Origin of the sequence: Polynucleobacter sp. MG-27-Goln-C1 (assembly GCF_018881905.1) — a bacterium.
Lineage (GTDB): Bacteria > Pseudomonadota > Gammaproteobacteria > Burkholderiales > Burkholderiaceae > Polynucleobacter.
Genome location: NZ_JACVPM010000002.1, coordinates 228117 through 680043 on the forward strand (window position 1 = coordinate 228117; position 451927 = coordinate 680043).

Here is a 451927-nt window from a genome sequence, read left to right on the forward strand (position 1 = left end):
AGATCCCCTGCTTTACGCTTTTAGAACACTTTCGTTTCAACTCGGTAAATCGCGTACTGCAGACTTTATTGATATTAGCTACACGCCGCCACTATCCCAACTCAAAGTGATCAACCAAATGCAACTCGTTGATCAATCTTGTGATAACTGGAAAAGCAATATTCGCTTTAACCTCGATCCTGAAGGTAATGGAGCCACTACTAACCAACTTCTGACCGCACAGTTCTCTGGCAGCTTTCCGAATGCTTGCAAGGGAGTGAACTACAACGTCGTTGCTTTGGATGCCAATACATTCCTCACTCAAGGTTTTGCTGCAGCCTGGGAGCTAGCTGGTGGCGCTTGGACTCAAGCACCCACCGGAAAGTCTGGCACTGTTCCACTGGCATCAAGACTACTACTGCAGTTTGAAGGTATTGCTTTGGCTGATGACGTACAAGATATTAATAAGTATTCGAATAACGTCATGGCCAGACAGCTCATGCTGACATTAGCACTGGAGAAGATGGGTAAACCAGCTACGACTGAAAATGGAGAATTAGTAATTCAGAGTTGGCTAAAGGGATTAGGTCTTCAGTTCCCAGAACTCGTGATTGAGAATGGCTCTGGCCTTTCACGCAACGAAGCAATCTCAGCGGAGCATATGACTCAATTATTGGTTGCTGCTCGTAACTTATCTGTAGCAGATGCTTTTTATAACAGTCTGCCGATTGCAGGTACGGATGGCACGATGCGTAATCGCCTTATGGCACATTTACGCAAATTTTTACATTTAAAGAAAAAGCCTGAAGCGCGAATCAAGACAGGCTCACTTGCTGATGTCCGCGCCATATCAGGCTATGTGATGAGTAAATCAGGAAAGATGTACGCAGTGACCTCATTCATAAACCATCCCAATGCTTGGAGAGGTTTAGAGGCGCATGATCAGCTATTGGCGTGGCTACTTGATGATGGCCCAGAACCAAAACACGCGCGCTGAAGTCGGTCCCTAACGCCGTCCCACTCCTCGCCTACTGGTGGCTCCGGAAATAAAATCAAATCCCAACCCTGCTGATCTAAATCCCGTAAAGATCGATACAGACGACTTGCAAATGAAGTGCTATCACTAGGCACAATCACTTCCTCAAAATGCACTGATGGATGCCCATCCTCACCCAATGCGGAATCTGAATCCCAAACCGCAACCGCCACCCGTGACTTGATATCAGGGAACTCGCTGAGTGCATCCAAGACTCTGCCTGGCGCATACATTCTTAATGGAGTTGTCGGAGCGTAATGAGCGCGCAGACTACCAGAGACTCTTGGCAGGCCGTCATCTTGCTTGGTTGAGTTGAGCTCGCCAGGTAAATACACTTTGATACCTGTCTTGGAAAAAATCTCTCCCGGAGTGATGAGTCCTGGGCGCAATAAGACTGGTTGATCGCCTGAAGATAAATCAATGATGGTTGATTCAATACCGACTTCGCAATCACCACCATCCAAAATCATAAGGTCTAACATGCCTTCAAATTCGCTACGGACATCAGCAGCACTGGTTGGAGATACTTTACCGAATCGATTGGCAGAAGGGGCAACTACACCGCCTTTAAATTTACGGAGTAACTCTTGTGCAATTGGATGGGCAGGCGCGCGAATTGCTACCGTATCCTGACCACCGGTAAGTTCATTTAAAACGCTCTTATCTTTTTTAAAGACTAAGGTCAGTGGACCTGGCCAAAAAGCATTGATAAATTTTAATGCATCCTCTGATAAGTCTCTTACCCAAGGTGCTAGAACCGGAACCCAGTCGACTTGCGCCTGATCAAACTTATCGGGAGCTGCTAAGTGAACAATTAGCGGATGATTGGTTGGCCTGCCCTTAGCAGTAAAAATTTGCTTGATTGCATCTGGGTTCTTCGCATCTGCCCCTAAGCCATAAACGGTCTCAGTCGGAAAGGCAACTAAGCCACCATCTCGCAAATTTTGTACCGCTTCATTAATTACCGCAGATGAATGCAGTGCGCTACTATCGCTGGACATTTCTAGGGCTCGATCCCTAATTCAACAGCGACAGCTGCACAATTTTGACGTGCTTGGTTGAGTGATTCACCCAAACAATTGATGTGACCCATCTTACGACCCATGCGTGGATCGGATTTGCCATACAGGTGTAACTTGGCATCAGGGTGAGAAAGCACCTTATCCCAAGCAGGCTCTCTTGTCTTATCTTCGCTACCTTCGTACCAAAGATCTCCTAAGAGATTGAGCATAGAGACCGGTGCTAGCAAGCGGGTATCACCTAAGGGCAAACGAGCCATACTTCTGACTTGCTGCTCAAACTGGCTACTCACACAAGCATCCATGGTGTAGTGGCCTGAGTTATGTGGACGTGGTGCAATTTCATTTGCAACGATGTCACCGCTCTTGAGTACAAAGAACTCCACGCATAAAACACCAACGTAATCAATCTTCCGAATGAGCGCTTTAGCTGCCCCAATAATCTTTTTCTCTTGCTCTGGCTTAAGTGATGGAGCTGGCACAGTAGAAGTGTGCAAGATACCATCGCGATGAATATTTTGAGAAACTGGATAGGCTACTACTGCATCGTCATATCCTCGCACTACCAATGCGGATACTTCGAAATCCAAATCCATCCGCTTTTCAAGAACGCAAGGTACCTTACCTAATTCAGCCCAAGCAGCAACTAGATTGGCAGAGTCATAAACAGTAATTTGACCTTTGCCGTCGTAACCCATACGAGCTGTTTTCAGAATGCCAGGAAATAGATCTGCAGGAACATGCTCAATATCCGCATCATGCTCAATGACGCAGTAAGGTGCGGGACCAATATTGGTTTCTGCTTTCCAGGTCGCTAAAAACTTTTTCTCAGCAACGCGGTTTTGAGCTAAAGATACGCAACTACTGCGAGGCGCAACAAAAACACCTAAAGACTCGAGTTCATCCAATGCTTGCGCAGGGACATTTTCAAATTCAGTGCTGACCGATTTGCATAGCGCCGCCATCTCTTTTAATGCGGCGGAGTCGGTGTAATCGGCTTGAATGAATTTTTCTGCAATGGAGCCGGCAGGACTATCCGATCCAGGATCAAGAACGCAGACCTTGTATCCCATCGCTTGAGCAGCCTGTGTAAACATCCGCCCCAATTGACCACCACCCAAAATTCCTAAATACGAGCCCGGCAAAATGGGCTCCAAACGATCTGCCATCTTTTAATATCCCGGCAAATTCATGGAGCGCGCAGTATCGGACTGCTTCGCACGGAACTCTTCTAGCTGTTTTGCCAAAGCAGGATCATTGACTGCCAAATTGGCAACCACATGCAAAGCTGCATTTGCAGCACCTGCTTCACCAATAGCAAATGTCGCCACTGGAATGCCCTTAGGCATCTGTACGATGGAATACAGCGAGTCTTCACCACGTAAATATTTGCTGGCAACTGGAACGCCATAGATAGGCACAATTGTTTTAGATGCCAACATGCCGGGTAAGTGTGCAGCACCACCAGCACCGGCAATAATGGCCTTTAGACCATTCTTAGAAGCATTTTCTGCATACGCAAACATATCGTCTGGCATGCGATGAGCAGAAACCACTTTAGCCTCATGAGCAATACCAAATTGCTCCAGCATTTGAGCGGCATGCTGCATGGTGTCCCAATCTGAATTGGATCCCATTACTATTCCGACTACTGGCTTTTTGCTCATTTACCTCTCCAAATGCCCTGATCTACATCGTTAATCTGTCTAAGGCCTCATTATCCCAGCCTTTTTAGGGCCCCAAGGAAATTAGGCCTTAGTTAAGCGAGCGAGGGCTTCGCGGTACTTTTCTGCCGTTTTATCAATAACATCCGCCGGCAAAGCAGGTGCTGGGGCTGTTTTTGGCCAAAGCTTGCCATCGACCATGGCTGTTTCTAGCCAGTCACGAACAAATTGCTTGTCATAGGAAGGGGGATTGGCGCCCACATAGTAGGTTTCAGCAGGCCAAAAGCGAGATGAGTCGGCAGTGAGGATTTCATCCATCAATACCAGTTGGCCAGCATCATCCAAGCCAAATTCAAACTTGGTATCAGCAATGATGATCCCGCGAGTCGCAGCATATTCAGAAGCTTCTTTGTACAAACGGATACTGACTTCACGAATCTGATTGGCCAACTTCTCACCAATCATCTCGATCACTTTATCAAAAGAGATATTTTCATCATGCTCACCGACTTCTGCTTTTGCGGCAGGAGTAAAAATAGGCTCAGGTAATTTCTGGGCATTTTCCAAGCCTGCTGGTAATGCAATCCCGCAAACCTTTCCGGTTTCTTTGTAATCTTTCCAGCCACTACCAGCTAAGTAACCACGCACTACTGCTTCAACCAAAATTGGCTTCAGTCTTTTAGCCACTACCGCACGGCCTTTGACCTGGTCTACCTCATCAGCAGGTACAACGCTTTCAGGATCAATGCCAGTTAAGTGATTTGGAATCACTTTAGCCAACTTATCAAACCAAAAATTAGCCATCTGATTAAGAACAATACCCTTCTCGGGAATTGGCTGACCCATAACTACATCAAAGGCAGACAAGCGGTCGGTGGTGATCATGAGTAGTTTGTCATCACCTAGCGCGTATACATCACGCACTTTTCCCTTGGAGAGCAAAGGCAAAGACTTAATAGAAGTGGCGTACAAGGCTGGCATATTTATCTCACTTAACGATCTGGGCTAATTTGCCACTCTTATACAGCTCAGCCATTTTTTCCAGGGGAATTGGCTTAATTTTGGATGCTTGACCTGAGCTACCAAAAGCGTTGAAGCGCGCAATACATACTTTCTTAGCTGCTTCACGCGCAGGCTTGAGGTAATCACGTGGATCAAACTTGCTTGGATTTTCGAACATGTAGCGGCGGATCGCGCCCGTCATCGCCAAACGAATATCGGTATCAATATTGATCTTACGAACACCATTTTTAATACCCTCTTGAATTTCTTCAACAGGCACGCCGTAAGTTTCTTTCATATCGCCACCGAATTCACGAATCTCAGCAAGCAATTCTTGGGGAACGCTAGAAGAACCATGCATGACTAAATGCGTATTCGGAATGCGTGTGTGAATTTCTTTAATGCGCTCGATTGCCAAGATATCGCCAGTAGGCTTCTTGGTAAATTTATAGGCGCCATGGCTAGTACCAATAGCAATCGCCAAAGCATCACACTGAGTAGCTTTTACAAAGTCAGCAGCTTGCTCAACGTCGGTCAACAATTGCTCGCGTGTCATCTTACCGTCGGCACCATGACCATCTTCTTTGTCGCCCTGCATTGTCTCTAGTGAACCGAGAACACCTAACTCAGCCTCAACCGTAACCCCAATAGAGTGAGAGAACTTCACCACTTCTCTGGATACATCGACGTTGTATTCATAACTGGCAACAGTCTTACCGTCAGCCTCTAAAGAGCCATCCATCATTACGCTAGTAAAGCCACTCTTAATGGCGGCCATACAGACTGCTGGGCTTTGGCCATGGTCTTGATGCATCACAACTGGAATATGTGGGTAAGCCTCAACTGCAGCGGAAATCAAATGACGTAAGAATGATTCGCCAGCATATTTACGAGCACCAGCAGAAGCTTGCATGATCACTGGAGAATCTGCTTCATGAGCAGCCTCCATGATTGCAGTTACTTGCTCTAAATTGTTAACGTTAAACGCTGGCAAGCCATAGCCATTTTCAGCAGCGTGATCCAAGAGTTGTCGTAAAGATACTAAAGCCATGATGGTCTCTTAATTGAAATGTTAATAAATAATTTGAATAGCTATTTTAAAAAGCGAATTACTTCACCTGAATAATCTTGAGTGAGTTCGTGCCGCCAGGCTCCCCCATAGGCTCACCAGAAGTCAGAACTACTACATCACCCTTCTTCACTGCTCCTAACTTCTTGAGACAGTCTTCCACTTCTTGCAAAGCAGTATCGCGTTGCTTGGTGTAATCCAAGCCGATAGGAAATACATTGCGATAAGTACTCAAGGCACGCTGAGTTGCAATTTTTGAAGTTAAGGCAAAGATAGGTAAATGGATATTGTGACGACTCATCCAAACTGCAGTAGAGCCTGAATCCGTCAAAGCGGCAATCGCATTAGCATTGAGGTGGTGAGCCGTAAAGAGCGCGCCCAAAGCAATCGTTTGATCAATGCGTGAGAAGGTTTGATCTAAGAAATCCGTATCTAGTTTTACGCGATCTGACTTTTCTGCCTCAACGCAAATCTCAGCCATCGCCTTGATCGTTTGTACTGGGTACATACCAGCAGCAGACTCTGCAGATAGCATGACTGCATCTGTGCCATCCAGAACCGCATTAGCCACGTCGCTCACCTCAGCACGCGTAGGCACTGGAGCATTAATCATGGACTCCATCATTTGCGTTGCAGTGATCGTAAATTTATCAGCCTCAAGCGCTAATTTGATCATGCGCTTTTGTAAAGCAGGGACAGCTGCGTTACCAACCTCAATCGCCAAGTCGCCGCGCGCAACCATAATGCCATCGCTCTCCGCGATGATGCTATTAAGCGCATCAGGCTCAATCGCTTCAGCACGTTCAACTTTTGCAATCGTGCGAACTTTACCAACACCATGCTTTGCACTCGCAGCATCTGCTAGCTTGCGGGCATAGGCCATATCTGCACCATCTTTTGGAAAGCTGATCGCCAGAAAATCCACACCCATAGCGATCGCTGCATCCAAATCAGCAATATCTTTTTCTGTCAGGGCTGGAGCGGTCAAGCCTCCACCTGCACGGTTAATACCTTTGTTGTTTGAGAGTGGGCCACCCTGCTCTACCAAGGTAAAGATTTCTCCGCCTTTTACGCTCTCTACGCGTAATACAACTAAGCCATCATTTAATAAGAGGCGATCGCCAGGCTTGACATCTTGTGGCAGTTCTTTGTAATCCAAGCCTACGCGCTCTTGATTACCCAACTCGCAAGCAACATCCAGAATAAATTGCGCACCCTCTTTTAAAAGAATTTTGCTATCAACAAATTTACCAACGCGAATTTTTGGACCTTGTAGATCGGCCATAATGCCGACCTCTTTACCAACTTCCGCAGAAATGCTACGTACTAAATCGTGACGCGCTTTGTGGTCAGCAACAGTGCCATGAGAAAAGTTCATTCTCACAACATCCACACCTGCACGAATCATCTCGCGCAAAACTTCAGGCTTTTCTGATGCAGGCCCTAATGTGGCAATGATCTTTGTTGCTCTCAACATATTTAGTCTTTCGCTCTTTCAGCCAATACTGCAAAGGCTGGCAAGGTCTTACCTTCCAAAAATTCCAAGAAAGCACCACCGCCAGTAGAGATGTAATCCACTTGATTTTCAATGCCGTACTTTGCAATTGCAGCTAAGGTATCACCGCCCCCCGCAATCGAAAACGCTGGTGAATGGGCGATTGCTGCTGCTAACATTTTGGTGCCACCACCAAACTGATCAATCTCAAAAACACCTAAGGGGCCATTCCAAACAATCGTACCGGCATGCGCCAACATGATCGACAAACGCGCAGCAGTCTTAGGGCCAATATCTAGAATCATGTCATCTTCTGCCACCTGGTCTGAAGGTACGCGGTTCGCACGTGCCAATGGAGAGAGTTCATTCGCAACCACGACATCCTCAGGAATAGGAACATGCGCGCCGCGCTTTTCCATGATCTCCATGATTTCGCGCGCCTCATCAACCAAGTCTGGCTCTGCTAGCGACTTACCGATTGGCAAACCTTTGGCCAACATAAAAGTGTTTGCAATACCGCCGCCAACAATCAGCTCATCAACCTTATCAGCCAAAGCTTTAAGGATGGTGAGCTTGGAAGAAACTTTTGAGCCTGCCACAATCGCCACCAATGGGCGCTTCGGACTTGCTAGAGCGCGACTCAATGCATCTAACTCCGCAGCCATTAAGGGGCCAGCACAAGCAATCGGCGCAAATTTTGCTACGCCATGGGTAGTAGCCTCAGCACGATGGGCCGTACCAAAAGCATCATTAACATAGACGTCACACAAAGCGGCAATCTTCTTTGCCAACTCATCATTATTCTTTTTCTCACCCACATTCAGGCGACAGTTCTCCAGCAATACCAACTCGCCTGGATTAACCTCAAAACCACCATCCACCCAATCACTAATTAAAGGGACTTTGCGATTTAAGAGCGTAGCAATTCGATCGGCTACCGGAGCCAAACTATCTTCAGGCTTAAATTCACCCTCCGTTGGACGACCTAAGTGGGAGGTGACCATGACTGCCGCACCAGCATCCAAACACATCTGTACCGCTGGCATAGAAGCTCTAATCCGAGTGTCTTCCGTGATATTGCCCACATCATCCTGAGGAACATTAAGGTCGGCACGGATTAAAACCCGTTTTCCCTTGAGAAGACCTGCTTCAGCTAGTTCACTTAGTCGTTTTACTTTAAAGAGAGTTTCCGGCATGAGAATAGGCAAATTTAGTGGTTTATCGGGAATGCTCCATTCTAAATCGTCTGGGCTTGAGACCCCAAAGGAATTGGACTACCCCGCTACGCTCCCTGCTCTACAATAAAGGCTGAGACGTATTCCAGGCCTAGGGGCTCCCTAGCAGCTTGGCACCCTGTTTTACCGGATTGAATCACCCTATTTATTACATATTTAAAAGGTAGAGAAAATGTCGATGTCCGACCGCGATGGCTTTATTTGGTCCGATGGGAAGCTCGTTCCCTGGCGTGAGGCCAATGTTCATGTGCTAACCCACAGTCTCCACTACGGAATGGGTGTATTTGAAGGCATTCGCGCCTACAAAACCCCCCAAGGCACCGCCATTTTCCGCCTTCCAGAGCACGTTAAGCGCTTATTCAACGGAACCAAGATTTTCCAGATGAATATGCCTTGGACTCCTGAACAGATCAGTAGCGGCATTATTGAGGTAGTTAATAGCAATAAGCTGGAAGCTTGCTATATCCGCCCGATTATCTTTATTGGCTCCCAAAAGCTGGGTATCTCACCAAAAGGCAACAGTATCCACACGGCAATCGCTGCCTGGGAATGGGGTGCTTATTTGGGTGAAGACGGCCTTAACAAGGGCATCCGCGTTAAAACCTCCTCATTTACCCGCCACTTTGTGAACTCCTCACTGGTGCGCGCCAAGGCCTCTGGTTACTACATCAACTCCATTTTGGCCAACCAAGAAGTTACAGCCAATGGCTACGATGAAGCCCTGTTGCTAGACACAGAAGGTTATGTCTCCGAAGGATCTGGCGAGAATATTTTTATCGTCAATAACGGCATTATTTACACGCCTGATCTGGCTTCTTGTTTAGACGGCATTACCCGTAACTCCATCATGCAAATTGCCAAAGACCTTGGCTATGAGTTACGTGAGAAGCGTATTACTCGTGATGAAGTGTATTCAGCCGATGAAGCTTTCTTTACCGGCACTGCCGCAGAAGTAACACCAATTCGTGAATTGGATGATCGCACTATTGGTGACGGTAAGCGTGGTCCGATTACCGAAAAAATCCAGAAGACCTACTTTGATGCGGTCTACGGCAGAAGCGATAAATACAAATCTTGGTTAACTTACGTTAAGTAATAGGAAATCAGAGAATGAGTGAAGCTCAAGTTGTAATGGTGAATGGCAATACTGATTTGCCTTTGCATTGCCCAACCAATAAAACCCCTAGCTGGAATTCGCATCCACGTGTATTTCTCGATGTTGCTAAAACGGGTGAAGCCAAGTGTCCGTATTGCGGCACTGAGTACAAACTCATTCCTGGTACCGAGCCCCACGGGCACTAAACCTATCAGCACCCCATGGCGGGGTGCTGTATCGGGATACCTCATATGAATCGTATTCTGATCATCGCACCCAACTGGATTGGCGATGCTGTCATGTCCCAGCCCTTGCTGGCGACTCTTAAAGTAATTTACCCACAGTCTCAGATTGATGTTTTAGCAAGCCCTTGGGTTGCACCCATTTATCGCGCTTGCACAGAAGTTCATCATGTCATTGAAGCGAGACTAGAGCATAAGCAATTGCAATTGGGCTTACGCAGGCAACTTGCAAAGCAACTGGAATTAAATCAATACGATGCCTGCTTTGTTCTACCTAACAGCTTAAAGTCAGCCCTCATCCCTTGGCTTGCCAATATTCCGCTACGCATTGGTTATCGCGGTGAAATGCGCTTTGGATTAATCAATATTTCCTTGGATAATCCGAGCAAAACCAATCGCCCTCCGATGGCCAATCATTACCTTGCACTTAGCAATGTCATGGATCACTCAAAAGAGATTGATACCAACAAGCCAGCAGATCCTAAGCTCAACATCTCACTTGCAGCCAAGCAATCTGTTGAAGCTAGGTTACAAGCAGCCACGATTAGTAAGAACTCCATTTACATTCTTTGCCCGGGTGCAGAGTACGGAATAACAAAGCGCTGGCCTACCGAGCACTTTGCCGCTCTTGCGCAGCAGCTAATCGCTAATGAAGCAGATGCTCGCGTCATTCTTCTGGGGAGCAAGGGCGATTCCGCTTTAGGTGAGAGCATTAGAGCCCAAGCCAATAGTGACCCCAAAATATATAACTGGTGTGGCGATACTTCACTCGATGAGGCGATTGCACTCATCGGCATGAGTAAAGCGCTAGTTAGTAATGACTCTGGCTTAATGCATATTGGTGCCGCATTAAAAGTGCCGCAAGTAGCAATCTTTGGCTCGAGCGATCCGGACCATACGCCACCACTATCCGATAAAGCTCAAGTCATTTGGCTGAACTTGCCGTGTAGCCCTTGCCATAAAAGAGAGTGTCCACTTGGACACCTGAAGTGCCTAAGAGACATCTCGCCAGAGAATGTATTTGAAACTATTCAGAACCTTCATTAAGCTCACATCAACTTAAGCCCCTAGAAAGTAAGCCATGTCAAAACTAGCCAGACTTTTTCATAATGCCGATGAAGTAGTGGATGCTTGGCGTGATGCTTTAAAACATCGTGATGTCAAAGGTGCTTTGGCAATCTGGCTAAATGATGACTCGATTACTTGCGTTTTACCAGAAGGCCAGCGTCTCAGCGGTCATGCAGAAATTCGCGCAGGCTTAGAGCGCCTCTTGGCTAAACAAGCGCTCTTTTTAGAGCCCATTGCCTGCATTAGCCATTCCGTTCTAGGCGCGGCCGTTTATGACACCACTGAAGCAGTTCATCTGCGCGATGATCAAATTGAAGCAGCATTTTTTCTCAACATTACCTTAGTGCTCTTACAAGATAGTCAAGGTTGGCGAATTGCCCACCTGCACGCAAGTCATTCAACTGAAGAGACTTTTGATGCACCTTCTACGCCGCATGGATTGCATTAATTACCAATGCTAAACAGGTTGCCATCTCATGGATGAGCAAGTACTGCGGTCTCTGATTAAGTGGCCCAATGTTCCACACTGCTTTGGCTGGCTTGCATTAGATCGTCGGGGTCAGTGGCGCATGCGAGATGAATTCGCACAATCTAATCAATTGGCTGGGAGTGTTATTCAGCATGCAGCTCTCAATGAATTTATTTCCAGAAATTACGCATGCGATTCTTTGGGCAGATATTTTTTTCAGAATGGGCCTCAAAGGGTTTTCATCACACTAGATGCCACTCCATGGATTGCCAGAATTATTCCTAGTGAAGGCGGACCTCAACTACTAACTCAATGTGGCACAGAAATAAAACCGCATAGCGCGCTGAGTGATGAAAAAGGCAATATCTATATCACTGGAATCATTCCACAATCACGATCTGACCAACTCGATAGCGCTGTGTTCACCAAAACAGAATCCCTATCAGTTGCACTTCTACATGATCATGATTTAGATCTATTTTCTGATCAGTCGAAAGTGATGGAGGATGCCTGTAGTTTTAGAGGTTCTTGGCAATGGGATGGTAAGGATCTACCAATTGAACCCATTCATTCAGAAGAACTTAGTGAACGATTTCATTTCACTAAAGCGCCAAGCAACTGATTAGCTCGGCATATTTTTGCCTTGCTCCTTAAGCTCTTCTCTATATTGTTTTTGCATTTCACGAAGACGCGCATCAATGCTGGATGCCTGATAGAAGTCAGCCCCACCAGAAGATCTAGCAATCTTGAGTTGCTCAATGGCTGAAGGCCATGCACCTTCAAGCGCATACTTTTCCCCAAGAGCGTAATGGCGCATTGGCACATTCTTTGCTTGGTCATACGCATTAGAAAGCATGGCCCACCAAACCACCTCATTGGGCTGCAACCTTGTGCGCGCTTTTAACCAAGTAATAGCGTCATTGGTGCGGCCAAGCTTGAGATAGGCATTCATCATTGCTGCTCCAGCAGCATAGGATTGGGGATAAGCCTTTAAAGTGGCCTGGGCAATTTGCAGAGCCTCATCACCTTTACCTCTAGCTAATGCCAACTCTGATGCCGTAATGTCCAGAGAGAGACTTTGCCGCTGAATGGGCGATCCTGGCGCGCTAGCGCTGTTGGCTAAGTTGCGTGCTTGCTGCAGGTGACTGCTGGCCTGATCGAACTTACCTTGTTTTTGAGCAACCAAGGCAAGCCCATAAAAACCCTCCATCTGCTTTCCGGGAGCTGACTGCTTACTCAAACCATCAAAGGTATTTTTTAAGTCATACATCTGGCTAGAGCTTCCAGACTGCTCCATACGAGCACGTGCTTTTATGAAGTAAAACTCCACTGCCGTTGGCACATTTCTATTGGCGATGTTACGAGCACGATCTTGCATGTCCGCAATACGATCGGTGGTTAATGGGTGAGTACGCACATAGGATGGAACACCACTATCCATTATTCCCGTCGCTTTTTGCAATCTTTGGAAGAAACCTGGTGCTCCATTGACGTCATACCCACTTGCCGCCAGAATCTGAAAGCCAATACGATCCGCCTCACGCTCAGCATCTCTTGAATAGGAGAGTTGATTATTCACAGCCAATGCCTGACCACCCTGCATCAGCCCAGAGGCAGCGCCTGGATTGCGGGAGGCTGCTAATGCACCTAGCACCATGCCAGCTAAAGCAATCATCATATTGGTGGTTTGCTTATCCATCTGACGGGCAAGGTGACGTTGCAAAACGTGGCCAGTCTCGTGCCCCATTACCGAAGCTACTTCGGAATCTGTTTCAGCGCTAACCAACAACCCCGTATGAAATCCAATAAATCCACCAGGCAATGCAAATGCATTAATGCTGCTGTCTTTAACAGCGAACACCTCAAAGTTGTAAGCTCCGCTACCCTGCTCATTGGCCCCACCCAATTGCAAGCGCTTTGCCGCTTGTAATAAGCGTCGCTCCATTTGATTTAAAAAATCATAGATCGGTAAATCATTCGAATAATCTGCATCCGGACGAATCTCGCGCATGATCATCTCACCATACTTTTTCTCATCCATACGGCTTAAGCTGTCGCCGCCGGGATCACCCATATCAGGAAGAACAAAAGTTCCTTGAGTTTGAGGCGCATTACGCGAGGGTAGATTCGAAGAGCGGGCATCGGGCGATTGAACTGCCCTACCTAAGTTTTGCAAAGCAGCCGACTCACCCTGCACAGATACATCACCCGTTACTGATGAGGGCGTCGGTCCAGCTGCATATACGATGCCAGCACTTGGGCAAGCCAAGGCCAGAATCAGCTGGCCAGCCAAAATTCGCTTAAATAACGATGATTTTTGTGATGTCTTTATGACTTGCATCCCTATATGGTAAAACTTATCCCATGAACAAACTAACTCATTTTGATGCCAGCGGGCAAGCCCATATGGTCAACGTTGGAGATAAGCCCAACACCCATCGGATTGCCGTCGCCACAGGCAAAATCACCATGCTTCCAGAAACCTTCAGCATGATTGAGGCGGGCACCCATAAGAAGGGGGATGTTTTAGGTATCGCTCGAATTGCAGGTATTCAGGCGTCCAAGAAGACATCGGACCTGATCCCACTCTGTCACCCTCTAGCTCTGACACACGTCAGCCTAGAGTTTGCCCTTAATAAAGATATCAGCTGCATTACCTGCCAAGTTAGAGCCGAGACCACAGGTCCTACTGGCGTAGAGATGGAAGCACTCACCGCAGTTCAAGTTGCCCTACTCACAATTTATGACATGGCGAAAGCTGTTGATAGAGGTATGGTGATGGGTGAGGTCCACCTGCTTGAGAAGAGTGGCGGGAAGTCTGGGGAGTGGAAGTCAAACTGATTACACCAACCAGTACGACTAATCTTTCACAATAAAAGAGTACAAAACACAGAGGGCCGCAGCCGCTGCACCCGTGATAATCGCTTCTCCTGAAATTGCGGCTGGATGAACAATAAAATCTGAAGCTGCAGTAGCAATCCCAGTTAAAGCTCCTGTAACGTAGCGATTATGGAGCCATTTTTTAGATTCTATAAAAGATAGTAGAACCAATACAGCTCCAGTGATAGCACCCGTTCTCAGCGCAGTCTCCCAATGAGCCAAAGTGATGGCGCTAAGATCTCCATGCACCATTACTAATAAGCAAGCAGGGGTCGCCTCGCAAACACGACGAAAAAATATGATGGCTTTTTCTTGTAGCACTACCGACCTTTCAACTAAAAAATATAAGCCCATATTAATCTACGGGCTCAGTGCAATATAAGGATATCCGAGGCTTCCCCGCCTGCTTTATATCTTATTTACTAATACGACACTCCGAGGGTAAGAGCTGGGGTAACAAATTAGTTTCAGTAGAACGGCAAGACCAACCGCCAGCCCAAGTTGACCCCTCCGGCTTGGATAAATCAATCGCTTTAGGAATATTGGCATCTGGGTCATTCGTCGGAATGAGATGCAATGTGTTCTTATTTTCTGGTGCAACATTATTTTGAAAGTCGATAGCAATAGCACCAGAAGGTGTGATCTCAATTAACTTCACACTGCGCGTTGGTACAAAGGTAAATGAACCGCTAGTTGCTTCATCCATCGGCACTGTACCTCTACTGGCAAATGCTTCTGTCACAGCCAGCTTTGCACTAGAGGAAAGATTCATGCCTTCCACGATGCGACTACGCGCGATGTAGTCTTGATACTGAGGAACGGCAACGGCTACCAAAATACCAATGATGGCAACCACTACCATCACCTCAATCAAGGTAAATCCAGATTCTTGCTGCTGATCTTGTGTAGACATATTTCTTGGCTCCTGAGGGTTAAACCCTTCATCATCCAGTCTATACCCAACGCACTCAAGATGTCCAAATGTAAGAAAAGCCAGCTTTAGAGGCTGGCTTTTCTGATTAACGCGAAAGAGAATTAATGCGCTGCTTTAGCTGCATTTCTTTTCTTAAAGTAGGTGCCGACAAGAATGACAATCGCCACACCAATAACTTCAAATGCCAACTTAGCATCACCTAGAGCTGCTTGAATGCTATCTTTAATGGCTGGATCTTCAACTAACATGCCACCAGCTAACAAGCCTAATAGACCTGCACCTAGAGTAATGATGATTGGGAAACGCTCCATTACTTTAAGCAACATAGCGCTACCAAAGATGATGAGTGGAATAGACATACCTAAGCCAATAATCAACAGGAGCAAGCGAGTTTCTTCTGGGCCTTTTTGAGCTGCTGCTGCAACTGCTAAAACGTTATCCAGACTCATCACCAAGTCGGCAATCAAGATCGTACGAATGGCAGCCCAAATACTGGTCTTACCTTCCATATGCTCTTCGCCATCGCTATCAGCTAACAACTGAACGCCAATATAGACAAGCAAAATTGCACCAACGATTTTGAGGTACGGCAGGCTTAACAATGCAACTGCGGTAATTGTTAATACAACGCGCAAAATAATTGCAGCAGCGCTACCCCAGAAAATAGCTTTCTTTTGCTGGGCGGGTGGTAAGTTGCGGGATGCTAAGGCAATAACAACCGCGTTATCACCAGATAACAAAATATTGGCAACGATGATTGAGAGTAATGCAGCCCAAAAGGTTGCATCTGAAAATGCTGATAAATCCATATTGTCTCCGTACTTTTATATATTTTAATTTTGACTACTGGGTGCTACAAAAAGCATGCCGACGAATCGGCATGCATCTTTGATTACAACATGGCTTTGAGCAAAGCAGCCATTTCTGAAGGATTTCTTGTTACTTTAAAGCCACACTCTTCCATAACGGCAAGCTTGGCATCAGCTGTATCGGCACCACCAGAAATCAATGCGCCAGCATGGCCCATACGCTTTCCAGGGGGCGCTGTTACACCAGCGATAAAGCCAACAACCGGCTTCTTCATGTTGGCTTTGCACCAGCGAGCTGCTTCAGCCTCATCTGGTCCACCAATTTCACCAATCATGATGACCGCATCGGTCTCCGGATCCTCATTAAACATACGCATCACATCAATGTGCTTCAAGCCATTGATTGGGTCGCCACCAATACCTACCGCTGTGGACTGGCCTAAACCAATTGCTGTCAATTGACCAACTGCCTCATAAGTCAAAGTACCAGAACGGCTAACTACACCGATACGACCCTTTTTATGGATATGGCCAGGCATGATGCCAATTTTGATTTCGTCTGGAGTAATAATTCCAGGGCAATTTGGGCCAAGCAATAAAGTCTTCTTACCACCAGCAGCTTCTTTTGCAGTCATCTTATTACGCACTTCCAACATGTCCTTGACCGGAATGCCTTCAGTAATACAGATAACAAAATCGAGGTCAGCTTCAACAGCTTCCCAAATTGCGGCAGCAGCGCCAGGAGGCGGAACATAAATTACAGAAGTAGTGGCACCAGTTTGCTGAGCGGCTTCTTTAACAGTTCCATAAATTGGAATATTGAAAATAGACTCGCCTGCTTTTTTAGGATTTACACCAGCTACAAAACAGTTCATACCGTTTGCGTATTCCTGGCACTTCTCAGTGTGGAATTGGCCAGTCTTACCAGTAATACCTTGAGTAATTACTTTAGTATTTTTATTTACCAAAATAGACATATTGAAGTTCCTTGATTATTTGTTTTTCGCAACAGCGGCAACTACCTTAGTAGCAGCTTCTGCCATTGAATCGGCGCTAATGATTGGCAAGCCAGAGTCTGCAAGAATCTTCTTACCCAACTCCTCATTGGTACCCTTCATGCGCACAACCAAAGGTACAGTCAAGTTCACTGCTTTACATGCAGTAACTACGCCATCAGCAATCACGTCGCAACGCATGATGCCGCCGAAAATATTGACCAAAATCGCTTCAACGCTCTTGTTCTTAAGCATGATCTTGAATGCTTCTGTTACCTTCTCCGCAGTAGCGCCACCACCAACGTCCAAGAAGTTTGCTGGCTCTCCTCCAAACAACTTAATAGTGTCCATCGTAGCCATTGCTAAGCCAGCACCATTCACTAAGCAACCGATGTTGCCGTCGAGTGAAATGTAAGCCAAGTCAAATTTAGAAGCTTCAATTTCTGCTGCATCTTCTTCATCGATATCGCGGTAAGCCACAATTTCTGGATGACGATACAAGGCATTTGGATCGAAATTGAATTTAGCGTCAAGCGCCTTGATCTTGCCGTTGCCTTCAAGAATCAATGGATTGATCTCTACTAACGACGCATCAGTTTCCCAATAAGTCTTGTACAAATTCTTGAACACATCGCTAGCCATTGGAATAGAAGCATCTGGAACTCCAATGCCTTTTGCAATGATCTGGCAATCAGCATCCGTCAAACCAATCAATGGATCAACAAATACTTTAATAATTTTTTCTGGGTGAGATTCTGCAACCTCTTCGATATCCATACCACCTTCGCTGGACGCCATGATCACATTCTTTTGTGTGCCACGGTCGGTAACGATACTGAAGTAGTACTCTTTCTTGATGTCAGCACCGTCTTCAATTAAGAGACGATTTACTTTTTGACCTTCTGGACCAGTTTGATGCGTCTTCAACTGCATACCCAAAATTTCAGAAGCGTACTTTTTCACTTCGTCCATGCTGCGAGCCAATTTCACGCCGCCACCTTTACCGCGTCCACCTGCATGAATTTGCGCCTTAACAACCCAAACTGGGCCGCCAAGCTTTTCAGCAGCTTTAATAGCCTCATCAACACTAAATGCAGGGATGCCATTTGGAACAGGCACATTAAATTGGCGTAGTAATTCTTTGCCTTGGTACTCGTGAATTTTCATTATTACTCCCGAAACAGTATCTTTTTTAGCAAGCGCTGAGGATTAGTAAAGCCGGTTTAGCCGACTCCATAAGTCTATCATGCTGCAATGCGGCAACATCGCCTATCGGCTCCGTAATTGCCCTAGTTAGGACGCCCCGCTACCACCTTAGATACAACGTCAGAGCTAAAGCCCTTAGAGGCTAAAAAGCGGTACTGACGTGCCCGCTCCTTTTGCTCCGTTGCTAGTGCACCAAACTTACGTAGCCACAGCTCATGAGCCCGTTGATATTCAGTTTCTTTGAGATTCTTGAGTAAATCTGCCGTCTTTGAGCTATCGACCCCAGCCTGCGCGAGCTCATCTTGTATTTTTCGGGTACCAAACCGTTCGCTACGACGCCGAACTAGAGCTTCAGCAAAGCGTTGGTCAGAGAGCCAGCCGCGCGCCTCAAAATCATCTAAAACAGCCTCAATCTGGACGGCCAACGGAATTGCTGGGATAAGGTCATCAGAATCCTCATTGGGGGTCTGGAATTTCAGCATTCTTGCTGCAGATTCTTCGAGCTTCGCTGCCAAGCCCTTGCGGCTGTACTCACGCATAGATAAAAGGCGCAAAGCCCGAGCTTTGAGACTCGGGCTTTGTTTCTTACTTTTCTTAACAGTACTACCTAGCTCTGACATCGAAGAATTACGCTTCCTCTTCTTCACTCAAAACATCACTCACTACTGCTGTACCAGCCTTAACACCAAGCTTCGCACGGATCTTTGATTCAATATCTTGAGCAATCGCTGGATTTTCTTTTAAGAACTCACGTACATTGTCTTTTCCTTGCCCAATGCGATCACCGTTATAGGCATACCAAGAGCCTGACTTTTCAACGATATCAGCCTCAACACCCATATCGATAATTTCACCTTCTCTAGAAATTCCTGCGCCATACATGATGTCAAAAATTGCTTCGCGGAATGGTGGAGATACTTTGTTCTTCACTACCTTCACACGAGTCTCGTTGCCAACTACTTCATCACCCTTCTTAATGCTTCCGATGCGACGAATATCTAAACGCATAGAAGCATAAAACTTCAGCGCGTTACCGCCAGTAGTCGTCTCAGGGGAACCAAACATCACACCAATCTTCATACGAATCTGGTTAATAAAGATCACGGTTGTATTGGTGCGCTTGATCGCGCCAGTCAACTTACGCAAGGCTTGACTCATCAGGCGAGCCTGTAAGCCTGGCAATGAGTCACCCATATCGCCTTCGATCTCCGCCCTTGGAACCAAGGCCGCTACGGAGTCTATGACAATTAAGTCAATGGAGCCCGAACGTACTAAGGCGTCAGCAATTTCGAGAGCTTGCTCACCAGTGTCTGGCTGAGAGATCAACAAATTATTAACATCTACACCCAGGCGTGAAGCGTACTGAACATCTAAGGCGTGCTCGGCATCAATAAAGGCGCAAGTTCCGCCAATCTTTTGCATCTCTGCAATCGCATGCAAAGTTAATGTTGTCTTACCTGAAGATTCTGGGCCGTAAATCTCAATCACACGCCCACGCGCCAAACCGCCAACTCCAAGCGCAATGTCTAGACCCAATGAACCGCTAGACACTACCTGAATATCTTGATGAATCTCTGCATCGCCCAATCTCATGATTGAGCCCTTACCAAATTGCTTCTCAATTTGCGCCAAGGCTGCAGTTAATGCCTTTTGCTTGTCTCCGCTCATGCCGTCAAACTCTGATGAGGCTGATTTTTTCTTATCATCCAAGGCCATTTTTTAATTCCTTTTCGCTATGTATTGGGCTATTTCCCGTAGTTTTCGTGCTTTTCAACAACTCAGAAGTTACTGTATATAAAAACAGTAGTATTTGCAAGCGGCTTTTTTAAGGAATTTACGGATTTTTTACTAGGCCATCCATGATTGAGGTGCGGTCCCAGTAGAAAAATAGGGGGATAGCAATACCCCAAACAAGCCCAACCAAGATAAAACCAACGGTCTGACTGCCAGCACCCCAGCCCCCAGCACCCATGCGAATACCAGCCTCATAGGACATTGGCCCGCAGATAGCCCCTAAAATGAAGCCTAAAACAGGCCTGCCTCTCAACCATGACAGGGAGCCATTAATTGTGCCGCCAACCAGCACCCATAAAACCCACATCCAAAGAGGTGATAAGTACGGGGAAGGCCAGTCATCCTGAAAATTAAGATATCCCAGGTGCATGATGATGGTGTCGGCGACGATGCCATAAACCAAGACCTTGACAAGGAGCCTCAGGGCTAACTTGGGCGCATGATGACGCCAAATAGTGAAGGTGACATAAGTTAATGTGCCTAAGACAGCCCAAAGGACCTGCTTATTGGCCGCACCCAAAACACATGCAAACCAACCAACTTGGAAAAAGACGAAGTTCCAAAATTTAGCCATCGATCGAACCCAAGCGACATTACCTAAGAAAAAGGCCACTGCCGGTGGGCAATGGCCTCTTGATATGGTGGCGAATCAGGGATTTGAACCCCGGACCTGCGGATTATGATTCCGTCGCTCTAACCAGCTGAGCTAATTCGCCGAACTCGTTATTGTAAATGATTGCAGTGGTGCTGTGCAAATGTGCGAGTCTGTGCAAACTCTGTCTATTTAAGCTGTCCGTAGGTTTCTTTACGGTGCTGAATCCTGTCCGGCTTTCCCTGCTACGCAGAAACTGCTTTTTTTAACTTTTCTTGTGCTTTTGATACTTTTTGGCGCTTTCTTTCAGCGTCTAACGCTGTTTTGGCACGTTCTTTCTGCGCTTTTAATGCTTCTATGCGTGCCTGACTGGGATTAAGCGGCTTTATTGTGGCGACGGAATGCATTTCCGTTATTTCTTTGTATCTCATATAGAGTATTTATTGAGAAAGCCAAATAAAAGGAACTAAATGAATCTACATCGCTTTTATACCTTCACTGATGATGAAGGCAAAAACACAGAGCTTTCGGTTGGTGATGACAGAAATATGTATATCAATGGCAGAAAGATTATTACTGAAAGCAAACTAGAGTTGAGTTGGTGGGTGAACGTAGCGGCAGTACTGGCTGGAATAGGTGCAATAGGCTCTTTTTTACTTGAACTACTAAAAACCCTTAAATGGATTTGAGGCTAACCAATCCGTAACGGTTGATGCGGCACGTTACTTGAACCAAAGATCGCTTGGAATAGTTTGTATGCTTGTGCTTGGTTCTGTGCGTAGAGAATTGTTTCTACCCACATTCCTGCTGCATTGACTGTTGCCTTATATCGCTTCATACAAGTATTTAGTGGTGTCGTTTTAAACGACACCCATTACCTAAACCAGTACCTTCAAAATCACATCTCGTTTTTGCTCAAGTGTGTAGCCGACAGTTCCGTAGGTGTTGAAATCCGAACCTCCACTACTGTGCCCAGTAATACTTTCAGCGAGTCGCGTGGGTATATCGTTCCTAGCCTTCATCCTATCAATGATTGCGTGCCTAAACATATGACTTTTAAAGTCAAGCTCCTTTAGCGTCTTTTTAATGATTTGAGAACAACTGGAGTTGCCGTTGTCTCTCGCATAATGCGGCACAAACCATTCGCTTCTTTTCGTTCTCGCAATCTTATATAGCTCTTTAGCGGCATCCAACGAAACTCCACACAATGGCACAGCACGAATACTTGATTTAGTCTTTCTATCGCTTAACGCATTCCGTCTAATCCACAAATGAGGTATGTCGTGCTCGAGCACACAGTCTTCCAGTCTTGCAAATACTGGTTCAGATAGCCTAAATCCGGTATTCAGCTGTATTAAGGCAACGAGCTTATGTGGTGTGGAGTTTCTTAGTAAACATTCTTTAACTTGATTGATTAGCTGGGTAGTAATAATGGGCATTGGACGCTTAATATCCCCTTCACCTCTAATCTTCAAAGCTCTAAATGGACTGAGTCTATCTATATCCAAATGTTTGAATGCAACATTGAGCATCGCATTGAGTGTGTTGTTATGTTTCCTAACGCTTGTAGGGTTTAATCCACGCTGAAGCTGATAGTCTCGATATTCGGTGATGTGCCAATGCTTTAGTTCATCTAAAGTCAAATCACCAAAAAACTCTTTAAAGCTACGGAAGTGATAGTTCGCGTGTTTAACGAATGTAGGGCGATGAGCGGAAGCACTTTCATTCATATAAATCTTAAAAGCGTCAGTAATGGTAGGCATCCTGCCTTCCTTTTGCCTTGCTAAATGCTCACTTACTACCTTAGCCAAAAACTCTTCTTCAAAGTTCATTCCGTTTACATTGATTAAACGCTCGACTTTGTCAAAGACGATTGGGTATGGTTTTATTACGATGCTACGCATAGTTTTCCTTATTAAAGTAAAGTTGGATTACTCAGCGAAGGGTGTCGTTTAAAACGACACCCCTTACCAACTTACTTCTGAAAACCCGCCTTTAGCGCCCCACTGGCTGTTTCGATTTGCGTATCTAGCTCACCTTGCTCAACAGCAGACTTAATGGTTTCCAATGCCTTCACTAAGTTTTGGGCACTATCAACTTCTACGCTGTGCTTACCTTTAGCAAGCTCAATGACTTTTGTTCCATATTTGACTGACACGCAGACTTTGCCAGCATCATTTTTAAACCACCATTCGCGTATACGCTTGGGGATTTCTACTTGGCGACGCAACCCCGTTTCCTTATCTTTGACGCTTTTAAACTTCGTCACCACAAAAGGTGTGCCATCTATATGACTTTTGGCTAGTTGGATTTGCTCCCACAACTTATTTGAAAGTTTATTTCTGCGAAACACGATTGCAGGAATATGGGTTGGCTTTTTAGCTGTTGTTAGCTTGAGTGAATCTAATGTGCTCATTTATTTCTCCTTGTTTATGAATGGGCACACTTAATGTATTGCCTGAAAACCTACGAGGACAACCTGTATTTGTCTGGCTATATGTAAGAAATGGATAGGAAATGTTACGAAATATTTGGTTTCATATAAATAACTATACAAATGAGATATAAAAGTTGGCACGCTGAATGTAATAGTGCTGTTAAATCCGTTCTGATGTGTGACGGTAAACAATAGGGTTGCTCATTACTCGCTGTATCGCACTACCTAGCTTGATGCTAGATGCCTTAAATGCCACACCACTGTGTAGAAGCGTTTGCGATGCTGTAATGGTTAGTAGCGTAGTAATACGCGAATGTAAGCAAATATAAAAATGTATAGGCTGAAAGTGAGTGGGACTGCCACAATGAAACCCACAAACAATCCACAAAGCTACTGATATAGGCTGTGGAATTGTTGCGTTAGACGAGCACATAAAAGGTGATAGCAAAACCTACCTTATCTTGTTAAATCAAGTTGTGTGTATATCAGTTGTTAATCCTCAGTAAAGATGATTAGCTACAAGCCACGCTTGCAAATAGAAGCGTGGCTTGTGCTTCCTAGTAAAGATGCCTTAAAAGCAATACCAATATTTAATCTTGTAATCAATCAATTGAAAAAATGTGTGAGTAAAAGCGATAGCTTTTGCGAAACACAAGCAGACTGCAAAGCAGGTTGCTTATAAACTAATCTACTTACAATAAGATTAATTGGTAATTAATAGAAAACAAAAAAGCTACCCAAAGATAGCTTAATAAAAGTTACCAAAGTTTATGTCTTAGGCACTAGTTTTTTTAGCTCCTCTACAATTTTTGTTGCAAAAGACTCATACATCCAATTCATTCTTGTGTCTGTATCCCCCATTGCGCCACCAAATGCATAAGTGATATCCACTTCAAAGCTATCAATTACCTTATCTCCATTTTTGACATATATCTGTCCAGTTATAGAATCAGCCCCCGCTAAAAATCCCAATAGGATTGCTGATACACCTGACCTAACTCTTATATTAGTAATGACAACATCAATTTTAGAGTTCGAATTATTATTTTGAGTTTGCAGGTATTGATTTTCAAGTAAAGTTGAGTTGATTTTGTTGTATAGCCTATCTTTACTAAAATTTTCGTTATCCTTTAATTTATCTTGTGCGTTAGCATCTAGTGTGACGGTTAAACTTTTAAGTGGTAAAAACTTAGTTATTTGCACTGTCTCTTCTTTGACATTAGATGTTTCTTTAATGTTAGATGTATTTCGATTTACTGTTGACGCACATCCAGCAATAGCTAATGCAATCAGTACAGGAAAAATACTAAAAAATATTCTTTTCATTTCAAATCCTTTTTGTTAAATAAAAAAGCCACTTGTTACAGTGGCTTTAAATGAAGATTTAAATATATAACTTAAAACTTGTAACCTAAGCCAACTAAGATGTTTGTCGCATTAAGGCTTGATGTTACTGAAGTAGTCAATAAACGCCCACTCACTACAGCCGATTGATTAGATGTTTGATTGCCGTAGCTTGCGTAATTAACTTCACCGAAGCCGTATAAGCCTCCAGTAATGATTTGCTTATATCCCAAGCCAACAGAGTATCCTGTGTAATTAGTTGTATCGCCACCAGTATCGGCTGACGCTCCTGTAAATCCAACTTTTGCATAAGCAACTGCGTCAGCACCAACAGCTAAACCTGGCGATATGAAAATATTGTAAGAATTTTTCTTATTGTATGTACCACCAGCAACTGATGTTCCAGCAATGTTGTAGGTAATGTTTTGTTTCTGCCCTTCAATTGGTGAATACTCGGCACCAATGCCTAACAAGAAATCTTTATTGACAGCAAAGGTATAACCAAGTGTTGCTGTTCCAGCAAAACTATTGGAGTTATTCAATGAAATTGAAGATGGGACATTTACTCCACCATAGTTGAATGTAGTTGAAGTTGATGGAGCAACACTCTCATAACCAATACCAACTTGACCGTAGAACCCTTCAAACTTTGACTGCGCCATTGCACTTGTGCCTGCCACAGCCAATAACGCGGCAACCAGTAATTTCTTTTTCATTTTTAACCCTATAGTTTTTGATGTTGTTACAACATTTGTAACTATGTATGGTTATAAGGATTGAGTACATTTAATATAGATACGAACTTCGTAGCTTAATTTCGTAGGAAATCTAAGTGATTGAAATTACAGTCTTTAAGTTATTAAAAACTTAAAGCACTGTGGATACTGAGCAACACTTACTAGTAATAGATTTACTTGTCGTTATACGCAAGCAAGCTACTCGCCACTTGCCAATTGGACATTCGTTTATCCCATACGATATTTTGGTTGTAGTGGTTGGTGACGCATTAAATAACAATGAACTTACTGTCAAAGCATTATTTGCTAGCTTGCCTTACAGCGATATGGGGTTGCGATATCACTTTCGCAAGCTAATAGAGGCTGGGTGGATTGAATTACACTCAACAACAAGCGATGCTAGAGTTAAAAAAGTAAAGCCAACAGAAAAATTATCAATACAGTTTGCATTATTCTCAAATGCAATTACTACACAACTGCAAACACCTCAAATCAGCCCTACAAGCACTTAACGCAATATTGCGAATATCTGCTTAACAGGGATTATTAAAAACAGCGTATAGACGCCATACGCAAGTCTTCCTAATTCTGTGGGAGATAGACGACAAATCCACTAAATACCTATATATAACCAAATATGCAAAAGGTTATATTTCGCCCGAAAAAATACACATCTCATTGATTTATGGAAGGATTTTCATTTAATGCACATCGGACAAAAAGAGGTAGGAAAAAATAAACAAAGAAAACATACTTTAGACATAGCAAAACTTTGGTTGGGCACAAAAAAGGAGCAGACTATGTCAAAGCAAGCAAAAACACTCAGTCAGGTAGAACTACGCAGAGTACTTGATTACATTGCAACCCGTAAACACGCACTACGTAATAGAGCAATGCTGTTAATCACCCATTTAGCCGGATTAAGATGTGGAGAGGTTGCGGCACTACGCTACAAAGATGTTGTAAGTGCTGATGGCATAGTTAGAGATGAAATACGCTTAAGTAGCGAACAGACAAAAGGTGGCGTGGCAAGAACGGTGTTCGTAAGCGAGCGCCTACGCAAGGAGTTAGAGCAATATGTCGCTTTCTTCCGCTTATGCAAGTTACAAGATTCAAATGTGAAGTTCTTTTACAGTCAGAAGCGTGATAGTGACGGCTTCACATCAAATACTTGTGCCCAGTACTTTCATTATCTTTACAAAAAGGCAGGTATTGATGGTGCTAGCAGTCACAGCGGAAGACGTAGTTTTGCCACCGCTATTGCATCGAAGGGTGTCGGTATAAAGGTTCTGCAAAAACTTTTAGGGCACAAAAATATTCAAACTACTTCGGTTTACATCTACGCTAGCGACGATATGCTCCGTAAAGCAGTTGAGTTAGTATAAAAAAAGCCCGCTAACATCAGCGGGCTTTGAGTCAGTCGTTTAAAACGACAGCATTAGGCGGCGAGCTTTAAATGCCCACCATTCTTTTTGTAATGCTTATTGATTAAGTCCCTTGCAGCCTGCATTACTTCTCTTGCACTTCCGTTGCAAAGCCCAATAATCCCTAAAGCAACTTCGTCTGTAACGTGTGTTACGCCATAGTCATTAAGTATTTGCTTGAACTTAGGAAGCCACGCTGTTGCAGGTGCCGCATTGAATTCAACACGAATACATCTATCCATAACGCCCCGCTCAATCATTGATAGTCTGTTAGTGGTGAGAACAAAGATACACTCAGTGCCGCCGATACTCATTGCAGCTTTAAGCGAATCCATTGCCTCTACTCGCAAGTTATCAACTTCGTCTAGTACAAAATAGTGATAACGGTTATAGGGCATCAGAATTGCTCTTTTCTTAATACCTTCAATAACCCCAGCTCCATTATCCCCACCTTGCGATATACCAAAGTAAGTAACTACGGGTTCACTCTCGCCTGTTCGTGCTTGCTCAATCAAACTAGGCAATATTTTCGCTAATGCCGATTTGCCAGTGCCATTCACCCCATATAGCAAGATGCCATTTTTACCGCTAGCGGGAAAACCATTCATACCAGACACACAGTCTTCAATCGTTTCCCGCGTTTCTTCCGAGTGATACACAATGTCGTTTAAAACGACAGGGGTGTATTTTTCTTCAAAATCATTAAACATTTACAACCTCCATTTTTATCGAATAAAAAAGGGGCAAAGCAGTTACGCTTTACCCCTGTAGTTACTACATATTAAGCAGCGTTATTGATAGCGTCGCTTAATGTTGAGTCATTGCTAGCTTTAGCACGCTCGTCAGCTTTTGTTTTAATGCTGTCTTTGTTAGCAGAGTAGTACGCAGACAAAGCAGTATTTACAGCTGTTTCGCTATACGTAACCGCATTAGCAACAAGTTCGCCGTTAGCTTGTTGTGTAGCAACAATAACCACTTGTTGCCCCACCTTTGCACTATCAAGCTGTTTAGCTAATGCTTCGCTACTAACTTTCGCTAAAGACTGTTCTGCAACAGTATTTTTAGCAAGTTCAGCTTTAGCTTTAGTGCTTAAAGCATTGCCTTTAGCTAAGCGGATTTCTTGCACACCACCCCTGCTTTCAATAAAACCTGCAATTTGTGCTTCAGTTTTATTTTCAGCAAGTGCCGCACGTAAAACAATGCTGTAAGTGCTTGTACGACGTCTATCAGCACCAAACACACACTTAACAATTTTTGTAAGCGTATGTGATGTTTTAGCAAACACATACCCTTTTAAGTTAATGTGTGTCTTTAAATCTTCACGCATTTGTTCTGCTTTTTCATTGTCTTGCGACATTGAAAGATACGTGCCATAGCAACGTGCCAGCAACTTATATAACTGCTCATTGCTTGTACGAGCTACTGTGTTTTCCCAAGCCTCTCTATCCAGCACTAACTGCTCGATAAACGAGAACTTATAACTACTACTTTGAATATTGCTGTCGTTTAAAACGACAGTAGCGTTATCAGCAGTAGTTTTAACAGGGTTATTGAACATTTTTTCTAACATCTCAAACTCGCTTTCTTTTTTATTTAAAAATAAGATGTGTTAATAAAATATCAACCTCATCTATAACTACTATTTTACTTTTTATCGATTTATTGAGATACTGCAAAGCAATTTGATGCAATTTGATTGTTAATAAATGACTAAAAATCCCGTTCACTTTCTTGCTCCTTATCCACTGTTTGGAACAAAGCAAAAACCACTATCAATTTCTTACCAACAAAGAAGTCCGTTTTATTGGTGGTGGGCATATTTACGTCGTAATGACAACTACCTAAAGTGTTGCGAGAGGAATGGCGCAGGCAAGCTCGCAGACTTGTATAAAGAGTTTGGGGATGTGAGAGAAGATGATTTTAAAAAATGGTGGAGTGAAAACAACAGGGGTGCTTATCTATTTGGAGAGAAACGAAGTGCTCTTGTCCCAAAAGAACTAAGCGACAAGTCGGAGTGGGAAGAGGATTGGAATTCTGAGAATGTGCTCGTCTTAGCACTGCCTCTCACAATGAGTAAAAGAGAGTTACAAAGTCGCATTGCCAAAATACTTAAAAAGAGGCATACGGCTAAAAGAGGCAGAACTGCAAAAAAATTAGATAAAAGTACTGCTAGATTTCCGCTTAACCGAAACTACACAATTGAGAGTCTTCAAAAGGCACTAGATGTCTATGACTGCTTCACAAAGCTAGTAGAGTTAAATGGCAAAGCTAAGCTATGGGAGGTTGGAGTTGAATTGAGATTAGTTAGAGGTGCTATGCCATCACCGAATGATTTAAAACAAGATACAGCCGCTAAACGAAACGTAATGGCGGCAACTGTTAAACGCTACCTCAAACAGGCTGAATCAATCATTGCCAATACTTCACTAGGTATCTTCCCCAGCTAGCTGGCAACCCATTAGCTATCGGATTATGTTACTTTTGCTATGGACAGCAACTAACTTGAATTAGGAATGGATATGGCAAGAGCACCGTTTAATGGTAAAAAAATGGTTGAAGCGGCAGAGGCTGGCGAGCTGTCACCTACTCAAGTTCGTCAAGCACTAAAAAGAGCTTCAGAACTTGGTTTATACGCGGAAGCGAAGAGACTTACAGAATTTCTAGTGCAAGCAAATGAGTTTGCTGACGATGGCGCACCCAAAGAACTAAAAGAGCGTGTAGCAAAAGGAATTAGCCTACTAAAAGGGCTGGGATACCATCCGACTCGAACTCAGCGAAAGTTAGGTAAAAAAGGAGTTGTCATTACGCTTAACGACATCGCCATAAAACCAACTGTCGGCGATAACTTTAGACGGATGGTGTCTGCTGGCTACAAAGACTACACAACAGAAGCTATTGTTTGCGACTACCCGCAAGTCTTCAGCAAAGATGCAGTTGATGCGTCCACACTGAAATTAAAGAAATTTAAGTAAACAGGCTATAAAAGGTGTCGTTTAAAACGACACCACTAAGCCAGCTTCTCAGCATTCATCATTGGGGTGATTTTGCTGTAATGCCGCTCAATCATTAAGACGCTTGTACCCATCTGCTTAGCCAGCGTGTGAATATCTACCCCACTAGCCAATGCCTGCGTTGCATAGGTATGCCTCAAGCTATACAGCGTTCTATTCTGCCCAGCACCATTTTTGAGCAATCCGCTCTTTTTCATTAAGTGCCGAAAGATGTTTTCCAGCAAATGGGGCATTTCACCTGTGGGGAGCGTAAATATCAATCTATCGAGTTTTATTTCGATTATTTCCCCCAAACTGGCATATGGGAGCTTCTGCCAGTGCATTAACCCCTCTAAAACCTCTAAAACAGCGTTTTTAGCGATTAAATACCTCTGCCCTGTCTTGCCACTCACCCATATGCGTAAGTACCGCTTATCGCCGATATAGTGCCATTGCAGGTGCTTCCACCTCAGCGGCATAGACTCGGTGCTGTGCCTTACCCCTGTATTCACCAAAAACTGAATGTAAGCGGCACACAGCACTCTGACTTCACCCGAATGCCTATGGTGCACATCTTTTTGCCAAATCGGAAAGTAGGTATACAACTGCTCTAACTCTTCTTGTGTGAAAGCGGGACGAGGCTCGCTCTTTGCACCAGCAATGTTTAGCAACGGAACAATCTTATTTTGCGAAATCTGTCCAAGCTCTTTTGCCAACGTCACCACTCTGTTGTATGCCAGTGCGTGATGTTTTTTAGTTGTCGCTTTTGATTCTTTGCCCATTACCGAAGTTCTCCACGCTTCAAAGTCTGCAACTAACTCTTGCGTGATTTCACCAACTTTGTATTTTCCGAAAAATGGAATGAGATATTTTTGCCAGATAAAGAAATAATCTTTGTAGTTACGCTCACCTCTCTTGCCATTCGAAGTACGACGCATATTTGCCATCTCTTCTAATGCTAACTGTCCAAATGTTTTTTCTGTGAGTGCCAATCCTGCGTCAATTTTTATGCGGACAGTTTCATAAAGAACTATGGCATTGCGTCTAGCTTCAGTTAGCTCGTCTGTACCAGTGCTTGCCGAATGCCACTTGTTATTTGCCAGCTTAAAGCGGCATTGCCATTGTGCCGACTGGGGACGCTTATAGACAGTAACCTTCCCGTCTATAAGCCTTATAGCCTTTGGGGTTGCGGGGATGGGGTTTGCAAAGAGTTGATTGAGATTAGACATACACGCTTAGTGTGCTGTCGTCTTGCATTTTCTACGACGATTATTTTTGCTTCGTCGTCAAAATCTCACACGACGTTCTGCGAACGCAGATTAGTGCGTGTAAGTATTTTTTGATGCCATTGTTTTTGGTGTGTAGTGGGCGGGATTTTTTGGGTATGCTTAAAACAATGTTTTAGAACTGTTTTAGTACTCAAAAATATTTTTATGATTCCGTCGCTCTAACCAGCTGAGCTAATTCGCCGAACTCGTAATTGTAAATGATCAGGCGCCTTCTGTCTAAACCAAAGGGCTCAAACTACTTAATCTGAAAGACGCTGACTGCCTCATCCCGGTTGTAGCGAATAAAAACCTCGATTTTCTTAGCTAGAAAGAGCTTTTTCAGAACCTCATCCTTATTTTCAAAAATGATGGCTGTTTGCTCTGGAAAGCGAGAAAAGGGATCGCTCATCACCTCGATAGGCTGTCCATCCACCTTAATGAGGCGAATGGTGCGCTTATATAGCCGGTCAGGCTGAATGAAAATCAGACGCTTGACGTACTTATCTAAAACTAGCTTTTGCCCCTGTTCATTGGTCTTGAAGTAATAGACCAACTCATCTTTGCCATTGGTAGTGACATCCCGCTCCTCATCCCACTTGGCGAATGCGGTTGAGCTGGCAATCACACAAAAAATTGCTACCACCAATAATCTATAAAGATGCATCATTTACTTTCTTAGTTCGACCATTTCATCTTATCAGTCAACTGCACCTATGCGACTTCTCTCCATATCTTCAGGCAAAGTCATGCCACTGTTTGGGTCTCATCACCCGAACTACTCAACAGTGGCCTCGGCTATTAACAAACAACCCGTCAGCACTCTTGCTATCCCTGCGCCCATAGAAATCACTCGAATAGGAGTTGCGGGTGATGAACAAGCAGACCTCTCGGTACATGGCGGAATAGAGAAAGCCATTTACGTCTACTCAATTGAGCACTATGCATTTTGGAATGAGCTGCTCTCTCGGGAAACTAAAAAATTAGTTCAGCTTCCCCTAGGTGCTTTCGGTGAAAACTTCACCATTGAGGGTTTAGTAGAAACTGAGATATTTATTGGAGATCAAATGCAGATTGGTGATCTTCAATTTACCGTGGTCAAACTACGCGAGCCCTGCTTTAAGTTCAACGCCAAGATGGGCTACAAAGGCGCAGCTAAAGCCATGCTGCAATCAGGATTTAGTGGGTGGTATCTTCGCGTCAATCAAACTGGTGTACTTTCAGCAGGCGCTGAAATCCAGGTGCTACCAGGCCAAAGAATCACATCAATAGCCGATCAAAATCAAGCACTCTTTAATCGTGGCAATCAGAAAAATCTTTGGGATTAATTGCTGTAATTAATCGCTGTAATTCATTTCTAGCAATAAAAAACCCGACCACATAGTGGTCGGGTTTAGTTTTTGAAACAGACTAGTAAAGCTTAGTCTTTAGCGTAGATATCTACGTCTTTAGTTTCTTTAACAAACAGTACGCCGATTACCAATGTCATCGCAGCGATGATGATTGGGTACCAGAGACCGTAGTAAATGTTACCGTTTTGCGCTACCAAGGCGAAGGAGATCGTTGGCAACAAGCCACCGAACCAACCGTTACCGATATGGTATGGCAAGGACATAGAGGTGTAACGAATGCGAGTTGGGAACATCTCAACTAACATCGCAGCGATTGGGCCATAAACCATGGTTACCAAGAGCACCAAAATTACCAAGATACCAAGAACTGCAGGGTAGTTGATCGCAGCAGGATCAGCCTTTGCAGGATAGCCAGCAGCATTCAATGCATCGCGAATTGCTTTCTTGAACTCTGCATCTTTTGCTTTCGCATCAGCTGGAGCCATACCTTTAGCGGAGTAGCCTTGAATCTCTGTATCGCCAATCTTCACAACAGCAGTACCACCAGCTGGGCCAGCGATTGTTGAGTAGCTCGCAGAGTTAGAAGCCATCACCTGCTTTGCAATATCGCAAGAGCTAGTGAACTTTGCAGTACCCGTTGGATTGAACTGGAATGTACATTCATTCACATCAGCAGTAATAGTTGCTGGTGCAGTTGCCATTGCCTTTTCCAATGCTGGGTTAGCAAAGTGGGTTAAGCCGTTAAACAAGGAAACTGGCGTATTAGGGATGTACAAAATGATGGCAAACAAGAGGCCAGCCATGATGATTACCTTACGACCAATTCTGTCAGATAGGCTACCGAATATTACGAAGAATGGTGTACCGATTACCAAAGAAGCAGCAATCAACAAGTTCGCAGCCTTAGGATCTACTTTCAACACTTGGGTGAGGTAGAACAAAGCATAGAACTGACCTGTGTACCAAACCACCGCTTGACCTGCAACCAGACCAAACAATGCCAAGATAACAATCTTCAAGTTCTTCCATTGACCGAATGACTCTGTCAAAGGAGCTTTAGACAATTTGCCTTCTTCTTTCATCTTCTTGAAAGCTGGTGACTCATTCATGGACAAACGAATCCATACAGAGATCGCCAACAATGCGATAGAAGCGATGAAAGGAATACGCCAACCCCAAACGTCAAAGTCTGCGCCTGTGAATTCACGTGTGAACAAAATCACGAGCAAGGACAAGAACAAGCCAAGAGTAGCTGTTGTCTGAATCCATGATGTGTACGCACCACGCTTACCATTTGGAGCATGCTCAGCAACGTAAGTTGCAGCACCGCCGTACTCACCGCCCAATGCCAAACCTTGAAGCATGCGCAATGCGATCAAGATCACAGGAGCAGCAACACCGATAGTGGCGTAGTTAGGAAGAATACCCACGATGAATGTAGCACCACCCATCAACAGAATCGTCACCAAGAAGGTGTATTTACGACCAATCAAATCACCTAAGCGACCGAATACCAAAGCGCCGAATGGGCGAACGATAAAACCGGCAGCAAAAGCTAGTAAAGCGAAAATGAAGGCAGAGCCAGCATCTAAGCCTGAGAAGAATTGCTTGGCAATAACGGCAGCCAATGAACCGTAAAGATAAAAGTCGTACCACTCAAAAACCGTACCTAAAGATGAAGCAAAAATAACTTTGCGTTCTTCAGCGGTCATTGGGGCTGCTTTAGTTGATGTTGACATCAGTAGCTCCTAACTATTTTTATTGAAATAAAAAACAACGGGTCGATTATGCTTTGAAAAAAATCAAAGAAATCCACTAGTTAGGGTAATTCCCCATCAAATCGGCTCGGGGTTTTCCCGAGAATTTAGCAATTAGATGGGGTCTAAACAACAATTTGAAGTGAATGGCTCCAAATACACGGATCGAGCAATGCGCCCAATTAAAGTGCACACTCTATCTATATAGCCTACAAAATTCGCTCTAATAGAGACTAAATACAAACAATAAAAAACTTTTTCAATAAAGTACTTCAATGGAGAAATCAGCATGCAGCAAAAATGGGGTATTCGGGGCATGGCAGTGGCGCCCCACTCTTTGGCGTCCGAATCTGCGTTAGCAGTTTTAAGAGAGGGTGGAAATGCCCTAGAAGCCATGATCGCTGCAGCAGCAACGATTGCGGTTGTATATCCCCACATGAACTCTATTGGTGGCGACTCTTTCTGGGTAATTCACTCGCCTGGCAAGGCTATGGGTGGAATTGACGCCTGTGGTGCAGCGGCTGGCCTAGCAACCAAGCAGTGGTGCGCTGAGCGCGGAATTACAAAGGCTATCCCCTTCCGAGGCGCTGTTGCAGCTAATACCGTAGCCGGCACCATCTCTGGCTGGGGAGCAGCACAGCAACTTTCAAAACAAGGTTTGGGTGGAAAACTCCCCTTATCCCGTTTGCTAGCCGATGCGATTCACTATGCTGAAGCTGGTGTGCCCGTCACATTCAGCCAATCCAGCCTCACCGCTAAAAAACGGGGTGAGCTGCAAGATATCCCAGGATTTGCCGAAACATTCTTAGTGAACGGCAAGTCGCCCGAAGTAGGCAGCATCTTTAAACAAGAGCGTCTTGCAAAAACCCTGCGCCAAATTTCTCGCAAAGGGACTGAAGATTACTATCGTGGTGATTTAGCTGAGCTCATTGCTAAAGAACTCACTGAAATTGGTAGCCCACTCAGACTGGGCGATCTTCACCGTCATCAAGCCAAACTCATTGACCCGCTTGAGCTGAAACACAGCATGGGTAATGTATACAACATGACACCACCAACCCAAGGTGTAGTGTCATTAATGATCATCGGAATCTTGGATCAACTTAATCTAAAACGCTTCAAAGTGGATAGCGCTGAATATGTTCACCACTGTGTTGAAGCTACCAAGCAAGCCTTCATGGTCAGAGATAAATATGTCACTGATCCTGCTTACATGACCAAGCATGCACAATCTTTCTTATCCCCTGCTTTCTTAAAGAAGCTAGCAAAAAATATTGATCCTGAAAAAGCTTTGCCCTGGGGTCAGGGTAAAGGCCCAGCCGATACTATTTGGATGGGTGTAGTTGATGGCAATGGAAATTGCGTTTCGTTCATTCAAAGTATTTATCACGAGTTTGGTGCTGGTATCGTGCTGCCTAAGTCTGGGGTGAACTGGCAAAACCGCGGCTGCAGCTTCTCGCTTGATCCAAAAACGCTCAATCACCTTGAGCCCTATCGCAAACCATTCCATACATTAAATCCTGCAATGGCTTTATTTAAGGATGGCCGGTCTATGGTGTACGGCACGATGGGTGGCGATGGCCAACCCCAAACACAATGCGCAGTCTTTACTCGAACAGCAACATATGGGCTTGATCCACAAGATGCCATCAGTCGACCACGCTGGCTCTTAGGAAGAACTTGGGGACAAACTAGCGACAGCTTAAAGTTAGAGTCGCGCTTTAGTCCATGGGTGGCAAAAGAACTTCATGCCTTGGGTCATGAAATTGAGATGCTCGATGCCTTTGATGAAACCGTTGGACACGCAGGCTGCATTATTCGCGATCCATCCGGCACACTGCATGGTGGCTGGGATCCGCGTAGTGATGGTGCCGTTAGCGCGTTTTAGTAATAAACAATTTGGGTACGCGCAGGTCCCAGTAAATGGCAGCTGCGCGTAATCCAAAAATAGCGAGCATACAAATTACAGATCCCTCTAGCGTGTACGTGGGAAGGAAATTTAAAATCAGAATATAGATACAGCAACCTAAGGTAACGGGTATTGCATACAGTTCATGCGACATCAGCAAAGTTTTTCTACCAGCCAAGATATCGCGAAGCAGGCCGCCACCAATTGCAGTGACTACACCCAAAATTACTGGCGCAACTGGCAAGCCAAATCCGAGATTCCAAGCCTTATCAGCCCCCTGAATTCCAAACAAGGCAGCACCCAGGCCATCGATGTAGAGCATCCAACGATAAATCTGTGGCTGCGTAAAAAAAGATTCCGCTACGAAAGTAATAATGCAGGCGGCCAATGCGACCCAAATATAAATTTGTGCAATGGACCAAAATGCTGGCACATCCAAAATGATGTCGCGCAGAGTCCCACCGCCAATAGCGGTAATCACGCCCAGAACCAGCACGCCAAAAAGATCCACACCCCGATCAGCAATAGCTAGAACACCTGTTACCGCAAATGCGATGGTGGCAATAATGCCAATCCAGAAATTAATTTGATCCATAGCATCTAGTCTAAATCACCCACACCAGCCAATCAATGAAGTCCTCAATATACTGAGGGCAATGCCATAAAGGAATCCCTCATGAAAACTCAGCTCTATAGTTTTTGGCGCAGCTCAGCAGCCTTTCGGGTGCGTATTGCCCTTAACTTAAAAGGGCTTGATTATGAAGTGATTCCAGTCAATATTGTTAAAAGCGGAGGCGTCCACACTGCTGGCGAATACGCTAATAAAAATCCCAATCGCTTAGTGCCACTCTATACCGACGGCACTCACAATATTCACCAATCTCTTGCCATCATTGAATATCTCGAAGAGATTCATGCAAGCCCGCCGCTACTTCCGCGGTCTCCAATCGATCGAGCATGGGTGCGCGCAGTAGCGATGGATATCGCGATTGATGTTCACCCAATTGGCAATGTACGAGTGTTGCGCTACTTAATCAGACAATTAGGTCTCGGTATGGAGGCGAAAGATAACTGGAATCAACACTGGATGACCCTAGGCTTAACCAGCTTAGAAAAACAATTGAGCTCGGACTCCAGAGTGGGTCGCTTTGCTTATGGTGATCAACCCGGCTTGATTGATATTTGCTTGGTGCCACAAATTTTTAATGGGCTTAGCGCAAAGCTCGATATGAAAGCCTATCCAACACTGATGAAGATATTTAATGAGTGCATGAAACTACCCGCATTTATTGGCGCTTCTTGGGAAAAGCAAATCGATGCAGAGGGATCAAACCCCCCTGCTCCACCACAAGAATAAAGACAGTGTTAACAAAGAACCAATTGTGGTTAAAAGCACCACTCGAGAAATCATTCGGCCATCTGCGTTGTAGTACTGGGCCAACATAAATGGGCCGGTACCAGTAGGAAGTGCAGCTAGCATCACGACGGCGCTTAACCACAACGCGGGTAAATCCAAGATTGGTCCTGCTATCAACCATGCAACCAGCGGCTGAAGAATCAATTTTGCAAAACTAACACCCCACGCCTCTTGCGGGGCTGACTTTTCCTTTTGCATCAAAAAAAGTCCGATAGAAACCAACGCACAAGGAGTTGCAGCTGCAGCCAGGAAAGAAATAACTTGCTCTAATGGGTCATACAAAACCAGGTCCGTAGATGACCATAGCAAACCCGCTACAGGCGCAAGCAATAATGGATTAGTGCACAGCGACTTGAGCACGTTCCAAACAATTTCATGGGATTTTTTGTGAGACTGTATGCCAGTCTCAATTAGGACGGTCGCTATGGCGAACATCACAAATACAATAAAAGTAGAAATGATTGCTGGCGCCAAACCATCCTGACCGAGCGCTAGAACACAGAGTGGAATACCCATATATCCCGTGTTGGAGTAAGACGCACTCAAACCTGAAAAACTTGCAGCCACTAAATCTCGATTGCGCACCCAACTAACTATTAAGACCAGAATGAATACCGTCAAGCAACTCAGAAAAAAAGCAGTGATGAACCCTGGCTGCCAGAGCGTTTGCCAACTACTACTAGAGGCAAAATGAAATAACTGGGCAGGTAAGGCGAGCCACACTACAAAGCGATTTAGTTCAATAGATGCGCTTTGCCCTAATTTGCCTGTTCTCCCACAAATAAAGCCAATCAGAATGAGGGCAAATACCGGAAAGACAACATTAAAGACGTAGAACAATTTAGGCGTGCTTTTTTAAATTAAGCAATTTTCTTCAGAGTTTGCTGGTAGCGCTGTGCGTTTTTGACATAACGACCAGCAATGTCTTCAATGCCAGCAATCTGCTCTGGGGTTAGCGTCTTCACTGCCTTGGCAGGAGAACCCAAAATCATTGAACCATCCGGAAATTCTTTACCCTCGGTAACTAATGCGCCAGCACCCACTAAACAGTTTTTACCAATTTTGGCGCCGTTCAAAATCACAGCCCCAATACCAATTAAGCTGCCATCGCCAATGTGGCAACCATGCAGCATTACTTGGTGACCAACGGTGACATTCTTGCCAATGATGAGGGGGTAGCCAGGGTCAGTATGCAAAATTGAAGCATCTTGCACATTGCTGCCCTCGCCAATTTGAATCAAATCGTTATCGCCGCGGATAACTACCTTGGGCCACACACTCGCATTTTTATGTAGTTCGACATTACCGATAACTTCTGCGCTCTCGGCGACCCAAGCCCCCTCGTCTAAGCGGGGAGCATTTCCATCTAGTTCAAATATAGCCATGACACATTATAGGTAATGGCTATATTTAATAAAGCCTACCAGTTAGGCTCACGATCAGGAGTCGAAGATATCCGGTGAATACTCAAATCAGCACCCTCAAACTCTTCTTCTTGTGACATCCGGATGCCTAAAACAGCCTTGAGCAATCCATAGACCACAAATCCACTTACAAGCGCTATAGCAACTCCTAAGCCGCTTCCAATTAACTGACCCAAGAAAGTCACACCACCAATACCGCCGAGCGCTTTGGCACCAAAGATGCCTGCAGCCAGTCCACCCCATAAACCGCATAGACCATGAAGAGGCCAGACGCCCAATACATCATCAATCTTCCAGCGGTTTTGCACTAAGGTAAACATATACACAAAGAGTGCACCGGCAATTAAGCCAACCACTAGGGCGCCCATCGGATGCATCAAATCTGACCCTGCGCAAACTGCAACCAAGCCGGCTAAAGGGCCGTTATAGGTAAAGCCCGGATCGTTGCGACCAATAACCCATGCAGCCAGCGTGCCGCCAACCATTGCCATCAAGGAATTCATTGCTACTAAGCCGCTGACCTTATCAATAGTCTGCGCACTCATGACGTTAAATCCAAACCAACCTACCGCCAAAATCCAAGCGCCTAATGCCAGGAATGGAATGCTTGATGGTGGATGTGCCGCAACATTGCCATCTTTGGTATAGCGACCACGACGTGCACCCAAAAGAATGACTGCTGGCAATGCGATCCAACCACCAACCGCGTGCACTACAACCGATCCCGCGAAGTCATGAAACTCTTCACCAGTAAGTGACTTGATCCATGCTTGGATGCCGTAATGCTGATTCCAGGCAATACCCTCAAAGAAGGGGTAGATGAAACCAACCAGAATAAAAGTGGCAATTAATTGAGGATTGAACTTCGCGCGCTCGGCAATACCGCCAGAGATGATTGCTGGAATAGCAGCAGCGAAGGTCAGCAAGAAAAAGAATTTAACTAGTTCATAGCCATTTTTCTCGGCCAATAATTCTGCGCCAGAGAAAAAGTCTACGCCGTAGGCAATGCTGTAACCAATAAAGAAATAAGCAATGGTCGATACTGCAAAATCAACCAAGATTTTGACCAAAGCATTAACTTGATTCTTTTTGCGAACGGTCCCAAGCTCCAAAAATGCAAACCCAGCGTGCATAGCCAGAACCATAATGGCGCCGAGCAAAATAAATAAGACATCGCTGCCTGACTTCAAAGTTTCCATTGAAATACCCCTTTATGTTTTTGCAGCATTATGGGGAATATAAGGACCGAATTTGGGGATCAATGCACTCATTTAGTGCAATTTAATGCCCTAAATATGGTTTATTATCAAAATTACATACACCCAAGGGAGAACCCATGAAAAAAGTTTTAGTTCTATTGGCCGCTTTAGGCGCATTTTCTGGCTTAGTACAGGCTCAAGAAAAAGTTCAAGTATTGAGCACACAAGAGCTCGTGAACGTTTGTAAATTGCCAGCTAGCCCGGAATCCCGCAGCTTTTGTGTAGGCTACACAACGGCCATTTACGACACCTATTTAGCTACACGTCATCCACAGCGCGCTAAGCCCTATATTTGCGTTAAACAACCAGCTCCGTCACGTGATGAAGTTATTGGCGACTTTGTAAAGTTTGGTCAATCCAATCAGCAAACTGCTGATAAACCAGCGGCAGGTGTTTTCTTGGGCTTCTTGGCAGCACGCTTTCCTTGCGCCAGAAAATAATTCAAAACATTTAGCTTAATCAATATTTAAAGACACAAGGAACAGTTGATATGAAAAAAATTATCGCTATTACTGCTGCAACTCTAGCAATCGCAGGTTGCTCAAACATGAGTAATACGGAGCAACGCACTTTATCTGGCGCCGGTATCGGTGCAGCAGCCGGTGCAGTTGGCACAGCTATTTTCCATGGCAACCCAATCTGGGGTGCAGTTGGTGGCGCAGCAGTTGGTGCAGCATCTGGTTATGTATACGATGCCTACAAAAAAGAACAGGCTTCTGAGTACAACTCTGGTTACAACGCTGGAAAAAATAATCAGCCTGCTAAAGCTCCTCAGTAATTCTAGGCAGCTCTAAAGACTAGATTAACTCTAGCAGTAGCAAAATAAAAAACCCGACTTGCGTAATGCAAGTCGGGTTTTTCTTTAGGCTCTTGAGAATTAAGAAAGCAAAAGCTGATTAATGCGTTTCACATAAGCCGCTGGATCATTCAACTGACCGCCCTCAGCCAGGAGAGCTTGATCAAATAAAACCTGGGCCCACTCATCAAAATGCTGATCATCTGATTTCAACTTCTGTAGTAAGGGATGCTCTGGATTGATCTCCAGGATAGGCTTGGTATCCGGCGCCTGTTGGCCCGCAGCTTTCAGCATGCGCAATAAATTTCCGGAGAGTTCATTCTCATCGGAAACTAAACATGCTGGAGAATCCGTCAGACGAAAAGTTACACGCACATCCTTAACCTTGTCTTCCAGCGCCGCTTTCATACGATCGAGTAAGCCCTTGAAATTCTTCTCAGTTTCTTCGTGCTCTTTCTTTTCTTTCTCATCGCTGAGGTTGCCAAGATCCAGCCCGCCCTTTGCCACCGAGGTCATTTGCTTGCCATCAAACTCGGTGAAGAAAGAAAGCATCCACTCATCCACTCGATCGGACAGTAATAAGACTTCAACACCCTTCTTGCGGAAGATTTCTAAATGGGGGCTATTTTTAGCAGCATTAAAAGTATCACCAGTGACGTAGTAAATCTTGTCCTGACCTTCTTTCATACGAGAAACATATTCAGTCAAGGAGATAGTTTGATCCGCAAAGTCGGTTTGCGTACTTGCAAAACGTAAGAGTTTTAAGATGCGCTCTTGATTTGCCTGATCCTCACCAATGCCCTCTTTAAGCACTTGTCCAAACTGAGTCCAGAAAGTGCGGTATTTTTCTTTCTTAGCCTCATCATCACTATTAGCCAAATCTTCCAACATGCTTAATACACGTTTAGTAGAACTTTCGCGAATGATTTTGACATCCCGCGATTCCTGCAAAATTTCACGAGAGACATTTAAAGGCAAGTCTGTCGAATCAATCACGCCGGTAACAAAACGCAGATACATCGGCATTAATTGCTCAGCATCATCCATGATGAATACCCGCTTCACATATAACTTGATGCCACCGCGTTTATTGCGATCCCATAAATCAAATGGGGCACGTGCCGGCACATATAACAGTTGCGTAAATTCACTACGCCCTTCAACTCGATTTAGCGAATAGCACAAGGGGTTTTCATAATCATGTGACAAGTGTTTATAAAAATCATCGTACTGCTCTTCGGTGATTTCAGACTTTGAGCGGGCCCATAAAGCGCTGGACTGATTAATGCTCTCGAGCCCATCCTTGATGACTTGCTCTTTTTTATCCGCATCCCACTCTTCTTTATTCATCTGAATAGGCAAAGAGATATGATCGGAATACTTGCGAATAATTGACTTGAGTTTATGAGTGGAGAGGAAATCATCCTCACCTTCACGAAGATGCATCGTGATAGATGTCCCACGCTGCGGGCGATCAATGCTTTCTACCATAAATTCGCCCGAGCCATCAGACTCCCAGCGAACACCATCAGCAGCTGGCAAGCCTGCTCGACGAGTCTCAACAGTAATGCGGTCAGCCACAATAAAGGCCGAATAGAAACCCACGCCAAACTGCCCAATTAGAGCAGCATCTTTTTGCTGGTCGCCTGAGAGCTTAGAGAAAAATTCTTTTGTGCCAGAGCGAGCGATCGTACCCAAGTTGGAAATCACCTCTTCGCGGCTCATACCAATTCCATTATCAGAAATGGTGACTGTTTTAGCTGCTTTATCAAAGCTAACTTTGATCTTGAGCTCAGGATCATCGCCATACCAATCAGGATGCTCTATTCCCTCAAAGCGGAGCTTGTCTGAAGCATCAGATGCATTAGAGATCAACTCACGGAGAAAGATTTCCTTGTTGGAATACAAGGAATGAATCATCAGTTGTAAAAGTTGCTTTACCTCGGCTTGAAAGCCTAAAGTTTCTTTGCTGGTTACAGTCATGCGTATTCCCTCTTCCCTCTTAATCAATGAACATAACCCCCACTAATTGGGGGCTATTTAATGTATTTCAAGATCTATGTAGCCTGAAATTTATCCTGGATGTGGCTTTGAATGCTTCTCAGCCATAGGCAATTCAGCCTTTTTCCAAGCGCTAAAACCACCCTCTAGATGGCAAACCTCGGGAACCCCCATCTTTTGGAGGGCTTCTGTTGCCAGAGCGGAGCGCCACGCGGATGCGCAATAGAGCACTAAGCGCTTACCTTCTCCAAAAACCGGCTTGTAATACGGGCTGTCCGGATCAACCCAAAACTCCAGCATGCCACGAGGCGCATGAATGGCATTTGGAATCATGCCATCACGCTCCAACTCCCTCACATCCCGAATATCCACGAAAACCGTATTTTGATCATCTAGGAGTTTTTGCGCTTGCTCCAATGGAACGGTCTCAATTTGCGCCATCGCATTTGCAATTAATTCTTGATAGCCTAATTTCAATTTCATCAAAATCTCCTAAATTGCTAACACTTCTACTCTATTAGATTTATGCCTATTCTGGCAGGCTTGCCCTGCTAATATGTCTACATGAACTTTACCCCTACAGAGCTTGGTGCAAGCATTATTTTTGCCATCGCAGTGCTGCATACTTTTTGCACTGCGTATTTTGAAACGCTTGCCAAAAAATCTCCAAGGCATGCCGGTCTATGGCACCTACTGGGTGAAGTAGAAATCGTCTTTGGATTTTGGGCGGCTATTCTGATTATTTTTATGTGGCTTGCAAATGATTTAGCCACAGCAAAAGAGTACGCCAACAAGCGGAACTTCACGGAGCCGCTATTTGTTTTTGCCATCATGGTCGTTGCGGGTAGCAAACCTATTTTGCATTTCGCAACCCAAATTCTTCACAAGCTGGGTCAGGCATTGCAATTGGTCTTGCGCACCAAGCAGGCTCCAACCCTATATTTCCTTACCCTCAGCATCACTCCCTTGCTGGGCTCCCTCATTACTGAGCCTGCGGCAATGACGCTGGCAGCATTCTTATTGCGAGACTTGGTCTATCGCCATAAATGTTCCACCCCACTTTTGTTTGGCACTCTAGGTGTGTTGTTCGTTAATATCTCGATTGGTGGCACGCTGACTAATTTCGCAGCGCCACCGGTGCTGATGGTGGCCTCAACATGGGGCTGGGATAGTGCATTCATGTTTGCTAACTTTGGCCTCGAGGCAACGATTGCTATATTTATCAATGCAACGATTGCAACACTGCTCTTTCATAAGCAACTCATTGAACCCACGAGCAAATCTGATCACGTTCGCATTCCACTGACTATTACGGCGATTCATTTACTCTTTTTGCTGGGCATTGTGGTCTTCGCGCATGACCCAGTGATCTTCATGTGGCTCTTGCTATTTTTTATTGGCTACACGACCGCCTATCCAAAACATCAAAGTCCGCTCATTTTGCGTGAAGCCTTACTGGTGGGATTCTTCTTGGGTGGATTGGTTGTCTTAGGCGCACTGCAAGGATGGTGGCTACAACCGATCCTGGAAACTATGAGCCCTACTGCGGTTTTCTATGGCAGCCTGGCCTTAACTGCGATTACCGACAATGCGGCGCTGACGTATTTGGGATCACTGGTACAAGGTACTTCACCAGAATTCAAGCTAGCCTTGGTTGGCGGTGCAGTGGCAGGTGGCGGTTTAACCGTCATTGCCAACGCCCCTAACCCGGCTGGACTCGCTATTTTGCGCAGTTACTTCCCTAATGCAGCGGTTTCAGCAGGATTACTGTTTGTAGCCGCCATTCCACCAACAATTGTTGCGATTCTGGCTCTACGTCTGCTCTAAACGTCTTATCCCGTAAAATCTGAGCTTCGCCCCCAGCTATAAACCTGAGAACGGCATATGAAAAAGCTCTATATAAAAACCTTTGGCTGTCAAATGAACGAGTACGACTCGGGCAAGATGGCCGACCTCTTACATGCCGATGAAGGCATGGTCATGACTGATACTCCCGAAGATGCAGATGTGGTTCTCTTGAACACCTGCTCGATTCGCGAAAAAGCTGAAGACAAAGTATTTTCTGACTTGGGACGTCTGCGCGAACTCAAGAAAACTAAGCCCAATTTATTGATTGGTGTTGGCGGCTGCGTTGCTAGCCAAGAAGGCCAACAAATTATCAGCAGAGCCCCCTACGTCGATGTTGTCTTCGGACCGCAAACTTTGCATCGCTTATCTGATCTCATTACACAACGTCGCGAGACCGGCAGACCTCAAGTAGATATCTCTTTCCCTGAAATAGAAAAGTTTGATCATCTTCCTGCCTCTCGTCAAACTCGTGGCTCAGCTTACGTCTCCATTATGGAAGGCTGCTCAAAGTATTGCAGCTACTGTGTGGTCCCTTACACTCGAGGCGAAGAAGTATCGCGCCCCTTTGATGATGTATTGACTGAAGTAGCTGGTCTTGCAGCCCAAGGCGTAAAAGAAATTGTCTTACTCGGTCAAAACGTGAATGCCTACCTTGGCAAGATGGGTGATACAGAAGAGATTGCAGACTTTGCATTGCTCATTGAATACATCGCCGAAATTCCGGGCGTAGAGAGAATTCGCTTTACTACTAGCCACCCAAAAGAATTTACACAGCGCCTAATTGATGTCTACGCAAAAGTTCCTAAGTTAGTAAGCCATTTGCACTTACCAGTGCAGCATGCATCTGACTCTGTTTTATCCGCAATGAAACGGGGCTACACAGCCTTAGAATACAAGAGCATTATTCGTAAGATGCGCGCTGTGAGGCCCGACTTGACTCTCTCCAGTGACTTTATTGTGGGCTTTCCGGGCGAGACCGATGAAGACTTTGCAAAGTTACTCAAGATGGTTGAAGAGCTCAATTTTGATAACAGCTTTTGCTTTATCTTCAGTGCGCGTCCTGGCACCCCCGCAGCCAATCTGAGTGATGACACACCTTATGAGGTCAAACTCAAGCGTCTACAAACGCTGCTTGCTCTAGTGGAATCACAAGCAAATCAGATTAGCAAAAATATGTTGGGCAATATTGAACGGGTGCTTGTTGAAGGACTAGCAAAGGATGGCGTGAACTTGCAAGGTCGCGCTGCCAATAATCGCGTGATTCACTTTACTGCGCCAGATCAAGATATTGAATCGCTCATCGGCCAAATGGTAGATATCCGCATTACCGAAGTTCTGAACTACACCCTTCGAGGTGATCTGATTAGTGAAGCCATCCTCACTCCCGCCCATTAAGATGACAGGCAAACAAGCTTCTTCCTCTAAATTAGAGATTGATATTCAATTTGCTAGCGCCGCTATTGAAGATAAAGTGCTTGCCATTACGTCTTTAGCGGCAATTAAAAAATGGGTGAAATCAGCAGTTCAATTGAATGGACTCATCACTCTGCGCTTTGTTAATGCAGCCGAAGGTAAAAAACTAAACTTTGCTTTTCGCAATAAAGACTATGCGACTAATGTGCTCACCTTTCCATACGAGCTCAGCAAAAAGACCATAGCTGCGGATATTATTTTTTGCCTTCCCGTAGTTCAAAAAGAAGCATCTGACCAAAGCAAAGCTGTTAAGGCTCATTTGGCTCACCTGATTATTCATGGCTGCCTGCATGCCCAAGGGCTTGACCATGAGAACGATAAAGATGCAAAAAAGATGGAGAGCAAAGAAATCATTCTTCTTAAATCTTTAGGATTTACCAATCCCTACGCACCTATTTAAAGCATCTTTAAGACTTCCTTCACTGAATTTACTGATTTCTGCGATATTCTTGCTATATGCCTGACCCCAATAAATCCCTTTTAGAGCGCTTGGCCGAATTTTTAACGCCGCAGCCAACTAGCCCAGCAGAGCGTCGCCAAGAACTGATTGATACCCTCAGAGAAGCCCAGACAGAAGGCTTAATTGATGCAGATGCCCTCTCCATGATTGAGGGCGTGTTCCAAGTGGGTCAATTGTGTGCTCGTGATATTTTGATTCCTAGAGCCCAGATTGACTGGATTGATATCAATCAACCCCTGTCAGAAATTATCAAAAGTGTGATTACTGCTGCTCACTCACGCTTTCCTGTATTTGAGGGTGGCCGTGACAACGTCATTGGCACCTTACTAGCTAAAGATTTATTGCGCCACTCGACTGAAAAAGATTTTCAGGTACGTGATTGGCTCCGCCCCGCAGTATTTATTCCAGAATCTAAACGTTTAAGCGTTTTGCTGCGTGACTTCAAAGATAACCGCAATCACTTAGCGATTGTTGTAGATGAATACAGCGGCGTTGCAGGTGTAATTACGATTGAAGACGTGCTAGAACAAATTGTTGGTGATATTGAAGACGAGCATGATATTGATGAAGAGGCAGATAACCTCATCTCTTTAGACAATGGTGATATTCGGGTTAAAGGCATTACTGAGCTCGAGCAATTTAATGAGACGCTAGGCACCCAATTTCATGATGACGATATTGAAACAGTTGCGGGCTTAGTCATTCAGCATCTTGGACGAGTACCTAAGATGGGTGAGCTGATCGAGATCGACGGCATTGAATTTGAGATTCAGCGCGCTGATCCAAGACAGATTCATATCCTGCTGGCACGACAACTCCCGAAAAAATCTTCCTGAGAATTACCTTGATTGATCAGCAATCGGCAAGACCAAGTAATGGCGTCAATTTATTGGCGCTATTTTTTCTGGGCGCATTGCTAGCTGCTGTTGCAGAACTACCCTATGGTGGCTGGATACAAATCCCGGTCTTGAGTTTGATTTGGTGGCGAATGAGTCAGCAATCCATTCTCTCGATTAAAAATCAATTTATTTCTGGAATGGTATTTGGCCTAGGTTACTTTGTTGTAGGTCTATGGTGGATCTACATTAGCCTGCATGACATAGGTGGAATGCATGCTGTAGTTTCTTGCTTAGCGGTATTTTTACTGGCTGCTGGCATGGCTTTATTTTTCTCTAGCGCCTCGCTGTCCCTTTGCCTACCTAGACGAAGATATCTAACAGGTCTAGTACTAGCTGCCTCCTGGGTGCTTATTGAATACCTACGTAGTGTGGTGCTAACGGGCTTTCCTTGGATGGGATTTGCTGAAGCACAATTCAATGGGCCCTTCGCACCAGTAGCACCATTCTTCGGCGGTCTAGCCTGCACTTTTTTAGTGGTGTGGATTTCTTGGGAGACTACGCAGCTAAGGAAAAATATTGTCTTTAGCTCTACCTGCATTATTTCCGCTGTCGCCCTTACGCAGCTTGCGAGCTTTTGGGTTTTCACAAAACCGATTGGCGAACCGCTAAGCGTTCGTTTAATTCAGGGAAATTTTGAGCAAAGCCTCAAATTCAATCCCAAGGCAATCGAAGAGCAATTTAGTTTTTATACCAATGCCATTGAGAGTCAATCATCCGATCTCATCATCACTCCAGAGACTGCTTATCCCTGGCCCCAGAACAATCTTCCTGCCGGCTTACTGGGATCGCTCCAACAGTTTTCCACGAATACCTCGAGCAACATCTTGCTAGGTGTCATTGGTGAATCGCGTGACTCCACCGAAGTGCAATACACCAACCGTGCACTTGGACTTTCGCCCAATTCACCAAGCTATCAATATGACAAGTCTCACTTAGTGCCCTTTGGAGAATTTATTCCACCTGGATTTCATTGGTTTGTGAGCGCCTTCCAGGTGCCTATGAGCGACTTCGCCCGCGGCAAATTAGATCAAGCCCCTTTCAGTATTGTTCGCCCTGGTAAAGATGCGATTCAGGCCGCAATCACTATTTGCTATGAAGACGTCTTTGGCGGGGAGCTAGCCTCCCGAATTCATCACAGCAGTAAACCCGTCAACCTGTTGATCAATATGACTAATCTGGCCTGGTTTGGGGATTCCCAGGCGCCAGCGCAACAATTACGTCTATCGCAGCTGCGCTCCCTTGAGACTGGACTGCCAGCTCTACGCGCCACAAATACAGGTATTACGGCAGCGCTTGGGCCAGACGGCAAAGTGTTGTCTCAGTTAAGTGAATTTACCCAAGGCGTACTCAGCCTCAAGATTCAAGCCTACTCAGGCGCAACCCCTTATGTGATTTGGGGAAATGCGCCCATTTTGAGCCTTTCTTGCCTCTTGCTTATCTTGGGTCTTATTCGCCAAAAACGAATCTAATCGCTATTTCATGGTTCGCTAGCTTAGCCATGTAAAATCAAAGGCTTAGCCAGGTAAATCATGCTTACTTTTCAGCAAATCATTCTCAAACTCCAAGATTACTGGGACCAACAAGGTTGCGCCCTATTGCAACCTATTGACCTTGAGGTCGGTGCCGGTACATCTCATACAGCCACTTTCTTGAGGGCCATTGGCCCGGAACCATGGAAAGCCGCTTACGTCCAACCTTCGCGTAGACCAAAAGATGGTCGCTATGGAGAAAATCCGAACCGCTTACAGCATTACTACCAATACCAGGTGGTACTGAAGCCTGCGCCAGAAAACATTCTTGAGCTTTACTTAGGCTCACTTGCTGCTTTAGGTCTCGATCTTCAAAAGAACGATGTGCGTTTTGTAGAGGACGACTGGGAAAACCCAACCTTGGGCGCATGGGGCTTGGGCTGGGAAGTCTGGCTTAACGGCATGGAAGTGACGCAGTTCACCTATTTCCAGCAAGTTGGCGGTATTGACTGCAAACCTGTTTTGGGAGAGATCACTTACGGTATTGAGCGCTTGGCGATGTATATCCAAAATTGCTCTAACGTATACGACCTCGTTTGGGCAGATGGCATCTCGTATGGTGACGTGTATCACCAGAATGAAGTCGAGCAGTCTTGCTACAACTTTGAGCACTCCAATACCGACTTATTGTTTGCAAACTTCACCAATTATGAAAGTGAAGCCAAGCGCTTGATGGAAGTGCCATTAGCTTTACCTGCTTATGAAATGGTACTCAAGGCTGGGCATACCTTTAACTTACTAGATGCCCGTGGCGCCATCTCAGTTACTGAGCGTGCGGCCTATATTGGACGCATCCGCAATCTATCTCGCGCAGTAGCACAGGCTTACTTTGAGTCTCGTGAGAAGTTGGGATTCCCGATGTGCCAACGTCAATCTAAAGCCTAAGTAGCTCGATCCAATTATGAGTACACCGAATTCCCTTTCTCAGTCAGACAATCTTCTGATTGAAGTATTTACTGAAGAGCTTCCACCGAAATCTTTGCGTCGCTTAGGTGACGCTTTTAGTGAAGGTATTTTTTCCACACTCAAGGCCGCTGGCCTCTTGAGCGAAAACTCTGTTGCTGCAAGCTTTGCTACACCGCGTCGCCTTGCTGTTCAGGTAACCAATGTCTTGAGCCAAGCACCAGACTATCCAGTACGTGAAAAATTACTACCGACCAGCATTGCTTTTGATGCTGATGGCAAGCCGACTGCGCCACTACAAAAGAAATTGGCTTCCTTGGGTTACGCTGATATCGACTTCTCCACCTTAGAAAAAGCTGGTGAAGGAAAAAATGAAGCGCTGTATCTTAATGTCATCGCCAAAGGCGCAGCATTAGAGCAAACTGCACAGCAAGCCCTCGAGCAGACGCTGAACAAATTACCTATTGCCAAAATGATGCACTACCAAGTGCTACAGAAAAATGGTGAATTGGCGGATGTTGAGTTTGCACGTCCCGCACACCGCATCATCGCTCTGCATGGCAAGCAAACATTGCATATCAGTGCACTGGGCATTGACGCAGAAAATCAAACAGAAGGTCATCGCTTTCTGGCTCCTGGCGTTATTACGATTGCCTCTGCAGATCAATATGAATCCGACCTCACCACTAAAGCAAAAGTATTGCCAAGCTTTAACAAGCGTCGTGAATTTATTGAGGCTGCATTATTAAAAGCTGCTGGCACTGATTTGGTATTGATGCCAGATAGCTTGCTAGATGAAGTGACCGCTTTAGTTGAGTGGCCAGCAATCTATGAATGTCATTTTGATCAAGAGTTCTTGGAAGTTCCACAAGAATGCTTGATTCTGACAATGCAGACCAATCAAAAATACTTTGCTTTGACTGACAAGCAAGGTAAGTTACGCAATCGTTTCCTCATTGTTTCCAACATCGAGACTGATAAACCAGAAGCGATTATTTCCGGTAACGAGCGCGTAGTACGCCCACGTCTATCCGATGCACGCTTCTTTTTTCAACAAGATCAAAAACGTCCGCTGGCATCCCGCGTAGCTGATCTTGGAAAAGTGGTCTATCACAATCAGCTTGGTAATCAACTAGACCGCACTAAGCGTGTTCAAGGGATTGCAGTGGGTATTGCCAAAGCCTTATCGGCTGATGAGGCGCTAGCCAGTCGTGCCGCTGAGATTGCTAAAACCGATTTGCTAACTGATATGGTTGGCGAGTTCCCAGAGCTCCAAGGCATCATGGGTCGCTACTATGCAACCCACGATGGTGAAAATGCGGAAGTAGCATCTGCTTGCAGCGAACATTACATGCCGCGCTTTGCTGGTGATGCTTTGCCACAGAGCCAAACTGGCACCATCCTAGCAATTGCGGATAAGCTAGAAACTCTCGTTGGTATTTGGGGTGTTGGTCTTGCGCCTACAGGTGATAAAGACCCCTATGCCCTTCGTCGTCATGCTCTCGGAATCTGCCGTCTCCTGCTTGAAAAGAACCTTAGCCTAAATCTGCCTGACTTAATTGAACTGGCACGCAAACAATTTCCGCAAAAAGACGTCCAGGAAAAAGCCAAGACTGAAGATATTTACGCCTTCATCATTGATCGTCTTCGCGCTTACTTACGCGACCAAGCAGTTGCAGGTAAGCCGTTCACTACCGAAGAGATTGATGCAGTATTAAGTCAGTCACCAGCCCAGCTCAATGATTTAATTGATCGCCTCACTGCGTTGCGTGAATTTAATGCCCTAGCCGAAGCGGCCCAGCTGGCTGCCGCTAACAAACGTATCAGCAATATCTTGAAAAAGAATGCTACTGCTATTCCGGCTAATTGCTCAAGCACACTCTTGCAGCTTCCTGCTGAAATCGCATTACATCAGGCGCTAGAGAAACTGACTCCAACACTGACAGCGGCTTACGAAAAACGTCAGTTCGTGGATCTATTAAAAGCACTCGTTGCTCTCAGCGCACCAATTGATCAGTTCTTTGCCGATGTGATGGTGATGGATCCAAATCCAGAGTTGCGCGATAACCGCCTGGCTCTCCTGCAACAACTTCACCAGAAAATGAATCTCATTGCCGACCTCGGCAAATTAGCATGAGCATCAGCTCTTCTAAACTAATCATTCTTGATCGCGATGGCGTGATCAATGAAGATCGAGATGATTATGTGAAGTCGAGTGATGAGTGGATTCCACTACCCGGCAGCCTTGAAGCAATTGCACTACTCAATCAAGCGGGTTATCAAATCGCCGTAGCAACCAACCAGTCCGGTTTGGCGCGTGGTTATTTCAATATCAATGACCTCCATGCCATGCATGGCAAGATGGATAAACTGCTCAAGCCTCTGGGTGGTCATATTGACAGTATTTTCTTCTGCCCACATACCGATGCCAATGCATGCGATTGCCGTAAGCCATTGCCAGGGATGATGAAGGAGATTGCGCTACGCTATAAAAAGAATCAGAGCGCTACGCCTTTATTAGGAGTGCCGATTGTGGGCGACTCCTTGCGTGATCTGCAAGCAGGTATTGCTCTTGGCGCCAGCCCGCATTTAGTATTGACTGGCAAGGGTAGCAAAACTTTAGATAAAGGCGGACTACCGGAAGGCACTCAAATTCATGCTGATTTGATGGCGTTTGCGAATGCACTCTTACAAGATAAGGTTTAATGCAAATATGACTTTTATTCGCTCAGCGCTGTTTACCCTCTTCTTGCTGATATTCACCCCAATCTGGTCGGTGCTTTGCATACTAGTATTCCCTTTCCTCAATCCCGAGAATCGCTATCGCTTTATCGGACTCTGGAATAAGGTCGTGATCTGGATTTTGCAACCCCTCTGCGGCATTCGATACGAAATTCGCGGAATGGAAAACATGATGGCGGTATTGGATAAGCCCGTTGTTGTTCTTAGCAAGCATCAATCTGCTTACGAAACCATTTTTTATATCGCCAAGCTTCCTAAACAAGTCTGCTTCGTTTTCAAAAGAGAACTGCTTTGGATTCCTTTCTTTGGCTGGGCTTTAGCTTTACTTAAGATGATTCATATCAATCGTAATAGCAAAGAAACTGCCGCCCTCTCAGTGGTCGGACAAGGCAAAAAGCGCTTAAGTGAAGGCAAATGGATTTTATTGTTTCCGGAGGGCACTAGAACTCCTACTGGGTCACATCAGCCTTACAGCAAAGGTGGCGCAAGGCTTGCGAGCGCAACTGAAGCGCTGGTTATCCCAATTGCCCACAACGCGGGTCGTTGCTGGCCTAAGAATAGCTTTCTAAAGCAACCTGGAACGGTCATCTTCTCAATCGGCCCTGCCATTACTTCTGCCGGAAAAACTGGTGGGCAACTACATCAAGAAGTGGAAAAGTGGATTGAAGCTGAAATGCGAGTGATTGATCCTACTGCTTACGAGTAAAACCAGGGTCTCAGTGGGCTAAAGTTTTGGCCCACTCAATATAGCGCTCCACCGAAATATCTTGAGCGCGCGCTTTTAATTCTGACTCAGATAAAGACAGTCGATCAGCAAAGGCTGATAAGTTAGTGCGTAGCATTTTTCTTCTTTGAGAGAACGCTGCTGCCACTACTTTTTCTAAAGCATGCCACTGCGCATCACTTAAACTGAAATCTCGTCTTGGGATCATGCGTACAACAGCAGAATTGACTTTAGGCTGCGGATCAAAAGCTTCGGGTGGAACTTCTAAAACTTGCTCCATGTCATAGCGAGCCTGCAACATGACTGAAAGTCTGCTGAATTCAGAACCGCCAGCCTTGGAGACCATGCGCTCAACGACTTCAGCTTGAAGCATAAATACCTGCTCATCAATCGCATGCGCGGCGGAAACGAGATGAAAAAGTAATGGGGAGGAGATGTTGTAAGGCAAGTTACCAACTACCTTACATAGGCCGCTATTGGCTGGACGTGCGTTTGCCCATTCTAAAAAATCAAACTTCAGCGCATCTCCCTCAATGACATTCAGGCCCTTGAGATTTTCTTGATTCCAATAGGCCACTAAATCTCGATCAATCTCTAAAAGATCTAAGTGGTCGAGATTGCTTAATAAAGGCCTTGTTAAAGCACCAAGGCCCGGACCAATTTCAATCACGTGCATATTTTCACTGGGATTGATTGCTGCAACGATGGAATAAATTACTCCAGAGTCTTGCAAAAAGTTTTGGCCAAATCGTTTACGGGCGCGATGCGTCATATCTTTTGATTCTTTACGTTCTTTATATTTACTGCCAATTGATAAGCCAGTCGCAAAGCCTCTAACATGCTACCTGGGTCTGCAAGCCCTTTACCAGCAATGTCCAGCGCTGTGCCATGATCTACTGAGGTACGAATAATTGGCAAACCTAAGGTGACGTTTACCCCTCCACCAAAGCTCACAAACTTGAATGGCGCCAGACCTTGATCGTGATACATCGCAATAAACGCATCCACACTATCCAAGGCCTTAGCATCAAACATTGTGTCGCCTGGATAAGGTCCAGTTACCTCAATACCCAAATCTTTGGCAGCCTCTATCGCTGGCGCAATCACATCAATTTCTTCGCGCCCAAGATAACCTGACTCACCTGCATGTGGGTTGAGGCCCGCTACACGAATAACGGGCTTTGCAATACCAAATTTTGTTCGCAAATCCTGATCGACGATCTGAATCATTTCTAGAATATGCTGAAAATTGAGTGCCTCTGGAACTGTACTTAAAGGCAGATGTGTTGTGACCAACGCCACCCGAAGGTCACGGCTTTTATGTAGACCTAAAAATCCTGCTGGCAATGTCGCACATAACATCATGACAACATGTTCTTGATGGCAAAGCTTGGCTAGATATTCAGTATGGCCAGTAAACACGGTATCGCTTGAGACAACCCCCTCGTTGATGACGCTCTTTTGAATTGGTGCAGTTACCATCGCGTCAAAGCGACCATCTAGACATCCCTTAACAGCGGTATCCAGAATATTGAGGACATACTGCGCATTGACGGGATTTAGTTGACCAGCAACTACCGGGGCAGCGAGTGGAATGGGCTCTACTATCAAGCGAGTTGATAACGCCTTGGGGATATCAACCACCGAAACTAAACTGGAGTCTCCAAGCACGGTAATCGCACTTGCAGGCTGCTCCTGCAAAAAAGCGATTGCAGCTGCAATAGAGACCTCTGGACCAACCCCTGCAGGCTCTCCAGAGCTGATAACTAAGTTAACGAGGGCTGGCTGCTGGATCATCTGCGTTAATGATCTTCACCGTAGCAGTGTCGCGTAGCTCACGTAACCAATCCTGATAAGCCTGCTCAAATTTGCGCTCACGAATTGCTGCGCGGGCAAATTGGCGCTGCTTCTCTACAGTTAACTGCGCTTCACGACGCTCTAGCACCTGAATTAAATGCCAACCAAACTCGGACTTCACGGGATTGCTAACCTCACCAATTTGCAAGCGATTCATAGCTTGATCGAATTCAGGAACTAAGTCGCCAGGACCCATCCAACCCAGATTGCCACCGTTCGCAGCAGACCCATCCTCAGAATACTTTTTAGCTAACTCACCAAAATCAGCAGTCTTTGCGCGAACCTGATCGCGGTAACCTGCTAGCCGTCTTTCGGCATCCTGATCCGTCAGCCCTGCACGACTACGCAACAAAATGTGGCGCGACAAAGTCTGCGTCACCATAATATTTTGCGGGGTAGATGAAGTCTCTTGAGGCGCAGCTTGCTGTGGCTCAGGTGCGCCAGCTGCTAGGGCACGTCTGTCAAGAACCTTGAGGACGTGATACCCAGCAGGACTTTTAACCACTGCATTCGCAACCTGTCCGCTACCAGTATTTCTGACAGCCTCGTAAAACAATTGCGGCAAGCGATCTGGTGTGCGGTATCCCAACTCTTGAAACTTAATCTTTGGATTCTCTTTTGCAGCCATTGCACCCAATTGCAAGAAATCGACATCTCCACGCGCTTCACGCAACAACGATTCTGCTTTTTTCTTTGCATCAGCTTGGCCTCCTGCGCCTGCACCCGCATCGGCTGGTACGAAGATCTGCGCTACATCAATTTCCTCTGGCTCACCTTTTGCAGCTGGAGTGGAACGTGTTGGCTTTCCTCCACCAGCCACTGCACGATTGCGGTCTGCAATAAAGTTATCTACTTCCGCATCAGAGATCTTAATCTTGCCCTCTACTTCACGCTCACGGTAACGATTAATAACTACGTCATCACGTAACATCTGACGATAGCGCTCATAGCTACTTCCAGTTGCAGCGATTTTTACCTTCAACTCAGCTAAGGTTAATTTGTTCTTAGAGGCAATATCAGCAATAATTTTGTCAAGTTCTTTACCGGTAACAACGACTCCTTCTTGCTCAGCATTTTGTAGTTGAATCTTTTCAATGATGAGGCGCTCAAGAATGGTCTTACGTAAAGTGGCAGCATCAGGTAATTTAGTGCCCTGCTTTTGTAATGCAGCAATACGATCATCAATCTCTTTACGTGTTACGTAACCAGTATTAACGACTGCAGCAACACCATCAATATTGCGAATTTTGCTATCGCTCGTAGTCTTTGAGCTATCTTGCGCAAATGCAAGCTGAGAGATAAAAGCAGCGCCAGCCAAAATTATGGCTGCAAGGGCTTGGTTAAATCGATTCCTACGCATCATTGATAGTTCTCATATGTTGAGGGTGGTATAGGCTTGGAAGTAGGCATATATCCAGGAACATTAAGCTTCATGATATCAACTGGATTACTACCAGCACTACCAAAGCCCCTAAATTCTATTTGGAATAAAACCTGGGTGGTGGTTATTTGTGAGGTATTGAGCATTTGCGAGTAGGCTCCACGGAAAGTCCAGCAGTCGCGCATCCACTCCAATGCCACTAGAGTATTGAGTGTTTTAGTAGTTAATGCGTCATAACCCCAACGACCTAAGACGGAAACCTCACGCGTCAGTGGCCACTGGCCTGAGATGTTGTATTGGTCAGTTGTCGTCTGCGCCAAGGTTGCTGGAGTAGGGCCAAAAGCCTGTGTAGGAGGAGTCCAAACGTTTCGATATCCAAAATTCACACTTCTACCCGGCGTAGGACGCCAACTGCCGCCAACTGTAGTTTGAACAAATTTATTTAACTGCGTGTTGTATTGGCCGAACATGTCTGCGCTAAAGTTTCCAAGCAGGCGGACCGAGGCTGATCCTAAGGTATCTGAATAGGTTGTGGGATTGGCAATATTGCCATTAAGACCCACCTTTTGCCCCGTAAAAGATTGACGCTGAGCAACAGTTACGTTTGCACGCTCCGCACCGGTACTTGCCTCAATCATGCGGCTAGTTAGACCCCCGGTTAATTTATTGTTATCGGCAATACGGTCATTACCAATAAACGTATTTTCACTAAAGATCTGCGTCACGCCAAAGCCGGCATCAGCCGTATCGAACAATGGTGTCAAAGCCTGGTTTTGATACGGGGTATAAACATAATAGGCTCTCGGCTCCATGGTAAGGAGCATGTCGCGCCCAAAGAAGCCTTTTAATTCTGCTGCATCTCTTTCAAAGGCAAGGCCTGAGTCCAAACTAAATGTTGGGATAGTGAACCCTTGCGCCGGAGGCGCAGCACCCAAGGGGTTATTACTAGTCACCGCTGCGGTAGCAGCATAAGTATTCGACTGGAAGCTCACCTTAGGGGTAATGTAATAGCCAGGAGTAATCTGAGGCAAAGACATAGCACCTTTGATTACAGTACGATCCGCCTGGCTATAGAGATAGCCTGCTGGAGCATAAGCAAGGTTACTGTTTACGTTATAGGCAAAGCGGGTGTAATCCGTTGAGAACGTAGTGATTGGCCCGGAGGGTAATGTCAGATACTTACCGCTAGCATCTGAAACCGTTGGGGTTAAGCGATTGGTATAAGACGCATTGATATTTGGTAATACGTTGTACGGCGACTGAACTGGTGCAGTCAGGTCTGGCTGCAAGGTTTGGAAAGTAACTGCCTTTGCTGAAACAATCCAGTTACTCAGACTCCCGGTTAAGTTCTTGGTTGTTCCAAGCTCCTGACGAAACTGATTAGTTACCGCCCCCGCAATACTTTGAGAAAAGTCTGTGGGGTACAAGCTATCTGAAACCCGTGCAATATTGGCATAGCCCGTCCATGCGCCTGCAATTGGGATGCCACCCAACCCCAATAAGTCCCCACTAAAGTTCTGTCTTTGCTGCCAGTCATAGCGCCAGCGATCGGTACCGGTTTTGCGGTCATAAGGGAGATAGTCTCCACCCAAGCTACCAGCGTATTGCTGATCCAAAAATTGGTATTTAGCGCCCAGCTGAACACCCCGTTGACCCATCACTCGCGGTATCAACAACAAATCACGATTTGGAGCGATGTTGACGTAGTACGGCTGCGTCACATCAATACCATTGTTAGAGTTGTACCCCGCTACAGGAGCCAATATTCCAGAGCGGCGTTGATTTGATGTTGGCGCACTAAAGTAAGGTACGTAAGCAATAGGCACATCAAAGAATCGCATGACACCATGCGTACCCACCATTTCTTTTTGCTCGTTATCAATCTCGAGCGTACTTGCCGTGAAATACCAATCTAAATTTTCAGGGGTACAGGTTGTGTAGGTTGCCTTATCAAATACAAATACATCTGAAGTTTCGATGGTTAATTTTTTTGCATTACCACTGGCTCGGTTATCGCGCAGCTCGTAATTCGGGGTTTCCATTTCGCCTTCGCGGGCATCAACTCTAAAGCGCGCCTTCGGACCCTTGAAGGATGCATTGCCTTTTGAAAACTCAGTATTGCCTGATAAATTCGCCACATCAGAATCGGGATCGTATTTAATTTCATCCGCTTTAATCACGGCGCCATTACGACGAATTTGTGCACGCCCTTTTAGGCGCATTTCACGATCGACAATTCCATCAATCGAATCGCTGGACGTAAATGTCAAAGCATTACCGTCAGCGATAGGTTTACCAACCCGCAATTGATCGTCCAACTTTAAGACGGTGACATCGCCGCGATCAGGAATTAAAACGGAGTTAGCGGAGCTGCCTAAAGACTGCGCAGAAGGGGGTAAAGGTGCGGGTGCTTGAGCAGCACTTGGAAGCGCAAATTGCGACAATCCAACCCCCATCATTACGCGCAGGGTGACAGCTAAAAAAAGAGGGGCGCAAAGGCCGGCGCGACGGCGATAATGACTCATAGATCCAGACCCGCCTTATTATACGAATCGACCATGACTGACTCTCGCTTAAACACCCTCCGTAACTGGCTAAAAGGCCTTGAACCTAGCTGGCAATTAGATCTCCCCACTTTGGCCCCCGCCTCGGCAGATGCCAGCTTTCGGCGGTATTTCCGGATTGAGTCCAAAAACCCGGATTTTCCGACTCTGATCGTGATGGATGCCCCACCCCAACATGAGCCTTTAGATGCCTTCATCAAGGTGGATTTATTGTTCGAAAATGCCGGTCTAAACGTCCCGAAAATTTTAGAAAAGAATGTGGCTGAAGGCTTCCTTTTACTTAACGACCTTGGCACGAAAACTTATCTTGCAGAGCTTAATTCTGAGAGCGCCGATCATCTTTATAAAGATGCAACCCATGCTTTAGTTCAAATGCAATTAGCAAGCAAAACGGATGTTTTGCCAAACTACGATGAAGCACTCTTGCAGCGTGAGTTAGATTTATTTCCTGAGTGGTATCTAAAGAAACACTTGCATATCGAATTAACTGAACTTCAAGATTCTCAAATTAAGCAAGCATTTGAACTCATCATTCAAAACAATCTTGCGCAGGCAAAAGTCTATGTTCATCGTGACTACCACTCACGCAACTTGATGGTGACTGATAAAAATAATCCTGGAGTGATCGATTTTCAAGATGCGGTTTATGGCCCCATCACTTACGATGCATCTTCACTCTGGCGTGATGCTTACATTGCATGGCCAGAAGAGCGTGTAATTGATTGGGTGATTAAATTTTGGGAAGCTGGCCGCAAAGAAGGATTGCCAATGCCTGATGATTTTGGTCAGTTCTATCGTGACTTTGAGTGGATGGGTTTACAACGCCACCTGAAAGTCTTAGGTATTTTTGCAAGACTGTTTCATCGCGATGGTAAAGATGGTTATCTCAAAGATATCCCATTAGTACTGGAGTATGCGATTGCTACTGCAAATCGCTATATTGAATTAAAGCCCTTGGCACGCATACTAGAATCAACGCGCCCCAATAAGGAATAACAGCAAACTGTCATGAATAAGCGCAATCTCATTCCATGCTTTTTACTGGCCGCTGGTCGAGGGGAGCGCATGCGTCCACTAACAGATGAATTACCTAAGCCACTCCTCACGATTAAGAAAAAATCCCTACTTGCCTGGCATTTGGAAGCGCTGAGTGCAGCAGGCATTAAAGATGTTGTCATTAACCATGCCTGGCTTGGCGTCAAGATTGAGGAGGCTTTGAGTAATGGCAGTCAATTTGGCCTCAAAATCGCCTACTCCCCAGAAACCAGCCCCCTAGAAACAGCAGGTGGAATTCGCAAGGCACTGCCTTTGCTTAACCCTAGCGATTATTTCCTAGTCATCAATGGGGATGTTTTTAGCCCAAATCTACCGATTGAGCAGCTTTTGGAGATAGCCTCCACTTTGCGAAGCATGCCAAATCAGCCTTTGGCACATCTGTTGATGGTTCCCAACCCAGTTCAGCACCCTGAGGGAGACTTTTATCTCAAGAACTCCCAAGTAGCTGCTGAGCCCCTAGATGGCGCTGAAAAACTCACTTTTTCCGGAATTGGCCTGTATCACCGAGATCTCTTCAAAGATGTAGAGTTGGATGTACCCACCAAGTTAGCCCCACTCCTGAGAAGGGCTATGGCCGACAATAGAGTGTCCGGTGAAAAATATACCGGTCCGTGGCACGATGTAGGTACGCCCCAACGATTACAAGAGCTCAATGCAGCGCATGAATAAGTCCAATATTTACCAACAACGTCGGATTGAACTAGCAAAACTGATCTGCGCCAAAACTGGTGGGGGCATCGCCATCATTACTACGGCACCTGAGACTTCCCGCAATCGAGATAGCGAATTTCCTTATCGTCACGATAGTGATTTTTTCTACCTCACCGGTTTTGAAGAGCCGGGTGCAACACTGGTACTCAAGATTGCTGGATCAACATCGCAAGCTCAACTAGAGTCCCATCTTTTTTGTAGGCCTAAAGACGCGGAGCGCGAGATTTGGGATGGTATTCGCTTAGGGCCAGACGCAGCACCTTCAATCTTGGGTGTGGAGTATGCGCACAGCAATCATGAGTTAGATAACAAGCTGGGTGAATTATTAGCGGATCAAGAAGCTGTCTATATTCGCCTCTCTGAAAGTGCAGAGACAGATCGTCGCTTACGTCATTGGATGAAACAAGTGCGAGCTCAGGCCCGTGCCGGCGTTAACCCACCCTCAGAGTTTCATGATGTAGAGAGCTTGATTCATGAAATGCGGCTCTTTAAAGATGCGCATGAAATTGACATCATGCGTCGCGCTGCCCAAATTTCTGCGCGCGCCCATATTCGTGCAATGCAAGCCTGCAAACCCGGTATGCGTGAATATCATCTCGAAGCCGAACTTCTTCATGAGTTCCGCTATAGCGGTGCACAAAGCGTTGCGTACAACAGCATTGTTGCTGGTGGTGCCAACTCCTGCATTCTGCATTACCGCGCTGGCGATACTGAACTGCGCAGTGGTGAACTCTGCTTAATAGACGCAGGATGTGAACTAGATGGCTATGCTTCCGACATTACTCGTACATTCCCAGTCAATGGCAAGTTCACAGGACCTCAACGGGCGCTCTACGAAATCACGCTAGCTTCGCAAGAGGCGGCCATTGCAGCAACTAAGCCTGGTAATACATTTATGCAGCCACATGAAGCTGCGCTTAAGGTGCTGACACAAGGATTGCTTGATGAAAAGCTTCTCAAGCTTGCAGAACTGGGCTCACTAGATAACGCAATTGAGACTGGCGCTTATCGTCGTTTCTATATGCACCGCACCTCACACTGGTTAGGTATGGATGTACATGATGTTGGCTCCTATCGTGAACCGCTAAGCACATCAACAGACTCTTCAGAGAAGCCTTGGCGCCTTCTGAAGCCCGGCATGGTTCTCACTATTGAACCAGGCTTATATGTTCGTCCAGCAGATGATGTAGATGAACGCTTTTGGAATATCGGTATTCGTATTGAAGATGATGCCGTTGTCAACGACTCTGGTTGTGAATTGATTTCTCGAGGCGTGCCAGTCAAAGCCGATGAAATCGAAGCGCTGATGAAGAATAATTAAATTGCCAAGCATGTCAGCAACACATTTTGATATTGCGATTCAGGGTGGCGGGCCAGTTGGTTTAGCCTGCGCGGCATGGTGCTTGCAAAAGTTTCCAGAAGCTAAGATTGCATTACTCGATCGCAATCCTGTAGAGGATGCTGATTTAGCCGCTGCTGATAGCAGAGGAATTGCTTTATCGCACGGTAGCAAACTCTTGCTCGACACTATTAATGCATGGCCTACTGAGTGTGCGAATATTCATCGAGTCCATGTGTCGCAAGCAGGTCGTTTTGGTCGCGCCCTCATGACTCGCGAAGAATTGAAACAAGATGCACTTGGTCACATCATTCGTTATCGTGATATTCACCTGACTTTGCGCAAAGCTTTAAGAGCTATTGAAACAAAAAGTCCGAATTTTGTTTGGAAGCATCTTGATGCGCAAGCAGATACATCAAACATTCAAGCCAAATGTGTAGTGCATGCTGAAGGTGGTTTATTTAAAACTCAGGACTGGGTAGAGTCTGGCCGAGACTATGAGCAATCTGCTTTGGTTGGTTTGGTTGAGGTTGAGAATGCTGCGCCCTATCAGGCGTGGGAGCGATTTACATCTGAAGGACCTTTGGCAGTGTTGCCAAGTCACTATGGCCCCAACATCCTGAATCTGGTTTGGTGTGGAAACCCAAGTTCTTCACAAGCACGACTCGCTTTAAGTGATGTTGAATTTCTGAAAAGCCTGCAAGCCGAGTTCGGTTCACGAATTGGACAATTCCTCAAAATCCAAGACCGCCGCCTCTATGAGTTGGGACTCAATTACCGCAAAGAAATTACTCAGGGAAATGCAGTTTGGATTGGCAATGCTGCACAGACTTTGCATCCCGTTGCAGGACAGGGCCTAAACCTTGGATTGAGGGATGCCTATCTCTTGGCCGAAAAGCTGAGCGCCTTATTCTCGAAGCCTGAAGATCAAAAAACGCCTCTAGCTATTGAAAATACCTTGCAGGACTACGCCCAAAGTCGCAAGGCTGATCGGTCTGCCACTATTGGCTTAACCGACTTCATGGCCAGAATCTTCACTTCAAACCTATTTCCCATTGTGGTCGGTCGTGGATTGGCTTTATCGGCCCTCCAATGGCTCCCGTCAGTCAAAACAGCCATAGCTCGCCAGATGATGTTTGGCAGGCGCTAAGGGGCTTAAATAGCCTCCCAAATCCACGCATTAGTCGTTTGATCTAAATCACGGAATCTGCCTATTTTTTAGGCAGATTTGGGCTGACTTGTGCTAAAGTGACACCCTTTCCCAAGCGCTTAAAGCCCTCCAGAACCCAGCCCGAAACAGATGAAGATTGGCCCACACCTCCTCGCAAATAGATTATTTGTTGCCCCGATGGCTGGGGTAACGGATCGTCCATTTCGCCAGCTTTGCAAAAAGCTGGGTGCTGGTTATGCCGTCTCTGAAATGATTGCCTCGAACGCATTGCTGTGGAAGAGTGAAAAAACCCAGCGTCGCGCCAATCACCAAGGTGAATTTAAGCCAATCGCAGTGCAAATCGCAGGGGCTGATCCGCAGATGATGGCTGCTGCAGCCAAACTTAATGTCGATCATGGTGCCCAGATCATTGATATCAATATGGGTTGCCCAGCCAAAAAGGTTTGTAATGTCGCAGCTGGTTCTGCCCTGTTAAGAGACGCACCCTTGGTGCAGCAAATTTTAGAAGCCGTAGTGCAAGCTGTAGGTGTAGGGCCCGATGCAGTTCCCGTGACCTTAAAGATTCGCACGGGCTGGGATCGCGAACATAAAAATGCGATTGACATTGCCCGCCTAGCTGAGAAATCTGGCATCTCTATGTTGACAGTTCATGGCCGCACCAGAGCCGACCTTTATCACGGCGAAGCGGAATATGAAACCATTACCGCAGTAAAGAATAGCGTTGCCATTCCAGTGGTTGCTAACGGTGATATCACCACTCCAGAAAAAGCAGAATTTGTTTTAAAAGAGACTGGTGCCGATGCGATCATGATTGGTCGCGCCGCTCAAGGACGTCCTTGGATCTTTCGTGAGATCAATCACTTTCTGGAAACGGGCGGCAAATTACCAACGCCGCAGATTAATGAGATTCAAGAGATCATGAATGCCCATCTGATTGATCACTATGAGTTCTATGGCGAATATGTCGGCTTGCGCACAGCGCGTAAGCATATCGGTTGGTATTGCAAGGGCTTGCGTGATTCACATGCCTTTCGCCAAAGAATGAATACCGCCGATGATTGCAAAACCCAATTACAGATGGTGAATGATTTTTTCAATGAAATGAAATCCCACTCTGATCGTTTGTTATTTTTAGAAGCAGCCTAAATTTAGTTTTTTACTTAATCGATCCATGACTACCAAGCACCCCATCACTGAATGTATTGAGACCCAACTCCAACGTTATTTGGATGATCTCAAAGGAACACCCCCATCTGACCTATACCAAATGGTTCTCGCAGTAGTTGAAAAGCCGATGCTCGAATTAGTCATGCGGCACGCGAAACAGAATCAATCTTTGGCTGCCCAATACCTTGGCATCAACCGCAACACGCTGCACAAGAAGTTGGTTGAACACCAGCTTCTGAAATAAATCAGGCCTCAATACCCCATTCTTTATTAATTAATCCTTCTGAAAAATATGATCCGCACAGCCCTACTCTCTGTTTCTGATAAAAATGGCATTGTGCCGTTCGCCAAATCCCTTCATGAGCAAGGCGTCAAGCTGATCTCTACTGGCGGCACCGCAAAATTGTTAGCTGAAAATAATCTACCCGTAGTGGAAGTGTCTTCACTGACTAAGTTTCCAGAGATGCTAGATGGTCGTGTAAAGACATTACACCCAATGGTGCATGGTGGTTTGTTAGCTCGTAGGGATTTTCCTGAGCATATGGCTGCCTTGAAAGAACATGGTATCGACACGATCGACATGCTGGTTATTAACCTCTATCCGTTTAATGAGACCGTTGCTAAGGCGGATTGCTCATTTGAAGATGCGGTTGAGAACATTGATATTGGCGGCCCAGCAATGTTGCGTGCTGCTGCTAAGAACCATCAAGATGTGACCGTACTCATTTCACCTGAAGATTACGCACCCGTACTCGAAGAAATGAAAGCCAATAAGAACGTAGTTTCTTATAAGACCAATTTGGGTCTGGCTAAAAAAGTATTTGCCCATACCGCCCAATACGACGGTGCGATTGCGAATTATCTATCTGCATTAGGTGATGACCTCGATCACAAGAAGCGTTCTGCTTACCCAGAAACGCTGCACCTTGCCTTTGAAAAAGTACAAGAGATGCGTTATGGCGAGAACCCACACCAATCAGCAGCTTTCTATAAAGATATCTACCCAGTTGATGGCGCGCTTGCCAACTACAAACAATTACAAGGCAAAGAGCTCTCCTACAACAACATTGCGGATGCTGACTCTGCCTGGGAATGCGTCAAGAGCTTCACTGGTAATGCTGGCGGTGCTGCAGCATGTGTCATCATCAAGCACGCCAATCCTTGTGGCGTAGCTGTTGCCGCCAACGCCCTCGAGGCCTACCAAAAGGCATTCAAAACAGATCCAAGCTCAGCCTTTGGCGGAATTATTGCCTTCAACGTGCCATGTGATGGCGCCGCAGCCGAAGCGATTTCTAAGCAGTTTGTAGAAGTATTGATTGCGCCTAGCTTTAGCGCCGAAGCCAAAGCGATTTTTGCCGCCAAGCAAAATGTACGTCTTTTAGAAATTCCTTTGGGCACTGCATTTAATACTTTTGACTTCAAACGTGTTGGTGGTGGCTTACTCGTTCAGTCTCCAGATGCGAAGAACGTCCTTGAAAACGAAATGCGCGTTGTTAGCAAGCGTCTCCCAACTCCAAGCGAAATGCACGACATGATGTTTGCATGGCGCGTTGCCAAGTTTGTGAAATCCAATGCGATTGTGTATTGCGCTAACGGCATGACCCTCGGTATTGGCGCTGGCCAAATGAGCCGAGTAGACTCTGCTCGCATGGCAAGCATTAAGGCCGAGAACGCAGGCTTAAGCCTCAAAGGTTCTGCAGTGGCAAGTGACGCCTTCTTCCCCTTCCGCGATGGCTTGGATGTCGTTGTGAACGGTGGTGCAAGCTGCGCCATCCAGCCTGGTGGCAGCATGCGTGATGATGAAATCATTGCAGCAGCTGATGAGCACGGCATTGCCATGATCTTTACTGGCACACGCCACTTCCGCCACTAAGCACTTATGCGCTGGATAGGAATCGACCCGGGTCTACGAACTACTGGTTTTGGTGTCATTGATGTTGATGGCCAAAAACTGAGCTACGTGGCCTCTGGGACGATTGAAAGTGGTGATCCAGACCAAGGTCTTCCTGTGAGATTGGGAATCTTGTACGCGGGCATTAAGGAAGTGCTGGAGACCTACCAACCAGAGCAAGCAGCTATTGAAGAAGTATTCCTGAACGTGAACCCTCGCTCTACCCTGATGCTAGGTCAGGCGCGAGGTGCGGTGATTGCAGCTCTAGTGTCTGACAAACTCTCTGTTGCAGAGTTCAGCGCACTCAGGGTGAAGCAGTCCATCGTGGGAACCGGTAGAGCTACTAAGCCTCAAGTTCAAGAAATGGTGAAGCGCTTGCTGCGCCTTAGCCGAGCCCCTGGAACGGATGCGGCCGATGCTTTGGGAGTAGCGATTTGCGCTGCGCATCACGCCCAGATTCCGAAAGCAATTACTGCTGCTCTTACACCCAAAAAGACTAGCAAGAAATAACAATATAAACAGGTTAAGATCTTTACATGATTGGTCGCATACAAGGCATTCTCGTTTCGGTTCACCCTCCTCGCCTCTTGGTAGATTGCCAAGGCGTTGGCTATGAGATCGATGTGCCAATGAGCACCCTGTATCAACTCCCAGAGACCAATCAAAAAATTACACTTCTCACGCACTTCCAAGTTCGTGAAGATGCCCAGCAACTTTTTGGTTTTGCCACTGAAATTGAGCGTGAGGCATTTAGACAGCTCATCAAGATTAGTGGTGTTGGTTCACGCACTGCCCTTGCCGTACTTTCTGGCATGAGCGTCAATGAATTAGCTCAAGCCATTGCCATGCAAGAAGCAGGACGTCTGACTCAAGTCCCCGGCATTGGTAAAAAGACTGCTGAACGCCTTTGCCTAGAACTCAAAGGTAAGTTAGCTCCAGATTTAGGAATTGTTGGTGGTAAACCCCAGGCGATTGAAGCGAGTAGTGAAGTTTTGCAAGCCCTTCTTGCACTGGGTTATTCAGAAAAAGAAGCGCATCTTGCCCTCAAACAAATACCGCCTGATACCACTGTGTCCGATGGTATCCGCATGGGCCTCAAATACCTCTCGAAGTCCTCTTAACTAGTCACCCAAACACCACTACACTTGCAGCATGGCAATCCACACAGAAGACCTCAGCTCAATTCCCGAAGACTTGCCGGAAGGTAATGACCGCATCGTTAGCGGTGCAGCCGGCAACTCGGAAGCCGTCTTCGAAAGAGCCTTGCGCCCAAAACAGCTTGATGAGTATGTTGGCCAAACTAAAGCACGTGCCCAACTAGAAATCTTTATTACTGCAACTCGAGCTCGTCAAGAAGCTCTAGACCACGTTCTCTTGTTTGGTCCTCCGGGACTTGGTAAAACTACCCTAGCCCATATCATTGCCAGAGAGCTTGGTGTGAACTTGCGCCAAACTAGCGGCCCCGTTCTAGAGAGACCTGGTGACCTCGCAGCTTTACTGACCAATTTAGAAGCAAACGATGTGCTCTTTATTGATGAGATTCATCGCCTCTCTCCTGTGGTCGAAGAAATTCTGTATCCCGCACTTGAGGACTACAGCCTCGACATCATGATTGGTGAAGGTCCTGCGGCACGCAGCGTCAAAATAGATCTCAAGCCCTTCACGCTCATTGGTGCAACAACACGTGCTGGCATGCTCACTAATCCACTGCGCGATCGCTTTGGAATTGTGGCAAGACTCGAGTTCTACACCACTGAAGAGCTCACCAAAATTATTACACGCTCTGCCAGCCTACTCAAAGCTGATATTGACCCAGAGGGATCCATTGAGATTGCGAAGCGTGCTAGGGGCACCCCACGTATCGCTAATCGCCTATTACGTCGCGTACGTGACTATGCCGAAGTCAAAGGTACGGGCACCATTACTAAAGACATGGCTGATGCCGCATTAAAGATGCTCGATGTTGATCCAAGCGGATTTGATGTGATGGATCGTAAATTACTAGAAGCCATCTTGCATAAGTTTGACGGTGGCCCTGTTGGTATTGATAACTTAGCAGCTGCTATTGGCGAAGAGCGTGACACCATTGAGGATGTCTTGGAGCCCTACCTGATTCAACAGGGCTATCTACAAAGAACCTCACGTGGCAGAGTGGCAACTCGTCAGGCTTATGAGCACTTTGGCCTCACGCCACCGAGCAACTCAAACAACCTAGACTAAATCTTAAAGCTCCAATGAAAAGACCCGCAATAGCGGGTCTTTTTCCATCAATCCAAATGCTTTCTACAATCCAATTGTGTAAGTAGCCATTACAGTTGTAGTAGAGACGCCTTGATAAGGCTCTTGACGGTAGATGCCTGTAACACCCAAGCGCTGATTCTTAACAACATCGTAATAAGCACCAAGCATTGCTGTTGAGCGGGTCTTCACAGGATTGGCATTAAAGTTCACTGGAGTCAAGCCATTAATGCCTGTCGCAGAATAAGTACCGTTTGCAGTATTAGTATCGCTTTCAACACCAGCACTAGCAAAGACAGTTGCCTTAGGGATAAATCTATATGAAGCGCCTACTCCAGCCAGAGCAGTAGTCGCATTGGTATTTAACGCGCTGTAAGTCAACGGTGCCGTTACTGTTGTTGAGGTGCCTTCGGTATAGCCGCCCATATTATTCTGGGTATAGCGCATCCCTATGTAGGGGGCAACAATTACTTGTGGCGCAATTGCAAAACCATACTTGGCAGTAAGTTGTGCGCCTTGACTATTTAACTGGGATGATCCTGCACCTGCCTCTGATGTTCCAACAGCTTGACGGTTTACCGTCGCATTCTTTTGACCGTATGCTGCAGATACTTTCACTTCGGTGCCTGTTCCATCGGCACGCTCATTCCACGCTCCAAACAAACCAATTAATGGGGTGTTATTAGCAAGATTAACCGTACTACCAGCGTTATTCACGGATAAATTCTGATCAGCATAAGCACCAATACGAACTTGAGGATGCACTTTATAAGCTGCAATTAATAATGCACTGGTGTTGTTCAAACCATTTGCCGCTGATACCGCTGTATTGCGACCGCCAGCAGAAATACAAATCCCGTTAGGGCCAAACTCAGTACAGTCGTAAGAAAAACTATTAGCCAATACAGAGTTCTGAAGGGTATAAGTACTCTGGAGTGCAGAAGCACTGTTTACTAAAGATTGTTGTGTCTCGGCCGTAGTGAATGCATATACATTGAGGTAGGCATTATTGGCGTCGTAGGAAAGATTGTTTGCTGAAGAAAGATTGGTACTCAGGCTAGCAAAAGATCCTGTTAGACCACTTGTAGCATTAACGATTGAATAGCGAGCAGCTGTATATGATCCTGCAGCAGCGCTTAAGCTGAGAGTACCGCCTAATTTAGCAGTTCCATCTACAACCAATTTATCCACATTGGTAGAGGAAATTCGTAGACTCAGGGTACCAGTAGATGTTTGAACAAATATTCCGCTAGCAGTATGGGTAACTCCAGACGAAGAAGTATTGGCACTACCAATGCCCATCCAACCACTATTTTCAAAGCGAGAATATGAGCCGGCTGCAACGGATACCTGTCCATCAATTACACCGCTAGCACCATTCACAATAAGACTGCCTATGGCAGCAGTTGCACCGCTTGCAGTGGTGGTTTTAATTGCATAATCACCCGCAGCTGCTCGTAGGGTTCCGTAGTTCACGAGAGTGCCAAAAGTACCCTGCATTAGCACTGCGCTACTCGCAGAACCGCCAGTAACTGCAACAGTTCCGTAGTTAGACACTACACCACCATATTGAGTAGCCGTAGTACAAGCAGCATATCCACAACTACTACCCGTCTCGATACCATTCCCACCTGAAACATTAATAGTGCTGGTGTTAATAACATCAGAGCCTAATCCAGCTACCATGGAGGTGGTAGGTGCGGAATTCTTGATCGGGTCGTAGACCTTCGTAGCTGATCCGGAGACACTGATAATTTGATCCCCAATATTTGCTTGGTAAGCCTTTGTAATTCCGTCCTGAACATATACGCCAATCACATTACCTTGATACATGGAATTTGCAGAAGTCAGGTAACTTCCAACTTTGATTTCTGTCCAAGTGATTTTGGGTTGTCCAGTAGCTACATCAATCGTATTCAGATCAACCGTTGCAACATATGCTTTTACCTTATTACCAGCAAGATCTACTGCATCCGCAACTAAGTTATAAACCCCCGGCTTACCAGCACTAGTAATGCCCTCAAAGTGAGTGATAAGTGATACATCGGGAGAGGAAAATGTATATGTTTTTCCGCTAGATTGATTATGGATATAAGAATAATTACCTACGACACTGTTGTAAGTACCAGCATATCCACCAGAGATAAGATTGTTATAGACGCCATAAGCAGTATTACTAGTTACGCCGGTAATCGTGTTTGCAAACGAAGTACCCACCAACGGAACGGATAAATAAGTGCCAGCTGAAATGTTGTAGACATAAGAATTACCGGTCGATAAACGGGTGTCAAAGTTACCGATAGCCTGATTACCAAAAGTACTATGTCCAAGGGTATTTAGAATAGGCTCTCCGCCAGCTAGATTGGTTGGCAATAGGGTTGTAATAACCCCCGTTGCTGAATCCACTAAATAACCAAGATCTCCAGCCGCTCCATCTGAAGATGCGGCAGTTTTATAGCTACCTGTAACCCTCAAAATTCCAGAGCTAGAACCAAAGCTTGGGCCATATGGAGTATTACTGATTGCACCCGGAAAATTCGAAAGATTTGAGGTTGCAGCCGGATAAGGAATCGAAGTTGAATTGGATATGGAGCCGCTGTACAACAAGCCACCGGTATTGGCATTCGAAATAAGAAAGTCACCCGTGATGTTAGTGTCGCGAATTCCAGTGACAGTAGAAATTGAACTTCCGCCATACTGAAATGATGTGAAGCCTGGCATAACAGTCAGGTCGATATCAGCGGCGGGACTCAATCCAGAAATGGTAAATGCGGAGATGCTCAATATCGAGCGGAAAAAAGTAGTTTTCATATAGCCAATAAGTTGAAGTAATTAACTTTTTAGCTAAAATTCTCGCGAATTATGGCAAAAATACATCGTTAAAATTTATATTAATTAAAACCAAAAAAATTAGTTTTAAATGCTTTTTGCTGCGTTAAAAAAGTTAAGTTAAAGTTACCTTAGCAAACTTACGCTTACCTACCTGCACTACATACGTACCGGCCTCAACTTTCAATTGCTTATCGGTAACTGTTGCGCCATCAATCTTCACACCGTTTTGTTCAATGTTGCGATTGGCTTCTGATGTTGATGGCGCTAATCCGGCAGCTTTCAGAAGATTGGCGATCTGCATTGGGGCGCCAGAAAGATTTACTTCTGGAATGTCGTCAGGTACGCCACCTTTAGCGCGATGATTAAAGTCTTCCAATGCTTTTTCTGCAGCAGCCTGCGAATGAAAGCGTGCCACGATTTCTTGTGCGAGCAGTACTTTGCAATCTTTTGGATTTCTGCCAGCAGCCACTTCTTGTTTCATTAAATCAATTTCAGCCATCGGGCGGAATGACAGCAAGGTGAAGTAATCCCACATCAACTCATCGGAGATACTCAAGAGCTTGCCAAACATCTCACCAGCAGGCTCGCTGATGCCAATGTAATTCCCTTTGGACTTACTCATCTTGTCTACGCCATCCAAACCAACGAGGAGAGGCATTGTCAAAATACATTGCGGCTCTTGGCCATACTCACGTTGGAGCTCGCGCCCAACTAAGAGATTAAATTTCTGATCAGTACCGCCAAGCTCTAAGTCACTCTTCAAAGCAACAGAGTCATAGCCTTGCATCAATGGATACAAGAACTCATGTACAGAGATGGGCACGCCGTTACGGTAGCGCTTGGTAAAGTCATCGCGCTCTAGCATTTGCGCAACGGTATATCGAGCTGCCAACTGAATCATGCCGCGCGCACCTAGAGGATCGCACCACTCGCTGTTGTAACGGACTTCCGTTTTAGCAGGATCAAGCACCATGCTGGCTTGTCGATAGTAAGTCTGAGCATTGACAGCAATTTCTTCGGCGGTCAGTGGTGGACGGGTTGCATTGCGTCCTGAAGGATCACCAATCATGCTGGTGAAATCACCAATCAAGAAAATGACCGTATGGCCCAAATCTTGCAGCTGACGTAACTTGTTCAAAACAACGGTATGGCCCAAATGAATATCAGGCGCCGTTGGATCTAAACCCAACTTAATACGCAAAGGTGTACCTGTCGCCTGGCTCTTAGCCAGCTTCTGAATCCAATCCGCCTCAACCAATAACTCATCACAACCCCTTTTAGTCACTTCAAGGGCTGCAAAAACTTCAGGGGTCAGTGGGTATTTTTGTTCTGGTTTAGCCGTCATGCTGATTGGGTTAACTTAGTGACTTACGTAGTCGGTTAAATTAGTATTTAAATTGCTAAAGCATAATTGTCGCATTCCTGAGAACAAAGTCCTGATACCGCATGAATAAGCCTCAATCCCTCTATATTGGCCTAATGTCTGGCACTAGCCTAGATGGGATAGATGCCGTGCTGGCAAAGATAGAATCCTCCGGGGAAGCATGCCTTCTAGACTCCGTAAGCGTTGCCTTTAGCCCCGAATTACGTAAAGCCCTACTAGATCTCCAGACCCCTGGACCAAACGAGATTCACCGGGAAAACCAGGCCGCTAATGCCTTGGCAGGAGCCTATGCAGATGCAGTCAAGCAATTACTTACTCAGGCCAAGCTGTCTCCTGCAGATATCAGCGCGATTGGCGCTCACGGCCAGACTATTCGTCACCAAGCCGATCTTGCGCATCACCTTGCCTATACTCATCAAACCCTCAATCCAGCACTTCTGGCAGAGTTGACCGGAATTGATGTCATCGCAGACTTTAGAAGTCGTGATTTAGCAGCAGGAGGTCATGGTGCACCTCTAGTGCCAGCCTTTCATGCGCAACAATTTGCTACAGATAAAAATATCGCCGTGCTTAATCTTGGCGGCATTGCTAACCTGACGCTATTACCCAAAGAGGGTGAAGTGAAGGGCTTTGATTGCGGCCCCGGCAATATGTTGATGGACGCTTGGATTGCAGATCAACAAGGTCATGCCTTTGATGAGAACGGTACTTGGGCATCACAAGGCAAAATCAATCAAGCGCTGTTATCAAGAATGATGACAGATGCATTTTTTGCAAAAGCGCCACCAAAGAGTACAGGGCGTGATGACTTTCATCTAGAGTGGCTGCATAAGCAAATTGGCTCCGACAACATCGATGCCGAAGATGTACAAGCAACACTATTGCACTTAACTGTGGACTCAGCTTTGCAAGCTTTAGAAAGCTATGCCCCGCAAACCCAGACACTGGTTGTCTGCGGTGGTGGTGCGCGCAATGTTGCCCTGCTAGATTTATTTAAAACCAGAGCTGAAGTCTTATTCAAAAACTCACTAGAGATTGTGACCAGCGATACGCTTGGCATTGATCCACAACTCGTAGAAGGCCTCGCGTTCGCATGGCTTGCTTGGGCCCATAAAGAAAAACGGCCAGCAAATTTGCCAGCCGTTACGGGAGCGAAGGGTCCTAGAATTCTAGGCGCTTGCTATCCTGCGTAATTAAATTACTTTCTCTCTTTAAGCAGAGAAAGAAGATCCGCAACCACAAGTAGTTTGCGCATTTGGATTTTTGATTACGAACTGTGAACCATTGATATCTTCTTTGTAATCAATCTCAGCGCCAACTAAATATTGGAAGCTCATTGAATCTACCAATAAAGTCACACCATTCTTTTCAAAGAGTGTGTCATCTTCATTCACAGCATCATCAAATGTGAAACCATACTGAAATCCTGAGCAACCACCGCCTTGAACAAACACGCGCAGTTTTAATTCAGGATTGCCTTCTTCGGCAATCAAGTCAGCCACTTTTGCAGCAGCGCTATCCGTAAACACCAATGGGGTTGGCGGTTCAGCTAAATCTTGTGCAGGTTGCACAGTTTCTTGCGTAGCTAATTGGGTCATGATTTACTCCTAATTCAAAAGGCAATAACTTATTTTAGGCTTTTAATTCCAAGTGTGCTGAAGGGTCTTTCCTGCTAGCCCCATTATGGTGAAACAGCAATCTGCGTTAATCCAGTGGTCTCAGGCAAGCCAAACATCAGGTTCATGCACTGAACGCCCTGGCCTGAGGCACCTTTCACCAAGTTGTCCTCAACCACCAAAATGACTAAAGTATCGCCGTCACCGGGACGATGAATGGCAATCCGCAAGCCATTACTACCCCGCACGGAGCGTGTTTCTGGGTGACTACCAGCTGGCATCACATCTACAAAAGGCTCACCCTTATAGAAATCCTCATATAGCTTTTGGAAATCCACCTTCATTCCAGCCTCAGTCAAGCGAACATAAAGGGTTGAATGAATGCCCCTAATCATTGGCGTCAAATGCGGCACAAATGTCAGGCCAATCTGATCATGACCAGCGATAGCCTTTAAGCCTTGGACGATTTCTGGAAGATGGCGATGGCCTTTAACACCGTAAGCCTTGAAGTTATCACTAGACTCTGACAATAAGGTACCAATCTCCGCTTTACGTCCAGCACCAGATGTACCGGACTTTGAGTCAGAAATAATATGCGTGCCATCAATCAGTTGCTTGCCACCAGTAGACTTTGGTGAGAGCAATGGAGCAAGTCCAAGCTGCACAGAAGTTGGGTAGCAACCAGCCAAACCTACTACGCGCGCTTTTTTAATTTCTTCACGATTGATTTCAGCCAAACCATAAACTGCTTCAGCCAAAATTTCTGGGCAGCCATGCTCCATGCCATACCACTTAGCAAATTCTTTAACGTCTTTCAAACGGAAGTCAGCAGCGAGATCCAAGATCTTCACATTATTAGCAAGCAACTCTTTAGCTTGCGCCATTGCCACGCCATGCGGTGTTGCAAAGAACACCACGTCACATTCATTTAACTTGGCTTCATTTGGTGTCGTGAATTTCAGATCAATGCGGCCACGTAAGGATGGAAACATCTCAGCTACTGGCATGCCAGCTTCTGTACGAGAAGTAATTGCCTGAATTTTTACTTCGGGGTGTTGCGCCAATAAACGCAGTAATTCCACTCCGGTATATCCAGTGCCGCCTACAATGCCAACTTTAATCATGCCATTCTCCAAAATGCCGACTGATGAATTTTATTTCTTTAATACCTAGATTGTAGAAACAAAAAGGGCCGCTTGCGCGACCCTTTCGATAAAACTGAAGCGACTGAAAGAATTAGCGCTTGCTGAACTGCTTACGACGACGCGCGCCATGCAGACCAACTTTTTTACGCTCAACTTCACGAGCATCGCGAGTTACCAAACCTGCTTTAGACAGGGCTGGCTTCAAAGTGATGTCGTAGTCCATCAATGCACGAGTTACACCGTGACGAACTGCACCAGCTTGGCCAGTTTCACCGCCACCGCTAACGTTTACTTTGATATCAAAGGTTGTTAGGTGGGCTGTGAGAGCCAAAGGCTGACGAGCGATCATGCGTGATGTTTCGCGAGCAAAGTAAGCATCGATAGGTTTACCGTTAACGATAATCTCACCTTTGCCAGATTTAATGAATACACGTGCTACAGAGCTCTTGCGACGTCCTGTACCGTAATTCCAATTTCCGTAATTAATAGCCATTTGGTTTCCTTAAATCTCTAACGCTTTTGGCTGTTGAGCCGCATGCGGATGATTGGCGTCGCCGTAGACTTTCAATTTCTTGATCATGGCATAGCCTAGTGGGCCTTTTGGCAACATACCCTTCACAGCCTTCTCCAAAGCGCGACCTGGGAAACGATCTTGCATCTTGTCGAAGTTAGTCGAGCTAATACCACCTGGGTATCCGCTGTGACGGTAATAAATTTTGTTCAAGCCTTTTGTGCCTGTAACACGCAGCTTAGAAGAGTTGATGACAACAATGAAGTCGCCGGTATCAACGTGTGGGGTGTATTCAGGCTTGTGCTTGCCGCGTAGACGGAGTGCCACTTCACTGGCGACACGACCGAGGACTTTGTCCGTAGCGTCAATCACGAACCATTCATGCACTACCTCATGGGATTTTGCAGAAAAAGTTTTCATGATTTCTCAAATTGTTATAGTCAAAAAAAATTACTCCAATCAAATTACGTCCACCTTGGCCCTGCTTATGTTTGCAAGCTCGCAGATTCTGTAATTCACTTGGTACAACAATTACCGCTGACTGGTTCGGTAATTCAGTAAAGCCTTGAATTGTAACCTAAAAAAAACCCAGGAACGAGTCCTGGGTTGGAATCCACCTATGTTTAAGTGGAGGAGACACTGGGAGGTAAGTCGCAGTCTTGTATAAGACTGACTACCAATATGGTTATTCTACACAAGAAATATGGTGCGACGCAAGAAAATTGACCAAAATCAAGTTTTTGATGCTTTTTTGCAAAATTGGGCCAGCAACTGAAGTTCGCCATTATTGGTAAACTATTGATAATATTGATTAATTTTCGAATTTAGGGGTCACTAGCATGGAATGTCGAGTAACTTGGTTGGGTAATGGCGGAATGGCCTTTTCAGCGGAAACCGGTAGCGGTCACCAAGTCACCATGGATGGCCCACCTGAAGCCGGAGGCAAAAATAGCGCCCCAAGGCCTATGGAGCTGATTTTGGCGGGAACTGGCGGCTGCTCTGCCTTTGATGTGGTTCTCATCCTACAACGCGCCCGTCAAGAGATTAGCGCCTACGATGTCCAGTTAACGGCCGAGCGAGCAGAGACTGACCCCAAGGTATTTACAAAAATTAACCTGCATTTCACGGTTAAAGGCAAAAATCTCGATTTAGCCAAGGTTGAACGTGCAGTGAAGCTATCTCACGAAAAGTACTGCTCGGCGACAACCATGCTCGCCAAAACAGCAGAAATCACCTATTCCATTGAAATCCAGAACGACGAATAAGTATTTGGAAAGTGCAGAGTCAATCGATAAGCCGGATTCTGTCGCCTAGATTTGCATCTAGGGGCAATCATTCCTCTAGGCCGGCAGTTACCTGACGGCTCAAGCTCCCTACCCGCAGACTCAGCGGGACGCCTCATCGCCTGCTTACTTGGGATTGCTCCAGGTGGAGGTTACCGCGTTTCACCGTAACTAAATACGCTCGTCTCTGTGGCCCTATTCCTCACGTCACCGTGGATGGCCGTTAGCCATCACCCTTCCCTATGGAGTCCGGACTTTCCTCCCCCTCAATAAAGAGGCGGCGATTGCCCAATTGACTCTGCGCCTGCAGTCTAACGCAGTCGCAGAAATTAATCTTAAAAATGCAATACGGGATTAAAGATTGGCTTAAGCCAAAGTCCAGGCAATAGTCTCGCCAGCACGTAGCGGCACAATCGTGGCATCACCCAAAGGAAGTTCCGCTGGAATGTTTTGCGTCTGCTTCACCAAAGTAATTTTCTTGGTATTGCGGGGTAGTGAATAAAAGTCAGGCCCAAAGAAACTGGCGAAACCCTCAAGCTTATCTAACTTACCAACACTCTCAAATGCCTCAGCATATAAACCCAAGGCATTGAAAGCACTGTAGCAACCAGCACAACCACAAGCAGCCTCTTTGGCACCCTTAGCGTGTGGCGCACTATCAGTGCCCAAGAAAAATCTTGGGCTGCCACTTGTTGCAGCTTCGAGCAAGGCAACACGATGCTCTTCACGCTTGAGTACTGGCAAGCAATAATTGTGCGGACGAATACCGCCAGCAAAAATTGCATTGCGATTCATTAATAAATGTTGTGGCGTGATAGTGGCAGCTAAGCTATTTTTTCCAGCAGTTTGCGCATCACGTACATAGTGCGCGGCCTGCTTGGTAGTGATGTGTTCAAACACAATCTTGAGCTCAGGAAAATCTTTGCGTAACGGCTCGAGCACTTGATCAATAAATACTGCCTCGCGATCAAAGATATCAATCTCAGCACTAGTCACTTCACCGTGTACCAATAAAGGCATACCGACAGCCTGCATCGCTTCAAGTGCAGCATAACAACGCTTGATATCGCTAACACCAGCATCACTATTGGTTGTTGCTCCAGCGGGATACAACTTAAATCCAACAATACCAGCAGCTTTTGCTTTGCGCACTTCATCCGCCGAAGTGTTATCCGTGAGATATAAAGTCATCAAGGGGGTAAAGCTAGTCACACCCAATGATTGAAGATTCGTTTCAATTCGACCGCGATAGGCATTTGCTAAATCAACCGTAGTTACTGGTGGCTTCAAATTCGGCATGATGATAGCGCGTGCAAATTGGCGCGCAGTATCTGCTAATACATCTTTCATGACTTCGCCATCACGAATATGCAAATGCCAATCATCTGGCTGAATGAGTTGAATTTGGGTTGAGGTATTAGTCATAATTATTTTTCAAGCAAGATGATGCGGAAATCATTCACATTTGTCAGTGTAGGGCCAGTTTCCACCAAAGCATCTAATTGCGCAAAAAAATCATAGCAATCGTGCCGATCTAGATACTGCGAAGGGATCAAGCCTTGCTTATTGGCAGCTTGGCGAATCTCAGGGGTAAACCACGCACCGGCATTCTTCTCGCTGCCATCGATACCGTCGGTGTCAGCAGCTAGAGCAGAAATATTGGCAATATCTGTAGAAGCTGCAAAAAGTGAAAGTAAATATTCGCTACAGCGACCACCGCGACCTTTTATTCCACTAGGAATAGTGACGGTACACTCACCGCCGGAGATGAGGGCGACTGGCTTACTACTCTCAGCAAGCGAATGCTGACGTGCTAAGGCGGCTTGCTCGATGCCCACATCCTGCGCCTCGCCAGTAATGGTGTCACCTAAAATGACGGGCTCATAACCTTGTGTGCGGACATAATCTGCTGCTGCCTCAAGACTCTTATATGCAGTAGCGATCACATGATTGCTTACTGCAGTATTTTGTAGATCAGCCTCTTTTAAGGTTTCTGGAATTTCACCAGCGACACCGCGCTGTAAGTGAGATAAAACAGATCCTGGAATAGAGTCAGGACCTAAGCGGTGCTTAGTCAAAACATTCAGAGCATCTTGGTAAGTCGAATAATCTGGGGCACAAGGTCCACTTGCAATATCTGCGGGGGCATCCCCCGTGACATCAGAAATCAGCAAAGCCTCGACTCGAGCCCCTCTTGTAATTGCTAGTCTTGCTAAATTTCCACCCTGAATCGCTGATAAGTGTTTACGAACAACATTCATCTCTTCAATCGGCGCGCCAGACCGCAATAGCGCTTCAGTAGTCTTACGCATATCTTCAATACTGATACCCGCTTGAGGCAGGGTTAGCAGGCTAGAGCCGCCGCCAGAGATCAAGGCAATCAGAATATCGCCTTGATTCAACTCACTTACTAAGCGGTAGATTTCTTTAGCGCCATCCATACCGGCCTGATCAGGCACAGGATGACCCGCTTCAATAATTTGGATATGGCTAGTTGGAGAGTGGTGCCCGTATCTCGTCAACACTACGCCCTCAAGAATTACATTGGGCCAATGATTCTTCGCATGAGACTCTAGAGCTGTTGCCATAGATGCACTTGCCTTGCCCGCTCCCACTACCAAACATCTTCCTTTTGGCTCTGAACCCGGAGCGAAGATCTTCCCAAGATATTCAGGGACGATTTTCTTGGGATCAGCAACTGCTAAAGCTGCTGCAAAGGCATTTTTGAGAATAGTTTCTTGCTGGCGCATGCAGATATTCTAATCAAGAGCAGTGCGCTCTTGCATTTGCCACATCTCAGCATATCGACCATTGGCAGCTAAAAGCTCAGCATGCGTTCCACGCTCAATAATCTGACCATGATCCATTACCAAAATTTGATCGGCATGAACAATCGTAGAGAGCCTGTGGGCAATGATCAATGTCGTACGATTTTTAGCCAAACCAAGCAACTCCTCCTGAAATGCTCTCTCCGTCTTGGAATCTAAGGCTGATGTCGCCTCATCAAAAATAAGCATCGCCGGCTTTTTAAGCAAAGTACGGGCGATCGCGACACGCTGTTTCTCACCACCCGACAACTTCAATCCACGCTCACCCACTTGAGTGTCATAACCATCAGGAAGATGCTTAATAAAACGATCTATCTGTGCAGCTCTAGCAGCCTCGTGGACCTCTTCAATTGACGCATTGGGATTTCCATAAGCAATGTTGTAACCAATCGTGTCATTAAATAAAACGGTATCTTGCGGAACGATACCAATCGCTTTGCGTAAGCTCGACTGAGTAACATCCACAATATTTTGATCATCAATCAGGATCTTGCCAGACTGAACGTCATAGAAACGAAACAGTAAGCGAGCCAAGGTACTCTTACCAGCACCACTCTGCCCTACGACTGCAGTAATCGTTCCTGCTGGAATGTTAAAACTCACATCCTTGAGAATTTTACGCTTAGCATCGTAATGAAAAGAGACATTGTCAAAACGAACATCTGGACCACGGCCTTGATTGCCAATATGCAAAGGCTGTGCATTAGGTACATCTGCAATCTCTTTCTCTGTGTTGAGAAGAGAGAACATACGATCCATATCAGTCAAGGCCTGCTTGATCTCGCGATAGATTACCCCTAAGAAATTCAATGGGATGTACAGCTGAATCATCAATGTATTCACCAAGACCAAATCACCCAAGGTCATAGATCCATCAATCACACCCTGCGTTGCGCGCCACAAAATCAGAACTAATCCAATGGCAATAATTGCTTGCTGTCCAAGATTCAGAACGGCTAAGGATTTCTGGGACTTCACTGCAGCTGTTTGGTAGCGGATGAGATTTTGATCGTAACGACTAGCCTCAAAGGCTTCGTTGCCAAAGTACTTTACGGTCTCAAAATTCAATAGGGAGTCAATCGCTTTCTGATTGGCCTTTGAATCCATATCATTCATAGTACGTCGGAAATGCGTCCGCCACTCTGTCACTACGACCGTAAAGGCAATGTAGAGCACCAATGCAATCAAGGTAATAACAGCAAACCAAATATCGTATGCGTAAGCCAGGTAGCCAAGCACCAAACAAAACTCAATCAGGGTTGGCAGGATGCTATACAAGGAATAGGAAATCAGCGACTGAATACCGCGAGTTCCCCGCTCAATATCTCGACTGACTCCGCCGGTCTGACGAGCCAAATGAAAGCTGAGTGCTAAGGAATGTAAATGCTCAAAGACTTGTAGAGCCACCTTGCGTACTGCGTTTTGAGTGACGCGTGCAAAGAGGGATTCGCGCAGTTCGGTAAATAAGGAAGCAGACACCCTTAAGAGGCCATAAGCCAGAATCAATCCGGCCGGTACTACTAATAACGCTTGGGGAGAGTCAGCTTTGATGTTGAGCTCATCAATCAATTGCTTCATCAAAATTGGAATGCCAAGATTGGTGACCTTAGCCGCCACTAAGCATGTCAGGGCTATCGCAACCCTAAATCTGTACTCTAATAAATAGGGAAGTAAATCACGAATGACTTTCCAGTCGTTTCCCGATGATGGCTTTGGATTTCCTGCCGAATGGTGATGCCCTGATGAATGTCTCATCGCTCTATCTTAGTCACTTCCACTCTAGTGCGCAGAGAATAACTTCAAAATTGCTTCGCCATTACTGCGAGAGAAACATTTGCTAGCAGCATCAGCAAAAGGTAGCCACTGATAAGCTACATGCTCTCTAGGGGCCAATTGAACTTGCGTGTCATCGGGTACTAGTAATGAAAACCAATGCTCAGCATTTCTAGTTACGCCAGGGGCATAGCGGTGACGCCACTGCGGATAGATCTCATACTCGATCTGATGGCGCATATTTTGCAAGGAACCTGCTGGAAGAGAATCAACATCAATCCCCGTCTCTTCAAGGACTTCCCGCGCAGCAGCTACACCGAGATCCTCGTCAAGGGAATCCACACTGCCAGTAACAGATTGCCAGAAATTGGCTTTATCGGCCCGCTCTATTAGCAAGACCTCCCCATTCGATTTGTGAATAACTACTAAAACCGAAATGGGGATTTTCAAGATGCCCTAAGACTTTCCTGCTTAAGCAGCTGGAGCAGCTTGGCGCAAACGAATATGCAATTCTTTTAACTGACGCTCATCCACTGGGCTAGGAGCCTGTGTCAATAAGCACTGTGCACGTTGCGTTTTAGGGAAGGCGATCACATCACGAATAGACTCAGCACCGGTCATCATAGTGACGATACGATCCAGGCCAAACGCAATACCACCATGCGGAGGCGCACCATATTGCAAGGCATCTAACAAGAATCCAAACTTGGCCTGCGCTTCTTCAGCGCCGATCTTCAAGGCACGGAATACCTGGCTCTGAACTACCTCTTGGTGAATACGGACTGATCCGCCACCAATCTCGCTGCCGTTCAAAACCATGTCATAGGCTTTAGCTAAGCACTTACCAGGATTTGATTCGAGGTACTGCATGTGCTCATCTTTAGGGCTAGTGAATGGATGGTGACATGCGACCCAACGGGCATTGTCGTCATCGTATTCAAACATTGGGAAATCAACTACCCACAATGGCTTCCAACCTTCAGTAGATAGACCATGCTCTTTACCCCAAGCGGAATGACCAATCTTCAAACGCAAGCCACCGATAGCGTCATTGACTACTTTTTCTTTATCAGCACCGAAGAAAATAATGTCGCCATCTTTAGCACCAGTGCGCTTCAAGATGCCTTCAATCGCAGCATCATGCAAGTTCTTCACGATAGGTGATTGCAAACCATTGCGACCTTCAGCAACAGAATTCACCTTGATCCAAGCTAAACCTTTGGCGCCATAGATTGCTACAAATTGAGTGTAGTCATCAATTTCACTACGGCTAATTTCAGCACCGCCAGGTACGCATAAACCAACTACGCGCCCACCCTCTTGGTTTGCTGCGCCAGAGAACACCTTGAAATCCACATCTTTCATCAAGTCAGTCAATTCGGTGAATTCAAAATTCACACGCAGATCTGGCTTATCTGAACCGAAGCGCGCCATACCTTCTGAATAAGGCATCGTTGGGAATGGATTAGGCAACTCAACATTCATGGTGGTTTTGAAAATATGACGAATCATATTTTCAAATAATTCACGGATTTCTAATTCATCTAGGAAGGCTGTTTCACAGTCGATCTGTGTAAATTCAGGCTGACGGTCAGCACGCAAATCTTCATCACGGAAACACTTCGTAATTTGGTAGTAACGATCAAATCCAGCCACCATCAACAACTGTTTAAACAACTGAGGGGACTGCGGCAAGGCAAAGAACTGACCATCATGAACACGTGAAGGAACTAAATAGTCGCGCGCACCTTCAGGAGTGCTCTTCGTCAACATCGGCGTTTCAATATCAATAAAACCAGCAGCATCTAAGTAGCGACGGCATTCCATGGCAACGTTGTAACGTAAACGCAAATTCTTTTGCATTTGCGGGCGACGCAAATCCAGTACGCGATGGGTTAAGCGAGTGGTCTCGGATAAATTCTCATCTTCCAATTGGAATGGAGGAGTAATAGATGCATTGAGAATGACTAAGCTATGGCAAAGCACTTCAATCTTTCCGCTCACTAAATCATTGTTCTCAGTGCCAGCAGGACGCGCGCGTACCAAACCTTTGATCTGAATACAAAACTCATTACGAACCTGCTCAGCCAATGCAAACATCTCTGGGCGATCTGGATCGCAGACTACCTGAACAAAACCTTGGTGATCACGTAAGTCAATAAAGATCACCCCGCCGTGGTCACGGCGACGATTCACCCAACCAGAGAGAGTAATTTCTTGACCAATGAGTGATTCGGTTACCTGACCGCAGGTATGGCTTCGCATCGACATAACAATTTCCTATAAATCAAAGATGGCGGTTTGACCCAATAGCGGTCAAACCAGTTGAACTGGTGGGGGGAACGGATCCCATTGAAACAATATGTTTGAGCGCCTCTTCGACACTCATCTCTAATTCAATGGTGTGCGCACGTGGGACGATCATAAAAAATCCAGAGGTTGGATTTGGCGTAGTTGGTAGAAATACATTGACGTAATCCTCACCTAACTTCGCAGCAACTTCTTTTGCTGGCATACCAGTCTGAAACGCAATTGCCCAAGAATCTGCATGTGGATAGCGAATTAATAGTGCTTTACTAAAAGCTTGGCCACTGCCAGAGAACAGAGTTGAGGATACTTGTTGAACGCTGGAATAGATTGATCTCACAATCGGAATGCGGTTCATGAAGCGATTCCACACCTTCATCCACCACTGTCCTGCAAAGCTAATTGCGAGTAAGCCGGTAACCATAATGACCGACACCACAATCAAAATACCTACACCTGGTAACTCACGGAAATGCTGTAAATCACCGGCAAACTGATTTGGGAAGACGGCAATAATGGCATGCATTACAGAGCCAAAAACACCGTCGAGCAGGCCCAGACCCCATGCAATCACCCAAATGGTGATTGACATCGGTGCCCACACCAAAATGCCTGCAATAAAGTATTTTTTCATTTGCCTATGCTTACGCCTTGCCTAACCTGGCATTTTAGCGGTTTAAGCGACGGCTGGGGACAGTCTAGTAAAGACCAAGACCGATTATCAGAATCCCAGCCAAAAAGCCGCCCGCAAACAGCAAAGCCCCCACTAAGAGGCGGTGAGTGCGTCTTTCCTGCAATAAAAGGCCTTTTAAGACCTCTAATTCAGCGTTTTGATCCCTTTGGGGGGCTCGGGCTTGCGCCAAACTCTCAGCAATTAGCCGTGGCAAGGTTGGCAAAATTTGTGCCCAACTTGGCGCCTCAGCCTTGATGCCATCCACCAAAGCCCTCCAACCCAACTGCTGACTGACCCATTTTTCCAAAATTGGCTTAGCAGTCTTCCAGAGGTCCATATCTGGATCAAGCTGGCGAGCAAGACCTTCGACATTGAGCAAAGTCTTCTGGAGCAAAGTGAGTTGCGGCTGAATTTCCACCTTGAAGCGACGGGAGGTCTGGAATAAACGCATCAGCACGATCCCCAAGGAAATTTCCTTTAAAGGGCGATCAAAGTAAGGTTCGCAAACGGAGCGTATTGCACCTTCAAGTTCTTCAACGCGTGTATTTGCCGGAACCCAGCCAGACTCAATATGCAATTCGGCGACACGACGGTAATCGCGATTAAAGAAGGCTAAGAAATTTAATGCCAGGTAACTTTTGTCAGACTGACTCAGTGCGCCAACAATCCCGAAATCCAAAGAAATAAATCGACCAAATGTTTCTGGCTCGAGGCTAATCATAATGTTGCCAGGATGCATGTCGGCATGAAAGAAGCCATGCTCAAATACTTGTGTGAAAAATATTTCTACGCCATCAGCGGCAAGTTTTTTGAAGTCAACGCCAGCAGCGCGCAACTCCGCTGTTCGCCCAATCGAGATGCCATCCATCCTTTCCATCACGATGACATTGGTGTGACATAAATCCCAATACATCTCTGGAATCATTAACTTTTTAGAGTCAACAAAATAGCGACGCAACTGACTTGCATTTGCCGCTTCACGCATGAGATCTAATTCATCATGCAAATAGGTATCAAACTCTGCAACATTCTCTCGGGGCTTTAGGCGACGACCATCCGCCGAGAGTCTCTCAATAATTTTTGCTAAGTCATAGAGCAAAGCAAGATCGCCATCAATGATTGGCAAGATACCTGGGCGCAGAACTTTAACCGCTACTGCACGGCCTTCCCACTCCGGATGCTTCTCAGTGCCGCGCAGTAAGCCAAAGTGCACTTGGGCTACAGAGGCACTAGCTACGGGGGTTGCATCAAAACTAATAAATACTTCTTCGATGGATTGCCCCATCGCCTGCTCAATCAAGCGACAAGATTCGGCATTAGAAAACGGTGGGACTTGATCTTGCAACTTCGCCAATTCATTAGCAATATCTTCTGGCAATAAATCACGTCGAGTAGAGAGTACCTGTCCAAATTTGACGAAGATTGGACCCAGCGCTTCTAAGGTCAAACGAATGCGCTCGCCTCTAGGCAGAGACTGCCCCGGCGAAGTCCAGCAAAGAATAGTTAACAGACCACGACGAATACCGGGTTTCAGAATATCGCGTAGCAATGGCAATAAGCCATAACGCCATGCTGTGAAGAAAATAAAGGAAAGACGAGCTAAACGACGCACAATGAATTAACCTTTTCGCTCTAAAAGTTGGATGCGCTTTTCCACTCGATCAACCGCATCACGCAATGCGCTTAACTCATTTTTGCGAATCATAAAATCTCGTTTACTCAAAAGTACTTTTCTTTCTTCGCTGACGTACTCCACTACGTTTTCCAGTAGATCAGTCGCAGCTGACTTCCCGGCGGAAATAAATTTCTTTCCCTGACGAACAGCAAAGTTAGCGGGAGCATCTCCAATGAAGCGCGCTAGATCCTCTTCGTACTCCCACCGAATCTGACCTGCTAAGCGACCCAATAGTTGAGCCAAGTCAGCGTCGCCAGTAATCTTGACTGACTTCATTGCCTGCTCTCGTAAACCGCCAGGTCCACCAGCCAAAGCGCTTAGCGCTTCAGGAGATACCTCAAGCTCAAGAGAGGGGTTATCAATATTCGCCAAAGAGACTAAAGAGCCCTCGGGCGTTAATTCAAAGCAAAGCTGGCCAATTGGCAGACTCAATAAAATCACTTTACCGGCATGCCGTGCTAACTCCGCCATAGCCCAGGGCTCAGCCTTCAGGACGTGATTGATCCCTCGGCAAGCAGCAGAGGCTGCGATATGGTGGGTAGCGGGAGATGCGGTGGTCATAAGTGTAAAAAACCCGCACAAGTGCGGGCTTTCAATGGAAAGTACCTCAAGCTTAAACCAACTGAGAAATACCCGCTAGTACCCAGCCTCCAGGGCCGTTTACTGGCTTACTTAAATTCCAAATTTCAGAGAAATTATTCGCCTGTGCACCTACTTGCTCACGAATCATGCCTGTGAACTGCACGCTACAGTAATAAGTATTGTCGGTTGTCTCAATCCCGATGAGTTGCGCATTGAGTGTCACAACATCGGTTTGATTAGCGCTGTCAGCTCGACCCGCAAGATCCTGCTCAATTGTGGCGAACATCTCTGGGGTGGTGTATTCACGCAAAGCTGCCAGGTCTCCCTGATCCCACGCTTTTTGCAAGCCTGAAAAATATTGCTTCGCATTGTCTAAAAATGCGTACTCATCAAATCCTGGCGGCAAGGTGGATTGAAATGGTGCCGGCTCACTGGATACACCACCAAATGCATTTGCAGCCGGAGTAAATGCGGGCTCTTGCCTCGGGGCTTGATCCACATTTGCGCGCTGCATTCCCTGAGAGCTAACTTGAGGGCCCTTATTGGCACCAGATAAGGCAGGCAACAATCTTCTCATCACAAACATGATGGCAAAGCCTGCTAGAACCGCAATTAACAATCCAGTAATCAATGAAGATGCGGCTTCACCCATACCAAAATGAGACAAGAGATATCCAATACCAAGGCCTGCAGCAAGTCCACCCAGAATGCCACCCATACCGCCAAAGCGGCTTGGTGCTGGCGCCTGAGGAGCTGCAGCTGGTGTCGCTGGCTGCGCTTGTTGAGCTGGTTTTTGTACAGGAGCGGCTTGCTTTTGCATTGGTGCGCTTGGTGCCTTGCCGATACTTCTTCCACCACCTAAACGGGCGGCATCAGCATGACCAACGGTAGCAAATATTAAGCTGACACTTAATAGAACTGCCTTGAAAAAATGCTTGTTCATATTTTTATCCCCTATAAAACTACTTTAATTCTGGACTGCTAAAAACTACAAATTCACTAGTATTTAATACCAATATGGAGTGCAACGATACCCCCAGTCATTCTATGGGTATCGACCTCATCAAAACCGACCCCCAGCATGATGTCTTTAAGGGCTTCAGCATCTGGATGCATACGAATGGATTCAGCTAGATAACGATAACTCTCAGAATCTTGGGCAATTTTTTCACCCAACCAAGGCAATACTTTGAATGAATAAGTGTCGTACACCGGCTGTAAAAAAGCATCTGGCTTAGAGAACTCCAGCACCAATACTCGGCCGCCCGGCTTAATCACCCGCAGCATCTCTTTTAAAGCAACATCTTTATGAGTCATATTGCGCAGACCAAAGGCTACCGTCACCACATCAAAGTGAGCAGTTGGAAAAGGGATTTTCTCTGCATCAAACTGAACGCAAGGCAAAGCCAAGCCCTGATCTAAAAGACGATCACGACCAACGCCCAACATCGAAGCGTTAATGTCGCTTAACCATACTTGAGCCTCTGGGTTATGCCCCCAAGCTGCTGCACGAGCAAAGGCGGCAGCTAAGTCACCGGTACCGCCAGCGATATCTAATACCTTTTGTCCAGGGCGAACTTGCGCACGAGCAATCGTGACCTTCTTCCATAAGCGATGAAGACCAAATGACATTAGGTCATTCATGACATCGTATTTGCTAGCTACAGAATGAAATACTTCTGCAACCTTGCCTGCTTTTTCTGCTTCATCGACGCTTTGGTATCCAAAGTGAGTCTTACTCATATTCTTAGCTCTATCTATTTGAATGCTTAATGACTACCGCAAGACTTACCACCAGCAACACTCATTGGAGTATCACGATCTACACCAGCAGCCGCCAATTTGTCCAAGTGTTCTTTCCAGAGCGCTTCATGGTTCTCGCATAAGAATTGCAAGTAGTCCCAGGAATACAAACCAGAATCATGTCCATCTGAAAATGAAGGCTTCAGAGCGTAATGGCCTACCGGCTCAATATTGGCGATGAGCACCTCACGCTTACCAGTTTGCAAAGTTTCTTGTCCTGGGCCGTGACCCTGCACCTCAGCCGAAGGAGATACCACCCTTAAGAACTCAAAAGGAAGGCGATAAGTATTGCCATTCTCATAACTGAGCTCTAGAACTTTTGACTGCTGATGCACTACAACATTAGTTGGAATCATTAAACCAATACCCTCTCGATACCGCCTTGGTTTGCCTTGGCAACATAATCTTGCATCCAATCAGGGCCCAATAATTTCTGCGCCATTTCAACGACGATGTAGTCAGCCGTCGTACCACTATCCGCATCAAAACGAGTGAGACCTTGCAGGCAAGATGGGCAGCTGGTGAGCACTTTGACATCACCAGTGAAATCATCTTTGCGCAATTCATTGGCGCCCTTCTCCATTTCAATCTGCTTACGGAAGCGCACTTGAGTTGAAATATCGGGACGTGTTACTGCAAGCGTGCCAGATTCACCGCAACAGCGATCATTCTTCTGAATAGCTTTGCCATCTTCTGACTGAATCAACTCATTCACTGTCTTCAATGGATCTTGCAATTTCATCGGCGAGTGGCATGGATCGTGGTACATATACTTCACACCAGTCACGTTCGAAAGTTTGACGCCCTTTTCAAGCAGGTACTCATGGATATCAATAATGCGACAACCTGGGAAGATTTGTTCAAACTGATAGCCCGCCAACTGGTCATAACAAGTGCCACATGAAACTACGACAGTCTTGATATCCAAGTAATTTAGGGTATTGGCTACGCGATGGAAAAGAACACGGTTGTCCGTGATCATCTTCTCTGCTTTATCAAAGTCACCATTACCACGCTGTGGGTAGCCACAACAGAGGTAACCCGGAGGCAATACAGTCTGCACGCCGACATTCCACAACATTGCCTGTGTAGCTAAACCCACCTGTGAGAACAAACGCTCAGAACCGCACCCCGGGAAATAAAACACGGCTTCTGTATCTGCAGAAGTGGTTTTTGGATCGCGAATAATGGGAACGTAATTTGCATCCTCAATATCCAAAAGTGCGCGAGCTGTTTTCTTAGGCAAGTTACCAGGCATCTTCTTATTCACAAAGAAAATAACCTGCTCTTTTATATTCGGCTTTGTGACCGTCGCAGGCGGATGGGCAGTTTGCTTACGCGCTAATTTACGGAAAACATCGTTACCCAAACGCTGAAGCTTATAACCCCAACCAATCATGGTCTTGCGAACTAACTTGATGGTGTCTGGATCGGTAGCATTCAAGAAGAGCATGGATGCGGCAGTTCCAGGATTAAAACGCTGCTGACCCATCTTGCGTAACAAGTTACGCATATTCATAGTGACATCGCCAAAATCAATATTGACTGGGCATGGTGTCAAACACTTATGACATACAGTGCAGTGTGCCGCTACGTCATCAAACATCTCCCAATGTCGAATCGATACGCCACGACGCGTTTGCTCTTCATATAAGAAAGCTTCAATCAATAAAGAAGTTGCCAAAATTTTGTCACGTGGGCTGTAAAGCAAATTCGCACGCGGTACATGTGTAGAGCAGACCGGCTTGCACTTACCGCAACGTAAACAATCTTTCACGCTATCGGCAATCGCACCAATATCACTCTGCTGCATGATGATGGACTCATGACCCATCAAACCAAAACTCGGAGTGTAAGCAATGCTGAGATCAGCATTCGGCATTAACTTGCCCTTATTGAAGCGGCCCTCTGGATCTACGCGATTTTTATAAGCTCGGAAATCCTTAAGCTCTTCCTCAGTCAAGTACTCTAGCTTCGTAATACCAATACCATGCTCACCAGAAATTACACCATCTAATGAACGAGCCAATTTCATGATCCGATCAACAGCGCGATGTGCATCTTGCAACATCTCGTAGTCATCTGAATTCACTGGAATATTGGTATGAACATTACCGTCGCCAGCATGCATATGCAGCGCTACAAACACCCGCTTACGCAATACATTTTTATGGATAGTTTCTAACTCATTGAGGATAGGCTCAAATGCCAAGCCGCCAAAAATGATTCTGAGCTCAGAACGAACTTCCGTCTTCCAGGAGGCGCGTAGGCTGTAATCCTGCAAGCCTGGGAAGTAGGTATCCATCTCCTTGAGCCATACAGACCAATTTGTCCGCACCTTAGCAATCAACTCTAGCGCTTGCTGTACACGATCACCTAAGATTTCAGCGCTAGGGATTTCATAGTCTTCATCATTCTTGCCAAGCGGCAAGGCGCTCTTTTTCAGGAAAGCCTCGAGAGCATCTAAAACTTGTAATTTATTTTTGAGAGAGAGTTCGATATTGATGCGCTCAATACCGTTGGTGTACTCACCCATACGTGGCAATGGAATCACCACATCTTCATTGATCTTAAAGGCATTGGTATGACGGGCAATTGCAGCAGTGCGCGCACGATCCAACCAAAACTTCTTGCGCGCTTCTGCACTAACCGCCACGAAGCCTTCGCCCACTCGGTTGTTGGCCATGCGCACGACTTCACTGGTTGCTGCGGCTACAGCCTCTTCATCATCACCAGCGATATCGCCAATCAATACCATCTTCGGCAAAGCATTGCGCTTGGATTTAGTTGAGTAACCAACCGCCCTCAAATAGCGATCATCTAAATGCTCTAAGCCAGCAAGGATTGGTCCGCCATCCTTACTTAAGCCATCAAGATAGGCTTTGATTTCTACGATGCTAGGAATTGCCTCTTGCGCTTGACCAAAAAACTCCAAGCAAACAGTGCGCATGAACTTCGGCATGCGATGCAAAATCCAAGTAGCGCTCATAATTAATCCGTCGCAACCTTCTTTTTGAACGCCGGGCAAGCCTGATAAAAATTTATCAGTCACATCTTTACCCAAACCTTCTTTACGGAAGCGCTTGCCTTCTACTTCTAAAATTTCTGTTTTGAGAATGCGTTCGCCTGGCTCACTTGAACCATCAGACCAAGTCAGCTGAAAGCGTACTTTTTCTGCAACGTGAATTTTTCCCAGATTATGTTCAAGGCGCTCAATATCCAGCCAATTACCCTCTGGATCCACCATGCGCCAGCTGGCTAAATTATCAAGTGCAGTGCCCCACAAGACTGCTTTTTTACCGCCCGCGTTCATCGCAATATTGCCACCGATACAACTCGCATCAGCTGAAGTCGGATCGACCGCAAACACAAGCCCAGCGCGCTCTGCGGCATCAGAGACTCTGCGAGTGACTACACCAGCACCAGTAAATATCGTAGACACTTCATGATCTACGCCCGGCAAACGTTTGAGTTTGACTGCATCGATTTGCTCAAGCTTCTCGGTGTTAATTACTGCCGACATAGCGTAGAGAGGAATGGCACCACCGGTGTAACCAGTGCCACCTCCACGAGGAATGATGGTTAAACCTAATTCAACACAAGCTTTCACTAAGCCAGGGATTTCAGATTCGTAATCCGGCTTGAGAACTACCAGCGGAAACTCAACACGCCAGTCGGTTGCATCGGTTACGTGCGCTGCACGTGAGACACCATCAAAACAAATATTGTCTGCAGCAGTGATGCGGCCAAGTTCCTTGCGAGCTCGTTTACGAATCTCTGTAACTTCCTTAAAGCCTTGCTCAAAATTTTCAACTGCGCGATGTGCGGCTTTCAGCAAAATCTGAACTTGCTCGACGGATTCACCGCTAGATCTTTTCTTTACTTCGCCAAGACGATGCCATAGAGCATCAATCAATAATTGACGACGATTGGCGTTATCCAATAAGTCATCTTGCAAGAAAGGATTGCGTTGTACTACCCAGATGTCGCCCAATACTTCGAACAACATACGAGCTGAGCGGCCAGTACGGCGAACCCCACGCAGATCATTCAGAACGCGCCAGGACTCCTCGCCCAATAAGCGAATAACGATTTCACGATCGGAAAAGGAGGTGTAGTTGTAGGGGATTTCGCGGAGGCGGGGTGAGCCCGCTTCGGCATCCAGCAACTGGTTCAAAGCTAATGGAGCGTTCATAGCGTCATATTTGATAAATATGCATTTTAATTGAGGGAACTTGATATTGGCAGGAAACCAAGAAAGATGTTGGCCTAAGGCGATAAACCCTTGCAAATCTAAGGGCTTAGAGCCCATTCATGGTACGCTCATCGCATGGCAACGAACTATTTAAAGAAAATTTTATCGGCCCGAGTCTACGATGTGGCCAGGGAAACAGAGCTCCAAGTAGCCCCCGAACTCACCAAGCGCTTAGGTAACCAAGTTTTACTGAAAAGAGAGGATAACCAGCCGGTTTTCTCCTTTAAATTGCGTGGCGCCTATAACAAAATGGCCCATTTACCCCCGGAAGCCCTAAAACGGGGGGTTATCGCAGCCTCTGCAGGCAATCATGCCCAAGGCGTAGCCTTAGCGGCAGCCAAAATGAAGTGCAAAGCGGTCATCGTGATGCCCCTCACTACTCCCAGCGTCAAAATTGATGCAGTCAAAGCCCGCGGCGGGTCCTGGGTTGAGGTAATTTTGCATGGCGAATCCTATAGCGACGCCTTCAAATACTCTGAACTGTTAGAGAAAAAACGGGGTTTGACCTTTGTTCATCCTTTTGATGACCCTGATGTCATCGCTGGACAAGGAACAATTGCCCAAGAAATTTTTCAGCAATACCAAGAACCGATTGATGCCATTTTTGTTGCCATCGGTGGTGGTGGCCTCATCGCTGGCATTGGCGAATATGTCAAAGCAGTCAGCCCTAAAACCAAAGTGATTGGCGTTCAGTCGGTAGACTCAGATGCAATGAGACGTTCGCTCGAAGCCAACAAACGCATTGAGATGAAAGATGTAGGTCTTTTTTCCGATGGCACCGCAGTCAAGCTGGTTGGCAAAGAAACTTTCCGTATTTGTAAACGCGTAGTAGATGACATCATCACTGTCGATACTGATGAGATCTGCGCCGCCATCAATGATGTCTTCACGGATACCCGCAGCATTCTGGAGCCTGCTGGCGCCTTAGCTATTGCAGGCATGAAGAAATACGTCGAGAAGCACCGCCTGAAAAAGAAAACATTGGTAGCGATTGCGTGTGGTGCCAATATGAACTTCAGTCGCCTGCGCTTTGTCGCTGAGCGTGCCGATGTCGGAGAATTCCGTGAAGCTGTTTTTGCCGTCACCATTCCTGAAGAGCGTGGATCCTTTAGACGCTTCTGCGAATTACTCGGCAATCGTAATGTCACTGAATTTAATTACCGCATCGCCGACCAAAGCGAAGCGCATATTTTTGTGGGGATCGGCACACAAAAGGCGGCCGACAGCACCACCATTGCAAAGCATTTTCGTAAAGCAAAATTTGCGACGATCGATCTAACGCATGATGAACTAGCGAAGTCACATCTGCGCCATATGGTGGGCGGCCGCTCCACTCTTGCACAAGATGAACTCCTATATCGCTTTGAATTTCCAGAGCGTCCAGGCGCACTGATGAAGTTCCTTACCAGCATGGCGCCCAATTGGAATATCAGTCTTTTCCATTACCGCAATCATGGCGCAGACTACGGTCGCATCTTGGTAGGCCTTCAGGTTCCCAAGAATGAGCAGAAGAAATTTCAAACTTTCTTAGCCTCACTTGGATATCCACACTGGAATGAAACTGATAACCCAGCTTATCGTTTGTTCCTCAAATGAGATGTAACTCGTAATGTCATACACACTCACCGGGAAACTCGTCGTTGCGATTTCATCGCGCGCACTGTTTGATTTCGAGGAAGAGAATCGCATCTTTGAATCTACCGATGACAGCGCTTATATGAAACTGCAATTAGAGCGTTTATCTAAAGCGGCTCAAACCGGCGTTGCATTTCCATTGGTAAAGAAGTTGCTCGCTTTCAATGAAGAAGGTGAGCAACGCGTTGAAGTGGTCATTCTCTCCCGCAATGACCCAGTGAGCGGCTTACGCGTATTCCGCTCGGCTGAGCACCATGGCCTGCATTTAGAGCGTGGCGTATTTACCAGAGGGCGTCCGCCCTATCACTACCTGCGCTCGCTACACGCCAACTTGTTTCTCTCGGCAAATGAAGATGATGTGCGCGCCACGATTGATGCAGGTTTTCCTGCGGCGCGCGTTTATCCAGAATCCAGTAAAACTGCAGAGTCTCATCCAAATGAAATCCGCATCGCATTTGACGGAGATGCTGTTCTTTTCTCCGATGAAGCAGAGCAAGTATTTCAGAGCGAAGGCTTAGTAGCTTTTGTGGATCATGAAAGCAAGAAAGCTGCGATCCCTCTGCCACCAGGTCCATTCAAGCCTTTGCTTGAAGCGCTGCATCGCTTGCAACGTAGCACCAGCGAAAAAGGTATGCGTATTCGTACTGCCTTAGTTACCGCTCGCTCTGCACCTGCACATGAACGTGCCATTCGCACCTTGATGGCTTGGGGTATCGATGTTGATGAAGCCATGTTCCTCGGCGGACTCTCCAAGAGCGAATTCCTCCGCGAGTTTGAACCAGACTTTTTCTTTGATGACCAAACAGGTCACTGCCAATCTGCTGCCTCAGTAGCGCCTACTGGTCACGTTGTATCTGGCGTTTCTAATAAACCTAAAAGCTAATGTCCACCATTCCACTTGGCCAGGCAACACAATATCCCGATCAATATGATCCGAGCCTACTCTTTCCTATTCCGCGTTCTGAGAATCGCCTTAAGCTAGACATCAAACCCAATCAAGCATTACCGTTTGTAGGCGTTGATATTTGGAATGCCTTTGAGCTTGGCTGGCTCAATAAAAAAGGGAAACCCCAGATCGCTTTGGCAGAGTTTCAGATTCCAGCAGACTCGCCCAATATGATTGAATCTAAGTCATTCAAGCTCTACCTCAATAGCCTGAATAGCGCCCGCTTCGAAGATGAAGCTGAAGTGCGCGAAAGATTGATTACGGATTTGTCCACAGTAGCAGGCAGCAAAATTACAACTCGCATTAATCCAACTGAAGCGGTTGCCAAAAAAGGAATGCAGGAAATGAGTGGCGTCCTCATGGACCGCCTGGATATTGAGATCGATCCGAGCCTGTCTGCCGATCCTAGCTTACTAGAAGTAAATGAATCTTTTGGACCGATTGAGCAATGCTTAGTTTCCCATCTACTCAAATCAAATTGTCCAGTGACCGGCCAACCAGATTGGGCAAGCGTACAAATTCGCTATCAAGGTCGTCCGATCCTAGAAGAAGGCCTACTGCGTTACCTGATTGGATTCAGGCAAAAAGGTGAGTTTCATGAACATTGTGTTGAAACTATCTTCTGCGACATCAAGCGCCAGTGCAAGCCGGAGAAACTTTCTGTCTATGCTCGTTATACAAGACGTGGAGGACTAGATATCAACCCTTTCCGTACCGATCACAACGCACCTTGGCCAGACAATACCCGCCACGCTAGGCAATAACTAAGGCTCGAGCACCTGTTTTGATGGTGCTAAGCTGGGACCGTAAATCAGCTCAAGATTTTTTTGAATACTGGGCACTTGCAAGAAACAGCTTTTAACTAGTGATGGGTTTGCATACCAAGCATCACCACCTTTGGCTTCATCAACGAATGACTTCATGACGATGGCGCTATCGACATCATCAAGTCCAGCCGTCTTTAGTTTTGTAAATCCTAAAGAGCAAGCTTTTGCTAAATCAGAGCCTTCTGCCTTAGTAATACGTTGTAGCAAACTAGGGGCTGAACTATTTAAGATCTGCATAAAATTTTGGCCCGAGCCAGGCATCTGGAAGTTCAAAATATATTCAGATGAAAGATTTTCTCGACTCGCCAATCCTTCGATATGGGAGACTGTTGGATAAAACACGCTACGGAAAAATTGAAACTCCAACTTCACAGTAAATAGCAATTGCTTTTCTGATTTAGGATCTTTTTGTAATTGCAGAATTTGCTTGTCAGTGAGGCTACCAACACTTTGGTCCGCTTTGTAAACTTGGATTTCAACTGCTTGAATCCCTTTGCGCAATTCTGACCAACTAAAAGTAACGGGAACCTTAGCATCTACCATTCCCTGCAAAAGACTATTAGCTTTCTTTTGGGTCTCACCCACTACCGAATTTCCAACTGTTGCTGAAATCCCGCCAATCGCCGCTGCTGAACCACCAGTTGCCACAATGGCAGCAGCCCCCAACAGCAATTTGGCAGACCCAATGAAATCCTGATTAGAGTCGCTCGAACTTCGGACATTCAACACTAAAGACAGTGCACCTGGGTTGAATATGGAATAAGTTCCAAGTACCGTCATGGGGACTATGGATAAAGGCGTAGTGCTCAATGAGGCACACTCAGAGCCGCCCTCTCTGCCATCAAAGGTCGCGATCGGAATTTCTAACTTATCGAGCTTACCCTTGAAGCCCTGAGTCACAACTGATAACACCAGTTGTGTTTTATCTGATCCCCAAAAACTCCGACTAGCCATTTGCGTACAACTACTCACAGGAATCACTTCAGAGCTAATCGTGAGGTATCCATCATTACCTCGCCCATCATGCAACCAATCTGGGGGCTCCCCCTTAACAAAAGAGGGGTTCATATCTGGAAAGAAAAACGGTGCTGCAAAGGATGACTGAGGCAAAGCAGTAATGCAAATGGCTATACATGCCAAAAGTGGAGATTTGATTATCCCTGGGAAATTCATAGGCATATTTTAAGGTGAATATAGAGAATCGAGCATTTGCAGGCACCTACATCAAAAAGAAAACCCCAGGAAGCGCCTGCTTGCTGGGGTTCATCGCTACGCAGTCATACGACTGCTGATACACCAATTAAAACGGAATATCGTCATCCATTGCACCGAGGGATGCAGCGTTTGAAGATGCTGGCGCAGACTGCTCAGCCGGCTTTGAGCGGCTATAGCTTTCACCACCATCACCACTGCCACCTACTGGCTTACCACCAAGCATTTGCATTGTTTCCGCAACGATCTCAGTAGAATATTTTTCCTGGCCACTGGCATCAGTCCATTTACGCGTACGCAAACGACCTTCCACATAAACCTGTGAACCTTTTTTGAGATATTGACCAGCGATCTCTGCAAGCTTTCCAAAGAATGCAACACGGTGCCATTCTGTGGTTTCTTTCATTTCGCCAGACTGTTTATCTTTGTAACGATCTGATGTCGCTACTGAAATGTTTGTTACGGCGTCGCCGCTTGGCATGTAACGTGTTTCTGGGTCACGCCCTACGTTACCTACGATGATGACCTTATTTACCGAAGCCATGTTGTCTCCCGAAGAAAAATACTACTGTTATTACTACTAAAAATAAACTACTCGCTTAAATTAAACCAATGAAGCTACGGTTATGTACTTGCCGCCACATCCTTTGATTCTGAAGCCCTTGTTGGCATCGAACCCATCGACCAGGCAATTATAAGCCAGCATAAAAGTAGTGCTGCGCCCATCACAAAGACTGATAAATCACCATGGCTATCCATCAAGTAACCCCCAATTACAGCGCCTGTAAAGAGGCCAATCGATTGAGTGGTGTTGTAAACACCCAATGCAGTACCTTTAGATTCTTTGGCAAAGCGGGAGACTAATGATGGTTGCAGCGCTTCAAGTAAGTTAAAGCCAACAAAGTAAATCAATAAAGCAATCGCGATGGATGTAATCGAAGCGGTATTTGTAAACAACACTTCGGCAATCAAAAGCAAAACAATTGCTGCCAATAGGATTGTTCTTAGCTGCTGTTTCTTTTCACCAAAAATTAAGATTGGCGCCATCAAGAAAAAAGATAGCAAAACAACTGGAAGATAAACCTGCCAATGAGATGCTAATGGCAGGCCCGCTTGCACCAATAAACGCGGCACTACTAAGAACATCGCTACTTGAGTTGCATGCAATACAAACACGCCTGCATTCAGACGCATCAACTCAGGACGCAAAAATACTTCTTTCAAACTCGCTTGTTGCACCTTGGCCTCAGGCTTAGTGCTTGGTAGAACATAGTAGGCAACAAACATCGCTCCAATACCCAACAGCGCAAGCACTAGAAAAATTCCACCCAAACTAATTAAGCGATAAATTGGCGCAGCAATCACAAGTGATAGTGCGAATGAAAGTGCAATACTGCCACCCACTAAGGCCATGGCACGGGTGCGAACCTGCTCACGCGTCAAATCAGCAACCCAGGCAGAGATCGCAGCTGAAACCGCGCCGGCGCCCATTACCCCGCGACCGATAGCAATCCAGAGAAGATCGTCTTGAGCAGCGCAAATTAAGGCGCCCGCTACAAATAAAGAAAGTCCCCATAAAACGACTGGTTTTCGACCAATGCGGTCAGAAAGTCGGCCTAAGGGGATGTAGAAGCAGGCCTGAACAATATTGAAGATTCCAAGGGTTAATCCAACCCAAAGGGCATGCTCGCCACCAGGCAAGCCCCGTGCATGAATGCTGAAAACCGGCAAAAGCAGGAACAGGCCCAGCATACGGAGGCCAAATATGCCTGCTAAGGCCAGAGTGGAGCGAAGTTCAGAAGGATTCATGGGAAAGGGCTATATTAACAAGTTACGCTAAAAAATCATGAATAACGAAATTAAGATCCGCGGTGCGCGCACGCACAACCTCAAAAACATCAATCTAGATATCCCTAGAGAGAAATTGGTCGTTTTGACCGGCCTGTCTGGCTCCGGCAAAAGCTCCTTGGCTTTTGACACCCTGTATGCCGAGGGCCAACGTCGCTATGTTGAGTCACTGTCTGCCTACGCACGTCAGTTTTTGCAATTAATGGAAAAGCCAGACGTCGATACGATTGAAGGCCTCTCCCCCGCAATCTCAATTGAGCAAAAAGCTACCAGCCACAATCCCCGATCAACTGTGGGTACGGTTACAGAAATTCATGATTACCTGCGCTTATTATTTGCCCGCGCTGGAACGCCACATTGCCCAGAACATGATTTGCCACTAGAGGCGCAAAGCGTATCTCAAATGGTGGATACCGTTTTGGCCATGCCTGAAGATACGAAGCTGATGATCTTGGCTCCAGTAGTTAGCGAGCGTAAAGGTGAGTTCGTCGATTTATTCCAAGATTTGCAAGCGCAAGGCTTTGTACGCTTCCGTGTGCGCTCTGGTGGCGGCACAACCAATACTGCTAAAGCAGAGATCTTTGAAGTGGATCAACTACCAGCCCTGAAGAAGAACGATAAGCACTCGATTGAAGTCGTTGTTGATCGCATTAAAGTACGTCCGGATATTCAGCAGCGTTTGGCAGAGTCGTTTGAGACTGCATTGCGTCTTGCTGACGGCAAAGCCATGATCGTCAATATGGACACCGGCAAAGAGATGATTTTCTCTAGCAAATTTGCCTGCCCAATTTGTTCGTATTCCTTACAAGAACTTGAGCCACGCCTATTCTCATTTAATAACCCGATGGGTGCATGCCCATCCTGTGATGGCTTAGGTCATCAATCTTTCTTCGATCCAAAACGGATTGTTGCCCACCCAGATTTATCTCTAGCATCTGGCGCTATCAAGGGATGGGATCGTCGCAATCAGTTTTACTTCAAACTCTTGCAGACCCTTGCAAAGCATGGCGGCTTTGATGTCGAGAAGCCTTTTGAGACTCTGAATAAGAAACAACAAGACCTCATTTTGCTAGGCTCAGGTGATATCACCATTCCATTTGAATACATTAATGAGCGTGGCAAAAACAGTATTCGCGAGCATGCTTTTGAAGGCATTGTTGCCAACTTTGAGCGTCGCTATCGTGAGACTGATTCAGCAACAGTCCGGGAGGAATTGTCACGCTATCAAAATGTACAGACTTGCCCAGCATGTAGTGGCAGTCGCCTACGCAAGGAAGCGCGCTTTGTTAAAGTCGGCGATGGTAAACAATCCCGTGCTATTTATGAAATCAGCGCCCTCCCTTTAAAAGAAGCTAAAGAATATTTTGAGTCTTTAGAACTCAAAGGTGCCAAACGAGAAATCGCTGACAAGATTGTGAAGGAGATTGGTTCACGTCTACGCTTCCTCAATGATGTGGGCTTGGACTACCTCTCACTTGAGCGCAGTGCCGATACCCTCTCCGGCGGTGAAGCGCAGCGCATTCGCTTGGCCTCTCAGATTGGTTCCGGCCTCACCGGTGTCATGTATGTATTAGACGAACCATCAATTGGTTTACATCAGCGCGATAACGATAGGCTTATTGGCACCCTGAAGCATTTACGTGACTTAGGTAATAGTGTTTTAGTGGTTGAACATGATGAAGACATGATTCGCGCCTCTGACTATGTCATCGACATTGGTCCTGGCGCTGGCGTACATGGCGGTGAAGTCGTTGCTGAAGGAACTCCTGCAGAAGTAGAGGCTAATCCAAAGTCCTTAACTGGCGCCTACTTATCTGGTCGAGAGTGGATTGCCGTTCCAGAAAAACGCATTCCAGTAAATGACAAGTTTTTAGAAATCATCGGCGCACGTAGTAACAACTTGCAATCCGTTCACGCCAAGATTCCAGTCGGCCTATTAACCTGCGTCACGGGCGTATCTGGCTCTGGTAAATCAACACTGATTAACGACACTCTGCACCACGCAGTTGCGCAACATATCTATGGTTCGAATGCAGAGCCGGCAGCGCACGATGCAATCAAAGGCTTAGAGAATTTTGACAAAGTCATCAGTGTTGACCAATCCCCAATTGGTAGAACACCCCGCTCTAACCCCGCCACTTACACTGGATTATTTACACCAATCAGAGAACTCTTTTGCGGCGTACCTGCTGCGCGCGAGCGGGGGTATGAAGCCGGGCGTTTTTCCTTTAACGTCAAAGGGGGTCGTTGTGATGCCTGCGAAGGTGATGGCGTTATTAAAGTAGAAATGCATTTCTTACCCGATGTCTATGTACCTTGCGATGTCTGTCACGGAAAACGTTATAACCGTGAAACTTTAGACATTCGATATAAAGGTAAGAATATTCATGAAGTACTCTCGATGACTATCGAGCAAGCCCATGAATTCTTTGAGGCAGTTCCGATCGTCAAACGCAAACTCAAAACTTTGCTCGATGTTGGCTTAGGCTACGTCAAGCTAGGTCAAAGCGCTACGACCTTATCTGGTGGTGAAGCGCAACGCGTCAAACTCTCTTTAGAACTTTCTAAACGTGATACCGGCAGAACTCTCTACATCTTGGATGAGCCAACTACGGGCTTACATTTCCATGATATTCAGTTGCTACTAAGCGTTCTTCAGACCCTCAAGAAACAAGGCAACACGATCGTCATTATTGAGCATAATTTGGATGTGATCAAAACTGCCGATTGGATTATTGACTTGGGCCCTAAAGGTGGCGCTGGCGGCGGACAGATTATTGCCACTGGCACACCAGAAGAAGTTGCTAAGAACGAAGCCAGCTTTACCGGCCACTACTTAGCGCCACTGCTGGTTCGTAAACCAGCGCCTGCAAAAAAGAAAAAGTAATTCAAAATAAATCTGTTGAGTTACATCATCCAAGCAATTTAGATTCGGCTAAATCAGTCGCTTCTGAATTGCCTGAGAGCACCAGGATGTCGTTAGCTTGTAAACGCAAGTCTGGGGTGAGATCTAATTTGACATAGTCAGCGCCACCAACTTTTCGCCTGACTGCTTGTACGCTCACACCTTCATTTTCAAGATGCAACTCTTCAAGAGTCTGTCCAATACTGGCTGACTCCGGAAGCAAAGTAACCGAATGTAAACGCCATGACTCCTTGGAGTCCACTTCATCTGCAACACCACGGAAGTAACCACGCAGTAGGCTATAGCGAGCTTCGCGTGCACTTGTAATACGACGTACTACCTTACGCATAGGTACGCCCATCATCAACAAGACGTGTGAGGCCATCATGAGACTGCCCTCAATTAACTCGGGGACTACCTCAGTCGCACCAGCAGCTTGTAGCTTTGCTAAATCCGCATCATCTTTTGTACGCACCAATACCGTCATGCCAGGGCGAAGGCGCTCGACTTGATGCAATACCTTAAATGTTGCCGGGGTATCTGCATAGGTAATCACCACTGCCTTTGCCCTCGATAAGCCGGCAGCTACTAAATAATTTTCTCGACTAGCATCACCATAGACTACGTTGTCACCAGCAGCGGCGGCCTCTTTTACGCGATCTGGATCCATGTCTAAAGCAATGTAGGGAATTTTTTCTTGATCGAGCATGCGAGCTAAGCTTTGACCTGAGCGACCAAACCCACAAATGACGACATGGTTTTCTGTGCGGACACTTTTTGCCGCTACACGTGTCAGTGCCAGCGATTGCAATAGCCACTCATTACTCGAGAAGCGCATCGCAATACGATCGCTATATTGAATCAAGAATGGTGCGCCAAACATGGAGAGCAACATTGCCGCCAATACCGCTTGACTCAAAGCGGGATCGATCAAATCCAAACCATCGATTTGGTTTAAGAGAACGAAGCCGAATTCACCAGCCTGCGCTAAACATAAACCCGTCCGAATAGAGATGCCAGGGCTTGAGCCAAAAGCGCGTGACAGTAAAGCAATCAAACCAAACTTAAAGACTAGAGGTCCAATCAGCAAGAGAAGGACAAGCATCCACTGTTGATAGATCACCTCGAAATCAAGCAACATACCAACGGTAATAAAGAAGAGACCCAAGAGCACATCCCTAAAGGGCTTGACGTCCTCTTCCACTTGATGGCGATAAGGCGTCTCTGCAATCAACATGCCTGCCAAGAAAGCCCCGAGCGCTAGTGATAAGCCAAAGTGCTCAGTAAGGCCCGCCATACCCAAAACAATAAGCAAAAGGTTGAGCATGAAGAGCTCTTGGGAGCGCAACTTGGCGACCAAACTAAACCAACGACTCATTAAGGTTTGGCCAATTACAAAAATCAGAACTAAGGCCACTGTAATTTTGATAGAAGCTGCGGATAGCGCCAAAAATAGATCCCCGGGATTCTTGCCCAGTGAGGGCAACAAAATCAACAGGAATACCACTGCCAAATCTTGGAATAACAAAATACCGATGATGTTGCGACCATGCTCGGTTTCGATTTCTGAGCGATCAGCAATGAGTTTGGTGACAATGGCAGTTGAAGACATTGCTAAGGCGCCTCCCAGAGCAATGGCAGCCTGCCAAGAAATTGGGTAAATCCAGTTCATTAGCAAGCTAGCGGGGACTGCCAGGAGCATAGTCAAAATGACCTGACTGCCTCCCAAGCCAAATACAATGGTTCGCATAGCCCGCAGCTTATGGAGATTGAATTCTAGGCCAATCGAAAACATCAAGAAAACCACGCCAAATTCAGCTAAATACTTTACTGTGGCGGAATCATTGGCCAAACCAAGGGCATGCGGCCCAATTAGGACGCCGATGGCTAGATAGCCCAAAATAGGGGGTAGCCCAAAATAGCGGAAAATAACTACCCCGGCCACTCCGGAGGCCAGCAAGATGAGAGTTAACTGAAGGACTGACGGCATATACTCACCCCATGATAGCTAAGACTCGTGACCGAACCCTAAAGCTTGCGCGTGACACTCTCACTATTGAGGCTGCTGCACTGCACACAATGCGTGATCGCCTTGAAGGCGCGAACGCGGATGCCCTCGTATTGGCAGTAGATCTACTGCACTCCTGCAAAGGACGCATTGTCGTCTCTGGAATTGGCAAATCTGGTCATATTGCTCGAAAAATTGCAGCTACCTTTGCTTCTACTGGCTCACCCGCTTTTTTTGTCCACCCTGCGGAAGCCAGTCATGGCGACCTTGGGATGGTGACTCGTGATGATGTCTTTGTTGCACTCTCTAATTCAGGTGAGACCGACGAGCTGCTCACTATCGTACCGATCGTTAAGCGCACTGGCGCAAAACTGATTGCATTTACCGGTGCGCCAAATTCTTCTTTAGCAAAGTTGGCAGATGCTCATTTAGATACCAGCGTTGAAAAAGAAGCTTGCCCACTTAACTTAGCACCAACCACCAGCACAACCGCAGCACTAGCTATGGGCGACGCTCTAGCCGTTGCTCTTTTAGACGCTCGCGGCTTTCAAGCTGAAGATTTTCAACGCTCACACCCAGGCGGTCGCTTGGGTCGTAAACAACTCATGCATGTCAGTGAAGTCATGCGCAACCTTGATGAGACTCCTAAGATTGCAATCTCCGCATCACTGCAAGATGCTTTACTCGAGATGACTGCTAAGCGCATGGGCATGGTGGTTACTTTAGATAAGGCAAATAAAGTTGCCGGCATTTTTACTGATGGTGACTTACGTCGCCTATTAGAGAAGAGCACCAATTTAGATGGCCTCACTTTAGAAAAAGCGATTACCTCAGCACCGCGCACAATTCCTCCGGAGCTACTAGCAGAAGAGGCTATTGAGATGATGGAAAAACATCGTATCAATCATTTGGTGGTAACCGATCCAAACGGCGCACTGCTTGGTGCATTGAACCTGCATGATCTATTTGCCGCCAAGGTTATTTAAGCTACTTACTTACCAACAAATCATTCATTTACTCAACCTATGCCTAGCGCCTTTAACGTTCACAACACCAACCCTCTAAGTCAATATCCACAGGCTTGGGAGCGCGCTGGAGCAGTTAAGCTTCTTGTTCTGGATGTTGATGGCGTACTGACAAATGGCCAGGTATTTATTGGCGAAAACGGCAAAGAATCTCTGAAGGCTTTTGATATTCAAGATGGATTGGGAATCAAGCTGTTAGAAAAAATTGGTATTCCAACAGCCATCATCACTGGACGTAGTTCCAAAATGGTTTTAGCCCGCTGCGATGAGCTAGGTATCAAGCACGTGCACATGGGCGTTGAAAATAAGGCTGCAGCCCTGGAAAAGATTTTGCAATCACTTGGACTGAAGTCATTCGACTGCGCTGTGATGGGTGATGATTGGCCTGATTTTCAGATGATGAAGTCTGCAGGCTTAAAGGTATGCCCCTCACAAGGGCATGATGCTGTAAAAGAAACTGCTCACTTTGTTACAACGAGATCCGGCGGTAGTGGCGCTGTGCGTGAAGTCTGCGATCTGATCCTTAAAGCGCAAAACCGCTACGATGAATTACTTTCTCAGGCGCGCGCTTAAGGTCTTTGGCAATGCAACTGAATGCCCAACAAATCAAACTGAGTATCTGGCGTGCCTTATTACGTCTCATGCCTTTGATCTTGATGGGCACACTAACCCTCGTCACATTTTGGCTAGTCAAGAAAAGTGCGCCAGCAGAAAAATCTGCCATCGAACGCGTCCGCTTACATGAGCCCGATTACATTATCAGCAATGGCGCCTTGTCTGCACTCAATGAATCTGGCAACACTAAATATCGAGTATTAGGCAAGAAGGTGATTCACTATGACGATGATGCTTCAATCGATATTGAAACGCCTCGGATCCGCTTGTTCCCACCTGAAAAATCACCCGTTACCGTCAAAGCAGATACAGGTCATTTGGATGGTGACCTAACCATTCTCGATCTTATTGATAACGCCGAAATTTTTCGTCCTCCTCAAGCAGCTTCAGCAACTGAGCCTGCAAGACCTCGCATGCTTGCACGCTCCTCGTATTTCAAAGTGCTCATCAACGATGACGTTATTGAGACTGATAAACCCATTACGCTTGAGCAAGGTGTATCTGTTATGCGCTCAACTGATGGTGGCGTATTTAACAATATCGAACAAAGCATGGTTTTATCTGGGCAGGTAAGAGGCCGTATCGAGCGCGTTCAACCTGGAGTGCAGCCATGATCTGCCTGCGTAAACTCGGTCTATCTTTTGCGCTATTGACAGCCTGTTTTATTACCGCTACTCATGCTGAAAAAGCGGATCAAGATAAACCGGTTATTTTGGAAGCTGAAAAAGTTTCCGTGAATGACGTGCAGCAGGTTTATGAGCTTGATGGTCGGGTACTCTTAACCAAAGGTAGTATTTTGATTACCGGCGAAAAAGGTAACATCAAAGTTGATCCTGAGGGCTATGAATACGTTGATGTTCAGGGCAATCCTGAATCCACTGCCAGCTTTAGACAAAGACGTGAAGGGCCTGCCAATGAGTTCATGCAGGGTCGCGGTCAAACAGTTACCTACAATGCAAAAACTGAACTCCTTACTCTGACTGGGGATGCCAGCTTAAAGCGTCTGCACAATATGCAAATGCTGGATCAATTACGTGGCTGGAAAATTGACTACGACGATGTTCAGCAAAGCTATAAAGTCTCGCCGCCCGCAAACGCCAAAGCCGAAGACCTCCCGCTGGCTAGAGCCATCCTTTCACCAAGAAGAAAAGCTACACTAGAGAAATGACCACGGACTCCAGCAACAATCAAAACTCGGCAACCTTAAGCGCGCAGCATCTTCAAAAGCGCTATGGATCTCGTACAGTGGTACGCGACGTATCGATAGAGGTAAAGTGCGGCGAAGTGGTTGGACTCCTAGGTCCGAATGGCGCCGGCAAAACAACTTCGTTCTACATGATTGTTGGGCTTGTTCCTCTAGATGGTGGCAGTATTGTTCTAGACGGTACTGACATCACCCATCTTCCGATTCATGAACGCGCCCGCATGGGCTTGTCCTATCTCCCGCAAGAAGCTTCCGTATTCCGCAAGCTCAATGTGGCTGAAAATATTCAAGCCGTATTAGAACTACAAGTGCAAGGCGGTAAGCCATTAAGCAAGGCGGAGATAGCACATCGCTTAGATGAGCTCTTGGGCGAACTCCAAATCAGCCATCTTCGCGACAACCCTGCTCTCTCTCTGTCCGGAGGCGAACGTCGTCGTGTTGAGATTGCTAGAGCCCTAGCCTCCCAACCTAAGTTCATTCTGCTGGATGAGCCTTTTGCCGGTGTTGATCCCATTGCAGTTGGAGAGATTCAGCGGATTGTGCGCTTCTTAAGAGACCGGCAAATTGGCGTCCTCATCACCGACCACAATGTTCGAGAAACTTTAGGCATCTGTGACCACGCCTACATCATCAGCGAAGGTAGCGTGCTCGCATCTGGCAAGCCAGACCAAATCATTGAGAATGATGCCGTCAGAAGAGTTTACCTAGGCGAAAACTTCCGCATGTAAATATTCAGATTTTTGAGTATTTATTAAATAAAATGATCTGCCCCCTTGGTTTTCAGCAAAATCGCTGATACGCTGGAGGCTCATGAAGTTCATTTCCGTATAAACAAGTACAACATTACAGGGGCATGCTGCGCACCCCGGGTAATTATTTGCGCATGCATTTTGTTTTGCTATGAATAGGAGCTGCTGATGAATCTGAAAATTAATAGCCGTCATGTTGAAGTTACTCCAGCCATGCGTTCCCACCTCGAAGCCGGGTTAGCCAAAATTCGCAAACACTTTGACCATGTCCTAGATGCTTCTGCATTTTTGATTGTCGATAACGCCAAAGAAAAAAATCTTCGTCAAGCAGCAGAGATCACGATTCACCTCAAAGGCAAGGATCTTTTTGCTGAAGCGCATAACGCTGATCTCTATCATGCTATGGATGCGGTGGTGGATAAACTTGAACGTCAAGTAGTCAAGCACAAAGAAAAAATCCAAGATCATCACCACGAAAAACATTTTGAGTGATGCTTAGCGTCAGGACACCTATAATCAACCGACATGAATGCCCTGACCAATCTTTTCGCATTAGACCGCATTGCCTTAAATAGCCCGTGTAAAAATCGGGCTGAGGCATTTGCGGCCGCAGGACAACTCTTTGCCAAGCAAGCGGGATTAGAAGCTGAAGCAATTGTTGGCTTCTTAAACGCTCGTGAGGACCTGGGCTCAACTGCATTAGGTGCTGGCGTAGCCATCCCCCATGGTCGCGTAAAGGGACTCAAGCAACCGATTGCCGCCTTCGTCAAATTAAAAGAGCAAATTGAATTTGCCGCACCCGATGGTGAAGCTGTTTCTATTTTGATTTTTTTGCTCGTACCAGAAAAAGCAACTCAGCAGCATCTAGAAATTCTGTCCTCGATTGCACAACTCCTATCTGACCAAGATGCCCGTAAGTCACTTGCCTCAGAAGATAGTCCAGAGAAGGTGTGCCAGCTGCTACAAACTTGGGGCTCAGCTTGACCACCCAGCCCTTACTCCTTGAGGGAGTTACAGCCCAGCAGATCTTTGATGACAATGTATCTGACTTAAAACTCTCTTGGATTGGCGGCCTAGAGGGTGCAGACCGCAAATTTCTACCAGAAGCTGTTAAAGCAGCCGCAGCTAGCTCGGATCTAGTGGGCCACTTAAACCTGATTCACCCGAGCCGTATTCAGATTTTTGGTGAACAAGAGGTTTACTATCATGCCGAACTAGAGCCAAAGCAAAGACAAGAGCAGATCTCCAGCTTAATTTCTAAGACGCCTCCTTGTGTCATTGTGGCTGATGGCAAAGCAGCTGACGCCGATCTACAACTCTTTTGCCAAAGATCCTCAACCCCACTTTTTACAACCGCTATCTCAGCCGCTGAGGTAATTGATCACCTGCGCACCTATCTCACTAAGATTGGTGCGCCTCAGATCACCATGCATGGTGTATTTATGGACATCTTAGGCTTAGGAGTCTTAATCATGGGTGAATCTGGTTTAGGCAAAAGCGAATTGGGTCTAGAGCTGATTTCTCGTGGTCACGGTTTGGTAGCTGATGATGCTGTGGACTTTGCTCGTCTCGGCCCAGACTATATTGAGGGTCGTTGCCCTGTGATCTTGCGGAACCTCTTAGAGGTTCGTGGACTGGGATTATTGGATATTCGCACCATCTTTGGTGAAACAGCCGTTCGCCGTAAATTGAAGTTACGTTTGATAGTTCAGTTGGTTCGTCGTAATGATGGTGAGTTTGAGCGCCTTCCTTTGGAAGCGCAGCACATTAGCGTGTTGGGTATCCCGATCAGAACCGTCAAAATTCAGGTGGCTGCAGGGCGCAACTTAGCGGTTCTCGTAGAAGCCGCAGTGCGCAATACTATTTTGCAATTACGCGGCATTGATACCTTAAAAGAATTCATGGAGCGCCAGCGTTTACAAATGAATGCTGAGGCTGAATCTTCTAAGTCACAAGGTCGACTGATTTAATATGCAAATCAATCTGATTACCGGCATCTCCGGCTCAGGTAAATCAGTTGCTCTGAGGGCCTTTGAGGATGCAGGCTATGACTGTGTAGACAATCTTCCGGTCACCCTTCTAGAAAGCCTCATCACTACGCTAGAAAACGAAAAGAGCGAGCGTGTTGCGGTAGCTATTGATGCTCGTCGTGGTCAATCCATTTCGGAGCTACCCCAGATCCTAGAAAACCTACGCCGTAACCATCAAGTGCGAGTTGTTTTCTTAAACGCTGATACCAATACGCTGATCCAGCGCTTCTCTGAGACTCGTCGTCGCCATCCACTCTCCGGAAAAACACAACAGACCCAAGCCGCTACCTTGATCGAGGCAATTGATAAGGAGCGTAGTCTCTTAGAGCCCTTGCGTAGTCAAGCCCATAGTATTGATACCAGCAATCTACCTGCCCATGCGCTGCGCTCATGGATACAAGATCTTCTCAAAGATAAGCCTCAAGGGCTTAGCGTGATTTTTGAATCTTTTGGATTTAAAAAAGGTTTGCCGAGCGAAGCAGACCTCGTATTTGACGTTCGCTGTCTACCCAACCCACACTACGACAAAGTATTACGTCCTCTATCTGGGAAAGACCAACCCGTTCGCGAGTTCTTGGAAAAAATCCCTGAAGTCGTCAGCATGGAAAATGACATTATTCAATTCATTGAAAAATGGTTACCCCACTATATTGCGGATGGTCGCAGCTATCTGACTGTTGCTATCGGCTGTACTGGCGGACAACATCGCTCAGTCTATCTAGTGAGTCGCATCATTGCGCATTTTCTGCCACAAAAAGATTTGGCAGCACTCCAGATTAATTTCTTAAGTCGTCACCGCGAGCTAGATTCAATCCCTGCAACAGCAGTTTGATTGGTTGAGGTAAGCCGTACTTTCCGAGCTGACGCAAGGGAACCCACTTCAAGTCATCGCCCGAGAATGTCACAGCATCGCTTGAAGTTACATGCCAAATCTGCATCCATAAACGTCGATGCGTAAAGATATGCTTAATCTCCACTCCTCGCTCAATGGGTTTGCAACTCTTTAAAGTGCTAGAGATCTTTTCATCTGGCAGCACAAGCTGAAATAACTCCTTCGTAGTCAAAGCAAGTAGATTGTTGACTGAAGGTTTAACGTTTTTTTCTTTAGCTCGCCAAGAAGACTCTGGTAAAGACCACAGTCCGCCCCAGATAGCTTTGTCTGGACGCCTTTGCAGCAAAACCGAATCGCCATGCCTGAGTAACAACATATCGCAATTAAATTCAGGGGATTTTGCTTTGATTACTTTACGAGGCAATAGCAATACTTGATCACTGAGATTGGCTTGGCATTCTTTTTCAAATGGGCATTTCTTTTCACCACTCAAACACACAGGCTTGCGAGAGGTGCACCAGGTTGCCCCAAAATCCATCAGGGCCTGTGTATATACCGGCATATCCACACCTTTTTTTGGAAGGAGTGTTTTGGCGATCAACCACAATGCATCGTTTACTGATTTTTCTTGGATGGCGCCCTCTATGCCAAATAGTCTTGCCAAAATCCGCTTGACGTTCGCATCCAGAATTGGCGCCCGCCCATAAAATGCAAAAGCCGCTATGGCGCCTGCAGTCGATCTACCAATGCCCTTAAGTTGCTCGAGCAATACTGGGTCAGCAGGAAACTTTCCTCCAAACTCCATCATGACTTGCTTGGCACAGGCATGAAGGTTGCGAGCACGTGTGTAGTAGCCGAGCCCCGCCCATTCTGCCAAGACATCATCTAAGGGCGCAGCAGCCAACTTCTTAACGGTCGGAAAACGTTTCATGAAGCGGGGATAGCGCTCCAGAACAGTAGCCACTTGAGTTTGTTGCAACATGATTTCAGAAACCCATACTGCGTAGGGATCTCGAATACTTTGCCATGGCAAGCCTTGACGCCCATCCTTGCCATGCCAAGCGATGAGCTTGGTGGCGAAGTTCTTAATCAGCGCTTCTGACATTGGGGACAAAAATAAGTAGATCGTTGACCTTGCACTATTTGCTTAATCGGCGTCTTGCATACCTTGCAAGGTTGATCTTTACGATCATAAACTTTGGTTTGCACCATGAAGTGCCCTGGGTCACCTTCGCTATTTACAAAATCTTTTAAGGTGCTACCGCCGGCAGCAATTGCTTTTTTCAAAATCGATCTCACTGCAGCAGCGAGTCGAGAACACTGCGGACGAGTGAGCTTTCCAGCAGCCTTTGCCGGATGAATTCCCGCCTCAAACAAACTTTCTGAGCAATAGATGTTGCCTACACCCACCACAGCTTGGCCTGCCAATAGAAACTGCTTCACGGCAACGCTGCGCTTGCGTGAGCATTGATACAAGACTTCTGCGCCAAGTTCACCCTCAAACTCGGATGAAAAAGGTTCGACCCCGAGTTTTTGTAATAGCGCGTAGCTCTCAATCGGCCCCTTAGATTTTGAGTGCCATAAAACAGCGCCAAACTTTCGGGGGTCATGCAAACGCAAACTCAGCTTGCCAAACTCAAAGGTCACGCGATCATGCAGCTTCAGGGGATCACTGCCAGGTAGCACGCGCAATGTTCCCGTCATGCCTAGGTGCAGCAATAGGTGACCGGCATCGAACTCCATTAAGAGATATTTGCCTCGGCGCTCAATTCCCAAGACTTTCTGACCAGAGAGCAGCGTATTTAAATTGCTCGGCACTGGCCAACGCAAGCGACCATCAATAATTTTGACTGCACTCACCCTACGGCCCTCTAAATGGGGAGCAATACCCAATCGGGTAACTTCGACTTCTGGGAGTTCTGGCATGAATGAATTGTAGATTCGCGGATTAGAATGTGCTCATGACCAAATTTTCATTAAAGCCTTCTTTAAGGGCCTTATTGCTCGCAGCTGGACTTGGATTAAGTCTTTCCTCCAATCATGCTGGCGCCAAAACCAGCAGCCTTGATAGCGGCCAAGCTGTATTTGAGGTCTTGGCCTCGGAGATCGCACTACAACGCGGTGAAGCAGGCCTGGCCTACAACACCTATTTAGAGCTTGCTCGACAGCTAGATGACCCTCGTTTGGCACAAAGGGCTATGGAGATCGCTATCACTGCAGGCGCGCCCGATCTGGCGCTCCAAGCCGCACAAACTTGGGATAGCTTAGCGGGGCCAAAACAAACCAAACCTAAAGAAGTACTCGTCACCCTCTTAATCCTGAATCAACGCTGGTCAGATGCAGTCAAGCCCGCGATCTCACTATTGAATCAGCAGACTCCAGCGCAGCGTGAAATTACTTTGCTGCAGATTCAGGCACTACTAGCTAAGGCTACTGATGAATCAGAAGCCTTAAGAGCTTTCTACGAAATAGTATCCGCAGTGAAACCGGAGCCAAAAGATCCAGGGCTGCTCTACACCTACGCTATGTCTGCTGAAAAGTCAGGACAAATCGAAGTGATGGAGAAAACTCTACGCGAAATCTTGCGCAAGAATCCAAATGACGTTAACAGTCTTAACGCACTTGGTTACTCGCTAGCTGATCGTAACCAAAAATTACCAGAAGCATTTAAGCTCATTAGCAAAGCGCATCAACTCTCCCCTAAAGATGGTTTTATTTTGGATAGTCTTGGTTGGGTGAACTTTCGCATGGGTAAAAATGCGCTAGCACTTGAACAACTGCAACAAGCATTTAATATGAAGCCCGAGGCAGACATTGCCGCGCATATTGGCGAAGTACTGTGGGTCATGAATCGCCCAATCGAAGCTGAAGATATGTGGCGCAAAGGACAGCAATTAGATGCCAACAATCCCACTCTCAAAGAAACTTTGAAGCGCTTAAAGCCAGATTGGTCAGTTGCGGATACCGCCCTCAAAGGCTCATGGGATGGGCGTTTCTCTGTAAAGATCACTGGACTTACCGAAAGCAAAAATCAAGGTGGTTCAGGCGGATTTACTTTGACTCAAGATGCGCTTACGGATGTATTGGAAATTCGTAATCCTATTGGTGGATCGATTGCCAAAATTACGATTAAGCCTGGTGAAGCAATTCTTGAGCGTGATGGTCAATTCACTACGGCAATTGATGCTGACACCCTTATTCAAAATACATTAGGACTTCCGCTTCCTGCTCGTGGTTTATCTGACTGGTTGCGCGGACAAACGCGCCCCGGTAGCACTGCGAGCGTCGAGCAAAACGCAAAGGGACAAGTCAGCAAAATTACGCAAGATGGCTGGACCTTGAATTACAACTGGAACAATGCTCAGCGTTTAGAAAAACTCACAATGACTCGCAGTTCCAATATCGGGTCGATTGATATCCGCTTGGTTTTTGATACTCCGAACGAGTGATGTGTGAATGATGAGTAATGCGATAGAACTTCGTTGCCCCGCAAAGCTCAATCTTTTTCTACATATTGTTGGGCGCCGTAATGATGGCTACCATCTACTGCAATCTGTTTTTCAGTTGATTGATTGGTGTGATGTACTCACCTTGAAGCTTATTCCAGAAAACGAGGTTCGTCGTATCGACCCTATTCCTGGAGTCCCTCCTGAGCAAGACTTAGTCGTTCGCGCAGCCCAACTCCTCAAAGAGCACTGCAAGATTGATCGGGGGGTCGAAATCGGCCTCGAGAAAAATATTCCGATGGGAGCAGGCCTCGGCGGCGGATCCTCTGATGCAGCATCTACCCTCATTGGTCTTAATGCACTTTGGGATCTGCATCTCGATATCGCTACCCTCTGCCAGCTTGGCCTAAAACTCGGTGCCGATGTGCCATTTTTCATCTTTGGCCGAAATGCCTTTGTTGAGGGGGTTGGAGAGAAATTACAAGCAATATCCTTGGAAACCCAAGACTTTGTAGTGATCTTCCCCAACCAGGGAATTGCGACCGCTCAGATTTTTCAAGACCCTCAATTGACCCGAGATCACGCTCCGATTACAATAGATCGCTTTCTTGCATCGCCAAGGTCATATCAATCAAATGATTGTCAGGCAGTAGCGGTGCAGAAATGTCCTGAAGTGAAGCAAGCATTAGATTGGATTTACAAGGCAGTGCCGGGTTCGGCGCCTTGCATGTCTGGCTCTGGAAGTAGCGTTTTTGCCGCCTTAGACCCTAAGACGGACACCGCGAATCTGGAAATTCTTCTGCAAAATCTTCCAAAAGGATGGATAGGTCGAATTGTTCGGGGGCTAAATAAAAATCCCGCTTACAATTTGATTTCTTCAGATTGACCTGTAGGGGAATCGCCAAGCTGGTTAAGGCACTGGATTTTGATTCCAGCATGCGAAGGTTCGAATCCTTCTTCCCCTGCCAACCACTGTAGATACGACCAAAAGACATCCATTCGACCCACACCAAAATTCCAAAATCACCTATGTCCGCCCCAATGAACGCTGATTTACTGACTCTTTTCACAGGCAATGCAAATCCGGTTTTGGCCCATGCGGTAGCCAAAGAGCTCAACCTCCCAATGGGAAAAGCATTCGTTGGTCGATTCTCTGATGGTGAAATCCAGGTAGAAATTCAAGAAAACGTTCGCGGTAAAAACGTGGTTGTTATCCAATCCACTTGCGCTCCAACAAACGATAGTTTGATGGAGCTCATGATCATGATTGATGCCCTAAAACGAGCATCAGCAAGCCGCATAACCGCAGTGATCCCTTACTTCGGTTATGCCAGACAAGATCGTCGCCCGCGCTCAGCCCGGGTTGCTATTTCAGCCAGAATCGTTGCAAACATGCTCCAGTCCGTTGCCGGCGTTGAGCGAGTTTTAACCATGGATCTCCATGCTGACCAAATTCAGGGTTTCTTCGATATCCCAGTAGATAACATTTATGCCTCCCCAGTTCTATTGGCTGATCTAGAAGCTCAAAAAACCAAAAAAGATCTCATCATCGTTTCACCAGATATCGGCGGTGTAGTTCGCGCCCGCGCGATGGCTAAGCAGTTGGGTACAGATTTGGCGATTATTGATAAACGCCGCCCTAAGGCAAACGTGTCAGAAGTAATGCACCTTATCGGCGAAGTAGAAGGCCGCCATTGCGTCATCATGGATGACATCATTGATACCGGCGGAACGCTCTGTAAAGCCGCTGAGGCGCTAAAAGAACGTGGCGCTAAGGGCGTTACCGCCTACTGTACTCATGCCGTCCTGTCCGGCGGTGCTGTTGCCCGTATTGCCGCCTCAGAATTAGATGAATTAGTCGTTACTGACACTATTCCATTGACTCCAGAGGCAATGAAGGTGTCAAAAATTCGCCAATTAAGCGTTGCCCCCATCCTTGCTGAGACCCTTTCCCGCATTAGCAAGGGTGATTCAGTGATGTCGATGTTCGCTGAATAAGCCAAAAACAGCGTTTCTATCCCTGTTTTTGGCAGTTTTGAGCCTTTTCTAGGCAAAAACCGTCATTCCCACGATATAATCAAAGGCTTTTCTGTTTGGTCGCGAACGGAAATTAACCTTAATTTAGGAATTCGATATGAAAGTAGTAGCCTTTGAAAGAAGCGTACAGGGAACGGGTGCGAGCCGCCGTCTGCGCAACTCCGGTAAAACTCCGGGCATCATCTACGGCGGTAAAGACGCCGTAACTGTAATTGAGTTGGATCACAACGCACTGTTTCATGCTCTCCGTAAGGAAGCATTCCACTCATCCATCCTTGATCTCGAAATCGGCGGCAAAGCACAAAAAGTGTTGTTGCGCGATTACCAGATGCATCCATTCAAGCCTTTGGTTCTGCACATCGACTTCCAGCGCGTTTCTGCGACTGAAAAAGTTCACATGCGCGTTCCATTGCACTTCATCAACGCTGACACTTCAGCTGCAGTGAAATTGCAAGGCGCTGTAATCAGCCACATCTCAACCGAATTGGAAGTTTCTTGCTTGCCAGCAGACTTGCCAGAATTCATTGAAGTGGATCTGAACAAGATTGAAGTCGGTCATGGCATCCACGCTAAAGACATCGCATTGCCAAAAGGCGTTACCTTGGTATTGCATGTTGAGCAAGAAAATCCAGTATTAGCTAACGCACGTATCCCAGCAGTGAAATCTGCCGATACTGAAGCTGCTCCTGCAGCTGCTGCTGCTCCTGCTGCTGAAGCCCCAAAGGACAAAGCTTAATTATTTAAGCCCTATCTTTGCGACAGAGGAAGCCCGCTTACAAGCGGGTTTTCTTTTTTGCGGAAATACTTTTATCCTTAAGCTCTCATCATGACTAAATTAATTGTTGGCCTCGGCAATCCTGGCGAAGAACACATAGAAGATCGGCACAATGCTGGCTTCTGGTTTGTTGACGCCCTTGCAAAACAATTGAGTACCCGCTTTGAAACTGAAAAACGTTTTCATGGGAAAGTAGCAAAATCTAAATGGGAAGGTGAAGATCTTTTCTTACTTAAGCCCAGCACTTATATGAACCTCAGCGGTCAAGCTGTAGGCGCGCTGTGCCGCTTCCATAAAATTACGCCCAAAGATGTGCTGGTAGTCCAGGATGAGCTAGATCTCAAACCCGGCACTGCACGTATCAAGCTCGGTGGTGGCACTGGCGGGCACAATGGGCTGAAGGATATTCAAGCCCATCTGGGAACCCCTGAATACTGGCGCCTTCGCCTAGGTATTGGCCACCCACGAGACCTCGCCGCAGAAGGTGCGCGCGTAATGGATGTTGCTGACTATGTATTAAGAAGGCCTTTACAGGCAGAGCAAAAACAGATTGATGCCAGTATTGAAGATGGTTTGGGGATTCTGCCCTTATTTCTAAAGGGCGATGCTCAGGCAGCGATGCTGGAGCTACATTCAAAAACAAATTAGGACACTACTTTGTAGCTAGGGCTTTTTTAGCAGCAGTTAAAGCTTGATACTTCACCATGAGCTGAGTCTGATTTTCTGAGAATGCGGGGTTGAGTGGAATGCAGTCAACTGGACAAACCTGCTGACACTGTGGCGCGTCGTAGTGCCCAACGCACTCAGTACATTTATTGGGATCAATCTCATAGATCTCAAGACCCATGTAGATTGCATCATTCGGACATTCAGGCTCACACACATCGCAGTTGATGCATTCGTCCGTAATCATTAAAGCCATCTTGTTTGCCTACCAGCCTTACTCTTTACTCTTATTGGCTTCGATCTTTTTGACCAACCACTTTTCTACGGATGGGAATACAAACTTACTAACATCTCCGCCCATTGAAGCAATCTCACGCACAAAGGTGCCGGAGATAAATTGATATTGATCTGATGGCGTAAGGAATAGCGTTTCAACATCAGGCAATAAATAGCGATTCATGCCTGCCATCTGAAATTCATACTCAAAATCGGATACTGCACGCAAACCACGCACAATCACACGCGCATTATGTTCGCGCGCAAAGTCTTTTAATAAACCTGTAAAACCAACAATCTTTACATTGGAATAGTGACCAAGAACCTCTTTGGCAATTGCAATGCGCTCTTCCAAGGTAAAGAAAGGGCGCTTGCTACGGCTATCAGCAACACCCACAATTAGCTCGCCAAAAATGCTTGAAGCGCGACGCACCAAGTCCTCATGACCACGAGTAAAGGGATCAAATGTTCCGGGGTATACAGCTACAGTCATAACGCTCCTAAGGCTTTTTCAGCTACAGGCAAGAGTTTAGCCCCTCTTAGAGCGAAATAGACAAGCTTTTACCTGCCCAGCCTCTAAGTATTTTCCACAATGCCAGTCCGGCACTAAAGCCTCGATCTGCTCACGAGAGCGACTGGCCGGAAACTCCACGTAAATCCCTCCGCCAGCGCTGTCATCGCAAACGCGAGCAGCCTCTATCAGCGCTTGATTGAATAAGGCCTCTTCCTGGAAGGGTGGATCAATAAAAATCAAATTGCTCGAGCGGTCGGCTTGTCGCTTTAAAAACTCCAAACTATCTCGGTGCAAAATTTCGACCACTCCAGGAGCGGGAGATGACTGAAGTAAGGCAAAGTTTGCCAAAAGCTTGGCATGGGCCTTCTTATCTTTTTCTAGCAAGGTCACTGAATAAGCGTGTCGTGATGCCGCCTCAAAACCTAAAGCGCCAGTACCGGCAAATAAATCCAAGCACTTCAAACCCACCAGATCCTGCCCAAGCCAATTGAATAAGGTTTCACGAACACGATCTGTGGTGGGACGTAGGCCAGATAGATCCAGCACACTCAGCAAACGACTGCGCCACACTCCACCAATAATGCGAATTTTCTGAGGGAGCTCGGAATGCTTGCCTGGCGCAGCAGGCTTAACTGGCTTATTTATTTTTAGCCCCCAAGACCACAATCTTCATTCGATCCATGGCTAAGTACTTTTGGAACGCTGCCTTTACTTGCTCAAGGCTGACCGCTTCCACTTGCTTAGTCCACACCTCCATCGTGTCGAGAGGCAAATTATTCCAAGCAATTGAGGAAACATTATCGAGCAACTTGCGGTTGTTATCAATTCTCAAAGGGTAGCCATTCATCAAATTCGCTTTAGCGGCATCGAGCTCAGATTGCGTGGGTCCATCAGCAATAAATTGCGCAATGGAAGAACTCATCACCTCTAGTGCCAAAGCTGCCTGATCATTCTTGGTTTGCAATCCCGCCTGAAAAATCCCCGCATCCTTTCCAGGCGCAAAGTAGCTAAACACACTGTAGGCCAGGCCACGCTTTTCACGAACCTCTGACATGAGACGGGATACAAAGCCACCGCCGCCCAAGACATAGTTCCCCACTAACAATGGAAAATAGTCGGGGTTGCTACGGGTTACTGCAGTCATTCCCATACTGATATGCGCTTGCTGTGAATCAAATGGAATGGTGACCTCACGTTGACTTAAAGGCTCTACTGGTGAGCGCTCAAAAGCCGGCAACTTGGCAATAGCAGGTCCAGACTGCGGCACTCTTTGCAATAAACCTTGAACAATTTCAGCAGCCTCTGCTTTACTCACGTCGCCTACGATACTGACAATCATTCGATCGCCGCGGTAAAACTGTTTATGGAACTGCTGCAAGTCAGTTGCGCTGATATTGGTAATACTTTGTACCGTTGGTGAATTAGCTAACGGATAGCTTCCATAAACCAATTTTCTAAAACGGCGATCTAGGACTGACTCTGGCTTTGTCTCTGACTCTAGCAATGCAGTTGTCATTCTTTGCTTCTCGCGCACCAAGATTTTGGCATCGTAAGTGGGGGCGCTCAACATGGCCGATCCCAACTGAACAGCGCGATCACGTAAATCTTTGCGACTTAAAGTTCGAATGCGCATGACAGCGCGCTCACCGCTGACAGTAATGCCAAAGTTTGCACCCAAGTCTGCAATCTCATCGGCGATCTGCGCCTCTGTCAGTAAACCCTTCTCTGACTTTGCGCCATAGTTCATCAGTTGACCAGTTACTGTAGCTAAGCCACTCTTTGCCGCTGGATCATAGCGATCACCCGCATCAATACTGATCTCGATATCCACCATAGGCAAGGCTTTAGTTTGGACTAAGTAAGCTTGCGCGCCCTTGACGGGCTCTAGTTTTTCAATCGGCAATATTGCATGGGCAGAGGTACTAACCCCCGCTATCAGAACGAATGCAAGACTAGCTTGCTTGAGCAATTTATTTAGCAGCACGATTGTCTCCTTGCTTACTCTCATTGGATTGACGCGCCTGCGGATCTAAAACTGCAACTGTTAAACCTTCATCGACCAAATATTTTTTTGCAACAGCTTGAACTTGTGCAGGAGTAATTGCTTGCATCCTCTCCAACATCACATCAATATCTCGCCATGAGAATCCAGCCATCTCTGTACTGCCGATTTCCATTGCCTGACCAAAGATCGAATCTCGCTTATAAATTTGATCAGACAAAATACGCACCTTGATGCGCTTGAGCTCTGACTCCAGAATTCCCTTATCGACAATTTCTTTTAGAGCCTTCCGAATACTGCTCTCAGCCTGCTCTACTGTTTTGCCCTTAGCCATACTGGTGCTAATTAAAAAGAGTTCTGGCCCTCTTGAGATCATGTCGTAACCCACACCCACATCGTTAACTACCCGCTCTTGCTTTACCATCGTGCGGTTTAAGCGAGCGTTGTCATAACCATCAAGTACTGCAGCTAATAACTCCAGCGCATACGGCTCATCATCTTCTAACTTGCCCACTTGTAACTTGGGAACCTTCCATGCCATTGCAAGCTGTGCGCTATCTGCTGGCGCTTTCACTTGCACCCGCTTAATACCTTTTTGTGGCGGCTCGATCTGTGGTTTACGTTCAGGTAACGCTCTTGCAGAAGCGACCCCATAATATTTTTCTACTTGCTGCAAAATAGCTTTAGGGTCCACGTCACCCGCAATAACGACTGTGGCGTTATTAGGTTTGTACCAACTGCGATACCAATCACGTGCATCAGTAGCTTTCATATTGACCAGGTCATTCATCCACCCCACTACCGGATGACGATAAGGTGAGCTCATATAAGCAGTAGCCATGAGTGACTCATTTAGAAGGCTACTTGGATTATCCTCAGTACGCAGACGACGCTCTTCCATCACTACCTGAATTTCTTTCAAGAACTCTGCATCATCAAAGTTGAGGTTAGACATGCGATCAGCCTCTAGCTTCATCACCTCATCTAGCTTGGACTTTTCTACCTGCTGAAAATAGGCTGTGTAATCGCGGGAGGTGAATGCATTTTCTCGACCGCCAACTGCCGCAACTAAGCGAGAGAACTCTCCTGACTTAACCTTGTCAGTGCCCTTAAACATCATATGCTCGAGCACATGGGCTACACCAGTCTTACCATTTACCTCATCCATTGAGCCAGCGCGGTACCAAACCATATGCGCAACCGTCGGCGCCCGATGATCCTCACGCACAATCAACTTAAGACCATTAGACAGTTGAAACTCGTGGGTATTTGCTAGACCTGCGTCTGTGGCTGCCCAGGCGCTGGGACAGCAGAGCATCAAATAGAAAGAAAAGCGTAATAAAGTGGAGCGCATCTGTAAGATCACCTATCCCTAAATTAAATTGATAAGATGCAAGATTAAATTGTATCGATTATGTTCGGCCTACGTAAAACCCTCGGATCCCTATTTAAATCCAATCAGACTGATGAAGCCTGGTTTGATGCCCTAGAAGAATCTCTCATTCTGAGCGACGTGGGCCTACCTACGACTGAACAACTGATTAGCAAACTACGTAAAGCCGCTAAATCAGAAAAAGCTAGCAGCCCAGAAGATCTCAAGCAACTGCTCATTCATGAGGTAGCAAGTCTCTTAAAGCCCTTGGAGCCAATCCCCAATCCTTTGTACGTTCATGATCAAAAGACCACGCCAGAGGTGTGGCTAGTAATTGGCGTTAATGGTGCGGGCAAGACCACCACCATCGGCAAGCTCTGCAAACTCTTTCAATCACAAGGTAAATCCGTTTTACTAGCAGCCGGAGATACTTTCCGCGCAGCGGCACGTAACCAGCTTCTTGAATGGGGTGGCCGTAATCAAGTCGACGTGATCATGCAAGAGAGTGGAGATGCAGCAGCCGTGGCACACGATGCCATTCATGCAGCGATTTCTCGCAAGAGCGATATTCTGATTATTGATACCGCTGGCAGACTCGCTACTCAAGACCATCTCATGGAGGAGCTGAAGAAGGTGAAAAGAGTCATCGGCAAGGCCCTTCCTGGGGCACCTCACCAGACTTTGCTCGTTCTTGATGGCAATACAGGTCAAAACGGTTTAAGCCAAGTAAAGGCCTTTCATGCTGCTCTAGGGCTTTCTGCCTTAATCGTGACCAAATTGGATGGCACTGCTAAAGGCGGGGTCATTTGCGCACTCGCCCACACCCTCAGCAATGGGCCAAAACCAGCAGTTTTAGCCTTAGGCAAAGGCGAGGGAATTGATGATTTAGCCCCCTTTACAGCCGCCCAATATTCATCTGAATTATTCAATTAAATCATAGGCTTATAGAAGTAAAAAACCATTAGCACTCTCTTGACAAGAGTGCTAAAATAGAACCCTACTAATACCTAAAATATATAAAAAGATAATGGTTCAAAAGAAAGCATACAAACCGCAATTGCAAGCACGGCAAACATTGCCAGCAGCGCAGACTGCTGCGGCTTCGCTTGCCTTTCCGATGTTGCCTTCCCTTGGGGTTGGCACACTCGACTCTTATATCTCGTACGTCAATCGCGTACCTATGCTCAGTGCCGCAGAGGAACTTCACCTCGCGCAGGAATTTCGTCGCACTGAAAATGTGGATGCTGCGAAAACTTTGGTTCTCTCGCACCTCCGTTTGGTGGTGTCTGTTGCTCGCCAGTATTTAGGCTATGGCATTCCACATGCCGACCTCATTCAAGAAGGCAATATCGGCTTGATGAAGGCTGTAAAACGCTACGACCCTAACCAAGGTGCACGCTTAGTCTCTTACGCAATCCATTGGATTAAGGCAGAGATTCATGAGTACATTCTTAAGAACTGGCGTTTAGTTAAAGTTGCAACAACTAAAGCGCAACGCAAGCTGTTCTTTAATTTACGCAGCAACAAACCTACTTTGGCTGCGCTGACACCAAATGAAGTTGAGGCATTAGCTAAGGCTCTGGATGTCAAAGGCTCGGACGTTAAAGAAATGGAAATGCGTCTAGCTGGTGGTGATATTGCCTTAGAGGGCGACGACACTGATGATGAGTCAGCCTATGCACCGATTCAGTGGCTGGCTGATAACAGTCAAGAGCCTACTGAGATGATGGCTGCTGCTGCAACTGATGCTCTACATGGCCCTCAATTAGATCAAGCACTCATGGCTTTGGATGAGCGTAGTCGCAACATCGTCCAATCACGTTGGCTGGCAATGGATGCGGATGGTAAGGGTACAAAGACTTTGCATGATCTCGCTAGTGAATATGGCATCTCTGCAGAGCGTGTTCGTCAGATTGAGACTGCTGCTCTCAAAAAGATGCGCAGCCTCTTGCAAACAGAAGCTGCATAAGCAGCTTTCCTCTCTCAGCTTTTACTTCAGCAATTCCTTCAAGTCTTGCGCCAAGGTCTCAGGACCTTGCGCATGCTTGATATAAAGACGTAAATGACCCTCTGGATCAAATGCGTAGCTTCCTGCTGTGTGATCTATGGTGTATGAACCAGGACTAGTACCAGGTACCTTCTTGTAATAAATCTTGAAGTCTTTGGTGACCTTTTCTAAAGCAGCTTCATCAGCTGGGCGCAAGCCCAAGAAACGGGAATCAAATGCGGGGACATACTGCTTCAGAATGCTTGCGCTATCTCGCTCAGGATCTACTGTTACAAACAATACCTGCACCTTATCAGCCTGTGGTCCCAATAGAGTCATGACCTGCTGCATCTCAGTCAGCGTCGTAGGGCATACATCTGGACACTGAGTATAGCCAAAGAACATCACAACTGCTTTGCCTTTAAAGTCAGCCATGGTCCTTACTTTCCCATCAGGATCAAGCAAGCTAAAGTCTGTACCGAATGCTTTGCTGCCAGTAATGTCAACATTCTTAAAGCTTGGCTTAGGACTGCAAGCTGCCAAAGCTAAACCAATGAGCGATAACATCAGGATGCGTGCAATGCGCATAGAAATTTTTGATAAATTCATATTCATCTCACATGCAATAGTGATCGATTAATAGCGCTGCAAACAGCAAAGATAAATACGTAATCGAAAAACGGAATGTTTTCTTCGCCAACTCATCGCTATAAGAAACAAATAGAGCAATCACATAAGCCAAGAACATCAGACCTAAAATGATTGCGGAGACTAAATACACCAGCCCACTCATACCGTAGATGTAAGGCAGCAAAGTAGCTGCAATCAAAATCAGGGTGTACAGCAAAATGTTGAGCAGCGTAAAGCGCTCACCATGAGTTACCGGTAACATCGGCAAACCACTTTGCACATAGTCATCACGCCGATATAGAGCGAGCGCCCAAAAGTGCGGCGGCGTCCAAACAAAAATAATCAGCACTAAGAGCCAAGCTTCTGCAGACAGGCTATTCGTGACTGCCGCCCAACCTAGAGCTGGCGGCATCGCGCCAGATAGTCCACCAATCACAATATTTTGTGGTGTAGCAGGCTTAAGCAGCCAGGTATAAATCACAGCGTAACCTACAAAAGTTGCTACTGTGAGCCACATCGTTAATGGATTGCAGAAGTTCCACAAGATGACCATTCCCAAACTACCGAGAACAATCGAAAAAATAGTAATGTGAAAAGGTGTTACCTCACCCGTGGCAGATGGCCTCCAAGAGGTACGCTTCATCTTTGCATCAACAGCCTGTTCAATCAAACAGTTCATTGCAAACGCTGCACCCGCCAATAACCATATACCAACTATTCCACCAATGAGCACTGGGTAAGGCACCATGCCAGGGGTAGCCAAGAACATTCCAATCACTGCGCAGAAAACTGCTAGCTGAGTGACGCGGGGCTTGGTGAGAACCCAGTATTGACGCCAACGCGGCATCGCTCCAGGAGTGGAAGAGGTGGGGCTACTCATAATGATTTAACCATCTTAATATGAACGGGGGCACTCCAAGAGGACCACTGGGTCAGGCGAACCAAACAGAACACCAGAGCTGCGGAACCGCCGGTATGCATCAAGGCAGCAAGAAGCGGCCACTGAAAAACGACATTCGAAATACCCGTAAGGGCTTGAAGAATCAGTAAGCCTAGTAATAACTTAGCAATCTTGCCCATTCCGGATAATGCAGCATTACTTAACTGAAGAGCGCTCACTCCCAATAAGCTGAGGTCTGCAATAGCAACTACAGCAAACACGCGATGCGCCCAATGGATTGTTTGCAAGGCAACAGGAGAAATAGATTCACCTTGAGCATTCAGGCCCAGCGCACGCCAAAGAGTAAAACCAGCCTGCCAATCTGTTTCCGGCAAAAATGTTCCCATGCAGGTCGGAAAATCAGGGCATGCTAATACCGCGTAATTTGTACTCACCCATGCACCCAAAAATATTTGAATGCTGAGGGCGACCGCAGCAAGAAAGAGCAACTTTGCAGAAAGTGGCTTAGGTTGAAAGCGAAGTGCTGAGGAAGACTTTTCTTCCCACTCTTGCTGCGCATAAGTCGTTAAGGAGGCCAGCAAAACTAGAGCCAACATTAAGTGGATAGTCACAATGATGGGTTGTAATTTGAGCGTCACTGTCCAAGCACCAAATGCTCCCTGAATGCACACCAAAACCAGCAAGCACAGGCTGCCCAACAATGGCTTTGTACCCAAGCTCTTCAACTTACTAAAAGCTAAACCCACCTGAATCAAAATTAATGCACCAACAGTCATTGCTAAATAACGATGAATCATTTCAATCCAGGCCTTAATCACCGTCACAGGGCCCGTAGGCATATTGGCCTCAGCAAGCTGTATCTCGCCGATCGCATGCCATGGGTTTGAGGTGCCATAGCAACCAGGCCAATCTGGGCAACCCAAGCCAGAATCCGTAAGACGAGTGAAAGCACCGAACACAATTAAGTCGAAAGTCATGAAGACCAAAACCCAATTGAGCTTTTGGAAAAAGCTATAACCCGGCCTGGTCCAGAGATAGAGCAAAGGTAGACCTGCAAAGACAATTGCAATTGCAGCTAACTCCCCGAGCAATAAGAAACTACTCATTGCAATTGCTCGCCCTTACGATTGAGGCGCAGTAGTTTTTCGAGATCTTTTTTGATGCTGCCAAATTCCTTCGGTGAGTTAGTCACCGGAAAAACCATCATCTTGGCTGGACTCGGATCGATCAACTGAATCTTCTGCCCTGCGCCATCACGATTAAGCCAAACATCAAACTCAGACTTCAACTGAGGATCTGCGGGCAAACTGAGAATCTGAAATCCTGCAGTCTTTTCATCATAAGCCAGCAATACCTCAGGGTCTACTGGCTTCCCATCTGTATTAACCCAAACCAACTGAACGCGACCACTCTCGCGGCCGACAGCAATACGCAACTGGCGCATTAAAAATAAAGCCTCAAGGCAAGATTCGTTTTGAATGGTGCACTCGCCAGCCGGTCTAGCTACTAGCAAAGTCCATTTGCCATTAAAAGGAATATCAAACCAAGCTGGATTCACATCTTGCACAGGCTGAACAAGGGTTCCGAAATTTGTTTTTCCACCCTCTGGCTTAAAGACGTAATACGCCAAATAAGAAGCGATCACCGGTGCTGCACATGCAAGCAATAAAAATAGCATTTGCAGACGACCGCGACGAGTCTGCGCGTTAATCGCCGATGAATCCATTTGCGAAGCTGGGATTAATAACTCTTTATCACTCACACTCTATCTCCATTCACAGCAAGCTCTCGCCGATATTTCATGAGGCCATTGATGAGCCAAAATAAAAATCCAGCCAATGCCAAAGCAAACCACTGAAAGGCATAAGCATAATGGCGATCGACGCCATTTGTTGGGGAGGGCCAATTTCTAACTAAACCATCTTTTTTGGCTGAATCGGATTCACGAACAATAAATGGCAACTGCTTCCACCCATGACTTTGGGCTTCGAGCGCTAAATCAAAATTTTGCTCAATTCTAGGACTCGCTTTCGTATCACTTTTTTGGCCCAACTCATAAACCCTTCCCGGGTGGGGAAAGGCAACCCCTTCAATAGCCACCACTTCATCTGGGGTATTGATTGGAGGTAGTTCAGTACGATTTTCATTATTCCGAGGAGCCCAGCCTCGATTGACCCAAACAACGGCATCCTGACCATGTAATTTCAGGGGCATCATCACATAAAACCCAGACTGGCCTGCACTGCCAGCCCCACCATCCGGAATAGGACGAGGGCGGTTATCTAGCCAAATAGCCTCAGCTGGGATAAAGCGGCCGCGAGCAAGAATACGACGCTCTGCAGCCTGCTCTAAGGTCAAACTATCGGTATTGGCATTCAGTACGGGCATTTGCAGCTTCGCAGCCAGAGAGTCACCCAAGCGAATCTTTTGATCTGCCCGATTTAGTTGCCAAATACCCGCGCTACAGCCCACCAAAATCACCAGCAGGGCTGATAAAGTAGCAACTATACGACTAGTAATTAAGCTAGAAAACATATTCACAAGGGTACTTTGAGATGAAATGGATTATTCCAGTTGCACTGCTAATGATTGTAGGAAGCTTGGGCTCTGCTCTCTACTTCATGATGAAGGATAAGGGCGGTAGCTCAAGAATGGTTCAGTCTCTCATGCTACGTATTGGACTTTCAATAGTTCTGTTTCTTGGTATCTTGATTGCCCACTATTTTGGCTATATTGAAGCTACTGGTGTTCGGGTAGGAACAAGCTAAGCAAAATAAAATCGGTAACCCAAAATAAATCGGGGCTTAACGCCCCGATTTTTTATTTCCTTACATCCAGTAAACGGCGATGTAGAGACCGAGCCAGACAACGTCAACGAAGTGCCAGTACCAAGCAGCACCTTCAAACGCAAAATGGTTTTCAGCAGTAAAGTCGCCACGAATCATACGACGCAACACAATCGCCAACATCAAGCCACCGAGGAATACGTGGAAGCCGTGGAAACCAGTCAACATAAAAAATGTTGAACCATAAACACCTGAAGTCAACTTCAAGTTCAAGGCATGGTATGCATGGTAGTACTCATACATCTGAAAGCCTAAGAAGATAATGCCGAGACCTACAGTTGCAGCCAAACCATAAATGGCTTTCTTCATGTGGTTTTCACGAAGCGCATGGTGAGCATAAGTAACTGTTACGCCTGAGCTCAAGAGCAACAAAGTATTAATGGTTGGGATTGGCCATGGGCCCATCGTTGTAAATTTCTCAACCAAACCTGCAGGGCCATCATTAGGCCAAACTGCTGTGAAGTTGGGCCAGAGTAATTTGCTCTCTACATCACCCATCCAAGGCATCGCAATATTGCGCGCATAGAACAAAGCAGCAAAGAAAGCGCCGAAGAACATGATCTCAGAGAAGATGAACCAAGCCATCGACCAGCGATAAGAAATATCGACGTTTACACCATTTTTGCCGGCATTAGACTCAGCAATAGTGTCTCCAAACCAGTTGTAGAGAACAAACAAAACCCAGAGTACGCCAACTGCAGTTACTGGGCCGCCCCAAGCTGCATGGTTTACCCAGCCAGACATACCAGCGCCAAAGGCAAGCAAACCCAGAGCTGCTGCAGCTGGATGACTGGATAGTCCAGGAACGAAATAGTAAGGGGTTGAATTGGATGACATCTTATTCTCTCTATTCAATCAAAAAATAATCAATGGGACACAACTGCTTTAACTATCAAAAGGAGTGCGCCCATAAAAATCAAGGCACCTAATACTCCCGCAATAATAATGTGGATAAAACTTAATGAAGCTACATCTTCCTGCAATCCTGATTTTTTACGCACACCCAAAAAAGCCCACAACACTGCGATCATGGATTGCATAAAAGTACTTTTCTTACTCATGACACCGATTTCGATTTAGGAGTTGTTGAGCCCGCTGGCTGCTGACCAACTCCTAACTCAAAGAAGGTGTACGACAAAGTAATGGTTTTCACATCAGCCGGCAGTCCCGCATCAATCACGAACACTACTGGCATCTTTTTCATTTCATGAGCTGCCAAAGTTTGCTGCTGAAAACAAAAACACTCTAATTTGGTAAAGAACTCCATGGCGCTTTTAGGCGCATAACTTGGAATTGCTTGAGCCTCTACAGAGCGATTCAAATTATTGGTTACTTCATAAACAATCTCTGTCATCTCGCCAGGATGCACTTCTAAAAAGTTCTTTACCGGACGAAATGTAAATGGGCCGCGGCTATTGGAGTCAAACTCGATAGTCACCTTGCGGGAGTAATCGACCTGAGTATTGCCAACCTTATTAGCGCTATAGGCTCGAATGCCATAGTCATTCTTGCTAGTGATCACATTAATGCCGGTAACCTCGCACAATGCCTTATACATCGGCACCAATGCGTAACCAAAACCAAACATCATCACTGAAGCGATCAATAGCTTGAGTAAGATTTGGCGGTTAATAGAGGCAATAGCGGACATATTGATGATGAGCCTTAACCCAGTAAGCTCCGCTTAAGCAAAATGCCAACAAAGAACACAATAGCAACACTCAAAAGGATAAAACCCAATCTGCGATTACCGGCAGATTGGGATTTGTGTGCGGCTACTTTAGATTCCTGCAGCATTTAACTCTGCAGCATTAGGAGGAGTTTCAAATGTGTGGTGTGGCGCTGGTGAAGGCACAGTCCACTCCAAACCTTTGGCGCCATCCCATGGCTTCATTGGCGCTTTTTCGCCTTTGCCGTTGTAAGCTGGCAAGACAACAAAGAGTAAGAAATAAACTTGGGACAAACCAAAACCGAGTGCACCAATAGAAGCAACCATATTGAAATCGGCAAACTGGGTTGGGTAATCAGCATAACGACGTGGCATACCTGCCAAGCCCAAGAAATGCATTGGGAAGAACGTTACGTTGAAGAAAATCATGGAAGTCCAAAAGTGGATCTTGCCGCGAGTTTCACTAGCCATATAGCCAGTCCACTTTGGACACCAGTAGTAGAAGCCAGCAAACATGGCGAATAATGAGCCTGCTACCAATACATAGTGGAAGTGAGCAACAACGTAATAAGTATCTTGCACACCAATATCAATTGGCGCCATTGCCAAGATCAAGCCTGTGAAACCACCCATTGTGAATACGAAAATAAAACCAACTGCCCACAACATTGGAGTTTCGAATGTCATCGAACCCTTCCACATAGTTGCTACCCAGTTGAAAATCTTCACGCCAGTTGGCACGGCGATCAACATTGTGGCGTACATGAAGAACAGCTGACCTGTTACAGGCATACCTGTTGCAAACATGTGGTGAGCCCAAACGATGAATGACAAGATCGCAATAGATGCAGTCGCATAAACCATTGAGCTATAGCCAAACAAAGTTTTTCTGGAGAACGCGGGGATGATCTCACTCACAATTCCGAATGCTGGAAGAATCATGATGTACACCTCTGGGTGACCAAAGAACCAGAAAATATGCTGGAACATGATTGGGTCACCACCGCCAACTGCGGAGAAGAAAGAAGTACCGAAATGACGATCTGTCAGAACCATGGTGATTGCACCAGCCAATACAGGCATTACGGCAATCAACAAATAAGCAGTAATCAACCAAGTCCAGCAGAACATTGGCATCTTCATCAATGTCAGGCCAGGAGCGCGCATGTTCAAGATGGTCACGATGATGTTAATCGAACCCATGATGGAAGAAGCACCCAATAAGTGGAGTGCAAAAATAGCCATGTCTAAACCTGGGCCCATTTGTGAGGTCAATGGAGCGTACAAAGTCCAACCACCAGCAGGTGCACCGCCAGGAGCTAAGAATGAACCGAACAACAAGCAAGCTGCTACTGGAAGAATCCAAAAGCTAAAGTTGTTCATACGAGCAAAAGCCATATCGGATGCGCCGATTTGCAAAGGAATCATCCAGTTTGCAAATCCAACGAATGCCGGCATGATTGCACCGAACACCATTACCAAACCGTGCATGGTGGTTAACTGGTTAAAGAACTCAGGGCGCAAAAATTGCAAACCTGGTTGGAACAATTCCAAACGAATACCCAGCGCCATCACACCACCAGCTAATAAGCTGACGAATGAGAAGATCAGATACATCGTGCCGATGTCTTTGTGGTTGGTTGCAAACAACCAACGACGCCAACCATGTGGCGTGTGATCATCATGCGCGTGGTCGTGTGCGTGATCGTGGGTGGTAGAGACTGTGCTCATGGATTACTCCGGTTTAGTTTGATCTGTATTAATAAATAAATTACTTGCCAGCGCGTGCAGAAACAATATCTTGGGTCTGAATCAGCTCGCCCGTTTTATTGCCCCAAGCATTGCGGGTATATGTCATCACAGCAGCGATATCGCCATCAGAAATTACACCAGCCCACTTCGGCATCGCACCCTTACCATTGATAAGAATGTTGTATTGACCAGCTTTTGGTCCATTAACAACCTTGCTGCCATCTAAAGCCGGGAACGCGCCCGCGCCTTTGCCATTAGGCTGATGACATGCTGCGCAGTTAGCCGCATAGACTTTGGCACCACGCTCTTTTTGCTCGTCCAAGGTGTAAACCTTAGTTGGGTCATCAGATGCCCCACCCATTTCTTTTTTCTTCTCTGCCACCCACTTGGTGTAGTCCTCTTCTGAGACTACATTGACCACGATAGGCATGAAGGCATGTTCAGCACCACACAACTCTGAACATTGGCCGCGATAAGTACCAATTTTGTCAGCGCGGAACCAGGCATCACGAACAAAACCAGGGATCGCATCTTGCTTAACGCCAAATGCTGGGATGGTCCATGAATGAATCACATCATTCGCAGTGGTAATGATGCGAATCTTTTTACCAACTGGTACAACCATTTCGTTATCGACTTCCATCAAATATGTATTTGATTTAGGAGCCAAGTTATTAATGGATTCACGTGAAGTAGTCAGGGTAGACAAGAAACTAATGCCTTCGCCCTCACCCTTGATGTAGTCGTAACCCCATTTCCACTGATAACCAGTAGTCTTAATAGTGATATCAGAGTTGGTAGTGTCTTTCATCGCCACAACAGTTTTTGTTGCTGGCAAAGCCATACCGATAACGATCAGCAATGGGATAACTGTCCAAATGATCTCAACAGTAGTACTTTCGTGGAAAGAGGCAGATTTAGCGCCTAATGATTTGCGATGCTTGAGGATTGAATAGAACATCACCCCAAAAACACCCACAAAAATCACCGCACAAATGATCAACATCATCCAATGCAACCAATGGATTTCTTGCATGATTTTGGTTGCTGGGGCAGTGAAATTCAACTGCATGACAGCAGGGCCGCCCGGCATATTTTCAGCCGCATGCGCAAATGCAGTGCCAAAGGCTGCTACTAAATAGAGCGAAGCCCTAGTGACTTTTCCAAATAAATTCATCTTATTCTCTGTTTATTGTCGTGAACTTCTGCAGCTATAAAGCCCCAGAAAGCCCAAAAAAGCGGTATCAAGCCAATACATCTAGCCGTGATTATAGGGTTAATTATGCTCAACAACAAACCCGGTTAACTAAGCCAGCCTCAATCTTGACAATGGTTTAAAAGATAGTGAATACTCACACTTAAGCAGAATCACTCCTAGTCTTGCGTCCGATTTGATTTGGATCAATATAGGCAACATGATCTTGGGCCCTAGCAAGGTGCTTACCTAAGGCCCAAGCATGCCCATAAACAATCTCTAAAGTGAGCTTTTTGGGCAATTGAGTGCTTAGGGGGCTGTTTTGATCGGCGGGGCCTAGCAAATTTAATGACCTGGCATCGGTTAGCAGAATGGCATCAGACTCATAGTCCAAACCCAAGAATTCCATGTCCATTACCGGGTCTGAAAAACGTTCGCCTAGGAGGGCATCCCCCATATCGTGCATATCCCAGGGGCTGGCCAACTTTTGAAGCGGCAATTGCTGCGCCAAAGGTTCGGAGTTGAGCTCTTTGGCAGTGTCAGGACCTAAATAACTCAAAGTTAGTAGCCCACCTTCTTTGAGCACTCGCCAGCACTCTTGCAAGAAATGCTTAGGATCAGCTAAGTCCTGAATCAAGAGAACGCTGACTACTAAATCGACAGAATTGTTAGGGAGATTAATGCGGCCCGTTTTCTTGTAGTCATCAAGAGAAATCTGGGATGCCGACTTCATTCTTGAATTCCAAAAACGGGACACCCTCAGCTTCAATAAATCAAAACCTGATAGCTCGCATTCTGGCGCACTGTGAAAACGAATCCCCGGAAAACGTTTTGTCAGAAAAGGGGCATGGGCTCCAGGGAAATCTGGAATCAATAGGACATCCTTTGCCTCCAACTTCACGATGTCTAATTTTTGCAACATGCGAGCTGCAATTTCATCCTGAAGCCATCTGATTGATTGGGTCATTGGCTCAGTATACTCAGCGGCCCATGCATCTAATAGAGAATATTTTTCAATCAATTTGTTCTCACCTATTACCAAGCTCATGTATTGTTTGCGGGGCATTCCAGCGACGCACTCTCTGCCTTGATTGCTTCATCAAGTTGCAATCAGATCAACTATCAAATTATGAATGCTGCAAGCAATGCGGCCTCACCCTTGAAGCAAAAGAGTTAAAAGAAAAACGTTGTCGAGAGTGCATCACTAACCCGCCCTACTTCGACGAAACTTACTGCCTAGATCGATACGATGGCAGACTGCAGCCTGCTTTGCATCAATTGAAATATCAGCGTCGACTTGCATGTGCACATGGCCTGGCTACGACATGGAATGCCCTGATTGCACAGGGTTTAACAACAGCCCAGGCAGACTATCTTCTACCAGTACCGTTGAGCCAAGAAAAACTATGCGCCAGAGGTTTTAATCAAAGCTGGGAATTGGCTAGGCGGATTGACTGTGACAAATACATTCATAAAAACCCACATACCTTGAAGCGTCACCACCACACTCAGCATCAAGCCAATGAGAACCGAGCTAATCGTCACATAGCTATTCAAGACATGTTTTATATCAACCCACAGTATCGGGGCTTGCTAGAGTCTGCCTCAGTCATTGTGTTTGATGATGTCATGACTAGCGGGGCAACCTTAAATGAAATCGCTCGCGTATTGAAGGACAATGGTGTATCTCATGTTATTAATTGGGTTCTACTGAGAACACTTCGTCCATCACAAAGATCAGAGCATGTTTAACATTGTTTTATTCGAACCAGAAATTCCGCCCAATACAGGCAACATCATTCGCCTCTGTGCAAACACGGGTGCAAAGTTACACCTCGTAGAGCCCTTGGGTTTCCCCATGGAGGATGCCAAACTTCGCAGAGCAGGACTGGACTATCACGAGTTCGCCAAAGTAAAGGTTCATAAAAACTGGGCACAATTTCTGATTGATGAAAATCCCAAACCTGAACGCATGTTTGCATTAACGACTAAGGGATCTGGGAAATTTCATGATGGCAAATATTTACCGGAAGATTATTTTGTTTTTGGTTCAGAAACCAAAGGCATCACCGAAGAAGTCAGAAGCTCAATTCCAACACCCAATCAAGTTCGCCTAGCGATGCAAGATAGCAGTCGTAGCTTGAATCTCTCGAATACAGTAGCGATTGTTGTTTATGAAGCATGGCGCCAAAACGGATTGCTTGGCGGAAGTTAAGAAACTTAAACTTCGACCTTGGGATCGCGCCCCATGAGTTTTTTCACAGCTTCATGCGGTGAAAGTTTTCCAGATAAAACCTCACCCATCATGGTAGTAATTGGCATCTCAACACCTAAGCGTGTCGCCAGATTACCAACCGCAGAGGCACACAGCACACCCTCAGCAACATGTCCTAAGTTGCCCAAAATTTCAGGTAGAGGTTTTCCGGCAGCAAGCGCTAAGCCAACACGGCGATTACGAGAGAGATCCCCAGTAGCAGTCAAAATCAAATCGCCTACTCCAGTTAATCCCATACATGTCTCTGGTCTGCCGCCAGCAGCTTTTACCAAACGCATCATTTCTGCAAGGCCACGCGTTAATACTGCAGCGCGTGCATTTAAGCCAAGGTCTAGCCCATCACCAATCCCAGCTGCAATTGCTAAAACGTTTTTAATGGCACCGCCTAATTCAACACCAACTAAATCATCGCTGGCATAGATGCGCATATTGCCATGATGGAAAGCGCCTTGAACAATGTCGCATAAGGCATTCGACTTGCTGGCGATAGTTAATGCGCAAGGCATACCATTCCCAACTTCTTGCGCAAAACTTGGTCCTGATAGAGCACCGTAAGAATGATGAAGGCCATGACTGTGCAACTGGTCTTCCCGGTCTACTACTTGATGCGGTAATAAGGTTGTACTGGGCTCCAAGCCCTTACACAGCCAAACAATATTGAGCGGGTGTTTAGCGATGCGTAGTACCTGTGCCACTGTTTCCGACAAACCTGACATCGGAGTAGCAATTACCAAAAGATCGTTTGCCGAAAGGCGTTCAATAGCCCGCTCAAAACTTACTTCTAATTGCAAGCCCTTTGGCAAGATAACGCCAGGCAGATAGTCTGCATTTTCGCCAGACTTTTCTATACCCTCTAACTGCTCAGCGCTTCGCGACCACAAACAAACATCGCCAGCCTGAAGATGGCGCGCTGCTTGCGCGGCCATAGCAGTGCCCCAAGAACCAGCTCCAAGCAGCGTCACTTTCATGATCTGTGGGCTTTAACTAAATTGACTCAGTGAGGAAGAATGATTTTGCTTTCATCCGTAGAGCTACTTTCCGTTGCAGCGGCTTGCGCAGCCTGCATGATGCGGTGTTCATACATACCGTGGAAGTTGATCTCATTCAGATGAATTGGCTGGAAACCAGCGCGGCTAATAGTGTCAGCAATATTCGAGCGCAAGTAAGGATACAAAATCGTTGGGCAAGCAATGCCTAACATTGGATCAATTTGCTCTGGTGGAATATTGTTAAATTCAAAGATACCCGCTTGCTTAGCTTCAACCAAAAAGAGCACCTTGCTTTCGACTTTGGCTGTCACTGTTCCAATTAAGGCAACCTCAAAAATTTCATCGCTCAAGCGTGTAACTGCAACATCTACCTCAACCTCAACTTGAGGCTCAGCCGCAACCAATAAAATTTGTGGTGCATTCGGTTGCTCTAAAGACAGGTCCTTGAGGTAAATACGTTGGATGCGGAAGCCAGGCTCTTTTGAGTTATCAGCTGCATCTGGAGCGGAAGTAGTTTGTTCAGTCATGGGAAACTTTCTGAGTAAATTTTTTAAGCTAAGAGTGGATCAAGTTGGCCGGCGCGATCTAGTGCAACTAGATCGTCATAACCACCAACATGGGTTTCACCAATGTAAATTTGCGGCACAGTACGGCGACCTGTACGAGTCATCATGATCTCGCGCTGCGCAGGATCATGATCAATTAGGATCTTCTCTAGATTTGCCACGCCCTTCTTCTGCAACAACTTCTCTGCCATAACGCAGTAGGGACAAACTTGGGTGCTATACATCGTAACTTGTGGCATATCGAAGACCCGCTGAATTATTTGACTAATGGCAAGGCTGCAGCCTGCCAGCCCTGAACGCCGCCATCCAAGACCGCAACTTCAGAGAACCCTAATTTCTTCAATTCTGGAACTACCTTGCGGGCACTCATACCTGAGTGGCAAACCAAAATGATGGGATTTTTACGGTCCAGCTTGAGCTTATCGATTCCGGACGGGATTTGCTCGGCCAAAAGATGTTTTGCACCAGGCAGGTGACCAGCCTTAAAGTCGGATTCTGGACGTAAGTCCAAAACAGCTGCTTTACGGCGATTCATCCAAATAGTTGCTTCTGTAGGCGATAAGCCTTTTCCGCTAATAAGCGTAGATAATGTGGGGAAGAAGAGTGCTGCGCCCGAAACAAGCAGGAGGGCGATAAGCGCTAAATTATCAATTTGCGTGAGAAAGTTCATCACCGGATTATAGAATGGCTCTATGAAACAACTTGTCCTTATTCGTCATGGCGAATCCGCCTGGAACCTTGAAAACCGCTTCACTGGCTGGGCGGACGTTGACTTAACCCCAAAAGGCACCGAACAGGCCCTTGCTGCCGGAGAAAACCTCCGTAAAGCAGGCTATGAATTTGATGTGGCCTACACCTCAGTTCTCAGACGAGCCATCCGCACCCTGTGGCATGTTCAAGATACTATGGACCTCATGTGGCTGCCCGTAGTCCACAGCTGGAGACTGAACGAACGCCACTATGGCGCCCTCACCGGCCTGAATAAAGCTGAAACAGCGCAGCAGTACGGAGATGCCCAAGTTCATATTTGGCGTCGCTCCTACGACGTACGCCCACCCCTCTTAGAAAAAGAAGATGAGCGCAATCCACAAAATGATCGACGTTACGAAAAACTCAGTGCATCTGATATTCCTTTAGGCGAGTGCCTCAAAGATAACGTCGAGCGCGTATTGCCTCTTTGGAATGAATCTATTGCTCCCGCTCTCAAAGCAGGTAAGCGCGTATTACTTGTCGCACATGGCAATAGCATTCGCTCTTTAATTAAGTATCTCGACCAGGTTTCTGACGAAGACATTATGGAAATCAACGTTCCTAATGGCATCCCGCTTGTTTATGAGCTCGATGACAACCTCAAGCCCATTCAGCATTTTTATTTGGATTAAGGTAAAACAGAAGCATGCGCGTATTTTTCAAGAACTTTGCCCTAGTCTCTGTCGGCCTCATCGCCGGGGTTGCAGCCACCATTCAACTATCAGCCACCGCCCAGCAGGGTGCAACGCTGCCTTTGGATGAGCTGCGGACATTATCGAATGTCTTTGCTCAAATCAAACGTGAGTACGTTGAGCCAATTGAAGACAAACAGTTACTGACCGATGCCGTCAAAGGTATGGTGAGCAGTCTTGATCCGCACTCTACCTATCTTGATAAAAAAGATTTCTCTGAAATGCAAGAACAAACCAGTGGCAAGTTTGCTGGTCTTGGAATTGAGATCACTTCAGAAGATGGCGTTGTTAAAGTGCTTAACCCAATTGAAGATAGTCCTGCGGCACGTGCTGGCTTACAAGCTGGCGATCTTATTACTCGCTTAGATGACAAGCCTGTTCGCGGCATGTCACTGGATAAAGCCGTGCGCACCATGCGCGGTACACCAGGTACAAAAATTACTTTGACCGTCTTCCGCAAAAGTGAAGAGCGCAGCTTCCCAGTAACAATTACTCGCGCTGAAATTAAAGTGCAGTCCGTTAAAGCCAAAATTCTGGATAACGATATTGCCTGGGTGAGAGTCACCAGCTTTCAAGAGCGTACGGTTCCGGATCTTGCAAAAAAATTAACCGAGCTAGCAAATCAAGATCCCAAAATGAAGGGCATCATTCTTGACCTGAGAAACAATGGTGGTGGCTTGCTACAAGGCGCCGTCGGCGTTGCCGCTGCTTTCTTGCCGGCAGATGCTGTGATCGTTTCGACCAAGGGTCAGACAGCTGACTCCAAGCAAGTGTTCAATGCAACACCAGCAATGTACCGTCTCAGTGAGCCTGGCGATCCCTTAGCTGGCGTGCCAGCGATGTACAAAAAACTACCGATGGTTGTTTTAGTAAATGCCTATTCCGCTTCCGCCTCTGAAATTGTGGCTGGCGCATTACAAGATTACAAACGCGCAACCATCATTGGCAAGACTACTTTTGGTAAAGGCTCTGTGCAAACAGTCCGCCCACTGACTAATGATTCTGCACTGAAAATCACTACCGCCTACTACTACACACCGAGTGGTAAATCGATTCAAGCTTATGGCGTCAAACCGGATATCGCAGTTGATCAAAATAAAGATGGCGATCCGGATGATGTATTAATTACCCGCGAAGTTGATAGCGAGAAGCATTTGCGTAACAAGCAATCATCAGAAGAAAAACTGGTTGCCGATCGTGAAAAACGCCGCCTAGAAGAGCTTCAGCGCATTGAAGAAAAAAATGCCAAGAAGACTCCTGAAGAGAAAGAAAAAGAAAAGTCTAAGAAGCCTGTCGAGCTCGGCAGTGCAGATGACTTTATGCTTTCTCAGGCAGTTGCATTTATTAATGGTGAGCCTGTAAAACGCTCCGCCTCTAAGCTAGAGTAAGTTCTAGCAATTAGGCATACATATGAATGATGAGCAGCTACTTCGCTACTCGCGGCATTTACTGCTAGAAGAAATTGATGTTGCTGGCCAAGAAAAGCTTCTTGGCTCGCACATCCTCATCATTGGTGCCGGTGGGCTGGGAAGCGCGGCCGCACCCTATTTAGCTGCAGCCGGCGTAGGAAAAATAATGCTGCTTGATCATGACAAAGTCGAGCTCACTAATTTGCAACGACAAATCATGCATAGCCAGAACTCCATCGGTAAAAGTAAGGTGGAATCAGGAAAGCAATTTTTGCAAAGCATCAATCCCACCCTCACGATTAACGCAATCGCAGAGAAGGCAACTGAGAATTTATTGCAAGAACTCTTGCCATCGGTAAATCTCGTTTTGGATTGCACTGATAACTTTGCTACCCGCCAGCTCATTAATGCAGCCTGCTTTACTCATAAGCTGCCACTCGTATCTGGATCTGCCCTCAAATTTGATGGTCAATTGAGCGTCTTTGATTTTCGGAGTACAGCATCACCCTGCTATGCCTGCCTTTTTTCTCCGGAAGAACAGTTTGAAGAAGTTAGCTGTGCCAGCATGGGCATCTTCTCTCCGTTGGTTGGCATTATTGGTGCGATGCAAGCAGCCCAAGCACTTCAGGTATTGATTGGCTTTGGTAAGCCTTTAGTGGGAAGAATGTTGCTTTGGAATGCACTCAATACTCAGATTGATGAGATTAGTATTTCTCGCAATCCCACATGCAAGGTTTGCGGCTCCCAACACTAGGGGGTTAAGAGAGCAAGCGCTCTAATGCTTTGGCCTGCTCTTCGGGTTCATAGGCACGCAGGACTCTAGGAACGCGGGCTTTTAGTAGACCCACATTTGCCTTTAGGATCTCACGCTTGACTAACAAGAGTTGGCTAAAGTGCATTGAGAAATCTGTTAGGCCGAGCGCAAGTAATAGCTTTGTTAGTGCAGGATCGCCAGCCATCTCACCGCAAACAGCAACCGGCACATCTGCTCGCTTCGCTTGATCGATGATGCTAGATAGCAAATTCAAAATAGCGGGATGTAAAGGGTCATATAAATGTGCCACCGCGTGATCTGCGCGATCAATTGCCAAGGTGTACTGAATTAAGTCATTAGTGCCAATCGAAAGAAAATCAAATCGATTAATAAATAACGGCAGCATCAATGCAGCCGCTGGAATTTCAATCATGGCACCAACTTGAATATTCGGATTAAATGCTTTGCCGCGCTGATGTAATTGCTGCTTTGCTTTTTCAATCAATCTAAATGTTTCATCGATCTCTTTAGCATGCGCCAACATCGGGATCATGATCCGTGCCTGACCATGTGCTGACGCGCGCAAGATAGCTCGGAGTTGCGTTAAAAAGATTTCAGGCTCGGTCAAGGACCAGCGAATCGCGCGCAACCCCAGTGGTGATGTCCCAGTCTGAGAAATATCGCCTCCACCACCCAATGCCTTATCAGCACCAACGTCAATGGTTCTAATATTGACAGGCAGGCCATGCATTAAATCAACTACACGACGATATTCTTGATACTGCTGCTCTTCATCGGGCAAGGCTTGCTTGCGATCCATAAATAAAAATTCAGAGCGAAATAAGCCAACACCTACAGCACCTAACTTCACTGCCTGAATAGCATCCTCTGGAAGCTCAATGTTGGCAAACAACTCAATCTCAACCCGGTCAGCTGTTTCCGTCTTGGCGTGCTTTAGCTGTTTTAGTTTACGAGCCTCTTTTAAGGCTTGAACTTGTAGCTTTCGATATTCGGCAAGGAGTTGTTCATCTGGAGCAACAACGACAACCCCATGCTCTCCATCCAATATCAGCCAATCACCATGACGAATCATTTCGCTGGCATGTCGCACGCCGACTACTGCAGGGATTTCCATACTGCGCGCGACAATGGCGGTATGAGATGTCTTACCACCAAGATCCGTTACAAAACCTGTAAAAGCATGATCTTTGAAGCGCAGCATGTCATGAGGAGCAATATCGTGGGCAACAATAATCGACTCAATGCCGATATCGCTTGCAGGCAAAAAATCGGCATCATTTAAAGAGTCTTTTTTCTGAGCATTTAAAGCCTTAATTACACGCTCAGCCACCTGTCGAATATCGTTGGCACGCTCTTTTAAATAAGCATCCTCAATATCAGCAAATTGCCCTAAAAGATCATTCAGCTCGGTTGTTAACGCCCAAGCAGCATTTAATCTTTGAGTACGAATTAATTTAATCGGCTTCTCAGCTAAAGCTGGGTCTGCCAGAATCATGGCATGCACATCCAAGAATGCGGCCATTTCTTGGGGCGCATCTTTAGGCAATCCTTGACGTAATTGGGCCAACTCGAGGCGCACCTGCTCAAAAGCATCCAATAACTTTTGAGCTTCAGCCTCTTCTTTGCCAGCTTCAATTAAGTAATGACTAACCTCTAATGCTGCACGCGATATCAGTACGGCTTTGCCAATGGCAATACCCTTAGATACTGCTATTCCGTGCAAAGCAAAAGTCATCCTTATTCGCCCTCACCAAATCGATCGTTGATCAATGCAGTTAGGGCTTGCATTGCCTCATCTTCTTTTTCGCCGACAGTTTCTAGTGTCACAGTGCTACCGATTCCAGCGGCCAGCATCATGACGCCCATAATGCTCTTAGCATTAATTTGACGGCCATTGCGTGACAACAATATTTCACACGGAAATTCAGCCGCAAGCTGAGATAGCTTCGCAGATGCGCGAGCATGCAATCCCAACTTATTAATAATTTCGATTTCTGCAATAGGCATAGTGGGTCCTATTTCTCCGTAGTAGCTTGTGGGGCCTTAGAGCCCAAACGTAGAATGCCATTTTGGCCACCTTGGAGCGCCTTTTGAGCCAACTCTTCCAGGCTCTCACCACGATGAGAGATGCAACGCATCAACATGGGTAAATTGAGTCCCGCCAACACAATCACTGGTGCATTCAAACCAGACAGTGGTCCTAAGGCTTCAAGCTTAGATGCCACATTGGCTGGGGTAGCGCCCATCACATCAGTCAGAATCAAAACGCCCTGACCTGTATTAACGCCATATGCCGCCTTTAACACTCGATCAAAGCTAGCTTTTGTGTCTTCGTAGGGCGGAATGTCGACAGCCCTCACTCTCTCCGGCACCACACCAAATGCATGCTCTGCAAAACCGAGCATCGCACTTGCCACCGGGGTGTGGGCAACTATTACGATTCCAACCATTTTTATGCCAATGCCTTTTCAAGCTCTGTTAACCAAAATTTCGGAACATCAAATCCACTTTGCTCAGTAATTTCTACAAAACAGGTTGGGCTGGTCACATTAATTTCTGTGACATAAGCACCAATTAAATCTAATCCTACCAAGAACAAACCGCGGGCATTCAAAATTGGGGCGAGACGCTCTGCAACCTTCAACTCGGCATCTGTCAGAGGCATAGCCACTCCTTTGCCACCGGCAGCCAAGTTACCTCGGATTTCGCTACCCTGCGGAATGCGAGCCAATGCGAATGGCACTACCTTGCCACCAATCAGCAAGACCCGCTTATCGCCTTGAGCTATCTCAGGCAAGAATTTCTGCACCATCAAAGTACGTGCACCATTCTCGCCAAGCGTCTCCACAATACTGGCAAGATTTAAGCCATCAGACCCTACACGAAACACACCCATACCACCCATGCCATCTAAAGGCTTAATCACAATATCTTGATGCTCTTGATGAAACAACTCAATTGCACTGAGTTCGCGGGTGATCAAAGTTGGCGGAATAAGTTCTGGAAATTCAGTAATGGATATTTTTTCAGAATGGTCCCGAATAGCCATTGGACTGTTAAATACGTTTGCACCCTGACGAACTGCAGCAGACAATAACCAAGTGGTATTGAGGTATTCAATATCAAATGGTGGATCTGTGCGCATCATGACTGCGTTAAAAGTATTTAATGGGCGATCTTCTACGGGGCCCAATTCAAACCAGGCAGTACCGCTTGGCTTAATGTCGAGAGACTGGCAATCAGCCACTACAAAATCATCTCTCCACAGAATATTGCGACTTTGACAAAACCACAATTGATGCCCTGCCTCTTGCGCAACTCGCATCATTGCCAAGGTGGAATCTTTACTAATCTTGAAAGACTCCAAAGGGTCAGCAATGAAAAGGAGATTCATCTTATGTCCGAGCATTCAAATAAAGTTAAGCAGCTTCAGCATTAGGATCGGAGCGCTCCAGCTCTAAAGAAGCAGCCAATAAAGCCAGGCGAGCGACAACGCCATAAAGATAAAAGCGATTTGGCGGTGCGCTACCAGGCTTGGCGCCTAGGTCTGGCATGGAGTTTTGCTCGAACGCCAGAGGCACAAAATGCATGCCCGGCGCGTTCAGATTCTCATCGGGGCCACGGTCTGTGTGTACGCGATAGAAGCCGCCGATTACATAACGGTCGATCATGTACACCACTGGCTCAGCGACGGCCTCATTCACTTTCTCGAAGGTATAAACACCTTCCTGAATCAATACATCGCTTACCTCAAGACCTTCTTTGACGACACTCATCTTATTGCGGTCTTTGCGATTCAAGCCTTTGAGCTGGGCAGGATCATTCACCACCATCACACCCATACCATATGTACCAGCATCTGCTTTGACAACGACATATGGTTTTTCTTTAATGCCGTACTCACGGTATTTCTTGGCAGTTTTCTTAAGAACTTTCTCTACAGCAGCTTGTAATTCTTCCTCACCCTTACGCTCATGGAAATTCACATTAGAGCAACTAGCAAAGTAAGGATTAATCATCCAAGGATCAATATCCACTACCTTCGCAAATTTCTTCGCGACTTCGTCGTAGGCAGCAAAGTGATTTGACTTGCGGCGTACATGCCAACCAGCATGCAGGCCCGGCAATAGATATTGCTCATGCAGATTTTCTAAGATCGGAGGAATGCCTGCCGACAAATCATTGTTCAACAAAATTGAACAAGGATCAAAATCTTTCAATCCCAATCGCTGCTTCTTCAAACCCAAACGAGATAAAGGCTCCATCAAGAGACGATTGCCATCAGGCAAATCAATCCAAGTTGGCTTTTTAATTTCATCTGACAAAGTACCCAGACGCACATTGAGGCCTGCTTGACGCAAGATCGAAGATAGGCGCGCAATATTCTGCAAGTAGAAGGTATTGCGAGTATGTCGCTCAGGTATCAACAGTAAATTTTTTGCTTCAGGACAAATCTTCTCAATTGCCGCCATTGCCGCCTGAACTGCCAAAGGCAACATCTGTGGAGATAGATTATTAAAACCACCCGGAAAGAGATTGGTGTCGACCGGGGCTAGCTTAAAGCCAGCATTACGCAGATCAACTGAACAGTAGAACGGCGGAGTGTGCTCCTGCCACTCAAGCCTGAACCAGCGCTCAATAGTTGGGGTTGCTTCTAATACCTTCGACTCGAGATCGAGAAGAGGGCCGCTAAGGGCAGTGATGAGATGTGGAACCATTCCACCATTGTAAGATTTTTAAAAGAAAGACGCGGAATCCGAGGATCCCGCGCTTAAAAACTGGGCAGCTAACTAAAGCCGCCCAGTGAGGGGTAAAACAGCTAATTAAGACTCGTAAGCGGACTCACCGTGGGAGCTGATATCCAAACCTTCGCGCTCTTCATCTTCCTTAACGCGGAGACCGATCACCATATCAACCAATTTGTAGGCGATATAAGAAACCACGCCAGACCAAATTAGGGTAACGATGACGCCTTGGCTCTGAATCCACAATTGGCTAGCGATAGAGTAATCAGGAGCCGCAGCATTCGCTACATAATCCCAAATACCTGTTCCGCCTAAAGCTGGATCTGCGAACACACCAGTTAACAAAGCGCCCAAGATACCGCCAACGCCATGCACACCGAATACGTCCAAGCTGTCATCTGAACCCAAAATCTTCTTGAGACCAGAAACACCCCACAAGCAAACTACACCAGCAGCAGCACCGATAACTAGCGCGCCCATTGGGCCTACAAAACCAGCAGCAGGAGTAACAGCAACCAAACCAGCTACGCAACCAGATGCACCACCCAACATGGAAGGCTTACCTTTGTGAACCCACTCAGCAACTGACCAGCTCAATACTGCTGCAGCTGTTGCCAATAATGTGTTCACGAATGCCAAGGCTGCACTGCCGTTTGCTTCGAGAGCAGAACCAGCATTGAAACCAAACCAACCGAACCACAAGAGTGAAGCACCAATCATCACGAACACTAAGTTATGCGGCTTCATTGCTTCTTTGCCGTAACCCAAACGTTTGCCGATCACGAATGAACCTACCAAGCCTGCGATCGCAGCATTGATGTGAACAACGGTACCACCAGCAAAGTCGAGAACACCCTTCTGCCACAACCAACCAGCACGTGCTGTGATTGCTTCAAGTGATGCTGCATCTTTGATGTCATCAGGACCAGGCCAGAACCAAACCATGTGAGCGATTGGCAAGTAGCTGAAAGTGAACCAAAGAATTACAAACAACACGATTGCAGAAAACTTGGCACGCTCAGCAAATGAACCAACGATCAAGCAGCAAGTAATAGTGGCAAACGCAGCTTGGAAGGCCATAAATACATACTCAGGAATCACAATGCCTTTACTAAATGTCGCGGCAACTGAATCTGGAGTAATGCCTTGCAAGAACAAACGATCGAATCCACCAATGAATGCGCCGCCTTCAGTAAATGCAAAGCTGTATCCATAGAGAGACCACAATACCGTGATCAACGCAAATACAAACATACACTGTACGAGTACAGAAAGAATGTTCTTGCTACGTGTCAAACCACCGTAGAACAAAGCCAAACCAGGCAATGTCATCAAGATTACTAGTGCTGTACACACCAATATCCAAGCTGTATCACCTTTGTTCGGAACTAATGCAGGAGCAGCAGCAACTGCAGCGGCAGCCGCAGCCGCAACTGGCTTAGCTTCATCAGCAAAAGCTGGTGAAGCCACCATGACACTGGTTGCACCAATAGCCAAGGCCATTGCGCTTCCAGCTAGGAGTCGTTTCATCCAAGTTAACATTTTGAACCTCTCTTTAAAGTGCTGACGCGCCGGTTTCACCGGTACGAATGCGAATGACGTGTTCAACTGGGGAGACAAAAATCTTGCCATCGCCAATTTTTCCAGTACGAGCAGATTTTTCAATTGCTTCAATCGCTCGCTCCAAGATGCCATCTTCAACAGCAGCTTCAATTTTTACTTTAGGCAAAAAGTCGACAACATACTCAGCACCGCGATACAACTCGGTGTGACCTTTTTGACGGCCAAAGCCTTTAACTTCAGTGACGGTAATACCCGAAACTCCCACTTCTGAGAGAGCTTCGCGCACTTCGTCAAGCTTGAAGGGCTTGATGATTGCGGTAATTAATTTCATACGTTTCTCCGTTCAGAGGAAAGAATTAAAATACTTTTGTGAGGGAAACTACAGCGCCTGGACGGCCGGCAGATCCATTGGCCGCACCACCTGCACCAGTGTATGTGCTCCACCAGTTAGGATTCGCATTAGTTGATACGTAAGACGCTGCTAATGAGAGACCGCCTCCAAAATCTTTAGTGGCACCTATCTTCCAATCGGTATAGCTAATGTTGTTAGGCGTTGATCCGCCCCATCCTGAAGAGGTAGCAGGCTGACCAGCAACGTATTGATAGCCAACGTGGCCATTCAAACTAATTCCCCAAAATCCAGTGTCATAGTTTGCAGTTAAGTCTGGGTAGAAAGAGCCGCCACTGTTAGGAATACCGAAAATATTAGTTAATGAATAGTTAACCTTAACAAAACCAGTTACAGGGCCAAAAGTAAAGTTTTGCGCTACATACAACTCAGTCGTATTTGGATTCAACATTGTGTATGAAGGATATGAACCAGACTGTGGGTAGTAGTACTGCAATACACCGAAATCAGATGCAAAACCTTCTGCAATCAACTCCTTCTTAAAACCACCGTAGAAGTCCATTTCAACCGGAGCTCTAACGCCATTGTTAGTAGTATTTGCAACCCAGTTAATTGTGCTGTTCCAGTTACCAATGTAGAGGCCGCTCTCATGGGCGTAATCAAAGCCACCTTGAATCGCTGGCTGGTAATTTGTTTGTGAGATACCACGGTAACGATAATCATTGGTCACAGTAACGTTAGCTGTAACTGGACTCACTTCAGGAGCCTCTGGTGCAGCTGCAGGAGCTGTTTGCGCAAATGCCGCTGTTGCGAATAAGCCAGATGCTGCGAGAGCGATGGCAGTCTTTTGAATAGTTTTCATTTAAAACTCCTTGGTGGTCATGAAAAAAGGGATAAATGCTTTATTGCATGGAGTGATCATGAATCTCGGGAGCCTTCTCAATTTGGTGCGATTCCCCTAAATAAGGCTTATGCCCAATTTTGGTGCTTATATATGCACCATTTAAGCTCATTTTGCTGCAATCGCAGCATTTTTGGTTGGTTTTACCTGTTTTTGGAGTCCCAACTTAAAATAGGATCTGTATCTTTTATGCAACTTTCAACAGAACGGCGGGGCAGCATTATGCAAAAACCAGGCGAAATCCTAGAACAAATCCAGCGCATTGCTAGTGATATGCAAAACAAAGTCGGGGATGCGATTCGTAATTCACCTGCGCAAGAGATTGAAAAAAATGTGCGCGCCATGATGAATCAAGGTTTTCAGAAGATGGACCTAGTTACTCGCGAAGAATTTGATTTGCAATCCAAGGTACTTGCTAAGACCAGAGAAAAACTAGAAGCCCTCGAAGCTAAAGTAGCTGCTTTAGAAAAGTCTTAGTCAAAATCTCAGTTTCATCTAGAAACTATTCTGGATGAAACTCATCAAAGAAATTAGAGTAAGCCTCTTCAGAAAAAAATTGTTTTGCAGGCACTCGTGCTGGCGCAGTATGTAAAACCGAGATCTGATAAATCCAGGCTCCATTGTCTGTTGTAATTCTGGTGATCCAACGCACACGCATTGACTGCTCGACTGCACCACTAGATTTGAATTCTAAAAAATAATCTTTAGTAGAAAGACGCTGCCGATTAGCTGCTTGATAAGAAGCGTCTGCAGTAATGGTGCCTTCTAAATTAACATTTGCACGGTTCAGTAGATTGCCTTGCAATTGCTCTAATAACTTAGGCGCGAGCGCGACTTGATCTTTGCCCAAGTGAACCGTGCTCACCGAATAAATATCATCTTCAATTTTTACCGCTTCTAAGGTTTGTGGGATTTCTTGACCTTGATATGGCAGTCGTCGTTCAATTTTTTCAGGCTTACCTGGAAATAAAGCGCTATAGCCGTCTTGCGCAGACTGCACTGTGCGCCAATCTAATTTGGGACTACAAGCGGAAAGTAGAAATGCAAATGCTAAAACTACACCAAACTTTTTAAGAAACGGTTTAGACAATTCCAGCCCCATGCGCTTGTTGGTCAGCATGGTAGCTAGAGCGCACCATCGCGCCCACGGCAGCATGCGAGAAGCCCATTGCATAAGCTTCTTCTTCAAAATGCTTAAAGACGTCAGGATGCACATAGCGACGAACTGGCAGGTGATGTCCTGAAGGCGCTAGATACTGACCAATAGTCAGCATATCAATATTGTGTTCACGCATATCGCGCATGACTTCTAAAATTTCTTCATCAGTTTCTCCCAAGCCAACCATTAAACCGCTCTTGGTTGGAATATTTGGGAAGCGCTCTTTAAAGTCTTTTAATAATTTTAATGAGTGTGCGTAGTCAGCGCCGGGACGCGCCTCTTTGTATAAGCGTGGAACCGTTTCTAAATTGTGATTCATCACATCAGGCAAGCCTTGCGGTGCATGCTCAGAAAAAATATCCAAAGCCTTATCTAGGCGGCCCCGAAAATCCGGAACTAAGACTTCGATCCGAGTATTTGGAGAGAGGTCTCGCGACTGAGAAATGCAATCCACATAATGCATAGCGCCACCATCACGTAAATCATCCCGATCTACGCTAGTAATCACCACATAATTTAATTTGAGAGCAGCGATCGTGCGCGCCAAATTGCCGGGCTCTTTGGTATCTAGCGGATCAGGCCTACCGTGACCAACATCACAAAATGGGCAACGACGCGTACATTTATCGCCCATGATCATGAAGGTAGCAGTGCCCTTACCAAAACATTCGCCAATATTGGGGCAACTTGCTTCTTCACAAACCGTGACCAACTCATTCTCACGCAAGATTTTTTTGATCTCATTAAAGCGAGAATTTCCAGAAGCAGCTTTTACTCGTATCCAATCTGGCTTTTTGAGCACTTGTTCCAAGGGAACAATCTTGATCGGAATACGCGCAGTTTTCTCGCTCGACTTCTGCTTACGTGAAGCATCGTAATTAAGGTCCTGGCGACTATTGCTAGTAGCGACGGTATCGAGGTCCGGCTTATTGGTAGTCATGATGAAGTCAGTTGCTTGTGCAAATGCCCTAAAAGGGTTTGGCTAATAATGCCTATATTGTCCTTGATCCCAAGGGTTTGCATATCCACTGTCCTTAAGCCCTCATACCCACATGGGTGAATACGGGCAAAAGCACCCAAATCAGTAGCAACGTTCAAGGCAAGCCCGTGATAGGAGCATCCCTTAGAGACTTTGAGGCCCAAAGCGGCAATCTTGGCGCCGTGATACTCCAATGGCATTGCACTTTCCCGAGCAACATAAATACCAGGCGCACCAGCATGCCTTTCTGCCTGAATTCCAAAGTCGGCAAGAGTATCAATCAAAGCCTGCTCGATTCGGGAGACCAGCTCTTTTACAAAAATCCCCAAACGCCGAAGATCGAGCAATAGGTACACCACGATCTGCCCAGGGCCGTGATAAGTGATCTCACCACCACGATCCACCTGCACTAAGGGAATTTGATTGCTTGGGGAATGCAAATTACTAGCATCTCCTGCTAAACCTAAAGTAAACACTGGAGGATGCTCAAGAATCCAAATTTCATCTGGAGTGTCGCTATCTCGCTGCTGCGTGAAATCCCGCATCGCTTGATAAGTTGACTCGTAGTCAGCCACCCCCAAATGTTTTACTAAAAAACTCATGCAAATAATTTAGAGAACAACACTAACCAAAGGATGCGTGGATAAAGTGCGATACAACTCGTCTAACTGCTCACGGCTAGTTGCAGTGATTGGCAAAGTAATACCGAGATAATTTCCATCTTTAGAAGGTCGTTGCTCAACTTTGCTCTCATCAAGCGTAGGGTCAAATTGACGAGCAATATGCAAGATCGCAGGCAAATACTCTGGGTTAGTCTTGCCCATCACCTTAATTGGAAATTCTGATGGATATTCAATGAGGGATTTTTTATCTTCAGTCATGTCTTTTTATCTTTCTCAATTTTCTTTATTGATTGCGGTGATCGGGCATACCCAACCACGCACCTGTGATGATGTTACGAATGCAATGTAAACGTCGATGGAAGAAATGATCCGCTCCTGGCACCACTTGCACTGTTAACTCTTGAGGACGCGCCCAATCTAAAACGTCAATTAGGGGAATGGTTTCATCTACTTCGCCATGAATCAAAATCGTATCAGCAGGCACAGGTGCTAGGACCCACTTGCCCGCTGCGCTACCCACCATGACGAGCCGCTCAGCTGGGCGCCCTAGCTCTGCTAAGCGCTGTACTAAATGGGTTCCTACAAAGCTTCCAAATGAAAATCCAGAAACTACCAAAGGTAGGGTGTTTGCAGTCTGTACCCATGACTGTTGTGAGGTAGCCTCAAATTGATTCCAGCTTGAAGGTGTGCGCATCCAATCAGTTACGTGTAGCAAGTCTTCCATCTCACCAACGCCGTCATCATGCACACCAGCTGTAGCACCTACTCCACGAAAATTAGGGCGCACGCTGACGTAACCCAATTGATTAAAAGCGCGAGCCATAGTTTGCGTAACCTTGTTGTCCATTGTTCCACCCATTAACGGATGTGGATGTGCAACCAGTGCCAAACCTCTCACTGCGAACTCAGGGTTGTTTTTTAATTCATCTGGCAGATCAATCGACATTTCGATTTGACCCACAACACCATCAATATGAATTATTTTTGTACGGCTATTCATGAGGCAAACTTTCTCAAATCTTTTTAAGCTAACTGTAGACGCTCTACTGGGCGTCCTTGTATTAAGTGTGACTGGATAATTTCCTCGACGTCTTCAGTATCCACAAAGGTGTACCAAATACCTTCTGGATAAATCACCGCTACCGGGCCATCAGCACAACGGTCTAAACATCCCGCCTTATTAATGCGAATATTTCCAGGGCCAGATAGTCCCAACTCTTTCACGCGTTTTTTTGCATAGTCAAATAATGCAAAAGCATTATGGCGATCACAGCAATCTTCGCCATTACTACGCTGGTTTAGACAGAAAAAAACATGGTGCTTAAAACTCATAAAAAATCTCAATCAAGGTTTTAAATTAAAGGCGGTCCTATTTCGGAGCACCCAAAGCAAGGCTAATGGCAACCATACTACGGAAACCCATTGCATTAGTTCATTAAAGTGTAATAGCCGACCTTGATACCAGTGGCGTAATGTCAAAATGAAATAAGGATTGTCCGGTAATAGATTAATTACCAAGGTGGCACTAACTAAACTAGCGATTGCAAGCCAAGCTTTGCTAGCTACAGATAATTGCAGTGTCCATCTAAGTAAGAGGGTTCCCAACACCATCCCCCAAATAGCCCCCGCGGTAAGCCATGAGAAACTAAATTCTGCCCCGAATTGCAACGCAGTGAAGGTAATCTTGACCAAAACCGTGAAGCAAAGCAGGCTATTTAAGATTTTCCACTGGGGTGCTTTTGCACGCATCCCCAGGGATAGTAGGAGCCCGGTGCCGAGCCAACAAACTGCCGTAATGATGGATTCTTGGAGGAAATGATTCACCACCATCGTTCCCCAGTCGACTGAGGCAAAAATCGCATGACCCCACACCCCAGTCCCCAACCAGGAACTTTGGGGGTAGATCTGAGCCCAAGGAAAAAGTAAAAATAAGGCACAAGCGGCCCAGTTCAAACCAAACCACTGGTCAAAACGACGACGCACTGCGCTACCAGAGAGCCACTGAGGTCCCAAAGGAATCGCCAATAGGCCGCCCATCAATCCACCTAAGACGTTAGCCCACCAATCCATTTGACTAGGAATGCGAGTGGGCAACCAAGTTTGTAATGACTCGACGCTAAAAGCCAATACTGCACTAAAGCTCAAGGCAATACCCAGGGCAACGAAATTGCGCCAACGTGGATAGCAGGCAAAGGCCAACAAAAATCCCAGGGGGATGTAGGCCAGAATATTGACAGAAACGTCAAAGAGCGTAATAAAGCGGGGTAAAGGAGCATCCAGCCACGCCCAAGCAGCAATCCCGTTGTCAAAGTTGAAATCAAAGGGATTTAGGCTGACATAGACGATTAAAAGCGCATAGCTCAAGCTAATGGCTCTGGCCAAAGGCATTGCTTGGAGAGGCCAAACAAACTTGCGAGGACGTTGATCTTCGTGATGCATTCCATCATTCTAGGTCAGCCAGGTCAGATCTTTCTACAATAGGAAAATGAGTCCGAATTGCATCCTAGAGCGCGTTGCCAGCACCAAATCAACTAATGATGATTTATTGGCCCGCTGGCGTGCCGGGGAATTAATTGATCCCGTTGCTCGAATTGCCCACGAGCAGACCTCCGGCAAGGGTCGGGCTGGAAGAGCGTGGCTCTCTAACCCTGAAGACACTCTGTGTTTTTCCTTGGCCTACCCATTCCATAAGCGCCCCAATGAACTGAGTGGGCTCAGCCTAGTTATCGGCTTGGCGGCTATTTCCGGAATTGCTGCAACACTAGGACTTAGCGAGGATGCGCTGCATCAACAAGGCCTGAGACTCAAGTGGCCCAACGATCTACTGCTGAACAATGCCAAACTTGGTGGCATCTTGATTGAGGGTGGACAAAGTAACCCCAACTCACCTACTTGGATGGTGATCGGACTGGGTCTGAACTTACGTAACCCAGCACTAATTGAAAAAGACTTAGAAGGCCAATCCTCTCTCAAGGTTGCCGCACTAGATCAACTTATACCTCACCAATCAACCATTCCTGATGCTGAATTTGTTTGGCTAAAACTGATCGAATCATTTGAAAAGCATTTAGCCCAATTTGAACAGCATGGATTTAGTTACTTTAAAAATTCCTGGGAACGTTGGGATGCCTTCAATGGCCAGTCGGTTTGCATATCAGGTGCAGGCAAGGATCCCATTGTTGGAATTTCTTCCGGGGTTGATGACACCGGCGCGCTTCTCCTAAAACAGCATGACAAATTGATTGCCATTCATGCAGGCGATGTTTCTTTACGAGTTCAATCATGAGTCTGTATTTAGTATTCGATCTTGGCAACACTCGGCTGAAGTGGGCTGCTGTTGAATCCACACAGAATATTGCGGACCGCAATAAAAAACTGTGGGCATACTCTGGATCGATTAGCACTAAGTCTTTCCAATCGCCCGAGTTACGGGCCGAACTATCGGACTACATTTCTAAAACATTGCCAAAGCCAGATGCGATTGCATTTTGCTGTGTAGCAGGTGATGCTGCTATTGAAAATCTACGCAGCCTCTTTCCACAATGGCAAGACCTTGAGTGGAAGCAATTTACAGGCAGTAGTTCTTACGAGGGTGTTCGCACACTCTATCAAGACCCAAGCAAGTTGGGTGCAGATCGGTGGGCTGCACTGATTGGCGCAAGAGCGCTCTCCAACACCAATACGCTGGTGATTAATGCCGGAACTGCCACCACCATTGATTTATTAGGTGGCAACGGCGTTCATTACGGCGGCTGGATCTTGCCAGGCCTTAGTCTGATGCAAGAAAGTCTCCAACAAAATACAGCCCAACTTCCACTAGCCGTTCGCGCCAGCAATCCTGAGGCCCAAGCAAGCTTTGGCACAACAACGGATGAAGCCATTACTGGTGGTTGTGATGCGGCGCAAATAGGGGCAATACTACGCGCAGCCTATTTAGCTAAATCCATGAATCATCCTGTCGAGCGAATTTGGCTTGATGGTGGCAATGCCAAAATTTTGGCAAATGAAATCAAACAGTTTCCAGAGCTGGCAGCACTTCCTGTTGAACCCATTGAAGGTTTAGTACTGCGCGGACTGTGGGCTTGGCTCTTACAAAATCTTTAGCTAGTTCGGATCTTGCCTAACAGGGTTGTCGTAGAGCGCTCATACAAAAATGGAATAGCGACTGCTTTGCCACCCCAAGTCTTCACCAAGCGAGTTTCTTCAAGAGTATCGATTTCATAATCGCCACCCTTCACGTAGATATCCGGATGAATTTTGGCAATCAGATTCACTGGGGTCTGCTCTGTAAACATCACCGCTAAATCCACGCTCTCCAGCGCTGCCAATAAAGCCTGACGGTCAGCCTCAGTATTGATGGGTCTGTCATCACCCTTACCCAACATCTTCACTGACGCATCCGAGTTCACCCCCACCACAAGGCTAGCTCCTAAGGCACGCGCTTGAGCCAAGTAGCTGGCATGCCCGCGATGCAGGATATCAAAGACACCATTCGTAAAGACCAGGGGTCTTGGGAGCGCAGCAATGCGGGCCTCTAGCTCTGCTGGGGCGCAGACTTTGGACTCAAAAGAAGGTAAAGGTAAAGAGCTCATAGCGTCATATTAATGGCATTGCACTGGGCTCAACGATATTTGCCAGAATGTCTTAGACTTGGGCATCCCAGTCCCACCCAAAGGTTCAAGATGATTCGCAATATACCGAGCTACTTACTAGCGATACTTTTGCTACTGCCAGCAATGCAATTAGCAAAGGCAGCTCCTACAGCGTCAGCCAGCTGCAGCCCCCTCTTGTCCCATACCTTTCCAAGATTGCAGGATGAGGCACCTCAAAACCTCTGCCAATATCAAGGAAAAGTTGTTTTGGTTGTTAATACAGCTAGTTTTTGTGGCTTTACTAGTCAATATGAAGGCCTTGAGAAGCTGTATGCCAAATACAAAGATCGCGGCTTAGTTGTACTGGGATTTCCATCCAATGATTTTGGGCAGCAAGAACCCGGTAGCAACAAAGAAATTGCTGACTTCTGTAAAAATACCTATGACGTGAAGTTCCCCATGTTTGCCAAGAGCTCAGTCAGCGGTAGCAATCCCAACCCTTTATTTAAGATGCTGATTGCTAAAACTGGTACAACTCCGAAATGGAATTTTTATAAGTACCTCATTGATCGCAACGGCAATGTTGTGGACTCATATGGCAGCATGACTAAACCCACTAGCAGCAGTATTACTGGTGAGATAGAAAAACTTCTTGGAGAGAAAATTTAGTGGGTAAGAAAAGAGTTGCCATTATTGGCGCTGGTATATCTGGCTTAGGATGCGCATATGCATTAAGGCAGCACCCAGATTTAGACATCACCATATTCGAAGGCGGGAATCACATTGGCGGTCACAGTAATACCGTAGACCTTACACTAGAGACTACCCAAGGCAAGATGACCCATGGAGTCGATACTGGATTTTTAGTATTTAATCGCAAAACCTATCCTCGCTTAGTTCGTCTATTTGAAGAAATTGAAGTGCCGATTGCGCCATCAGAAATGTCTTTTTCAGTATCGATTGATGCTACTGAAAAAACCGGGCGCAGCAAAAAAATTGAATGGGCCGGCAAAGATCTGAATTCTTTCTTTGGGCAACGATCCAATTTGTTCTCACTGTCATTTTGGAGAATGGCTTATGACATCTTGCGCTTTAATCGCCTTGCCACTCGACTCGCTGAAGAGCAAATTACTTCTAAGCTTGAATACTCAGAGCCTGATGAGCGTATTAAAGATTTTTTAGATCGCAACCGTTTTAGCACCAGCTTCAGAGAAAATTATTTCTTGCCGATGATTGGTGCCATTTGGTCATGCTCTGTTGAGCAGATGCTAGAGTTTCCAATTCAGACTATGGTGCGTTTCTGCCATAACCATGGCCTTTTGCAAATCCAGAATCGCCCGCAATGGCTTACCGTTAAAGGTGGTTCAAGAGAATACGTAGAACTTTTGGTGGCAGCCCTTGAGAAACATCAAGTCCAGTTTGTGCGCGAATCTGTTTCTCGAGTCAATGCAAGTAAAACCGACAACTCTCAAGTTGAAGTCATTGCCTCCTCTGGATCACGCTGGTTTGATGAAGTGATCATGGCTTGTCATAGCGATCAAACTTTAGAGCTAGTGCATGGTATTGACCAAGATGCTCGCAATATTTTGGCCTCGGTTCCTTATCAAAAAAATCGTGCAATCTTGCATACCGATATCAATTTCTTACCAACTACTGAGCGCTGCTGGGCAGCCTGGAACTACACTGCAAAATCTGGCGCAACACCAACTGCACAACAACACGTTAGCGTCAATTATTTAATCAACCGCTTGCAACCCCTGCCTAAGGCATTCGAGAACACGCAGATTATTGTGAGCTTGAATCCGCTAACTGATCCCAATCCAACATTAGTGCATGAAGAAATTCATTACTCGCATCCAGTCTTTGATATGCGTGCTGTGCAGGCACAAAAGCAGTTACCTTTGATTCAAGGCAACTCTTCAGTTTGGTATTGCGGAGCATGGACTGGCTTTGGCTTTCATGAAGATGGTCTGCGATCAGGCGAATTAGTTGCAATGGATCTAATAGAAAGCATCTCTCATCGCGTTAAATCCAGCTCCATTAAAGATGTTCAGTAAATGAATTTGCCAACGATTAATTTCGGAGCGGTTAAGCATCGGCGCTTTCGCCCCGCTAAGAATGCGTTTGGCTATGGTGTATTTACTTTATCCATTCCAATGCGTGCGCGTAGGAATGATCCGGCATTGCTCAGCAAGCATGGCCTCAGAGACAATCGATTCGGACTCTTTTCTTTCTTCGATCAAGATCATGGACTAGGAAATCAGGATAGCCTTGCCTGGATCGAAACAATCCTTAAAGAAAACAATATCCAGCATCCGGATGGTGAGATTTGGCTGCAAACTTTCCCGCGCGTACTTGGATATGTCTTTAATCCTGTCAGCTTTTGGATCTGTACCCGAGCTAATGGTCAGGTACAGGCAGTGTTAGCGGAGGTGAATAACACCTTTGGTGAGCGACACTGCTACTTGCTTCATCATGACTCTGGAAAAGCAGTGGAGTCCGGAGAAACTCTGGTGAGCAAGAAAGTCTTCCATGTTTCACCTTTCTGCGATGTTCGTGGGGAATATCACTTCCGCTTCTTATTTCCTCAGGATAGTCATTCAAAGCGGAATATCGTTTGCCGAATTGAGCTCCATGAAGATGGGGCCCCATTGATTAATACCAGCATCAGCGGCCTTGCTCAAGCACTGAGTAAAAGCACCCTCTATCTTGCCTTCTTGCGCTACCCCTTGATGAGCCTAGGCGTCATCGGCCGGATTCATTGGCAGGCATTGAAATTGTGGCTAAAAGGAGTACCCTTTTATTCAAAACCTAAACCACCAGAACTTGAAATTACTCGATGAATCGCCCCGGTCAATCCCTACTGTCTAGACTCACATTCTCCCGCCCGGAGAAGCGACAGTCTAAGCAACAACAATATCGTACAAGTACACAAACTTTATTAGGTCTCCTAGCGCAATTGCGTAGCGGGCATTTGGTTATTACATTACCAAATAAAGAAGTAAGGGAATTTGGTAATAGCTCAGACCAACTGCATGCAGAAATTCAGGTTTTAGACTGGTCTGTATTCAAGCAAGTTTTATCTCACGGCGACATTGGCTTTGCCGAGAGCTATATTCGAGGTGAATGGAATACCCCAGACCTTAAGTCTGTTCTAGAGCTCGCTATTCGGAACCGCACCATACTAGAAAAAGCAATCTATGGAAGCTGGTTAGGTTCTATAGCCTATCGCCTGAGGCATTGGTTTAGAGATAACTCGAAATCTGGTAGTCGTAAAAATATTCATGCGCACTACGATCTCGGTAACGCCTTTTATACCCTTTGGCTAGATCCGACGATGAGCTATTCAAGCGCTTGGTTCTCCGAAGGGGATAAGCAGTCTTTGATGGATGCGCAACGCGCGAAGATCAAACGCATACTAGACTCCATCAATGCTAAACCAGGCGACCAGCTACTAGAGATTGGCTGTGGCTGGGGTGGCTTTATGGAAGAGGCCTTACGCAATGGCAATCAAGTCACAGGCCTAACCTTATCCACAGAGCAAAAAGCCTTCGCAGACACTAGACTTCAAAATGTCAACGTAGAGGTGGGCAATCAACAGAAATTTGAGGTACGACTTCAAGATTATCGAGACTGCACCGAACAATTTGATGGCATTGCCTCCATTGAAATGTTTGAGGCAGTAGGCGAGAACCATTGGGGTGAATACTTCCAAACAGTTGCTAAGAGACTGAAAGCGGGTGGCCGAGCCTGCATACAAACTATCGTCATTGCAGAAGACTTATTTGATCGCTATCGTCATAGCACCGACTTTATTCAGCAATACGTTTTCCCAGGCGGCATGCTTCCCTCGCCTTCTAAATTCAAGGCTGCTGCAGCTAATGCGGGTTTAGAGGTTGAGGCAGAGTTTGCATTTGGTGCTGACTATGCCAAAACCTTATGTCTATGGCGCGATAGCTTTAATCACAAGATTGAAGAAATCTATCGCCTTGGATTTGATGAAGCTTTTATTCGGCTGTGGAATTTCTATCTCATGTATTGCGCCGCTGGATTCTCTGAAAAGAATATTGATGTCGTGCAATACACCCTCAAACACTCAGATGTTACTCACTCGAACGATGCCCTGCGCCCATGAAACAAAAAGGATTTGATTCATTTATAAATCAACGTATTTGGATCATTGGCGCTTCCAGCGGAATTGGTGAAGCCTGTACACAAGCCTTTATTAAGGCGGGTGCAAGGGTTTCTCTTTCCAGTCGTCGCGCTGAGAAACTCAATACCATCGCACAATCTGCGGAGCCGGGACAGGCCTTAGTTTTCCCACTAGATGTGACCCAGCATGAACAACTCATTACTGCCTACCAGGGAATACTAGAGGCGTGGGGTGGCTTAGACCTACTGCTATTTGTGTCGGGCGTATACACACCATTACGTGCCGATAATTTTGAGTTTGAAGTTGCGCAGAAAACTATTGATGCCAACCTGCTAGGGCCTATGCGGGCAGTCAGCGTTGTTTTGCCCAGTATGCTCAAAGAGCATGCCGGTCATATTGCCATAGTGGGTAGCGTAGCTGGATACAGTGGATTACCTAAAGCCTTAGCCTATGGACCAAGCAAAGCAGGAATTATTAACTTCTGCGAAACCCTGTACTACGACTTGCTACCGCAGGGTGTGAGCGTGCATATGATTTCACCAGGGTTTGTAGCAACCGAAGCGACTGCACAGAATGATTTTGAAATGCCAGCACTCATCAGTGCTGAGGAGGCTGCAACAGAAATTCTCGCAGGACTACAGGCTGGAGAATTTGATATTCATTTCCCTAAGCGGTTTTCAGGATTCTTAAAGTTCCTCAGAATCCTGCCTTACCCACTCTATTTTTGGATCGTACGACGCTTCGTCAAAATCTAAGACTCTGAATTACTTGTACTTATCCTTGCGGATTTTTTGCTCCAAGTAATCCATCACTGCAATCGCTTTAGCTTTGGTTCCAGCAATCGATGGAGAAGTCACATAGCGACCCTGCATCACAATAGTTGGCACACCATCAATGCGGTAAGCATCAGCCATCTGTCTTGCCGCACGGGCTTTAGAAACAACCGCAAATGAACGGTAAGTGGCCAAGAAAGTATTGCGATCAATACCCTGAGAAGCGACCCAATCTGCAATCTCATTTTCTGTCATGAGGCGCTTATTTTCTTTGTGCATGGCGTACATGACTTTGTCATTCATCGCCTCACCCTTGCCCATAGCCTCTAAGGCATAGAACAATTGGCTGTGTGGCATGAAGTCATCGCGGAAAGCAACAGGTACCTTGCGGAATGTCACATCTTTTGGTTGACGCTTAAGCCATGCATTTAGCTCTGGTTCAAAGTCATAGCAATGCGGGCAACCGTACCAAAAGAACTCGATAACCTCTACCTTGCCTTTAACTTCAACGGGCTGCGGTACGGGCAGGATTCGGTAATCAAATCCTTCCTCGATCTTAGGGCTTTGTGCGCTTGTGACACCAGAAAAAGAAATTGCCAAACCAAGAATGGCGGCAGATAAAAAGGCTCTTTTAGATAATGTAATCATGATTTGCTAGATTTAATAACGCTCGGTTTAATGCCCATGCCATTTAACTTATCTCGCACAGGATTGCTTTCTTCAACACTGTTATATGGGCCAACGCGAACACGCCAGAGTGTGTTGCCTTCACTACTAATTTCGCTCAATTGAGACTGAATACCCTGAATCGCCAAACTAGCTTTTTGCGCATCTGCATCCGCGCGCTTATTAAACGCACCAACTTGTAAGAAATAAATAGCATCGGATTTGGTGGCAGGGGCTAGAGCAGCATCCACCGGCTTCTTGCCATTGGCCAAATCAGCAATGGGATCTGGCGCACTAGATGCAGGTGCAGGAGCTTTACCTTGCAAAGGCTTATTTAGATCCAGAGCCTCTGCCGGGGCAGCAGCCTCACCTTCGGCAGGTGCTGGTCCCGATTTAATAGTCAAGGGAAGATTGGGAGCTCTGACTCCAGGGCGCTCTTGGGGCGTATTTTTAGAAAGGTAAAAGGCAATCACAAAAGCAACGCCCAGACCTACTCCAAGTCCTAAGATAAAACCAAGAATAGTGCCGCCATACTCTGGACTCGAAGACTCTGTCTTTGGAGTGAAGCCGGTGTATTGATTGTTTTTTTTCATCGTATCCCCATCCTTCTTTTTACTTCTTAAGCGCTAGCAAGTACTACAGCTTACATCTTAGCGGGTGCTGATACACCTAATACTTTTAATCCATTCTCAAGCACCTGACGAGTCGCCGAGAGTAAGGCCAGGCGGGCTAATTTCAATGCAGGGTCATCCACCAAAACGCGATCTGCGTTATAGAAAGTATGGAAGTCTCCCGCCAAATCACGCAAGTAGAAAGCTAAAGCATGGGGCGCTAAATCTGCCGCCGCATCAGTAAGCATTTCTGGATATTCAGCTAAGCGACGTAATAAATGATCGGAAGCCTTGCTTTGCAACAAAGAAAGGTCTGCACCCTTTAGGTCAGAAACTTGTCCGCCCCATTGAGTCAAGATTGAGCAAATGCGAGCATGAGCGTATTGCACATAGAACACTGGGTTCTCGTCATTCTGCTGCAAAGCCAAATCAACATCGAATACAAATTCTGTATCTGCTTTTCGGGAGATGAGGAAGAAACGCACAGCATCACGTCCGCGCTGTAGTGCAAACTCGCGCTCATCAGCATTCATCTCCGGCGTAACCCCACCAGACCACTCAACCAAGTCTCTGACAGTCACATAGGAGCCTGCACGTTTAGAGATTTTGACTTCTTCGCCATGGCGCATCACTGTCACCATCTTATGTAATACATACTCAGGATACGTTTTTGGAATATCCCAACCACGCTTCTGAGCCACGCCCTGTAAGCCTGAGCGTACACGTGCGATCGTGCCATGGTGATCACTGCCTTGGACGTTAATCACCTTTTCAAAGCCACGATTCCATTTGCTGGTGTGATAGGCGACATCGGGTACAAAGTAGGTAAAGCTGCCATCAGACTTTCGCATGACGCGATCTTTATCGTCACCATCATCTGTTGTCTTGAGCCAAAGTGCACCCTCAGACTCATAGGTCTTGCCAATGCTCTGTAGCTCTTCAACAATTTTTGCAACACTACCATCGGTATACAAAGAAGATTCTAGGTAGTAGCAATCAAACTTCACACCAAATGTTTTTAAATCAATATCTTGTTCATTACGTAAATACGCCACAGCAAATTGACGAATGGCCTCAAGATCATCTTTATATTCAGATGAAGCTTTAAAGGCAGTCGCAATTTCCGCAATATATTCACCGTTATAAGCACTCTCTGGCCAAGCAGCATCACCAGGTTTAAGCCCATTTAATCGAGCTTGTACTGAGAGCGCCAAGTTCGCGATCTGGACTCCGGCATCGTTGTAATAAAACTCACGGTGAACTTTAATGCCCTGTGTTGCCAATAAGTTTGCCAAGGCATCGCCGAGTGCAGCCTGACGACCATGGCCAACATGTAGTGGTCCAGTGGGATTAGCAGATACAAACTCAATCATGGCGCTGGAGACTGGGGCCGCTTCTGGAGCTAACTGACCAAACTGGGATCCTGCCGTGAGAACCTCTTGCACCACCGCAGTTTTAGCGGCGTTGCTCAGACGAAAGTTAATAAATCCAGGTCCCGCGATTTCGCAAGAGGCGATGAGGTCGCCATAGCCAGGCTGCTGCTCTAAGCGCTCAACCAAGGCTTGAGCCAACTCCCTAGGATTTAGCTTCCAAGCTTTGGAGAGTTGGAGGGCAATATTGCAAGCGACATCGCCATGGTCTACTGCCTTAGGACGCTCCAAACGAGGCGCAGGGGCATCGCCCAAACCACGCTCCTGAGCCAAACCCTGCAGAGCTGCGCCCAGCATTTCAATTAAACGATTTTTATTAGTTAACAACATAGATAAGTGAGTTTATCAGGTGGTAAGCTATCGAAATGATCTATCAATTTCGCTCCAAAGCGGGTCCTGACGTCATCATGCTGGCCGATCTGACCCAGCGAATCTTTGAAATTTTGGGCCGCCCATTAGAGCCCAGAGGTATTTTGACGGTTGAGCAATTGCCAGCCCTCATCATCGCCTTAGAAACCGCCATTCTGAAAGACCTGGAAGAGCGGGCTAAAAGTAATACGGCTGATCAAGAAAATACTGAAAAACCAAAGCTGGCCGATAGGCTGGGCCAGCGCGCCTACCCCTTCCTAGAGCTCATGAAGCAGGCTAAAGCCAAAGATGAACCAGTGATGTGGGGCGTTTAAAGCGCCACATCAAGGAAGTTCTTAGTCGATCGAGCTAGCCAGCTGGCGACGGATGTCTTCAACAGACTCATTACGGCGCTTCGCAAGATCTTCAATCTGGTCTGCTGACAATTTACCCACATTGAAATAACGCGCATCTGGATGTGCCAGATAAAAACCACTGACACTCGAAGCTGGGTTCATGGCCATCGATTCAGTCAAGGTCATGCCAATATCTTCCGAACCAATGACGCGCAATAAATCTTTTTTCACTTCATGCGCAGGGCAAGCTGGATAACCTGGCGCCGGACGGATGCCACGGTATCCCTCATTGATCATTTGATCATTCGTCAAAATCTCATCAGTTGCATAGCCCCAAAGATCCGTACGAACGCGATGGTGCATCAACTCTGCAAAAGCTTCTGCCAAACGATCGGCCAAGGATTGCAACATGATTGCACTGTAGTCATCATGCTTGGCATGAAACTCGGCCACTTTTTTCTCAACACCATGTCCAGTCGTAACAGCGAAGCAACCAAGGTAGTCCGCCACCTTAGAATCTTTTGGCGCTACATAATCTGCCAAGCAACGGTTAGGTCGACGAACGCCATCAACTACTGGGCGCTCAGACTGCTGGCGTAAGTTATGCCAAACAAATAATGGGTGCTCACGTGATTCATCGCTATACAAGACGATGTCATCACCTATTGTGTTTGCTGGATAGAAAGCCACTACAGCATCAGCCTGCAACCACTGGCCTTTAATTAATTTATCTAGAAGCGCCTGGCCATCTTCAAATACTTTACGAGCCTCTACGCCAACGATTTCATCATCCAAGATTGCCGGGAACTTACCAGCCAAGTCCCAAGTCTGGAAGAATGGTGTCCAGTCAATATATTTAGCAATATCACTTAAAGCAAAATTCTTAAAAACACGGCGCCCAATAAACTTCGGCTTCTCAGGAACATAACTAGACCAATCAATCAGCTCGCGGTTCTTACGTGCAGCCTCTAGAGAGATAGTTGGCGATGCTTTTTTATTGGCATGCTGCTCACGAATGCGCACATAGTCGTCGCGTAGATCTTGAATAAATTTCTTAGCGCTTTCATCCGATAGCAAGCTCGAAGCTACTGATACAGAACGAGAAGCATCAGGCACATAAACTACCGGGCCATCGTAATGGGGTGCAATTTTGACTGCGGTATGCACACGAGAAGTTGTAGCACCACCAATCATCAATGGAATTTGACGCTCGCGGAAATAATCATCGCGCTGCATCTCTTGAGCAACGTACGTCATCTCTTCTAGGGACGGAGTAATCAAACCAGACAGCCCAACAATATCTGCTTTTTCTTCTTTGGCGCGTTTCAGAATTTCTGCGCAAGGCACCATCACGCCCATATTGGCAACTTCAAAGTTATTACATTGCAGCACCACTGTCACAATGTTTTTACCAATATCGTGCACATCACCTTTAACGGTCGCCATCACAATCTTACCCTTGGCTTTCGCTTCACCACCAGACGCAATATGTAGGCGCTTTTCTTCTTCAATGTAAGGAATCAGAATTGCAACCGCTTGTTTCATGACACGCGCACTCTTAACCACTTGCGGCAAGAACATCTTGCCAGCACCAAACAGGTCACCAACAACGTTCATGCCGTCCATTAAAGGGCCTTCAATGACCTCAATTGGACGGCCACCTGCACCCATAATTTGAGCACGCAGCTCTTCAGTATCTTCTTCAATAAAGGTAGTGATGCCATGAACCAAAGCATGGGTTAAACGCTCACGCACGGGGGCTTCACGCCATACCAAGTTCTCTACTTGCTTGGCGCCACCGCCCTTAAATTGGTCAGCAATATCCAGCAAACGCTCAGTTGGAGTCTTGCCGTCTTTTTCTTTAAAACGATTGAGCACTACATCTTCAACACGCTCACGCAATTCAGGATCTAAATCGGCATAAACGCCAAGCTGCCCCGCATTAACGATGCCCATATCCATGCCCGCCTGAATGGCGTGATACAGGAACACGGTATGAATGGCTTCACGGACGCGATCATTGCCACGGAAAGAGAAGCTGACATTGGAGACGCCGCCACTCACTTTCGCGCCCGGCAGATTTTCTTTAATCCAACGAGTAGCGTTAATGAAATCTACTGCGTAGTTATCGTGCTCCTCAATACCAGTCGCAATGGCAAAGATATTGGGGTCAAAAATAATATCTTCTGCTGGGAAGCCAATCTCATTCGCAAGAATTTGATAGCAACGCTGGCAGATTTCAGTCTTGCGCTTAAAAGTATCCGCTTGACCTACTTCATCAAAAGCCATCACTACAGATGCTGCGCCGTAACGACGAATCAAACGCGCTTGTTTTCTGAAAGACTCTTCACCCTCTTTGAGTGAGATCGAGTTAACAATCGGTTTACCTTGAATACATTTCAGACCAGCCTCAATCACACTCCATTTGGAAGAGTCGATCATGATTGGTACACGAGCAATGTCTGGTTCTGAAGCAATTAAATTCAAGAAGCGCGTCATCGCCGCTTCAGAATCCAACATCGCCTCATCCATATTGATGTCAATGACTTGAGCGCCATTCTCAACTTGCTGTCTTGCAACTACCAAGGCTTCATCAAATTGATTATTTAAAATCATGCGTGAAAATGCTTTGGAGCCAGTGACGTTAGTGCGCTCACCAATGTTTACAAAGCCGACTTCAGGTGTGACATTGAAAGGCTCAAGTCCTGAAAGCTTCATCGGCGGCATTACCTTTGTAGTCTTACTCATGCTGATGCCTCCGCGCTCTCACGATAAAAAGCGCGTGGCTTACGCTTAGCAACTGCATTGGCAATCGCACGAATATGGTCTGGCGTCGTTCCACAGCAACCGCCGACGAGATTGACTAAGCCATCTTTTGCAAAGCCATCGACTAGGCTCGATGTAATTTCTGGAGTTTCATCAAAGCCAGTGTCACTCATTGGATTAGGTAAGCCAGCATTAGGATAGCAAGATACAGCGGCATCACATATGCGAGCAAGCTCAGCAATATATGGACGCATCAGTGCAGCACCTAAAGCGCAATTCAAACCAAAAGTTAGCGGCTTGATATGACGTAAGCTATTCCAGAATGCTTCGACTGTTTGACCCGACAAGATACGGCCAGACGCATCGGTCACTGTTCCTGAAATCATGACCGGCAAACGCTCACCAATTTCTTCAAAGAATTCATCTAGGGCGAACAACGCAGCTTTGGCATTGAGTGTATCGAAAATGGTTTCTACTAAAAATAAATCAACGCCGCCTTCAAAGAGGCCTTCGATCTGTTCGCGATAGGAAGCACGTAATGCATCAAACGTTACATTGCGGGCACCTGGATCATTTACATCCGGAGAAATGCTTGCTGTCTTTGGAGTGGGTCCAATTGCGCCCGCCGCAAAACGTGGCTTATCTGGCGTGGAGTATTTTTCACAGGCAGCACGCGCTAATTGAGCCGAGATGACATTCATCTCACGTGCCAAGCCCGCCATTTTGTAATCTTCTTGCGCAACAGAAGTAGCGCCAAAGGTATTGGTTTCAATAATGTCTGCGCCCGCATCCAAATACTGCTCATGAATCTTGCTGATGATTTGAGGCTGGGTGAGAACTAGAAGTTCGTTATTGCCTTTGATGTCACTAGAGTGAGACTCAAAGCGCTTGTTAGCGGGCAATCCACGGTAATCCGCCTCATTGAGTTTGTACTGTTGAATCATGGTGCCCATGGCGCCATCCAAAATCAGAATGCGCTGCTTCAGCAGCTCGGGAAGTACCTGACCACGGGTGTAGGGCTGGGATAAACCATTAGATTGCATTGCTTAACCGGGATTAATCTCTAGAATCTCTTATTGTATTGGCATTAAGCCACTTTTATCTGACCCGGAGCCCGCCCTATGTTTGGAACTATCCCTGAATTCAATCAAAGCCTAGAAATGATGAAAACCATGTGGGGCCAGGGAGCAGGCGGCTCGACGCCAGGACAATTTCCCTTTACTACAGACGCCTCAAAGGCTGCTGGGGGGTTCGGGGCAGCATTTCCAGGGCTGGATACAGATGAGCTTGAAAAGCGCATTAAGGACCTGAAAAGCGTTGAAAACTGGCTTAACCTCAATCTCAATATCTTGAAGTCCACCATTCAGGGTCTAGAAGTACAGCATGCCACCATGATGGCCCTCAAATCCTTCGGGGATGCCGTTTCAGCAACTGCTGCTGCCGCTACCGGCGGATCTACTGAAGAGTCTGGAACAAAGGCCTCTAAACCACGCAAAACCGCAACACGCCGTCGTCGCAAAGCTGGCGACTCAACTTTCCTCGACGAAGTAGGTAATTCAGATGAGCAATAGCCTCACCCATAGCAAATGTCATTTGGTGAATATCTAATTCACGTCTAAATAAAACCGGCACTATCTCACGAGCAGTTGCCGGTTTTTCACATGCTCCAAGAGTTTCTGCCAAGCGCTCATCGTGATGCGCTTTCAACTGATCAATCCGCGGCTTCATTCCTGTAAATGGCTTGCCATGCGATGGCAGTACGAGAGCGTCATCGGGAAGGGGTAGATATCGATCTAAAGAGCTCAGATATAAACCTAAAGGATCTGCATCTGGATCTGCATCATAGACACTGACATTAGTGGAGATGCGCGGCAACAACATATCTCCAGAAATTAATACACTGAGATCTTTACAGAAAAGTGAAGCATGTTCAGGCGCATGACCAAATCCCATGATGACTTGCCACTCATGCCCACCTATCAAAATCATTTCACCATCGATGATGCGACGATATTGTCTGGGCACACCTGGAACCATATTGCTATAGTAATTTGAGCGCGCCCGAATTTTTTCTAAATCTTCTGGTGCAGTTAATCCATGCTTCTGAAAGTGATCTGCAGAACCACCGCCGCCAGCACGTGCACCAACCGCAGCACCGCCCTCTTTGTGGCTTAGCCATTGCGCAGTTAAATAATCCGTCATCGAAATCCAGAGCGGCGCATTCCATTTTTCGCAAAGCCATTGAGAAAGTCCCACGTGGTCTGGATGCATATGAGTCACGATCACCCTGAGCACCGGCAAGCCTTCTAGCTGAGTAGCAAAGATCTGATCCCAGGCCGCTTTGGTCTCATCATTGGCAATGCCGCAATCCACGATGGTCCAGCCCTGAACGCCTTCAAACTCATCGCGCAGCAGCCATAGGTTGATGTGATCTAAAGCAAACGGTAGACGCATCCGCAACCAACGAACACCAGGCGCGACCTCCATTGAACTACCCACTTCCGGCAAAGCATCAGCTAAGGGATAATGAATAGAACTAAGATCGCTGGATTGGTTTTTAGTATTCATCTTTTTCTATTCTAGGTTTGCTTTGACAACAGTTCCATCGCCTTGTATCAACTGGTGCGACATCAACCCTGAAAATGGTTTTTGCCGTGGCTGCTATCGCACGCTATCAGAGATTGCAGACTGGTCTGAACTTTCTAACTCTGACAAGCTTGAGGTCTGGGAAAAACTAGAAACACGCAAACCTCAAGCACCGCAGTAAGCATTACTAATTGCTTATTTATTGACATCCACAATTAAACGACCACGCACGTTTCCAGCCATTAGTTCGGCTGCGTACTTTACTGAATCTCCCAAACTAATTTCGTGAGAGATCTCCTCTAAAGTTTTGAGGTCAACTAATTTACTCAATTGCTCATAAGCAGCAATACGTTTTGCTTTTGGTACTGTCACGCTATTAATGCCATACAGAGTGACACCACGCAAAATGAATGGCGCAACACTCGATGGAAAATCCATACCCTGAGCAAGACCACAAGCGGCAACCGCTCCATCGCTCTTGGTTTGAGCACAGGCATTGGCCAATGTATGACTACCAACGCTATCAACCACTGCAGCCCAACGCTCTTTTGCTAAAGGCTTACCAGGAGATGACAGTGCGGCTCGATCAATCACTTCACTCGCGCCCAATTTCTTCAAGTAATCAGCCTCAGACATACGTCCGGTACTGGCGACAACCGTAAATCCTAATTTACTTAGAAGAGTAATAGCGAAGCTACCAACGCCACCCGCAGCACCAGTTACTAAGACTTCGCCATCGCTAGGCTTAAGGCCATGCTTTTGCAGAGCCATCACACACAGCATTGCGGTGTAGCCAGCAGTGCCAATGGCTAGAGCCTGCTTAGCAGTAAATCCTTTTGGCAAGGGAATAAGCCATTCGGATTTCACGCGCGCTTGTTGAGCCAATCCACCCCAATGACCTTCACCAACACCCCAGCCATTGAGTAACACCATGTCGCCAGCCTTAAATTCTGGGCTAGCGCTCTCTAACACTTCTCCCGCGAAATCAATACCAGGAACCATAGGAAAGCTACGTACCACCGGGCCCTTGCCGGTAATAGCCAGGCCATCTTTGTAATTCAATGTGGAATAGAGCACCTTAACTCTGACATCCCCCTCGGGCAAACTAGCCTCATCGACCTGAGTAAGCTCAGCTCGATAACCTTGATCATCTTTATTTACCAAAATTGCGTTAAACATGTCTCTTCCTTTTAAAAGCGCTGCATTCCCCACAGCAAATACGTAATAGGTTTATCCTAACGAGCATTGCTGATTATGGAGGTTTCCATGAAAAAAATTCTACTATTAACTACGATTTCTGGCTTAGGACTGATTGGCTGCTCATCGAGCCAAATTAACATGTCCATGGGTAATATGCGCCTCATTACCTCCAGCGCAGCACCTCAAGACGTGATGGACTTTGCCAATACGACTTGTAAGAATGATTTCTACCAGGGCGCAAGCTTCCTTTCTAAGGCTGGCAAGGAATATCGCTTTAAATGCGTTAAAGCTGAAGAAAATGAAATCCTGACCCCAATTCCAGGCACTACGATCCCTGCTGATGCACCCGCTCCAGCCGCAGCAAAGTAAAACACTTAATAAGCTCACAAGATGACCCCATTTACCTCCCAAGAGCTCCGCAAAGGCTTTTCTTCCTTTGCAACTGGGGTCACAGTCATTACCTGCTTAGATGCTGACCAGAATGCCCATGGCATCACCATCAGCTCCTTTAATACTGTTTCACTAGAGCCACCACTTATTTTGTGGAGCCTCAAAAAGCATTCACGTTTAATGCCTAATTTTGAAGTGGGTCACAAACAGTTAATTCATGTGTTGGAGCGCTCACAAGAAGCCATGGCAATGCACTTTGCCACCGTGAAAGAAAATCAATTTGTGAGCATCCCCCATAAAATTGCTGCAAGTGGGCTGACACAAATTGAGGGCTGTTGTGCTTACTTTGAGTGTGAAACTGTTTCTGTTCATACTGGTGGCGATCACAACATCATCGTTGCCAAAGTACTCAATCTAAAGCATGCTCCAGAAAGTCACCCGCTCATATTTGCACACAGCAAATTTATGGGCTTAGATTCATCACTTTAAAAATACCAAAATAGGAATTCTCATGATTCGCTTGTGGGGAAGAAAAAGTTCTATCAATGTGCAAAAGGTGCTCTGGTGCCTTGCCGAGCTAGGACTGGAAGAAGGTAAAGATTTTGAGCGCATTGATGCTGGCCTTCACTTTGGCAAAAATCGCACCCCTGAATTTCTAGCACTCAACCCCAATGGCTTAGTCCCTACGCTACAAGATGGTGATCTTGTTCTCTGGGAATCCAATACCATTTTGCGATATCTTGTTCGTCAGTACGATAAGTCGAAGCGCTTTCCAGCGGACATCGCTAGTCAATACCAATCTGAGAAGTGGATGGATTGGCAAGTAGGCACTATGTGGCCCACTTTGCGCGTTGCCTTTCTAGGGCTCACCCGCACACCTGAAAACGAAAGAAACTACGCAGTCATTTACAAGGCATATCAAGATACCAATGCTTTACTCGCCTTGCTTGATCAACAATTAGCCAATCAACGTTATTGCTCAGGGGACTCTTTCAATATTGGAGATATTCCACTGGCACTCTGTATAAGCAGATGGGTTCTATTAAATGAAACCTTTCCAGAGCAAACGGGGGCACGTCTTTCTTTACACAACGTTGAAGCATGGATGCAGCGCATAGAAGCCGACTCCAAGTACAGCGTAGTTGCAGAAAAAGAACTCAATATTGTGAAGTAAGTCAGGAGCTCCAATAGAAAAGGGTGAACTGAGTTCACCCTTTTTCTTTAGCTACTTACAAAATAATCTACTGTTGCTTGAATTTCTTCTGATGGTGATCTGCGCCAATAAATAAGTACATCGCCGGAACCACGAAGAGCGTAAACAGAGTACCGATCGATAAACCAGTAAAGATCACGATACCCATCGATTGACGGCCAGCAGCGCCGGCGCCAGAAGCAATGACGAGAGGCACCACGCCCAATACCATCGCTGCAGTAGTCATCAAAATCGGACGCAAACGCACACTACTTGCTTCTACGATAGCGTCCAACTTACTGCGGCCAGCCTCTTGCAATTCATTAGCAAATTCCACAATCAAGATCCCGTGCTTACTGATCAAGCCCATCAGAGTGACTAGTCCAACCTGGGTATACACGTTTAAGGTTGTGAACCCAAGGTTAATAAAGATGAGTGCGCCAAACAAGGCGAGCGGCACTGAAACCAAAATCACGATCGGATCGCGGAAGCTTTCAAACTGTGCGGCCAAGACCAAGAACACGATCAAGATCGCAAAGAACATTGTCACCAAGAAACCGCCTGACTCCGCCATGAACTGACGGGAAGGTCCGGCGTAGTCCATGCTGTAGCCATTAGGTGCAACCTCTTTCAAGGTCTGACGCATGAACTCGAGCAAATCCGCTTGAGAAATAAATGGTGTACTCACACCAGAGATTGTTGCGGAGTTCAACTGCTGAAAGTGATTAATTGATTGAGGAACTACTTTTTGCTTAATCGTCGCAATCGTACGAGCCTGAATCATCTGTCCACTAGGAGTACGGATGTAGTAATCCAAGATCTGATCTGGATTTAAACGGTCTACTTGCTTTACTTGCGGAATCACGCGATAGGAACGGCCAGCTACAGAGAAGTAATTGACGTAACCGCCACCCAAAGCAGCGGATAGAGCGCTGCCCACCTGCTGCTGAGTCATGCCTAGTGCGGCGACTTTTTCACGATCAATTTCTAAAACGTCTTGCGGCTTATCAATCTTCAAATCTGAATCCACAAAGAAGAAATTACCACTACGACGAGCCTTATCCAGAACAGCTTGAGATACTTCGTTGAGCTGTTCGTAAGACTCGGTAGTATTGATTACCACTTGAACTGGCAAGCCCTGCGCACCAGGCAGGGCTGGAAACTGGAAGGCTGCTACGCGAGCGCCTGCGATCGCATTCCACTTACTCTGCATGTCTTCTTGGAACTTAGTGGCATTACGACTGCGTTGATCCCAATCCTTGAGCAAGACACCACCAAAGCTACTGGTTGGACTGGTGATCTGGAACATCTGCTCATACTCAGGCTCTGCTGCTGAAATTTGATAAATCTGGTCAGCGTAAGTCTGCATCTGATTGACAGTACTGTTAGGTGGACCTGAAGCCTGCATCAACACAATACCCTGATCTTCTGTTGGCGCCAATTCAGCACGCGCAGTGGCATAAAGGTAAGCAACTCCACCCAACAAAATCACGCCCATCACAATGATGACCTGCCAAGTACTCAAGAGTTCACGCAAAGTAGTTTGATAGCTGTGGTGCACCTTATCGAAAATGCGATCGATCTTTTGCACAAACGAGGAAGCTTCTTGCTCTTCGGTAAAGATGCGTGAGCACATCATTGGTGAAAGCGTCAACGCAATCAATCCTGATACCGCCACCGCACTTGCCAAGGTAAAGGCAAATTCAGTAAAGAGAGCACCTGTCAAACCGCCCTGGAAGCCAATTGGAATATAAACCGCAATCAACACAATTGTCATTGCCAAAATTGGACCACCCAATTCACGTGCGGCGATTAAAGAGGCCTCTAGTGGAGACTTGCCCTCTTTCATATGACGGTCAACGTTCTCAACCACAATGATGGCATCGTCCACTACCAAACCAATTGCAAGTACTAAAGCTAACAGTGTCAGCAAATTAATGGAGTAGCCTAATACTTGCATTAAGAAGAATGTGCCGATCAATGAGAGTGGCATCGCAATCACAGGAACTGCAACTGCACGCGCACTTCCCAAGAAAAGGTAAATCACCACCGTCACAATCAATAGCGCTTCTAGCAAGGTAGCCACCACCTCATCAATCGAAGTAGTAATGAACTTAGTTGAGTCGTACACCACTTTTCCCGACATGCCAGTTGGCAACTGCTTCTGAATATCTGGCACTGCGGCACGAACACGTTCAGCCACATCAAGCAAGTTCGCTTGAGGTGCTACCTTGATAGCAATAAATACTGAGCGCTTGCCACTAAATGCGACATTCGTGTTGTAGTCCTCGGAGCCCATGCTCACAGTCGCTACTTGATCCAAATAGACAATATTGATGCCATCTTTTTTGACAACCAATTTGCGGAACTCATCGAGCGTATGTAGATCTGTGCCGGCCACTAAGTCCACGGCAACCATATCGCCTTTAGTGCTACCCACTGCTGATAGGTAGTTATTAGCGGCCATCGCACTATAGACATCATCGGCACCCACACCAAGGCCAGCCATCTTCTCGCGATCGAGCCAAGCGCGTAGGGCAAACTTTCTGCCGCCAGTGATTTCAGCATTTTGGACGCCATCTACAGCATCTAGCTTTGGCTTAACTACCCGCAATAAGTAATCGGTGATCGCATTATTCGGAATGTCATCGCTATAAAAGCCCATATACATCGCTGCAGTGGACTGACCAATTTGCACAGTCAATACAGGTTGCTGAGCTTGGGGTGGCAGTTGATTCTTGACCGAACTAATCTGAGTCTGAATTTGCGTTAATGCTGCGTTGGAGTCGTAATTAAGTTTGAGAGTAGCGGTAATCGTCGAAAGACCGCTCACGCTCATTGATGACAAATAGTCGATACCTTGAGACTGGGCAATCGCCGTCTCTAATGGCTGTGTAATAAACCCAGCAATCGTCTCAGGATCAGCGCCATAGTAGGCTGTTGTAATGGTAACAATCGCATTTTGGGTTTGCGGATATTGATTGACTGGCAAAGATCCAACCGCCTTCAAACCAAACACCAAGACAAGCGCACTTACTACCAGTGAGAGCACTGGTCTACGAATAAATATATCAGTCCAATTCATCTAGGACTTATTCCTGTGGCTGCGGGTTTGGTGAATTCGATGGCAACACTTTGTTGTTCACAATCAGCGGTGTGCCGTTCTTCAGCTTGAGCTGTCCGCTAGTAACCACTGTTGCACCCTCTTCAACACCTTTGAGAATCGCCACTTGGTCGCCACGTGTCGGTCCTGTAGTGACAAATACCTGTTGGGCTTCAAGTGCAGGCTTACCCTGCTTATCCTTTTTACCAGTAGGCTTAGCAATAAACACTGTCGAGCCATAAGGGTTGTAAGTCACAGCCGTTTGGGGCAAGGTCAACATCTTCACCTCATCACCCAGCTTGATATTCACATTCGCAAACATACCCGGCAAAATCTTTTTATCTGGATTGGCTAGTTGAGCTTCAATCTGAATATTTCGGGTATTGGTATCCACCTTCGGGCTGACTGCCGTGATCTTGCCGGTGAAACTCGCATCCTTGAATGCATCTGTCGTCACCACAATTTCTTGGCCCACCTTAATCTGCTCAGCATTGCTTTGGGGGAGATTGAAATCTACAAAAATAGGATCCAAGGTTTGTAGGGTAAGCAACTTGTCGCCTGGATTAACGAACTGGCCAGGGTTAATCATCACAATACCCACACGGCCACTAAAGGGCGCCTTCAAATTCTTCTTAGCAACTAAAGCAGTTTGCTGCTCTACCTGAGCTTGCTTGGACTTTGCATCTGCCTTACTGGTGTCGAATACGTTCTTACTAATCGCCTGAATCGCCAACTGCTGTCTATCACGCTCATTAATGACTTTAGCCAAATCTGCCTGAGCCTTCAATGAATTCAGTTGCGCAACATCTGAAGCGTCATTCAACTTAATAAGTAGGTCGCCTTCTTTTACATCCATGCCAGATTTAATAGGCACGGTTTGTACAAGGCCACCTATTTCAGTACTGAGATCAACACCCCTAAATGCGCGCACATTACCAACGCTGGAGAGTTTAGGCTGCCATGCAGTGGTCTCTACTACCATCGTGGAAACGGTTGCAGGGGGCAATCCCATACCAGCAATGAAGTGCTTAATCATGAAAGTCTTGAGTTGATTAAATCCAAAAATCAAGCCCAGCAACAAAAATACGCCACACAACATAATGGTCATGCGTCGACCCAAAGGAGTCATCGACTGCAATTTGGCATTAGCCTTACTGCGCAAGAAGCGCGCGCGCAAGCGGACCCACACACCTTTTGCTTTTTTCCAAAGCGCAATCGCCTTATCGCGTAGCTTCCACTCTTCAGCTTTAACAAGCATCCAAGCCCAGAAGGCAACCGCTGCTGCAGTGACTTTGGTTTTAATTGTTTCCAGAAGTTTCATTTTGATCTTTGTTCGCTATGGCTTTTGGTTGAAAGGCTGGGCCGGTACGATTCCACCAGCCGCCGCCTAGTGCTGCAAATAATGCTGCTGTGTCAGAGAATCGAGTCGCTTGCGCAGAAACCGATTTGACCTTAGCAATTTGATATTGATTTTGATAATAGAGAACAGCCAAGTAACTTGCAGTGCCCAACTTATATTGCTGTTGTACTAACTCTAAAGTTTCATAAGCGTAACGCTCAGCATCTGATGCAGACTTTAATGCTTGAGCACCGGTCTCTAGAGCGCGCAAGGAATCTGCAACCTCTTGAAATGCTTTGAGCACTGTCGCTTGATATTGATAAACCGCTTGCTCGTAATTAGCAATCGCGCCACGGCGTTGTGCCAATAACTGACCACCCTGAAATAGTGGCTGGAAGATGCCGCCAGCAATAGACCATAGAGTAGCGTTCGGCCCAAACAAGGCTGCGCTAGTTAGTGCAGCAGAACCAATGGCACCCGTAATATTAAATTGTGGCAATAAATTAGCGGTAGCTACACCTACCAAAGCATTTGTTGCCTTGAGCTGTGCTTCTGCTGCACGGACATCTGGGCGTTGACGCACAAGGCTTGAAGGTACTGACAGCGGCAACTTCTCTGGCAAATGCAAAGACTTCAAATCAAACTTGGTGATATTGGCATTACTAGGCAACTCACCCACCAATACTGCCAACTGATTGCGTGCAAATGAAAGATTGCGTTCATAAGTAAATAAATCTACTTGCGAGTTGGAAACCAAAGTTCTTTGTGATGTCACGTCTACTCTTGAGACAGTACCAATGACTAGTTGCTTTTCAGTAACTTCGGCTAAATTGGTTTGCGCCTTCAGAATTTCTTCGGTGGCCTGCATTTGTGCGCGGAGTGCAGCTTCACGCACAGCACTAGTCACAATATTGGCTGTTAAGGAAAGGTATGCACCCTCCAACTGAAACTGCGCAATCTCTGCCTGAGCTCTTGCACCTTCAACCGCACGACGTGCACCACCGAAAACATCAAGCTTATAGGTGACGTTTACAGAGGCGTTATAGAGGTTGTAGGTGTCGGAGCCATAAGGCAAGCCATAAATAGCGGAAGGTTGGAGCTGACGTGTAACCCCACCATTTAAACCGATCGCCGGGAAATACTGCCCACCAATTTGTGCGCTGACGTTTTCTTGACTGGCACGTAGGGCCGCATCAGCTGCGCCTAAATTTGGATTTTGCTGCAAAGCCTTTTTGATCAAAACATCAAGCTCTGGAGATTTAAATAATTCCCACCACTGAGCCTCAATATCCGCACCCTCAACAAACTCTTGATCGGTACCGCCTGGAACACCAGGCGCAGTAGCTAGTTTTTTAGAAAGCGCTGTCTCGGTATAGGTAGAGGTATTAGGAGCATCAGGCTGTTTGAAGTCAGGACCAACAGCACATGCAGAGAGAAACCCCGCGGATAACAACGGAAGGCAACGCAAAATAAAGAATTCTTTTGAACCAAACATGTACTGTGACAAATTTCCTTTTCTACAGCAGATATTTGAACATACTTTTCTAATCCAGTCTGTGTAAAGCCTTGATTTAACTAATGAATTTTTGTTCACAGCTAAGTGCAGATGTCAAACGAATTTTTTATACCCCAGTCAAATTTTTAATGGGCAATTTTTCCAAAGCTTCCGCTATTGAAATCCTGCATTGCCTGAGCAATCTCTTCTTTGGTATTCATGACAAATGGGCCATAACCCACAATAGGCTCATCAATCGGTTCGCCACTCAGCAGCAAGGCAATCGAGTCCTCCAGCACATTCACTTGAATATCTTGACCCTGATTGCTAAACATCAGCATCTGGGCATCTTTGGCGACCACGCCCTCACCAGCCTCAACGGCACCCTTCAGCACAACTAGGGAAGTATTCCAACCCTCAGGCACAGGAATAGTTGCTGAGCCCTTCTTTAGCTTTAGGTCAATCACATTGAGAGGAGTAAAAGTATTGGCTGGCCCTGTATGACCATCAAACTCACCAGCTATGATGCGCGCTTGTCCTGCGCCGTTCTTCAAATCAATCGCAGGAATCTGTTTATCCAGAATGGCTTGATAACCAGGCTTAGTCATTTTGAGTTTTGCCGGCAAATTCACCCACAACTGCACCATATTAAGAGTTCCGCCATTTTTGGCAAAGTCTTCAGAATGAAACTCTTCATGCAAGATGCCAGAGCCGGCAGTCATCCACTGAACATCTCCAGGACCAATAGTGCCACCCTGACCTGTTGAATCTTTATGCGCTACTTCACCTTCATAAACAATGGTGACTGTTTCAAATCCACGATGAGGGTGCGAGCCCACGCCTTTAAGCTCAGTTGTTGGGGGAAACTCTGCTGGACCTGCATAATCCAACATCAAGAAGGGACTCATTTGCTTTCCCAGGTCTTGATAGAAGAATAGGGTGCGCACAGGAAATCCATCACCTACCCAGTGGCCTCGATCATTGCCTTGTAAACCAATGAGTTTTTTCATGATTCCCCCAATTTCTTTCAGATAAAAAGCTTACTTAGCTTTTAGTTCAGCGGCAATCTTGGCAATACGCTCACCATAGAGGCGTGCTGTTTCTAAATCGCCCACATTTACTTCCTCAGCACTTGCGTCTGAAGGTGTCTGCATCATCGCACCAGCAGATGAACCCACATAGTTAACATCATCACGCTTTGCAGCTTTGGAATTCGAAGGCATCAAACCAGTACCAACCCAAATACCTGAATGCTGCATTGCTAGAGTAAAGAAGTAATGCAAGGTGGAATGCTTATCACCATTCATCGTGGCAGAGTTTGTGAAGCCACCGAATACTTTATCTTTCCACTGTTGAGAAAACCATTGCTTAGAAGTAGCATCAGCGAACTTCTTAAACTGCCAGCTCACAGTACCCATATAGGTTGGCGAACCAAATACGATGGCATCTGCAGTATTAAGAGTTTCCCACTGCGCATCAGTAATATTGCCTTCGGCATCAATGGCTACTAGCGTGCCATTTGCTCCTTTAGCTAGGGCTTCAGCTTGTTTAACTGTGTGGCCATAACCACTATGAAATACAACGGCTACTTTAGTCATGATCTTTTCCTTAAATAAATGAAATTACTTCGCTGCTTTACGACCATCAATACTGAAGCCACCAGCACCAGTAGAAGCCAATACCAATAAACCACCCATTACCGCAATGTTCTTAAAGAATAGCAATTGCGCGATAAATACTGCATCTGCTGGAGCAGCCCAAAATGCATGCCCAGTAGCAGCAGCGATTAAAGTAAAGATCGCCATGATCACTGCAACGATACGTGTCTGGAAACCTACGATCAATGCAATGCTTCCCAGAACTTCAATCACAATTGTTGCTACCAATGCGAATACTGGAGCTGGAATACCCAAAGAAGCGAAGTAGCCTAATGTCCCCTCAAATCCAGCAATCTTTCCCAAACCTGCCGGTAAAAATAGTGCAACGATAAGCAATCGACCAACGAGGTTAAGTACGCTTTGATATGTGTTCATGTAATGTTCCTTTGTAATATTGACTGAAAAATTGTTTAATTAAAAATTGCTTTTACTTCTTTTAAAACCGTTACCGCTTGTTCTAATTCTTTTTTAGTGAGCCTGCTAAATGCTTTGCCGAGGTATTCCACGTGCTCCGGAAATACCTTCTTAAATAATTTGTCGCCACTTTTCGATAAACCAATCTTGTAGCTACGTCCATCATCGGCATTCATAAACTTTTCAATGAGGCCCTTAGCTTCCAATCGCTCAAGAACGCCTGTCATGGTGCCTTTGGAAACAAGCGTCTTATCCCCCAACTCCTTGCAAGTCATTGGCGGCTGATTACCGAGGGTCGCGACAATATCGAACTGAGTGGTTGTTAAACCCATCTCCTTAATATGCGCTCCAGAGTAAGCCTCAAATGCTTGATATGCCTGAACCAACTCCTTAACGAGCGATAGGTGATTCATTAAATTACCTCAATTTAGTCTGTATACGTACTATTTTAGTACTAGTTCGTACTAATTGCAAGGCCCTTCAGAATCAAGGGAATAAACCCAGTTGATTGGCTTACGCCTAGGTTAATGAAATTACTTGGAATTTTGAGGTGAATCCACCCCAGAGAAATTACTCGACCGTCACGCTCTTTGCGAGGTTACGTGGCTTGTCTACATCGGTGCCTAAGGCACAAGCGGTGTGATACGCCAGGAGCTGTAATGGAACTACATGCAAGATTGGAGAGAGCTTGCCATAGTGCTCAGGCAAACGAATCACATTGATGCCTTCACTACTAGTGATCTCAGTATCTTGGTCAGCAAAGACATACAACTTGCCGCCGCGGGCTTTGACTTCCTGCATATTGGATTTGAGTTTTTCTAGCAAGTCATCGTTAGGGGCCACAGTGACTACTGGCATCTTCTCAGTAACAAGTGCAAGCGGTCCATGCTTTAACTCGCCTGCTGGATAAGCTTCAGCATGAATATATGAAATCTCTTTTAACTTGAGAGCACCTTCAAGGGCAATTGGGTAATGCATACCGCGACCCAAGAACAAAGCATTTTCACATTTAGCAAATGCAGTGCTCCAAGCCATAATCTGCGGCTCAAGTGCTAATACTGCATGCAAAGCTTTTGGTAAATGGCGTAAGTCACGCAAGAGCTCTTTTTCTTGTTCAGGGCTGACCTTGCCTGCGCGCTTGGCCAATGAAACAGCTAGCAGATAGAGGGCAACCAATTGAGTGGTGAATGCTTTAGTAGAGGCCACGCCAATCTCAGTGCCAGCCTTGGTTAAGAAATTCCAATTCGTTTCGCGAACCATAGCGCTAGAAGCCACATTGCAAATTGCTAGCGTGTATTGATGGCCCAAAGCTTGGGCATGACGCAAGGCTGCCAAAGTATCGGCAGTCTCACCAGACTGGGAAACCACCACAATTAATGTATTTGGATTAGGAACGGTGGTGCGATAGCGATACTCGCTCGCAATCTCAACCTGGGTCGGAATGCCAGCCAAATCTTCTAGCCAGTATTTAGCAACACAAGCAGAGTAGTAACTAGTGCCGCAAGCCAAGATCAAAATTTGATCAAACTTTTTCCATTGTTCAGGATCCGCATTAAAGAGTTCCGGGCCAAAGCTAACAATATTGGCAAGCGTATCGCCGATCGCTCCCGGCTGCTCAAAAATCTCTTTTTGCATGTAATGCTGATAAGGGCCTAGATCTACTGAGTCAGCTTGTGCAGGCATAGCCTTATGCTCTCTCTGCACAGATTTGCCAGCTTGATCAAGTATCTCAATACCCTCCGCCTTCAGAATAGCGACATCACCCTCTTCGAGATACATCATCGAATGAGCGCGACCAGCTAAAGCCAGTGCATCAGAAGCAAGGAAATTTTCATTCTCACCAAGCGCCACAACCAAAGGTGATCCAACACGTGCACCAACTAAAACATCCGGACGATCTTGCGCAATCACACCGATAGCATAAGCGCCATGTAGGCGTGGCAACACAGAGCGAACTGAAGCAACCAAATCAACCTGCTTGCTTGCTACATAAGCTTGATGAATTAAATGCGCAATCACTTCAGTATCTGTTTCAGATGCAAATACATAGCCCGCAGACTTCAACTCTGTACGCAATGATTCGTAGTTCTCAATAATGCCGTTATGAACAACCGCAATCAATCCATCGGAGATATGAGGGTGTGCATTTTGTGTGTCTGGTTTACCGTGCGTTGCCCAGCGGGTGTGCGCAATACCTAAAGTGCCGTGAAAATCTTTACCCTGCTCCGCTAACTCAGAAACGCGAGCGGTAGTACGGGCACGCTCAATTGGATGTTTGGCATCATCACCATTAATTACGGCAAAACCACAGGAATCGTAGCCGCGATATTCAAGGCGGCGCAGACCTTCGATCAATACTTCAACAATATTCTTACGCGATGCTGCGCCAACGATTCCGCACATTATTTTTTGGCCTTCACGGATTTTTTGGTGGCTACATTCTTTTCCTTCTTTACTGGGCGCTGCCACTGTAAAGAGATTTGCTTAGCGCGCGACACGGTAAGTTGATTGGGCGGCGCGTCTTTAGTCAGGGTCGTGCCCGCACCCAATGTGGCGCCACGGCCAACACGCACTGGAGCAACCAACTGAGTATCCGAACCAATGAAGACATCATCTTCAATAATGGTTTGGTGCTTATTCACACCATCGTAGTTACAAGTAATCGTACCTGCGCCGATATTGACTCTAGAGCCCACGATGGAATCACCCACATAGGCCAAGTGATTAGCTTTGCTATTGGCGGCGATCTTGCTGTTCTTCACTTCTACAAAGTTACCAATGTGGACATCATTCGCTAGGTCAGCACCAGGGCGCAAGCGAGCATAAGGTCCAATCAGCGAACTTGCACCAACTTTTGCACCGTCAATATGGCTGTATGGGTGAATAGTGACATTCTTACCAATCACGCTATTGCGAATAATGCAGTACGGACCGACTTTTGTGCCCGCAGCCAAAGTTACGCAACCCTCAAATACACAACCTACATCAATAAAGACATCGGTACCGCACTCTAGCGTTCCACGAATATCGATGCGAGCTGGATCAGCCAATGAAACACCGGCATCCATTAAAGCATTGGCTTGATTAAGTTGATGCACGCGCTCTAAAGCAGCCAACTGGTCGCGACTGTTAACACCAACAGTTTCATATTCAGCATCAGCTTGCGCAGTGCGAATGGGTACACCATCTTTTACCGCCATCGCAATCACATCAGTTAAATAGTATTCGCCCTGGGCATTACTGGCTCGCAAAGACTTCAACCATTTCTTAAGTGAGTTAGTTGGCAGCACCATGATGCCGGTATTGATTTCTTGAATGCGCTTTTGCTCTGGCGATGCATCTTTTTCTTCAACAATCTCTTTTACGGAGCCGTCGATATCTCGCACGATACGACCATAGCCCGTTGGATTGCCAAGGTTTTGAGTCAGAAGCGCTAAGGCGGAATCTTGACCACGTACGCCATCAGCTAATTTAGCTAATTTGGACAGCGTCTTTTTACTTGTAAGTGGCACATCGCCATAGAGAACCAAAGTAGGTTCATTTACATCTAGCTTAGGCAGTGCTTGTAATAAAGCGTGGCCCGTTCCTTTTTGCTCGGCCTGCAATGCAGTGCCAACTTTGCCAAAGCGAGCATCTTGTTCGCTGGCAACTTGAAGAAAATCTTTAACGTCGGCTGCGCCGTGACCAACAACAACGATGGGGCCAGTTTTAGCGCTCTTACCTTGTAGATCTAGAGCTGTATTGAGAACGTGCTGGAGAAGGGGTTTCCCGGCCAAGGTTTGGAGAACCTTGGGTAATGCGGACTTCATCCGCTTTCCCTGCCCAGCAGCCAAAATAACGATGTTCATAAAGAGGGATTATAAGACCCCTGAATCAGCGTTCCACAGGCTATTTCATCGATTTCGGTCTCATCAATCGCTTTGTCACCAGCTGATCTGGCGGCAATACCCGACAGCTCAGTAGAAATCTCGAGATTCTTGAAATCAAAGGCCTCTCCATCCATTAAATGGGATGGCACGATATGGTGCATTGAGCGGAATAGATTCTCGACGCGTCCTGGGTGCTTTTTCTCCCAATCGCGCAACATCTCTTTCATGGCGCCACGCTGGAGATTGGGCTGACTGCCACACAGATTGCACGGAATAATTGGGAAGTTCATATCTACCGCGTAACGCTCAAGCAACTTTTCAGGAACGTATGCGAGAGGACGAATCACAATATGTTTTCCGTCATCAGATCGCAGCTTTGGTGGCATGCCTTTGAGCTTGCCGGCAAAGAACATATTCAGCATCAATGTTTCTAAGATGTCATCACGGTGATGACCTAAAGCTATCTTGGTAGCACCCAACTCATCCGCAACACGATACAAAATGCCACGACGCAAACGCGAGCAAAGTCCACAAGTTGTTTTTCCTTCTGGAACTACACGCTTGACGATGCTATACGTATCTTGGTTTTCAATATGGTACTGAACACCCAAAGCTTTTAAGTAGTTCGGCAAAATCTCTGCCGGGAATCCTGGCTGTTTTTGATCTAAATTAACAGCAATAATTTCAAAATCAATTGGGGCGCGCTCGCGCAACTTCAAGAGAATATCGAGCATGGCATAACTATCTTTACCGCCTGATAGACAAACCATCACTTTGTCACCATCTTCGATCATGCCAAAGTCGCCAATAGCTTGGCCAACTAAACGGCAGAGCTTTTTCTCAAGCTTGTTTTCTTCGAAGACGACTTTACGGATATCACTCATAGCGACTAAATTTTTCTGGCTTTTCTTTAAACTTGCTTCATCCGAAATACTTCAACGCCAACAGAGTGGCAATCTGGATAGACATCAGGCTTAGCTGTACTAACGCGAGCCGCAATGACCTTCGGATGCAAGAGCATCGCGGCCACAATGTCATCGCAGAAGGTTTCCTGTAAATGGATATGACCCTGGGAGGACCGTGCCTTAATGGTTTCACGCATGAAGTCGTAATCCACAACCTCTTCCAATAAATCTTTAGTGGGGCTGTTCATATCGAGTGGAATATATAAATCGACATTTAAAATTACGCGCTGCTCAGCCTTCTTCTCAAAATCATGTACGCCGATATTGATATAGATTTCATAGTCACGCAGAAATAAGCGACGGCAATCAGCTAAAGCGGGATGAGAAAGAATAGCGTGCATAAATTTTTTTACTTTTAGTTTGTTTTAAACATCACATCGCGTGATGATGGCAACAGATGTTGTCCGCCATCTACATATAAGGTGGTGCCTGTAATTGCATTTGAGCTTGCTAAAAATACGGCTGCTTTTGCAATATCACTTGGGGTTGATGACTTACCCAATGGCGTCATCTGATGCGCCTTGGTAAAACCTGATTCGGTTTGATCGCCCGAAGTTAGCGTAATACCGGGAGCCAAACCAATCACTCGCAAGTGCGGAGCAAAATCCACAGCCAACACCTCAACTGAAGTGAGCAGTGCAGCCTTAGATAATGTGTAAGACAAATAATCGGGATTGAGATTGATCAATTTTTGATCGAGTAGCTGAATCACCGACGGGATTGATAGGTCGCTCTCACTTGCTTTCTTTGTCTGGCTCTTTTGATATTCAAACATCAACTGAGATAGTAAAATAGGCGCAGCTAAATTAACTTGCATGTGCTCTTGCAAACTTTTACTGCTGAGCGGGGCATCTGAATTAGCGCGATCATATTCAAAAATTGAAGCGCTATTCACGAGACACTCGAGGCTTGGAAACTCAGCAACAACTGCGGCAAACAAAGAATGGATTTCTGATTCGCTGGCGAGGTCAGCCTTAAATGCCACGGCCTTACGCCCCAAGCTCTGGATTTCCGCAACGGTAGCCTGGGCATCTGATGCCGACTGGCCATAATGAATTGCGATATCCCAGCCCTGACGAGCAAATTCCAGTGCAATTTCTCGACCAAGACGCTTGGCAGCGCCGGTCACTAAAACTGCTTTATTTTGCTGAGGTTGTAGGTTTGAACTCAAGTTCACTTAAATTCTCTTAGACTAGCGAGCTATGGATATTACCTTGACCAGCCTTGAAACGGCTCATACCGAGCTTCTTAGCCAAAAAATAATGGCTGAAATTGCCTCTAATGGCGGCTGGATGCCCTTTTCAAGGTATATGGAAATGGCTTTATATGAGCCAGGAATGGGTTATTACAGTGCTGGAGCCCATAAATTGGGTGCTGGCGGTGATTTCACGACAGCTCCTGAGCTCTCCCCCCTATTTGGCGCCGCCATTGTAGAAACCCTTTTGCCGATTCTGGAGGGCCTCCAAGCCCAAGGGCTCCCTACTCAAATTCTGGAGTTTGGCGCCGGCACCGGCAAATTGGCTGAATCCATTCTCACTCGATTGCACGATCTGGGTTTCTCCTTAGATCGCTACGACATCATCGAGATCTCGCCAGACCTAGCCCAAAGACAAGAGGAGCGCCTCAAGCAACTTGTAGAGAAACTGGCCCTATCTACTCAATGTAATTGGTTAAGCTCTTTACCTAGCAACTTCAAAGGCATCATTCTGGCCAACGAGGTAATTGATGCTATTCCTTGTGACGCTATCATTTTTCAAAATGGCTTTTGGTATCAATATGGCGTCGCTGTAACTGATGGCAAGCTTGCTTGGTCAGCAGGACAACCCGTTGAGCAGTCACTGCTTCCAGAGACTTTGCTCACCGGAAACTTTTCTGAAGGCTACGTTACTGAATTACATGCGCATGCAAATGCTTGGATGAACCAAGTAGCCAAGCATCTCGATACCGGACTCTTTCTCACATTTGATTATGGATTTCCGGAGAGCGAGTATTACCATGCACAACGCCTAGAAGGCACACTCATGGCGCACCACCGTCATCATGCTATTCAAGATCCTTTTCACCTTCCGGGACTATGTGATTTAACAACGCATGTGGAATGGTCACAGATTGCACGCAGTGCACTGGAGGAAGAAGTTGATGATGTCTATCTCAGCAATCAGGCGTCTTATTTACTAGATGCCGGCATTGGCGATATTGCGTTGGAGATTGGTGACCCTAGCAATCCAGAAACTTTCTTACCTATTTCGAACTCGCTGCAAAAACTATTGTCTGAAGCTGAGATGGGCGAGCTCTTCAAAGTCTTTGCATTCTCAAAGAAACTATCTGAGGTATTGCCAGACCATGTCTTAGAAGACTTACCTGGCCTTCGAGGCAGAAATCGGCTATAAGTTTTTAAATGCTTACGGCTGCAGTAATAGCTAAGAGTCGCGCAGTATCTACTGCACTACGAATTCTTTCACCGTTAGTTCGCTGGTCTGCAGGAACACCTTCAATAATTTCGGCAGTGTTGAGCGATTGCGCATTTTGGATTGCCGAAATTAAAGTGCTGACATTCAAGCCAATACGCTTTGCCAAACCCAACAAAGCATTTCCACGCTCAGGCTTACGCCAAACATCTGCACGATTAAACCAGGCCAATATATCTGCAGGCTCATAGCTAACACCTGCATCATTGACTGATTTCTCAATGAGTACATTGAGCTCACTAAATATTTCACTAAAATCACGCACCTCATTTGGCATCTTGACGCACTCTGCCCATGAACGAATATCACTGGCAGGTAAATGCATGAGGGTGACGGCACATCGATCTTCGAGACGGTTATCTGCTGCATGCAAATGTGCAATGAGTTGCTCGCGGAATTCTTCTTTAACCAAATAGGATGTTAGCGTTGATGGCAGCAAAATCTTGGCTGCATCAGCATCCAGTAAAACTTGAAACATTCGCATTGGCTTATCAGCAGTGAAGCCTCTAGCTAACTCCTGCCAGATTCTCTCAGCCGAGAGTGCTGATAATTCATTTGATTGAACAATAGCCTGTAAAGCATCCATGGTTTCTGGCGCAACAGTAAATTCCGGAAAGCGCGCTGCAAAACGCGCGATACGCAATAGACGCAAAGGATCTTCAGCAAACGCATTGGACACATGACGAAATACTTTGGCCGCTAAATCCTGCTGACCGTTATACGGGTCCAAAATAGGCCCCACCCGTTTGCCATCTGCGCTCACCTCTTGTGCCATTGCATTAATAGTCAAGTCGCGCCGCTCTAAGTCTTGCTCTAACGTGACTGTAGGATCCGCATAAAACATAAACCCCTTATAGCCCTTGCCAGTTTTACGCTCTGTGCGAGCTAAGGCATATTCAGCTTGAGTATCTGGATGTAGGAACACTGGAAAATCTTTGCCTACGGGACGATAGCCCTGGGCAATCATTTCTTCTACGCTAGAACCCACCACCACATAATCAATGTCATGCACCGGCAAACCCATGAGGGTATCCCGAATGGCGCCACCAACAGCGTAGATCTTCATGGACTTATTTCATGCCTTCTAGGGTACGGCGGCTGATGCCAAATACCTTAGTCAACGCATCTACTCCATTGAGAGGCAAGATATTTGGCACTTTCATAGAAGCAATATTGTCACGCGACATTAAGGTGGGAACAGGTAGGTGCTCAAAAGCTAAGGCCTGAAGGTAGCCAACAAAAGCAGGTACGGGAATAATCACGCAACGGGTATGCGCCTTGCGCGCAGCAAACTCCACAATCTCTTTCATGGTGTAGACGGTAGGACCAACCAAGTCATATTCCTGATGAATAGTCGACGGCATTTTCAGGGCCATCGTAAAAGCGGAAGCTACATCATCCACGCTTACTGGCTGAAACTGCGCATCCGAATTTGCTAAAGGCATCGCCGGGAACAGCTTAGTCAGCTTTTTAAACAAATTAATAAATTGATCTTGAGCGCCAAAAATTACTGAAGGCCTAAAAATAGTCCAATCTAAGTTGCTAGCTTTTACTGCTGCTGCACCATCGCCCTTGCTGCGCTGATACATCGATGGGCCATGAGAATCTGCGCCCAAGGCGCTCATATGTAAAAAGCGTTTTAGGCCATGCATCTGCATAGCAGTAATGATATTTTTTGGGAGCTCTACATGGGCTGCTTCAAACACTTTTCCATAAGGCTGCGCAGGCTTGTCATGTAATACGCCCACCAAATTAATGACTGCACCACCCGGTTTAATTCGTGAGCAAAGTTCTTGCAAGGAATCAAACTCATGCACATCAGCATCTTCTAAGTGCACTTTCGGCAACATGCGCAATTCACGCGCGGATGCTAAGTGTCTGGTCGGCAATAAAACGGAATAACCCTCCGCTTGCAATTGTGCAGCCAAGACCCTACCTACAAAACCGTTACCGCCAATTAGCAGAATGTCATATTTCATAAAACTCCAATTTGGTTGAAATACTAAGGTAGCTCAGATGCACTTGCCGCTTTAGGAGTAATCACACCTAAACGCTGCTTTAAAGACTGCGTCTGCCCATGCATCACTGATGAATAATACGTTGCATTGGCTAAAACATTTTTTACATAGGTTCGCGTTTCATTAAACGGAATGGTTTCCGCAAAGATCGCGCCCTCAGTAGGGCTGGTGAGTTTTTCCCGCCAAGTTTTAGAACGTGATGGGCCAGCGTTATAAGCTGCAGACGCCAGAACCCAGGAACCATCCAAATCAACCAAGACCATGTTCAAGTAATTGCTACCCAAAGTGAGATTGGTATTGGTATCAGCAAGCTTGTCATTGGTATATGAGGTCATACCAATTTTCTTAGCCACATACTTTGCTGTATTGGGCATCACCTGCATCAAGCCTGAAGCGCCAACCGATGAAGAGGCATTCATGATGAAGCGTGACTCTTGACGAATCAATCCATAAGCCCAAGCCAAGTTCAAATCAATTTGCTTAGCAATCGGGGACAGCTCATCGCGATACGGTGTTGGATAGCGCAAGCTAAAGTCATGCTCTTGCTTGGTACGATCCGCTGTATTCACTACGCGGTCATATAAGCCAATGCGCTTGGCATACTCAGCTGCTGCGAGCAACTGCTTATCGCTCATATTACGCAACTCCCAATTCCAGTCACGATTACCCTCAAAGCGTAAATTCATGGCATAGAAGCGCTCACCCCGTATAAAGCCCTTACGTTGAGACATGGCATCAATCTCTGCGTCGCTAACTTTGGTGCGCACAGGTGCATGATTCGATTTACCCAAATCCTCTCGTGCAAGCTGTCCATAAAAGTTGTACTGGTCAGAAACGAGCTCGAGATTCTCGCGGGCTTTTTCATTTTGGCCTTCTACTTTTAATGCACGTGCATACCAATAAGTCCAAGCGGGATCTTTGCTACGCACCGCAGGATTCATGCCTTCAATTGCATTCTTTACCAGCGTCCAATCCTTGGCGCGTAAACCCGCACGCACTTTCCACTCCTGACTTTCAGTAGATAGGAGTTCGTTGTAGCCTAGCTCTTGTTGAAGACGATATGCATCATCTGCATTGGGATCTAATTTTTTTGCAAGGAATTGACCAATCACACCCCAAGCTACCGCCTGATTCTCTTTGCTATATCGAGATGCATTTTGTGAAAAATCTTTAAATGCTTTTGCAGGTTCTGCTTTAGCGGATTTAACAACCTCAGCAATAGGATCCTCTCCGCCCAAGCGACGTGACATCGTATCAAAACCCATCTCACTTGCAGCGCGACCAATCGCTTTTGCTTCGCTCGGCGTCATGCCGCCAGCACCAACCAAAATAGGTACCAATTCTTGGCAAGCTTGACCGAAATAACGTGGATCCAACAATATTGCACGCGCATCAATTGCAACCTTTGTTGGGTTCTCACCTTGAGCTAGCTTCGACTGTAAGGAATAACATTTAACCTGAGTGTCGTCATCCAAAACAAACTTGGAATATTCGGCGTCAAAGCGAGACCAGTCTTTACGCTTACCTAAAACGAGCAACCAGTCATTGCGCATCCGATCTGCTAATGCAGTGCCTTGGTATTGATTTAGAAAAGCTTGCACCTGAGCATCCGCATTACTGTCGGACCGCGCGCCACCAGCGCTATCAAATAATTGGGGCTTGATACGGAAATAGGCTACGTAGTCTTCATACGGGTAATTTGAGAGACTAGCAGCCAGGGTTTGTGAGCGAGCCACATCATTTCTTTTGGCAGCCTCACGTAATTCAATAAAGGTGCGATCACCCTCGGTAATTTCAAAGGCTGAAACTCTGCTTTCTTTAGTAGGGGTAGCTTTCTTGGCTTTTTCTGCAGAAATACTAGGCGCGGCAACTGCCAGAGCGAGAAATAAAATTCCAGCCACTGTTTTTTGCCACCCACTAAAAACACCAAACCTCTTTTTCACTGTATTACCTTATCGATTTACTATATCTCTTAATTTTCGCCTGATAATGGTCGATATGCACGGCAATTCTCCAAAATCGCTACGGCAGGACTTACTAGCCCAAAGGAAACAGTTTGCGGCTAGCGCAAGCCATCCCATGGCAAGTGAAGCTATTTTGGCTGGCTTAGCTAGTTTTCTGCACACCCATGACGCTCAAGTTCAATCTATTGCCCTGTATTGCCCTATACAAGATGAGCTTGATCTGCGGCCCGCTTTATTAGCTTGGGCTGAGAGTAGCGCAAGCAAAACACTAGCCCTCCCTTTTGCGCGCCCTGATAAACATTTGGATTTTTATGCCTGGCAAGAGGGCGACCTACTGATTCCAAGTCGCCACGGTGTGCCGGAGCCAGACCCCAACAATCCCCGTAGACCCCAAATTAGTCCGGACTGCATCTTGATTCCCTGCGTAGGCTGGTCAGAATCCAAGGTAGGTGATCAAACACATTATTGGCGGCTTGGGTATGGGGGCGGCTATTTTGACCGCACCTTAGCTCAGTTGCGTAAAGCTAAGCCAAACCTACTATGCGTAGGTATAGGCTTTGATTGGCAAAAATTAGACGATTCTCAATGGCAGGCTCAAACACATGATGAGCCTTTAGATGCCATGCTGACTGAGTCAGGCTTATTAATTACTTATTGAGACTGAGGTTATCTGCAATCGCTAAAACAGCATCTGCCTGATTCAGCGAATAGAAATGCAATCCTGGAGCGCCAGCAGTTAAGAGCTGATCGCAAAGGTCGGTAACCACCTCTTCACCAAACGCACGAATCGAAGCAGTGTCATCGCCATAAGACTGCAAACGCAAACGAATCCAACGCGGGATCTCTGCGCCACAGGCATCTGAAAAACGCAGCAACTGAGTGCTATTAGTAATCGGCATAATTCCAGCGATTACCGGCTGAGTAACGCCCAAGTCATAAGCCTCATCTACAAAGCGGAAGTAGGCATCGCTGTTATAGAAATACTGAGTCACAGCTGAATTGGCTCCAGCCTTCATCTTCTGTACAAAGAAATCCACATCAGTCGCTGGCGACTTAGCCTGAGGATGACTTTCTGGATATGCGGCTACATCGATATGGAACCAGTCACCAGTTTCTGCACGAATAAATTCGACTAATTCATTTGCGTGATGGAACTCACCATACTGGCCCATGCCGGATGGTAAGTCGCCACGTAAAGCTACGATACGTTTAACGCCTAAGGCTTGGTATTGCTTCAACATTTCGCGCACGCTTTCACGTGAGCTACCAACACAGGATAAGTGGGGAGCAACTGCTGCACCTGCAGCATGAATGTCACTCACCACTTTTAATGTGCCAGATTGTGTAGATCCACCAGCACCAAAAGTCACAGAATAAAAAGCGGGCTTGAGCGTTTCACTAAAACGCTCGCGCACGAGATGCAGCTTGCTCTCACCTTCAGGTGTTTTTGGAGGGAAGAATTCAACGCTTAATTCCATGATCTTTGGGCCTGTATCTCTATTTCTCTATTGAACAATATCTAGCAAGGGGCAGATTAATAACGATAGTGGTCAGCCTTATAAGGGCCTTCCTTCGTTACGCCAATGTAAGAAGCTTGCTGATCTGACAATACAGTTAACTGTGCATTCAATGTCTTGAGCTGCAAACGAGCAACCTTCTCATCTAAATGCTTAGGCAAAGTGTAAACACCGACTGGGTATTTATCTGTACCAACTGCATTCCACAATTCGATCTGCGCAATCACTTGGTTCGCAAATGAAGAGCTCATTACATAAGATGGGTGACCTGTACCGCAACCGAGGTTAACCAAGCGACCTTTGGCCAAGATGATGATGCGCTTCTCAGGATTGCCATTAGCTGCTGGGAAAATTACGTGATCTACTTGTGGCTTGATTTCTTCCCACTTGTATTTTTCGATGCCGGCAACATCAATCTCGTTATCGAAGTGACCGATGTTACAAACAATGGCTTGGTTCTTCATCTTGATCATATGGTCATGTGTAATCACATGGTAGTTACCTGTTGCAGAAACAAAGATGTCTGCCTTATCTGCAGCGTAATCCATTGTGACAACGCGGTAGCCTTCCATAGCTGCTTGTAACGCACAAATTGGATCAACTTCAGTAACCCAAACTTGAGCTGACAAAGCACGTAGAGCTTGGGCTGAACCCTTGCCCACATCGCCATAACCACAAACCACTGCAACCTTACCGGCAACCATCACATCAGTAGCACGCTTGATCGCATCAACCAAAGACTCGCGGCAACCATAGAGGTTATCGAACTTGCTCTTGGTAACAGAGTCATTTACGTTAATGGCTGGGAACTTCAATTCACCTTTTGCGAACATCTGATAGAGACGATGTACACCAGTAGTAGTTTCTTCTGTAACGCCTTTAACTTTTTCTAAACGTGTGGAATACCAAGTTGGATCTTGAGCCAATTTCTTTTTAATGGCTGAAAACAAAATAGTTTCTTCTTCGCTTGTTGGGTGATTCAAGCAAGCTTGATCTTTCTCAGCGCGTGCACCGAGGTGCAACAGTAAAGTAGCGTCGCCACCGTCATCCAAAATCATGTTGGTGAAACCGCCATCAGCCCACTCAAAAATACGATGGGTGTAATCCCAGTACTGCTCAAGAGTTTCGCCCTTGATCGCAAACACTGGCGTGCCGTTAGCAGCAATAGCTGCAGCAGCGTGATCTTGTGTAGAGAAAATATTGCAAGATGCCCACTGCACTTCAGCGCCAAGCGCTTCAAGCGTCTCGATCAATACTGCAGTTTGAATGGTCATGTGCAATGAGCCAGTAATACGTGCGCCACGCAATGGCTGCTGTGACGCGAACTCGTCGCGAATCGCGATGAGGCCTGGCATTTCAGTTTCAGCAATAGCGATTTCTTTACGACCAAAGTCAGCCAAAGAAATATCGGCAATAGCGCAACGGGTTGCTACAAAGTTGTTTAAATCGGAAACGGTACTCATGAATGCTCCAGCTAAATACGATCCAATGCTGGAGTAGGGACTCGCTAGCCATTGAATCATGGGTTAGCGAGCGCAGTTGCAATTAGCAAACTCTGGGGTTACCTAGGAGTCCACTCCCTTCAAGCCTGGGGAAACACTGGTTCTCAGCATTCCTTGCAACGCTCCTTGAAGGTATGGCGAAATTGTAATCAATTTCGCCATATTTCGCCTCAATACAAAACAAACCGCAAATTTACTACCTAGAAAGCAGATTACAAGCCAGCTGCTGCGCGTAAGGCAGGCGCCTTATCGCACTGTTCCCAAGTAAATTCAGGCTCCTCACGACCAAAGTGGCCATAAGCAGCAGTCTTGCGATAAATCGGACGCAAGAGGTTCAACATCTTGACGATGCCTTTTGGACGCAAGTCAAAGTGCTCAGATACCAATTGCGCAATCTTCTCATCTGAGATCTTGCCAGTACCAAAGGTGCTCACCATCACTGAAGTTGGTTTAGCCACACCAATAGCGTAAGAGATCTGAATCAAGCACTTGCTTGCCAAACCAGCAGCAACTACGTTCTTCGCTACATAACGACCAGCATAGGCAGCAGAACGGTCAACCTTGGATGGATCCTTACCAGAGAACGCGCCACCACCGTGAGGGGCTGCACCGCCGTAGGTGTCCACAATGATCTTGCGACCTGTCAGACCACAATCGCCTTGCGGGCCGCCGATAACAAATCGACCGGTTGGGTTTACCAAGAAGTTAATTGCGCCTTTGATCAAATGCTTTGGCAACACTGGTTTGATGATTTCTTCGATCACTGCTTCGCGTAATTTCTCGAGAGAGATTTCTTCATCATGTTGCGTGGAGAGAACCACGGTATCGATTGAGTCAGGCTTGCCATCGACGTAACGCAAGGTCACTTGGGACTTTGCATCTGGGCGCAACCAGTTCAAACGGCCATCACGGCGCAGTTGAGACTGACGCTCCACTAAGCGGTGTGACAAATGAATTGGCAAAGGCATGAGCTCTGCAGTTTCATCGCAAGCGTAACCAAACATCAAACCTTGGTCGCCGGCACCCTGATCTAAGCCGTCGTCATGCGCTTTATCAACGCCTTGAGCGATGTCTGGGCTCTGCTTGTCATAAGCAACCAATACGGCACAACCTTTGTAATCAATACCGTAGTCAGTGTTGTCGTAACCAATTTCACGCAAAGTGTTGCGAGCCACTTGGATGTAATCCACATTGGCGTTCGTTGTGATCTCACCAGCCAAAACTACTAGGCCGGTATTGCACAAAGTTTCTGCAGCAACGCGGGCAGTTGGGTCCTGAGCCAGGATTGAATCCAGGATGGCATCAGAGATTTGGTCTGCTACTTTATCGGGGTGACCTTCAGAAACCGATTCTGAGGTAAAGAAGTAATCATTTGCCATTGCATATTCCTTTAAAAATTAACACGATCTATGGGACAACTCGACGTGCCAGGAACTTCAACGGCGACGCTTTAGCAGAATTTATGAATCGCCCTGCAAGTTGCCTTAACTCAGCGATACACGAATTCTATCCGAAAAACGCTCTATTCATCAAGCCGCTAAGTAAATTTGGCCCTAGCGCCAGCATTGAATATCATTAGAGGGTGCGTAAACTCTTCCTCAAGCTAACCCTCGCTGCAATAGCGGTATTGCCCTTATTCCTGGTTCAGATGATTGGGGCTGCTTTAGGAATTCTGGCTTACGTAGGCTCAAAGCAATATCGATCACTTTTCCGCCCTCAATATGAGGCGGTTGTTAAAAGCCATCATTTACCCCTGCAAATCTGGCGTGCAGCGGCTGCCTCGGGACAACTCTTCTCAGATAGTCTATGGATTTGGCGTAATCCGACCAAAGCCCTCAAGCTAGTCGAAGTGCAAGATTGGGACATCGTCGAGACGGCCATTAACGAAGGTCATGGCTTAGTCATGCTCACGCCTCACCTTGGTGGCTTTGAAATCATTCCTCGAGTCTTAGCCCAGCACTTCCCAGCCACCATCCTGTATCGCCCATCACGCCAAGAATGGCTCAATGAAGTAGTGGAAGAGGGTCGCGCCTATCCGAACATGCATTTCGTTCCGACCAATCTGAATGGCGTTCGTCAAATGACACGGGCGCTGACACGCGGCGAAGCCATTGGCATTCTTCCAGATCAAGTCCCAAGCGGCGGTGAAGGTGTCTGGGTGCCCTTTTTTGGCCGCCCCGCCTACACGACCCCGCTTCCTGCTCGCTTAGCTAATCGCAACAACACGCCGGTTGTCATGTTTACCGCTAAACGCAAAGGTCTTGGTAAAGGCTGGCTCATGCAGGCCAAGAGATTAGCGCCACTCTCTGAAGACTCCATGCTTGCTGCCGCCGAACTTAATGTCGCTATTGAAAATGCGATCCTAGTCGCGCCTAATCAATTCATCTGGGCCTATAACCGCTACAAACATCCCAGCGGAGCAGAATTACCGCCAAGCAATTAGTTAATAAATTTATAATTTATTCAACATGACCTGGTTACAAAACGTTTTTAATTTTCTGGCGCTGAGCTTACTGCGTCTTTTTGCATTTCTGCCCTATACCCTCACTATTTATATTGGCTATGGACTTGGCTGGTTAGCAGCGCACATACCCAATGAGCGTGCGAAGGTTGTTAAAACCAATTTGCGTCTGTGCTTTCCCGAGCTGAGTGAAGATGAAATTAACGCACTTGCCTTAGAGCACTGGAAATTATTTGGACGCAGCGTGATTGAGAGAAGTCGAATCTGGCTTGGCAGTGGAAAGCAGATCACTGACATCGTCACGATTAACTCCGCGATTACGCTGGGCGATCGCAAGCCACGAATCTTAATCAACCCTCACTTTGTCGGACTCGAGGGCGGTTTCATGGCGCTTTCTGTTTTGGCCAGTCAGCATGATTGGCCACGTGGCGCTGGCCTCTACCAAAACATGAAGAACCCATTCTTTAATCAAAAGATGATTGAATGGAGAAATCGTTTTGGAGGCAAATCGATTGAGCGTCAAAGTCGCTTACGTGATTTGATTCGTGAAATTCAAACAGGTAACTTTATTTTTATCGCACCTGATATTGATCTTGGTCCACGCGACTCTGTATTTGTTCCCTTTTTTGGAATCCAAACTAATACGATCACGTCGGTCTCACGCTTAGCCAGACTCAGTGGTGCAGAAGTCTGTCTTATGACCACCACTTTGAATCCGGATCGCAAAGCCTACACCTGCAACATTAGCGCACCACTTCCCAATTTTCCAACGGATGATGTAGAAGCCGATACTGCACGCCTGAACAAATACATTGAAGACCTTGTTCGAGAAAGGCCAGCGGAGTACTATTGGGTACACAAACGCTTTAAACATCGGCCAGCTGGTGAAGCGAATCTTTACAAATAATTGGAATTCTTTTGAGCACGAATTTAAATAAGCCTGCACGCACTTTACGCTTCACCAAAATGCATGGTGCCGGCAATGATTTCATTGTGCTTAATGGGATTGATCAGGATCTCGGCGACATTACACGTGAGCAGTGGCAAAAACTAGCTCATCGCCAATTTGGCATTGGTGCTGATCAAATTCTGCTCGTTGAAAAAGCTACGCGTTCAGATGCTGATTTTCGTTATCGCATCTTTAATGCGGATGGCGGCGAAGTTGAACAATGCGGGAACGGTTCACGCTGCTTTGTTCGCTTTGTGCTCGACCAAGGCCTTTCTACAAAAAACCCCTTACGCGTAGAAGTAGCGCATACCGTCCTCACCTTGAGATCTCATGATGATGGTCAGGTAGAGGTGGACATGGGCGCGCCGATTTTTGAGCACAGCCAAATTCCTTTTAACGCAAGCGGCTTAGCAAGTAAGCAAGAGTTTCATGAAATGCTTTATGCGCTGCCTATTGAAACCCCTGCCACACACGACAGCTGGATAGGCGTCTTGTCGATGGGGAACCCCCACGCAGTGCAAGTAGTTGGTGATGTTGATAGCGCACCCGTACTCGAGGAAGGTCCATCAATCGAAAAAGATGCAGCATTTCCTAAAAGAGTAAATGCCGGTTACATGCAAATCCTCAATCGCAATGCAATCAAGTTACGCGTCTATGAACGTGGCGCTGGTGAGACTCTTGCATGTGGCACTGGTGCATGCGCTGCAGTAGTCTCGGGCATTCGTCGTGGCTTGCTCGACTCCCCTGTAAAAGTGCACACCCGTGGTGGCGATTTGCAAATTGCTTGGGGTGGCATGATCAATGAAGTTGCTCGACCCGTCATCATGACTGGGCCAGCGATTACCGTGTTCGAAGGTGAAGCAACAATCTAAAGAACGGAGCTGCTCTTTAGATTAAATCCCGTATTTCTCGCGATAGGCTTTTACTGCTGGCAAATAATTTGTTAGCTCGGCATTGCTGGAGGTGGTTAAGAAAGCCATTAAGTCTGCCAAGTTCGCAATTGCCACCACCGGCAATCCAAATTCTTGTTCGACCGCCTGCACTGCTGACTTATCGCCAATCTCCGTAGCAGTCCCTGATTTTTCCATACGATCTAAGGCAATCAATACCGCTGCTGGCTCTGCACCTGCATCCCGAATGAGTTTTACAGACTCTCTCACTGAGGTCCCAGCAGAAATCACATCGTCAATGATGACTACTTTGCCTTTGACTGGGGCGCCTACCAATGAACCGCCTTCGCCGTGGTCTTTGGCTTCTTTACGGTTATAAGCATAGGGGACATTACGGCCATCATCAGCCAAAGCAATTGCTGTGGCAGCGGCCAAAGTGATGCCTTTATAAGCTGGCCCATAAAGCATGTCGTATTGCAGGCCAGACTCTTGCAAAGCCTTTGCGTAATAACGACCCAAGGCGCTTAAGCGTGCGCCATCGTTAAATCCACCCGCATTAAAGAAATAAGGAGAAAGGCGACCCGCTTTAGTTTTAAACTCCCCAAACGACAAAACATTTGCCTCTAGGGCAAATTGAATAAAGTTATCTTGATTAGAATTTTTTGAGCTCATAGGCCTATATGTTACGCATCATTTCTGCCAACCTCAACGGTATCCGTTCTGCAGTCAAAAAAGGCTTCATGCCTTGGGTTGTAAAACAAAAGGCGGACTTTGTCTGCATGCAGGAGCTCAAGGCCCAACAGGACGATTTAGAAGATGCCATCCTCAATCCAGATGGCCTACATGGCTTCTTTCATCATGCCGAGAAAAAGGGTTACAGCGGCTGTGGCATCTACACACCTCACAAGCCTGATGAGGTGCTCTATGGCTATGGCAATGAAGAATTTGATGCTGAGGGGCGCTATGTAGAAGCCCGATTCAAGAAGCTCTCAGTAATCTCGGTATATATGCCCTCAGGCTCAAGCTCGCCAGAAAGACAGGAGGCTAAATATCGTTATCTAGACTCTTTCTTGCCGCACCTAGTTGAACTCAAAAAGTCCGGGCGTGAGATTGTCCTGTGCGGGGATGTGAATATTGCTCACAATGAGATTGATCTCAAGAACTGGAAAGGCAACCTGAAGAACTCGGGGTTTTTACCGGAAGAGCGTGCTTGGCTAACAAACCTATTTGGCAAAGTTGGTTACGTAGATGTCTATAGAAAGCTAGAGCCCGCAGCGACTGAGTCCTGCTATACCTGGTGGAGTAATCGTGGCCAGGCTTATGCAAAGAACGTGGGCTGGCGTATCGACTATCACATCACCACCCCAGGGATTGCAGCAAGCGCCAAAAATACTGCTGTGTATAAAGATGAGCGCTTCTCAGATCACGCTCCACTCACAGTGGATTACGACTGGTCTATTTAGCGACCTGTGAGTCGTGCTTTTTAAACTCAACTACTTTGAAGTGAATGGTGAGCCAAATCAGAATTAATACTGGCGCACCAATAATTGCGGTGCTAATAAAAAAGTTTGAGTAGCCAAAGTTATTTACAAAAACGCCCGAGAATCCGGCTAGCCACTTTGGCAATAAGAGCATCATCGAACTAAACAATGCATATTGGGTTGCAGAGTACTGAATATTCGTCAGCGCCGACAAGAATGCAATAAAAGCGGCTGAAGCAATTCCGGAACTCAGATTATCCGCAGAAATTACCCAAATCAGACCATGCAAGTCATGGCCCTGACTGGCAAGCCAGGCAAATAACAAATTGCTGACCGCCGACAAAATCGCACCCAGAAATAAAATACGCATCACTCCAAAGCGCAATGTGAGCACGCCGCCTACAAAGGCCCCGACCAATGTCATCACTACGCCAAATACCTTACTAACTGCCGCCACCTCATCTTTGGTGTAACCCATGTCCACATAAAACGGGTTGGCCATGATGCCCATCACCACATCACTAATGCGATAGATGGCAATTAAAGACAAAATCAAAACAGCATGCCAACCATAACGTTTAATAAAGTCTGCAAATGGCTCAATCAAGGTTTGATGCAGCCATGCTTTTGCATTGCGAGCTTTTGCAAGCTCAATACGAACAGGCTCTTTACTAAACAAGGTGGTGATCACACCCACACTAATCGAGAGCGCCATACAAAGATAGGCAAATTGCCAGGCTGCAGGATCATAGCTAGTACTACCTGACTCAGCACGGGCAGCCAACCAAAGAACACCGGCTCCAGCCCAAATTAAAGCGAGTCGATAACCAGTTTGATATGTGGCGGCTAATGCTGCTTGATGATCGCTATCTGCAGACTCAATCCGAAAAGCATCTAAAGCGATATCTTGAGTTGCAGAACCAAAAGCAACTAGGAGTGCGCACCACACAATCGGGGTGAGCTGAACTTTGGGGTCAATACTGGCCATACCCACTAGACCTAGAACAATCAGCAACTGTGCAAAGAGAAGCCAACTACGCCTTCTGCCAAATAAAGTGGATAACAAGGGAATGGATAGACGATCAACTAAGGGGGCCCACACCCATTTAAACGCGTAGATCAAACCAACCCAAGTGAGATAACCAATGGTGCTGCGATCGATGCCAGCCTCTCTTAGCCAAAAGCTCAGAGTTCCTAAAATCAGCAGTAAGGGTAGACCTGCGGAGAAGCCCAAGAAGAGCATTCGGAGACAAGGCCATTCGAGATAAACCCGAAAATCTTTCAGCCAGGACTCAATCGTACTAAGCACGTCGAACGCGGAACAGCGCTAGGCTTCCAAAAAGATTAGGCATCAAAGTAACCTGACGACCCTCATGCAAGATGCATTGATCCAAAATTTGCAACCCTAAGCTTGAAGCCAGTTTTTCAAAATCGGCCACGGTAAGAACACGTACGTTAGGTGTGTTGTACCACTGATATGGCAAGCTCTTAGAGACAGGCATGCGGCCAAAGCCAACTGCTAGGCGATGAGACCAATGACCAAAGTTTGGGAAAGAAACAATGGACTCCTTGCCAACCCGAACCACTTCACGCAAGATCTTTTCAGTTTCATGAATGGTTTGCAATGTCTGTGAGAGCACTACCGTATCAAAGCTATTGTTCTCAAAGAGAGCTAAGCCCCCCTCAAGATTTTGCTGAATGACGTTCAAGCCTTTTTGCACACAAGAAAGTACGCGCGCATCATCAATCTCAACTCCGTAAGCATGAACAGGCTTTTTCTTTTGCAAATACTCTAAGAAGCTGCCATCACCGCAACCGAGATCAAGCACTTCACTATTCGGCGCAATCCAGTTCGCTATGGCGGAAAAGTCTGCGCGCTTCATGATTTAGCCTCTAGCATTTGTTCAAAATAAGCACGAATCAGATTGTGATAACGAGGGTCATCCAACAAGAATGCATCGTGACCGTGTGGCGCATCAATCTCCGCATAACTCACTTCACTCTTATTGCTGAGCAAGGATTCCACAATCTCGCGACTGCGATTTGGCGGGAAGCGCCAATCCGTACAGAAGCTCACAACTAAAAACTTGGCTTGCACTTCGGCTAAGGCACGATTCAAGCTGCCCTCGTAACGACGAGAAGGATCAAAATAATCTAATGCCCTTGTAATCAGCAAATAGGTATTGGCATCAAAGTAAGTAGAAAACTTATCGCCTTGGTGGCGTAGATAACTTTCAACTTCAAATTCGACATCAAAACTAAAACGATAGTCTTGAGATTCACCGTTAGGCCTTTGTAGCTCGCGCCCAAACTTTTCTGCCATGTCATCGTCAGATAAATAGGTGATATGCCCAACCATGCGGGCTAGCTTTAGGCCACGCTTTGGTACCACGCCATGCTCGTAGTAATTGCCGCCATGAAAATCTGGATCAGACAAAATGGCGTTGCGCGCCACTTCATTAAAGGCAATGTTCTGCGCACTCAGCTTTGGCGTAGATGCAATTACCAGGCAATGTGCAAGGCGCTTTGGAAACTGAATTGACCAAGCCAATGCCTGCATACCGCCCAGGCTTCCACCCATTACTGCAGCAAAACGACGAATGCCTAACTTATCAGCCAAGCGTGCCTGGGTATTAACCCAATCTTCTACCGTAATCACTGGGAAGTCTGCGCCATAAGGCTTACTGGTGGCGGGATTAATGCTCATCGGCCCAGTAGAGCCAAAACAAGAACCTAAGTTGTTGACGCCAATAACAAAGAAGTGGTCGGTATCAACAGGCTTACCCGGACCAATCATGTTGTCCCACCAGCCGATATCGCTTGCATCATCTGGGTTGGGACCGGCTACATGGTGTGATGCATTCAAGGCATGGCAAACCAATACAGCATTACTTTTGTCGGCATTGAGCTTGCCGTAAGTTTCAATAACTAAATCGTAGCCCGATAAAATGGCGCCACTTTGCAAAGGCAAGGGCTCGGCAAAGTGGATAGTGTTTCTAGAGAGGTGTAGCTCGCTCATTCGGACAGAAGAATGCGAAGACTAATATCAGACGCTTCAGTTGGAAGCTTCTTAAAGCCGCTGCGAGCAAAACGATGCCAGCGACCCAAGACATAGCTCATTAACATCGCCGCACGAATGCTCACTTCATCTTGAGACACGTTTGCCCATGTGCCACCCTGAGTTTGTGCAATACGCAATGCCTGCTTTAAAGAAGCTTCTACGCGATCAAGCACTTGGGTAATCCGCTCTTGCAAACGGTCATCCTCTTGCAATAAAGCATCGCCCAAAAGGACGCGAGTCATGCCGGGATTCTTTTCTGCAAAGAATAAAAGCATCTGCAAAATACCGCGCGCTTGAGCAAGTCCAGACTCTTCCTTCTGATTAATCTGATTAATCAGACCAAAAACCGTTTGCTCGATAAAAGCAATCAAGCCTTCAAACATTTGCGCCTTACTGGCGAAATGTCGATAGAGGGCCGCTTCTGAAACTTGAATTTTTGCAGCTAATGCTGCTGTAGTTACACGCTCACCCTTAGGGTTTTGCAACATCTCAGCCAATACCTGCAAGATCTGGAGGCGGCGCTCACCAGGGCGCGGACGCTTACGTGTCTTACCCTCTTCGGCAGCTGTCGCTTCGATCTCTGATGCAGTAGGGTCTAAAGAATCACGCATGTATATATCTCTTGTTCAACTCTTAGCGGGAGCGAATCATTGTTCCAAACGCTTGCTCTGTCAGAATCTCTAACAATAAAGAGTGTTCGATTCGTCCATCAATAATGTGAACTGAATTCACACCACTCTTTGCCGCATCTAATGCAGAGGAAATCTTTGGCAACATTCCGCCAGAAATCGTGCCATCAGCAAATAGAGCGTCGATTTCACGTGCAGTCAAATCCGTTAAGAGCGTGCCGTTTTTATCCATCACACCAGGAATATTGGTCATCATGACTAATTTCTCTGCATGCAAAATTTCTGCCATCTTGCCGGCCACTAAGTCGGCATTGATGTTGTACGCCTGACCTTCCTCGCTAAATCCAATTGGGGAGATCACCGGAATAAAGGCATCGTCTTGCAATGCTTTGACAACTGCCGGATTAATTGCCTCGATCTCACCTACAAAACCTAAATCAATTGTTCCGCCAGCTTTCTTCTCATCAGCGACCAGCATTTTCTTCGCACGAATCAAGCCACCATCTTTGCCAGTCAAGCCAACAGCCTGACCACCAAAGTGGTTGATCAACATCACGATGTCTTGCTGCACTTCGCCACCAAGAACCCACTCCACCACTTCCATGGTTTCTTCGTCGGTTACGCGCATACCTTGAATAAAGGTACCGGTCTTGCCAATCTTCTTGAGGGCCTCATCAATTTGAGGGCCGCCACCGTGAACAACTACAGGGTTCATACCAACTAGCTTGAGCAAAATGACATCGCGCGCAAAACTTTCTTTGAGGCGCTCTTCAACCATTGCATTCCCACCGTACTTAATCACGATAGTCTTACCGTGATACGCACGAATGTAAGGCAAGGCCTCGGCCAAAATCTCCGCCTTCAGTAAAGGAGAGATTTCGCTAATAGATGGGGATTGCTTTGTCATTGCTACTTTTTAATTTGATCTGGTAATTAATCGCCAAACAACTTTTGACGAAGCTCACGACGCTCTTGCGCCTCGAGAGAAAGATTGGCTGTTGGGCGCGCAATTAAACGGTTTAAACCAATCGGCTCACCAGTTTCTTCACACCAACCGTAATCACCAGACTCAATGCGAGCCAAAGCCTGCTCTACTTTTTTCAATAGCTTGCGCTCACGATCACGTGTGCGCAACTCAAGAGCGTGCTCCTCTTCAATCGTTGCACGATCCGCGGGATCGGGAACCAAAATGTTTTCACGCAAATGCTCTGTAGTTTCAGAAGCATTTTTCAAAATATCGTCTTTTAAGGTCAGAAGCTTTTGACGGAAAAAATCAAGTTGAGCTGCATTCATATAGTCCTTTTCGGACATCTTGAGCAATTCAACCTCTGTTAAAGGGGCACCCTTAGCAGCCTTTGCACTTGCAGCCTTACTAGGCGCTTTTGCTGTAGCCGAAGATTTCGTTGGTGTTTTTACCGTCATTTCATTCTTTCCATGGATCTAAACCATTATTACTTCATTCTGCCAAACTTTTACCGCCCTTTTGCCAATATTTACCAATATTGACCGTGGCGCCGGATTGTACTTGATATTTCCTAGGCCAAACAGCCTTCAAGCCCAGCCAGCAGGGTGTCTTTAGGCAAATCGATGCCAATAAAGACCATCCTTGTTTGCTTCGGTTCGGTACCCCATAAACCCGCCATATCGCTCCCCATCATCTGATGGACACCCTGGAACACGACTTTTCGGTTAGTTCCCTTCACATAGAGGACGCCTTTATAGCGCAACATCTTCTCTCCGAAGACCTCCAAAATGCCTCCCAGGAAGTCCTCTAATTTTTTATGATCAAAGGGTTTATCACTACGAAAAACGAAGGATTGGATACGGTCTGTATGGCCCGCATGGCCATGATGATCGTGACTGTGGTCATGCCCACAAGTGCTGTGATCATGGTGGTCATGACTGTGATCGTGGCCACAAGTAGCGTGGTCATGATCATCTTGCTGCAAGAAGTGGGGGTCAATATCGAGCTTCGCGTTCAAATTAAAGCCCTTGAGATCCAAAACGGCATCCAAAGGAACCACTCCTTTGGAAATACCCTGAATTGGGGCGCGGGGATTCATATGCATCAAACGATTGCGTAAGGCATCCACTTCAGCAGGTGTCACCAAATCAGTCTTGGTAATGAAGATTTGATCAGCAAAGCCCACTTGGCGTTGCACTTCTTCATGTTCAGTCAATTGTTGTGGGCCGTGCTTGGCATCCACTAGTGTGACCACCGCATCCAATACGTAATGATCCGCAACATCATCATCCATAAAGAATGTTTGCGCTACTGGGCCTGGATTAGCCACACCAGTCGTCTCAATGACTACGCGATCAAAGCTAATTTTTTTATCTTTACGCTGTTCCCACAATGAATTAAGCGCCTCCACCAGATCACCGCGAATCGTGCAGCAAATACAGCCATTACTCATTTGCACAATATTCTCTTGATTGTCTTGAACCAAGATGTCGTTATCGATATTCTCTTCGCCAAACTCGTTTTCAATCACGGCGATTTTTTTGCCATGCTCTTCAGTCAAGATGTGTTTGAGCAAAGTCGTTTTGCCACTGCCTAAAAAGCCTGTGAGAATTGTTACCGGAATTAACGCCATCATTGATCCATTCAAAATCTATAAATACATTTCCCAAATGGGAAACCTTCTATCTTACCGAGTTCCTCAGGCTTTGCCAGCCTTTGCGCGAGGATGGGCTTTATCGTATGCCTGCGCTAGGTGCTGGAAATCCAAAGAGGTGTAAATCTGCGTACTAGCGATGCTGGCATGCCCCAGCATCTCCTGTACTGCTCGCAAATCTTGGGACGATTGCAGAACATGGCTAGCGAAGCTATGACGCATCATGTGCGGATGCACATGGGTTGGCAGCCCAGCCCTCATTGCTAAAGTCCGAAGGCGCGCCTGTACCGTCCGGGGAGATAAACGCGCACCCGTAGCAGAGATAAATAAAGCCATCGATACATCTGACTGCTCCAACTGGTCGCGGACGGTACGCCAGACCTTGAGAGATTGCATTGCAGGTCCGCCAATCGGGACTGAGCGGCGCTTGCCACCCTTACCCAAAACCGTTACTTCTGCAGCATCCCAATCCAACCACCCGGCAGACTCCTGCTGGCGATCTTTGCTTTGCATTACGTCAATACCCAGCAGCTCTGATAAACGAAGGCCTGAGGAATACAGCAAATCGATGATTGCTGCGTCACGTATCGACTCCAGATCTTTCTTTTCTTCAGCCTCTTTTACGGCTTGATTTACCAAAGAGAGCGCCTGCTCAACCGAAAGCGCTTTAGGCAAAGACTTCAAGCGCTTAGGCGCCTTCACATCATCAACAGGGTTGGCGACTAAGTTTGCAGTGACTCTTCCCGCCTGCGCATCACGACGGGCATCTTTCTCAGTCAACCAGTCATACCAACCACGCCAAGCAGAAAGCGCCCTAGCAATCGTGCGAGACGACTTTCCTTTGGAGTGCAAGCGGCCAGCCCAGCGACGAACATGTGCATTGGAAACTTTTAATAAATCAACAGCATCATCCGCTGCCAATGCCTGCAACTCACCGAGATCCATGCGGTACGCTTTAAGCGTATGAGGTGACAGCTGCCTTAATACATGCAGCTCGTGCAGATACTCTTGCACCAAGGAATGAAGATCAGCTGGTGCTTGGCTCATAAGCCTGGATACGATCCAAAGCTGCAGCAGTGAGTTCAGCAATCTGACGCAAATAGAATGCGCCCATATCCGCAGTAAAGCGAGACTCGTCTTTACTTGCTAGTAAAAGCACGGCTGGTGATTGCACTGTTCCAATACTTTTACCTAACGGTAAGCCAATAGCCACCATGCTTTGCCACTCAGGATCAATGCTCACTTGAGTTGCCAACAAATCCACGCTAGCAGCAGCCAACTCTTTGGCAGAACCACATAGAGGCGTATCAATCCAAGGGCCAAATGCCGTATTAGGGGCAAGGAGATGCGCCGACTCCACTTCAAAAACTTCTGCCAATCCAGCAGTCACCGCAGACTCCACATCTGCCTTTGTATTTGCACGCATCAGACGCAACAACCAAGCAACTAAGCTCTGTTGAGTTTTGTCATTGCGACTACCAAAGTGCAGCATCTCACTAAGACGACGATTGAGCTCTTGATTCTGTGTGCGCAATAAAGTCATCTGACGCTCTTGCAAGGAGATTGCACGATCTTCATGTGGATGTTTCAAGCGAATTTCGTTTAAGAGATTGGCATAGCGCTCAAAAAAACCTGGGGTAGCGCGTAACCACTCCGCCACCAATTCTTCTTGTTCGGCTTGCTTAGGATCGATTGCGCTCATCTATGTCTTTCTCGCTTATTTTCTGATTTAACTTTTTTAGCTCAGCTTTTTACGCAGAAGCTCGTTCACCTGACCTGGATTGGCTTTGCCTTGTGAAGCTTTCATGATCTGACCAACCAAAGCATTAAATGCTTTTTCCTTGCCAGAGCGGAACTCTTCAACAGACTTCTCGTTAGCCGCCAACACCTTATCAATCATGGCTTCAAGCTCACCACTATCACTGATCTGCTTCAGGCCTTTGGCATCAATTACTTGATCTACAGTGCTAATAACTTTGCCGGTGATAGCCTCTTCCCACAGAATTGCAAAGATATCTTTTGCGATCTTGTTAGAGATGGTCCCATCTGCTACACGAGTTAATAGTGGCGCTAAGTGCTCTGCTTTCAAAGGCGCATCTGCAGTGGCAATACCAGCACGATTCAGTGATGAAGCGAACTCACCCGCAATCAGATTGGCCGCAGCTTTTGCCAAAGACTTGCCAACAATAGCCAGAAGCTCTTCAAATACTTTGGCAGTGTCACGATCTTGCGTGAGCAATTGCGCATCGTAAGCACTCAAACCAAATTCGCCTTGCCATTGCTCACGAAGCTGTGCTGGTAATGCTGGCATCTTGCTGCGCACATCGGCAATCCATGCATCATCAATCACTACCGGCAATAAATCTGGATCCGGGAAATAGCGATAGTCGTTAGCATCCTCTTTACTGCGCATGCTGCGAGTCTCTTGACGATCAGGATCGTATAAGCGGGTTTCTTGAACGACTGTACCGCCATCTTCAATTAATTCAATTTGACGATGTACTTCATATTGAATGGCCTCCTCCAAAAAGCGGAAGGAGTTCAAGTTTTTAATTTCGCAACGTGTGCCGAATTCTTTTTGGCCAACAGGTCGAACAGATACGTTTGCATCACAACGGAAAGAGCCTTCTTGCATATTGCCGTCACAAACACCCAACCACATCACCAATGTATGTAAAGCTTTTGCATACGCAACTGCTTCTGCAGCACTGCGCATCACTGGCTCAGTCACAATTTCTAGCAATGGTGTGCCGGCACGATTTAAATCTATGCCACTGGATGCTTCGCCATGAGGGCCTAGGAAGCCCTCCTCATGAACCGACTTACCTGCGTCCTCTTCCATATGGGCGCGTGTGAGCTCAACTACTTTGACTTGATCGCCGACTAAGATTTCCAGATGGCCACCCACAACTACCGGGAGATCCATCTGACTGATCTGGTATCCCTTTGGTAAGTCGGGATAGAAATAATTCTTCCGCGCAAAAATACTCGCCGGCGAAATCTTGGCATTGACCGCCAAACCAAAACGAATGGCGTGTTCAACTGCTTGACGATTCAATACCGGCAAAACGCCAGGCAAAGCTAAGTCAACGGCACAGGCTTGGGTATTTGGGCCGGCACCAAAACGCGTACTCGCACCGCTGAAAATTTTCGATTGCGTTTGAAGTTGCGCGTGGGTCTCTAGACCAATAACGATTTCCCATTGCATCATGCCACCTCGCTTGCTTGACGCAAATGCCAATCACTATTTTGCTGATATTGATGCGCCACTTGAAGTAAGCGCGCTTCAGAAAAATAATTACCAATGAGCTGCATGCCGATTGGAAGATTGCTTGAATTAAAGCCACAAGGAACACTCATCGCCGGCAGCCCTGCTAAATTAGTTGAGAGCGTGTAAATGTCCTCTAAATACATCTGCACTGGATCTTTTGATTTTTCACCCAAACGCCATGCAACATCCGGTGCAACTGGTCCCAAGATCACATCACATTTCTCAAATGCCGCCTGAAAATCAGCTGCAATGATGCGACGAATTTTTTGAGCCTGCAAGTAATAGGCATCGTAATAACCATGACAAAGCACATAGGTTCCAACCAAGATCCGACGCTTTACCTCTGCACCAAAACCTTCGGTACGAGACTTCTTATACATATCAGATAAATCACGATATTCATTTGCTCGGTGTCCATAACGCACCCCATCAAAGCGACTCAAATTGCTTGAGGCTTCGGCTGGCGCTAAAACGTAATACACCGGGATGGATAACTTAGTTTTAGGGAGGCTTACTTCAAGTAACTCTGCGCCCAAATCTTGCAAGGCTTTTGCTGCAGCATTGACCGCATTAGCCACCTCTGGCGCAAGGCCTTCCGCGAAGAATTCTTTTGGCAAGCCAACGCGCAAGCCTTCTAAGGGTTTTGCTGGATTAGAGCCGCCCTCTTTCCACGGCTGAGTGAGGAAACGACCGTAGTCCTCCCCAGAATCTGCCAAGGAAGTAGAGTCCCGCGGATCATGGGAAGACATTGCCGATAGCAACAAAGCGCAGTCTTCTGCGGTCTTACCCATTGGGCCAGCCTGATCTAATGAAGAGGCATAAGCAATCATTCCGTAGCGAGATACGCGCCCGTAACTTGGCTTGATCCCAGTCAGGCCGCAAAAAGCAGCTGGCTGACGTATGGAGCCACCAGTATCTGTACCTGTCGCAATCGGAGCCAATCCTGCAGCCACTGCCGCTGCAGAGCCTCCAGAGGAGCCGCCTGCAACGTATTCTGAATTCCAAGGGTTTAAGACAGGCCCATAGGCTGAATTTTCATTAGAGGAGCCCATTGCGAACTCATCCATATTGGTCTTGCCAAGGCAAACCATGCCGGCACCATTGGGATTCAGTTCATCCGGAATTCCGAGATTCGCGACTACCGTGGCATCAAATGGACTGAGGTAACCCTCGAGCATTTTGGATGCTGCAGTGGACTTCCAGCCACGGGTTACAAAGACGTCTTTATGGGCAACGGGGATACCTGTCAATTTTCCAGCTTTGCCTGAGGCAATAATTTTATCTGCTTTAGATGCTTGCTCTAAACTTAAGTGAGCACTTACATCAAGATATGCATTCCAGTGCTTTCCGGCCTCAATGCGATCAAGAAAGTACTTTGTCAGCTCAGTGCTAGAGACCTCTTTAGTAGCCAAGGCTTTGGCCATTAAGGCGATGGGGGTTTGGTGCCAGCTCATTCGATCACCCGCGGAACTAAGAAGTAGCCTTCCTGCACAGCAGGGGCAGATTGCATGTTTTCGGCGCGATCATCGACTTCCGTCACCGCATCACTACGCAGGGGTTGCGCCAAATCACGCAAAAAGAGGATTGGGTGAGCCAAAGGGGCAAGGCCGCTGGTATCGACGGCCTGCATCTCCTCAACCAGGGCAAAAACTGCCTGTAATTGGGGCAAAACTGCCTCGGCTTCTGCCTGACTTAACTCAAGGCTGGAAAGGTGCGCAATGCGCTGGACATCATCAAGTTTCATGGGGCGCTAGAGTATCATTCCTATATATATTTTTTAACACTTACTTATTTTCCCACTACATCATGTTTGGTTTTTTCCGCAGCTACTTTTCTAATGACCTGGCCATCGACCTAGGTACCGCCAACACCTTAATTTACATGCGTGAACGAGGTATTGTGCTTGATGAACCGTCAGTCGTGGCAATTCGCACTGAAGGCGGCCCAAATGGCAAAAAGACCATTTTGGCGGTTGGAAAAGAAGCAAAAGCCATGTTGGGTCGTGTTCCTGGAAATATTGAGGCTATTCGCCCTATGAAAGACGGCGTTATTGCCGATTTCACAATTACCGAGCAAATGCTCAAGCAATTTATCAAAATGGTGCACGAGAGCAAGCTTTTAAAGCCAAGCCCACGCATCATCATTTGCGTTCCTTGTGGATCCACCCAAGTTGAGCGTCGCGCAATTCGTGAATCTGCTTTGGGTGCAGGCGCATCACAAGTATTTTTGATTGAAGAACCAATGGCTGCTGCAATTGGTGCGGGTCTGCCAGTTTCTGAAGCGGCTGGTTCGATGGTTGTTGATATCGGCGGCGGTACAACTGAAGTTGGCGTCATGTCATTGGGCGGCATGGTTTACAAAGGCTCTGTTCGTGTTGGTGGCGATAAGTTTGATGAAGCAATCACCAATTACATCCGCCGTAACTACGGCATGTTGATCGGCGAACAAACTGCTGAGTTAATTAAGAAAACGATTGGCTCTGCATTCCCAGGACAAGAAGTTCGTGAGATGGAAGTAAAGGGTCGCAATCTTTCTGAAGGTATTCCACGTAGCTTCACTGTGACAAGTAATGAAGTACTCGAAGCCTTAACTGACCCATTGAATCAAATCGTAACTGCAGTTAAAGCGGCTCTAGAACAAATTCCTCCCGAGCTTGCCTCCGACATCGCTGAGCGCGGCATGATGCTGACCGGTGGTGGCGCACTATTGCGTGACCTCGATCGCTTACTGCTCGAAGAAACTGGCCTTCCTATTCATGTTGCAGAAGATCCCCTCACTTGCGTCGCTCGTGGTTGCGGTATTGCTTTAGAGCGCATGGATAAGTTGGGCGGCGTGTTCTCTCAAGAGTAATTGACCTAAGCGTCGATTAGGGAATTGCAACATAGCGCTCCTCCTCTTTTCAGACAAGGCGTTCCGGCTTTAGTCAAACTGATTGTCTGTCTATCGATCAGCATCGCATTGATGTTGATCGATTTTCGCTTTAAAGCACTTGATCCGATTCGCAATAACGTTAATTGGATATTGCGCCCGCTAGAGTATGTGATGATGATGCCGCGCAATGCGTATGAAGCGACATCAGAATATTTCACCAGTCGCGGAACGCTGGATAAAGAAAATCAAGAAATGAAAGTACGTCAAGCAGAGCTCTCTTTGCTTGCCAACCAATCTGAATTTCTTCTTGTAGAAAATCAAAATCTACGTCAGCTAATGGATTTGCAAAAGCACGTTCCATTTAAAACATTGCCAGTAGAAATTTTATTTAATCCACCCAATCCAATTTCTCAGCGCATTGTGATTAATCGTGGGAGCGACGACGGCCTGAAGCTGGGCAACCCCATTGCAAATGACTCCGGCATCTTAGGCCAAGTAGTACGTATTTACGATCGCTCTGCAGAAGTCTCTTTACTAGAAGATCGTGACTTTGCGGTACCAGTTCAGGTAGCTCGCAATGGCTTAAGAGCAGCAGTATTTGGTGCGGGGCGCGGCAACCCACTTGAACTTCGCTATCTTCCCGTGGCGAGCGATTTAGAAGTGGGTGATGTACTGATTACCTCGGGCATCGATGGTATCTACCCGCCCGGCTTTGCAGTGGCAGTCATTAGCCGCATAGAACGTAATGCCGACAAAAACTCTTCAAATGTATTTTGCGTACCAGTTGCAGCAGTGAATCGCTACCGCCAAGCTTTAGCCCTGCTTTACGATCCACAGTGGGATGCAAAAGCATCCACTGCCACTAGCAAGCCTGGCGCACCCCTGACCAATACTCCAGGTCGCCGCCAAACTCGTGCGCGAGGCATGCAATGATCGATTTTCAAAGCGGCTACATTCTGCGCCCGGTAAATCCGGTCTTTATTTATTTCAGCTTGTTTTGCGCTCTATTGCTCAATCTTCTGCCAATTGGTAATTACGGCTGGGTGCCAGACTGGCTCATTATTTGCATCGTGTTCTGGAATATCCATCAGCATCGCTATGTCGGCGTCATCATCGCCTTCATTCTTGGTCTTTTGATGGATGTCCACAACTCTGACTTATTGGGCCTTCATGCATTTAGCTACTCACTGGTAGCCTACCTTGCCATTTCTTGGCATCGCCGAATCATTGCCTTAAATGTTTTAACGCAAGCCCTGCATCTTTTGCCCATCTTCTTATTGGTTTCTTTGTTTCCAGTACTGGCCCATTGGCTATTAAGCGGTGAGGTGCATTGGTGGGCCTTAACTGGCGCTATTCAGGCTCTTATTGAGGCATTGCTGTGGCCCGTGGCAACACGCATCTTGTTGTCACCCCAACGTCGCCCCATCGACGTTGATCACAATCGTCCAATTTAGAGAGCGGTATGGTTTCGTTTAAAAAACCAGATCTCGATTCGTTTCAAGAGCGAATTCATATTGCGACTCTATTTGTCACCTTCTGCTTTTTATTATTAATTACACGATTGGTTTGGCTGCAGCTCGTGAGTCACGGCAAATATGCCTTATTAGCCGAGAATAACCGTATTGCCCTTGTACCCGCCCCAGCCAATCGGGGTCTGCTCATAGATCGCAATGGCATTGTGATTGGTAGAAATTATTCAGCCTTGACCTTGGATGTGAACGCTGAGGAAGTTAAAGGCAATGTCGATGATCTTATCGACGAACTCTCTCAAATTGTGTTGATTTCCCCGCGCGATCGCCGAAATTTCAAGCGCTCCCTGGAAGATTCTCGAAAAATGGGCACTTTTCCACTCAGATCGATGCTCACCGAGGCTGAAACAGCCCGATTTATGGCCAATCGCTACCGATTCCCAGGCGTAGAGATCCGCGCCCGTAGTTTCCGAGAGTACCCATATAACGAGTTAGCCTCCCATTTAATTGGCTATATCGGACGCGTTTCTCAAAGAGACAAAGAGAAAATGCAGGCGGAAATTGAGAACTCCAAGGCGGATGATCCAGATGCATTGCAGACTTCTTTTTTGCCAGGCATTCAGTATGTTGGCAAGATTGGCTTGGAGCAAAGTTATGAAACTGTTCTGCGTGGAGTGCCAGGCTACGATCAAGTAGAAATTACTGCGGGCGGTAAACCAGTACGCACACTCTCTAGCTCACCTTCAATACCCGGCAAAAATGTAGTGTTGTCAGTGGACATCAAGCTGCAATACTTAGTGGAACAACTCTACGGAAATTTCCGCGGTGCATTCGTAGCGATTGAACCTGAGACTGGTGACATCTTGGCATTTGTATCCAAGCCCAACTTTAATCCAAACGATTTCGTAGAGGGCATTGATTCAGTGACGTGGAAAGAGTTGAATGACTCCCCGCAAAAGCCACTGTATAACCGCCCACTTAAAGGCATCTACCCACCGGGATCAACATATAAACCATTTATGGCGCTTGCAGCTTTAGAAACCAAGAAGCGCACACCATCACAAACTATTTCAGATCCAGGTTATTTTGATTTTGGAAATCATACCTTCCGCGATGACAAAAAAGGTGGGCACGGCATTGTTGATATGCAAAAGTCTATCGTTGAATCATGCGATACCTACTATTACATGTTGGCGCGCGATATGGGCGTCAACATGATGTATGACTTCATGAAACCATTTGGCTTTGGGCAAATTACCGGGATCGACTTGCAGGGTGAATCCAAAGGTGTTCTGCCATCTACCGAGTGGAAGAAAAATACTTTCAAAAAGCCAGAGCAGCAAAAATGGTATGAAGGCGAAACAATTTCTCTTGGTATTGGCCAAGGCTATAACGCATTCACTATTTTGCAGTTGGCACATGCTATGGCCAACATGGCAAACAATGGCATTGTGATGAAGCCACACTTAGTGAAGGCAATTGAAGATCCCTTCACAAGAAATCGCACCCTCACAACACCTAAAGAAAGTTATCGCATCGATCTTGTTCCCGAAAACATTGAAGTCATTAAGAAAGCAATGGTTGAAGTTAACAATTCTGGAACCTCTGCCTCTGTGTTTAAAGGTACGGGCTATCAAGTGGGCGGCAAGACAGGAACAGCGCAAGTATTTAGCTTGAATTCGAAAGAGTACAAGCATGGAGCCACTGCAGAATTTTTACGAGACCATGCTTTATATATTGCTTTTGCTCCCGCAGAAAAACCAACCATCGTGATTGCCATGGTCGTTGAGAATGCAGGATTTGGTGCGCAACATGCCGCACCAATTGCACGCAAAGCACTCGATTTTTATCTTGAAGGTAAATGGCCAAAGGAGATTCCTGAATGGAAAAGAGCGCCATAAGTAAAACCAAGAAAATATTTCTAAGTATTTTTAGCGGGCTTGACCGCCAGCTAGGCCTTATTCTGCTTGGCTTAGCGGGAGTTGGGTTTCTTACTTTTTTATCCGCAAGTCAAAATACGCCGGTTCGATTTGAAGATGAGCTCCGCAACCTAGCGCTTTCATTTGCCGTTATGTGGATCGTCTCTCGCATTCCACCAAAGTGGTTAGAGATGGCCGCAGTATGGATTTATGGAATTGGAGTTGCGCTATTGGTAGCAGTCGCTGTATTTGGACTGATCAAGAAAGGTGCGCGACGTTGGCTCAATATTGGTTTCGTAATTCAGCCATCAGAGCTCATGAAAATTGCTATGCCACTGATGTTGGCTTGGTACTTTCAGAAGCGCGAAGGCATTCAAAAATCTTGGGACTATGGAGTGGCAGCCATCATTCTTATTATTCCGGTATTCCTGATTGCGCGTCAGCCCGATCTAGGCACAGCACTCTTAGTTTTCGCTGCGGGCATGTACGTGATTATTTTGGCAGGACTGCCCTGGAAATGGATTCTGCCATTTGTTGGTCTTGGTGCTTTTGGAATCATTCTCATCATTATTTTTGGCAACATGATTTGTGCACATGATGTTGTTTGGCCATTTGTTCATAACTACCAAAAGCATCGAGTCTGTACTTTGCTTGATCCAAGTAGTGATCCTCTTGGAAAAGGTTTTCATACAATTCAATCCATGATTGCAATTGGCTCGGGTGGATTTTTCGGTAAAGGCTGGTTCCAGGGTACGCAAGCCCATCTTGAATTTATTCCAGAAAAACATACCGACTTTGTCTTTGCCGTTTTCTCTGAAGAATTTGGCTTACTAGGCAACTTGGTCTTACTAGCGCTTTTCTTCGCTCTAATTAAAAGGGGTCTAGCCATCTCTGCTAGCGCGCCCAATCTTTTTACGCGACTACTAGGCGCATCAGTGACGCTGATTTTCTTTACCTACGCATTTGTCAATATCGGGATGGTAAGTGGCCTATTGCCTGTTGTAGGCGTTCCATTGCCCTTCATCAGTTACGGTGGCACCGCCTTAGTAACACTGGGATTTGGAGCCGGGATTTTGATGAGCATTCATCGCCATCGACGTTTAGTACAAAGCTGAAAATTAGATTTAGCAATCATGCAAGATTGCAGCGCCATCTCCAGAAACAAAAAAGCCCGGCATGCCGGGCTTTTTCATCAACAAAGCAAGAATTACTTCTTACGCTTGTTAACTGAATCTTTAAATGCTTTACCAGCAGAAAACTTAACAGTTTTAGCAGCAGCAATTTTGAGTGGCTCGCCAGTTTTTGGGTTACGGCCCATACGTGCAGCGCGCTTACCAGAAGCAAAAGTACCGAAACCGATCAGCTGTACTGAGTCGCCTTTAGTAACAGCTTTAATGATTTGCTCAATAGCAGAATTCAATGCAAATTCAGCTTTGGCTTTTGAGATCTCAGCGTCGTCAGCAATCGCTGCGATTAGTTCTGCTTTGTTCAAGTGAAGCTCCTTATAGATATTGATGTCAGCGCACAGTGCGCTTACATGATTTTAACCACAAAAAATTACAAAAATAAAGCTGCGTCACAGCAAATTTTTTTATTGCTGCTTTTTTACTCTTCTAGAACTGTTACATCTGATACAAAATACTCGGTATCGCCAAAACAGCTTGTAGGCAATCCGATGTGCTGATCATATTTAAGGGCAACTTTTTTACCCAAATTGGCATTGATTTTTTGCGCCACAGCATCTTCACGCACCGTAAAGAGGAATTTTTCTGACATGGTTCCCGGCATTGAAACCATAGCCAATTCGCCTTCCCAGGTTTTACATACATAACCGCGGTTGGAAAATTTCTGGACGTATCCGGCACGCTCACCGCTGCCATAGCTCCAATTGAGCATAATCCAGGTATATGCTGCTAAGCCAGCCAGGCCAATCAATACAAGGCTTAAAAGCCATTTTACGAATCCATTCATGTGGTTTTCCTTAACAAATCATCTCTGCAGCCCTAATTAGGTGCATTCACAGCGGTCTGTTTTGACCCTAATCAACATTTGAGCATATTCATTACAAAAATAGGGATGAAATGACGCTCCATACAAATTAAAATATTAGTATTAACGCTAATTGGTAAATCTAATGGAACTACGTCACGTCATCTTTTTGATCTTTGTTGTTTCGGCTGTTTATGTCTACTTCAGGGGCAAAGTTCGATTTGGCTTAGTGCGCTCACTAACAGACTATCAAGTTCTTTTAGCGCCGGTTAACTGCCTCCTCTATTTATTCTCGAAAACTAAGGCTGGGGCATTTATTCCAGTTGCAGACTTTCCTGAAATGAAGCCCCTCCAAGATAATTGGCAGATCATCCGCGATGAAGCGCTTGCTTTAAACGCGGATGGTGCAATCGCTGCTGCTACGGGATACAACGATATTGGGTTTAACTCTTTCTTTCGGACGGGCTGGAAACGCTTTCACCTCTGCTGGTATGGCAAAGAAATGCCCTCTGCACAACTCCAATGCCCTAAAACCGTTGCCCTCCTCAAATCGATCCCCTCGATCAAGGCTGCGATGTTTGCCTCACTACCCCCAGGAGCAACGCTAGTAAGACACCGAGACCCCTATGCGGGCTCCTTGCGCTATCACATTGGCCTAGTCACCCCAAACGATCCCAAATGCTTTATCGACGTAGATGGGGAGCGTTATTTCTGGAAAGATGGTGAGCCAGTCATGTTTGATGAAACTTACATTCACTATGCCGCCAATGAGACGGATCATCAGCGCATTGTCTTGTTTTGCGATGTGGAACGGCCCGTTCACACTAAAGTGGTGCAGTTATTTAATCACTGGTTTGGGCGCTACGTGATGAGTGCCGCCTCCTCCCAAAACGTTGCAGGAGAGAAGGTAGGATTTGTAAACATCCTCTTTAAGTACTTTTATCACTTAAGGGCGCAAGCGAAAAAGCTTAAGGCAAAACACCGCAGTGTTTATTACATCGGCAAATGGGTTTTGATTTTAGGAATTCTCTGGGCTATCTTTTGGTAAGCCCTTAGGGACTTAAAGCTTCAGCAATCTGCTCTGGGGTGATTGAGCCCCAGATTTCTACCCGCTTTACACGGCTATTTTGTCCCGATAAGAGCTGAATTTGTTTTTGGGGCACTCTTAAGCGCTTAGAAAGCCAGGACAACAACATCTCATTCGCCCTGTTTTCTAGGGCCGGGGCCTGCAGGGATATCTTGAGACAGCCATCATGAAGACCAACTACCTTGGTCAGCTTTGCGCCTGGTTGGCAATGTAAATTAAGAACAATGCCAGCGGGGGTTTGTTTTAACCAAATAGGCATCATTAAAGTACTTTAAACTCAAAACATGATTATGAAGAACTCCAGAGCCTTAGACCAGCTATTTGCCAATAATCGCGAATGGGCAGAAGCGATGATTGCCAAGGACGCTGATTTTTTTAAGCGTCTAGTTTCACAACAGGCACCAGAATATCTTTGGATTGGCTGCTCAGACAGCCGTGTACCCGCAAATGACATTGTTAATTTGCTGCCGGGTGAACTCTTTGTGCACCGTAATGTTGCCAATGTGGTGGTTCATACCGATCTGAACTGCTTATCCGTAATTCAATTTGCAATTGACCTCTTAAAGGTCAAGCACATTTTGGTGGTGGGTCATTATGGCTGCTCTGGCGTGCATGCTGCCCTAACTGATAAACGCGTTGGACTTGCTGACAATTGGTTGCGCCACGTTAAGGATGTGCATCAAAAACATGAGCGTTACCTTGGCGACGTTATACCTACCCCAAAACGACAAGATCGTTTGTGCGAACTCAATGTTATCGAGCAAGTAGTGAACGTTTGTGAAACCACGATCGTTCAAGATGCATGGGCGAGAGGGCAAGATCTAACAGTTCATGGCTGGGCTTATCGACTTGAGACTGGCTTAGTAAATGATTTGGGTATGTCGATTAGCTCTACCGAAGAAATGAATGTACGCTACGCTAAATCCCTATCTCGCTACGACTCTGAATAAATTAAGTTTTGTTTAAAAACTTTTCAAATAATTCTGGCGTTGCGCTACTTCGATTTCTAGTATCGCTTCCCTATAAGACCCTAGTCTCTATTGGCTATGGCTTGGGCAATCTTGCGGCACTCATTCCCAGTGATCGCAATCGTGTGGTTCAAAAAAATTTAGAACTATGCTTTCCCGAACTCAGCGCAAACGAAATTAACGAACTTAGAAAAGAACATTGGCGATTACTGGGTCGCAGCCTGGTAGAGAAAAGCATTATCTGGCTCGGCACAAAAAAACAGCTAGACGACATGATAGAAGTTCGGGCAGAGGTCGATCTGAGCGATAGAAAGCCGCGCATCTTAGTGAATATGCATTTTATTGGAATTGAGGGCAGCATTATTTTGAGCGCCCTTGCTCACGATAGAGGTTGGCCGCGTACATCGGGATTTTTCCAAAGAATGAAAAGTCCTTTCTTTAATAGAAAAATAATTGAGTGGCGTAATCGCTTTGGTGGAAATTCTATTGACCGCCAAGGAAATTCTCTTGAGCTCATTCGAGAAATTCGTAAGGGTAGCTTCATCATCATTGCGCCTGATATCGATTTGGGCCTGAAAGACTCCACCTTCGTTCCATTTTTTAATATTCAAACCAATACGATCACGGCTGTATCGCGACTTGCCAAAATCACAGGGGCGGAAGTGTGCATGATGATCACGACCCTAAAAAAGAATGGTGCTGGTTATGTTTGCACCATCAGCAAACCACTTGAGAATTTTCCGACCGAAAGCCCTGAAGCAGATACCGCACGCTTAAACCAAATTTTTGAACAAGAAATCAGACTCAGACCCGCTGAATACTATTGGGTTCATAAACGTTTTAAAAATAGGCCATTTAACGAAGTCGGGCCCTATTAACTCTTCTTCTCGAAGGGCTTTTGTCCTATCATTAAAGGATGACTGAACGTATTGGGCTTTTTGCCGATCTACATAGCAATTTAGAGGCTTTCGATGCTTGTATGGAGCAGGCCAAAGATTTGGGTGTTACTCGCATGGTTTTCTTGGGAGATATTGTTGGCTACAACGCCGATCCCGGCGCACTAATTGATCGCATTGGCGAGATGGTTGCCGATAAAAAAGCGATTGCAGTCCTAGGCAATCATGATCAAGCAGTCTTTGAAGACCACAGCCATCAAATGAATGCCAGTGCAAATGCCGCAATTCAGTGGACTAAATCTCAACTTAATCCTGCTCAAGTGCAATTTCTAAAAGACTTGCCATTAATGGTTCAAGAAGATGCGATGTGTTTTGTCCACGCATCAGCACACAATCCAGCAGACTGGAACTACATCACCGACAGCATGAGTGCTTGGCGTTGCGTACAAAACTCTGGCAAGACATATACGTTTGTCGGCCATGCTCACGAGCAAGCACTCTTCTATCAAAGTGCTGTTGGTAAGTTAATTCGCTTTGCTCCGCATCCTGGCGATGAAGTTCCAGTAATGCGTCATCGTCAATGGGTTGGAGTGGTTGGCTCGCTTGGTCAGCCACGAGACGGAAATCCTGAGGCTTGCTTTGCTGTTTTTGAGCCCGAGTTAGAAGTACTCACCTTTCATCGCACAGCTTACGATCAATTCACAGCAGCAGATAAAGTGCGTCGTGCTGGATTGCCAGAAGACCTTGCCAACCGCCTAATCACAGGCAAATAATTAGCTTATGTCGATTAATACTGATATTGAGGCAGTTGATGAGATTTTCCAAGAAGGTAAAGTAGTTGATGGGTTTGTGCTGGGGGCAGAAGTTCATCGTGGCGGCATGGCCAGCTTGTACTCCGCAACTAAAGAAGGGATTGATGTTCCTATTCTTCTCAAAATTCCTAGGGTAGGCAGGGATCAGCCTGTTGAAAGCCTCATTGGTTTTGAGACTGAACTCACTATTCTGCGCTCGCTCAAGAGTCCCTATGTTCCCAAGTATCTTGGCTCCGGCAATATGGCAACGCGCCCCTATATTGCAATGGAACGCGTAGAAGGAAGACCGCTAGAAGACTTTATCAAAGAAGGTAAGGTTTTTACGATTGATGAGGTAGTAAAGATTGGCGCTGATTTAGCACAAGCTGTGCAATCACTGCATGCACAAGATGCTATTCACCTGGATATCAAGCCAGAAAATATTCTGATTGACGATAAGGGCAAGCTCACCTTAATTGACTTTGGCTTATCGCATCATGCGCGCTTCCCCGACTTGCTCGCAGAAGAAATGCGTAAGGGAATTGGTTCAGCGCCATACATTTCGCCAGAGCAAGTTACCGGAATTCGCTCTGACTATCGCAGCGATATCTTTTCTATCGGCGTCATTATGTATGAGTTGCTAACGGGCGAGCTTCCCTTTGGTAACCCGCAGTCAATGAGTGGCCTGCGAAAAAGAATGTGGGCCCAGGCTTTTCCTCCCCGAGCCATTCGCAAAGAGATTCCGCGCTGGCTACAAGAAATTGTTTTGCGCTGCCTGGAGCCGCGCGCAGCAGATCGATATCAAAGCGCCACACGTCTGCGTCAAGTTTTGCGTGACCATGAAAGCGTTACCCTTACCGAGCGTGCCGATCGAGTTGATCCTCTGAGCTTTTGGGAAAACCTCAAACGCATGTTCCGCGCAGCAGGTTACGAACCCTCCCCAAGCCCGCGCCCTAGCATCGGAAATGACGATGCGCCGTTAATGATTGCGGCGATCGATACGCGCCAATCAGATGAAGACTTGCGTGAACGCATGCAAACAACCGCAAAGAATTTATTACAAGCCTATCCAGAAAGTCGTCTCGTGTGTCTGAGCACTATTGCAAGCACCCCAACCTTTGAAGGCAATCAAGAAAGCGAAACTGCCAGCGGTATTGTGCGAGGTCATCTCGTGCAGCTCATGGAGTGGGCTAAACCTCTGAAATTGCCGCCTGAACGGATTTCGTATCACGTACTAGAGGCGCTTGATCCAGCGAGTCGTATTGTGGAGTTTGCCAAGGACAATGATGCCTCCCTAATCTTGATTGGGGCATCTCATAAGCTACCAAATAAAGTAACGCCTTGGCGGACCTCTATGACAAAGATTGTTGAAGAGGCCCCTTGCAGCGTACATATTGTCAGAACCTAGATCGTTAATCTGATCTAGGCAATGTTTAGCGCATCTTGTCTTGCTTTTGATCCAAAATCACTTCCGGCTCCTGAGCCTCAACCCAACTATCGCGATTTAGTGCAGCCGTTAATTGCTGCTGGTTTAATTCTCCCGTCCAGCGCGCCACAACAATAGTTGCTACGCCGTTACCAACTAAATTCGTGAGTGCGCGTGCTTCAGACATAAAGCGGTCAATACCCAAGATGATTGCCAGACCCGCAACAGGTACGTTTCCTACCGCAGATAAGGTTGCGGCTAAGACAATAAAACCGCTACCGGTAATTCCTGCAGCGCCCTTAGACGTCAGAAGCAAAACTAGCAACAAGGTAACCTGCTGCGTAATCGTCATTGGCGTATCTGTAGCCTGCGCAATAAATACTGCTGCCATGGTTAAGTAAATAGAAGTGCCGTCTAGGTTGAATGAATATCCTGTTGGGATAACTAAACCGACGCAGCTTTTCTTTGCGCCCAGCAACTCCATCTTTTCCATCATTCGTGGCAATACCGACTCTGATGAGGATGTTCCTAAAACGATTAGCAACTCTTCTTTGATATAGCGTACAAACTTAAAAATGCTAAATCCATTCAAACGCGCAATAGTTCCAAGAACAATAAATACAAAAAGTAAGCAGGTGATATAAAACGCGCCCATCAATTTTCCCAGAGAAAATAAAGAGCCCACTCCATATTTTCCGATCGTAAATGCCATTGCGCCAAAGGCGCCAATAGGGGCAAATTTCATGACGATGCCAATGATGTCAAAAAGAACATGAGAAGTCTTTTCGATCAAGTCAAACACCATCGTCCCTCTACCGCCAAATTTATGCAATGCAAACCCAAACAACACGGCAATAAATAGCACTTGCAGAATTTCCCCTTTTGCAAAAGCATCAACTACCGTATTGGGAATAATGTTTAGTAAAAACTCGGTGGTTGTGGCCATCTTGCCTGGTCCCGTGTAGGCAGCAATTCCCTTGGTATCCAAACTGGCAGGATCAATATTCATGCCCGCACCTGGCTGAAGCACATTGACCACTACTAGACCTACTATGAGTGCGATAGTGCTCACAACCTCAAAATAGAGGAGGGCTAAGCCGCCGGTCTTGCCCACCTTCTTCATATCTTCCATACCCGCGATACCCAGCACCACAGTGCAAAAGATGATCGGGGCAATCAGCATCTTGATGCCCTTGATGAAAGCGTCGCCAAATGGCTTCATATCCACACCCAAGGATGGGTATAAATGGCCCAGCAGTACGCCCACCACAACAGCTACAAGCACCTGAAAGTAAAGGATTTTATAAATTGGGGGTTTTTTTAATGTGGATGTCAATTTCATTTCCTTTGCTGGATTGATGGCAAGGGCCGAAGAAGGCGCTCTAAGCAAATAATAACCCTCGTCAAGCCGACGTTATTCGCCGCTTGCCCGATAATATGGTCATGGAAGAAAAAATACGCGTATCCAAGCTACTCTCTGAATTAGGTCTGTGCTCTCGTCGCGAGGCTGACTCTTATATTGAGCAGGGCCTGGTAACCGTTGATGGTGAAGTGGTGAATGAGCTAGGCTCACGGGCTTTTCGTCATCAGAAAATTGAATTGCAATCCGGCGCCAAAGCACAACAAGCATCTCGGATTACGGTCATTCTGAATAAACCTGTAGGCTTTATCTCTCATTACGATGATGAGCAAGAGTACCAGCCCGCTGCTTCACTGATCACCCCAGACAATTACTTTCCCAGTCCACTGGATAAGGGCCGCAACCCACGCTTTAATACCCGCGGCTTAGCGCCTGCAGGCCGCCTCGATATCGACTCTACTGGCATGCTGGTGTTAACCCAAGATGGGCGTATTGCCAAACTCCTCATCGGCGAAAACAGTCCTATTGAGAAGGAGTATTTGGTTCGAGTTGAAGGCGCCCTCTCTTTTGAAGATCTAGATCGTCTAAAACACGGCCTGGAACTCGATGGGGTTGTTTTAAAGCCAGCTCAAGTCAGTTGGCAGAACGAAGACCAGCTTCGCTTTGTTCTACGTGAGGGTCGCAAGCGTCAAATTCGTCGTATGTGCGAAATGGTTGGCCTAAGGGTTTTAGGCCTAAAACGTGTTCGTATGGGCAGAATTTCTCTGGGCGCCTTGCCACCTGGAAAATGGCGTTTTGTAAGGCCTGAAGAGCAATTCTAAGAAGCTCCGCACGCTTATAATTCTGTCAATTAGATTAAGTGCAGAATTACCATCGATACCATCACCTCCAGCACTCCCGGCGCAGAAGTTTTAAGACGTCGTAGCTTTGCCATCATCTCTCACCCAGATGCTGGAAAGACCACGCTTACCGAAAAACTCTTGTTATACGCGGGAGCCATTCAGATTGCCGGTAGCGTCAAGGCCCGCAAAGCTAGTCGTCACGCGACCTCCGACTGGATGGAAATTGAAAAGCAACGCGGCATTTCTGTTGCGAGCTCGGTAATGCAAATGGAATATCGTGATTGCATTATTAATCTTCTCGATACTCCGGGTCACCAAGATTTCTCTGAAGACACGTATCGTGTTTTGACTGCAGTAGATTCTGCACTCATGGTGATTGATGCTGCAAATGGCGTTGAATCACAGACCTTGCGCTTACTTGAAGTCTGTCGTGCACGCAACACGCCAATCGTGACCTTCATCAATAAGATGGATCGCGAAGTAAAGCCGCCCATGGAACTCATGGATGAGATTGAAACTGCACTAGGTATTGAAGTGGTTCCTTTTACTTGGCCTGTAGGCATGGGCAAATCATTTGCTGGTGTGATTGATATCGCTAACTCGCAAATGCGCATGTTCAAGGCGGGCGAAGATCGTGTGACTGAAGATTCGCATGCGATTGTTGACATCAATGATCCCGCGCTGAAAGAGCGCCTAGGCACTGATCTCGAAAATGCACTTGCAGAAGTCGACCTCATTAAAAATGCGATGCCTGCGTTTGACCGAGAAGCCTTTTTGGCTGGCCGTCAATCGCCAGTATTCTTTGGCTCAGCCATTAATAATTTTGGCGTACGCGAGATTCTGAATACCTTAGTAGAGCTCGCACCCTCACCAGGCTCACGCAAAGCTTTGCAACGCGAAGTTAGTCCTGCAGAAAATAAATTCTCTGCCGTGGTGTTTAAGATTCAAGCAAACATGGACCCAGCGCACCGAGATCGCGTTGCCTTCTTACGTATATGTTCTGGGCATTTTCAGCGCGGCATGAAGTTGAAGATTTGCCGCAATGGCAAAGAAGTGCGCACCAATAATGCCCTGTCTTTTTTGTCACAACGTCGCGACATTTTGGATGAGGCTTTCCCTGGCGACATTATTGGACTACCAAATCACGGCCTTCTGAGACTGGGTGACACGCTCACCGAAGGCGAGCAATTGCAATTCACAGGCTTGCCATTTTTTGCCCCAGAAATTTTCCGCATGGTCGAATCCGCTGATCCATTACGCTCTAAGCAATTACGCACAGGCTTAATGCAACTTGGTGAAGAAGGTGCCATTCAAGTATTCCGCCCCATGACTGGTGGCACTATGCTGCTTGGCGCGTTTGGACAACTGCAGTTCGAAGTAGTGAGCCATCGTCTACAAACTGAGTATGGCGCAGAAGTTCGCTTGCTGCCTGCGCGCTATAACCTAGCTCGCTGGGTAAGTTCAGATGATCCTGTAGCGCTTAAGAAATTCATACAAGAAAATATTCACCGCATGGCAGAAGATGTTGTGGGGGCCTCCGTATTTTTGGCCAGTCACAAATCCGAACTAGATGTTGCTCAACAGCGCTGGGAGTCCATCCAATTCCATGCCCTTAGGGAGCATGCGGGCCTCATCTATCAATCAGACCTCGCTGGCTAAATCTAGCGTGGGCCTGATTGTGGCCAGTTGCAATCAAATACTGCTACTAACTGAGTATCACTTTTCCTGAAAGATGCCGTCTTGCCATATTGCGCGCAGTACGCATTGGCCTTTGGTGTTAGCGATGCAATAGATTCACCATCACTATTTAAAAAGGTGACGTGATTTGAGTCTGATGCATCGGTATAAACCGCTGCACAAGCACTCAAGAAGAAAACTCCTAAGAACGAAACATATTTGAGGTGCCTCATTCAAGCCCCTTATTTAATAAATACATTAGCCAATTTATAACTCAAGCCTCTTCACTAGGCTTGCAGTGAGTTTGCTAGCAAACGGCCGATAGATCAAAATACAGATAATCGCGACTGGATAGGCAACTGACCAAACCTCCAGCCAGACCCAAAAAAAATCTGGTGCTAGACCTACTCGCACCAAAGTCGTGGCCAATGTAATGCTCAATGACATAAGTCCACCCATGATGGCGGCAAAAATTAGATTGGGAATATTCATCATGATCTAATCATAGCGCCTGGACTGCTTAACTGTTATTCTGACTTGTGATCACTATTCCGCGCCCTACTTAGGGGAGTCTGCTGAGCAAGCTCAGAGGTTCATCATTCCAAGACTCTAGGAAAAAATATGGCTGTTGGCCAAAATCAAAGAAATAGAAAAAACGATCCCATGGTTAGCAAAACCGGCAAAGCTAAATTGGGCCCACTTACCGTTACTCAACTGAACAAATTACTTGAATCTAGCACCAAGCCTAAAGAAAAGGCAAAGATTCAGAGGGCTCTCAATAAGCGCCCTCCAGCGCCAGCAGCTATCGCTGAGCCTGTCGCAGCCTAAGTACTAAGCCCCGAAATTACCGGGGCTTTTTCTTATGTAATATGCTCTCATCATGAAAGCATCTCCTCAAATTCATTCCATCTACATTGCCCCTCATGCGGGCGAATCAATGGTGCAGATTGCACAAGCCAACATCGTTGCTGGCGAAGGAATTGTGGGTGATCGTTATGCACTAGGCATAGGCGCCTTCTCCAAAACTAAAATTAAGATACGCCACATCTCTCTCATTGCCCTAAACGGCATTGAGGATGCTAATCGTCAATTAATAGCTAAGCAGCAAACGCCCTTTGGTAAAGGCGATACTCGTAGAAATGTCATCATCAGCAGCATGTCTGCAGATGAACTCAATGATTTAGTTGGCAAGATTTTTTACTTGGGAGGTATCGCATTTAAAGGTACTGAGTTGTGTGAACCATGCCAACGACCGGCCAAGCTACTGAAAAGACCAGACTTTATGAGTGCATTTGAAGATAGAGGCGGTCTCAGAGCAGAAGCGCTAGAGTCCGGAACCTTTAGTAACGGGGACCTGCTCACATACTCAGTCGATCAAGAAAAATGATTACCTATACCGCGCACGCCAACATCAGCCCAGAACAGGCGATTGACCTCTATACCCGATCAACTCTGGGGGAGCGTCGCCCGATTAATAGTATTGAAACGTTTACGGCGATGCTTGCCAATGCAAACCTCATCATCTCTGCGTGGGATGGTGAAAAACTAGTTGGGATCAGTCGAAGCCTGACAGACTTTGCCTACGTAGCTTATTTGGCTGACCTTGCTGTGGATGAACAATATCAGCGACAGGGAATAGGAAAGCAGCTCATTGAAGAAACCAAAAAGCGCCTAGGATCTAGTTGCATGATTGTGTTGCTTGCAGCTCCAAAAGCAAACGCCTATTACGAACATCTGGGTTTTGAGCACAATCCGCGCGCTTGGATGATAAAAAAATAATTCGATTTAATATTGCAACGTGACTACAACAAAACTCTGCCTCATTCGCCATGGTGAAACTTCCTGGAATGCCGAAAGGCGTTTGCAAGGACACACTGATATCCCCCTTAACGCAAGAGGTGTGTTGCAAGCCCGCCAAATGGCACAAGCACTTAAAGACATCAAACTCACATTTGATGTTCTGTACACCAGCGATCTAAAGAGGGCGGCTGATACTGCAAATGCTGTGGTTGAATTGTTTGGTATCGATGCACGTGTAGATAGTGAACTGCGAGAGCGGCACTTTGGCGCACTTCAAGGACTTTCAATTGCCGATGCGCCATTGAAGCACCCCGACATTTGGCAAGCCCATATTACCCGTGACTTAGAACATGATCTTGGGGGTGGAGAAAGTATTCAGCAATTTGCATTGCGCGTTCAAAATGCACTAGACAAAATCCAAGCACGGCATGCCGGTAAAACTATTTTGATTGTTAGTCATGGAGGGACGCTTGATATGATGTATCGAATTGCTAGCAAGCAAACCCTAAGCGCCGAACGAATAGCTTCCGTACCAAATGCTTCATTAAATTGGATTACTCATACTCAAGGTGATGGCTGGGCAGTTAAGCAATGGGCTGACACTAGACACCTAGAAGGCCCTACCCTAGAGAATGTTGACCTCTAAATAAAAAAGCCACCCGCAGGTGACTTTTGACTTTTCAGAAAGAGCTTACTTTCTGATATGTGCGTGACGAGCAGCATCTTGTGACATGCCCTCGCCTTTTGGCTTGCCTTCAAGCGCTTCTTTTTCAGCAGTAATTTCCTTGCGGCGCTCTTTGCATGAACCAGCAATCTCTTGCAATGCTTTACGAGCTCTAGCAGCAGAAGCTTTAATTCCTTTTCCGTGAAACTTTTCATTTTCTGATTGGTATGTTTCAAATGCGGCAATTAATTTGTCATGATGGGACATATTTTTCCTTATGAATTATTGAAATAATCGGCTTAAGATGCACTTTAACCTAATATATGAAAATTACTTCAATTTATTGTGTCCAGCGATTAATAATCGCTTTTAACTTTTCTGGGCCTAGCTCAGAAAGGTATAAATTAAAGTCATCTCGTATTTTTGAGTCTTTTTTGAAGGCAAATCCCAGATTATCAAATCCAACCACCTGGTAACTGCTACTCACAGGGAGATTTAAGGATTTTTGATAATTTACCAACATGACGTTATCGACAAACACCAAGTCTACATTGCCATTTTGCAATGCTATTAGGGCTTCTGCAGGTGATGGATACAGCTTTACCTGGTCTACCGAGTAATAGCCTTTTGGCTGCAACACTGTTTTTACATAGTCATCAAATACGCTGCCAGTTGGATAGGCAATGGTGTACTTTTTTAACTGGGATAAATCGGTAATTTTGATATGGCGGTTTTTTAAGCCAATCAATTGCCAAGTACTGGTGAAGTAGGGGTTAGAAAAGTCCATTACCTCTTTACGCTTATCGGTGATAGAAATCCCAGAGAATGCAACATCAGCTTGTCCACTAGTCACCGCACCCAACATGCCGAGCCAATCATAGGCAGTCATCTTGAATGTACAGCCCCGCGACTTGCAGTAGCCCTCAAATATCTCCAAGTCTATTCCCGTGTATTTGCCATCTTTTTCAAATAGCATAGGAGGTATTGTTGGGGAGACGGCAACCTTAATTACATTAGATGGCTCGTCTTTCGAGCAGGCACCAAGAAAAATTAGGGTTACTAACAATATAGAAATTAGGCGGGCTAGCTTCATGGTGTCTTTGCAATTAGATTGGATAAAACATCTTATCAAAAATTGAATATAAAAAACCACCCGAAGGTGGTTTAGCAGTAAGTATCGAAAGTAATTAATTAACCTTCTTAATTTCTTTAATGTTATTGCCGTCACCTAATAAAACAATTTTAGGGACATGCTTTGCAACTTCATCGTTGCTGACCTGCCCATAGGTGCAAATAATCAGGTGGTCTCCAACATGCGCCTTACGTGCGGCAGCACCATTTAGAGAAATAATTCCAGAGCCACGCTTTGCCTTGATGATGTAAGTTGAGAAACGTTCGCCGTTGTTAATGTTGTAGAGCTCGATTTTTTCAAACTCGCGCATATCAGCAGCATCGAGTAAATCCTCATCGATTCCACACGAGCCCTCGTAATGCAAATCCGCTTCTGTAACGGTTGCTCTGTGAATTTTTCCCAACAACATAATGCGATTCATACGATTTCCTCAAAAATTAACAGCGCGCTACTACAAGCATTTATAAAAGCTATTTGTTTATTTTCTCAAATTTTTTTGAAGTAGCGCCATTAAAAAACCCCGCTTACACGGGGCTTTCTATGCGACTATTATCTACTAATTACTTGGTACGGCTTTTTGCTGCCTTAGGGGCTTGGCCAAATTGACCTTGTGCAGTCTTCATTGCTGTTTCAACACTTTTCTCAAAGTTTGCAAAGGCATCTTGAGTTGTTGAGCGGACTTGGTCAAAGTTTTGCATTGCTGTATTGAATGCAGATGTGAAGGCACTCACATATGCTTCTGAGCCAGCAGGTGCTTTTGAAGTAGCGGCAGCTACAAAGCTCTTCAAGTCATCTTGTGACTGGTCAATGGCAGCCTCTACAGCTTCAACCAATTCTTGGTTACCGCGACGCAATACTGCAGCCACTTTTTTCTGATACGCAGCAACTTCAGCAACAGCTTCTTGTACTTCTGGGCTTTGCAAAAGGTCTAGTGCGGCTTTGGCATCTTTGCCCTTCAACAGCTCGGCAGCCTTAGCTTGCGCATTTGCTACGGCTTGTTGAGCAGCCTGGTAATTGATTTCTGCCAATTCTTGAGCATTCTCAAGGGCTGTTTGTCCTAATGCACGGGCGCTTTCTACGGATTTAGCTTGATTTTCTGCAAATTGATTTTTGAACATGATATTTCCTTTAAGGGGTTATTTGTTGCACTGCACCATATTAATAGCTTATTTTGGGCTTAGCAAGCAAATATTGCTGCAAAGCAACATATAATTATGTTAATTCAGGTGATTTATTACAAAAACAGCATTTAAGCCTCACTTAGAGGTCTTTTACTCAGTTCAGAAATTCTTAGTTATGTGCCGTAGATTTATTGTCCTTTTACTGCTCTGCATGCCATTTGCAGCCCCTCGCGGTGAAACCGTCTCCGAGTGGTTCCAGACCACAACTACGCATCTTGAATCGGTTTGGGATAAAGGCGGCAACGAGCTTTACATCCCCCTCTATACCTATCACATGCCTTATGCGTATTCTCAAGAAAAGATTAATGAATACACCTCCTACCCAATGGGCATTGGATTCGGCAGAGGCTTAATGAATGAGAGTGGCAACTGGGAAGGCATTTATGGAATGACCTTCAAAGACTCGCACGGAATCTATCAATACATGGTGGGCTATGGGTGGATACCTATGTGGAATATCGGCAGCAGCCCCGACTGGAAGTATGGCGTTGGTGCAACCGTCTTCATCATGTCTCGCCAAGACATCATGAACTACATCCCCTTCCCCGGAGTGCTCCCTATTGCCTCAATCAGCTACAAAGATCTCAGTATTCAGACCGCCTATGTGCCTGGTGGACAAAACGTTGGAAACGTCTTGTTCACCTGGGCCAAATACAATCTGCCTTAACTTTAAGTTAGGCGGGGTTATTTTTTAGATAGTCCATCACCCAAGCTGGATCACTATCACTCGGAAATATTGGGTAGTGCACAGCCTCAATCACGCCATCATTCGCAATCAAAGTGATGCGCTTTAATAAAGTCATTCCAGCAGCAACAAAAGTTGGCAAGCGCAAAGCTTGCTGCAGCTGATAATCCACATCACTTAATACTGGAAATGGTAAGTGCAATCGATCCGCCATCTCTTTTTGGTATTCAGTTGACTGCACACTGAGACCAACAACATCGGCACCTAAATCGCGCAGCTCTTGATAGTGATCTCTAAATGAGCAGCTTTGTGGCGTGCATCCTCTGGCTCCAGGTATTTGATCCCAGCCTTCCGGCAGCGGAACATTAGGCTGACCTGTCATTGGATAACAGTAAATCACCAGACGACCTTTGCTCTCGCCAAGATTGAATTGACCAGCATTAGTCGCGCCCAATGAGATGGCAGGTAAGTGCATACCCACTAAATGAGAGGCGGCCCCATCATCTTGAGGAATCGGCAGATCAGTAGGCAATTGATTGAGATTTGTCATAGATTGAATCTTAGCCCAAAAATAACTAGCCTACCTACATGGTTTTGTCGAAGCTGACTTCTTGAGTGACGCCAGCTCAGCCATTGATTCAAACTGTCGTCGCAAGACATTTTTGATGAAAAACTCGATTACCGCTGATGGCACAAGAGAGTTTGGCTCAACCTGTGCATCGTATTTAAATGTGGTGAATTCTTTTTCGGGCAAGAGTCGCCAACTTCCCTTGTAATACTTGGTGTCTCCACTTATCTGCTCAAAGAGCAACGCTTTGTTGGGAAACTCAATGTACTCCAACTCCGAACGCATCTCAAATGGGATGAATAAAATTCTCTCTTCAAGCAAGCGGGCAACCTTCACTTTATTGCCCGATCTAGAGAGCACTTTTGAATCTACAACTCCAGGCAAACTTTTAATGCCCTCATAGTCGGTGATAAATGCGAAGGCTTCGCATGCGGTAATTGGCACCTCATAGCTTGCATTTACTTGAAAGCGGTCACCAGCCCTCGTGACGGCAACCTTTAAGTCATAAGGATTGGACGCCTCTTGCGCAAAGGCAATGCCAAACGCCGCAATCAGAAAAAAGTAGAGAAGTCGCTTCATGCCATTAGTTTAGTGGCTAATATAGCCGCCTTATGCTTAGGCAATTCGATGAATACGCTGGTGTGGCCAGGAATCTTTGTAATGATTTGCATGCCAGCCCATGAATGACATAGGGGTCTATCAAATTCCAGATCACCTGATCTAATTATCGATTTAATAGATTATTAAGTTCATATTAATTCATTGGACGGATCATCTAACTAAGAACAAGATGATCCCATCGCAACACACAATGAAGGGAGCCACAAAATGAAAACTCAAGTTACATTGGCCGGAGTTCATAAAGGAAGGCAGGAGATGAATATTCTTATCGCATTCATGGCGGGAGAATAAAAAAGGTCAAATACACAGACCGTTTATAGCTTTATCAGTTAGTCTGAATAGGTCAGGCTGACAAAGCAAAAATGATTTACCTACAAGGAGATCTAAATGACATCAAAAGGAATGTGCCCAGTTGCTCATGGGGCCAATACCGAATCAAGCAGCACCCCTATGGCATGGTGGCCAAAATCACTGAACCTGGATATTCTTCATCAGCAAGATACAAAGACAAATCCAATGGGTCCGTCATTTAACTATCGAGATGAATTAAAAAAACTCGATATAGGTGCGCTCAATCAAGATATGAAAGAGTTGCTGCTCAACAGTCAAGACTGGTGGCCGGCAGACTGGGGTCACTACGGCGGCCTGATGATTCGCATGGCATGGCACTCTGCCGGTAGCTATCGTATTGCCGATGGACGCGGTGGAGCTGGTACGGGCAATCAACGCTTTGCCCCATTGAACTCTTGGCCAGATAATGCAAACCTAGATAAAGCCCGTCGCCTCTTATGGCCCATCAAAAAGAAATACGGCAACAAAGTCAGTTGGGCCGATCTCATGATCTTGGCTGGCACTATTGCCTATGAATCTATGGGCCTCAAAACATTTGGATTTTCATTTGGCCGCGAAGATATTTGGCATCCAGAAAAAGATATTTATTGGGGCTCTGAAAAAGAATGGCTCCAAAAAAGCGGTGGCGAAGGAAGTCGCTACTCTGGCGAACGAGATTTAGCTAATCCACTTGCCGCTGTCATGATGGGTTTGATCTATGTAAATCCAGAGGGTGTAGATGGCAATCCAGATCCCTTGAAAACCGCTCAAGACATTCGGGTAACTTTTGCTCGCATGGCTATGAATGATGAAGAGACTGTTGCCCTAACTGCAGGCGGCCACACCGTTGGCAAAGCGCACGGTAATGGCAATGCGGCCAATCTTGGACCAGCGCCAGAAGGAGCGCCAATTGATGAGCAGGGTCTTGGCTGGATGAATCACAAGACTCGTGGCATTGGCAGAGATACCGTAACCAGTGGAATTGAAGGCGCTTGGACAACACATCCAACCCAGTGGGATAACGGTTACTTCCATTTGCTACTGAATTACGAATGGAAGCTGACTAAGAGTCCGGCGGGTGCTTGGCAATATGAACCTATCAATATTAAAGAAGAGGATAAGCCGGTTGATGTTGAAGATGCCTCTATTCGCTGTATGCCAATGATGACTGATGCGGACATGGCAATGAAGGTGGATCCTGAATATCGCAAAATCTCAGAGAAGTTTCATAAAGATCAAGCCTATTTCTCCGAAACGTTTGCTAGGGCTTGGTTTAAGTTAACGCATCGCGATATGGGTCCTAAAGCAAGGTACTTTGGACCAGATGTTCCCAAAGAAGATTTGATCTGGCAGGATCCAGTGCCGGCAGGTCCAAAAGACTATGGCATTGAAGCTGTCAAAACGAAGATCAAAGCCAGTGGCTTATCCATTAGCGATCTCGTAAGCACTGCTTGGGATAGTGCGCGCACTTATCGTGGGTCAGATAAGCGCGGCGGCGCTAATGGTGCGCGCATTCGTTTAGCGCCACAGAAAGATTGGGCAGGAAACGAGCCAGAACGTTTGGCAAGGGTTCTGTCGGTCTACGAAAAAATTGCCACAGAATCCGGCATTAGCATTGCCGATACCATCGTACTTGGCGGCAATATCGGCATTGAACAGGCCGCCAAAGCTGGAGGGTTTGATATCAAGGCGCCATTTACTCCAGGCCGTGGTGACGCTACTCAAGCAATGACAGATGTAGAGTCATTTGAAGTTCTTGAACCACTCGCAGACGGCTATCGCAATTGGTTGAAAGAAAGTTATGTCGTTACTTCAGAAGAGTTGCTCTTAGACCGTACGCAATTGATGGGACTCACCGCCCAAGAGATGACTGCGCTGGTAGGTGGCATGCGTGTACTTGGAACAAACTATGGCGGGACGAAACACGGGGTATTCACAGAAAGAGAAGGCGTATTAAGCAATGACTTCTTCATTAATCTGACTGATATGAATTACCAGTGGAAGCCTACCGGGCGAAATGGCTACGACATTGTTGAGCGCAATACGGGCGACACGAAATGGACTGCCACTCGAGTTGATCTGGTATTTGGCTCTAACTCTATCCTGCGCGCCTACGCAGAGGTTTATGCGCAAGATGACAACAAAGAAAAGTTTGTGAATGACTTTTTTGCTGCCTGGACTAAGGTCATGAACGCAGACCTGTTTTAATTTATACGGCAGTAACTTGTAGTAATTAGGGGGGCTTTTGCCTCCCTAATTTTTTAGTATTGCAGCTAGAGCTTTACATCTCGTTTGAAACCAAAAGCAAACAGGCTAACTCTTCAATAGCACCCTGATGTCTCGATAAATCTGCAAGCTTGCTATGAGCACAAGGGAGAGGGAGAGTGGCACTACCGCCATATAACCGACTGTTTTAAAACTAATCGCCCCGATAATTCCGCCAATCAAGAACATTCCGAAAATAAATAAATGGGTTTTTAACTTTTCCCGGTTCGCTCTGACATATCCACCTTCATTGGCTTGCGTCGATTTATTCCAATAAATTAACTTCCCCACCTCTATTCCAATATCCGTAATGACACCCGTCATATGAGTTGTTCTAATTTCCGCTTTAGAGGCTTTAGTAACGATGGCATTTTGCAAGCCCATCACAAAGCACAGGAGAAGAGCAATCGCTGGAACAGTTAAGGGTAGATATAAGTTAAGGTTAGCGCCCACCAAGCCAAAGACCAATAACAGGGCGGCCTCTAGAAATAGTGGCAAGGCAAACTCGCTATGAATTTTTCTTCTATGGCCCCAATTAACAATGATGGCCGTGGTAGCTGCACCAAATAGAAATGAGAGCAAAAGTGAGATGCCGCCTAAAACTGAAATGAAGTCATTCAGAGCAAGGTCATCACCAATTGCAGAAATAATTCCACTCATATGAGATGTGTAACGCGAAATAGCCAAGAAACCGCCAGCATTTACAGCGCCCGCCACAAACGCCATATAGGCGCCCAATTGAATATTGGTTTTGGCGGATCGCTGTGCGCTTGTTAAGCGATGAATAAACTCAATTGGCATTAAGCCTTCATTTTACGGCCCTAAACTTAACAAGCCCTAAATAACTTCCAAAACTTTACTCAACGAGCCGCCTTCATAGTCTGGCCTCTCACCAATTTCCTCAAAGGGGTGCCCCAGCCGATTAACCCAAAACACATCAAAACCAAACCACTTTGCTGCTAGCGCATCCCAAGCATTGCTCGATACAAAAAGAACTTCTTCTTTTTTAACTGGAAACGCTTTTAAAAGAAGTTCGTAGGCTTGAGGGGCGGTCTTAAATAATCGCACATCCTCAACGGTGACCACTTGATCCAAATAAGCAGTGAGGCCATTACTCTCAACTACTGTCGCCAACATCTCTCTACTGCCATTAGACAAAATTGCTGTAGCAATGCCTTTATTTTTTATTGTCTTAAGAACATGCAGGCTATCTTCAAAACCAGTGAGCTTGGCATACTGATCCATCAGCTGCTTCTCGTGGTCAGGGCTGAGATTTAAGTTCATGCGCTTACATACGTAACGCAAGGACCGAACTGTTAATTCCCAAAACGGAAGGTAGTACTTGCTACCGCCAGGATTAGGATCGCTCATGGTAACTAAGCGGGTGTACTCAATTTGGCGATCACGCCACATTAGGGCGAAGACCTGGCCATTACCAGGAAATAAATCTTCTGCCAACTTTCCCATGGAATACACATCAAATAATGTTCCATAAGCATCAAAAGCGATGAGCTTATACATACAGCCTCCTTGTTATCAGCCTGTATTTGTATTGTCGTTTAAAACAATTGTTCTAGTGGGGCGGAACGCTTGCGTCACGTCAGATCCATTGATTGTTAATCAATTTATAGCAGATCTCCGCTAATACTAAAACCACTCGAAGGTGGTTTTAGTATTTCTTGGTGACTCTGGGCAGAATCAGCTATAGTCGTTTGCACCGAATCCTACTTAATCAAGCCACATGCAATTCTTGGGCCAGAATTTCCGGCTGGTTGAGATTTATAGTCATCAGGATCACGATGAACAACAACGGATCTTCCCAATATTCCAACCGGTCCATTATTAACAGCAAATCCACTTAACTTTGCCGAATAAACAGCATTGCCATTCGCATCTGATTTGATATTTGGCATATCGCCAGCATGATTTGAGCCGCTTCCTGGCATGCCGTGTGATTTTGTATCAGGGTTGAAATGACCCCCTGCACTAGTAGCATCCGGCGCGGAGCAATCTCCCTTTTCGTGAACATGAAACCCTTGTTCAGAATTTGGCTTCAAACCAGAAAAGTTTCCAGTCACTAATACATCATGCCCTTGCCATACAAAATTAACCGTTCCTTTTGCATTCGAGCCTGAACGCGAGTCTAGGGTAGCCGATGCTTTTTGACCAGTACCATGCTCCATTGACTGACAGGCTACCAAAGACAAAATGGACGCGGCGCCAATTAATAGAGATACTTTTTTAATCATTATTCGTCTCCTGTGTTTATGTCTGATCAGAATAGATCTTTTATGGGTGCTCTTCAACGAAAATAGAGACCATTCTCTAAGTAGTCTTATTAACTAAGCCCAAGAACTACGAAGCAAATGAAAAACCGCTCGAAGATGGTTTTGATGGCCCGGTAGCGAATCGACTAGAGCCGGAGATGCGAAATCCTAATCTTGATTACCTTTAGCTACTGAGCGCATGATTCTCAATAATTCATCATCATGGCTTGGAAGCCCATCAAGCAAACCAACTAGATGCGGTACATCTTTAGCAATTTGATCGCCCCCATAAAACCTTAAGGCCCAATTAGGGAACAATCTTTGGTCAATCTCATCCAGCTCGATTTGATGCAGAACCTGATGACGAGAGTCTTTTTGTATTTTTTCCCAAATGAATAAAACATCTTTTCGCTTACCCTCAATAATCTGGGCAAAATGGCCATTCTCGAAGAACAGGGCTCCAGTAAGCTCATGCTCTAAATTCCACTTTCGAGCAACATCAAATAGATAGATTAAGCTTGAAAGGCCCATGTCATGAGTTGCTTTGCTGATATAACTCAGCTCAACCAATTGATTTGGATCATCAGCACTCACTTCTTCTCCTAGCATCTAAAAATACCTACGAAAACTAAAGTCAGTTTGTTCTTTTAGTTACCAAGCTTAAATGGGCAATAACCCTATCGGAGGGAAATAAAAAGCCACCCGAAGGTGGTTTTGGTGTTTCTTGGTGGCCCCGGGCAGAATCGAACTAGGGGTCAAGGATGCTGACTCTATGGAACCAGCATGAAAAGAGCCCATCCCAAGTTCAATACAGCCAATGTTATTAGCGTATAAAAAGTAAATTTCATTCCAAGAATCCGCTTACCGAAATCTGGTGGTGGCACGTTAATCCCTTTGGCATGAATTAACCGACCAATAATTAAAGTGATGCCAGGTATGGCAACAAGCCACCAGGGAGCGCCGTTTAACTCCAGGCAAGCAATCAAAATTATTCCAAAAGGAACATACTCAGCAAAGTTCCCCTGGGCTCGAATCGCTCTCTCAAGGTCTTCGTGACCGCCACTTCCTAAGCCAACCTTATTCTTTCTTCTCAAGCCAATAACAGCAAAAGAGAGTTTTACAAAGATGGCGGTTAATGCAGAGGCGATGATTGAGGTGACTAATAGCATTTAGGGCTCCCGAGAGAATTACTACATATTAATCAGAAAAAGAAAAAACCACCCGAAGGTGGTTTTGGTGTTTCTTGGTGGCCCGAGGCGGAATCGACCGGAGCCTGGGATGCTTGACCCTATTTCTTGAGTCGTTCATTGCTGGGGAAGAGATTCTTTCTCGAATCCTCATCTACTTCTGTCTTAAAGGTGTATTTGGCCTTAATCGCCTCCACAGCCTGAGCGCTTGGCTTAGCATTAATCTCATCTAAAAGGCGTTTCACACTAGGTAGTTTTTCCCAGGCACCCTCGCCCAGTACAAATGGAATAACTCTTGCCCAGCCCCAAACAGACATATCCACAATGCTGTATTCGCTGAGCATATAGGGCTGATTAGATAGGCGCTCTTCAATTAACAACCAGTGACGCCAGGCTTCGAAGTCATAGCGATTTACCGCATATTCTTTTGGCTCTGGGGCAAAGTGCTTAAAGTGAACGGCTTGTCCACAATAAGGGCCAATACCAGTCGCAACAAACATGAGCCACGAGTAAAGCTCGGCATGTGCCTGTGGCGTATTTGCTGGCATGAACTTGCCAATCTTCTCGCCTAAGTAGAGCATGATGGCATTGCTATCAAATACCTTAATATCGCCATCGACTAAAGCAGGCGTCTTTCCATTAGGATTGATTGCTCTAAATTCTGGTTTGTGCTGATCGCCCTTGCGAGTATCAGTCACAATAATTTCATAAGGCGTATTTGTCTCTTCTAAATATAAAGCCACTTTTGCTGGATTGGGTGATGGGTGATAGTAGAGCTTAAGCATTTTTTATTCCTAGAAATAGGTCTTTTTAATAATACCCACAAATGAAAAAACCACCCGAAGGTGGTTTTGGTGTTTCTTGGTGGCCCGGGGCGGAATCGAACCACCGACACAAGGATTTTCAATCCTCTGCTCTACCGACTGAGCTACCAGGCCAAGAGTTGGAATTATAAATGAAACTCCATTCCAGCCTGAAAAATGGGTCAACCATCAATAAGTCACCGGTAAAGGCTGTAAATCTGTGGCAAAAAGCTCTTACCCTAGCCCTGACTAGAGGGATCTACAGTTTTAGCTCTAGCAGCATGTAATTTTCTATAGCTATCAATCAAGCGATGATGCCTATCGAGGCCCTCTAGCTTCATACTGGTTGGAGTCAATCCATAGAAGCGGATACTTCCTTCGACCGAGCCCATGACAGCATCCATTCTCTCGGCGCCAAACATTCTACGGAAGCTGACAATGTAATCATCCAACTCCAAATTATCATCCAGCAAAACCTCTAGCACCGCATTTAATGCCTGATAAAACAATTTTCGCTCGACTGTATTGTCGTTGTATTGGAGGAAAGCACCGACAAGCTCATGCGCCTCTTCAAATTGCTTTAAGGCAAGATGGATCAATAGCTTTAGTTCGAGAACTGTTAGCTGACCCCAAGGCGTGTTCTCATCAAATTCAACACCAATCAATGTAGCAATATCGCCGTACTCATCTAGCTCATTATTTTCTAAACGCTCGAGCAGCGCACTTAGGCCTGCATCATCTAAATTCGATAAATTCAAAATATCAGCACGGAATAACAGCGCTTTATTGGTGTTATCCCAAATCAAATCTTCGATTGGATAAATCTCAGAATAACCTGGTATTAAGATTCGGCAGGCAATCGCGCCTAACTGGTCATACACCGCAACGTATGACTCCTTGCCCAATGATTTAAGAATGCCGAATAAGGTGGCGGCTTCTTGAGCATTTGAGTTTTCTCCTTTTCCAGAAAAATCCCAATCAACAAAATCGTAATCTGACCTTGCACTGAAAAATCGCCACGACACAATACCGCTTGAATCGATAAAGTGCTCAACAAAATTATTTGGCTCGGTAACCGCTTCACTAGCAAAAGTGGGCGGGGGTAAATCATTCAAGCCATCCAAGCTTCGACCTTGCAATAGTTCCGTTAGACTTCGCTCTAGAGCGAGCTCTAGGCCGGGATGAGCTCCAAAGGATGCAAATACTCCACCCGTTCGTGGGTTCATCAAGGTAACGCACATGACCGGGTAGACGCCGCCTAATGATGCGTCCTTGACCAACACTGGAAAGCCTTGATCCTCAAGACTCTGAATGCCCTCCAGAATGCCAGGGTATCTGGCAAGCACTTCTTGCGGTACATCAGGCAAAGCAATTTCGCCTTCAATAATTTCTCGCTTCACTGCCCGCTCGAAAATCTCTGATAAGCATTGCACTTGAGCCTCAGCTAAGGTGTTGCCAGCACTCATGCCATTGCTAACATAAAGATTCTCAATCAGGCTCGATGGAAAATAAACCGTCTCGCCATCGGACTGACGAACATATGGCAAAGAACAAATCCCGCGCTCTACATTACCGGAATTAGTATCGATTAAATGTGAGCCACGCAGTTCTCCATCAGAATTAAAAACCTTTAGGCAATACTCATCAAGAATTTCTGGAGGGAGTGCATCTTTCGGTCCTGGCTTAAACCAGCGCTCATTCGGGTAATGAACAAATGCGCCATTAGCAATATCTTCGCCCCAGAATACCCCAGCGTAAAAGTGATTGTTGCTGAGTCGTTCGATGTACTCACCCAGCGCTGAGGCCAAAGCACTTTCCTTTGTAGAGCCTTTACCATTTGTAAAGCACATTGGCGAGTGCGCATCGCGAATATGTAAAGACCACACATTGGGAATCAGATTGCGCCATGAGGCGATTTCAATCTTGATTCCTAGATTGGCCAACACGCTGGACATATTGGCAATGGTTTGCTCTAGCGGTAAATCCTTTCCTGCAATATAAGTGCACGCATCAGAGGCTGGCTTTAGCGTCAGCAAAGTCTGCGCATCAGCATCTAAATTCTTGACCTCTTCGATCACAAACTCGGGTCCAGCTTGAACGACTTTTTTTACAGTGCAGCGCTCAATCGAGCGCAATATGCCCTGACGATCATTCGCGGAGATATCTTCTGGCAATTCAACTTGAATTTTAAAAATCTGTTGATAGCGATTCTCTGGATCAACAATGTTATTTTGCGAAAGGCGAATATTCTCAGTTGAAATATTGCGTGTATCGCAATATAGCTTTACAAAATATGCCGCGCATAAAGCCGATGAGGCTAGAAAGTAATCAAAAGGTCCGGGGGCTGACCCGTCTCCCTTATACCGAATGGGCTGATCAGCAATCACCGTGAAGTCGTCGAACTTGGCCTCAAGACGCAACTTATCGAGAAAGTTAACCTTTATTTCCATGGGAGTAATTCCGAAATGATATGGGCACTATTATCCGTCGCATCGGCGATGCTGTGTGCCGTATCAATGACTTCAAAGAATCATTGCCAAGGTTGATGGCGGGTGTTTACTGCTCAGCCTTATTGCGCGACGTATCGATTCCTAAAGCCTTTAACTTACGGTAAAGGTGGGTGCGCTCGAGACCGGTGTATTCAGAAATCTTGGTCATACTACCGCCCATAATGATCATTTGGTGCTCAAAGTAGGCTTTTTCGAATAAGTCCCTAGCCTCTCGCAGCGGCAAATCAAAATAGGTTTTTGCTATCCCGCTAATATATTCACCATCCTGAGCTTGGGGCACCTGCTCACTGACTACCGCCTTAGGGCTTGGGCTTGATGAAGATGCTGAGGTAGCCCTTTCTTCAACTGGTTCCACGTATTTCGGGGAACTCTCCAGTGCTTTATTGACCGTCTTTAGTAACTTTTGGAGCGCAATCGGCTTTTCTAAAAAGTTCAGAGCACCAATACGCGTAGCTTCAACCGCAGTATCAATCGTGGCATGCCCAGACATCATGACTACTGGCATCGTGAGCTGCCCGGTCTTGGACCACTCTTTTAATAGGGTAATGCCATCAACATCTGGCATCCAGATATCAAGCAAAACAAGATCTGGGCGCATTTGCTCGCGGATTGTGCGAGCCTGCATAGCGCTCTCTGCCGCATAAACGGTGTGGCCTTCATCCGTCAGAATCTCATTGAGAAGCTCTCGGATTCCCATCTCATCATCGACCACCAAAATACTTGCCATTCTTATGCTGCCTCTTTTGCCAGATTCATAAACAAAATTGATACTTGCGCGCCGATCACCTCATCTCCCTGCATGCGGTTCCGAACCTCAATCTTGGCACCGTGGTCATCAACGATTTTCTTCACTACCGCCAGACCCAATCCGGTGCCCTTACTCTTTGTTGTTACGTACGGTTCAAATGCTCTTGCCAATATCTTAGCTGGAAATCCTGAACCGCTATCACTTATTGTTAATCGCACCGCATTTTGTGGCGCGCCACTGAGCTCTCCGTAAGACACCAATTCTGTTTTTACTTCAACTGGATCAGCCTGATGCTTGCCCTCAAGAGTAGCATCTTGAGCGTTTTGCAAAAGATTATGAATAATCTGTCTCAGTTGAGTGGGGTCACCCATAATATTTGGGCAACGTGAATCAAGTTGAGTTTTTAGTGGGCTTCCTTCATACAAACCCAAGATCTCATGCGTCAAAGTATTAATTGAGATGGATTTCAACTGCGGGCTTGGCGTCTTAGCAAAATCCCTAAAATCATTCACCATTTCTTTCATGGCCTGCACTTGCCCAATGATGGTTTCCGTACTGCGATTCATCATCTCTTCCTGCTCGGGACTCAATTTACCAGCCAACTTGTGTTGCAATCTCTCGGCTGAGAGCTGTATGGGGGTTAGCGGATTCTTGATCTCATGAGCCAGGCGCCTTGCCACCTCACTCCAAGCAATAGAGCGCTGCGCGCTCACCACATCAGTAATGTCATCAAAGACCACCATACGTAAATCTGCAGTCAGCTCGGTTCCGCGAATAAATAAAGTAACGCCAGGTTCATTCTCAAACTCATTTGTACTGTGAAGTTGAATTTGTTTTTGCCAAACTGGCGCTGATTTATTCTTATCTAAGGACGGCTTTTCACCTTCCATACCAACCGTTAGCTTCATAGTGGCAAAGCCTTCTTTAATGGCTTGCTCAAACTCAATCAAAGTTGGGCTATCACCTAAAGGGCGCCCATCCAGTTGCGTTAAGTCTTGCCCAAAGATGCGGTCAGCACCTGCATTGCTAGATACCACGTTAAAGTTTTTATCAAAGATGCAAACACCGGCAGTTAAATTACCCAATACCGTCTCTAAAAATGATTTGGACTCTTGTAGAGATGTTCTGGTATCAGCAAGTTGGCGAGTCATCACATTAAATTGACGCGTCAACATGCCCAACTCATCGCCGGTGTCGAGCTCTGGCTTGGGAGACAAATCTCCCTGAGCAACAGCCTGCGTGCCTTTTAATAGCATTAGCAAAGGTCTGGCCAGTTGACGACCCAGAACTAGTGCCAAAGTGACCGCTACAAATAATGCAAAAAATAGCGTTAATGTGAGCGTGCCCACAAACATTTTTCGTAAACCGGTCCTACCCAATGATTTTTCTTGGTAGTCGCTGTAGGCAGACTCAACCGCAACGATATTCTTGGCCAAAGGGCCCGGAATAAAGCGCACCAACTGCAGAAAATATTTATCCTCTATATCTTTACCAGAGTCGCCTTTGCTGGAGATATTTTTTTTACGCACAATCGGCACAATCGCCCTTACTCGATAGCCGCGTTGCCCGCCATCCATTTCAATTTGATCTATGAAGGTGACGCCCTTCTTTTTAAAGGCTTCTGCAATAACGTCGGGACCAGGCGCAGGAAAATATTTTTTGGGTCGTGACTCGCTGGTTAGAATTAAGTTGCGCTGAATATTAAATAGGCTCACTTCTTGAATGCCAAATTGATTGCGCGCTTTCATCACCATGGCACCAACTTGTTCAGAAGTTGCCCCGGACGGAACCTGCACAATTTGCTCGGCGATGTAATTGCCCTCAGCCAAAATCTCTTCTTGCGCAACGCGCAGAGTAACGCGACCCAACTCAAGACCGGCATCTAAGGCAGACTCTACTTGGACATCAAACCAGGTTTCAATACTGCGGGATACGAACTGCAGAGATACGCCATACAAAATTAATCCCGGGACAACGCCAACCAAAGCAAAAATCATAGCTAGCTTGGCTACTAGGCGCGTACCAAATCTGCCCTTACGCCAACGAACAGCAATCACAATCACCAAAGTCAGAATAACTAAGGTTAAACAAATGCCAATGATTACATTGGCCGCATAGAGCCAAATAAAATAGTTATCAAAAAACTCGGTGTTTGATGTTGCAATTGACAGGAGCACTAAGAGCAAGAGGGCGAAGGCACCAATCACCGCCATCGCTATAGGCAGAGCACGCCTTTTCCAGGCGTCCTTCTCAAACGCATTGGACCCAATGAAGTCTAAAGATATCTTCATCGTTTAATGACGTTGGAGCCAGTTGGTAGAAATGGAAAGCGTAGCCAATCGCTAGTTACGTTCCAGTCGCGATTATTTAATGCATTCACTTGAAACGGCTTTGGTAACTTACTTAAATCTAAAGTCATTCTTAATGCCGCAGTGTAAGACTTGCTGGGATCAATTTGATTGCCATCAATTACCCGCCAACCTCCAATGCTACCTACTGCCTGCAAAGCTTCAAACATTGTCTTTGCGGAGAAGGTAAAGCCTTCAGAGGCGATACGATATTGCTGTGTCATCGGCTGATATGACAAGCGCGTTAGTCGTTGTGCCAGGGCAGATTTTTCATCAAACCAATACCAACGCGAACGGGTTACATCAAACTCAGTCTGAAAATATAAGACCACGCCTTTTTGAACTGCATCTTCTAGGCCTGGAGTTAATTCAATCTGGAACGTTGCATTTAATAGCCAGTCACCATCCACCCGCTCAAGGTCAGCAGATTTAAGCTTGATTCCCTCTGCGCTTGCAGCCGCTGAAAATAAGCTCAGCGCCATCAAAACACAAAGGATGAATTGTTTAATGCCTTGGCTCATGCACCATTTTTCTTAAACAAAGCGTAATAAAAACCGTCATTTAGCTCGGCGGGCAAAATTTGTCCGGGGGCGCTTAATCGTAACGCATCAGCATGCTCTGCCGCAAACCAAGTTGCCTGTTCTTCGCCCTCTTCTGGAAACACAGAGCAAGTGACATACAAAAGCGTGCCGCCATTCTTGAGCATCTTCCAAGCCTGCTCCAATATGGCACGCTGTCTAAGCTGCAGGGCCTTAATGTCTGCCTCACGGCGTAAGAAGGGAATGTCTGGGTGCCTTGCAACAATGCCAGATGCTGAGCAGGGTGCATCTAATAGAATTTTGTCGAATGGCTTTCCATCCCACCAAGCGGCCTTTGAGGCATCGCCGCGCACCACTCGAACAGCGTCAGACTGAAGACGCAAACGATCTAAGTTGCCGCCAATTTTTCCAAGGCGCTCGCCATCCAACTCTAAGGCAGTCATCTCGCATTGTGCTAGCTCTAGTAAATGGGCGGTTTTGCCGCCAGGTGCTGCACAAGCATCCAATATGCGCTCGCCCGGTTTTGGGTCAAGCAATATGGCTGCAATTTGGGCGCCCGCATCTTGAACAGACACTGCGCCACTATAAAAGCCTGGCAAATCCGAAACTGGCACCGGCTCGCGCAAGAGTAAAGCGGAATCTAGCGCGATCCCAGCAACACTCTCAATAGGCTCAGCAGCTATGCCAGCTTGAAGCAATAACTCTTGGTATTCCTTGCGTGTATGTTGTTTAACGTTCACCCGCAAAATTAAAGGTGCGCGCTGGGCTTGCTGAATTAACATGGCCTGCCAAGCTTTGGAGTAGTTTCGCTTCAGACTGGCCCGCCACCAAGGCGGAAAGAACATTGGAATCGGGTCTGGCGGATAAGGCTTTTCATTCTCAGCCTGAACTGCAAGACTCACTTTACGCAGCACAGCATTCACTAAGCCCTTGGCATACATCGTCGGCTCATATTCACTGCAAGCTTTTACAGCCTGATCAACGATCGTATGTGCTGCGTAGCCCTTGCCTTCGGTAGCACCCTGCAAAAACAAGGCAATCGCTACGCTTAATAAATATTCCACTTCCAGTGGTGGCGCCTTTGGAATGAACTGTTGAATAAACTCATGTGATCTCACCCACTTACGCAAAGCATCAAACGTAAGGCTTTGCACAATGGGCCGTTCGTGAGTATCCAGCTGATCCAACACTTCTGTGAGCGATCGACCTACCATCACCTCGCCAATTGCTTGCGCAGAAATAGTAATCGCCTCTGATAGCGGAAGACTGCGTGGTGTTTTTTGATCGGTCAAATTAATCTTTCTTGAACTGCATTATTTTTTCTTGTGTGCGATAGCTTTGAAGGCAAGCACTAGCGCTCGTTTTTTTTCCGCCGGGCTTTTGCATTTCTAAGACTTCAATCACACCCTCTCCACACTGGACATGCACAGCATCTCCATCAAATCCCACAACCTGTCCTGGGGTGGCGCCTTGAAGTGTTTGCGTTTTGCTGGGCAAGCAAGAATTCCAAAACTTGAATTGCTCGCCATGAAGGCTACTAGTGGATCCGGGGAATGGATTAAAAGCACGAATACGTTGATCAATTTCAATGGCACTTAAATGCCAATCGATCTCTGCTTCGTTCTTTAATATTTTCTCTGCATAGGTAACACCTGCGCTAGGCTGCGGAGTTCTTGCGATGCCATGCCCTTTATCCAAGTCATTAAGCGTCTTGACCATGAGCTCCGCGCCCAAGAGTGCTAAACGATCATGGAGCGATGCGCTAGTTTCATGGGGCGTAATTTCTAGATTGCCCACTAAAACGGTATCACCCGTGTCTAAGCCTGCATCCATCTGCATGATGCTCACGCCCGTGGTGGCATCACCACTCTCGATGGCACGCTGTATCGGCGCTGCACCACGCCATCTTGGCAACAAGGAAGCGTGAATATTAAAGCAGCCATATCTACCATTGCGAGAGGCAATATCCAGAATGTCTTGGGGAAGAATTAATCCATAAGCAACAACTACCATTGCATCAAAATCAATATCAGATAAATATTGATAAGCCTCTTCAGCGGCAAGCTTCTTTTGTGGATCTGCATGTTCCCGCTTCAGCGTTTCTGGTTGCAATACGGGAATGTTTTTCTCTTGCGCAAATACTTTTACAGGGCTGGCTTGAAGATGCATGCCGCGACCAGCACGACGATCTGGTTGAGTAAGCGCTAAAACAATTTCATGGCCTGCATCATCTATTGCACGCATTGCCTGTGCAGCAAACTCTGGGGTGCCAGCAAAAACAATTTTCATTGGGCGCTTAGCGCTCGCCTACTAATTCTTTTGCGCGCTTTTTCATTTTGAGAGAAATGCGGTTGCGCTTCAACATCGAGAGATACTCAACAAATACTTTTCCTTGTAAGTGATCCATCTCATGTTGCAAGCAGACTGATAACAAACCATCTGCCTCTACCTCAAATTCTTTACCGTTAATATCAAGCGCCTTCACTCGCACAACTGCTGGGCGGTCTACTTCATCGTAATACTCGGGCACAGAGAGACAGCCTTCACGCCATGATTTTATTTCTGGGCTTGCCCAAACTAATTCTGGGTTGATGAACACCATTAATTCATCTTGATTATCTGAAACATCAATCACCACAATTCGCTCATGAATATCCACCTGAGTTGCAGCCAAACCAACGCCAGGTGCTTCGTACATTGTCTCGGCCATATCGGCCACAATTTTTTTGATGCGTGAGTCTACCTGCGCCACGGGTTTTGCAACCTTGTGTAGGCGTGGATCTGGATAGCAAAGGACGGTTAATAAAGCCATATGGGAATTATCCAACAGAGTAATCAGACTGTCCCGATAGTTCTCTCTCGCCCTATGCTGAAAATTGCCTTATGCACATTCCCAAAAGCCCTCATATCATTCAAATACACCGGGACACCCCTGGCTACCCAGTTCGCTTGCTAGATTTATGCGACCCGCCTCATTCGCTCTATATATATGGGGACATTAGCCTGCTGAATTTGCCCATGATTGCCATTGTTGGATCGCGCGCCGCCAGCCCAGAAGGAATCAAAAACGCTCACTATTTTGCACAGGCCCTATCTGCGCAGGGGTATCTCATCATTTCTGGCCTAGCCAAAGGGATTGATGGTGCCGCCCATCTAGGCGCACTTGGGCCAAATCAAGATAATCCAACCCTAGCAGTATGCGGAACGGGGCTGGATATTGTGTATCCAAAAGAGCATCTTCGATTAGCCAAGGCTATTGCAGGTGTCGGGCTCTTGGTCTCTGAGTTGGCCCCAGGATTGGGTCCAAAACCTTGGCACTTCCCGCGCCGGAACCGCCTCATTGCAGCCCTAGCCCTAGGAATCCTGGTAATTGAGGCTGCTGAGCGCTCTGGCTCGCTAATTACTGCCAGGCTGGGGTGTGAGCTTGGCAGGGAGATTTTTGCGATTCCCGGATCAATACATCACCCCCTTTCTAGGGGCTGCCACCAACTCCTGCAGCAAGGCGCCAAGCTGGTGCAATCTCCAAAAGATATTCTTGAGGAGTTGCCAAAACACCAAAAAACCTCATTTAAAGTGCTTTAAAAGCTTATTTCGACTAAATTAGCCCTTTATAAGACCCTTGGGTTGGTCCCAAAAAATGCAGGTTTTGGACTTTTATTAATTTATCGGTTAATAATAAAAAAGAGGGGTGCGGTGGGTTTACCCAGGATCTGGTTTAAATTGGTCGCCCGTTTCCACCCATTAAAAACATCATTTCTAGCTCAAATTTAGGCAAAAGCGCGTGGCAACTAAAGCAACTACCAAAAAAAGCAGCTCAAAGACCTCAACCGTAGATCATCCTAAGGCGCTGATCATTGCGGAGAAACCTTCTGTTGCCAATGACATTGCCAAGGCTTTGGGTGGCTTCACTAAATATGAGGACTATTTCGAAAGCGATGACTTTGTTATCTCTTCCGCGGTTGGCCATCTACTAGAAATTGCCGCCCCCGAAGAATTTGATGTCAAACGCGGCAAGTGGTCATTTGCAAATCTTCCGGTTGTGCCACCCTATTTTGATTTGCGCCCAATCGCTAAAACCGAATCGCGGCTGAAGGTATTGCAAAAGCTCATTAAGCGTAAAGATATCAATGAACTCATTAATGCATGTGATGCGGGACGCGAAGGTGAGTTGATCTTCCGTCTGATTGCGCAGCACGCAAAAGCACCTCAAGCAATCAAGCGACTTTGGTTGCAGTCAATGACACCAGCAGCCATTCGTGATGGCTTTGCTTCACTGCGTAGCGATAGCGATATGCAGCCGCTAGCAGATGCAGCGCGTTGCCGCTCTGAAGCAGATTGGCTCGTGGGAATCAACGGTACTCGCGCCATGACTGCGTTCAACAGTAAGAGTGGTGGATTCTTTCTAACAACGGTTGGTCGAGTACAAACGCCGACGTTATCAATTGTGGTGGAGCGCGAAGAGCTCATCCGTAAATTTATCTCCAAAGATTATTGGGAGGTGAAGGCTGAGTTTATTGCTGCAGCCGGCGTGTATGAAGGCCGTTGGTTTGATCCGAAGTTTAAGAAAGATGCGGCCGCTCCAGATGCTCGCGAGAATCGCCTGTGGAGCGAAGCAGCAGCACAAAGCATTGTTGCAGCCTGTCGCGGCAAAAAGGCGAGCGTTAAAGAGGAGGCAAAACCAGCCACTCAGCTAGCGCCACAACTATTTGACTTAACAAGCTTGCAACGCGAAGCCAATGCACGCTTTGGCTTTTCTGCTAAAAATACTTTGGGTTTGGCACAGGCGCTTTACGAGCGTCATAAGGTACTTACTTATCCGCGTACCGATGCAAAAGCATTGCCTGAAGATTATCTAGATACCGTGAAGCAGACCATGGAAAATTTGGCTGAACATTCACAAGAATATCGCGCTTTCGCCAAACAAATTTTGCAGGGCGATCCTAAGGATCCAAAATCTAAGGCTGGGTATGGCTGGATCAAACCAAACAAACGTATTTTTGACAACTCAAAGATATCTGATCACTTTGCAATCATCCCCACCTTAGAGTCTCCAAAGAGCCTGAGTGAGCCTGAGCAAAAGCTGTATGACTTGGTTGTGCGTCGCTTCTTGGCAGTGTTTTATCCCGCTGCTGAATTCCGCGTAACCACTCGCATCACCGAAGCATCAGGACACCACTTTAAAACTGAAGGTCGCGTACTGGTTACACCAGGTTGGCTAACGGTATATGGCAGATCCAATCAAGCAGATGACGAGTTAGTAGCAGTCCAAGAAGGTGAAACTGTTCAAACTGAATCCATCGCCGCCATTCCCTTAAAAACCAAGCCGCCAGCTCGCTACACCGAGGCAACTTTGTTATCAGCAATGGAAAGCGCTGGTAAGTGGGTAGATGATGATGACATGCGCGAAGCCATGGCCGAAAAGGGTCTGGGCACACCTGCAACACGTGCAGCCATTATTGAGGGGCTGCTAGCAGAAAAGTATATTGTTCGCGAAGCGCGTGAACTGATACCTACCGCTAAAGCATTTCAACTGATGACGCTTTTGCGTGGCTTAGATGTTGAAGAATTAACCAGGCCCGATCTCACCGGTAGCTGGGAAAACAAACTTTCCTTAATTGAGCGTGGCGAGATGAATCGCGACTCCTTCATGCAAGAAATTGCCCAGATGACCCAACGCATCGTCAAGCGCGCAAAAGAATATGACAGCGATACGATTCCTGGTGACTATGCCACTATGTCTACGCCATGCCCACACTGTAAAGGCGCGGTTAAAGAAAACTATCGCCGCTTTGCTTGTGAGAAATGCGGTTTTACGATTAGCAAAACCCCGGGTGGTCGTGCATTTGAATATCCCGAAGTAGAAGAGTTGCTACGCGAGAAAACTATTGGACCATTACAGGGTTTCCGCAGCAAAATGGGTAGGCCATTTGCAGCAATTATTAAATTAAGCGAAATTCCTGAAGACGATAAGGACTATCCAAACGCAGGCTTTAAGCTTGAATTTGACTTTGGCAACACTCAAGAAGATGAATCCGAGGCGATCGACTTCACTGGCCGTCAAGCCTTGGGCGTTTGTCCAAAATGTTCTGGCGCGGTGTATGAAGATGGTATGCGCTACTTGTGCGAAAGAAATACTGGGCCAGATAAGTCTTGTGATTTCAAAACCGGTAAGGTTGTTTTGCAACAAGAAATTTCTGCTGAGCAAGTTCAAAAATTGCTTACCGAAGGCAAAACAGATTTGCTAACCAATTTCAAATCCAACCGTACTGGCCGTGGCTTTAAGGCTTATCTTGCTTTAGGCGAGGATGGCAAAATTGGTTTTGAGTTTGAAGCAAAAGCACCTAAAGCGGGTGCCGCCGCTAAAGCGCCAGCGAAGAAGCGGGCGGGCGCCAGCGCAGCTACCAAGTCTGCAGCAAAACCTAAGCGAGCCAGCAAAGCAAAGTCATCCGCAAGCACTTGAGCAGTAATGAGTTTGGCCGCTAAAGCCGACCAAAGTGCACCTCTCGACCCCAGGGCTGTTGCTAAAAATATCCCTGGGCGTTGAGTAAGCGCGCCAATAATCGGTAAACGATCGCCAGCAACGCAACGAACACCTACAAAGCTCCCCGACTTTTGAAGTTGGGCAAGATCATCCTCTACGCAATTCAACAGGCCCCTTGCCTGCTCACGATTAAAGTCATCACTTGCATCCCAATCCTGAAGATCAGACTCTCCCTCATCAAAACTAGAGCCCACTACCCATTGATAACTTCCATCGGGTAACTTCTTCGCCGGCAAACAATAGCCATCGCCCGATATAGCGGTGCGAGGTAGTTTTGGTGCCCACGAACTATTTTCATCAATGGAAAAAATACTCAGCTGTCCGCGCACCGGCCTCAAGGGAAGTCGTACATCGATGCTTGCGGCTAACTTTTTCGTTTCGAGCGCTGCCGCAATAATGACTTTTCCAGCAGTCATAATGAACTTATCTTGAGGGTCAATTAACTGCCAGCCGGCATCAACTTTCTCTAGTCGGGCAACAGAAGTATTCCAGCAGCAAGTCAGCTTTGGGTGGGGGGCTAACGCATCTTGCGTTGCTTCAAACAAATTTAATGATGCGCCCCGTGGAAGCCAAATTCCATCTTGAAAAATTCCGCAAGCCTGCATTGCATCATCTGCATCAAGTGCTTGTGCCATACCTTCATCGAGATCGAGTGACTGCAGGTAGTTTGCAACTTCATCACGATTAAAAACTTTGTCTTTTTTATTTGGTTGAAAGATGCCATGCTGGTTCCAGACCTTGCCCCAGCGAGCTTCGGCCATCAGAAAGGCAATTCGAGTTAAGCGTAATAAACGGGGGGCGCCACGACCAACATGTGGGTGAGCAATAGCGTAAGCGTGACTAGAACATGCTGAAGCAGGGTGAGAGGCTGAGTCAACAATGCATACCGCTTGACCGCGCTCAAGCAGCTCACTAGCAATGCTTGATCCTGCAATGCCTGCCCCAATCACCACGATGTCATGGTGTTGGGGTGAGGTCATTAAATAAAGATGTTTTTAAAAAGGCTTCTTAAATTTCTAGGGGATGCCTAGGCGTTTAAGCGCTTCTCAATTTTGCTACGAGCTTCGATCAACTCTTTAGGTAAGCGCTCACCTAAATGCTCAAACAACTCTGAATGAAGTTTGAGCTCGCTCTTCCAATCATCAACACCAACAGTAATGGCTTTTTCAAACTTATCTACTGAGTAATCGAGACCATTCCAATGCATATCTGCGTGCTCTGGGCAAATACCAAATACAGTTTCTTTGCCTTTTGCTGTGCCTTCGGCGCGGCCCAAAATCCAAGAAAGTACGCGCATGTTTTCACCGAAACCAGGCCATACAAACTTGCCATTTTCATCTTTGCGGAACCAGTTCACACAATAGATCTTTGGCAACACAGCGCCTTCAGCAGCAAGCTTGCTACCGATGTTTAACCAATGTTGGAAGTAATCGCTCATGTTGTAGCCAGCAAATGCAATCATCGCAAAAGGATCGCGACGAACAACACCGACTTGACCAGTAATAGCGGCAGTAGTTTCAGAGCCCATTGTTGCGGCCATGTAAACACCCTCTACCCAGTCACGTGCTTCGCTTACCAATGGAACCGTGTTTGAGCGACGACCGCCAAACAAGAATGCATCAATCGCTACGCCCTCAGGATTATCCCAATTAGGATCAACTGCAGGGTTATTAGTAGCAGCTACAGTGAAGCGTGAATTTGGGTGCGCAGCTTTGCGACCAGCAGCGCCATCAGCAGGAGTCCAGTCCTTGCCTTGCCAATCAATTAAATGTGCTGGAGGCGTGTCAGTTAAGCCTTCCCACCAAACATCACCATCATCGGTTAAACCAACGTTTGTAAAGATCACGTCTTGGTTTAATGAATCGAGACAGTTTGGATTGGTTTGGCGATTTGTTCCTGGAGCAACACCAAAGTAACCAGACTCTGGATTAATCGCAAACAAACGTGTCTTACCTGTAACGGGGTCTTTGCGTGGCTTGATCCATGCAATGTCATCACCAACTGTAGTGACCTTCCAACCTTCGAAGCCTTTTGGAGGAATCATCATAGAGAAGTTGGTTTTTCCGCAGGCAGAAGGGAAAGCAGCAGCGATATGGTATTTCTTACCTTCAGGTGAAGTCACGCCCAAGATCAACATGTGCTCGGCCAACCAACCTTGATCGCGCCCCATATTGGATGCGATACGCAAAGCAAAACATTTTTTACCCAGCAATGCATTGCCGCCGTAACCAGATCCAAAAGACCAAATCTCGCGAGTTTCTGGGTAATGAACGATGTACTTGTTTTTGTTGTTAGGCCAAGCAACATCTTTTTCACCTGCAGCCAATGGCTTACCAACAGTGTGAATACAAGGAACGAATTCGCCAGTTGCACCCAGCTGATCAATCACTGCCTTGCCCATGCGAGTCATCAAGCGCATATTAATTGCTACATATGGACTATCGGAAAGCTCAACACCAATATGAGCGATTGGAGAACCAATTGGGCCCATTGAGAATGGCACTACGTACATTGTTCTGCCGCGCATGCAACCATCAAACAATGGCTGTAGAGTGGCGCGCATTTCGCTTGGCTCTACCCAGTTATTCGTTGGGCCTGCGTCTTCTTTTTTTGCAGAGCAAATAAAGGTACGGTCTTCAACACGAGCCACGTCATCCGGATCTGATAATGCTAAGAACGCGTTTTTGCGTTTAGCTGGGTTGAGACGCTTGAATACACCTGCATTTACCAGCAGTTCACAAAATTCATCGTACTCAGCCTGAGAACCATCACACCAACGGATTTTGTCTGGTTTAGTTAAGGCGGCTATATCTGCAACCCATTGAATCAGTTTTTGATTTTTTACGTACTCAGGTGCATTGGTATTGATAGTCATGAGAGTCCTATGAAATGTAATATTTTTGATCGCACTATTTTAACATTTTGGCCATATTTTTAGGGCCTGGCCCACCAAGAGCAAACCCTTTACTTGCCAATACAAAATTGGCTAAAAATCTTGCCCAAAAGGTCGTCTGGGAGCAGTTTTCCAGTAATGTGCCCAAGCTGATCTTGCGCTAAACGGAGCTCTTCTGCAAACAACTCCAGTGATATGTTGCCATCTGCTGCGAATTGCTGAGATTTATCCAAATGACTAGCAGCCCTATCTAGACAATCCAAATGCCGTCTACGGGCCACAATTGCACCCTCCTGCGTGCCTCCCCAACCCACAGACTCTAATATTTTCTGTTTTAGCGCCTCGATTCCGTCACCCGTCTTCGCTGAAATTAGCAAGCAGGGGTTTCCATCCTGATTTAACGCAGATTTACTCAATAAGTCTGATTTATTGCGAACCTCTAAAACTGGGCACTTCGGTGGGAGCGCTTGCAATATTTGAGCTTTTAACTCTGAGGCTTCGGCGTTATTGTTTTTATCCGCAGAACTTGGGTCTTGCAGAAATATAACCAGATCGGCAGCTCGAATAGCCTCCCAAGACCTTTCAATGCCTTTTGCCTCAACAAGGTCACCGGTTTCTCGCAAACCTGCGGTATCAATGATGTGCATGGGCACCCCATTAATAGTGATGCTCTCCTTAACCCGATCTCTTGTAGTTCCAGCTATAGGCGTCACAATGGCCACCTCCTCGCCGGCCAGGCGATTCAGAAGAGAGCTTTTTCCAACATTAGGTGCGCCAGCCAAAACCAACTGGATGCCATCACGCAAAATTTTTCCTTGCTTTGCGCCCTCACGAAGCGCATGCAACTTTTCCATCACCGCACTAAGGCGCTCACGAGCCTGGGCATTCTCTAAAAACTCAATCTCCTCTTCAGGAAAGTCTAGAGTGGATTCAACCAAAATGCGTAATTGGGTAATTTCTTCGATCAAACTATTAATGTCGTTTGAAAAAGCTCCTTGCAATGAGCGCGCAGCACCTCGAACAGCCGCTTCACTTTGGGCGTCAATTAAATCTGCGATAGCCTCTGCTTGGGCTAAATCGATTTTGTTGTTGAGATAAGCACGTAAGGAAAATTCGCCAGGTTCCGCAATTACCAGGCCTTGATCTTTTCCCAGCTCAAGACAGCGCTTCATGACCAACTCTAAAAGTTGTGGTCCGCCATGGCATTGCAGCTCTAAGACGTCCTCACCAGTAAAGGAGGCGGGGGCAGCAAAATAAATGGCAATGAGTTGGTCAATAGACTCACCCCGGGCATCATGAAGTGTGAGCAGGTTGGCCTGACGGGGTGAGAGCGCCTTCTGAAATAAAGCTTCTGACAACGGCAAGAGCTGAGCTCCGCTTATACGAATGACGCCAACACCGGCTTTTCCTGGTGCGGTGGCAACCGCAATGATGGGCAACTTTCGAGTCATCATTGCGGGCACCCCTTATTCATCCTTAGGCAGCTAAAAATTTATTTAGCCGGCTTCTTTCCAAACATTTGATTGATCTGCCATTGTTGAGCAATCGATAGCAAGTTGTTAACTACCCAGTACAGAACCAAGCCCGCAGGGAAGAAGAAGAACATTACCGAGAACACTAGCGGCATATACATCATCACCTTTGCTTGAACTGGATCTGGTGGTGTTGGGTTTAGTTTGGTTTGCACAAACATAGAGGCTGCCATGATGATTGGCAAAATGTAATATGGGTCCGGAACTGATAGATCATGAATCCAACCAACCCATGGTGCATTGCGCATTTCTACTGAAGACAGTAGAACCCAGTACAAAGAAATAAATACCGGGATCTGAATGACCACAGGTAAGCAGCCGCCCAAAGGATTAATTTTTTCCTTGCGATACATCTCCATCATGGCTTGATTGAGTTTTTGTGGCTCACCCTTGTACTGCTCTTTCATAGCAAGCAAGCGCGGTTGAACTTCTTTCATACGTGCCATTGACTTATAGCTAGCAGCAGACAGAGGGAAGAACACCAACTTAATCAAGATGGTCAGCAAGATGATTGACCAACCCCAGTTACCAACATAAGCGTGAATATTTTCTAGCAACCAGAAAATAGGTTTAGCAAGAATGGTGAGGTAGCCATAGTCTTTCAACAAAGCAAACCCTGGAGCAATCGTTTCTAAAACACTTTCCTCTTGTGGGCCAACAAACAACCTTGCTTTTTCAACAACAGTTGTTCCTGGCGCAACTACACCCAAAGGAGTTTGCATACCAATGCGATAAAGGTTGTTATCAATTCTTCCCGCATAAATGTCACGCGCTGTCTTGTCGCCAGGAATCCAGGCGCTGGCAAAGTAGTGTTGAACCATAGCAATCCATGCAGGATCTCCAGCGGGCACTTGCGTAGGAATAGTAATTTTGTTTTTATCAATAGCCGTGAACTCCAGCTTATTGAATTTTTCTTTTTCGGTGTATGCAGCTGGACCAGTAAAGGTGCTTGCTGAGAATGCGCCATCAAAAGGTCCAATTTTTTGCTCTTGAGAAGCATCGCGCACAATCTCTGTGTACAGAACCAAGGGTGCCGCATTTGCATTACTTTGTGTAACGCGGTGCCCAACATCAATGATATAACTGCCTGGGCTTAAGATAAATGTCTTCTCTAGTTTTACGCCATTGCGCTCACTAGCCAGAACAATAAAAGGTTTTCCAGATCCATCTTTTCCAGACTGAACCAATTTAAAGGTGCTGGTGTGATTCGGTAGATCTGTATTACCCAAAGCAATTAAGCCGGAGCGTGCAAAATATTTATGGTTTGGTGCGTATTGAAATAGTTCAACCGGCTTCTTTTCTGCCGTCAGCTGCTTGGGTAATTTCGCATCAATGATGTTGGCGCCATTAGCGCTGATTTCTAAAATCAACACATCATTTTGTAATACAAACTTTTCTGATGTTTCGATTGCACCAGCAACAATAGCCGGCGCTTGATTCGGCGCTGGAATGCTTGGATTTTGTGCTGGGGATGGAATATCTACTTTACTTGCTTGAGCTTTTTCAGCCACAACAGCAGTGCTTGCAGGGTTTCCACCAAACATCGATGGCTTCCCTTCGTGAACCTGCCAGTTGTTGTACAACATCAGGCCCGACATTGAGAAGACTGCCCAAAGAATTGTTTTTTTAAAGTCCATTTGCATTCACTTAATGATGATGAGGTGTTGGTTTTACTGCGGGGTCATATCCCCCTTGTGACCATGGGTTGCAACGCAAAACACGCCACACCATTAGCCGAAAGCTTTTTAAAAATCCGTAATTTGCAAAACAATCGCACGCGTACTGAGAGCAAGAAGGCACAAACTTACAATGCATGCCAATAAAGGGGCTGAGTGCTATTTGATAGGCCCTCACAACCTTAACGGCCACTTTGTTTAATGGGCTCACGTTAAATCAACCCTGCAATTTGGGTGCGCAGAGTTTCTTTTTCTTTGTTTCTGAGTCTGCCGCGCGTCTCACGACCAATTGGCTTTTTCAACTTCACCACAACATCACTGTTGAGGTGTGTAGCTTGAGCGCCTCTAATCAATTCACGGATCATGCGCTTTAATTGGTTGCGATCTACTGCACGCTTAGCTAATTTTTTGGCGACCGCAACGCCTAAGTCTGGTTTAACGCCTTGATCCGGAGATGCCAAATACAAACCCCAATACAAACTTGTTTTGGGGCGTGTTTTTAGTAACTCAGAAATCCTGCCGCTATTCAACTGCTAAATTAAACAGCTAAACGTTTGCGGCCTTTAGCGCGGCGTGCGTTCAATACTGCGCGTCCACTCTTAGTTTTCATACGAATACGGAATCCGTGAGTGCGTTTACGACGTGTTACTGAGGGTTGGTATGTTCTTTTCATGATTCATCCTGCAAAACCCCGTATTTTCCTTGTTGCGCAGCAAAAGGTCAACCGTCGCGTAAGAATATATAGGTATTTTTCTCTATTTTATTCTGCTGTTTTTATTAAGTTATTGATTTATATGTGTTTTTAGCTTTTATACACAAGTTATCCACAGGTTTTCCACGTTTTTCTGGCTTGTGGATAACTTTATGGGATCGCTACAATGGATCCTCCAAAAATATGAGTAACTTACAGAATCCACCCACATTGAATTCACTTAGCCCACTGGGGTTTTGGGATGGCGCCCTAGGCGCGCTTGCTCGCGAGCTCTCCCCCCAACAATTTAAAACTTGGATTGCCCCATTAAGCTTGGTTTCTTATGATGAAAGTGAGCAATCACTCATCTTGGGAGCCCCAAACAGATTCAAGCTTGACTGGATAAAAAAGACTTTTTCTGACCGCTTTCAAGAGATGGCTGACCAGTATTTTGGCCATCCAATTACCTTAAGCTTCGTTCTTAATATTGAGGGATCAAGCAGCCAGACAATGCCGGCCGGTTCCCCCCAAGAAAAGTTTGAGCCTCAAGAGCCCGCAATTAGCTCAGATAGCGCCTCTACAGAGGAGCAGGCCTTTGAAATTGAAGATCACTCCAAATTAAACCCCAACCTTACTTTTGAGACTTTTGTAACCGGTAAGGCCAATCAATTGGCTAGGGCCGCCTCAATTCAGGTTGCCCACAACCCAGGCACCTCTTATAACCCCATGTTTTTGTATGGTGGGGTGGGGTTAGGTAAAACCCATTTAATACACGCAATTGGGAACCATCTTTTAAAAGAGAAGCCTAATGCCCGGATTCGATATATCCACGCCGAGCAGTATGTCTCCGACGTGGTTAGGGCTTACCAACAAAAGGCTTTTGATCGCTTTAAGCGCTACTACCACTCATTGGACCTGCTATTAATTGATGATATTCAGTTTTTTAGTGGCAAATCGCGGACACAAGAGGAGTTTTTCTATGCGTTTGAGGCGCTCCTCAGCAATAAAGCCCAAGTTATCATCACAAGTGATACCTACCCAAAAGAAATGGCTGGGATAGATGATCGCCTCATTTCCCGCTTTGATTCGGGTCTAACCGTTGCTATTGAACCCCCGGAACTTGAGATGCGGGTGGCGATTTTGATGAAGAAAGCTTTAAGTGAGGGCATCCCCATGAGTGAGGATGTGGCCTTCTTCGTAGCAAAACACCTTAGATCTAACGTGCGTGAGTTAGAGGGCGCTTTAAGGAAGATTTTGGCCTTTGTCCGCTTTCATGGCAAAGAGGTCACAATTGATGTGGCCCGTGTAGCCTTAAAAGACTTACTCTCAATACAAAATCGTCAAATTTCGGTTGAAAACATCCAAAAGGCGGTGGCAGATTTTTACAGCATCAAAGTTGCGGACATGTACTCCAAAAAACGTCCGGCAAACATTGCTCGCCCACGCCAAATTGCGATGTTTATGGCTAAAGAGCTTACCCAGAAAAGCCTCCCAGAGATTGGGGAGTTATTTGGTGGCCGAGATCACACCACCGTTTTACATGCCGTTCGAAAGATTGGTGAAGAGCGCTCCCATGATGGGCAACTCAATCACGAAATCCACGTTATCGAGCAAACCCTAAAGTCATAGGTTTTAGCCTGTGGATAAGGTTGTGGATAGATCAATGGATAAGTTTGGGGACAACATGTGGATAAATTGTGGAAAGCTCGCGCTTCATGCAAAAATAGGGTGTTGATTAAAAGTTATCCAATATTTATGCAGTGTTTATACAAAAGTTTTCCACAGGTTTTTTTGGTTTTAATGGGTTGTTTTATATACGGTTTTTGAGTTATCCACCGAAATAACGAGCCTTATTACTACTACTAATAAGATATATACAAGGATTTAAAAGCAATGCAACTAGTAAACACCTCACGTGACAGTTTGTTAAAACCTCTTCAGGTTGTTAGTGGCATTGTTGAACGTAGACATACCTTACCTATCTTGGCAAATTTATTGTTTAAGAAGCAGGGTGACAAAGTTTCTTTTATATCAACGGATATAGAAATTCAAATTACAACTAACGCTAGCTTTGGTGTTGGTGCTGAAGATGTAACAACTACAGTTGCCGCTAGAAAGTTGCTTGATATCCTGCGTGCGCTTCCAGAGGGGCCGGTGGCATTAAACCTTAAAGACAACAAGATGGTTGTTCAGAGTGGTAAGAGCCGCTTTTCTTTGCAAACTTTATCTGCGGCGGAATTCCCTGTAATGCAAAGCGTTGGTGAGGTAACTGCAAGCTGGAAGATGACTCAAAAGAGTTTTCGTCAACTGGTTAGTCAGGTTCACTTTGCAATGGCACAACAAGATATTCGCTACTACCTCAATGGCATGTTGTTGGTTGTTGAAGGTAAGCAGGTAATTGCCGTAGCTACCGATGGTCATCGTTTAGCCTATTCTCAGGTTGAGTTGGCTGAGGCTCCAGTGGGTTCCGGGCAAAGACAGGAAATCATCATTCCCCGTAAAACTATTCTCGAGTGCCAACATCTTCTTGAGGATTCAGATGAGATGTTGGAGATGAGTCTCACATCAAACCAAGTGAAATTTACTTTCGGAGACATCGAATTAATTTCAAAATTGGTAGAGGGTAAGTTCCCCGATTTTCAGAGAGTCATTCCAAAAGGTCATAAAAATTCATTAGTAGTTGGGCGTGATGTTTTGCAATCAGCTCTACAACGCGCTGCAATTTTGACAACCGATAAATTTAAAGGTGTACGCTTTTCTTTATCACCAAATCGAATCACCGTTCAATCAACTAATGCTGAGCAAGAAGAGGCTCAAGAAGAGATTGAAACTGAATATAGTAGTGATGTTGTTGAGATTGGCTTCAATGTAAGTTATTTGTTAGATGTTTTATCAAACTTGAAGAATGAAAAAATTCAAATTAGTTTGGGTGATGCCAATAGCAGCGCGGTGATTACTCTTCCTGGTTCAGAAGACTTCAAGTATGTTGTGATGCCAATGCGTATTTAATTTAGAAAAAAATGACTGAAGAAAAAAAAGTAGTAGAGCAGTACGGTGCATCATCGATCCAAATCCTAGAAGGTCTTGAGGCAGTTCGTAAGCGCCCGGGTATGTACATCGGAGACACCTCCGATGGCACAGGTCTGCACCACTTAGTTTTCGAGGTTTTAGATAACTCTATTGATGAGGCATTAGCAGGTTATTGCTCTGAGATTACTGTTGTCATTCAAACTGATAACTCCATCTCAATTGTTGATAACGGTCGTGGCGTTCCAACAGGCATTAAGTACGACGACAAGCATGAGCCAAAAAGAAGTGCGGCTGAGATCGTGATGACTGAGTTGCATGCTGGTGGTAAGTTTGACCAAAATAGTTATAAAGTTTCTGGTGGCTTACACGGAGTCGGTGTTAGTTGTGTAAACGCACTTTCAAAATGGTTGAGACTCACCATTCGTCGTGATGGCAAAGCCCATTACATGGAGTTTGCTCGTGGCGTGGTTCAGAATCGCAACATCCAAAAAGAAAATGGTGTTGATACATCACCAATTACCATTACTGGCGATACAACCCTAACTGGAACTGAAGTTCACTTTTTAGCGGACGAAGATATTTTTGGAAATGTAGAGTTTCATTATGAAATTCTTGTGAAGCGTATTCGTGAGCTTTCATTCCTAAATAATGGCGTTCATATTAAATTAATTGATCAGCGCTCCGGTCAAGAAGAGGATTTTGCTTTCTCTGGTGGTGTAAAAGGCTTTGTTGAATACATCAACCAAACAAAAAATGTTTTGCACCCTAATATTTTTTATGCTGAAGGTATTCGCCCGTCAGACTTAGGTGGCAATATTACCGCTGAAGTTTCTATGCAGTGGAATGATAGTTTTAGTGAGCAAGTACTTTGTTTTACTAACAACATTCCTCAACGAGATGGCGGAACCCATCTCACCGGCTTACGCGCAGCAATGACACGCGTCATTAATAAATATATTGATGAACATGAAGTCGCCAAGAAGGCAAAAGTAGAAATCTCTGGTGATGATATGCGCGAAGGCCTTGCCTGTGTGCTATCGGTTAAGGTGCCAGAGCCGAAGTTTTCAAGTCAAACAAAAGATAAATTGGTTTCCAGTGAGGTTCGTGGGCCAGTAGAAGAAATTGTTGCTGAGGCTTTGAGCGCCTACCTTCAAGAGCGTCCTGCTGATGCAAAAATCCTTTGCGGGAAAATTGTAGATGCCGCTCGTGCCCGCGAGGCTGCACGCAAAGCGCGTGATATGACTCGTCGTAAAGGTGTCCTGGACGGCTTAGGCCTTCCTGGAAAACTGGCAGACTGCCAAGAAAAAGATCCAACCAAATCTGAATTGTTTATTGTCGAGGGAGACTCCGCGGGAGGCTCTGCAAAACAGGGGCGTGATCGCCGTTTCCAGGCAATTCTTCCACTTAAGGGAAAAATCTTAAACGTGGAGAAGGCCCGCTTTGACAAAATGCTGGCTAGCCAAGAGGTTGTTACATTAATTACTGTGCTTGGTACAGGTATTGGGGCTGAAGAATATAAAGCCGATAAATTACGTTATCACCGCATCATCATCATGACCGACGCGGACGTTGACGGTAGTCACATCCGCACACTCTTACTCACCTTCTTCTATAGACAGATGCCTGAGTTAATTGAGCGCGGCCACATCTATATTGCTCAACCCCCTTTGTATAAGGTGAAGTTTGGTAAGAATGAGCAGTACATTAAAGATGATGCTGAACTAAACCAACTACTTTTAAAGATTGCCCTAGAGTCGGCATCACTTCAAACCCCTGCTGGTGAAATTATTGAGGGTGCGGCATTGGGTGAGTTGGCAAAGCATTACCAGGTTATTCAATCTATTGTTGATCGCCTCTCGCGCACCATTGATGAAGACGCCTTGCGTGCAATTGCTTCTGGCACTCAATTGAACTTAGATACCGAACAATCTGCTCAAGAGTCCGCTGGTCGCTTACGCATTGCTCTTGCCGATTCTTTAAATCCTCTAGCCTTGCCACCAGAAATTATTGTGCAAAAGGAAGAGCGCACTGATCGATTCAAGTTGCTACTCTCTCGCCGCATACATGGCAATTTGAAGTTATCTGCAATTAATTCTGACTTTGTTCATGGTGATGACTACCAAAGCTTGGCAAATGCAGCTGCGGTTTTATCTGGAAAAGTGTTGCCTGGCTCAAAAGTACGTCGCGGTGATCCAGATAAAAATCAAAAAGAACAAGCCATTCAAGATTTCAGGGCGGCCTTTGCTTGGTTGCTTTCTGAGGCAGAGCGCGTACTTAGCCGCCAGCGTTATAAGGGTCTTGGCGAGATGAACCCATCACAGTTGTGGGAAACCACGATGGATGCTGGTTCTCGCACCTTGCTTCAAGTCAAAATTGAGGATGCTATTGCTGCTGATCAAGTTTTCACCACCTTGATGGGTGATGAGGTTGAGCCGCGCCGCGCATTTATTGAGAAGAACGCCTTAATCGCCCGCAATTTGGATGTGTAAGACTAATGAGTAAGAAAAAATTAGTTGTACCAAAAATTGATCGATCCCGTATTGTTGTGAAGTCTTCACCAATTCATGGGAAGGGTGTTTTTGTGGCAAAGCCAATTAAAAAGGGCGATGCGATTATTGAATACAAAGGCGAGCGTATTAGCTGGAAGCTGGCTGAGAAGCGCCACCCTCATGATCCCAAGGACCCAAATCACACCTTCTATTTTTCTTTAGAAGACGGGCGTTGTATAGATGCCAAGTACGGCGGCAATGCTGCACGTTGGATTAACCACTCCTGTAAGCCTAGCTGCGAAACCCGAGAAGATAGTTTTGATGGTGAGCCCCGGGTATTTATTTATGCCAAACGTGATCTCAAACTGGGTGAAGAACTTTTTTACGACTACTCTCTTGATGTTGAGGGTCGCATTAGCAAGAAAATGAAAAAAGACTACGAGTGCCGTTGTGGTGCAAAAAATTGTCGTGGCACCATGCTGTCGCTTGATGATAAGTAGTTCTTAAAAAATGTTGTTTGTCAGCATTCAGGATCTAGAGGCTGCCATTAATTATTGGCGTAGCCAATCACCTGCGGTTGGTGAGGAGTTGCACTTGTGCCCAGAAGCTGCGGCGCTTGCGAAGCCCTATGCCCTCATGATTGTTCAGGGTGCCCAAAGGGTTCCCGTGGATGTTTTGGACGAGACGGCAAGATTGGCAATCCAAAACTTTTTCAAAAATACCAACACAAATTAAACAACACGCACTTTGTGTGTTTAGGGTTATCGCTATATTAGTAAGTGCCCTCTTAGGGTATTCTCAAACTCTTGCCCAAGGAAGGGTATGAGGATCTGAGTTTGCAAGAAATAATATTAAAAACAATTGGCCTTGGAAAAACTTTTAAAGGTTTTTCTGCGGTGAGTGATGTCAATTTAGATGTCACTCGTGGGACTATTCACGCCTTGATTGGGCCCAATGGGGCGGGCAAGACAACTTGTTTTAACCTCCTTACTAAATTCTTAGAGCCTAGCAGTGGCCAAATTCTATTTAATGGTTTTGATATCACCAAAGAAAAACCGGCACAAATTGCTCGGCGTGGTGTTGTTCGATCCTTTCAAATCTCTGCTGTTTTTCCGCATTTAACCGTCTTAGAAAACGTTCGTGTTGCACTGCAGCGTGGATTGGGTACAGAGTTCCATTTTTGGAAGTCTGGAGACTCGCTTAACGTGCTTAATGAACGCGCTGAGGCACTCTTATGTGAAGTTGGTTTGGCTGATTTTGCTCACGAAGAGACTTTAAATCTGGCCTATGGGCGTAAAAGAGCTTTAGAGATTGCCACCACTATGGCCATGGAGCCCGAGCTAATGTTGTTGGATGAGCCCACACAAGGTATGGGGCATGAAGACGTAGAGCGCGTTACTGAGCTAATTGATCGGGTGGCTAAGGGCCGCACGATTTTGATGGTTGAGCACAATATGAAGGTGGTTTCATCTATTGCCGACCGCATTACGGTATTGCAGCGTGGTTCAGTTTTGGCCGAAGGCTCCTATCAAGAGGTTTCAAACAACCCCCTGGTAGTCGAGGCTTATATGGGTAGTCACGGGGGTGACAACATATGAGCAATATAGCCTTAGAAGTTAAAAACCTTGAATCTTGGTATGGTGAGTCCCACATCCTCCACGGCGTCAACTTTTCTGTGCGTGATGGTGAGGTGGTTACTCTTTTGGGTCGCAACGGCGCTGGTCGTAGCACTATTTTAAAGACCATTTTGGGTTTAACCAGCAAAAGAACGGGCTCAGTAGAGATTTATGGTGCCCAAACTATTGCGATGCCAACTTACAGAATTGCGCGTCTCGGGGTTGGCTTCTGCCCGGAAGAACGCGGCATCTTTGCCAGTTTAAGCACTGAAGAAAATCTCATGTTGTTGCCAGAGATCGCCCCTGGTGGCATGGGTTTGGATGAGATTTACGAGATGTTCCCCAACCTTTATGAGCGACGCAATAGTCCTGGTACCAGGTTGTCGGGTGGTGAGCAGCAGATGCTCGCAATGGCACGCATTCTGAGAACGGGCGCAAAACTTTTATTGTTAGATGAGATTACTGAGGGTTTGGCGCCAGTGATCGTTCAAAAGCTGGGTGAGGTTGTGACAAGTTTGCGCAATAAAGGTTTCACGATTGTGTTGGTTGAGCAAAACTTCCGCTTTGCTGCGCCCTTGGCCGATCGTCATTATGTGGTTGAGCACGGCAATGTGGTGGAGGTTGTTAATCAAAATGAGCTTGCTGAAAAAGCCGGTTTATTAAATGAGTATCTTGGTGTTTAGTGGTTATCTATAGGAGACAAAAATGAAGTTAAAGCAAATTACCGCATGTCTGGTGGCGGCAACCTTTTTTGGTTCAAACCCGGCGTTTGCACAAACATCTAAAGTAAGTGGTGATGTAATCAAGATTGGTGTATTAACCGACCTATCGTCAACCTACTCTGACTTGGCTGGTCCTGGCGCTGTGATCGCGGCAAAAATGGCGATCGCTGACTTTTCAAAGGACGGCACTGTTATTGGCAAAAAGATTGAGCTGGTTAGTGCTGATCATCAAAACAAAGCAGATATTGCCGCAAACAAAGCGCGTGAGTGGTACGACAAAGATGGCGTTGATGTGATTGTTGAGTTGGTGTCCACCAACGTTGCCCTCGCTGTAATGGAAGTGGCAGAACAAAAAAATAAAATCACATTGGTATCTGGCGCAGCCTCTTTGCCAATTACCAACGAAAAATGTACTGCTAATAACGTACATTGGACTTACGATACCTATGCGCTTTCGAATGGAACGGCCAAGGCTGTTGTGAAGCAGGGCAAAAAGAATTGGTACTTCCTTACGGCTGACTATGCTTTCGGCGCTGCTCTGGAGAAAGATTCAACCAACGTTGTTACTGCAAACGGCGGTAAAGTATTGGGTACTAGTAAGCACCCATTCCCGAATAGCGATTTCTCTTCATATCTTCTAAAAGCGCAAGCTAGTGGTGCAGATGTTGTGGCATTGGCGAATGCTGGTCAAGATACGATTAATTCGGTGAAGCAGGCTTCAGAGTTTGGTATCAACAAAAAACAAACTGTAGTGCCTTTGCTGATGTTTATCTCCGATGTTCACTCTTTGGGTTTGAATGCTGCACAAGGTATGTACTTAACCGAAGGCTTCTACTGGGATAAAGATGATAAGACGCGCGCATTCTCTAAGCGCTTCATCTTGCAACATAAGCGTATGCCTACCAGTGTTCAAGCTGGCGTTTACTCATCTGTTCTTGCGTACTTAACTGCCGTACAAAAAGCGGGCACTGACGATACTCAAGCGGTAATGAAGGCGTTGAAGTCCACCAATATTGATGATGGATTGTTTAAAGGAAAAATTCGCGCTGATGGTAAGTTTGAGCACGACATGTATTTGCTTGAAGTGAAGAAGCCCGCTGACTCTAAGAGCCCATGGGATTATTACAACGTCAAGGCGGTGATTCCAGCTGCTGAGGCAACGCAACCACTTTCATTGTCACGATGCAAGCTGGTTACTAACAAGTAATTTATTTCTAGCTAAGTATGTTTGAACTTCTTGGAATTACCCCACAAGGGCTGGTTGCTCAGCTCTTGGTGGGGCTTATTAATGGCTCTTTCTATGCCATTTTGAGTTTGGGTCTGGCCATTATTTTTGGCCTACTCAACATCATCAATTTTTCGCATGGCGCCCAGTACACAATGGGTGCGTTTGTTGCATGGATTGGTCTCACACAAGTTGGCCAGTGGTTTGGTTTTCCTGAGTTTTCTATTAATTATTGGTTTGCATTAATTTTGGTGCCCTTAGTTATGGCGGGCTTTGGTTTGATTCTTGAGCGCACAATGCTTAGGCGCCTTTATCACCTAGATCACCTGTATGGCTTGTTATTAACTTTTGGTTTGGCTCTCATTATTGAGGGTATGTTCCGTCACTGGTATGGCATTTCTGGTGAGAGCTATCCAGCTCCTGAGTTATTACAGGGCGCAATCCCCTTGGAGTCGATTGGCATTATTTTGCCTAAGTACCGTTTGTGGGTAGTCGTTGCTTCCTTGGTGGTGTGTTTCTCCACATGGTATGTGATCGAACGAACAAAGCTGGGCGCTTATCTTCGTGCTGGTACTGAAAACCCAAAACTCCTTCAGGCGTTTGGCATCAATGTGCCGCTAATGATTTCTTTGGCCTATGCCTATGGCGTGGGCCTTGCTGGTTTTGCTGGCGTTTTAGCCGCACCGATTTTTCAAGTTAACCCATTGATGGGCTCCAACCTGATCATTGTGGTTTTCGCAGTTGTTGTGATTGGCGGCATGGGCTCCATCATGGGCTCCATATTGACTGGCCTGGCCTTAGGTTTGATCGAAGGCTTAACTAAAGTTTTTTATCCAGAAGCTTCTGGCGTGGTTATTTTTGTGATCATGGCAATTGTGTTGCTCATTCGTCCTGCTGGACTTTTCGGCCGGGAGAAATAAGTGAACTCAAAAACAAAACTGCTTTATGGCATTCTGGTTTTCATTGCCCTACTGCTTCCGTTTCAAGATTTTATCTATTTAGTTTTTGCAATGAAGGTGTTGTGCTTTGCGCTCTTCGCGTGCGCCTTTAATTTGTTATTGGGTTTTACAGGACTTCTTTCTTTTGGGCACGCAGCATTCTTTGGAACCTCCGCGTACATCACCGCCTATCTTTGTAAAGAGGCTGGCCTATCTCCTGAATTTGGAATTGTGTTGGGCGTTTTGGGTTCTGCCATTTTGGGATTTCTGATTGGTTCTTTAGCAATTCGTCGTCAAGGTATTTATTTTGCGATGGTGACGCTTGCACTCTCTCAAATGGTTTACTTCTTGGCAGTGCAACTCCCCTTCACGGGCGGCGAGGACGGCATTCAGGGTGTGCCACGCGGAATGTTATTTGGTTTGATTGATCTAAAAGATGACGTCAGCATGTATTACTTTGTGCTGGCAGTTTTCTTGCTTGGCTTTGCGTTAATCGTTCGCACTGTGCATTCCCCTTTCGGCCAAGTCTTAAAAGCCATTCGTGAAAACGAGCCGCGTGCAGTTTCTTTGGGTTATGACGTTGATCGTTTCAAACTGATCTCTTTTGTTATTTCAGCTGCGCTCGCGGGTCTTGCCGGTTCTTTGAAAACCCTCGTCTTCCAGTTAGCAACATTGACTGATGTTCATTGGCACATGTCTGGCGAGGTCGTTCTTATGACTTTGCTTGGTGGAATGGGAACCATCCTTGGCCCGGTAGTCGGCGCTGGCATTGTTGTTGGCTTGCAAAACTATTTGGCTAACATTGGCTCTTGGAGCACCATTGCAACCGGATTCATTTTTGTAATCTGTGTCTTGGCATTCCGTCGCGGAGTTGTTGGCGAAATCACTCACCTCTTCAAGAAGAAAAGTTGATTTAGTTTTTTCTTATTCGTTTTTAGTGCGGCGCTTCGGCGCCGTACTCATTTAAAGCCTTCCGCCATTCGTTCGTGATGTGCCGCCACTTCTCGGTGGTAGGCACTGTGAGGTTGTTTATCATCAACCATTCCTATCTATTTTTATAAAAACTCAATTAAATCAATGGCTTATGAAATAATTACTATATTTATTGTTGTTTGAGTGAGCGTTTGTTTCACGTGAAACCTACAAAATGCTATGATCATCGCCCTATCTGAGGCAAATCATGCGTTATTCAAAGAACTTCGATGTCATTGTGGTTGGTGGTGGTCACGCCGGGACCGAGGCCGCCCTCGCTTCCGCACGCATGGGATGTGACACCCTTCTTATTACCCACAGTATTGAGAATTTAGGCGCCATGAGTTGTAATCCCTCAATTGGTGGGATTGGCAAAGGCCACTTAGTAAAAGAGATTGACGCTATGGGTGGCGCCATGGCGGCTGCTACCGATGAGGCTGGTATTCAGTTTCGGATATTGAATTCAAGCAAAGGTCCCGCTGTTCGTGCGACCCGCGCACAAGGTGATCGGGTTTTATATAAAGCGGCAATCCGCCGCCGCCTTGAGAACCAACAAAATCTGACCCTTTTTCAAGCTGCTGTAGATGACCTACTAGTTCAGGGTGATGAGGTTCAGGGCGTCCTTACACAGATGGGCCTCAAGTTTATGGCCAAAAAGGTAGTCCTAACAGCCGGCACCTTCTTGGATGGCAAGATTCATGTAGGCTTAAATAATTACGCGGGCGGTCGAGCTGGTGATCCAGCAGCCGCATCTTTGTCTGCCAGGTTGAAAGAGTTGAAGCTTCCCCAGGGAAGATTAAAGACGGGCACTCCACCGCGGATTGATGGTCGTACCATTGATTTCTCGGTCATGCTAGAGCAGCCCGGGGATTTAGATCCTGTGCCCGTTTTCTCATATTTGGGCCGACCTGAGCAACACCCAAAGCAGGTTCCTTGCTGGATTTCCCATACGAATGAGCAAACCCACGACATTATTCGGGGTGGTTTGGATCGTTCGCCAATGTATACGGGTGTTATTGAGGGGGTTGGCCCGCGCTATTGCCCTTCTATTGAGGACAAGATTCACCGCTTCGCCTCCAGAAATAGCCATCAAATCTTTTTGGAGCCAGAAGGCTTAACAACAAACGAGTTTTATCCCAATGGTATTTCTACCAGCCTTCCATTTGATGTTCAGTGGAATTTGGTGAGAAGCATCCGCGGACTAGAGTCTGCCGTGATCGTGCGCCCTGGCTATGCCATTGAGTACGATTTCTTTGATCCACGCCATTTACGCCATAGTTTAGAGACCAAAGCGATTGCCGGCCTGTATTTTGCCGGCCAGATTAATGGCACTACAGGCTATGAAGAGGCCGCAGCGCAGGGCATGCTCGCCGGTATTAATGCTGGTTTAGCAGCACAGGGCAAGGAGCCTTGGCTGCCTAAGCGTAGTGAGTCTTATATTGGTGTTTTAGTGGACGACCTGATTACTTTGGGCGTTCAAGAGCCTTATCGCATGTTTACTAGCCGTGCCGAATACCGCTTGAGCCTGCGTGAAGACAATGCAGATTTGCGCCTTACTACGATTGGCCGGGAGCTTGGTTTGGTAGACGACTATCGCTGGAATACATTCTGTAGAAAACAAGAGGCTGTTTCACGTGAAACATCCCGCCTGCAAGATATTTGGATTGGGCCAAAGCATGGATCCGCAAAGGCTGTCTCTGAGCTTTTGGGCCAAGATTTATCGCACGAGTGTAGTTTGGCTGATCTTTTGCGCCGCCCCGGCATCACTTATGAGGCAGTCACCAGTTTGGCGGATGGGCTTTGGTCACCAGGAACATTGGATGACGATTTAGGTTTGGCGCAGCAAATTAGCGACCAGGTTGAAATTTCTATTAAATATCAAGGCTATATAGATAGGCAAGCGGTTGAGATTGCCCGGCAAGAGCATAACGAGAGCTTCCCCTTGCCCGAGTCTTTGGACTACACCCAGGTGCTCGGCTTGTCTAAAGAGGTGCAACAAAAGCTCAATTTGCACAAGCCTGGTACTTTGGGCCAAGCTGGCAGGATCTCTGGAGTAACACCAGCCGCCCTCTCTTTGCTATTAGTACATCTTAAAAAGGGTTTAGGCCGCACCCAAGAAGAAACCCATGAGCAATGATTTGGTTTCTTTGGGGATTGAGGGTTTGGGTCTTGATCTCAGCCTCGCGAATATTGCAGATTTAGAGTTATTTTTGCAGGAAATGAGCCGCTGGAATCAGGTCCATAACTTGACTGCAATTGAGGGTGAAAAAAACTCAGTAAGATTGCATCTTATTGATTCTATTACAGTTTTACCTATGATGCGTCAATTTTTGGATCTACAAAACCCCAAAATCGCAGACCTCGGTTCGGGCGGTGGCTTGCCGGCAATTCCCATCGCCATCTTGCAGCCCGAGTGGCACGTTACCTTGATTGAGGCTATCCGCAAAAAAACGGCGTTCTTGCAACATGTGCGTGGCAAGTTGGGCTTAAAGAATATTCAGGTTCTGAGTGAGCGTGTCGAAGCGGTGGCTAAATCACAGCCCGGACAGTTTGATGCAGTGATTTCTAGGGCGTTTACTAATCTTGCCCATTTTTTAGAGCTTTCTCTTCCCCTTCTTAAGCCCAATGGATTGGTGTTTGCAATGAAGGCAAAGCGAGCGGATGAAGAGCTGCAAGATGTTTGTATGGATGACTGGCGTTTGGTGGCCGATGAGCCACTAGAGATTCCGAATTTGGCGGTGGAACGCAGGCTTTTGGTCTTATCCCCCGTGAGAAAATTACCCCTTTAAAGCACGACATTTTTAAGAAAAATTATGGCCAAAATATTTTGTATTGCAAATCAAAAAGGCGGGGTTGGTAAAACTACCACCGCGGTGAATTTGGCCGCTGGTTTAGCTGGACATCAGCAACGTGTTTTGTTGGTGGATTTAGATCCGCAAGGCAATGCCACGATGGGATCGGGAATTGAAAAAGCGGATCTCAATAGCACGGTATATCAAGTATTAATTGGCCTGTCATCAGTAAAAGAATCCGCAGTGCGATGCGAGAGTTCTGGCTACGATGTATTGCCAGCAAATCGTGATTTAGCTGGTGCAGAAATTGAATTGGTGGATTTAGATTCTCGTGAACAACGATTGAAGGATGCGCTTGCACTCGTAGCAAATGACTACGATTTTATTTTGATTGATTGTCCCCCTGCGCTATCTTTGTTAACACTCAATGGATTGTGCGCAGCGAACGGCGTGATCGTACCAATGCAATGTGAATATTTTGCATTGGAAGGATTGTCAGATTTGGTTAACACCATCAAACAAGTGCATGCAAATTTAAATCCTGACTTGGTGATCATTGGATTGTTACGTGTGATGTTTGATGCGCGCATGACATTGCAGCAACAAGTTTCCGATCAATTGCTTGAGCACTTTGGCGACAAAGTATTTAAGAGCATTATTCCCCGCAACGTCCGCCTGGCTGAAGCCCCATCCTACGGGCTTCCTGGGGTGGCGTTTGATAAGTCATCTCGCGGCGCTAAAGCTTACTTAGAGTTTGGTGCTGAGATGATTGAGCGCATCAAGCAAATGTAAAAACTAGGAACAAGAAAATATTATGGTTGCAATTAAGAAAAAAGGTTTGGGTCGTGGCTTAGAGGCGTTGCTTGGTGATAAGGCACAAAAAGAAACTACAGCTGAAATTAATCGCTTGCCATTAACTGCATTGCAGGCTGGAAAATATCAGCCGCGTCAAAAAATGGAAGCAGGCGCATTACAAGAGTTGGCTGAAAGTATTCGTGAGCAAGGAGTCATGCAGCCATTGTTAGTACGTTTGGTTGCTCCAGGCAAATACGAAATTATTGCGGGTGAACGTCGATTCCGTGCAGCAACTTTGGCGGGCTTAAAAGAGGTGCCTGTTTTAGTTTCTGGCGCTAACGATCAAGCTGCTGCAGCAATGGCTTTGGTTGAGAACATGCAGCGCGAAGATTTGAATCCGCTGGAAGAGTCTCAGGGCCTCGCAAGGTTAATTGAAGAGTTCGGCTTCACACATGAGCAGGCGGCAAAAGCGGTGGGCAAGTCACGTAGTGCCGTAACCAATTTATTGCGCTTAAATCAATTGGCAAAGCCGGTGCAAGCCATGCTCTTGGCTGGTGATATTGATATGGGCCATGCACGTGCACTCTTGCCTTTGCCTGGAGCAAGTCAGGTAGCTCTAGCGCAAAGAATTGCCGCCCAAGGTTTGTCGGTTCGTGAGGCGGAAAGAATGTCTGCTGCCTTAGCGCTTGCGGGGGGGCAGATTGGAGACAAAAAAGCCAAAATCCAAGCCGCTGGGGGTACACCGAGCCGTGATCCAGATATGCGTCGTTTAACCCAAGAAATCGCTGATTTGATAGGCTTAAATGCTGAATTTAAGTTCAAGGGCAAAGGTGGCGAGCTCAGAATTCGCTTCAGTCAATTTGACGAGCTAGATTCTTTGTTGAAAAAGCTGGGCGTCGAGGCATAAAAGTCACCAAAAATGGCCCTAAAACATTTGACCTATTGCAGTGCACACATTAAACTCACGTGGCTAAATTGATTCCTCAAAAAAATCGATTTTCCGAGGCAAATGACTGGGATGAGCCCGAAGAAGAGGTCTATCGGGTTTTAAGTAAAGAGGAAATGGCTGCGTTGCAAGCTAGCAATGCCGTTAAACGCCCCCCACTGTCGCCCTGGAGGATTTTGGCTGCCCAAGTTGCTGTTACTGTTGTCAGCATGGTGATTTGGTCAATTTTTGGGGAGCCGACAGGGGTAAGCCTTTATACTAAGTCTGCCTTTTTAGGTGGTTTAATTAGCGTCTTGCCTTCAGCCTTGTTTTTAACAAGGCTAGAGTTTGCAAAAAAAACGCAAATATTGAATCCAGGGAATTATTTGGCAGCATTAGTTTCGGGCGAATTTATCAAAATCGTCGTTACTTTGATGCTGTTTTTAGGGGTTGCATATTTGATCCCGGGCGTGCTTTGGGTCCCATTGTTGGTGACTTATGTACTTGCCCTTAAGTGTGTATGGCTGGCGTGGTTGTGGCGCTAAGAGTAATAAATGAGATTGAACCAAAGGACTAGTTAAGAGATGTCTAGCGAAGTAAACCAAGCCCACGCGGCAGCCGAGCAAATGACGCCAACAGCGTACATTTCTGAGCACTTACAAAACCTCAACAATTCAGGCGGACCACAGTCGTCCATTATTGATTTCAGCATCATCAATTTAGATACTATTTTTTGGGCATCCCTCATGGGCTTGCTCACTGTATTCATTTTGTTGATTGCAGCGCGTCGTGCAACCCCAGGCGTACCAGGCCGCTTCCAGTGCTTTATCGAAATGATTGTCGAGATGGCTGAGACACAATCGAAGAGCATTGTTCATGGCGACCGCTCTTTCATTGCCCCACTTGCCCTGTTCGTATTCTTTTGGATCATCCTTTTAAATACCCTCGACTTGATTCCAGTGGATTGGGTCTTAGGCGTCAATCACTTCATCGAAAGTTTTGGTGTTCATGTTCCGCACCATAAGGTTGTTCCTACAACCGATCTAAATGCGACCATGGGCATGTCCATGTCTGTTTTGCTTTTGGTTTTCTTCTACAGCTTCAAGGTAAAAGGTTTTGGCGGCTTCTTGCATGAGCTCGTCTCTGCTCCGTTTGGCGCGAAGTGGTACTTGGCACCATTCAACCTTGCTTTGAACATCATCGAATATCTTGCTAAAGGTGTTTCTTTGGGAATGCGACTGTTTGGCAATATGTATGCCGGCGAGTTAGTTTTCTTATTGATCGCATTGCTAGGTAGCGTGTGGACGTTTAATTTTGATTTATCCCTGTTCGGATTGGTGGGCCATGTTATTGCTGGATCAGCTTGGGCCATCTTCCACATTTTGGTTATTTTGTTGCAAGCCTTTATTTTCATGATGCTGACCTTGGTCTACATCGGGCAAGCGCATAGCCACCACTAAGATTTTCTATTTTTAACTTATCCCTTTAACTTCAGGAGTCAGCAACATGCAACAATTTCTCGCAAACATTCAAGGTTTCACAGCAATCGCTATCGGCATCATCATCGGCCTCGGCGCGATCGGCGCTTGTTTAGGTATTGCATTGATGGGCGGCAAGTACATCGAAGCTTGTGCACGTCAACCAGAATTGATGGAGCCACTCCAAACTAAGATGTTCCTTTTGGCTGGTTTGATCGACGCTGCGTTTTTGATCGGCGTTGGTGTTGCAATGTTGTTTGCTTTCGCAAACCCACTGCTCGCAGTTATTAAGTAATTGTTTTGGCGTGGATGACCACCGGGTCATCCAACCGTTCTCAACAATACTGAAAGGAATATCGTGAATCTGAACGCGACCCTATTCGCGCAAATGATCGTTTTCTTCGTCTTATGGTGGGTTGTTGCACGCTTTGTGTGGCCACCGCTAGTTAAGGCGTTAGATGAACGTTCAAGCAAAATTGCTGACGGCTTAGCGGCTGCCGAGCGCGGTAAAGAAGCACTCGCTTTAGCAAGCAATGAAGCAGAGCAAGAATTAACTAAAGCACGCCAAGAAGGTGTGCAGCGTGTTGCAGAAGCAGAAAAACGTGCGCAAATGTCCGCTGAAGAAATTCGCGCCAACGCACAAGCTGAAGCAGCTCGCATTATTTCTCAAGCTAAGCAAGATGCAGATCAACAAGTAACTCGTGCACGTGAAGTGTTGCGCGCTGAAGTTGCTGTTTTGGCTGTTAAAGGTGCCGAGCAAATTTTGCGTCGTGAAGTTGATGCAAAAACACACGGTGCATTGCTTGATCAACTAAAGGCAGAACTTTGATATGGCTGAATTAGCCACGATTGCACGCCCTTACGCGGAAGCACTTTTTCAAAGTGCTAAGCCTGCTGAGCTTGCTACTTGTTTAGAGCAGCTAAATGAATTGGCGCAGCTAGCTGCATTGCCAGAAGTTGCTGCTTTATCAAACAATCCAAAAGTATCTGCAGATGATTTAAGCAAATTGCTTTCCGGCATGGTGAAGACAAAGCTGGATGGCAAAATCGCAAGCTTTTTAAATCTTGTAAATCAAAACCATCGCTTATCTGCTATTCCTGAAATTGCTAGTCAATTTGAGGCAATGAAGAATCAGAGCGAAGGCGCAGCAGAAGTAATGATTACTAGCGCATTCCCATTAGAGGGTTCTGCGTTGAATGATTTGTTGTCAAGTTTGAAGAAGCGCTTTGGGGGTAAAGAATTGCGCCCAACTATTCAAGTAGATCCTGCGTTGATTGGCGGAGTTCGCATTCAAGTTGGAGATGAGGTGTTGGATAGTTCAGTTAAAGCACAGTTAGCTCAAATGCAAGCAAGTCTTGGCGCATAAGTTATCCCTATTAAGAACATACGAAATAAGACCCAGGAGTAAGTAATGCAACTCAACCCTTCCGAGATCAGTGAACTGATCAAAAGCCGAATTAGCGAAATGGGTGTTGATTCCCAACTTCGCAACGAAGGCACTGTAATTTCAGTGACCGACGGTATTTGCCGCGTACATGGCTTGTCTGGTGTTATGCAGGGCGAAATGTTGGAATTCCCTAACAACACAATCGGCCTCGCGTTGAACCTTGAGCGTGATTCAGTTGGTGCTGTGGTGTTGGGTGAGTACACCCACATTAAAGAAGGCGACCCAGTTAAATGTACTGGCCGCATTTTGGAAGTCCCAGTTGGCCCAGAGTTGCTAGGTCGCGTTGTAAACGCACTTGGTCAACCGATTGATGGCAAAGGCCCAATCAATACTAAGTTAACTGACTTTATCGAAAAAGTTGCTCCAGGCGTTATCGCACGTCAATCCGTTAGTCAGCCAGTTCAAACTGGTTTGAAGGCGATTGATGCAATGGTTCCAATCGGCCGTGGTCAGCGCGAGTTGATCATTGGTGACCGTCAAACAGGTAAGACAGCAGTTGCAGTTGACGCGATCATTAACCAAAAAGGTAAAGGTGTTTATTGCGTTTACGTTGCGATTGGTCAAAAAGCTTCTACTATTGCTAACGTTGTTCGCAAGCTCACTGAGCTTGGCGCAATGGAATACACCGTTGTTGTAGCAGCAAGTGCTTCTGAGTCTGCAGCGATGCAGTACCTCTCTGCATATGCAGGTTGCACAATGGGTGAATACTTCCGCGATCGCGGTGAAGATGCATTGATTGTTTATGACGATTTAACAAAACAAGCTGTTGCATACCGTCAGATTTCTTTGCTCTTGCGCCGCCCACCAGGTCGCGAAGCTTACCCTGGCGACGTGTTCTACCTCCACTCACGTTTGTTAGAGCGCGCTGCTCGTGTAAACGCCGAGTACGTAGAGAAATTTACAAACGGTTCAGTAAAAGGTAAGACGGGTTCTTTGACCGCATTGCCAATTATTGAAACTCAAGCTGGTGACGTTTCTGCATTCGTTCCAACCAACGTAATTTCGATTACCGATGGCCAGATCTTCTTGGAAACTGACTTGTTTAACGCTGGCGTACGTCCTGCGATTAACGCCGGTATTTCTGTGTCACGTGTTGGTGGTGCAGCTCAAACTAAAGTCATTAAGAAATTGTCTGGCGGTATTCGTACCGACTTGGCGCAATATCGTGAATTAGCAGCGTTTGCTCAGTTCGCTTCCGATCTTGACGAAGCAACTCGTAAGCAGTTAGAGCGCGGTCGTCGTGTTACGGAATTGTGTAAGCAAGCTCAGTACAAGCCTTTGCAAGTTTGGGAAATGGCTGCGTCGCTCTACGCTGTTAACAACGGCTACTTTGATGACCTCGAAGTGAAAAACGTATTGCCATTCGAAAAAGGTTTGCAAGATCATTTGAAATCTAAATACGCTGATTTAGTTGGCCGTATTGAAGAGACTAAAGACTTGAGCAAAGATGACGAAGCTGCTTTGCGTGCTGCAATTGAGGATTACAAGCGTTCAGCCTCTTTCTAAGAGGGCTCGCATAAATCATGGCAAGCACAAAAGAGATACGATCTAAGATCAAGAGCGTGCAAAACACGCGCAAGATCACGAAGGCAATGGAAATGGTCGCCGCATCCAAGATGCGTCGCGCCCAAGAGCGCATGCGTAATGCGCGTCCATATGCTGAAAAAATTCGTGAGATTGTTGCCAATCTTTCCAAAGCAAATCCTGAGTTCCGCCCTGCTTACATGGCAACTCGTGAAGTGAAGAAAATTGGCACGATCTTGGTAACAACAGACAAAGGTTTGTGCGGGGGTTTAAATACCAACGTATTGCGTCTGATTGCAAACCAAGTGCGCGATATGGAAGGCAGCAATGTTGGCATTGAATACACTGCCATCGGTTCAAAAGGCCTCCAGTTTTTAAATCGCTCTAAAGCAAAACTTATTTCTCAAACAATTCAGATTGGTGATACACCACATATGGATGTTTTAATTGGTGCAATTACCGCCCAATTGGAAGCGTTTGAGCGCGGCGAAATTGATGCTGTTTATTTGGCATACACCCGCTTTGTTAACGCAATGAAACAAGAGCCTGTTTTAGAAAAACTCTTACCTTTGGAGCCTGCTGCATTAACTCCAGAAGAGAAGGCAGGAAATTCTTGGGATTACATCTACGAACCAGATGCAGAGTCTATTTTGAATGGCTTGCTCAAGCGTTACGTAGAGGCAATGATTTATCAAGCTGTTGCTGAGAATATGGCTTCAGAACAATCTGCACGTATGGTCTCTATGAAGGCCGCTTCAGATAATGCGAAGAATGTAATCGGCGAATTGCAATTGGAATACAACAAGACACGACAGGCTGCTATTACTAAAGAGTTGTCAGAGATTGTTGGCGGAGCGGCTGCTGTTTAAGCGGTCAGCGTTTAGGAATACGAAAGAATTCAGGAATTAAAAGCGGAGAAATGCGATGAGTAACGGAAATATCGTGCAGTGTATCGGTCCAGTGGTGGACATTCAGTTCCCACGCGACAAAATGCCAAACATTTATGATGCGTTGACATTAGTTGATAGCGGCGAAAAATCATTTGCTGAAAAAGGCTTGACCTTTGAAGTGCAGCAACAGATCGGCGACGGCGTAGTTCGCGCGATTGCCATGGGTGCAAGCGATGGTTTGCGTCGTGGCATGGAAGTGAAGTCTACCGGTGGTCCAATTTCTGTGCCTGTTGGCCCAGCAACATTGGGTCGCATCATGGACGTTTTAGGTCGCCCAATTGATGATGCAGGCCCGATTGCTACCGAAGAGCGTCGCGCAATTCACCAGCCAGCGCCAAAGTTTGATGAACTCTCCCCGTCTGTTGACTTGTTAGAAACCGGTATTAAGGTTATTGACTTAGTTTGCCCGTTTGCTAAAGGCGGTAAGGTCGGCTTGTTCGGTGGTGCGGGTGTTGGTAAGACCGTGAACATGATGGAATTGATTAACAACATCGCTAAGCAACACTCAGGGTTATCTGTGTTTGCTGGTGTTGGTGAGCGTACTCGTGAAGGTAATGACTTCTATCACGAGATGAAAGAATCTAACGTTATCGACAAAGTAGCGATGGTGTTTGGTCAGATGAATGAACCTCCTGGCAACCGTTTACGCGTTGCGTTGACTGGTTTGACAATGGCTGAAGCTTTCCGTGATGAAGGCCGTGACATTTTGTTCTTCGTTGACAATATTTATCGCTACACACTCGCAGGTACTGAGGTATCAGCGTTGTTAGGTCGTATGCCTTCAGCTGTGGGTTATCAGCCTACTTTGGCTGAAGAAATGGGTAAGTTGCAAGAGCGTATTACTTCAACTAAGACTGGCTCCGTTACATCTATTCAGGCCGTTTACGTTCCTGCGGATGACTTGACTGACCCGTCACCAGCAACAACCTTCTTACACTTAGACTCCACAGTTGTGTTGTCACGTGATATTGCTGCTTTGGGTATTTACCCAGCGGTTGATCCATTGGATTCAACTAGCCGTCAGCTTGATCCACAAGTCGTTGGTCAAGAACACTATGAAGTTGCCCGTGAAGTTCAGATGACATTGCAACGCTACAAAGAGTTGCGCGACATTATTGCAATTTTGGGTATGGACGAGTTGTCACCAGAAGATAAATTATCTGTGTCACGTGCACGTAAGATTCAACGTTTCTTGTCCCAGCCTTTCCACGTTGCTGAAGTATTTACTGGTTCACCAGGCAAATACGTTCCATTGAAAGAAACTATCCGTGGTTTCAAAATGATTTGTAGCGGCGAATTGGATCACTTGCCTGAGCAAGCGTTCTACATGGTGGGTTCAATTGATGAAGCCATCGAGAAAGCTAAGAAGCTTTAATCGAACTCATCTAGGGAAATTATGTCAACCATACGCGTCGATGTAGTAAGTGCTGAGCAATCTATTTTCAGCGGTGAAGCCAAGTTTGTTGCGCTTCCCGGTGAGAATGGAGAGCTCGGTATTTTGCGCGGCCACACTCCTTTGATTACACGCATTCGTCCAGGTTCAGTTCGTATTGAAAAAGCTGACGGGGATGAAGAGTTTGTATTCGTTGCGGGCGGCTATTTAGAAGTTCAGCCTGATCATGTCACTGTATTGGCAGACACTGCTATTCGCGGCCATGATTTAGATGAAGCTAAAGCTAACGAAGCTAAGAAGCGCGCTGAAGAAGCTATGCAAAATCGTGGTACTGACTTTGATCTGGCATTGGCTCAATCAGAGTTTGCAATGGCGGCGGCACAGCTTGCAGCTATTGCTCGTTTCCGTCGTAAAAAGTAAGAGCCGGTCATCTCCTTGTTGTTAAATGATCGGTTTTTAAAAGCCTGCTTGGGCGAAGCGGTTGATCAAACTCCGCTTTGGCTCATGCGCCAAGCAGGCCGTTATCTACCTGAGTACAACGCTACTCGCGCAAGAGCTGGAAGCTTTCTCGGCCTTGCTAAAAACCCAGCCTACGCTACTGAAGTAACGCTCCAGCCATTGGATCGCTATCCATTAGATGCAGCAATTTTGTTCTCTGACATTTTGACCATACCTGATGCAATGGGTTTAGGTTTGAAATTTACTGCTGGTGAAGGCCCTAGTTTTGATCATCCCCTTCGCACAGAAGAGGCAGTAAAAAAATTACGTGTTGCGGATATGGATCAGCTCAAATATGTTTTTGATGCTGTGTCTGAAATTCGAAAAGCACTGATTCAGGATGGTAAGCAGCGCGTTCCTTTAATCGGTTTCTCTGGAAGCCCATGGACACTAGCTTGCTACATGATTGATGGTTCGGGCTCTGATGATTTCCGTCACGCCAAGACCATGATGTTTAGCCGCCCTGATTTACTTGAGCATATTCTTGAAATTAACGTGCAGTCTGTTGCCGCATATTTAATTGAGCAGGTTAAAGCCGGTGCACAAGCGCTGATGATTTTTGATACTTGGGGAGGTTTACTCCCCGATGGTTGGTATCAACGCATGTCTTTGGCCGCCATGCAAAAAGTGATCGCGCTATTACCTCGTGAGCATGAGGGACGTAAGATCCCAATCATTATGTTTACTAAAGGCGGTGGAATTTGGTTGAATGATATGGCTCAGGTCGGCGCAGATGTTATTGCGATCGACTGGACTATGCGCTTAAGTCGAGCCCGCAAGCAGCTAATAGAAATTAATAAGCCGCTGGCACTGCAGGGTAATTTAGACCCGCTTATTTTGTTTTCGGAGCCAAATCAAATCTCGGCAGCTGCCGAAGCTCTTTTGAATGATTTGGCTGGCGCCCCCGCGCTAAAACCAGGGCTTCATTCGCTCGATGGCCATATCTTTAATCTTGGTCACGGCATTAATCAATTCACCCCGCCCGAAAGCGTAGTGGCATTATCTGAGACTGTAATTTCCAAGTCAAAAGCCCTGCGGGCAGCGAAATAAGCACAAGTAATTACTAACTTTAGCCAATATTTCTGTAAAAGTTATGCACAGAAATGTGCAGAATCATAAATACAGTGAGATTCGTGATAATTATGAACTTTCACCTTTAGTAATCAATGTAACTTATTGATTTATATAGATAATAAACATAATGCTGATTTTCTATGCAAAATAGCATTCCTATAAAATAAGCATATAAATCTAAAACAGCGAATGATATCCACAGACTTATCCACAGGATAAGATGGAAAAATTAAGTAAATGATGCCCAAGCCCATCGTTGTGCAGGTAGTGATAGATAAGCCTTTGGCCCAGGGATTTGACTATCTGTGGGATGCTGAAAAATTAGGCAAATTACCAGAGATTGGCAATGTGGTTGAAGTATCTTTTGCCAGATCTAAGGCAGTTGGGCTCGTTATAAAAGTGAGTAATCACTCCGGATTTGATTTAGAGAAACTCAAACCTGTGGACCGCCTTGCTCCACTCCCTGTATTCGACCCAGCCTTATTGCGCTTGATGAATTTTGCAAGTCAGTATTACGTCCATGCTTTGGGAGAAACGATATTGCCGGTTATTCCACAGATGTGGAAAAAGGCCGATGATTGGGAAAAGATCCCAGAGAAATTGGAGTCAGCAGAAAAGAAAAGCAAAAAAAAGATAGAAGTGATACCAGAAGGACTGATCACCTTCAATCAGTTGAACGAAGAGCAAAAAAAAGCATTACAGGAATTGTTGGCGGGTGGTGCAAAAGAAAATCAATTTAGAGCAATCTTATTGCAGGGCCAAACAGGCAGCGGTAAGACCGCAGTTTTTTTGAATTGGCTAGCAAGCATTCTCAAAGATGAAAGTGCCCAAGTGTTATTGCTGGTGCCGGAAATTAATTTAACACCGCAATTAGAGCGCCGCGTGAAAGCCTATTTTCCAGAGAAAAAAATGGCTGTTCTGCATAGCGGCGTCAGTGAAAAGAAAAGGGGCATTGCTTGGTATGAAGCAATGACAGGCAAAGCGCAAATTATTCTAGGAACAAGGTTGGCAGCTTTAACGCCAATGCCAAACTTACGCGCTATCGTGGTAGATGAAGAGCATGACACATCATACAAACAACAAGATGGTACGCGTTACTCTGCAAGAGATTTAGCAATCTGGCGCGCTCACGATCAAAAAATTCCTATTCTCTTGTCTTCGGCTACGCCATCATTAGAGACTTGGCTGGCCGCTAAATCGAGTCGATATGAATATATTCGGCTGGATCAACGGGCGCAGGGTGCAAGCTTGCCAAGTGTGCATCTTATAAATACGCGAGATCCACAAAATCAATTTAGTCCAGGTGATGTAGGCGCACCAAAGGAAAAAAGCCTAATCACCAAAACACTTGCAAACGCTATTAGCAAATCCCTCGCAGCAAAAAAACAATGCTTAATTTTGATTAATCGTCGCGGCTATGCGCCCGTTCTCAGCTGCTCAGCATGCAATTGGTTGTCAAAATGTACCCAGTGCTCAACCTACACCGTAATGCATAAAGCTGGTGCATTAGGAAAGCGATCGGTATTGAGTTGTCATCACTGTGGGCTGGTAAAGCCGATTCCACAGTTTTGCCCAGACTGTGGCAATGCTGATTTAAAAACTTTAGGCCATGGCACACAAAAGCTAGAAGACGCCATTGAGGAAATGTGGCCACAAGCTAGAGTGCTACGGGTCGATACAGATTCAAGCAGAAAGAGTAAGGGCGCAGAAGCGCTCTTTCAGGAAATACATGATGGCAATGTAGATATTGTCGTTGGCACTCAAATGATTGCCAAAGGCCATGACTATCAAAACATTGGATTGGTTGCAGTCTTAGATGCGGATAGTCGACTTTATTCAGCTGATTTCAGGGCGGCTGAAAGATTATTTGCTCAGTTGGTGCAGGTTGCTGGTCGTGCGGGAAGGTCGGGCACTAGTGGTGAAGCGGGTGGAGATATTTACATTGAAACGCAGTACCCAGAGTCACCGGTATTTCAGTATTTACTTAGACATGATGTGGATGGCTTTTTAGCATTTACTGCGAGTGAGCGTGAAGAGGCAAAATTACCTCCCTACTCTTATCAAGCTCTTATTCATGCTGAAGGTAAAATCCTAGATAAGGCGATTCAGTTTTTGAATGAGCTAAAAGCACGCATGAAAAGTAGAGGCATGATTACTAAAGAATTAAAGGTCTATGACCCTGTGCCTAAGCCAGTGATGAGAGTAGCAGGCTCAGAGCGCGCCCAACTGCTTATTGAATCGGGTAATCGGAAGGCCCTGCAAGAGGCTCTTGAAATGGTTGATCAAGAGCTACGTCAAGATTCCGCAGGAAGAATTAGTAAAACATCGCGCATTCGTTGGCTGGTAGAGCGCGACCCAATTTCTATTTAAGCACCTGGCCCAGATTCATATTGCGCAAGAGGCATCAAGGCGTTGAGTTCTGTAGTCAGAGATTCAGTTGATGTCGGTTTAATTTTAAACAGCCAAACTGCATAGGGCTTTGTGTTTACGATTTCAGGGCTTGCATCCATCTCTTCATTGAGGGCGACAATCTCACCGCTAATAGGAGTATGAATATCACTCGCCGCTTTAACGGACTCGATTGCAGAGATAGCCTCACCCTGCTTTACTAATTGCCCAATTTTCGGTGCCTGAAAAAACATCACATCACCTAAAGCTTCTTGCGCATGATTGCTGATGCCGACCCAAACCAGTCCATCATCTTCAGTGCTGGCCCACTCATGTGTTTCTGCGAATTTAAATGTGTCTTGAGTTTTCATTGTGTATCCTGTGAGATGTATTCTAGCGTCTTTGCCATAAACTAGTGGCTAATCAATTTAAGTATTTTTATCTATGCCGATCAAATTAGGAATTGTTCCCGTTACTCCATTCGAGCAAAACTGTTCTATCTTGGTTTGCCAAGAAACTGGCGATGCGGCGGTGGTGGATCCAGGGGGTGATATTGACAAGATCTTGGATGCCGTTAAACAAATGGGTGGTACCGTTAAAAAGATCTTACTCACTCACGGACACCTTGATCATTGTGCTGCAGCTAAGGACTTATCGGATCAATTGGGCGTGCCTATTGAAGGCCCACAAATTGCTGAACAGTTTTGGTTAGATCAATTGCCCGAGCAAACTGTACGATTTGGATTTGGTCATGCAAAAGCATTTGTGCCTACTCGCTGGTTAGAGGATGGCGATCACGTACAAGTTGGTAATGTTGATTTAGAAGTTTTGCATTGTCCTGGGCACACGCCTGGACATATTGTCTTCTTTGATAAAGAAGATCGTTTGGCTTTAGTGGGCGATGTACTTTTTGCTGGATCAATAGGAAGAACAGATTTTCCGCGCGGCAATCATGCCGATTTAATTAATGCGATTAAGACAAAGTTATGGCCGCTAGGTGACGACGTGCAGTTTGTTCCGGGGCACGGGCCTATGTCGACTTTTGGCAAAGAGCGCCAAACAAATCCCTACGTAGGGGATTGATAAAACTTAAAGTGGGGACGCCTAATTAAGAATTAGGCTTTTGCTGAGCCGGTGCGATGTGTGCGGTTATACAAACAGCTAGCGCAAATCCAACGTTGCTTACGATTGCTCGTCGGAATCCATGTGCCACCTTCCAGGCGCTTTTCGCGACTGCATGAAGAGCAAAACTTAAGGCTCTGTGAGGTTTCTTGGGTAGCAGCTGGAGTCGAGGTAGTCATGGGCAATCCGGGTAAGCCAAATCTTGTACAGAAGATCTATTTTACCCGTTTTGTCCCGCTGGGGCTGGGCTTAGGACGACTCTGACAGAATCAGCCGTTTTATTGCCATCAAAATCTAGCCAAGCCTTGTTTTCGAAGTCATAGAGCTTGCATTTGCGCGCTGTATCGAAATACCATGCCCAAGAGAACTTTTGTACAAAAATACGCTCTGGAAGGATGGTTTCGAGGGTATTTTGGGCTTCTTGCAGGCGATATAGCGGTACGCTCATATCCACGTGATGGGCTGTGTGCTCCATGATATGGTGCATTAAGGAGCCCCAAATCCAGTTAAAGGTCAAATGAACCGTGGTTGAAACAAAAGGCTGGGCGCGTAACCACTCAGACTTCTTGTCGTACCAAGAAACTTTTGGATGGGTGTGGTGAACATAGACCACAAAGCCAATCATGCCGTTCCAGAATAGGAATGGGATGGCGAAGCCAGTAATTAAGCCAAGCCAGATAGATTGCCCGGTAGCAATTGCACCTGCAATCAGGCAAGCAATCCAAATAATGGCAAAACCAGTCACCAATAAATTGTCTTTAAGGAAGATTGGACGATCGCCGGGTTTGTTCTTCGCATTAGGGAAGTACTCGCGCCTCCACCAGATTTCAATGAGGTAGTAGAAAACTGGACCCCAACCGCTACGATAAAGACGCTCTAAGGCTTTGCGCCATGCTGGCAGAGCATCAAATTCCGCTTTGGATAAAGGAGCCCAAACAAAGTCAAAGCCCTTGAGGTTAGTTTGGCCATGGTGAACTACGTTATGACCTACATCCCATAAGCTATATGGGGTTAAGGATGGCAAGAATGCGATGCGACCCAGTACTTTGTTGAGTTCGCGGTGAGGCGTATAGCTTTGATGGCAAGCGTCATGGCCCAAAATAAAGATACGGCCGGTAACAAAACCAGCAACCAAGCCCAAGATGATCTTGATGAGGATGCTTTCAACAAAAATTGTGCCTGCAATACAGGCAAGCCACAAAACGGCATCTAACGCTAGAAGCGCGATTGCTTTTACGGTTTCTCCTTCAGCCATTGGGATCAGCCAACTACGAATGACTTTTCGATGCGGCAATGGAAGATCGGGAGCCAAAGGATTGGCAATAGATGGCTCAGCAAGTGCGGGATTTAGATGATTTGACATGATTAGAATCAATAAGTTAGGTGCAAATGATAGCCTTTTTCACGAATTTACGCATGATGCAGGTCAAAAACCCCCTCTGTTTTGGTGCGCCCGGCAGGAATCGAACCTGCGACCCTTGGCTTCGGAGGCCAATACTCTATCCACTGAGCTACGGGCGCCAGTAGGGAATTCGCTAACTACACTATTGTAAGTGCCTATATCCCCACGGGTCTCGTTATAATCTTGGCAAAGTAACCCCTAAAACCCGTCAAACGATAAAAGTCCTATGAGCGAAGCGCACGGCAGCCTAATTAAGTCCCCCAAACAACTCATCATCATGGTGTTCCTCAGCTTTTTTGTACCCTTGATTGTTATTTTGTTGTTAATGGTGTTTGTAAACAATGGCAAGCGCGCAGATTCAGAAGCTTCTGCTGAGCAGCTGATTAAGCCAGTGGCTCAATTGAATGTTCAAGAGAGTCCTGCTCCTAGCGACGCGCAAGCTGCCAAGTAAACATTTGGTATGACTCTGAAAGCTGGCTATACGCCAGCTTTTTTATTGCTCTTTGTTTTGCCCTTTTGCATCTAGCGCGGCTTGATAGGCATCTTTTTTGCTGAGTCCAAGTGTTTGAGCAAGCACGGCAGCAATTTCTTTGCTGCCTAAATATGGACTTAATGCGTTAGCCCAAAGCAATAGTGTTGAATGCTCTGGAGCCTCATCAGCATTAGCTTGGCGACCAGCTATCAAAACAATAAATTCACCTTTAAGGCTCTCCGCATTCTCAAGCCACTCTGGAATATCGGCTGCTGTCAGCGTCACCAGTTGTTCAAATTTCTTAGTGAGCTCCCTGCCAACCAGAACTTGTCGCTCAGGCTCTAGTTCTTTGCTTAACGTGGTCAGCGTCTCGCGTATCTGATGTGGCGATTCAAAAAAGATGCTCGTTTTTGAATTACTTCGAATATCTTGTATCAGTGCAGAGCGTTCTTTAGCCTTATTGGGCCAAAAGCCAAGAAACTGAAAGCGCCCTTCGGATGGCAACATAACCGAACCACTTGCAGAAATAGCGGACGAAACCGCACTGGGGCCGGGGATGGGAATAATTCGAAAGCCTGCCTTTTGAACGGCATTCACTAGACGTGCGCCTGGATCGGAAACGCCTGGCGTGCCCGCATCTGAGATATAGGCCCAGCGTTCATTTTGGGAGAGATGTTGAATGATGTTTTGTGCGCCTGCAATTTCATTGTGCTCATGCAAGGCAACACATTTCTTATGAATGCCAAAGTGCTGCAGCAGGGGCGCGCTATGTCTGGTGTCTTCACAGGCAATCGCATCTACGATGTTAAGGACGTGTAGCGCACGCAAGGTAATGTCTCCCATATTGCCAATTGGGGTGGCAACCATATATAGGGCCCCAGTAGGCAGATCCTGCTGTTTTAAAAAGTCAAAGGAGCTTAATTCCATGGGGGCAATCTTTTGCGAAAGAGATATTAATAAGTAAGAGAATACGTCCCTTTTGAATTCATGGGCAGTGCCGACATTCTGCCTGTGGTTTGGCGCATAATAATGTGATGGATAAAGATACCCTCGAACGTTTGCGCGCTCGCGCATCCCAACATTTCTTAGACAGCATTGCCGTAAAGCAAGAGGCTGAAAAAATACTGCCCGAACAAGTTGCTCATGGCATCGTTGCGATGACGGATTGTTTGCGCTCTGGTGGAAAGGTGATGGCCTGCGGTAATGGCGGATCTGCTGCTGATGCACAACATTTTGCTGCTGAGCTCATTGGCCGTTTTGAAAGAGAGCGCCAAGAATTGGCCGCCATTGCTCTGACTACGGACACATCTATTTTGACGGCGGTAGGAAATGACTACAGCTATGACGAGATCTTTAGTAAACAAGTGCGCGGCCTTGGAAAAAAAGGCGATATCTTGATTGGAATATCCACTTCAGGAAATTCAAAAAACGTAGTGAAGGCCATCGAGGCTGCAAAAAAAATGGGGATCAAAATTATTGCCCTGACCGGTAATGGCGGCGGAAAAATTGCTAGCTTATTGGATGCTGATGATATTCATCTGTGTGCACCCTCTACTCGCACTGCTCGTATTCAAGAAACGCATTTAGTTTTGCTCCACGCCCTATGTGATGGCGTAGATCATCTTTTGCTTGACTAGGGATTTGTCATTTAATAAAGGTATTTCGATATGCGCATTAATTTATTGAGCAAGATGTTAGCTATTTTTACTGCTAGCGCACTCCTATCCTCCTGTGCAGTGATAGCTGTGGGCGGTGTTGCGGCCGGGACCATCGGAACAATAGCTGTTATGGCAGATCGCCGACCCCCAGCAGTTCAGGCAATAGATAAGGGGATCGGGCTGGAGGTAGAGAATGCTTTAGATAAGAGGTTTGGAGATAGTGCTCACATTAATGTGACGTCTTTCAATCAAAAAGTATTGCTGACTGGCGAAGTTAAGGATGCGAGCATTAAAGAGCAAGCTGGTGCCTATGCAAAAGCAAATAAGAATGTTCGCTCTGTGTTTAATGAATTAGTCGTTGGGCCAAACAGCACTTACACTGCTCGCGCTAATGATTCTTATCTCGAATCCAAAATCAAAACACAAATGATTTTCACGGATAAGTTGCCGTCGAATTCAATGGCGATTGTTGCTGAAGGTAGCAGTGTTTATTTGATGGGAATTTTGACTCAGAATGAAGCGGCGATTGCTAAGAAGGTAGCGAGCAATGCTGACGGTGTAAAAGACGTCTACGCCTACTTCGACATTATTTCTGAGGCAGAAAAAACGCGCCTAGAGAAACAAGGTAAGGCAGATGAGTCACAGCCCAACTCAATGCCTAAGCAGTAAAGTTATTTAATGGCAGGTGAGCAATGAATTTCTTTGAACAACAACTGAAATATTTTTTGCTTGCCGCCCTCTTTTTACTTTGCTCTATAAGAGTGCAAGCCGCTACTGATGATACAAAAGCCGCCGCACTTGCAAAACAAAACGCTTGCCTGGGATGCCATGCTGTTGATAAAAAAGTTGTGGGACCTAGCTTTCAGGCTGTTGCAAAAAAATATGCAACGGATCCTACTGCAAGCGCATTTCTAAAAAATAAAATCCTAAAGGGCGGCTCTGGATCATGGGGAGTTGTGCCAATGCCTGCAAATACGAAGTTAAGCGACACTGATGTGTCCTTGCTTACTAGCTGGATTTTGCGTGGAGCGCCCGCAACAAATTAAGTGGGACGCACAACTGGTTTGCCAAGCAACCAAGACCACGCATCACTTGAACGCTTAAAGTTTTCCTTAAGCGCATAGTCAAAGTCAGCCCATTGTTCATTGGCTGCTTCTTCCACAATCGTTGCAGGATTTGCCGGCGGTAATTTTAAGTACGCATCAGCATCTCCATAAGCGTATTCAACGCGCATGCCGGCCTTTTGAGCCAGATGCATCATGGCTCTATTGTTCGCCAAGCAATGAACAAATAGGGTTTCAATGCGGGTATTACGTGAGTGCACAGAGGCGCGCGCTAATAAAGCTGTACCAATGCCCTGACCACGGCCATCAGGCAGTACAGAAACTCCAAACTCAGCAGCCTGTGGCTGGCCCTTAGTTTTTGGCAAATACGCCAAATGCGCCATACCAATAAGCTTTAGTTGGGAGTCAAAGCTACCAAATACCTTATCTCTATTGAAATCTAGGCCTTCTACGTAGTGATGAATTACCTCATCAGGTGTTTGTGTGCCAAAACGGAGACGACGATCCTCTTCGTTTAAGAGTAAAAGATGGCCGAGGATTTCATGCCTATGGCCCGCGTGTAGTTCGCGAACAGGGACAGCCAGGCTGGCCGTATATGGCTTGCTAGGTAAGTGACTGTTTGCTAATTTATTGTGCATAGCAATATGTTAGCAGAAATCAGCGGAAATAACAGGGTTTTCCCTAGGTATGTGGTTTTGTAGAAATAAAGCCAGCCGAAAGCCAAAAAATGGGGTGACTAACCCCCTATTTCTCAGCCGTACCCATAAAAATCCGAATATTTTGAAAAAAAGTGAAAATTATTTTTAATCTGTAACCTATTGTTTTTAATGGTTTTATTTGAAAAGTAAGAAAAAACTTCGCTTATTTGAAGAAAAAGACTGCGAAAGGTGTTGACAGACCCAAATGAGTAGGATAAAGTCTCATCTCTCTGCTGAATGTTTTTAAGAAATACGAAACAAGTCAGCCCTCTTTAAAAATTAGTCAACCGATAATTGTGGGTACTAAGTGAAAGCATCAAGTCCTTCGGGACAGATGTAAATAAATAGTACTCATAGACAGTAAAAAGATTTGGTTTTATTACCAAGTCAATTTCTTGAATGAGTGCGACGATCCGCAAGGATCACAGGAATTGAACTGAAGAGTTTGATCCTGGCTCAGATTGAACGCTGGCGGCATGCCTTACACATGCAAGTCGAACGGCAGCACGGGTACTTGTACCTGGTGGCGAGTGGCGAACGGGTGAGTAATACATCGGAACGTACCTTATCGTGGGGGATAACGCAGCGAAAGCTGTGCTAATACCGCATACGCCCTGAGGGGGAAAGCGGGGGATCGAAAGACCTCGCGCGATTAGAGCGGCCGATGCCTGATTAGCTTGTTGGTGGGGTAAAAGCCCACCAAGGCGACGATCAGTAGCTGGTCTGAGAGGACGATCAGCCACACTGGGACTGAGACACGGCCCAGACTCCTACGGGAGGCAGCAGTGGGGAATTTTGGACAATGGGGGAAACCCTGATCCAGCAATGCCGCGTGAGTGAAGAAGGCCTTCGGGTTGTAAAGCTCTTTTGTCAGGGAAGAAACACCGGCTCTAACACAGTCCGGGAATGACGGTACCTGAAGAATAAGCACCGGCTAACTACGTGCCAGCAGCCGCGGTAATACGTAGGGTGCAAGCGTTAATCGGAATTACTGGGCGTAAAGCGTGCGCAGGCGGTTATACAAGACAGGCGTGAAATCCCCGGGCTTAACCTGGGAATGGCGCCTGTGACTGTATAGCTAGAGTGTGTCAGAGGGGGGTAGAATTCCACGTGTAGCAGTGAAATGCGTAGATATGTGGAGGAATACCAATGGCGAAGGCAGCCCCCTGGGATAACACTGACGCTCATGCACGAAAGCGTGGGGAGCAAACAGGATTAGATACCCTGGTAGTCCACGCCCTAAACGATGCTGACTAGTTGTTCGGGATTTACATCCTGAGTAACGTAGCTAACGCGTGAAGTCAGCCGCCTGGGGAGTACGGTCGCAAGATTAAAACTCAAAGGAATTGACGGGGACCCGCACAAGCGGTGGATGATGTGGATTAATTCGATGCAACGCGAAAAACCTTACCTACCCTTGACATGTGACTAACGAAGTAGAGATACATTAGGTGCTCGTAAGAGAAAGTCAACACAGGTGCTGCATGGCTGTCGTCAGCTCGTGTCGTGAGATGTTGGGTTAAGTCCCGCAACGAGCGCAACCCTTGTCTTTAGTTGCTACGCAAGAGCACTCTAAAGAGACTGCCGGTGACAAACCGGAGGAAGGTGGGGATGACGTCAAGTCCTCATGGCCCTTATGGGTAGGGCTTCACACGTCATACAATGGTGCATACAGAGGGTTGCCAACCCGCGAGGGGGAGCTAATCTCAGAAAATGCATCGTAGTCCGGATCGTAGTCTGCAACTCGACTACGTGAAGCTGGAATCGCTAGTAATCGCGGATCAGAATGTCGCGGTGAATACGTTCCCGGGTCTTGTACACACCGCCCGTCATACCATGGGAGTGGGTTTTGCCAGAAGCCGTTAGCCTAACCGCAAGGAGGGCGACTGCCACGGCAGGGTTCATGACTGGGGTAAAGTCGTAACAAGGTAGCCGTATCGGAAGGTGCGGCTGGATCACCTCCTTTCTAGAGAAAGATGCTGAATCCTAGTGCCCACACTTATCGGTTGACAATAAAAGCCACGGGTCTGTAGCTCAGCTGGTTAGAGCACTGTGTTGATAACGCAGGGGTCGTAGGTTCAAGTCCTACCAGACCCACCACCAGCCAGAAACAAGACTTAGTGGGACGTTGGGGGATTAGCTCAGCTGGGAGAGCACCTGCTTTGCAAGCAGGGGGTCGTCGGTTCGATCCCGTCATCCTCCACCATCATCTAAATGTCAAAACTAAGCGAAGACTTAATCGTTTAGTTTTGCCATTTATGGCTGTTCTTTAAAAATTTGAGTAAGCAAAGTGTCAAATGTTTCTTTGAGAGGACATTTGACAATGTAATAAGGGTAAAGATTGAATCATCAATCAGTAATACAAACGAGTTTTACCAAGTTCTTAACAAAGTACTTACAGTTTGGATTACGGCAAACATGTCAGAAGTAGAAGTAAACCTGTAACAGGTACTAGCAATGGTGCTCGTTATAGGATCAAGTGAATAAGTGCACATGATGGATGCCTTGGCGATTACAGGCGACGAAAGACGTTATAACCTGCGATAAGCCCCGGGGAGCTGGTAAATAAGCTTTGATCCGGGGATTTCTGAATGGGGAAACCCACCACTTTTGTGGTATCCATACCTGAATACATAGGGTATGAGAAGCGAACCTTGTGAACTGAAACATCTAAGTAGCAAGAGGAAAAGACATCAACCGAGATTCCCAGAGTAGTGGCGAGCGAAATGGGAACAGCCTTCTAGTGATATCTCAGTAATTAACAGAACGGAATGGAAAGTCCGACAATAAAGGGTGATAGTCCCGTATGTGAAAATTATTGGGTGGTACTAGGCTAGAGACAAGTAGGGCGGGACACGTGAAATCCTGTCTGAATATGGGGGGACCATCCTCCAAGGCTAAATACTCGTAATCGACCGATAGTGAACAAGTACCGTGAGGGAAAGGCGAAAAGAACCCCGGGAGGGGAGTGAAATAGATCCTGAAATTGTGTGCATACAAACAGTAGGAGCCTCGTAAGGGGTGACTGCGTACCTTTTGTATAATGGGTCAGCGACTTACATTCAGTAGCAAGCTTAACCGAATAGGGAAGGCGTAGCGAAAGCGAGTCCGAATAGGGCGCTAGTTGCTGGGTGTAGACCCGAAACCAGTTGATCTATCCATGGCCAGGTTGAAGGTGCGGTAACACGTACTGGAGGACCGAACCCACTAACGTTGAAAAGTTAGGGGATGAGCTGTGGATAGGGGTGAAAGGCTAAACAAAACTGGAAATAGCTGGTTCTCTCCGAAAACTATTTAGGTAGTGCCTCGTGTATCACTGTAGGGGGTAGAGCACTGTCATGGTAGTGGGGTCCATTGCGGATTACTGCGCCATAGCAAACTCCGAATACCTACAAGTGCAAGCACGGGAGACAGACATCGGGTGCTAACGTCCGGTGTCAAGAGGGAAACAACCCAGACCGCCAGCTAAGGTCCCTAATATATGCTAAGTGGGAAACGAAGTGGGAAGGCTAAAACAGTCAGGAGGTTGGCTTAGAAGCAGCCATCCTTTAAAGAAAGCGTAATAGCTCACTGATCGAGTCGTCCTGCGCGGAAGATGTAACGGGGCTAAGCATATAACCGAAGCTGCGGATCACAGTAATGTGATGGTAGGAGAGCGTTCTGTAAGCCTGTGAAGGTGTCTTGTAAAGGATGCTGGAGGTATCAGAAGTGCGAATGCTGACATGAGTAGCGATAAAGGGGGTGAAAAGCCCCCTCGCCGTAAGCCCAAGGTTTCCTGTTCAACGTTCATCGGAACAGGGTGAGTCGGCCCCTAAGGCGAGGCAGAGATGCGTAGCTGATGGGAACAAGGTTAATATTCCTTGACCATTGTTAGATGCGATGGGGGGACGGATCGCGGAAAGTTGTCCGGGTGTTGGAAGTCCCGGTTCTTGCGTTGGAGATGGCTATTAGGTAAATCCGGTAGCGTAATTCAAGGGCGTGAGACGAGCGAATTTATTCGCGAAGCAATTGGAAGTGGTTCCAAGAAAAGCCTCTAAGCTTCAGTCTAACAAGACCGTACCGCAAACCGACACAGGTGGGCGAGATGAGTATTCTAAGGCGCTTGAGAGAACTCAGGAGAAGGAACTCGGCAAATTTGTACCGTAACTTCGGGATAAGGTACGCCCTGGTAGTTTGACCCTGTACAAGGGGAGGACGAAAGGGTTGCAATAAAAAGGTGGCTGCGACTGTTTAATAAAAACACAGCACTCTGCAAACACGAAAGTGGACGTATAGGGTGTGACGCCTGCCCGGTGCTGGAAGATTAAATGATGGGGTGCAAGCTCTTGATTGAAGTCCCAGTAAACGGCGGCCGTAACTATAACGGTCCTAAGGTAGCGAAATTCCTTGTCGGGTAAGTTCCGACCTGCACGAATGGCGTAACGATGGCCACACTGTCTCCTCCTGAGACTCAGCGAAGTTGAAATGTTTGTGATGATGCAATCTACCCGTGGCTAGACGGAAAGACCCCATGAACCTTTACTGTAGCTTTGCATTGGACTTTGAACCGGTCTGTGTAGGATAGGTGGGAGGCGTTGAAAGCGGGATGCTAGTTCCGCTGGAGCCAACCTTGAAATACCACCCTGGTTTGTTTGAGGTTCTAACCTTGGCCCATTATCTGGGTCGGGAACAGTGCATGGTAGGCAGTTTGACTGGGGCGGTCTCCTCCCAAAGTGTAACGGAGGAGTACGAAGGTACGCTTGGTACGGTCGGACATCGTACCTAAAGTGCAATGGCAAAAGCGTGCTTAACTGCGAGACCGACAAGTCGAGCAGGTGCGAAAGCAGGTCATAGTGATCCGGTGGTTCTGTATGGAAGGGCCATCGCTCAACGGATAAAAGGTACTCTGGGGATAACAGGCTGATACCGCCCAAGAGTTCATATCGACGGCGGTGTTTGGCACCTCGATGTCGGCTCATCTCATCCTGGGGCTGTAGCCGGTCCCAAGGGTATGGCTGTTCGCCATTTAAAGAGGTACGTGAGCTGGGTTTAAAACGTCGTGAGACAGTTTGGTCCCTATCTGCCATGGGCGTTGGAGATTTGACGGGGGCTGCTCCTAGTACGAGAGGACCGGAGTGGACGTACCGCTGGTGTACCTGTTGTTTCGCCAGAAGCATCGCAGGGTAGCTATGTACGGAAGAGATAACCGCTGAAAGCATCTAAGCGGGAAACTTGCCTGAAGATGAGATCTCCCGTAGGTTTAACCTACATAAAGGGTCGTTGAAGACCACAACGTTGATAGGTCAGGTGTGGAAGCGCAGTAATGCGTTAAGCTAACTGATACTAATTGCCCGTTAGGCTTGATCCTATAACCAGCACTATTGTGTTGGATGTTTGCCAGATTTAATCTGCATCCTTAATTACATGCTTACTCAAATAGAGTTGTTGATGATTTATCAGCAACTCGACCCTCTACGCCCGGTGACCATAGCAAGTTGGAACCACTCCTTCCCATCCCGAACAGGACAGTGAAACGACTTTACGCCGATGATAGTGCGGATTACCCGTGTGAAAGTAGGTAACTGCCGGGCACCAATGCGACGCCCAGACCCTCTTAGGTCTGGGCGTTTTTACTTGTGCAAAGCGTTTTGAGGTTTAAGAGATTGACATAAACTCCATTTGGAGTCAGAATATTGGGTTCGCGGAGGGGTGTCCGAGCGGCTAAAGGAGGCAGACTGTAAATCTGTTGGCTATGCCTACGTAGGTTCGAATCCTACCCCCTCCACCAGATGTGCGGGATTAGTTTAATGGTAAAACAGCAGATTTCCAATCTTCGGTCAAGAGTTCGATTCTCTTATCCCGCTCCAGTATTAACAGTATTTGTATTTGCCCATGTGGCTCAGTGGTAGAGCACTCCCTTGGTAAGGGAGAGGTCGGCAGTTCGATCCTGCCCATGGGCACCATGGCTTAGTAGTAATAATTTTAATTTCGTGTGTTGGTTTAAGAGTTAACTAAGGCAGACAAAAAAATGGCAAAAGAAAAGTTTGAGCGGACAAAACCGCACGTAAACGTTGGCACAATCGGTCACGTTGACCACGGTAAAACCACATTGACAGCAGCTATTGCAACCGTGCTTTCAAAAGCATTCGGTGGCGAAGCAAAAGCATACGATCAGATCGATGCTGCTCCAGAAGAAAAAGCACGCGGTATTACTATTAATACAGCACACGTTGAGTATGAGACAGCGAATCGTCACTACGCTCACGTTGATTGCCCAGGACATGCTGACTACGTTAAGAACATGATTACTGGCGCTGCTCAGATGGACGGCGCTATTTTGGTTTGCTCTGCAGCTGACGGCCCAATGCCACAAACTCGTGAGCACATCCTCTTGGCACGCCAAGTTGGTGTTCCATACATCATCGTATTTTTGAACAAGTGCGACATGGTTGATGACGCTGAGTTGTTAGAGCTCGTAGAAATGGAAGTTCGTGAGCTTCTATCTAAGTACGACTTCCCAGGCGATGACACACCAATCGTTCAAGGTTCTGCTAAGTTAGCTCTTGAAGGCGACGAAGGCCCATTGGGTAAAGAAGCCATCATGAAATTGGCTGAAGCATTAGATACCTATATCCCAACTCCAGAGCGTGCTGTTGACGGTGCGTTCTTGATGCCAGTAGAGGACGTGTTCTCTATCTCCGGTCGCGGTACTGTTGTTACAGGCCGTATCGAGCGCGGTATCGTTAAAGTTGGTGAAGAGATTGAAATTATCGGTATCAAGCCAACACTCAAGACAACTTGTACTGGTGTTGAAATGTTCCGCAAATTGCTCGACCAAGGTCAAGCAGGCGATAACGTTGGTATCTTGTTACGCGGTACAAAGCGTGAAGAAGTTGAGCGCGGCCAAGTATTGGCTAAGCCAGGTTCAATCACCCCACACACTCACTTTACAGCCGAGGTTTACATCTTGGGTAAAGATGAAGGTGGTCGTCATACTCCATTCTTTAACAACTATCGTCCACAGTTCTACTTCCGCACAACGGACGTAACTGGTTCAATCGAGTTGCCAAAAGACAAAGAAATGGTTATGCCTGGTGATAACGTCACAATTACCGTAAAACTCATCGCTCCTATCGCGATGGAAGAAGGTTTACGTTTTGCGATCCGTGAAGGTGGCCGTACTGTTGGCGCCGGCGTGGTTGCAAAGATTTTGGCTTAATAGTTTTAATAAAGGGGTGTAGCTCAATTGGCAGAGCGTTGGTCTCCAAAACCAAAGGTTGGGGGTTCGATGCCCTCCGCCCCTGCCACGATTTGAACTGAAAGTAATATGTCTCAACATACAGCAGGTCATTCTGAAGAAAAAAGCAGCTGGGTCTCCGGACTCGCTGCTTTAATCGTCGTTGCAGCGTTAGTTCTTTACTACACGCTAGCGGATCAATCTCTATTTCTTAGATTGGCTGTTTTGTTTGGCGGCATTGCTGCTGCAGTTTTGATTGTGGCGATTTCGCCTGATGGACGCCGTTTTATCCATTACGCAAAAGATTCTTGGTATGAAGTAAAAAAGGTTGTTTGGCCGACTCGTAAAGAGACGACTCAAATGACTCTAGTCGTATTTGGCTTTGTTCTGATCATGTCCCTATTTTTGTGGTTTGCAGACAAATTAATTGAATGGCTAGTTTTTTCAGTCTTCCTAGGCTGGAAGTGAGTAAAAAATGATTGATACTGAATTGGTCTCAAATCCACAGGCTACTGGCAATATGCGCTGGTACGTTATTCATGCTTATTCAGGCATGGAAAAAAGCGTTAAAAGAGGCCTAGAAGAGCGCATTGCACGCTCTGGAATGCCGGAAAAATTTGGCCGTATCTTGGTTCCATCCGAAGAGGTTGTAGAAATCAAGTCTGGCACTAAATCTGTATCTGAGCGTCGTTTCTTCCCAGGATATGTCCTGATTGAGATGGAAATGACGGATGAAAGCTGGCATTTGGTGAAAAACACACCAAAAGTGACTGGATTCGTTGGTGGTGTTCGTAACCGCCCAAGCCCGATTTCAACAGCAGAAGTATCCAAAATCATGGATCAAATGCAGGCCGGGGTTGATAAGCCTAAGCCTAAGACCTTATTTGAGGTCGGTGAGATCGTGCGAGTTAAAGAAGGTCCATTTGTTGACTTCAACGGCAATATTGAAGAAGTTAACTATGAGAAGTCAAGATTGCGCGTTTCTGTTACAATTTTTGGCCGCGGTACCCCAGTTGAGCTGGAGTTCGGGCAAGTAGAAAAGATGTAAAAAACACCCTATTTAAGGGTGTTTTGTAGCAAAAAGTAGTGGTTTTAAGTGGTTAGCAATAACCGAGGAGCGGATCTAGATAGCCAAAAACTAGTGAAGCGTTTACTCAACAGCGGTCTTTCCTAATGAGGATAGGCGCGCTTTTAGGAGCAATCAATGGCAAAGAAGATCATTGGCTTTATCAAGCTGCAGATCCCTGCAGGTAAAGCAAATCCATCACCTCCCGTAGGTCCAGCATTGGGTCAACGCGGCCTCAATATTATGGAATTCTGTAAGGCGTTTAATGCTCAAACTCAGAGCATGGAACCTGGCCTTCCAATTCCTGTCGTGATTACAGCGTTTGCTGATAAGAGCTTCACTTTCATCATGAAGACTCCTCCAGCAACCATCATGATTAAAAAGGCTGCAAAGATCCAAAAAGGATCACCACGTCCGCATACCGATAAGGTAGGAAAAATTACACGTGCTCAAGCAGAAGAAATTGCTAAAGCAAAAATGCCAGATTTGACAGCTGCTGATATGGATGCTGCTGTAAGAACAATCGCTGGTAGCGCCCGTTCAATGGGCATCACAGTGGAAGGTCTCTAATCATGACTAAGTTATCAAAGCGTTTAAAAGCAATCGAATCTAAAGTAGATCGCAATAAGTTTTATGCATTGGAAGATGCATTGAACCTCGTTAAAGAGTGTGCAACTGCTAAGTTTGATGAGTCTATCGACGTTGCAGTTCAGTTGGGTATTGATGCTAAGAAATCTGACCAAGTTGTGCGTGGCGCAGTTGTGCTCCCAGCTGGTACAGGTAAGCATGTTCGTGTAGCGGTATTTGCACAAGGCGAAAAAGCCGAACAAGCTAAAGCTGCTGGTGCTGAGATCGTTGGCATGGAAGACCTTGCTGACCAAATTAAAGGCGGCAAAATCGATTTCGATATTTTGATCGCATCCCCAGACACAATGAAGATCGTTGGTACTTTAGGTCAAGTATTGGGCCCACGTGGTTTGATGCCGAATCCAAAAGTTGGAACTGTTACTCCTGACGTTGCTACTGCAGTTAAGAATGCAAAAGCAGGTCAAGTGCAATTCCGTGTGGACAAAGCCGGTATCGTGCACGCAAGCATTGGCCGTCGTTCATTCGAGCCAGCTGCATTGAAATCAAACTTACTCGCATTGCTCGAGGCTTTGAATAAAGCAAAGCCACCTGCATCTAAGGGTATTTATTTAAAGAAGGTTGCCGTAAGCAGCACCATGGGTGCAGGCGTACGTGTAGACCAGGCATCGATACAAGCGGCGCAGTAATCCGTTTGTAGCAAAAAGAACTTTGGGTCGACTCCCGCTCTTTGAGTGAGAGTCGAACATCAAAGACCGTTGGTGAATTATTTGCTTACTCAGAACTAATTCTTAATTGTTACGAAAGTAATAGCCAGCGCAGATGGCGACCCTGAAAAGATTTCACAAGATTCTCTTGTGACAAATGATCAGACGCTGGTGTGTAACCCCAACTGGAAACAGTTGGTTTTTTAGGAGTTAAACCGTGCCTTTGAATGTACAAGACAAAAAAGCGATTGTTGCTGATGTCGGCGCTCAATTGGCTGGAGCTCAAACAGTCGTGCTCGCTGAATACCGTGGTATTCCAGTAGAGCAGTTGACAAAGCTACGTGCTAGCGCACGTGACCAAGGTGTATATCTTCGCGTTTTGAAGAACACATTGGCACGCCGTGCTGCACAAGGCACACAGTTTGAGCCTCTTGCTGATTCGATGGTTGGCCCCTTGATCTATGGCATCTCTGCTGATCCGATTGCTTCGGCAAAAGTATTGCAGAACTTTGCAAAGACTCAAGACAAGCTGGTCATTACTGCTGGCTTATATAACGGCAAGTTGTTGGACGTAGCGGGCGTAAAATCCCTCGCGTCTATTCCAAGCCGCGACGAGTTGTTATCTCAGTTGTTAGGTGTGATGTTGGCACCAGTATCTGCGATGGCTCGCGTATTGGGCGCAGTAGCAGCGCAAAAATCAGCCGGAGCACCCGCTCCAGTTGCAGCACCTGCAGTTGAAGCAGCAGCCCCAGCAGAAGTAGTTGCTGAAGCCGCCGCTCCTGAAGCAGCTGCTGAGCCTGCGGCCCCAGAAGCTGGAACAGAAACACCTGAAACCCCTGCCGCTGAATAAGCGCAGATTAACTATTAAGTATTAGGAGCTAAAAATGGCTATTACCAAAGAAGAAATCATTGATGCAGTAGGTAGCATGTCCGTAATGGATTTGAACGACTTGGTTAAGGCGTTCGAAGAGAAGTTTGGCGTTTCAGCTGCAGCGATGGCTGTTGCTGGTCCTGCTGGTGCTGCTGGCGGCGCTGCTGCTGAAGAGCAAACAGAATTTACTGTTAACTTGCTCGAAGCTGGTGCAAATAAAGTTTCAGTAATTAAGGCTGTTCGCGAAATCACTGGCCTTGGCTTGAAAGAAGCTAAAGACTTAGTTGATGGCGCACCAAAGCCAATCAAAGAAGCTGTTGATAAGAAGACAGCTGAAGAAGCTAAGAAGAAGCTTGAAGAAGCTGGCGCTAAAGCAGAACTCAAGTAATACAAACTTTGTTAGCGCCCCTCAAAAAGGGGTGCTAGCCATGTTGGGTTTGACCATTAGTGGTCAAACCCGATTTCATTTCTGATTGAAATCGGGTTTGCCTTCTGATACGACTGCAGAATGCAAGTTTGGTCGGACACTGGATCTTTCGATTTAGTGTTGTCCGCCAGTGATTGGTAGTGGCCAATCGCCAAATCTTTGTACAGTCGCTGAATTCGGAGATGAAATGAACTACAGCTTCACCGAACGCAAGCGAGTCCGTAAAAGCTTTGCTAAGCGAGTAAATAATCATCAGGTTCCATACCTGATCGCAACGCAGCTGGAATCCTACGCTAAATTTTTACAGGCTGAAAAGCCAGCAATGTCTCGTCTTACAGAGGGACTTCAAGCTGCCTTTACATCAGCATTCCCAATTGTGTCCAACAATGGCTACGCACGTATGGAATACGTGTCATACCAGTTGTCACAGCCACCGTTTGACGTTAAAGAATGTCAGCAACGTGGTTACACATACCACTCTGCCCTACGTGCAAAAGTTCGCTTGATTATTTATGATCGCGAAGCACCTACTAAGGTTAAAGAGGTAAAAGAGAGCGAAGTCTACATGGGTGAAATTCCACTCATGACCGATAACGGCTCTTTTGTGATTAACGGTACTGAGCGCGTTATTGTTTCTCAGTTACACCGTTCCCCAGGCGTGTTCTTCGAACACGATAAGGGCAAGACACATAGCTCAGGTAAGTTGCTGTTCTCAGCACGCATTATTCCTTACCGTGGTTCATGGCTCGATTTTGAGTTTGATCCAAAAGATATTCTGTATTTCCGCGTTGACCGTCGTCGCAAGATGCCCGTCACCATTTTGCTCAAAGCAATTGGTTTAAACAACGAGCAGATTCTTGCAAACTTCTTTAACTTTGATCATTTCTCATTGAGCGCGAATGGCGCGTCAATGGAATTTGTACCAGAGCGTTTGCGTGGCCAAATGGCCAACTTTGATGTGCTCGATAAGAATGGCGTAGTAGTCATTCAAAAAGACAAGCGCATCAATGCAAAACATATTCGTGAACTCGAAGCTGCTAAGACTAAAAATATCGTAGTTCCAGATGACTATTTAGTTGGTCGCGTAGTTGCACGTAACATCATTGATCCAGACTCTGGTGAAATCTTGGCTTACGCTAATGATGAAATCACTGAAGAGTTGTTGGCTACATTGCGCGATGCAGGCATCAAGCAATTGGAAACCATTTACACCAATGATTTGGATTCTGGTGCGTACATTTCACAGACATTACGTACTGATGAAACTGCGGATCAAATGGCTGCTCGTATTGCCATCTATCGCATGATGCGTCCTGGTGAGCCTCCAACAGAAGATGCTGTTGAAGCTTTGTTCCAGCGCTTGTTCTACAACGAAGATAGCTACGATTTATCCCGCGTTGGTCGTATGAAGGTCAATAGCCGTCTCGGTCGTTCAGAGATGGAAGGCAAAATGGTTTTGTCGGATGAAGATATCCTCGACACCATCAAGTCTTTGGTTGACTTGCGTAACGGCAAAGGCGAAGTTGATGATATCGACCACTTAGGCAATCGTCGCGTACGTTGTGTAGGTGAGTTGGCAGAGAATCAATTCCGTGCAGGTTTGTCACGTGTTGAGCGTGCGGTTAAAGAACGTCTCGGCCAAGCCGAAACAGAGAACCTCATGCCGCATGATTTGATTAACAGCAAGCCAATCTCTTCAGCGATTCGTGAGTTCTTCGGTTCTTCACAGTTGTCCCAGTTTATGGACCAAACAAACCCATTGTCAGAGATCACGCACAAGCGTCGTATTTCTGCGCTGGGACCTGGTGGTTTAACACGCGAGCGCGCAGGTTTCGAAGTGCGCGACGTGCATCCAACCCATTACGGTCGTGTTTGCCCAATTGAAACTCCAGAGGGACCAAACATTGGTCTGATCAACTCACTCGCGTTATTTGCGCGTTTGAATGAGCATGGTTTCTTGGAAACGCCGTATCGTAAAGTTGCTAATAGCAAGGTAAGCGATGAAGTAGTGTATCTCTCCGCAATCGAAGAGGCGAAATACATCATTGCTCAGGCTAACGCGACAATCGATAAGTCAGGCAAGTTAGCTGATGAATTGGTTTCAGCGCGTCAAGCTGGTGAGACCATGATGGTTAGCCCAGAGCGCGTAGATTTCATCGACGTTGCTCCGAGCCAAATCGTTTCTGCTGCGGCTTCATTAGTTCCATTCTTGGAGCATGATGATGCGAACCGTGCGTTGATGGGTGCGAATATGCAACGTCAGGCGGTTCCTTGCTTGCGTCCAGATAAGCCATTGGTTGGTACAGGTTTAGAGCGCATTGTTGCGGTTGACTCTGGTACTGTGATTTTGGCTTCCCGCGGCGGTATCGTTGATTATGTTGACGCAAACCGTGTAGTTATTCGTGTAAACGATGACGAGACAGCGGCTGGTGAAGTTGGTGTGGATATTTATAACCTCATCAAGTACACCCGTTCAAACCAAAATACCAACATCAACCAACGTCCAATCGTTCAGGCTGGTGATCGCGTAGCTCGTGGCGACGTTGTTGCTGACGGCGCATCTACCGATTTAGGTGAATTGGCTTTGGGTCAGAACATGACTGTGGCATTTATGCCATGGAACGGTTACAACTTCGAAGATTCAATCTTGATCTCTGAGAAGGTTGTTGCTGACGATCGTTACACCTCTATTCATATTGAAGAGTTGTCGGTTGTGGCTCGTGATACCAAGCTTGGTTCAGAAGAAATTACACGCGATATCTCCAATTTGGCTGAGTCACAACTCTCCCGTTTGGACGAGAGCGGCATTGTTTACATCGGTGCTGAAGTTGAAGCTGGCGACGTATTGGTTGGTAAGGTAACTCCAAAGGGTGAGACAACTCTCACTCCTGAAGAGAAATTACTGCGTGCGATCTTCGGTGAAAAAGCATCTGATGTTAAAGATACTTCTTTACGCGTTCCATCTGGAATGATTGGTACTGTTATTGATGTTCAAGTCTTCACCCGTGAAGGCATTGAGCGCGATGCACGTGCACAAGCAATTATTCAAGAAGAATTACAACGCTATCGTTTGGACTTAAACGACCAGTTGCGTATTGTTGAAGGCGATGCCTTCATGCGTTTAGAAAAACTGTTGATTGGCAAAGTTGCCAATGGTGGTCCTCAGAAGTTAGCTAAAGGCACTAAGATCGACAAGGAATATCTTGCCAGCTTAGATAAATACCATTGGTTCGATGTTCGTCCAGCGGATGATGAGGTTGCTACACAAGTTGAAGCAATCAAATCGTCTATCGAGGCAAAGCGTAAGCAGTTTGATGAAGCCTTCGAAGAGAAGCGCACCAAGCTTACACAAGGCGATGATTTACAGCCTGGCGTAACGAAGATGGTTAAGGTGTACTTAGCTGTTAAGCGTCGCTTGCAGCCTGGTGACAAGATGGCTGGTCGTCACGGTAACAAAGGCGTGGTTTCTAAAATCGCTCCAGCGGAAGATATGCCATTTATGGCTGACGGACGCCCTGTTGATATCGTCTTGAACCCATTGGGTGTTCCTTCCCGTATGAACGTAGGTCAGATCTTGGAAACCCACTTAGGTTGGGCGGCTCAAGGTATTGGTAAGCGTATTGATGAGATGGTTCGTCAACAGGCTAAACAAGCTGAACTCCGCAAGTTCATGAAGCAGCTTTACAACGAAACCGGTCGTATCGAAGATATCGATAACTTCACTGATGAGCAGATCACAGTTTTGGCTGAGAATTTACGCCAAGGCTTGCCATTCGCTACTCCAGTGTTTGACGGTGCAACTGAAGCAGAAATTGGCCGCATGCTCGAGTTGGCATATCCAGAAGAAGTAGCTACTTCTTTGAAGATGACGCCTTCACGTCAGCAAATGATTTTGTGCGACGGCCGTACTGGCGATCAGTTTGAGCGTCCTGTAACTGTTGGCGTAATGCACGTCTTGAAACTCCACCATTTGGTCGATGACAAGATGCATGCACGTTCAACTGGACCTTACTCGTTAGTAACGCAACAGCCACTGGGCGGTAAAGCTCAGTTTGGTGGTCAGCGCTTTGGTGAGATGGAAGTTTGGGCCCTCGAAGCATACGGTGCTTCATATGTCTTGCAGGAAATGCTGACAGTGAAGTCCGATGACGTCGCAGGCCGTACCAAGGTTTACGAAAACATCGTCAAGGGCGAGCACACAATTGATGCTGGCATGCCCGAATCCTTCAACGTGTTGGTAAAAGAAATCCGCTCGTTGGGTATTGACATTGACATGGAGCGCAACTGATATGAAAGCATTGCTCGATTTATTTAAGCAAACGCAGGGTGATGAGCAGTTTGATGTCATCAAGATTGGTCTTGCATCCCCTGAGAAAATTCGCTCATGGTCTTTTGGTGAAGTACGCAAACCAGAAACCATCAACTACCGGACTTTTAAGCCCGAGCGTGATGGTTTGTTCTGCGCCAAGATTTTTGGACCAACTAAAGACTACGAGTGCTTATGCGGTAAGTACAAGCGTTTAAAGTTCCGTGGTGTTATTTGCGAGAAGTGTGGCGTTGAAGTTACGCTCGCTAAAGTACGTCGTGAGCGCATGGGCCACATTGAGTTGGCAGCTCCTGTAGCGCACATTTGGTTCTTGAAATCATTGCCATCCCGTTTGGGTATGGTTCTCGATATGACATTGCGTGATATCGAGCGCGTTCTTTACTTTGAAGCATATGTAGTCGTTGATCCTGGTATGACTCCTGAAGGCGCGATGAAGCGCGGTCAGATCATGTCTGAGGACGAGTACTACGCTAAGACTGAAGAGTATGGTGACGGTGCGTTTACTGCCATCATGGGCGCGGAAGGTATTCGTGACCTCTTGCGCGGTATCGATATCGACCGTGAAGTAGAGACGATTCGTGCAGATTTAAAAGCTACTGGTAGCGATGCCAAGATCAAGAAATACGCTAAGCGCTTAAAAGTGCTCGAGGCGTTCCAGACTTCAGGTATTAAGCCTGACTGGATGATCATGGAAGTGTTGCCAGTATTGCCACCAGAATTGCGCCCATTGGTGCCATTGGATGGCGGTCGCTTTGCTACTTCTGATTTGAACGACCTCTACCGTCGCGTGATTAACCGTAACAACCGTCTCAAGCGTTTGTTAGAGTTGCGCGCTCCAGAAATCATCGTTCGCAACGAAAAACGTATGTTGCAAGAAGCGGTTGACTCATTGCTCGATAACGGTCGTCGCGGTAAGGCTATGACTGGCGCTAACAAGCGTCCGTTGAAGTCCTTGGCTGAGATGATTAAAGGTAAGAGCGGTCGTTTCCGTCAAAACTTGTTGGGTAAACGTGTTGACTACTCAGGTCGTTCAGTCATCGTGGTTGGTCCGACATTGAAATTGCATCAGTGCGGCTTGCCAAAATTGATGGCCTTGGAATTGTTCAAGCCATTTATTTTCAACAAGCTTGAGACTTTGGGAATCGCAACTACTATTAAAGCTGCGAAGAAAGAAGTTGAAAGTCAGACTCCAATCGTTTGGGACATTCTCGAAGAAGTGATTCGTGAACATCCAATCATGTTGAACCGTGCGCCTACATTGCACCGTCTCGGTATTCAGGCTTTCGAGCCGATGCTGATTGAAGGCAAAGCAATCCAATTGCACCCATTAGTCTGCGCGGCATTTAACGCCGACTTTGACGGTGACCAAATGGCGGTTCACGTTCCTTTGTCGCTCGAAGCGCAAATGGAAGCACGTACATTGATGTTGGCTTCGAACAACGTATTGTTCCCAGCTAACGGCGAACCATCCATCGTTCCTTCACAGGACGTGGTGTTGGGTCTGTACTACGCTACTCGCGACAAGATCAACGGTAAAGGCGAAGGCATGGTCTTCGCTAATATCACTGAAGTAATTCGTGCATACGAGGCTGGCCAGGTTGAATTGGCTTCACGCGTTGCTGTACGTATTACTGAGTTTGAGATCGTGGACAAGAAGGCAGAGGGCGATGCCCGTTTTGCTGAAAAGACCAAGATCTATCAAACTTCAGTTGGTCGTGCAATGTTGTCAGAAATCTTGCCTAAGGGCATGACTTTTGAGGAAATCAATAAGCCTCTGAAGAAAAAAGAAATCTCACGTTTGATCAACACTTCATTCCGTAAGTGCGGTCTTCGTGAAACAGTTATTTTTGCTGACCGTCTCTTGCAGTCTGGTTTCCGCTTGGCGACTAACGCCGGTATCTCGGTTGCGATCGACGATATGCTGATTCCAACTTCTAAAGAGCGCATCATCACTGAAGCTTCTACCAAGGTTAAGGAATATGACAAGCAGTTCATGTCAGGTCTCGTAACCAATCAAGAGCGTTATAACAACGTGGTTGATATTTGGGGTGCCGCTGGTGACCAAGTTGGTAAAGCGATGATGGATGAGTTGTCACACGTTGACGTACTCGACCGTAACGGTAAAACTGTGCGTCAAGAATCCTTTAACTCTATCTACATGATGGCGGATTCTGGTGCGCGTGGATCTGCAGCGCAGATTCGTCAGTTGGCTGGTATGCGTGGTTTGATGGCAAAGCCTGATGGCTCCATTATTGAAACCCCAATTACTGCAAACTTCCGTGAAGGCTTGAACGTGTTGCAGTACTTCATTTCTACTCACGGTGCTCGTAAAGGTTTGGCCGATACTGCATTGAAGACAGCGAACTCAGGTTACTTGACACGTCGTTTATGCGACGTAACTCAAGACCTCGTTGTAATCGAAGATGATTGCGGTGCAACTTCTGGCGTAACAATGAAAGCTCTTGTCGAGGGCGGCGAAATTATCGAAGCATTGCGCGATCGTATTTTGGGTCGTGTATGTATCGGTGACATCGTTCATCCAGATACACAAGAAGTAATCGTTCCTAACGACACTTTGCTCGATGAAGATCATGTAGATCAAATCGTTGCTTTGGGTATCGACGAAGTTAAAGTTCGCACAGTGTTGTCATGCTTAACTCGCTTTGGTTTGTGCGCTAAGTGCTACGGACGTGATTTAGGTCGCGGTGGTTTGGTAAACGTTGGTGAGGCAGTTGGTGTTATCGCTGCTCAGTCCATCGGTGAGCCAGGCACACAGTTGACAATGCGTACCTTCCACATTGGTGGTGCAGCGTCACGTGCATTGGTTGCAAGCAACATCGAAGCTAAGTCTAATGGTGCTTTGAAGTTCTCCGGCACGATGCGTGTTGTGAAGAATGCCAAGGGTGAGCAGATCGTGATTTCACGTTCAGGCGAAGCTTTGATCATTGACGATAACGGTCGTGAGCGTGAGCGTCATAAAGTGCCTTACGGTGCAACTCTCTTGTTGAAAGAAGATGCTGCAGTCAAGGCTGGCGCAAGCTTAGCAACATGGGATCCGTTGACACGCCCAATCATTTCTGAGTACGCTGGTATTGCTCGCTTCGACAACGTTGAAGAGGGCGTTACTGTAGCTAAGCAGGTTGACGAAGTAACCGGCCTCTCCACTTTGGTGGTGATTGACGGTAAGCGTCGTAGTGCTGCTAGCAAAGGCGTTCGTCCAATGATCAACTTAGTTGATGACAAGGGCGGCGAAGTGATGATTGCGGGTACAGATCACCCAGTAAACATTGGCTTGCAAGTTGGCGCTTTGATCACTGTTAAAGATGGTCAAAAAGTTGAAGTTGGTGAAGTGTTAGCGCGTATTCCAATCGAATCACAGAAGACTCGCGACATTACCGGTGGTTTGCCACGCGTTGCTGAATTGTTCGAGGCACGCTCACCAAAAGACGCTGCTGTATTGGCTAAAGTAACTGGAACTGTTTCCTTCGGTAAAGAAACCAAAGGTAAGCAACGTTTAGTTATTACCGATATGGATGGTGAAGCTAACGAATTCTTGATTCCTAAAGAGAAACAAGTTCTCGTTCATGACGGTCAAGTTGTGAACAAGGGCGAGATGATTGTAGAAGGCCCTGCCGATCCGCATGACATCTTGACACTCAGAGGTATTGAAGAGTTGGCGATCTACATCGTGGACGAAGTTCAAGACGTTTACCGTTTGCAAGGCGTGAAGATTAATGACAAGCACATTGAAGTAATCGTGCGTCAAATGTTGCGTCGTGTGCAAATTACGGATGGCGGCGATACTGCCTACATCACTGGTGAGCAAGTTGAGCGTTCTAAGTTGTATGACGCAAACGATGCTGTGATTGCACAAGGTAAGCGTCCAGCTCAGTTCGAGAACGTGTTGCTTGGTATTACTAAGGCATCCTTGTCGACGGATAGCTTCATTTCAGCGGCTTCTTTCCAAGAAACCACTCGTGTATTGACCGAAGCCGCGATTATGGGCAAGACCGATACACTCCGTGGCCTCAAGGAAAACGTCATTATTGGTCGCCTGATCCCTGCTGGTACCGGCTTGTCTTACCGCCGTGCACGCAAGGTCAGAGAGCAATTCGAGCGTGATCGCGCTCAAATGATTGCCGCCGAAGAGGAAGCAATGGCTGATATGCCTATAGAAATAGAGGCTGAAGTGATTGCTCCTGCTGGGGAGGCTGATCCAAGCTAATTTGGTATTCCTGGCCAGAAATGGCCAGTTTTTTCCTTCGAGGTTGACGGAAAGGGCTGGCCAGGCTAGAATGCTGAGTTCTACTGATTCAGAAGAGGGTCGTTTTGACCTAGGATTTCTCTAAGTCATTGATTTTCTTGAAGAAAGCAACAAAGAAGTACTAACCGAGCTATTTTATGCCAACAATTAATCAATTATTACGTAAGCCAAGAACTCGGCTGACCGTTAAAAGCAAGAGCCCTGCGCTGCAAAACAGCCCGCAGCGCCGTGGTGTATGTACACGTGTGTACACAACCACTCCTAAGAAGCCTAACTCTGCGCTACGTAAAGTAGCTAAAGTTCGCTTAACCAATGGTTTTGAAGTGATTTCATACATTGGTGGTGAAGGCCATAACCTCCAGGAACACTCAGTAGTGTTGATCCGTGGCGGTCGTGTAAAGGATTTGCCAGGTGTTCGTTACCACATCGTTCGTGGCTCACTTGACTTGCAAGGTGTTAAAGACCGTAAGCAGTCACGTTCCAAGTATGGTGCTAAGCGCGCTAAGAAAGCTGCTTAATAGCAACTTAAAGTATTTGCAGTAAGTCTTCGTTTGTCAGACTTTAAAGACAAGTAAGTGGCCGTTCCGTCTAGGGATTTCTCTGGATAGTAGGACGGCCGGAGCGGGTGATCCGTGTGGGCCACCCCTAACTGAACTGAAGGAGTAGTTATGCCACGTCGTCGTGAAGTTCCCAAACGGGAAATCCTGCCTGATCCAAAATTCGGCAATGTAGAAGTAGCAAAATTCATGAACGTCCTAATGTTGGACGGCAAGAAATCGGTTGCAGAGCGTATCGTTTACGGTGCCTTTGATCACATCGAGAAAAAAGCAAACAAAGAGCCACTCGAAGTTTTCTCAACAGCTATGGGCAACGTTAAGCCAATGGTTGAGGTGAAGAGCCGTCGTGTTGGTGGTGCTAACTACCAGGTTCCTGTTGAAGTTCGACCATCACGCCGCTCCGCTTTGGCAATGCGCTGGGTGCGCGAAGCCGCTAAAAAGCGCGGTGAAAAATCAATGGCTCAACGTTTAGCCAACGAATTATTAGAAGCTGCAGAAGGTCGCGGCGGAGCAATGAAGAAGCGTGAAGAAGTTCACCGTATGGCAGAAGCTAACAAAGCTTTTTCACATTTCCGCTTCTAATCGCATAGCAAAGAAAAGGTACCAACAGTGGCACGTAAAACCCCTATCGACAGATACCGCAATATCGGTATCTCTGCGCATATTGACGCAGGTAAGACAACAACTACAGAACGCGTTTTGTTCTACACCGGTGTTAATCACAAAATTGGTGAAGTACATGATGGCGCTGCAACCATGGACTGGATGGAGCAAGAGCAAGAGCGTGGTATCACGATTACTTCTGCTGCTACTACAACGTTCTGGAAGGGCATGGCTGGTAATTTCCCAGAGCACCGCATCAATATTATTGATACCCCAGGACACGTAGACTTCACCATTGAAGTTGAGCGTTCAATGCGCGTTTTGGATGGTGCTTGCATGGTTTACTGTGCAGTAGGTGGTGTACAGCCACAATCTGAAACTGTTTGGCGTCAAGCTAACAAGTATCAAGTTCCGCGTTTAGCATTCGTAAACAAGATGGACCGTACTGGTGCGAACTTCTTCAAGGTCTATGACCAGATGAAATTGCGCCTTAAGGCAAACCCTATCTTGATCCAAATTCCTATCGGCGCTGAAGAAAACTTCAAAGGCGTTGTAGATTTGGTAAAGATGAAGGCCATCTATTGGGATGAGGCCTCACAAGGCACTAAGTTTACGTACGAAGATATTCCTGCTGAATTGCAAGCCTCCGCTGAAGAGTGGCGTGAGAAGTTGCTTGAAGCGGCTGCTGAAAGCTCAGAAGAGTTGATGGAAAAGTATCTCGGCGGTGAAGCATTGACCGAAGAAGAAATCAAAACAGCATTGCGTCAACGCACAATCGCGAATGAAATTATTCCTATGATGTGTGGAACAGCCTTCAAAAACAAAGGCGTTCAGGCAATGTTGGATGCAGTGGTTGAATTGCTCCCATCACCATTAGATGTCCCACCAGTTCCTTGTGAATTGGAAGACGGTACACCAACAACACGTAGAGCCTCTGATGATGAGAAATTCTCAGCATTGGCATTTAAGATCATGACCGACCCATTTGTTGGCCAGCTCATCTTCTTCCGTGTTTACTCAGGTGTAATGAAATCTGGCGACACGATCTACAACCCAATCAAGGGTAAGAAAGAGCGTGTTGGTCGTTTGTTGCAGATGCATGCAAACGAACGTGAAGAAATCAAAGAAGTATTTGCAGGTGATATCGCAGCTGCGGTTGGTCTAAAAGACGCAACTACTGGCGAAACATTGTGTGATCCAGATGGCATCGTTATTTTGGAGCGCATGGTATTCCCAGAGCCAGTGATTTCACAAGCAGTTGAGCCAAAGACAAAGCCAGACCAAGAAAAAATGGGTCTTGCCTTGAATCGTTTGGCGCAAGAAGATCCATCTTTCCGCGTAAAGACAGACGAAGAATCTGGCCAAACAATTATTTCCGGTATGGGCGAGCTCCATTTGGAAATTTTGGTTGACCGTATGCGTCGCGAGTTTGGTGTTGAGGCAACTGTTGGTAAGCCACAAGTTGCTTATCGCGAAACTATTCGCAAGGTTTGCGAAGAAGTTGAAGGTAAATTTGTTAAGCAGTCTGGTGGTCGTGGTCAATACGGACACGTTGTGCTCAAGCTTGAGCCACAAGAGCCAGGCAAAGGTTTCGAATTCGTTGACGCTATTAAGGGCGGTGTAGTTCCACGTGAATACATCCCTGCAGTAGAAAAAGGAATTATCGAAACATTGAACTCCGGTATTTTGGCTGGCTATCCAGTTGTAGATATCAAAGCAACATTGTTCTTTGGTTCATACCATGACGTTGACTCCAACGAAAACGCATTTAAGATGGCGGGCTCGATGGCATTCAAAGACGGTATGCGCAAAGCATCACCAGTGTTGTTAGAACCAATGATGGCTGTTGAAGTTGAAACACCAGAAGATTTCATGGGTAACGTAATGGGTGACCTCTCATCACGTCGCGGTATTTTGCAAGGTATGGATGACATTCCAGGGGGCGGCAAGATCGTTCGCGCTGAAGTGCCATTGGCAGAGATGTTTGGTTACTCAACTGGCTTGCGCTCGTTGACCCAAGGTCGCGCTACCTACACCATGGAATTTAAGCATTATTCCGAAGCACCTAAGAACGTTGCTGAAGCAGTTATGGCTGCTAAAGCGAAGTAATTTATCCACATTATTTTGAATATTGACTAGCTAAGAAGGCAGACAAAAAAATGGCAAAAGAAAAGTTTGAGCGGACAAAACCGCACGTAAACGTTGGCACAATCGGTCACGTTGACCACGGTAAAACCACATTGACAGCAGCTATTGCAACCGTGCTTTCAAAAGCATTCGGTGGCGAAGCAAAAGCATACGATCAGATCGATGCTGCTCCAGAAGAAAAAGCACGCGGTATTACTATTAATACAGCACACGTTGAGTATGAGACAGCGAATCGTCACTACGCTCACGTTGATTGCCCAGGACATGCTGACTACGTTAAGAACATGATTACTGGCGCTGCTCAGATGGACGGCGCTATTTTGGTTTGCTCTGCAGCTGACGGCCCAATGCCACAAACTCGTGAGCACATCCTCTTGGCACGCCAAGTTGGTGTTCCATACATCATCGTATTTTTGAACAAGTGCGACATGGTTGATGACGCTGAGTTGTTAGAGCTCGTAGAAATGGAAGTTCGTGAGCTTCTATCTAAGTACGACTTCCCAGGCGATGACACACCAATCGTTCAAGGTTCTGCTAAGTTAGCTCTTGAAGGCGACGAAGGCCCATTGGGTAAAGAAGCCATCATGAAATTGGCTGAAGCATTAGATACCTATATCCCAACTCCAGAGCGTGCTGTTGACGGTGCGTTCTTGATGCCAGTAGAGGACGTGTTCTCTATCTCCGGTCGCGGTACTGTTGTTACAGGCCGTATCGAGCGCGGTATCGTTAAAGTTGGTGAAGAGATTGAAATTATCGGTATCAAGCCAACACTCAAGACAACTTGTACTGGTGTTGAAATGTTCCGCAAATTGCTCGACCAAGGTCAAGCAGGCGATAACGTTGGTATCTTGTTACGCGGTACAAAGCGTGAAGAAGTTGAGCGCGGCCAAGTATTGGCTAAGCCAGGTTCAATCACCCCACACACTCACTTTACAGCCGAGGTTTACATCTTGGGTAAAGATGAAGGTGGTCGTCATACTCCATTCTTTAACAACTATCGTCCACAGTTCTACTTCCGCACAACGGACGTAACTGGTTCAATCGAGTTGCCAAAAGACAAAGAAATGGTTATGCCTGGTGATAACGTCACAATTACCGTAAAACTCATCGCTCCTATCGCGATGGAAGAAGGTTTACGTTTTGCGATCCGTGAAGGTGGCCGTACTGTTGGCGCCGGCGTGGTTGCAAAGATTTTGGCTTAATAGCAGTAAAAATATTTAGCGGTTTGCTAACCGGTGACGTCCGTGCTGCGGATGTCACCGAGCTCTTTAGAAATATAACGTGGCAGCACCACAACGCTCTTTGGAATTAATATGCAAAACCAAAAAATTCGTATTCGTCTTAAAGCATTTGATTACCGTTTGATCGACCAGTCTGCAGCTGAAATCGTTGATACAGCTAAGCGCACTGGTGCAGTTGTTAAGGGTCCAGTACCTTTGCCAACACGTATCGAGCGCTTTGACATTCTGCGTTCACCACACGTAAATAAGACTTCACGTGACCAGTTAGAGATTCGTACCCATCTGCGTTTGATGGATATTGTTGATCCTACAGAGAAAACTGTGGATGCCTTGATGAAATTAGACCTCCCAGCAGGTGTGGACGTCGAAATTAAGTTGCAGTAATTCAGTATTTCCAGTCTTAGCGCTTGCCAAGACTGGCCTTTCGGGATAGAATCTAAGGCTTCGCTCAATTATTTGGGCGATTATTCAGGTTTTATCAGCATTAAAAACGTTGTAACTTATTGATTTAGAAGTACTTTTACTTGTAAATCACTTAAATTAATTTTGCCGACCAATCGAAGTCGGCGTGGAGCATGAATATGAGCTTAGGCTTAATCGGTCGCAAGATCGGCATGACCCGTCTATTTACGGACGAAGGGGAAGCAATTCCTGTCACCGTAATTGACGTGAGCGACAACAGAATCGCTCAAATCAAGACCCAGGCAACTGATGGCTATGATGCTATCCAGTTGGCACATGGCACACGTAGAGCTACTCGCGTTACCAAAGCAATGGCTGGTCACTTCGCTAAAGCGGGTGTGATGGCTGGTAACGGTCTCAACGAATTTCAATTAGATGCTGCAAAAATCGCAGAAATGACACCAGGACAAGTAATTCCTGCTGACACTGCATTTGCTGCTGGCCAAAAAGTGGATGTACAAGGTGTAACGATTGGTAAAGGCTACGCCGGTACCATCAAGCGCCATCACTTCGCTTCAGGTCGCGCGTCACACGGTAACTCACGTTCACACAACGTGCCAGGTTCTATCGGTATGGCGCAAGATCCAGGTCGTGTTTTCCCAGGTAAGCGCATGACAGGCCACCTTGGTGACGAGACACGCACTGTACAAAATTTAGTCATCGCACGCATTGATGCAGAACGCAATCTCATCATGGTTAAAGGCGCTATTCCAGGTGCCCCAGGCGGTAAAGTTATTGTTACTCCAGCGGTGAAGACACCGTTGAAGAAGAAATAAGGAGAGCGAATATGGAACTTAAGCTTCTCCAAGACAACGGAACTTTAGGCGCAGGCGTTCAAGCCTCACCAGAAGTATTCGAGCGCGAATATAACGAAGCATTGGTACACCAAGTTGTTGTGGCTTACCAAGCAAATGCACGTAGCGGTAACCGTGCACAAAAAGACCGTGAGCAAGTTAAGCACACAACCAAAAAACCTTGGCGTCAAAAAGGTACTGGTCGTGCACGTGCTGGTATGAGCTCTTCCCCGCTGTGGCGTGGAGGTGGTCGTATATTCCCGAATTCACCTGAAGAAAATTTCAGCCAAAAAGTAAACAAGAAAATGTACCGCGCTGGTATGAGATCTATTTTGTCTCAGTTAGCACGCGAAGGTCGTTTGAATGTTGTTGACCAATTTAATCTTGATGCTCCAAAGACTAAAGTTTTAGCTGACAAAGTTAAAGCAATGGGATTGGATTCAGTCTTGATCATCGTTGATCAGGTTAGCGAGAATTTGTACTTGGCATCACGCAACTTGCATAAGGTTGCTGTATGTGAGCCACAGCACGCTGATCCATTAGCTTTAGTTCAATACAAAAAAGTATTGGTAAGCAAAGCAGCGATCGCAAAAATTGAGGAGTTGCTGAAATGAGCCAAGTCCGTAAAAACGATCACAGCTTGATGAAGGTTCTGCTTGGACCGGTTATCTCTGAAAAAGCCACTATGGTTGCAGAGAAAAACGAACAAGTGGTATTCCAAGTTACACGCGACGCTAATAAGAGCGATGTGAAACAAGCAGTTGAGTTGCTCTTTAAAGTGCAAGTTGACTCTGTTCAAATCGTGAATCAAAAGGGTAAGCCAAAGCGCTATGGCCGTTTTGAAGGTCGTCGTGACCATACTAAGAAGGCCTACGTTAGCTTGAAGCCAGGTCAAGAAATTAACTTTGAAGCGGAGGCGAATTAATCATGCCTTTGATGAAGACAAAACCGACCTCACCAGGTCGTCGCTCAATGGTCAAGGTGGTAAATCCTGACCTGCATAAAGGTAAACCTTTTGCAGCGTTGGTAGAGCCACAGTTCCAAAAAGCAGGTCGTAACAATAATGGTCACATCACTACCCGTCATAAAGGTGGTGGTCATAAGCATCACTATCGTGTTGTTGATTTCAAACGCAACGATAAAGATGGTATTTCAGCAAAAGTTGAACGCTTGGAATACGATCCAAACCGCAGTGCAAACATTGCATTGATCGTGTTTGCCGATGGTGAGCGTCGCTATATTCTTGCTGCAAAAGGCATGACTGTTGGCCAGGCATTGATGAGTGGCTCAGAAGCCCCAATCAAGTCTGGTAACAACTTGCCAATTCGCAACATTCCAGTTGGTAGCACGATTCACTGTGTAGAAATGTTGCCAGGTAAAGGTGCTCAAATCGCACGTTCCGCCGGCGGCTCTGCAGTGTTATTGGCTCGTGAAGGTGTATACGCTCAGGTGCGCTTGCGCTCAGGTGAAGTACGTCGTATTTTGATCGATTGCCGTGCCACTATTGGTGAAGTTGGTAATGAAGAGCACAGCTTGCGCGTTATCGGTAAAGCTGGTGCAAATCGCTGGCGTGGTATTCGCCCAACCGTTCGCGGTGTGGCAATGAACCCAGTAGATCACCCACACGGTGGTGGTGAAGGTAGAACTGGCGAAGGCCGCGTACCTGTCTCCCCATGGGGCACACCAACTAAAGGTTATCGTACACGTCGCAATAAGCGTACAACTTCGATGATCGTTCAACGTCGTCAAAAACGTTAAGCGATAAGGATAAATAGATATGACACGTTCAGCTAAAAAAGGCCCATTTTGCGAAGCCAGCTTAGTAAATAAAGTTGAAGTCGCACAAGCCAACAAAGACAAAAAGCCGATCAAAACTTGGTCACGCCGTTCAACAATCCTCCCAGACTTTATTGGTCTGACGATTGCTGTACATAACGGTCGTCAACACGTTCCGGTATATGTATCAGAAAACATGGTGGGTCATAAGTTAGGCGAATTTGCCTTGACCCGTACTTTCAAAGGTCACGCTGCTGACAAGAAAGTAACGAAGAAGTAAGGGGATGATGATGGAAGTTAAAGCTATTCACAAAGGCGCCCGCATTTCTGCGCAAAAGACACGTTTGGTCGCTGACCAGATCCGTGGTTTGCCAATTGCACGCGCATTGAACATTTTGAATTTCAGCCCCAAAAAAGCTGCCTTCATTGTGAAGAAAGTTGTTGAGTCCGCAATGGCCAACGCTGAACACAATAAGGGTGCTGATATTGATGAGCTCAAGGTTTCAACAATTATTGTTGATAAGGGTACTTCCTTGAAGCGCTTCACAGCACGTGCTAAGGGTCGCGGTAATCAAATCGAAAAACAAACATGTCACATCACCGTGACCTTGAGTAACTAAGGAAAGATATGGGACAAAAGATAAACCCAACCGGATTCCGACTCTCGGTAACGAAGAACTGGACATCAAAGTGGTATGCAAACAATACTGATTTTGCGAAGATGTTGAAAGAGGACGTAGATGTCCGCATCTATCTCAAGAAGAAGTTGAAGAATGCATCCGTAAGTAAAGTGATTATTGAGCGTCCTGCAAAGAACGCACGCATCACTATTTACAGCTCACGCCCAGGTGTCGTGATCGGTAAAAAAGGTGAAGATATTGAAGTTCTCCGTCGCGAACTCCAGAAGCGTATGGGCGTTCCTGTCCACGTGAACATCGAAGAAATTCGTAAGCCTGAAGTTGATGCGCAATTGATTGCTGACTCTATTACTCAGCAGTTAGAGAAGCGCATCATGTTCCGTCGTGCAATGAAGCGTGCAATGCAAAATGCAATGCGCCTTGGTGCACAAGGAATCAAGATCATGTCTTCTGGTCGTTTGAACGGTGCTGAAATTGCACGTCGCGAATGGTACCGTGAAGGTCGTGTTCCACTTCATACATTGAAGGCTGATATTGATTACGCGACTTCAGAAGCTGAAACAACATACGGCATCATCGGTGTAAAAGTTTGGGTTTACAAAGGCGATACATTAGGCCGCGGTGCAGATGCTCCAGCAGTAACAGCAGAGCCAGCAGCTGAAGAGAAAAAGCCACGTCGCGCACCAGCTAAAACAACCGCACGCAAACCAGCAGCTGACAGCAAGCCATTAGTTGCTGCTAAGCCAGCAGTAAAGCGTGCACCGAAAGCCGTTGAAGCCACAAGTGCTGAAGCGCAGAAGTCAGGAGAGTAAGCATGCTACAACCAAAGCGTCGTAAGTATCGCAAGGAACAAAAGGGACGTAACACTGGCGTGGCAACACGCGGTAGTTCAGTAGCCTTTGGTGACTTTGGATTGAAAGCTATTGGCCGTGGTCGTTTGACTGCACGTCAGATTGAATCTGCACGTCGCGCAATGACCCGTCACATTAAGCGTGGTGGTCGTATCTGGATTCGTATTTTCCCAGATAAGCCAATTTCACAAAAGCCAGCTGAAGTACGTATGGGTAACGGTAAAGGTAATCCAGAGTACTACGTAGCAGAAATTCAACCAGGCAAGATTTTGTACGAGATGGATGGTGTGGATGAGACTTTGGCGCGCGAAGCTTTCAAGCTTGCTGCTGCTAAGTTGCCACTGCAAACCACTTTCGTGATTCGCCACCTAGGTTGATCGGGATAGAGATTATGAAAAAGACAGAATTAGCATCCAAAGATCTGGTTGCCTTGAACGCAGAATTAACAGAGCTCTTGAAGACTAGCTTCAAACTCCGTATGCAAAAGGGTACTCAGCAACTCACAAATACCAGCCAATTGGGTAAAACTAAGCGTGAAATTGCTCGCGTAAAGACTTTTATTACCCAAAAAACTGCACAGAAATAAGGAAAAAGGGATATGACAGAATTATCTAAACCCTTGCGCCGCACCCTCGTGGGTCGTGTCGTTAGCGACAAAATGCAAAAAACTGTGACTGTGCTAGTTGAGCGCCAAGTTAAGCATGCGCTTTATGGCAAATATGTTGGACAGTCCAAAAAATACCATGCTCATGATGAAGCTGGTCAATACAAGATGGGTGATACCGTTGAAATTGCTGAATCTAAGCCAATTTCACGCACTAAATCTTGGGTTGTGACCCGTTTAGTTCAAGAGTCCAAGGGTATTTAAAGAAATATTAGGGATTTTGGCGAACTTTCTTGCCAAATCCCTGTTTTGCGTAGTATGATAGAAGGCTTCTCTGGTTATATTGAGAGAAGCAGTGTTTTTTCATTAATTCCGGGTTTTAACTCTCGTTAAAGCCCATAGACGGAACCAAGACTGTTTGCCTTTGGCTAACAAGTTGGGGATTAAAAAATGATTCAGACCGAAAGTAGATTACAGGTCGCCGATAACACAGGCGCCAGTGAAGTTTTGTGCATCAAGGTATTGGGCGGCTCTAAGCGTCGTTACGCCAGTATCGGTGATGTCATTAAAGTGACTGTAAAGTCCGCTGCTCCACGTGGCCGTGTAAAAAAAGGTGATATTTATAACGCCGTAGTAGTGAGAACTGCTAAGGGTGTACGCCGTCCAGACGGCTCATTGATTAAGTTCGATGGAAACGCTGCGGTATTGCTCAACGCTAAGTTAGAGCCAATCGGCACACGTATCTTTGGACCAGTTACGCGCGAATTGCGTACTGAGAAGTTCATGAAGATCGTTTCTCTCGCCCCCGAAGTTATTTAAGAGGCTGATATGAAAAAGATTCGTAAAGGTGATTCAGTAGTTCTGTTGACTGGCCGCGATAAGGGCAAGCAAGGAACTGTTACAGCCGTTCTCGAGAACAAATTAGTGATCGAAGGCGTAAATATTTACAAAAAGAGCGTTAAGCCAAATCCAGCAGCCGGTGTTACTGGCGGCATGATTGACAAGACGATGCCTGTTCACATTTCTAATGTGGCTGTGGTTGACGGTAACGGCAAACCATCACGTGTTGGTATCAAACTCGTTGATGGTAAAAAGCAGCGTTTCCTCAAAACCACTGGCGCAACTTTAAGCGCATAAGGGGCACGGAGAAATTATGAGCACACGTTTTCAAGAACACTATCAAGCTAAAGTTGTTGCTGATTTGATCGCCAAATTTGGTTACAAGTCAGTAATGGAAGTTCCACGTATCACTAAGGTAACCCTGAACATGGGCTTAGGCGATGCAGTGAACGACAAGAAGATTATCGAAAATGCAGTTGGTGATTTGACTAAAGTAGCAGGTCAAAAGCCAGTTGTGACAAAAGCGAAAAAAGCGATTGCTGGTTTCAAAATTCGTCAAGGCTACCCAATCGGTGCCATGGTGACATTGCGTGGTGCACGCATGTACGAATTCTTGGATCGTTTCGTGACTGTTGCATTGCCACGCGTACGTGACTTCCGCGGAATTTCCGGCAAGGCATTTGACGGCCGTGGTAACTACAACATTGGCGTTAAAGAGCAAATCATTTTCCCAGAAATCGAATACGACAAAATTGATGCCCTCCGTGGTCTCAATATCAGTATTACGACGACCGCTAAGACTGACGAAGAAGCAAAAGCTTTGTTAGCAGCGTTCAAATTCCCTTTCCGCAATTAAGAGGCTAACGTGGCAAAACTATCCCTAATTGAGCGCGAGAATAAGCGCACAAAAACTGTAGAGAAGTACGCTGTAAAGCGTGCTGAACTCAAGGCAATCATTGCTGATCAATCACGCAGCGATGAAGAGCGCTATGAAGCTCGCTTGAAGCTACAGGCACTTCCACGTAACGCAAGCCCGATTCGTCAAAGAAATCGTTGTTCATTAACCGGTCGTCCGCGCGGTGTATTCAGTAAGTTTGGTTTAGCGCGTAGCAAAATTCGTGAAATCGCCTTTCGTGGCGAAATCCCCGGTTTAACCAAGGCCAGCTGGTAAGCGGCGAAAGAATTAGGAGAACTCATGAGTATCAGCGATCCAATCGCCGACATGTTGACAAGGATCCGCAATGCGCAAGCAGTGCAGAAACCCGTAGTCTTGATGCCGTCGTCAAAAGTTAAAGTAGCTATTGCAAAAGTCTTGCAGGATGAAGGTTATATCGATAGTTTTGAAATCAAAGGTGAAGCAGCTAAGCCAGTGCTACACATTGAACTCAAATACTACGCAGGCCGCCCTGTTATTGAGCGTATTGACCGTGTTTCTACACCAAGTCTACGCATCTACAAAGGACGCCACGACATTCCTGAAGTGATGAATGGCTTGGGCATTGCAATTATTTCAACCCCACAAGGCGTAATGACAGACCGCAAAGCACGTGCAAACGGCGTTGGTGGCGAAGTTATTTGCTACGTCGCGTAAGGAGAGAAATATGTCCCGCGTTGGTAAATCACCTATTGCAGTCCCTAAGGGCGCTGAAATCAGCATTAACGGTGCAAACATTACTGTTAAAGGCCCATTAGGAACTTTGACACATAACTTGCATCCTTCTGTTGGTTTGAAACAAGAAGATGGCGTATTGACAGTTGTTTTAAATAACGACACACCAGAAGCTGGTGCACAGTCCGGTACAGCCCGTGCTTTAGTAAACAACATGGTTGTTGGCGTAACTACTGGCTTTGAGCGCAAGCTCAGCTTGGTAGGCGTTGGTTACCGTGCTGCTGCTCAAGGCGAAACATTGAAGTTGCAGTTAGGTTTCTCACACGACATTATTTACAACCTGCCAAAGGGTGTAAAAGCTGAGACTCCAACTCAAACTGAAATCATTATTAAAGGTTCCAACAAGCAGCAAGTTGGCCAGGTTGCTGCTGAAGTTCGCGCATACCGTTCACCAGAGCCATACAAAGGCAAGGGTGTTCGCTACGTGGATGAGGTTGTGCACCTGAAAGAAACTAAGAAGAAGTAAGCGAGATTAAAAAATGAATAAAGACGAATCCAGACAAAGACGCGCTAGGCAGACTCGTATTCGCATTGCCGAAGCATTGGCAAATCGCTTAACAGTTATCCGTAGCAATACACATATTTCTGCACAGGTATATAGCCCATGTGGAACCAAAGTTGTAGCAGCTGCTTCAACAATGGAAAAAGATTTGCGCCAAGCGATCAAGAACGGCGGCAACGCTGAAGCTGCAAAACAAATCGGCAAGTTAGTTGCTGAGCGTGCTGTTAAGGCAGGCGTTGTTGATGTTGCGTTTGATCGTTCCGGTCATCGTTACCACGGCCGTATTAAGGCCTTAGCTGAAGCTGCGCGTGAAGCCGGCCTGAAGTTCTAATAGGGTTTAGGAAAAAACATGGCAAAAATGCAAAACAAGATGCAAAACGAAGAGCGTGATGACGGTCTTCGCGAGAAGATGATTGCTGTTAATCGTGTAACTAAAGTGGTTAAGGGTGGTCGTATTCTCGGCTTCGCTGCACTCACAGTAGTTGGCGATGGCGATGGTCGTATCGGCATGGGTAAAGGCAAGTCAAAAGAAGTTCCAGTTGCTGTTCAAAAGGCAATGGACGAAGCACGTCGCAAGATGATCAAAGTTTCCTTACGTAAAGGTACTTTGCAACATACTGTGATTGGTAAGCATGGCGCATCACGCGTGATGATTTCCCCGGCTAAAGACGGTACTGGCGTTATCGCTGGTGGCCCAATGCGCGCAATTTTCGATGTAATGGGTGTAACTAACGTTGTTGCTAAGTCACTTGGCTCAACAAACCCTTACAACATGGTTCGTGCAACGATTGATGGCTTGAGCAAGATGAGCACTCCTTCTGAAATTGCTGCTAAGCGCGGTAAGTCAGTTGAAGAGATTCTCGGCTAAGACCAAAAGATTAGGAATCTATAAATGACAACAACTAACTCTAAAGTCAAACTGCAATTAGTACGCAGCTTGATCGGCACACGCGAAAGCCACCGTGCAACCGTTCGCGGCTTAGGCCTGCGTCGCATCAATTCTGTTTCAGAATTGGAAGACACACCAGCTGTTCGCGGAATGATTAATAAAGTTTCTTATCTAGTTAAAGTCGTTGGCTAATAACTAGCAAGTAAATAGGCGAAGAATATGCAACTCAATACACTCAAACCCGCACCGGGCTCCAACAAAAATCGTCGTCGCGTAGGTCGCGGTATCGGTTCTGGTCTTGGAAAAACAGCTGGTCGTGGTCACAAAGGTCAGAAGTCACGTTCAGGCGGATTCCACAAAGTTGGATTCGAGGGCGGTCAGATGCCAATGTATCGTCGTTTGCCAAAACGCGGTTTCGTGTCATTGACACGTCGTCACGTTGGTCAAATCACTTTGAATGACTTAGCAAAAATTAACTTGCCAGAAGTAGACTTATTAGTTTTGAGAGCTCATGGTTTTGCTGGTGAGCAGATCAATTCAGTAAAAGTCATTAAAACTGGTGAATTGTCGATTGCTGTAACCCTCAAGGGTATTACTGCAACTGCTGGTGCAAAAGCCGCTATTGAAGCAGCTGGCGGCAAATTGGTTGACTTGGTTTAATTAGTTTTTAGTAAACGATGGCACTCGCACCTACCAACACAGCAAATATTGCTCAATCAGGAAGCAAGTTTGGCGAATTACGCCAACGCTTGATATTCCTGGTTTTGGCATTGCTCGTGTTCCGTTTGGGCGCACATATTCCTGTTCCAGGTATTGATCCTGACCAATTAGCTCAATTGTTCTCAGGTCAAAAAGATGGCATCTTGGGTATGTTCAACCTGTTCTCAGGTGGTGCTTTATCTCGCTTCACAGTTTTTGCTTTAGGAATCATGCCGTACATCTCTGCGTCGATCATCATGCAGTTAATGACGATTGTTGTTCCTTCTTTAGAGTCTTTGAAAAAAGAAGGCCAAGCAGGACAACGCAAGATTACTCAGTACACACGTTATGGCACTGTATTCTTGGCAACATTCCAGGCTTTAGGTATTTCAGTTGCATTGCAAGCTCAACCAGGTTTGGTTATTAATCCAGGTTTGATGTTTGAATTGAACACAGTAGTAACTTTAGTTACTGGCACGATGTTCCTGATGTGGATAGGCGAGCAGATTACTGAGCGTGGTCTTGGTAACGGTATCTCCATTATTATTTTCGGCGGCATTGTTTCTGGCTTGCCAACTGCAATCGGTAGCTTGCTTGAATTGGTTCGTACCGGTTCCATGAATATCCTGTCTGCATTGCTGATCGTAGTCATTTGTATTGCAGTGACTTATTTTGTAGTGTTTGTTGAGCGTGGTCAGCGCCGTATCTTGGTGAACTACGCGAAGCGTCAAGTTGGTAACAAGGTATACGGTGGTCAGTCTTCATACTTCCCATTGAAGTTGAACATGGCTGGTGTTATCCCTCCAATCTTTGCTTCATCCATTATTTTGTTTCCTGCAACGATTGCTGGCTGGTTTACATCAGGTGAACCAACCAATATGTTCAGCAGAATCATTAAAGACTTAGCGGCAACATTAGCCCCAGGTCAACCGGTGTACACAATTTTGTATGCCGCTGCGATTATTTTCTTCTGCTTCTTCTATACAGCTTTGGTATTCAATAGCCGTGAGACTGCAGATAACTTGAAGAAGAGCGGTGCTTTTGTTCCAGGTATTCGTCCTGGCGATCAAACTGGTCGTTATATCGATAAGATCTTGGTTCGTTTGACATTAGCTGGTGCAATTTATATGGTTTTGGTTTGCTTGTTGCCAGAATTCTTAGTGTTGAAGTACAACGTTCCATTCTATTTTGGCGGTACTTCATTGTTGATTATTGTCGTTGTTGCAATGGATTTCATGGCTCAAGTTCAGTCATTCGTAATGCAACAACAATATGGTTCTTTGATGAAAAAAGCTAACTTTAAGATGGGCGCTTAACTGAATGTCTAAAGACGATGTAATTCAGATGGCGGGAGAAATTATTGAGAATTTGCCGAACGCAATGTTTCGCGTGAAGCTAGAGAACGGACATGTGGTTCTAGGGCACATTTCTGGGAAGATGAGGATGCATTACATCCGCATATTGCCAGGAGATAAGGTGACGGTGGAGATGACTCCTTACGACCTTACGCGCGCAAGAATCATTTTCCGAGCGAAGTAAAGATTAAGTAGTACATATTTTTTTAGAGGTGAGTTATGAAAGTTTTGGCATCCGTTAAGTGTATTTGCAGAAATTGCAAGATCATTAAGCGCAAACGCGTTGTGCGCGTGATCTGTTCTTCAGACGCACGTCATAAGCAGCGTCAAGGCTGATCTGGTTAATTAAGAGGAAATCTCATGGCACGTATCGCTGGGGTAAATATCCCAAATCATCAACATACTGTTATCGGTTTAACAGCAATTTTTGGCATTGGCACAACTCGTGCTCGCAAAATTTGTGAAACCACAGGTGTTGCTATCGACAAAAAAGTTAAAGATCTTACTGACGGTGACTTGGAAAAGTTGCGTGATGAAGTAGGTAAGTTCATCACTGAAGGTGACCTTCGTCGTGAAGTAACGATGAGCATCAAACGTTTGATGGACCTTGGCTGCTATCGTGGCGTTCGCCATCGTAAGGGCTTGCCTGTACGTGGTCAACGTACCAAGACTAACGCGCGCACCCGCAAGGGCCCACGTAAGTCTGGCGTGCAACTCAAGAAATAATCAAGAAAGTTTATTGACATGGCAAAACAACAATCCGCTTCCGCAGCTTCACAGCGCGCTCGCAAGAAGGTTAAAAAGAACGTTGCTGACGGTATTGCACACGTTCACGCTTCTTTTAATAACACCATTATTACGATCACTGATCGCCAAGGTAATGCGCTTTCATGGGCAACATCTGGTGGCCAGGGTTTCAAGGGCTCACGTAAATCAACACCTTTTGCTGCTCAGGTAGCTGCAGAAGTTGCTGGTAAGTCAGCAATTGAATGCGGTATCAAGAATTTGGAAGTTCAGATCAAAGGCCCAGGCCCAGGTCGTGAATCAGCAGTTCGTGCATTGAACTCATTGGGCATCAAGATCACTGAGATTCAAGACGTAACTCCAGTTCCGCATAATGGTTGCCGTCCTCCTAAGCGCCGTCGTATTTAAGCTTGGATGTTGGCAGTACAACAGTTTTAGTAGTTTTTTATTAAAGCCCACCGTTCATCTGAATTAAAGGGTGAACTCACCGTCGGTCGTAAGACTGCGGCAAAGAAAGGAAAGCATCGTGGCACGTTACTTAGGGCCTAAGGCCAAATTAGCCCGTCGGGAAGGTACCGACTTATTTTTAAAGAGCGCACGTCGCGCCCTGTCAGACAAGTGCAAGTTAGATACTAAGCCTGGTCAACATGGCCGCACATCTGGCTCAAGAACATCTGATTACGGTAATCAATTGCGTGAAAAGCAAAAGGTTAAGCGTATGTATGGAATTTTAGAGCGTCAGTTCCGTCGTTACTTCGCAGAAGCTGAGCGTCGTAAGGGCAATACTGGCTCAACATTGCTCCAGTTGTTGGAATCACGCCTTGATAACGTTGTTTATCGCATGGGCTTTGGTTCTACTCGTGCTGAAGCGCGTCAATTGGTTTCTCATTGCGCAATTTTGCTCAATGGCAGCCCAGTAAATATCCCATCTATTCAGGTTAAACCTGGTGATGTAGTTGCTATTCGTGAAAAAGCGAAGAAGCAAGCGCGTATTACAGAGTCACTTAATTTGGTTGGACAAATGACACCTGTTACTTGGGTTTCAGTTGACGCAACTAAGCTAGAGGGAACATTTAAGCAAGTGCCTGACCGTGAAGATATTAGCGGCGAAATTAATGAAAGTTTGATCGTCGAATTGTATTCACGCTAATTCAGCACTCTCAAGGAAAAAATATGCAAACAAATTTGCTCAAGCCAAAAATTATTTCTGTTGAAGCGCTTACCGCCAACCAAGCTAAGGTTGTTATGGAGCCGTTCGAGCGTGGCTATGGCCACACACTCGGCAATGCATTACGTCGTGTTTTGTTGTCCTCGATGGTTGGTTATGCGCCAACTGAAGTAGCAATTGCTGGTGTTGTTCATGAATACTCCACATTAGATGGCGTTCAAGAGGATGTAGTTAACCTTTTGTTGAACCTCAAAGGTATCGTATTTAAGTTGCAGTCACGTGATGAAGTTACTATCAATTTGCGTAAAGAAGGCCCAGGCGTTGTTACTGCAAAAGATATCGATTTGCCACATGATGTAGAAATCATTAATCCTGATCACGTTATTGCTCACTTGTCAGCTGGTGGCAAGTTGGATATGCAGATCAAGGTTGAAAAAGGCCGTGGCTATGTACCAGGCAATATGCGTCAATACCATGACGAAGCTACCAAGATCATTGGTCGCATCGTATTGGATGCCTCATTTAGCCCAGTAAGCCGTGTTAGTTATGCTGTTGAGTCTGCTCGTGTTGAGCAACGTACCGACCTCGATCGTCTAGTAATGACAATCGAAACAAATGGTGTGTTGTCTCCTGAAGAGGCGATTCGTCAAGCTGCTACCATTTTGGTTGACCAGTTAGTTGTATTCGCAGCCCTCGAAAGCAGCGAAGTTTCTGGTGATCTCGCACCAAGCCGCTCTTCAATGGTTGATCCAATGTTGATGCGTCCGGTTGATGATCTCGAACTCACAGTTCGCTCTGCAAACTGCTTGAAGGCTGAGAACATTTACTACATCGGTGACTTGATTCAACGTACAGAGAATGAATTGTTGAAGACGCCTAATTTAGGTCGTAAGTCTTTGAATGAAATCAAGGATGTATTGGCGGCTCGTGGCTTAAGTCTTGGCATGAAACTCGAAAGCTGGCCTCCAGCTAACCTCGAGAAATAATTAGAAAGGAAGCATCATGCGTCACGGAAACGGCTTACGCAAACTAAACAGAACATCATCACATCGCTTGGCGATGCTGCGCAACATGTCCAATTCTCTTTTGGAGCACGAAGTGATTAAAACCACTTTGCCAAAAGCAAAAGAATTGCGCATGGTTGTTGAGCCTTTAATTACCTTGGGTAAAAAAGATAACTTAGCAAACCGTCGCTTAGCATTCAATCGCACACGCGATCGCGATATCGTGACCAAACTCTTCACAGAGCTCGGCCCACGTTACGCAACTCGTCCAGGCGGCTACCTTCGTATTTTGAAGTTTGGCTTCCGTCATGGTGACAATGCGCCTATGGCTTTGGTTGAGTTAGTTGATCGCCCAGAAGTTGAAGAAACAGCAGTAGCTGAAGAGGCTTAAGCTCCTTTAGCAAGATTAAAAGCCAGGCTTCGGTCTGGCTTTTTTCATTTATACGGTTATAAATACAACATGACCACAGACCAACCTGTCGAACTATTAATTATTGTCACCAGCTTTGCATCCCTTGAAGATGCAAAGAAAATGGCGCATCAGTTGATTGAATGCCGTCTGGCTGCCTGCGTGCAAATTCAGGAGGGTATGCATTCCATCTATCGATGGGAAGGTAAGATTTGCGAGGGAAATGAAGTCCTGTTGTCAGCAAAGACGGTTGAAGATAAATGGGTAGATATTTCTAATTTCATCAAAAGTCATCACCCTTATGATTTACCAGAGTTGATTGCGTATGCACCTACAAAATATGAATCGCTGTATGGCAAGTGGGTGCAGGCCGAGGTAAAGTGAACACCATGAGATTGTTAAATAAATTCATCCCGGTGTTAGCTGCATTCCTATTTTTTGTTGGTAATGCATTTGCAGCCCCAGAATTTCTTCCTCCTGAGAAAGCCTTTCAGGCTGAAGCAACATGGGCAGTCAATACGAATGACATTGAGTTGGAGATTTTTCCAGCTAAGGGTTATTACATCTATCAAGAATCGCTACATTTCAAGATGGGCTCCCAGCCCAGTAAATTAGGGCTTGTAAAGGCATCACTCCCTGCCGGGATTGAAAAGTATGACGAGACTTTTCAGAAGAAAATGCAGGTTTATAAGCAGGCGTTTTTGCTTACCCTAGATAAAAAAGCAGAAGCAGGAAAGCCGCTTTACTTAGAGTTGGAATTACAGGGCTGCGCTGAAGCGGGAATTTGTTATCCACCAATGACCCTGAAGTTTCTACTTGCAGGACCTGGAGTAAAAGCCGCCCCAATTCCAGAAGTATTGGATGGAGTGGAGGTGGGTAATACCCCCAAAAAAGAATTGAGCCTCATGGATGTATGGCGTGAGCGCGATGACGTTAATGCGATTAGCCGCTTCTTAGAAAGTACGCCAACTGGATATCTTTTCCTGGCCTTCTTTATTCTGGGGTTGGCACTAGCATTCACTCCCTGCGTATTGCCGATGCTGCCTATCCTGTCGAGTATTGTGTTTGGAACGCAGGGTAAGCAGACCATCAGTAAGGGTCGTGCAAGCCTCTTGGCGGCGGCCTATGTGCTTGGAATGGCTTGTGTCTATGCCTTGGCAGGAGTCTTGATGGCAGCCTTAGGTGGAAGCGTCCAAAGGGCTCTACAGAGCCCTATAGCGCTGATTGCGTTTGCATTGCTGCTACTGGCCTTATCAGGCAGTTTATTTGGCCTATATGAGCTCAGAATGCCCCAATCATGGCAGCAAAAAGTGGATCAATTAGCAGGGCGCCATAAAGGTGGCAGTTTTGCGGGCGCCTTTGCTCTAGGCGGAATTTCAACATTGGTAGCGAGTCCTTGTATTACCGCCCCATTGGCCGGAGTACTCGCTTTTATTGCGCAAACAGGCTCAATGAGTTTGGGGGCGGGGCTTCTCTTTGTAATGGCTTTGGGTATGGGCTTGCCACTCCTCTTTATTGCCATTGAAGCGCGCATCCTCATTCCATCAACTGGCATTTGGATGATTTGGTTGCAAAGAACCCTCGGAGTATTGTTAGTGGCTACTGCAGCATGGATTGCTTCACCGCTATTTCAGAATGGCAGCAGCGGGGCGACGACTAGCGTTGCCAATGGTCAGCGCCAACATCAAATTGGAAGTGCGAGTTTTGCTGTGATTGAATCTAGCGCGCAGTTAGATCAATTCTTAGCTCAAGCGAAAGAGCAGAAGAAATTAGTGCTCTTGGATTTTTATGCAGACTGGTGCATTTCTTGCAAGGAGATGGAAGTCAATACTTTCGCAAATCCTGAAGTGAATCAAGAGCTGCAGAAATTTATTTTGATACAAGCTGATGTGACAAAGAATAGTCCCGAGAATCAGGCTTTACTAAAACGCTTTGGATTATTTGGCCCACCCGGAATTTTGATCTTTGATCTCAACTCAGAAGAGTTAAAAGATCAGCGTGTAATTGGCTATATGCCACCACAGCGTTTTGCTGAGCGCTTAAAAAAAGTACTGGCAAATTAAATTAATTGAGACTGAATAAGTTTTTTACTTATTCAGTCTTCACCATCAAACTATTTGCTTGCTTTAATAAGGCGAGCAGCCTCGAGCGCAAAGTAAGTCAAGATGCCATCTGCGCCAGCACGTTTAAATGCGAGTAAAGACTCCATCATCACGGCGTCATGATCTAGCCAACCATTTTGCGCGGCAGCTTTGAGCATGGCGTACTCACCACTTACCTGATAGGCATAGGTCGGGTAATTAAATTCATCACGGACTCTGCGTACGATATCTAGGTAAGGCATGCCAGGTTTGACCATGACCATGTCAGCACCTTCGCTGATATCGAGAGCAACCTCCCGCAAAGCCTCATCAGTATTGGCGCAATCCATTTGATAGGTTTTCTTATCAGCCTTACCTAAATTTTTTGCTGAACCAACTGCATCACGAAATGGGCCATAAAATGCCGATGCGTACTTGGCTGAGTAGGCCATGATGCGAGTATGAATAAGCTTCTTCTGCTCGAGCGCTTCACGAATTTTTCCGATACGGCCATCCATCATGTCTGATGGTGCAACGATATCAACGCCAGCTTGCGCTTGAGCAACAGCTTGTTGCACCAAGATTGCCGTGGTCTCATCATTCAGAATGCGACCTTGCTCATCTAAGACACCATCTTGTCCATGGCTTGTATAGGGGTCAAGAGCAACATCCGTCATGATGCCCAAATTAGGAAAGCGTTTCTTGAGCTCACGCACTGCGGTCGGAATTAATCCATTGGGATTAAAAGCTTCTTTACCATCAGGTGTTTTAAGGGATGCATCAATCACCGGAAAGAGCGCCATCACAGGAATGCCTAATGCAACGCATTCTTCGGCTACGCTGAAAAGTAAATCGAGAGATACACGATTAACTCCCGGCATGGAAGCAACGGCTTGAGATTGATTGCTGCCTTCGAGCAGAAAGACTGGATAGATTAAATCGCCGGCGCTGACTTGGTTCTCTTGCATCAGGCGGCGTGACCAATCATCGCGACGCATGCGACGCGGACGATGCGCCGGAAAGTTCAATAAAGAGTTAGCTTGTGATTTCATCTTCTTGAGTCTCTGCTTCAAATAACCATTTAATAACAATATTGTCGGCCTCTTCAAGGCCAATGCGCTTCGTGCTTGAAAATAATTGTGCCGTAAGTTGCTTGGACTCGCCATTGCCGTCAGGCAGTGCCGGATCGTATTGCTGCAATTGTTTGCGAACCGCTTCTAAAACATGCTTACATTCACTTTTATTGAGCTTGTCGCACTTGCTCAGCAAAAGATGGATTGGTTTACCGGTCGGCACAAACCATTGAATCATTTGCTCATCCAGCTCGGTGATACCGCGCCTGGAGTCGACAATCAGGACCATGCCTACCAGTTGCTCCCGCTCCTGCAGATAATCGCTTAGAAGGGCATTCCAGTGGTATTTAGTCTCATGATTGACGGCTGCATAGCCATATCCAGGTAAATCCACTAGATAGGCTAAAAGATCATCTTTTGCAAAAAGGCCAAAATAGTTAATGTGTTGGGTACGTCCTGGCGTTTTACTGGCAAAGGCGAGGCGTTTTTGGTTGCAAAGCACGTTAATTGCGCTAGATTTGCCCGCATTTGAGCGCCCAGCAAAGGCCACCTCTCGGAGTGGAGTGGCAGGCAGGCAATGGGTGTCATTGACTGTGGTCGCGAATCGGGCTTGAAAGAGTTTAGACATGTGCAGAAGCTATTGTAAAATCACGCAAAATCATGAAATATCTCATGGTGTTGGGTAAAAGGTTGTAAAAGTAGGGCCCAAACACTTTTAGGAATTTTTGCCAAGGTAAACATAATGCGTCAAACCTCTCAAATCTCCAAATTAACTAGCGTAAGCGCTAGCCTAGCCGCTGGCTTATTGCTGGCAATGACCAGCTTCTCCGGCGTGGTTAGTGCCGCAGATCCTGCGCCTGCTGCTGCCCCTATGGCGGAAGCGGCTGCTAAGCCAGTTGTTCCAGGTAAGCCTAAGGTTGATCCTGCTGCCGGTGAAGCGCTTTACTCTAACGGCGATGCAAGCCGTGGTGTAACGGCATGTATTACTTGCCACGGGCCTAAGGGTCAAAGCGCAATAGCCACTTGGCCTAAGCTGTCTGCGCAGCATGCAGCCTATACCGCCAAGCAGCTCAAGAATTTCAAAGAAGGTACTCGTGCCAATCCAATCATGATGGGAATGGCTGCTGCCTTAACCGATCAAGATATGAACAATATTGCCGCTTACTTGGTGAGTCAGCCAGTTTCACAGGGCGTAGCTCAAAATAAAGACACGATTGCATTAGGTCAAAGTATCTACCGTGGCGGTATCGCTGCTAAAGGTGTTCCAGCATGTGCAGCATGTCATGGTCCAACTGGTGCCGGTATCCCATCACAGTACCCACGCATGGGTGGCCAGTGGGCTGACTACAACACAGCGCAGTTGTTAGCGTTCCGTGAAGGCACTCGTAAAAATAGCACTCAGATGACAACCATCGCTACTAAGCTTTCTGATCAAGAAATGAAAGCTGTTGCTGATTACATGGCGGGCTTGCATTAATAGTTACGTTCAGTACAAAACAAAAACCCCGCTACTTCAGCGGGGTTTTTTATTGCCTAGAAACTTACCAAGCTAAATACATTGTGAGTCTAATTTAGTTTGGCAGGGTAGTTTCACCAGCAAAGAGATCGGCAACATTTTCACGCGCACGAATGACATACGCATTCTTACCGTCAACCATAATCTCAGCAGGTTTTGGTCTGGTGTTGTAGTTGGAAGCCATTACAAAACCATAAGCACCGGCAGATAGAATGGCGAGTAGATCACCTTCTTCCACTGCAAGCGTGCGGTCTCTTCCGAGCCAGTCACCAGATTCGCATACAGGCCCAACGATGTCATAAGTAGAGCTTGCAACTTGTTTAGTTTGGACTGGAACGATGCCGTGATAAGCCTCGTAGAGGGCTGGACGCATCAACTCCGTCATTGCTGCATCCACAATGCAAAAGTTTTTTTCAGCACCGGGCTTGAGATATTCCACTTTGGTCAAAAGCACGCCAGCATTGCCCACAAGGGATCTGCCGGGCTCTAAGACGATATCGAGATGCGCAAAGCCACGCTCAGCAACACGGTTAAGTAAGGTATTAGTGAACTCGGTAATATCCGGTGGGTTGTCATCGCCATACGAAATACCAAGGCCGCCACCTAAATCGAGATGATGAATCTCAATACCTTCTTTTTTCAATTGAGCAACTAACTCGAGCACCTTATCAAGCGCATCAAGGTAGGGGGCAGTTGTAGTAATTTGTGAGCCAATATGATAATCAATACCCACCACATCAATTTGTGAAAGCAATGCAGCTTCACGATATGTCTTTAGAACCTCGTGATAAGCAATACCGAATTTATTTCCCTTCAATCCAGTAGAGATATAGGGATGTGTTTGTGCATCAACATCAGGATTCACACGCAAAGAAATGGGGGCGCGGCAATTGAGCTTTGTAGCTACACGATTAATTTGATGCAGCTCTGCAATCGATTCCACATTGATGCATTTAACGCCAGCCTCTAATGCCTGCGCAATTTCAGGGGCAGATTTGCCAACACCTGCAAATACCAAACTTTTTGGATCTGCGCCAACTGCCAGGGCGCGAGCTAATTCACCGCCGCTGACTAAATCAAAGCCAGAGCCTAATTTTTTAAAGCAATCGATCACTGCTAAATTGCTATTGGCCTTCATTGCATAGTGCACGCGAGCACGTCTTTTGCCGGAAGAATCTACACAAGCTTTGTCATAGGCTTGATAAGCTTCAGTCAACGCTTTTTTGCTATAGACATATAAAGGCGTGCCAAATTCTTTTGCCAAATCTAACAAAGGAATTTCTTCTGCATACCAATTGCCGTTGCGTTCTGTAAATCCAGCTAGTTCAGGGAGTGGAATTGCTTTACTTGTCATTGCTTGGCCGGTGATGAGTTAGTTGCAGCGGGGCTTTGGGGCGGATAGAGCTTGCCTTTGGGTTCTGGCTCAGAGGGAGGACTAGGCGCCGGTGGCACATTTGGCAAATACAAGGGCCCCCTAACCCCACACCCAACAAGGGATATTAGAAGGCTAATGCCAAGAGTTCTTTTAAGAATCGCTATCATGAATGTCTCTAAAACGAATGATTGAATATAGCATGCAGGACTCTAATATGAAGCCAGGCAATTTGACTGCGGAAACCATTGACGATAAGCAATTTCATCAATTGGGCAGCAATTTATTACAGTCGATAGAGGTGGCCCTAGAGGCCGCAGACGATACGCTAGATTTAGATCTGGATGTAGAGCGCCAGGGCGGAAACGTGATCAATATTCGATTTAGGGATCGCAGCGTAATTGTGGTCAATACACAACCACCTTTACATGAAATCTGGGTAGCAGCTAAATCTGGCGGTTATCACTATCGCTGGGCTGGAACTTTAGCTGCGCCCCTATGGTTAGATACCAAAACAGGACGCGAGCTTCTCGCTGATTTATCTGAATTTGCTAGCGCCCAGGCTGGTCAGGCAATCACTATTAGCCTACTTCAGAAATAAGCAAGCTAGAAAATTAAACTGCCCCAGTTGCTGTTAGGGTTTCGATGACCTGAGCATCGGGAACACTCTTGATTTGCGCTTTGCCAATCTTTTCTAAAACGACGTAACGGATTTGACCGCCTTCAGTTTTTTTATCTACCTGCATTAATTCCATATAACGCTGGGCGCCAAACTTAGGAGGCGCAATCGGCAGATTCATAGACTGAATAATTTGAGTTAAGCGATTGACCTCATCTTGGGTGATGAAGTTCAGACGTCGCGAGAGATCTGCACCCATGACCATGCCGCAGCCAACAGCTTCACCATGCAACCATTCACCATAACCCATGCCAGCTTCGATCGCATGACCAAAGGTATGCCCAAAATTAAGAGTGGCACGGATCCCGCCTTCTCTCTCATCTGCTGAAACAACAGCTGATTTAATTTCGCAAGAACGTAATACTGCATGCGCCATTGCTGCGGTATCGCACGCTAATAATGCATTTGCATTTGCTTCTATCCAGCTCAAAAATTCAGCGTCTGCAATTGCACCATGTTTAACTACCTCAGCTAGACCTGCAGAGAGTTCGCGTGTAGGTAATGTCTTCAAGGTATTTAGGTCAGCAATGACCGCTGCTGGCTGATGAAACGCCCCAATCATATTTTTTCCGAGGGGGTGGTTAATGCCGGTCTTGCCGCCGACAGAAGAGTCCACCTGAGCCAGCAGGGTTGTTGGCACTTGAATGAAGCGGATACCGCGCATAAAGCTGGCAGCAGCAAAACCAGTCATGTCACCAATCACGCCACCACCCAATGCCACCAACATAGTTTGACGATCAGCACCAAATTTAAGGAGGTCATCAAAAATCAATTGAAGATTTTTCCAGTCCTTATAAGACTCTCCATCAGGCAACACAATCGTTCTGACCGGCTTGCCTAGTTTCTCGAGAGTCTTGGTGAGACGCTCAGCATATAAAGGTGCAACTGTCGTATTGGTAACAATATAAATCGATGTTGCTTTTTCGCAAGCGCTAAATAATTCTGGCTGATCTATTAAATCCGTACCGATATGAATAGGGTAGCTACGATTGCCTAGATCAACTTCTAATGTTTTCATGGGTAAATTTATGCGGAGAGTTCGAGTTGCATGATGAGAGTGTTGACTAGTTGATTGACGCTGGGCTTTCCAGTCTCAATTACATAGTCAGCGATTTCGCGATACAGAGGGTCGCGAATGGCGTATAGGTTTTCTAAAATCTTTTTTGCATCACCATTTTTAAGAAGCGGCCTACCTTCGCCACCTTTAGTGCGATGCCATAGCTCCATAGGATTGGCGTGCAGATAAATTACTGTTCCTCTTTCGCTAAGGAACTGACGATTCTCAGGCAGGAGTACGGCGCCACCACCAGTTGCCAAAATGACGTCATGTTCAGCCGTAATATCTTTGATTGCCTGAGCCTCGCGTTTGCGAAATCCATCCTCGCCCTCCATTTCAAAGATGACGGGAATCTTGACTCCGCAACGATCTTCAATCACATGGTCGGCATCCAAAAATCGACGGCCCAATTTCTTGGCCAGCAATTTACCGACGGTCGACTTCCCGGCGCCCATAAGGCCAATCAGAAAGATATTGTTGGATGAAGAGTTCACCCTTTGATTTTATTAGTGTTTGTCCAGCACGGTGGGGGTTAAGAAGACTAATAGTTCAGTTTTATCTGCTAATTTGGATTTGTGGCGAAATAAATGCCCAATCAAGGGAATGTCACCTAGAAGTGGAACCTTGATTTCATCATCTCGTTCGGTGGTTTGAAAGATGCCCCCAATGATGGCTGTGCCCCCATTTTCAACGGTTACCTCAGAACTGAGGTTTTTGGTATCAATGGCATAGCCCTGTTCGGTTTTCATCCCAATTGTGTCTTTATTGATCCCCACCAACATCGAAATCTTTCCGTCAGGATGAATCTTGGGTAAGACCTCTAGGCGTAAATTGGCTTTGCGGAACTGTAATTTGCTCCCGCTTTGAGAGCTCACTTGATAAGGGAGCTCAGTTCCCTGCTCAATTGTGGCTTTAACTTGATCGCCAGTCATGATTCGGGGGTTGGAGAGAATCTTGCCCTGGCCATCAGATTCGAGGGCTGAAAGCTCTATTTGCAACAGTCTGGCTGCATTCTTGGAAACTAGAGTTGCAGCCAGGGTGGCTGGGTTAAATCCGGCTAAGCCAGTCCCTGCGAGATCGAGATTGGCGCTGGCGTTTTGGTCTGGGTGATTGCCAATGCCGTTGGCTTGATATCCCAACTTCATTCCTAGTTCGCGGGCAAAGCGCTGATCGGCCTCGACGATGCGAGCCTCAATCAGGATTTGGCGCGGGCTATTGATGTGATCACCCCCGAAAGGTAGCGCGGCATCCTCCCGCCGAAACTTTTGAAAACTCTGAATTTCTGCATGAGGACCAATCCAGTAAATATCCCCGTTCCGCACAAGTCGTAATCCACGGCTAGCCAGAATGGAATGGAGAGCAGTTTGCCAGGGGGTATCTTTAAGGTCGACCGAGATCTTGCCTTGAATGGACTCGCTGAGCAGAAAGTTAGTACCCCCCATTTTTGCTAAAACCTGTAAAAGTTCAGTCATTTCAATTTGGCTAAATTGCAGGCTAATGCGACTATCTCTGAGGGTGGTCGAAGAGCTTCCTTCGGGGGGATTTCCCAGGGCCGGGTTGAGCAAAAAAACCACTACTGAGGCGAGCAGGGCGGCACGGGATTTTTGTAAGATCTTCAATAAAGTTACTCTGATTGAGTTGATTTAAAAGTGATGGATTTGCCTTTGGGGTGGGTCAAGATAGCCAACTCTTTTTCAGCTTGGGTAAGGCGCCATTCCCCCAAAGTTAGATCCTGTTTGACCACCATCCTTGTGGACTTGCCGGTATGAAAAAAAGCGTGCTCCACTGCCCCCATACGGGTGATACCCAAATATCTCCAGCGACGAAGATCAGCCTCGTACGGAATGACTACTGGCTTGCTTTGAGGTACCTGTATTGGCGCTTTTATCTCTATTGAGTGAATACTCACTTCCATATCTTCTATTGCCTGATATAGATCATCTCTCTCAACTTCCCATTCGCCTTGAGATAACTCAAAGTCTTCCTTGAGGGTCAATAGCTGATTCTGCAGGCTACTTATTTCCCCCTGAGAGTCAGATTTATTAGGGTCAAAATAAAGAAATAGGCAGCCACTGCAGACTAATAAGAGGGCGCCAAGAATCCAAATCGAGCTGAAATTAAGCCTATTTAACTCAAGGGATTTAGCAAGAAAAGAGGGTTTTGGAGTCTTTGTTTGAGGTGCAAAATCTTCCCTGGGAGGAGGGGATGATTTCCGAATTCCATGGGGATCTGGAATGGCGGGGTCATTCCCTAGCTCGCTCAAAATGTCATCAAAAGACTGGGGGGAAATGTGGCGTGGAGGCATGCCATATTGTTTGTCCTGGGGATAGTAAAAACGATCAGGGAAGGCAGAATTCAGCGTCAGAAAATTCCATCCCAAAATCTTTCAAACAAGGGTTTTGGAGCTTTCGGGAAAATTGCGTAAGCACCCTATAATTTGAATCTATGGCTCTACCCCCAAAAGACAAGCCGCCCTTAAATCGGCGGTTTAACCGACAGCCTGATAGACGTCCCGGTCAGCCTAGAGCGGAGCATGCCTCATCCAGAAAATCAGGAAGCAACCCCCTGATTAAGGCACTGCTAATTATCAGCATGGTCTTTGCGGTGGTAATTACATTGTTGCTGGGATATGCCTTCTTAATAGCAAAGCCGAATTTGCCGAAGATCTCGGCGCTGGTCGATTACAACCCCAAAACACCCTTACGCATCTATACGGCCGATAAGGTTCTGATTGGTGAGTTTGGGGAGGAGCGCCGTAAGGTGATTCCTTTGAATGAAATCCCTATGAGTATGCGTAATGCAGTCTTGGCTATTGAGGACGATCGCTTTTACTCCCATGGAGGGGTGGACTACGTGGGTATTCTCAGGGCGGCACTCACCAATTTACGTGGCAACCTTTCTCAGGGCGCGTCAACCATCACGATGCAGGTAGCTCGCAACTTCTTCCTAAGCAATGAGAAGACCTTTAGCCGCAAGATTTACGAGGTTCTCCTGTCTTGGGAAATTGAGTCTCAATTAAGTAAAGACAAGATTCTTGAGATTTATATGAATCAGATCTTTTTGGGACAGAGGGCTTATGGATTTTCTAGTGCCGCCCAAATCTATTTCGGCAAGGAATTAAAAGACATCACGATTGCTGAGTCGGCAATGTTGGCTGGTTTGCCAAAAGCGCCATCTGCATATAACCCAGTAAGTAACTTCCGTCGTGCCAAGATTCGTCAGGAATACATTTTGCAGCGGATGCGTGATTTGTCGTACATCACTCCCGAGCAGTATCAAATCGCCATGGCAGAAGAATTGCATATTCGTGGTCTTGGAAATGAATTTAGTACCCGCGCAGATTTTGCTTCGGAGATGGTGCGTCAATTACTGTTTACACAATACGGCGAAGCAATTTATTCCCAGGGTATCGATGTGTACACCACGATCTTGAAGGCGGATCAAGATGCGGCATATAAGGCAGTACGTCGCGGTATTTTTGAGTATGACTTGCGTCATGCTTATCGTGGCCCAGAGGGATTTATTGATTTGCCAGAAGATCACGTCAAGCGTCAGCGTGCGATTGATGAAGCCTTGTTGGCTTACCCCCAGTTAGATGACTTGCAGTCCGGTGTTGTACTTGATATCAAGCCAAAAGAAATGCAAGTGATGATTTCGACGGGAGATACGATCACACTGAAAGGTGAGGGTATGAAGCTTGCTGCTGCCTCTTTAACCGATAGCACGCAGCCAAAAAAACGCTTACGCCCTGGCGCCATCATTAGATTGCTTTCAGATGGCGGCGTTTGGAAGTTGGCGCAATTACCGCAAGTTGAAGCAGCCTTTGTTTCTATGAATGCCGAGACGGGCGCGATACTCTCCTTGGTAGGCGGTTTTGATTTCCGTCGCAATCAATTTAATCACGTCACTCAAGCTCAGCGCCAACCGGGATCTTCATTTAAGCCGTTTATTTATGCTGCTGGAATTGAAAAAGGCTTTTCTCCAAGCACGATGGTGAACGATGCACCACTGTCTATTGGAAGCATGGAAACTGGTAGCCAAGCCTGGGAGCCAAAGAACTACGACGGCAAGTATGAAGGCATGATGCGCTTGCGTACTGCTCTAGCTAAATCTAAGAACTTGGTTTCTGTACGATTAATTCGTGCCATTGGTCCTTCGTATGCACAAGAATATATTCAGCGCTTTGGTTTTGAGAAGGAGAAGCATCCGCCTTACTTAACTATGGCTTTGGGTGCGGGCTCTGTAACTCCGCTGCAAATGGCTTCTGCTTACAGCGTGTTTGCTAACGGCGGCTATCGTGTAGATCCATTCTTAATTAATAAGATGATAGATTCAAAAGGAACGGTTTTATTTGAAGCGAAGCCTACCCATGCTCGAGAAGATGCGCCTCGCGTATTAGATGCAAGAACTGCATTTGTGATGGATAGCATGTTACAAGAGGTCACCAAGACTGGAACCGCTGGAAGTGCGAGAGCGAAATTGGGTCGCAGTGATATCGCGGGCAAAACGGGTACAACGAATGATTCTCATGATGCTTGGTTTGCGGGATACAACCCAAAGGTAGTAGCGATTGCTTGGATTGGATTTGATAAGCCAGCTAGCTTGGGTGATCGTGAGACTGGTGGCGGCCTTGCTTTGCCAATGTGGATTTCTTATATGAGTACTGCGCTCAAAGACGAGCCACAACAAGGTCGCGAAGTACCCGCTGGTGTAACTCAAGTCGATGGTGATTGGTTTATCCCAGAGTTTTCTAATAATGGTGGTGTACGCGAACTTCAGTAGTTCGTTTTAGCAATGGCAAGGCAAGCGCGTACCATTATTCCCGGCCAAGCAATGCATGTCATGGTTCGCGGCAATAACCGAGAAGTGCTTTTTTTTAATGATGCGGATCGCCGTATCTATTTAGATTGGCTCCGAGAAGCTGCAAAGCAATTTGGGAGTGCAGTACACGCTTTTGCTTTGATGCCCAATCATGTTCATCTCTTGATGACTCCCCAAAACGCAGACTCGCTTGCAAAAACAATGCAATCCCTAGGGAGGCGTTATGCCCAGTACTTCAATCAACAGCATCACCGTTCGGGAACTATTTGGGAGGGACGGTATCGCTCCTCACTAATAGACCCAGATTATTTTTTGCGCTGCCAACGCTATATTGAGTTAAATCCTGTGAGGGCTGGTTTTGAATCTAGCCCACAAGATTCGACTTGGACCAGTTTTGCTTCTCACATTGGCGGTAATGCAGAGCCTTGGTTGGTTGATCATCAGCACTTTTGGAAGTTGGGTAATACCCCTTTTGAGAGGCAAATGACTTGGGCGGGATTTGTGAAGGAAGGCGCCCCTCATTGGGAGGATCGCCAAATTACTGAAGCATTGGTGAGATCTAAGCCTTGGGTGAGTGATATTTTCGCTAAAAAGCTATTTAAGGATGATCCCGATCAGACTTTAATTCGATATCGTGGCCGCCCTAAGAAAATAATATCAATTAATTCAACAACTTAGATAGCATTCTCAGGATTGGGCAATTAACTGTTTTGCCATGATCTAACGACTCTGTCCCTTTTAAAGCAATTCATTTTGGTGCTAACCCAATTTAAATGGGACAGACTCATTTTATTTCTATTGCATCAGCATGGGTATTCACCTATATTTGATCCTCCAAAAGTAATCAGGCCCCAAGGGCACACGGAAATACCATGACTACACAAATGAATACAGATCTACGTCCAATTGCACAGGGTCTCTACGATCCACAAAATGAGCATGATGCTTGCGGCGTCGGATTCGTCGCCCACATCAAGGGTAAGAAGTCACATGAGATTGTTGCTCAGGGATTGAAAATTCTTGAGAACTTAGATCACCGGGGCGCAGTTGGTGCTGACCCATTGATGGGTGATGGCGCTGGAATTTTGATTCAGGTTCCTGACACTTTGTACCGCGAAGAGATGGCTAAGCAAGGTATCGAATTGCCACCATTTGGTGAGTACGGCGTCGGCATGATTTTCTTGCCTAAGGAGCATGCATCCCGCTTAGCTTGCGAACAGGAGTTGGAGCGCACTGTTCGTTTGGAAGGTCAAGTTGTATTGGGTTGGAGAGATGTACCCATCGATGTGAAATTGCCGATGTCTCCAACTGTACAAATGACCGAGCCATTTATCCGTCAAATCTTTATTGGACGTGGCCGCGACATCATGACAACCGATGCGCTTGAGCGTAAGTTATATGTGATTCGTAAAACTGCAAGTCATGCAATTCAAGATTTACATTTAAAGCATGGCAAAGAATATTTTGTTGCATCGATGTCTGCTCGCACCATTGTTTACAAGGGTTTGCTGTTGGCCAACCAAGTGGGCGCGTACTACAAAGATTTGCAGGATCCGCGCACTGTATCTGCATTGGCATTAGTGCATCAACGCTTCTCAACAAATACTTTCCCAGCATGGGAATTGGCTCACCCATATCGCATGATTGCGCACAATGGTGAGATCAACACTGTTAAAGGTAACGTCAACTGGGTGAATGCACGTGAAGGTGCTATCAGCTCCCCAGTGCTTGGCGATGACCTTAAAAAATTATGGCCGCTCATTTATCCAGGTCAATCTGATACAGCTTGTTTTGATAACTGCTTAGAGTTATTGGTGATGTCAGGTTATCCATTGGCACAAGCCATGATGATGATGATTCCAGAGGCATGGGAACAACATTCATTGATGGATGAAAACCGCCGTGCATTCTATGAATACCATGCAGCAATGATGGAACCATGGGATGGCCCAGCTGCTATGGCATTTACAGATGGCCGCCAGATTGGTGCCACCCTTGACCGTAATGGTTTACGTCCAGCTCGCTACTATGTGACTGATGATGACTTGGTCATCATGGGTTCTGAAGCTGGCGTATTGCCGATTCCAGAGAACAAGATTGTTCAAAAATGGCGCTTGCAACCAGGCAAGATGTTCATGATTGATATGGAGCAGGGCCGCATTATTGATGACGTCGAATTAAAAGATGCCGTCTCTAAAGCGAAGCCATATAAGAGCTGGATCGATGCGGTGCGCGTGAAGCTCGACGAAGTTGATGCAAGCAAAGACGACATAGTGGATGAAAAAATCACGATCCGTCCAGCAGCCAAATTATTAGATCGCCAGCAAGCCTTTGGTTATACCCAAGAAGACATCAAGTACCTCATGGCGCCAATGGCTATGAATGGTGAAGAGGCCATTGGATCAATGGGTAACGATAGTCCGTTAGCTGTGCTCTCTAATAAGAACAAGCCACTCTATAACTACTTCAAGCAATTGTTTGCGCAGGTGACCAATCCTCCGATTGACTCCATCCGCGAAAACATGGTGATGTCCTTGGTGTCTTTCATTGGACCTAAGCCGAATTTGTTGGACACCAACAATATCAACCCACCAATGCGCTTGGAAGTAAGTCAGCCGATTTTAGATTTTGACGATATGACTAAGGTTCGTCACATCGGCCATTACACCAACGGCAAGTTCCGCTCGTATGAGTTAGATATTTGCTACCCAGCATCATGGGGTAAGGCTGGCATTGAAGCTCGCCTAGCATCCTTGTGTGCAGAAGCGGCGGATGCCGTTCGTTCTGGTTACAACATCTTGATCGTGAGCGATCGCCAGGTTGATGAGCAGCACGTGGCAATTCCTGCGCTGTTGGCAACTTCTGCAATTCATCAGCACTTGGTTGAAAAAGGTTTGCGTACTAGCGTTGGCCTCGTTGTTGAAACTGGTAGCGCGCGTGAGACGCATCACTTCGCACTCTTGGCTGGCTATGGCGCAGAAGCCGTTCATCCATACTTGGCAATGGAAACATTGGCCGAGATGGCTAAAGGTTTATCAGGCGACCTGTCAGCTGAAAAAGCAGTGAAGAATTATGTGAAAGCGGTTGGTAAGGGCTTGCAAAAAGTGATGTCCAAAATGGGTATCTCTACTTACATGTCATACACCGGCTCACAGATTTTTGAAGCGATCGGTTTGAATAAAGATGTTATCGACCATTACTTCAAGGGCACTCCATCCAACGTGGGTGGTATTGGTGTATTCGAAGTAGCTGAAGAAGCATTGCGTATGCATCAGTCTGCATTTGGTAATGACCCAGTGCTGACCAATATGCTCGAAGCGGGTGGTGAGTACGCTTTCCGTATCCGCGGTGAAGATCATATGTGGACTCCAGATACGATTGCGAAGTTACAGCACTCCACTCGTATTGGTATCGAGAAGGGTTATCAAACCTATAAAGAGTACGCCAACATCATTAACGACCAAACTAAGCGTCAGATGACATTGCGCGGCCTGTTTGAGTTCAAGATTGATCCAGCTAAAGCAATTCCTTTGGATGAAGTCGAATCCGCAAAAGAAATCGTTAAGCGTTTTGCGACTGGCGCGATGTCTTTGGGTTCAATCTCTACTGAAGCGCATGCTACTTTGGCAATTGCCATGAATCGTATTGGTGGTAAGTCCAATACTGGTGAGGGTGGTGAAGATCCAAACCGTTATGTGAATGAGCTCAAAGGCATTCCTATTAAGAAGGGTGAAACCTTAGCCAGCATTTTGGGTGATGATGTTGTTGAAGCAAATATTCCTTTGCTCGATGGCGATTCATTGCGCTCCAGAATTAAGCAGGTTGCTTCAGGTCGTTTTGGTGTGACTACTGAATACCTGCGCTCTGCTGATCAGATTCAGATCAAGATGGCTCAAGGCGCTAAACCAGGTGAAGGCGGTCAGTTACCGGGTGGCAAAGTTTCCGATTACATCGGTAAGCTGCGTTTCTCCGTGCCAGGTGTTGGTTTGATTTCTCCTCCCCCGCACCACGATATTTACTCTATTGAAGATATTGCCCAGTTGATTCACGATCTGAAGAACGTGAACCCAGCTGCTGACGTATCTGTGAAGTTGGTTTCTGAAGTCGGTGTTGGCACGATTGCAGCCGGTGTTGCCAAAGCGAAAGCAGATCACGTCGTGATCGCTGGACATGACGGCGGTACAGGCGCATCACCACTATCTTCTATTAAGCACGCTGGTTCCCCATGGGAATTAGGCTTAGCTGAAACTCAACAAACATTAGTGCTAAATGGTTTGCGTAGCCGTATTCGTGTGCAAGCCGACGGTCAAATGAAAACTGGTCGTGACGTCGTGATCGGTGCTTTATTGGGCGCGGACGAGTTTGGTTTTGCAACAGCCCCATTGGTTGTTGAGGGTTGCATCATGATGCGCAAGTGTCATTTGAATACCTGCCCAGTTGGCGTTGCTACACAAGATCCGGAGTTGCGTAAAAAGTTCTCTGGTAAGCCAGAGCATGTTGTGAACTTCTTCTTCTTTATTGCGGAAGAAGTTCGCGAGATCATGGCTCAACTTGGTATTCGTAAGTTTGATGATTTGATCGGACGTGTTGACTTCTTGGATACCCGCAAAGGTATTGAGAATTGGAAAGTGCATGGCTTGGATTTCAGCAAGATTTTTGCTGAACCTAATGTAGCTAAAGATGTGCCACGCTACCAGGTCCTGACGCAAGAGCATGGCTTGGGCAGTGCGCTCGATAACATTCTGATTGAGAAGAGCGAGCCTGCATTGCAACGTGGTGAGAAGGTCTCCTTCATTGTTCCAGTGAAGAACGTAAACCGTACTGTTGGCGCGATGCTCTCCGGAGAAATCGCTCAACGTTATGGTCATGCTGGCTTGCCTGATGACACTATCCATATTCAATTGAACGGTACCGCTGGTCAAAGTTTCGCGGCCTTCTTAGCGCGTGGCATCACCTTAGACTTGGTTGGTGACGGTAATGACTACGTTGGTAAGGGCTTATCTGGTGGACGTGTGATTGTGCGTGCTCCACATGAGTTCCGTGGCGATACAGCCAAGAACATCATTGTTGGTAACACTGTTCTCTACGGTGCAATCGGCGGCGAAGCATTCTTCAATGGTGTAGCTGGCGAGCGTTTTGCAGTTCGTAACTCTGGTGCAACTACCGTAGTTGAAGGCACTGGCGATCACGGTTGCGAATACATGACTGGCGGCACTGTAGTGGTGTTGGGCGCAACTGGCCGTAACTTTGCGGCAGGTATGAGCGGCGGTATTGCTTATGTTTATGACGAAGACGGTCTGTTCGAGAAGCGTTGCAATACCAGCATGGCAACTTTGGAAAAAGTGTTGCCTTCTGCTGAGCAGATTGCCAAGATGCCTCAGTCACAGTGGCATGCCCCTGTTGATGTGAAGGATGGTGGCGAACGTATGACCGATGAGCAAATTCTGAAGGGCTTGATTGAGCGTCATTTCCGCCATACTGGCTCCGAGCGTGCAAAAGCACTCTTGGCTGATTGGGAAAATGCCCGTGGTCGTTTTGTGAAAGTGCTGCCTACTGAGTACAAACGTGCTCTAGGTGAGTTGTGGGAAAAAGCACAAAACAAAACTGTTGCAGCTTAATCAATATAGATATTAAGAAAAGATACTGAGGATTCGATATGGGTAAGGTCACTGGATTTATGGAGTTTGAGCGCGTAGATGAAACCTACGAAGCTCCCGTTAAACGCCTCCATCACTACAAAGAGTTCGTTGCGGCATTAACGGATGATGAAGCTAAAGTTCAGGGTGCGCGCTGCATGGATTGCGGTATTCCGTTTTGCAATAGCGGTTGCCCTGTCAACAACATCATTCCGGACTTCAATGACTTGGTATTTCATAGTGACTGGAAGAATGCGTTGGATGTTTTGCAATCAACAAATAACTTCCCTGAGTTCACTGGCCGTATCTGCCCTGCACCTTGCGAGGCTGCCTGCACTTTAGGAATCAATAGTGAGGCCGTTGGTATTAAGTCTATCGAGCACGCCATTATTGATAAAGGTTGGGAGAATGGTTGGGTTAAGCCGCAACCATCTAAAACTAAGACCGGTAAAAAAGTAGCTGTTGTTGGCGGTGGTCCTGCTGGTATGGCGACTGCGCAGCAATTAGCGCGTGTTGGTCATGACGTTACCGTATTTGAAAAGAATGATCGTGTTGGCGGATTGTTACGCTACGGCATTCCTGATTTCAAAATGGAAAAGTGGTTGATCGACCGTCGTGTCGAACAGATGCAAGCCGAAGGTGTGAAGTTTGAGACCGGCGTATTTGTTGGTAAAGAAGCAATTGGCGCTGAAGTTAAAAACTATTCCACAAAAACTGTTTCACCCGATCAGTTGATGAAAGATTTTGACGCTGTTGTGATTAGCGGTGGATCTGAGCAGCCACGTGACTTGCCAGTCCCTGGTCGTGAATTGAAAGGCGTTCACTATGCTTTGGAATTCTTGATTCCACAGAACAAAGAAAACGCAGGCGATTTTAAAAATGAAATTTCTGCAGCTGGTAAGCATGTAGTGGTAATTGGTGGTGGTGATACTGGATCTGATTGCGTGGGAACCTCTAATCGTCATGGCGCAGCCAAAATTACTCAGTTTGAATTGTTGCCACAGCCGCCGGAAACTGAAAACAAGCCTTTGGTATGGCCGTACTGGCCAACCAAATTGCGCACATCTTCCTCGCACGAAGAAGGTTGTGAGCGCGATTGGTCTGTTGCTACAAAGCGTTTTGAAGGTAAAGACGGTAAATTAGAGAAATTAATCTGTGTGCGTTTGGAGTGGAAAGACGGCAAGATGTCAGAAATGCCAAATTCTGAATTCGAGATCAAGGCAGATTTAGTGTTCTTGGCCATGGGCTTTGTGTCACCTGCAGCTCAGGTTCTCAATGCCTTTGGTGTTGAAAAAGATGCTCGCGGCAATGCAAAAGCTACGGTTGACGGCCAAAATGCTTATCAAACTAACGTTCCCAAGGTATTTGCCGCTGGCGACATGCGCCGGGGACAATCTTTGGTAGTTTGGGCGATTCGTGAAGGTCGTCAAGCGGCTCAGGCAGTAGACGAGTATTTAATGGGGTCTTCTGTTCTGCCGCGATAATATCGAGGATATGAACAGTAGCCACTCCAACTCGGTGGAAGTGAAGCAAAAAACCTCTAGCGGTGGCCATGGCGAAGTTGTAGTTCAAATTAAGGACGTCAACTTTTCCTATGCCCCTGGTGAGCGGCAAATTTTATCGGGACTCAATATGGAGTTCCGTCGCGGCCAAGTCGTTGCAGTGATGGGCGGCTCCGGTTGTGGCAAGACGACTATTCTGAGACTCATTGGCGGCCAGTTCGCCGCCCAGTCTGGTCAAGTTTTATTCGAAGGCCATGATATTGGCAAAATGAACGGTAGGGAATTGATGGCAGCCCGTCGCCGCATGGGAATGCTCTTTCAGTTCGGCGCACTCTTTACTGACCTAAGTGTTTTTGAAAACGTTGCCTTTCCTCTGCGTGAGCACACCAATTTAAGTGAAGAGCTATTGCGCTCTTTGGTTCTGATGAAACTCAATGCAGTTGGCCTGCGTGGCGCGCGCGATTTGATGCCCGCGCAGATTTCTGGTGGCATGGCACGCCGTGTTGCTCTAGCAAGGGCGATTGCGCTTGATCCTCCCTTGATCATGTATGACGAGCCGTTTGCTGGTCTTGACCCAATTTCTTTGGGAATTACTGCACGCTTGATTCGGGATCTGAATCAAGCCTTAGGTGCAACGAGCTTATTAGTTACGCATGATGTTGAAGAAACATTTGAAATCGCCGATTACGTTTATTTCATTGCCAATGGCCGCATTGGTGCCGAAGGTACTCCAGCAGAGTTAAGTCGTTCAAGTGATCCTTTCGTTCGCCAATTCCTGGATGCTTCACCGGATGGCCCTGTGCCATTTCACTATCCAGGACAAAGCCTTGCGGAAGATTTTGGAGTGAGCTTGAAATGAGCATCCTTCATAAGGCCCTAGATCTTTTCGGTAACCTCGGTTTTTTTGTTCGTCGCAATTTAACGAGTCTTGGACTTGCTGCGCGCATGTTCGCTGCGGTGATTTGGCGTTCCGGATTTTTATTAAAAAGACCTCGCTTAGTTTCTGATCAGATCCTATTTGTCGGTAATCACTCATTTGTGATCATTGCGGTATCTGGTTTATTTGTTGGATTTGTTTTGGGCTTGCAGGGTTATTACACCCTCAATCGTTATGGCTCTGAACAGGCCCTGGGTTTATTGGTTGCGCTATCACTCACTCGTGAATTAGGCCCAGTAATTACCGCTCTCCTATTTGCTGGTCGCGCTGGCACATCCCTTACGGCAGAGATTGGCTTGATGAAGGCTGGTGAACAGTTAAGCGCTATGGAAATGATGGCGGTAGATCCATTGAGCCGGGTGATTGCTCCACGTTTATGGGCTGGCATTATTGCAATGCCGATTTTGGCTACGATCTTTACAGCGGTTGGTGTGATGGGTGGCTACTTTGTTGGGGTTCCCTTAATTGGCGTTGACTCTGGCGCCTTTTGGTCCCAGATGCAGGGCGGGGTAGACCTCTTTTCTGATATCGGCAATGGCCTAATTAAAAGCTTGGTGTTTGGTGTGGCAGTGACCTTTATAGCGCTGTATCAGGGCTATGAGGCAAAACCTACGCCTGAGGGCGTATCGCAAGCTACCACCAGAACAGTGGTGATTTCCTCCTTATCGGTTTTAGCGCTGGACTTCTTGCTCACCGCAATGATGTTCTCGAATTAGAAAAAATAAACTGGGACTCTTATGAGAAAAAGTGCAATTGATTTTTGGGTCGGAATATTTGTAGCCATTGGCTTACTGGCTGCTTTGTTTCTAGCATTGAAGGTCGGCAATATGAATGCCGTTTCCTTTGCGCCTACTTACAAAATTTCTGCGCGCTTTGACAATATCGGTGGATTAAAGCCACGTGCACCAGTCAAAAGTGCTGGGGTAGTTGTTGGCCGTATTGCCAATATTTCTTTTGATGACAAGACTTATCAGGCAACCGTCACTATGACGATCGAAGATACCTATAAGTTCCCTAAAGATTCTTCTGCAAAGATTTTGACCTCTGGTTTGTTAGGCGAGCAATACATTGGACTTGAAGCTGGTGGTTCGGATGATATGTTGGCTGCTGGAGATAAGATTACTCAGACTCAGTCTGCTGTAGTTTTAGAAAACCTCATTAGCCAGTTCTTGTATAACAAGGCTGCCGATAGCGGTAAAGATAAGGGTGCTGAAAAGTAATGCAGTGGCTTGTCAAACTCAAACGTCTTATGCTGCTTGGCTTAGTGGCTAGCATGGTAGGTTGTGCTTCGATTCCTGCTGGAGTGGAGCCTTCCCCACATGATCCTTGGGAGCCGTTCAACCGCTCCGTTTTTGAATTCAACGAAGGTTTAGATGCCTATCTGCTAAAGCCAGTAGTTGCTGGCTACCGCTTTGTCTTGCCAGAATTTGTGCGTGAGGGCATTTACAACTTCTTTAGTAACTACAGCGACATCTACACTGCGTTGCAGAATCTTTTGCAGGGCAAGCCAGGCGATGCTTTTAGTGATCTGATGCGGGTGGTAGTTAATACCACCTTTGGATTGGGTGGTTTGATTGATATGGCCACGCCTGGCGGCCTACCAAAGCATAAAGAAGACTGGGGTCAAACCTTTGGCGTCTGGGGTATTCCTTCTGGACCCTATGTCGTTTTGCCATTCTTTGGGCCAAGTAGTGTGCGCGATACCTTTGGTACGGTAGCCGATTTAGAGTCTGACTACCTATTTAGCTATGTCAAAGATATTGGTCTACGAAATAGTATTACTGGCTTGCGGGTGGTTAATGCTCGCAACACTTATTACGAAGCAGGCGACCTCTTGGATGGGGCAGCAATTGATAAATACAGTTTTATGCGAGATGCCTATATTCAGCGACGTGAGTATCAGATTAATGAAGGACGTGAAGACGAGGAGGTATTAATGCCCCCTTATCAGAATCCCTATGAATAAAGGCAGTGAGCTGTCTGGATTTTGTTAAAGAGCTAAAATGAGCTCCAACAACTAGCATTAATCGAGGACACATGAAAAGCCACAAAACTATTCAAAAATACTGCACAGCATTGCTATCAAGCTTGTTTTTGTTTGCAGGTGGTGCATTTGCTCAAGCTGTTGATCAGTCCACACCGGATGGCTTGATTAAGACTGTAGTTTCTGACGTGATGGCTTCTGTGAAGTCTGATCCCGAAATTCAAAAAGGGAATATTCCACGCATTGTGGATTTGGTGGATAAGAAAATTGTTCCCTATACCGATATGCGCCGTACTACTGAAATGGCGATGGGCCCCAATTGGAAAAAAGCAACTCCAGAGCAGCAAGCCCAATTGGTTAGCGAGTTTAAGAATTTATTAATCCGTACTTACTCAGGCGCTTTAAGCCAACTGCGTGATCAAACCATTCAATTTAAACCGTTGCGTGCAGCACCAGACGATAAAGAGGTTGTTGTAAAGACTGTAGTAATTGGTCGTGGTGATCCCATTCCGCTTGACTATCGCCTAGAAAAAACCGCCAACGGCTGGAAAGTCTATGACATGAACATCATGGGCGTTTGGTTGGTTGAGGCCTATCGCAATCAATTTGCGAACCAAATTAGCCAGAATGGTGTTGAGGGTTTGGTGAAGTTCTTGCAAGAGCGCAACAAACAACTTGCTGCTGCAAAGCCAACAAACTAAAAATCACACAGATTTAGTAAAGATCAATAGCAGATGCCATTTTTATTGCCCGCTTCAGTGACACAAGATAATGTGTCGCAGTTAGAAAAAGATGGCTTACTCAATTTGGCTGTACTAAGAACGGTTGACTGCAGCAATCTTAAAGACTTCGATTCCACAGTGCTAACTATTTTTTTGGCATGGCAGAAAAAATTACAAGCTGACGGTCAGCAAATTTCTGTACAAAATGCACCTGAAAAATTAACTGTATTAGCTGGCGTATATGGTGTTGCCGAGCTGCTAGGTTTGTCATAGCATGCACGCCGCAATATCGATTAAAAACGTATCAAAAAATTATGGCGCATTACAGGCGCTAGATGATGTCTCTTTGTCAATTGAGCAAGGCGAGTTCTTTGGCCTGCTTGGCCCCAATGGTGCAGGTAAGACAACGCTGATCTCCATTCTGGCGGGCTTGGTTACCGCTGATAGTGGCCACGCCGCAATCATGGGTGCTGATGTACAAAGCAAGTTTCGTGATGCTCGCCGGATGCTCGGAGTGGTTCCACAGGAGTTGGTATTTGATCCCTTCTTTACCGTAAGAGAGACACTGCAATTTCAGTCGGGCTATTTTGGTATTCGTCATAACGATGCGTGGATCGACGAGATTATGGCCAACTTGGATCTCACTGGTAAAGCTGATAGCAATATGCGCTCCCTCTCTGGCGGTATGAAGCGTCGAGTATTGGTGGCTCAGGCATTGGTTCATAGACCTCCAGTGATTATTTTGGATGAGCCTACAGCTGGCGTTGATGTGGAATTGCGCCAATCTCTGTGGCAATTTATCAGTCGCCTAAATCAAGATGGGCATACCATTGTTCTAACAACCCATTACCTTGAAGAGGCTGAGGCGTTGTGTCAGCGCATCGCCATGCTCAAGCAGGGAAAGATTGTGGCTTTGGATACAACTGCAAATTTACTGAGTCAATATGGCTCAGTGAAAAAAGATGGCGAAGGCAAGACAGATCTCGAAGATGTGTTTGTGAATATCATGTCGGGGGGCACTCGATGAAATCGACCTTGAATAAACTGCCGATCTCTTATGGCAGTGGCTTTCCAACCCTATTGCGAAAAGAAATTAAGCGCTTTTATAAAGTAGCTTTTCAGACGGTTGCGGCACCAGTGCTCACCGCCGTCTTGTATTTAATGATTTTCGGTCATGTGCTTGAGGGCAAAGAAGTGTATGGTCGCCTCAACTACACAGCTTTCTTGATTCCTGGCTTAGTCATGATGAGTGTGTTGCAAAACGCTTTTGCAAACACTTCTTCGTCACTCATTCAATCGAAGGTGACTGGTAATCTCGTGTTTGTCCTGTTAGCCCCTTTTAGTCACCTAGAGTTTTATGCTGCATACGTCTTAGCTGCGGTATTCCGTGGAATTGTCGTGGGCTCTGGTGTGCTGCTAATTACAGCGTGGTTCGCTATGCCATCCTTTGAATATCCTTTATGGATCATGGTATTCGCTCTTTTGGGCGCTGCAATTTTAGGAAGTATGGGTTTAATTGCTGGTATCTGGGCTGATAAATATGATCAGCTAGCGGCCTTCCAGAATTTCATCATCATGCCTGCCACCATGTTGTCAGGCGTGTTTTATTCCATCCATTCTTTGCCTGCAGCATGGCAGGTAGTGTCTCACTTCAATCCATTCTTCTACATGATCGATGGTTTCCGTTACGGATTCTTTGGAGTGTCGGATATTTCCCCTTGGGACAGTTTGGCAATTGTTGCCTACTTCTTTGTTGTGGTCTCGGCTATCGCTTTGCGTTTGCTACAAAAAGGCTACAAACTCAGGAACTAAGTGCAATTGAGCTTGCCTTAAAAATTAGTATTAGAAAATCGTTAAGAAATTAGAAATCAGGAGATTGTGATGTTGCCAACCCCAGAACAAATTGAGGGATATATTCAGCAAGGTCTAGCCTGCACCCATGTCAAAGTTGAGGGTGATGGACAGCACTTCTTTGCGACGATTGTGAGTCCAGAGTTTGAAGGCAAGCGTTTGATTCAGCGTCATCAATTGGTATATGGCGCAATGGGTGATCGTATGAAGGCGGAAGTTCACGCTTTATCAATAAAAGCATTTACTCCCGAAGAGTTTGCACAAAATACCCCAACATAAAACACGACACTAGATTTTTACTGGAATAGATTCATGGATAAATTACGAATGGTTGGCGGCACTCCGCTGAAGGGCGAAGTAGTCATTGCTGGCGCTAAAAATGCAGCACTACCAATTTTGTGCGCTTGTTTGCTAACCGATCAACCTATTACTTTGCGTAATGTTCCAGATTTGCAAGATGTACGAACCATGCTGAAGCTTCTTCAAGAAATTGGTGTGACCGTCACTTTTCCAGATGTGAATGATCGCAATCATGTCGTGCTCAATGCTGCCACTATTAAGAGCTCTGAAGCAACCTATGAGATGGTCAAAACTATGCGCGCCTCTATTTTGGTTCTGGGCCCATTGCTTGCCAGAATGCATAGTGCCAAGGTTTCTCTGCCAGGCGGTTGTGCCATTGGCGCGCGTCCAGTTGATCAGCATATCAAGGGCTTAAAGGCCATGGGCGCAGCGATCAAAATTAAGAGTGGCTACATTCAGGCAGAAACCAAATCTGCTACGGGTCGTCTGCAAGGTGCTTCCATTTTGACTGACATGATCACCGTAACCGGTACAGAGAATTTATTGATGGCCGCTACTTTGGCGTCAGGCACAACGATTTTGGAGAATGCAGCGCGCGAGCCTGAAGTAGGGGACTTGGCTGAGTTGCTTGTCAAAATGGGCGCCAAGATTACGGGTATCGGCACAGATCGCTTGGTAATTGAGGGTGTTGAAAAGCTCCACAGTGCAGAACATGCTGTGATTGCTGACCGTATTGAGGCAGGTACATTCTTGTGTGCAGTCGCTGCTGCTGGTGGTGAGGTGTTGGTGAAGCACTGTCGCCCAGACACATTGGATGCTGTGATCGTCAAACTCAAAGAAGCTGGTTTGGAGATGGAGGTGGGTCCCGATTGGATTAAGGCCTCCATGAAAGGTCGCCCTAAGGCTGTTAGCTTCCGCACTTCGGAGTATCCAGCGTTCCCGACAGATATGCAGGCTCAACTGATGGCAGTCAATGCGATTGCCCAGGGCAACGCCACAATTACCGAAACCATCTTTGAAAACCGCTTTATGCACGTTCAGGAGATGAATCGTCTTGGTGCAGATATTGCCATTGAGGGTAATACTGCTATTGCCCAAGGTGTTGAGAAGCTATCTGGCGCTATCGTGATGGCTACCGATTTACGTGCGTCTGCCAGCTTGGTGATCGCAGGTTTGGCTGCCCAAGGCGAAACCCAGGTGGACCGGATTTATCACCTGGATCGTGGATATGACCGCATGGAGCAAAAGTTGACCCTCTTAGGCGCCAACATTCAGCGAATCAAGTAAGCCTGATGGATAATTAGTCCATGAAGTTAACTTTAGCCCTCTCGAAGGGGCGCATCTTCGAAGAAACCGCTGAGATCTTATCCAAGATCGGTATTCGTCCGCTTGAGGATCCAGAAAAGTCACGCAAACTCATTATTGAAACCTCAAATCCGGATGTGCGCCTCATCATCGTGCGCGCTTCCGATGTACCGACCTACGTTCAGTTCGGCGGCGCTGATTTTGGGGTTGCCGGCCTGGATGTTTTGATGGAAAACGGTACCGATGGCCTATATGTGCCTTTTGATCTGAATATCGCTAAATGCCGTATGTCAGTTGCCGTTAGAGAAGGTTTTGATTACGCTGCTGCTGTAAAGCAGGGCTCTCGTTTAAAAGTCGCAACCAAGTATGTCAATTGCGCCCGTGAACACTTTGCCAATAAGGGCGTTCACATCGATACGATTCATTTGTATGGCTCGATGGAGTTGGCCCCATTAGTTGGATTGGCTGATGCGATTGTGGATTTAGTTTCTACAGGCAATACCTTGCGTGCAAATGGTTTGGTTGAGGTTGAGCCAATCGCCGACATTAGTGCGCGCTTGGTGGTTAATCAAGCCTCTTATAAGCGTAAGCGCACACAGCTTCAGCCGTTCTTTGAATTGTTGAAGTAAAGAAAATTCATATGTCAGCAGACATCAAAGTCAAACGCCTTAACAGCAACGATGCAGGGTTTAAAGAAACTTTGCTCTCTAGCCTTTCTTTACCGATGGCGGATGATGAGGCGATTGATGCCGCGGTAGTAAAAATTCTAGCGCAAGTTAAAGCACGTGGCGACGCTGCGGTACTAGATTTCACAAAGCAGTTTGATCGTTTAAATGTGGCTAGTGTTACTGAGTTAGAGATTTCTCAAGAAGAATTAAAAAAAGCCTACGAAGGCTTATCAGCAGAACAAAAAAATGCTTTAGATATTGCTGCGCAGAGAGTGCGCGCGTATCACGAGAAGCAAAAGATTGAAGCGGGTTGTCACTCTTGGGAGTATGAAGAGGCTGATGGCACGCGTTTGGGTCAAAAAGTAACAGCCTTAGATCGCGTGGGAATCTATGTTCCGGGTGGGAAAGCTGCCTACCCATCGTCTGTACTGATGAACGCGATTCCTGCAAAAGTGGCTGGCGTTAAAGAAGTCATTATGGTGGTGCCTACCCCCGATGGCGCTCGCAATCCTTTGGTATTAGCTGCTGCTTACTTATCAGGGGTTGATCGTGTCTTTACGATTGGTGGCGCGCAAGCTGTTGCTGCCTTAGCTTATGGCACACAAACTATTCCACCTGTAGATAAGATTGTTGGTCCTGGTAACGCCTATGTAGCAGCTGCTAAGCGCAGAGTCTTCGGTACCGTTGGTATCGATATGATCGCTGGTCCTTCAGAAATCTTAGTTCTCTGTGATGGTTCTAGTAATCCCGATTGGATTACGATGGATTTGTTTTCTCAAGCAGAGCACGATGAGTTAGCGCAATCTATTTTGCTTTGCCCTGATGAGAAATTTATCGAGGAAGTACAAGTAAGCATTAACAAGCTATTGCCTGAGATGCCCAGAAAGAACGTGATTGAAGCATCACTCACTAATCGTGCTTTATTGATCCAAGTGAAAGATATGAGCGAAGCCTGTGAGATTGCTAATGCGATTGCTGCTGAGCATTTAGAAATTTGTGCAACTGATGCGCGTAAGTGGTCTGAGTTAATTCGTCATGCTGGCGCTATCTTCATGGGTAACTACACTAGTGAATCTCTAGGCGATTATTGCGCAGGCCCAAACCACGTTCTACCAACAGCGCGCACTGCACGCTTCTCTTCACCTTTGGGTGTGTATGACTTTATCAAGCGCTCAAGCATGATTGAAGTTAGTGAAGCTGGTGCGCAAACCTTGGGTACTGTGGCTAGCACTCTCGCCCATGGCGAAGGCCTAACGGCTCATGCCCGCGCTGCTGAGATGCGTCTTAAGAAATAAATCTAATCTCGGTTTAGAAAAAACGACTGCAGTAAGGTTTAGGCGCTAGCCAGAATTTCTTTCAGAGCTGCAATCAATTCATTGGTTTGTTCATCGGTGCCGATAGTGATACGCAGAAATTCTTCAATACGCGGAGATTTGAAGTGACGCACAATAATTCCACGATCGCGTAAGGCTTGATACAGCTTTGCCCCGGCATGCGTAGGGCGACGCGTAAAAATAAAGTTCGCGGTTGATGGCAAGGTATCAAAGCCTAGTGAGGCCAATTCAGAAACTAAACGCTCACGAGTTTGAACAACTTTTTTGCTCGTAGATTCAAGGTGGGCTTGATCTTGTATTGCAGCAATCGCGCCAGCTTGAGCCAAGCGCCCAAGCGGGTAGGAGTTAAAACTATTCTTGACTCGCTCCAGACCTTCAATGAGGGCTGGATGCCCCACTGCAAATCCAACGCGTAATCCTGCCAGGGCGCGTGACTTGGATAGGGTATGAACGACTAAGAGGTTTTCTGGACAAGCGCTACCGCGAAGAAGTGGAATGCAGGACTCAGTTCCGTAATCCACATAAGCTTCATCTATCACCACTACTGAATCTGTATTTCTACTGAGTAGAGCCTCGATGTCTGAGCGAGGAATGGCTCGACCCGTTGGAGCATTGGGATTGGGAAAAATAATCCCGCCATTAGGGGTCTTGAAATTCTCTGTCTGCACTTCAAAATTGGGGCCAAGGGCGACGGTTTGATGGTCGATGCCGAACAACTTGCAATAAACCGGGTAAAAGCTATAGGTGATATCTGGAAACTGAACAGCCTTAGCTTGCTTGAGTAGGCCTAAAAATACGTGGGCTAACACCTCATCTGAACCATTCCCTAAAAACACCTGTTTAGGATCAAGGCCATGCAAATCAGCAATGGCCTTTTTAAGGGCGACCCCTTCAGGGTCTGGATAAAGCCTTAAATCATCCGTGTTTTGCTGATTTATAGCTGCTAGCGCCTTAGGTGATGGGCCATAGGGGCTCTCATTGGTGTTGAGCTTAACCAGTCGCTGCATTTGCGGCTGCTCCCCTGGAATATACGGGGTGAGGGTCTGAACAACGGGGCTCCAAAAACGGCTCATGAGGGACTCTAGTCAAAAATCAGCAAAAGTGAATAAACACCAGCAATCAAAATCGGCATTTATATCTGTATTAGGAATGATATTATGAGGCTTCAATCAACACTTCGCCTCGCGGCGCACTGAAGCATGCGGCAAGCCGACGTTACCCGAAACACTTCGGAAACCAAAATTCAAATTGCCATCAATTTAGATGGCACAGGTAAAGCTGAGCTAGCCTCTGGCGTACCCTTCCTGGACCATATGTTGGATCAAATCGCCCGTCACGGCATGATTGACCTCAAAGTGGTTGCCACGGGCGATACCCATATTGATGACCACCATACCGTTGAGGATGTAGGTATCACCTTGGGTCAGGCATTTGCTAAGGCGGTTGGCGATAAAGCGGGTATTACTCGCTATGGCCACTCCTATGTTCCTTTGGATGAGACCCTTTCCCGTGTTGTAGTCGACTTTTCTGGTCGTCCAGGCTTGGAGTTCAATGTTCCATTTACCCGTGCACGCGTGGGTGACTTTGACGTGGATCTGAGCATCGAGTTCTTCCGTGGTTTTGTAAATCACGCTGGAGTAACTTTGCATATCGATAACTTACGTGGCATTAACGCTCATCACCAGATTGAAACCGTGTTCAAAGCCTTTGGCCGTGCATTGCGCATGGCTTTAGAGTTGGATCCACGCGCTTCCGGTGTTGTTCCTTCTACTAAGGGCAGCCTCTAATCTAGAGAATTTCTAGTGTCGAGTAGAAGACTGTCAATAAACTACAGAACATAGGCTAACAATTGGCGCAAACCATTGCGATCGTTGATTACGGAATGGGCAATCTCCGTTCTGTATATCAAGCCTTTCATCATGTGGCTCCCGATGCCAATGTAGTGATTGCACACACCCCTGAAGAAATCATCTCCGCAGAGCGCGTAGTGCTCCCGGGGCAAGGTGCGATGCCAGATTGCATGAAGCATCTCGAAGAGTCTGGCTTATTGGAGGCGCTGCTAGATGCAGTCAAAAATAAACCCCTTTTAGGTGTTTGTGTTGGTGAACAGATGCTCTTCGATCAAAGTGCTGAAGTGCGGGCAAATTTCAATACCGCTCGGACGCCTTGCTTGGGATTGATTCCTGGTGAAGTTCGGCGTTTTGAATTGGCTGGAAAATTACAGCCAGACGGTTCTGCGTTCAAAGTGCCGCATATGGGTTGGAACCAAGTGCGTCAGGATCGTCAGCACCCAATATGGGATGGCATTCCAGATTTGACCAGTTTTTATTTTGTACATAGCTACTATGTTGTGCCGCAGCGTAAAGACGATACTGCGGGCTCAACTGAATATGGCGATTGGTTTACTTCTGCTGTTGCAAGGGATAATATTTTTGCAACGCAATTTCATCCAGAAAAAAGTGCAGAATACGGACTAAAGCTCTACAAAAATTTTGTTTCTTGGCAACCCTAATACTTTTCTAACCTACCGCTATGCTGCTCATTCCCGCGATTGACTTAAAAGATGGTCACTGTGTTCGACTCGAGCAAGGTGATATGGATAAAGCCACTGTTTTTTCTGAAGATCCTGGCGCGATGGCGGCGCATTGGATTAGCAAGGGTGCTCGCCGTTTGCATCTTGTGGATTTGAACGGTGCCTTTGCCGGAAAACTGAAAAATGAATCTGCCATCAAATCTATTTTGAAAGCCGTAGGCGATGAGATTCCGGTTCAATTGGGTGGCGGTATCCGCGATCTCGAAACGATTGAACGTTTATTGGATGACGGCATTAGTACGGTGATTATTGGTACTGCCGCTGTGAAGAGTCCTGGCTTTGTACAAGATGCATGCACCGCATTCCCTGGCCATATTATGGTTGGTCTAGATGCGCGTGATGGCAAAGTAGCAACCGATGGTTGGAGCAAGATTACTGGTCATGAAGTGATCGATCTTGCTAAGAAATTTGAAGGCTATGGCGTTGAAGCAATTATTTATACCGACATTGGGCGCGATGGCATGATGAAGGGTATCAATATGGATGCCACAGTTAAATTGGCGCAAGCTATTCGGATTCCGGTGATTGCTAGTGGTGGCCTATCTAATAATCAAGATATTGAGGCCTTGTGTGAGGCTGAAGCTGAAGGCGTCATGGGTGTGATTGCAGGGCGCTCAATTTATGCCGGTGATTTAGATTTAACTACAGCGCAAAAATATGCCGATGAGTTAACTCTGAAGTTTGCCAAGAAAACTTTTTAGAGTGACCATCAGTGCTAACTAAGAGAATCATTCCCTGCCTGGATGTTACGGCAGGGCGCGTTGTTAAGGGCGTGAACTTTGTTGGTCTCCGTGATGCAGGCGATCCGGTTGAGATTGCAAAACGCTATGACACCCAAGGCGCTGATGAACTTACTTTCTTGGACATCACCGCAACCTCTGATGGGCGCGACTTGATTTTGCACATCATTGAAGATGTTGCTTCCCAAGTATTTATTCCTTTGACAGTTGGTGGTGGTGTGCGTGCGGTGGCGGATGTGCGTCGCTTACTCAATGCCGGTGCCGATAAGGTCAGCATGAACTCCTCTGCTGTAGCAAATCCAGATTTAGTTTCTGATGCTGCAGCTTATTACGGTTCGCAGTGCATCGTAGTTGCCATTGATGCTAAAAAAACTGAAGCTGGCAACTGGGAAGTATTTACGCATGGCGGTCGGACTGCGACTGGTATGGATGTAGTGGCATGGGCTTCTGAAGTTGCTAAACGTGGCGCTGGAGAAATCCTTCTGACGAGCATGAACCGTGATGGTAGTAAAGACGGTTTTGATCTTGAGTTAACTGCCGCTGTGAGTGATGCTGTGAGTGTGCCGGTGATTGCTTCTGGTGGCGTGGGTAATTTGCAGCACTTAGTCGATGGAATTACCAAAGGCCATGCCGATGCAGTGCTCGCTGCAAGTATTTTTCATTATGGTGAATACACTGTTGGCCAAGCAAAAGAATATATGGCAAGCCAAGGAATTCCTGTTCGTATTTGAGCGCAGATAGATCTACCGAGAGAATCATACGAAGATGACCATGATAAATACCTTTGCCCCAGTTGAGTCTTTAGAGGCTGGCGCATGGCTTGACGCTGTTACTTGGAATGACCAAGGTCTAGTTCCGGTGATTGCTCAGGAAGTGGGCAGTAAAGATATTCTGATGATGGCCTGGATGAATCGTGATGCGCTATTGGCGACCTTGCGTTTGGGCGAAGCGGTGTATTGGACTCGTTCTAGACAAAAGCTGTGGCACAAGGGTGAAGAATCTGGCCATACCCAAAAAGTAAAAGAAATCCGCCTTGACTGTGATGGCGATACGATTTTGCTCATAGTTGAGCAAAAGGATGGTATTGCTTGCCATACCGGTGAGCACAGCTGCTTCTTTCTGCGCTGGGATTCCGGTAAATCTGCCTGGGTAGATGAGTCCAAGGCTCATAAATAAGACCCCCTTAGTCTTCCCGGCAATAAAAGACATAAAATCGCTTTATGACTAGTCCAGCACAAACCCCCTCTAATTTAGACTCCGCTTTGGCTCATTTGGCTGATGTGGTGGATCAGCGACGCGATGCATTTATGACTGGTCAAGCAGATCCGAAGACCTCATATACCGCTTTGCTTTTCTCTAAGGGCGATGATGGGATCCTCAAGAAGATGGGCGAAGAGGCTACTGAGGCAGTGATGGCAGCTAAGGATGCGCGTCATTCCAATCTGGCCCCCGAGCAGCAAAAGCTCCTAGTAGGCGAGATGGCCGACCTTTGGTTTCATTGTCTGATTGCCTTGTCGCAGTTTGGTTTGCGCCCAGAGGATGTAGTGGCTGAGCTCAATCGTCGCTTGGGCACTTCGGGTATCGAAGAGAAGGCAGCTAGAAAAGCTGCTGGCCAAGAGTAAATAGATAAAAACTCGATTAATTCATCAAAACTAGAGGCGAAAGCGTGAGCCACGATCCTAATTGCTTGTTTTGTAAGATTGCTAAAGGTGAAATCCCCTCCCAGAAGGTGTATGAAGATGAGGAGATTTACGCTTTTAAAGATATCAATCCAGCTGCCCCCATCCATTTTTTGATGATTCCTAAAAAACATATCCCCATGCTGGAGTCTGTGGAAGTGGCAGATGCGCCATTGCTAGGTAGAATGATGGAATTAGCACCGCGTCTCGCCAAGGAACAGGGTTGCCGTCCTGGAAAAGATGGTGGCTTTAGATTGGTTGTGAACAATGGTGCGGATGGTGGGCAAGAGGTTTATCACCTGCACTTGCATGTGATGGGCGGTCCGCGCCCCTGGAAAAAATAGTCCAAGGAGATAAAAATGGGTTCATTTAGCATTTGGCATTGGTTAATTGTTTTAGTAATCGTGATGTTGGTATTTGGTACCAAGAAATTACGCAATATCGGCACGGATTTAGGTGGCGCTGTTAAAGGCTTCAAAGACGGCATGAAGACATCTGAAGAGTCACAAGATAAAGCCAAAGAGCAAATTCAGAGCGCTGAAGCATCAACAGAAAAGACTGTCGATGTTCAAGCAAAAGACATCAATAAATAATTATTGATGGGAATAATGCGCAGCTGCAATGATTGATCTCGGAGTTTCAAAGCTTGCACTCATTGCAGTAGTTGCATTGGTGGTGGTTGGTCCCGAGCGCCTTCCTAAGGTGGCTCGGATGGCGGGTAATTTATTCGGACGTGCGCAGCGCTATATGGCGGATGTGAAGTCTGAGGTTAGTCGCCAGATGGAAGTGGAAGAGTTCAAGAAACTTCGCGAAGAGAGTGCTTCGGTTTTCAAGGAAGTAGAAAGTAGTATTCAGTCTACCGTCAACGAAGCGAATGCAAATCTTAGCGATCAAGCTGATATCTTTGAAAATAATTTCACAAGAGCGCCCCTTGATGAAAAAGAAGTATTTCGTAAGTCTATGCGTCAGGGTCGCAAGAGTTGGGGTGTTAGGCGTGCAGCAAGACCTGTATGGTTTAAACATTCCACTGGTATGCGCACAAGAGTTCAGTCTGGCGCTGCACGTATGAAGCGTTTTCATCACAGTGCTGGTAAGTAAGTCCAAAGAAAAGTAAAAACCTCTCACAATGACTCAAAATAATTCAACTGAAGATTCAGGTTTGCAAGAATCTTTCTTGTCTCATTTATTTGAGTTGCGTGATCGCATTATTAAAGCAGCATTGGCAATCATTGTTGTATTTGTTTGTCTCGTCTATTGGGCGCCTGATATTTTTCATTTGTTTGCGCAACCGCTTCTTCAGGCTTTGCCTGCAGGTGGAAAGATGATCGTCACTGATGTGACAGGTTCATTCTTTGTACCTATGAAAGTCACCATGCTGGTAGCGTTTTTAATTGCCCTGCCAGTAGTGATGTATCAGTTATGGGCATTCATTGCCCCTGGGCTCTATCAGCATGAGCGCAAGTTGATAGTGCCTTTGGTTATCAGTAGCTATAGCTTGTTTATTTTTGGGATGGCTTTCGCATACTTCTTAGTCTTCCCAACGGTATTTAAATTTATGGCTAGCTATAACGCACCTCTTGGCGCGGAGATGTCTACGGATATCGATAACTATCTTAGTTTTGCGATGACAACCTTTTTAGCTTTCGGCATCACCTTTGAGGTGCCAGTAGTTGTAGTGGTATTGGTTCGCATGGGAATGGTTCCTCTAGCCAAGCTCAGAGAGATTCGCCCTTATGTGATTGTTGGTGCATTTGTTATTTCAGCAATCGTTACTCCACCGGATGTCTTATCTCAGCTTCTGTTGGCTGTGCCAATGACTTTGCTCTATGAGTTAGGGCTTTTGGTAGCGCGCTTGTATGTTCCAAAACCTGCTGTTGACGACGATGCAGTGGATACAAGCAGTGCGGCCACTTAATCTTTTATAAGCCCTCTGTAGACTACGCTGTCTCTGCAGTTACTGGACTCTTAGTGAAGTTGCTAGTAAGCCAAGCTGTAACGCGATCAAACCGATAGCGTCTTTGCCTTAAATTTCCCTCTATCTCAGATTCTGCGCTCGCAAATGCTTTGCCAGCAGCTAATAGAGTGCGACGCTGTTGAATGGTGTCTATCTGAATCAGTCTTGGCAGAATCTTTGGCAGCTCCCAACGAATATCCACTACAACGCAGTGCTCATGCTGTAGTTGGCCCACTTCACAGAGAAGTAATTCTGCTTTGCTGAGATTAAATTGATTGGCAATGATGAGGCGATGGCACATTAAGAGCCACTCCTCATCAAGTTTATATTCGGCATGGTGATCAAGGGCCCTCTCTGCGTAGAGAGCTAGCTCATACCAATCATTCATCTTGGGGTTTGGCGTGCTTTCTAGAATTTTCCCCAACAACTCTTTTGCTTCAGCAACACCTTGTTGGTGTGCTTGCCAAACCCAATAAGAAGCTTGCAGGCCGCGCACCTTCTCTTCACTCTTTTCGCGTTTGCGCCACAAGTTCGCCCCTTTACGAAACTGCGCTTGTGCATGCCCTAAGTCAGCAGCTCTATCAAAGCAGCGATCACTCTCTGCGGCGTTATAGCCGGAGAACTGGGGTCGACGATAAATCTCGCCCAGCGCAAACCAAGCATCTCGATCACCATCTTTAGCAGCAAGCTCTAACCAGTAGGCTGCTTTTTTTAATGAAGCGTTGGACTTACTGGTCTCGCTACTTACCCCATCAAACTGGGCGAGTCTTAGTCCGAGTGTGAGTTTGGCAACTGTAAGGCCTAACTCCGCCGCCTGTATTAGCGCGCTTTCATTGTTGTTGGTGAGCCAAGAATCCCAGAGCGAGGACAACGCTTCATTCTTTGGCTGTAACTTAATTAAGAGATCTTTGGCGGGGGTCGTAAATATGGATTCAGATTCTGCAAGTTCTATTAAGTAATGCTTAGCCTTCGTCTCTAATGAAGAAAAGTCTGTGCGTAGATCTTGTTTAGAGATCCATTCAGGCAAGGTAGTCTGTAGCTCAGATCTAGATGGATTTAATAAAAGATCAATTAACTGCCATCTAGCCGCATAACTTGTTTCTGTATTTGCTTCAGCAATACGCCAAAAGGATTCCCAGCCAAACTTAAACGCAGGAGAGTTAAAAGTTTCCGCCAGGGGGATTGTGGCGATTTGCTCGAATACCCCTTGAAGTTCAGGGACCCCAATAACGTCTGGTGATATTTCAGCCTCACTAGAGGGGTTGTTGCTAAGCAGCTGATTTGTAATGGAAAAATAGGATTTTTCTAGCCAAATCAAGGCGTTAGAGGGCTGAATTGGGGTATTAAAAGACCCGCTGAGATAAGCGGAGGCTAGTTGTTGTTGCGCAGAAACATCACCCAAGCGGGCGGAACGGAGGATTTTTAAGAATTCGCGACTTGCCATATGACAATTTTGACATCTAAGGCCTCAAAATACCCGAAAAGGTTGCCCTTGTTGCCGTGATACAACAAAGAAAGCCAAAAAACTGCCTTTTGACAAGCAAAAAGAACTCCTAAATGCACTGACCCCCAGTCTAGTGGGGCAAAACAAGCAAAATTCGTAGGTCCCAGTTTTATTTGGGCATTACTTTCAATTTATGGAGATTTAAAGAATGAAAAAATCGCTATTCGCAGTTGCTGCAGTAACAGCATTTGCTGGTGCAGCTCAAGCTCAGTCATCAGTGACTGTTTATGGTTTATTGGACGTTGGTTTTGTTGGCAGCACTTCAAGAACAACAGCAGCAAATGTACAAACTAAGCAAACTGGTAACTCATTTACTAACAGTGCTGAATCTACAAGCCGTTTGGGTTTCAAAGGCGTTGAAGATCTTGGCGGCGGCATGTCTGCATTTTTTACTGTTGAGACTGGTTTAACACCAGCTGGCACTAACGCATCACCTTTTAACAACCGTCAGAGCTTTGCTGGTTTGAAAAAGAATGGCGTTGGCCAAGTTGCATTCGGTACACAGTACACTCCAATTCACGCTGCAGGCGCTTTGACTGACCCAGGTCAGCAAAACAACATGATTGGTAACGTATTTTATGCTACCAACACTAACGGCGTAGGTAATACTACTCAGGCAGCTGGTGTTGCAACAGGCTTGAACCAAACTACTGACGCTTACACTGTTCGTACAGCTAACACATTGAAACTTGAGAGCGCTACTTTCGCTGGTTTCAATGCTACTGCTATTTACACATTGAATAACCAGAACACAACCCAGACTGCTTCTTACAGCACTTCTACTGGTTCTACTGCTGGCGGTAATAACAATAATAGCGGTTGGGGTCTAGGTGTTAACTACACATGGCAAAAATTATTGGTAACAGCAAACTACCAATCATTCAAGTCACAAAACCCTTATGGAACCGTTGCTGCTACTAATGCTCTTCCAGCAGGAACTACCCCATCACCAGCAATCTATGGCACAACAGGTGGCTCTAACGTTAACGATAATCAAGCATATGTTGCAGCTACCTATGACTTCGGTATCTTGAAGGCTTACGCTCAGTGGGTAAACCGTAAGGTAACTTCTACTGTTAACACCGGCTACTACGCTAGCCGTAGCGCACAACAGTTAGGTGTTCGTAGCTACATCACACCAACAATCGAAGCTTGGGCAAGTGCTGGTAATGGCCGTATCGATTCATTCGGTGCAGGTTCACCAACAGCTAACCTCGTAGCATGGCAGTTGGGTTCTAACTATTACCTCAGCAAGCGCACAAACTTGTACGCGATCTATGGTCAAGCACAAACTTCAAACGTAGTTGTAACTGGTACTAACGCAGGAAACCTATCTGCTAATGCTAATAACTACGCTGTTGGCGTGCGTCACACTTTCTAATTTAATGCTAGCGTAAGCTAGTTGATAATTGGTCTTGTAACAAATTAACCCACTGTGGAAACACAGTGGGTTTTTTCTTTCATATCAAGGAGCCAGGAATGCTCTGTTTATTCAGCGTGATAATGCAATACTCTGGTTGCAAGAACAGATTAAAAATTCTTCAAGGGCTTTAATAGGCGCTAAATCGCAATATAGCTTCTGGCGATTACCTTTAATTTGCTCGGTGATAAGTGTTCGATACTGTTTGTCTTGAGTGAGCTTCACGGCTTGATTGATATAGTCATCATCCGTTTTGGCAACAAGATCTAACATTCCAAGTTGCTCCAATATCCCGCTAGCTAGCCGACCCCTCATAAACTTGCCCTTTTTGGTCACAACGGGGAGAGCGCACTCAATGGCTTGAATAGAAGTATTAAAGCCTGAGAAGCCAATCGTGTCCAAAAATACATCGGCTTGGTTCATGAGGCCGTAAAAATTAGCGGTTGTCAAAAGAGGGATAAAAATTACATGATGATTGAAATCAAGATTGCTTTCATGAAATAAATCAGAAAGTCGCTTCTTTAGTAGATCAATGGGCGTGTCAGGAAAGTTAAAAAATATTAGCTGGCAGTGAGGTATTTTTTTAACAATATCAACTAAGATCCAATCATTACTTGGGTTGTATTTATAGGGCGTACCTGGACAAAGCAGAATTGGGCGGTTAACGTTAATTCCTAGCGATGCAAGATCAGGTAAATTAATAGCGCCAACATAAGGCTCGTAATAGCAGCCTAGATTTGGAAGTGATATTAGTTTTTCACGGTAGTATTTTTGTGAATCCTTGTCTTCAAATTGCTCTGCAGAAAGATAGTAATCTAGCGTTGGTAGTCCAGATGTCTCTGGGTGCCCCCAAGAACAAATCTGTACTGGCGCTATGCGCACACTAGCAAGCTGGCAAGTGAGACGATCCATACCTATTTCTGGGTAAATAATGGCATCTAATTGTTTTTCTTGAATACAGGATATCCATTTTTCTATTGAATATTTCCCTTGAGTAAAGCTGGTGGCGGATGTTTTTGCAATTTCAGTTTCGCCATCAAATTTTTCCCCCAAATGAAATATATGCACCTCAAACAAGGTCGGATCAAGCTTGGTTACCCATCCTTTTAAAATGGCATTCCAGACAGAGTGCTGATGAATATAGCCACTCACAAACCCAATTTTCATTTTTGCGCGCGCTGCAACTGCAGTACTGGGAGTCAGTATTGGCTGCAAATCTTTCATGAGCTTGTGACATATATTCCCGTAACGTGATAGAAGTTTTGAATTGTCCTCATTTTGGTAGGCAAGAAAAAAAAGCTGATGACCGCCGACAACCTTGTAACCATTTTTAATCGTGGTGACATTGATCCAGTCCTCAAGCTCACTCAGCATGGTGCTGAATAATTCTCTTGAGGCCGCTAGCTCCTCGATGGTTGAATAAATTTTTGGAATTCTTGAAAGCGCTAAGGCATATCTAGCCTCTAAAGAGGATGGATCTATCTTTAGTGCCGCACCATAACAGCGAGATGAATTAATTGAATCATTAAGTTCATCATAATTATCGCCATTATTGATATGAGCCTCAACAAAATCAGGCTGCAGGCTAATAGCTTGATCAAAGTATTTGATGGCTAATTTAAAGTCCTTCAGAGATTGGAATAGCGTGCCGCAATTGAAATAGGCCTCGGCGTAATCGGGCGCAATTTCTAATGCTTTTTTATAACTACGTAGGGCATCATCATGCATTCCAAGCTCTTGTAGTGCATTGCCGCGATTATTGAAGGCTTCTGCATATTGCGGGGAAAAACTGATGGCTTTGTCATAATTTATGACGGCATTTTTGTAATCAGTTAGCTCTTGATACGTATTGGCAAGATTGAAATAGGCTTCAGGGTATCGGGGAGAAAGTTGCGAGCTAGTTTGAAAGTCCTTTAAGGCATCACTAAAGCTTCCAGCTTTGTATAGAGCCAACCCCCTGTTTAAGTAAACATACTCATTGCTTTGGTTAATTTCAATTGCTTGAGTGAAAAGTTTAATAGCAGATTGAAAATCATTTTTTTGAATCTTCAAAATACCTAAGAAGTGAAGGGGTTCAAAAAACTCAGGGTTAATTTTAAGCGCTGCAAGGTATTGAGTTTCGGCTTGAGAAAGCTCCCCTGATTGGTGCAGGCGAAAACCATTCTCCAAAAAAGTGTTTGCTGTAGATATCAGTTGCGAGGATGGCTTGGATTGAAAATCATTCTTGTTGGGCATTGGTTACTCAGTAGACTTCTTTATATTTATTAAAACTAATTAACCTAATTAATGAGGCAGTTAAAAAGAGCTGAGATTTTCATCCAAGAGACGGCTATATTTTTTAGAAAACAGCAACCATTTACTCGGCAACTTCATTCAAGTGTTCTTATTTTTTAGACTATCACGAATCTCGCGCAACAAAATAGTGTCCTCTGGTTCTGGGGGTGCTGGTGGAATATCCATCAGGCGAATCTTATTCACTACTTTGACCATTTGGAAAATCACAAAAGCCAAAAGGATGAAGTTGATCGAGATGGTAATGAAGTTTCCGTAAGCAAAAATTGGCACCCCGGCCTTTTTTAGGGCATCAAAGGTGTGCGGAACGTTTTCTGGGATTTTTCCAAGCACGACAAAGAGGTTAGTAAAGTCGATATGACCCCCCAAAAGGGTTGAAATCACAGGCATGACGATGTCATTGACCAGGGAATCAACGATTTTCCCGAAAGCCCCGCCAATGATCACACCCACCGCTAAATCGATCACATTACCCTTAACTGCAAAGTCCCGAAACTCCTTTAAAACGCTCATAAATGCCTTCCTTTTGATTTAGATGCAGATTATCCCGAGATTAACCCCATAACTTACTTGCATACCCTACTTTTTACTTTAAAATCTTACCTTTAAGCAATTTCCACCCATAAATGCTCTTCCGAGGAATTTTGTAAATGAGTGACAAGCCCTGTATGGACAAGGATCGTCGTAATTGGTTGATCGCTACTTCAGCTGTTGGCGGCGTTGGCGCAGCCGCAGCCCTTTACCCTTTTGTGGACAGTTTTGAGCCTTCTGAGCGCGCTAAGGCCGCTGGGGCAGCTGTTGAGATCGATATCTCTGGCATGCAGCCAGACGAAATGCGCATGGTTGAATGGCGCGGTAAGCCAGTTTGGGTAGTGCGTCGCACACCTGAGCAAGTTGCCGAGCTCTCAAAAATTGATTCTGAGCTCGCAGACCCTGATTCTTTAAGGGATCCAGCCCAATTTACCCCTCCTTACGCTCAGAATCAATGGCGTTCAATTAAGCCAGAATACCTGGTTGTAGTAGGCATTTGCACCCATTTAGGCTGCTCTCCTACGGCTAAGTTTGAGGCCGGCCCTCAGCCTTCTTTGCCGAATACTTGGCCAGGCGGCTTCCTTTGCCCATGTCATGGCTCTACATTCGATATGGCAGGCCGTGTATTTAAGAACAAACCAGCTCCAGATAACCTTGAAGTGCCGCCACATATGTATTTGAGCGATACCAAGATTCTGGTTGGCGAAGATAAGAAGGCCTAAGGAGAGATAAATGGCATTTCATGAAAAAGTAGTCCCAGCGGACGCTCCTGTAGCTCAGAAGGTTATGGCATGGGTTGACTCACGTTTACCTGTTACAGAGGCCTTTAAAAGGCATATGAGTGAGTATTACGCACCTAAAAATCTGAACTTTTTCTATATCTTTGGCGCGTTAGCTATTGTTGTATTGGCAATTCAGATCATTACTGGAATTTTCTTGGTAATGAACTACAAGCCTGATGCTGCTAAGGCGTTTGAGTCTGTTGAGTACATCATGCGTGAAGTCCCTTGGGGCTGGTTGATTCGCTATATGCACTCCACCGGCGCCTCAATGTTCTTCGTAGTGGTTTACATGCACATGTTCCGTGGCTTGATTTATGGTTCTTACCGTAAGCCGCGTGAATTGATTTGGATTTTCGGTTGCGCCATTTTCTTGTGCTTGATGGGCGAGGCTTTCTTTGGCTACCTGCTCCCATGGGGCCAAATGTCCTACTGGGGTGCACAAGTCATTGTTAACTTATTCTCCGCCATTCCATTAATTGGCCCAGACCTGTCCTTATGGTTGCGTGGCGATTATGTGGTTGGTGATGCAACGCTAAATCGTTTCTTTGCATTCCATGTGATTGCTATTCCGTTGGTATTGATTGGTTTAGTTGCTGCGCACATTCTTGCATTGCATGAGGTGGGCTCAAACAATCCTGATGGCGTAGAAATTAAAGATACGCTTGATGCAAATGGGCATCCAGTAGATGGCATTCCATTCCATCCTTATTACAGCGTTCATGACGTGATGTACTTGGGTGGATTCTTAATGGTGTTTGCTTGCATCGTATTCTTCGCTCCAGAAATGGGCGGATACTTTTTAGAAGCCAATAACTTCATACCTGCGAATCCATTTGTTACGCCAACGCATATTGCACCGGTCTGGTATTTCACGCCGTTCTACTCTATGTTGCGCGCAACTACCTCAAACTTCTTACTTCCACTGTGGATTTTCTTGGCAGTGATTTTGGGAATGTTCGCACTCAAATCTAACAATATTAAAGTTAAGGGTGCATGTGCTGCAATTGCCTTGATTTTGGCTGCCGGCTTTTACGCATTTGATGCTAAGTTCTGGGGTGTCGTGATCATGGGTGGTTCTGTTGTGATCATGTTCTTCTTGCCTTGGTTGGATCACTCTCCGGTGAAATCCATTCGCTATCGCCCACAGTTCCATAAATATATTTATGGCGTGTTTGTGGTGAGCTTTGTGATTTTGGGTTACTTGGGTATTGAGCCGCCATCACCAGTATTTGAAAAGATTTCTCAGATTTGCACTATTTATTATCTGGGCTTCTTCTTGGCAATGCCGTTTTGGAGCAAGCTTGGTACATTCAAGCAAGTCCCAACTCGCGTTACTTTTAAGTCCCATTAATTCAGACACCCGAGAAATTAGGAACTAGTATGAAACGAATTCTGCAAACTTTGATGGGCGTCTGCCAAGCAACAGTTTTAGTTGCTGCCCTAGGTTTTGGCATTAGCGCCAATGCAAATGAAGGTGGCTTCCCATTGGACGCAGCGCCTAATCGCGTTAGCAATAATGCTTCCTTGCAAAACGGCGCTAAGTTATTTGTAAACTATTGCTTGAATTGCCATGCAGCTTCAAGCATGCGTTACAACCGCTTGCGTGACATTGGTTTGACCGATCAACAGATCAAAGATAACTTGATTTTGACTGACGCTAAAGTCGGCGATCTCATGACAATCTCGATGACTCCAAAAGAGGGCAAAGCATTCTTCGGAAAGACTCCTCCGGACCTGTCGGTTGAGGCACGTGCACGTGGAACGGATTGGCTCTATACCTACTTCCGCACTTTCTATAAAGACGATACAACTCAAACTGGTTGGAATAACTTGGTATACCCGAACGTTGGTATGCCACATGTTCTCTGGCAGTTACAAGGTGAGCGTGCTGCAAAGTTTGAAGAGCGTAAAGATCCGCATGACGAGAGTCGTACAGAAAAAGTATTCGTAGGTTTTGAGCAGTTGACGCCAGGCACTATGAAGTCACAAGAGTATGACGACAACATCGCCGATTTAGTTGCTTTCATGTCTTGGATGGCTGAGCCAGTTCAACTCGAGCGTAAGCGTCTTGGTGTTGTAGTGCTGATATTTTTAGCAATCTTTACATTGCTTGCATGGCGCTTGAACAAAGCTTATTGGAAAGATATCCACTAAGCCAAAGTAGTTAGGGATTTAAAGTCGCAGTTGTTTGTGCGTTTGTTGTATTGAAGTAGATATTTAAGGAAATAAATTTATGATGGTGTTGTACTCGGGCACAAACTGCCCATTCTCGCAACGCTGCCGTTTGGTGCTTTTCGAAAAAGGCATGGACTTTGAAATCCGCGATGTGGACTTGTTTAACAAGCCAGAAGACATCTCGGTGATGAATCCTTATGGCCAAGTTCCAATCTTGGTTGAGCGCGACTTGATTTTGTATGAGTCAAACATCATCAATGAATATATTGATGAGCGTTTCCCGCATCCACAATTGATGCCACCTGACCCTGTAGCACGCGCACGCGCACGTCTCTTCCTCTTCAACTTTGAGAAAGAGTTATTTGTGCATGTAGCTGCCCTTGAGAATGAAAAAGGCAAAGCTGCTGAGAAGTCTCATGAAAAAGCACGTTTAGCTATTCGTGATCGCTTGACTCAGTTGGCGCCGATCTTTGTGAAGAACAAGTACATGCTCGGTGAAGAGTTCTCCATGCTAGATGTTGCAATCGCTCCTTTGCTGTGGCGTTTAGAGCATTACGGTATTGACCTTTCTCGTAATGCGGCAGCCTTATTGAAGTACGCTGAGCGTATTTTCAGTAGACCTGCTTACATTGAGGCTTTGACACCTTCAGAAAAGGTAATGCGTCGCTAAGCGGCTCATTACCCATGCTGGCAAGATAAGCATGTCTGATATCCCAAGTAATAAACCCTACCTAATCCGTGCCCTACATCAGTGGTGCACGGATTTTGGTTTTACGCCCTTTATGGCTGTATTTGTAGACTCCACTGTTGAGGTGCCTATGGAGTTTGTGAAGAATGATGAGATTGTTCTTAATCTATCCCTTGAGGCCTGCCATCAGCTTAATTTAGATAATGATTGGATTAGCTTTCAGGCGAGATTTGGCGGCGTCCCAAGGAAAATCATGGTTCCAGTAAGTCATGTTCTGGCAATCTATGCCCGAGAAAATGGCCAAGGAATGTCATTTCCATTTGACCCTAATCAGGCTAATAAGGCCAGGGAAGTAGGCTTGGATGAGGCTGAAAAGCCAAAAACAAATAGACCTTCCTTAACGATTGTGAAATAGGATAAAATATTACTCGTTGCCCCTTTAGCTCATCTGGTAGAGCAACTGATTTGTAATCAGTAGGTGGTCTGTTCGAGTCGGACAAGGGGCACCAAAAATACTCAAAGGATTTACAGATCTGCGCTGTAAATCCTTTTTCATTTGTCTCGGTACCCTCCAATCAATCGAATAAAATCTTTTTTATGAATACGCAAATCGCTTATTTACTGGGGTTAGCATCAGACTACATTCAAAAAGGGGATACAAGTAGTGCAGATAGGTTATTGAAGCAAGCCCAGAAGATGTCCCCTAAGAACTCTGAAATATGCCGATTACTAGGCGTTACTAGTGCATTTAAGGGGGATCCAGAAGAAGCTCTTGGTTGGGTGGATAAGGCAATTAAGATTGATCCCAAAAATTGGTTGGCACATAGCAATAGGGGCAATATATTAAGCAGCCTAAGTCAAAAACAAGAGGCGATCAAAAGTTTTATAAAGGCAATCGGCCTTCAACCTAGTTATGCTGAGGCGCACAACAATATAGGTAATGTCCTCTTAGATCTTAATCGACCAGAGGAGGCGTTACGAAGTTATGAAAAGGCCATTCAGCTTCAGCCAAATTATGCGCAGGCCTATGATAATTTAGGGCATGTATTGGTAAAGATGAAACGCTTAGAAGAGGCTTTTTCAGCGTATGAGAAGGCAATACTATTTGATAGCGATAGCAGTAACATTCTCAGCTCCTATATAGACTGTAAGATGCAGTTGTGTGATTGGGGTGGGCTGGAAGAGCTGATTAAGCGGGTGCCCTACGTTAATCAAAATAAAAATACATTTAAATTTATGCCGTTTTACTTACTTTCTATTTCTGATAATCAACGCTTCATAAAGATGATTACAGAGGAGTATGTGCAAGCCCGTCATCCGGAAAAATTTACCTTAGGACGAATTTGTTACTCTGAGAATAAGGAAAAAATCCGACTCGGCTATTTCTCCCCCGACTTCCGAAATCATCCAGTCTCATATTTGATGGCGGGAGTACTCGAGTCTCATGATCGAGATAGATTTGAGTTAATTGGATTTTCAATGGGCACTCAGGCTGAAGATGCTATGTACAAAAGATTAGAGCCATGCTTTGATCAAATCATTGATATTTCTTTAAAAAGCGACTTGGAAGTGGCGCAGTTAGCAAGACAGCTTCAAATTGATATTGCAATCGATTTATGTGGCTTTACACAAGGCTGTCGCCCAGGTATTTTTGCCTATCGAGTAGCCCCCGTACAAATTGGGTACCTGGGCTATGTTGGAACCATGGGCGCCAACTATATGGACTACATTATCGCGGACCAAACGGTAATTCCTGCCAATCTGCAAGACTGCTACTCCGAAAAAGTTATCTACCTACCAAGTTTTCAGGCAAATGATCGAAAAAGGGAAATTTCTGATAAGGAATTTACACGAGAAGAGTTGGGCTTGCCAAGCGAGGGATTCATTTTTTGCTGCTTTAACGCAAACTATAAAATAACCCTAAGCATTTTTAATAGTTGGGTAAAAATATTACATGCTGTTCAGGGAAGCGTTTTATTTTTATTTGTTGAGAACAAAACCGCTCAAAATAATTTATTAGACAAACTAGAGCTAAATGCACTAGATCGAGGTAGGATAATATTTGCTAACGCAGTACCCTATCCAGAATATTTAGCCCGCTATCGAGTAGCAGATCTGTTTCTCGATACGTCCCCATATAATGCGGGCACTACAGCAAGTGATGCTTTATGGGCTGGTTTACCAGTCCTCACTTTAGCTGGTGAATCATTCTCTTCTCGAATGGGCGCCAGTTTAGCAACTGCTATTGGATTGCCGGAATTAATCGCAACATCGCAAGAGGATTACGAGGCAATAGCAATTGATCTTGGTAAAAATCCAGATAAGATTGCCAGCATTAAAAAGAAATTAGCTGAAAATCGCTTAACAACAGCACTATTTGATACGCAGTTTTTTACGAATAATCTAGAATCTGCTTATGAAAAGGTCAATAAAAGATATCAAGACGGACTTCCTCCAGACCATATAAACTAATTTAATACTATTTACTTTCAAATATAGGTGCTGTTATAAAAATTCAATTTATTGTTGCTACAAGAGAAAGTGAGGAAAATTTTTGGTTGAAAACTGCGACCGGAAAATCTCTTTCCCTGTATCAAGCCCCTCACTTGGAGATTACTTTGTTTGCCGAGAACATCAAGGGACTACCGGAGCTTTACAACTTAGCCATTGATAAATTTAAGAATGAGCCATCAATATTAGTTTTTGCCCATGATGATATTAGTATCTTAGATTTTTATTGGATGAACTCTATTTTTAATGGCCTAAGTCATTTTGGAATAGTTGGCATCGCTGGGAATATAAGAAGGGTGCCTTATCAACCCTCTTGGGCTTTTGTTGATAAGCAATTTACGTGGGATAAGTCTGAGAATTTAAGTGGCGTTGTTGGGCACGGGAGTCGATTCCCCCCAGAAAATCTTGATTTCTTTGCCCCCCCCTTTCAGGAGGTAAAGTTGCTGGATGGTGTTTTGTTGGCAGCATTTAGTGAGACCTTGGTTAAAAATCATATGCGTTTTGATGAAAAATTTAAGTTTCATTTTTACGATATGGATTTTTGTCGACAAGCAGAAATTCGTGGCATTAAAATGGGAACTATTCCTCTGTCCCTAATTCATGAAAGTGCCGGAAGTTTTGGGTCAGGGGGTTGGAGTAATTCCTATGCCGATTATCTGAAGAAATGGGGTCAATAGTGCTACAAACGCCTGTTCATGAGCTCCATAATCCTGATTTATTGAAATTAGTCCCAAAATCCGCAAAAAAACTTATTGAGATTGGATGTAGCTCTGGTGCTCTTGCGAGAGAGTTTAAAAAAATTACTCCTGAAGCAAGCTATCTCGGTATTGAGATTGATGCAGATTATGCAGAGTTGGCCAGACGTTTTTGTAATGAGGTTACAGTTTTAAATATTGAGAATGCTGACGAATATTTTTGGAGGGATCAGGCAGACAGAGATTGCTGGATTTTTGGAGATGCGCTTGAGCACCTTCAGAATCCCTGGTTAATTCTGAGCCAAATATATACAGTGCTCCCGTTTGGAGGTTCGGTGGTAGCCTGTATTCCAAATGCTCAACACTGGACGCTTCAAGCAAGATTAAGTATTGGCGACTTTCGTTACGAGAATGATGGGCTAATGGATAAAACCCACCTAAGATGGTTTACGAGGCAGACTATTATTGAAATGTTCAATCAGGCTGGATTTGTAATTGAAGATGGTATACCGCGAATTTTTGATGAGCCTCAAAGAGAAAAGTTTTTACCAATAATTGGAGAGATGGCGAAGCTGGCTGGGGCCGATCCTCAGGTGGCAATATCAGACGCTCTTCCTCTTCAATACGTCATTAGAGCTATAAAAAAATAATTTCCCGCTTAGTCATCAAGATTTACTTGTCTGGTTTCCGGAAGATAAATCAGTGCCACTAGTGATCCAATTGCTAGGAAAATAGTGGGGTACCAAAGTCCCGCAACATCACTTAGCCACTTTTGATTTATCCAAGTCACAATAAGCGGGAGAGCCCCACCAATCCAGCCCGCTGCTAAATTGTGCGGAAGGGTCGCCGCACTATTTCGTGTTTTTGCAGGAAACAATTCTGCGAGTAACGCAGTTTGTGGACCCACTACCAGCGCTAGAATTCCTGATAAGCCAATTAAAATGGCTGCGATAAGGATAATTGAATTTCCATTATTCGGAATGGCTCCTTGTCCAATCTCCTTAAGGAGGTGAAAGGCCGGTAAGATGAGTATGGCTCCTAAAACAAGTCCGCTAACAATTACCGGCTTTCTACCAATCTTATCTGAGAGCCATCCTGCAAATATGGTGAAGGGCAACAAGGCAATCGTTGCGGAAACACTCAATTGATCAACTAATTGAGGGGGTAATTTAACTGAAGTCTTCAGGAAGATTGAGGTGTAGACCTGTACGCAGAAAAAAAGAATCGCTCCACCAGCAGAAACGCAGAAGAAGAGTAGGAGCATTCTCTTTCTAGTTTCAGGATCTCTAAAGTTATCTAGTAATGGACTCTTTGATTTAGTATGAGTTTTGCTTAGCTGTAAATAGATCGGCGTTTCTTCTAATGTCATTCTGGCTTTAAATGCCAACAGCAACAAAACAAGCGAAACCCAAAATGGTACGCGCCAGCCCCACGATAGAAATTCTTCAGCAGTCAGCCAATGTTGAAGTAACGCAATTTGAAGTGTGGATACTAAGATCCCAAGCGGCCCCATGAGTTGTAGAAAGCTTGTCTTAAAGCCACGATTAGTATTGCCAGCATGTTCTGTGAGATACACAGCCCCGCCGCCAATCTCGCCACCGGCAGAGAGACCCTGAAGCAGCCTTAGGCTAACTAGCAGAATGGGTGCCCAGATTCCGACTTGGGCATAGGTTGGTAAAAATCCTACGCAGAAAGTAGCGACTCCCATCAAGGTGATAGTGATCATGAAGACGGGGCGACGGCCGACACGATCGCCAATACTGCCGAAAATAGCTGCACCAATGGGCCTCACAACCATTCCAACACCAAAGGTGGCTAAGCTGGCTAAAAGGCCTGTACTGGGGTCGCTAGAGGGAAAAAAGAGGGGGGCAAAAACTATCGCTAGGGTGGCAAAAGTCAGAAAGTCGTACCACTCTAGAAAGGTTCCAAAGCAGGCTGCAATGGCTACCTTTCTATAAGAATGCGATGAAGATTGAATTTCTGAAGTGGTAGAAGCCAATTTTTATTCAGAATCTGTCGACGATTCAATCAAAGGCGCGGATAAGTTCTTGCTGGGCTTAACACCGAGCTCACGCACCTTTTCGGCTGTACGAATAAGGTTGCCTTTGCCAGATTTGAGTTTATTAAAGGCATCGTGGTAACTTGTTTGTGCTTGATCTAATCGTTGACCTAACTTTTCTAGGTCATCAACAAAACCAACAAACTTGTCGTATAGCGTTCCACACTGTTTAGCAATTTCAAGGGCATTACGGTTTTGCGAATCTTGACGCCATAGATGCGCAACAGTTCTCAATGTTGCCATCAAAGTGCTGGGGCATACCAGCACAATATTTTTCGCTAAGGCCTCTTGATATAGGTTTGGAGCAGTCTTAAGTGCCAACAAGAAAGCTGGCTCGATGGGAACAAACATTAATACAAAGTCTACCGAGCCAATGCCATATAAGGAGCTGTAGTTCTTACTGGATAGCCCTTGAATATGCTGCCTAAGCGATTGGATATGGGCGGTTAACTCTTGCTCGGCAATAACTGGGTCTGATGTCTCAGCATGACGTGAGTACGCAGTGATCGACACTTTACTGTCTACGACCAAGCTTCTGCCTTCTGGCAATTTAACGACTACGTCAGGTTGTAAGCGTGAGCCATCAGTTTGGGTGTGACTATCTTGAACTAAGTACTCTTCGCCTTTGCGTAAGCCTGATGATTCAAGAATGGATTCCAAAACGAGCTCACCCCAATTGCCTTGGACCTTAGAGTCGCCCTTGAGAGCTTGGGTAAGTGAGCGCGTCTCATCTGACATGCGCAGATTGAGATTGGCAAGGCGCTCGATCTCGATCTTGAGTGCAAATCGCTCACGGGCTTCGTTACCGTATGAAGTGTTTACCTGCTCTTTAAATTCTGTGAGTTTGGTTTGTAGCGGCTTAAGTAATGCATCTAAATTCGCAACATTCTGTTCAGTAAAGCGCTTCGACTTATCTTCCAAGATTTCATTGGCAAGATTTTTGAACTGGCTAGTTAGGGCTTCTTTGGCTTCATTAAGTGATTCAATTCTACCAAGACCCTGCTTGCGCTCGGAGTCCAGTGCCGCTTCTAGGCGGATCGCATTTTGCAATGCTTGATCACGCTCAGTTCGCAGGGTAATTACAAGTGCGGCCTCAGTTTGATTTTGTTGCTCGACCCGACTGAGTGCTGAGCGCAAATTGAGCGCATAGACTAAAAAGCCTGCACATAAAACTAATGGTAGGCCAAAAAGAAGAAGGGAGCTTAAGTCAAAGGCCACTGATAAAGTCTGTGAACAATTTTCTGAATCTTAGGCTTGAACTAGCTTTTTCAATTCACCGCTTTGGTACATCTCCGTCATGATGTCTGAACCACCAATGAATTCACCGTTGATGTAGAGCTGAGGAATGGTTGGCCAGTTAGCAAATTCTTTAATGCCCTGACGAATTTCTGCATCTTCTAATACATTTACTGTATGCAATTTATCTACGCCACATGACCGCAAGATGTTGACTGCATTCCCAGAGAAGCCGCATTGTGGAAACTGGGCATTACCCTTCATAAACAAAACAACGGGATGACTAGAAACGATTTCTTGAATTTTTGCTTGGGTATCCATAATTTTTTCCTAAATTGATGCTGTAAGGTGATCTTGATTTGCAACTAATATTAAGAGTAATTTTAAGGCTATCTGTAGAAAAGGGTTAATTCCCCTGCATTGGTTTTAAAGCTGTTTCCGCCCAGAAGCTACTCGGGAGTGGCCTGCCAAATCGAGATGAACCTGAACATCGATTAAATCTGCAATTTTCATCAAATCCACGACGGATTCGGATTGGTCAAACCCGTGCTCAACAGCTATCAACCCCCCCGGCTTTAAGAACTTATGCGCCTCTAAAAGAATTGCTTGAAGACAGCTAAGACCACTACCGTAATCGGTAAGGGCCGAAGAGGGCTCAAACCGTAGATCCCCTTGCGTAAGGTGCGGATCTTGATTGGCAATATAGGGCGGATTGCTAACAATCACATCAAACTGGCCTTGCTGAACCAATGCGCCATACCAGTTGCCTTGTAAAAATTTGAGTTGCTTTGTTAGGTTTAGCGCTTTGGCGTTCTGCTGCGCAATGACTAAAGCCTCCGCTGACTGATCTGTTGCGATAACTGATGCAAGCGGTGCTGCGCTTGCGATGGCTAGTGCGATGGCGCCCGAGCCTGTACCAAGATCTAGCACTGTTGCGGGTTTATTCAGCTTGGTAATTTCAGACAGGGCAATGTCTACCAAGAGTTCAGTTTCAGGGCGTGGGATGAGTACTCCAGGCCCCACTTGTAATTCAATATCGTGAAAACCTTTTTTACCCAAGATGTAGGCTACAGGCTCGCCACTCGCTCTTCTTGAGACAAGGCTTTGCCATTCTTGAAGAGCTTGTTCATTTAGATTCATATCGTCCCGCGATAGGAGAGCAGAGCGGGGAAGTTGGTAGTGTTTCTCCAATAGGTGCGCCAGCAATATCCGCGCTTCATTAGTGGGCAATGAGCAATTGCTAATTAATTCACGTAAAGGCTGGCTTGCTCTCATCCTGAGGTGCAATTAATTATCACCAAGTGTTGCAAGAAGCTCGGCTTGATGTTCGGATGCCAAGGCATTACAGAGATCATCAAGATCACCATCCATCATTGCATCAATTTTGTAGAGTGTGAGATTGATGCGGTGATCGGTAATACGACCCTGCGGAAAGTTATAGGTTCGAATGCGATCACTACGATCGCCAGAGCCAATTAAAGACTTTCTAGTTTGGGCTTCGAGCTGATGCTTCTCCCGTTCACGCGCATCCATGATGCGTGAGACAAGCACCTTCATCGCTTGCTCGCGATTGCGATGCTGACTACGATCATCTTGGCACTCGACTACCGTACCGGTTGGCAAGTGCGTAATACGTACTGCGGAGTCAGTTTTATTAATATGCTGACCACCAGCACCTGAAGCTCTAAAGGTATCAATACGCAGCTCGGCGGGATTAATCTTTATAGCTTCCAGCTCATCGGCTTCGGGCATCACCGCTACCGTACAGGCAGAAGTATGAATGCGACCCTGAGTTTCTGTTTGGGGTACGCGTTGTACGCGATGACCGCCAGACTCAAACTTGAGACGCGAATATACGGATTGACCTACCAAGCGAAGAACAACTTCTTTGTAGCCACCAAGATCGGATTCGGCAGCATTCACTACTTCAACTTTCCAGCCCTGGCGCTCTGCAAAGCGTGTGTACATACGAAGTAGGTCGCCTGCAAACAGCGCGCTCTCGTCACCACCAGTGCCCGCGCGAATTTCTAAAAAGACATTGCGTTCGTCATTGACATCTTTTGGCAGAAGGAGTTTTTGAAGAGCACCTTCGAGCTCTTCCATAGTGACTTGAGCTTGTTTTTGTTCTTCGTCAGCAAAGTCCTTCATCTCCGGATCTTTGCGCATCTCTTCCGCTGCTTGTGCGTCGGCCTCAGCTTGTTTGTATAAGCCAAATTGCTCCACTACCATCGCAATATCGGAATGCTCGCGTGTGAGCTTCCGATAGTTATCCATGTCTTTCGTGGACTCTTCGGTAGTTAATAAGGAATTGAGTTCGGCTAAGCGCGTGTCTAGGTGGTCTAGCTTAGCCCGCATGCTGGGCTTCATCTAATGGTCTTCTAGCTTAGTGTGCGAGGCGAATAATTTAGGAAGCAACTTAATCAAGGCATCACGCTCGGCGCCATTGGAGTGTTGTAAGGCATGTAATGAGCCATGTAAAAACTTATTAGTCAAACCTTGAGCCATGGCATTGAGAACTTCCTGAGGGTCATCGCCACGCATCAATCGTTTCATAGCGCGATCAAGCTCGAGCTGTCTGAGATGTTCGCCTTGTTGTTGGATGTCTTGAATGAGTGGAACAGTTTTCCGGCCCTGCATCCAGTGCATAAAGTTTCCAACGCGATCTTCAATGATTGCTTCGGCTTGACTCACAGCAGCTTGACGCAAAGAAGTGCCGGTTTGAATCATCACGCCTAAATCATCGACTGTATAAAGATAGATGTCATTTAAGCGAGCGATCTCTGGCTCAAAGTCGCGGGGAACTGCTAAGTCGATCATCACCATCGGTTTATGGCGGCGCTGCTTTAGTGCACTCTCTACCATGCCTAGGCCGATGATTGGCAGTGAGGATGCGGTGCTTGAAACAATGATGTCAAATTCATGAAGACGTGAGGGAAGCTCAGATAACTTAAAAGATTCCGCCTCAACATCTTGAATCGATATCGAGTCTGCTAATTCTTGTCCACGCTCGATAGTACGATTAGCAATGGCAACAGCCTTAGGTTTGCGTGCAACGAAATGGGTTGCGCACAAAGTGATCATGTCACCAGCGCCGATAAACAGAACACGTTGTTCTGCAATACTTTCAAAAATACGTTCAGCTAGTCGAACGGACGCAGCCGCCATCGAAATCGAATGGGCGCCAATTTCTGTGGAGCCACGAACTTCTTTTGCAACAGCAAATGTTTTCTGAAAGAGTTGGTTGAGATAAGTGCCTAAGACGCCTGCATCATTTGCAGTGCGCACAGCATCTTTCATCTGACCCAAGATTTGGGTTTCACCAATCACCATGGAATCTAATCCACAGGCAACTCTAAAAGCATGACGTACCGCATCCGATTGCGGTAGTGAATATATATGTGGCTCCAAACTACTAGGAGCAACTTGTTGAGTTTTTGCTAACCAATCAAAAGTGGCTTCATGCAAAAGACTGGCGGCATCTGCATCGTTAGCAGCGCAATACACTTCTGTGCGATTGCAGGTAGACAAAATTGTGGCTTCGGGCAGGCCAGCCTGATTCGCGCCAACGAGATGTTGGCGAAGATCGTGCAACGCTTCTTGAAGAAATTCAGGGTCAAAGGCGACCTTTTCCCGAATGGCGACCGGCGCTGTGTGATGATTGATGCCGAGTGTCAACAACTTCATAATGGTGATTATAGATTTGATGTCAGGAACAATGGGGGTGGCAATGGGGTTTTTAGCTTTTCTGGTGATTGGTGGTTTAACTGGCGTATTCGCCTTAGCTTTTTATCCAAGAGAGAGAAACGCTAAGCCCAGGCCCAAGAAATTCCTCATAGCAGCCTTGATTGGCTTCGTGACCACCCTAGCTAGCTCTTTTATAGGGCAATTTGCAGGTTTGTTTCAGTCTGGACAGATGCTGGAGTGGCTAAGCGCTATAGTGGCCTCTTGCCTTGTAGGCTGCCTCTATGCAATATTTTCTAGAAAGCCAATTTAGGCCAAGCCTAGCCAAAGTGCCAGAGCCCTATTGACCCTCACCATCATGACGTCATTGAGTTCACCAATCACGGATCCAATTTTTTCACTGCGAATTGACATGATCTTATCGATTTGAACTTGGGATGCTCGAGATAGTCCATTGGTTTCGCTGGGCTCTATATCAAGTCGGAATATTGGAGCTTGCACAATTTCACTTGAAATCAGGGCAACGGTTACCGTTGCATGAATGTCGCTAAATACGTCTGACTGAAGGATTAAGGCTGGTCTCGGCTTTCCAAAGTCACCCTGCATTGCAACCGTTACGATATTGCCACGCCTCATGCTTCATCCAAGTCAGCTAATGCGTCATCAAGGAAGGATATTAATTCTTTGTCTGCTCGATCTGATGCGGCTGCTAATGCTGATTGGCGACGACACTCTTCAAAAAAGCCTGGGGCTTGCGTATTTGGAACCCATATTTGAATAGGTCGCAATCCAGCATCCCTTAAGGCAAGTCTGTGTTTTTGGACTCTAAGCGCGGTATTCGAGGACATTTTCAAGATCTTTTTTCGTTACATGTAACATATTAACTCATTTATCTGTTACATGTAACTTAAGATTAATCCCCTGTAGAAAATAAGTCCAATCCCATTAAATTATTTCTACCTACCCAGGTAATTGGTTCTAGACCCTGCTTTATGAGCCATTCATTGGCCTTAGTGAAATGCCCGCAACTTGCCATCCCGCCTGGGTCCAGAAACGGCCGATCCGTTTTGTAGACCCCAAGCCCAGAGGGGTGGGAGGATTGCAGAATCAATTGATCCGGGGCTGCCTCAATGAGGGGTAGCTTAGATTGAGCATGACCACCCCACAGCATCCAGACTAAATGGGGCTTTTGGAGAGCCAAATTGCTAATCAGTGTATCGATCAGAGATTTCCAACCCAGGTTGGCATGACTGCCAGCCTCACCCAATTTGACACTGAGAGCGGTATTAAGCAGTAATACGCCTTGTTCAGCCCAAGTATGAAGATCGCCCTTAGGAAGGGCGCCAAAACCCTCTAGCACCAGCGCTTTGCTGATATTGCGCAGGGAGCTAGGAAATTGCCGCGAATTAGTTGGGATATCGCCGGGAATCGAAAAAGCTAAGCCCTGTGCAAGTCCTGGGGAATGGTAGGGATCCTGACCCAGTATGACGACTTTGACCTTGGCAAGTGGAGTTAGGGTCAGCGCTTTAAAAAAGTTCTGGGGTTTAGGGCAAATCTTCTCTGCATCTTTATTCAGTTCAGTCCTGAGATTGGTCTGCAGCGTTTGCCATTCGGGGGATTCAAAATAATCACCAAGCAGGGTGCGCCAGTCCTCGGGAATATCAGCAGCAGAAAACGAATGCATTACTCGGCTGGGGTGAGCGTGTACTGCTTTGGAATTTGATCATCCTCAAGGACGGTCATGCACTCATGCTCTAGATCATCTCGGTAAAAGCAAATTTGGATGACTTGTCCCAAGATCAGACTAGACAGAACCTTATCCCAACGAGCAGCAGTAATTCGTTCGCCATTAATGCTAGCAAGAAGATCTCCAGCTGACAGACCTGCTAATTGCGCAGCCCCGCCATCGAGCACATGCGTTACCTTGAGCCAGCCATTGCTCTCACTATGGCGCAGACCTAATTGCAACTTAATCTGTTCAAGCTTGGGGTGGGTTTTCTGTTTAACCGAAATCGTTTTTGGATTAAGCCACTTCTGAATTGGAATATCCTCAACGCCAAAAATATAGCGAGACTTAAATTCATTCCAGGTCTTTGTAAATCCAGAACCCAGTAGTGCGAGGATTAGGTTATCTAAACCATCCTCGGCAATACCATCTAGCGTAACCCCATGTGTTTGCCAAATTAGGCGCATCAAATCATCTAAGGACTGACGATTACCTGTGAATGCGCGAATCTTGAGATCTAAACCTAAGGCAAGCAAGGCCCCTTTTCCGTAATAACTCACTACCGCATTCGGAGTATTTTCATCGGCTTGGTAATACTTAGTCCAGGCATCAAAAGAGCTATCAGCCAGGCTTTGCTTGAATCTACCTGGCCCACGCAAAATTCCATTCCAATTATTAGCAACCAGCTTGAGATAGGTTTTGAGATCGATACGTTTACTGCGTAATAATTGCAGATCATCGTAGTAACTCGTAAAGCCTTCAAATAACCAAAGCAAGCCGGTGTGGTTTCGGCGATCGAGTTGGTAGGGTTGAAATGCTTTAGGCTGAATCCGTTTGACTAGCCAAGCATGAAAATACTCATGACTACAGAGACCTAAAAACTCACGATAGGATGCCTCATCCAAGGGGGTATTCACTTGAGGAATCTGATCCCGACGGCATAGCAGGGCAGTGCTATTACGATGCTCAAGTCCGCCATAGCCAGAGAGAACGGCGTTGACCAAAAATAAATAATTTTGGAAAGGTGCTTTCTTGGTCTTTGGTTCAAAGAGGTTAATTGTGCAGGTGCAGATAGCTTGCAGATCTGTTGCTAAACGCTCGAGATCAATCTCATGAATACAGCCTTGAATCGCCATGCTGTGTGACACGCCATTGGATTTCCAATGGGCAATCTGAAACTCGCCCATAGCAATCGGATGGTCAAGGAGGTCATCATAGTTTTTTGCTAAATAAAAGCCGTAGCCTTGACTATCCACTTTGGCTGCTTGCAAGCCTGTCTGAACATTCCAAGAATTCGCACAAGCATCTCTAGGTGGGATCAACACCAAGGCGCATGGAAGTGCCTCTTGACCTTTGACTGCCAAACATAAACTGCTTGGATTAACAAACGCACGTTCAGTATCAAGATAGGCGGCGCGTACCGAAGAATCAAATGCATATACCGTTGTCAGAATCTCTACTGGGCCAGCGACTATTGGAAGGCGCCACTGATCGTTGTCGATGCGCTCTAGTAATAAAGATTCGCTGGGGTTGCTGACTGCAAACGCTTCAATCGTTTCAATTTGCTTGCTGAAGTCCCTTATTAAATAACTTCCTGGAATCCATGCAGGCATTTGCAGAATCTGTCCATTAGGGAGTGGATTCTCAATGCGCAACTTCACATGAAAGCGATGGCCATGCAGATCTGCCGCCCAAATGGTGTATTGGATTGCGGGTAGATCGGAGGTATTTAATTCGTTCATAAGCTTGACCTATTACTTCAGACTGCTAAATTTCTTTTCAATGTCGGTGATTTGAACTGCACCTGGGAAGCGGCTGCCATCAGTAAAGAAAATAGTAGGGGTGCCAGTAATGCCATAGGTCTTGGCGAAGGCCATATTCTTGTCTAAGGGGGTAGTGCAGTCACTTTTGCCGCTCGGCGCAATGCCATTGATCATCCAATCAATATAGGCTTTTTGTGGATCAGCAGAGCACCAAATTTGTTTGGACTTCTGCGCGGAGTCAGGCGACAGAATCGGAATAAGGTAGGTGTAGATAGTGACGTTATCTAGCTGTTGGAGTGATTTCTCAAGGCGCTTGCAGTAACCGCAGTTGGGGTCAGAGAAAATAGCCAGCTGTCGACTGCCATTGCCGCGTACTGCTTTTAAAGCATTTGATGGATTCAGTTCGGACCATTTAATGCGATTCAGATCTGCCTGTTTTTGTTCGGTAATATTTTTTCCTGTGGCGATCTCAATGATTTCACCCTGAATTAAATATTTACTATTCGCATCGGTATAAAACACATCATTCCCGACCAACACCTCGTATATGCCAGGGATAGGTGATGAGGAAACACTTTTAATTTTGGTGTTAGCGCCAATTTTCTTTTGTAGCTCAGATCTAACTTGCTGCTCTGATTGGGCATTCACCGATACCGCTAAAAAACTGAGAGAGAAGGCTAAGGCGATAGTAGAAATTAATTTATTCAAAATCAGCATCTCCAAGGGCGCGCTCAATGAGGCGCCGTTTAATAAAGTGACTACGATTGACGAGGCCTAAGCCCCAATTGCGCAATTGTTTCTCTGTACCGCTGCTGGCTGAGAATAACTTCTTGAGTTTGTCAGTTACCCAGAGCAGAGCACCAGTATCGCCTTGACGTTGACGTTCGTAACGGCGCAGCAATACTTTGTCGTTCGGCATGCGGAAAGACTCTCTCTTACTTAAAATGTTTAATAGTGTTGCTACATCTCTTAGTCCTAAGTTCAAGCCTTGCCCAGCCAAGGGATGCATGACATGGGCAGCATCCCCAATCAGCACAACCTTAGGATTGTCATCTGGTCCGATAAAACGACTCGCGCGAATTCTTCTGAGAGGAAAGGCGGCCGGCGTCGAATTCAGTGTGAGTGATCCAAGTTGCTTAACTATTTCCCCATTAGCAATTGAAGAAAAATTTTCAGTCCAAGCTGTTTGATCTAGCTTTAAAAGTTCAACTGCATTTTCTGGCGAAGTTGACCACACCATCGAGGCTTGTTTGTTCGGTAATGGCAACATTGCTACGATATCGCCGCCTGGCAAAAACCATTGGTAGGCGGTTTCTAAATGTGCGTTACTGCAAATCCAATTCGCTACCACAGCACTTTGTGAATAGCTTTCTTCTTTTGTAGAAATCCCTAGCTCAGCACGTATCGGTGAATTAGCTCCATCAGCAGCAATCACGAGTTGAGAACGCAAGGTGGATCCATTTTTCAGCTGCAGTGTTACTCCATCTAAATCTATTTGGATGTTTTCTACCGCGTCATTGATGCGCTCTAATTTATTTTGGAAACGTGATGCTTGGTCTAGCGTGTGTTCGATTACATTCGATTCACCAATCCAGGCCAACTGGGGAGTTCCTGCTTCAAAAGCAGATAAATGCAGCTGGTCATGTTTTTCTCCACGGTCGCCAAAAATCCGCATATCTCGAACGGGCTGCATGCGGCTGTGATCAACGGCATCCCAAATCTGAAGATGGGCTAATAGTTTTTGGGTGCCGGGAGAAAAGGCGTATATGCGTTGCCCCCATTGATCTCCCTGAGGGGCGGGAACAGCTTGCCCTAAGTCAGGGGCAATCTGAATGGTGTTTAGTCCAAGCTGAGCTAGGCCTAAGGCGCAAGCCTTACCTGCTATGCCCGCACCAACTACAACGACATCGACTGTACGCATTTGGGAGGTATTTTTAGGCAAATTAGCGAGGATAGTTTGGCGAACTTCTGACATATCTCGATGATATCGAAACTAGCCCTTTACAATACTGCTATGTCTTTAAAATGTGGCATCGTCGGCCTGCCTAACGTCGGCAAATCTACCCTCTTCAATGCGCTTACCAAAGCTGGAATCGCGGCAGAAAACTATCCCTTCTGCACGATCGAGCCTAATGTGGGTGTAGTCGAGGTTCCTGACCCCCGTCTTGCCGCTTTGGCTGAGATCGTAAAGCCTGAGCGCATCCTGCCTGCAGCTGTCGAGTTTGTCGATATTGCGGGTTTGGTGGCTGGAGCCTCTAAAGGCGAAGGTCTCGGGAATCAATTTTTAGCGAATATTCGCGAAACTGACGCTATCACCCATGTGGTGCGCTGTTTTGAGGATGCTAACGTAATCCACGTAGCGGGTAAGATCGATCCGATCTCCGATATCGCGGTGATTGATACCGAGCTGGCCTTATCCGACTTAACCACTGTAGAAAAAACTCTGCAGCGTTCCAGTAAGGCTGCAAAGTCTGGAAACGACAAAGAGGCAGCTGCTCTCGTAGCTGTGCTAACTAAGGTGCAAGCTCATTTGGATCAAGCTCAGCCAGTTCGTAGCTTGAAACTGACTGAGGAAGAAAATCTGCTCTTGAAGCCACTCTGCTTGATTACAGCAAAACCGGCGATGTATATTGCCAACGTCAAAGAAGATGGCTTTGCCAACAATCCGCATCTAGAGGCAGTGATTCAGCACGCAGCTAAAGAGGGTGCACCAGTTGTTGCGGTTTGCGCAGCAATCGAGGCAGAAATCGCTGATTTAGATGATGCTGACAAGATTGAGTTCTTGGCAGATCTCGGCATGGAAGAGTCTGGATTAGACCGCGTGATTCGTGCGGGCTATAAGTTATTGGGCTTGCAGACTTACTTTACGGCCGGCGTTAAAGAGGTTCGCGCCTGGACGATTCATCAAGGCGATACCGCTCCGCAGGCTGCCGGGGTGATTCATACCGACTTTGAGCGTGGCTTTATTCGTGCTCAAACTATTGCATTTGAAGATTTCGTTCAATTCAAGGGTGAGTCTGGTGCAAAAGAGGCTGGAAAGATGCGGGCTGAAGGTAAAGAGTATGTGGTTAAGGACGGCGACGTCTTGAACTTCCTGTTTAACGTATAAAACCAGTCCCGCTAAATAAAAAAGCCCTTACTTACTAAGGGCTTTTTTATTGCATTGAGATTAAATCAACTTGCTTTGACAGCCTTCTCTAAGCACTTGGAAATTTCTTCATAGCGCTTGATAGCGATCTTGCTGGGGACCACTTCTTTTTTGCGCCCATCTTCATTAGCTGCCATCTTGATATATCCCATGGCACTGAGATTCTTGAGTCGCCCATGAAGGGTTGCCTGGGATCCAAGCTCAGAAAGCGAAATCAGATCGCCTACCAAAATGGACTTTTTGGCATGAAAGCTCAAAACAATCTTATCTAGAAGACTTTCTTCAATAGAGTCGAGCTTTTTCCCAGGATTGATGCGGTCTAGAACATCAATCAGGTTTAAAAAACGAATGTAGCAAGAGGATTTAATGGTGGACATATCTTTATATCGATGTTTAGGAGCTTATTAGCCTCAGGGTTAATCTTAGTATATTCCCTAATTCAAGGGCGGTAGTATGAGCTATTAATTCATAAATAACCATGCTAACAGTCATGAAAAGAATATTCTCGGAATCGACCGCAGGCTTTTTGGTTAGCATTTTCCTTTACACAACCCTGTTTTATCTCAATGATTGGCTGACAAGTCACCTGACATTTGGTCTGGGAGTGAGCTGGATTTATCTGCCAGCTGGTCTACGCCTATTTCTTACCCTAATATTTGGATTGCCAGGAGCTTTGGGAATAGCCATGGCATCCTTTTTAATTAGTTATTTGGGACCATTCCCACATGAACTCACAACTTGTGTTGGTGTGGGGCTGATATCAGGCTTTGCCCCTTATTTAGCCACGATCTTTGTATTGAGCAATCTAAAAATATCACCGAATCTGAGTAACTTGAGTTTGCCTAAACTAGCAATTTGTACTTTTATCTACGCAGCTCTAAGTGCTGGCTTACATCAATGGTGGTTTGCTGTACGAGGGCTTGATGAGACTGGAAGCTTTAATCACTTCTTAGTGATGCTAATTGGTGATGTGCTTGGCACAGTAGTGCTCGTGGGGCTGATTAAGGTAGGACTTGATTTACTGAAGCCCTCCAAGCTTGCCTAGTTAAACAGTTCGCCTAAAGCTACGCCCGGATCGCTCGCACGCATAAAGGCTTCGCCCACTAAAAATGCATTGATTTGATGATCACGCATCAACTGTACATCCGCGCGACTCATGATGCCCGATTCAGTAACCAAAGTTTTTCCTTTTGGCACCATTGATAGTAAAGACAGGGTTGTTTGAAGGGTAACTTCAAATGTTTTGAGATTGCGATTATTAATTCCGAGCAGTGGGGTTTTTAATTCAAGGGCTTGCTCTAGCTCGGGAGCGTTATGAACCTCAACCAGAACATCTAAGCCCAGCTCATGCGCGCAGGCTTCTAACTCTTTCATTTGATTGAGCTCTAAGCAAGCCACAATTAATAAGATAGCATCAGCACCAATCGCTCTTGCCTCATAGATTTGATAGGGATCAATCGTAAAGTCTTTGCGTAGGACTGGAATACTGCAAGCAGCCCTTGCAGCTTGCAGGTAAGCATTCGCCCCCTGGAAATAATCTTTGTCCGTGAGAACGGATAAACAGGCGGCGCCATTTTTTTCATAAGATTGAGCAATCTCAGCCGGCTGAAAGTTTTCTCGCAAGATGCCTTTACTAGGGCTCGCCTTCTTAATCTCGGTAATCACGCCAGCTTTACCTGCCGCTATCTTATTTTCGATAGATTGAATAAAGCCCCGAGGCTTTAACGGTGCATTACGATTATTTTCTTCAGCCTGATCGCGTTGATTGGCTAAAGAGATTTTTTTTGAATCAGCGGCAACCTCAATTTTTTTGGTGGCAACAATTTTGTCGAGGATATCGCTCATGAAGATCTTAATTAGTTTTGGGTTGCGGCTACAAATTGGTCTAGCTTTTGACGGGCAGCGCCAGAAGCGATGGCTGCTTGCGCCATCTGAATGCCGCTAGCAATGCTTGGGGCTACATCAGCTACATACAGCACTGCACCAGCGTTGAGGCAAACAATGTCACTTGCTGGGCCAGATTTTTTATTGAGTACATCTAAAACAATGGCTTTAGATTCTTCGGCGTCAGCTACCTTGAAGCTATTAGTTGGGGCTGCGCTTAAACCAAAGTCTTTTGGATGAATTTCATATTCACGGACCTGACCATCTTTTAATTCGCCTACTAGGGTGGAGCCTTCAAGAGAGATCTCATCTAAACCATCGCGGCCATACACAACAAGTGCGTGATCCATGCCCATGGCCTGCAGTACGCGCGCCTGAATTCCGACTAAGTCTGCATGAAACACGCCCATGAGGATGCGCTTGGCATCTGCTGGGTTCGTAAGGGGTCCTAGAATATTGAAAATCGTGCGCACACCCAAATCTTTGCGAATTGGGACGACATTCTTCATTGCAGGGTGATGGTTGGGTGCAAACATAAAGCCTGCCCCCACTTCTGAAATGCATTTTGCGACTTGCTCTGGTGAGAGAGACAGCTTCACGCCTAGCGACTCCAGAATGTCTGCGCTTCCGGATTTGCTGCTGACACTGCGATTGCCATGCTTAGCAATTTTTGCGCCAGCTGCTGCCGCAACAAACATCGCAGCGGTAGAGATATTGAAGGTATGGGCGCCATCGCCACCAGTACCCACTACATCCACTAAATTTTTTCTATCTTCTACATGTACTGGCGTCGCAAACTCACGCATTACTTGAGCGGCTGCAGCAATCTCACCAACAGTCTCTTTTTTGGTGCGCAGTGCAACTAGTAGACCGGCTACTAAAGTTGGCGGCATCTCACCACTCATGATTAGACGCATCATTGCTGTCATCTCATCATGAAAAAGTTCACGATGTTCAATGCAACGTTGCAGTGCTTCCTGAGGCGTAATAGGCATAGGGATCGAGTGAATGATTTTGAATTATTTGGCTTGCAAGAAATTCTTCAGCAGCGCATGACCATGTTCAGAAAGAATGGATTCCGGATGAAATTGCACGCCCTCTACCGCCAGTTCTTTATGGCGTACACCCATAATTTCACCATCGGAAGAAGTAGCCGTGACTTCAAGAGCTGCCGGTAATGAACTCTTCTCAATCGCGAGAGAGTGATAACGCGTTACCTTGAATGGGTTTGGCAAGTCTTTGAAAACGCCAACACCAGTATGGTGGATATCATCCGTCTTGCCGTGCATCACTTTCTGGGCGCGAATAATCTTGCCGCCGAATGCCTCACCAATTGCCTGGTGTCCTAGGCAGACACCGAGAATCGGAATCTGTCCGGCATAGCGCTGAATCGTGGCTACAGAAATACCTGCTTCAGCTGGACTGCAAGGCCCTGGTGAAATACAAATGCGCGCAGGATTGATTTTGGCAATCTCGTCAACGGAAATTTCATCATTACGGAAAACTTTGACCTCTTCACCAAGCTCCGCAAAATACTGAACGAGGTTGTAGGTAAATGAATCGTAGTTATCAATCATGAGGAGCATCGAGTCCTCCTTGTACTAAATCAGCCGCCATTAATACTGCTCGGGCTTTGGCTTCGGTTTCTTTCCACTCGGTGGTAGGGTCGGAGTCTGCAACTACGCCAGCACCGGCTTGGGAGTGCAATACACCATCGCGAATCACACCAGTGCGAATGGCGATCGCCACATCCATATCTCCAGAGAAAGAAAGGTAGCCTACTGCGCCACCGTAGACACCGCGTTTCACAATTTCCATCTCATCAATAATTTCCATCGCCCGAATTTTTGGCGCACCGGATAATGTGCCAGCTGGAAAGGTTGCGCGTAGAACATCCATATTGCTCATATTGTCTAGTAATTCCCCTTCAACAGAGCTCACAATGTGCTGTACGTGAGAATACTTTTCGATTGACATCGAATCGGTTACCTTGACGGTGCCCGTCTTTGCGATACGACCCACATCGTTGCGCGCTAAGTCAATCAACATGACGTGCTCAGCAATTTCTTTTGGATCGGCAAGCAATTCGGTGGCAAGGCGTTCATCTTCTTCAGGTGTGGCACCACGAGGGCGTGTGCCAGCTAGTGGACGAATCGTCACAATCTTTTGGTTCTCACGTTGCTCTTGGCGCACCAGGATCTCAGGAGATGAGCCTACTACTTGCAGGTCACCAAAGTCATAGAAGTACATATATGGAGATGGATTCAAAGAGCGTAATGCACGGTAGAGGGCGAGAGGCGAATCTGTGAATGGCTTGCTGATGCGTTGACCGATCACCACTTGCATGCAATCGCCAGCCAAAATATATTCTTTGGTTTTGAGAACGGCATTTTCAAAATCAGCCGCTTTGAACTTGCGTACCAATTCTGTTTTGGTGCTTGGTAATGACGCTGGCATGCTTACTGGTTTGCTGAGGCAAGCAAGTAATTCTTTTAATCGAGTTTGACCCTTTTCAAAACTATCGCCAACACTGGGGTCTGCATAGACGATTAAGTAAATGCGACCTGCAACGTTATCAACCACTGCTAACTCTTCGGTGAGCATCAATTGAATATCAGGCACACCTAACTCATCTGGCAGATGATGTTTAGCCAAACGCGATTCGATGTAGCGAACCGTGTCATAACCAAAGTAGCCAGCAAGCCCGCCACAGAAGCGCGGGAGACCAGGTTGCACAGCTACTTTGAATCGTTTGAAATAGGCATCTACAAAATCCAATGGGTTGTCATGATTGGTTTCAATCACTTTGTCATTGAAGAGCACTTCAGTCAGTGGCGCATCTGGAGTGCCAACCGTTCTTAAAACAGTTTTAGCAGGCAGGCCAATAAAAGAGAAACGACCAAAGCGCTCACCACCTAGAACAGACTCAAGTAAATACGTATTTTTTTGTCCAAAAGCTTGTGTGAGTTTGACGTACAGCGACAGAGGCGTTTCTAGGTCAGCCAATACTTCTTTTACTAAGGGAATGCGATTGAAACCCTGTTTTGCTAGGGCAAGAAATTCTTCGTGCTGCATTACGCTTTTCCTGACGTCGCTAGTTCTGCGCGCATCGCTTTAATCACATCGGCATAATTTTCTTTGCCAAAGATTGCGGAGCCTGCAACAAATGTATCTGCACCAGCTTTAGCTACTTCTGCAATATTGTCGACTTTAATTCCACCATCAACTTCAAGTCGAATATGGCGACCAGTTTCTTGTTGGTGACGATCTAAGCGTGCACGTACCTGTGCAATTTTATTGAGAGTGCTTGGAATAAATGATTGACCACCAAAGCCTGGGTTCACTGACATCAACAAAACTAGATCAAGTAATTCAAGCGTGTGATCGAGGTGATCAAGTGGAGTGGCTGGATTTAAAACTAAGCCAGCCTGACAACCTTGATCGCGAATCAAATTAATTGTGCGATTCACATGAGGACTTGCCTCTGGATGAAAGCTAATGAGGTTGGCACCAGCTTTTGCAAAATCTGGAATGAGGCGGTCTACCGGCTCAACCATTAAATGCACATCAATCATCGCTGGCTTGCCATCTTTTGTTGCATGCGGGCGTATCGCCTCGCAAACTAAAGGCCCAATAGTCAGGTTCGGAACGTAATGGTTGTCCATCACATCAAAGTGAATCCAGTCGGCGCCTGCCAATAGAACATCTTGAACTTCTTTGCCTAGGCAGGCAAAGTCAGCCGACAAAATGGAGGGGGCGATGACAAACTGGCTATTTGAGGGTGATTTCTGGCTATCCATCCCTAGATTCTAGCTTGCAGTTGGGCTTAGGATGGAGCAGAATTCGAGCATGAATCCTCATGAAATCAGCATTACGGTCAAAACCCAGTATTTGTCCGACCAGTCTGACCCCGATAACCGCCAATTTGCGTTTGCCTATACCGTCACCATTAGAAATACGGGTACGGCTAGTATTCAGCTTATTGCCCGCCATTGGTTCATTACTGATGGGGACAATGATGTCCAGGAAGTCCGTGGCTTGGGGGTTGTAGGGCAACAACCGCTTCTACGGGCGGGTGAGCAGTTTGAGTACACCAGCTGGGCTACTTTGCCGACGCCAGCGGGAACTATGCGTGGTGAGTACTTCTGCGTGACTGAAGAGGCTCAGTTTTTCCAGGCCCCAATCCCGGAATTTGCCTTGGTAATGCCAAGAACCCTGCACTAGGACCTCAAGGCGCTATTTTTTACCCTTACCGGTCCAAAGGACAATAAAGAGCAGAAGGGCTAAAGCCAAGCCACCCTCTAATGCAAACAAGATCATTGGGTATTCATCTAGTAAATTGGCAATCATGATTTTTATATCCAAATTAATAAGTCGCAAGAATTCCTCGCGAATTCTTCTCTGCAGTGTATTCGTAATCAGTATTGCCAGCCTATTAGCCTCTTGCTCTACGCCTTCTACTCGTGGATCTGGTTACCGGTCTAGCGGTGGCGCCCCATCTTCCTATACCTCCTCGATTGCCAGCTTTAGATCAGTTTCATGGCAAGACTTGCCGGGTTGGCAAGAGGATGATTTAACGCAGGCTTGGCCAGCTTGGCTCAAAAGTTGTGATGCCCTGCGCAAACGCAATAGTGAAATTAATTGGCGCCAGGCATGTGCTCAAGCTGGTAGCGTTTCAGGCCGTGATGGACGTGCAATTCGCCAATATTTTGAGGGGAATTTTCAGGCATATGAGGTGCGTAACAGCGCTACAGGCAATGAATCCGGTCTCATCACGGGGTATTACGAGCCGGTCATGAATGGTTCCCAGACCCGTACCGCTACTTATTCTGTTCCTTTATATGGCTTGCCAACTGCGTGGAAGACCGCTAAGCCAAACCCTGCACCGACACGCGCAGAGTTAATGAGTTCTGGGGTGCTGCGTGGTTCCGAGATTGCTTGGGTGCAAGATCCTGTAGCTGCTGCTTTTATGCAAATTCAAGGTTCTGGAAAAATTCGTTTGGAAGATGGGCGCGTATTGCGACTTGGCTATGCCGGCACCAATGATCAGCCGTTTAAGTCATTTGCGCAGTGGTTGCTGGACCGGAAAGAAATCACTCGGAGCGAGGCAACGATGCAAGGCATCTCTGCTTGGGCTAAGCGCAATCCAGGACGTGTAGAGGAGATGTTGAATGCCAATCCTCGCTTTGTGTTCTTCAAAGAGCTTCCTGGGAATGTCAGCGCAGATCTTGGCCCTAACGGCGCTTTGGGAGTGCCTTTGACTGCCGAGCGCAGTATCGCCATTGATTTGAAAGCTATGCCTTTAGGTGCCCCAGTATTTCTGAGTACAACTAAGCCCTTAAGTAGTCAGGCATTGCAGAGGCTGGTGATGGCCCAGGATACGGGTAAAGCCATTGTGGGCGGGGTGCGAGCAGATTACTATTGGGGATCAGGGGATTCTGCAGGCGAATTAGCGGGACGTATGAAGCAAGATGGCAAGATGTGGTTATTGTTGCCGCGCTGAACCAATCATTTTTGAAAGAGATCGATGACTTACAACACCATATTGACTGAAGTGGATGGCAAGGTTGCTGTCATTACTCTCAACCGCCCGCAAGTATTGAATGCCCTAAATGATGAGTTAATGGATGAGTTAGGTGCAGCGCTATTAAGTTTTGATGCTGATGACAATATTGGTTGCATCATTGTTACCGGCAGTGAAAAAGCATTTGCTGCTGGGGCGGATATTGCAACGATGGCGAAATATGGATTCGCTGATGTTTATCGCGGTGACTTTATCTCTCGCAATTGGGAAGAGATTAGAAAAGTACGTAAGCCAGTGATTGCGGCAGTATCTGGATATGCTCTTGGTGGCGGATGTGAATTAGCGATGATGTGCGACACCATCATGGCAGCGGACAGTGCTAAGTTTGCACAGCCAGAAGTGAAGTTGGGAATCATCCCTGGCGCTGGTGGTACTCAGCGTTTACCGCGCGCGGTTTCCAAAGCAAAAGCAATGGACTTGGCCTTGACGGGTCGCATGATGGATGCTGCTGAAGCTGAGCGCTCGGGCCTGGTTGCCCGTATTTTCCCTCAAGCGGATTTGCTAAAAGAAGTTAAAGCGATTGCTAAGACAATTGCAGATATGCCCTTGCTAACCGCAATGATGGTGAAAGAAGCAATTAATACCGCTTATGAAACTACGCTCTCAGAGGGCATTCATTTTGAGCGTCGTTTGTTCCACTCTTGCTTTGCAACAAATGATCAAAAAGAAGGTATGGCAGCTTTTATGGAAAAGCGCCCAGCTAAATTTACGAACTCGTAAAACTTCAGCGCTCAGAGTAAATTATTTTTCTAAGAAGCGTTGGGCTAACTTAACCCAGTAGCTCACGCCAACAGGGATTAATGCATCATTGAAGTCATAAGAAGGATTGTGGAGTTGGCATGGACCCATGCCATGACCCACTGCACGATGATCGCCATCACCGTTCCCTAGGAACACATAGCAACCAGGTTTCTCCAGCAGCATGAATGCAAAGTCTTCTGCACCCATCGTGGGATCGATCGAGGTATTGACGTTTTGCGCCCCAACTAATTCACTCATGACCTCGCTGGCGAAATCTACTTCTTTGTCATGATTAATGAGTGGGGGGTAGTTGCGAGAAAAACTCACTTCTGCTTGGCAGTCAAATGCGCTCGATACGTTATGAGAGATTTCCCTCAAACGTTGTTCAATTAAATCTAATACTTCTATCGTGAATGTGCGAACGGTTCCGCCAATAAAAGCGCTATCCGGAATGACATTGCTCGTCTCGCCCGCATGAAACTGGGTAACTGATAACACCGCTGCATCCACTGGACGTTTGTTTCGGGTAATGATGCTTTGTAGTGCTTGTACAACTTGAGTTCCTGCTAGTAGGGGGTCAGCGCTGTTGTGTGGCAAAGCAGCATGCCCACCTTTACCGCGGATAGTGATTTCAAACGTATTGCTTGAAGCCATCATCGGGCCAGAGGTCACACCAAAATGGCCTTCGGCAAGTCCTGGCCAGTTGTGCAAACCAAAAACGGCATCGCAAGGAAATTGCTTAAATAACCCATCGTTAATCATTTCTTGCGCGCCAGCACCGCCTTCTTCAGCTGGCTGAAAAATAAAAATGACTGAGCCTTTGAAATCGCGATGGTTTGATAAATATTGCGCCGCACCCAAGAGCATTGCAGTGTGACCATCATGGCCACAGGCATGCATCTTGCCGGGATTCTTTGAAGTGTGTTCAAAGGTATTGTGTTCTTGTAGTGGTAGCGCATCCATATCGGCACGCAAGCCAATCATCTTGCCTTGACCTAAGTCGCCATCGAGTTTGCCGACAACCCCAGTTTTTCCTAGGCCGCGATACACCGTGATACCCCAACTTGAAAGCGCTTCTGCTACTAGGTCGGAAGTGCGATTTTCTTCAAAGCGCAATTCTGGATGCGCATGAATATTGCGTCGAATCTCTTGAATGGCTGATGCGGAGTCGATGATTTCTGGAAGTAATCGCATAACTTCATCTTATCTGAATTTACTCAGGCAGTTTTATATGCTCCGCAGCAAATCGTAAAGCCTCTATGGAGTAGGGGGCATTCTCCGGCTTCTGAAGCTGCTTAGGAAGAGCAGGAATGACGCCTAAAAAAGGCGCAAAAATTCGGTCTTTTAGGGTTTGAATATTTTCTTCTAAAAGAGGCATTTCCTCTGAAAGCGTGTTCGCTACCCACCCAGCAATCGTCAACTGGCGAGACACAATTGCTTCACAAGTGAGTAAGGCGTGATTAATGCAGCCCAAACGCATGCCGACTACAAGGATGACCGGTAAATCCATTGCCTGAGCGAGATCACCCAAATCTTCCTGCTCATTTAGAGGAACTAAAAATCCACCTGCACCTTCAACAACCACCACCTCAAATTGTTGGCTTAAGGAATGTAAATCACCCAAGATGATGGAAGAGTCTAGGTAAACATCATTTTTCTTGGCAACAAGGTGTGGGGCGGCTGCCTCATCTAGAACATAGGGGCAGAGACTTGGCTCCTGAGAATTCAATCCTGACGCGATCCGTAATGTTTCTAGGTCTTCATTCAGTTTCTGACCGTTGGAGTCAATATAGGTGCCGGCGACTACAGGCTTAAAACCGATTGCGCGGATGTCTGCCTCTCTTAGTTTGAGAATGAGAGCGCCGCTAAGTAAAGTTTTGCCAACTTCGGTATCGGTGCCGGTGACAAAAAAACCAGTAGGGGTATTGATTTTCATAACTTACCTTCTACTGTTTGCTCAATGATTTTTAATTCCTGAATTAACTCGCGTAAGTCATCAACGCTATGGTTTGCAGAAAAAGTAATGCGTAGGCGAGAAGTACCAACAGGAACGGTGGGCGGACGGATTGCTGGAATCCAATAGCCTGCTTCATCCAAGAGCTTAGCTACTGCTAATGCATTGGCATTGCTTCCTAAAATAACGGGTTGAATTGGGGTAGATGAAGGAGTTTTTTCCCAGCTTGAGAAAATCATTTCATCACGCCAAACCTGAATCAGTTCATTCAATATTTTACGACGAGAAATACCTTCATCGCCTTCGATCAACTCAAGGCTGCTGAGTAAGGTGTGGGCAATCGCCGGTGGTGTAGCCGTACTATAAATATAGGGGCGTCCCTTTTGGATGAGCCATTCAATAAACGGTGCAGCTGCACAAATAAATGCACCACTAACGCCAGCCGCCTTACCAAGTGTGCCGACATAAATAATTCGCTCTGAATGCACGCCTGCTTGTTCCAAAATACCGTGGCCCTGTTCGCCAAGTACACCAAATCCATGTGCATCATCTACCATCAACAAAGCATCATATTGTTCAGCAATGTGCAGGAGTTTTTCTACGGGCGCGATATCCCCATCCATGCTGAATACACCATCGACCACAATCAACTTGAGAGCGTGGGTATCTTGCTTGAGCGATTCTTCCAGTGAGTCGAGATTTTGGTGATCAAATAATGTCACCTTAGCTTTAGTTTGTGCGCTTGCTAAGCGAACACCATCAATCAAAGAGGCGTGATTGAGTTTGGCCGAGTAAATACTGGCTTGCCCCTGCTCAGCAAGTCTAGAAATTCCGGTAATGGCATTGATATTTGCGAGATAGCCAGTACTAAAGAACAGAGCTCTTGCGTTAGGAATATGCTTTTCCTCGCAGGCAGCCAATTTCTTTTCAAGCAAGCTATGTGCAATGCTGTGACCGCTAATGAGGTGCGATGCACCGCTCCCAACCCCATACAGGTTCGCGCCTTCCGAAAGCGCAGCAACTAATGCGGGGTGGTTTGCTAGACCTAGGTAGTCATTGCTACAAAACGCTTTTAGTTCTCGCTCACCAACGCGAGCCTTGGTGTCGCAGGGTGATTCGGTAGTACGCAGTTTGCGTCTGAGTAACTGCTCATCCAGATCGGCAATCTGGTGCTCTGCCATATCGCGAGCTTTAAAGTTTGTACTCATGCCAACACCTGATTGAGCGCGCGTTGTACGGAAGCACCCATTTGCATAGTTTCCTCTGAAGAGAGAATGTACGGAGGCATGACATAAATCGTATTACTAATTGGCCTAATGAGGATGCCTTCCGCCATGCTTGCTGAAAACATGTCTCGTGAAAACGTAGCTGAATTTTTTAGCTCTGTAGATTTGATATCAAACGCTAGGATCATGCCCTGCTGGCGCCAATGTTCGATGCGAGGATCTGCTTTTGCCCAAGCAAATGCGTTGGCAAGATCTTTGCTGCGTTCAAGATTTTTTTCAAGAACAGATTCAGTTTCAAAAATCTCTAGACACGCAAGCGCTGCAGCGCATGCCAATGGATTTCCTGTATAGGAATGCGAATGTAAGAAGCCTTGTTGCATTTGATCGCCATAAAAGGCGCGATAAATTTTGTCAGTTGTCATGGAGAGCGACAGCGGAAGATAGCCGCCGCTAATGCCTTTAGACAGAGTCAAGAAGTCCGGCCAAATTGCTGCATGTTCGCAAGCAAAAAATTTTCCTGACCGACCGCAGCCTACTGCAATCTCATCGGCAATGAGGTGAACGCTATAGCGATCGCAGAGTGAGCGCACTAAGCGTAAATATTCTGGTGAGTACATCGCCATTTGTCCTGCGCACTGAACGAGTGGCTCAACAATGATGGCCGCAATATGGTGATGCTCTACTTCTAGTAGAGCCTCTAATTTTTTTGCAGCTTGCCTAGCGACATCATCAGCACTTTCACCAGACTTTGCCTTACGCGCATCAGGTGAAGGTACAGTGAAAACATCTTGTAAAAGTGAGCCATAGGCTTCGCGAAAAATCGCAACATCTGTGACCGCTAATGCGCCTAAAGTTTCACCATGGTAGCCATTTTCTAAGCAGACAAATTTTTTCTTTTGCGGTTGATTGTTCAGGCGCCAAAAGTGATGACTCATCTTCAAAGCAATTTCTACTGCAGAGGCGCCATCCGATGCAAAAAATACGTGACCCAAATGGCCTTGAGTTAAGGCGGACAGCTTCTCGGAAAGCTCCACTACTGGTGGGTGCGTAAATCCGGCGAGCATGACGTGCTCAATTTTTTCAAGCTGATTAGTAATGGCTTGATTGATGCGCGGATTGGAGTGACCAAACAGATTGGTCCACCAAGAACTAATGCAATCGAGTAGCGCATTTTCTTTGTCATCAAAGAGCCAAGCACCCTTACCCTTAGTAATGGCAATCAAGGGCAATGACTCGTGATGCTTCATCTGAGTGCAGGGATGCCAAACGGCATCTAGGCTGCGATCAACCAGTGAGGTTTGATTTGGATCAGAAATAAGCTTCATGTTTGGTATTTGACCACTAGTTTTTCCTAATTTAGGCCTGTATCTGTTATGTTTATGCCTTGAATTGATCTATTTTCTGGAATTCGACTATGCAGGCCACCCAAACTACTGAAAAACCCCTCACCCAAGTCAAGTCTCAAAAGGATTTGCACAAAGAGGTCGACGCATCGGGTGCTTGGTCAGTCGCCCAGATTGAGGCTCTATTCGACCTCCCATTTAGTGAATTAATGTTCAAGGCACAAGAGACTCATCGCGCCAACTTCCCTGATGGCGATGTGGAATTAGCTACGCTTTTGTCAATCAAGACTGGTGGGTGCCCCGAAGATTGTGGCTATTGCCCCCAGGCAGCTCGTTACGACACTGACGTGAAGGCCAATAAGTTGATGGATCTGGACGAGGTGCTTGAGGCTGCCAAGGCTGCCAAGGCTGCTGGATCTAACCGTTTTTGTATGGGTGCCGCCTGGCGGGAACCCAAAGACCGCGATATTGAAAAAGTCACCGCCATGATTAAGGGCGTGAAGGCCTTGGGGCTTGAAACCTGCGCTACTTTAGGGATGCTGGAGGCAAATCAGGCCCAAGCCCTGCAAGAGGCTGGCCTGGACTTCTATAACCATAACTTAGACACCAGCGAGGACTTTTATCGCTCGGTTATCTCCACGCGGGGCTATCAAGACCGTTTGGATACGATTTCTAATGTGCGTGCTGCCGGCATGTCAGTGTGTTGCGGCGGCATTGTGGGCATGGGTGAGTCCCGTGAGCAGCGTGCGGCTTTCTTGGCCCGTTTGGCCAATTTAAGCCCGTATCCAGAGTCAGTTCCAATTAATCACCTAGTTCCTGTTGCAGGCACCCCATTAGAGAATCAGAAGCCCTTGGATCCGCTCGAATTCGTGAGAACTATTGCTGTAGCTCGCATCACGATGCCGCGCGCACGGGTGCGCTTATCAGCTGGTCGGCAGGAGCTCGGCAGGGCAGTTCAGGCCATGTGCTTCCAGGCTGGCGCGAATTCTATTTTCTATGGTGAGCAACTACTCACTACCGGTAATCCTGAGGCAGAACAAGACCGCGAGCTTTTGGCTGAGTTAGGTTTGAAGACTAAACAAAGCTTCAAAGCAGAGGTTTTAGTCTAGTTTTTGCAAGCCTATGGCGCTAATTGACCGCTTCATTATTGAGTTTGATACAGCCTTGCGCTCGGTAGTTGGGGGTGCTCATGCTCATCGCCCAACCCCAGGTTCGGATATTCAATCTACCGCTTTGCTAGATGTCAAAGAACGAGAGCATGCTGCCGGATTAATGCGCGTCAATCATGTGGGTGAGGTCTGCGCTCAAGCCCTCTATCAATCGCAAAAAATAGTGGCCCGTAGTCCTGAAATTCGCCAGATGTTAGATCACTCTGCTCAAGAGGAAATGGATCACTTGGCTTGGTGTGAAACTCGCCTTCAAGAACTAGGTTCGCACACGAGTTATCTCAATCCAATTTGGTATGCAGGATCCTTTGCAATCGGCTTGGCTGCTGGCTTAGCGGGCGATAAGTGGAGCTTGGGATTTGTTGCGGAAACAGAAAAGCAAGTCGAAAATCATCTCGCAAGTCACCTCCAAAAATTGCCCGTAGAAGATGAGCGTTCTCGCGCCATTGTTGATCAAATGCGCATTGATGAAATCGAACATGGACAGGCTGCAATTTCTGCTGGAGGTGCGGTCTTGCCGGAGCCGATTCAGAAGCTAATGCAGGCGATGTCAAAAGTCATGACAAGCACTGCTTACAAAATCTAATTCCGAATTAATTATTTTGCATATTTTTATTTCGGATACTGTTTATTAATACAGTATATTTACCCATTATTGGGCTAAATAGCTAAGACCTATTCTTAAGTATATTTTCCAAGCCGTTGTTTCAAGTAGCATTTTTATAGTCACCATTTTATCAAGACATGACGCTAAGTGTTTGTAATCACTAGGAAATTTCCTAAAAAATTACCCAAAAACACTTGACCCTCTTATTGCGATCCTCTAAAGTGGGAGGAAGTGTGAAAAAGTGGGGTAAATGGTGTTTCAAGGTGCGTCAGCTCTCAATTTAGATGCAAAAGGCCGCATGTCTGTGCCGGCAAAGCATCGTGACGCCTTGTTAGTTCAAGGTGAGGGCCGAGTTACGCTCACAAAACACCCCGATGGATGCCTCTTGTTGTTCCCCCGCCCTGAGTGGGAAACATTCCGTTCACGTGTCGCGCAATTGCCGATGGATGCCCATTGGTGGCGCCGAATCTTCCTTGGTAATGCTGCAGAGGTAGATTTGGACAGCGCAGGAAGAATTTTGGTGAGCCCAGAGCTCCGATCAGCTGCCGGCATTGAAAAAGAAGTGATGCTACTCGGCATGGGTAGTCATCTGGAATTGTGGGACGCCGCTACTTACGCTGCAAAAGAACAGGCTGCCATTGCACAAGGTATGCCTGAAGCCCTGAAGCAATTTAATTTTTGATGACAGGGTGCCATGAACATAACTCATCGCCCAGTATTACTGGCCGAGGCGGTGACGGCGCTGATCAGTGGCCCACGCATCACCTCTCCCGAGGCATCAAAAAATTCACTCTTGATCGATGGAACCTTTGGGCGTGGCGGACATACGCAAGCACTGCTTTCACAATTGCCTCCGAGCGCGCGAATGATTTCCTTCGACAAGGACTTGGATGCGATCGCAGTCGCGGAAAAAATCAACGATCCTCGTTTACGAATCGTGCACGACAGTTTTGCGCAGATGGATCAATACGCAGAGCCAGAATCAGTCGATGGCATTTTGTTGGATCTTGGAATCAGCTCTCCACAAGTAGACGAAGCACATCGTGGATTTTCCTTTCGCAAGGATGGTCCGCTCGATATGCGCATGAACACGGATCATGGTTTGACAGCGGCAGAATGGTTGGAGCAAGCATCACAAGAGGACATCACGCGCGTGATTAAGACTTATGGTGAAGAACGTTTTGCATTTCAGATCGCAAAAGCTATCGTAGCTAAGCGAGAAGAGGGTTTGTCGCCAAAAACAACTTTGCAATTAGCAAGCTTGGTTGCCAGTGTCGTTCGCACAAGAGAAGTGGGACAAGATCCAGCCACTAGAACTTTCCAGGCACTACGCATTTTCATTAATCGCGAGTTAGAAGATCTTGAACTCGGATTAAAAGCTGCCCTCAATTTATTAAAGCCAGGCGCGCGCTTAGCAGTGATTAGTTTTCATTCGCTAGAAGATCGCATCGTTAAGCAATTTTTGCAGTCACATGCGAAGGTTGAGGTGCCTCGTGGTTTACCGGTCCGCGATAGGGATTTGCCGCAAAGTGCCCTAGAGATTATTGGACGCGTTAAGCCAAGTGATGAAGAAGTCCGAGAGAATCCTCGTGCACGTTCAGCCATCATGCGAGTTGCTGAAAAACGTGCGGGAGTTTCAACTTGAATCGCGCTACGCTGACCTTACTTGTCTTGCTATTGGTCTGTGCCCTCTCTTTGGTTGCAGCCCAGCAGCGTGCGCGTAAATTATTTATCTCATTAGAGCGTGCGCAAATTGAAGAGCGCAAACTGAATCAAGATTGGTTGCGCTTAGAGTATGAGCAGCGCAACCTTTCTAAGTCGGCACGTATTCGTGATGTTGCGCGTAATCAATTGCACATGGTTCCTATTTCTCCAGAGCGTACTTTGTACTTGAAGGAGGCTAGATGAGGCCGGTAGGTTTTTCAACTACGCCAAATTTAGTATTGCGTCTGCCAATGTGGCGGTCACGCCTGATGCTGTTCATGCTGTTCTTCGTCTTCATGTTGCTCTTAATTCGCGCCTTCTGGATTCAAGGTCCGGGAAATGCTTTCTATGAAGCTAAAGGTGTGCGCGGTACACAGCGAGAGTTGGAGTTGCCTGCTTCTCGTGGAAAAATATTGGATCGCAATGGCCAAGTGATTGCTACCAGCTTGGAGGCAAAGTCAGTGATCGCCTATAACGACACTGTGCCTGATGATTTGGCTGCAGATAAAGTGCAGAAATTAGCGAGTCTTTTACAGATTAGCGAAGCAGAGTTGCGTAAAAAGCTAAGAGAAGAGCGTAAGCAAATTTTCTTGAAGCGCCAAGTAGACCCAGAAGTTGCGCAACAGATTAAGCAATTAGAAATTCCGGGCATTGGCTTAAATAACGAATACCGTCGCTTCTATCCTGAGGGTGAGGCGATGGCGCACGTTGTTGGCTTTACCAATGTGGAAGATCGCGGTCAAGAAGGCATGGAGCTCTCTCGGGAAAAAGAGTTGGCTGGACATCCAGGTGCTCGTCGAGTGGTTGTGGATCGTCTAGGTCGTGTTGTTGAAGATGTTGCGATTTTGCAGTTGCCACAAAATGGTAAAGATTTGCAACTCTCTATTGATAGCAAGATTCAGTTTCTGGCTTACAACGCTGTTAAAAATGCAGTCGAACAGCATCATGCAAGTGCTGGTGGTGCAGTTGTACTGGATACCCAAACTGGCGAGATCTTAGCTTTAGCAAATTATCCAAGTTACAACCCGAACGATCGTAAGAAGTTGACGGGTGAGCAGTTGCGTAATCGCGTTTTAACTGACACCTTTGAGCCTGGCTCAACGATGAAGCCTTTAACAGTAGCGATTGCTTTGGAGAAGGGGGTCATCACTCCTAGTACCAATATGATGATTGGCGCTAAATATTTGGTTGGTCCAAAGCCGATTACAGATACCCATCCTTACGGCAACCTCACTGTGGCGCAAATTATTCAAAAATCGAGCAATATTGGTACGGCCAAAATTGCGATGAATAATTTATCCGCAGAAGAGATGTGGAATTTCTATACATCAGTTGGTTTAGGTCAGGCACCGAAGATTGGCTTTCCTGGTGCTGTAGCTGGCACTGTGCATCCCTTTAAAAAATGGATGCCAACAGACCAGGCGCGGATTGCGTTTGGTTATGGCATTTCAGGCTCACTCTTTCAGGTAGCTCGTGCTTACACGATTTTTGCACGTGATGGTGAATTGGTACCGCTCACGATTGAGCGTAGTCCAGAATTTAAGCCAGGTACACACATCATTTCTGCCAAGACGGCCATTGAGATGCGCAGCATGATGGAGTCAGTAACGGAGCCAGGTGGCACTGCCATTAAAGCGCAAGCTGAAGGTTATCGAGTTGGTGGAAAAACAGGTACAGCCCATAAATTGGTAGGTAAGGGATATGGGAATAAATACCGTGCTTACTTTGCGGGCTTAGCACCCATTAGTGCGCCACGCATTGTGGTGGCCGTCATGATTGATGAGCCGACTGGTGGCAGTCACTACGGTGGGGATGTTGCAGCACCAGTGTTTTCTACTATCGTGAGTGAGACTCTGCGCACCTTGAATGTCTTGCCAGATAGCCCTATTAAGCAGAAAGCAATGCAGGATCAAAGTCCCGCTGAAATACAGAGTGCCGCAGTCAAAACAAATACAGCGGTTTTAAAAAGATGATGGCAATGATTAATATCGAACCCCATCTCTTGATCTCTCATTTACGTGATCTCACATCAGCAGATGCAAAAGCAACTGCTGATAGTCGTCAAATTCAATCTGGCGATATCTTCTTTGCATACCCTGTTGGTCATGGCAATGCCTTACGTGACGGCCGCGATTACATTGCAGCCGCCTTAGCAAATGGTGCGGCAGCTGTCGTATTTGATCCCGCAGATGGTGTTGCTAACGAATACTTAGATCGCTCAGAGTGTTTTGCTGTTGATAATTTATCCAGCTTAGCTGGAGAACTCTGTGCCGAGTGGTACGACTATCCAAGTAAACAGCTGAATGTTATCGGTGTTACCGGTACCAACGGAAAAACTAGTATTACTCAGTGGTTGGCGCAGGCTTTGTATGAATCTAACCATCGCACTGCAGTTTTGGGTACCTTGGGTACTGGCTTCCCGGGTGCATTGACCGAGACTGGCTACACCACACCCGATGCGCCGCGTTTACAGACTCAATTAAAAGAATTGCTTGATGCAGGTGCTCAGCAGGTGGCCATAGAGATCTCTTCTCATGCGCTTGATCAAGATCGCGTTTCTGGTTTGGATGTACGTACTGCGGTATTTACCAATTTGACTCAAGATCATTTGGATTATCACGGCACGATGGGTGAATATGCTGAGGCAAAAGCAAAGCTATTCCAACTGCCTCAGCTTGAAAATGCCATCATCAATTTTGACGATACATTTGGGCGCGAATTAGCAATGAAGCTTCTCGCTGTTGACGGTCCTCAAGTATGGGGCTACGCATTAAGCAGTAATGCATTTGCTGGATTTGAAAAATTTGGCGATCGTCTGAAACGTGCCTATACAGAAAAAACTCTGTTTACGAGTTCGGGATATGAATCTCAATTTAACTGTGATGCGTCAGGTGCAAGCGCTGTTCAACTTGCAGTATTGGGTGAATTTAATCTGAGCAATTGCCTTGCTGTTTGGGCGGTTCTGTTGGCCCAAGGCTTGAGCACCAGTGAAGCCTCTAAGCGCATGAATAAGTTGAGTGCCGTTCCAGGTCGGATGGAACTGATTCGCTTAAATAAAACGCAGAGAACTGAGGGACCATTAATTGTTGTGGACTATGCACATACACCAGATGCTCTCACTAAAGCATTGAATGCATTGCGCCCCATTGCAAATCAACGTAACGGAAAAGTATGGTGTGTCTTCGGTTGCGGCGGTGATCGAGATTCAGGTAAGCGTCCACAAATGGGTCGTGCAGCGCAAGAGTTTGCTGATCATATTGTGATTACGAGTGACAATCCCAGATCGGAAGATCCAGCTTCTATTATTGCCATGATTCAAGCTGGTATGTCAGGCGACCTATCGAATGTGCAAGCATTGCCCGATAGAGCAGCTGCCATTATGGCTGCGGTCCGACATGCCGACATCCAGGATATCGTTCTAGTTGCTGGTAAAGGACATGAGTCTACTCAAGAGATCAATGGCAAGAAATTTGATTTTTCTGATCAAGAGCATATTCGTTTGGCTGCAGGGGGTAGCGTATGAGTACGCCTATGACTACTCTCGCCCAAGTTCATGCCATGTTGCCGGGCAGTCAGTTGATTCATGCTGATGCAAAGTCTGCTGAAGGAATTTCTATTTCTCATGTTGGCAGTGATAGTCGTCAGATTCAATCCGGCGAATTATTTATTGCTTTGTCTGGCGATCGTTTTGATGCGCATGATTTCTTGGGTGATGTGGCAACAGCGGGAGCAAGTGCAGCGCTTATTAGCCATAAAGAAAAATGCCCTTCAAGCTTACCTGCAGTGTGTGTCCAGGATGTTAAACAGGGCTTGGGTGAGTTGGCAAAGGCATGGCGTGCACAGTTTTCTATCCCAGTAGCTTTAGTAACTGGATCTAATGGTAAGACCACTGTAAAAGAGATGATTGCTTCGATCTTCAAGGCTGCTGCCGGTGAAGGACAGACTCTAGTTACTAAAGGTAACTTCAATAATGATATTGGCCTACCTTTAACCTTGTTACGCATGCGATCAACCGATCGCCTAGCGGTGATTGAGTTGGGAATGAATCATCCTGGCGAAACAGCGGAGTTAGCCCTGATTGCTCAAGCCAATATTGCCCTTATCAACAATGCCCAGCGTGAGCATCAAGAATTTATGGCGACTGTAGAAGCGGTTGCAAAAGAGCATGCAACTGCTTTGAGCGCACTTCCTGCGGATGGTGTTGCAGTATTTCCAGCGGACTCTGAATTCTCTTCGGTTTGGCATCAAGCTGCCGGAGGACGCAAGGTAATTGACTTTGCTTTATCTGCGGATTCGGCGTTAGTCAAAGCCTCTGTAACTGGAAAGTTATTAGCTAGCGGAAGAATTGAAATTTCAACTGAACTTGGCAAGCTTGAGGTTCAACTCAATACCTTAGGAAACCATAATGTGCGCAATGCTCTAGCGGCTAGCGCAGTTGCTTTAGGTGCTGGATTGAGTTTGGATCAAATCAAAGCCGGTCTGGAATCTTTTGTTCCGGTAAATGGACGCATGCAATCAAAGCCTTTGAATGCGGGTCGCACCTTGATTGATGATAGTTACAACGCGAACCCAGATTCTGTAAGGGCTGCTATTGATGCGCTTAAACAGTCTGGCAATGCTTCTTGGTTGGTATTGGGTGATATGGGCGAAGTAGGTGATCAAGGTCCTGCGTTCCATGAGGAAGTTGGAGCCTATGCTGCTGAGCAGGGAATAGTTAAGTTATTTGCGCTCGGAGAGCAGTGCAAATTTGCGGTGCAGGGCTTTAATGATTCAGGAAAGACTCAGTCTGCTAGCAGTGCTACTCACTTCACCACGTTAGATCAGTTGCTTGAAGAGCTTAATGTGGCGCTCGCAGATCAAGAGTCAGGTAAGCAGTTGCACTTAGATATTTTGGTTAAGGGATCTCGTTTTATGCGTATGGAGCGTGTAGTACAGGCCTTATTAGAGGAGGCTAAAACATGCTCTTGATATTGGCGCAATGGTTGCAGGATGATTTTGGATTCTTCCGAGTCTTTAACTACATCACTTTTAGAGCGGTTATGGCAACAGTGACTGCTTTGCTGATTGGCTTGGCGGCTGGTCCATGGGTTATACGCAAGTTGACTGCATTGAAGATGGGTCAAGCGGTTCGTACGGATGGCCCGCAAACCCATTTAGTGAAATCAGGTACCCCAACAATGGGTGGCGTATTAATCCTTTTAGGTATTTTTATCTCCTGCATGTTGTGGGCTGATTTGAGCAATCGCTTTATTTGGATTGTGATGATTGTGACCTTTGGATTTGGTTTGGTAGGTTGGGTTGATGATTACCGCAAAGTAGCGCGCAAAGATCCCAAAGGAATGGCCTCACGGGAAAAATTCTTTTGGCAGACTTTGATTGGATTATTTGCCGCTATTTATTTAGCCTTCTCCGTATCTGAAGTAAATAACCTCAAAGTCTTGCAATTATTCTTTGAGTGGCTCAAAAGTGGCTTCGCTTTGGATCTGCCGGCCAAATCAAACTTGCTCATTCCTTTTATGAAAGAGATTAGCTACCCACTGGGCGTAATGGGCTTCATCATTTTGAGTTACTTAGTTATTGTTGGCAGTAGTAACGCTGTGAACTTAACTGATGGTCTTGATGGCCTAGTCATCATGCCAGTGATATTGGTTGGTGCCGCTCTAGGCGCTTTTGCTTATGTGATGGGTAATGCAATTTACGCAAAGTATTTGCTATTCCCATACATTCCTGGGGCAGGTGAACTCATGATTTTCTGTGGTGCTATGGGTGGTGCGGGATTGGCATTCCTTTGGTACAACACGCATCCTGCTCAAGTATTTATGGGTGATGTTGGCGCACTCGCATTGGGTGGTGCACTCGGCACTATTGCGGTGATTGTTCGCCAGGAAATTGTGCTCTTTGTTATGGGCGGAATCTTTGTGGCAGAAACACTGTCAGTGATGTTGCAAGTCTTTTGGTTCAAATTTACCAAGAAGCGTTTTGGTGAAGGCCGTCGTATTTTTAGGATGGCACCACTTCATCACCATTTTGAATTGGGTGGCTGGCGCGAAACACAAGTAGTAGTTCGTTTCTGGATCATCACCATTTTATTAGTTCTCATTGGCCTCTCCAGTCTGAAATTAAGGTAAGCCAAAGAATATGCATAACTTAGATCAAGCCTTCGCTAATCCAGCTCTCATCGCAGATGAGGGCTATCAAGCGCCTCAGCATTTCTTAATCTTAGGATTGGGGGAGTCTGGCTACGCAATGGCTAAGTGGTGTTTGCGGAACGCTGCTAAGGTTAGCCTAGCTGATACGCGTGATCGTGAAAAGCTAAATGAGCGCCAAAAAGCCTGGTTGGCCGATCTTGAATTTGCAGGGCTTCAAGAGGCCTTCTTTGGACCTCTTGATGACATTAATTTAAAGAATATTGATGTCATCGGAATTAGCCCTGGCTTATCTCCACTTCAAGAACCAATAGCTTCATTCTTGGTTAAGGCGCAAGAATCTAGCATTGATATCTGGGGAGAATTGGAATTTTTTGCCAGAGCTATTGCTGCATTAGATCGCATGGCTCAAGTCGTAGAGTCTGACTATAAGCCAGCCTTATTAGCAATCACCGGAACAAATGGCAAGACAACTACGACTGCACTGACAGGTCAGTTGTGCGAGCGTGCCGGCAAGAGGGTTGCTGTTGCTGGAAATATCAGTCCAGCAGCTTTAGATAAGTTGATGTCTTGTCTAGATGAATCTGATCAGGTTGCTGATATGCCTGAGATTTGGGTGCTAGAACTCTCTAGCTTCCAATTGGTTTACACGAGCACCTTTAATGCAACGGCGGCAACTGTATTAAATATTACGCAAGATCACTTGGATTGGCATGGTGATATGCAGGCCTATGTCGCTGCAAAAGCAAATATTTTTGGGCAAGACACTATCTGTATTCTGAATCGTGATGATTCACTGGTAATGAACCTCCTGACTGACGAGCAAAAAGCAAATAAATCAGTTATTACTTTTGGCGCAAGCCGCCCTGATGAGCAGGGTGCCTTTGGCATTGAGCATGATCTTCGCGCCGGTGGTATTGATTGGCTAGTCTGGGCTGAGGTGGATGAAGAGCTTGAGCCTCAACCTAAGCGTCGTCGTAAAGCTGCCGCTGTAGAGGAAGAGCCATTAAGACTAAAGCGTTTAATACCTGCTGATGCTTTACGGATTCGTGGCCGCCACAATGCTTTAAATGCATTAGCTTCATTAGCCTTGGCACGCGCAGCTGGTTTGCCCATGAATATGCTTTTACATGGTTTGCGTGACTACCATGGTGAACCACATCGTGTTCAAAGTGTTTCGATTGTGTCGAATGTTGAGTATGTGGATGACAGTAAGGGCACCAATGTAGGGGCAACTGTAGCTGCGCTAAATGGTTTAAGTGCCAATGAATCTGGCAAGCGGATCTGGTTGATTGCTGGTGGTGAAGGTAAGGGCCAGGACTTTAGCCCCTTACGTGATCCTGCACTGCGTTTTGTAAAAGGCGTTTTCCTGATTGGTAAGGATGCGCCAATTATTGCCGAGGCTTTGGCTGACTCAGTACCCTGCGTAATGAGTGAGACTCTCCAAAACGCAGTGGCAGAAGCTGCAAAACATGCTCAGTCTGGCGATATTGTTTTACTTTCACCAGCTTGCGCTAGTTTTGATCAGTTCAGCGATTACGTGGCACGTGCCGAAGCATTCGTTGCTGAAGTTCAAGAGCTAGGAATGCAATTCGAAGGAGTCCATGCATGAGTTTGAAGGAAAAACTTTTTCCTGAGAATCGTTTGGGCCTTGGTCGCTTCTGGAATTTCTCCAGAGGCGGGATTGATAATTTCCGTAGCGGCTTGAGAGATGCGGTTTCTGGTGTTGAGCAAACTCGCTCACGCATGATGGACTATGACCAGTTGTTAGTTTGGGCGGTACTGTCTTTGGCTTTGATCGGTTTGGTCATGGTCTATTCCGCATCCATTACCCTGGCTGATGGTCCTAAGTACGCAAATTACAGTAGCAACTTCTTCTTAATTCGGCATTGCATTTCATTGGCAATTGCCATTGGTGTTGGTATTTGGGCATTCAAGATCCCAACCAAAGTTTGGGATCGTTATTCACCAGTCATTTTTGGCTTTACGGTTTTACTCTTAATTGCTGTTCTTATCCCTGGTGTGGGTAAGGGTGTAAATGGTGCGAAGCGTTGGATTCCATTGGGACTCATGAACTTCCAGCCATCTGAATTAATGAAATTTGCCGCGGTGATTTTTGCCGCAAGCTACACGGTGCAGCGCCAAGAGTATCTACACTCATTTGTTAAGGGCATGTTGCCAATGGGCATTGCGGTTGCATTGGTTGGTGGCTTATTAATGGCTGAGCCAGATATGGGCGCATTCGTAGTTGTGGCTTTAATTGCATTTGGAATTTTGTTCTTAGGCGGTATTAGCGCTAAGTTATTTGGTGGTCTGATCTTGGTTGGCTTGCTGAGTGGTGCCACGATGATTGCCCTTTCACCATTCCGTCGTGGTCGCATGCTGGCGTTTATGGATCCATGGCAAGTCGACAATGCAGCAAATAAAGGTTATCAATTAACCCATTCACTCATGGCATTTGGACGTGGCGAATGGTTCGGCTTAGGCCTAGGTGGCAGTGTTGAAAAATTACATTACCTTCCTGAAGCGCATACCGATTTCATCATGGCTGTGATTGGTGAAGAGCTTGGATTCGTTGGCGTAGTAGTGATGATCTTCTTGTTCTATTGGATCGTACGTCGTGCATTCCTCATTGGCCGCACAGCGTTGCAATTGGATCGCAGTTTTGCTGGCCTTGCTGCTAAAGGTGTGGCGATATGGATTGGTTGGCAGGCATTTATCAATATGGGTGTGAACTTAGGCTTGCTGCCTACCAAAGGCTTGACTCTTCCTTTGGTCAGTTATGGTGGTTCAGGAATTTTGATGAATGCAGTTGCGGTCGCTATGCTTCTGCGCATTGATTATGAGAACCGAATCTTGATGCGGGGTGGTAAGTTATGACTAAGCCATCTATCTTGATTATGGCCGGCGGTACTGGGGGACATATTTTCCCGGGCCTTGCTGTTGCTGAATATCTACGCATCTGTGGCTGGAAAGTTTTTTGGCTTGGCAATCAAGGCGGTATGGAATATCGCCTAGTAAAAGCTTGTGACTTCCCATTCGAGGCAGTTGAGTTTGGCGGTTTGCGTGGTAAAGGCATCAAAGCAAAATTGATGCTGCCATTTAATCTCGCAAGGGCGAGTGTTCAGAGTTTGAAGATCATGCGCCGTATCAAGCCAAATGTCGTTTTAGGTATGGGCGGGTACATTACATTCCCTGGCGGCTTGATGACGAAGTTTTTGAAGAAGCCATTGGTTCTTCATGAAGCAAATTCTGTAGCGGGAAGTGCTAATCGCGCTCTTGCCAAAATTGCTATGCGTACATTGACTGGCTTCCCAGATACGATGGCTCATGCTGAATGGGTTGGCAATCCAATCCGTGAAGAATTTGAAGATGTGGGCGCACCAGCAAAGCGATATGAAACACGCACTGGACCTTTGTCGATCCTAGTAGTTGGTGGCAGCTTGGGTGCGGCAGCTTTAAATGAAGCAATTCCGGCAGCCTTGGCATTGATGGATAAAGACGCACGCCCTCAGGTGATTCATCAGGCGGGCGATAAACATCTCGCAGATTTACAACAGCGTTATGCTGACTTAGCCGTTACTGCTGACATTCGTCCTTTTATTGACGACATGCCAACTGCTTACGCTCAAGCAGATTTAGTGATCTGCCGCTCTGGAGCAATGACTGTTTCAGAAATCGCAGCGTGTGGTGTTGCATCCTGCTTGATTCCATTCCCATACGCAATTGATGATCATCAGACTGCGAATGCGCGATTTTTATCGGATGCAGATGCAGCAATTCTGCTTCCACAACAAGATCTCAATCCGCAGGATCTCGCATCCATGATTCAAAACTTTAGCCGCCAAGATTTACAGGCGATGGCTGAACGTGCCCATACTTTGGCTAAGCCTCATGCAACTCAGCGTGTGGCTGAGGTATGTGCAGACTGTGCAGGAGTAGGTATATGAAACATATCGTTCAGCAAATACATTTTGTTGGTATTGGCGGCGCAGGCATGAGTGGTATTGCTGAAGTGCTTCTGAATCTGGGTTATCAAGTATCTGGATCTGACTTGGCTGAAGGTGCTGCTACTAAGCGTTTAACGGATTTGGGCGCAGTCATTCATATTGGGCATGACCCTAAAAATATTGGTACTGCAGAGGCTGTAGTGATTTCTACTGCAGTTGCAGGCAACAATCCTGAGGTACTTGCTGCTCGCGCAGCTAAGGTGCCTGTGATTCAACGTGCTGTCATGCTCGGTGAACTCATGCGTTTGAAGCAGGGCATTGCGATTGCAGGCACACATGGCAAAACAACCACAACCAGTTTAGTTGCCTCAGTATTGGCTGAGGGTGGATTGGATCCTACCTTTGTGATTGGTGGAAAACTAAATTCCGCAGGTGCTAATGCACGCTTAGGTCAGGGCGACTTTATTGTGGTGGAAGCGGATGAGTCTGATGCCTCATTCCTGCAATTATTCCCAGCGATGGAAGTAGTCACCAATATCGATGCTGATCATATGGATACCTATCAGCATGACATGGCAAGGTTGAAGCAAGCGTTTGTCCAGTTCATTCAGCGTATGCCTTTTTATGGTGTTGCTGTGCTTTGTATTGATGATGCGAATGTTCGCGACATTATTCCATTTGTGTCACAGCCAGTATTGCGCTATGGCTTATCTGAAGATGCGGATATTCGCGCAAGTAATGTGCGCGCTGAAGGTACTCGCATGCACTTTACGGTTGATCGTAAAACTGTACGCCGTCATGGCAATAAGCCAGGTCGACTTGAAGTGCAATTAAATTTACCGGGCTTACATAACGTTCGCAATGCCTTGGCGGCGATTGGTATTGCTACAGAGCTTGGTGTGGGTGATGAAGCTATTGTGAAGGCCTTGTCTGAGTTTAGTGGCGTTGGTCGCCGCTTCCAAAGATATGGAGAGATTCCTTTGGCATCTGGTGGAAGTTTCACGCTAATAGATGACTATGGACATCATCCTGTTGAAATGGCGGCTACCCTATCTGCAGCGCGTGGGGCATATCCTGACCGACGCTTGGTATTGGCATTCCAGCCCCATCGCTTTACAAGAACGCGTGACTGCTTTGGTGAATTTGTACAGGTACTCAAAAACTTTGATGCCCTTGTATTAACCGAGGTCTATCCCGCTGGCGAAGCTAAGATTCCAGGTGCTGATGGTCAAAGCCTCATGAAAGCAGCTCTGACAGTTGATAAAGCTTTAAAGGCCTCTTTAGATAGCTCAGCCGTGGCCTTTGCCCCTAGTGTTGCTGAGATGCCAGAAAAACTCAGTACTTTATTGCGTGATGGTGATGTATTAATCACGATGGGCGCAGGATCTATTTCTGGATTGCCTCATGTATTGGCGGAGGCAAAGCATGTCTAAGCAAAATCAACAAATGCTTTCTTGGGGTGAGCGAGTGAAGCAAGAACTCGCAAACCTAGATGTTCAATCTCTTGGTCGAGTCGGTGTATTGCTTGGCGGTCGTTCTGGTGAGCGTGAGATTTCCTTGATGTCGGGTAACGGCGTATTAGATGCGCTGCTCTCCAAAGGGGTTGATGCGCATCCATTTGACACAGGATTACGTTGCCCAACAGAATTGGCAAGTGAAAAGTTTGACCGCATCTTTATTTCCCTGCATGGACGTTATGGTGAAGATGGCACGATCCAGGGATTGCTTGAGCTATTGGGTTTACCTTATACCGGTAGCGGTGTACTGGCATCTGCATTGGCGATAGACAAAATTGCAACTAAGCTTTTCTGGCTCAGTAGCAGTCTTTCAACTCCAGAATTTCAGGAGCTGAAAGCTGATAGCGATTGGAATGCGGTAGTGAAGCACTTAGGTTTGCCATTGATTGTCAAGCCAGCACATGAAGGCTCTTCACTTGGTCTGACTAAAGTGAAATCCGTCGACGAGTTGCCTGCCGCTTATAAGTTGGCTGCAGGGATGGATAAAAAGGTGATTGCTGAAACTTGTATTGTTGGCGATGAGTTAACTTGCCCATTGGTTGGATTTGGAGAAAATGCTGAGGCATTGCCTGTAATCAAAATCATTCCACCAGAGGCCAATTATGATTTCCACAATAAGTATTTTTCTGATGAGACTAAATACTTGTGCCCAACTGGCTTAGCGCCAGAAGTCAATAAAGCGGTTCAAGATTTAGCCTTAGCTGCATATCGCACCCTCGGCTGTAAGACTTGGGGTCGTGCCGATGTGATGCTCGACCAAAAAACTGGCAAACCATATCTTTTGGAGATGAATACATCTCCTGGCATGACTTCACATTCTTTAGTTCCAATGGCCGCAAAAGCAGCGGGTGTTGAATATGCTGAATTAGTTCTCTGGGTCATTAGTCAAACCTTAAATACCAAAGGGGCTGCGCAAGCATGAGTCGGATGAGCGCTTTCCTAAACGGTTTCGGTGAAGTGTTTGCTTCACTGGCATCCCCACTTTGGAATCATCCAGAGCGGATGCAGAAGCTGAGCCGTTTCTTGATGCGCTGTTTCGCGGTTATGGTTTGCGTGGGAATTTTGGTGTGGTTAAGCCAGCGACCCGTCTTTGCATTGCGCCAAGTAGTGATTGAGCCGGTGGCTGGACAAACGCTCAAGCATATTAATAAGCCTGTAGTGAAGCAACAAGTCTTAGAGACGGTCCAAGGAAACTTCTTTAGCGTGAGATTAGAGGATGTGAAGCGTGGTTTCGAGTCTATGCCTTGGGTGCGTCATGCCAATGTTCGCAGAGTTTGGCCTAACGGATTAATTGTAAGTATTGAAGAGCAAAAACCATTTGGTACTTGGGGTGGGGCTGATAGTCATACCTTAATGAATACCCATGGCGAGCTTTTTGCTGGTCGTGTTTCTGATGTGGGAGACGGAATTCAGTTAATTGATTTCTCTGGACCGGAAGATACAAGCAAAGAAGTGATGCGCTTATATGAAAAAGCGAACGCTTGGTTTAAGCCTTGGAGTGCAGAGGTAAAAAGCTTAACCCTCTCCGAGCGCTATGCCTGGCATGTGAAGTTATCCAACGGCATGAAGGTGGAGTTCGGCAGGGATGAAGAGAACTCCGACAAAACATTAACTGAGGATCGTGTAGCGCGCCTCTTTAAGTATTGGCCGCAGGTTCAAGAGAAGTGGGCTAATCGCGTAGATGCAATTGATTTGCGCTATGCAAACGGTTTTGCAGTGCATCTTGCTTCGGCAAGTTTGAAAAAGAATGAAGCAGATGGCAAGAAAAGTGAGCAGAAGCAATGAGGAATGAGAATGAGTAAAGACAACCGCGATTTATTGGTCGGATTGGATATTGGTACCTCCAAGGTGGTTGCTTTGGTTGCTGAATTGGCGCCGGATGGCCAATTCAATGTAGTTGGCGTTGGCCAAACTGCATCTAAAGGCTTGAAGAAGGGGGTAGTTGTCAATATTGAGGCTACTGTCCAATCCATTCAAAAAGCACTAGAAGAAGCTGAGGTCATGGCAGATCGCCAGATCGTACAGGTCTTTACTGGCATTGCTGGAAATCACATTGTGAGCTTTAACTCCAGCGGTATGGTGGCCATTCGGGATAAAGAGGTCAGTGCTGGAGATGTTGAGCGCGTCTTAGAAACTGCTAAAGCAATCAACATCCCTACGGATCAACAAATCCTTCACATCCTTGTTCAAGAATTCATTATTGATGGACAGGAAGATGTGCGTGAGCCAATTGGTATGAGTGGTTTGCGTCTAGAGGTAAAAGTGCACATTGTTACTGGTGCAGTTAGTGCTGCGCAAAATATTGTGAAGTGCGTGCGTCGTTGTGGCTTGGAAGTAAATGATCTCATCTTGCAGCCACTAGCATCTAGCTTAGCCGTCTTAACGGAGGACGAAAAAGAGCTGGGCGTTGTCTTAGTCGATATTGGTGGCGGCACAACCGACATCGCTATCTATTGCCAGGGCTCCATTCGACATACTGCTGTGATTCCGATTGCAGGCGATCAAATTACCAATGACATTGCGATGGCATTGCGTACGCCGACGATTGATGCGGAAGATCTCAAGATTCAATACGGTATTGCTCGCCAAGATATGGCGGATCCAACCACCATGATTGATGTACCTGGTGTTGGAGATCGCGAACCACGCCCAATGTCTAAGCAAGCTTTAGCGGCTGTCATTGAGCCGCGTGTAGAAGAGTTATTTACCTTGGTGCGTGGCGTAGTTCGTGATTCTGGTTACGAAGATATGGTGTCCTCAGGAATCGTACTAACGGGTGGAACTTCTTTGATGCCAGGCATGGTTGAGCTTGCTGAACAAGTGTTCTTGCGCCCAGCGCGTATCGGTACTCCTGAGTACCGTGGACACCTGCATGAAGTTTTGCGTAGCCCACGTTTTGCTACCAGTATCGGTTTATTAATGGAAGGCCAGGCGCAGTTGTTGCGTGGCCGTCGAGTATCGCAATCAGGCGCGTTGCAAAGTGTGATTTCGCGCATGAAGGAATGGTTCGCAGGAAATTTTTAAGTTTTTCGTCGTCGTCAATGTAGTACTTATTACCTAGGAGGGTATATGGAATTTGAAATGTTAGATCAAGAAACAGCCGGCAAAACCATTATTAAAGTGGTTGGAGTTGGTGGTGCAGGTGGTAATGCAGTTCAGCACATGATTCGTCGCGGTGTTAACGGCGTAGAGTTTATTTGCATGAACACCGATGCTGGCGCTTTACAGCGTTCTGAGGCATCTGTGAATTTGCAACTAGGCTCTAGCGGACTCGGTGCTGGTGCAAAACCTGAAATCGGTGCAGCTTCTGCTGAAGAAGCGCGTGCACGTATTGCAGACACATTGCAAGGTGCACACATGGTGTTTATCACTGCTGGTATGGGTGGTGGCACAGGTACTGGTGCAGCGCCAATCGTTGCTCAAGTTGCTAAAGAGATGGGTATTTTGACTGTTGGCGTTATCAGCAAGCCATTTGACTTTGAAGGCGTTAAGCGTTTGAAGGTTGCTGAAAATGGAGCTTCTGAGCTCGAGTCTTATGTAGATTCATTGATCGTAGTTCTCAATGAGAAATTGTTCGAAGTGATGGGTGAAGATGCTGAGTTTGATAAGGCATTCGCATGTGCTGATGATGTATTGCATAACGCTGTTTCAGGTATTGCGGAAATCATTAACGTACAAGGGTTGATCAACGTCGACTTTGAGGACGTGAAAACAGTGATGGGCGAACAAGGCAAGGCGATGATGGGAACTGCAACAGTTTCTGGCATGGATCGTGCACGTTTAGCTGCTGAAGCTGCAGTTGCATCACCATTGCTCGAAGGTGTTGATTTGTCTGGTGCACGTGGCGTATTGGTGAATATCACTGCTAGCCGTTCATTGAAGTTGTCTGAGACTCGTGAAGTGATGGCAGCGATTCGTGGCTATGCTGCAGATGATGCTACTGTGATCTTTGGTACCGTATATGACGAGAGCTTAGGTGATGCCTTGCGCGTTACTGTGGTGGCTACTGGCTTGAATAATCCACAAGCACGTCAACATCATCAACCAGAAGTAGTTTGGAGACAAGCTACTGGTACGCATGATGCGATGCCAACAATGGCTGACTTGAATAGCTTTGCTCCAGCAAGTGCTTCAGCAGCAATGAGCAAGGTAAGTCTTGATTCAGCTTTGAGCACTAGCGCTGGTTTGGCAATGACAGGTGCTGGTAGTGCGCCTTCAATGGCTGCTCAACCAGCAACCAGCGGAGTCGATTACAGCCAATATGATTTGCCACGCGTATTCCGTAGTTCGCGTGAAGCTACACCAGCCCCTACATTAGGCGCTGATAGCTCACCACAGGCAAAAACCATGTTGGATAAAGGGGCTGATTACTACGAAATCCCAGCCTTTTTACGTAAGCAAGCAGACTAAACCACTGCTCAATACAATATGTAGTTGCAGAATGCCAGCGCGGCGCCCCTCCGGACGACGAATCCCGCGCTAGCGTTGGCATACTCATGACAACTATTTCATTGGAGATCTTATGATCGCAGTCGGACAAAAATTACCAAACGCTACTCTTTATGAGTTTTTAGATGAAGCTAGTGAAGGTTGCGCTATTGGCCCAAACGCATTCGAAGTTGAAAAACTCACCGCTGGCAAAAAGATTGTGATCTTTGCTTTGCCTGGCGCATTTACACCGACTTGTTCAGCAAAGCACGTTCCTAGCTATGTTGAGCACTTTGATGCAATCAAAGCAAAAGGTGTCGATGAAATTTGGTGCATCTCAGTAAACGACCCATTTGTAATGGGTGCTTGGGGACGAGATCAAAAAGTTGGTAAAAAGATCCGTATGTTAGGTGATGGTAGCGCCGAGTTCACTAAGAAACTTGGTCTCGAATTGGATTTGACTGCTCGTGGTTTGGGTGTTCGTTCAGATCGTTATGCCATGATTGTTGAAGACGGTGTAGTAACAACTTTAGATCGTGAAGCACCTGGCAAGTTTGAAGTGAGTGATGCCGCTTCAATTTTGAAGAAGCTTTAAGAAATTATTCCTGAATTTAGATAAAACCATGATGAAGCAACGCACAATCGCCACCCCGATTAAAACCGTGGGGATTGGCTTGCACTCTGGGCGCAAGGTGACTTTGGCTATTAAGCCTGCGCCGATAAATTCAGGAATCTTATTTGTACGTGTAGATACCCCAGAGCAATCGGTTGTACCGGCTACTGCTCTGGCGGTTTGCGATACTCGCTTGGCCTCAGTAATTCAAAAAGATGGAGTGCGTGTTTCCACAGTGGAGCACTTGCTTTCAGCTTGTGCAGGCTTAGGGCTTGATAATTTATTGATTGAGCTTGATGGTGAAGAGGTTCCCATCATGGATGGCAGTGCAGCTTCATTTTTGTTCCTAATGGAATCGGCTGGTATTGCTGAGCAAGATGCGCCAAGACAGTTTGTAGTTATTAAGAAGCCTATAGAGGTGAGAGAGGGTGACAAGCTCGCGCGTCTAGAACCTTTCTTTGGATATAAGTTAGATTTCACAATCGACTTTAAGCACCCGGCAGTAGATAAAACTGGTCAGCGCTTTGTAGTGGATTTTGCAGAACATGCATATCGAAGCGAGATTGGCCGTGCGCGCACTTTTGGCTTTGCACATGAAGTTGAAGCTTTGCGAGAGATGGGATTGGCGCGTGGCGGAAGTTTAGATAATGCGATCGTGCTTGATGAGCATCGCATTCTGAATAACGAAGAGTTACGTTATGAAGATGAGTTTGTTCGCCACAAAATTTTGGACGCTATCGGCGATCTGTATTTAGTTGGTCATCCGATTGTGGGCTCTTATGTCGCTGAAAAATCAGGACATGCCCTCAATAACGCGCTCTTGCGTAAGCTTTTAGAAGACCCCAGTTCTTACGAAGTTAGCAGTTTTCCAGAAAATAAGGCTCCCGCCGCCTATTCCAAAGAGAGTCAACCCCTCTTTTTCTAGGTTTATTTGGGTTTGCTTTGAAGTAGGCGTTCAACCGCCTTACGCAGATCAGAATCTGGTGCCAATTTCTCTAATAAGGATTCCCAGGAAGCCCTCGCTACGGCATTAAAGCCTTTTGGCTTCTGGCTGACCTGCTGACCCTGACGGGGTTTAACGTCCCAAGTGGGTGGCGCTGGCTTGAGGCGTACTTTAATGCTGGCACAAGTCACCCCTTTTTTAGCTAACTCATTGATTAGACTAGGTAAAACCTGTTGAAGACGGGTGGCAATACTTGCCCCATTCACCAATAAAAATAATTCATTCTGACCTCCAGAACGCCAGCCGGCCTCAATTTTGGGCGCCAAGTTATCTAGATCCAGCTCAAATAGGGCCGCTTTAAGGGCAATTTTGAGTTTGGCCAGATCTTCTGTTTTGGCCAAAATTCCACCCAAGCCCTCAGAGTCGCGCAAATACTCTAGCCACTCATGGGCGGCTTTCGTGCGGACAGGTTTAGGGGCAAAGTTCATATAAAAAGAGGGTGCGGGTGATAAACTCAAGGTCTTAATTTACTTCAATATCCCATGGTAATCGGTCTTCTTAAAACCCTGGTCGGCAGTCGTAACGACCGCCTCTTAAAACAGTATCGCAAAGTAGTTGCTAAAGTTAGCGCTTTCGAGCCTAGCCTGCAAGCTTTGGATGATGCCGCATTGCAAGCAAAAACTGCTGAGTTCAAGTCGCGTTTGGCTGCGGGTGAGTCATTAGATGATATTGCTCCTGAGGCTTTTGCGGTAGTTCGTGAGGCAAGTTCACGAGTGATGAAGATGCGCCACTTTGATGCGCAGATGATGGGTGGCCTTGCATTACATCAAGGCAAGATTGCTGAAATGGGAACAGGTGAAGGTAAAACTTTAACTGCCACGCTCCCAGTCTATTTAAATGCTTTAACAGGCAAGGGCGTTCACGTCATCACGGTGAATGATTACTTGGCTCAGCGTGATGCTGAGTGGATGTCAACGCTCTATAACTTCTTAGGTATGAAGGTTGGCGTGAATCTATCTCAGATGGATCACACAACCAAGCAAGAAGCTTATGCAGCGGATATCACCTACGGCACCAATAATGAGTTTGGTTTTGATTACCTCCGTGACAACATGGTGCAAGATTTAGGTCAACGTGTTCAACGCGGCCTAGCTTATGCGATTGTTGATGAGGTTGACTCCATTCTGATTGATGAGGCGCGTACTCCATTGATCATTTCTGGTCAGGCTGAAGACCACACTGATTTGTACATCAAGATCAATGCATTGCCTGCTTACTTAGAGCGCCAAATTGGCGAAGAAAAAGCAGATGGCACTGGTGTGGAAAAGCCGGGCGATTACTGGGTTGATGAGAAGTCACAGCAAGTCTACTTAACAGAGCGCGGCCACGATAAGGCAGAGACAGTTTTAGTTGAGCTTGGCGCTTTGAATGATGGCGACTCTTTGTATGCTCCGCAAAATATTACATTGATGCATCACGTGTATGCAGCATTACGTGCGCACACGCTGTACAACCGCGATCAACAATATGTTGTGCAGAATGGTGAAGTCATTATTGTTGATGAGTTCACGGGACGTCTAATGCAGGGTCGTCGTTGGTCTGATGGCTTGCATCAAGCTGTTGAGGCTAAAGAGGGTGTGCAGATTCAGAATGAGAATCAGACCTTAGCCACAATTACTTTCCAGAACTACTTCCGTATGTACGGCAAGCTGGCTGGTATGACCGGTACTGCAGATACCGAAGCTTATGAGTTCAAGGAAATTTATAACCTTGAGACCGTAGTTATTCCTCCAAATCGCATCAGTCAAAGAAAAGATCGCCAAGATCAGATCTACAAGACCTCGCGCGAGCGCTACGATGCAGTAATTAAAGATATTGAGGATTGCTACAAACGTGGCCAACCTGTATTAGTTGGTACAACCTCGATTGAGAATTCAGAATTAATTGCTGGTTTGCTAGATAAGCGTCAATTACCACATCAAGTATTGAACGCGAAGCAGCATGCTCGCGAAGCGGAGATCATTGCTCAAGCTGGTAGGCCAAAGATGATCACCATTGCCACCAATATGGCTGGCCGTGGAACAGACATTGTTTTGGGCGGTAACGTTGGCAAACAATCTTCCTTAATTGAAATGGATGCAGCTCTATCTGACGCAGAAAAAGCAGCCAAGATTAAGACCTTGCAGGATGAGTGGCAAAGTTTGCATGATCAAGTATTAGCTGCGGGTGGCTTGCACATTATTGGTACAGAGCGTCACGAGAGCCGTCGTATTGACAATCAGCTTCGCGGTCGTGCTGGTCGTCAGGGTGATTCTGGTTCTTCCCGTTTTTATCTTTCTTTAGACGATTCACTACTGCGTATTTTTGCTGGTGATCGTCTGCGCGCAGTCATGGATCGTCTCAAGATGCCCGATGGCGAGCCGATTGAAGCTGGTATGGTGACTCGTTCAATTGAGTCTGCTCAGCGCAAGGTTGAAGGCCGTAACTTTGATATTCGTAAGCAATTACTGGAATACGACGACGTTGCAAATGATCAGCGTAAAGAAACTTATCGCTTAAGAAATGAAGTTCTTGAAAGTGCTGATGTTGGTGAGTTGATTGCCAATTTGCGTGAAGATGTGTTGCGTGGCATTTGTGCCTTATACGTTCCCCTGGAATCGATGGAAGAGCAGTGGGACTTAGTTGGCCTGGAGAAGGTATTGGCTAGCGACTGGGGTTTAACGATTGACCTAAAAAATTGGGTTGAAAATGCTGCATCTATGGACGATGAACAGATTGTTGAGCGTGTATTAGAGGCTGCAAAAGAAGCCTACGATGCAAAAGTAGAGCTTTCTGGACGCGCATCCTTCGCTGGATTTGAACGTTCAGTTTTGCTCTATAGCCTAGATACCCATTGGCGTGAACATTTAGCCGCTTTGGATCATTTACGTCAAGGTATCCATTTGCGTGGTTATGCCCAGAAGGATCCAAAACAAGAGTACCGTCGCGAAGCATTCGAGCTATATGGTGAGTTGCTTAACGTCATTAAGAATGATGTTGTGAAAAGCATCATGACAGTACAGATTCGTAGCGCAAGTGAGTTGGATGAAGCTTCTGAGTCAATGAATGAAGATTTAGCCAAACTCTCAGATGTACAGTATCAGCATGCCGATGCAGATCTTGAGGTGGCTGGGTCGACTGGTGATCGTGGTGCAGCGATTGAAATTGCTCCTGCACCTATGCGCACTGGCCCTAAAGTAGGTCGCAATGATCCTTGTACCTGCGGTAGTGGTAAGAAGTTCAAGAACTGCTGCGGCGCATTAGGTTAAATTTAGCGGGATTAAAAAAGAGCTGCCAGTCCCGGCAGCTCTGCAATGCCTCATCTACAATTGTCAGATCATGACAGTTAACTTACCACTCCCCCAAAAAGACCAACTTAAGCCTGTTAAAGGTTTTCAGATGGGCATCGCCGAAGCTGGAATCAAAAAAGCCAATCGTAAAGATTTATTGGTAATGACCTTGGTTCCTGGCTCACAAGTTGCCGGCGTTTTTACTTTAAATCGTTTCTGTGCTGCGCCGGTTCAGGTTTGCCGTGAGCATTTGGCCTTGGATGGATCTAAGGGTGAGATTCGCGCTTTGGTGGTCAACACTGGTAATGCCAATGCTGGTACTGGTGAGCGAGGCATGCAAGATGCTTTAGCAACTTGTGCTGAGTTGGCTAAAGAGCTCAAACTCAATCCAGAACAAATTCTGCCTTTTTCAACTGGCGTGATTCTAGAGCCACTTCCAATTAATAAATTGATTTCTGCTTTACCGAAAGCCGTGGCTAACTTAGGTGAGGACCATTGGTTCGATGCTGCAGAGGCCATCATGACTACGGATACTCAGCCTAAAGCTACATCTATAACGGTAGAAACTCCAGCTGGCCCTGTGACTATGACTGGTATTTGTAAGGGCGCAGGAATGATTCATCCCAATATGGCGACCATGTTGGGATTCATTGCAGCAGACGCTGGTTTTGCGCCTGGCTTGCTCTCCAAATTAACTCAAGAAATTGCTGATCAGTCATTTAACGCTATTACGATTGATGGTGATACCTCGACGAATGATTCATTCATCATCATGGCGACTGGCCAGTCAGCTGTTCAGATTCAATCTACAAGCGATGCCAGCTATGGCATGATCCGGACTGCCTTAATTGATCTCGCACGTAAGCTTGCTCAAATGATTGTGAGAGACGGCGAAGGAGCAACTAAATTTATAACGATTGATGTGCAAGGCGGCAAGACTGAAGAAGAATGTCGCCTAGTTGCAGAGGCAATCGCCCACTCACCTTTAGTAAAAACAGCCTTCTTTGCCAGCGATCCTAATTTAGGCCGCATCCTGGCTGCGATTGGCTATGCTGGCATTACCGACCTTGATGTTAATCAAGTGCAAATGTGGCTTGGGGATGTGTGGGTTGCCAAGAATGGTGGCCGTAACCCGGATTACCAAGAGGTTGATGGACAAAGAGTCATGCAGGCTCCAGAAATTACCATCAAGATTGATTTGGGTCGCGGATCAGCTCAGCAGATGATGTGGACTTGCGACTTATCGCATGACTACGTTTCCATTAATGCTGATTACCGTTCATAGGAACTCGTTACATGAATGAAAAACTAGAGCAGCTCTTAAGTCATCTTGAGACATTTCTACCTAAAGCGTTAACTGAAGAGCAGTGGAAATCCTCAACTGCTTTCAGATGGCGTCGTCGCGATAGCATCTTTGGAAGTATTGGTTTTTTACAACCAGTTAAACATGTTGCCGATATTTCTTTTGAAGATCTAAAAAATATTGATCGTCAACGCGATGCCATTCGTGACAACACAAAAAACTTTATTCAGAAGAAGCCTGCTAATAATATTTTGCTAACTGGCGCACGTGGCACTGGAAAGTCCTCACTCATTAAAGCGAGTTTGCATGAGTTTGCTAGCCAGGGCTTGCGCTTAGTTGAAGTTGAAAAAGAGCATTTAGCCGACTTGGCTGACATCACGGATTTATTGGCTGATCGTCCAGAGCGCTTTATTATTTTTTGTGATGACCTCTCATTTGAAGATGGTGAGTCTGGCTATAAAGCGATGAAGTCTGCATTAGACGGCTCTGTATCGGCTCAGGTCGACAATATCTTGATATACGCGACCTCGAATCGTCGCCATCTCTTGCCTGAATACATGAAGGATAACGAGGGCTATGTCCACGGTGATGATGGAGAAATTCATCCGGGGGAAGTGGTTGAGGAAAAAATTTCTCTCTCAGAGCGTTTTGGATTATGGCTTTCTTTTTATCCGCCAAAGCAAGATGAGTATCTAGAGATTGTTGCTCATTGGTTACATCATTTTGGTTTAAATGATGCGCAGATTGAGGGCGCTAGAGCTGAAGCTTTGGTTTGGGCCTTAGAGCGTGGCTCACGATCTGGTCGCGTGGCTTGGCAGTTTGCTAAGCACTGGGCCGGATCGCATGCTGCTTAATCATTGACGACTCATGAGTGACTCTAATCGTCCTGTTACAGAAGTTGCTGCCGGAATCTTGTTGGATGAGGAGGGGCGCTATCTTCTGGGGCAACGACCAGAAGGAAAGCCTTATGCAGGTTACTGGGAAGTTCCGGGCGGAAAAATAGAGGCCGGTGAATCCGTTTTCACAGCGCTGAAACGTGAATTACAAGAAGAGATCGGCATTGATATCGAGTCGAGTGAAGAGTTGGTTATCTTAGAGCATGACTATCCACATGCTTATGTCCGATTGCATGTCAGTATTATTCGCAAATGGACTGGAATACCTCAGGGGTGTGAGGGTCAGGCACTGTCTTGGCAGTTGCTTAGTGATGCGCTTCCAACCGTAGAACCTTTGTTGCCAGCTGCATGGCCCATGCTGGAAAAGCTTAAGCTACTAAAGGTTTAGAGCTGGCAGAGTGTGAGTCTAAAGGGCACATCCTCATTTATGACTTGAGGCTTTTTGTCTCCATCCGCCTTTAAAAAACGAATCGATAGTAAATATTTGTTAGCGCTGATTTCTGAGAAAAGAGAGTCATCTTCTACAGTAATGCGCATCAATTGATAGACCTTGCCAGATGGTGCTTGTTGATAAGAGCCTTGATGCGCAACAACATCTTTGGCTTCGCCAGACTGACGCAACAATCTTAAGAAAATTTGACAAGCTTCATGCCATGGCAAAAGTGGGGCAACATATTTTTCTAGTAACTCTCTACGTTGAGTTGAGGGAGTATTTTTCCAAGCATGGTAGCTAGGCAAATCAATCGGGCTAGTGCCACCAGGAATATTCAATCGTGTGCGAATGGCGTTAAGCCATTCACTCTCAGTAATTACTGAATTTGGCTTGCCCATCGATTGATTAATATTGAGTGCGGCTTTATCAATTTCAGATAGTGTTTGTGTCAGCGCCTCTTGGTCAACCTTCTGGGAAGACTTTAAACCGTTCAAGGCATATTTCTGACGCTCAAATTCTTTGAGTAACAGTGATTTGATATCACCGCGAGAGCCAATGTCACCTAAGTCAAATAACATCGCAATCGCATTGTGATGCAGTTCAGGATCATCGGATCGAAGGAAGTGATTAAAGCGGGCGAACAAATACTCCAGTCGAAGCATGCTTCGAACTAATTCATTGAAGGGGTATTCGTAAACAATCACAAGCCTATATTCTATGACGAACTTAAAGGTTCTTCTAAAATTTTGAGTAATTTTTGGTGCAGCTTTAGAGCCTCTAATTTGAGCTCATCCATGCTGCCTTGATTTTCAATAACAACGTTAGCGGCTGCTAGACGGGCATTGCGGCTAGTTTGTGCTTTCAGAACATTTTCCACGTCTGCGCGGGTCATATTGTTGCGGTGCATCACTCTTTGGATTTGGGTTTCCTCTGGGCAGTCCACCACCACAAGATAGTCAATGAGCTTTATCCAAGAACCAGACTCAATGAGTAGGGGGACCACAAAAAGAAGATAGGGCGCTCCAGACTTGGCCAACTCAATGGCTTGCCTGGCAGTTTCCTCTTGAATTAAGGGGTGAGTGATTTGCTCTAGAACTTTGCGGGCACCGGGATCTTCGAAGACTACGGTCCGCATCTTGGGGCGAATAAGGGCGCCTTGGGGATCAATAAAGTCAGCCCCAAATGCCTTTGCAATCAATGGAATGGCTTTTCCACCAGGGGCAGTGATTTGATGGGAAATCAGGTCTGTATCAATAATCCCAGCCCCAAGCTTACCCAGCAAGTCGCTGACTGCAGTTTTGCCAGATCCAATGCCGCCAGTTAAGCCAATTAAAGGAATTTCCCCCCTTAAGGCTTTTAAATCAGCTTGGGCAGAATCAATGTTGGAATGAGTTGAGGCCATAACAATTCAATAATGCCAGCAATCACTAAAAAAGGGCCAAAAGGAAAAGCCTGTTGGAGTTGATGACCCCGCCATTTAAGCCAGATAATGCCCCCCGCGATTCCTGTAGCTGAGGCTATTAAAAGGATGCTGGGTAAAGAGCTCCATCCTAACCAAGCACCCAGTGCAGCCAAGAGCTTGGCATCACCCATTCCAATCCCATTCCGGTTTTTTAGAAGGCGATAGCCGGCATTTAATGCCCACAGTGATGCATATCCTAGGAGCGCACCAAGGAGTGCCGAGCTTGGATCGACTAAGCGCAGGTCCGAGATCCAATTAAAAGCAATACCTAAAATAATCAGGGGGAAGGTAATGACGTTGGGAAGGCGGAGGGTGCGCCAGTCAATATAAGCTAAATAAATCAAAGCCAGCATCAGCAGAGATTTGATGATCCAGAAACTTATTTTGGGATCCACTAAACGATTTGTCCTAAATTAAAGATGGGTAGATATAGGATTATGACTAAACTACCAATAATGGCGCCAACCAGAAGAATCAGTGCAGGCTCCAAATTTTGGCTGAGTGCATTGAGTTGACTACTCAACTGTGAGCCTAGGGTAGCAGCACGCTTATTTAACATCTCAGCCAATGCGCCACTTTCGGCACCAATATGCAGCAGTAATAAAGTCTCTACATCCAGAATTCTTGATTGAGGGTCTGCTCGCTTGAGTGATTCCCCCAAGGGCCAGCCACGAGTGAGGTGTTTAAATATCTCAGCGCTAAAGTCGTGACTCACCCAGTGATTAGATGATTGCGCAGTTACCCTCAGTGCGTCTGGAAGCGGTAAACCAGTCTCCAGAAGATGTCCTAAAGTTCGACACCAATGACTCAGTGTTGCCAGTCTAAATAGATTGCCAAAAAACGGAATGCGCAACAAGAGGGCATCACAGAATTTTTGGAGTGCAATAGATTTGAGCCAGGTGTACACAAAGCTTGCGACTACTACGAGCGCGCCTAGTGCTATCTCTAGATAGTGGCTTTGGACACCTGTGGAGATGAAGATGAGGATTCTAGTAGGCGCTGGAAGTTCCGCGTTAAAGTGCCCAAAGACCTCTTTGAATACAGGCACTACCCAAATCATCATTACCAGCACGAGTAGAAAAGAAGTGGTCAAAGTGATTACGGGATAGGTTAGTGACTGCTGCACTTTTCTTCGTAGCTCAATCTGAGCCTCCAGCTGCTGTGAGATTGTGCGTAGTGCCAAGCTGAGGTCACCCGTTCTCTCGCTCACCCTGATGAGGTTGGAAAACTCTGGGGAAAATTTTCCGCCTTGTGCGCTGAGGCAAAAAGAAAAGCTATTACCCTTTTGAAGTTGCTTACGAATATCTTCCAGCCAAATTTTCCAGGATATTGGCGCGGACTGGATTAATAGCTGGATTGCATTGAGCAAGGGAAGTCCAGCTTGAAGGAGGGCAAGCATTTGTTGCGCAAAATGTAGTTGCTCAGACTTGCTGAGATTTCTGTTTAAAAGCATTTGGGTTAATGCCAAGTACCAAGCTCTGAATCTAGTGATATTTGATCTATTAAGCCGGACTTCAGTAATTGCATTCCTGCTGAGTAGATATCTAGCGCTTGAGCTGAATTAAACAAGTGTTTGCTTCCCAAAACTTCATGGACGCCAATACGACCGAAATATCCCGACCCCTTGCAAAGATCGCAAGATTTTTTGCTTGAGGTTGGATAGCATTGCTTACAACGTTTTCGAATTAATCTTTGAGAGCTGACACAACGAAGACAAGATTCAATAGACTCTTGATCTATGCCGAGACTTTTAAGTCGACATAGGGCGCCAATGGCATTGCGAGTATGAAGGGTGCTGAGTACTAAGTGTCCCGTTTGTGCGGCCTGGATAGCGAGTTGTGCGCTTGCTGAATCACGTATTTCACCAATCATGATGACATCTGGATCTTGGCGCAGAAGGGCGCGAATAATGGTCGGAAAGTCCAATCCTGCTTTTGGGTGATAAGCTACTTGATTCACTCCAGGAAGTCGGATTTCGATGGGGTCCTCGACTGAGCAAATATTACGTTGTACTTGGTTCAGCGCGCTCAAGCAGCTGTACAAGGTCCGTGTCTTGCCGCTACCGGTCGGCCCTGTAACCAGTATCAACCCATTGGTTTGATTTATAGCCTCTCGGATTATCTCTAGTTGGCCTGGTAGCAAACCAAGCTGATCTAAAGCCAACTCTTCGAGGCGGCTTGGCAAAATGCGGATAACTGCTTTTTCACCATGCAAAGTAGGAAGGATTGATACCCGACAATCAATATTGGGATGGCTAAAGTCATGACCAATAGCAAGGCGTCCATCTTGAGGTAAACGCTTTTCTGCAATATCGAGACGTGCCAATATTTTGATACGCGTTATTAATCGTTCATGAAGATCAATGGGATATTGGCTTTGTAATGTAAGGCGCCCATCTATTCTCGTGCGTACTACCGTTTCTTGAGATCTTGCCTCAATATGAATATCCGTAGACCGAGCATTTAATGCATTAACAGCGATTTCATGCCAAGTCCGAATAATGTGAGAGTCATGTAGCAGTTCGCTCAATCTTGATTTGCTTGAGCAAGGGGTCGGTATAGCTTCACTGTTTTTACGCCATGCTCATCAAATTGAACAATATCCATCACCACACCAGCAATTCGAATGCTGACATCGTAATCAGGAATCGCTTCGAGTTTTTCTAAAATGAGACCATTCAAGGTGCGTGGCCCATCGAGCGGAAGATCCAGTTTCAGCAGGCGATTTAAATCTCGTAATGATGCGGTACCGCTTGCAAGATAGGTGCCATCTGCAAGCCAATGAGGGTCATTGGAAAGATTGGAGAATGAGGTAGTGAACTCACCAATCAGTTCCTCAACAATGTCTTCAAAGGTCACCAGGCCAAGCACTTCACCATATTCATTCACAACCAGGCTTAAGCGTTGTTGGTTATCCTGGAAAAATTGCATCTGTTGTAGAACGGGAGTTCCGCTCGGAATGAAATAGGGCTCGTTTAACAACGATCTGAAGTCTTCGTGATGAAGCTCTGCATCACCAAGCAAGGAGAGCACTTTCTTTACAGACAGAATGCCAATGATGCGCTCAGAGTCGCCATCACATACTGGCAGCTTGTTGTGGTAACAAGTTTCTAATTGTTCAACTACCTCACCAATAGGTCTTGAGAGATCCAGCACTTCAATTTTGGAGCGAGGTGTCATCACATCATCAACCAAAATATTTTCAAGATTGAAAAGATTGAGCAAGATATTGCGATGATGAGCGGAAACAAATCGGTTAGATTCCAGAACTAAGCTGCGCAATTCTTCTTTACTCATCACTCTGCTATCAGTTGAGGCCTGTAGTCCAGAGACTTTCATTAGCCCTGATACAAAACTATTAATGAACCAGAGTAGCGGCTTAAGAATGAACGTGAGGGGAAGAATGAGCCAACCAACATTGCTGGCAATTTTTTCAGGAAAAGCTGCGCCGATCACTTTCGGGGTGATCTCACTAAAAATGATGATTAGTAGTGCAACTACTAAAGTGGCAATTGACAATACCAGCCCGCTATCGCCAAAAATATGTAAGGCGATGCCGGTAACTAAGATCGGCAAGATCGTATTGATGAGGTTGTTAGAAATTAGCAGCACTGAAAGTAATGAATCAATGCGCTTTAACAGCCTCTCTGCAAGCGCGGCTCCAGCATTGCCACCAATCGCCATTGCACGGAGGCGATGGCGATTGGAAGACAGCATGCTGGTTTCGGCCATGGAAAAGAAGCCGGAGAGTGCGAGTAAAAATAGGACTAATGCGACTTGGCCAATAAAGGGCCAATCATCAAAAAAGGTGTCCATCAGTTATGCCTGCAAAGAATAAGGAACAACCAATATAGCAAAGTGCCATTTCACTAGCTATAGCCATTTCAGAATCCTGCCTGAATTTATCCCTCAATATGTGTCAGAATCTTCTTCATGCCCACCCCTACATCTACTGAGTATTGCGTGATATCAGCCCCTTTTGGGTGCCTAGGCGTGCAAACGGAGTTGGTCGACGGTAGTTTGATGATTTCAAAAATTGATTACTTGCCTCCGGATACCACTTTAATTTCCCCTGGAAATGCTCTGGCTAAAGCATTCTCAAAACAGTGCGATCAGTATTTCAAAGACGCTTTATCAAGTTTTGAGGTTCCACTGAAGCCTGCAGGAACAGCGCACCAGCAAAAGGTGTGGAACGCCACTCAAGGAATTGGAGTCGGGGAGACAAGCACCTATGGAGAGATCGCAAAAATGATTAAGAGTGGTCCGCGTGCAGTCGGAACGGCTTGCGGCGCAAATCCATACCCCTTAGTAACTCCGTGCCATCGAATTATCTCAGCACAAGGTCTTGGGGGTTTTATGAAGGAGGATGCCCCTGGTTTTTATCGCCAGATCAAAATTTGGCTTTTAAAGCATGAGGGTGCGCTTTAAGGATTTTCTATGGCCAGTTTTCTGAGCTGCTTAGATGTTACGTAAAAAAATGCCTTCATCAGAAGTGGATTACTGGCTGCAATTTTTGTAAAGGCATAGAAAGCCCAAACCGTATTTCTAGAAAGCTTCACCTCAGATTTATTGCTAAATTCTTTTCTTGTAGAAATTTTTTCAAGCGTCATGACCGCAAGACCGAAAGCAAGAAAGCAGAAGCGTCTCATGCCTATTTCATTTTCTGGAATCAGAAGAATGTAGCTCATAGAGTCTTGTAGTTTTTCGTAGGCAATCTTGAGCAGCTCACTTTGGCTCATTGAAGCTGGTTTCCAGGAAACTCCGCGTGCACGATCTTCTGGTGAGTCTTTCAGAATATTGGTCATCTGTAAGGCCTGACCAAATGCGATAGCCAGCTGCTCATGCCCTTTAATTTGCTTTGCAAACTCAATAGAGTAGTTGCTAAAGATGCTAGTGAGTAGTTCACCAACTACGCCAGCCACCACATAGCAATATTCCTCAAATTCTGCGAAGTCTTTTAGTCCTGCTTGCGTTTGTCTTCCGTGGAAATGCGACATGCCATCGGACATGATTGAAACGCAACGACTAATTGCAGCCCGATCTTGGTCGGGGAAGGTATGCAGAATGCGAAGAACGGTGGGGGTGTGCGCAATTAAATCGAGCTCATCGATATTAGAGTAGCCCTTCAGCGCATCTAGGCAGGGGCTTACAAAAGCCTCTACCGGAATCATTCCTAGAACTGCCTCTAAAAATAGTTTAGATAAGCTTTGCTTTTCCGTTGGACTGAGTTCGGCTGCATCTTCGATAGTGTCGACAATTCGACACAGTAAATAGGTATTGCCAACCACGACCTCAATTGCTGGGGGGAGGAGGGGGATTGTGAGCGCAAAAGTACGCGAGACCGAACCCAAAATCGCCTTTTGGTAGGCTAGATCGTTGTTGGTATTCACTTTGGGGTGTATGGCGGAATTCACCCATGAATTATGTCAGACCAGCTCGCCCAAATTTGGCTCTTATTGATTAAATGACATAAGTAACAAGGCCATATAATTTGAGCAAATTCCTGAAGGAGAAATTAGGCGATGTTGATTTGGTTTGTCATCATCTATTGGGTGGTATCTGTAGGCATTGGTCTTTGGGCTGCGCTACGGGTCAAAAATACGGCTGACTTTGCTGCTGCTGGTCATAGCCTCCCTTTGCCGATTGTTACTGCTACGGTATTTGCCACCTGGTTTGGCTCCGAAGCGGTTTTAGGTATCCCAGCCACCTTTCTAAAGGATGGGCTTGGTGGGATTGTTTCGGATCCTTTTGGATCCTCCCTATGTCTTATCTTAGTCGGACTCTTTTTTGCTCGTCATCTCTATAACCGCCGAATGCTCACCATCGGTGACTTCTTTCGGGAGAAATATGGCCGTACCGTAGAGGTTTTGGTAACCCTTTGTATTGTGGTTTCCTATTTAGGGTGGGTAGCTGCGCAGATTAAAGCTTTGGGACTTGTCTTTAATGTTGTGTCTGAAGGTAGCATCACACAAACGGCCGGCATGTTAATTGGCGCTGGTAGCGTTCTGATTTATACACTTTTTGGTGGCATGTGGTCAGTGGCAATTACCGACTTTATCCAGATGATCATCATTGTGGTGGGCATGCTTTATATCGGCGGCGAGATAACAGCTCAAACTGGGGGTGTTGGTGTAGTGTTTGAGCATGCAGCTGCTGCTGGCCAGTTTTCCAACTTCTGGCCCGAGATGAATCTCGCCTCTATCCTTGGCTTTACAGCCGCCTTGTGCACGATGATGCTAGGTTCTATTCCACAGCAAGATGTGTTTCAGCGAATCACATCTTCTAAGAATGTAAACATTGCAGTGCAAGCTGCCTTGTTAGGTGGAGTGTTGTATTTTGTCTTCGCATTTGTTCCGCTTTATTTGGCTTACTCTGCAACCATCATTAGTCCAGATCTAGTGAAGCAGTATTTATATACAGATCCACAAATGATTTTGCCTAAGCTGATCTTGGATCACGCACCACTTATTGCTCAGGTGATGTTTTTTGGTGCACTACTATCAGCTATCAAGAGTTGTGCCAGTGCGACATTACTCGCACCTTCAGTCACTTTTGCTGAGAACATTGTGCGTGGCTTCTTTAAGCACCTATCTGATCAAGACTTGTTGAAGGTCATGCGCATTACTGTGCTCTGCTTCACTCTAGTAGTCACTTTCTTTGCTATTAACTCTAATTTATCGATTTTTAGGATGGTTGAGAACGCTTACAAAGTGACCTTGGTTGCAGCTTTTGTACCACTGGCTTTTGGGGTGTACTGGTCTAGGGCAAATTCCTTAGGTGGATTGTTATCGGTAGTTTGCGGCCTCGTTGTCTGGATTAGCTGTGAAGTGCTCGCTCCTGAGTCTATTCTCCCCCCTCAGTTAGCGGGCCTTATGGCGAGCATTGTTGGCATGCTTTTGGGTGGATTGGTACCCCGTGCCAGATTGGCTGCGAGTTAACTTAAATTGCTTAAATATTAGGCACAATATTTTGTTGCACCGCAAAATATTCTCCTCTAATATGACATTAATTCAAAATTTTTTATCTTTATGGAGTTTTTATGAAAATCTGTGTGATCGGTGGAGGGGGCGCAATTGGCGGTTACCTTGCTGTGATGTTGGCGCGAGCCGGCAATGACGTCACGGTTGTAGCGCGTGGTGCCACATTGGCTGCGATTAAAGAGCGCGGCCTCGCATTAATTATGGATGACCAACCTGAGCCTTTAGTGGCGCAGGTAAAAGCAGTTGAAAAAATTCGCGATGCGGAAACTCCTGATGTAGTGATCTTGGCCGTGAAGGCGCATCAGGTTGAGCCGATCATTGAAGATCTCGCTGCAATCATGGGTCCAGAAACCATTTTGATTCCGATGCAAAACGGAATTCCTTGGTGGTACTTTCAGAAGTTGGGTGGCGACTATCAAGACCACTCCGTTGAAACAGTCGATGCTGGTGGTGTTGCTAAGAATGCAATTAATCCAAATAACATTATTGGTTGCGTAGTTTATCCAGCTACTTTCACCCAAGCCCCTGGCGTGATTCGTCACGTTGAAGGCAATCGTTTCCCATTGGGTGAGTTGGATGGCAAGCAGACCGAGCGCATTCAGAAGATGTCTGAAATGATGTCAGCAGCTGGATTTAAATCACCAATCCTAGAAGATATTCGTTCTGAGATTTGGTTGAAATTGTGGGGCAATATGACCTTCAACCCAATCAGCTCTTTAACTCACGGAACCTTGGAAGGCATTTGCCAATATCCACTCACTAAAGAGTTGGCTCGTAATATGATGGCTGAAGCGCAAACCATTGCTGAGAAATTGGGTGTGACTTTCCGGGTGGATATTGAGCGTCGTATTGCTGGTGCCGAAAAAGTTGGTAAACACAAAACATCGATGTTGCAAGACTTGGAAGCGGGCCGTAGCTTAGAGATCGATGCCTTATTGGGTTCCGTGATTGAGCTTGGCAAGATTACCGAAACGCCAACACCTTGCCTCAACACAGTCTTTGCGTTAACGAAGTATCTTGATGAAAATGTTCAGGCCTCTAAAGGTAGCTTGGCATTGCCATCTGTTTCTGGTTATTAAGAATCTACAGAAATATTTACATTCAACATCTACAGTAAGTAAGCATTAAAAAAACCCTCACCACTAATCATGGTGAGGGTTTTTTGTTTTTCGATCTTAGCTTTAGATCGGAGAAACAAATGGCTTATTCAAAACGATTATCTAAGCGTCCAACGCCATCAATGATGATGCTGACATTGCTGCCGGGTTTCATGGAGCCAACCCCAACAGAGGTGCCGCAAGCAATAATGTCGCCAGCTTGCAGTGGTATATCTTGAGAGATCAGGCTGACCAATTTTGCTGGTGGGAAAATCATGTCGGCAATGGAATAGTTTTGACGTTCTTGCTCATTCAAGATCGTTTTGATCGTTAGCTTGCTTGGATCTACATCGGTGGTGATGTAAGGACCGAAGACGCCAAAGGTATTGAAACTCTTTGAGCGTGTCCACTGTGCGTATCCAGGATCGCGATTCAAAATCTCAATTGCAGTGACATCGTTAATACAGGTGTAACCAAAAATTGCAGCAGCTGCCTGCGACTCATCTACTTCATGGCATGCTTTGCCGATGACGATTCCAAGTTCCCCCTCATATACAACTTTTCCAGAGTAGGACTTTGGAGTGCGAATTACTTGATTGGCTGCCAGGAAAGAGTTGTTACCTTTCAGAAAATACAAAGGCTCAGCTGGTACCGCATGCTCAAGCTTGGTGACAAGCGCATGAAAGTTATCAACCATAGCAACCATTTTTGAGGGAGTGCATGGGATATCAATAGTGACATCAGATAGCTTTACTGTCTCGCCAGTAGATTGGGGGTGATTAAATAGATCGCCTGTATACACAGCAATTTGATCGCCTTGTACTTGCCCCAAGCCGGATTTGCCTTGATGTTGAAACCTGAGCCATTGAGCCATAATGAATTCTCCTGATAGTTAATATTTGATAAGCAATATCTTACAGGGATGGATTGATGACCAAGAATTCTGAATTGCTGTTTGCACCTGAATTGGACCAGCCAGTTCGCTATATTGAGCGTACTCGTAATTACTATCTTGGATTGGGGTATGAGACGCCGTATGTTTGGGCGCATTACCTTGATGTACCTTTTGCTCCACTGCAAAAGCCCCTCAATCAATCGACCCTAGGTTTAGTCACTACGGCAGTACCCTTTGATGCCAGCAAGGGCCCCCAAGGACCTGGGGCAGCATACAACGCTGCTGCGAAGTTTTATGACCCCTATAGTCGATCGATTGATGAGGACGCAGACTTACGTATTGCGCATGTTGGTATTGATAGGCGCAATGCCAACATGCAGGATGGCAATTGTTGGTTTCCATTGGATGCTGCGAAACGCGCTCTTGCAAGTGGTCGCATTCAATCTCTGTCTAAAAATTTTTACGGGCTACCAACTAATCGCAGTCAACGCCATACTCTGGAGATTGATGCACCATTGATCCTCAGCAAGATGCGCGCAGATCAGGTTGACCTTGCTGTATTGATTCCGAATTGCCCTATCTGTCACCAAAGCCAAAGTTTATTGGCGCGCTATTTGGAAGCTGCTGGTATTTCTACAGTCATCATGGGCGCAGCGAAAGATATTGTGGAGTATTGCGGTGTGCCACGTTTGGTCTTTAGTGACTTTCCGCTAGGCAACGCCGCAGCGCTACCGAATAACATTGAATCGCAAGACTCCAATTTTGAATTAGCTCTGCGTTTACTTGAAGGCGCTCCAGGACCACGAACAACGGTGCAGTCGCCTTTAGTATGGTCTTCTGATCCTGTGTGGAAATTAGATTACTCCAATTTGGAACGACTCAGTGCAGAGGAAATTGCGCGCTTGCGTGATGAGGCAGAAAAAGCACGCATCACTGCGCGCGATATCAGAGTAAAGAGTGTTGGTGCTTAGGTCTGTCTAGATAAAGAGTATTTGCACAAGGCATGTAGCGCTGAAGTGGCCTCGTTTGCAGGGAAATCTTTGAGACATTCAAGCGCTAAATCAACCTCTCGTTTCGCGGCGGCTTGGGTGTAATCCAAAGCACCGGAGTTTTGTACTGCACTCAGAATCTGTTGGAATACATCATCCGGCAAGTCTTGATTTTGTTCAATTGCCGCACGAACCAGTAGGCGCTCTTCGGTGCTGCCATTTTCAAGGAGGTAAATGAGCGGTAATGTAGGTTTGCCCTCCCTTAAATCATCACCAGCATTTTTCCCCATTTGGGATGCATCGGCGGTGTAATCGAGAAGGTCATCCATTAATTGGAAGGCGGTACCAATGTGGCGACCAAATGCTGCGGACTGCTCTCTTTGTTTGGCATCAGTCCCAGCCAAAATTGCCCCAAGCTCTGTAGATGCTTCAAATAACTTAGCGGTTTTATAGCGAATAACCCGTAAATAGCTCTCTTCGTCTACTTCAGGGTCGTTCATGTTGAGGAGTTGTAAAACCTCTCCCTCGGCAATCGTGTTGGTTGCATCGGATAGGATTTCCATCACCCGCAGGTCGTTTGGCCCAACCATCATCTGAAAGGCTCTGGAATAGAGAAAATCGCCCACCAGCACGCTCGCAGCATTACCAAAAGCAGCATTGGCAGTCTCACGACCTCTTCTCAGGGTCGATTCGTCGACCACATCATCATGCAAAAGGGTGGCTGTGTGGATAAATTCCACAACGGCCGCTAGTTCTAGGGCATGGGGGGTTTCTTTACCATTGGCCAAAGCCTTGCTGACTAGGAGCAAAAGGGCTGGCCGAACCCGTTTTCCGCCCGCTTGGATGATATAGGTGGAGATTTGGTCGATTAAAGCCACTTTTGAGGCTAATCGTAGGCGAATAACTTCATCTAAGGCCTTGAAATCTAAGGCAATTGGGGCCAATATTTGGCTTAATTCATTGATTTTGACAGTGCTCGTCATGCAAGATATAATAATCGGCTTAGCTCATCCAGGGTGGATTAGCTTAAATGTAGATATTAATTGAGGTTTCAAACCATGTACGCGGTCATAAAAACCGGTGGCAAACAGTATAAAGTTGCTGCAGGCGAAAAATTGAAAATAGAACAGATACCAGCGGAAATCGGCAGCGAAATCACTCTTGACCAAGTCTTAGCCGTAGGCGAAGGCGCTTCACTCAAATTGGGTGATCCATTGGTTAATGGTGCAGCTGTGATGGCCACTGTCGTCTCCCAGGGACGTCACGATAAAGTGACAATCTTTAAGATGCGCCGTCGCAAGCATTATCAAAAGCACCAAGGCCATCGTCAGAATTACACAGAAATTCTGATTAACACGATTAAAGCCTAAGTTAGGCTAACGGCTAAATAGCAGGAGAAAGATATGGCACAGAAAAAAGGCGGCGGCTCGACACGAAATGGCCGCGACTCAGAATCGAAACGCTTAGGCGTTAAAGTTTTTGGCGGCGAGCAAATCAACGCTGGCAGCATCATCATTCGTCAACGTGGTACACGAGTACATCCAGGTATGAACGTTGGTATTGGTAAAGATCACACTTTGTTTGCCTTAGTTGACGGACAAGTGGAATTTGGCGTTAAGGGTGCTTTGAAGAAGGCCCAGGTTTCAGTTCTCCCGCGTTCATAAGACGCCTGACTGAGACACGTTTGATTCAGATTTATTCCGAATTTAACTCTTAGGAACAGGCCTCGCTAAGCGAGGCCTTTTTTATTCATGAAATTTATAGACGAAGCTCGTATTGAAGTCATAGCTGGCCAGGGTGGCGCCGGGAGTGCCTCTATGCGCCGCGAAAAGTTTATCGAATTCGGCGGCCCTGATGGTGGTGACGGCGGTAAAGGCGGAAGCGTTTGGGCTACTGCTGATCGCAACATCAATACGCTGATTGACTATCGCTACGCTAAAACGCACACCGCAAAAAATGGTGAGCCTGGTCGTGGTGCAGACTGCTATGGTCGCGCCGGCGACGATATTGAGTTGCGCATGCCAGTTGGCACAATCATTTCTGATTACGAAACTGGTGAGCCAATTGCTGATTTAACTACCCACGGCGAACGTCTTTGTTTAGCGCAGGGCGGTGTTGGTGGTTGGGGAAATATTCACTTCAAAAGTAGTACGAACCGCGCTCCTCGCCAAAAGACGAATGGCAAAGAGGGTGAGCGTCGTAAGCTCAAGCTCGAATTAAAAGTATTGGCTGACGTTGGTTTATTGGGTATGCCTAACGCGGGTAAATCGACTTTGATTACCGCTGTGTCTAACGCACGCCCAAAAATTGCAGATTATCCGTTTACAACCTTGCATCCAAATTTGGGTGTGGTGCGTGTAGGCGCTGAGCGTAGCTTTGTAATTGCCGATATTCCAGGATTGATTGAGGGTGCCGCAGAAGGTGCTGGCTTAGGTCATCGCTTCTTAAGGCACTTACAGCGCACTGGTGTGCTGTTGCATTTAGTTGATATCGCACCATTTGATGACAATATTGATCCAGTAGCAGATGCTGTTGCTATCGTGAATGAATTGCGTAAATACGATGAAGCTCTAGTTGAAAAGCCACGTTGGTTGGTGCTTAATAAAGTCGATATGATTCCCGAGGAAGATCGCAAGAAAGTAGTTGCGGACTTTATTAAACGGTTTAAGTGGAAGGGTCCTGTATTTGAGATCTCCGCTTTAACTGGATTAGGTTGCGATAAGCTGTGCTACTCATTGCAGGATTATTTAGACTCTATTCGCAAGGATAGGGATGATGAGGATGAGCGTGCCGCTGATCCGCGTTATCAAGAGCAAGCCCAGCCAGAAGATAAAGCCCCAGATTAAGCAGTAGTCATTTGAGATCTACATTTGATATGAATACTCAGAAAGCTAAACGAATCGTAGTGAAAGTAGGTTCAAGCCTAGTCACCAATAATGGTGAGGGTTTGGATCGAGCTGCAATCGGCATGTGGGCAGAGCAAATGGCTGCCTTGTTAGCTGCTGGTCATGAGGTGTTGATGGTGAGTTCTGGTGCGATTGCTGAGGGCATGCAACGCCTTGGTTGGAGTAAGCGTCCTACTGAAATTCATCAACTACAAGCTGCGGCTGCAGTTGGTCAGATGGGCTTGGTGCAGGTTTATGAAAGTTGTTTTGCGCGCTTTAATTTACGCAGTGCGCAAGTGCTGTTAACTAATGCAGACTTAGCGCATGCCGAGCGCAATGCTAATGCTAAGGCAACCCTAGATACTTTATTGAAACTCGGCGTTGTTCCAATCATTAATGAAAACGATACCGTTGTTACGGATGAAATTAAGTTTGGCGATAACGATAGTCTTGCCGCTTTAGTTACCAACTTAATTCATGCAGATTTATTGGTAATCCTGACTGATCAAGGCGGATTATTTACCGCTGATCCGCGTCAAGATACCTCTGCGACTCTTTTGAGTAATGCGATTGCTGGCGATCCTGCTTTAGAAAAAATGGCTGGTGGTGCCGCAAGCCAGCTCAGTAAGGGCGGTATGCTGACTAAAGTGCTCGCCGCAAAGGTTGCTGCTCAAACAGGTGCTGCGACTGTGATTGCTTCAGGACGAGAATCGAATGTATTAACTCGTTTAATGAATGGCGAAAAAATTGGTACTTTCCTGACCACTTGTTGATTGCCTAAATCACGTGGCAATTGACTCAGCAACCTTTCGGCTGGTCACATTACCCCAAATGAATTGGTAGGCTTTGTGCCACCCGTAAATCCGTTCGGATTTAGTGAGTTAATAATGTCTTTGATGTTCTTTTCTTGGGAGGAGAAGTTGCAAAAAGCGCCTTGAGCTAGTGCGGCTTGGTAGCGATTTGGCGTGTGATCTTTAATGGGTTTCCAGCTTGAGAGGGGATTTTCTTTCCAAGCCCCGCTTTCAAAAGTGCCATAAAGACGCCACTGGAAAGAGTCACAGCGAATTCCTTCGTACTGAACTTGGCTGTTGCCATTCGGGCTGGTCAGAATAACGATGTATCTTGTGATGCCATCGTTGCCAATCAAAATGGAGTCAGTGTCGACTGCAAACTTAAAAATAGTTTGCTGTGATACGTAAAAAGGTTGAATAGTTACTGTATTGGGAGGGTTTAGTGGCATTGCCGTCGCACCCTCTTTAAAAATCATTGGGGCAAAAGGATCAAGTCCACTTTCTAAAGGATCGCCAGCACATCCTGCTAAGGCAAAACCCAGGGCTAGGGTGAGGATGAAAAGTCGAAGACCGCAAATAGAGAGTTTCATGATGGCTTACCAGTAGGTTTTGTTTCTTTAGATTCCCCTTCCTCGCCCCCACCATACAGGGATTGAAAGAGATCAAGCGGAGATCCCCAAGCAAGTTCCTGCATTCTCATGCCGCGAGAAAGGTAACGTGCAAGTTCGGATAGGGCTAATTGATAGACTTCGCGCTTGAAATCAATAACGGAGTCTAGTTGAATCCAAAAAGGAATCCAGCGCCAGGCATCAAATTCTGGATGTTCAGTAGCGCGTAAGTGAATATCGCTATCTAGACCTACCAAACGCAGTAAAAACCAGATTTGCTTTTGGCCACGATAGCTTGCGCGATGATTTTTGGAGGCATGTTGGCGACGCAAGAACTCCTCAGGGACGTCGTAACGAAGCCAGTCCCTAGTTCGTCCAATAATTTGGACATGTTCCGGTAGCAAGCCAACTTCCTCATGCAATTCGCGGTACATGGCCTGTTCTGGGCTCTCACCATGCTGAATCCCGCCCTGCGGGAACTGCCACGAATGCTGCCCAACGCGTTTTCCCCAGAAAACCTCGTTATGGCTGTTGAGGAGGACTATGCCGACATTGGGTCGATACCCTTCACGGTCAAGCATGAGATCGTGCCTCAAATCCTTTAAAATCAATGATTTGATTATATCCATACATGAAAGCTTCACAGTCATTTCTCGCCACCCTAAAAGAAGCCCCCTCCGACGCTGAGGTGGTTTCGCACAAACTCATGGTGCGTGCTGGTTTAATCCGCAAGCTCAGTGCAGGTATCTACAACTATTTGCCATTGGGTTTGAAGTCCATTCGTAAAGTAGAAAATATCATCCGCGAAGAAATGAATCGCGCTGGTGCCATTGAGTTGCTGATGCCAATGATTCAGCCAGCAGAGTTGTGGCAAGAAACAGGTCGTTGGGAAAAGATGGGGCCAGAGTTGCTCCGTATTAAAGATCGCCATGACCGTGACTTTTTAATTCAGCCGACCTCCGAAGAGGTGGTGACCGATTTAGCGCGTAACGAAATTAAGAGCTACAAACAGCTCCCGGTAAATTTCTATCAAATTCAGACGAAGTTCCGTGATGAGCGTCGTCCACGTTTTGGGATTATGCGTGGGCGCGAGTTCAGTATGAAAGATGCCTATTCATTCGATCGCGATACCGAGGGATTGAAGAAGTCTTACCAAATCATGTTCGATGCGTACACCCGAATTTTTAAACGTATGGGTTTAAAGTTCCGTGCAGTAACGGCAGATAACGGCGCTATTGGTGGATCAGGTAGTCAAGAGTTTCATGTGATTGCTGATACCGGTGAAGATGCAATTGTGTATTGCCCGAGCTCGGATTACGCTGCCAATCTAGAGGCTGCTGAATCAGTTTCATTAATTGGGGCACGTGGCGCTGCAACTCAAGCAAAGACAAAGGTCGCAACACCAGATCAAACAAATTGTGCTGACGTGGCGAAGTTTTTGAACTTACCGCTAGAGCAAACTGTGAAGTCGCTTCTGTTTGCCGCTGATCAAGAAGATGGTCCAGCTAAATTATTTATGGTGCTGGTTCGTGGTGACCATGAGCTTAATGAAATCAAAGCAAGCAAGATTCCTGGAATGGCGGAATCTCGCTTTGCAAGTGAGGCTGAGATTAAGCAAGCCTGTAATGCACCAGCTGGCTACTTAGGCCCTGTTGGAGTTGCCGCTGATGTAACCATAGTTGCAGATCGTACCGTTGCCAATATGGCTGACTTTGTATGTGGCGCTAATGATGCTGGTTATCACTTTACTGGCGTGAACTGGGGTCGTGATTTGCCAGAGCCTTTGGTAATGGATTTGCGCAATGCTGTAATTGGCGATCCCTCTCCTGATGGCAAGGGTGTTGTCGATATTTGCCGTGGTATCGAAGTGGGCCATGTATTTCAACTGGGTACTCGTTACTCCGAAGCAATGGGCTGCACTTACTTGGATCAACAGGGCAAAGCGCAACCGATGGTGATGGGTTGCTATGGTATTGGCGTTACTCGATTACTGGGTGCTGCAATTGAGCAGGGTAATGACGAGCGTGGAATTATTTGGCCGATTTCAATGGCACCATTTGAAGTGGTGATTTGTCCAATGGGCTATGACAAATCAGAGGCAGTGAAAGCTGCTGCTGATCAATTGCATGTTGAGTTGCTAGCTGCCGGAGTTGATGTGGTACTTGATGATCGTGGAGAAAGGCCGGGCGCAATGTTTGCTGATTGGGAACTCATTGGTGTTCCATTCCGCGTGGTGATTGGTGATCGTGGTCTTGCAGATGCTCAAGTGGAATTCAAAGGCCGTACTGATGCTGAATCAGAAAATATTCCGTTGGCAGAAATTAAAGCAAGGGTGATTGCTGCGGTTGATGCTGCTAAGAAACTGGTTTCTTAAGCTAAAAATTTTTTAACTATTATTTTTTAAAGAGTCCGCCAATACCTTTGGCGGCTCCCTTTGCAGCCATGGATGCCATAGTGCGCGCCATCTTGCCACCCTTGAACTGTTTCATCATGGTTTGCATTTGTTCAAACTGCGCCAATAGGCGATTCACTTCTTGAACCTCGACACCTGCACCAGCAGCAATGCGGCGTTTGCGAGTGGCTTTAAGTAACTCCGGTTTCGCACGCTCTTTTGGCGTCATGCTATCAATGATGCCGCGCATGCGCTTGGTTTGCTTATCAGCAGCACTTAAGTTTGTTTTAGAGGCTGCTTGTGCCATGTGGTTTGGTAGCTTATCCATCAAGCTGGCCATGCCGCCCATCTGTTGCATTTGCGCCAGTTGATCGCGGAAGTCACCTAGATCAAATCCGCCTTTAGAAATCTTACTGGCTAACTTTTCTGCTTTAGCAACATCGACGTTTTGTTGGGCTTGTTCGACCAAGGCAAGAATATCGCCCATACCCAAAATACGGTTTGCCATGCGGTCAGCATCGAATGCTTCGAGACCATCCATCTTTTCGGCAACACCAATGAATTTAAGTGGCACACCAGTCACTTGACGCACGGAGAGTGCAGCGCCGCCGCGTGAATCACCATCCAGCTTGGTGAGAATTACACCAGTCAGTGGGAGTGCTTCATGGAATGCTTTGGCTGTGTTGACGGCATCTTGACCTAGCATGGCATCAACAACAAACAGCGTTTCAATTGGATTGAGATTAGCGTGCAAGGTTTTGATTTCTTGCATGAGTGCTTCATCAATACCCAGACGACCAGCCGTATCTACTAAGAGCACATCAAAATAATGACGACGTGCCCAATCTAAAGCGGCAGCAGCGATTTCACTAGGTTTTTGATTGATATTGCTAGGGAAGAATTCAGCGCCTACTTGTTTGCTGACGGTTTCTAGCTGCTCGATAGCAGCAGG

Annotated in this window: 470 protein-coding genes, 11 tRNA genes, 3 rRNA genes, 1 other RNA gene, 3 pseudogenes and 1 riboswitch (2 of these 489 only partly in view); of the genes and pseudogenes, 264 read left to right on the forward strand and 224 right to left on the reverse strand. The window is 46.2% G+C overall.

The features are described 5' to 3' along the window. A protein-coding gene (gene dacB, locus ICN14_RS05150) for a D-alanyl-D-alanine carboxypeptidase/D-alanyl-D-alanine-endopeptidase (RefSeq protein ID WP_216225415.1) crosses the window boundary here: on the forward strand, nt 1–976 show its 3' portion. Its footprint begins 572 nt before the window's first position; only the last 976 of its 1548 coding nucleotides appear in the window; its start codon lies off the left edge, out of view; it ends in the stop codon at nt 974–976. On the opposite strand, the gene ICN14_RS05155 is transcribed toward dacB, so the two are convergent. The 7 genes from ICN14_RS05155 to ICN14_RS05185 all read right to left on the reverse strand — a co-directional run bounded on the left by ICN14_RS05155 (nt 922) and on the right by ICN14_RS05185 (nt 8460). Further along, nucleotides 922–2016, reverse strand: a complete 1095-nt coding sequence (locus ICN14_RS05155) for an L-threonylcarbamoyladenylate synthase (protein WP_216225416.1) — start codon at nt 2014–2016, stop codon at nt 922–924. The two genes, dacB and ICN14_RS05155, sit on opposite strands and share 55 nt — an antisense overlap. A 2-nt stretch (nt 2017–2018) precedes the next feature. Next, entirely contained in the window at nt 2019–3203 is a 1185-nt protein-coding gene (locus ICN14_RS05160; protein ID WP_216225417.1) for a 5-(carboxyamino)imidazole ribonucleotide synthase, read from the reverse strand. Nucleotides 3204–3206: 3 nt separating this feature from the next. Then, the gene (purE, locus tag ICN14_RS05165) at nt 3207–3701 is read right to left on the reverse strand and encodes a 5-(carboxyamino)imidazole ribonucleotide mutase (protein ID WP_216225419.1); all 495 of its coding nucleotides are present in this window, start codon (nt 3699–3701) and stop codon (nt 3207–3209) included. A gap of 81 nt (nt 3702–3782) precedes the next feature. Further along, nucleotides 3783–4679 carry a phosphoribosylaminoimidazolesuccinocarboxamide synthase gene (locus tag ICN14_RS05170; RefSeq protein ID WP_216225420.1) on the reverse strand — a complete coding sequence of 299 codons (897 nt, stop codon included), beginning with the start codon at nt 4677–4679 and terminating at the stop codon, nt 3783–3785. 7 nt (nt 4680–4686) lie between these two features. Further along, nucleotides 4687–5751, reverse strand: coding sequence for a class II fructose-bisphosphate aldolase (gene fba, locus ICN14_RS05175; RefSeq protein WP_216225421.1), 1065 nt, complete (start codon nt 5749–5751; stop codon nt 4687–4689). A gap of 58 nt (nt 5752–5809) precedes the next feature. Further along, nucleotides 5810–7246 carry a pyruvate kinase gene (pyk, locus tag ICN14_RS05180; protein WP_216225422.1) on the reverse strand — a complete coding sequence of 479 codons (1437 nt, stop codon included), beginning with the start codon at nt 7244–7246 and terminating at the stop codon, nt 5810–5812. A gap of 2 nt (nt 7247–7248) precedes the next feature. Beyond that, nucleotides 7249–8460, reverse strand: coding sequence for a phosphoglycerate kinase (locus tag ICN14_RS05185; RefSeq protein ID WP_216225423.1), 1212 nt, complete (start codon nt 8458–8460; stop codon nt 7249–7251). A gap of 211 nt (nt 8461–8671) precedes the next feature. Here ICN14_RS05185 and ICN14_RS05190 point away from each other — a divergent pair, with 211 nt between their 5' ends. The 5 genes from ICN14_RS05190 to ICN14_RS05210 are packed head-to-tail and all read left to right on the forward strand — an operon-like array spanning nt 8672 to nt 11996. Next, nucleotides 8672–9595, forward strand: coding sequence for a branched-chain amino acid transaminase (locus ICN14_RS05190; protein WP_216225424.1), 924 nt, complete (start codon nt 8672–8674; stop codon nt 9593–9595). Nucleotides 9596–9609: 14 nt separating this feature from the next. Continuing rightward, a complete protein-coding gene (locus ICN14_RS05195) occupies nt 9610–9801 on the forward strand; it encodes a zinc-finger domain-containing protein (protein ID WP_015421968.1) in 192 nt (63 codons plus the stop codon). Nucleotides 9802–9846: 45 nt separating this feature from the next. After that, nucleotides 9847–10884, forward strand: coding sequence for a lipopolysaccharide heptosyltransferase II (waaF, locus tag ICN14_RS05200; protein ID WP_216225425.1), 1038 nt, complete (start codon nt 9847–9849; stop codon nt 10882–10884). Between the two features lie 34 nt (nt 10885–10918). Continuing rightward, on the forward strand, nt 10919–11353 hold the full coding sequence (locus ICN14_RS05205; protein ID WP_216225428.1) for a nuclear transport factor 2 family protein: 435 nt from the start codon (nt 10919–10921) through the stop codon (nt 11351–11353). Nucleotides 11354–11381: 28 nt separating this feature from the next. Next, the gene (locus ICN14_RS05210; RefSeq protein ID WP_216225430.1) at nt 11382–11996 is read left to right on the forward strand and encodes a DUF2946 family protein; all 615 of its coding nucleotides are present in this window, start codon (nt 11382–11384) and stop codon (nt 11994–11996) included. On the opposite strand, the gene ICN14_RS05215 is transcribed toward ICN14_RS05210, so the two are convergent. Next, entirely contained in the window at nt 11997–13715 is a 1719-nt protein-coding gene (locus ICN14_RS05215) for a M48 family metalloprotease (RefSeq protein WP_216225432.1), read from the reverse strand. It abuts the gene before it with no gap. Between the two features lie 23 nt (nt 13716–13738). On the opposite strand from ICN14_RS05215, the gene moaC reads away from it, so the two are divergent. Beyond that, nucleotides 13739–14215 carry a cyclic pyranopterin monophosphate synthase MoaC gene (moaC, locus tag ICN14_RS05220; RefSeq protein WP_216225434.1) on the forward strand — a complete coding sequence of 159 codons (477 nt, stop codon included), beginning with the start codon at nt 13739–13741 and terminating at the stop codon, nt 14213–14215. 18 nt (nt 14216–14233) lie between these two features. On the opposite strand, the gene ICN14_RS05225 is transcribed toward moaC, so the two are convergent. The 10 genes from ICN14_RS05225 to ICN14_RS05270 all read right to left on the reverse strand — a co-directional run bounded on the left by ICN14_RS05225 (nt 14234) and on the right by ICN14_RS05270 (nt 20991). Then, entirely contained in the window at nt 14234–14608 is a 375-nt protein-coding gene (locus ICN14_RS05225) for a hypothetical protein (protein WP_216225436.1), read from the reverse strand. Nucleotides 14609–14669: 61 nt separating this feature from the next. After that, nucleotides 14670–15167, reverse strand: a complete 498-nt coding sequence (locus ICN14_RS05230; protein WP_216225437.1) for a pilin — start codon at nt 15165–15167, stop codon at nt 14670–14672. 122 nt (nt 15168–15289) lie between these two features. Further along, the gene (locus ICN14_RS05235; RefSeq protein WP_216225439.1) at nt 15290–15997 is read right to left on the reverse strand and encodes a TerC family protein; all 708 of its coding nucleotides are present in this window, start codon (nt 15995–15997) and stop codon (nt 15290–15292) included. Between the two features lie 83 nt (nt 15998–16080). Further along, entirely contained in the window at nt 16081–16974 is an 894-nt protein-coding gene (gene sucD / locus ICN14_RS05240; protein WP_216225441.1) for a succinate--CoA ligase subunit alpha, read from the reverse strand. A gap of 15 nt (nt 16975–16989) precedes the next feature. Beyond that, nucleotides 16990–18159 carry an ADP-forming succinate--CoA ligase subunit beta gene (gene sucC / locus ICN14_RS05245; protein ID WP_215354929.1) on the reverse strand — a complete coding sequence of 390 codons (1170 nt, stop codon included), beginning with the start codon at nt 18157–18159 and terminating at the stop codon, nt 16990–16992. A 122-nt stretch (nt 18160–18281) separates the two neighbouring features. Next, nucleotides 18282–18818: a recombination regulator RecX gene (gene recX, locus ICN14_RS05250; RefSeq protein ID WP_216225443.1), complete on the reverse strand. Its 537-nt coding sequence runs from the start codon at nt 18816–18818 to the stop codon at nt 18282–18284. A 7-nt stretch (nt 18819–18825) separates the two neighbouring features. Beyond that, complete coding sequence (recA, locus tag ICN14_RS05255) at nt 18826–19908, reverse strand: recombinase RecA (RefSeq protein ID WP_041485194.1); 1083 nt, start codon at nt 19906–19908, stop codon at nt 18826–18828. 124 nt (nt 19909–20032) lie between these two features. After that, a complete protein-coding gene (locus ICN14_RS05260; RefSeq protein ID WP_216225444.1) occupies nt 20033–20566 on the reverse strand; it encodes a DUF2878 domain-containing protein in 534 nt (177 codons plus the stop codon). Nucleotides 20567–20631: 65 nt separating this feature from the next. Further along, a tRNA-Met gene (locus tag ICN14_RS05265) sits at nt 20632–20708 on the reverse strand. A 121-nt stretch (nt 20709–20829) separates the two neighbouring features. Further along, nucleotides 20830–20991, reverse strand: coding sequence for a hypothetical protein (locus ICN14_RS05270; protein WP_216225446.1), 162 nt, complete (start codon nt 20989–20991; stop codon nt 20830–20832). A 63-nt stretch (nt 20992–21054) separates the two neighbouring features. On the opposite strand from ICN14_RS05270, the gene ICN14_RS05275 reads away from it, so the two are divergent. Next, nucleotides 21055–21273, forward strand: a complete 219-nt coding sequence (locus ICN14_RS05275; RefSeq protein ID WP_216225448.1) for a hypothetical protein — start codon at nt 21055–21057, stop codon at nt 21271–21273. A 2-nt stretch (nt 21274–21275) separates the two neighbouring features. On the opposite strand, the gene ICN14_RS05280 is transcribed toward ICN14_RS05275, so the two are convergent. From ICN14_RS05280 to ICN14_RS05300, 5 genes are all read right to left on the reverse strand, one after another. Continuing rightward, entirely contained in the window at nt 21276–21422 is a 147-nt protein-coding gene (locus tag ICN14_RS05280; protein ID WP_216225450.1) for a hypothetical protein, read from the reverse strand. A 40-nt stretch (nt 21423–21462) separates the two neighbouring features. Continuing rightward, entirely contained in the window at nt 21463–22488 is a 1026-nt protein-coding gene (locus tag ICN14_RS05285; protein WP_216225452.1) for a tyrosine-type recombinase/integrase, read from the reverse strand. Between the two features lie 71 nt (nt 22489–22559). Next, nucleotides 22560–23000 (reverse strand): DUF6641 family protein, encoded by a 441-nt coding sequence (locus ICN14_RS05290; RefSeq protein WP_216225454.1) that lies wholly within the window; start codon nt 22998–23000, stop codon nt 22560–22562. A gap of 789 nt (nt 23001–23789) precedes the next feature. Continuing rightward, the gene (locus ICN14_RS05295) at nt 23790–24347 is read right to left on the reverse strand and encodes a DUF4410 domain-containing protein (protein ID WP_216225456.1); all 558 of its coding nucleotides are present in this window, start codon (nt 24345–24347) and stop codon (nt 23790–23792) included. Nucleotides 24348–24418: 71 nt separating this feature from the next. After that, the gene (locus ICN14_RS05300; RefSeq protein WP_216225459.1) at nt 24419–25081 is read right to left on the reverse strand and encodes an outer membrane protein; all 663 of its coding nucleotides are present in this window, start codon (nt 25079–25081) and stop codon (nt 24419–24421) included. A 161-nt stretch (nt 25082–25242) separates the two neighbouring features. On the opposite strand from ICN14_RS05300, the gene ICN14_RS05305 reads away from it, so the two are divergent. Beyond that, on the forward strand, nt 25243–25614 hold the full coding sequence (locus tag ICN14_RS05305; RefSeq protein ID WP_216225461.1) for a hypothetical protein: 372 nt from the start codon (nt 25243–25245) through the stop codon (nt 25612–25614). Nucleotides 25615–25902: 288 nt separating this feature from the next. Further along, the gene (locus ICN14_RS05310; RefSeq protein WP_216225463.1) at nt 25903–26487 is read left to right on the forward strand and encodes a site-specific integrase; all 585 of its coding nucleotides are present in this window, start codon (nt 25903–25905) and stop codon (nt 26485–26487) included. A 53-nt stretch (nt 26488–26540) separates the two neighbouring features. On the opposite strand, the gene ICN14_RS05315 is transcribed toward ICN14_RS05310, so the two are convergent. Both ICN14_RS05315 and ICN14_RS05320 read right to left on the reverse strand, forming a co-directional pair. Further along, on the reverse strand, nt 26541–27236 hold the full coding sequence (locus ICN14_RS05315; RefSeq protein WP_216225464.1) for an AAA family ATPase: 696 nt from the start codon (nt 27234–27236) through the stop codon (nt 26541–26543). 71 nt (nt 27237–27307) lie between these two features. Beyond that, nucleotides 27308–28096, reverse strand: coding sequence for a hypothetical protein (locus tag ICN14_RS05320; RefSeq protein ID WP_216225467.1), 789 nt, complete (start codon nt 28094–28096; stop codon nt 27308–27310). 136 nt (nt 28097–28232) lie between these two features. Between ICN14_RS05320 and ICN14_RS05325 the strand changes: the two genes are divergently transcribed. Next, nucleotides 28233–28973, forward strand: a complete 741-nt coding sequence (locus ICN14_RS05325; RefSeq protein ID WP_216225469.1) for a hypothetical protein — start codon at nt 28233–28235, stop codon at nt 28971–28973. Nucleotides 28974–29045: 72 nt separating this feature from the next. Further along, the gene (locus ICN14_RS05330; protein WP_216225471.1) at nt 29046–29498 is read left to right on the forward strand and encodes a hypothetical protein; all 453 of its coding nucleotides are present in this window, start codon (nt 29046–29048) and stop codon (nt 29496–29498) included. 35 nt (nt 29499–29533) lie between these two features. Here ICN14_RS05330 and ICN14_RS05335 read toward each other — a convergent pair whose 3' ends face one another. Further along, on the reverse strand, nt 29534–30745 hold the full coding sequence (locus ICN14_RS05335; RefSeq protein WP_216225472.1) for a site-specific integrase: 1212 nt from the start codon (nt 30743–30745) through the stop codon (nt 29534–29536). 295 nt (nt 30746–31040) lie between these two features. Further along, nucleotides 31041–31448: a hypothetical protein gene (locus ICN14_RS05340; protein ID WP_255535976.1), complete on the reverse strand. Its 408-nt coding sequence runs from the start codon at nt 31446–31448 to the stop codon at nt 31041–31043. Between the two features lie 49 nt (nt 31449–31497). On the opposite strand from ICN14_RS05340, the gene ICN14_RS05345 reads away from it, so the two are divergent. Continuing rightward, the gene (locus tag ICN14_RS05345) at nt 31498–32109 is read left to right on the forward strand and encodes an MOSC domain-containing protein (protein ID WP_216225476.1); all 612 of its coding nucleotides are present in this window, start codon (nt 31498–31500) and stop codon (nt 32107–32109) included. A 92-nt stretch (nt 32110–32201) separates the two neighbouring features. Here the strand turns inward: ICN14_RS05345 and ICN14_RS05350 are convergent, their stop codons facing one another. Next, nucleotides 32202–33872: an MFS transporter gene (locus tag ICN14_RS05350; protein ID WP_216225479.1), complete on the reverse strand. Its 1671-nt coding sequence runs from the start codon at nt 33870–33872 to the stop codon at nt 32202–32204. Nucleotides 33873–34179: 307 nt separating this feature from the next. Here ICN14_RS05350 and ICN14_RS05355 point away from each other — a divergent pair, with 307 nt between their 5' ends. Beyond that, the gene (locus ICN14_RS05355; protein ID WP_216225480.1) at nt 34180–35778 is read left to right on the forward strand and encodes a gamma-glutamyltransferase family protein; all 1599 of its coding nucleotides are present in this window, start codon (nt 34180–34182) and stop codon (nt 35776–35778) included. On the opposite strand, the gene ICN14_RS05360 is transcribed toward ICN14_RS05355, so the two are convergent. Next, nucleotides 35765–36394, reverse strand: coding sequence for a trimeric intracellular cation channel family protein (locus ICN14_RS05360; RefSeq protein ID WP_216225482.1), 630 nt, complete (start codon nt 36392–36394; stop codon nt 35765–35767). The two genes, ICN14_RS05355 and ICN14_RS05360, sit on opposite strands and share 14 nt — an antisense overlap. A gap of 81 nt (nt 36395–36475) precedes the next feature. On the opposite strand from ICN14_RS05360, the gene maiA reads away from it, so the two are divergent. Next, nucleotides 36476–37156: a maleylacetoacetate isomerase gene (gene maiA, locus ICN14_RS05365; RefSeq protein ID WP_216225484.1), complete on the forward strand. Its 681-nt coding sequence runs from the start codon at nt 36476–36478 to the stop codon at nt 37154–37156. Here the strand turns inward: maiA and ICN14_RS05370 are convergent. The 3 genes from ICN14_RS05370 to ICN14_RS05380 are packed head-to-tail and all read right to left on the reverse strand — an operon-like array spanning nt 37127 to nt 39839. Then, complete coding sequence (locus ICN14_RS05370; protein ID WP_216225485.1) at nt 37127–38056, reverse strand: AEC family transporter; 930 nt, start codon at nt 38054–38056, stop codon at nt 37127–37129. The genes maiA and ICN14_RS05370 overlap by 30 nt on opposite strands. A 20-nt stretch (nt 38057–38076) precedes the next feature. Continuing rightward, complete coding sequence (locus ICN14_RS05375; protein WP_216225487.1) at nt 38077–38601, reverse strand: gamma carbonic anhydrase family protein; 525 nt, start codon at nt 38599–38601, stop codon at nt 38077–38079. Between the two features lie 35 nt (nt 38602–38636). Then, complete coding sequence (locus ICN14_RS05380; protein WP_216225489.1) at nt 38637–39839, reverse strand: ammonium transporter; 1203 nt, start codon at nt 39837–39839, stop codon at nt 38637–38639. 137 nt (nt 39840–39976) lie between these two features. Between ICN14_RS05380 and ICN14_RS05385 the strand changes: the two genes are divergently transcribed. Both ICN14_RS05385 and ICN14_RS05390 read left to right on the forward strand, forming a co-directional pair. After that, the gene (locus ICN14_RS05385) at nt 39977–40339 is read left to right on the forward strand and encodes a Rap1a/Tai family immunity protein (RefSeq protein WP_216225492.1); all 363 of its coding nucleotides are present in this window, start codon (nt 39977–39979) and stop codon (nt 40337–40339) included. A 50-nt stretch (nt 40340–40389) separates the two neighbouring features. Beyond that, entirely contained in the window at nt 40390–40677 is a 288-nt protein-coding gene (locus tag ICN14_RS05390; RefSeq protein ID WP_215333930.1) for a glycine zipper domain-containing protein, read from the forward strand. Between the two features lie 99 nt (nt 40678–40776). Here ICN14_RS05390 and htpG read toward each other — a convergent pair whose 3' ends face one another. Together htpG and ICN14_RS05400 are read right to left on the reverse strand one after the other, a co-directional pair. Beyond that, nucleotides 40777–42678, reverse strand: coding sequence for a molecular chaperone HtpG (gene htpG / locus ICN14_RS05395; protein WP_216225494.1), 1902 nt, complete (start codon nt 42676–42678; stop codon nt 40777–40779). Between the two features lie 90 nt (nt 42679–42768). Further along, complete coding sequence (locus ICN14_RS05400) at nt 42769–43179, reverse strand: rhodanese-like domain-containing protein (protein WP_216225496.1); 411 nt, start codon at nt 43177–43179, stop codon at nt 42769–42771. A gap of 81 nt (nt 43180–43260) precedes the next feature. Between ICN14_RS05400 and ICN14_RS05405 the strand changes: the two genes are divergently transcribed. Genes ICN14_RS05405 through ICN14_RS05445 form a run of 9 tightly spaced genes read left to right on the forward strand, consistent with a single transcriptional unit; the run spans nt 43261 to nt 53256 of the window. Next, complete coding sequence (locus ICN14_RS05405) at nt 43261–44523, forward strand: putative Na+/H+ antiporter (RefSeq protein ID WP_216225498.1); 1263 nt, start codon at nt 43261–43263, stop codon at nt 44521–44523. A gap of 57 nt (nt 44524–44580) precedes the next feature. Continuing rightward, nucleotides 44581–45939: a tRNA (N6-isopentenyl adenosine(37)-C2)-methylthiotransferase MiaB gene (gene miaB, locus ICN14_RS05410; RefSeq protein WP_216225501.1), complete on the forward strand. Its 1359-nt coding sequence runs from the start codon at nt 44581–44583 to the stop codon at nt 45937–45939. Nucleotide 45940: 1 nt separating this feature from the next. Further along, the gene (gene ybeY, locus ICN14_RS05415) at nt 45941–46417 is read left to right on the forward strand and encodes an rRNA maturation RNase YbeY (RefSeq protein ID WP_216225503.1); all 477 of its coding nucleotides are present in this window, start codon (nt 45941–45943) and stop codon (nt 46415–46417) included. Nucleotides 46418–46473: 56 nt separating this feature from the next. Then, entirely contained in the window at nt 46474–47313 is an 840-nt protein-coding gene (locus tag ICN14_RS05420) for an HlyC/CorC family transporter (protein ID WP_216225504.1), read from the forward strand. An 8-nt stretch (nt 47314–47321) separates the two neighbouring features. After that, nucleotides 47322–48845 carry an apolipoprotein N-acyltransferase gene (gene lnt / locus ICN14_RS05425; protein ID WP_216863232.1) on the forward strand — a complete coding sequence of 508 codons (1524 nt, stop codon included), beginning with the start codon at nt 47322–47324 and terminating at the stop codon, nt 48843–48845. 60 nt (nt 48846–48905) lie between these two features. Continuing rightward, on the forward strand, nt 48906–49790 hold the full coding sequence (glyQ, locus tag ICN14_RS05430) for a glycine--tRNA ligase subunit alpha (RefSeq protein WP_015422011.1): 885 nt from the start codon (nt 48906–48908) through the stop codon (nt 49788–49790). Between the two features lie 16 nt (nt 49791–49806). Continuing rightward, nucleotides 49807–51945: a glycine--tRNA ligase subunit beta gene (gene glyS / locus ICN14_RS05435; RefSeq protein ID WP_216225507.1), complete on the forward strand. Its 2139-nt coding sequence runs from the start codon at nt 49807–49809 to the stop codon at nt 51943–51945. After that, on the forward strand, nt 51942–52514 hold the full coding sequence (gene gmhB / locus ICN14_RS05440; protein ID WP_216178545.1) for a D-glycero-beta-D-manno-heptose 1,7-bisphosphate 7-phosphatase: 573 nt from the start codon (nt 51942–51944) through the stop codon (nt 52512–52514). Before glyS ends, gmhB begins: the two co-directional genes overlap by 4 nt. A 7-nt stretch (nt 52515–52521) precedes the next feature. Continuing rightward, a complete protein-coding gene (locus tag ICN14_RS05445; RefSeq protein WP_216225509.1) occupies nt 52522–53256 on the forward strand; it encodes a 1-acyl-sn-glycerol-3-phosphate acyltransferase in 735 nt (244 codons plus the stop codon). Nucleotides 53257–53266: 10 nt separating this feature from the next. Here the strand turns inward: ICN14_RS05445 and rsmA are convergent, their stop codons facing one another. Genes rsmA through ICN14_RS05465 form a run of 4 tightly spaced genes read right to left on the reverse strand, consistent with a single transcriptional unit; the run spans nt 53267 to nt 59037 of the window. After that, complete coding sequence (gene rsmA, locus ICN14_RS05450) at nt 53267–54046, reverse strand: 16S rRNA (adenine(1518)-N(6)/adenine(1519)-N(6))-dimethyltransferase RsmA (RefSeq protein ID WP_216225511.1); 780 nt, start codon at nt 54044–54046, stop codon at nt 53267–53269. Beyond that, entirely contained in the window at nt 54043–55071 is a 1029-nt protein-coding gene (gene pdxA, locus ICN14_RS05455; protein ID WP_216225513.1) for a 4-hydroxythreonine-4-phosphate dehydrogenase PdxA, read from the reverse strand. Before pdxA ends, rsmA begins: the two co-directional genes overlap by 4 nt. Further along, nucleotides 55046–56491: a peptidylprolyl isomerase gene (locus ICN14_RS05460; RefSeq protein ID WP_255535977.1), complete on the reverse strand. Its 1446-nt coding sequence runs from the start codon at nt 56489–56491 to the stop codon at nt 55046–55048. The genes pdxA and ICN14_RS05460 overlap by 26 nt, the downstream gene beginning before the upstream one ends. Next, nucleotides 56491–59037 carry an LPS-assembly protein LptD gene (locus ICN14_RS05465; protein ID WP_216225518.1) on the reverse strand — a complete coding sequence of 849 codons (2547 nt, stop codon included), beginning with the start codon at nt 59035–59037 and terminating at the stop codon, nt 56491–56493. Before ICN14_RS05465 ends, ICN14_RS05460 begins: the two co-directional genes overlap by 1 nt. A 33-nt stretch (nt 59038–59070) precedes the next feature. Here ICN14_RS05465 and ICN14_RS05470 point away from each other — a divergent pair, with 33 nt between their 5' ends. The 10 genes from ICN14_RS05470 (at nt 59071) to ruvB (ending at nt 68631) form a co-directional block, all read left to right on the forward strand. After that, nucleotides 59071–60072, forward strand: coding sequence for an aminoglycoside phosphotransferase family protein (locus tag ICN14_RS05470; protein WP_216225520.1), 1002 nt, complete (start codon nt 59071–59073; stop codon nt 60070–60072). Nucleotides 60073–60084: 12 nt separating this feature from the next. Further along, on the forward strand, nt 60085–60801 hold the full coding sequence (gene murU, locus ICN14_RS05475) for an N-acetylmuramate alpha-1-phosphate uridylyltransferase MurU (protein ID WP_216225521.1): 717 nt from the start codon (nt 60085–60087) through the stop codon (nt 60799–60801). Next, the gene (locus ICN14_RS05480; protein ID WP_370624827.1) at nt 60794–62164 is read left to right on the forward strand and encodes an aminopeptidase P N-terminal domain-containing protein; all 1371 of its coding nucleotides are present in this window, start codon (nt 60794–60796) and stop codon (nt 62162–62164) included. Before murU ends, ICN14_RS05480 begins: the two co-directional genes overlap by 8 nt. Before the next feature lie 10 nt (nt 62165–62174). After that, a complete protein-coding gene (locus tag ICN14_RS05485; protein WP_216225523.1) occupies nt 62175–63332 on the forward strand; it encodes an FAD-dependent monooxygenase in 1158 nt (385 codons plus the stop codon). 150 nt (nt 63333–63482) lie between these two features. Then, nucleotides 63483–64499, forward strand: a complete 1017-nt coding sequence (gene dusB, locus ICN14_RS05490; protein ID WP_216225524.1) for a tRNA dihydrouridine synthase DusB — start codon at nt 63483–63485, stop codon at nt 64497–64499. Between the two features lie 25 nt (nt 64500–64524). After that, nucleotides 64525–64764 carry a helix-turn-helix domain-containing protein gene (locus ICN14_RS05495; RefSeq protein WP_216225525.1) on the forward strand — a complete coding sequence of 80 codons (240 nt, stop codon included), beginning with the start codon at nt 64525–64527 and terminating at the stop codon, nt 64762–64764. A gap of 48 nt (nt 64765–64812) precedes the next feature. Continuing rightward, nucleotides 64813–66393 carry a bifunctional phosphoribosylaminoimidazolecarboxamide formyltransferase/IMP cyclohydrolase gene (gene purH / locus ICN14_RS05500; RefSeq protein WP_216225526.1) on the forward strand — a complete coding sequence of 527 codons (1581 nt, stop codon included), beginning with the start codon at nt 64813–64815 and terminating at the stop codon, nt 66391–66393. Between the two features lie 6 nt (nt 66394–66399). After that, nucleotides 66400–66921, forward strand: coding sequence for a crossover junction endodeoxyribonuclease RuvC (gene ruvC, locus ICN14_RS05505; RefSeq protein ID WP_216225527.1), 522 nt, complete (start codon nt 66400–66402; stop codon nt 66919–66921). A gap of 26 nt (nt 66922–66947) precedes the next feature. Then, nucleotides 66948–67532, forward strand: coding sequence for a Holliday junction branch migration protein RuvA (gene ruvA, locus ICN14_RS05510; protein ID WP_216225528.1), 585 nt, complete (start codon nt 66948–66950; stop codon nt 67530–67532). A 31-nt stretch (nt 67533–67563) separates the two neighbouring features. After that, the gene (gene ruvB, locus ICN14_RS05515) at nt 67564–68631 is read left to right on the forward strand and encodes a Holliday junction branch migration DNA helicase RuvB (RefSeq protein ID WP_216225529.1); all 1068 of its coding nucleotides are present in this window, start codon (nt 67564–67566) and stop codon (nt 68629–68631) included. A gap of 63 nt (nt 68632–68694) precedes the next feature. Here ruvB and ICN14_RS05520 read toward each other — a convergent pair whose 3' ends face one another. Further along, nucleotides 68695–71460: an autotransporter domain-containing protein gene (locus tag ICN14_RS05520; protein ID WP_216225530.1), complete on the reverse strand. Its 2766-nt coding sequence runs from the start codon at nt 71458–71460 to the stop codon at nt 68695–68697. A gap of 133 nt (nt 71461–71593) precedes the next feature. Continuing rightward, nucleotides 71594–72826: a tyrosine--tRNA ligase gene (gene tyrS / locus ICN14_RS05525; protein WP_216225531.1), complete on the reverse strand. Its 1233-nt coding sequence runs from the start codon at nt 72824–72826 to the stop codon at nt 71594–71596. A gap of 101 nt (nt 72827–72927) precedes the next feature. Between tyrS and ICN14_RS05530 the strand changes: the two genes are divergently transcribed. Next, nucleotides 72928–74058 carry an anhydro-N-acetylmuramic acid kinase gene (locus ICN14_RS05530; protein WP_216225532.1) on the forward strand — a complete coding sequence of 377 codons (1131 nt, stop codon included), beginning with the start codon at nt 72928–72930 and terminating at the stop codon, nt 74056–74058. 18 nt (nt 74059–74076) lie between these two features. Here ICN14_RS05530 and erpA read toward each other — a convergent pair whose 3' ends face one another. The 4 genes from erpA to rplM all read right to left on the reverse strand — a co-directional run bounded on the left by erpA (nt 74077) and on the right by rplM (nt 76557). After that, a complete protein-coding gene (erpA, locus tag ICN14_RS05535; RefSeq protein ID WP_216225533.1) occupies nt 74077–74463 on the reverse strand; it encodes an iron-sulfur cluster insertion protein ErpA in 387 nt (128 codons plus the stop codon). Between the two features lie 83 nt (nt 74464–74546). Then, nucleotides 74547–75605: an N-acetyl-gamma-glutamyl-phosphate reductase gene (argC, locus tag ICN14_RS05540; RefSeq protein ID WP_216225534.1), complete on the reverse strand. Its 1059-nt coding sequence runs from the start codon at nt 75603–75605 to the stop codon at nt 74547–74549. Between the two features lie 112 nt (nt 75606–75717). After that, nucleotides 75718–76119 carry a 30S ribosomal protein S9 gene (gene rpsI / locus ICN14_RS05545; protein ID WP_173961023.1) on the reverse strand — a complete coding sequence of 134 codons (402 nt, stop codon included), beginning with the start codon at nt 76117–76119 and terminating at the stop codon, nt 75718–75720. 9 nt (nt 76120–76128) lie between these two features. Next, a complete protein-coding gene (gene rplM / locus ICN14_RS05550) occupies nt 76129–76557 on the reverse strand; it encodes a 50S ribosomal protein L13 (protein ID WP_011903721.1) in 429 nt (142 codons plus the stop codon). Nucleotides 76558–76976: 419 nt separating this feature from the next. Here rplM and ICN14_RS05555 point away from each other — a divergent pair, with 419 nt between their 5' ends. Then, nucleotides 76977–77402, forward strand: coding sequence for an OsmC family protein (locus ICN14_RS05555; RefSeq protein ID WP_216225535.1), 426 nt, complete (start codon nt 76977–76979; stop codon nt 77400–77402). A gap of 11 nt (nt 77403–77413) precedes the next feature. Here the strand turns inward: ICN14_RS05555 and rnpB are convergent. The 13 genes from rnpB to ICN14_RS05620 form a co-directional block, all read right to left on the reverse strand. Next, an RNA gene (rnpB, locus tag ICN14_RS05560) (RNase P RNA component class A) lies at nt 77414–77720 on the reverse strand. A 66-nt stretch (nt 77721–77786) separates the two neighbouring features. Continuing rightward, entirely contained in the window at nt 77787–78845 is a 1059-nt protein-coding gene (pyrC, locus tag ICN14_RS05565) for a dihydroorotase (protein ID WP_216225536.1), read from the reverse strand. A gap of 2 nt (nt 78846–78847) precedes the next feature. After that, nucleotides 78848–80170 (reverse strand): glycerate kinase, encoded by a 1323-nt coding sequence (locus tag ICN14_RS05570; RefSeq protein WP_216225537.1) that lies wholly within the window; start codon nt 80168–80170, stop codon nt 78848–78850. A 9-nt stretch (nt 80171–80179) separates the two neighbouring features. Continuing rightward, a complete protein-coding gene (locus ICN14_RS05575; RefSeq protein WP_216225538.1) occupies nt 80180–82003 on the reverse strand; it encodes an ABC transporter ATP-binding protein/permease in 1824 nt (607 codons plus the stop codon). Between the two features lie 24 nt (nt 82004–82027). Continuing rightward, nucleotides 82028–82471 (reverse strand): dihydroneopterin triphosphate diphosphatase, encoded by a 444-nt coding sequence (gene nudB / locus ICN14_RS05580; RefSeq protein WP_216225539.1) that lies wholly within the window; start codon nt 82469–82471, stop codon nt 82028–82030. A gap of 21 nt (nt 82472–82492) precedes the next feature. Beyond that, nucleotides 82493–84292, reverse strand: coding sequence for an aspartate--tRNA ligase (gene aspS, locus ICN14_RS05585; protein WP_216225540.1), 1800 nt, complete (start codon nt 84290–84292; stop codon nt 82493–82495). A gap of 16 nt (nt 84293–84308) precedes the next feature. Continuing rightward, nucleotides 84309–84962, reverse strand: coding sequence for a DUF502 domain-containing protein (locus ICN14_RS05590; protein WP_216225541.1), 654 nt, complete (start codon nt 84960–84962; stop codon nt 84309–84311). A gap of 64 nt (nt 84963–85026) precedes the next feature. Beyond that, nucleotides 85027–86613, reverse strand: coding sequence for a ubiquinone biosynthesis regulatory protein kinase UbiB (ubiB, locus tag ICN14_RS05595; RefSeq protein WP_216225542.1), 1587 nt, complete (start codon nt 86611–86613; stop codon nt 85027–85029). Between the two features lie 6 nt (nt 86614–86619). Then, nucleotides 86620–87237: an SCP2 domain-containing protein gene (locus ICN14_RS05600; RefSeq protein WP_216225543.1), complete on the reverse strand. Its 618-nt coding sequence runs from the start codon at nt 87235–87237 to the stop codon at nt 86620–86622. A 52-nt stretch (nt 87238–87289) separates the two neighbouring features. After that, nucleotides 87290–88201, reverse strand: coding sequence for a Tim44 domain-containing protein (locus ICN14_RS05605; RefSeq protein ID WP_216225544.1), 912 nt, complete (start codon nt 88199–88201; stop codon nt 87290–87292). 56 nt (nt 88202–88257) lie between these two features. Beyond that, nucleotides 88258–89001 (reverse strand): bifunctional demethylmenaquinone methyltransferase/2-methoxy-6-polyprenyl-1,4-benzoquinol methylase UbiE, encoded by a 744-nt coding sequence (gene ubiE, locus ICN14_RS05610; RefSeq protein ID WP_216225545.1) that lies wholly within the window; start codon nt 88999–89001, stop codon nt 88258–88260. A gap of 26 nt (nt 89002–89027) precedes the next feature. Next, nucleotides 89028–89417, reverse strand: a complete 390-nt coding sequence (locus tag ICN14_RS05615) for a gamma-butyrobetaine hydroxylase-like domain-containing protein (RefSeq protein WP_216225546.1) — start codon at nt 89415–89417, stop codon at nt 89028–89030. After that, complete coding sequence (locus ICN14_RS05620; protein WP_216225547.1) at nt 89417–93256, reverse strand: FAD/FMN-binding oxidoreductase; 3840 nt, start codon at nt 93254–93256, stop codon at nt 89417–89419. Before ICN14_RS05620 ends, ICN14_RS05615 begins: the two co-directional genes overlap by 1 nt. Before the next feature lie 135 nt (nt 93257–93391). Here ICN14_RS05620 and ilvA point away from each other — a divergent pair, with 135 nt between their 5' ends. The 3 genes from ilvA to queF are packed head-to-tail and all read left to right on the forward strand — an operon-like array spanning nt 93392 to nt 96661. After that, nucleotides 93392–94912: a threonine ammonia-lyase, biosynthetic gene (ilvA, locus tag ICN14_RS05625; protein ID WP_216225548.1), complete on the forward strand. Its 1521-nt coding sequence runs from the start codon at nt 93392–93394 to the stop codon at nt 94910–94912. A gap of 13 nt (nt 94913–94925) precedes the next feature. Continuing rightward, nucleotides 94926–95834 (forward strand): 5'-nucleotidase, encoded by a 909-nt coding sequence (locus tag ICN14_RS05630; RefSeq protein ID WP_215333972.1) that lies wholly within the window; start codon nt 94926–94928, stop codon nt 95832–95834. Next, nucleotides 95834–96661 carry an NADPH-dependent 7-cyano-7-deazaguanine reductase QueF gene (queF, locus tag ICN14_RS05635; protein ID WP_216225549.1) on the forward strand — a complete coding sequence of 276 codons (828 nt, stop codon included), beginning with the start codon at nt 95834–95836 and terminating at the stop codon, nt 96659–96661. The genes ICN14_RS05630 and queF overlap by 1 nt, the downstream gene beginning before the upstream one ends. Here queF and ICN14_RS05640 read toward each other — a convergent pair whose 3' ends face one another. The 3 genes from ICN14_RS05640 to ICN14_RS05650 all read right to left on the reverse strand — a co-directional run bounded on the left by ICN14_RS05640 (nt 96662) and on the right by ICN14_RS05650 (nt 99745). Beyond that, a complete protein-coding gene (locus ICN14_RS05640; protein WP_216225550.1) occupies nt 96662–97897 on the reverse strand; it encodes a hypothetical protein in 1236 nt (411 codons plus the stop codon). Between the two features lie 127 nt (nt 97898–98024). Beyond that, nucleotides 98025–98480 carry a single-stranded DNA-binding protein gene (gene ssb, locus ICN14_RS05645; RefSeq protein WP_215333974.1) on the reverse strand — a complete coding sequence of 152 codons (456 nt, stop codon included), beginning with the start codon at nt 98478–98480 and terminating at the stop codon, nt 98025–98027. A gap of 80 nt (nt 98481–98560) precedes the next feature. Continuing rightward, on the reverse strand, nt 98561–99745 hold the full coding sequence (locus ICN14_RS05650; RefSeq protein ID WP_216225551.1) for an MFS transporter: 1185 nt from the start codon (nt 99743–99745) through the stop codon (nt 98561–98563). A gap of 37 nt (nt 99746–99782) precedes the next feature. On the opposite strand from ICN14_RS05650, the gene uvrA reads away from it, so the two are divergent. Then, nucleotides 99783–102671, forward strand: a complete 2889-nt coding sequence (uvrA, locus tag ICN14_RS05655; RefSeq protein ID WP_216225552.1) for an excinuclease ABC subunit UvrA — start codon at nt 99783–99785, stop codon at nt 102669–102671. Nucleotides 102672–102696: 25 nt separating this feature from the next. On the opposite strand, the gene ICN14_RS05660 is transcribed toward uvrA, so the two are convergent. Continuing rightward, nucleotides 102697–104679 (reverse strand): monovalent cation:proton antiporter family protein, encoded by a 1983-nt coding sequence (locus ICN14_RS05660; protein WP_216225553.1) that lies wholly within the window; start codon nt 104677–104679, stop codon nt 102697–102699. 11 nt (nt 104680–104690) lie between these two features. On the opposite strand from ICN14_RS05660, the gene ICN14_RS05665 reads away from it, so the two are divergent. The 9 genes from ICN14_RS05665 (at nt 104691) to rapZ (ending at nt 111152) form a co-directional block, all read left to right on the forward strand. Then, nucleotides 104691–105683 carry an SIS domain-containing protein gene (locus ICN14_RS05665; protein WP_216225554.1) on the forward strand — a complete coding sequence of 331 codons (993 nt, stop codon included), beginning with the start codon at nt 104691–104693 and terminating at the stop codon, nt 105681–105683. A 39-nt stretch (nt 105684–105722) separates the two neighbouring features. Continuing rightward, on the forward strand, nt 105723–106295 hold the full coding sequence (locus tag ICN14_RS05670; protein WP_216225555.1) for an HAD family hydrolase: 573 nt from the start codon (nt 105723–105725) through the stop codon (nt 106293–106295). 11 nt (nt 106296–106306) lie between these two features. Continuing rightward, on the forward strand, nt 106307–106951 hold the full coding sequence (lptC, locus tag ICN14_RS05675; RefSeq protein WP_216225556.1) for an LPS export ABC transporter periplasmic protein LptC: 645 nt from the start codon (nt 106307–106309) through the stop codon (nt 106949–106951). Beyond that, on the forward strand, nt 106948–107505 hold the full coding sequence (gene lptA, locus ICN14_RS05680) for a lipopolysaccharide transport periplasmic protein LptA (protein ID WP_216225557.1): 558 nt from the start codon (nt 106948–106950) through the stop codon (nt 107503–107505). The genes lptC and lptA overlap by 4 nt, the downstream gene beginning before the upstream one ends. Beyond that, on the forward strand, nt 107502–108269 hold the full coding sequence (gene lptB / locus ICN14_RS05685) for an LPS export ABC transporter ATP-binding protein (protein ID WP_216225558.1): 768 nt from the start codon (nt 107502–107504) through the stop codon (nt 108267–108269). The genes lptA and lptB overlap by 4 nt, the downstream gene beginning before the upstream one ends. A gap of 189 nt (nt 108270–108458) precedes the next feature. After that, complete coding sequence (gene hpf, locus ICN14_RS05690; RefSeq protein WP_114692000.1) at nt 108459–108782, forward strand: ribosome hibernation-promoting factor, HPF/YfiA family; 324 nt, start codon at nt 108459–108461, stop codon at nt 108780–108782. Nucleotides 108783–108815: 33 nt separating this feature from the next. Beyond that, on the forward strand, nt 108816–109274 hold the full coding sequence (locus ICN14_RS05695; protein WP_216225559.1) for a PTS sugar transporter subunit IIA: 459 nt from the start codon (nt 108816–108818) through the stop codon (nt 109272–109274). Beyond that, a complete protein-coding gene (gene hprK / locus ICN14_RS05700) occupies nt 109271–110260 on the forward strand; it encodes an HPr(Ser) kinase/phosphatase (protein WP_216225560.1) in 990 nt (329 codons plus the stop codon). The genes ICN14_RS05695 and hprK overlap by 4 nt, the downstream gene beginning before the upstream one ends. 1 nt (nt 110261) lies before the next feature. Then, nucleotides 110262–111152, forward strand: a complete 891-nt coding sequence (rapZ, locus tag ICN14_RS05705) for an RNase adapter RapZ (protein ID WP_216225561.1) — start codon at nt 110262–110264, stop codon at nt 111150–111152. On the opposite strand, the gene mutY is transcribed toward rapZ, so the two are convergent. Then, nucleotides 111097–112257 carry an A/G-specific adenine glycosylase gene (mutY, locus tag ICN14_RS05710; protein ID WP_216225935.1) on the reverse strand — a complete coding sequence of 387 codons (1161 nt, stop codon included), beginning with the start codon at nt 112255–112257 and terminating at the stop codon, nt 111097–111099. The two genes, rapZ and mutY, sit on opposite strands and share 56 nt — an antisense overlap. Further along, nucleotides 112242–113078: a bifunctional DNA-formamidopyrimidine glycosylase/DNA-(apurinic or apyrimidinic site) lyase gene (gene mutM, locus ICN14_RS05715; protein ID WP_216225562.1), complete on the reverse strand. Its 837-nt coding sequence runs from the start codon at nt 113076–113078 to the stop codon at nt 112242–112244. Before mutM ends, mutY begins: the two co-directional genes overlap by 16 nt. 35 nt (nt 113079–113113) lie before the next feature. Here mutM and ICN14_RS05720 point away from each other — a divergent pair, with 35 nt between their 5' ends. The 6 genes from ICN14_RS05720 to pth all read left to right on the forward strand — a co-directional run bounded on the left by ICN14_RS05720 (nt 113114) and on the right by pth (nt 118058). Next, a complete protein-coding gene (locus ICN14_RS05720) occupies nt 113114–114601 on the forward strand; it encodes a lipoprotein insertase outer membrane protein LolB (protein WP_216225563.1) in 1488 nt (495 codons plus the stop codon). A gap of 10 nt (nt 114602–114611) precedes the next feature. After that, nucleotides 114612–115484 (forward strand): 4-(cytidine 5'-diphospho)-2-C-methyl-D-erythritol kinase, encoded by an 873-nt coding sequence (ispE, locus tag ICN14_RS05725; RefSeq protein WP_255535978.1) that lies wholly within the window; start codon nt 114612–114614, stop codon nt 115482–115484. Nucleotides 115485–115489: 5 nt separating this feature from the next. Continuing rightward, a tRNA-Gln gene (locus ICN14_RS05730) sits at nt 115490–115566 on the forward strand. Nucleotides 115567–115639: 73 nt separating this feature from the next. Beyond that, the gene (locus ICN14_RS05735; protein ID WP_216225565.1) at nt 115640–116596 is read left to right on the forward strand and encodes a ribose-phosphate pyrophosphokinase; all 957 of its coding nucleotides are present in this window, start codon (nt 115640–115642) and stop codon (nt 116594–116596) included. A 136-nt stretch (nt 116597–116732) separates the two neighbouring features. Further along, complete coding sequence (locus tag ICN14_RS05740) at nt 116733–117371, forward strand: 50S ribosomal protein L25/general stress protein Ctc (RefSeq protein WP_216225566.1); 639 nt, start codon at nt 116733–116735, stop codon at nt 117369–117371. Between the two features lie 90 nt (nt 117372–117461). Then, a complete protein-coding gene (gene pth, locus ICN14_RS05745; RefSeq protein WP_216225567.1) occupies nt 117462–118058 on the forward strand; it encodes an aminoacyl-tRNA hydrolase in 597 nt (198 codons plus the stop codon). Nucleotides 118059–118062: 4 nt separating this feature from the next. Here pth and ICN14_RS05750 read toward each other — a convergent pair whose 3' ends face one another. From ICN14_RS05750 to ICN14_RS05770, 5 genes are read right to left on the reverse strand one after another with little or no spacing between them, the layout of a single operon-like run. After that, nucleotides 118063–118332 carry a YfhL family 4Fe-4S dicluster ferredoxin gene (locus tag ICN14_RS05750; protein WP_215333994.1) on the reverse strand — a complete coding sequence of 90 codons (270 nt, stop codon included), beginning with the start codon at nt 118330–118332 and terminating at the stop codon, nt 118063–118065. Nucleotides 118333–118350: 18 nt separating this feature from the next. Beyond that, a complete protein-coding gene (gene coaD / locus ICN14_RS05755; protein WP_216225568.1) occupies nt 118351–118845 on the reverse strand; it encodes a pantetheine-phosphate adenylyltransferase in 495 nt (164 codons plus the stop codon). Between the two features lie 36 nt (nt 118846–118881). Next, nucleotides 118882–119532 (reverse strand): 16S rRNA (guanine(966)-N(2))-methyltransferase RsmD, encoded by a 651-nt coding sequence (gene rsmD, locus ICN14_RS05760; RefSeq protein ID WP_216863233.1) that lies wholly within the window; start codon nt 119530–119532, stop codon nt 118882–118884. Next, nucleotides 119504–120850, reverse strand: coding sequence for a M16 family metallopeptidase (locus ICN14_RS05765; RefSeq protein ID WP_370624814.1), 1347 nt, complete (start codon nt 120848–120850; stop codon nt 119504–119506). Before ICN14_RS05765 ends, rsmD begins: the two co-directional genes overlap by 29 nt. Then, on the reverse strand, nt 120837–122222 hold the full coding sequence (locus ICN14_RS05770) for a pitrilysin family protein (RefSeq protein WP_216225570.1): 1386 nt from the start codon (nt 122220–122222) through the stop codon (nt 120837–120839). Before ICN14_RS05770 ends, ICN14_RS05765 begins: the two co-directional genes overlap by 14 nt. 60 nt (nt 122223–122282) lie before the next feature. On the opposite strand from ICN14_RS05770, the gene ftsY reads away from it, so the two are divergent. Both ftsY and rpoH read left to right on the forward strand, forming a co-directional pair. After that, nucleotides 122283–123173 (forward strand): signal recognition particle-docking protein FtsY, encoded by an 891-nt coding sequence (gene ftsY / locus ICN14_RS05775; RefSeq protein WP_216225571.1) that lies wholly within the window; start codon nt 122283–122285, stop codon nt 123171–123173. 94 nt (nt 123174–123267) lie between these two features. Continuing rightward, entirely contained in the window at nt 123268–124209 is a 942-nt protein-coding gene (gene rpoH, locus ICN14_RS05780; RefSeq protein WP_216225572.1) for an RNA polymerase sigma factor RpoH, read from the forward strand. 21 nt (nt 124210–124230) lie between these two features. On the opposite strand, the gene ICN14_RS05785 is transcribed toward rpoH, so the two are convergent. The 5 genes from ICN14_RS05785 to ICN14_RS05805 are packed head-to-tail and all read right to left on the reverse strand — an operon-like array spanning nt 124231 to nt 128293. Continuing rightward, nucleotides 124231–124836 carry an SCO family protein gene (locus ICN14_RS05785; protein WP_255535979.1) on the reverse strand — a complete coding sequence of 202 codons (606 nt, stop codon included), beginning with the start codon at nt 124834–124836 and terminating at the stop codon, nt 124231–124233. 7 nt (nt 124837–124843) lie between these two features. Then, nucleotides 124844–125737, reverse strand: coding sequence for a heme o synthase (gene cyoE, locus ICN14_RS05790; protein WP_216225573.1), 894 nt, complete (start codon nt 125735–125737; stop codon nt 124844–124846). After that, nucleotides 125734–126864, reverse strand: coding sequence for a heme A synthase (locus tag ICN14_RS05795; protein WP_216225574.1), 1131 nt, complete (start codon nt 126862–126864; stop codon nt 125734–125736). The genes cyoE and ICN14_RS05795 overlap by 4 nt, the downstream gene beginning before the upstream one ends. Then, nucleotides 126861–127520 (reverse strand): hypothetical protein, encoded by a 660-nt coding sequence (locus ICN14_RS05800; protein WP_216225575.1) that lies wholly within the window; start codon nt 127518–127520, stop codon nt 126861–126863. The genes ICN14_RS05795 and ICN14_RS05800 overlap by 4 nt, the downstream gene beginning before the upstream one ends. After that, nucleotides 127517–128293: an SURF1 family protein gene (locus ICN14_RS05805; RefSeq protein ID WP_216863249.1), complete on the reverse strand. Its 777-nt coding sequence runs from the start codon at nt 128291–128293 to the stop codon at nt 127517–127519. Before ICN14_RS05805 ends, ICN14_RS05800 begins: the two co-directional genes overlap by 4 nt. Nucleotides 128294–128313: 20 nt before the next feature. Here ICN14_RS05805 and ICN14_RS05810 point away from each other — a divergent pair, with 20 nt between their 5' ends. After that, the gene (locus ICN14_RS05810; protein WP_216225576.1) at nt 128314–128526 is read left to right on the forward strand and encodes a twin transmembrane helix small protein; all 213 of its coding nucleotides are present in this window, start codon (nt 128314–128316) and stop codon (nt 128524–128526) included. A 60-nt stretch (nt 128527–128586) separates the two neighbouring features. Here ICN14_RS05810 and ICN14_RS05815 read toward each other — a convergent pair whose 3' ends face one another. The 7 genes from ICN14_RS05815 to ICN14_RS05845 form a co-directional block, all read right to left on the reverse strand. Beyond that, complete coding sequence (locus tag ICN14_RS05815) at nt 128587–129441, reverse strand: cytochrome c oxidase subunit 3 (protein ID WP_216225577.1); 855 nt, start codon at nt 129439–129441, stop codon at nt 128587–128589. 29 nt (nt 129442–129470) lie between these two features. Beyond that, entirely contained in the window at nt 129471–129665 is a 195-nt protein-coding gene (locus ICN14_RS05820; RefSeq protein WP_216225578.1) for a DUF2970 domain-containing protein, read from the reverse strand. Continuing rightward, a complete protein-coding gene (locus ICN14_RS05825; RefSeq protein ID WP_216225579.1) occupies nt 129662–130255 on the reverse strand; it encodes a cytochrome c oxidase assembly protein in 594 nt (197 codons plus the stop codon). The genes ICN14_RS05820 and ICN14_RS05825 overlap by 4 nt, the downstream gene beginning before the upstream one ends. Nucleotides 130256–130269: 14 nt before the next feature. Beyond that, the gene (locus ICN14_RS05830) at nt 130270–130401 is read right to left on the reverse strand and encodes a cytochrome oxidase small assembly protein (RefSeq protein ID WP_216225580.1); all 132 of its coding nucleotides are present in this window, start codon (nt 130399–130401) and stop codon (nt 130270–130272) included. Then, on the reverse strand, nt 130385–132004 hold the full coding sequence (gene ctaD / locus ICN14_RS05835) for a cytochrome c oxidase subunit I (protein WP_216225581.1): 1620 nt from the start codon (nt 132002–132004) through the stop codon (nt 130385–130387). Before ctaD ends, ICN14_RS05830 begins: the two co-directional genes overlap by 17 nt. Nucleotides 132005–132044: 40 nt before the next feature. Continuing rightward, nucleotides 132045–133118 (reverse strand): cytochrome c oxidase subunit II, encoded by a 1074-nt coding sequence (gene coxB, locus ICN14_RS05840; RefSeq protein WP_370624828.1) that lies wholly within the window; start codon nt 133116–133118, stop codon nt 132045–132047. 265 nt (nt 133119–133383) lie between these two features. Beyond that, nucleotides 133384–134187 (reverse strand): methyltransferase domain-containing protein, encoded by an 804-nt coding sequence (locus ICN14_RS05845; protein WP_255535980.1) that lies wholly within the window; start codon nt 134185–134187, stop codon nt 133384–133386. Nucleotides 134188–134324: 137 nt separating this feature from the next. Here ICN14_RS05845 and ICN14_RS05850 point away from each other — a divergent pair, with 137 nt between their 5' ends. Together ICN14_RS05850 and trmL are read left to right on the forward strand one after the other, a co-directional pair. Beyond that, the gene (locus ICN14_RS05850) at nt 134325–134972 is read left to right on the forward strand and encodes a ComF family protein (protein WP_255535981.1); all 648 of its coding nucleotides are present in this window, start codon (nt 134325–134327) and stop codon (nt 134970–134972) included. Beyond that, a complete protein-coding gene (gene trmL, locus ICN14_RS05855; RefSeq protein ID WP_216225584.1) occupies nt 134965–135435 on the forward strand; it encodes a tRNA (uridine(34)/cytosine(34)/5-carboxymethylaminomethyluridine(34)-2'-O)-methyltransferase TrmL in 471 nt (156 codons plus the stop codon). Before ICN14_RS05850 ends, trmL begins: the two co-directional genes overlap by 8 nt. A gap of 5 nt (nt 135436–135440) precedes the next feature. On the opposite strand, the gene ICN14_RS05860 is transcribed toward trmL, so the two are convergent. The 4 genes from ICN14_RS05860 to ICN14_RS05875 are packed head-to-tail and all read right to left on the reverse strand — an operon-like array spanning nt 135441 to nt 137720. Next, the gene (locus ICN14_RS05860) at nt 135441–136463 is read right to left on the reverse strand and encodes an NAD(P)H-dependent glycerol-3-phosphate dehydrogenase (RefSeq protein ID WP_216225585.1); all 1023 of its coding nucleotides are present in this window, start codon (nt 136461–136463) and stop codon (nt 135441–135443) included. 26 nt (nt 136464–136489) lie between these two features. Beyond that, nucleotides 136490–137011, reverse strand: coding sequence for a protein-export chaperone SecB (secB, locus tag ICN14_RS05865; RefSeq protein WP_216225586.1), 522 nt, complete (start codon nt 137009–137011; stop codon nt 136490–136492). Nucleotides 137012–137034: 23 nt separating this feature from the next. After that, complete coding sequence (grxC, locus tag ICN14_RS05870; RefSeq protein ID WP_216225587.1) at nt 137035–137289, reverse strand: glutaredoxin 3; 255 nt, start codon at nt 137287–137289, stop codon at nt 137035–137037. Between the two features lie 17 nt (nt 137290–137306). Then, a complete protein-coding gene (locus ICN14_RS05875; protein WP_216178613.1) occupies nt 137307–137720 on the reverse strand; it encodes a rhodanese-like domain-containing protein in 414 nt (137 codons plus the stop codon). Between the two features lie 22 nt (nt 137721–137742). Here ICN14_RS05875 and gpmA point away from each other — a divergent pair, with 22 nt between their 5' ends. Genes gpmA through ICN14_RS05890 form a run of 3 tightly spaced genes read left to right on the forward strand, consistent with a single transcriptional unit; the run spans nt 137743 to nt 140655 of the window. Further along, on the forward strand, nt 137743–138432 hold the full coding sequence (gene gpmA, locus ICN14_RS05880; protein ID WP_216225588.1) for a 2,3-diphosphoglycerate-dependent phosphoglycerate mutase: 690 nt from the start codon (nt 137743–137745) through the stop codon (nt 138430–138432). A 14-nt stretch (nt 138433–138446) separates the two neighbouring features. Beyond that, a complete protein-coding gene (locus ICN14_RS05885) occupies nt 138447–139880 on the forward strand; it encodes a S41 family peptidase (protein ID WP_216225589.1) in 1434 nt (477 codons plus the stop codon). A gap of 22 nt (nt 139881–139902) precedes the next feature. Beyond that, complete coding sequence (locus tag ICN14_RS05890) at nt 139903–140655, forward strand: molybdopterin-synthase adenylyltransferase MoeB (protein WP_216225590.1); 753 nt, start codon at nt 139903–139905, stop codon at nt 140653–140655. 4 nt (nt 140656–140659) lie between these two features. On the opposite strand, the gene ptsP is transcribed toward ICN14_RS05890, so the two are convergent. The 8 genes from ptsP to ICN14_RS05930 all read right to left on the reverse strand — a co-directional run bounded on the left by ptsP (nt 140660) and on the right by ICN14_RS05930 (nt 148195). Then, nucleotides 140660–142411 (reverse strand): phosphoenolpyruvate--protein phosphotransferase, encoded by a 1752-nt coding sequence (ptsP, locus tag ICN14_RS05895; RefSeq protein WP_216225591.1) that lies wholly within the window; start codon nt 142409–142411, stop codon nt 140660–140662. A gap of 2 nt (nt 142412–142413) precedes the next feature. Further along, nucleotides 142414–142683 (reverse strand): HPr family phosphocarrier protein, encoded by a 270-nt coding sequence (locus ICN14_RS05900; RefSeq protein ID WP_216225592.1) that lies wholly within the window; start codon nt 142681–142683, stop codon nt 142414–142416. An 8-nt stretch (nt 142684–142691) separates the two neighbouring features. Then, entirely contained in the window at nt 142692–143126 is a 435-nt protein-coding gene (locus tag ICN14_RS05905; RefSeq protein WP_216225593.1) for a PTS sugar transporter subunit IIA, read from the reverse strand. A 2-nt stretch (nt 143127–143128) separates the two neighbouring features. Continuing rightward, nucleotides 143129–144070 carry a glutathione synthase gene (gene gshB / locus ICN14_RS05910; protein WP_216225594.1) on the reverse strand — a complete coding sequence of 314 codons (942 nt, stop codon included), beginning with the start codon at nt 144068–144070 and terminating at the stop codon, nt 143129–143131. 25 nt (nt 144071–144095) lie between these two features. Beyond that, nucleotides 144096–145394 carry a glutamate--cysteine ligase gene (gene gshA, locus ICN14_RS05915; RefSeq protein WP_215334022.1) on the reverse strand — a complete coding sequence of 433 codons (1299 nt, stop codon included), beginning with the start codon at nt 145392–145394 and terminating at the stop codon, nt 144096–144098. Between the two features lie 105 nt (nt 145395–145499). Next, nucleotides 145500–146963: an ammonium transporter gene (locus ICN14_RS05920; protein ID WP_216225595.1), complete on the reverse strand. Its 1464-nt coding sequence runs from the start codon at nt 146961–146963 to the stop codon at nt 145500–145502. A 13-nt stretch (nt 146964–146976) separates the two neighbouring features. Then, nucleotides 146977–147315, reverse strand: coding sequence for a P-II family nitrogen regulator (locus tag ICN14_RS05925; protein ID WP_011903792.1), 339 nt, complete (start codon nt 147313–147315; stop codon nt 146977–146979). Nucleotides 147316–147340: 25 nt separating this feature from the next. Beyond that, nucleotides 147341–148195 carry a TorF family putative porin gene (locus tag ICN14_RS05930; RefSeq protein WP_216225596.1) on the reverse strand — a complete coding sequence of 285 codons (855 nt, stop codon included), beginning with the start codon at nt 148193–148195 and terminating at the stop codon, nt 147341–147343. Between the two features lie 261 nt (nt 148196–148456). On the opposite strand from ICN14_RS05930, the gene ICN14_RS05935 reads away from it, so the two are divergent. Further along, nucleotides 148457–148711 carry an accessory factor UbiK family protein gene (locus ICN14_RS05935; protein ID WP_015422110.1) on the forward strand — a complete coding sequence of 85 codons (255 nt, stop codon included), beginning with the start codon at nt 148457–148459 and terminating at the stop codon, nt 148709–148711. A gap of 25 nt (nt 148712–148736) precedes the next feature. On the opposite strand, the gene ICN14_RS05940 is transcribed toward ICN14_RS05935, so the two are convergent. From ICN14_RS05940 to ICN14_RS05970, 7 genes are read right to left on the reverse strand one after another with little or no spacing between them, the layout of a single operon-like run. Beyond that, nucleotides 148737–149324: a hypothetical protein gene (locus ICN14_RS05940; protein WP_255535982.1), complete on the reverse strand. Its 588-nt coding sequence runs from the start codon at nt 149322–149324 to the stop codon at nt 148737–148739. Next, nucleotides 149317–150333 carry a lipoyl synthase gene (gene lipA / locus ICN14_RS05945; protein WP_216225597.1) on the reverse strand — a complete coding sequence of 339 codons (1017 nt, stop codon included), beginning with the start codon at nt 150331–150333 and terminating at the stop codon, nt 149317–149319. Before lipA ends, ICN14_RS05940 begins: the two co-directional genes overlap by 8 nt. Further along, the gene (gene lipB / locus ICN14_RS05950) at nt 150330–150974 is read right to left on the reverse strand and encodes a lipoyl(octanoyl) transferase LipB (RefSeq protein ID WP_216225598.1); all 645 of its coding nucleotides are present in this window, start codon (nt 150972–150974) and stop codon (nt 150330–150332) included. Before lipB ends, lipA begins: the two co-directional genes overlap by 4 nt. Before the next feature lie 9 nt (nt 150975–150983). Next, nucleotides 150984–151253: a YbeD family protein gene (locus ICN14_RS05955; protein ID WP_216225599.1), complete on the reverse strand. Its 270-nt coding sequence runs from the start codon at nt 151251–151253 to the stop codon at nt 150984–150986. Between the two features lie 25 nt (nt 151254–151278). Further along, nucleotides 151279–151995 (reverse strand): alpha/beta hydrolase, encoded by a 717-nt coding sequence (locus ICN14_RS05960; protein WP_216225600.1) that lies wholly within the window; start codon nt 151993–151995, stop codon nt 151279–151281. Nucleotides 151996–152018: 23 nt separating this feature from the next. Further along, the gene (locus ICN14_RS05965; protein WP_216225601.1) at nt 152019–152327 is read right to left on the reverse strand and encodes a ferredoxin; all 309 of its coding nucleotides are present in this window, start codon (nt 152325–152327) and stop codon (nt 152019–152021) included. A gap of 12 nt (nt 152328–152339) precedes the next feature. Then, the gene (locus ICN14_RS05970; protein WP_216225602.1) at nt 152340–153434 is read right to left on the reverse strand and encodes a VanZ family protein; all 1095 of its coding nucleotides are present in this window, start codon (nt 153432–153434) and stop codon (nt 152340–152342) included. A 46-nt stretch (nt 153435–153480) separates the two neighbouring features. On the opposite strand from ICN14_RS05970, the gene ICN14_RS05975 reads away from it, so the two are divergent. Together ICN14_RS05975 and ICN14_RS05980 are read left to right on the forward strand one after the other, a co-directional pair. Beyond that, the gene (locus ICN14_RS05975; protein ID WP_216225603.1) at nt 153481–154281 is read left to right on the forward strand and encodes a biotin--[acetyl-CoA-carboxylase] ligase; all 801 of its coding nucleotides are present in this window, start codon (nt 153481–153483) and stop codon (nt 154279–154281) included. Beyond that, nucleotides 154278–155099: a type III pantothenate kinase gene (locus ICN14_RS05980; protein WP_216225604.1), complete on the forward strand. Its 822-nt coding sequence runs from the start codon at nt 154278–154280 to the stop codon at nt 155097–155099. The genes ICN14_RS05975 and ICN14_RS05980 overlap by 4 nt, the downstream gene beginning before the upstream one ends. On the opposite strand, the gene rfaE2 is transcribed toward ICN14_RS05980, so the two are convergent. Continuing rightward, a complete protein-coding gene (rfaE2, locus tag ICN14_RS05985) occupies nt 155096–155587 on the reverse strand; it encodes a D-glycero-beta-D-manno-heptose 1-phosphate adenylyltransferase (protein WP_216225605.1) in 492 nt (163 codons plus the stop codon). The genes ICN14_RS05980 and rfaE2 overlap by 4 nt on opposite strands. Nucleotides 155588–155677: 90 nt before the next feature. On the opposite strand from rfaE2, the gene ICN14_RS05990 reads away from it, so the two are divergent. The 5 genes from ICN14_RS05990 to ICN14_RS06010 are packed head-to-tail and all read left to right on the forward strand — an operon-like array spanning nt 155678 to nt 160495. Continuing rightward, nucleotides 155678–156256, forward strand: coding sequence for a glutathione peroxidase (locus ICN14_RS05990; protein ID WP_216225606.1), 579 nt, complete (start codon nt 155678–155680; stop codon nt 156254–156256). Then, entirely contained in the window at nt 156256–157644 is a 1389-nt protein-coding gene (locus tag ICN14_RS05995) for an FAD-dependent oxidoreductase (RefSeq protein ID WP_216225607.1), read from the forward strand. Before ICN14_RS05990 ends, ICN14_RS05995 begins: the two co-directional genes overlap by 1 nt. Further along, the gene (locus tag ICN14_RS06000) at nt 157645–158430 is read left to right on the forward strand and encodes a DUF1365 domain-containing protein (protein ID WP_216225608.1); all 786 of its coding nucleotides are present in this window, start codon (nt 157645–157647) and stop codon (nt 158428–158430) included. After that, the gene (locus ICN14_RS06005) at nt 158427–159722 is read left to right on the forward strand and encodes a cyclopropane-fatty-acyl-phospholipid synthase family protein (RefSeq protein WP_216225609.1); all 1296 of its coding nucleotides are present in this window, start codon (nt 158427–158429) and stop codon (nt 159720–159722) included. The genes ICN14_RS06000 and ICN14_RS06005 overlap by 4 nt, the downstream gene beginning before the upstream one ends. Continuing rightward, complete coding sequence (locus ICN14_RS06010; protein WP_216225610.1) at nt 159719–160495, forward strand: SDR family oxidoreductase; 777 nt, start codon at nt 159719–159721, stop codon at nt 160493–160495. The genes ICN14_RS06005 and ICN14_RS06010 overlap by 4 nt, the downstream gene beginning before the upstream one ends. Before the next feature lie 9 nt (nt 160496–160504). Here the strand turns inward: ICN14_RS06010 and ICN14_RS06015 are convergent, their stop codons facing one another. The 3 genes from ICN14_RS06015 to argS are packed head-to-tail and all read right to left on the reverse strand — an operon-like array spanning nt 160505 to nt 163550. Next, nucleotides 160505–161161, reverse strand: a complete 657-nt coding sequence (locus tag ICN14_RS06015) for a thiol:disulfide interchange protein DsbA/DsbL (protein WP_216225611.1) — start codon at nt 161159–161161, stop codon at nt 160505–160507. Continuing rightward, the gene (locus tag ICN14_RS06020) at nt 161158–161772 is read right to left on the reverse strand and encodes an SPOR domain-containing protein (protein ID WP_216225612.1); all 615 of its coding nucleotides are present in this window, start codon (nt 161770–161772) and stop codon (nt 161158–161160) included. The genes ICN14_RS06015 and ICN14_RS06020 overlap by 4 nt, the downstream gene beginning before the upstream one ends. Before the next feature lie 50 nt (nt 161773–161822). Then, entirely contained in the window at nt 161823–163550 is a 1728-nt protein-coding gene (gene argS / locus ICN14_RS06025) for an arginine--tRNA ligase (protein WP_216225613.1), read from the reverse strand. A gap of 35 nt (nt 163551–163585) precedes the next feature. Here argS and ICN14_RS06030 point away from each other — a divergent pair, with 35 nt between their 5' ends. Further along, entirely contained in the window at nt 163586–163903 is a 318-nt protein-coding gene (locus tag ICN14_RS06030; RefSeq protein WP_216225614.1) for a DUF1840 domain-containing protein, read from the forward strand. Nucleotides 163904–163924: 21 nt separating this feature from the next. On the opposite strand, the gene metH is transcribed toward ICN14_RS06030, so the two are convergent. Further along, complete coding sequence (metH, locus tag ICN14_RS06035) at nt 163925–166672, reverse strand: methionine synthase (RefSeq protein ID WP_216225615.1); 2748 nt, start codon at nt 166670–166672, stop codon at nt 163925–163927. Continuing rightward, on the reverse strand, nt 166669–167733 hold the full coding sequence (locus ICN14_RS06040; protein WP_216225616.1) for a homocysteine S-methyltransferase family protein: 1065 nt from the start codon (nt 167731–167733) through the stop codon (nt 166669–166671). The genes metH and ICN14_RS06040 overlap by 4 nt, the downstream gene beginning before the upstream one ends. A gap of 78 nt (nt 167734–167811) precedes the next feature. On the opposite strand from ICN14_RS06040, the gene ICN14_RS06045 reads away from it, so the two are divergent. After that, nucleotides 167812–168261 carry a PhaM family polyhydroxyalkanoate granule multifunctional regulatory protein gene (locus tag ICN14_RS06045; protein ID WP_216225617.1) on the forward strand — a complete coding sequence of 150 codons (450 nt, stop codon included), beginning with the start codon at nt 167812–167814 and terminating at the stop codon, nt 168259–168261. Here ICN14_RS06045 and ICN14_RS06050 read toward each other — a convergent pair. Then, the gene (locus tag ICN14_RS06050; protein WP_216225618.1) at nt 168173–169258 is read right to left on the reverse strand and encodes an MBL fold metallo-hydrolase; all 1086 of its coding nucleotides are present in this window, start codon (nt 169256–169258) and stop codon (nt 168173–168175) included. The genes ICN14_RS06045 and ICN14_RS06050 overlap by 89 nt on opposite strands. A 22-nt stretch (nt 169259–169280) precedes the next feature. On the opposite strand from ICN14_RS06050, the gene ICN14_RS06055 reads away from it, so the two are divergent. Next, nucleotides 169281–169457 carry a DUF1289 domain-containing protein gene (locus ICN14_RS06055; RefSeq protein WP_216225619.1) on the forward strand — a complete coding sequence of 59 codons (177 nt, stop codon included), beginning with the start codon at nt 169281–169283 and terminating at the stop codon, nt 169455–169457. 14 nt (nt 169458–169471) lie between these two features. On the opposite strand, the gene ICN14_RS06060 is transcribed toward ICN14_RS06055, so the two are convergent. Continuing rightward, on the reverse strand, nt 169472–170455 hold the full coding sequence (locus tag ICN14_RS06060; RefSeq protein WP_216225620.1) for an MDR family oxidoreductase: 984 nt from the start codon (nt 170453–170455) through the stop codon (nt 169472–169474). An 87-nt stretch (nt 170456–170542) separates the two neighbouring features. Between ICN14_RS06060 and ICN14_RS06065 the strand changes: the two genes are divergently transcribed. The 3 genes from ICN14_RS06065 to ICN14_RS06075 are packed head-to-tail and all read left to right on the forward strand — an operon-like array spanning nt 170543 to nt 172040. Then, nucleotides 170543–170845 carry a hypothetical protein gene (locus ICN14_RS06065; protein WP_216225621.1) on the forward strand — a complete coding sequence of 101 codons (303 nt, stop codon included), beginning with the start codon at nt 170543–170545 and terminating at the stop codon, nt 170843–170845. A 21-nt stretch (nt 170846–170866) separates the two neighbouring features. Continuing rightward, complete coding sequence (locus ICN14_RS06070; protein ID WP_216225622.1) at nt 170867–171355, forward strand: flavin reductase family protein; 489 nt, start codon at nt 170867–170869, stop codon at nt 171353–171355. Nucleotides 171356–171377: 22 nt separating this feature from the next. Then, nucleotides 171378–172040 (forward strand): glutathione S-transferase family protein, encoded by a 663-nt coding sequence (locus ICN14_RS06075; protein WP_216225623.1) that lies wholly within the window; start codon nt 171378–171380, stop codon nt 172038–172040. A 67-nt stretch (nt 172041–172107) separates the two neighbouring features. Here ICN14_RS06075 and ICN14_RS06080 read toward each other — a convergent pair whose 3' ends face one another. From ICN14_RS06080 to ICN14_RS06135, 12 genes are all read right to left on the reverse strand, one after another. Beyond that, nucleotides 172108–175143 (reverse strand): efflux RND transporter permease subunit, encoded by a 3036-nt coding sequence (locus tag ICN14_RS06080; protein WP_216225624.1) that lies wholly within the window; start codon nt 175141–175143, stop codon nt 172108–172110. 7 nt (nt 175144–175150) lie between these two features. Then, a complete protein-coding gene (locus ICN14_RS06085; RefSeq protein WP_255535983.1) occupies nt 175151–176482 on the reverse strand; it encodes an efflux RND transporter periplasmic adaptor subunit in 1332 nt (443 codons plus the stop codon). After that, entirely contained in the window at nt 176460–177995 is a 1536-nt protein-coding gene (locus tag ICN14_RS06090) for an efflux transporter outer membrane subunit (RefSeq protein WP_216225625.1), read from the reverse strand. The genes ICN14_RS06085 and ICN14_RS06090 overlap by 23 nt, the downstream gene beginning before the upstream one ends. A 146-nt stretch (nt 177996–178141) precedes the next feature. Then, the gene (locus tag ICN14_RS06095) at nt 178142–179005 is read right to left on the reverse strand and encodes a pirin family protein (protein ID WP_216225626.1); all 864 of its coding nucleotides are present in this window, start codon (nt 179003–179005) and stop codon (nt 178142–178144) included. A gap of 30 nt (nt 179006–179035) precedes the next feature. Continuing rightward, a complete protein-coding gene (locus ICN14_RS06100; protein WP_216225627.1) occupies nt 179036–179593 on the reverse strand; it encodes a flavodoxin family protein in 558 nt (185 codons plus the stop codon). 24 nt (nt 179594–179617) lie between these two features. After that, nucleotides 179618–180028: a DoxX family protein gene (locus tag ICN14_RS06105; RefSeq protein WP_216225628.1), complete on the reverse strand. Its 411-nt coding sequence runs from the start codon at nt 180026–180028 to the stop codon at nt 179618–179620. Between the two features lie 35 nt (nt 180029–180063). Further along, the gene (locus ICN14_RS06110) at nt 180064–180480 is read right to left on the reverse strand and encodes a MarR family winged helix-turn-helix transcriptional regulator (protein WP_216225629.1); all 417 of its coding nucleotides are present in this window, start codon (nt 180478–180480) and stop codon (nt 180064–180066) included. Between the two features lie 157 nt (nt 180481–180637). Then, nucleotides 180638–182470, reverse strand: a complete 1833-nt coding sequence (gene glmS, locus ICN14_RS06115) for a glutamine--fructose-6-phosphate transaminase (isomerizing) (protein ID WP_216225630.1) — start codon at nt 182468–182470, stop codon at nt 180638–180640. Continuing rightward, nucleotides 182470–183915: a bifunctional UDP-N-acetylglucosamine diphosphorylase/glucosamine-1-phosphate N-acetyltransferase GlmU gene (gene glmU / locus ICN14_RS06120; protein WP_216225631.1), complete on the reverse strand. Its 1446-nt coding sequence runs from the start codon at nt 183913–183915 to the stop codon at nt 182470–182472. The genes glmS and glmU overlap by 1 nt, the downstream gene beginning before the upstream one ends. After that, complete coding sequence (gene ttcA, locus ICN14_RS06125) at nt 183912–184820, reverse strand: tRNA 2-thiocytidine(32) synthetase TtcA (RefSeq protein ID WP_216225632.1); 909 nt, start codon at nt 184818–184820, stop codon at nt 183912–183914. The genes glmU and ttcA overlap by 4 nt, the downstream gene beginning before the upstream one ends. Before the next feature lie 26 nt (nt 184821–184846). Beyond that, the gene (locus ICN14_RS06130; RefSeq protein ID WP_216225633.1) at nt 184847–185242 is read right to left on the reverse strand and encodes a dihydroneopterin aldolase; all 396 of its coding nucleotides are present in this window, start codon (nt 185240–185242) and stop codon (nt 184847–184849) included. A 14-nt stretch (nt 185243–185256) separates the two neighbouring features. Next, a complete protein-coding gene (locus ICN14_RS06135) occupies nt 185257–186072 on the reverse strand; it encodes an SDR family oxidoreductase (RefSeq protein WP_216225942.1) in 816 nt (271 codons plus the stop codon). A gap of 43 nt (nt 186073–186115) precedes the next feature. Here ICN14_RS06135 and ICN14_RS06140 point away from each other — a divergent pair, with 43 nt between their 5' ends. Continuing rightward, nucleotides 186116–187291 carry a class I SAM-dependent methyltransferase gene (locus tag ICN14_RS06140; RefSeq protein ID WP_255535984.1) on the forward strand — a complete coding sequence of 392 codons (1176 nt, stop codon included), beginning with the start codon at nt 186116–186118 and terminating at the stop codon, nt 187289–187291. Between the two features lie 4 nt (nt 187292–187295). On the opposite strand, the gene ICN14_RS06145 is transcribed toward ICN14_RS06140, so the two are convergent. From ICN14_RS06145 to ICN14_RS06155, 3 genes are read right to left on the reverse strand one after another with little or no spacing between them, the layout of a single operon-like run. Continuing rightward, complete coding sequence (locus ICN14_RS06145; protein ID WP_216225635.1) at nt 187296–188435, reverse strand: polynucleotide adenylyltransferase; 1140 nt, start codon at nt 188433–188435, stop codon at nt 187296–187298. Between the two features lie 4 nt (nt 188436–188439). Beyond that, complete coding sequence (locus tag ICN14_RS06150) at nt 188440–189348, reverse strand: complex I NDUFA9 subunit family protein (protein ID WP_216225636.1); 909 nt, start codon at nt 189346–189348, stop codon at nt 188440–188442. Between the two features lie 23 nt (nt 189349–189371). Beyond that, on the reverse strand, nt 189372–191288 hold the full coding sequence (locus ICN14_RS06155) for a transglycosylase SLT domain-containing protein (protein WP_216225943.1): 1917 nt from the start codon (nt 191286–191288) through the stop codon (nt 189372–189374). 97 nt (nt 191289–191385) lie between these two features. Between ICN14_RS06155 and ICN14_RS06160 the strand changes: the two genes are divergently transcribed. Beyond that, on the forward strand, nt 191386–192009 hold the full coding sequence (locus ICN14_RS06160) for a 5-formyltetrahydrofolate cyclo-ligase (RefSeq protein ID WP_255535985.1): 624 nt from the start codon (nt 191386–191388) through the stop codon (nt 192007–192009). On the opposite strand, the gene metF is transcribed toward ICN14_RS06160, so the two are convergent. The 3 genes from metF to metK all read right to left on the reverse strand — a co-directional run bounded on the left by metF (nt 191999) and on the right by metK (nt 195749). Beyond that, on the reverse strand, nt 191999–192829 hold the full coding sequence (gene metF, locus ICN14_RS06165) for a methylenetetrahydrofolate reductase [NAD(P)H] (RefSeq protein WP_216178665.1): 831 nt from the start codon (nt 192827–192829) through the stop codon (nt 191999–192001). The genes ICN14_RS06160 and metF overlap by 11 nt on opposite strands. A 56-nt stretch (nt 192830–192885) precedes the next feature. Next, entirely contained in the window at nt 192886–194331 is a 1446-nt protein-coding gene (gene ahcY / locus ICN14_RS06170; protein WP_216225638.1) for an adenosylhomocysteinase, read from the reverse strand. Nucleotides 194332–194392: 61 nt separating this feature from the next. Further along, nucleotides 194393–194504: riboswitch (S-adenosyl-L-homocysteine riboswitch) on the reverse strand. 78 nt (nt 194505–194582) lie between these two features. Beyond that, nucleotides 194583–195749, reverse strand: a complete 1167-nt coding sequence (gene metK, locus ICN14_RS06175) for a methionine adenosyltransferase (protein WP_215302209.1) — start codon at nt 195747–195749, stop codon at nt 194583–194585. A 203-nt stretch (nt 195750–195952) separates the two neighbouring features. Here metK and ICN14_RS06180 point away from each other — a divergent pair, with 203 nt between their 5' ends. The 3 genes from ICN14_RS06180 to dapF are packed head-to-tail and all read left to right on the forward strand — an operon-like array spanning nt 195953 to nt 198652. Then, nucleotides 195953–196813, forward strand: a complete 861-nt coding sequence (locus ICN14_RS06180; RefSeq protein WP_216225639.1) for a lysophospholipid acyltransferase family protein — start codon at nt 195953–195955, stop codon at nt 196811–196813. 25 nt (nt 196814–196838) lie between these two features. After that, nucleotides 196839–197738, forward strand: coding sequence for a lipid A biosynthesis acyltransferase (locus ICN14_RS06185; protein WP_216225640.1), 900 nt, complete (start codon nt 196839–196841; stop codon nt 197736–197738). Nucleotides 197739–197797: 59 nt separating this feature from the next. Next, nucleotides 197798–198652, forward strand: coding sequence for a diaminopimelate epimerase (dapF, locus tag ICN14_RS06190; RefSeq protein WP_216225944.1), 855 nt, complete (start codon nt 197798–197800; stop codon nt 198650–198652). 21 nt (nt 198653–198673) lie between these two features. On the opposite strand, the gene pyrE is transcribed toward dapF, so the two are convergent. Next, the gene (gene pyrE, locus ICN14_RS06195) at nt 198674–199342 is read right to left on the reverse strand and encodes an orotate phosphoribosyltransferase (RefSeq protein WP_216178669.1); all 669 of its coding nucleotides are present in this window, start codon (nt 199340–199342) and stop codon (nt 198674–198676) included. A gap of 8 nt (nt 199343–199350) precedes the next feature. Between pyrE and ICN14_RS06200 the strand changes: the two genes are divergently transcribed. Beyond that, complete coding sequence (locus ICN14_RS06200; protein WP_216225641.1) at nt 199351–200133, forward strand: exodeoxyribonuclease III; 783 nt, start codon at nt 199351–199353, stop codon at nt 200131–200133. Here ICN14_RS06200 and ICN14_RS06205 read toward each other — a convergent pair. The 12 genes from ICN14_RS06205 to gatC all read right to left on the reverse strand — a co-directional run bounded on the left by ICN14_RS06205 (nt 200126) and on the right by gatC (nt 211474). Beyond that, nucleotides 200126–201460 (reverse strand): MFS transporter, encoded by a 1335-nt coding sequence (locus tag ICN14_RS06205; RefSeq protein ID WP_370624815.1) that lies wholly within the window; start codon nt 201458–201460, stop codon nt 200126–200128. The two genes, ICN14_RS06200 and ICN14_RS06205, sit on opposite strands and share 8 nt — an antisense overlap. Beyond that, nucleotides 201453–202034 (reverse strand): methionine biosynthesis protein MetW, encoded by a 582-nt coding sequence (gene metW / locus ICN14_RS06210; RefSeq protein ID WP_216225643.1) that lies wholly within the window; start codon nt 202032–202034, stop codon nt 201453–201455. Before metW ends, ICN14_RS06205 begins: the two co-directional genes overlap by 8 nt. Next, nucleotides 202031–203170, reverse strand: coding sequence for a homoserine O-acetyltransferase (locus ICN14_RS06215; protein WP_216225644.1), 1140 nt, complete (start codon nt 203168–203170; stop codon nt 202031–202033). The genes metW and ICN14_RS06215 overlap by 4 nt, the downstream gene beginning before the upstream one ends. Further along, nucleotides 203167–203823, reverse strand: coding sequence for a nucleoid occlusion factor SlmA (gene slmA, locus ICN14_RS06220; RefSeq protein WP_216225645.1), 657 nt, complete (start codon nt 203821–203823; stop codon nt 203167–203169). The genes ICN14_RS06215 and slmA overlap by 4 nt, the downstream gene beginning before the upstream one ends. Before the next feature lie 22 nt (nt 203824–203845). Further along, entirely contained in the window at nt 203846–204748 is a 903-nt protein-coding gene (argB, locus tag ICN14_RS06225) for an acetylglutamate kinase (RefSeq protein ID WP_216225646.1), read from the reverse strand. A 26-nt stretch (nt 204749–204774) separates the two neighbouring features. Beyond that, entirely contained in the window at nt 204775–205152 is a 378-nt protein-coding gene (gene dksA / locus ICN14_RS06230) for an RNA polymerase-binding protein DksA (RefSeq protein WP_062307316.1), read from the reverse strand. A 224-nt stretch (nt 205153–205376) separates the two neighbouring features. Next, nucleotides 205377–206441 (reverse strand): GTP-binding protein, encoded by a 1065-nt coding sequence (locus ICN14_RS06235; RefSeq protein WP_216225647.1) that lies wholly within the window; start codon nt 206439–206441, stop codon nt 205377–205379. Between the two features lie 63 nt (nt 206442–206504). Next, the gene (locus ICN14_RS06240; RefSeq protein WP_216225648.1) at nt 206505–207506 is read right to left on the reverse strand and encodes a tyrosine recombinase XerC; all 1002 of its coding nucleotides are present in this window, start codon (nt 207504–207506) and stop codon (nt 206505–206507) included. After that, the gene (locus tag ICN14_RS06245) at nt 207487–208161 is read right to left on the reverse strand and encodes a DUF484 family protein (protein ID WP_216225649.1); all 675 of its coding nucleotides are present in this window, start codon (nt 208159–208161) and stop codon (nt 207487–207489) included. The genes ICN14_RS06240 and ICN14_RS06245 overlap by 20 nt, the downstream gene beginning before the upstream one ends. A gap of 36 nt (nt 208162–208197) precedes the next feature. Beyond that, entirely contained in the window at nt 208198–209667 is a 1470-nt protein-coding gene (gatB, locus tag ICN14_RS06250; protein WP_216225945.1) for an Asp-tRNA(Asn)/Glu-tRNA(Gln) amidotransferase subunit GatB, read from the reverse strand. After that, on the reverse strand, nt 209667–211184 hold the full coding sequence (gene gatA / locus ICN14_RS06255) for an Asp-tRNA(Asn)/Glu-tRNA(Gln) amidotransferase subunit GatA (RefSeq protein ID WP_216225650.1): 1518 nt from the start codon (nt 211182–211184) through the stop codon (nt 209667–209669). Before gatA ends, gatB begins: the two co-directional genes overlap by 1 nt. After that, nucleotides 211181–211474, reverse strand: coding sequence for an Asp-tRNA(Asn)/Glu-tRNA(Gln) amidotransferase subunit GatC (gene gatC / locus ICN14_RS06260; protein ID WP_216225651.1), 294 nt, complete (start codon nt 211472–211474; stop codon nt 211181–211183). Before gatC ends, gatA begins: the two co-directional genes overlap by 4 nt. A 62-nt stretch (nt 211475–211536) precedes the next feature. On the opposite strand from gatC, the gene ICN14_RS06265 reads away from it, so the two are divergent. Genes ICN14_RS06265 through rodA form a run of 5 tightly spaced genes read left to right on the forward strand, consistent with a single transcriptional unit; the run spans nt 211537 to nt 217104 of the window. Further along, a complete protein-coding gene (locus tag ICN14_RS06265) occupies nt 211537–212580 on the forward strand; it encodes a rod shape-determining protein (RefSeq protein WP_015422176.1) in 1044 nt (347 codons plus the stop codon). A gap of 24 nt (nt 212581–212604) precedes the next feature. Then, nucleotides 212605–213534, forward strand: a complete 930-nt coding sequence (mreC, locus tag ICN14_RS06270; RefSeq protein WP_216225652.1) for a rod shape-determining protein MreC — start codon at nt 212605–212607, stop codon at nt 213532–213534. Then, nucleotides 213531–214055: a rod shape-determining protein MreD gene (mreD, locus tag ICN14_RS06275; RefSeq protein ID WP_216225653.1), complete on the forward strand. Its 525-nt coding sequence runs from the start codon at nt 213531–213533 to the stop codon at nt 214053–214055. The genes mreC and mreD overlap by 4 nt, the downstream gene beginning before the upstream one ends. A gap of 8 nt (nt 214056–214063) precedes the next feature. Continuing rightward, entirely contained in the window at nt 214064–215971 is a 1908-nt protein-coding gene (gene mrdA, locus ICN14_RS06280) for a penicillin-binding protein 2 (RefSeq protein WP_216225654.1), read from the forward strand. Continuing rightward, entirely contained in the window at nt 215953–217104 is a 1152-nt protein-coding gene (rodA, locus tag ICN14_RS06285) for a rod shape-determining protein RodA (protein WP_216225655.1), read from the forward strand. Before mrdA ends, rodA begins: the two co-directional genes overlap by 19 nt. Nucleotides 217105–217196: 92 nt before the next feature. Here the strand turns inward: rodA and ICN14_RS06290 are convergent, their stop codons facing one another. Together ICN14_RS06290 and ICN14_RS06295 are read right to left on the reverse strand one after the other, a co-directional pair. Beyond that, nucleotides 217197–217517, reverse strand: a complete 321-nt coding sequence (locus ICN14_RS06290; protein ID WP_143742185.1) for an HU family DNA-binding protein — start codon at nt 217515–217517, stop codon at nt 217197–217199. A gap of 77 nt (nt 217518–217594) precedes the next feature. Continuing rightward, on the reverse strand, nt 217595–217960 hold the full coding sequence (locus ICN14_RS06295; protein ID WP_216225656.1) for a hypothetical protein: 366 nt from the start codon (nt 217958–217960) through the stop codon (nt 217595–217597). Nucleotides 217961–218123: 163 nt separating this feature from the next. Here ICN14_RS06295 and ICN14_RS06300 point away from each other — a divergent pair, with 163 nt between their 5' ends. Then, entirely contained in the window at nt 218124–219026 is a 903-nt protein-coding gene (locus ICN14_RS06300) for an aspartyl/asparaginyl beta-hydroxylase domain-containing protein (RefSeq protein WP_216225657.1), read from the forward strand. Between the two features lie 4 nt (nt 219027–219030). Here ICN14_RS06300 and ICN14_RS06305 read toward each other — a convergent pair whose 3' ends face one another. Then, on the reverse strand, nt 219031–219324 hold the full coding sequence (locus ICN14_RS06305) for a DUF167 domain-containing protein (RefSeq protein ID WP_216225658.1): 294 nt from the start codon (nt 219322–219324) through the stop codon (nt 219031–219033). 25 nt (nt 219325–219349) lie between these two features. On the opposite strand from ICN14_RS06305, the gene can reads away from it, so the two are divergent. The 4 genes from can to ICN14_RS06325 are packed head-to-tail and all read left to right on the forward strand — an operon-like array spanning nt 219350 to nt 223128. Then, nucleotides 219350–220015: a carbonate dehydratase gene (gene can, locus ICN14_RS06310; protein ID WP_216225659.1), complete on the forward strand. Its 666-nt coding sequence runs from the start codon at nt 219350–219352 to the stop codon at nt 220013–220015. Between the two features lie 8 nt (nt 220016–220023). Then, nucleotides 220024–220911 carry a lipid A biosynthesis acyltransferase gene (locus ICN14_RS06315; protein WP_216225660.1) on the forward strand — a complete coding sequence of 296 codons (888 nt, stop codon included), beginning with the start codon at nt 220024–220026 and terminating at the stop codon, nt 220909–220911. A 38-nt stretch (nt 220912–220949) separates the two neighbouring features. Next, nucleotides 220950–221702 (forward strand): metallophosphoesterase, encoded by a 753-nt coding sequence (locus tag ICN14_RS06320; protein WP_216225661.1) that lies wholly within the window; start codon nt 220950–220952, stop codon nt 221700–221702. A 7-nt stretch (nt 221703–221709) separates the two neighbouring features. Further along, nucleotides 221710–223128: a protein kinase gene (locus tag ICN14_RS06325; protein WP_216225662.1), complete on the forward strand. Its 1419-nt coding sequence runs from the start codon at nt 221710–221712 to the stop codon at nt 223126–223128. 25 nt (nt 223129–223153) lie between these two features. Here ICN14_RS06325 and ICN14_RS06330 read toward each other — a convergent pair whose 3' ends face one another. After that, a complete protein-coding gene (locus ICN14_RS06330; RefSeq protein ID WP_216225663.1) occupies nt 223154–224488 on the reverse strand; it encodes a dicarboxylate/amino acid:cation symporter in 1335 nt (444 codons plus the stop codon). 101 nt (nt 224489–224589) lie between these two features. On the opposite strand from ICN14_RS06330, the gene ICN14_RS06335 reads away from it, so the two are divergent. Together ICN14_RS06335 and ICN14_RS06340 are read left to right on the forward strand one after the other, a co-directional pair. Continuing rightward, nucleotides 224590–225327: a pseudouridine synthase gene (locus ICN14_RS06335; protein WP_216225664.1), complete on the forward strand. Its 738-nt coding sequence runs from the start codon at nt 224590–224592 to the stop codon at nt 225325–225327. Between the two features lie 60 nt (nt 225328–225387). Then, complete coding sequence (locus tag ICN14_RS06340; protein WP_370624829.1) at nt 225388–227007, forward strand: peptide chain release factor 3; 1620 nt, start codon at nt 225388–225390, stop codon at nt 227005–227007. A 2-nt stretch (nt 227008–227009) separates the two neighbouring features. Here ICN14_RS06340 and ICN14_RS06345 read toward each other — a convergent pair whose 3' ends face one another. After that, a complete protein-coding gene (locus ICN14_RS06345; protein ID WP_216225665.1) occupies nt 227010–227258 on the reverse strand; it encodes a hypothetical protein in 249 nt (82 codons plus the stop codon). A 34-nt stretch (nt 227259–227292) separates the two neighbouring features. Next, nucleotides 227293–227520: a DUF2798 domain-containing protein gene (locus ICN14_RS06350; RefSeq protein WP_216225666.1), complete on the reverse strand. Its 228-nt coding sequence runs from the start codon at nt 227518–227520 to the stop codon at nt 227293–227295. Between the two features lie 126 nt (nt 227521–227646). Between ICN14_RS06350 and ICN14_RS06355 the strand changes: the two genes are divergently transcribed. The 4 genes from ICN14_RS06355 to ICN14_RS06370 are packed head-to-tail and all read left to right on the forward strand — an operon-like array spanning nt 227647 to nt 229471. Further along, entirely contained in the window at nt 227647–227853 is a 207-nt protein-coding gene (locus tag ICN14_RS06355; RefSeq protein ID WP_216225667.1) for a hypothetical protein, read from the forward strand. A gap of 52 nt (nt 227854–227905) precedes the next feature. Beyond that, entirely contained in the window at nt 227906–228412 is a 507-nt protein-coding gene (locus tag ICN14_RS06360; RefSeq protein WP_255535986.1) for an MOSC domain-containing protein, read from the forward strand. Further along, nucleotides 228409–228804, forward strand: coding sequence for a GNAT family N-acetyltransferase (locus ICN14_RS06365; protein ID WP_216225668.1), 396 nt, complete (start codon nt 228409–228411; stop codon nt 228802–228804). Before ICN14_RS06360 ends, ICN14_RS06365 begins: the two co-directional genes overlap by 4 nt. Before the next feature lie 19 nt (nt 228805–228823). Continuing rightward, nucleotides 228824–229471, forward strand: coding sequence for a histidine phosphatase family protein (locus ICN14_RS06370; protein WP_216225669.1), 648 nt, complete (start codon nt 228824–228826; stop codon nt 229469–229471). A gap of 45 nt (nt 229472–229516) precedes the next feature. Here the strand turns inward: ICN14_RS06370 and ICN14_RS06375 are convergent, their stop codons facing one another. The 4 genes from ICN14_RS06375 to ICN14_RS06390 all read right to left on the reverse strand — a co-directional run bounded on the left by ICN14_RS06375 (nt 229517) and on the right by ICN14_RS06390 (nt 231739). Further along, nucleotides 229517–229756 (reverse strand): hypothetical protein, encoded by a 240-nt coding sequence (locus ICN14_RS06375; RefSeq protein ID WP_015422196.1) that lies wholly within the window; start codon nt 229754–229756, stop codon nt 229517–229519. A 73-nt stretch (nt 229757–229829) separates the two neighbouring features. Beyond that, nucleotides 229830–230582, reverse strand: a complete 753-nt coding sequence (locus ICN14_RS06380) for a transporter substrate-binding domain-containing protein (protein WP_255535987.1) — start codon at nt 230580–230582, stop codon at nt 229830–229832. Between the two features lie 94 nt (nt 230583–230676). Beyond that, nucleotides 230677–231042: an aspartate 1-decarboxylase gene (gene panD / locus ICN14_RS06385; protein ID WP_216225671.1), complete on the reverse strand. Its 366-nt coding sequence runs from the start codon at nt 231040–231042 to the stop codon at nt 230677–230679. Between the two features lie 139 nt (nt 231043–231181). After that, complete coding sequence (locus ICN14_RS06390) at nt 231182–231739, reverse strand: phasin family protein (protein WP_216225672.1); 558 nt, start codon at nt 231737–231739, stop codon at nt 231182–231184. Nucleotides 231740–231953: 214 nt separating this feature from the next. On the opposite strand from ICN14_RS06390, the gene pagP reads away from it, so the two are divergent. Further along, entirely contained in the window at nt 231954–232469 is a 516-nt protein-coding gene (pagP, locus tag ICN14_RS06395) for a lipid IV(A) palmitoyltransferase PagP (protein ID WP_216225673.1), read from the forward strand. Between the two features lie 7 nt (nt 232470–232476). Here pagP and ICN14_RS06400 read toward each other — a convergent pair whose 3' ends face one another. Beyond that, a complete protein-coding gene (locus ICN14_RS06400) occupies nt 232477–233037 on the reverse strand; it encodes a peroxiredoxin (RefSeq protein ID WP_216225674.1) in 561 nt (186 codons plus the stop codon). A 30-nt stretch (nt 233038–233067) separates the two neighbouring features. Further along, entirely contained in the window at nt 233068–233634 is a 567-nt protein-coding gene (locus ICN14_RS06405; RefSeq protein ID WP_216225675.1) for an SRPBCC family protein, read from the reverse strand. A 429-nt stretch (nt 233635–234063) separates the two neighbouring features. On the opposite strand from ICN14_RS06405, the gene katG reads away from it, so the two are divergent. Continuing rightward, nucleotides 234064–236214: a catalase/peroxidase HPI gene (gene katG / locus ICN14_RS06410; protein WP_216225676.1), complete on the forward strand. Its 2151-nt coding sequence runs from the start codon at nt 234064–234066 to the stop codon at nt 236212–236214. Nucleotides 236215–236319: 105 nt separating this feature from the next. On the opposite strand, the gene ICN14_RS06415 is transcribed toward katG, so the two are convergent. The 14 genes from ICN14_RS06415 to def all read right to left on the reverse strand — a co-directional run bounded on the left by ICN14_RS06415 (nt 236320) and on the right by def (nt 249485). Beyond that, entirely contained in the window at nt 236320–237072 is a 753-nt protein-coding gene (locus ICN14_RS06415; RefSeq protein ID WP_216225677.1) for a YoaK family protein, read from the reverse strand. 36 nt (nt 237073–237108) lie between these two features. Beyond that, complete coding sequence (locus ICN14_RS06420; RefSeq protein WP_216225678.1) at nt 237109–237792, reverse strand: haloacid dehalogenase type II; 684 nt, start codon at nt 237790–237792, stop codon at nt 237109–237111. Nucleotides 237793–237995: 203 nt separating this feature from the next. Next, a complete protein-coding gene (locus ICN14_RS06425; RefSeq protein ID WP_216225679.1) occupies nt 237996–238520 on the reverse strand; it encodes a superoxide dismutase family protein in 525 nt (174 codons plus the stop codon). Nucleotides 238521–238706: 186 nt separating this feature from the next. After that, entirely contained in the window at nt 238707–239132 is a 426-nt protein-coding gene (locus ICN14_RS06430; protein WP_216225680.1) for a BLUF domain-containing protein, read from the reverse strand. 176 nt (nt 239133–239308) lie between these two features. Further along, nucleotides 239309–239707: an MAPEG family protein gene (locus tag ICN14_RS06435; protein ID WP_216225681.1), complete on the reverse strand. Its 399-nt coding sequence runs from the start codon at nt 239705–239707 to the stop codon at nt 239309–239311. Between the two features lie 119 nt (nt 239708–239826). Then, nucleotides 239827–240510: a glutathione S-transferase family protein gene (locus ICN14_RS06440; RefSeq protein ID WP_216225682.1), complete on the reverse strand. Its 684-nt coding sequence runs from the start codon at nt 240508–240510 to the stop codon at nt 239827–239829. A gap of 77 nt (nt 240511–240587) precedes the next feature. Beyond that, nucleotides 240588–240663, reverse strand: a tRNA-Phe gene (locus ICN14_RS06445). Nucleotides 240664–240767: 104 nt separating this feature from the next. Further along, nucleotides 240768–242978 carry an OsmC domain/YcaO domain-containing protein gene (locus ICN14_RS06450; protein ID WP_216225683.1) on the reverse strand — a complete coding sequence of 737 codons (2211 nt, stop codon included), beginning with the start codon at nt 242976–242978 and terminating at the stop codon, nt 240768–240770. A 106-nt stretch (nt 242979–243084) separates the two neighbouring features. Continuing rightward, nucleotides 243085–243765, reverse strand: a complete 681-nt coding sequence (locus tag ICN14_RS06455; RefSeq protein WP_216225684.1) for a response regulator — start codon at nt 243763–243765, stop codon at nt 243085–243087. 2 nt (nt 243766–243767) lie between these two features. Next, nucleotides 243768–246077, reverse strand: a complete 2310-nt coding sequence (locus ICN14_RS06460; RefSeq protein WP_216225685.1) for an ATP-binding protein — start codon at nt 246075–246077, stop codon at nt 243768–243770. Then, nucleotides 246074–246655 (reverse strand): DUF4390 domain-containing protein, encoded by a 582-nt coding sequence (locus tag ICN14_RS06465; RefSeq protein ID WP_255535990.1) that lies wholly within the window; start codon nt 246653–246655, stop codon nt 246074–246076. The genes ICN14_RS06460 and ICN14_RS06465 overlap by 4 nt, the downstream gene beginning before the upstream one ends. After that, nucleotides 246652–247965 carry a 16S rRNA (cytosine(967)-C(5))-methyltransferase RsmB gene (gene rsmB, locus ICN14_RS06470; RefSeq protein WP_216225686.1) on the reverse strand — a complete coding sequence of 438 codons (1314 nt, stop codon included), beginning with the start codon at nt 247963–247965 and terminating at the stop codon, nt 246652–246654. The genes ICN14_RS06465 and rsmB overlap by 4 nt, the downstream gene beginning before the upstream one ends. A 1-nt stretch (nt 247966) precedes the next feature. Next, complete coding sequence (gene fmt / locus ICN14_RS06475; protein WP_216225687.1) at nt 247967–248962, reverse strand: methionyl-tRNA formyltransferase; 996 nt, start codon at nt 248960–248962, stop codon at nt 247967–247969. Between the two features lie 7 nt (nt 248963–248969). Next, a complete protein-coding gene (gene def, locus ICN14_RS06480; protein ID WP_216225688.1) occupies nt 248970–249485 on the reverse strand; it encodes a peptide deformylase in 516 nt (171 codons plus the stop codon). A gap of 71 nt (nt 249486–249556) precedes the next feature. Here def and dprA point away from each other — a divergent pair, with 71 nt between their 5' ends. Both dprA and ICN14_RS06490 read left to right on the forward strand, forming a co-directional pair. Further along, nucleotides 249557–250255 (forward strand): DNA-processing protein DprA, encoded by a 699-nt coding sequence (dprA, locus tag ICN14_RS06485; RefSeq protein ID WP_216225689.1) that lies wholly within the window; start codon nt 249557–249559, stop codon nt 250253–250255. Between the two features lie 199 nt (nt 250256–250454). Continuing rightward, entirely contained in the window at nt 250455–253133 is a 2679-nt protein-coding gene (locus ICN14_RS06490) for a DNA topoisomerase III (RefSeq protein WP_216225690.1), read from the forward strand. Here ICN14_RS06490 and mnmC read toward each other — a convergent pair. From mnmC to rpmH, 7 genes and pseudogenes are all read right to left on the reverse strand, one after another. Next, a pseudogene (gene mnmC, locus ICN14_RS10365) lies at nt 253103–254194 on the reverse strand (FAD-dependent 5-carboxymethylaminomethyl-2-thiouridine(34) oxidoreductase MnmC); the annotation flags it as partial. The gene ICN14_RS06490 and the pseudogene mnmC overlap by 31 nt on opposite strands. Nucleotides 254195–254241: 47 nt before the next feature. After that, complete coding sequence (locus ICN14_RS06495; protein WP_216225691.1) at nt 254242–256089, reverse strand: phosphoenolpyruvate carboxykinase (GTP); 1848 nt, start codon at nt 256087–256089, stop codon at nt 254242–254244. 89 nt (nt 256090–256178) lie between these two features. Beyond that, nucleotides 256179–257558, reverse strand: coding sequence for a tRNA uridine-5-carboxymethylaminomethyl(34) synthesis GTPase MnmE (mnmE, locus tag ICN14_RS06500; RefSeq protein ID WP_216225948.1), 1380 nt, complete (start codon nt 257556–257558; stop codon nt 256179–256181). Nucleotides 257559–257599: 41 nt separating this feature from the next. Beyond that, nucleotides 257600–259276, reverse strand: a complete 1677-nt coding sequence (gene yidC / locus ICN14_RS06505) for a membrane protein insertase YidC (RefSeq protein ID WP_216225692.1) — start codon at nt 259274–259276, stop codon at nt 257600–257602. Nucleotides 259277–259286: 10 nt separating this feature from the next. Further along, nucleotides 259287–259526 (reverse strand): membrane protein insertion efficiency factor YidD, encoded by a 240-nt coding sequence (gene yidD / locus ICN14_RS06510; protein ID WP_216225693.1) that lies wholly within the window; start codon nt 259524–259526, stop codon nt 259287–259289. Nucleotide 259527: 1 nt separating this feature from the next. Continuing rightward, the gene (rnpA, locus tag ICN14_RS06515; protein ID WP_255535992.1) at nt 259528–259776 is read right to left on the reverse strand and encodes a ribonuclease P protein component; all 249 of its coding nucleotides are present in this window, start codon (nt 259774–259776) and stop codon (nt 259528–259530) included. A 77-nt stretch (nt 259777–259853) separates the two neighbouring features. Beyond that, on the reverse strand, nt 259854–259988 hold the full coding sequence (rpmH, locus tag ICN14_RS06520) for a 50S ribosomal protein L34 (protein ID WP_011903922.1): 135 nt from the start codon (nt 259986–259988) through the stop codon (nt 259854–259856). A gap of 222 nt (nt 259989–260210) precedes the next feature. Here rpmH and dnaA point away from each other — a divergent pair, with 222 nt between their 5' ends. The 25 genes from dnaA (at nt 260211) to priA (ending at nt 286245) form a co-directional block, all read left to right on the forward strand. Further along, a complete protein-coding gene (gene dnaA / locus ICN14_RS06525; protein ID WP_216225695.1) occupies nt 260211–261635 on the forward strand; it encodes a chromosomal replication initiator protein DnaA in 1425 nt (474 codons plus the stop codon). A 264-nt stretch (nt 261636–261899) separates the two neighbouring features. After that, nucleotides 261900–263015: a DNA polymerase III subunit beta gene (gene dnaN, locus ICN14_RS06530; RefSeq protein ID WP_216225696.1), complete on the forward strand. Its 1116-nt coding sequence runs from the start codon at nt 261900–261902 to the stop codon at nt 263013–263015. 11 nt (nt 263016–263026) lie between these two features. Further along, nucleotides 263027–265525 (forward strand): DNA topoisomerase (ATP-hydrolyzing) subunit B, encoded by a 2499-nt coding sequence (gyrB, locus tag ICN14_RS06535; protein ID WP_216225697.1) that lies wholly within the window; start codon nt 263027–263029, stop codon nt 265523–265525. Between the two features lie 5 nt (nt 265526–265530). Continuing rightward, nucleotides 265531–266025, forward strand: coding sequence for an SET domain-containing protein (locus ICN14_RS06540; protein WP_216225698.1), 495 nt, complete (start codon nt 265531–265533; stop codon nt 266023–266025). A 10-nt stretch (nt 266026–266035) separates the two neighbouring features. Beyond that, nucleotides 266036–266260 (forward strand): DUF3717 domain-containing protein, encoded by a 225-nt coding sequence (locus tag ICN14_RS06545; RefSeq protein ID WP_216225699.1) that lies wholly within the window; start codon nt 266036–266038, stop codon nt 266258–266260. A gap of 95 nt (nt 266261–266355) precedes the next feature. Continuing rightward, the gene (locus tag ICN14_RS06550; protein WP_216225949.1) at nt 266356–267123 is read left to right on the forward strand and encodes an ABC transporter ATP-binding protein; all 768 of its coding nucleotides are present in this window, start codon (nt 266356–266358) and stop codon (nt 267121–267123) included. Continuing rightward, on the forward strand, nt 267120–267824 hold the full coding sequence (locus ICN14_RS06555; protein ID WP_216225700.1) for an ABC transporter ATP-binding protein: 705 nt from the start codon (nt 267120–267122) through the stop codon (nt 267822–267824). Before ICN14_RS06550 ends, ICN14_RS06555 begins: the two co-directional genes overlap by 4 nt. 22 nt (nt 267825–267846) lie before the next feature. Then, nucleotides 267847–269070, forward strand: a complete 1224-nt coding sequence (locus tag ICN14_RS06560) for an ABC transporter substrate-binding protein (RefSeq protein WP_216225701.1) — start codon at nt 267847–267849, stop codon at nt 269068–269070. 17 nt (nt 269071–269087) lie between these two features. Beyond that, entirely contained in the window at nt 269088–270008 is a 921-nt protein-coding gene (locus ICN14_RS06565; protein ID WP_216225702.1) for a branched-chain amino acid ABC transporter permease, read from the forward strand. Then, nucleotides 270009–270938: a branched-chain amino acid ABC transporter permease gene (locus ICN14_RS06570; RefSeq protein ID WP_216225703.1), complete on the forward strand. Its 930-nt coding sequence runs from the start codon at nt 270009–270011 to the stop codon at nt 270936–270938. A gap of 268 nt (nt 270939–271206) precedes the next feature. Continuing rightward, nucleotides 271207–273135: a tRNA uridine-5-carboxymethylaminomethyl(34) synthesis enzyme MnmG gene (mnmG, locus tag ICN14_RS06575; RefSeq protein ID WP_216225704.1), complete on the forward strand. Its 1929-nt coding sequence runs from the start codon at nt 271207–271209 to the stop codon at nt 273133–273135. Then, nucleotides 273125–273787 carry a 16S rRNA (guanine(527)-N(7))-methyltransferase RsmG gene (gene rsmG, locus ICN14_RS06580; protein ID WP_216225705.1) on the forward strand — a complete coding sequence of 221 codons (663 nt, stop codon included), beginning with the start codon at nt 273125–273127 and terminating at the stop codon, nt 273785–273787. Before mnmG ends, rsmG begins: the two co-directional genes overlap by 11 nt. Before the next feature lie 24 nt (nt 273788–273811). After that, the gene (locus ICN14_RS06585; protein WP_216225706.1) at nt 273812–274582 is read left to right on the forward strand and encodes a ParA family protein; all 771 of its coding nucleotides are present in this window, start codon (nt 273812–273814) and stop codon (nt 274580–274582) included. A gap of 22 nt (nt 274583–274604) precedes the next feature. After that, complete coding sequence (locus tag ICN14_RS06590; RefSeq protein WP_216225707.1) at nt 274605–275492, forward strand: ParB/RepB/Spo0J family partition protein; 888 nt, start codon at nt 274605–274607, stop codon at nt 275490–275492. Nucleotides 275493–275551: 59 nt separating this feature from the next. After that, nucleotides 275552–276055 carry an ATP synthase subunit I gene (locus tag ICN14_RS06595; protein WP_370624816.1) on the forward strand — a complete coding sequence of 168 codons (504 nt, stop codon included), beginning with the start codon at nt 275552–275554 and terminating at the stop codon, nt 276053–276055. 39 nt (nt 276056–276094) lie between these two features. Continuing rightward, nucleotides 276095–276970 carry a F0F1 ATP synthase subunit A gene (atpB, locus tag ICN14_RS06600; RefSeq protein WP_216225708.1) on the forward strand — a complete coding sequence of 292 codons (876 nt, stop codon included), beginning with the start codon at nt 276095–276097 and terminating at the stop codon, nt 276968–276970. 46 nt (nt 276971–277016) lie between these two features. Further along, nucleotides 277017–277283 (forward strand): F0F1 ATP synthase subunit C, encoded by a 267-nt coding sequence (gene atpE / locus ICN14_RS06605; RefSeq protein WP_012357116.1) that lies wholly within the window; start codon nt 277017–277019, stop codon nt 277281–277283. A gap of 63 nt (nt 277284–277346) precedes the next feature. After that, nucleotides 277347–277817 carry a F0F1 ATP synthase subunit B gene (locus tag ICN14_RS06610; protein ID WP_216225709.1) on the forward strand — a complete coding sequence of 157 codons (471 nt, stop codon included), beginning with the start codon at nt 277347–277349 and terminating at the stop codon, nt 277815–277817. Nucleotide 277818: 1 nt separating this feature from the next. After that, nucleotides 277819–278355: a F0F1 ATP synthase subunit delta gene (locus ICN14_RS06615; RefSeq protein WP_216225710.1), complete on the forward strand. Its 537-nt coding sequence runs from the start codon at nt 277819–277821 to the stop codon at nt 278353–278355. Between the two features lie 45 nt (nt 278356–278400). Continuing rightward, complete coding sequence (gene atpA / locus ICN14_RS06620) at nt 278401–279942, forward strand: F0F1 ATP synthase subunit alpha (RefSeq protein ID WP_216225711.1); 1542 nt, start codon at nt 278401–278403, stop codon at nt 279940–279942. A gap of 17 nt (nt 279943–279959) precedes the next feature. After that, nucleotides 279960–280829, forward strand: coding sequence for a F0F1 ATP synthase subunit gamma (atpG, locus tag ICN14_RS06625; RefSeq protein WP_215376411.1), 870 nt, complete (start codon nt 279960–279962; stop codon nt 280827–280829). Between the two features lie 55 nt (nt 280830–280884). Next, nucleotides 280885–282285, forward strand: a complete 1401-nt coding sequence (gene atpD, locus ICN14_RS06630) for a F0F1 ATP synthase subunit beta (protein ID WP_072582052.1) — start codon at nt 280885–280887, stop codon at nt 282283–282285. 21 nt (nt 282286–282306) lie between these two features. Continuing rightward, complete coding sequence (locus ICN14_RS06635; RefSeq protein WP_015420208.1) at nt 282307–282723, forward strand: F0F1 ATP synthase subunit epsilon; 417 nt, start codon at nt 282307–282309, stop codon at nt 282721–282723. Between the two features lie 9 nt (nt 282724–282732). Next, nucleotides 282733–283851: a uroporphyrinogen decarboxylase gene (gene hemE / locus ICN14_RS06640; RefSeq protein WP_216225951.1), complete on the forward strand. Its 1119-nt coding sequence runs from the start codon at nt 282733–282735 to the stop codon at nt 283849–283851. Nucleotides 283852–284115: 264 nt separating this feature from the next. Continuing rightward, nucleotides 284116–286245, forward strand: coding sequence for a primosomal protein N' (gene priA / locus ICN14_RS06645; protein WP_216225712.1), 2130 nt, complete (start codon nt 284116–284118; stop codon nt 286243–286245). Here priA and gcvH read toward each other — a convergent pair. Further along, nucleotides 286242–286634, reverse strand: a complete 393-nt coding sequence (gene gcvH, locus ICN14_RS06650) for a glycine cleavage system protein GcvH (RefSeq protein ID WP_216225713.1) — start codon at nt 286632–286634, stop codon at nt 286242–286244. The genes priA and gcvH overlap by 4 nt on opposite strands. A 73-nt stretch (nt 286635–286707) precedes the next feature. Here gcvH and ICN14_RS06655 point away from each other — a divergent pair, with 73 nt between their 5' ends. Next, nucleotides 286708–287346 carry an MBL fold metallo-hydrolase gene (locus tag ICN14_RS06655; RefSeq protein ID WP_216863235.1) on the forward strand — a complete coding sequence of 213 codons (639 nt, stop codon included), beginning with the start codon at nt 286708–286710 and terminating at the stop codon, nt 287344–287346. Between the two features lie 32 nt (nt 287347–287378). Here ICN14_RS06655 and ICN14_RS06660 read toward each other — a convergent pair whose 3' ends face one another. From ICN14_RS06660 to ICN14_RS06670, 3 genes are all read right to left on the reverse strand, one after another. Continuing rightward, nucleotides 287379–287564: a hypothetical protein gene (locus tag ICN14_RS06660; RefSeq protein ID WP_112202563.1), complete on the reverse strand. Its 186-nt coding sequence runs from the start codon at nt 287562–287564 to the stop codon at nt 287379–287381. A gap of 41 nt (nt 287565–287605) precedes the next feature. Then, nucleotides 287606–288748, reverse strand: a complete 1143-nt coding sequence (locus tag ICN14_RS06665) for a fatty acid desaturase (protein WP_255535993.1) — start codon at nt 288746–288748, stop codon at nt 287606–287608. A gap of 82 nt (nt 288749–288830) precedes the next feature. Then, nucleotides 288831–288906: transfer RNA gene (locus ICN14_RS06670), tRNA-Arg, on the reverse strand. 107 nt (nt 288907–289013) lie between these two features. On the opposite strand from ICN14_RS06670, the gene ICN14_RS06675 reads away from it, so the two are divergent. Then, nucleotides 289014–289238 carry a hypothetical protein gene (locus ICN14_RS06675; RefSeq protein ID WP_255535994.1) on the forward strand — a complete coding sequence of 75 codons (225 nt, stop codon included), beginning with the start codon at nt 289014–289016 and terminating at the stop codon, nt 289236–289238. A gap of 42 nt (nt 289239–289280) precedes the next feature. Here ICN14_RS06675 and rsmI read toward each other — a convergent pair whose 3' ends face one another. Next, nucleotides 289281–290186 (reverse strand): 16S rRNA (cytidine(1402)-2'-O)-methyltransferase, encoded by a 906-nt coding sequence (gene rsmI, locus ICN14_RS06680; RefSeq protein WP_216225714.1) that lies wholly within the window; start codon nt 290184–290186, stop codon nt 289281–289283. Between the two features lie 107 nt (nt 290187–290293). Here rsmI and ICN14_RS06685 point away from each other — a divergent pair, with 107 nt between their 5' ends. The 3 genes from ICN14_RS06685 to ICN14_RS06695 are packed head-to-tail and all read left to right on the forward strand — an operon-like array spanning nt 290294 to nt 291963. Then, entirely contained in the window at nt 290294–290896 is a 603-nt protein-coding gene (locus ICN14_RS06685) for a phosphoheptose isomerase (RefSeq protein ID WP_216225715.1), read from the forward strand. A gap of 30 nt (nt 290897–290926) precedes the next feature. Beyond that, nucleotides 290927–291586, forward strand: a complete 660-nt coding sequence (locus ICN14_RS06690) for a BON domain-containing protein (RefSeq protein WP_216225716.1) — start codon at nt 290927–290929, stop codon at nt 291584–291586. A 23-nt stretch (nt 291587–291609) separates the two neighbouring features. Next, nucleotides 291610–291963, forward strand: a complete 354-nt coding sequence (locus ICN14_RS06695) for a c-type cytochrome (RefSeq protein ID WP_255535995.1) — start codon at nt 291610–291612, stop codon at nt 291961–291963. On the opposite strand, the gene ICN14_RS06700 is transcribed toward ICN14_RS06695, so the two are convergent. Continuing rightward, on the reverse strand, nt 291960–292619 hold the full coding sequence (locus ICN14_RS06700) for a GNAT family N-acetyltransferase (protein WP_216225717.1): 660 nt from the start codon (nt 292617–292619) through the stop codon (nt 291960–291962). The two genes, ICN14_RS06695 and ICN14_RS06700, sit on opposite strands and share 4 nt — an antisense overlap. 493 nt (nt 292620–293112) lie before the next feature. Here ICN14_RS06700 and ICN14_RS06705 point away from each other — a divergent pair. The 53 genes and pseudogenes from ICN14_RS06705 (at nt 293113) to dsbD (ending at nt 333158) form a co-directional block, all read left to right on the forward strand. Next, nucleotides 293113–294645 (forward strand): 16S ribosomal RNA (locus ICN14_RS06705). 57 nt (nt 294646–294702) lie between these two features. Further along, nucleotides 294703–294779: transfer RNA gene (locus ICN14_RS06710), tRNA-Ile, on the forward strand. A 30-nt stretch (nt 294780–294809) separates the two neighbouring features. Then, nucleotides 294810–294885, forward strand: a tRNA-Ala gene (locus tag ICN14_RS06715). A 267-nt stretch (nt 294886–295152) separates the two neighbouring features. Further along, nucleotides 295153–298026, forward strand: a 23S ribosomal RNA gene (locus tag ICN14_RS06720). Between the two features lie 109 nt (nt 298027–298135). Next, a 5S ribosomal RNA gene (gene rrf / locus ICN14_RS06725) occupies nt 298136–298249 on the forward strand. The 16S, 23S and 5S rRNA genes sit together here with 5 tRNA genes alongside, the layout of an rRNA operon. Nucleotides 298250–298361: 112 nt before the next feature. Continuing rightward, nucleotides 298362–298446: transfer RNA gene (locus tag ICN14_RS06730), tRNA-Tyr, on the forward strand. A 5-nt stretch (nt 298447–298451) separates the two neighbouring features. Beyond that, nucleotides 298452–298525, forward strand: a tRNA-Gly gene (locus tag ICN14_RS06735). Between the two features lie 21 nt (nt 298526–298546). Continuing rightward, nucleotides 298547–298621, forward strand: a tRNA-Thr gene (locus ICN14_RS06740). A gap of 65 nt (nt 298622–298686) precedes the next feature. Next, nucleotides 298687–299877 (forward strand): elongation factor Tu, encoded by a 1191-nt coding sequence (gene tuf / locus ICN14_RS06745; RefSeq protein WP_215308680.1) that lies wholly within the window; start codon nt 298687–298689, stop codon nt 299875–299877. A 12-nt stretch (nt 299878–299889) separates the two neighbouring features. Then, nucleotides 299890–299965, forward strand: a tRNA-Trp gene (locus tag ICN14_RS06750). A gap of 20 nt (nt 299966–299985) precedes the next feature. Next, entirely contained in the window at nt 299986–300363 is a 378-nt protein-coding gene (gene secE, locus ICN14_RS06755; RefSeq protein ID WP_216225718.1) for a preprotein translocase subunit SecE, read from the forward strand. 7 nt (nt 300364–300370) lie between these two features. Then, nucleotides 300371–300943: a transcription termination/antitermination protein NusG gene (gene nusG, locus ICN14_RS06760; RefSeq protein WP_216178753.1), complete on the forward strand. Its 573-nt coding sequence runs from the start codon at nt 300371–300373 to the stop codon at nt 300941–300943. Nucleotides 300944–301099: 156 nt separating this feature from the next. Continuing rightward, nucleotides 301100–301531 carry a 50S ribosomal protein L11 gene (rplK, locus tag ICN14_RS06765; RefSeq protein WP_216225719.1) on the forward strand — a complete coding sequence of 144 codons (432 nt, stop codon included), beginning with the start codon at nt 301100–301102 and terminating at the stop codon, nt 301529–301531. Nucleotides 301532–301533: 2 nt separating this feature from the next. Next, entirely contained in the window at nt 301534–302235 is a 702-nt protein-coding gene (gene rplA / locus ICN14_RS06770; protein ID WP_046329371.1) for a 50S ribosomal protein L1, read from the forward strand. Nucleotides 302236–302470: 235 nt separating this feature from the next. Further along, a pseudogene (rplJ, locus tag ICN14_RS06775) lies at nt 302471–302986 on the forward strand (50S ribosomal protein L10); the annotation flags it as partial. 151 nt (nt 302987–303137) lie between these two features. Then, complete coding sequence (gene rplL / locus ICN14_RS06780; protein ID WP_011901893.1) at nt 303138–303512, forward strand: 50S ribosomal protein L7/L12; 375 nt, start codon at nt 303138–303140, stop codon at nt 303510–303512. A gap of 226 nt (nt 303513–303738) precedes the next feature. Next, complete coding sequence (gene rpoB, locus ICN14_RS06785; protein ID WP_216225721.1) at nt 303739–307839, forward strand: DNA-directed RNA polymerase subunit beta; 4101 nt, start codon at nt 303739–303741, stop codon at nt 307837–307839. 1 nt (nt 307840) lies between these two features. Continuing rightward, on the forward strand, nt 307841–312103 hold the full coding sequence (gene rpoC / locus ICN14_RS06790) for a DNA-directed RNA polymerase subunit beta' (protein ID WP_216225722.1): 4263 nt from the start codon (nt 307841–307843) through the stop codon (nt 312101–312103). Nucleotides 312104–312279: 176 nt separating this feature from the next. Next, complete coding sequence (gene rpsL / locus ICN14_RS06795; RefSeq protein WP_041484791.1) at nt 312280–312660, forward strand: 30S ribosomal protein S12; 381 nt, start codon at nt 312280–312282, stop codon at nt 312658–312660. Between the two features lie 150 nt (nt 312661–312810). Continuing rightward, nucleotides 312811–313281: a 30S ribosomal protein S7 gene (gene rpsG / locus ICN14_RS06800; RefSeq protein ID WP_015420229.1), complete on the forward strand. Its 471-nt coding sequence runs from the start codon at nt 312811–312813 to the stop codon at nt 313279–313281. Nucleotides 313282–313308: 27 nt separating this feature from the next. Beyond that, nucleotides 313309–315411 carry an elongation factor G gene (fusA, locus tag ICN14_RS06805; RefSeq protein WP_216225723.1) on the forward strand — a complete coding sequence of 701 codons (2103 nt, stop codon included), beginning with the start codon at nt 313309–313311 and terminating at the stop codon, nt 315409–315411. 50 nt (nt 315412–315461) lie between these two features. After that, a complete protein-coding gene (gene tuf, locus ICN14_RS06810; RefSeq protein WP_215308680.1) occupies nt 315462–316652 on the forward strand; it encodes an elongation factor Tu in 1191 nt (396 codons plus the stop codon). A 111-nt stretch (nt 316653–316763) separates the two neighbouring features. Continuing rightward, on the forward strand, nt 316764–317075 hold the full coding sequence (gene rpsJ, locus ICN14_RS06815; protein WP_011901899.1) for a 30S ribosomal protein S10: 312 nt from the start codon (nt 316764–316766) through the stop codon (nt 317073–317075). Nucleotides 317076–317272: 197 nt separating this feature from the next. Continuing rightward, complete coding sequence (gene rplC / locus ICN14_RS06820) at nt 317273–317929, forward strand: 50S ribosomal protein L3 (protein ID WP_015420232.1); 657 nt, start codon at nt 317273–317275, stop codon at nt 317927–317929. A gap of 11 nt (nt 317930–317940) precedes the next feature. Beyond that, nucleotides 317941–318561 (forward strand): 50S ribosomal protein L4, encoded by a 621-nt coding sequence (gene rplD, locus ICN14_RS06825; protein WP_015420233.1) that lies wholly within the window; start codon nt 317941–317943, stop codon nt 318559–318561. Continuing rightward, nucleotides 318558–318872, forward strand: coding sequence for a 50S ribosomal protein L23 (rplW, locus tag ICN14_RS06830; RefSeq protein ID WP_076024545.1), 315 nt, complete (start codon nt 318558–318560; stop codon nt 318870–318872). The genes rplD and rplW overlap by 4 nt, the downstream gene beginning before the upstream one ends. A gap of 2 nt (nt 318873–318874) precedes the next feature. Then, nucleotides 318875–319705 carry a 50S ribosomal protein L2 gene (gene rplB / locus ICN14_RS06835; protein ID WP_216225724.1) on the forward strand — a complete coding sequence of 277 codons (831 nt, stop codon included), beginning with the start codon at nt 318875–318877 and terminating at the stop codon, nt 319703–319705. A gap of 19 nt (nt 319706–319724) precedes the next feature. Continuing rightward, nucleotides 319725–320003 carry a 30S ribosomal protein S19 gene (gene rpsS / locus ICN14_RS06840; protein ID WP_046329379.1) on the forward strand — a complete coding sequence of 93 codons (279 nt, stop codon included), beginning with the start codon at nt 319725–319727 and terminating at the stop codon, nt 320001–320003. Nucleotides 320004–320010: 7 nt separating this feature from the next. Next, nucleotides 320011–320343 (forward strand): 50S ribosomal protein L22, encoded by a 333-nt coding sequence (gene rplV / locus ICN14_RS06845; RefSeq protein WP_205621309.1) that lies wholly within the window; start codon nt 320011–320013, stop codon nt 320341–320343. Between the two features lie 8 nt (nt 320344–320351). Then, nucleotides 320352–321173, forward strand: a complete 822-nt coding sequence (gene rpsC / locus ICN14_RS06850) for a 30S ribosomal protein S3 (RefSeq protein ID WP_216225725.1) — start codon at nt 320352–320354, stop codon at nt 321171–321173. A 2-nt stretch (nt 321174–321175) separates the two neighbouring features. Continuing rightward, entirely contained in the window at nt 321176–321589 is a 414-nt protein-coding gene (gene rplP, locus ICN14_RS06855) for a 50S ribosomal protein L16 (protein WP_088526677.1), read from the forward strand. 14 nt (nt 321590–321603) lie between these two features. After that, nucleotides 321604–321798: a 50S ribosomal protein L29 gene (gene rpmC, locus ICN14_RS06860; protein WP_015420239.1), complete on the forward strand. Its 195-nt coding sequence runs from the start codon at nt 321604–321606 to the stop codon at nt 321796–321798. A 12-nt stretch (nt 321799–321810) separates the two neighbouring features. Beyond that, complete coding sequence (gene rpsQ, locus ICN14_RS06865) at nt 321811–322080, forward strand: 30S ribosomal protein S17 (protein ID WP_076024550.1); 270 nt, start codon at nt 321811–321813, stop codon at nt 322078–322080. 186 nt (nt 322081–322266) lie between these two features. Then, nucleotides 322267–322635 (forward strand): 50S ribosomal protein L14, encoded by a 369-nt coding sequence (gene rplN, locus ICN14_RS06870; protein WP_015420241.1) that lies wholly within the window; start codon nt 322267–322269, stop codon nt 322633–322635. Between the two features lie 9 nt (nt 322636–322644). Further along, nucleotides 322645–322953 (forward strand): 50S ribosomal protein L24, encoded by a 309-nt coding sequence (rplX, locus tag ICN14_RS06875; RefSeq protein WP_011901911.1) that lies wholly within the window; start codon nt 322645–322647, stop codon nt 322951–322953. Between the two features lie 16 nt (nt 322954–322969). Next, nucleotides 322970–323512, forward strand: coding sequence for a 50S ribosomal protein L5 (gene rplE, locus ICN14_RS06880; RefSeq protein ID WP_046329383.1), 543 nt, complete (start codon nt 322970–322972; stop codon nt 323510–323512). A gap of 9 nt (nt 323513–323521) precedes the next feature. Next, a complete protein-coding gene (gene rpsN / locus ICN14_RS06885) occupies nt 323522–323827 on the forward strand; it encodes a 30S ribosomal protein S14 (RefSeq protein WP_046329384.1) in 306 nt (101 codons plus the stop codon). A gap of 24 nt (nt 323828–323851) precedes the next feature. Then, the gene (gene rpsH / locus ICN14_RS06890; protein ID WP_015420245.1) at nt 323852–324247 is read left to right on the forward strand and encodes a 30S ribosomal protein S8; all 396 of its coding nucleotides are present in this window, start codon (nt 323852–323854) and stop codon (nt 324245–324247) included. Between the two features lie 10 nt (nt 324248–324257). Further along, the gene (rplF, locus tag ICN14_RS06895; protein WP_216225726.1) at nt 324258–324791 is read left to right on the forward strand and encodes a 50S ribosomal protein L6; all 534 of its coding nucleotides are present in this window, start codon (nt 324258–324260) and stop codon (nt 324789–324791) included. Between the two features lie 13 nt (nt 324792–324804). Further along, nucleotides 324805–325158 (forward strand): 50S ribosomal protein L18, encoded by a 354-nt coding sequence (gene rplR / locus ICN14_RS06900; RefSeq protein WP_215360615.1) that lies wholly within the window; start codon nt 324805–324807, stop codon nt 325156–325158. 18 nt (nt 325159–325176) lie between these two features. Further along, the gene (gene rpsE / locus ICN14_RS06905; protein ID WP_100379470.1) at nt 325177–325695 is read left to right on the forward strand and encodes a 30S ribosomal protein S5; all 519 of its coding nucleotides are present in this window, start codon (nt 325177–325179) and stop codon (nt 325693–325695) included. A 24-nt stretch (nt 325696–325719) separates the two neighbouring features. After that, the gene (gene rpmD / locus ICN14_RS06910; RefSeq protein ID WP_046329387.1) at nt 325720–325908 is read left to right on the forward strand and encodes a 50S ribosomal protein L30; all 189 of its coding nucleotides are present in this window, start codon (nt 325720–325722) and stop codon (nt 325906–325908) included. Nucleotides 325909–325935: 27 nt separating this feature from the next. Next, nucleotides 325936–326376: a 50S ribosomal protein L15 gene (rplO, locus tag ICN14_RS06915; RefSeq protein WP_215308693.1), complete on the forward strand. Its 441-nt coding sequence runs from the start codon at nt 325936–325938 to the stop codon at nt 326374–326376. Nucleotides 326377–326393: 17 nt separating this feature from the next. Next, a complete protein-coding gene (gene secY, locus ICN14_RS06920; protein WP_216225727.1) occupies nt 326394–327731 on the forward strand; it encodes a preprotein translocase subunit SecY in 1338 nt (445 codons plus the stop codon). Nucleotides 327732–327735: 4 nt separating this feature from the next. Then, a complete protein-coding gene (infA, locus tag ICN14_RS06925) occupies nt 327736–327954 on the forward strand; it encodes a translation initiation factor IF-1 (protein ID WP_015420252.1) in 219 nt (72 codons plus the stop codon). Between the two features lie 35 nt (nt 327955–327989). Next, the gene (gene rpmJ / locus ICN14_RS06930) at nt 327990–328106 is read left to right on the forward strand and encodes a 50S ribosomal protein L36 (RefSeq protein ID WP_012357167.1); all 117 of its coding nucleotides are present in this window, start codon (nt 327990–327992) and stop codon (nt 328104–328106) included. A 24-nt stretch (nt 328107–328130) separates the two neighbouring features. Continuing rightward, nucleotides 328131–328496, forward strand: coding sequence for a 30S ribosomal protein S13 (rpsM, locus tag ICN14_RS06935; RefSeq protein WP_015420253.1), 366 nt, complete (start codon nt 328131–328133; stop codon nt 328494–328496). Between the two features lie 18 nt (nt 328497–328514). Next, nucleotides 328515–328922 (forward strand): 30S ribosomal protein S11, encoded by a 408-nt coding sequence (gene rpsK, locus ICN14_RS06940; protein WP_216225728.1) that lies wholly within the window; start codon nt 328515–328517, stop codon nt 328920–328922. Between the two features lie 118 nt (nt 328923–329040). Next, nucleotides 329041–329664 carry a 30S ribosomal protein S4 gene (gene rpsD, locus ICN14_RS06945; RefSeq protein WP_216225729.1) on the forward strand — a complete coding sequence of 208 codons (624 nt, stop codon included), beginning with the start codon at nt 329041–329043 and terminating at the stop codon, nt 329662–329664. 23 nt (nt 329665–329687) lie between these two features. Next, nucleotides 329688–330668 carry a DNA-directed RNA polymerase subunit alpha gene (gene rpoA / locus ICN14_RS06950; protein ID WP_015420255.1) on the forward strand — a complete coding sequence of 327 codons (981 nt, stop codon included), beginning with the start codon at nt 329688–329690 and terminating at the stop codon, nt 330666–330668. A gap of 16 nt (nt 330669–330684) precedes the next feature. After that, complete coding sequence (gene rplQ, locus ICN14_RS06955) at nt 330685–331077, forward strand: 50S ribosomal protein L17 (RefSeq protein ID WP_015420256.1); 393 nt, start codon at nt 330685–330687, stop codon at nt 331075–331077. A gap of 69 nt (nt 331078–331146) precedes the next feature. After that, the gene (gene cutA / locus ICN14_RS06960) at nt 331147–331479 is read left to right on the forward strand and encodes a divalent-cation tolerance protein CutA (protein ID WP_216225730.1); all 333 of its coding nucleotides are present in this window, start codon (nt 331147–331149) and stop codon (nt 331477–331479) included. A gap of 5 nt (nt 331480–331484) precedes the next feature. Further along, a complete protein-coding gene (dsbD, locus tag ICN14_RS06965; RefSeq protein ID WP_216225731.1) occupies nt 331485–333158 on the forward strand; it encodes a protein-disulfide reductase DsbD in 1674 nt (557 codons plus the stop codon). Nucleotides 333159–333208: 50 nt separating this feature from the next. On the opposite strand, the gene hemB is transcribed toward dsbD, so the two are convergent. Both hemB and yihA read right to left on the reverse strand, forming a co-directional pair. Then, nucleotides 333209–334228 (reverse strand): porphobilinogen synthase, encoded by a 1020-nt coding sequence (hemB, locus tag ICN14_RS06970; RefSeq protein ID WP_370624817.1) that lies wholly within the window; start codon nt 334226–334228, stop codon nt 333209–333211. Next, nucleotides 334212–334877 carry a ribosome biogenesis GTP-binding protein YihA/YsxC gene (gene yihA, locus ICN14_RS06975; protein WP_216225732.1) on the reverse strand — a complete coding sequence of 222 codons (666 nt, stop codon included), beginning with the start codon at nt 334875–334877 and terminating at the stop codon, nt 334212–334214. The genes hemB and yihA overlap by 17 nt, the downstream gene beginning before the upstream one ends. 114 nt (nt 334878–334991) lie before the next feature. Here yihA and ICN14_RS06980 point away from each other — a divergent pair, with 114 nt between their 5' ends. Beyond that, the gene (locus ICN14_RS06980) at nt 334992–335726 is read left to right on the forward strand and encodes a cytochrome c (RefSeq protein ID WP_216225733.1); all 735 of its coding nucleotides are present in this window, start codon (nt 334992–334994) and stop codon (nt 335724–335726) included. 94 nt (nt 335727–335820) lie between these two features. On the opposite strand, the gene lysA is transcribed toward ICN14_RS06980, so the two are convergent. Beyond that, nucleotides 335821–337119 carry a diaminopimelate decarboxylase gene (lysA, locus tag ICN14_RS06985; protein ID WP_216225734.1) on the reverse strand — a complete coding sequence of 433 codons (1299 nt, stop codon included), beginning with the start codon at nt 337117–337119 and terminating at the stop codon, nt 335821–335823. Further along, complete coding sequence (locus tag ICN14_RS10435; RefSeq protein ID WP_216225735.1) at nt 337116–337307, reverse strand: lipoprotein; 192 nt, start codon at nt 337305–337307, stop codon at nt 337116–337118. The genes lysA and ICN14_RS10435 overlap by 4 nt, the downstream gene beginning before the upstream one ends. A 47-nt stretch (nt 337308–337354) precedes the next feature. Between ICN14_RS10435 and cyaY the strand changes: the two genes are divergently transcribed. Continuing rightward, the gene (gene cyaY, locus ICN14_RS06995) at nt 337355–337738 is read left to right on the forward strand and encodes an iron donor protein CyaY (RefSeq protein ID WP_216225736.1); all 384 of its coding nucleotides are present in this window, start codon (nt 337355–337357) and stop codon (nt 337736–337738) included. Between the two features lie 13 nt (nt 337739–337751). Here cyaY and aroB read toward each other — a convergent pair whose 3' ends face one another. From aroB to ICN14_RS07015, 4 genes are read right to left on the reverse strand one after another with little or no spacing between them, the layout of a single operon-like run. Further along, nucleotides 337752–338834 carry a 3-dehydroquinate synthase gene (aroB, locus tag ICN14_RS07000; protein WP_216225737.1) on the reverse strand — a complete coding sequence of 361 codons (1083 nt, stop codon included), beginning with the start codon at nt 338832–338834 and terminating at the stop codon, nt 337752–337754. A gap of 8 nt (nt 338835–338842) precedes the next feature. Beyond that, complete coding sequence (locus ICN14_RS07005; protein WP_215302357.1) at nt 338843–339367, reverse strand: shikimate kinase; 525 nt, start codon at nt 339365–339367, stop codon at nt 338843–338845. 12 nt (nt 339368–339379) lie between these two features. Then, the gene (locus ICN14_RS07010; protein WP_255535996.1) at nt 339380–340492 is read right to left on the reverse strand and encodes a secretin and TonB N-terminal domain-containing protein; all 1113 of its coding nucleotides are present in this window, start codon (nt 340490–340492) and stop codon (nt 339380–339382) included. A gap of 5 nt (nt 340493–340497) precedes the next feature. Continuing rightward, nucleotides 340498–340869 carry a hypothetical protein gene (locus ICN14_RS07015; RefSeq protein WP_216225738.1) on the reverse strand — a complete coding sequence of 124 codons (372 nt, stop codon included), beginning with the start codon at nt 340867–340869 and terminating at the stop codon, nt 340498–340500. Between the two features lie 449 nt (nt 340870–341318). Between ICN14_RS07015 and ICN14_RS07020 the strand changes: the two genes are divergently transcribed. The 16 genes from ICN14_RS07020 (at nt 341319) to hisD (ending at nt 359894) form a co-directional block, all read left to right on the forward strand. Further along, the gene (locus tag ICN14_RS07020) at nt 341319–343655 is read left to right on the forward strand and encodes a penicillin-binding protein 1A (protein ID WP_216225739.1); all 2337 of its coding nucleotides are present in this window, start codon (nt 341319–341321) and stop codon (nt 343653–343655) included. A gap of 12 nt (nt 343656–343667) precedes the next feature. Beyond that, on the forward strand, nt 343668–344372 hold the full coding sequence (locus tag ICN14_RS07025; RefSeq protein ID WP_216225740.1) for a transposase: 705 nt from the start codon (nt 343668–343670) through the stop codon (nt 344370–344372). 194 nt (nt 344373–344566) lie between these two features. Next, nucleotides 344567–349312 carry a glutamate synthase-related protein gene (locus ICN14_RS07030; RefSeq protein WP_216225741.1) on the forward strand — a complete coding sequence of 1582 codons (4746 nt, stop codon included), beginning with the start codon at nt 344567–344569 and terminating at the stop codon, nt 349310–349312. Nucleotides 349313–349350: 38 nt separating this feature from the next. Then, on the forward strand, nt 349351–350814 hold the full coding sequence (locus ICN14_RS07035) for a glutamate synthase subunit beta (protein ID WP_216225742.1): 1464 nt from the start codon (nt 349351–349353) through the stop codon (nt 350812–350814). A gap of 10 nt (nt 350815–350824) precedes the next feature. Continuing rightward, complete coding sequence (locus tag ICN14_RS07040) at nt 350825–351691, forward strand: ABC transporter ATP-binding protein (protein ID WP_216863236.1); 867 nt, start codon at nt 350825–350827, stop codon at nt 351689–351691. After that, entirely contained in the window at nt 351688–352485 is a 798-nt protein-coding gene (mlaE, locus tag ICN14_RS07045; protein ID WP_216225743.1) for a lipid asymmetry maintenance ABC transporter permease subunit MlaE, read from the forward strand. The genes ICN14_RS07040 and mlaE overlap by 4 nt, the downstream gene beginning before the upstream one ends. Before the next feature lie 21 nt (nt 352486–352506). Beyond that, nucleotides 352507–352989: an outer membrane lipid asymmetry maintenance protein MlaD gene (gene mlaD, locus ICN14_RS07050; protein ID WP_216225744.1), complete on the forward strand. Its 483-nt coding sequence runs from the start codon at nt 352507–352509 to the stop codon at nt 352987–352989. Then, nucleotides 352989–353735, forward strand: coding sequence for a VacJ family lipoprotein (locus tag ICN14_RS07055; protein ID WP_216225745.1), 747 nt, complete (start codon nt 352989–352991; stop codon nt 353733–353735). The genes mlaD and ICN14_RS07055 overlap by 1 nt, the downstream gene beginning before the upstream one ends. Nucleotides 353736–353806: 71 nt before the next feature. Further along, on the forward strand, nt 353807–354454 hold the full coding sequence (locus tag ICN14_RS07060; RefSeq protein WP_216863237.1) for a phospholipid-binding protein MlaC: 648 nt from the start codon (nt 353807–353809) through the stop codon (nt 354452–354454). Between the two features lie 33 nt (nt 354455–354487). Next, nucleotides 354488–354748 carry a lipid asymmetry maintenance protein MlaB gene (locus ICN14_RS07065; protein ID WP_216225746.1) on the forward strand — a complete coding sequence of 87 codons (261 nt, stop codon included), beginning with the start codon at nt 354488–354490 and terminating at the stop codon, nt 354746–354748. Nucleotide 354749: 1 nt separating this feature from the next. Continuing rightward, the gene (locus ICN14_RS07070) at nt 354750–355502 is read left to right on the forward strand and encodes an ABC transporter ATP-binding protein (protein WP_216225747.1); all 753 of its coding nucleotides are present in this window, start codon (nt 354750–354752) and stop codon (nt 355500–355502) included. Next, complete coding sequence (locus tag ICN14_RS07075; protein WP_216225748.1) at nt 355499–356287, forward strand: ABC transporter permease; 789 nt, start codon at nt 355499–355501, stop codon at nt 356285–356287. The genes ICN14_RS07070 and ICN14_RS07075 overlap by 4 nt, the downstream gene beginning before the upstream one ends. A gap of 69 nt (nt 356288–356356) precedes the next feature. After that, nucleotides 356357–356605: a BolA family protein gene (locus ICN14_RS07080; protein WP_215334184.1), complete on the forward strand. Its 249-nt coding sequence runs from the start codon at nt 356357–356359 to the stop codon at nt 356603–356605. A gap of 33 nt (nt 356606–356638) precedes the next feature. After that, nucleotides 356639–357913: a UDP-N-acetylglucosamine 1-carboxyvinyltransferase gene (murA, locus tag ICN14_RS07085; protein ID WP_216225749.1), complete on the forward strand. Its 1275-nt coding sequence runs from the start codon at nt 356639–356641 to the stop codon at nt 357911–357913. 20 nt (nt 357914–357933) lie between these two features. Next, a complete protein-coding gene (hisG, locus tag ICN14_RS07090) occupies nt 357934–358560 on the forward strand; it encodes an ATP phosphoribosyltransferase (protein ID WP_015420282.1) in 627 nt (208 codons plus the stop codon). Nucleotides 358561–358571: 11 nt separating this feature from the next. Beyond that, complete coding sequence (hisD, locus tag ICN14_RS07095; RefSeq protein ID WP_216225750.1) at nt 358572–359894, forward strand: histidinol dehydrogenase; 1323 nt, start codon at nt 358572–358574, stop codon at nt 359892–359894. Between the two features lie 38 nt (nt 359895–359932). Here the strand turns inward: hisD and hisC are convergent, their stop codons facing one another. Next, nucleotides 359933–361006, reverse strand: coding sequence for a histidinol-phosphate transaminase (gene hisC, locus ICN14_RS07100; RefSeq protein WP_216225751.1), 1074 nt, complete (start codon nt 361004–361006; stop codon nt 359933–359935). Between the two features lie 126 nt (nt 361007–361132). Here hisC and hisB point away from each other — a divergent pair, with 126 nt between their 5' ends. The 10 genes from hisB to tatC all read left to right on the forward strand — a co-directional run bounded on the left by hisB (nt 361133) and on the right by tatC (nt 366860). Continuing rightward, on the forward strand, nt 361133–361720 hold the full coding sequence (hisB, locus tag ICN14_RS07105) for an imidazoleglycerol-phosphate dehydratase HisB (protein WP_216225752.1): 588 nt from the start codon (nt 361133–361135) through the stop codon (nt 361718–361720). 62 nt (nt 361721–361782) lie between these two features. Next, complete coding sequence (hisH, locus tag ICN14_RS07110) at nt 361783–362445, forward strand: imidazole glycerol phosphate synthase subunit HisH (protein ID WP_216225753.1); 663 nt, start codon at nt 361783–361785, stop codon at nt 362443–362445. A gap of 20 nt (nt 362446–362465) precedes the next feature. Continuing rightward, on the forward strand, nt 362466–363227 hold the full coding sequence (gene hisA, locus ICN14_RS07115) for a 1-(5-phosphoribosyl)-5-[(5-phosphoribosylamino)methylideneamino]imidazole-4-carboxamide isomerase (RefSeq protein WP_216225754.1): 762 nt from the start codon (nt 362466–362468) through the stop codon (nt 363225–363227). Nucleotides 363228–363238: 11 nt separating this feature from the next. Continuing rightward, nucleotides 363239–363997: an imidazole glycerol phosphate synthase subunit HisF gene (gene hisF / locus ICN14_RS07120; RefSeq protein ID WP_015420288.1), complete on the forward strand. Its 759-nt coding sequence runs from the start codon at nt 363239–363241 to the stop codon at nt 363995–363997. A 40-nt stretch (nt 363998–364037) separates the two neighbouring features. After that, nucleotides 364038–364442, forward strand: coding sequence for a phosphoribosyl-AMP cyclohydrolase (gene hisI / locus ICN14_RS07125; RefSeq protein WP_216225755.1), 405 nt, complete (start codon nt 364038–364040; stop codon nt 364440–364442). 44 nt (nt 364443–364486) lie between these two features. After that, a complete protein-coding gene (locus tag ICN14_RS07130) occupies nt 364487–364888 on the forward strand; it encodes a phosphoribosyl-ATP diphosphatase (RefSeq protein WP_216225756.1) in 402 nt (133 codons plus the stop codon). Nucleotides 364889–364932: 44 nt separating this feature from the next. After that, nucleotides 364933–365289 carry an HIT domain-containing protein gene (locus ICN14_RS07135; protein ID WP_216225757.1) on the forward strand — a complete coding sequence of 119 codons (357 nt, stop codon included), beginning with the start codon at nt 364933–364935 and terminating at the stop codon, nt 365287–365289. A 15-nt stretch (nt 365290–365304) separates the two neighbouring features. Further along, a complete protein-coding gene (gene tatA, locus ICN14_RS07140; RefSeq protein ID WP_216225758.1) occupies nt 365305–365538 on the forward strand; it encodes a Sec-independent protein translocase subunit TatA in 234 nt (77 codons plus the stop codon). 28 nt (nt 365539–365566) lie between these two features. After that, nucleotides 365567–366043 (forward strand): Sec-independent protein translocase protein TatB, encoded by a 477-nt coding sequence (gene tatB, locus ICN14_RS07145; RefSeq protein WP_216178791.1) that lies wholly within the window; start codon nt 365567–365569, stop codon nt 366041–366043. A gap of 28 nt (nt 366044–366071) precedes the next feature. Beyond that, a complete protein-coding gene (gene tatC, locus ICN14_RS07150; RefSeq protein ID WP_216225759.1) occupies nt 366072–366860 on the forward strand; it encodes a twin-arginine translocase subunit TatC in 789 nt (262 codons plus the stop codon). A gap of 22 nt (nt 366861–366882) precedes the next feature. On the opposite strand, the gene ICN14_RS07155 is transcribed toward tatC, so the two are convergent. Then, nucleotides 366883–368343, reverse strand: coding sequence for a tetratricopeptide repeat protein (locus ICN14_RS07155; protein ID WP_216225760.1), 1461 nt, complete (start codon nt 368341–368343; stop codon nt 366883–366885). A 208-nt stretch (nt 368344–368551) separates the two neighbouring features. Here ICN14_RS07155 and ICN14_RS07160 point away from each other — a divergent pair, with 208 nt between their 5' ends. After that, nucleotides 368552–369784, forward strand: a complete 1233-nt coding sequence (locus ICN14_RS07160) for a porin (RefSeq protein WP_216225761.1) — start codon at nt 368552–368554, stop codon at nt 369782–369784. A gap of 111 nt (nt 369785–369895) precedes the next feature. Here the strand turns inward: ICN14_RS07160 and ICN14_RS07165 are convergent, their stop codons facing one another. Continuing rightward, a complete protein-coding gene (locus ICN14_RS07165; RefSeq protein ID WP_216225762.1) occupies nt 369896–372058 on the reverse strand; it encodes a tetratricopeptide repeat protein in 2163 nt (720 codons plus the stop codon). Nucleotides 372059–372196: 138 nt separating this feature from the next. Further along, on the reverse strand, nt 372197–372628 hold the full coding sequence (gene mscL, locus ICN14_RS07170; protein ID WP_216225763.1) for a large conductance mechanosensitive channel protein MscL: 432 nt from the start codon (nt 372626–372628) through the stop codon (nt 372197–372199). 137 nt (nt 372629–372765) lie between these two features. Here mscL and petA point away from each other — a divergent pair, with 137 nt between their 5' ends. The 9 genes from petA (at nt 372766) to ICN14_RS07215 (ending at nt 380147) form a co-directional block, all read left to right on the forward strand. Then, nucleotides 372766–373368, forward strand: a complete 603-nt coding sequence (gene petA / locus ICN14_RS07175) for a ubiquinol-cytochrome c reductase iron-sulfur subunit (protein ID WP_216225764.1) — start codon at nt 372766–372768, stop codon at nt 373366–373368. Between the two features lie 10 nt (nt 373369–373378). Next, complete coding sequence (locus tag ICN14_RS07180; protein ID WP_216225765.1) at nt 373379–374779, forward strand: cytochrome bc complex cytochrome b subunit; 1401 nt, start codon at nt 373379–373381, stop codon at nt 374777–374779. 29 nt (nt 374780–374808) lie between these two features. Beyond that, nucleotides 374809–375582, forward strand: coding sequence for a cytochrome c1 (locus ICN14_RS07185; protein ID WP_370624682.1), 774 nt, complete (start codon nt 374809–374811; stop codon nt 375580–375582). Between the two features lie 79 nt (nt 375583–375661). Then, nucleotides 375662–376273, forward strand: a complete 612-nt coding sequence (locus ICN14_RS07190) for a glutathione S-transferase N-terminal domain-containing protein (protein WP_216225766.1) — start codon at nt 375662–375664, stop codon at nt 376271–376273. Nucleotides 376274–376304: 31 nt separating this feature from the next. Further along, the gene (locus ICN14_RS07195; RefSeq protein WP_216225767.1) at nt 376305–376706 is read left to right on the forward strand and encodes a ClpXP protease specificity-enhancing factor; all 402 of its coding nucleotides are present in this window, start codon (nt 376305–376307) and stop codon (nt 376704–376706) included. 18 nt (nt 376707–376724) lie between these two features. After that, a tRNA-Thr gene (locus tag ICN14_RS07200) sits at nt 376725–376800 on the forward strand. An 88-nt stretch (nt 376801–376888) separates the two neighbouring features. Then, a complete protein-coding gene (locus ICN14_RS07205; protein ID WP_216225768.1) occupies nt 376889–378763 on the forward strand; it encodes a tetratricopeptide repeat protein in 1875 nt (624 codons plus the stop codon). 146 nt (nt 378764–378909) lie between these two features. After that, nucleotides 378910–379479, forward strand: a complete 570-nt coding sequence (locus tag ICN14_RS07210; RefSeq protein ID WP_370624818.1) for a glycosyltransferase — start codon at nt 378910–378912, stop codon at nt 379477–379479. Further along, complete coding sequence (locus ICN14_RS07215) at nt 379479–380147, forward strand: class I SAM-dependent methyltransferase (protein WP_216225769.1); 669 nt, start codon at nt 379479–379481, stop codon at nt 380145–380147. The genes ICN14_RS07210 and ICN14_RS07215 overlap by 1 nt, the downstream gene beginning before the upstream one ends. Nucleotides 380148–380155: 8 nt before the next feature. On the opposite strand, the gene ICN14_RS07220 is transcribed toward ICN14_RS07215, so the two are convergent. The 6 genes from ICN14_RS07220 to hemA all read right to left on the reverse strand — a co-directional run bounded on the left by ICN14_RS07220 (nt 380156) and on the right by hemA (nt 386476). Continuing rightward, complete coding sequence (locus ICN14_RS07220) at nt 380156–381496, reverse strand: MFS transporter (protein ID WP_216225770.1); 1341 nt, start codon at nt 381494–381496, stop codon at nt 380156–380158. Nucleotides 381497–381499: 3 nt separating this feature from the next. Then, nucleotides 381500–382774, reverse strand: a complete 1275-nt coding sequence (gene rmuC, locus ICN14_RS07225; RefSeq protein WP_216225771.1) for a DNA recombination protein RmuC — start codon at nt 382772–382774, stop codon at nt 381500–381502. Nucleotides 382775–382804: 30 nt separating this feature from the next. After that, entirely contained in the window at nt 382805–383113 is a 309-nt protein-coding gene (grxD, locus tag ICN14_RS07230) for a Grx4 family monothiol glutaredoxin (protein ID WP_216225772.1), read from the reverse strand. Nucleotides 383114–383218: 105 nt separating this feature from the next. Beyond that, on the reverse strand, nt 383219–384067 hold the full coding sequence (gene prmC, locus ICN14_RS07235; protein WP_216225773.1) for a peptide chain release factor N(5)-glutamine methyltransferase: 849 nt from the start codon (nt 384065–384067) through the stop codon (nt 383219–383221). A gap of 12 nt (nt 384068–384079) precedes the next feature. Then, entirely contained in the window at nt 384080–385159 is a 1080-nt protein-coding gene (prfA, locus tag ICN14_RS07240) for a peptide chain release factor 1 (RefSeq protein ID WP_216225774.1), read from the reverse strand. Next, nucleotides 385160–386476: a glutamyl-tRNA reductase gene (hemA, locus tag ICN14_RS07245; RefSeq protein WP_216225775.1), complete on the reverse strand. Its 1317-nt coding sequence runs from the start codon at nt 386474–386476 to the stop codon at nt 385160–385162. A gap of 43 nt (nt 386477–386519) precedes the next feature. On the opposite strand from hemA, the gene ICN14_RS07250 reads away from it, so the two are divergent. Further along, nucleotides 386520–386786 carry a hypothetical protein gene (locus tag ICN14_RS07250; RefSeq protein ID WP_216225776.1) on the forward strand — a complete coding sequence of 89 codons (267 nt, stop codon included), beginning with the start codon at nt 386520–386522 and terminating at the stop codon, nt 386784–386786. On the opposite strand, the gene ICN14_RS07255 is transcribed toward ICN14_RS07250, so the two are convergent. The 6 genes from ICN14_RS07255 to ICN14_RS07280 all read right to left on the reverse strand — a co-directional run bounded on the left by ICN14_RS07255 (nt 386783) and on the right by ICN14_RS07280 (nt 391937). Next, nucleotides 386783–387109: a type II toxin-antitoxin system PemK/MazF family toxin gene (locus tag ICN14_RS07255; protein WP_216225777.1), complete on the reverse strand. Its 327-nt coding sequence runs from the start codon at nt 387107–387109 to the stop codon at nt 386783–386785. The genes ICN14_RS07250 and ICN14_RS07255 overlap by 4 nt on opposite strands. Continuing rightward, complete coding sequence (locus tag ICN14_RS07260) at nt 387106–387321, reverse strand: antitoxin MazE family protein (protein ID WP_216225778.1); 216 nt, start codon at nt 387319–387321, stop codon at nt 387106–387108. The genes ICN14_RS07255 and ICN14_RS07260 overlap by 4 nt, the downstream gene beginning before the upstream one ends. Nucleotides 387322–387386: 65 nt before the next feature. Next, the gene (locus ICN14_RS07265; RefSeq protein WP_216225779.1) at nt 387387–388157 is read right to left on the reverse strand and encodes a uracil-DNA glycosylase; all 771 of its coding nucleotides are present in this window, start codon (nt 388155–388157) and stop codon (nt 387387–387389) included. Beyond that, complete coding sequence (locus ICN14_RS07270) at nt 388157–389941, reverse strand: M61 family metallopeptidase (RefSeq protein ID WP_216225780.1); 1785 nt, start codon at nt 389939–389941, stop codon at nt 388157–388159. Before ICN14_RS07270 ends, ICN14_RS07265 begins: the two co-directional genes overlap by 1 nt. A 12-nt stretch (nt 389942–389953) precedes the next feature. Then, the gene (locus ICN14_RS07275; protein WP_255535998.1) at nt 389954–390670 is read right to left on the reverse strand and encodes a DsbC family protein; all 717 of its coding nucleotides are present in this window, start codon (nt 390668–390670) and stop codon (nt 389954–389956) included. Next, nucleotides 390663–391937 (reverse strand): FAD-dependent monooxygenase, encoded by a 1275-nt coding sequence (locus ICN14_RS07280; RefSeq protein ID WP_216225781.1) that lies wholly within the window; start codon nt 391935–391937, stop codon nt 390663–390665. Before ICN14_RS07280 ends, ICN14_RS07275 begins: the two co-directional genes overlap by 8 nt. Before the next feature lie 39 nt (nt 391938–391976). Between ICN14_RS07280 and ychF the strand changes: the two genes are divergently transcribed. Continuing rightward, nucleotides 391977–393071: a redox-regulated ATPase YchF gene (gene ychF / locus ICN14_RS07285; RefSeq protein WP_216225782.1), complete on the forward strand. Its 1095-nt coding sequence runs from the start codon at nt 391977–391979 to the stop codon at nt 393069–393071. Nucleotides 393072–393136: 65 nt separating this feature from the next. On the opposite strand, the gene ICN14_RS07290 is transcribed toward ychF, so the two are convergent. After that, entirely contained in the window at nt 393137–393487 is a 351-nt protein-coding gene (locus ICN14_RS07290; protein WP_216225783.1) for a hypothetical protein, read from the reverse strand. A gap of 308 nt (nt 393488–393795) precedes the next feature. On the opposite strand from ICN14_RS07290, the gene ICN14_RS10370 reads away from it, so the two are divergent. Continuing rightward, nucleotides 393796–394155 carry a hypothetical protein gene (locus tag ICN14_RS10370; RefSeq protein ID WP_255535999.1) on the forward strand — a complete coding sequence of 120 codons (360 nt, stop codon included), beginning with the start codon at nt 393796–393798 and terminating at the stop codon, nt 394153–394155. Here ICN14_RS10370 and trpC read toward each other — a convergent pair. From trpC to rpe, 5 genes are read right to left on the reverse strand one after another with little or no spacing between them, the layout of a single operon-like run. After that, on the reverse strand, nt 394152–394955 hold the full coding sequence (trpC, locus tag ICN14_RS07300; RefSeq protein WP_216225784.1) for an indole-3-glycerol phosphate synthase TrpC: 804 nt from the start codon (nt 394953–394955) through the stop codon (nt 394152–394154). The genes ICN14_RS10370 and trpC overlap by 4 nt on opposite strands. A gap of 11 nt (nt 394956–394966) precedes the next feature. Then, a complete protein-coding gene (trpD, locus tag ICN14_RS07305; RefSeq protein ID WP_216225785.1) occupies nt 394967–395989 on the reverse strand; it encodes an anthranilate phosphoribosyltransferase in 1023 nt (340 codons plus the stop codon). 24 nt (nt 395990–396013) lie between these two features. Continuing rightward, the gene (locus tag ICN14_RS07310) at nt 396014–396580 is read right to left on the reverse strand and encodes an aminodeoxychorismate/anthranilate synthase component II (protein ID WP_216225786.1); all 567 of its coding nucleotides are present in this window, start codon (nt 396578–396580) and stop codon (nt 396014–396016) included. Beyond that, entirely contained in the window at nt 396564–398069 is a 1506-nt protein-coding gene (gene trpE / locus ICN14_RS07315; protein ID WP_216225787.1) for an anthranilate synthase component I, read from the reverse strand. Before trpE ends, ICN14_RS07310 begins: the two co-directional genes overlap by 17 nt. Next, nucleotides 398069–398794 (reverse strand): ribulose-phosphate 3-epimerase, encoded by a 726-nt coding sequence (gene rpe / locus ICN14_RS07320; RefSeq protein ID WP_216178816.1) that lies wholly within the window; start codon nt 398792–398794, stop codon nt 398069–398071. The genes trpE and rpe overlap by 1 nt, the downstream gene beginning before the upstream one ends. A gap of 49 nt (nt 398795–398843) precedes the next feature. Between rpe and apaG the strand changes: the two genes are divergently transcribed. From apaG to ICN14_RS07335, 3 genes are all read left to right on the forward strand, one after another. Next, nucleotides 398844–399218 (forward strand): Co2+/Mg2+ efflux protein ApaG, encoded by a 375-nt coding sequence (gene apaG / locus ICN14_RS07325; protein WP_215334225.1) that lies wholly within the window; start codon nt 398844–398846, stop codon nt 399216–399218. Between the two features lie 124 nt (nt 399219–399342). After that, entirely contained in the window at nt 399343–400497 is a 1155-nt protein-coding gene (locus ICN14_RS07330; protein ID WP_216225788.1) for a murein transglycosylase A, read from the forward strand. 24 nt (nt 400498–400521) lie between these two features. After that, entirely contained in the window at nt 400522–401298 is a 777-nt protein-coding gene (locus tag ICN14_RS07335; protein ID WP_216225789.1) for an enoyl-CoA hydratase, read from the forward strand. A 21-nt stretch (nt 401299–401319) separates the two neighbouring features. On the opposite strand, the gene ICN14_RS07340 is transcribed toward ICN14_RS07335, so the two are convergent. From ICN14_RS07340 to bioA, 4 genes are read right to left on the reverse strand one after another with little or no spacing between them, the layout of a single operon-like run. Continuing rightward, a complete protein-coding gene (locus ICN14_RS07340; RefSeq protein WP_216225790.1) occupies nt 401320–402513 on the reverse strand; it encodes a M20 aminoacylase family protein in 1194 nt (397 codons plus the stop codon). A 19-nt stretch (nt 402514–402532) separates the two neighbouring features. Continuing rightward, the gene (bioD, locus tag ICN14_RS07345; RefSeq protein ID WP_216863239.1) at nt 402533–403255 is read right to left on the reverse strand and encodes a dethiobiotin synthase; all 723 of its coding nucleotides are present in this window, start codon (nt 403253–403255) and stop codon (nt 402533–402535) included. Next, a complete protein-coding gene (locus ICN14_RS07350; RefSeq protein WP_216225791.1) occupies nt 403252–404481 on the reverse strand; it encodes an 8-amino-7-oxononanoate synthase in 1230 nt (409 codons plus the stop codon). The genes bioD and ICN14_RS07350 overlap by 4 nt, the downstream gene beginning before the upstream one ends. After that, on the reverse strand, nt 404478–405824 hold the full coding sequence (bioA, locus tag ICN14_RS07355; RefSeq protein ID WP_216225792.1) for an adenosylmethionine--8-amino-7-oxononanoate transaminase: 1347 nt from the start codon (nt 405822–405824) through the stop codon (nt 404478–404480). Before bioA ends, ICN14_RS07350 begins: the two co-directional genes overlap by 4 nt. 89 nt (nt 405825–405913) lie before the next feature. On the opposite strand from bioA, the gene bioB reads away from it, so the two are divergent. From bioB to lpxC, 19 genes are all read left to right on the forward strand, one after another. Then, complete coding sequence (gene bioB, locus ICN14_RS07360) at nt 405914–406951, forward strand: biotin synthase BioB (protein ID WP_216225793.1); 1038 nt, start codon at nt 405914–405916, stop codon at nt 406949–406951. 13 nt (nt 406952–406964) lie between these two features. Continuing rightward, nucleotides 406965–407594, forward strand: coding sequence for a 2-polyprenyl-3-methyl-6-methoxy-1,4-benzoquinone monooxygenase (coq7, locus tag ICN14_RS07365; protein ID WP_216225794.1), 630 nt, complete (start codon nt 406965–406967; stop codon nt 407592–407594). 274 nt (nt 407595–407868) lie between these two features. After that, nucleotides 407869–408297 carry a division/cell wall cluster transcriptional repressor MraZ gene (gene mraZ, locus ICN14_RS07370; protein ID WP_216179526.1) on the forward strand — a complete coding sequence of 143 codons (429 nt, stop codon included), beginning with the start codon at nt 407869–407871 and terminating at the stop codon, nt 408295–408297. Nucleotides 408298–408309: 12 nt separating this feature from the next. Further along, the gene (rsmH, locus tag ICN14_RS07375) at nt 408310–409260 is read left to right on the forward strand and encodes a 16S rRNA (cytosine(1402)-N(4))-methyltransferase RsmH (protein WP_216225795.1); all 951 of its coding nucleotides are present in this window, start codon (nt 408310–408312) and stop codon (nt 409258–409260) included. Beyond that, nucleotides 409257–409523: a cell division protein FtsL gene (gene ftsL, locus ICN14_RS07380; protein ID WP_088527827.1), complete on the forward strand. Its 267-nt coding sequence runs from the start codon at nt 409257–409259 to the stop codon at nt 409521–409523. The genes rsmH and ftsL overlap by 4 nt, the downstream gene beginning before the upstream one ends. Continuing rightward, complete coding sequence (locus ICN14_RS07385) at nt 409520–411292, forward strand: penicillin-binding protein 2 (protein ID WP_216225796.1); 1773 nt, start codon at nt 409520–409522, stop codon at nt 411290–411292. The genes ftsL and ICN14_RS07385 overlap by 4 nt, the downstream gene beginning before the upstream one ends. Further along, on the forward strand, nt 411289–412842 hold the full coding sequence (locus tag ICN14_RS07390; RefSeq protein WP_216225797.1) for a UDP-N-acetylmuramoyl-L-alanyl-D-glutamate--2,6-diaminopimelate ligase: 1554 nt from the start codon (nt 411289–411291) through the stop codon (nt 412840–412842). The genes ICN14_RS07385 and ICN14_RS07390 overlap by 4 nt, the downstream gene beginning before the upstream one ends. Nucleotides 412843–412850: 8 nt before the next feature. Beyond that, nucleotides 412851–414287 carry a UDP-N-acetylmuramoyl-tripeptide--D-alanyl-D-alanine ligase gene (gene murF, locus ICN14_RS07395; protein WP_216225798.1) on the forward strand — a complete coding sequence of 479 codons (1437 nt, stop codon included), beginning with the start codon at nt 412851–412853 and terminating at the stop codon, nt 414285–414287. Next, a complete protein-coding gene (mraY, locus tag ICN14_RS07400) occupies nt 414278–415447 on the forward strand; it encodes a phospho-N-acetylmuramoyl-pentapeptide-transferase (protein ID WP_216225799.1) in 1170 nt (389 codons plus the stop codon). The genes murF and mraY overlap by 10 nt, the downstream gene beginning before the upstream one ends. 10 nt (nt 415448–415457) lie before the next feature. Continuing rightward, nucleotides 415458–417077, forward strand: a complete 1620-nt coding sequence (gene murD, locus ICN14_RS07405) for a UDP-N-acetylmuramoyl-L-alanine--D-glutamate ligase (protein WP_216225800.1) — start codon at nt 415458–415460, stop codon at nt 417075–417077. Next, complete coding sequence (gene ftsW, locus ICN14_RS07410) at nt 417074–418345, forward strand: putative lipid II flippase FtsW (protein ID WP_216178830.1); 1272 nt, start codon at nt 417074–417076, stop codon at nt 418343–418345. Before murD ends, ftsW begins: the two co-directional genes overlap by 4 nt. After that, the gene (murG, locus tag ICN14_RS07415) at nt 418342–419415 is read left to right on the forward strand and encodes an undecaprenyldiphospho-muramoylpentapeptide beta-N-acetylglucosaminyltransferase (RefSeq protein ID WP_216225801.1); all 1074 of its coding nucleotides are present in this window, start codon (nt 418342–418344) and stop codon (nt 419413–419415) included. Before ftsW ends, murG begins: the two co-directional genes overlap by 4 nt. Then, on the forward strand, nt 419412–420848 hold the full coding sequence (murC, locus tag ICN14_RS07420) for a UDP-N-acetylmuramate--L-alanine ligase (RefSeq protein WP_216225802.1): 1437 nt from the start codon (nt 419412–419414) through the stop codon (nt 420846–420848). The genes murG and murC overlap by 4 nt, the downstream gene beginning before the upstream one ends. Before the next feature lie 13 nt (nt 420849–420861). After that, the gene (locus tag ICN14_RS07425; protein WP_255536015.1) at nt 420862–421854 is read left to right on the forward strand and encodes a D-alanine--D-alanine ligase; all 993 of its coding nucleotides are present in this window, start codon (nt 420862–420864) and stop codon (nt 421852–421854) included. 5 nt (nt 421855–421859) lie between these two features. Next, on the forward strand, nt 421860–422717 hold the full coding sequence (locus tag ICN14_RS07430; RefSeq protein WP_216225804.1) for a cell division protein FtsQ/DivIB: 858 nt from the start codon (nt 421860–421862) through the stop codon (nt 422715–422717). 9 nt (nt 422718–422726) lie between these two features. After that, the gene (ftsA, locus tag ICN14_RS07435) at nt 422727–423956 is read left to right on the forward strand and encodes a cell division protein FtsA (protein ID WP_173959480.1); all 1230 of its coding nucleotides are present in this window, start codon (nt 422727–422729) and stop codon (nt 423954–423956) included. 45 nt (nt 423957–424001) lie between these two features. After that, entirely contained in the window at nt 424002–425342 is a 1341-nt protein-coding gene (ftsZ, locus tag ICN14_RS07440; protein ID WP_216225805.1) for a cell division protein FtsZ, read from the forward strand. 112 nt (nt 425343–425454) lie between these two features. Continuing rightward, nucleotides 425455–425955 carry a peroxiredoxin gene (locus ICN14_RS07445; RefSeq protein WP_215376659.1) on the forward strand — a complete coding sequence of 167 codons (501 nt, stop codon included), beginning with the start codon at nt 425455–425457 and terminating at the stop codon, nt 425953–425955. Between the two features lie 28 nt (nt 425956–425983). Continuing rightward, nucleotides 425984–426898 carry a UDP-3-O-acyl-N-acetylglucosamine deacetylase gene (lpxC, locus tag ICN14_RS07450; RefSeq protein WP_216225806.1) on the forward strand — a complete coding sequence of 305 codons (915 nt, stop codon included), beginning with the start codon at nt 425984–425986 and terminating at the stop codon, nt 426896–426898. Nucleotides 426899–426900: 2 nt separating this feature from the next. Here the strand turns inward: lpxC and ICN14_RS07455 are convergent, their stop codons facing one another. Further along, nucleotides 426901–427434, reverse strand: coding sequence for a hypothetical protein (locus ICN14_RS07455; RefSeq protein ID WP_255536001.1), 534 nt, complete (start codon nt 427432–427434; stop codon nt 426901–426903). 24 nt (nt 427435–427458) lie between these two features. Between ICN14_RS07455 and secA the strand changes: the two genes are divergently transcribed. The 4 genes from secA to ICN14_RS07475 all read left to right on the forward strand — a co-directional run bounded on the left by secA (nt 427459) and on the right by ICN14_RS07475 (nt 432832). Further along, nucleotides 427459–430224: a preprotein translocase subunit SecA gene (gene secA / locus ICN14_RS07460; protein WP_216225807.1), complete on the forward strand. Its 2766-nt coding sequence runs from the start codon at nt 427459–427461 to the stop codon at nt 430222–430224. Between the two features lie 70 nt (nt 430225–430294). After that, nucleotides 430295–431530, forward strand: a complete 1236-nt coding sequence (argJ, locus tag ICN14_RS07465) for a bifunctional glutamate N-acetyltransferase/amino-acid acetyltransferase ArgJ (RefSeq protein WP_216225808.1) — start codon at nt 430295–430297, stop codon at nt 431528–431530. An 11-nt stretch (nt 431531–431541) separates the two neighbouring features. Beyond that, nucleotides 431542–432402, forward strand: a complete 861-nt coding sequence (locus tag ICN14_RS07470) for an ATP-binding protein (RefSeq protein ID WP_216225809.1) — start codon at nt 431542–431544, stop codon at nt 432400–432402. A gap of 13 nt (nt 432403–432415) precedes the next feature. After that, nucleotides 432416–432832 carry an NUDIX domain-containing protein gene (locus ICN14_RS07475; RefSeq protein WP_216225810.1) on the forward strand — a complete coding sequence of 139 codons (417 nt, stop codon included), beginning with the start codon at nt 432416–432418 and terminating at the stop codon, nt 432830–432832. Here ICN14_RS07475 and zapD read toward each other — a convergent pair. From zapD to ICN14_RS07505, 6 genes are read right to left on the reverse strand one after another with little or no spacing between them, the layout of a single operon-like run. After that, entirely contained in the window at nt 432829–433581 is a 753-nt protein-coding gene (zapD, locus tag ICN14_RS07480) for a cell division protein ZapD (protein WP_216178840.1), read from the reverse strand. The two genes, ICN14_RS07475 and zapD, sit on opposite strands and share 4 nt — an antisense overlap. A gap of 11 nt (nt 433582–433592) precedes the next feature. Further along, the gene (gene coaE / locus ICN14_RS07485) at nt 433593–434279 is read right to left on the reverse strand and encodes a dephospho-CoA kinase (protein ID WP_216863240.1); all 687 of its coding nucleotides are present in this window, start codon (nt 434277–434279) and stop codon (nt 433593–433595) included. Then, nucleotides 434234–434734: an A24 family peptidase gene (locus ICN14_RS07490; protein ID WP_370624819.1), complete on the reverse strand. Its 501-nt coding sequence runs from the start codon at nt 434732–434734 to the stop codon at nt 434234–434236. The genes coaE and ICN14_RS07490 overlap by 46 nt, the downstream gene beginning before the upstream one ends. Further along, nucleotides 434734–435807 (reverse strand): type II secretion system F family protein, encoded by a 1074-nt coding sequence (locus ICN14_RS07495; protein WP_255536002.1) that lies wholly within the window; start codon nt 435805–435807, stop codon nt 434734–434736. The genes ICN14_RS07490 and ICN14_RS07495 overlap by 1 nt, the downstream gene beginning before the upstream one ends. Beyond that, nucleotides 435798–436868 (reverse strand): GspE/PulE family protein, encoded by a 1071-nt coding sequence (locus ICN14_RS07500; protein WP_216225811.1) that lies wholly within the window; start codon nt 436866–436868, stop codon nt 435798–435800. Before ICN14_RS07500 ends, ICN14_RS07495 begins: the two co-directional genes overlap by 10 nt. Then, nucleotides 436865–438154 (reverse strand): HlyC/CorC family transporter, encoded by a 1290-nt coding sequence (locus tag ICN14_RS07505; RefSeq protein ID WP_216225812.1) that lies wholly within the window; start codon nt 438152–438154, stop codon nt 436865–436867. Before ICN14_RS07505 ends, ICN14_RS07500 begins: the two co-directional genes overlap by 4 nt. Before the next feature lie 117 nt (nt 438155–438271). On the opposite strand from ICN14_RS07505, the gene ICN14_RS07510 reads away from it, so the two are divergent. Beyond that, entirely contained in the window at nt 438272–438766 is a 495-nt protein-coding gene (locus tag ICN14_RS07510) for a methylated-DNA--[protein]-cysteine S-methyltransferase (protein WP_216225813.1), read from the forward strand. On the opposite strand, the gene ICN14_RS07515 is transcribed toward ICN14_RS07510, so the two are convergent. Next, nucleotides 438763–439728 carry a squalene/phytoene synthase family protein gene (locus tag ICN14_RS07515; protein WP_370624820.1) on the reverse strand — a complete coding sequence of 322 codons (966 nt, stop codon included), beginning with the start codon at nt 439726–439728 and terminating at the stop codon, nt 438763–438765. The two genes, ICN14_RS07510 and ICN14_RS07515, sit on opposite strands and share 4 nt — an antisense overlap. Before the next feature lie 132 nt (nt 439729–439860). Between ICN14_RS07515 and ICN14_RS07520 the strand changes: the two genes are divergently transcribed. Both ICN14_RS07520 and ICN14_RS07525 read left to right on the forward strand, forming a co-directional pair. Then, complete coding sequence (locus ICN14_RS07520) at nt 439861–441276, forward strand: sodium:solute symporter family protein (protein ID WP_216225815.1); 1416 nt, start codon at nt 439861–439863, stop codon at nt 441274–441276. A gap of 101 nt (nt 441277–441377) precedes the next feature. Then, a complete protein-coding gene (locus ICN14_RS07525; RefSeq protein WP_215387118.1) occupies nt 441378–442397 on the forward strand; it encodes a 2-dehydropantoate 2-reductase in 1020 nt (339 codons plus the stop codon). A 124-nt stretch (nt 442398–442521) separates the two neighbouring features. Here ICN14_RS07525 and ICN14_RS07530 read toward each other — a convergent pair whose 3' ends face one another. Further along, entirely contained in the window at nt 442522–443289 is a 768-nt protein-coding gene (locus ICN14_RS07530; RefSeq protein WP_216225816.1) for a fumarylacetoacetate hydrolase family protein, read from the reverse strand. A 56-nt stretch (nt 443290–443345) separates the two neighbouring features. Here ICN14_RS07530 and ICN14_RS07535 point away from each other — a divergent pair, with 56 nt between their 5' ends. Further along, entirely contained in the window at nt 443346–444281 is a 936-nt protein-coding gene (locus ICN14_RS07535) for a glycine/sarcosine/betaine reductase selenoprotein B family protein (RefSeq protein WP_216225817.1), read from the forward strand. On the opposite strand, the gene ICN14_RS07540 is transcribed toward ICN14_RS07535, so the two are convergent. Beyond that, nucleotides 444278–445282 carry a polyprenyl synthetase family protein gene (locus ICN14_RS07540; protein WP_216225818.1) on the reverse strand — a complete coding sequence of 335 codons (1005 nt, stop codon included), beginning with the start codon at nt 445280–445282 and terminating at the stop codon, nt 444278–444280. The two genes, ICN14_RS07535 and ICN14_RS07540, sit on opposite strands and share 4 nt — an antisense overlap. A gap of 75 nt (nt 445283–445357) precedes the next feature. On the opposite strand from ICN14_RS07540, the gene rplU reads away from it, so the two are divergent. From rplU to proB, 4 genes and pseudogenes are all read left to right on the forward strand, one after another. Next, nucleotides 445358–445669, forward strand: coding sequence for a 50S ribosomal protein L21 (gene rplU / locus ICN14_RS07545; protein ID WP_041484800.1), 312 nt, complete (start codon nt 445358–445360; stop codon nt 445667–445669). Between the two features lie 33 nt (nt 445670–445702). Further along, a complete protein-coding gene (rpmA, locus tag ICN14_RS07550) occupies nt 445703–445963 on the forward strand; it encodes a 50S ribosomal protein L27 (protein WP_015420374.1) in 261 nt (86 codons plus the stop codon). Nucleotides 445964–446050: 87 nt separating this feature from the next. Next, entirely contained in the window at nt 446051–447145 is a 1095-nt protein-coding gene (gene obgE / locus ICN14_RS07555; RefSeq protein WP_216225819.1) for a GTPase ObgE, read from the forward strand. Nucleotides 447146–447174: 29 nt separating this feature from the next. After that, nucleotides 447175–447945: pseudogene (gene proB, locus ICN14_RS07560) on the forward strand (glutamate 5-kinase); the annotation flags it as partial. A 56-nt stretch (nt 447946–448001) separates the two neighbouring features. Here proB and ICN14_RS07565 read toward each other — a convergent pair. Both ICN14_RS07565 and ICN14_RS07570 read right to left on the reverse strand, forming a co-directional pair. Further along, on the reverse strand, nt 448002–448565 hold the full coding sequence (locus tag ICN14_RS07565) for a CNP1-like family protein (protein ID WP_216225821.1): 564 nt from the start codon (nt 448563–448565) through the stop codon (nt 448002–448004). Beyond that, entirely contained in the window at nt 448562–449164 is a 603-nt protein-coding gene (locus ICN14_RS07570; protein WP_216225822.1) for an RNA pyrophosphohydrolase, read from the reverse strand. The genes ICN14_RS07565 and ICN14_RS07570 overlap by 4 nt, the downstream gene beginning before the upstream one ends. Before the next feature lie 50 nt (nt 449165–449214). Between ICN14_RS07570 and ICN14_RS07575 the strand changes: the two genes are divergently transcribed. Beyond that, a complete protein-coding gene (locus ICN14_RS07575; protein ID WP_216225823.1) occupies nt 449215–450957 on the forward strand; it encodes a proline--tRNA ligase in 1743 nt (580 codons plus the stop codon). Between the two features lie 19 nt (nt 450958–450976). On the opposite strand, the gene ffh is transcribed toward ICN14_RS07575, so the two are convergent. Then, on the reverse strand, nt 450977–451927 hold the 3' portion of the coding sequence (gene ffh / locus ICN14_RS07580; RefSeq protein ID WP_216225824.1) for a signal recognition particle protein. It continues 432 nt past the right edge of the window; only the last 951 of its 1383 coding nucleotides appear in the window; the start codon falls outside the window, past its right edge; the stop codon is at nt 450977–450979.

What these genes read in the sequence shown, in the direction of transcription:
- ICN14_RS05155 (WP_216225416.1), bottom strand. Translation starts at nt 2,016, where the DNA reads ATGTCCAGCGATAGTAGCGCACTGCATTCATCTGCGGTAATTAATGAA.
- ICN14_RS05160 (WP_216225417.1), bottom strand. Translation starts at nt 3,203, where the DNA reads ATGGCAGATCGTTTGGAGCCCATTTTGCCGGGCTCGTATTTAGGAATT.
- purE (WP_216225419.1), bottom strand. Translation starts at nt 3,701, where the DNA reads ATGAGCAAAAAGCCAGTAGTCGGAATAGTAATGGGATCCAATTCAGAT.
- ICN14_RS05170 (WP_216225420.1), bottom strand. Translation starts at nt 4,679, where the DNA reads ATGCCAGCCTTGTACGCCACTTCTATTAAGTCTTTGCCTTTGCTCTCC.
- fba (WP_216225421.1), bottom strand. Translation starts at nt 5,751, where the DNA reads ATGGCTTTAGTATCTTTACGACAACTCTTGGATCACGCTGCTGAAAAT.
- pyk (WP_216225422.1), bottom strand. Translation starts at nt 7,246, where the DNA reads ATGTTGAGAGCAACAAAGATCATTGCCACATTAGGGCCTGCATCAGAA.
- ICN14_RS05185 (WP_216225423.1), bottom strand. Translation starts at nt 8,460, where the DNA reads ATGCCGGAAACTCTCTTTAAAGTAAAACGACTAAGTGAACTAGCTGAA.
- ICN14_RS05190 (WP_216225424.1), top strand. Translation starts at nt 8,672, where the DNA reads ATGTCGATGTCCGACCGCGATGGCTTTATTTGGTCCGATGGGAAGCTC.
- ICN14_RS05195 (WP_015421968.1), top strand. Translation starts at nt 9,610, where the DNA reads ATGAGTGAAGCTCAAGTTGTAATGGTGAATGGCAATACTGATTTGCCT.
- waaF (WP_216225425.1), top strand. Translation starts at nt 9,847, where the DNA reads ATGAATCGTATTCTGATCATCGCACCCAACTGGATTGGCGATGCTGTC.
- ICN14_RS05205 (WP_216225428.1), top strand. Translation starts at nt 10,919, where the DNA reads ATGTCAAAACTAGCCAGACTTTTTCATAATGCCGATGAAGTAGTGGAT.
- ICN14_RS05210 (WP_216225430.1), top strand. Translation starts at nt 11,382, where the DNA reads ATGGATGAGCAAGTACTGCGGTCTCTGATTAAGTGGCCCAATGTTCCA.
- ICN14_RS05215 (WP_216225432.1), bottom strand. Translation starts at nt 13,715, where the DNA reads ATGCAAGTCATAAAGACATCACAAAAATCATCGTTATTTAAGCGAATT.
- moaC (WP_216225434.1), top strand. Translation starts at nt 13,739, where the DNA reads ATGAACAAACTAACTCATTTTGATGCCAGCGGGCAAGCCCATATGGTC.
- ICN14_RS05225 (WP_216225436.1), bottom strand. Translation starts at nt 14,608, where the DNA reads ATGGGCTTATATTTTTTAGTTGAAAGGTCGGTAGTGCTACAAGAAAAA.
- ICN14_RS05230 (WP_216225437.1), bottom strand. Translation starts at nt 15,167, where the DNA reads ATGTCTACACAAGATCAGCAGCAAGAATCTGGATTTACCTTGATTGAG.
- ICN14_RS05235 (WP_216225439.1), bottom strand. Translation starts at nt 15,997, where the DNA reads ATGGATTTATCAGCATTTTCAGATGCAACCTTTTGGGCTGCATTACTC.
- sucD (WP_216225441.1), bottom strand. Translation starts at nt 16,974, where the DNA reads ATGTCTATTTTGGTAAATAAAAATACTAAAGTAATTACTCAAGGTATT.
- sucC (WP_215354929.1), bottom strand. Translation starts at nt 18,159, where the DNA reads ATGAAAATTCACGAGTACCAAGGCAAAGAATTACTACGCCAATTTAAT.
- recX (WP_216225443.1), bottom strand. Translation starts at nt 18,818, where the DNA reads ATGTCAGAGCTAGGTAGTACTGTTAAGAAAAGTAAGAAACAAAGCCCG.
- ICN14_RS05260 (WP_216225444.1), bottom strand. Translation starts at nt 20,566, where the DNA reads ATGGCTAAATTTTGGAACTTCGTCTTTTTCCAAGTTGGTTGGTTTGCA.
- ICN14_RS05270 (WP_216225446.1), bottom strand. Translation starts at nt 20,991, where the DNA reads ATGCATTCCGTCGCCACAATAAAGCCGCTTAATCCCAGTCAGGCACGC.
- ICN14_RS05275 (WP_216225448.1), top strand. Translation starts at nt 21,055, where the DNA reads ATGAATCTACATCGCTTTTATACCTTCACTGATGATGAAGGCAAAAAC.
- ICN14_RS05280 (WP_216225450.1), bottom strand. Translation starts at nt 21,422, where the DNA reads ATGAAGCGATATAAGGCAACAGTCAATGCAGCAGGAATGTGGGTAGAA.
- ICN14_RS05285 (WP_216225452.1), bottom strand. Translation starts at nt 22,488, where the DNA reads ATGCGTAGCATCGTAATAAAACCATACCCAATCGTCTTTGACAAAGTC.
- ICN14_RS05290 (WP_216225454.1), bottom strand. Translation starts at nt 23,000, where the DNA reads ATGAGCACATTAGATTCACTCAAGCTAACAACAGCTAAAAAGCCAACC.
- ICN14_RS05295 (WP_216225456.1), bottom strand. Translation starts at nt 24,347, where the DNA reads ATGAAAAGAATATTTTTTAGTATTTTTCCTGTACTGATTGCATTAGCT.
- ICN14_RS05300 (WP_216225459.1), bottom strand. Translation starts at nt 25,081, where the DNA reads ATGAAAAAGAAATTACTGGTTGCCGCGTTATTGGCTGTGGCAGGCACA.
- ICN14_RS05310 (WP_216225463.1), top strand. Translation starts at nt 25,903, where the DNA reads ATGTCAAAGCAAGCAAAAACACTCAGTCAGGTAGAACTACGCAGAGTA.
- ICN14_RS05315 (WP_216225464.1), bottom strand. Translation starts at nt 27,236, where the DNA reads ATGTTTAATGATTTTGAAGAAAAATACACCCCTGTCGTTTTAAACGAC.
- ICN14_RS05320 (WP_216225467.1), bottom strand. Translation starts at nt 28,096, where the DNA reads ATGTTAGAAAAAATGTTCAATAACCCTGTTAAAACTACTGCTGATAAC.
- ICN14_RS05325 (WP_216225469.1), top strand. Translation starts at nt 28,233, where the DNA reads ATGACTAAAAATCCCGTTCACTTTCTTGCTCCTTATCCACTGTTTGGA.
- ICN14_RS05330 (WP_216225471.1), top strand. Translation starts at nt 29,046, where the DNA reads ATGGCAAGAGCACCGTTTAATGGTAAAAAAATGGTTGAAGCGGCAGAG.
- ICN14_RS05335 (WP_216225472.1), bottom strand. Translation starts at nt 30,745, where the DNA reads ATGTCTAATCTCAATCAACTCTTTGCAAACCCCATCCCCGCAACCCCA.
- ICN14_RS05340 (WP_255535976.1), bottom strand. Translation starts at nt 31,448, where the DNA reads ATGCATCTTTATAGATTATTGGTGGTAGCAATTTTTTGTGTGATTGCC.
- ICN14_RS05345 (WP_216225476.1), top strand. Translation starts at nt 31,498, where the DNA reads ATGCGACTTCTCTCCATATCTTCAGGCAAAGTCATGCCACTGTTTGGG.
- ICN14_RS05350 (WP_216225479.1), bottom strand. Translation starts at nt 33,872, where the DNA reads ATGTCAACATCAACTAAAGCAGCCCCAATGACCGCTGAAGAACGCAAA.
- ICN14_RS05355 (WP_216225480.1), top strand. Translation starts at nt 34,180, where the DNA reads ATGCAGCAAAAATGGGGTATTCGGGGCATGGCAGTGGCGCCCCACTCT.
- ICN14_RS05360 (WP_216225482.1), bottom strand. Translation starts at nt 36,394, where the DNA reads ATGGATCAAATTAATTTCTGGATTGGCATTATTGCCACCATCGCATTT.
- maiA (WP_216225484.1), top strand. Translation starts at nt 36,476, where the DNA reads ATGAAAACTCAGCTCTATAGTTTTTGGCGCAGCTCAGCAGCCTTTCGG.
- ICN14_RS05375 (WP_216225487.1), bottom strand. Translation starts at nt 38,601, where the DNA reads ATGGCTATATTTGAACTAGATGGAAATGCTCCCCGCTTAGACGAGGGG.
- ICN14_RS05380 (WP_216225489.1), bottom strand. Translation starts at nt 39,839, where the DNA reads ATGGAAACTTTGAAGTCAGGCAGCGATGTCTTATTTATTTTGCTCGGC.
- ICN14_RS05385 (WP_216225492.1), top strand. Translation starts at nt 39,977, where the DNA reads ATGAAAAAAGTTTTAGTTCTATTGGCCGCTTTAGGCGCATTTTCTGGC.
- ICN14_RS05390 (WP_215333930.1), top strand. Translation starts at nt 40,390, where the DNA reads ATGAAAAAAATTATCGCTATTACTGCTGCAACTCTAGCAATCGCAGGT.
- htpG (WP_216225494.1), bottom strand. Translation starts at nt 42,678, where the DNA reads ATGACTGTAACCAGCAAAGAAACTTTAGGCTTTCAAGCCGAGGTAAAG.
- ICN14_RS05400 (WP_216225496.1), bottom strand. Translation starts at nt 43,179, where the DNA reads ATGAAATTGAAATTAGGCTATCAAGAATTAATTGCAAATGCGATGGCG.
- ICN14_RS05405 (WP_216225498.1), top strand. Translation starts at nt 43,261, where the DNA reads ATGAACTTTACCCCTACAGAGCTTGGTGCAAGCATTATTTTTGCCATC.
- miaB (WP_216225501.1), top strand. Translation starts at nt 44,581, where the DNA reads ATGAAAAAGCTCTATATAAAAACCTTTGGCTGTCAAATGAACGAGTAC.
- ybeY (WP_216225503.1), top strand. Translation starts at nt 45,941, where the DNA reads ATGACAGGCAAACAAGCTTCTTCCTCTAAATTAGAGATTGATATTCAA.
- ICN14_RS05420 (WP_216225504.1), top strand. Translation starts at nt 46,474, where the DNA reads ATGCCTGACCCCAATAAATCCCTTTTAGAGCGCTTGGCCGAATTTTTA.
- glyQ (WP_015422011.1), top strand. Translation starts at nt 48,906, where the DNA reads ATGCTTACTTTTCAGCAAATCATTCTCAAACTCCAAGATTACTGGGAC.
- glyS (WP_216225507.1), top strand. Translation starts at nt 49,807, where the DNA reads ATGAGTACACCGAATTCCCTTTCTCAGTCAGACAATCTTCTGATTGAA.
- gmhB (WP_216178545.1), top strand. Translation starts at nt 51,942, where the DNA reads ATGAGCATCAGCTCTTCTAAACTAATCATTCTTGATCGCGATGGCGTG.
- ICN14_RS05445 (WP_216225509.1), top strand. Translation starts at nt 52,522, where the DNA reads ATGACTTTTATTCGCTCAGCGCTGTTTACCCTCTTCTTGCTGATATTC.
- rsmA (WP_216225511.1), bottom strand. Translation starts at nt 54,046, where the DNA reads ATGACGCATCGCGCCCGTAAACGATTTGGCCAAAACTTTTTGCAAGAC.
- pdxA (WP_216225513.1), bottom strand. Translation starts at nt 55,071, where the DNA reads ATGATCCAGCAGCCAGCCCTCGTTAACTTAGTTATCAGCTCTGGAGAG.
- ICN14_RS05460 (WP_255535977.1), bottom strand. Translation starts at nt 56,491, where the DNA reads ATGCGTAGGAATCGATTTAACCAAGCCCTTGCAGCCATAATTTTGGCT.
- ICN14_RS05465 (WP_216225518.1), bottom strand. Translation starts at nt 59,037, where the DNA reads ATGAGTCATTATCGCCGTCGCGCCGGCCTTTGCGCCCCTCTTTTTTTA.
- ICN14_RS05470 (WP_216225520.1), top strand. Translation starts at nt 59,071, where the DNA reads ATGACTGACTCTCGCTTAAACACCCTCCGTAACTGGCTAAAAGGCCTT.
- murU (WP_216225521.1), top strand. Translation starts at nt 60,085, where the DNA reads ATGAATAAGCGCAATCTCATTCCATGCTTTTTACTGGCCGCTGGTCGA.
- ICN14_RS05480 (WP_370624827.1), top strand. Translation starts at nt 60,794, where the DNA reads ATGAATAAGTCCAATATTTACCAACAACGTCGGATTGAACTAGCAAAA.
- ICN14_RS05485 (WP_216225523.1), top strand. Translation starts at nt 62,175, where the DNA reads ATGTCAGCAACACATTTTGATATTGCGATTCAGGGTGGCGGGCCAGTT.
- dusB (WP_216225524.1), top strand. Translation starts at nt 63,483, where the DNA reads ATGAAGATTGGCCCACACCTCCTCGCAAATAGATTATTTGTTGCCCCG.
- ICN14_RS05495 (WP_216225525.1), top strand. Translation starts at nt 64,525, where the DNA reads ATGACTACCAAGCACCCCATCACTGAATGTATTGAGACCCAACTCCAA.
- purH (WP_216225526.1), top strand. Translation starts at nt 64,813, where the DNA reads ATGATCCGCACAGCCCTACTCTCTGTTTCTGATAAAAATGGCATTGTG.
- ruvC (WP_216225527.1), top strand. Translation starts at nt 66,400, where the DNA reads ATGCGCTGGATAGGAATCGACCCGGGTCTACGAACTACTGGTTTTGGT.
- ruvA (WP_216225528.1), top strand. Translation starts at nt 66,948, where the DNA reads ATGATTGGTCGCATACAAGGCATTCTCGTTTCGGTTCACCCTCCTCGC.
- ruvB (WP_216225529.1), top strand. Translation starts at nt 67,564, where the DNA reads ATGGCAATCCACACAGAAGACCTCAGCTCAATTCCCGAAGACTTGCCG.
- ICN14_RS05520 (WP_216225530.1), bottom strand. Translation starts at nt 71,460, where the DNA reads ATGAAAACTACTTTTTTCCGCTCGATATTGAGCATCTCCGCATTTACC.
- tyrS (WP_216225531.1), bottom strand. Translation starts at nt 72,826, where the DNA reads ATGACGGCTAAACCAGAACAAAAATACCCACTGACCCCTGAAGTTTTT.
- ICN14_RS05530 (WP_216225532.1), top strand. Translation starts at nt 72,928, where the DNA reads ATGAATAAGCCTCAATCCCTCTATATTGGCCTAATGTCTGGCACTAGC.
- erpA (WP_216225533.1), bottom strand. Translation starts at nt 74,463, where the DNA reads ATGACCCAATTAGCTACGCAAGAAACTGTGCAACCTGCACAAGATTTA.
- argC (WP_216225534.1), bottom strand. Translation starts at nt 75,605, where the DNA reads ATGATTAAAGTTGGCATTGTAGGCGGCACTGGATATACCGGAGTGGAA.
- rpsI (WP_173961023.1), bottom strand. Translation starts at nt 76,119, where the DNA reads ATGGCTATTAATTACGGAAATTGGAATTACGGTACAGGACGTCGCAAG.
- rplM (WP_011903721.1), bottom strand. Translation starts at nt 76,557, where the DNA reads ATGAAAACTTTTTCTGCAAAATCCCATGAGGTAGTGCATGAATGGTTC.
- ICN14_RS05555 (WP_216225535.1), top strand. Translation starts at nt 76,977, where the DNA reads ATGGAATGTCGAGTAACTTGGTTGGGTAATGGCGGAATGGCCTTTTCA.
- pyrC (WP_216225536.1), bottom strand. Translation starts at nt 78,845, where the DNA reads ATGACTAATACCTCAACCCAAATTCAACTCATTCAGCCAGATGATTGG.
- ICN14_RS05570 (WP_216225537.1), bottom strand. Translation starts at nt 80,170, where the DNA reads ATGCGCCAGCAAGAAACTATTCTCAAAAATGCCTTTGCAGCAGCTTTA.
- ICN14_RS05575 (WP_216225538.1), bottom strand. Translation starts at nt 82,003, where the DNA reads ATGAGACATTCATCAGGGCATCACCATTCGGCAGGAAATCCAAAGCCA.
- aspS (WP_216225540.1), bottom strand. Translation starts at nt 84,292, where the DNA reads ATGTCGATGCGAAGCCATACCTGCGGTCAGGTAACCGAATCACTCATT.
- ICN14_RS05590 (WP_216225541.1), bottom strand. Translation starts at nt 84,962, where the DNA reads ATGAAAAAATACTTTATTGCAGGCATTTTGGTGTGGGCACCGATGTCA.
- ICN14_RS05600 (WP_216225543.1), bottom strand. Translation starts at nt 87,237, where the DNA reads ATGACCACCGCATCTCCCGCTACCCACCATATCGCAGCCTCTGCTGCT.
- ICN14_RS05605 (WP_216225544.1), bottom strand. Translation starts at nt 88,201, where the DNA reads ATGAACAAGCATTTTTTCAAGGCAGTTCTATTAAGTGTCAGCTTAATA.
- ubiE (WP_216225545.1), bottom strand. Translation starts at nt 89,001, where the DNA reads ATGAGTAAGACTCACTTTGGATACCAAAGCGTCGATGAAGCAGAAAAA.
- ICN14_RS05615 (WP_216225546.1), bottom strand. Translation starts at nt 89,417, where the DNA reads ATGATTCCAACTAATGTTGTAGTGCATCAGCAGTCAAAAGTTCTAGAG.
- ICN14_RS05620 (WP_216225547.1), bottom strand. Translation starts at nt 93,256, where the DNA reads ATGAACGCTCCATTAGCTTTGAACCAGTTGCTGGATGCCGAAGCGGGC.
- ilvA (WP_216225548.1), top strand. Translation starts at nt 93,392, where the DNA reads ATGGCAACGAACTATTTAAAGAAAATTTTATCGGCCCGAGTCTACGAT.
- ICN14_RS05630 (WP_215333972.1), top strand. Translation starts at nt 94,926, where the DNA reads ATGTCATACACACTCACCGGGAAACTCGTCGTTGCGATTTCATCGCGC.
- queF (WP_216225549.1), top strand. Translation starts at nt 95,834, where the DNA reads ATGTCCACCATTCCACTTGGCCAGGCAACACAATATCCCGATCAATAT.
- ICN14_RS05640 (WP_216225550.1), bottom strand. Translation starts at nt 97,897, where the DNA reads ATGAATTTCCCAGGGATAATCAAATCTCCACTTTTGGCATGTATAGCC.
- ssb (WP_215333974.1), bottom strand. Translation starts at nt 98,480, where the DNA reads ATGGCTTCGGTAAATAAGGTCATCATCGTAGGTAACGTAGGGCGTGAC.
- ICN14_RS05650 (WP_216225551.1), bottom strand. Translation starts at nt 99,745, where the DNA reads ATGAATCCTTCTGAACTTCGCTCCACTCTGGCCTTAGCAGGCATATTT.
- uvrA (WP_216225552.1), top strand. Translation starts at nt 99,783, where the DNA reads ATGAATAACGAAATTAAGATCCGCGGTGCGCGCACGCACAACCTCAAA.
- ICN14_RS05660 (WP_216225553.1), bottom strand. Translation starts at nt 104,679, where the DNA reads ATGCCGTCAGTCCTTCAGTTAACTCTCATCTTGCTGGCCTCCGGAGTG.
- ICN14_RS05665 (WP_216225554.1), top strand. Translation starts at nt 104,691, where the DNA reads ATGATAGCTAAGACTCGTGACCGAACCCTAAAGCTTGCGCGTGACACT.
- ICN14_RS05670 (WP_216225555.1), top strand. Translation starts at nt 105,723, where the DNA reads ATGCCTAGCGCCTTTAACGTTCACAACACCAACCCTCTAAGTCAATAT.
- lptC (WP_216225556.1), top strand. Translation starts at nt 106,307, where the DNA reads ATGCAACTGAATGCCCAACAAATCAAACTGAGTATCTGGCGTGCCTTA.
- lptA (WP_216225557.1), top strand. Translation starts at nt 106,948, where the DNA reads ATGATCTGCCTGCGTAAACTCGGTCTATCTTTTGCGCTATTGACAGCC.
- lptB (WP_216225558.1), top strand. Translation starts at nt 107,502, where the DNA reads ATGACCACGGACTCCAGCAACAATCAAAACTCGGCAACCTTAAGCGCG.
- hpf (WP_114692000.1), top strand. Translation starts at nt 108,459, where the DNA reads ATGAATCTGAAAATTAATAGCCGTCATGTTGAAGTTACTCCAGCCATG.
- ICN14_RS05695 (WP_216225559.1), top strand. Translation starts at nt 108,816, where the DNA reads ATGAATGCCCTGACCAATCTTTTCGCATTAGACCGCATTGCCTTAAAT.
- rapZ (WP_216225561.1), top strand. Translation starts at nt 110,262, where the DNA reads ATGCAAATCAATCTGATTACCGGCATCTCCGGCTCAGGTAAATCAGTT.
- mutY (WP_216225935.1), bottom strand. Translation starts at nt 112,257, where the DNA reads ATGTCAGAAGCGCTGATTAAGAACTTCGCCACCAAGCTCATCGCTTGG.
- mutM (WP_216225562.1), bottom strand. Translation starts at nt 113,078, where the DNA reads ATGCCAGAACTCCCAGAAGTCGAAGTTACCCGATTGGGTATTGCTCCC.
- ICN14_RS05720 (WP_216225563.1), top strand. Translation starts at nt 113,114, where the DNA reads ATGACCAAATTTTCATTAAAGCCTTCTTTAAGGGCCTTATTGCTCGCA.
- ispE (WP_255535978.1), top strand. Translation starts at nt 114,612, where the DNA reads ATGAGTAATGCGATAGAACTTCGTTGCCCCGCAAAGCTCAATCTTTTT.
- ICN14_RS05735 (WP_216225565.1), top strand. Translation starts at nt 115,640, where the DNA reads ATGAACGCTGATTTACTGACTCTTTTCACAGGCAATGCAAATCCGGTT.
- ICN14_RS05740 (WP_216225566.1), top strand. Translation starts at nt 116,733, where the DNA reads ATGAAAGTAGTAGCCTTTGAAAGAAGCGTACAGGGAACGGGTGCGAGC.
- pth (WP_216225567.1), top strand. Translation starts at nt 117,462, where the DNA reads ATGACTAAATTAATTGTTGGCCTCGGCAATCCTGGCGAAGAACACATA.
- ICN14_RS05750 (WP_215333994.1), bottom strand. Translation starts at nt 118,332, where the DNA reads ATGGCTTTAATGATTACGGACGAATGCATCAACTGCGATGTGTGTGAG.
- coaD (WP_216225568.1), bottom strand. Translation starts at nt 118,845, where the DNA reads ATGACTGTAGCTGTATACCCCGGAACATTTGATCCCTTTACTCGTGGT.
- ICN14_RS05770 (WP_216225570.1), bottom strand. Translation starts at nt 122,222, where the DNA reads ATGCGCTCCACTTTATTACGCTTTTCTTTCTATTTGATGCTCTGCTGT.
- ftsY (WP_216225571.1), top strand. Translation starts at nt 122,283, where the DNA reads ATGTTCGGCCTACGTAAAACCCTCGGATCCCTATTTAAATCCAATCAG.
- rpoH (WP_216225572.1), top strand. Translation starts at nt 123,268, where the DNA reads ATGGTTCAAAAGAAAGCATACAAACCGCAATTGCAAGCACGGCAAACA.
- ICN14_RS05785 (WP_255535979.1), bottom strand. Translation starts at nt 124,836, where the DNA reads ATGAATTTATCAAAAATTTCTATGCGCATTGCACGCATCCTGATGTTA.
- cyoE (WP_216225573.1), bottom strand. Translation starts at nt 125,737, where the DNA reads ATGAGTAGCCCCACCTCTTCCACTCCTGGAGCGATGCCGCGTTGGCGT.
- ICN14_RS05795 (WP_216225574.1), bottom strand. Translation starts at nt 126,864, where the DNA reads ATGAGTAGTTTCTTATTGCTCGGGGAGTTAGCTGCAATTGCAATTGTC.
- ICN14_RS05805 (WP_216863249.1), bottom strand. Translation starts at nt 128,293, where the DNA reads ATGTTTTCTAGCTTAATTACTAGTCGTATAGTTGCTACTTTATCAGCC.
- ICN14_RS05810 (WP_216225576.1), top strand. Translation starts at nt 128,314, where the DNA reads ATGAAATGGATTATTCCAGTTGCACTGCTAATGATTGTAGGAAGCTTG.
- ICN14_RS05815 (WP_216225577.1), bottom strand. Translation starts at nt 129,441, where the DNA reads ATGTCATCCAATTCAACCCCTTACTATTTCGTTCCTGGACTATCCAGT.
- ICN14_RS05820 (WP_216225578.1), bottom strand. Translation starts at nt 129,665, where the DNA reads ATGAGTAAGAAAAGTACTTTTATGCAATCCATGATCGCAGTGTTGTGG.
- ICN14_RS05825 (WP_216225579.1), bottom strand. Translation starts at nt 130,255, where the DNA reads ATGTCCGCTATTGCCTCTATTAACCGCCAAATCTTACTCAAGCTATTG.
- ICN14_RS05830 (WP_216225580.1), bottom strand. Translation starts at nt 130,401, where the DNA reads ATGCTGCAGGAATCTAAAGTAGCCGCACACAAATCCCAATCTGCCGGT.
- ctaD (WP_216225581.1), bottom strand. Translation starts at nt 132,004, where the DNA reads ATGAGCACAGTCTCTACCACCCACGATCACGCACACGACCACGCGCAT.
- coxB (WP_370624828.1), bottom strand. Translation starts at nt 133,118, where the DNA reads ATGCCGGGCGGCCCTGCTGTCATGCAGTTGAATTTCACTGCCCCAGCA.
- ICN14_RS05845 (WP_255535980.1), bottom strand. Translation starts at nt 134,187, where the DNA reads ATGACCCAATCAATCAGATGGCTTCAGGATGAAATTGCAGCTCGCATG.
- trmL (WP_216225584.1), top strand. Translation starts at nt 134,965, where the DNA reads ATGTTTAACATTGTTTTATTCGAACCAGAAATTCCGCCCAATACAGGC.
- ICN14_RS05860 (WP_216225585.1), bottom strand. Translation starts at nt 136,463, where the DNA reads ATGAAAGTGACGCTGCTTGGAGCTGGTTCTTGGGGCACTGCTATGGCC.
- secB (WP_216225586.1), bottom strand. Translation starts at nt 137,011, where the DNA reads ATGACTGAACAAACTACTTCCGCTCCAGATGCAGCTGATAACTCAAAA.
- grxC (WP_216225587.1), bottom strand. Translation starts at nt 137,289, where the DNA reads ATGCCACAAGTTACGATGTATAGCACCCAAGTTTGTCCCTACTGCGTT.
- ICN14_RS05875 (WP_216178613.1), bottom strand. Translation starts at nt 137,720, where the DNA reads ATGAACTTTCTCACGCAAATTGATAATTTAGCGCTTATCGCCCTCCTG.
- gpmA (WP_216225588.1), top strand. Translation starts at nt 137,743, where the DNA reads ATGAAACAACTTGTCCTTATTCGTCATGGCGAATCCGCCTGGAACCTT.
- ICN14_RS05885 (WP_216225589.1), top strand. Translation starts at nt 138,447, where the DNA reads ATGCGCGTATTTTTCAAGAACTTTGCCCTAGTCTCTGTCGGCCTCATC.
- ICN14_RS05890 (WP_216225590.1), top strand. Translation starts at nt 139,903, where the DNA reads ATGAATGATGAGCAGCTACTTCGCTACTCGCGGCATTTACTGCTAGAA.
- ptsP (WP_216225591.1), bottom strand. Translation starts at nt 142,411, where the DNA reads ATGACTTTTGCTTTGCACGGAATAGCAGTATCTAAGGGTATTGCCATT.
- ICN14_RS05900 (WP_216225592.1), bottom strand. Translation starts at nt 142,683, where the DNA reads ATGCCTATTGCAGAAATCGAAATTATTAATAAGTTGGGATTGCATGCT.
- ICN14_RS05905 (WP_216225593.1), bottom strand. Translation starts at nt 143,126, where the DNA reads ATGGTTGGAATCGTAATAGTTGCCCACACCCCGGTGGCAAGTGCGATG.
- gshB (WP_216225594.1), bottom strand. Translation starts at nt 144,070, where the DNA reads ATGAATCTCCTTTTCATTGCTGACCCTTTGGAGTCTTTCAAGATTAGT.
- gshA (WP_215334022.1), bottom strand. Translation starts at nt 145,394, where the DNA reads ATGGTTCCACATCTCATCACTGCCCTTAGCGGCCCTCTTCTCGATCTC.
- ICN14_RS05920 (WP_216225595.1), bottom strand. Translation starts at nt 146,963, where the DNA reads ATGTTAACTTGGATGAAACGACTCCTAGCTGGAAGCGCAATGGCCTTG.
- ICN14_RS05925 (WP_011903792.1), bottom strand. Translation starts at nt 147,315, where the DNA reads ATGAAATTAATTACCGCAATCATCAAGCCCTTCAAGCTTGACGAAGTG.
- ICN14_RS05930 (WP_216225596.1), bottom strand. Translation starts at nt 148,195, where the DNA reads ATGAAAACTATTCAAAAGACTGCCATCGCTCTCGCAGCATCTGGCTTA.
- ICN14_RS05935 (WP_015422110.1), top strand. Translation starts at nt 148,457, where the DNA reads ATGCAAAAACCAGGCGAAATCCTAGAACAAATCCAGCGCATTGCTAGT.
- lipA (WP_216225597.1), bottom strand. Translation starts at nt 150,333, where the DNA reads ATGACTACCAATAAGCCGGACCTCGATACCGTCGCTACTAGCAATAGT.
- lipB (WP_216225598.1), bottom strand. Translation starts at nt 150,974, where the DNA reads ATGAGTTTTTTAGTAAAACATTTGGGGGTGGCTGACTACGAGTCAACT.
- ICN14_RS05955 (WP_216225599.1), bottom strand. Translation starts at nt 151,253, where the DNA reads ATGACTGAAGATAAAAAATCCCTCATTGAATATCCATCAGAATTTCCA.
- ICN14_RS05960 (WP_216225600.1), bottom strand. Translation starts at nt 151,995, where the DNA reads ATGAATAGCCGTACAAAAATAATTCATATTGATGGTGTTGTGGGTCAA.
- ICN14_RS05965 (WP_216225601.1), bottom strand. Translation starts at nt 152,327, where the DNA reads ATGAGTTTTAAGCACCATGTTTTTTTCTGTCTAAACCAGCGTAGTAAT.
- ICN14_RS05970 (WP_216225602.1), bottom strand. Translation starts at nt 153,434, where the DNA reads ATGCATCACGAAGATCAACGTCCTCGCAAGTTTGTTTGGCCTCTCCAA.
- ICN14_RS05975 (WP_216225603.1), top strand. Translation starts at nt 153,481, where the DNA reads ATGAGTCCGAATTGCATCCTAGAGCGCGTTGCCAGCACCAAATCAACT.
- ICN14_RS05980 (WP_216225604.1), top strand. Translation starts at nt 154,278, where the DNA reads ATGAGTCTGTATTTAGTATTCGATCTTGGCAACACTCGGCTGAAGTGG.
- rfaE2 (WP_216225605.1), bottom strand. Translation starts at nt 155,587, where the DNA reads ATGAGCTCTTTACCTTTACCTTCTTTTGAGTCCAAAGTCTGCGCCCCA.
- ICN14_RS05990 (WP_216225606.1), top strand. Translation starts at nt 155,678, where the DNA reads ATGATTCGCAATATACCGAGCTACTTACTAGCGATACTTTTGCTACTG.
- ICN14_RS06000 (WP_216225608.1), top strand. Translation starts at nt 157,645, where the DNA reads ATGAATTTGCCAACGATTAATTTCGGAGCGGTTAAGCATCGGCGCTTT.
- ICN14_RS06005 (WP_216225609.1), top strand. Translation starts at nt 158,427, where the DNA reads ATGAATCGCCCCGGTCAATCCCTACTGTCTAGACTCACATTCTCCCGC.
- ICN14_RS06010 (WP_216225610.1), top strand. Translation starts at nt 159,719, where the DNA reads ATGAAACAAAAAGGATTTGATTCATTTATAAATCAACGTATTTGGATC.
- ICN14_RS06015 (WP_216225611.1), bottom strand. Translation starts at nt 161,161, where the DNA reads ATGATTACATTATCTAAAAGAGCCTTTTTATCTGCCGCCATTCTTGGT.
- ICN14_RS06020 (WP_216225612.1), bottom strand. Translation starts at nt 161,772, where the DNA reads ATGAAAAAAAACAATCAATACACCGGCTTCACTCCAAAGACAGAGTCT.
- argS (WP_216225613.1), bottom strand. Translation starts at nt 163,550, where the DNA reads ATGTTGTTAACTAATAAAAATCGTTTAATTGAAATGCTGGGCGCAGCT.
- ICN14_RS06030 (WP_216225614.1), top strand. Translation starts at nt 163,586, where the DNA reads ATGATCTATCAATTTCGCTCCAAAGCGGGTCCTGACGTCATCATGCTG.
- metH (WP_216225615.1), bottom strand. Translation starts at nt 166,672, where the DNA reads ATGAGTAAGACTACAAAGGTAATGCCGCCGATGAAGCTTTCAGGACTT.
- ICN14_RS06040 (WP_216225616.1), bottom strand. Translation starts at nt 167,733, where the DNA reads ATGCAATCTAATGGTTTATCCCAGCCCTACACCCGTGGTCAGGTACTT.
- ICN14_RS06045 (WP_216225617.1), top strand. Translation starts at nt 167,812, where the DNA reads ATGTTTGGAACTATCCCTGAATTCAATCAAAGCCTAGAAATGATGAAA.
- ICN14_RS06050 (WP_216225618.1), bottom strand. Translation starts at nt 169,258, where the DNA reads ATGAATACTAAAAACCAATCCAGCGATCTTAGTTCTATTCATTATCCC.
- ICN14_RS06060 (WP_216225620.1), bottom strand. Translation starts at nt 170,455, where the DNA reads ATGTTTAACGCAATTTTGGTAAATAAAGATGATCAAGGTTATCGAGCT.
- ICN14_RS06065 (WP_216225621.1), top strand. Translation starts at nt 170,543, where the DNA reads ATGAAAAAAATTCTACTATTAACTACGATTTCTGGCTTAGGACTGATT.
- ICN14_RS06070 (WP_216225622.1), top strand. Translation starts at nt 170,867, where the DNA reads ATGACCCCATTTACCTCCCAAGAGCTCCGCAAAGGCTTTTCTTCCTTT.
- ICN14_RS06075 (WP_216225623.1), top strand. Translation starts at nt 171,378, where the DNA reads ATGATTCGCTTGTGGGGAAGAAAAAGTTCTATCAATGTGCAAAAGGTG.
- ICN14_RS06080 (WP_216225624.1), bottom strand. Translation starts at nt 175,143, where the DNA reads ATGAATTGGACTGATATATTTATTCGTAGACCAGTGCTCTCACTGGTA.
- ICN14_RS06085 (WP_255535983.1), bottom strand. Translation starts at nt 176,482, where the DNA reads ATGAAACTTCTGGAAACAATTAAAACCAAAGTCACTGCAGCAGCGGTT.
- ICN14_RS06090 (WP_216225625.1), bottom strand. Translation starts at nt 177,995, where the DNA reads ATGTTTGGTTCAAAAGAATTCTTTATTTTGCGTTGCCTTCCGTTGTTA.
- ICN14_RS06095 (WP_216225626.1), bottom strand. Translation starts at nt 179,005, where the DNA reads ATGAAAAAACTCATTGGTTTACAAGGCAATGATCGAGGCCACTGGGTA.
- ICN14_RS06100 (WP_216225627.1), bottom strand. Translation starts at nt 179,593, where the DNA reads ATGACTAAAGTAGCCGTTGTATTTCATAGTGGTTATGGCCACACAGTT.
- ICN14_RS06105 (WP_216225628.1), bottom strand. Translation starts at nt 180,028, where the DNA reads ATGAACACATATCAAAGCGTACTTAACCTCGTTGGTCGATTGCTTATC.
- ICN14_RS06110 (WP_216225629.1), bottom strand. Translation starts at nt 180,480, where the DNA reads ATGAATCACCTATCGCTCGTTAAGGAGTTGGTTCAGGCATATCAAGCA.
- glmS (WP_216225630.1), bottom strand. Translation starts at nt 182,470, where the DNA reads ATGTGCGGAATCGTTGGCGCAGCATCGCGTAAGAATATTGTTGAAGTA.
- glmU (WP_216225631.1), bottom strand. Translation starts at nt 183,915, where the DNA reads ATGAACATCGTTATTTTGGCTGCTGGGCAGGGAAAGCGGATGAAGTCC.
- ttcA (WP_216225632.1), bottom strand. Translation starts at nt 184,820, where the DNA reads ATGAGTGATATCCGTAAAGTCGTCTTCGAAGAAAACAAGCTTGAGAAA.
- ICN14_RS06130 (WP_216225633.1), bottom strand. Translation starts at nt 185,242, where the DNA reads ATGCACGCTATTCTTTCTCATCCCGCTTTAGCTGATTGCCGTCGCTTA.
- ICN14_RS06145 (WP_216225635.1), bottom strand. Translation starts at nt 188,435, where the DNA reads ATGAAGATCTACGCTGTTGGTGGCGCCATTCGGGATACCCTCATGGGT.
- ICN14_RS06150 (WP_216225636.1), bottom strand. Translation starts at nt 189,348, where the DNA reads ATGAAATATGACATTCTGCTAATTGGCGGTAACGGTTTTGTAGGTAGG.
- ICN14_RS06160 (WP_255535985.1), top strand. Translation starts at nt 191,386, where the DNA reads ATGCACGGCAATTCTCCAAAATCGCTACGGCAGGACTTACTAGCCCAA.
- metF (WP_216178665.1), bottom strand. Translation starts at nt 192,829, where the DNA reads ATGGAATTAAGCGTTGAATTCTTCCCTCCAAAAACACCTGAAGGTGAG.
- ahcY (WP_216225638.1), bottom strand. Translation starts at nt 194,331, where the DNA reads ATGAGTACCGTTTCCGATTTAAACAACTTTGTAGCAACCCGTTGCGCT.
- metK (WP_215302209.1), bottom strand. Translation starts at nt 195,749, where the DNA reads ATGGCAAATGATTACTTCTTTACCTCAGAATCGGTTTCTGAAGGTCAC.
- ICN14_RS06185 (WP_216225640.1), top strand. Translation starts at nt 196,839, where the DNA reads ATGACCTGGTTACAAAACGTTTTTAATTTTCTGGCGCTGAGCTTACTG.
- dapF (WP_216225944.1), top strand. Translation starts at nt 197,798, where the DNA reads ATGCATGGTGCCGGCAATGATTTCATTGTGCTTAATGGGATTGATCAG.
- pyrE (WP_216178669.1), bottom strand. Translation starts at nt 199,342, where the DNA reads ATGAGCTCAAAAAATTCTAATCAAGATAACTTTATTCAATTTGCCCTA.
- ICN14_RS06200 (WP_216225641.1), top strand. Translation starts at nt 199,351, where the DNA reads ATGTTACGCATCATTTCTGCCAACCTCAACGGTATCCGTTCTGCAGTC.
- metW (WP_216225643.1), bottom strand. Translation starts at nt 202,034, where the DNA reads ATGAAGCGCGCAGACTTTTCCGCCATAGCGAACTGGATTGCGCCGAAT.
- ICN14_RS06215 (WP_216225644.1), bottom strand. Translation starts at nt 203,170, where the DNA reads ATGAGCGAGCTACACCTCTCTAGAAACACTATCCACTTTGCCGAGCCC.
- slmA (WP_216225645.1), bottom strand. Translation starts at nt 203,823, where the DNA reads ATGCGTGATTCTTTAGACCCTACTGCATCAGAGATCGAAGCGACAGCT.
- argB (WP_216225646.1), bottom strand. Translation starts at nt 204,748, where the DNA reads ATGACAAAGCAATCCCCATCTATTAGCGAAATCTCTCCTTTACTGAAG.
- dksA (WP_062307316.1), bottom strand. Translation starts at nt 205,152, where the DNA reads ATGTCCGAAAAGGACTATATGAATGCAGCTCAACTTGATTTTTTCCGT.
- ICN14_RS06235 (WP_216225647.1), bottom strand. Translation starts at nt 206,441, where the DNA reads ATGATGGCGTTAATTCCGGTAACAATTCTCACAGGCTTTTTAGGCAGT.
- ICN14_RS06240 (WP_216225648.1), bottom strand. Translation starts at nt 207,506, where the DNA reads ATGAGCCAAGCACCAGCTGATCTTCATTCCTTGGTGCAAGAGTATCTG.
- ICN14_RS06245 (WP_216225649.1), bottom strand. Translation starts at nt 208,161, where the DNA reads ATGAGCGCAATCGATCCTAAGCAAGCCGAACAAGAAGAATTGGTGGCG.
- gatB (WP_216225945.1), bottom strand. Translation starts at nt 209,667, where the DNA reads ATGCAATGGGAAATCGTTATTGGTCTAGAGACCCACGCGCAACTTCAA.
- gatA (WP_216225650.1), bottom strand. Translation starts at nt 211,184, where the DNA reads ATGAGCTGGCACCAAACCCCCATCGCCTTAATGGCCAAAGCCTTGGCT.
- gatC (WP_216225651.1), bottom strand. Translation starts at nt 211,474, where the DNA reads ATGAAACTTGATGATGTCCAGCGCATTGCGCACCTTTCCAGCCTTGAG.
- ICN14_RS06265 (WP_015422176.1), top strand. Translation starts at nt 211,537, where the DNA reads ATGTTTGGTTTTTTCCGCAGCTACTTTTCTAATGACCTGGCCATCGAC.
- mreD (WP_216225653.1), top strand. Translation starts at nt 213,531, where the DNA reads ATGATCGATTTTCAAAGCGGCTACATTCTGCGCCCGGTAAATCCGGTC.
- mrdA (WP_216225654.1), top strand. Translation starts at nt 214,064, where the DNA reads ATGGTTTCGTTTAAAAAACCAGATCTCGATTCGTTTCAAGAGCGAATT.
- rodA (WP_216225655.1), top strand. Translation starts at nt 215,953, where the DNA reads ATGGAAAAGAGCGCCATAAGTAAAACCAAGAAAATATTTCTAAGTATT.
- ICN14_RS06295 (WP_216225656.1), bottom strand. Translation starts at nt 217,960, where the DNA reads ATGAATGGATTCGTAAAATGGCTTTTAAGCCTTGTATTGATTGGCCTG.
- ICN14_RS06300 (WP_216225657.1), top strand. Translation starts at nt 218,124, where the DNA reads ATGGAACTACGTCACGTCATCTTTTTGATCTTTGTTGTTTCGGCTGTT.
- ICN14_RS06305 (WP_216225658.1), bottom strand. Translation starts at nt 219,324, where the DNA reads ATGCCTATTTGGTTAAAACAAACCCCCGCTGGCATTGTTCTTAATTTA.
- can (WP_216225659.1), top strand. Translation starts at nt 219,350, where the DNA reads ATGATTATGAAGAACTCCAGAGCCTTAGACCAGCTATTTGCCAATAAT.
- ICN14_RS06320 (WP_216225661.1), top strand. Translation starts at nt 220,950, where the DNA reads ATGACTGAACGTATTGGGCTTTTTGCCGATCTACATAGCAATTTAGAG.
- ICN14_RS06325 (WP_216225662.1), top strand. Translation starts at nt 221,710, where the DNA reads ATGTCGATTAATACTGATATTGAGGCAGTTGATGAGATTTTCCAAGAA.
- ICN14_RS06330 (WP_216225663.1), bottom strand. Translation starts at nt 224,488, where the DNA reads ATGAAATTGACATCCACATTAAAAAAACCCCCAATTTATAAAATCCTT.
- ICN14_RS06335 (WP_216225664.1), top strand. Translation starts at nt 224,590, where the DNA reads ATGGAAGAAAAAATACGCGTATCCAAGCTACTCTCTGAATTAGGTCTG.
- ICN14_RS06345 (WP_216225665.1), bottom strand. Translation starts at nt 227,258, where the DNA reads ATGAGGCACCTCAAATATGTTTCGTTCTTAGGAGTTTTCTTCTTGAGT.
- ICN14_RS06350 (WP_216225666.1), bottom strand. Translation starts at nt 227,520, where the DNA reads ATGATGAATATTCCCAATCTAATTTTTGCCGCCATCATGGGTGGACTT.
- ICN14_RS06355 (WP_216225667.1), top strand. Translation starts at nt 227,647, where the DNA reads ATGGCTGTTGGCCAAAATCAAAGAAATAGAAAAAACGATCCCATGGTT.
- ICN14_RS06360 (WP_255535986.1), top strand. Translation starts at nt 227,906, where the DNA reads ATGAAAGCATCTCCTCAAATTCATTCCATCTACATTGCCCCTCATGCG.
- ICN14_RS06365 (WP_216225668.1), top strand. Translation starts at nt 228,409, where the DNA reads ATGATTACCTATACCGCGCACGCCAACATCAGCCCAGAACAGGCGATT.
- ICN14_RS06375 (WP_015422196.1), bottom strand. Translation starts at nt 229,756, where the DNA reads ATGTCCCATCATGACAAATTAATTGCCGCATTTGAAACATACCAATCA.
- ICN14_RS06380 (WP_255535987.1), bottom strand. Translation starts at nt 230,582, where the DNA reads ATGAAGCTAGCCCGCCTAATTTCTATATTGTTAGTAACCCTAATTTTT.
- panD (WP_216225671.1), bottom strand. Translation starts at nt 231,042, where the DNA reads ATGAATCGCATTATGTTGTTGGGAAAAATTCACAGAGCAACCGTTACA.
- ICN14_RS06390 (WP_216225672.1), bottom strand. Translation starts at nt 231,739, where the DNA reads ATGTTCAAAAATCAATTTGCAGAAAATCAAGCTAAATCCGTAGAAAGC.
- pagP (WP_216225673.1), top strand. Translation starts at nt 231,954, where the DNA reads ATGCCATTTGCAGCCCCTCGCGGTGAAACCGTCTCCGAGTGGTTCCAG.
- ICN14_RS06400 (WP_216225674.1), bottom strand. Translation starts at nt 233,037, where the DNA reads ATGACAAATCTCAATCAATTGCCTACTGATCTGCCGATTCCTCAAGAT.
- ICN14_RS06405 (WP_216225675.1), bottom strand. Translation starts at nt 233,634, where the DNA reads ATGAAGCGACTTCTCTACTTTTTTCTGATTGCGGCGTTTGGCATTGCC.
- katG (WP_216225676.1), top strand. Translation starts at nt 234,064, where the DNA reads ATGACATCAAAAGGAATGTGCCCAGTTGCTCATGGGGCCAATACCGAA.
- ICN14_RS06415 (WP_216225677.1), bottom strand. Translation starts at nt 237,072, where the DNA reads ATGCCAATTGAGTTTATTCATCGCTTAACAAGCGCACAGCGATCCGCC.
- ICN14_RS06420 (WP_216225678.1), bottom strand. Translation starts at nt 237,792, where the DNA reads ATGTATAAGCTCATCGCTTTTGATGCTTATGGAACATTATTTGATGTG.
- ICN14_RS06425 (WP_216225679.1), bottom strand. Translation starts at nt 238,520, where the DNA reads ATGATTAAAAAAGTATCTCTATTAATTGGCGCCGCGTCCATTTTGTCT.
- ICN14_RS06435 (WP_216225681.1), bottom strand. Translation starts at nt 239,707, where the DNA reads ATGCTATTAGTCACCTCAATCATCGCCTCTGCATTAACCGCCATCTTT.
- ICN14_RS06440 (WP_216225682.1), bottom strand. Translation starts at nt 240,510, where the DNA reads ATGCTTAAGCTCTACTATCACCCATCACCCAATCCAGCAAAAGTGGCT.
- ICN14_RS06450 (WP_216225683.1), bottom strand. Translation starts at nt 242,978, where the DNA reads ATGGAAATAAAGGTTAACTTTCTCGATAAGTTGCGTCTTGAGGCCAAG.
- ICN14_RS06455 (WP_216225684.1), bottom strand. Translation starts at nt 243,765, where the DNA reads ATGGCAAGTATTTTGGTGGTCGATGATGAGATGGGAATCCGAGAGCTT.
- ICN14_RS06460 (WP_216225685.1), bottom strand. Translation starts at nt 246,077, where the DNA reads ATGAAGATATCTTTAGACTTCATTGGGTCCAATGCGTTTGAGAAGGAC.
- ICN14_RS06465 (WP_255535990.1), bottom strand. Translation starts at nt 246,655, where the DNA reads ATGAGCCAAGGCATTAAACAATTCATCCTTTGTGTTTTGATGGCGCTG.
- fmt (WP_216225687.1), bottom strand. Translation starts at nt 248,962, where the DNA reads ATGAAAATTGTTTTTGCTGGCACCCCAGAGTTTGCTGCACAGGCAATG.
- def (WP_216225688.1), bottom strand. Translation starts at nt 249,485, where the DNA reads ATGGCTTTATTAACCGTCCTTTGCTATCCAGATCCACGCCTACACAAG.
- dprA (WP_216225689.1), top strand. Translation starts at nt 249,557, where the DNA reads ATGCACATTCCCAAAAGCCCTCATATCATTCAAATACACCGGGACACC.
- ICN14_RS06495 (WP_216225691.1), bottom strand. Translation starts at nt 256,089, where the DNA reads ATGACTATCAATACCAATGCACCTGAGTACGTAAAAAATCAAAAACTG.
- mnmE (WP_216225948.1), bottom strand. Translation starts at nt 257,558, where the DNA reads ATGACTCGAAAGTTGCCCATCATTGCGGTTGCCACCGCACCAGGAAAA.
- yidC (WP_216225692.1), bottom strand. Translation starts at nt 259,276, where the DNA reads ATGGACTTTAAAAAAACAATTCTTTGGGCAGTCTTCTCAATGTCGGGC.
- rpmH (WP_011903922.1), bottom strand. Translation starts at nt 259,988, where the DNA reads ATGAAAAGAACATACCAACCCTCAGTAACACGTCGTAAACGCACTCAC.
- dnaA (WP_216225695.1), top strand. Translation starts at nt 260,211, where the DNA reads ATGAGTAACTTACAGAATCCACCCACATTGAATTCACTTAGCCCACTG.
- dnaN (WP_216225696.1), top strand. Translation starts at nt 261,900, where the DNA reads ATGCAACTAGTAAACACCTCACGTGACAGTTTGTTAAAACCTCTTCAG.
- gyrB (WP_216225697.1), top strand. Translation starts at nt 263,027, where the DNA reads ATGACTGAAGAAAAAAAAGTAGTAGAGCAGTACGGTGCATCATCGATC.
- ICN14_RS06540 (WP_216225698.1), top strand. Translation starts at nt 265,531, where the DNA reads ATGAGTAAGAAAAAATTAGTTGTACCAAAAATTGATCGATCCCGTATT.
- ICN14_RS06545 (WP_216225699.1), top strand. Translation starts at nt 266,036, where the DNA reads ATGTTGTTTGTCAGCATTCAGGATCTAGAGGCTGCCATTAATTATTGG.
- ICN14_RS06555 (WP_216225700.1), top strand. Translation starts at nt 267,120, where the DNA reads ATGAGCAATATAGCCTTAGAAGTTAAAAACCTTGAATCTTGGTATGGT.
- ICN14_RS06560 (WP_216225701.1), top strand. Translation starts at nt 267,847, where the DNA reads ATGAAGTTAAAGCAAATTACCGCATGTCTGGTGGCGGCAACCTTTTTT.
- ICN14_RS06565 (WP_216225702.1), top strand. Translation starts at nt 269,088, where the DNA reads ATGTTTGAACTTCTTGGAATTACCCCACAAGGGCTGGTTGCTCAGCTC.
- mnmG (WP_216225704.1), top strand. Translation starts at nt 271,207, where the DNA reads ATGCGTTATTCAAAGAACTTCGATGTCATTGTGGTTGGTGGTGGTCAC.
- rsmG (WP_216225705.1), top strand. Translation starts at nt 273,125, where the DNA reads ATGAGCAATGATTTGGTTTCTTTGGGGATTGAGGGTTTGGGTCTTGAT.
- ICN14_RS06585 (WP_216225706.1), top strand. Translation starts at nt 273,812, where the DNA reads ATGGCCAAAATATTTTGTATTGCAAATCAAAAAGGCGGGGTTGGTAAA.
- ICN14_RS06590 (WP_216225707.1), top strand. Translation starts at nt 274,605, where the DNA reads ATGGTTGCAATTAAGAAAAAAGGTTTGGGTCGTGGCTTAGAGGCGTTG.
- atpB (WP_216225708.1), top strand. Translation starts at nt 276,095, where the DNA reads ATGTCTAGCGAAGTAAACCAAGCCCACGCGGCAGCCGAGCAAATGACG.
- atpE (WP_012357116.1), top strand. Translation starts at nt 277,017, where the DNA reads ATGCAACAATTTCTCGCAAACATTCAAGGTTTCACAGCAATCGCTATC.
- ICN14_RS06615 (WP_216225710.1), top strand. Translation starts at nt 277,819, where the DNA reads ATGGCTGAATTAGCCACGATTGCACGCCCTTACGCGGAAGCACTTTTT.
- atpA (WP_216225711.1), top strand. Translation starts at nt 278,401, where the DNA reads ATGCAACTCAACCCTTCCGAGATCAGTGAACTGATCAAAAGCCGAATT.
- atpG (WP_215376411.1), top strand. Translation starts at nt 279,960, where the DNA reads ATGGCAAGCACAAAAGAGATACGATCTAAGATCAAGAGCGTGCAAAAC.
- atpD (WP_072582052.1), top strand. Translation starts at nt 280,885, where the DNA reads ATGAGTAACGGAAATATCGTGCAGTGTATCGGTCCAGTGGTGGACATT.
- ICN14_RS06635 (WP_015420208.1), top strand. Translation starts at nt 282,307, where the DNA reads ATGTCAACCATACGCGTCGATGTAGTAAGTGCTGAGCAATCTATTTTC.
- priA (WP_216225712.1), top strand. Translation starts at nt 284,116, where the DNA reads ATGCCCAAGCCCATCGTTGTGCAGGTAGTGATAGATAAGCCTTTGGCC.
- gcvH (WP_216225713.1), bottom strand. Translation starts at nt 286,634, where the DNA reads ATGAAAACTCAAGACACATTTAAATTCGCAGAAACACATGAGTGGGCC.
- ICN14_RS06655 (WP_216863235.1), top strand. Translation starts at nt 286,708, where the DNA reads ATGCCGATCAAATTAGGAATTGTTCCCGTTACTCCATTCGAGCAAAAC.
- ICN14_RS06660 (WP_112202563.1), bottom strand. Translation starts at nt 287,564, where the DNA reads ATGACTACCTCGACTCCAGCTGCTACCCAAGAAACCTCACAGAGCCTT.
- ICN14_RS06665 (WP_255535993.1), bottom strand. Translation starts at nt 288,748, where the DNA reads ATGTCAAATCATCTAAATCCCGCACTTGCTGAGCCATCTATTGCCAAT.
- ICN14_RS06675 (WP_255535994.1), top strand. Translation starts at nt 289,014, where the DNA reads ATGAGCGAAGCGCACGGCAGCCTAATTAAGTCCCCCAAACAACTCATC.
- rsmI (WP_216225714.1), bottom strand. Translation starts at nt 290,186, where the DNA reads ATGGAATTAAGCTCCTTTGACTTTTTAAAACAGCAGGATCTGCCTACT.
- ICN14_RS06685 (WP_216225715.1), top strand. Translation starts at nt 290,294, where the DNA reads ATGGATAAAGATACCCTCGAACGTTTGCGCGCTCGCGCATCCCAACAT.
- ICN14_RS06690 (WP_216225716.1), top strand. Translation starts at nt 290,927, where the DNA reads ATGCGCATTAATTTATTGAGCAAGATGTTAGCTATTTTTACTGCTAGC.
- ICN14_RS06695 (WP_255535995.1), top strand. Translation starts at nt 291,610, where the DNA reads ATGAATTTCTTTGAACAACAACTGAAATATTTTTTGCTTGCCGCCCTC.
- ICN14_RS06700 (WP_216225717.1), bottom strand. Translation starts at nt 292,619, where the DNA reads ATGCACAATAAATTAGCAAACAGTCACTTACCTAGCAAGCCATATACG.
- tuf (WP_215308680.1), top strand. Translation starts at nt 298,687, where the DNA reads ATGGCAAAAGAAAAGTTTGAGCGGACAAAACCGCACGTAAACGTTGGC.
- secE (WP_216225718.1), top strand. Translation starts at nt 299,986, where the DNA reads ATGTCTCAACATACAGCAGGTCATTCTGAAGAAAAAAGCAGCTGGGTC.
- nusG (WP_216178753.1), top strand. Translation starts at nt 300,371, where the DNA reads ATGATTGATACTGAATTGGTCTCAAATCCACAGGCTACTGGCAATATG.
- rplK (WP_216225719.1), top strand. Translation starts at nt 301,100, where the DNA reads ATGGCAAAGAAGATCATTGGCTTTATCAAGCTGCAGATCCCTGCAGGT.
- rplA (WP_046329371.1), top strand. Translation starts at nt 301,534, where the DNA reads ATGACTAAGTTATCAAAGCGTTTAAAAGCAATCGAATCTAAAGTAGAT.
- rplL (WP_011901893.1), top strand. Translation starts at nt 303,138, where the DNA reads ATGGCTATTACCAAAGAAGAAATCATTGATGCAGTAGGTAGCATGTCC.
- rpoB (WP_216225721.1), top strand. Translation starts at nt 303,739, where the DNA reads ATGAACTACAGCTTCACCGAACGCAAGCGAGTCCGTAAAAGCTTTGCT.
- rpoC (WP_216225722.1), top strand. Translation starts at nt 307,841, where the DNA reads ATGAAAGCATTGCTCGATTTATTTAAGCAAACGCAGGGTGATGAGCAG.
- rpsL (WP_041484791.1), top strand. Translation starts at nt 312,280, where the DNA reads ATGCCAACAATTAATCAATTATTACGTAAGCCAAGAACTCGGCTGACC.
- rpsG (WP_015420229.1), top strand. Translation starts at nt 312,811, where the DNA reads ATGCCACGTCGTCGTGAAGTTCCCAAACGGGAAATCCTGCCTGATCCA.
- tuf (WP_215308680.1), top strand. Translation starts at nt 315,462, where the DNA reads ATGGCAAAAGAAAAGTTTGAGCGGACAAAACCGCACGTAAACGTTGGC.
- rpsJ (WP_011901899.1), top strand. Translation starts at nt 316,764, where the DNA reads ATGCAAAACCAAAAAATTCGTATTCGTCTTAAAGCATTTGATTACCGT.
- rplC (WP_015420232.1), top strand. Translation starts at nt 317,273, where the DNA reads ATGAGCTTAGGCTTAATCGGTCGCAAGATCGGCATGACCCGTCTATTT.
- rplD (WP_015420233.1), top strand. Translation starts at nt 317,941, where the DNA reads ATGGAACTTAAGCTTCTCCAAGACAACGGAACTTTAGGCGCAGGCGTT.
- rplW (WP_076024545.1), top strand. Translation starts at nt 318,558, where the DNA reads ATGAGCCAAGTCCGTAAAAACGATCACAGCTTGATGAAGGTTCTGCTT.
- rplB (WP_216225724.1), top strand. Translation starts at nt 318,875, where the DNA reads ATGCCTTTGATGAAGACAAAACCGACCTCACCAGGTCGTCGCTCAATG.
- rpsS (WP_046329379.1), top strand. Translation starts at nt 319,725, where the DNA reads ATGACACGTTCAGCTAAAAAAGGCCCATTTTGCGAAGCCAGCTTAGTA.
- rplV (WP_205621309.1), top strand. Translation starts at nt 320,011, where the DNA reads ATGATGGAAGTTAAAGCTATTCACAAAGGCGCCCGCATTTCTGCGCAA.
- rpsC (WP_216225725.1), top strand. Translation starts at nt 320,352, where the DNA reads ATGGGACAAAAGATAAACCCAACCGGATTCCGACTCTCGGTAACGAAG.
- rplP (WP_088526677.1), top strand. Translation starts at nt 321,176, where the DNA reads ATGCTACAACCAAAGCGTCGTAAGTATCGCAAGGAACAAAAGGGACGT.
- rpmC (WP_015420239.1), top strand. Translation starts at nt 321,604, where the DNA reads ATGAAAAAGACAGAATTAGCATCCAAAGATCTGGTTGCCTTGAACGCA.
- rpsQ (WP_076024550.1), top strand. Translation starts at nt 321,811, where the DNA reads ATGACAGAATTATCTAAACCCTTGCGCCGCACCCTCGTGGGTCGTGTC.
- rplN (WP_015420241.1), top strand. Translation starts at nt 322,267, where the DNA reads ATGATTCAGACCGAAAGTAGATTACAGGTCGCCGATAACACAGGCGCC.
- rplX (WP_011901911.1), top strand. Translation starts at nt 322,645, where the DNA reads ATGAAAAAGATTCGTAAAGGTGATTCAGTAGTTCTGTTGACTGGCCGC.
- rplE (WP_046329383.1), top strand. Translation starts at nt 322,970, where the DNA reads ATGAGCACACGTTTTCAAGAACACTATCAAGCTAAAGTTGTTGCTGAT.
- rpsH (WP_015420245.1), top strand. Translation starts at nt 323,852, where the DNA reads ATGAGTATCAGCGATCCAATCGCCGACATGTTGACAAGGATCCGCAAT.
- rplF (WP_216225726.1), top strand. Translation starts at nt 324,258, where the DNA reads ATGTCCCGCGTTGGTAAATCACCTATTGCAGTCCCTAAGGGCGCTGAA.
- rplR (WP_215360615.1), top strand. Translation starts at nt 324,805, where the DNA reads ATGAATAAAGACGAATCCAGACAAAGACGCGCTAGGCAGACTCGTATT.
- rpsE (WP_100379470.1), top strand. Translation starts at nt 325,177, where the DNA reads ATGGCAAAAATGCAAAACAAGATGCAAAACGAAGAGCGTGATGACGGT.
- rpmD (WP_046329387.1), top strand. Translation starts at nt 325,720, where the DNA reads ATGACAACAACTAACTCTAAAGTCAAACTGCAATTAGTACGCAGCTTG.
- rplO (WP_215308693.1), top strand. Translation starts at nt 325,936, where the DNA reads ATGCAACTCAATACACTCAAACCCGCACCGGGCTCCAACAAAAATCGT.
- secY (WP_216225727.1), top strand. Translation starts at nt 326,394, where the DNA reads ATGGCACTCGCACCTACCAACACAGCAAATATTGCTCAATCAGGAAGC.
- infA (WP_015420252.1), top strand. Translation starts at nt 327,736, where the DNA reads ATGTCTAAAGACGATGTAATTCAGATGGCGGGAGAAATTATTGAGAAT.
- rpmJ (WP_012357167.1), top strand. Translation starts at nt 327,990, where the DNA reads ATGAAAGTTTTGGCATCCGTTAAGTGTATTTGCAGAAATTGCAAGATC.
- rpsM (WP_015420253.1), top strand. Translation starts at nt 328,131, where the DNA reads ATGGCACGTATCGCTGGGGTAAATATCCCAAATCATCAACATACTGTT.
- rpsK (WP_216225728.1), top strand. Translation starts at nt 328,515, where the DNA reads ATGGCAAAACAACAATCCGCTTCCGCAGCTTCACAGCGCGCTCGCAAG.
- rpoA (WP_015420255.1), top strand. Translation starts at nt 329,688, where the DNA reads ATGCAAACAAATTTGCTCAAGCCAAAAATTATTTCTGTTGAAGCGCTT.
- rplQ (WP_015420256.1), top strand. Translation starts at nt 330,685, where the DNA reads ATGCGTCACGGAAACGGCTTACGCAAACTAAACAGAACATCATCACAT.
- cutA (WP_216225730.1), top strand. Translation starts at nt 331,147, where the DNA reads ATGACCACAGACCAACCTGTCGAACTATTAATTATTGTCACCAGCTTT.
- dsbD (WP_216225731.1), top strand. Translation starts at nt 331,485, where the DNA reads ATGAGATTGTTAAATAAATTCATCCCGGTGTTAGCTGCATTCCTATTT.
- hemB (WP_370624817.1), bottom strand. Translation starts at nt 334,228, where the DNA reads ATGAAATCACAAGCTAACTCTTTATTGAACTTTCCGGCGCATCGTCCG.
- yihA (WP_216225732.1), bottom strand. Translation starts at nt 334,877, where the DNA reads ATGTCTAAACTCTTTCAAGCCCGATTCGCGACCACAGTCAATGACACC.
- ICN14_RS06980 (WP_216225733.1), top strand. Translation starts at nt 334,992, where the DNA reads ATGCGTCAAACCTCTCAAATCTCCAAATTAACTAGCGTAAGCGCTAGC.
- lysA (WP_216225734.1), bottom strand. Translation starts at nt 337,119, where the DNA reads ATGACAAGTAAAGCAATTCCACTCCCTGAACTAGCTGGATTTACAGAA.
- ICN14_RS10435 (WP_216225735.1), bottom strand. Translation starts at nt 337,307, where the DNA reads ATGATAGCGATTCTTAAAAGAACTCTTGGCATTAGCCTTCTAATATCC.
- cyaY (WP_216225736.1), top strand. Translation starts at nt 337,355, where the DNA reads ATGAAGCCAGGCAATTTGACTGCGGAAACCATTGACGATAAGCAATTT.
- aroB (WP_216225737.1), bottom strand. Translation starts at nt 338,834, where the DNA reads ATGAAAACATTAGAAGTTGATCTAGGCAATCGTAGCTACCCTATTCAT.
- ICN14_RS07020 (WP_216225739.1), top strand. Translation starts at nt 341,319, where the DNA reads ATGGCTCTACCCCCAAAAGACAAGCCGCCCTTAAATCGGCGGTTTAAC.
- ICN14_RS07025 (WP_216225740.1), top strand. Translation starts at nt 343,668, where the DNA reads ATGGCAAGGCAAGCGCGTACCATTATTCCCGGCCAAGCAATGCATGTC.
- ICN14_RS07030 (WP_216225741.1), top strand. Translation starts at nt 344,567, where the DNA reads ATGACTACACAAATGAATACAGATCTACGTCCAATTGCACAGGGTCTC.
- ICN14_RS07035 (WP_216225742.1), top strand. Translation starts at nt 349,351, where the DNA reads ATGGGTAAGGTCACTGGATTTATGGAGTTTGAGCGCGTAGATGAAACC.
- ICN14_RS07040 (WP_216863236.1), top strand. Translation starts at nt 350,825, where the DNA reads ATGAACAGTAGCCACTCCAACTCGGTGGAAGTGAAGCAAAAAACCTCT.
- mlaE (WP_216225743.1), top strand. Translation starts at nt 351,688, where the DNA reads ATGAGCATCCTTCATAAGGCCCTAGATCTTTTCGGTAACCTCGGTTTT.
- mlaD (WP_216225744.1), top strand. Translation starts at nt 352,507, where the DNA reads ATGAGAAAAAGTGCAATTGATTTTTGGGTCGGAATATTTGTAGCCATT.
- ICN14_RS07055 (WP_216225745.1), top strand. Translation starts at nt 352,989, where the DNA reads ATGCAGTGGCTTGTCAAACTCAAACGTCTTATGCTGCTTGGCTTAGTG.
- ICN14_RS07060 (WP_216863237.1), top strand. Translation starts at nt 353,807, where the DNA reads ATGAAAAGCCACAAAACTATTCAAAAATACTGCACAGCATTGCTATCA.
- ICN14_RS07065 (WP_216225746.1), top strand. Translation starts at nt 354,488, where the DNA reads ATGCCATTTTTATTGCCCGCTTCAGTGACACAAGATAATGTGTCGCAG.
- ICN14_RS07070 (WP_216225747.1), top strand. Translation starts at nt 354,750, where the DNA reads ATGCACGCCGCAATATCGATTAAAAACGTATCAAAAAATTATGGCGCA.
- ICN14_RS07075 (WP_216225748.1), top strand. Translation starts at nt 355,499, where the DNA reads ATGAAATCGACCTTGAATAAACTGCCGATCTCTTATGGCAGTGGCTTT.
- ICN14_RS07080 (WP_215334184.1), top strand. Translation starts at nt 356,357, where the DNA reads ATGTTGCCAACCCCAGAACAAATTGAGGGATATATTCAGCAAGGTCTA.
- murA (WP_216225749.1), top strand. Translation starts at nt 356,639, where the DNA reads ATGGATAAATTACGAATGGTTGGCGGCACTCCGCTGAAGGGCGAAGTA.
- hisG (WP_015420282.1), top strand. Translation starts at nt 357,934, where the DNA reads ATGAAGTTAACTTTAGCCCTCTCGAAGGGGCGCATCTTCGAAGAAACC.
- hisD (WP_216225750.1), top strand. Translation starts at nt 358,572, where the DNA reads ATGTCAGCAGACATCAAAGTCAAACGCCTTAACAGCAACGATGCAGGG.
- hisC (WP_216225751.1), bottom strand. Translation starts at nt 361,006, where the DNA reads ATGAGCCGTTTTTGGAGCCCCGTTGTTCAGACCCTCACCCCGTATATT.
- hisB (WP_216225752.1), top strand. Translation starts at nt 361,133, where the DNA reads ATGCGGCAAGCCGACGTTACCCGAAACACTTCGGAAACCAAAATTCAA.
- hisA (WP_216225754.1), top strand. Translation starts at nt 362,466, where the DNA reads ATGCTGCTCATTCCCGCGATTGACTTAAAAGATGGTCACTGTGTTCGA.
- hisI (WP_216225755.1), top strand. Translation starts at nt 364,038, where the DNA reads ATGATAAATACCTTTGCCCCAGTTGAGTCTTTAGAGGCTGGCGCATGG.
- ICN14_RS07130 (WP_216225756.1), top strand. Translation starts at nt 364,487, where the DNA reads ATGACTAGTCCAGCACAAACCCCCTCTAATTTAGACTCCGCTTTGGCT.
- tatA (WP_216225758.1), top strand. Translation starts at nt 365,305, where the DNA reads ATGGGTTCATTTAGCATTTGGCATTGGTTAATTGTTTTAGTAATCGTG.
- tatB (WP_216178791.1), top strand. Translation starts at nt 365,567, where the DNA reads ATGATTGATCTCGGAGTTTCAAAGCTTGCACTCATTGCAGTAGTTGCA.
- tatC (WP_216225759.1), top strand. Translation starts at nt 366,072, where the DNA reads ATGACTCAAAATAATTCAACTGAAGATTCAGGTTTGCAAGAATCTTTC.
- ICN14_RS07155 (WP_216225760.1), bottom strand. Translation starts at nt 368,343, where the DNA reads ATGGCAAGTCGCGAATTCTTAAAAATCCTCCGTTCCGCCCGCTTGGGT.
- ICN14_RS07160 (WP_216225761.1), top strand. Translation starts at nt 368,552, where the DNA reads ATGAAAAAATCGCTATTCGCAGTTGCTGCAGTAACAGCATTTGCTGGT.
- ICN14_RS07165 (WP_216225762.1), bottom strand. Translation starts at nt 372,058, where the DNA reads ATGCCCAACAAGAATGATTTTCAATCCAAGCCATCCTCGCAACTGATA.
- mscL (WP_216225763.1), bottom strand. Translation starts at nt 372,628, where the DNA reads ATGAGCGTTTTAAAGGAGTTTCGGGACTTTGCAGTTAAGGGTAATGTG.
- petA (WP_216225764.1), top strand. Translation starts at nt 372,766, where the DNA reads ATGAGTGACAAGCCCTGTATGGACAAGGATCGTCGTAATTGGTTGATC.
- ICN14_RS07180 (WP_216225765.1), top strand. Translation starts at nt 373,379, where the DNA reads ATGGCATTTCATGAAAAAGTAGTCCCAGCGGACGCTCCTGTAGCTCAG.
- ICN14_RS07185 (WP_370624682.1), top strand. Translation starts at nt 374,809, where the DNA reads ATGAAACGAATTCTGCAAACTTTGATGGGCGTCTGCCAAGCAACAGTT.
- ICN14_RS07190 (WP_216225766.1), top strand. Translation starts at nt 375,662, where the DNA reads ATGATGGTGTTGTACTCGGGCACAAACTGCCCATTCTCGCAACGCTGC.
- ICN14_RS07195 (WP_216225767.1), top strand. Translation starts at nt 376,305, where the DNA reads ATGTCTGATATCCCAAGTAATAAACCCTACCTAATCCGTGCCCTACAT.
- ICN14_RS07205 (WP_216225768.1), top strand. Translation starts at nt 376,889, where the DNA reads ATGAATACGCAAATCGCTTATTTACTGGGGTTAGCATCAGACTACATT.
- grxD (WP_216225772.1), bottom strand. Translation starts at nt 383,113, where the DNA reads ATGGATACCCAAGCAAAAATTCAAGAAATCGTTTCTAGTCATCCCGTT.
- prmC (WP_216225773.1), bottom strand. Translation starts at nt 384,067, where the DNA reads ATGAGAGCAAGCCAGCCTTTACGTGAATTAATTAGCAATTGCTCATTG.
- prfA (WP_216225774.1), bottom strand. Translation starts at nt 385,159, where the DNA reads ATGAAGCCCAGCATGCGGGCTAAGCTAGACCACCTAGACACGCGCTTA.
- hemA (WP_216225775.1), bottom strand. Translation starts at nt 386,476, where the DNA reads ATGAAGTTGTTGACACTCGGCATCAATCATCACACAGCGCCGGTCGCC.
- ICN14_RS07250 (WP_216225776.1), top strand. Translation starts at nt 386,520, where the DNA reads ATGGGGTTTTTAGCTTTTCTGGTGATTGGTGGTTTAACTGGCGTATTC.
- ICN14_RS07255 (WP_216225777.1), bottom strand. Translation starts at nt 387,109, where the DNA reads ATGAGGCGTGGCAATATCGTAACGGTTGCAATGCAGGGTGACTTTGGA.
- ICN14_RS07260 (WP_216225778.1), bottom strand. Translation starts at nt 387,321, where the DNA reads ATGTCCTCGAATACCGCGCTTAGAGTCCAAAAACACAGACTTGCCTTA.
- ICN14_RS07265 (WP_216225779.1), bottom strand. Translation starts at nt 388,157, where the DNA reads ATGCATTCGTTTTCTGCTGCTGATATTCCCGAGGACTGGCGCACCCTG.
- ICN14_RS07270 (WP_216225780.1), bottom strand. Translation starts at nt 389,941, where the DNA reads ATGAACGAATTAAATACCTCCGATCTACCCGCAATCCAATACACCATT.
- ICN14_RS07280 (WP_216225781.1), bottom strand. Translation starts at nt 391,937, where the DNA reads ATGTCAGAAGTTCGCCAAACTATCCTCGCTAATTTGCCTAAAAATACC.
- ychF (WP_216225782.1), top strand. Translation starts at nt 391,977, where the DNA reads ATGTCTTTAAAATGTGGCATCGTCGGCCTGCCTAACGTCGGCAAATCT.
- ICN14_RS07290 (WP_216225783.1), bottom strand. Translation starts at nt 393,487, where the DNA reads ATGTCCACCATTAAATCCTCTTGCTACATTCGTTTTTTAAACCTGATT.
- ICN14_RS10370 (WP_255535999.1), top strand. Translation starts at nt 393,796, where the DNA reads ATGGCATCCTTTTTAATTAGTTATTTGGGACCATTCCCACATGAACTC.
- trpC (WP_216225784.1), bottom strand. Translation starts at nt 394,955, where the DNA reads ATGAGCGATATCCTCGACAAAATTGTTGCCACCAAAAAAATTGAGGTT.
- trpD (WP_216225785.1), bottom strand. Translation starts at nt 395,989, where the DNA reads ATGCCTATTACGCCTCAGGAAGCACTGCAACGTTGCATTGAACATCGT.
- ICN14_RS07310 (WP_216225786.1), bottom strand. Translation starts at nt 396,580, where the DNA reads ATGCTCCTCATGATTGATAACTACGATTCATTTACCTACAACCTCGTT.
- trpE (WP_216225787.1), bottom strand. Translation starts at nt 398,069, where the DNA reads ATGCAGCACGAAGAATTTCTTGCCCTAGCAAAACAGGGTTTCAATCGC.
- rpe (WP_216178816.1), bottom strand. Translation starts at nt 398,794, where the DNA reads ATGGATAGCCAGAAATCACCCTCAAATAGCCAGTTTGTCATCGCCCCC.
- apaG (WP_215334225.1), top strand. Translation starts at nt 398,844, where the DNA reads ATGAATCCTCATGAAATCAGCATTACGGTCAAAACCCAGTATTTGTCC.
- ICN14_RS07330 (WP_216225788.1), top strand. Translation starts at nt 399,343, where the DNA reads ATGATTTTTATATCCAAATTAATAAGTCGCAAGAATTCCTCGCGAATT.
- ICN14_RS07335 (WP_216225789.1), top strand. Translation starts at nt 400,522, where the DNA reads ATGACTTACAACACCATATTGACTGAAGTGGATGGCAAGGTTGCTGTC.
- ICN14_RS07340 (WP_216225790.1), bottom strand. Translation starts at nt 402,513, where the DNA reads ATGCGATTACTTCCAGAAATCATCGACTCCGCATCAGCCATTCAAGAG.
- bioD (WP_216863239.1), bottom strand. Translation starts at nt 403,255, where the DNA reads ATGAAAATCAATACCCCTACTGGTTTTTTTGTCACCGGCACCGATACC.
- ICN14_RS07350 (WP_216225791.1), bottom strand. Translation starts at nt 404,481, where the DNA reads ATGAGTACAAACTTTAAAGCTCGCGATATGGCAGAGCACCAGATTGCC.
- bioA (WP_216225792.1), bottom strand. Translation starts at nt 405,824, where the DNA reads ATGAAGCTTATTTCTGATCCAAATCAAACCTCACTGGTTGATCGCAGC.
- bioB (WP_216225793.1), top strand. Translation starts at nt 405,914, where the DNA reads ATGCAGGCCACCCAAACTACTGAAAAACCCCTCACCCAAGTCAAGTCT.
- coq7 (WP_216225794.1), top strand. Translation starts at nt 406,965, where the DNA reads ATGGCGCTAATTGACCGCTTCATTATTGAGTTTGATACAGCCTTGCGC.
- rsmH (WP_216225795.1), top strand. Translation starts at nt 408,310, where the DNA reads ATGAACATAACTCATCGCCCAGTATTACTGGCCGAGGCGGTGACGGCG.
- ICN14_RS07385 (WP_216225796.1), top strand. Translation starts at nt 409,520, where the DNA reads ATGAGGCCGGTAGGTTTTTCAACTACGCCAAATTTAGTATTGCGTCTG.
- ICN14_RS07390 (WP_216225797.1), top strand. Translation starts at nt 411,289, where the DNA reads ATGATGGCAATGATTAATATCGAACCCCATCTCTTGATCTCTCATTTA.
- murF (WP_216225798.1), top strand. Translation starts at nt 412,851, where the DNA reads ATGACTACTCTCGCCCAAGTTCATGCCATGTTGCCGGGCAGTCAGTTG.
- mraY (WP_216225799.1), top strand. Translation starts at nt 414,278, where the DNA reads ATGCTCTTGATATTGGCGCAATGGTTGCAGGATGATTTTGGATTCTTC.
- murD (WP_216225800.1), top strand. Translation starts at nt 415,458, where the DNA reads ATGCATAACTTAGATCAAGCCTTCGCTAATCCAGCTCTCATCGCAGAT.
- ftsW (WP_216178830.1), top strand. Translation starts at nt 417,074, where the DNA reads ATGAGTTTGAAGGAAAAACTTTTTCCTGAGAATCGTTTGGGCCTTGGT.
- murG (WP_216225801.1), top strand. Translation starts at nt 418,342, where the DNA reads ATGACTAAGCCATCTATCTTGATTATGGCCGGCGGTACTGGGGGACAT.
- murC (WP_216225802.1), top strand. Translation starts at nt 419,412, where the DNA reads ATGAAACATATCGTTCAGCAAATACATTTTGTTGGTATTGGCGGCGCA.
- ICN14_RS07425 (WP_255536015.1), top strand. Translation starts at nt 420,862, where the DNA reads ATGCTTTCTTGGGGTGAGCGAGTGAAGCAAGAACTCGCAAACCTAGAT.
- ICN14_RS07430 (WP_216225804.1), top strand. Translation starts at nt 421,860, where the DNA reads ATGAGCGCTTTCCTAAACGGTTTCGGTGAAGTGTTTGCTTCACTGGCA.
- ftsA (WP_173959480.1), top strand. Translation starts at nt 422,727, where the DNA reads ATGAGTAAAGACAACCGCGATTTATTGGTCGGATTGGATATTGGTACC.
- ftsZ (WP_216225805.1), top strand. Translation starts at nt 424,002, where the DNA reads ATGGAATTTGAAATGTTAGATCAAGAAACAGCCGGCAAAACCATTATT.
- ICN14_RS07445 (WP_215376659.1), top strand. Translation starts at nt 425,455, where the DNA reads ATGATCGCAGTCGGACAAAAATTACCAAACGCTACTCTTTATGAGTTT.
- lpxC (WP_216225806.1), top strand. Translation starts at nt 425,984, where the DNA reads ATGATGAAGCAACGCACAATCGCCACCCCGATTAAAACCGTGGGGATT.
- secA (WP_216225807.1), top strand. Translation starts at nt 427,459, where the DNA reads ATGGTAATCGGTCTTCTTAAAACCCTGGTCGGCAGTCGTAACGACCGC.
- argJ (WP_216225808.1), top strand. Translation starts at nt 430,295, where the DNA reads ATGACAGTTAACTTACCACTCCCCCAAAAAGACCAACTTAAGCCTGTT.
- ICN14_RS07470 (WP_216225809.1), top strand. Translation starts at nt 431,542, where the DNA reads ATGAATGAAAAACTAGAGCAGCTCTTAAGTCATCTTGAGACATTTCTA.
- ICN14_RS07475 (WP_216225810.1), top strand. Translation starts at nt 432,416, where the DNA reads ATGAGTGACTCTAATCGTCCTGTTACAGAAGTTGCTGCCGGAATCTTG.
- coaE (WP_216863240.1), bottom strand. Translation starts at nt 434,279, where the DNA reads ATGGCCTCAACTCATTCCAACATTGATTCTGCCCAAGCTGATTTAAAA.
- ICN14_RS07505 (WP_216225812.1), bottom strand. Translation starts at nt 438,154, where the DNA reads ATGGACACCTTTTTTGATGATTGGCCCTTTATTGGCCAAGTCGCATTA.
- ICN14_RS07510 (WP_216225813.1), top strand. Translation starts at nt 438,272, where the DNA reads ATGCCCACCCCTACATCTACTGAGTATTGCGTGATATCAGCCCCTTTT.
- ICN14_RS07520 (WP_216225815.1), top strand. Translation starts at nt 439,861, where the DNA reads ATGTTGATTTGGTTTGTCATCATCTATTGGGTGGTATCTGTAGGCATT.
- ICN14_RS07525 (WP_215387118.1), top strand. Translation starts at nt 441,378, where the DNA reads ATGAAAATCTGTGTGATCGGTGGAGGGGGCGCAATTGGCGGTTACCTT.
- ICN14_RS07530 (WP_216225816.1), bottom strand. Translation starts at nt 443,289, where the DNA reads ATGGCTCAATGGCTCAGGTTTCAACATCAAGGCAAATCCGGCTTGGGG.
- ICN14_RS07535 (WP_216225817.1), top strand. Translation starts at nt 443,346, where the DNA reads ATGACCAAGAATTCTGAATTGCTGTTTGCACCTGAATTGGACCAGCCA.
- ICN14_RS07540 (WP_216225818.1), bottom strand. Translation starts at nt 445,282, where the DNA reads ATGACGAGCACTGTCAAAATCAATGAATTAAGCCAAATATTGGCCCCA.
- rplU (WP_041484800.1), top strand. Translation starts at nt 445,358, where the DNA reads ATGTACGCGGTCATAAAAACCGGTGGCAAACAGTATAAAGTTGCTGCA.
- rpmA (WP_015420374.1), top strand. Translation starts at nt 445,703, where the DNA reads ATGGCACAGAAAAAAGGCGGCGGCTCGACACGAAATGGCCGCGACTCA.
- obgE (WP_216225819.1), top strand. Translation starts at nt 446,051, where the DNA reads ATGAAATTTATAGACGAAGCTCGTATTGAAGTCATAGCTGGCCAGGGT.
- ICN14_RS07565 (WP_216225821.1), bottom strand. Translation starts at nt 448,565, where the DNA reads ATGAAACTCTCTATTTGCGGTCTTCGACTTTTCATCCTCACCCTAGCC.
- ICN14_RS07570 (WP_216225822.1), bottom strand. Translation starts at nt 449,164, where the DNA reads ATGCTTGACCGTGAAGGGTATCGACCCAATGTCGGCATAGTCCTCCTC.
- ICN14_RS07575 (WP_216225823.1), top strand. Translation starts at nt 449,215, where the DNA reads ATGAAAGCTTCACAGTCATTTCTCGCCACCCTAAAAGAAGCCCCCTCC.